The sequence below is a fragment of the Pseudomonas sp. Pseu.R1 genome, assembly GCF_045764065.1.
GTDB lineage: Bacteria > Pseudomonadota > Gammaproteobacteria > Pseudomonadales > Pseudomonadaceae > Aquipseudomonas.
The window spans coordinates 3,021,463-3,474,750 of sequence record NZ_JBJGEE020000001.1 but is presented as its reverse complement, the minus strand read 5'-3'; the positions used below and the strand labels follow the sequence as shown (position 1 = coordinate 3,474,750).

Here is a 453,288-nt window from a genome sequence, read left to right as displayed (position 1 = left end):
GCTACAAAGTAGTGCTGGAAGCGGCACCGGAAGAAATGTACAGCACCGACACCGAAGTCTCGGCGGCGGCGATGAGTAAAGTGGTGGAGAAGTATGTGCGGGCGTATCCGAGCCAGTACATGTGGACCATGAAGCGCTTCAAGAAGCGGCCTGAGGGCGAGAAGCGCTGGTATTGATTTTGAAGGCGTCGCCGGTTTTTGTGGGAGCCGCCTTGGTGGCGAAAGCGGTGCATACTGATTGTTCCCATGCTCCGCGTGGGAACACCTCCTGTGACGCTCCGCGTCACATGGGCGCCGAGCGCCCGAACCGCGTGCCCACGCGGAGCGTGGGTACGATCAATTTTTCAATGTCGGAATTGGCGGTGCTAGGCCCTTCGATCCAGCTTCTTGAGAAACACCGTCATTTCTTTCTCGGCCTGTTTGTCGCCATGAACGACTGCCGACTGAATGCCCTGTTCCCACGCCTGGCGTGCTTGTGCGGTATCTCCCGCCGCCAGCCACGCTTTACCTAACAACTTCCACGCCGCCGAATACTTGGGATCGAACTCAACGCAGCGCTGCAAATGCTCGACCGCCTTACCGTGATCCCCGGCATCCAGATAGCCCTTTCCCAAACCAAAGCGCAGCAAGGCGTTGTCCATGCCCTTAGCAAGCATCTTTTCCAGTGATTCCAGCACGCAACGCCTCCTTTAGAAAAAGCTCAAGCCCACCTGAAACAGCCGCTCCACGTCGCGAATGTGCTTTTTATCCACAAGGAACATGATCACGTGGTCGCCGGATTCGATGACCGTGCTGTCGTGGGCGATCAGCACCTGCTCATCCCGCGTGATTGCGCCGATGGTAGTGCCGGGCGGCAGGTTGATGTGCATGATCGCCTTGCCAATCACCTTGCTCGATTTGGCATCGCCGTGCGCCACGATCTCGATGGCTTCCGCCGCGCCCCGACGTAATGAGTGCACGCTGACGATATCGCCCCGCCGCACGTGAGCCAGCAGGGTGCCGATAGTCGCCAGTTGCGGGCTGACCGCGATGTCGATCTCGCCACCTTGTACCAAGTCCACATACGCCGGGTTGTTGATGATGGTCATGACCTTCTTGGCACCCAGCCGCTTGGCCAGCAGCGACGACATGATGTTGGCTTCGTCGTCGTTGGTCAGGGCCAGGAACAGATCGGCGTTGTCGATGTTCTCTTCCATCAACAGGTCGCGATCCGAGGCGCTGCCTTGCAGGATCACGGTGCTATCGAGGTTGTCGGACAGATACCGGCAACGCGCCGGATTCATCTCAACGATCTTTACCTGATAGCGACTTTCGATGGCCTCGGCCAACCGCTCACCAATTTGCCCGCCCCCGGCGATGACGATGCGTTTGTAGCTTTCGTCGAGACGGCGCATCTCGCCCATCACCGCGCGAATGTCCGCCTTGGCGGCAATGAAGAAGACTTCGTCGTCCGCTTCGATGACCGTATCGCCTTGCGGAATGATCGGACGATCACGCCGGAAAATGGCTGCAACCCGTGTGTCGACGTTCGGCATGTGCGCGCGTAACTGGCGAAGTTGCTGACCGACCAGCGGACCGCCGTAATAGGCCTTCACGGCGACCAGTTGCACCTTGCCCTCGGCAAAGTCGATCACCTGCAAGGCGCTCGGATACTCGATCAGGCGCTTGATGTAATTGGTGACAACTTGCTCGGGGCTGATCAGCACGTCGACTGGAATGGCCTCGTTGTCGAACAGACCGGCGCGGGTCAGGTACGCCGACTCGCGTACCCGGGCGATTTTGGTTGGGGTGTGGAACAAGGTGTACGCGACCTGGCAGGCGACCATGTTGGTTTCGTCGCTGCTGGTGACTGCGACCAGCATGTCGGCGTCGTCCGCGCCTGCCTGGCGCAACACGGTCGGGAACGAGCCACGGCCCTGAATCGTGCGGATGTCGAGGCGATCCCCGAGCGCACGCAAGCGATCGGCATCGGTGTCGACTACGGTGATGTCATTGGCTTCGCTGGCGAGGTGCTCCGCGAGCGTGCCGCCGACCTGCCCTGCACCGAGAATGATGATCTTCAATCAGTCTCTCCCTGAAATGATGTTCGTCGCCTCACGAAGCACTTTGTGGGAGCCGGCTTGCTGGCGAATGCGTCGGATCAGACAACACAACATTGAATGGCACACTGTATTCACCAGCAAGCCGGCTCCCACAAGGGCAGATGTGATCATGCACCCGCAGAAATCTTGATGAGCTTGGCGTAATAGAACCCGTCATGCCCGCCTTCCTGTGCCAGCAACTGGCGGCCATGCGGCTGTTTGAGGCCCGGTGGCGGGTTGCCCTGTTGCCCGGCAATATCCAGTTCGCGAGCACCCGGCGTGCGGGCCAGGAATGCGTCGATCACCTCGGTGTTCTCGGTCGGCAACGTCGAGCAGGTGGCATACAGCAGCATGCCGCCCACTTGCAGCGTCGGCCATAGCGCATCGAGCAATTCGCCTTGCAGCGTCGCAAGGGCCGGAATGTCGTCGGCCTGGCGAGTCAGCTTGATGTCAGGGTGACGACGAATCACCCCGGTGGCCGAACACGGCGCGTCGAGCAGGATGCGTTGGAACGGCTTGCCGTCCCACCACTGATCAGTCGCGCGGGCGTCGGCGGCGATCAGTTCGGCGCTCAGGCCCAGGCGGTCGAGGTTTTCCTTCACCCGCACCATGCGCTTGGCTTCCAGGTCCACGGCCACGACGCCGGACAAGCCCGGTTGCACTTCCAGCAAATGACAGGTCTTGCCACCCGGCGCGCAGCAAGCATCGAGCACGCGCTGCCCCGGTGCCAGTTCCAGCAGGTCTGCGGCCAGTTGTGCCGCTTCGTCCTGAACGCTGATCCAGCCTTCGGCAAATCCCGGCAGCGAACGAACGTCGCCCGGCTCATTCAGGACAATGCCGTCCTGACTGAACGTGCTCGCCATGGCTGCGATACCGGCGTCTTGCAGTATCTGAAGGTATTGATCGCGGGTTTTGTGACGACGATTGACCCGCAGAATCATCGGCGGATGAGCGTTGTTTGCCGCGCAGATCGCTTCCCAGTGCTCGGGCCACGCGCCTTTCAGCGCTTTTTGCAGCCAGCGAGGGTGAGCTGTGCGCACCACCGGATCATGTTCCAGCTCACTCAGCAGCGCTTCGCCTTCGCGCTGGGCTCGGCGCAATACGGCGTTGAGTAGCGCCTTGGCCCATGGCTTTTTCAGCTTGTCTGCGCAACCGACCGTCTCGCCGATGGCGGCGTGAGCGGGGATGCGCGAGTAGAACAACTGATAGAGGCCGACCAGCAGCAACGCTTGTACGTCGGTGTCGGCAGCCTTGAACGGCTTTTGCAGCAATTTGGCCGCCAGCGCTGACAGGCGAGGCTCCCAGCGCGCGGTGCCGAATGCCAGATCCTGAGTCAAACCGCGATCACGGTCATCGACCTTGTCCAGTTGAGCAGGCAGCGAGCTGTTCAGCGAAGCCTTGCCGCTGAGTACAGCAGCCAACGCCTTGGCGGCGGCGAGACGTGGATTCATTGGCCGTCTACCGGTTGGCCGAGCACGGCGCCGGTCGAGAACTTCTCACGGCGGCTGTTGAACAAGTCAGAAAAGCCCAACGGCTTGCCACCTGGCAATTGCAGGCGGGTGAGGCGCAGCGCGTTTTGTCCACTGGCCACGATCAGACCGTCTTTGCTGGCGCTGAGAATCGTACCCGGCTCGCCCTTGCCTTGAGTGACGTGGGCGGACAGCACTTTCAGCGCTTCGCCATTGAGCGTGCTGTGGCAGATCGGCCATGGGTTGAAGGCGCGCACCAGACGCTCCAGCTCATCGGCAGGACGGGTCCAGTCGATACGTGCTTCATCTTTGTTCAATTTGTGTGCGTAGGTTGCGAGGCTGTCGTCCTGCACCTCGCCGATCAGCGTGCCGTCTGCCAGACCGGCGATGGCCTGCACCACAGCAGGCGGGCCCAGTTCTGCCAGACGATCATGCAGCGTGCCGCCCGTGTCTTCGCCCGAAATTGGCGTGGTGACCTTGAGCAGCATCGGGCCGGTATCCAGACCCGCCTCCATGCGCATCACGGTCACGCCGCTCTCTGCATCACCCGCCTCGACGGCGCGCTGAATCGGCGCCGCACCACGCCAGCGCGGCAGCAGCGAGGCGTGACTGTTGATGCAACCCAGACGCGGGATGTCGAGCACCACTTGCGGCAGGATCAGGCCGTAAGCGACTACCACCATCAAGTCAGGCTTGAGCGCCGCGAGTTCAGCCTGAGCTTCCGGGGCGCGCAGGGTTGGCGGTTGCAGTACGGGAATGTCGTGTTGCAGGGCGAGTTGTTTGACCGGGCTGGGCATCAGCTTCTGGCCACGGCCCGCCGGACGATCCGGCTGGGTGTAGACCGCGATTACCTCATAAGGGCTGTCGAGCAGGGCTTTGAGGTGTTCAGCGGCAAATTCCGGGGTCCCGGCGAAGACGATGCGCAGTGGCTCAGTCATGGGCTTCTCTTGAGAGTTTGACTGTAGGAGCGCGCTTGCCCGCGAGGCGGTGGGTATGACGCATCAATTTGGCAGACTCACCGCAATTAGCGGTCAAGCGCACTCCTACGAATGAGGGAGGATCAAGCGTTCTGCTTGTGTTGCTTTTCCAGCTTTTTCTTGATCCGGTCACGCTTGAGCGTAGACAGGTAGTCGACGAACAGCTTGCCGTTGAGGTGATCGCACTCGTGCTGAATGCACACGGCGAGCAGGCCTTCGGCGATCAGTTCGTAAGGTTTGCCGTCGCGGTCCAGCGCCTTGACCTTGACCCGCTGCGGGCGGTCGACGTTCTCGTAGAAGCCAGGCACCGACAGGCAGCCTTCCTGGTACTGATCCATTTCGTCAGTCAGCGGCTCAAGCTCAGGGTTGATGAACACCCGTGGCTCGCTGCGATCTTCCGAGAGATCCATTACAACGACGCGCTTGTGTACGTTAACCTGCGTCGCAGCCAGACCGATGCCAGGTGCTTCGTACATGGTTTCAAACATGTCGTCGACCAACTGGCGAATGCCGTCGTCCACCTCAGCCACTGGCTTGGCGATGGTGCGCAGGCGCGAATCGGGAAATTCGAGAATGTTTAAAATGGCCATATACGTAAGAGCTGCACTAGTAGGGTAAAGTCAAAATCGGCTGCTAGGCTTGGGACGTTTCAAGCGAAGGCAGCCATAGAAGTCTCGCAGGACTCCATGTTTCACGCGAAGCCAACATGATAAAGGGATTCACCGCATGAGGAAATCACTACTCGCCCTGCTGCTGTTGGCCGCGACAGGCTTTGTTCAGGCGCAAGTACAACTCAGGGAAGGCCATCCAGAGACGTACACCGTCGTCGCCGGTGACACACTTTGGGACATTTCCGGGAAGTTTCTCGCTCAGCCCTGGAAGTGGCCACAGATCTGGCGGGCCAACCCTCAGGTGCACGACCCGGACCTGATCTACCCCGGCGACACCCTGAACCTCATCTATGTCGACGGCCAGCCGAGAATCGTGGTCAACCGGGGTGAGTCTCGCGGCACCATCAAATTGTCGCCCCGTGTGCGCAGCACGCCGATTGCCGAGGCTATTCCGACCATTCCGCTAGGCGCGATCAATGCGTTTCTGCTGAACAACCGCATCATGGACACGGCCAAGCAGTTCGATGATGCGCCTTACGTGGTGGCCGGCAATGGCGAGCGGGTGCTCAGTGGTGCTGGCGACCGTATTTACGCGCGGGGCCAATTCAGTCCGGAGCACGTGTCCTACGGCATCTTCCGCAAAGGCAAGACGTACTACGACCCTGACACCAATGCCGTGTTGGGCATCAACGCGGATGACATTGGCAGTGGTGAAATCGTCGCCAGTGAGGGCGACATCGGGACTGTCCAGATGCAGCGCTCCACGGAAGAAGTGCGTCTGGGGGACCGCTTGTTCGTCAGCGAAGAACGGGCGATCAATTCGACCTTTACCCCCAGTGAGCCAAAGCAAGACATCAACGGCGTGATTATTGATGTGCCCCGTGGCGTGACCCAGATTGGCGAGTTCGACGTGGTGACACTGGACCGGGGCAAGCTTGACGGTCTTGCGGAAGGCAACGTGCTGGCGATCTACAAGACGGGCGAGAAAGTGCGTGACCGGGTGACGGGCGAACAGATCAAGATTCCGGACGAGCGCTCCGGCTTGCTGATGGTGTTCCGCACGTATGATCGGTTGAGTTACGCCATGGTCTTGCACGCCACCCGATCTTTGGCGGTGAATGACAAGGTTCGCAATCCGTAATCCTATGTATCAGCTTTAAAACACATTTTCCCACCGGCATGCTTCACTTATCTAAACGTTGTTAACAGAGTTATCCACAGGTTTGCCCGCCCTTTGAGGCGGGCTCTGTTTTCAAGGAAGAACTCATGCCGTTGTTCGAAAATGCCGGGCAGTCGCCTGCCGAACTGGAGGCGCGTTTGCGTCTTCATCGACTGCCCGAGATCGGTCCCAAGCGTTTCAAAACTCTCATCGATGCCTTTGGCAGTGCGTCCGCTGCGCTCAGTGCTCCGGCCACAGCGTGGCGTTCACTACGCCTTCCCGCCGCCAGTGCGGATGCCCGTCGCGACCCAGCCGTGCGTGATGGTGCAAGCGCTGCATTGCGCTGGCTAGAGCACTCGGACCAGCATTTGCTGATGTGGGACGATCTTGATTACCCTGCTTTGCTGGCGGAAATTCCCGACCCGCCACCGCTGCTTTTCGTTGCGGGTGATCGCACGTTGCTGGAGCGACCGCAGCTTGGAATGGTCGGCAGTCGTCGCGCTTCGAAGCCTGGGCTGGATACGGCGGCAGCGTTTGCACGGAGTCTGGCCGGGGCCGGTTTTGTCATCACCAGCGGCCTGGCATTGGGCATTGACGGTGCTGCTCATCAGGGCGCATTGGATGCAAAAGGTGCCACGATCGGGGTGCTCGGCACGGGAATCGAAAAACTTTATCCACAGCGTCATCGTCAGTTGGCGACCACCATGGTGGCACAGGGTGGCGCGGTCGTTTCCGAGCTACCGCTGGATACCGTGCCCCAGGCGAGCAACTTTCCCAAACGCAATCGCATCATCAGCGGGTTATCACTTGGCGTGTTGGTGGTCGAGGCCAGCGTGCGCAGTGGTTCGCTGATCACGGCGCGTCTTGCGGCGGAACAGGGTCGGGAGGTGTATGCGATTCCGGGATCGATTCATCACCCCGCTGCGCGAGGTTGTCACCAACTGATCCGGGACGGGGCAACGTTGGTGGAAACCGTCGACCATATTCTGGAAGGTTTGCAAGGCTGGAAAAACCTGGCGCCTGCCAGCGGGCCTGTGGAAAATGTTGCGGCACCCGCTCATCCCCTTCTCAATCTGTTGCACGCGGCACCGCAGACCAGCGAGACTCTGGCGGCCAGCAGCGGATGGCCCTTGCCCAAAGTGCTGGCGGCGTTGACTGACCTTGAACTGGAAGGTGGCGTGGTGTGTGACGCCGGACGATGGTTTGCCCGGCCGCGCTGAGGTTAAACTGCCGGCCAGCGATAAATCGGAGAGCGAACGATGGTCAGCAGTTGGCGTGTGCAACAAGCCGCACAAGAGGTCCGGGCCGGGGCGGTGATTGCCTATCCAACGGAAGCGGTGTGGGGATTGGGGTGCGACCCGTGGAATGCCGAAGCGGTGTATCGCTTGCTGGCGATCAAGGAGCGGCCTGTGGAAAAAGGGCTGATCCTGATTGCCGACAATATTCGCCAGTTCGATTTTTTGTTCGAGGATTTCCCCGAATTGTGGATCGACCGCATGGCCAGCACCTGGCCGGGGCCGAACACATGGCTGGTGCCCCATCAAGGCATGCTGCCTGACTGGGTCACCGGTGGGCGTGACACGGTTGCGCTGCGCGTCAGCGATCATCCCCAAGTGCGTGAATTATGTGCGCTGACCGGCCCGCTGATCTCCACTTCAGCCAACCCGACAGGCCGCCCTGCGGCGCGTTCGCGCTTGCGGATCGAGCAGTATTTCCATGGGCAACTGGATATGGTGCTGAATGGCGAGTTGGGCGGACGGCGTAACCCAAGCGTGATTCGCGATCTGGTGACCGCCGAGGTCGTGCGCGCGGGTTGAGGTGGTGCTTTGATCGTTCCCACGCGGAGCGTGAGAACGATCAGGCAAGGGAGGGGTACGCCGTTACGGCACCAGAATGATCGACCCCGTGGTGCGACGGCCCGACAGGTCCGTGTGCGCTTGGGCTGCGTCTTTCAGGGCGTATTTCTTTATGTCGTCGACCTTCACTTTGCCACTGCTGACCATCGCAAACACCTCGTCAGCCATGGCTTGCAAGGCTTCAGGGCTGTTGGCGTAGGAGCCTAATGTCGGGCGGGTGACGTAGAGCGAGCCTTTCGACGCCAGAACGCCCAGATTCACACCGGTGACCGCACCCGATGCGTTACCAAAGCTGACGAGCAGGCCGCGTAATTCCAGGCAATCCAGCGAGGTTTCCCACGTGTCTTTACCCACGCCGTCGTAAACCACCGGCACTTTCTTCCCATCGGTCAGCTCGAGCACGCGCTTGGCCACATCTTCCTTGCTGTAATCGATTACTTCCCAGGCGCCGTTGGCCTTGGCGTGAGCGGCTTTTTCCGCAGAGCTGACAGTGCCGATCAATTTCACGCCGACAGCTTTGGCCCACTGACAGGCAATCGAACCCACGCCACCGGCAGCGGCATGGAACAGGATGGTTTCTTCAGGACGAATTTCGTAGGTCTGGCGGAACAGGTACTGCACGGTCAGGCCCTTGAGCATGATCGCGGCGGCTTGTTCGAAGCTGATGTTATCCGGCAGCTTCACGATATTGGCAGCCGGTGTCAGGTGCAGTTCGGCATAGCTGCCCAGAGGACCTGTGCCGTAACCCACGCGATCACCGACCTTGACGTGAGTGACTTCGCTGCCAACGGCCTCGACTACGCCCGCGCCTTCGTTACCGAGGCCCGACGGCATCGCGGCAACAGGATACAGGCCGGTGCGGAAATAGGTTTCGATGAAGTTGACGCCAATCGCTTTGTTGCGCACGAGGACTTCTTTCGGGCCTGGTTTGGCCGGCTCGAAGTCGACGTATTCGAGCACTTCAGGGCCGCCGTGGGCGCGGAACTGGATACGCTTTGCCATTTGCTTTCTCCGTCATGGATCGAAACTGCTGGAACAAAACAGGAACACTATAGAGCGTCGTAAAAGATCCTATCGGACTCCTTCGTTTGGCCGTCGTCAACTGCGAGGCCGGTCTGGCAGGTGTATGCTACGCGCCAATTTCGAAGCACCGTCATTTCAAGGTACTGCCATGTCCTTTCGCACCGACGCCGTCAAAGCCTATCTGCTGGATCTCCAAGACCGGATCTGCGCTGCTCTGGAGCAAGAGGACGGCAATGCCCGTTTCGTCGAAGATGCCTGGGAGCGCCCAGCCGGTGGTGGCGGTCGTACCCGCGTGATCGAGAACGGCGATGTCTTCGAGAAAGGCGGCGTCAATTTCTCCCATGTCTTCGGTTCAGGTCTGCCCCCCTCTGCCAGTGCTCATCGCCCGGAGCTGGCGGGTCGTGGCTTTGAAGCGCTGGGCGTGTCGCTGGTGATGCATCCGCACAACCCACATGTTCCGACCTCTCACGCCAACGTGCGTTTCTTCATCGCGGAAAAAGAAGGCGAAGAGCCAGTGTGGTGGTTTGGGGGCGGCTTTGACCTGACGCCTTATTACGGCGTCGAGGAAGATTGCGTTCACTGGCACCGCGTGGCCGAGCAGGCCTGTGCACCGTTCGGCGCGGACGTCTATCCGCGTTACAAAGCCTGGTGCGACCGCTATTTCCACATCAAGCATCGCAACGAGCCGCGCGGTGTGGGTGGGTTGTTTTTCGATGACCTGAACGAGTGGGATTTCGACACCAGTTTCGCTTTCCTGCGCGCCATTGGTGACGCTTACGTCGAGGCGTATTTGCCCATCGTGCAGCGCCGCAAAGCCACGGCCTACACACCACAGCAGCGCGAATTTCAGGAATTCCGCCGTGGGCGTTACGTGGAATTCAACCTGGTCTATGACCGCGGCACGCTGTTCGGCTTGCAGTCAGGCGGGCGTACCGAATCGATCCTGATGTCGCTGCCCCCACAGGTTCGCTGGGGCTACGACTGGAAAGCCGCACCGGGCAGTGAAGAGGCGCGTCTGACCGAGTACTTCCTGCAAGACCGCGACTGGCTGGCCGAGGAGGTGAAGTGATGACCGATCAATACGTCGTTTTCGGCAACCCTATCGCACACAGCAAATCGCCGTTGATCCATCGCCTGTTCGCTGAGCAGACCGGTGAAACGCTGCAGTACCAGACCGCGCTGGCTCCTTTGGAGCGCTTCACGCCTTTTGCCAGGCACTTCTTCGAGACCGGCCGAGGCGCCAACGTCACGGTGCCATTCAAGGAAGAGGCCTATCGTATGGCCGATCAACTGACAGAGCGTGGTCGTCGTGCGGGGGCGGTGAACACGCTGGCGCGTCAGGCCGATGGCAGCCTGTTGGGGGATAACACCGACGGCGCCGGGTTGGTGCGGGATCTGAAGGTCAATTACGGCGTGACGCTGAAAGATAAACGCATCCTGCTGCTGGGCGCGGGTGGCGCAGTGCGTGGCGCGCTTGAGCCATTGCTGGCCGAAGAGCCATACGTGCTGGTGATCGCCAATCGTACCGTGGAGAAAGCCGAGCAGCTGGCTCAGGAGTTCATCGAGTTGGGACCGGTACTGCCTGCGGGTTATGACTGGTTGGAAGAGCCGTTCGACGTGATTATCAACGCTACGTCGGCCAGCTTGTCGGGCGAATTGCCGCCGATTGCGCCGAGCCTGATTCAGCCAGGTAAAACCTTCTGCTACGACATGATGTACGCCAAGGAGCCGACCGCCTTCTGCCGCTGGGCCACGGAACATCAAGCCGGGCAAGCGGTGGATGGATTGGGGATGTTGGTAGAACAGGCTGCCGAGGCGTTTTACCTGTGGCGCGGGGTGAGGCCGGAATCGGCGCCGGTTTTGGCAGAGTTGCGGCGGTTGATGGTCGAAGGTTGACGCTGCAACTCATGTGGGAGCCGGCTTGCTGGCGAAAGCGGTGGGTCAGTTACAGATGAATTGCCTGACACTGCGCATTCGCCAGCAAGCCGGCTCCCACAAGGATTGCATCGAATTAAAATATTTCGATCCACGCCCACCCTGTGGGAGCCGCCTTGGTGGCGAAGGCGGTGCGTCACGCGACAGATTAGTCATCGGCACAACGCCGTCGCGACTGGGTGTTAGAGCTTCGCCTTCACCGCAGCCAACGCATCCTTGTCATCGATGGTTTTCACACCCTCCAGCCACTTATCCAGCACCGCCGGGTTGGCCTTGACCCAGGCTTTGACCGCGTCGGAGTTGCTGACCTTCTTCTCGACCACTTCCTGCATGATGCTGTTTTCCATGTCCTGAGTGAACGTCAGGTTGGAGAACAGTTTGGCCACGTTCGGGCAGGCATCGGCATAGCCTTTGCGGGTTACGGTGTACACGCTGCCGGTCTCACCGAAGTATTTCTCGCCACCCTTCAGGTACTTCATGCCCTTGATCTGAACGTTCATCGGGTGCGGGGTCCAGCCGAGGAAGACCACGAATTCTTTTTTCTTCACGTTGCGTTGTACTTCAGCCAACATCGCCTGTTCGCTGGATTCAACCAGCTTCCAGTCGGCCAGGTCGAACTCGTTCTTTTTGATGATCTCCTGAATCGACGCGTTGGCCGGAGCCCCCGAGCCGATGCCGTAGATCTTCTTGTGGAACTTGTCGGCGAACTTGTTCAGGTCGGCGAAGTTATGCACCCCCGCGTCGTAGACATAATCCGGGACGGCCAGGGTGAATTCGGTGCCCTCCAGGTTCTTCGCGTACTGCGTCACGTCCCCCGTGGCGATGAACTTGTCGTAAAAGCCCTGCTGTGCAGGCATCCAGTTGCCCAGAAAAACGTCCATTTGACCGTCTTTGAGACCACCATAGGCAATCGGCACTGCCAGCGTATCGACCTTGGTTTTGTAACCCATGCCGTCCAGCAGAAAACCCGCCGTGGCGTTGGTCGCAGCGATGTCGCTCCAACCCGGATCGGCCATCTTCACCGTGCTGCAGCTCGGTGCATCAGCGGCGTGTGTTACGACGCTGCCCAAACTCATCACCGCAACCGCCAGCGTTGTGAACAACTTCTTCATGGTGTGCCCCTTTTTGGTTTTTTAGGTGTTGGCAGGGTTCAAGGTTGTGGATAACGGGCCTTGCGCTCCAGATCGTCCAGATCGATATGGTTGCGCATGTATTGCTGACTGGCGTCTACCAGCGGCTGGTGATCCCAACTCTTCAGCTTGCCGAGGGTCAGCGATTCGGCAACGAAACGCCGACGACGCTGACTGGCGAGCACCTGGTGGTGTATCGCCGGAATGTCCCACTTGGCCCTTGCTTCAGCCAGGAACGCGTTGAACAGGTCGCGATGAGCATCAGACTGGCTTAGCTCTTCCTGTTCCTTCGGATCGTTATGCACGTCGTACAGCAGACATGGGTCCTGTTCCGAATAGATGAATTTGTAGGCGCCGCGACGAATCATCATCAGCGGGCTGGTGGTGCCTTCGGCCATGTATTCGCCGAATACTTCGTCGTGGCCGCCTTCGTTTTGCAAGTGCGGTAACAGTGAGCGGCCGTCCAGCGGAAGACCGCTTTCCAGCTCGCCCTGCGCCAGTGCAACGAAGGTCGGCAACAGGTCAGCGGTGGACACCGCAGCCTTCACGCGGCCTGCCTTGAACTGCCCCGGAGCGTACACCAGCAGTGGCACCCGAGCGGACATTTCGAACCAGTGCATTTTGTACCAGAGGCCACGCTCGCCGAGCATGTCGCCATGATCGCCCGAGAACACGATGATGGTCTCGTCGGCCAGGCCCGTGTCTTCGAGGGTCTTCAGCAATTTGCCGATGTTATCGTCGATGTAACTGCATGCGCCGAAATACGCGCGGCGGGCGTCGCGGATCTTGTTTTCCGGCAGCGGCTTGTCCCACAGGTCGTAGACCTTGAGCAGACGCTGGGAATGCGGGTCTTGATCGGCCTGAGCCGGTGGCGCAGGCGGCATCGGAATCTCGTCGTCGCTGTAGAGGTTCCAGTATTCCTTGGGAATGGTGTACGGGTCATGCGGATGGGTCATCGACACCGTGAGGCAGAACGGCTGGTCGCGGTCTTCACGCACGCGGTCGTAGAGGTACTGCTGAGCCTTGAACACCACTTCTTCGTCGAAATCGAGCTGGTTAGTGCGCACGCACGGGCCGGCTTGCAGCACCGACGACATGTTGTGATACCAGGTCGGACGCACGTCGGGTTCATCCCAATTCACGGCCCAGCCATAGTCGGCGGGATAAATGTCGCTGGTGAGGCGTTCTTCGTAACCGTGTAACTGGTCAGGGCCACAGAAGTGCATCTTGCCGGACAACGCAGTGTGGTAACCCAGCCGGCGCAGGTAGTGGGCGTAGGTCGGAACATCGGCCGCAAAATCGGCAGCGTTGTCGTAAGCGCCAATCTTGCTCGGAAGCTGGCCGCTGACCAGAGTAAAGCGCGAAGGTGCGCACAGCGGGCTGTTGCAATAAGCAGCGTCGAACACCACGCCGTCAGCGGCGAGGCGGCTCAAATTCGGCATCTTGATCGGGGACTGGGCGTAAATCGGCAACATCGGCGCGGCCATTTGATCGGCCATGATGAAAAGAATGTTCTTGCGCTTCATGTCTTCGCGGCATTCCATAGTGAATATTTATGCGAAATTGCTGCTCCAGAGAATGAAACCCATGAGGTCAGCGGTAAAGCCCATAAAACACAATGCCTAGGATAAGCCACGCTTATGTTTGAAGCCCTTGGTGATATGTCGTTGGACCTGCTGCGCGGTTTCGAAGCCGCTGCCCGTTTGCGCAGTTTTACGGCAGCGGCCATCGAACTTGGCACCACTCAACCCGCCATTAGTCAGCAAATCAAAAGGTTAGAAGAACAATTGGCCACGCGCCTGTTTGATCGCATCTACCGGGGCATCGAACTGACCGACGCTGGCGAGATTCTGTTCAACCATGTGCAGGCCGGGTTGCAGTCGATGGACGCCGGATTGAGCCTGATTACAGAGCAGCATCAACATGAGGTGTTGCAGGTGGCGACCGACTTCGCCTTCGCGGCGTACTGGCTGATGCCTCGTCTGCATCGCTTTCACCAGGCCAACCCCGACGTCGACGTCAGCCTGGTCACGAGCGAGCGCAGTCACAGTATGCTGCGCGCGGATATCGACGTGGCGGTGCTGTTCGGCGATGGCCGGTTCAAACAGGGAGAAAGCCATTGGCTGTTCAGCGAAGAAGTGTTCCCGGTGTGCAGCCCCAAATTGCTCGCTGGGCGTGAACTGCCGTTGCGGCCCGAGGCGTTGAAAGAGTTTCCCCTGCTGCACTTGCGTGGTGAAGGCGGCAATAACTGGTTCGATTGGGGCGGCGTGTTTCGCGCGTTGAACATCGCTCAGGCGCCTGCGCCGGGGCAATTGCGCTTCGACAATTACACGCTGTTGATTCAGGCAGCGATTGGCGGGCAAGGTGTGGCGATTGGCTGGCGGCATCTGGTGGATGATTTGCTGGATCAGGGGCTGCTGTGTCGTCCTATCGACGCTGCGGCGATTTCTGCTTACGGCTATTACATCGTGCTGCCCCAGCGCAAACGACGGGTGCAAATTGTACAGCGGTTTGTCGACTGGTTAAAAAGTGAACAGGCGCTAAGCGGTGACTTATTGATCGGCAAGCCACTGCCATCGATTGCCGTTTGAGGTTTGTCGCGTTCCCTGTAGCAGTACACATTTTGAGGACTGAGCATGTCATCCATCGAGGGCTACCATGCCCACGTTTACTTCGACGCGCAAACCCTCTCGCAGGCGCGGGCCTTGTGCGAGAGCGTTGCGGCGAAATTCGATATTCGTATGGGGCGCGTGCATGAACGCCCTGTGGGGCCGCATCCGGACTGGAGTTGCCAACTGGCGTTCAGCCATGAGCAGTTCGCCGATGTGATGCTTTACCTGGCGTTGAATCGTGGCGGGTTGGTGATCTTCACGCATCCGCTGACTGGCGATGATCTGGCGGATCACACTGAACACGCGATCTGGATGGGCGGAGTGCGGGAGCTGAATGTGGGGATGTTCAGGAAGTGATGGATCGTATCCACGCTCTGCGTGGGTATGCATTTAGCGACGCTCCGCGTCGCATGGGCCGCGGAGCAGCCCGACCGGTGTTCCCACGCAGAGCGTGGGAACAATCGACGGTGGAGCGCGCGGCTTAGTTCAGCACACCATCCAAAATTTCGTAAACGATCCCGCTGCCAATCGCGACCAGCACGATGTCCGGGCCGAGGCGGCGCCATTCGTAGCCGTCGTAGCGTGGCAGGTATTCCAGCGAGCGGGCGTCCAGACGGCGGCCATAGCCATGGGGCAGCGGACGACCCTTCACGATGTGCACGTTCGGCGGCAGCGGCTGGCCGCGCCCGATGACTTCACGGTGTTCCTGAATCGTGCGGCGAACGTCGCCGAAATCAGCAGGAGGGCGTCCGCCACCGGCATGATTGTCAGGGCGATGATCATTGCCGCGATTATTCTGCGGGCCACCTTGCGGGCCATGGTCCTGATGCTGGCCAGGGCCATGGTCGTCGTAGCCGCCACGCTGATCGGGCGGCGCGGCCTGTACCAGCGCGCTGGCGCTGACCAGCAACACACCGACTCCGGCGATCAAACGATTCGAGACTTTCATGCAACGTGCTCCTGAGCAAATTCGAGTCAGCAAAAAGGGGTTCAGACACAGGTCCTGAACCCCTTTGCTGTACTGCTTAGTCTGCTAACGAAGGCGGAGATTCCTCTGTATCAGGAACTTTACCTTCAGGATACGCGGGCCTTACGAACACCTTCCGACAGCTCCGAACACAGCTTCAATACGCCGCTGACTGCCTGATCCGCTGAGGGTGCATTGGCAATCTGATCGATCAATGCCGAACCGACCACCACGCCATCGGCAATCCGTGCGATGGCTGCCGCTTGTGCCGGGGTACGAATCCCGAAACCGACGCTGATCGGCAGGTCCGAATGACGACGCAGGCGCGCCACCGCTTCTTTGACGTGCTCGATGGTCGCCGAGCCCGCACCGGTTACACCGGCAACGGACACGTAGTAAACGAAGCCCGAGCTGCCGTTCAACACGGTTGGCAGGCGGTTGTCGTCAGTGGTCGGCGTGGTCAGGCGGATAAAGTCCAGACCGGCGTCCTGTGCAGGGTCACACAGCTCATTGTTGTGCTCTGGTGGCACGTCGACCACGATCAGGCCATCAACGCCGGACTCGTGAGCCTCGGCGATGAAGCGCTCGACGCCGTAGTTGTGAATCGGGTTGTAGTAACCCATCAGCACCAGCGGCGTGGCGTTGTCTTCAGTACGGAACTCGCGAACCATTTGCAGGGTTTTCGCCAGGTTTTGCTTGGCGCCCAGTGCGCGAATGTTCGCCAACTGGATCGCAGGGCCGTCAGCCATCGGATCGGTGAAGGGCATGCCTAACTCGATCACGTCGGCACCGGCTTTTGGCAGACCTTTGAGGATTGCCAGCGAGGTGTCGTACGCCGGGTCGCCTGCGGTGATGAAGGTCACCAAGGCGGCGCGGTCTTGCTCTTTCAGCTCGGCAAAGCGGGTTTGCAGGCGGCTCATCAGTGTTTCTCCTGCTGGGACAGATCCAGATGGTGCATGACGGTTTGCATGTCCTTGTCGCCGCGACCGGACAGGTTGACCACCATCAGGTGATCTTTCGGCAGCGTCGGTGCGCGTTTGAACACTTCGGCAAGGGCGTGGGCGCTTTCCAGCGCCGGAATGATGCCTTCCAGACGGCAGCACTGGTGGAACGCGGCCAAGGCTTCATCGTCAGTGATCGAGGTGTATTCGACGCGGCCGATGTCGTGCAACCAAGCGTGCTCAGGGCCGATGCCTGGGTAATCCAGACCGGCAGAAATCGAGTGGGCGTCGATGATCTGGCCATCGTCGTCTTGCAGCAAGAAGGTGCGGTTGCCGTGCAGAACCCCCGGAACACCGCCGTTCAGGCTGGCCGCGTGCTTGCCGGTTTCGATGCCGTGACCGGCTGCTTCGACGCCGATGATGCGCACGGTGGTGTCATCCAGGAACGGGTGGAACAGGCCCATGGCGTTGGAACCGCCGCCGATGCAGGCGACCAGGCTGTCGGGCAGACGGCCTTCGTGTTCTTGCAACTGCTCGCGGGTTTCCTTGCCGATCACGGCCTGGAAGTCGCGCACCATCGCGGGATAAGGGTGTGGACCGGCGACGGTGCCAATCAGGTAGAAGGTGCTGTCGACGTTGGTGACCCAGTCACGCAGCGCTTCGTTCATGGCGTCTTTCAGGGTGCCAGTGCCCGCAACAACCGGAATCACAGTGGCTCCCAGCAACTTCATGCGGAACACGTTTGCCTGCTGGCGCTCGATGTCGGTGGTGCCCATGTAGATCACGCATTCCAGGCCGAAACGCGCGGCCACGGTGGCGGTCGCCACACCGTGCATGCCTGCGCCGGTCTCGGCGATGATGCGTTTCTTGCCCATGCGGCGGGCCAGCAGGATCTGGCCGATGCAGTTGTTGATCTTGTGCGCGCCAGTGTGATTCAGCTCTTCGCGCTTGAGGTAGATCTTCGCGCCGCCGCAATGCTCGGTCAGGCGTTCAGCGAAATACAACGGACTTGGACGGCCCACATAGTCGCGCTGGAAGTAGGCCAGTTCTTTCTGGAATGCAGGATCGTTCTTCGCCGCTTCGTACTCGCGGTTCAGATCGAGGATCAGTGGCATCAGGGTTTCAGCGACGTAACGGCCGCCGAACGCGCCGAACATGCCGCGATCGTCGGGGCCATTGCGGTATTGGGTCTCAGTCTGGGACATCGGAACCTCCGAGTGACGAATCGAATGGGGTGAGCCGTTGAGGCAGTGAACACACTTTAACTAGCGCCATAGCGTGTGAAAACCGATAAGATCGCCGCAACCTGTCAGAAAAACTCACAGATACCATGAGCCGAGACCTGCCCCCTCTCAATGCATTGCGCGCCTTTGAGGCCACAGCCCGCCTGAACAGCGTCAGTCACGCGGCCGAGCAACTGCACGTCACCCATGGCGCGGTCAGTCGCCAGCTCAAGGTGCTGGAAGAGCACCTGGGCGTGAGTCTGTTCAGCAAGGACGGGCGCGGCCTTAAACTCACAGATGCAGGCGTGCGTCTGAGAGATGCCAGCGGTGAGGCATTCGACCGGCTGCGCAGTGTCTGCGCCGAGCTGAGCCAAGGTGGCGTCGATGCGCCGTTCGTACTGGGTTGCTCGGGGAGTCTGCTGGCCCGCTGGTTCATTCCGCGATTGGGGCGGTTGAACGCCGACCTGCCGGACCTGCGTTTGCACCTTTCTGCAGGCGAAGGCGATCTTGATCCTCGTCGCCCGGGCCTGGATGCCCTGCTGGTTTTCGCCGAGCCGCCGTGGCCCGCTGACATGCAGGTGTTCGAACTGGCCAGCGAGCGAATCGGCCCAGTGTTGAGTCCTCGCTTTGCGCGCTTCCAAGCCTTGCGCCATGCGCCTGCCAACGCGTTGTTGAACGAGCCGCTGTTGCAAACGACATCTCGACTACAGGCTTGGCCCAGTTGGGCGAAACACAACGGTATCCATCCTGACGCGTTGAAATACGGTCAGGGCTTCGAGCATTTGTATTACCTGCTGGAGGCGGCCGTTTCTGGACTGGGTGTCGCTATCGCGCCCGAGCCGCTGGTGGCGGACGACTTGAAGGCCGGGCGCCTCGCTGCGCCGTGGGGTTTCAGCGAAACCCCGGCGCAACTGGCGCTATGGGTGCCCAAACGCGCGGCTGACGGACGTGCCCGGCAACTGGCGGATTGGCTCAGGCAAGAGCTGGCACGCTCCGGTCAGGCCTGATCAGTTGCCGCGCTTGCACAGCAGGTAGGCGGCCAGCAGGCCGATTGCGCCTACTGCGACACCGGCGGTAGTCCATGGGTGTTCCTGCGCGTAGTCGCGGGTAGCAACGCTGGCTTCGCGGGTTTTCACTTTCGCGTCTTCATAGACGTCGCTCAGCAGGCTGCGCGAATGGCTCAGGGCGCTTTCGGCGTTGGCCTTGAGGGTCTTCAGGGTTTTGCGCGACTCGTCCGAAGCGTCCGACTTCAAGCTCTCCAGGGATTTGAGCAGACTCTCGATCTCAGCTTCCATACTTTGCAATGACGCTTTACGGGATGACGTGAATGCCATGATTGACTCTCCTGCAGTGATGAGTGGCGTGTGTTGTTTCCGACTACAGGGCTTTCAGAAAGTGCAGTGCGGTTTTGACGCGCCGTTTTTTGTGAACTTTTCGGGTGGTTCTCGCGCCAGACAGAGACAGCGATTTTTCACTGCTACGCTGCAATCGAGACCACTTTTGGAGAACTGCCATGTCTGATCATCACACCTACAAGATGCTTGAACTGGTCGGCTCGTCGACCATCGGCACCGACGACGCGATCCAGAATGCCATTGCCCAGGCCGCAAAATCCGTGAAGCACATGGAGTGGTTCGAAGTGCTGGAAACCCGGGGACACATCAGGGACGGCAAGGTCGCGCACTTTCAGGTAACCCTCAAAGTGGGCTTCCGCATCGATAATAGCTGATGAACTTTTGAACTGGCTGAATGCCACAACCTTCGCTATACATACCGCGCCGTTCGTGAATTCGGACGCGGGTTTCATGTATCAGGCCGCCTTGTTTGGCGGCCTCTTTCGCTTGAAAAGCGCCTGACGAAGGAGTGTGACCGATGAAGAAGTTTCTTTTGGCGGTAGGGCTGTTGAGTATCGCGGGCACCACCTTTGCGGCCGGTAAATCGTGCGATGACGTGAAAGCGGAGATCGACGCGAAGATCAAGGCCAAGGGCGTGGCGTCTTACACCCTTGAGGCTGTGGATAAAGGTAGCGCGGCAGACGGCAAGGTCGTCGGCACCTGCGAAGGCGGCAGCAAGGAGATTGTTTACAAGCGCGGCTAGTCCAGCCCGCTGCATTTCCCTTGTGGGAGCCGGCTTGCTGGCGAAAGCGTTGTGTCAGGCCCCATTGATGTACCTGATAGATCGCATTCGACAGCAAGCCGGCCCCCGCACCGTTTGGCCAAGCTTCGGGATCAGCTCCGTGCGACCTGCGCCAGAATCTCGTACGAGCGCAACCGGTCGGCGTGTTCGTACATGTCGCAGGTGAAGATCAGTTCATCGGCGTCGGTCTGTTCCAGCAGCACGTCCAGTTTGGCGCGGATCTTTTCAGGACCACCCACCATCGCCAGCCCCAGAAAATCCATCACCGCTTCGCGCTCATGAGGCAGCCACAGGCCGTTCATGGTGTCGACCGGAGGCTTCTGCATCAGGCTCTGTCCGCGCATCAGGTTGAGGATGCGTTGGTACACCGATGTCACCAGATAGTCCGCCTGCTCGTCGGTATCAGCGGCGGCCAACGGCACACCCAGCATGACATAAGGCTTGTCGAGCACGGCCGAAGGCTGGAAGTGATTGCGATACACACGAATCGCCTCGTGCATGTAGCGCGGCGCGAAGTGCGAGGCGAAGGCGTACGGCAAACCGCGCTGACCAGCCAATTGCGCGCTGAACAGACTCGACCCTAGCAGCCAGATCGGCACATTGGTGTTGGTGCCGGGAACAGCGATCACACGTTGATGCGGCTGGCGCGGCCCGAGGTAGCTCATCAGTTCGGCGACGTCATCCGGGAAATCATCGGCACTGCCAGAGCGTTCACGACGCAGGGCGCGTGCAGTCATCTGATCGGAGCCGGGTGCGCGGCCCAGGCCCAAGTCGATACGGCCGGGAAACAGACTGGCCAATGTGCCGAACTGCTCGGCAATTACCAGGGGGGCATGATTAGGCAGCATGACGCCGCCCGAGCCGACGCGAATAGTCGAGGTGCCTCCAGCCAGATAGGCCAGCAGCGTGGACGTGGCCGAGCTGGCGATGCCATCCATGTTGTGGTGTTCGGCTACCCAGAAACGGTTGTAGCCCCATTTTTCGACGTGTTGCGCCAGATCCAGCGAGTTGCGCAATGAGACCGCCGGGCCTTTGTCTTCGCGCACCGGCACCAGGTCGAGGGTAGAAATCTTCACATCATTCAGACGTTTCATAGGCCGTGGTGAATCCTCTTGGGAGGCTGGGGCGGGCGCCGAAACGATAGCGGCACGAGCGCAGAGCCTGCGTTAAGCCTAAATATTAGCGTTAAGGCCATAGGATAAGGCCGGATTTTGAGGTTGCAATGGGTGGAAGGAAATTTCCTACTGATTTGGTCGGAATTGCTTCCATGAAATCCGGCAAATAAAGCACGCACGTCACAACCGTTGAACTAAGACCCGCCTACACTCCTCAGACTTTTGGTCCACGTGCGAGCCCTTCGCACTTTTCACATGAGGAGACACCATGAGCATCGTCAAGAAAGCATCCGCCCATTGGGAAGGTGATCTGAAGTCCGGCATCGGTAGCATCTCCACAGAAACCGGCGTATTGCGCGAAGCGCCCTACGGTTTCAAGGCCCGTTTCGAAGGCGGCAAAGGCACAAACCCTGAAGAATTGATCGGCGCGGCCCACGCGGGCTGCTTCTCGATGGCCCTGTCGATGATCCTCGGCGGCGCGAATCTGAAAGCCGAAAGCATCGACACTCAGGCCGAAGTCACGCTGGATCAGGTCGATGGTGGTTTCTCGATCACTGCGGTGCACCTGATTCTCAAGGCCAAGGTGCCAGGCGCGACTCAGGCACAGTTCGACGAACTGACCAAAGCGGCCAAAGAAGGCTGCCCAGTGTCCAAGGTGCTGAACGCCAAGATCACGCTGGACGCCACGCTGCTGAGCTGATTCCGCGCTGGCGCTTCACTCGAATGGCCCGCTTTGGCGGGTCATTTGCGTTCCAGAACCCGGCATGGCCGTTGCGGTCTGATACAGGGCCGACGCACATCGCGCGGCGTCGAAGGAGTCGAACATGAAACGCATCGCCACCACCCTGCTTCTCAGCGCCCTGACCACCAGCGTGTTCGCCGCTCCCAAACCCTGTGAAGAGCTCAAGGCCGAGATCGAAGCCAAGATCCAGGCGCAGAACGTCAGTTCGTACACCCTGGAAATTGTCAGCAATGAAGAGGTTCACGATCAGAACATGGTCGTGGGTTCGTGCGACAACGGCACGAAGAAGATCATTTATCAGAAGAATGATCGGTAAAAGCAGGCGCGGGTTGAACCCTCTGTAGCAGTCCGGCTTGCCGGCGGTGGCGATTTCAAAGCCCCCACCGCCGGCAAGCCGGACTGCTACAGAGATTGGGTTTGATCATGGAATACAGAAAATCTCCCCCTCGTTCGCCAACACCTTGCGCTGCTCATCCCTCAATTGCGCGTCGATGCTGTTGGCGATATGGCGCACGTCCAGACGATAGCGGCGTCCTGCTTCAAAGTGGTCGTAGTTGATGGTCACGTAGCAGGTCAGCTCGTTGTAGATGTCCATCGACAACCCCAATCCGCCGGGCGCGTACTCGTAGTCATAGCGCACTACCAGCTTGTGTTTGCCAGGTGTCACCTGAAAAAAACGGCCATCTTCCGTGCGCTTGCCATCGACTTTGTCGGACATCAGCGTTTTGCCAGTGAAGGTGTGCAGATCAACCCAGGCCTGCTGCGGGTCGACGGCGGGCAACGGGCCTGCGCACCCGGCCAGCAGACTCAGGGCTATGAAGGACAAGGGCAGGCGCATGGCAGACTCCGCATTCAGGCAGATGGCGAGGTGGTTGCGTCAGAGGCCGACTCTGCGGCATAACGCTGGGCTTTATACCTTTCAAGTATTTCGACGTTAAGGCCGCTGCATGACTCGATCGAACATCTCGTGGTTCCGGCGCGGCGTGCCGATGCTGGCGATTTTACTCCTCAGCGGCTGTTCCAGTCTTTCCTATTACACGCAATTGGCCAGCGGGCAGTTGGCCCTGCTACGTGCCCGCGAACCGGTGGCTGATGTGGTGGCCGATCCTCAGCGCGACCCCAGACTCCGAGAGCACTTGCGTACCTCGCAACAGGCCCGTGAGTTCGCCAGCCAGCACTTGCACCTGCCCGATAACCAGAGCTATCGCTTGTACGCTGACATTCATCGCCGGTACGTGGTGTGGAACGTGTTCGCCACGGGCGAGTTTTCGTTAGACCCGGTGACGCACTGTTTCCCCATCGCAGGCTGTGTGGCCTATCGCGGTTACTACGATGAGAACGCGGCGCGAGGCGAAGCTGCGTTGCGCAAGCTGGAAGGCAAGGATGTTTACGTCAGCGGCGTGGAGGCGTACTCAACACTAGGCTGGTTCAACGACCCGATCATCAGTTCGATGATGAACTGGGGCGATGAGCGTCTGGCGACGCTGATCTTCCACGAACTGGCGCATCAGCGCTTTTATGTGAAGGACGACAGTGAGTTCAACGAATCCTACGCCACGTTCGTGGAAGAGGAAGGCACCCGCCAATGGCGCGCCGCTCGTGGGATGCCGCCTGAAACGGCGTCATCCGAAACCCGACGGCGTGATCAATTGACCCAATTGGTGCTCGCAACCCGGGATCGTTTGAAAGCCCTTTATGCCGAGCCGTTGAGCCCGCAGGTCATGCGTGAGCGCAAAGCGGCCGAGTTCGAGCGGTTGCGCGATGAGTATCGGCAAATGCGCGACAGCCAGTGGGGGGGTGACAAACGGTTCGACAGCTGGGTTTACGCGCCGATGAACAACGCCCGGTTACTCCCCATCGGACTGTATGACCAATGGACGCCTGCGTTTGGGGCGTTGTTCAGGCAGGTGAACGGCGATTGGCCTGCGTTTTTTGCAGCGGTCGAGAAGATGGGCGATCTGCCCGCAGACCAGCGCAAAACGGCGCTGGAGCGGTTGATGAGGGCCGATTGAATGCGGTGCTGGTTTTGTGGGAGCCGGCTTGCTGGCGAAGGCGGTGTGTCAGTCAACTCATTTCTGTCTGATACTCCGCTTTCGCCAGCAAGCCGGCTCCCACAGTGATACGTGTTGAGCCCTGAGTTTGTGATTGATGCTGATTCTGTGGGAGCCGCCCCTGGTGGCGAAAGCGATTGACCAGGCAACATAGAAGCTCCCACAGTTTTGATCAGTGCCGACCTCAGGATCTGAGAAACGCCTGATGCAAGTCTTTCAACGAGTCGAAGTGGTAGGTAGGCGCCTCAGCCTCCAGCTCTTCCCGGCTGCCAAACCCATACCCCACCGCCGCCACATCCAGCCCGTTACGCTTGCCGCCGATCAAGTCATGCTTGCGGTCGCCGATCATCAGGGTTTGCTTGGGGTCGAGCTTTTCTTCATCCAGCAAATGCCGGATCAGCTCAACTTTGTCGGTCCGCGTGCCGTCCAGTTCGCTGCCGTAGATCAATTTGAAATGCCGAGCAAAGTCGAAATGCCGGGCGATTTCGTGGGCGAATACCCAAGGCTTGGACGTCGCGATGAACAGCGTACGGCCCTGATCCGACAGCAGGTCGAGCAGTTCGAACACGCCATCGAACACCAGGTTTTCATACAGCCCGATCACCTTGAAACGCTCGCGATAGAAGCCCACCGCCTCCCACGCCTTGGCTTCGTCGAAGTCGTAAGCGCGCATGAACTGCTGCAACAGCGGCGGGCCGATGAAATGCTCAAGCTGTGTGATGTCCGGTTCGTCGATGCCCAGCTTGCTCAGGGCGAACTGGATCGAGCGGGTGATGCCTTCACGTGGATCGGTCAGGGTGCCGTCCAGGTCGAACAGAATATTCTGGTAGTGCATGTTGTCTCTCAAAGGCATGTAGAGAATGCTTTGTTGGTGTGCGCTCCCACGGGGTAATCCGTGCCCAAAGAACGCGTATTGCCGATCAGGGCTTGTCAAAGCCCTCGGCCAGATGCTGGTCTTTGAGCTTCACGTAATTGGTCGCGCTGTAGGGGAAGAAGGCGATTTCTTTCTCGGTCAGCGGACGAACCTGTTTCACCGGGCGGCCGACATACAGAAAGCCGCTTTCCAGACGTTTGCCCGGTGGCACCAGGCTGCCTGCACCGATGATCACTTCATCCTCGACCACTGCGCCGTCCATGATCGTGCTGCCCATGCCGATCAGGATGCGGCTGCCAATCGTGCAGCCATGGAGCATGACTTTGTGGCCGATGGTCACTTCATCGCCGATGATCAGCGGAAAACCGTCGGGGTTGAACGGGCCTGCGTGGGTGATGTGCAACACGCTGCCGTCCTGAACGCTGGTACGCGCCCCGATGCGGATGCGGTGCATGTCCCCGCGAATCACCGTCAGTGGCCAGACCGAGCTGTCGGCGCCGATTTCCACATCGCCGATGACAACCGCCGAATGGTCGACGAAAGCCCGTTCGCCAAGGGCTGGCGTGTAATTCTGGAACGTGCGAATGGCCACAATAGGCTCCTTCTCTGATGCTGATAGCTGCGGTCAGCGCCGATTGTAATTAAGATGCTCGGGTGTTTCTTCCAGCCAAGGTGCCAAACCGTGAGCGCGAACAACCCTCTTTTGCAATCGTACGACCTGCCACCTTTCTCGGCGATCCGTGCCGAGCACGTAAAACCTGCCATTGACCAGATTCTTGCCGACAACCGCGCCGCGATTGCCGAGCTCCTCGCCAAGCAAGGTTCGCAGCCTACATGGGCTGGCCTGGTGCTGGCGATGGACGAGTTGAACGACCGCCTGGGCGCCGCCTGGAGCCCGGTCAGTCACCTGAACGCCGTGTGCAATAGCCCCGAACTGCGCGAAGCTTATGAGTCCTGCCTGCCTGCGTTGAGCGCCTATTCGACCGAGATGGGCCAGAACCGCGAACTGTTTCAGGCCTTCGAAGCCTTGGCCAACAGCCCGGAAGCCGCCGATTTCGACGTCGCCCAGAAGACCATTCTGGAGCACTCGTTGCGTGATTTCCGCCTGTCGGGCATCGACCTGCCGCCTGAGCAGCAGAAGCGTTACGCCGAAGTGCAGAGCAAGTTGTCGGAGCTGGGCAGCCAGTTCTCCAACCAGTTGCTCGACGCAACTCAAGCCTGGACCAAGCATGTCACCGACGAAGCCGCACTGGCTGGCCTGACCGACTCGGCCAAGGCTCAAATGGCTGCTGCGGCGAAGGCCAAAGACCTCGACGGCTACCTCATCACCCTGGAATTCCCCAGCTACTACGCAGTGATGACCTACGCCCAGGACCGTGCGTTGCGCGAGGAAGTCTACGCCGCGTATTGCACCCGCGCCTCGGACCAAGGCCCGAATGCGGGTAAGAACGACAACGGCCCGGTCATGGAACAGATCCTCGATCTGCGGCAGGAGCTGGCCAAACTGCTGGGTTTCGCCAGCTTCTCCGAGCTGAGTCTGGCGACCAAAATGGCCGAGTCCAGCGATCAGGTGCTGAGCTTCCTGCGCGATCTGGCCAAACGCAGCAAACCATTTGCCGCTCAAGACCTGCAACAGCTCAAGGCTTATGCTGCCGAGCACGGCTGCCCGGACCTGCAAAGCTGGGACAGCGGTTTCTACGGCGAAAAACTGCGCGAACAGCGCTACAGCGTTTCTCAGGAAGCCCTGCGCGCCTATTTCCCGATCGATAAGGTGCTGGGCGGCCTGTTCGCTATTGTGCAGAAGCTGTACGGCATCGAAATCACCGAGCTGAAAGACTTCGATACCTGGCACCCGGACGTTCGCCTGTTCGAAATCAAGGAAAACGGCCAGCACGTTGGCCGCTTCTTCTTCGACCTCTATGCTCGCGCCAACAAGCGTGGCGGTGCGTGGATGGACGGCGCCCGTGATCGCCGCCGTACTTCGGGCGGCTCGCTGCAAAGTCCGGTGGCCAACCTGGTGTGCAACTTCACTCCGGCAGATTCGGGCAAGCCTGCGCTGCTGACCCACGACGAAGTGACCACCCTGTTCCACGAGTTTGGTCATGGTCTGCATCACTTGCTGACTCGTGTCGAACACGCGGGCGCGTCGGGCATCAACGGCGTGGCGTGGGATGCGGTCGAGCTGCCAAGCCAGTTCATGGAAAACTGGTGCTGGGAGCCGGAAGGCCTGGCGCTGATCTCCGGGCACTATGAAACCGGTGAGCCGCTGCCACAGGACCTGCTGGAAAAAATGCTCGCCGCGAAGAATTTCCAGTCCGGCCTGATGATGGTCCGTCAACTGGAGTTCTCGCTGTTCGACTTCGAACTGCACGCCACCCATGGCGACGGTCGTAGCACGTTGCAAGTGCTGGAAGACGTACGCGACGAGGTGTCGGTCATGCGTCCACCCGCGTACAACCGCTTCCCGAACAGCTTTGCGCACATCTTCGCGGGCGGTTACGCGGCGGGTTACTACAGCTACAAATGGGCTGAAGTGCTCTCGGCTGACGCCTTCTCCAAATTCGAAGAAGACGGCGTGCTCAATGCCGAAACCGGTCGTGCCTTCCGCGAAGCGATTCTGGCCCGTGGCGGCTCGCAGGCGCCGATGGTGCTGTTCGTCGACTTCCGCGGACGCGAGCCTTCGATTGACGCACTCTTGCGCCATTCCGGCTTGAGCGAGGATGCGGCAGCATGACCGATACACCGCAGGTGATTACCAAGAAACGCTTCATCGCCGGGGCGGTCTGCCCGGCGTGCAGCGAGCCTGACAAGCTGATGATGTGGAGTGAAGACGACGTCCCGCACCGCGAATGCGTGCATTGCGGGTATTCGGACACGCTCAACGCTCAGGGTCAGTCGATCCCGAAAGAGTTGGGCACGCGGGTCAATCAGGAGAAGGCCAAACCGGCCAATCCGAAGGTGCAGGGGGTGCAGTTTTTCCCGAATCCGAAGCTGAAGAAGCCGGTTGATCCGAACTGACCGGCTCTTTCAACTCGCCTCACCCGCCTAGGGTGAAGCTGGGCAAGGGGGCGTATGTTTCGATCCCTTGCCCAGGCCCGGTGGCTTATTTAGCACCGCCGATATAGCCGAAGGAAATCTTTCCATCGACGCCTTCTTTATGGTTTGTCACTTGCACATCGGCGTCCTGATAAGAACGGTTGAAGCTTCCTATGACGACAGGCGATGTAATGTCGCGCCGGACGGTGACCACTGTCCTTCCTTGATTCAAATTCCCGTCGGGATGCCCGGTCAATGTGAATTCGGCGCCCTTTTTGGCTCTGAGGATCTTCGCTGAGCGTATTTCGTCATTGGAGCAGCCGTAGCTGTTGCTTTTCATTTTTATGTTGTAAACACGATCAAAGGGGATAGTACAGTCAAGATTTTGACTGGCGTTATTGCCTTCATACAGCGCGATGCTGGCGTCTGAGAAGTCTAAAGGCGTTTGCTTTATTTCAATGCGTGATACTTTTCCTTTCAGACCATTATTACGAATATATGTTGCCTTGTAGGCATCCGTCGTCCGGTTTTGCTCAAACGAGCCCACCACCACTTTCTCACGAAGACCAATATCACGCGTCACATCAATGATCATGTGATCATCTTCACGGTTACCGTTGGCGCTGTCGTACAGAGAAATGCGGGTACCTTTGGCGATACCCGAGAGAGACAGGGATCTCGCTTCGTCATTCTCGCAACCGGCAGTTGGCAGGCTAAGTGTTCGGGAGCCCCGTGGGATCACGCAGACTGCATCCTGCTTGGCGTCTGCATTATTGCCTTCCCACAAATAGATGCCACCTTGGCTGAGTGCCTGAGTGTAGGCCAAGGTGTCTCCGTTGCGGTAGTTATCGATGGCAATGAAGTTTGGAGTTTTTCCGCAGTTATTAACGCGGCGGGTGAGATAGGTCAGGTTGTTGTCATACGCAGCGGAGTCGAAAATGGTTTTTGTCGCAGTATGAAACTGATTCATCAGAAACAGACGGCTCCAGGATTTACCCGTATTTGCGTGGACGCGAGACTCCGTGACGGGAGTGTCACCGTAGCGACTTGGACACGACCAGTTGTGTGCCGCTTCAATGTTTGAGGCGGCTGCACCCAGCGTGGACCAGTGGTTTTGCGCAACCCAGTCCTTGTCAAACAGTACCGTCACGGTCTTGCCGTTAACCGTATAGCTACCCGCCAGCGATCGTTTGTCAGTGAAAAGCATGAGTCGATTGTTTTGCGCGACCAACTGGCTCATGAGTGGCCAGTTGGTGGTGTTGAAGTTGGCAGGGTTGAACGTAACGTCTGCAATTTCAGGCACGGAGTTGAACAGCGTCTGCAGATGAGAGCGTTCAATGTAAGATTCCATAAAAATCGAAATGACTTCGTTACGGTTCTGCTTCAAAAAGGGAATGAATTCATTCGCCAACTGGTTCCTGAAGGGGCCGTAACAGAATGACTCTGTATGGCAAACCCGGATTTGCTCCTCTTCTCGGTAATTAGATTTGTGATACAGATCGATCATGAAGCTGCGCACGCCATCCCGCATCTGCTGTGGAAGTTCTTGCATGTTCTGATTGATCTTTTCGTACGAATTGTGGGTGTTGACCCAGGAGTATTCGTGGAAAGGCTTGTCTTGGTGGGCAAACGGATTGTTTGCCATTGCACTGCCGCCAGTCGTGATAGCGGCAATGGCGATGAGCGTTTTTGAGTAATGCATTGCGAATTCCCTTTCGATTTCCAGCGCGTCCTGCGCTTTGGATGAGTGCCTGATTCAGACGCCTATACTCTTAACCCAGCACTAAGCGCTTTGAAATCGATAAGGCTTTGCAAATTGTGATACCCAGACAGATCCGAGCACGTTCAGATCTGTCTGGCGGTTATGGCAATCAGTCCTTCACCACTTCCATTTCAAGCCCCACACCCAACTGGCGCGACAGGCTCGGCCAGCGTTTCCACGCGGCTTCTGTATCGGGGCTGGCGAGCTTGTCGCGGTAGGCTTCGACCGACTCCAGCGAGAAGCTGTCTTCGTCCAGCAACTGGTCGATGGCGTGGTGGACCACCTCATCAAGCTGGTTCGCAAACGTTTCACCGATCAATTGATGAGCGATGACACTGGCGACGGTGGTGTTCACCGGAATCAGCGGTTGGCGCAGGTGCGTGATGTACAGATCGTTCACTTCCTCCACCAGGCGGTGAGCCAGGTAGGCTTCGTCCAGCAGGCTGTCCAGCCCTTCGTGGCCTTGCATGATGGCAGGCGGTGCACTGAAGAACTGCTCGGCGATTTTGAGTACCGGTTTGATCTGGCTTTCGATACCGGCCTGAAGGGCTACTTCATGAGCGGCATCCAGCAAATCCGGGACCTGTTCGATATAGGCGATGACGAAACGCGCCAATACGCCTCGCGCATCGACATCGGGAAGATGGATGGCAGGGTGCAGATGGGGAAGTTGTAACTCGAGTTGACGCAGAAGCTGGCCGGTCTTTGTCTCGTGTTCCTGTGCTTGGGTGATCTGCTCGCGCAATGCGGCGGTGTTCATGAAGGCTCCATGGGCAATAAACTCAGGCTGTCATTATAGGGAAGTCATACGTTAGCTGGCTTATCAACGACACTCAGACGTAATTGTCATAACAGATTCATGGTTATGTGCATCAGCTATTAAAACGCCACTTTTTCCGCGTTTACCTCAAATTTTTCTCGCTAAGACGCGTGCGTATAGCTGGCTTTTGCAGATTCTCCACCCCGTGCGCGCAATGGCGCCGTGGCTATACTCGGATCTGTGATGAGTGTGCTTGATGAAATCGGAACGTGAAGCAGGCTTGGCCCCGGTCCACTGGCATCTTGAATTGACCGCTCCCTCGCCCGCACAGGCAACGTGAAACCTTGCGCTCGGCCATGGTTGTCACCCCGCCTGAAAAGACTGCTGGCAACAATAAGAAGAACATGAGGGGAACCCGCAATGATGCGACATCCACACGTCTGGATGGGCCTCCTGTTGTGGTCGGTATTCAGTCCGGTGCACGCTGCCTGGACCACGAATATGGCGCCTGGAGCGACTGAGGTCAGCCACAAGGTTTTCGACCTGCACATGACCATCTTCTGGATATGTGTGGTGATCGGGATCATCGTCTTCGGGGCGATGTTCTGGTCGATGATCATTCACCGACGCTCGACCGGGCAGGTGGCCGCCAAATTTCATGAAAGCACCACGGTGGAGATCCTCTGGACAATCGTGCCGCTGCTCATTCTCATCGTCATGGCGATCCCCGCCACCAAGACCCTGATCCAGATGTACGACAGTAGTGAGTCGGGGCTGGACATCCAGATCACTGGGTATCAATGGAAGTGGAACTACAAATATCTGGGGCAGGACGTCGAGTTCTTCAGCAACCTGGCCACGCCCCAGGATCAGATCCACAACAAGGAAGCCAAGGGCGAGCACTATTTGCTGGAGGTCGATCAGCCGCTGGTGGTGCCGGTGGGCGTGAAGATCCGGTTTCTGGTGACGTCGGCTGACGTTATCCATTCCTGGTGGGTGCCCGCCTTCGCCGTGAAGCGCGATGCCATTCCCGGTTTCGTCAACGAGGCGTGGACCAAGATCGAGAAGCCCGGCATCTACCGTGGCCAGTGCGCCGAACTGTGCGGCAAGGACCATGGCTTCATGCCCATCGTGGTCGAGGCCAAGACTCAGGCTGATTACGACACCTGGCTCGCCGAGCGCAAACAGGAAGTGGCCAAGCTCAAGGAGCTGACCAGCAAGGATTGGACGCTTGAGGAGTTGGTGGCGCAAGGCGACAAGGTTTATCACACCACCTGCGTGGCCTGTCATCAGGCGGAAGGTCAGGGCCTGCCGCCGATGTTCCCGGCGCTCAAGGGCTCGAAAACCGTCACCGGACCTAAAGAAGAGCACCTGAACACCGTGTTCAACGGACGGCCGGGCACGGCGATGGCGGCGTTTGGTAAGCAGTTGTCGGAAGTCGACATCGCCGCTGTCGTGACCTATGAGCGCAACGCGTGGGGCAACAACAAGGGTGACATGGTTACGCCCAAAGACGTGTTGGCCCTCAAGCAGGCGGCTGCGAAATGAACGTTCTAATAAGCCACACAACCTGTAGGAGTGAGCTTGCTCGCGATGCGGTGGCTATCGCACAGACGTTGTGGCGAATGTACCGACTATTCGCGAGCAAGCTCACTCCTACAGGGGTAAGTGGCGTCGCCGAGATTTGTGTCTGGTGCGAAATTTCCGCAGGAGACAGGACATGAGTGCAGTGATTGACGACCATGGCCATGAAGGCCATGCCCACGGTCCCGCCAAAGGCCTGATGCGCTGGGTGTTGACCACCAACCACAAGGACATCGGCACGTTGTACCTGTGGTTCAGCTTCTGCATGTTCCTGCTCGGTGGCTCGTTCGCGATGGTGATCCGCGCCGAGCTGTTTCAACCCGGCCTGCAGATCGTCGAACCGGCCTTCTTCAACCAGATGACTACCATGCACGGCTTGGTGATGGTGTTCGGCGCAGTAATGCCCGCCTTCGTCGGCCTGGCCAACTGGATGATTCCGCTGATGATCGGCGCGCCGGACATGGCCCTGCCGCGCATGAACAACTTCAGTTTCTGGCTGCTGCCGGCTGCCTTCCTGTTACTGGTCTCGACCCTGTTCACCCCCGGTGGCGGGCCGAACTTCGGCTGGACCTTCTACGCCCCGCTGTCCACCACCTACGCGCCAGAAAGCGTCACCTACTTCATCTTCGCCATTCACCTGATGGGCATCAGTTCGATCATGGGCGCGATCAACGTCATCGCCACCATCCTCAACCTGCGCGCCCCCGGCATGACCCTGATGAAAATGCCGCTGTTCGTCTGGACCTGGCTGATCACCGCGTTTCTGCTCATCGCCGTGATGCCGGTGCTGGCCGGGTGCGTGACGATGATGCTGATGGACATCCATTTCCACACCAGCTTCTTCAGCGCAGCGGGCGGGGGGGATCCGGTGCTGTTCCAGCACGTGTTCTGGTTCTTCGGGCACCCCGAGGTGTACATCATGATCCTGCCTGCGTTCGGCGCGGTCAGTTCGATCATCCCGGCGTTCTCGCGCAAGCCGCTGTTTGGCTACACCTCGATGGTCTACGCCACGGCGAGCATTGCGTTTCTGTCGTTCATCGTCTGGGCGCACCACATGTTCGTGGTGGGCATTCCGTTGGTGGGCGAATTGTTCTTCATGTACGCGACCATGCTGATCGCCGTGCCCACCGGGGTGAAGGTGTTCAACTGGATCAGCACCATGTGGCAAGGCGAGCTGACCTTTGAGACACCCATGCTGTTCGCCGTGGCCTTCGTCATCCTGTTCACCATCGGCGGCTTTTCCGGGCTGATGCTGGCGATCGCGCCTGCGGACTTCCAATATCAGGATACCTATTTCGTCGTCGCGCATTTCCATTACGTGCTGGTGCCGGGGGCGATCTTCGGGATCTTCGCCTCTGCCTACTACTGGCTGCCGAAATGGACGGGCCACATGTACGACGAAACCTTGGGCAAGCTGCATTTCTGGCTGTCTTTTATTGGCATGAACATGGCCTTCTTCCCGATGCACTTCGTAGGGTTGGCCGGAATGCCGCGCCGAGTGCCGGACTACAACCTGCAATTCGCCGACTTCAACATGGTCTCGTCGATCGGCGCGTTCACCTTCGGTGCCACGCAAATCTTCTTCCTCTTTATCGTCATCAAGACCATTCGTGGTGGCCCCCCTGCCCCGGCCAAACCCTGGGATGGCGCCGATGGCCTGGAGTGGACCGTGCCCTCGCCTGCGCCTTATCACACGTTCGTGACGCCGCCCGAAGTTAAATAAGAGATGAAATGATATGAGCACACAGCGCCCGAACTCGCGACTCGTCACCCGCCTGCTGATGCTGGTGGTGGCGATGTTCGCCTTTGGTTTTGCGCTGGTGCCGCTGTACGACGTGATGTGCAAGGCGCTGGGCATCAACGGCAAGACCGGCGATCAGTACACCCAGACCCAGCAAATCGATGAAAGCCGCCAGGTGCGGGTGCAGTTTCTAGCCACCAACAACGCGGACATGGTTTGGGGCTTCTACCCCGAGGCTCAGGAAATCGTCGTGCACCCCGGCGCGGTGAGCGAAATGCTGTTCGTGGCACAGAACCCGACTGATAAGGCGATGACCGCCCAGGCCATTCCCAGCATCGCACCCGGCGAGGCCGCGGCGTATTTCCACAAGACTGAATGCTTTTGCTTCACCCAACAAATGCTGCAACCGGGCGAGCGCATCGAAATGCCGGTGCGCTTCATCGTCGACCGCGACCTGCCCAGTGATGTGAAACACCTGACGCTCGCTTACACGCTGTTCGACATCACCGCCCGCATGCCGCCGGTGGTCCGCCCTGTTGCGGCCAATGGTGGCTAGGGCCGAGGAGATTCCAGATGGCAACCCATGAGCACTATTACGTCCCGGCGCAGAGCAAGTGGCCGATCATCGCCACGGTCGGCATGTTCGTCACCATGTACGGCCTGGGTACGTGGCTGGTGGGCCTGAAGGCCGGTCGCGACACCCATGGCGCGCTGATCTTCTGCGTGGGGCTGTTGATGGTGGCGTACATGATGTTCGGCTGGTTCGGCACCGTCGTGCGAGAGGGCCGGGCCGGGTTGTACAGCGCCCAGATGGATCGCTCTTTTCGCTGGGGCATGAGCTGGTTCATCTTTTCGGAGGTGATGTTCTTCGTGGCGTTCTTCGGCGCGCTGTTTTACGTGCGGCACGTTACGTTGCCGGCGCTTGGGGGCGAGGGTCCCAAAGCCGTTGCCCACATGCTCTGGCCGGATTTCCAGAACATCTGGCCGCTGCTGCATACACCCGATCCCAAACTGTTCCCGCCACCGAAAGAAGTGGTCGACCCGTGGCATCTGCCGCTGATCAACACCATTTTGCTGGTCAGTTCCAGCGTGACCGTGACCATCGCCCACCACGCGTTGAAAAAGGGCCATCGCGGCGCGCTCAAGCTGTGGCTGGCGCTGACCATTCTGCTCGGCCTCGCCTTCCTCACACTGCAAGCCTTCGAATATCACGAGGCCTACACCGAGCTGGGGCTGACGCTGGGTTCGGGCATCTATGGCGCGACGTTTTTCATGCTCACTGGCTTTCACGGCGCCCACGTGACCATCGGCACGATCATTCTGTTCGTGATGCTGATGAGGATCGCGCGCGGGCATTTTGATGCCGAGCATCAGTTCGGTTTTGAAGCGGCGAGTTGGTATTGGCATTTCGTGGATGTGGTGTGGGTGGGGTTGTTCGTATTTGTGTATGTGCTTTGAGTTGGCCGAATCTTGCGACTGGACGTAGTTCTTGTGGGAGTTGGTTTGCTGGCGAAAGCGACCTGTCAGTCAGCGCATCTTTGACTGCCTCACCGCTTTCGCCAGCAAGCCGGCTCCCACAGGAGGCGCATTATCGACAGGTAGTGTTGCGTGGATCACCAAGGCGGATGCCACACCAACTGCCCGCTGAAATACCCAAAGGCGATCAACGCCAGCGTCACGGCGGCGCAGATCACCCGAACGGTCAGGGCCTTTAGCAAACGGGTGGATGACGCATCGTCCTTCACCAGAAAGAACAGGCCGCTGAACAGGCTCGCGACCGTGGCGAGCAGCATGAACACGATGGTCGCTTTGAGCATCGGATGACTCCGGGAGCGAACGCTATGCACAGGAGTATAGGTGGGCTGAACCAGTCGGTTGAGGAGACGTGATGAAGCGCTTTCAGCCCGGCATTGCCCCCACGCTGGTGGTCCTTGTACTGCTGCCGGTGCTGATTTCTCTGGGCTTCTGGCAACTGGGGCGCGGGGAAGAAAAACGCGTCATGCTCGCCCATTACGCCGAGCGTCGCGCTGCGCCACCCATGTCGGCCGAGTTGCTGCCCAGTGCAGTCGACCCTGCTTATCGTCGAGTGCAGTTGCGCGGCACCTTCGACGCCGATCACAGCCTGTTGCTCGACAACAGCACCCGCCAAGGCAAAGCCGGCGTTGAGTTGATTCAGCCGTTTCATGACCAGCCCAGTGGCCTGTGGTTGATGATCAACCGCGGTTGGCTGCCTTGGCCGGACCGGCGCACACCACCCGTTTTCGACACGCCCTCTGAGCCGCTGAACCTCGATGCCTGGGTCTATGTAGCACCCGGCGCGACCTTCCAGTTGCACCCCGATGCGCAGAACGGCGCATGGCCAAAGCTGCTGACGGCCATCGATCCCGCCAAGGTCTGGCCTGAACTCGACCGCGAAGGCTTCGCCTACGAATTGCGTCTTGAAGCCGGGCCTGCGGCGTATCGCACCGACTGGCCGGTGGTCGCCATGGGACCTGAGAAACACGTGGGTTACGCCGTTCAGTGGTTTGCGATGGCGACGGCGCTGGTCGGGCTTTACCTGTACCTGAGTTTCAACCCTCCTCGCTCTACAAAGAATAAGAAGAAGGAACAAGCCCATGGGAACAACGATGAGTCCGGCCAGCACGTCTGACAGCCGCGCCCCGAAAAACCGGCGTCGCGGGCGTGTGCAATTGATTCTGGTCCTGCTGGTGGCGCTGGGGCCGATGATTCTTGCCACGGCCATGTACAAGCTGCAGTTCTGGGTGCCGGACAGTCGCAGCTATCACGGCGAACTGATCGGCAATGGCGAGAGCCGCACAGAACTTGGCGTGCAGTCCGACGAAAAGCGTTGGCAACTGCTGGTCACCGCGCCAGATCAGTGCGACGCCGACTGCCAGCAGTTGGTGTATCTCGCGCGGCAGATCCAGATTGGTCTGGGCCGGGACGCCTCCCGCGCCAGCCATGCGCTGACCACTGCGCAGCCGCTCAGCGCTGAATATGAGGCCACGCTGACCCGCGAATATCCGCAATTGCAACGCTATCCCCTCGACCTGAAGCGCTATCGGCAAATGGCGCCGGGCGTCGATCTGCCACAACTGTGGATCGTCGATCCGCACGGCAATCTGGTGCTGCGCTATGGCGCGGAGGTCAATGGCAAAGACCTGCTCAACGACCTGCGCCAACTGCTGAAACTGTCGAACATCGGCTAAAGGGGGGCATGATGAACAAACCCGGATTTCGTCTCGCCTTATGCGCAACCCTGCTGGCGCTGGTGGTCGTGTTGCTCGGGGCGTATACCCGACTGACCCACGCAGGCCTCGGCTGCCCGGACTGGCCCGGCTGTTACGGCTTCATCAGCGTGCCAAAGACCGAAGCGCAACTGGCCCACGCGCAATTGCATTACCCGGACTCCCCAGTGATCGAGCACAAAGGCCGTAACGAGATGGTGCATCGCTATTTTGCGGGCGGCCTGGCGCTGACGATCATGATGCTCGGCGTACAGGCCTGGCATCGGCGGCACATCGCCGAGCAACCCGTGGCGCTGCCGTTGCTGTTGCTCGGCGTGGTCTTCGCTCAGGCGGCGTTCGGTATGTGGACGGTGACGCTCAAGCTGTGGCCACAAGTGGTCACGGCGCATTTGTTGGGCGGGATCACGACGCTGAGTCTGTTGTTTCTGCTGACGGCGCGCTTGAGTGGCCAGTTTGCGCCGATAGCTCAAATCGGCCCGCGTTTGCGGCGGCTGGCAGCGGTGGGCCTGGTATTGGTTGGGATGCAGATCGCGTTGGGCGGGTGGGTCAGTTCCAACTACGCCGCCATGGCCTGCACGGATTTGCCGATGTGTCAGGGCCAGTGGTGGCCCGAGGCAGATTTTGCCAATGGCTTTCATCTGACCCAGCACATCGGCCCCAACTATTTGGGCGGCAAACTCGACAGCACGGCGCGCACGGCCATTCACCTGACTCACCGCGTCGGCGCAATGTTGGTGACGTTCTCGCTGCTGGCGCTTGCCTGGCAATTGCACCGAGCAGGGCTCAAGCGCATGGCGGGTTTGTTGGTTCTGGCGCTTGGCGTTCAGGTCGGATTGGGAATCAGCAATGTAGTGTTTCATCTGCCATTGGCGATCGCGGTTGCCCACAACGCGGGCGGCGCGGCGCTGATGCTGACCATGACGTTGATCAACTACCGTGTCAGGCCGGTGTACGCGCCGTCCAACAGGCACGCACCGAGCTTTTGGCAGCATGCCCATGTGCTGTTGCATCTGGGGCCGCATCGATGAATGGGATTTCGTATATGTCTGTAGGAGCGCGCTTGCCCGCGATTGCGTTGGGACATTCGACATCACTGACATCTGGCACACCGTTATCGCGGGCAAGCGCGCTCCTACAGGGATCGCTGCTTGAAATAGGGTATTCCACATGACACCCACAACCGGCGCGCATCACCGCCAGGCCCTGTGGCGAGACTATCTGGAACTCACCAAACCCAAGGTGCTGGTGTTGATGCTCATCACCTCGCTGGTGGGGATGTTTCTCGCCACCCGCGCAGGTGTGTCTTGGTCGGTGCTGTTGTTCGGCAATCTGGGGATCATGCTCTGTGCAGCGGGCGCGGCGGTGGTCAATCATGTGGTAGACCGGCGGATCGATGCCGTGATGGCCCGCACCCATAAACGCCCCATCGCAGAAGGCCGTGTCACGCCCGTGGCGGCATTGGCCTTCGCTGCGGTGCTGGCCATCGGCGGGCAGGCACTGCTGCTGACCTTCACCAATCCGCTGTGCGCCTGGCTCACGCTGGCCTCGCTGCTCGGTTACGCGGTGATCTACACCGGCTTTCTCAAGCGTGCGACGCCGCAGAACATCGTCATCGGCGGCCTGGCGGGCGCCGCGCCGCCGCTGCTCGGTTGGGTCGCGGTCACAGGCCATATCAGCGCAGAGCCTCTTCTGCTGGTGTTGATCATCTTCGCCTGGACGCCGCCGCATTTCTGGGCGCTGGCCATTCACCGCCAAGAAGATTACGCCAAGGCCGACATCCCGATGCTGCCCGTGACCCATGGCGAGCGCTACACCAAATTGCACATCGTGCTCTATACCGGGGTGTTGCTGGCGGCGAGCCTGATGCCGTTCGTGATCAAGATGAGCGGCCTGCTTTACCTGATCTGCGCCTGCGTGCTGGGGATTCGCTTTCTGCATTGGGTGCGGGTGTTGTACCTTGGCAGCCAGCCGCACGCCGCGATCAACACGTTCAAGTACTCGATCTGGTACCTGCTGTTGCTGTTTATCGCGCTGCTCGTAGATCACTACTTATCGTTGAATTTATGACCCGCACCCAAAAAACCGTCTTCATCCTTGTGGCCATCGTGGCATTGATCCTGGGCCTGACCGTCAACCGCGTCCTTTCCGGCAAGGGACCGGGTGATCAGACGGCGCTGATCGACGCCGGGATCATTCTGCTGCCGCAAAGCCGCAGTGTGCCAGACCTGAAACTGGTGGATCAGGACGGCCAGCCGGTGGCGCTGGATGCATTGAAAGATAAATGGACGTTGCTGTTCTTCGGCTACACCTTCTGCCCGGACATTTGCCCGACCACCCTCGCCCAACTGCGTCAAATCAAGAGCGAACTGCCCAAGGAGGCGGTGGAGAAATTGCGCGTGGTGCTGGTCAGCGTCGACCCGAACCGCGACACGCCGCAGCAGTTGAAAACGTACCTGGGCTATTTCGACAAACAGTTTCAGGGCCTGACTGCGCCGGTGGACACCATTCAGAAACTCGCCAATGCGGTGAGCATTCCGTTCATTCCGGCGGACACCAGCAAGCCGAATTACACCGTGGACCACAGCGGCAACCTGGCGTTGCTGGGGCCGGATGGTACTCAGCGAGGATTCATCCGCGCGCCGCTGAACAACCAGAAGCTGGTTGCGCAGTTGCCGGGGTTGGTTGAGCGCAAGTAGTCGTCAGGATGACATTTGATCGTTCCCACGCTCCGCGTGGGAGTGCCGACAAGGCCGCTCTGCGGCCAATGTGACGCAGAGCGTCACGGGATGCGTACCCACGCGGAGCGTGGGCACGATCATCATCTGAGGTGAATCAGAACGCCGGAACCACAGCACCCTTGTACTTGGTCTCGATGAACTGCTTGGTCTCAGGGCTGTGCAGCGCAGCGACCAGTTTCTGGATGGCCGGGTCATCCTTGTTGTCTTCGCGGGTCACCAGGATGTTCGCGTACGGCGATTCCTGACCTTCGATGATCAGCGCATCTTTAGTCGGATCAAGCTTGGCGGTCAGCGCGTAGTTGGTGTTGATCAGCGCCAGGTCCACTTGAGTCAGCACGCGTGGCAAGGTGGCCGCTTCCAGCTCACGGAATTTCAGCGCTTTCGGGTTTTGCAGCACGTCGCTTGGCTTGGCCGTGATGCTGGTTGGGTCTTTCAGAGTGATCAAGCCAGCCTTCACCAGCAGAAGAAACGCACGGCCTTCGTTGGTCGCATCGTTCGGCAGCGCCACAGTGGCGCCATCCGGCAGGTCCGCCAGGTTCTTGATCTTGTCCGAGTACGCGCCGAACGGCTCGACGTGAACTTTGGCCACGCTTACCAGATGCGTGCCCTTGCCCTTGTTGAACTCATCCAGATACGGCTGGTGCTGGAAGAAGTTGGCGTCCATGCGCTTCTGATCGACCTGCACGTTCGGCTGAATGTAGTCGTTGAAGACTTTCACGTTCAGCGTCACGCCTTCTTTGGCCAGCGCAGGCTTCACGAATTCGAGGATCTCGGCGTGAGGCACGGCGGTGGCCGCGACGGTCAGGGTTTCATCGGCGTGGGCGGACAGCGCGGTGACGGCTGCGAAAACGGCCAACAGTTTCTTCATCTCTTTTGCTCCTTGAAATGCGCGCCCCGTGGCGCGCACGTGCCAGCCCATGGCTGACCCCATTCGATTAACGGTGTGAAAAGTGCGCGACCAGCTTGTCGCCCACGGTTTGCAGAATCTGCACCAGCACCAGCAGCAATACGACCGTCACGAACATCACATCGTTCTGGAAGCGCTGGTAACCGTAGCGAATCGCCAAGTCGCCGAGACCGCCCGCGCCCACGGCACCGGCCATGGCAGTGAACGAGACCAGCGCAATCGCCGTGACCGTGATCGCCGCCAGAATGCCTGGACGCGCCTCCGGCAGCAGCGCCTTGACGATGATTTGCCGCGTAGTGGCCCCCATCGCCTGAATCGCTTCGATGATCCCGCGATCCACTTCACGCAGTGCGGTCTCCACCAGCCGTGCAAAGAACGGCGTGGCGCCCGCGATCAGTGGCGGCAGTGTGCCGAGAATCCCCAGCGAAGTGCCGGTGATGATTTCGGTCAGCGGCATCATCACGATCAACAGGATGATGAACGGCAGCGCCCGCAGCATGTTCACGACCAGGCCGATGGTGGCGTAGACCGGCTTGTTTTCGAGCAACTGCCGCGGCGAGGTGAGAAACATCAGCACGCCGAGGGGCAGGCCCAGCAGCACCGTAAACGCGAGAGAAATGCCGAGCATGATCAGAGTATCGCCGGTGGCGACCCAGATTTCGTACCAGTCGACGTTGGAAAACAGAGTGGCGAGAGTGTCCATCAACGCAGGATCTCCATGTGAACGTCAGCGGCGGTGAAGCGCGCGAACGCGGCTTCCATGTCGCCGCCGGTAATGGCCAGCGTCAATTGCCCGTAGGGCGTGTCCTTGATGCGGTCGATACGACCGGCCAGGATGCTGTAGTCCACGCCGGTTTCCCGGGCGACCGTACCCAGCAGTGGCGCGTAGGTCGCTTCACCCTGGAACGTCAGACGCACGATGCGGCCCTGAACGTGGGCGAAATCGGAGTTCCGATCGTTCTCGTCGACCTGCTCGTCTTCCTGTACGAAGCGGCGAGTGGTCGGGTGCTTGGGATGCAGGAACACATCGGCCACGGCGCCCTGCTCGACGATCACACCTGCGTCCATCACCGCCACCTGATCACAGACGCGACGGATCACGTCCATTTCGTGGGTGATCAACACGATGGTCAGCTTCAGCTCGCGGTTGATCTCCGCCAGCAATTGCAGCACCGACGCGGTGGTTTGAGGGTCGAGCGCGCTAGTGGCCTCGTCGCACAGCAGGATTTTCGGCTTGGTCGCCAATGCGCGAGCAATGCCGACGCGCTGCTTCTGGCCGCCGGACAATTGCGCCGGGTATTTCTTCGCGTGGTCGGACAGGCCCACCCGCGCCAGCAACTCGGCGACGCGCTGGTCGATCTGCGCACGGGTCATGTCCCCGGCCAGCGTTAGCGGCATGGCGACGTTATCGGCGACCGTCTTGGACGACAGCAGGTTGAAGTGCTGGAAGATCATCCCGACCTGTTGGCGGAAACTGCGCAGACCATCGGCGTCCAACGCCGTGACGTCGACGCCATCGACGATGATCTTGCCGCCGCTGGGAGCTTCCAGGCGGTTGATCAGGCGCAGCATGGTGCTTTTGCCTGCCCCGGAGTGGCCGATCAGGCCAAACACCTGGCCGTTTTCGATCTGCAGACTCGTGGGGTGCAGTGCGGGAATTTCCCTGTCGGCGACCCGATAGGTTTTATGGACGTATTGAAACTCGATCACGTAGCGAACCTTGTGGGGGCGCGTTGGAAGATCAGCTCGTTTGGGAGCTGCGTGGCGATGCCATTTCGGCCGTTTATCGCCTTGGCTGGATAAACCGGGCGCGCATTTTAGCCTGTCGGGTCGGGGTTAGGCCCGGAATTCTTAGCATTTATTTGGTGGGCGACCTGCCGAATGGTCATAAAAACGGCTGATGCAACGTTAGACCAAAGGTTGGAAAAAACACGGAACGGTCATTTTTCTCCTCAGTCACTTAGTAAGCGCCGGATTCTCCTGCTTCTGTCAGGTAATTCCGGCTGACCGAGCTCATACCGACTTTCCCTTTCGGAAGCGCGAAAAAAGAGCCGCCTGAACCGAGGAGTTTTTGACTGATGGCCACCAAGAAACCCGCACCCGTAAGCAGTACCCCTAAAAGCGAACTGGCAGGCACTGACACGCTAGACCGGGGTAATACCAACACCAAACTCGACAGCCTTGAAGCGTTTCGTTCTGACGCGACCGGTCAGGCCCTGCGCACCAATCAGGGAGTGAAAGTTGCCGATAACCAGAACACGCTGAAGGCGGGCAGTCGTGGCCCTTCGCTGCTCGAAGACTTCATCATGCGTGAGAAGATCACGCATTTTGACCACGAGCGTATCCCGGAGCGCATCGTGCACGCGCGGGGGACGGCGGCTCACGGTTATTTCCAGAGTTACGAGAACCATTCCGCGCTGAGCAAGGCAGAATTCCTGCGCGATCCGGGGAAAAAGACCCCGGTGTTTGTGCGCTTTTCTACCGTTCAAGGCCCGCGTGGTTCGGGAGATACCGTTCGTGACGTGCGCGGTTTTGCGGTGAAGTTCTACACCGCCGAAGGCAACTACGATTTGGTCGGCAACAATATGCCGGTGTTTTTCATACAGGACGCCATCAAATTTCCGGACTTCGTGCACGCTGTAAAACCCGAGCCGCACAATGAGATTCCTACAGGGGGATCGGCTCACGATACCTTCTGGGATTTCGTTTCGTTGGTGCCAGAGTCCGCGCACATGGTGCTGTGGACCATGTCTGACCGTGCGATTCCAAAAAGCCTGCGGACCATGCAGGGCTTTGGCATCCACACCTTTCGCATGATCAATACCGAGGGGAAATCCTCGTTCGTAAAATTCCACTGGAAGCCCAAATATGGCACCTGCTCGTTGCTTTGGGACGAGGCGCAAAAGCTGGCCGGTAAGGACACGGATTACCACCGCCGCGACTTGTGGGAGTCAATTGAATCTGGCGACTATCCCGAGTGGGAGTTGGGCGTGCAGGTCGTTGCTGAAGAAGACGAGCATAAATTCGACTTCGACTTGCTCGACCCCACCAAGATCATTCCCGAGGAAATGGTGCCAGTGACGCCCTTGGGCAAGATGGTGCTCAATCGCAACCCTGACAATTATTTTGCTGAAACCGAGCAGGTCGCGTTTTGCCCTGGGCACATCGTACCGGGGATCGATTTCTCCAACGACCCGCTGCTACAGGGCCGCCTGTTTTCCTACACAGATACGCAGATCAGCCGACTTGGCGGCCCGAACTTTCACGAGATTCCGATCAACCGTCCTGTCTCGCCCAACCACAGCGGCCAGCGTGACGCGCAGCACCGCATGACCATCGACAAGGGACGGGCTTCCTATGAGCCCAACTCCATCGATGGCGGCTGGCCAAAGGAAACCCCCGCAGGCCCCCAGGACGGCGGTTTCGAGAGTTATCAGGAGCGTATCGAAGCGCACAAGGTGCGCGAGCGCAGTCCGTCGTTTGCCGACCATTTCTCTCAGGCCACGCTCTTTTTCAACAGCATGAGTGAGCACGAGAAGGAGCACATCATCGCGGCCTACAGTTTTGAGCTGGGCAAGGTCGAGCGAGAGCACATCCGCGCGCGGCAGGTGAACGAGATCCTCGCCAACATCGACATGACTCTGGCGACACGCGTGGCTGCCAATCTGGGACTGCCGGCGCCAAAAGGCCCGACGGTCAAGGCTCAGAAAACCGGCAAACCGACCGTGGATAAGTCTCCTCTGCTGAGTCAGGCGAACCTTTTGTCCGGTGATATCGCGTCGCGCAAAGTCGCGATCATCGTGGCGGATGGCGTGGACGACAAAGCTGTCGCAGCGATGAAAGCGGCGCTTGAAGCCGAAGCGGCCCATGCCAAAATCCTCGGTCCTACCTCGGCCCCAGTCAAAACGGCGGGTGGCCAAACTTTACCGGTGGATGCGTCGATTGAAGGTTTGCCTTCGATTGCCTTCGATGCGGTATTCATCCCGGGCGGCGCGGCGTCGATCAAGGCGTTGAGCGGCAATGGTGTGGCGCTGCATTACGTTTTGGAAGCATACAAACACCTTAAGGCCATCTCCTACGCTGGCGAGGCCAAAGAGCTGATCGACTTGCTACATCTGGAAGCGGATGCGGGGCTGTTGGCGGTCTCGGACAGCACGTCGTTCAACGCTTTCTTTGAAGCGATCAAACAGCACCGGGTCTGGGCGCGGGAACCGAAGGCCAAGGCGATTCCGGCTTGAGATAAAAGCGCCGGAGGCCTGATTTACCCTTGTGGGAGCCGGCTCCCACAAGAGGTTGTGAGTTTTCATACAAAAAAGGCGTTGCTCGTGAGGGCAACGCCTTTTGTTTGATTAAAAACGATCAGAGCTTGGCGGGTTTCAGAATGATCTGCGCAGGCGCGGATTTTTCAATCTCGCGCTGGATCTGCAATTCGAAATCCGGGTTGATCTTGGTCACGCGCTTGCTCAGCAACGTGGCCAGCCATGGGTAGTCGTCAGTGCGTGGCACCTGCACGATCACTTCACAGTTGAACGCGGTGACATCCGAGGCGATATCGTTGAGTTGACGACGCAATTGCTTCGAATCAGTGATTTTCAGCTCGATGGTCGTGCTCTCGACGGTCGGGTCGATGATCTTGGCTGTGCGCTTGGCTTCCGCCGCTCGCAACTCGGCTTCAGCTTTCTCAAGCTCCGCCTTGCGCGCGTGGGCAATCGCGCCATTGACGCCGCTGGTCAGCGCTGGAGCCTTGGGCATCAGCGCTCGCGCGCGGCTCAATGCTGTGGCCGCAGCGTTGACGTCGCCTTTTTGCAAAACGATCTGGCTGCGGGTCAAGTAGGCCTCGGCCAGCTTGCGCTGGTATTGCTCAAGGCGCGGATCTTCCGGGTCCTTGCTCTGCAGCGCGGCCAACTGGTCTTCAGCGGTGGCCAATTCGCTGCTTGCGATGTTCTGGTCCAGTTGTTCATAGGCGTCGGGTGCTGCAGCCGGAGCTGGCGCCTCGACGGGTTTGCTCTGGCAGGCGCCCAACAGGACGGAAAATGCAGCAAGCAGCAGATAACGGGATGGGAACGGCTTCATTCCTGCGATTCTCTATTTGCGCAAAAAACGAGCAAGTCTACACATAAAGTGGCTTGCACCGAAAAAAACCGATCACGCACGGCGGCATGGGATCAAATCATTGCACATTGCCGCCATGTAATGATTGCCGAGTAAGACTCTACTTTCGGAACAAGGTTCTACCGCTTGGGCAACAGGAAACTGAGCAGGAACAAGGCTGCTGCACACACCACGATAGACGGGCCAGCGGGGGTGTCCTTGAACCACGATAGCGCCAGTCCCCCGCACACGGCGAGGATGCCGATCACACTGGCGCCCAAGGCCATTTGTTCGGGTGAGCGGGCGTGACGCTGTGCCGCAGCCGCCGGGATAATCAACAGCGAGGTGATCAGCAATACGCCGACGATTTTCATCGCCACGGCGATCACCACGGCAATCAGCAGCATCAGTGTCATGCGCAGCGTAGCCACCGGCAGACCCTCGACGGTTGCCAGTTCTTCGTGCACGGTGATGGCCAGCAATGGGCGCCAGAGCGCGCAGATCAAGACCAGTACCGCAGCGCTGCCGCCGAGAATCCAGGCCAGATCGGTCGGGCTGATCGCCAGCAGATCGCCGAACAGGTAGCCCATCAAGTCGATGCGCACCTCGCGCATGAAGCTCAGCACCACCAGCCCGAGAGACAGCGTGCTCGGCGCGAGAATCCCCAGCAGCGTGTCAGACGCCAGTGGTTGGCGCTGTTGCAGGGTCACCAGCAGAATCGCCAGCAGCAGACAGCCGACCGTCACCGCGATGGTCGGGCTGATGTCCAGCAAAAAGCCCAACGCGACGCCCAACAATGCGGCGTGAGACAGGGTATCGCCGAAATAGGCCATGCGGCGCCAGACTACAAAAGAGCCCAGCGGACCGGCAACAACGGCCAAAGCGAGGCCTGCGAGCAAGGCATAGAGTAGAAAATCAGCCATGCTTGCAGTTGTCCCCGTGGTCATGGTTGTGAGGGTGCGAATGCCCGTGATCGTGAGTGTGCGCTTGGCCGTGCGCGGCCTGGCAGACCTCGCCATGCAGGTCGTGAGCGTGGTCATGATGGTGGTGATAAATCGCCAGGCTCGGCGCGTTCTGGCCGAACAGCTCGACGAACGCCGGGTCGTTGCTGACCTGCTCTGGGTGGCCTGAGCAACAGACGTGGCGATTCAGGCACACCACTTGATCGGTGGTGCTCATGACCAGATGCAGATCGTGGGACACCATCAGCACACCGCATTGGTGGCGATTGCGCAATTGAGTGATCAGCGCGTACAGCTCGGCCTGCCCGGCCACGTCAACGCCCTGAACAGGTTCGTCGAGCACCAGCAGCTCGGGTTCGCGCAGTAATGCCCGGGCCAGCAGTACCCGCTGCATTTCGCCACCGGAAATACCTTGCAGCGGGCTGTCGATGACCTTCTCGGCACCGACTTCCATCAACGCGGCGAGCGCTGTTTCGCGATCGACACCCGGCACCAGGCGCAGGAAGCGCAGTACGGAAAGCGGCAGCGTGGCGTCGACGTGCAATTTTTGCGGCATGTAACCGACACGCAGTTTCGGCTTGCGCCAGACATTGCCCGAATCGGGCTTGAGCAGGCCGAGCACGGCGCGCACCAGCGTGGTTTTACCCGCGCCGTTGGGGCCGATCAGGGTCACAATCTCGCCCGGACTTACACTCAATTGAATGTTATCCAGTACGTTCTGACCTGAGCGGGTGACGCTCACACCTTCCAGACGGATCAGTGCGTCGCTCATCAGGCGGCCTTGCAGCCAGCACACACCCCGACGACTTCGACGGTCTGGGTTTCCACGGCAAAGCCGACTTCATTGGCTGCGCTGACGATGGCTGCGCTGATTGCACCGTGTTGCAGTTCGATGGCGGCGTGGCACTCGCGGCAAATCAGGAACTGACCCTGATGCGCATGGGTGGGATGGTTGCAGCCTGCAAAGGCGTTGAGCGAGGCAATGCGGTGCACCAGACCGTGTTCCAGCAGGAAGTCCAGCGCCCGGTAAACAGTCGGCGGCGCGGCGCGGCGGCCATCTTCTTCGCTCAGCACCGCCAGAATGTCGTAGGCGCCCAGCGGCTTGTGGCTTTGCCACACCAGTTCCAGCACGCGACGCCGCAACGCGGTCAGACGCAGGCCTTTTCCGGCGCACAGTGCATCGGCTTCAGCGAGGGCGCTGTGCACGCAATGGGAGTGATCGTGGGGGCGACTGGCCAGTGGTGTTTTAGACATGGGCGGCGACGGCTTCTGGTAGAGACGTTATTATGTTACCCGTTCCTGCCCCTATGAGTGGTCATCGTGTCCCGACTTTTTTTACTTTTTGTCGTTTTCATCACTGGTTTCTCCGCCATCGCCCCCGCCCAAGCCGACGTCCGTGTGCTCACCAGCATCAAGCCGCTGCAGTTGATCGCAGCGGCGGTGCAGGATGGTATTGCGGTGCCGGAAGTGCTACTGCCACCGGGCGCGTCGCCGCATAATTACGCGCTTCGCCCGTCCGACGTACGGCGTGTTCAGGAGGTCGATCTGCTCTACTGGATCGGGCCGGACATGGAAACCTTCCTGCCTCGCGTACTGACCAACCGCACCAAACCTTCGGTACCGGTGCAGTCGCTGCCAGGCATGCACCTGCGTACCTTCACTGCCAGCGCCGCGCATCATGACGATGATGGCGATGACGACGAGCATGATCACGATCACCGCCCCGGCAGCGTTGACGCACACCTGTGGCTGTCGACGGTCAACGCACGGGTCATCGCAGCGAAGATGGCGGCGGACCTGAGCGAAGCCGACCCGGCTAACGCCGCGCGATATCAGAGTAACGTCAAAGCGTTCGATGAACGGATGGATGCGCTGGACGCGAAGCTCAAGCAGCGTGTCGCGGGCATCGCGGACAAGAAATACTTTGTGTTCCATGAGGCGTTCGACTACTTCGAAGAGGCCTATGGGATTCAGCACGCTGGCGTGTTTGCCGTCAGCCACGACGTGCAGCCGGGCGCGCAGCATGTTGCCGCCATGCGTGCGCGGCTGGCCGAATACGGCAAGACCTGTGTGTTCAGCGAGCCGCCATTGCGCCCGAAACTGGCCGATACCCTCAGCGCGGGCTTGCCGGTGAAGCTGGCTGAGCTGGATGGTCTGGGCGGCTACACGCCTGCCTCTGTGCACGGTTATGAGCAGTTGCTGACCAAGCTGGCGGATGATCTGGCGGGGTGTCTGGAAAGCTTGTAACGCCTGAGCGTCCCATCGCGGGCAAGCGCGCTCCTACAGTCAAATGCGGTTCTCCTGTGGGAGCCGGCTTGCTGGCGAAGGCGTCGTGTCAGTCGCCCCATGTGGCACAGGCAGACCGCATTCGCCAGCGAGCCGGCTCCCACAGTTTGACGATTGCGGTGCTGATCTCTACAACGCAAACGGCAGCGGAATGTGGGTCTCCTGACGCTGTTCCAGGCGCTTTCGGAATTCCGATGGGTCATGGATCAACACGTCCTGACCGGCAAAACTCTCGGCGGCGATCAGACGCGACAGCCAGAATCGCACGCAACCCACACGCAGCATCGTCGCCCACAGCTCGGCTTCTGCGGCCGTAAAGGGGCGCAGCGCCGCATACGCCCCCAGCAACGCCCGCGCCCGAGGCGCATCGATACTGCCATCCTCAAACGAGCACCAGTCATTCACGGCAATGGCCACGTCATACAGCATCGGCGCCGAGCACGCGTTGTAGAAGTCGATCACGCCGGTCAGGTGCGTGCCTTCGAACAGCGTGTTGTCGCGGAACAGGTCGGCATGAACGTTGGCTCGTGGCAGCGCCATGATCTTCGTCTTCTCTCGGGCGATTTCTTCCACAGACACCTTCAGCAGCGCGCCTTCGGCTTCGTCCAGATGAGAGATGAAGTTGCCGCCCTCTTTCAGCATCCACTCCAGGCCACGATCAGTCCGGCGTTCGATGGTCTTTTCGCGGGTAGCCAGATGCATGTGCGCCAGCAGCTCGCCGATCTGCGAACAGTGCTGTGTGTTGGGAGCTGTCGGGTGTTTGCCTGAGAGACGCGGTTGCAACAGGGCCGGTTTGCCTTTCAGCTCGCGAAGGGCCTGGCCGTCGGTGGTACGCAGCGCGTATGGCACCGGAAGGTCGGCCTCATGCAGTACGTCCAGCAGTTCGATGAAGAACGGCATTTCCTGCACGGGGCCGCGCTCGACCAGCGTCAGCACGAACTCGCCCTGTTCCATGCTGATGAAGTAGTTGGTGTTTTCACTTCCGGCTGCGATGCCCTGAAAATCACGCAGTTGGCCGAGCCCGTACGGGGCGAGAAAAGCTTCCAGCTCAGGCCGAGCCAGGGGAGTAAAAACGGACATATGAACACTGCCAGCAAAAAGTGAATGTTGGGGCTACCAGCTGAATAATACCCATTGGGGGATCAGCATGTCCGGTTGATCCGCACGAATGAATTGACCGCTGGTGCCATCGGCACGCACCAGATAATACGGTTTGCCGTATTTTGGCGTGATTTTCACTGCATAAACGAAGCCGTTCGCCTTGTATTCCTGAACGAAGTTGTCGCCGTCCTTTTTGATGGTGACGTCGGGTTCCGCGGAAGGCGCTTCATCTTCGGCGGCCACCGCAAACAGTGGGCACACCAGCAACAGAGCGACTAGTAACAAGCGATTTTGCGTACGCATGATAACCTTGCTCCTTTGTCGTCAACGGTCCTCGCATTTTAGCGCCGACCCCGCCGAAAAGGTTGATCCTTCACATGAGTCAAGCGCCTCTCGTCCTGGTGGACGGTTCTTCGTACCTGTACCGCGCCTTCCACGCGCTGCCGCCACTCACCACGTCCAAGGGCCTGCCTACCGGTGCGGTCAAAGGCGTGCTGAACATGCTCAAGAGCCTGCGCAAACAATATCCAGACAGCCCGTTTGCCGTGGTTTTCGACGCCAAAGGCGGTACGTTCCGCGATGAAATGTTCGTTGACTACAAGGCCAACCGTCCGAGCATGCCTGACGACATGCGCGTTCAGATCGACTACCTGCACAACTGTGTGCGCGGCCTGGGTTATCCGTTGCTGTGCGTCGAGGGCGTTGAAGCCGATGACGTGATCGGCACCTTGGCGCGCAGTAGTGCCGCAGCTGACCGTCCTGTGATCATTTCCACGGGTGACAAGGACATGGCGCAGTTGGTCGACGGTCATATCACTTTGGTCAACACCATGACCGGCAGCGTGCTGGACGTCGCTGGCGTGAAGGAGAAATTCGGCGTCGGTCCCGAGCACATCATCGATTACCTGGCCCTGATGGGCGACAAAGTCGACAACATTCCGGGGGTTCCCGGCGTTGGGGAAAAAACCGCAACGGGTCTGCTGGTCGGGATTGGTGGTGGCCTGAAAGAGTTATACGAAAACCTCGACAAAGTGCCTGCTCTGCCGATTCGTGGTGCCAAGTCTCTGCCTGCCAAGCTTGAAGAACATAAGGAAATGGCGTTCCTTTCGTACCAGTTGGCAACCATCAAGATTGATGTGCCGCTGGACATTGAGCTTGACGCCCTGCATTGCGGCGAGCCTGACCGTGAAGCGCTGCTGGCGCTGTACACGGAACTGGAGTTTAAAAGCTGGATTCCGGATTTACAGCGCGAAGCCAGGAAAGACGGCGTCGAAATCGCGCCTATTGAAGACGCCGCGCCGGTCATCGAGGCCCAGTACGAGTTGGTGCTTGAGCAGACCCAATTCGATGCCTGGCTGAAAAAACTGGAGGCCGCCAAGCTGTTTGCTTTTGTCGTGCAGAGCAATGGCACCGATGCGCAGCGCGCGCAAATCGTTGGTCTGTCCTTCGCGATCAAGACCCACGAAGCCTGCTACATCCCGCTGATCCACTCATACATGGGCGTGCCCCAGCAACTGGCTCGTGACGCGGTGCTCAAGGCGCTGAAGCCGGTTCTCGAAGACGCGAACAAGATCAAGGTCGGCCAACATGCAAAATTCGCGATCAATCTGCTGGCCAACTGCGCCATTGGTGGCGATCAAAATCAGGGCATCATTGTCGAAGGTGTCAAGTTCGACACCATGCTCGAATCCTATGTCCTCGACTCCACCGCCACCCGCCACGACCGCGACAGCCTGGTGGCGAAGTACCTGGACCACACGCCGGTCAACTTCCAGGACATTGCAGGCAAGGGCGCCAAACAACTGAGCTTCGATCAGATTGCACTGGAGCAAGCGGGCACTTACGCAGCAGAAGAAGCGGACCTGACCCTGCGCCTGCACGAAACACTGCAAGAAAAGCTGGGCAAGATCCCAACGCTGGCCCCTGTCCTGAACGACATCGAAATGCCGCTCATGCCGGTGCTGGCGCGCATCGAGCGCCAGGGCGCGCTGGTTGACGCCAAACTGCTCGGCATCCAGAGCGTCGAGCTGGGCAACAAGAGGACCGAGCTTGAGCGCGAGGCGTTCGGGATTGCCGGAGAAGAGTTCAACCTCGGCTCGCCCAAGCAGTTGGGGGTGATTCTCTACGAAAAGCTTGGCATGCCGATCATCAGCAAAACCGCCACCGGTCAGCCTTCCACCGCCGAAGCGGTGCTGGCTGAACTGGCCGAACAGGACTTCCCGCTGCCCAAGGTGCTGATGCAGTACCGCTCGATGAGCAAGCTGAAAAGCACCTACACCGACCGCCTGCCGGAGCAGATCAACCCGCGTACCGGGCGGATTCACACTTCGTACCATCAAGCCGTTGCAGTCACCGGACGCCTGTCGTCCAGCGATCCGAACCTGCAGAACATCCCGATTCGCACTGCCGAAGGCCGTCGGATTCGTCAGGCGTTCGTGGCGCCGAAGGGCTACAAACTATTGGCGGCGGACTATTCGCAGATCGAGCTGCGGATCATGGCGCATCTGGCCAAGGACGAAGGCTTGCTGCACGCCTTCCGCAATGATCTGGATGTGCACCGTGCGACGGCGGCGGAAGTCTTCGGCGTCGAGCTGGAAAACGTCACCAGCGACATGCGCCGCAGCGCCAAGGCGATCAACTTCGGCCTGATCTACGGCATGAGCGCCTTTGGTCTGGCCAAGCAGATCGGCGTGGATCGCAAGCAATCGCAGGCGTACGTCGACCGCTACTTTGCCCGTTACCCTGGTGTGCTCGACTACATGGAGCGCACTCGTACACAGGCCGCTGAACAAGGTTTCGTCGAAACGATCTTCGGGCGCCGCCTGTATCTGCCGGACATCAACGCCAAGAACCAGGCCCTGCGCAAAGGCGCTGAGCGCATGGCGATCAACGCGCCGATGCAAGGTACGGCGGCAGACATCATCAAGCGCGCGATGGTCGCGGTGAATGGCTGGCTGGAGAAGTCTGAGCTGGATGCCCGCGTGATTTTGCAGGTTCACGACGAACTGGTGCTGGAGGTACGTGAGGATCTGGTCGAGCAGATCAGCCAGGAAATCCGCGTCCACATGAGCAGCGCCGCGAAGCTGGACGTTCCGCTGCTGGTGGAAGTGGGTGTGGGCGATAACTGGGATGAGGCACATTGATCAATTTTTGATCATTGTCGCGAAATGTGGGAGTCGGCTTGCTGGCGAAAAGGCTGGCCAGCCACCATGGAATCTCCCACAGTCATCGAGAGCAATCGCGCCGCCAACATTAAATTTCCACAGATTTTGAACTTCCCCGGACAAACCCCGGTCAGAGTTCGGGAATGGCAGACGCTGCCATTCATGCTCCTATGTTGTGTTAAGTGTTGGCAGATATCCGGACCCTTCCCTGAAGGTTTGGACTTAGACCCCGAACTTCCCCTCCCCATATGAAGTCCGGGGTTTTTTTTGCCTGCGATTCAGGCCGCAGGCGCTTTGTCTTCCAGCTCCATCCAGTCGGCCAGAACGGTGTAGGCCTCTTCCAGCCCCAAGCGCTTGGGCGCCGAGAACAACTGGATGGTCACTGCGTCGCCCCAACCCTTGCGAATTTCCGACTGCACCTTGAGCAAGGTGTTCTTCGCTGCGCCGAAGGTCAGTTTGTCCGCCTTGGTCAGCAGAATGTGCATCGGCATGCCGCTGGCGATGGCCCAGTCGAGCATCAGGGTGTCGAAATCGGTCATCGGATGGCGGATGTCCATCATCAGAATCAGACCTTTGAGGCTTTCCCGGCTGCCCAGATAGGCTTCCAGGTGGCGCTGCCAGTGTTGCTTGAGCGGGATCGGCACTTTCGCGTAGCCATAACCCGGCAAGTCGACCAGGCGGCGATCGTCGTCCAGGCGAAAGAAGTTCAGCAACTGGGTGCGCCCCGGTGTCTTGGAGGTGCGGGCCAGGCTGGCGTGGGTCAGGGTGTTCAGCGCGCTGGATTTACCGGCATTCGAGCGCCCGGCGAAGGCCACTTCGTAACCTTCGTCATCCGGGCATTGGTCGACTTTGGCGGCGCTGAGCTGGAACTTGGCCTGTTGGCACAAGCCGAGGATCGGGTTTTTGAATTGCATGGGATGTCCGGTGAGGGCGTAACGGCTGACGCGCCGTTAGGGATGTCGATTCCGATTGATGGGCGCAAGTATATAGTGCCGCGAATTTTGTGTGTGCTTTGTCCCCTCGACGGGGTGACGTTCGCGTAACTGCGGCTACCATTAGACCTATAACAAATGCCGGGGGAGTGAATAGGCCCGCTATTCATGATCACTCTGGCCGTACGGATTAGCCGATGAACAAACTACTGGTGAGTCTGCTGTTGGCGTTGGGCGTCTCTGGTACCACTCATGCCGCTGATGTCGTCGTGGGCGATGCAGCCGCCGGTCAGGCGAAAACCGCCGTGTGTGGGGCCTGTCATGGCCCGGATGGCAACAGCATGGCCCCCAACTTTCCGAAACTGGCCGGACAAGGTCAGCGCTATTTGCTCAAGCAATTGCATGAAATCAAGGACGGCAAACGCGTCGTTCTGGAAATGACGGGCTTGCTGAACAACCTCAATGAGCAGGATCTGGCGGATATCGCCGCGTATTTCGCCAGCCAGAGAGGCAGTGTCGGCGCTGCCGATCCGAATCTCGTCGCCAAAGGCGAAGCGCTGTTTCGTGGCGGCAAGATCGATCAGGGCATGCCGGCCTGTACCGGATGCCACTCGCCGAACGGAGCAGGAAACGCCGCTGCGGGCTTTCCGCATTTGGGCGGCCAACACGCCGACTACGTGAAAAAGCAGCTCACAGCGTTCCGTGAGGGCGATCGCACCAACGACGGCGACACGATGGTCATGCGCACCATCGCCTCCAAGTTGAGCAACAAGGATATCGATGCCTTGGCGGCCTACATACAGGGGCTTCATTAAGTCTGGATTAAGGCTGGGGGCCTTATTCTTGACGAGTCGACAGCCGGGAATGGCGAATTGCATTTCTCTCTCCGACGGGCAAAAAAGGGTCGCAAACGGCTGCCCTTTTTTGTCCTCGCAGGCGTTACACTTGCGAACTCGTATCACCTCGCCCGGTCAAAACGCGGCCGTCGAGGTGACTTTTCATGCCCAGGAGTTAAGCATGCGTAATCTGATTCTCAGCGCCGCTCTGGTGTTCACCAGCCTGTTCGGTCTGACCGCTCAGGCGGCAGAGCCGATCGAAGCTGGCAAGCAATATGTCCAGCTGAGCAGCGCCGTTCCTGTTTCCGAACCCGGCAAGATCGAAGTCGTCGAGATGTTCTGGTACGGCTGCCCACACTGCTATGCCTTTGAGCCGACCATCAATCCATGGATTGAAAAGCTGCCGGCGGACGTTCACTTCGTCCGTATCCCTGCGATGTTCGGCGGTCCATGGGATGCCCACGGCCAACTGTTCATCACCCTCGACACCATGGGCGTGGAGAAGAAAGTCCACAGCGCGGTATTCGATGCCATCCAGAAAGGTGGCAAGCGCCTGACCGACAAAAACGATATGGCTGACTTCGTCGCTACCCAAGGCGTCGACAAGCAGAAGTTTCTGGAAACCTTCGATTCGTTCGCTGTGAAGGGCAAGATCGCCCAGTACAAGGAACTGGCCAAGAAGTATGAAATTACTGGCGTTCCAACCATGATCGTCAACGGTAAATACCGTTTCGACCTGAGCACCGCTGGTGGTCCGGAGCAGACGCTGCAAGTGGCGGATCAGTTGATCGCCAAAGAACGCGCCGCGCTGACCAAGTAAGCAGCACGACATGATGCGCTGGGGTTCTGAACGCATCGTTGCCCGACGCACACCCAAGGTCAACGAGCGTCACCTGAAGGAAACCGGCCTGCCAGCCGATGGCAGGCTTCGGTTGCTCAGCTTCAATATTCAGGTGGGCATCAGCACCGAGCGCTACCGGCATTATCTGACTCGGGGTTGGCAGCATTTGCTGCCACACAACGGTCGTGCCGGGAATCTGCAAAAAATCGGCGATCTGCTGGGCGACTACGATCTGGTCGCCCTGCAGGAAGCTGATGGCGGCAGCCTTCGCTCAGGCTACGTCAATCAGGTGGAGCACCTGGCGCAGCTCGGTTCGTTTCCGTACTGGCATCAACAGCTCAATCGCAATCTTGGACGTTTCGCCCAGCACAGCAACGGGGTGCTGAGTCGTTTGCGCCCGTGGGATATCGAAGATCATCCGTTGCCAGGCCCTGCGGGCCGCGGCGCGATCCTTATTCGTTTCGGCGAGGGTGAGGACGCTCTGGTTGTGGTGGTCATGCACCTCGCGCTGGGGGCGCGAACACGGACGCGTCAACTGGCCTACATCCGTGAACTGATTGGCGGCTACAAGCATCAGGTGCTGATGGGCGACATGAACACCCACGCCGCTGACCTGCTGGAAACCTCGCCTTTGCGCGATCTGGGCCTGTTGGCGCCACAGATCGAAGCCACCTTTCCCAGTTGGCGCCCGCAGCGCTGCCTGGATCATATTCTGCTGAGTCCTTCCCTGACACTTGAGAAAGTGCAGGTACTGGCTCAGCCCATTTCCGATCATCTGCCGGTGGCGGTGGAGATTCGCTTGCCTGCCTCATTAATTGGCGATTCACTGCCGATAACAAGCAATCAATAACAAGCAAATCCCCTCGCGGACCCTCGGAATGAGCGACGAAGCCCAACGCTGGAAAGAAAAGTACCTGAAAAGTATCGAGCAGCAGGACAAGCTCGAAAAGCGCTGGAATGCCCGTCTGGACTTGCTGCGGCGTGGTCTGGTGCGAAGCAGTCTGGCGGCCGAGGGTGCCGACAAGGCCGTTGACCAGTGCATGAAGGAAATGCGTGAGATTGTGCGCAAGGACGACATGGACGCAGGGTTGGCAGCCTTGATCCCTCGACTTGAAAAGGCTGTACTCGATTCCGAACAGCGTCGCGAGCAGCGCGTCGAGCAAATGGGTACAGCGCTGACTGCGCTGGTGACGCAATTGCAATCACTGCCATTACCTCGTGAGGTGGCCAAACCGCTCAAGCGTTTCGCCAAGAACCTTGAGGATCGGGTGACGCAGGCCCGGGAAATGCCGCTGCTGTTGAGCGAGTTGAGTGGGTTGCAGGGCAAGGCACTGGCCGAACTGGAGCATCCGGAAGCGGCCGCGCGTCCCGGATTTCTGGAGCGCTTGTTCGGTGGCCGTGAGGCGACAGAAGACGTTCCTGGCGCAGCAGAGCCGCCAGCACCCCCTCCAGCGGCAAAGCCTGCTCCAGCTTCGGATCACCACGATGAGGAGCCCGACGAGGCTGAACCTGCTGTGAAGGCGCCGCCGACACAATGGATCAACGAAGCGCCGCCCACGATCGCTGATACGTCGGCTATGGCTCCAGTGGCTAGAGAGCCCATTGTGGCAGCCGTTGAAACACCTGTTATCGCTGAGCCAGTTCCGGCTTCAGTAGAAGAGGCCGAACCCGTTGCTGTCAGTGAGCCGGTCGCCATGGAGCCTGTTGACTCCGAGCCCGTTGAAGACGCGACGGCGGTGAAACCGGTCGAAGAGATCGAGGCTGCATCGCTGCCTACCGAAGTCACCTCCTCAACGGACGAGCAGGCCGTCCAGCAGGCTGAAGCTGAGGCAGAGCAATCGCTTGCGCAGGAGCCCGTCGAAGACAATCCGAGTGATGAAGATGCCGTCGAAAACGACGATGAAGCTGACGAAGCCGAAAGTGCAGAAACCGATGAGGAGGGGCCGTACGCGCTGCCCTCGTCTCCAGAGCCCAGTTACAGCTCGGTCGCGGCGCACATCGAAGAGACCTTACTGGGCCTGCTCAACGACCTGACTTTGCCTGAACACCACCGGCCGCAGGCTGAAGCCATGCGCCTTCGGTTGGAGCACGGCCTTAACTGGTACGAGCTGCTGCCGATTCTCGACGACCTCGCCGTTTTGATGCTGGCGATCACCGACAGCGGGCAGCATGAGTTCGAGCGTTATCTCAAACAGCTCAACGAACGGCTGGAATCGTTCCAGGCCAACCTTCAAGCCGCGAGCGAAGACCACGCGGGTCAGCAATCCGCGTCGCGGGAGTTGAATGAGCAATTACGGGAGCATGTAGGCGATTTGCAAACCAGCGTGCAGGAAGCGGCCGATCTCGACAGTCTGAAAAACGTTCTGGAAAGCCGACTTGAAGGCCTGCTCGGGACCATGGACGAGCACCAGAAACAGCGTGATCAACGCGAACAGGAGGTTGCATCCCGCCTTCAATCGCTGGCCAGCCGCGTGGCCACGATGGAACAGGAAGCGTTGGGTTTCCGTGCGCACCTTGAAGAGCAGCGTCAAAAAGCGCTGATAGACACCCTCACCGGCCTGCCCAATCGCGCAGCGTGGAATGAGCGGCTGGATCAAGAGATCGAACAGCTACAAAAAGACCGCTCCAGCCTGTTGCTGGGGATTCTTGACCTTGACCACTTCAAGCGCATCAACGACGGCTACGGCCATCTAGCCGGTGACAAAGTATTGAAAATTGTCGCTACCCAGTTGCAAAAGAAACTGCGAGCGGCGGATTTCATGGCGCGCTTCGGTGGCGAAGAATTCGTTGTGCTGTTGCCTCGCACGCAAATGGCGGACGGCCTCGCCTTGCTGGAGCGCATGCGGCAGACGGTCGAACAATGCCCGTTTCATTTCAAAGGTGAGCCGGTCACGATCACTGTCTCGATGGGCGTTACCACGTTCCGTCCGGGTGAGCGCAGTGATCTGGTGCTCAAACGCGCCGACCAGGCGTTGTATCGGGCCAAGGATTCGGGCCGCAATCGCATTGAGCAGGGGTAACATGGCGCACCTTTAGCGCATGAGTGCCCACCGGTGGGGTTCACAGCGTTTTTGGGCGTTGCGCTGTCATTACGTTACACTGTTGCATTATTCGCCTCAGCGTCCTGCCTTTCTATGAAGTCTTTTTACCTCCTGTGCGCCGCGCTCGTGCTCACGGCCTGTTCCAGCGGCCCGAAGCTCGACACCAGCCACCCCTCCGTCAACTTCGATAGCCGGTCGCAGTTCGTGGTGGTGCATTACACCTCCGCATCGCTGGAGCGTTCGCTGGCGCTGCTGACCCATGGTGAAGTCAGCGCGCATTATTTGATTGGCGATGGTCCGGCCACGGTGTACAAGCTGGTCGATGAAAGTCAGCGCGCGTGGCATGCCGGTGAAAGCGAATGGGAAGGTCGGACCTGGCTGAACTCCAGCAGCATCGGAATTGAAATCGTCAATCCGGGATACCGTGACACGCCAACGGGTCGTCTCTGGTATCCGTACAGCGAGGCGCAGATTCAGGCGCTGATTGTGCTGCTCAAGGACATCGTCAAACGCAACAAGATCGAACCCCGTCATGTGATCGGCCACAGTGACATCGCGCCATTGCGCAAACTCGATCCTGGTCCACTGTTCCCCTGGAAGCGTCTGGCGCAGGAAGGCCTGGGCATCTGGCCGGATGAGCAACAGGTTGCGCAGCAGCAGACACAGATGATGGGCGTGGTGCCGAGCGCCATGTGGTTCCAGCAGCAACTGGCCTTGTTGGGGTATCCGACGCCGCAGACGGGTGAGTGGGACATTGCGACGCGCCATGTGCTGGCGGCGTTCCAGATGCATTACCGGCCGCAGAAGTTCGACGGTGAGCCAGATTTGCAAAGTGCAGCTATTCTTCAGGTGCTTAACCTCAGGCATTAAATTTCCCGTGGCATCGGTATTCGGCGGGCTATTTGCGCGCTTGTTGCTATACCTCATTGGTATTCATATGGATATCGGCCGATGTTCACGGCGTCAACGCAGTTGCGCTCAGTTCTTTATCGCCCTTCGTTCCTGGCACTGCTGGCCGCGTTGTTGAGTGCTGTTGTGCTGCTGGCAGGGAGTTTCGGGCTGGCGGTGCATCAGGCCCGCCAGGAAGAAAGTGCTCAAATGAATGCACAGGGCGAGCGCTTTCTGGTGCGTCTGGAGCAATTGTTCGGCCAGTTGCGAGCCGGGCTCGATCAGCTGGAGGCCCAGCCCCTGAGGGGGTGCAGCCCGGAAATGATCGAGCAATTGCGCCAGGTCAACTCGCGCTATCGCTTCATTTATGAAGTCGCTTATGTCGACGACATTCAGTTCTGCTCCAGTTGGACCCGCCAAAGCATGATCGGCAAGCCACGCGCGCCGGACATTCGCGGACCGACCTACGATTACTGGCTCAACACCTCTACCCAACCGGACGACAACCTTGCTTCGCTGATGTTGGGGCGTGGAGAGTTTCGCGTCTCCACTTCCCGTGGGCATCTGACCGATGTCGTCGACCTGCCTTCTGGCGGGAGCCTGGTGGTGGTGCTGGATCAGGGAGCCAAAGCAGTGCCTGTGCTGGGGCCTCCTCAGAGCTGGCCGCCTACGCCGGACTGGACGCCAACCTCTGTCGAAACGCTGATCACCACGCAAGACAAGCTGATCTATCGCATGCCCACTCAAAGTCCGGAGTATCAGTTGGTGCTGATCACCCCGCGCAATGGCTTGCAGCAGAAGGTGACGGGGGCTTGGTGGATGTTGGTGCCGACCAGTCTTCTCGTGTCGCTGTGTGTCGGGATTCTGGTCTTTCAACTGGTGCGGCAACGCCAGTCATTGGGTGGCGAATTGCATGGCGCGCTGCGTCGAGGCGAATTGAAGGTGTTATACCAGCCCATTTTCGATCTCAACACGCGTCTGTGTGTCGGGGCTGAAGCGCTGGTGCGCTGGCGACGACCCGATGGCACGCTGACCAGCCCGGACCTGTTTATCCCCCTCGCTGAAAACACCGGGCAGATCCGGCAAATCACGGATTTCGTGTTGCAGCAATTGCTGGAGCAACTCGGCCAGTTGCTGCGCGCCAACCCTCATTTATATGTGTCGGTCAATCTTGCCGCGTGCGACGTCATGGCCCCACGCATTGGTCGGGTCACGGCGAAACTGCTGGCATTGCATCGCGTCGCACCTCGGCAAATCGCGTTTGAGGTGACCGAGCGAGGGTTGGTCGATGTCGTGGTCGCGCGCAATCATCTTCAGTCGCTGCGTGACCGAGGCCACCAAGTGCTGATAGATGATTTTGGTACGGGTTATTGCAGTCTCGCCTATCTGCAAACGCTGCCGGTGGATTGTTTGAAAATCGACAAGGCGTTTATTGACGCGCTCGGACATGATGCAGCCAGCAGCGGCGTAGCGCCCCACATCATTCGTATGGCCCACGCGCTGGATCTGCGGGTGATTGCCGAAGGGATCGAGTTCGAGTCGCAGGCTCTGTTGCTCAAGAGCGAGGGGGTCGTGTATGGGCAAGGCTGGCTGTTTGCGCGGCCTTTGAGCGCTGCCAAGTTTACTGAGCTGGTCACCGGCGGCAGACGCAATGCGCCACGTCGTGCGGATGATGTGGCGTGATGGTGCCGGTAATAGGCGCTATTGATGTGGGAGCCGCCTTGGTGGCGAAAGCGTCAGATCAGCCGATGACATTGTTTGCAGGCACACCGCTTCGCCAGCAAGCCGGCCCACAATGCGGGGTATCGATCACGGTGCGTTTGCCTGACATTGACGCCAAATGCGGAACATAGGTAGTTACAACGGCAACGCCATATAAAACTGTGTCCCCTGCCCGGGGCGTGAGTACACGCCCATCCGCCCGCCGTGCAACTGCACGATCTCCTTGCAGAGCGCCAGCCCAAGGCCCGCGCCGCCTTTCTTGCGTCCGACTTGCACAAACGGTTCGAAAATCCGGGCTTGCTGGCCGTAGGCGATACCTTCGCCGTTGTCTTCGACACTGATGATCAAGCGCTCGCCATGGCGTCTGGCCTGCAACCGAATCAGTCCGGATTGCGGTGTATGGCGCAGCGCGTTATCCAGCAGGTTATCCAGCACACGCTCCAGTTGCGCCTTGTCCGCCTGTAAGCGTGGCAGCGGCTCTTGCATGTCCAGTTGCACCATCACGTCCTGTTCCAGCGCCGTATCCGCAAAGCGCTGGCGAGCCTCAGTGAGCAGCTCGCTGACATCACACGGCGCGAGCGTCAGTTTTTGCAGGCCGTTCTGGTAGCGCGAGAAGTTCAGCAAGTCGTTGATCAGCTGCATCAAGCGCTGCATCTCTTCATTCACGGTGTCCAGCAGATCGGTTTCGCGAGAGTCCGGGGCAAAGTGCACGCGCTCCCGCAGCAAGCCGAATGCCATATGCATGCCGGTGACCGGTGTACGCAGCTCATGGGAGGCGCGCAGAACGAATTCGCTGCGTACGCGTTCAAAGGCGCGCTGCTCGGTCACATCATGCAACACCATGACTGCGCCGAGGATATGGCCTTTGGTGTGGCTGACCGGTGTGAGGCTATAGGTCAGCAGGCGGGTTTCACCATCTATTTCAATCGACAGGTCTTCCGGCGCCCGCTCCAGGGTGCCGCCGCGCAGGACCAAATACAGTTGCTCGTCCAGTTCCGGTCGTTGCAAAGCCTCGCCCAGACCTTGCCCTAGCCGCCCCTCTTCCCATCCCAGCTGCCTTTGCGCTACCGGGTTCAAGTGTTCCAGTCGCCCTTGCCGGTCAATCATCAACAGGCCGTCGTCAATACTGTCGAGCACCGCTTGTAGCCGTTGCTGCCCCGCCAGCAACTCGTCTACGTTGGTGACCTGATGCTGACGCAAAGCCTCAGCCATGATCCCGAACCGTCGAGTCAATTGGTTCATTTCCGCGGCCGACGATATAGGCAGCGTTACCTCGAAATTACCCTGCCCGATTTTGTCCGCTGCCGTGGCCAGCGCCTCGATGGGCGCGCCAAAGCGTCGTGCGATGCCATGGGCGGTGATGAAGCCGATGGCCAGCACCGCCAGACCCACCAACCCCAATAGCGCTGCCACCCATAATGCACGGGTGCGTGACGCACTTTCCGCTTGGCTGATATTTTCCAGCGCCTGCCGATGAGCATCGAGCAGCCCGTTGCGCAACGCATTGAAGGCGTCAGTGACGGCCTTGTCATCACTCATCGCGTTCTCGGCGTCATTGGCGTCTTGCAACGCTTTCAGAAACTGCGCGTAATCCTGGCGCGCCTTCTCGAAGCTGCTGTGGGCGTTCGTCTGCTGATCGTGGTCGATTCCCTGATCCAGCAGGACCTGAAACTGAGCCTGATATTGGTGCAGCAGGGCTTCGTCCGGCTTGTCCTTGAGCAGCATCACCAATTGGTCGCCCAGGTTCTGACGAAGTTTGAGGCCTATATCCAGCGTTAGGAAGTTTTGCCGAACCAGGTCTTCCTGAGACTTGGCCATCTGCATGACGCTGACCAAGCCCAGCAAAAGCCCCAGCAACGCGACGGTGATCAGCGCAGAAATGCTGAGGAACAGTCGCGTGCGCAACTTCATCGTGAACTTCATGGGCGATCGGTCACAGATTGTACTGTTTGCGTTTGCGGTACAGCGTCGACGCGTCGATCCCCAGCGTTCGCGCGGCCTGATCCAGTGTATCGCTGGTCGCCAGCACGGCGCCGATGTGGGCTTTTTCCAGCTCGTCCAAGCTCAACGGCGCGCCAATCCGGGGTGCATTGTTGGTCGGCTGATCGCCCATGCCCAAGTGGCTGACTTCGACTTTTTCTTGCGGGCAGATAATGCTTGCCCGTTCGATCACGTTGCGCAGTTCGCGGATATTGCCTGGCCAGCGATAGTTGATCAGTGCACTGCGCGCATCGTCACTGAAGCCCCGCGCCGGGCGGCCATAATCCTTGACGAAGCGCGCCAGGAAACGATCAGCCAGTGTCAGGATGTCTTCACCCCGCTCGCGCAACGGCGGCAGGTGCAACGTGATGACGTTCAGGCGATACAGCAAGTCTTCACGGAAACGCCCTTCGCGCACCATGTCTTCCAGGTTCAGATTGGTGGCTGCCAGAATTCGCACGTCAGCGCGGCGGGTCACGGGATCGCCGACGCGCTCATACTCCTTGTCCTGAATGAAACGCAGCAGCTTGGGCTGCAAAGTCAGTGGGAAATCGCCGATTTCATCGAGGAACAATGTACCGCCGTCTGCCTGATTTACCCGGCCAAGAGTGCTCTCACTGGCCCCCGTGAACGCGCCACGGCTGTGGCCGAACAATTCGCTTTCCATCAGTTCGGCGGTCAACGACGGACAGTTGATGGTGACACAGGCCTTTTTCGCCCGTTTGCTCCAGCCGTGAATAGCACGAGCCAGCTCGCCCTTACCGGTCCCTGACTCGCCGAGGATCAGGATGTTGGCGTCGGTGTTGGCCACCTGACGGGCGGTTTCCAGAATCGCCATCATCGATGGACTGTGAGAGTCCAGACCGTCCTTCGGCTTGCGCACCTCACCTTCTAGCGCTTCGAGGCGGGCGGACAACTGACGCACTTCCAACTGTTTGGCGGTCGCCAAGCGCAATTGATCCGGGCTGCACGGCTTGACCAGATAATCCGCCGCACCGGCCTGAATCGCATCGACGGCGGTGTCCACGGCTGAGTGCGCGGTCACGATCACCACCCGCATCCAAGGCGCTTGAATGCGCATTTGCGCCAATACGTCGAGACCGTTGTCTTCGCCCAGACGCAGGTCCAGAAAGCACACGTCGAACACTTGACGTTGCAACAGCGCCTCAGCCTGCGCCGCGCTGTTGGCGGTGGCGACGCTGTAACCCTCATCTTCCAGACAATAGCGGAAGGTGCGAAGGATGGCGGATTCATCATCCACAAGCAGAATACGGCCCTGATTCTCAGTGGCTGCTTCCATTTTTCCTACGCTCCTAAGTGAATTGTCTTGGTTAGTCCCGGAAAGATCGGGCAAGTTGCATGGTTCATTCTGATTGATTCAGCGCGCTGGATGGTAGCGATCTGCCAAAAAATCAAACATTTCGCTGATCTACGGCCTTCTGCGTCGAAAAACTGTCTGGCGAATGAGACTGGAGCTGTCGTTTGCGATGCCGCAGGCCAATAGAACGTCTGGGAGAATGCCAAGTCTCTTCAGTAGTCACCTTTGTCACTGTCTGGAGATTCGTCATGCACCCGCTGAAGAACGTCGCCCTGATCATTGCCACCACCAGCCTGCTGGGAATGACCCCTGCCATTGCCCAGGCCGCTCAAGGCGACCTGCAAACGCAATTGGCTCAAGCGCGTCAGGAAGGCTCGATCTGGACGGCGTTTGCGCTCAACCGCCACCTCAGCCCATTCACCATCGGCGTGAACGTCGAACAGGGCACTGCGACCTTGACGGGCAAGGTGGAAAATCAGGTCGACAAGGACTTGGCCACGCAAATCGCAGGTGACACCCAAGGCATCAACAAGGTTGACAACCAGTTGCAGATTGACCCGCAGGTCGCCGCCGAGCCGGGTACCAAGGCCAACATGGCGCAGCGTTTCGATGATGCGACGCTGGTCGCGACGATCAAATCCAAGCTGTTGTGGAACAGCGTGACCGAGGGCTTGAACATCGAGGTTTCGGCGGCGCAAGGCGTTGTGACGCTCAAGGGACAGGCCAGGGACGCCGACGCCAAGCAGCTTGCAGGGAGCCTGGCGAGCAACACCGATGGTGTGACCGAAGTGAACAACCTGATCAGCCTCAGCGCACGCGACACCCAGACCATCAAGGAGCAGAGCGAGGCCCAGGCCAACAGCGTGCGTGAAGAGTTCAGCGACGCGTGGATTACCAGCAAGGTCAAATCCAGTCTTATTTATAGCCGTACCTTGGATGGTCTGAACATCAAGGTCGAGACCAAGGCTGGAGTGGTGAGTCTGGACGGTGTGGTGGCCAATTACGCCGAGAAAGAGCTGGCGGTGGAAATCGCTCGCAATATTCGTGGGGTCAAGGGTGTGGATGCGGACACCTTGCGCGTGACGGCGCGCAGTGCGGGGTAACCAATCCCAAATTCTATGTTGCAGGGTCGAGCGCTTTCGCCAGCAAGCCGGCTCCCACAGGTTTAGCGTTGAAGATGAGATTTCGATTCGGCGCGGTACTTGTGGGAGCCGGCTTGCTGGCGAATGCGGATGACAGGTCATGATCCAGGTCGTGCAATTCGCACGACGCCAAGTGTTCAATCGTGCAGCTTGCTTGTAAGACGCTTCCTGATAAATCACTCAAGTTATTGATTAATAAAGATTTTATTGATCAAAAAAAGCTGGCACACGGGCTGCAATATCTTCGGTAACTAAGGTCTTTATTACTGGCCGACAAGATTATCCGGAGCTCTTTGAATGAACACTCAACGTCTAGCCGCCCTGCGTATCTCCCCACTGCATTTGCAGCAGGGCCTGTTCGCCAGCCTGGCGTTGATGATCACCCTGATCGTTGTTCAACAGTTCGCGCACTGGACGCAAAAACAGGAAATGTCCTCGATCCATCCGATCTACATCCACAGCGCACCTTTGGCCAAGGCCAGTGCGCTCAAGGCCACGGATGTCGGGATGAACACGCAATCGGTTGAAGGCGCGGCGGCTGCCATCGAAGAAGCGTCGCGCCAGCAGAGTTGGGTTTTCTGACCCCAAAGGTGGCAGAAGCACAACCTACGTCGAGGGCCGAGCCGGACACCTCGCGGCAGTTAGAAATTAAAAACAGTAAGGAGAATCACCATGTTGAGCTGGGCTATCACATTTCTGATCATCGCCATCGTCGCAGCGGTACTGGGCTTCGGTGGTATCGCAGGCACCGCCACGGGTATCGCCAAGATTCTCTTTATTGTGTTCCTGGTGATGTTCGTCGTGTCGTTCTTCTTTGGCCGTCGCGGTCGGGGCTGACCATCATGGCTGGCAAGCATTTCCATGCACTGACGCTGGCGCTTTTGACAAGCGCCAGCGCCACAGCCATGGCCGCCAACGACGGGCAGGCGCGGGTTAATGAATTGCTAAGTTCAGACCCTGAATACCGTCAGACCTGGTCGGGCGTTGTGAAGAAAGAGGAACGTTTGCCCGATTGGGTGATCAATCTGTCCGGTACGTCGGATCAGATGAATGCGGTGACCGAGGACGGTGACAAATACCTGGTAGGGCCTCTCTGCGAAACCCAGGACACGTGCATCAATAAACGGCTCATCGTGGCGTTCAGTCTGGACAAGTCGCACGCCTACGCCATGTTGGTTGAGGTCCCTGCGGGGCTTCCCGCCGACAAGTCGCCGACACGGCACGCGGATTATCGTTTCCTTGGCAAGCCTGATGAGGGAATGCAAGGCCTGCTGAGGGAGCAGTTGAAGAAAGATCCGAACTGGTACTGATTCAGATGAAGGAAGACCGAAAGCGTGGGGTCTTCCCGAACGTCGCGCAACCCGAGGAAGGTCTGCGCGTGACCAAGGGGCCGGGACGTTATGACCAATGGAGTGGTCGCAGCGACCTAAGTGCACAGGGAGTGCTCTCATACGTGGGCCGGGTCAGGAAGCCGCAACGCAAGTCCATCGTTGGATTGGCCGCCAGGCTGTCATCTGATCGTGGGCTTGCGACGCGCAAAACTTGGCGACCGTATATCGCGAAAATTTTCCTTCCCCATGACGTTTCTGCCGTATGTGACTCATTTGTCACTTGCGTCATCTGAATGTCCCTTCACTGCGCTACAGGCGACGATTTAGCCACTTCCCAGCATAAATTTGCTCATCGCAACGGCCTCATTTTGAGGCGAAATTACCTAAGTCTTTGATTTGACTCATACCGATTCGGCATGAGGTAGGCATTTACGGCATTAGACGTTGGCAGTCTTGATGGGAATAGTTGCGCCCTTTTTCCGCCTGCCGAGAGCTTGGACGCTCGTTTGCAGAGACCTTCTGGACAGATCCAAGGGCACCCGCCCCTCGCTATTGCTTCACAAGAGCAATCGCTGAGTGCGTCGGTGAGAACTGTCCATGCCAACTACAACAAAGGTAATGACATGAAGAAGGCAAAACTGAGCCTCGCCTGGCAGATCCTGATCGGTTTGGTGCTGGGTATCACCCTGGGCGCCGTCCTCAACCACTTCAGCGCCGAGAAGGCCTGGTGGATCAGCAACATTCTGCAACCTGCGGGCGACATCTTCATTCGTCTGATCAAGATGATCGTCATCCCGATTGTGATCTCGTCGCTGGTCGTCGGTATTGCAGGTGTGGGGGATGCGAAGAAACTGGGCCGTATTGGCCTGAAGACCATCATCTACTTCGAAATCGTCACCACGATTGCCATCGTTGTCGGCCTGCTGCTGGCCAATGTGTTCCATCCGGGCACCGGCATCGACATGAGCACGCTGGGCACCGTGGACATCTCGCAATATGAGAAAACCACTGCCGAAGTGCAGCACGATCACGCGTTCATCGCGACGATCCTCAACCTGATTCCGTCGAACATCTTCGCAGCCGTTGCCCGTGGCGACATGCTGCCGATCATCTTCTTCTCGGTGTTTTTCGGTCTGGGCCTGTCCAGCCTGAACGCCGAAGTGCGTGAGCCGCTGGTCAAGGTGTTCCAGGGCGTATCGGAAACCATGTTCAAGGTCACCCACATGATCATGAACTACGCGCCGATTGGTGTTTTCGCGCTGATCGCCGTCACCGTCGCCAACTTCGGCTTCGCCTCGCTGCTGCCACTGGCCAAGCTGGTGATCCTGGTTTACGTCGCCATCGCCTTCTTTGCGTTCGTGGTGCTGGGCCTGGTGGCGCGCTTGTTCGGCTTCTCAGTCATCAAGCTGATGCGCATCTTCAAGGATGAGCTGGTGCTGGCCTACTCCACTGCCAGCTCCGAAACCGTGCTGCCGCGCGTGATCGAGAAGATGGAAGCCTACGGCGCGCCGAAAGCCATCAGCAGCTTCGTGGTGCCGACGGGCTACTCGTTCAACCTTGATGGTTCGACCCTGTACCAGAGCATCGCGGCGCTGTTCATCGCGCAGTTGTATGGCATCGATCTGTCCATCGGCCAGCAAGTGATGCTGGTGTTGACCCTGATGGTCACCTCCAAAGGCATCGCTGGTGTGCCGGGCGTTTCCTTCGTGGTACTGCTGGCGACATTGGGCAGCGTGGGCATTCCGCTGGAAGGCCTGGCGTTCATTGCCGGTGTCGATCGCATCATGGACATGGCGCGCACCGCCCTGAACGTGATCGGCAACGCCCTGGCCGTGCTGGTCATCGCCCGTTGGGAAGGCATGTACGACGAGGCCAAAGGCGAGCGTTACTGGAATTCGCTGCCGCACTGGCGCAGCAAGGAATCGGTGCCAGCGGTTCAATCGACGGTTGATTGATTGCGGCATCGCTTGAACACAAACCCCGGCCTGTCCGGGGTTTGTTGTTTTGGGAGAACTCAGGGTCTGCGCCATACCCCTGTGGGAGCCGGCTTGCTGGCGAAAGCAGTGTGTCAGCCATGGATGAACTGACTGATCCACCGCATTCGCCAGCAAGCCGGCTCCCACAATGAGCAATCCATGCCCTCAGGGGATCACCAATACAGCCAAGGGTTTGTTGTTTCGCCCTCCGCCGCTATCATCCGCGCATCGTGTGAGGGGGTTTTCTGATGCTCAATGGCCTGTGGCTTGGTTTTTTCGTGGTCGCGGCGGTTTCCGCGCTGGCGCAGTGGCTGGTGGGTGGCAACGCCGGGATTTTCGCGGCCATGGTCGAGAGTATCTTTGCGATGGCCAAGCTGTCGGTGGAGGTGATGGTGCTGCTGTTCGGCACCCTGACCCTGTGGTTGGGCTTTCTGAACATCGCGGAAAAGGCCGGGATCGTCGATTGGCTCGGCAAAGTCCTCGCACCGCTGTTTCATCGCCTGATGCCGGAAGTCCCGCGCGGCCATCCGGCATTGGGGCTGATCACCCTCAACTTCGCCGCTAACGCCCTCGGTCTGGACAACGCTGCCACGCCCATCGGCCTGAAGGCCATGCGCTCGTTGCAAGAATTGAACCCCAGCCAGACCGTTGCCAGTAACGCGCAGATCCTGTTTCTGGTGCTCAACGCCTCCTCGCTGACCCTGCTGCCGGTGACCATCTTCATGTACCGCGCCCAGCAAGGCGCGGTCGACCCGACCATGGTGTTCCTGCCGATCCTGTTGGCGACCAGCGCCTCGACCCTGGTGGGCCTTCTGTCGGTAGCGTTCATGCAGCGCCTGCGGTTGTGGGATCCGGTGGTACTCGCTTACCTCGTTCCCGGCGCGCTGCTGCTGGGCGGCTTCATGGCGATGCTCGCCGGGCTGTCGGCCACTGCGCTGGCAAGCCTGTCCTCGGTGCTGGGCAACGTCACTCTGTTCGGCATCATCATGCTGTTTCTGATGGTGGGCGCGCTGCGTAAGGTCAAGGTGTACGAAACCTTCGTCGAAGGCGCGAAAGAAGGCTTCGACGTGGCGAAGAATCTGCTGCCGTATCTGGTGGCGATGCTTTGCGCGGTTGGCGTGTTGCGAGCTTCGGGGGCGCTGGATCTGCTTCTGGAAGGGATTCGCCACGCGATTCAGTGGATGGGGCTGGACACCCGTTTTGTCGATGCTCTGCCCACAGCGCTGGTCAAGCCGTTCTCTGGCAGTGCCGCCCGGGCAATGTTGATCGAAACAATGAAGACCCAAGGCGTCGACAGCTTCCCTGCCCTCGTGGCCGCGACGATTCAAGGCAGCACCGAAACCACTTTCTATGTGTTGGCGGTGTATTTCGGCGCCGTGGGCATTCAGCGCGCGCGCCATGCGGTGGGTTGCGCGCTGCTGGCTGAGTTGTCTGGTGTGATCGCCGCAATTTTTGTCTGCTACTGGTTCTTCGGCTCAGCGGTGTAATGCCGCTGGCCTTGCTCCAGCGTCCATTGCAGCACTTGGGCGGTCAGCGTGTCGCTGGCCTGCCCGAAGCTTCCTACAACCGCCGAGACTTGTTTATCAGCCACCGGCTGGTGGACTTCGAAACGACGGCTGGCGATGATCCGCTGACGTTCATCCGCCAGCCGTGCATCCAGGCGAATCACCACTTCAATGGCTTGCCCTTTGTATTCGCTCTGAAACGCCTGCAACTCCCCGCTCAGCTCGAAATCCGCCTGCAAATTGCTGTCATCGGTGCTGATGGACTGCACTCGACCATCACGATAGAACCCGTCGGTCAGCCGATTGCGCAACAGCACGGGCGCCGGGTCGCTCCAGCGCGCGCCTTTATAACTGCTGATCACGTCACCTTGTGGGATGACCGCGATGCGCGAGCTGTCGAGGGTTTCACTGGCTTTGGGCCGCGCCACGCGCAGCGACCATGGCACAGGTGTCGCGGCCTTGGTGGCGGTCGAGGCCGTTGGCAGGCGGTAGACGTCCAGCGGCTCCGACTTGGGCAAAATCGAACAGGCCGCCATGGACGCCAGCGCGCCTGCCAGCAACAACCGAGTGAAGAAAAAACGGGCAAGCCTCATGGCTCGAACTCCTTGTTCTTGTCGCTACCTAGCAGGTAGCCGCTGGGGTTAGCGTTCAGGCTGCGGGAAATGGTCTTGAGCGAGGCCAGCGTTTCCCGCAATTCGCGAATCGCCGGGCCGAGTTCGTTCAGGCCTTGCAAGCCGCCATCGACCGATTCCTTATTGGCCTTGATCAGCCGGTTGATGGTGTCCGTGCTTTCTTGCAGCGACACCATCGCTGCCTGGCCGGTGGCGATGGCCTGCTTACCGTCGACCGTGAACAGCACGTTAGCGTTGCGCATCGCGGTGGAGGTTTGATCCAGTGTCGCACTGGCCTGTTTGCTCAGTGCCAGCAGGTTTTTGAGCGTCTGGCGGATGTCTTCGCGTTGATCGGTGATCACCGCCGTGGTTTGTTCCAGATGCGCCATGGTGTTGCTCAGCGCTTGCACGTTCTTGGACGACAACAGCTCGTTGGCGTTGTGCAGCAGCGTATTGATCCCGGTGAGCAGGTCGTTGCTGTCATTGAGCAAGCGCGAAATCGGTGAGGGTGAGGCAATGATCTCTGGTAGCTTGCCGTCATCACCCTTGAGGGGTTCGCTTTGAGGCGTGCCGCCACTGAGCTGAATGATCGAAGTGCCCGTGATCCCGGCCAGGGCGAGTTTGGCGAAGGTGTCGCGTTTGATCGGGGTTTCTCCGGCGACGCGAATCTGCGCCAGCACGCGGCGAGGGTCCTGCGGGTCGAGGCGCAGGTTGACCACATCACCGACCTTGATGCCGTTGTACTGCACAGGGCTGCCACGGGACAGGCCGGTCACGGCCTCGTTGAACACGACCTGATAATCCTTGAACGCGGTGTCGACGCTGGACTTGGCCAGCCATAAACCGAACAGTAGCGCGGCGGCGACCACGATCACCGTGAACAGGCCAATCAAGACGTGATGGGCGCGGGTTTCCATCATGAGACCTCGTGAGGGTGGGTGGCCGCAGCATAGGCCGAACGGCCTCGAGGGCCATGAAAGTATTCGTGAATCCAGTCGTCCTTGAAGGCCGACACCTTGTCGATGCTGTCGGCCACCAGCACGCGCTTTTGTGCGAGCACGGCGACCCGGTCAGTGATGGTGTAAAGGGTGTCCAGGTCGTGGGTGACCATGAACACGCTCAGGCCCAGCGCGTCGCGCAGGGTCAGGATCAACTGATCGAACGCGCCAGCGCCAATCGGGTCGAGGCCCGCTGTGGGTTCGTCGAGGAACAGAATGTCCGGGTCCAGCGCCAAAGCGCGAGCGAGGGCCGCCCGTTTGATCATGCCCCCCGACAGCGACGCCGGGTATTTGTGGGCGGCCGACAGCGGCAATCCGGACAGGGCCATTTTGATCCCGGCCAGATGCTCGGCCTCTTCGCGGCTCAACCCGGCGTGTTCGATCAGCGGCAGCGCGACGTTCTCGGTGATGGTCAGCGACGAAAACAACGCGCCTTTCTGAAACAGCACGCCGAAACGTCGTTCAACCTGCGAACGCTCTTTGTACGGCAGATTCAGCAAGTCCTTACCAAGCACCTGAACGTGACCTTCAGCGGGTTGCTGCAATCCGACAATGCTGCGCATCAGCACTGACTTGCCGCTGCCCGAGCCGCCGACCACGGCGAGGATTTCCCCGCGATAAAGGTCCAGATCAAGGTTTTGATGCACCACCTGCGGGCCAAAGCGGTTGCACAGGCCTCGCACCTGAATCACCGCTTCGCTGGGATTAACGCAACGTCGGGTCACCAGCCCATCTCCATGAAGAACATCGCGGCCACTGCATCCAGCACAATGACCACGAAAATCGACTGCACCACGGCGGAGGTGGTGTGAGCGCCCACCGATTCGGCGCTGCCCTCCACCTTGAAGCCTTCCAGGCAACCGATCGCGGCAATAAAGAAGGCGAAGATCGGCGCTTTGACGATCCCCACCAGGAAATGCTGCACGCCGATGTCGGCCTGCATCAGCGACAGAAACATCGCAGGCGAGATGTCGAGCGACAGCGCGCAGACCACGCCCCCACCGACGATGCCGCAGAGCATGGCCAGAAACGTCAGCATCGGCAGTGAGATGAGCAGCGCCAGCACGCGGGGCAGCACCAGCATTTCGGTAGGACTCAGTCCCAATGTGCGCAGGGCATCGAGTTCTTCATTGGCTTTCATCGAGCCGATTTGCGCCGTGAAGGCGCTGGCAGTGCGGCCCGCGAGGAGGATTGCTGTCAGTAGTACGGCAAACTCGCGTAGAAACGAAAAGCCGATCAGATCGACCGTAAAGATCGTCGCGCCAAAGGCCTTGAGCACCGTGGCTCCGAGAAACGCCACAACCGCGCCGACCATGAAGGTCAGCAGCGCGACGATGGGCGCAGCGTCCAGTCCGATCTGTTCGATGTGAGCGATGACCGACGTAGTGCGCCAGCGCTTGGGGCGAACCATCGTGGTGACGAAGCTTTGCAGGATCAGCCCGATGAAACCCAGCAGCTGCAGGGTGTCTTTCCAGACCACTTCAACCGCCGATCCGATCCGAGCCAGCAACTGCGTGCCAACGGCGACTTCGGGATCTTTCATGGGCTGGCAGTAATCGCACAGCGCACTTTGAATGGTTTGCATCAGCGCGCGGCTGGATTCCGGCAGGTTGGGCGCCTGCACCGCCAACAATCTCAGGCGCTGAACGCCCAGCAGTTCAACCAACAATGAGGCCCCCGCAGTGTCCAGCGCACCCAGATCGCTCATGTCCACTTGCGTGGCCGGACTGAAGCCGTCGCTCAATGCATCGGTTTGGCGCTTGAGTTCGTGGTAGTGGGCGAGCGTCCAGTCTCCGGTAATCCACATCTGAGTGGGATTGGTCGAAGTGTCCAGTCGGACGCTGCCGCATGCCTTGGGCGATGGGTGGGCGAGGCTGATCGATGGGGTCATAGCGACGAGCTTAGTTGGTTTTAGCCGGGTCGGAATCGCTCGATGATGGCGTATCGTCATCGGCCTTGTCAGCACCTGAATCGGATGAGCCAAGATCGTCTGCCCCAGGCTTGAGACCGGCAGGCTTGATCTTCTTGCGAGTCACCGCAGGCTGGTCGGTATCCGTCACTTCAAAGCGCAATACGCCGATCATCTGGCCATCCTCTGTCAGCACCCGCACCTGCCAATTGCCGAGCACATCCGGCGGAAAGTTCTGTTTGTGTGTCCACGCGCGGTAGCCTTCCTTGCGTCCGCCATGGATGTCTAGAGCAATTCGATCGACTTCTTCGCCGTTGTGGCGCCAAACGTGATAAATCCGCTCATCCAGGCCACGGGGGGCGTTGATCGAGGTGTAGGCGTACAGCCCGCTGCTGCGCAGTTGATTGACGCCGATCTCCTGAATGCTCTCGCCGGGGGTGCGGTTCTGGTTGTCGAACTGGGTGCTGACAGCAACCTCGGTCATCCACAACGTCGCGGGCGGCACCCATGAACGTAGCAGCCACCCCGCGCCACCGATGGCGGCGACCAGGATCGCCAGCCCTACTCCGCGTTTGAAGCTGTTGATCGGGAAGCTGGATGCCAGACTTGGAATCGACAGCAGCATCGCGGTGCCCAGCGCCAGTTTGTAACTTTCAGCGGTGGTCAGGTGAAGGATGATCGGCAACGCCGTGAGCATGGCGGCAAACAGCGTCAACGTGTGCAACGCCAGGAACAGCCAACGGCGCGGCGCCAGCCATTTGTAGTACAGCGGATCGATGATCGAAATCAGCCCCGCCACCGCCAGCATGCCTGTGAAGGCCAGTTGTCCACTGTTCCAGGTGGTGGTGATCGAGAAGAACGGCAGCACGAAAAACAGACTTTCCTGATGGATCATCTGCGTGGCGTAGCGCAGTAGCGGTTGCGGAATCTCGCGTTTGAAGAGCTTGGCGATGAGGGCAACAGCGCTGTTCTCGACCATCAGCCACAACCAACTGACCAGCAGTACCACCGCAATCCAGCTCGCAGGCCGGGCCTGACGGTCCACCAGAATGAAACTGGCCACCCCCGAGCAAAACCCGAACAGCGCGATCAGCCCCGGGTAGCGTTTCATGAACTCCAGCACGCGCTGGACGAGGGAGTTCTGGATGAGGGCGTTGAGGTCCGGCATTTCGGTGGTCACTTGGGCTGTAGGAAAAAACCTGCGCAGGATAGCAATACGGCTTTAGCAACGGTCGACAGTTTCAGATGCGACGCGACCATTGTGGGAGCCAGCAATTCGGCTCCCACAAAATCAAATACAACTCGCGTCAGGCTGGTCGTTTTTTGTACACCCGCCAGCGCCAGACGATCAGTAACACCATCAACGCACCCAACGCCAGACCGATCTCATACAGCTCGTCATAGCTGAGCAACGGTTCCTCAATCCGCAGATACCCGGGTTGGGTCAGCATCTGGCGCAGCGCACGGTTCGCCAGATCCAGACTCACCGCCTTGGTACGCTTGCCCGGATCTTCAAACCGACCGTCCTCATAGTCGTTCAACGCGCCCCAGTAATAGTCGGCCAGCGCACTGTTGCCCTGCACCGCCCACGCCTGTTTGGCAATCGAGGCCTGCTGCAAACGAGCAAACGTCGCCGGGTCCATGCCCTCTTTGCGCAACTGCTCCAGCATGGCGCGAACAGAGCTGACCGCGCTTTCGACGTCATCACGGTCCAGATCGGCATTCAGGCTCATGAAACCGGTGTCGCCAAAGGCCTCGCGATCTACCCACGGGCCGTAGGAGTAACCTTTGTCCAGACGCAACTCGCTGTACAGCGCCCAATCCAGATAGGCCTTGACCAGATCCCAGGTTTCATCGTGTTGCTCACCCATGTCCGGCTCGGTGAAGAACAGGTGCAGCTTCGCGCCGTCCCCGAGCGTCCCGCGCACCAGCGTGCGTTCCGGCTCGGCTTTCTCGCTGGCGGTGGCAAGAGGTGGATGCTCGGTAGGGTCAACGCCGTTGAGTTGGCCAAAGGTGCGCTCCAGGTAGGCAGGCAGCAGTTTGTCGAGATCGCCGACGATGATCAGCGTCATGTTGTTCGACGCGTACCAGTTGTCATGCAGGGTTTCGACCTGCTCCAGCGTCAGATGGTCAACCTCCGAACGTTCGGCGCATTTGAGACCCATCTCCACCGCCAGTTGGCTGCTGGCGCTGTGGCCAAGGTCACGTTTGTCGAGCCAACGCTGCAAGTGGGAGTAATGCCCGCCATCTTCACGTTCAACGATACGTTTGGCAGTGTCGAGATTGGCCTGATTGATTTGTGTGTGAGTCAGTACGTTGAGCAGCAGGTCCAGCACTTTGCGCTGGTTCTGCGCCGGGGCCTCGATCACGAACGTCGTGTCAGTGTTGCTGGTGAAGGCGTTCCATTCCCCGCCCAGCGCCTGCATCTGCTGCTCCAGCCCGCCTTCACCGGAGTCGTCGATGCCGCTGAACAGCAAATGCTCCAGCAGATGCGGCAGCTCCTTGTCCGCGCAGGGGAAGTCGTCGAAGCCGACGCCCACCACCAGGCGAATCGACACATGACCTTTTTCCGCGGGCTTGAGCAGCAGCTGCAAGCCGTTGGGCAATACATAGCCCTCCACTTGAAAGCGGTCGAGGGCCATCGAGGAAAAGGAGGTCAAAAACAGAACAGCGAACAGCAGGCAACGCATAAAAACGGGCTTCCTTGCGGGCCGGTATGTGTAACAGACTGCTCCCTGGTCCGGGCGTTCACCCCGATTATTCTGGCTGGCTCTCGCTGGACAAGGCCCCGGTGTCAGAGGTTTCAAGAACGGCATAGGCGCTGCTGCAGAACAATGAATTCAGTCGTTTCATGTCGGCGATCAGCTCAAGGTGCAACGAACTGGTCTCGATACTCTGCACGATCTTACGTTGCAGTCTGCTGACATGGGCATGGGCCAGACGCCGCTCCTGTGCCCGGAAGCGACGTTTTTCACGCAACAACTGGCGTGCACTTTCCGGGTCGCCACTGAGGAACACTGAAAGCCCCAGGCGCAGGTTGGCCATCAGTTGCTCGTGCAGGCCGGAAAGCTCTTCCAGACCCACATCGGAAAACGACCGGCGTTGCGACGTCTTTTGCTGCTGGACCTTGCGCAGCATACGCTCGATCAGGCCGCTGGCCAGTTCCAGGTTGATCGACAGCTCGATGATTTCCGCCCAGCGCCGGTTGTCCTGATCGCTCAAGTCTTCGCGGGGCATCTGCGCCAGATACAGTTTGATGGCGTTATACAGCACCTCGATGTCATCGTTCAGGCGCCGGACTTCCTGCGTGACCGACGTCTGATTCCCGCGCAGCACTTCCTGCATCGCATTGAGCATGCTGTCGATCAGGTCCCCCATGCGCAGGGTTTCACGTACGGCGTTGGCCAGCGCCAGACTTGGCGTCGACAGCGCTGCGAGGTCCAGATGGCGGGGTTTGGTCTGGCCATTGACCTCTGCCGCCTGAGGCAAAATCGAGGCACACAGCCGCCCCATCGGACCGACGGTGGGCAGCATGATCAGGCAGCGCAGCGAGTTGTAGATCACATGAAAACTGATCACCAGGCTCGACGGGCTGACGTTAAGGGTGTCCATCCAGTGCACCAGTGGGGTCAGCACCGGAATGATCAGCAGCAGGCCGATCAGTTTGTAGAGCAGGCTGCCCAGTGCGACCTGACGCCCGGCGACGTTCTGCATGCTGGTGCTGAGAAAGGCCAGCAGGCCGCTGCCGATGTTGGCGCCGATCACCAGGCCGATGGCCACTGGCAAACTGATGATCTCCGCACCCGCCAGCGTGGCGGTCAGCAGCACGGCGGCAAGGCTGGAGTAGGAAATCAGCGCGAACATCGCACCGACCAGGGCGTCGAGCAGGATATCGCCGGTCAGCGAGGCGAATAGCACTTTTACCCCGGCGGCTTGTGTGATCGGCGCAGCAGCGGTGACGATCAGTTGCAGCGCCAGAATGATCAGCCCGAGGCCGATCCCGACACGCCCCAATTGACCAACGCGAGTCTGTTTGCGCGACAGAAAGAAAATGACGCCGAGGAAGATCAGCAGCGGTGACAGCCACGACAGGTCGAACGTCAGAATCCGCGACATGACCGCCGTACCCACGTCGGCGCCGAGCATGATCGCCAGCGCAGGGGTGAGGCCCATCAGGTTCTGGCCGACGAACGAAGTCACCAGCATCGCGGTGGCGTTGCTGCTCTGCACCAGCGCGGTGACGAGAATCCCGGCGATGAACGCCAGCGGACGTTTGGACATGTTCTGGCTCAGCACGCGGCGTAGCTGCGAGCCGTAGACGCGCAAAATGCCGGTCCGAACGATGTGCGTGCCCCAGATCAAAAGCGCGACGGCAGAAAGCAAATCGAGCAGGGTCAGCATACGGAAAGCCCCCTGTAGGTTGCCCAATGGGCAAAAAGTGAAAGTACAGCGTGTAGCGAGCGACAGCGCTTGGGCGGTGCCTTGATTAGCATGCTCAACTAAAGCTTTAGTCGGCCCGAGGCCTTATTGCCAGCATGGCACAGACGATTATTTCTTGAAACAAATCTGTAACAAATCAGCCATTTGGCTTAGGTGCCGGTTTCTCTGTAGCAGTCTGGCCTGCGGTGAGAGTTTCAGCATCGCTGCCCCCAGCAAGCCGGGCTGCATCGGGCCGCGAATAAAAAAACGGGGCATTTCACAATGCCCCGCTCTCATTCAGTCACACAGCATCGGAGCTTATTGACCCGGAACGTCCTTGCGAAGTTTCACCGGGTCCTTCAATGCCTTCTTCCTGGCGATGGCCGTGCGCATCTTGATGTTGATGGCTTCCACCGCCAGGGAGAATGCCATGGCGAAGTACACATAGCCTTTAGGCACATGCACGTCGAACGATTCAGCGATCAGCACTGTACCCACCACGATCAGAAACGACAGTGCGAGCATCTTCAGTGAGGGATGCTTGTCGATGAACTCACTGATCACGCCCGAGCACAGCATCATCACCAGCACCGCGACGATGATTGCTGCAACCATCACCGGCACATGGGACACCATGCCGACAGCGGTAATAACCGAATCCAGCGAGAACACGATGTCGATGATCGCGATCTGCACGATGGTGTACAGGAACTGGCCGCCCTTACCTTTTGGCTCTTCGAGTTCTTCTTCCTCGCCTTCCAGCCCGTGGTAGATCTCCTGAGAGCTTTTCCACAGCAGGAACAGGCCGCCGAAGAACAGGATCAGGTCACGCCCTGAAATGCCCTGGCCGAAGACGACGAACAGGTCGTCGGTCAGGCGCATGACCCAGGTGATCGACAGCAACAGCAGGATCCGTGTGACCATCGCCAGCGCCAGACCGAAGATCCGCGTGCGCGGTTGCATCGCCTTGGGCATGCGGCTGACCAGGATCGAGATCATGATGATGTTGTCGATGCCGAGCACGATTTCCAGTGCTGTCAGCGTGAAGAAAGCAACCCAGATCTCAGGGTTGGTCAGCCATTCCATTACAGATTCCTTTGTGCGTGTTATGCCCCCACTGATGCGTGGGTATGAGCGGGGGCGTTATGTGTCGTTATAGACTGCTGAAGACCGGGAAGATCCCCATCAGCAGGGCAGCTATCAGGATGCAGACGCACACCAGCACGGCCCATTTCAGGGTAAAGCGCTGATGGTCGCCGAATTCGATACCAGCCAATGCCACCAACAGGTAGGTCGACGGGACCAATGGACTCAACAGGTGCACTGGCTGACCGACGATCGAGGCGCGGGCCATTTCCACCGGGCTGATGCCGTAATGCGACGCGGCTTCGGACAGCACCGGCAAGACGCCATAGTAGAACGCATCGTTGGACATGAAAAACGTGAAGGGCATGCTGACGATGGCGGTGATGACGGCCAGATACGGACCCATCGCGTCGGGGATCACGGCCAGCAGGCTCTTGGACATCGCGTCGACCATGCCGGTGCCAGACAGGATGCCGGTGAAAATCCCCGCCGCGAAAATCAGACCCACCACGGCCAGCACGCTCCCGGCATGGGCAGCGACGCGATCTTTCTGGGCTTGCAGACAAGGGTAGTTGACGATCATCGCGATACTGAAGGCGATCATGAACAGCACCGGCAGCGGCAACAGGCCCATGATCAGCGCGACCATCAGTGCCGCCGTCAGCGCGGCGTTGAACCAGATCAGCTTGGGACGACGAGCTTCCGGGAATTGCGAGACGCTGATTTCGCTGTGATCCACTTCATCGCCCGGCAAATGCAGCTCGCCCAGACGCGCACGCTCGCGTTTGCCATAGAAATAGGCAATCACCAGAATCGCCACCACACCGGCCAGCATTGCCGGAATCATGGGGACGAAGATGTCCGACGGATCGACATGCAGCGCACTGGCTGCGCGGGCAGTCGGGCCGCCCCATGGCGTCATGTTCATCACTCCGCCCGCCAGAATGATCAGGCCCGCCATGATGCGCGGACTCATGCCCAGACGGCTGTACAGCGGCAGCATTGCGGCCACACAGATCATGTAAGTGGTTGCGCCGTCACCGTCCAGCGAAACGACCAAGGCCAGTACGGCGGTGCCGACCGACACCTTCACCGGGTCGCCTTTGACCAGCTTGAGGATCTTGCGCACGGCCGGGTCGAACAGGCCAGAGTCGATCATCAGGGCAAAGTAGAGAATGGCGAACATCAGCATCACGCCCGTGGGCGCAAGCTTGGTGATACCGGCGAGCATCATAGGACCGATGCCCGAAGCGAAGCCGCCGAACAGAGCGAATACGATCGGCACGATGATCAGGGCGATCAGCGCAGACAAGCGCTTGCTCATGATCAGGTACATGAAAGCGACGACCATGGCGAAGCCGAGGAAGGTCAACATAGGGAAATACTCCAGGCGTTACGCGACGTGAAAACGGACGAGATGAAGCAATCAGCTCAGAACGAGCGGCGCGTGGAGTCGGGGAGCGAGCGAGAGGTACAGCGGAGCACTGGAAAGCATCAGAATCACCAAAATTGTTGTTGTAGATGGGCCGGACGGCATCAGCGCGTGTGTCCTGGCCTGGTCGGTCTGTCGCCGACGGTGAGGGAATGCTAATCGGCTTAGCTTTCAGCCAGCTTTCGTGACCGTTCCGCCAGTCAATGTTTAAAAAGATGAAGAAAACCGGGACGTGGGCAGTCAGAGCTTAAAGATCAACGGGAGAACGACGATGGGTGAACTGCATACCGGTGGATGCCACTGTGGCCATTTGCGCTATCAGCTCGACGCGCCGCTGCGCGACATCGCTCACTGCCACTGCTCGATTTGTCGGCGTACATCGGGCGGTCTCGTGGTGACCTGGATAACGTTGCCATTGGAGGCGTTCAGGTGGTTGGCGGGCAGCCCGGCTGCATACGACTCCGGTCCGACCTGTGTGCGATTCTTCTGCAACAACTGCGGGGCGCAGGTCGCGTTGTTCAGCCGCAACAGCCCCGAGACGATGGACGTGACCATCGCAACCCTTGACCACCCCGAACTGGCCCCCGCCGACCGGCACATCTGGACTGAAAGCCGCTTGCCGTGGCTGCATCTGGATGAGCATTTGCCCGAAGAGCGGGAAGAGACTCTCTAGATCGGGGGCGTCGACAGTCATAGTCAGAATTCAAAGCGAGTGGGCGTAAGGCTTAAGGCAACTCCAACCCACCCGCCGCCTTGTGCAGCGCGCGTAAATGCTCCCCCACTTGCTTGAGATTGTCTTCGGTCGCCGCGATTTCCGCCGCCCGATCCGGCTCCAGCAGTGCCCTCACCTCTTTATCGAGGTCACCGCTCAAACGCGCCAACTGTTTCTGTCGCTGGCTGCTCTCGGCCTCAAGTCGACCCCACTCGCCTTCCTGCGGTAATCCATACCCGCCGCTACCGAGCAACTCAGCCGGGCGACTGAGGAAGCCGCTGTTGGCCAGGATGTCCTGCAAGGTGCCAGTGGCCTGGGATACGCGGTTGTCCTTCTTCTCCACTGCACTCAGATAGCGTTGCTTGACCTCGTCCTGCGCCAGCAACAATTGGCGCCGCATGCTGGCCTGTTCCAGCAACAACAATGCCGCGCTGGCCCTCAAATCCGCCTTGGCGAAATAGGGTTGCCGCTCTTTCGCAGGCAGCGCGAGCCAGTCCTCGACAGACTTCTCTTTCACGTCAGTGCTTTTGCGCAGCACATCGAACATCGCCTGATAGCGGTCCCGGTACGAGTCGAAGCGATAGCCGAGACGCAAGGCCCGCTTCGGATCGTCCAGTACGCTCGTGTCCGCCAGCCCCCTGCCCTTGAGCACTTCCAGCAAGCCGTTGGGCAAGATGCTGTCCAGCCCAACCAGTCGAGGGTCGTTGGTGCCACTGCGTAACAGTTTCAGGTTCTCCACCGCGCAGTTGTTGGACAGAAACCAGTAATTGCCGTCGTACGCCCAGTGCATCTCGGCGGCGTGTTGTACCAGCCCGTCGATCTCTTGTCGGGACAACTTCAATGGCACTGAAGCCAGGCTACGCAGCTCGGTTTTGGTGTATTCGTCGATCACTTGCCCCAGCGGCAGTACGAACAGCCGGGACGGATAAGCCCCGGTCAGGCCGCTCCAACTGGACAATTGCAGGTCATTGACGAAGGCGCGGTAAGACAGCACCAGGTGTTGATCCAGATCCAGTCGACAATCTGGCCCACGGGGGCGACCCGGCTTACAGATCACCAGACGCAGCATGCTGTGGCCCCAGCGACTCACCAGATTCTGATTGGCCTCGGCCAGCAAATAGTCGACTTCATACACACGCTCCGGGTCGAGTTTGCCCAGCGGCTCGCGCGCGAAGTCGTTACCAGCATTGAGGTAGGGATAAGACGTCGGACAGTCATTTTTCGCAGCAGGCGCCCAGTTGAACTGTTGTTTGTAGTAGTCGTAGAGCGCGGGGCGACGGCAGGCGTAGGCCGGGTCTAGCAGGAAATACTCCATGTTGACCGCGACGAACTCCAGCGGACTGGTGATCTCGTAAATGTCAGGGCTGCGGGCGACTTGCCCGTTGCGCTCTTCACGCTCCCCTCGCCGCCCGACGTATTGCGGCCAGCCTGCGAGGTCCAGCAGGCGCGGGTCATCGCTCAACGTGAAGCGTCGGTCGGTTTGCCCCCGGCAACTGTCACGCAGGCCAATCTTGCCCATGCTGTTGCCCTGCCGGGTGCAGGCGATGATCTGCTTGCGTTCTTCCGGCGACCAAAGCTGGGCGTGATCGTAGATATGGGTTAGTTCGTGCAGCACGGTCGCGAGCATTTCTTCGCGCACGGTGCCGTGAGGCCGATTGGTTTTGGTCGTGGCTGCGCTGCCGTCGGTCAAACCCGCCAGCAGGCGTTGATTCAGGTCCAGGCGATAAGGCCCGTCGGCGCGTCCATAGGCGTTGGACGGCATGTCGTCGGTCCAGTGGACGTCGACTTTTCGATCCAGTTTGCTGATGAACATGGGCGGCAAATGCGCCATGGCTTCATCGAGCAACGTCTGGCTGGCTTTCTGTTGTGCAGCATCAAGCCCGTCGGTGTAGAGCGACAGGCTCAGATCGGCGAAGGCGCTCGTGCAGATCAGCGAGAGCGCCGACGCCAGCAGCCAGACGGCTACGCGCCTCACAGTGCGAGGATGGCTTCGGCCAGATCCTGATCACTGGCGTTACGGGCTTCCGGCAGACGCTCGCGCAACGTGGCGAATGCGGCATCCAGACGGGCGCCGTGGATATCACCGTTGCTGGCGACGTAGCTGGCGGCGTCGTCTTGCGCTTCCACGACCATTTTCCAGTTACGCACTGACGAGGTGGTGTCGGAGGAGAAATCAACGCTGCGCCCGAATGCGCGAACAACGATGTTACTGGTGGCTTTCAGGGTTTGCGCGTGCGCAACATCGGTCAGCAACAGCAGGCCGAGGGCAGCGGCAATCAGCGGGGTACGCATGGAACGGCTCCAGAAATACAAGAGATGCAAAAAGTGACTATTGGACGAGGATTGCCTGCGCCAGTTCAAGGTCGCTGGCATGAAGTTTTGGCGTGGTTTGGCGCAGATACATCAACGCCGACTCCAATTGTGCTCCTCGCAGTTGGCCATCAGTGGCAATGAACGCTGCAGCATCATCCTGGGCGGCAAGTATCAGTTTGTTCTCGAAAGGCCCGGTCGTCACCTGGCTGGTGGCGTAACCGCTTTTGATCAGGCTTTGTGTGGTTGTGTCGAACGCTTGAGCCTGTGAAACGCACATCAGGCTGGCAGTCGCTGCAATCAACAGGCGAGTCAATGAATGCATGAGTCTTCGGTAGTGATAAAACGAATCGCAAGGCTAGCGCAAATGCCCCGGCCAGAGCCAGTGAAGGTGTCGGGGCATGCCGTGCAAAAGCTGTCGCGTTGCTGAATCAGATCGCCAGAATCGCTTGAGCCAATTGTGCGTCGGTGGCGTTCAGGCCTGGGCTGACTTCACGGATGTGCTGGAACGCGCCTTCCAGATGCACACCACGTATATCGCCATTGCTGGCCACGAAGCTGGCAGCGTCGTCGCGGGCGGCGAGTACGATCTTGTCGTCATGGAATGAAGAGGAAATCTTCGAAGTGGCGTTGGAGGAAGCGTCCAGCGCACGAACCAGCGTGTCGGTAGTGACCACGAAGCTCGAAGCCTGAGCTCCGGTAGCGGCAATCAAAAGCGCAGTTGCGCTAAGCAGGCGAAGCCGAGACATAGATGAACTCCAAAAAAGGTAGATCTGGAAAACCGCACACGCATAACGGACGAGGAGCAAAGCGGTCTCGCAGGCGATAGGGCAAAGGTGCCATAAGACTAGCGTAACAAGCCATTACGGACTATCAGGGCGATTTGCCAGCGGCCTGGAGTCCTTGAATATCAACGACTGTACTTGTTGTATTTTGTTTTTATTAAACTGTACCTAATGTGCGGTTTTGTGGGAGCCGCCTTGGTGGCGAAGGCGGTGTATCAGACAACATTGATGCAAGTGCCTTTACGCATTCACCAGAAAGCCAGCTCCCACAGACGCGAAACCAGTCAGCCCGGAACGTAACTAGGGCTTGCCCAGAAAATTCAGTCGCCACAAACGATAAAACCCGTCAGCAGTCACCTGCGACGGGTTTTATATGAATTCGGGTTGCTGGTGAGAGGCGCGTAGCCTGGGACCAGCAGACGCTGACTTAGCGCCAGAACGGCTTGCTCAGCTCTTCGTAACGCTGGGATTCGCTGATACCGGCGTCAGCCAGCAGACGAGCATCCAGACGAGCCAGTTGATGGCGGCTGGACAGACGACGCTGCCAGAGCATCAGGTTGGCGAACATACGCAGCGGCAGGGAGCCTTGAGCGGATTTTGCATTTTCTTCGACAAACAGTTCGGAACTTACGGTGCGTTCCATGGTGCTTCTTCCTTCCGCTTGTGGCGGGATTAGATAGTGACTTGATTGGTGACAATCTTCCTCTCGTTGCCCTCCTCTCTCCAGACACAGTTCACCTGAATTGTGCTGCTTCAGTTAACTGTGAGAGGTCACTGTTTTGTTCGTATTTGGGGCAACTGTACCGGTGAGCACCAATTTGATGCTTTTTGTGCGCTGAAATAGTGAAATCTGTGTTTTTAGGGCTAAAAACTACCGGTACAGCAGAACAGTTTTTGAAAATAATGTGTTCAGATGGAAGGCAGTGGCGACGAATGGTCGTCGCCACTTGCAAACTGTTTTCTCACACCGCCAGCATGCGACCGGTTTCTTCCAGGTTCAGGTGCCAACTGAGTGCATCGCGCAGCACGTGTGGCGTGTGTCCTCCGATGGCACATGCACGGCGGAAATAGTCATTCAGCGCGTCGCGGTAAGCGGGATGAACACAGTTATCGATGATTACGCGGGCGCGTTCGCGAGGCGCCAGGCCGCGCAAATCAGCCAGCCCTTGCTCGGTGACCAGAATGTCCACGTCGTGTTCTGTATGGTCCACGTGGCTGACCATCGGCACCACGCTGGAAATCGCGCCGCCTTTGGCAATGGACTTGGTAACGAAGATCGCAAGGTGCGCGTTGCGCGCGAAGTCTCCCGAGCCGCCAATGCCGTTCATCATCCGCGTGCCACCCACGTGGGTGGAGTTGACGTTGCCGTACAGGTCGAACTCGAGCGCCGTGTTGATACCGATGATGCCCAGGCGGCGCACGACTTCAGGGTGGTTTGAAATTTCCTGCGGACGCAATAACAGTTTGCTTTTGTACTGGTCGAGGTTGTCGTACACCGCGTTGTGCTTGCGTTCGGACAGCGTCATGGAGCAGCCCGATGCAAACACCATCTTCTCTGCCTCGAACAGGTCAAAGGTCGAGTCTTGCAGCACTTCGGAGTACATCACCAGATCGTGGAACGGTGAGTCGATCAGGCCTGTCATCACTGCGTTGGCGATGGTGCCCACGCCAGCCTGCAGCGGCATCAACTGGTTGGTCAGGCGGTTCTGGCGCACTTCGTTCTTCAGGAACTCCACCAGGTGGCCTGCGATGGCCTGCGTTTCAGCGTCGGCGGGCAGTACAGTTGAAGGTGAGTCGGTCTGGTCGCTGAAAACGATGCCGACGATCTTGGCCGGATCGATCTTAACCGCCTGGCTGCCGATTCGGCTGTCCGCCTTCAGTACCGGGATGGGTAGGCGCGTCGGACGGTACGTCGGGATATAGATGTCGTGCAGACCTTCAAGCTCAAGTGGCTGCGCGGTGTTGATTTCGACGATCACCTTTTCCGCCAGAATCGCGAAGCTCGCCGAGTTGCCCACCGATGTGGAGAGCACCAGATGGCCTTCCTCGGTAATGGCGACGCATTCAATGATGGCGATGTCCACGGGCTTGATCTGACGGTTGCGTAGTTGCTCCACGGTGTCGGACAAATGCTGGTCGATGAACATGACCGAGCCGTCGTTGATGGCCTTGCGCAAGGTGTTGTCGACTTGAAACGGCATGCGGCGGGACAGCACGCCTGCTTCAGTCAATTGCTTGTCCAGATCGTTGCCCAGGCTGGCGCCGGTCATCAGGCTGATCTTCAGCGGAGACGCCTTGGCGCGCTCGGCCAACGCCTTCGGAACAGCCTTGGCTTCGCCAGCGCGGGTAAAGCCGCTCATGCCGACAGTCATGCCATCTTTGATCAGGGATGCGGCATCGGCCGCGCTCATTACCTTGCTCATCAGCGAAGGCAGGCGGATACGTTCACGGTGCATGGTTTTTTTATCTCGGTACAAGGATGCGAAAGCCCAAGTCTAGAGATTTGAGCTTGTTTGGCTTCACGACCAAGGTCGCATTAGAGGGCTCTAATTAGCGGGTTTTAGCGCAAAACACCTTTACGCAGGCTGTAAAAAACCCTCGACCGATACATGCGTCGAGGGTTCGTTCAGCCGCAGGCCAGAGCCTTTATTCGACGGCCTTGACCATGTCTTCGATGACTTTCTTGGCGTCGCCAAAAACCATCATGGTTTTGTCGAGGTAGAACAGTTCGTTGTCCAGACCGGCATAGCCGCTGGCCATCGAACGCTTGTTGACGATGATCGTCTTGGCCTTGAAGGCTTCGAGAATCGGCATGCCCGCGATCGGCGATTTCGGATCGTTCTTCGCCGCCGGGTTAACCACGTCGTTGGCACCCAATACCAACACCACGTCGGCCTGACCGAACTCGGAGTTGATGTCTTCCATCTCGAACACCTGGTCGTACGGCACTTCGGCCTCGGCGAGCAGCACGTTCATGTGGCCCGGCATACGCCCGGCCACCGGGTGGATTGCGTACTTCACGGTCACACCGGCGTGGGTCAGCTTCTCGGTCAGCTCTTTCAGCGCGTGCTGAGCTCGCGCCACTGCAAGGCCGTAGCCCGGAACGATGATCACGGTGTCAGCGTTGGTCAGCAGGAAAGTGGCGTCGTCCGCCGAGCCGGATTTCACCGGACGTGCTTCTTTGGCGCCACCGGCATCGCCCGCGTCTGCCGCGCCGCCGAAGCCACCGCCGATCACGTTGAAGAACGAGCGGTTCATGGCCTTACACATGATGTAGGACAGAATCGCACCGGACGAGCCGACCAGCGAACCGGCCACGATCAGCATCGAGTTGTTCAGCGAGAAGCCGATACCCGCCGCTGCCCAGCCCGAATAGCTGTTGAGCATCGACACGACCACGGGCATATCAGCGCCACCAATCGGGATGATCAGCAGCACGCCGATCACGAACGCCAGAATCAGCATGATCGCGAAGGCGAACAGGCTGCCGGTGAACATGAACGTCAGACCGAAGAACAGCGTGGCCAGGCCCAGGATCAGGTTCAGCTTGTGCTGACCGGCGAACTGTACCGGTGCGCCTTGGAACAGGCGGAACTTGTACTTGCCCGACAGCTTGCCGAAGGCGATGACCGAACCGGAGAAGGTGATCGCACCAATGGCGGCGCCGAGGAACAGCTCCAGACGGTTACCGGTCGGGATCGAATCGCCCAGGTGCGCAACGATGCCCAACGACTGAGGCTCGACTACCGCGGCGATGGCGATGAATACCGCCGCCAGACCGATCATGCTGTGCATGAACGCGACCAGCTCAGGCATCTTGGTCATCTCAACGCGCTTGGCCATGATCGAACCGGCGGTGCCGCCGACCAGCAGACCGACGATGATGTAACCGATGCCAGCGCTGGCGCCGTCGGTGGAGAGCGCAGCCAGTTTGAACACCAGGCCGATGGTGGTCAGCACTGCCAGACCCATGCCGCACATGCCGAACAGGTTGCCGCGACGGGAGGTGGTTGGGTGCGACAGGCCTTTAAGGGCCTGAATGAAGCAGATCGCCGAAACGAGGTACAACAGGGTGACGAGGTTCATGCTCATTACTTCGATACCTCGTCTTTCGCTTTAGGCGCTTTCTTCTTGAACATTTCCAGCATGCGGCGAGTGACCAGAAAGCCACCGAACACGTTTACCGCAGCCAGTGCGACGGCCAGCGTGCCCATGGTTTTGCCCAGAGGGGTGACGGTCAGGGCAGCAGCCAGCATGGCGCCGACGATGACGATCGCCGAAATGGCGTTGGTCACGGCCATTAGCGGGGTGTGCAGTGCAGGGGTGACGTTCCAGACCACGTGGTAGCCGACGTAGATCGCCAGCACGAAGATGATCAGGTTGTAGACGCCATGAGAGATCAGCATGTCTTCCATTGTTTTTATCCTCAGCCGTTCTTGCGCACGATCTGGCCGTCGCGGCACATCAGGCACGCGGCGACGATGTCGTCTTCGAGGTTGATCTCGAACTGGCCTTCCTTGGTGAAGACCAGCTTCAGGAAATCCAGCAGGTTGCGTGCATAAAGAGCAGACGCGTCAGCCGCCACCAGTGCAGGCAGGTTGGTATGACCCACGATGGTCACGCCGTGCTCGATCACCACCTGATCGGCAACGGTCAGCGGGCAGTTGCCGCCCTGAGCTGCGGCGAGGTCGATGACTACCGAGCCAGGCTTCATCTGCGCGACGGTTTCCGCACTCAGCAGCACCGGAGCCTTGCGACCCGGAATAAGCGCGGTGGTGATGACGATGTCTGCCTGTTTGGCTCGTTCGTGAACGGCCACGGCCTGACGCTGCATCCAGCTCGCGGGCATCGGGCGTGCGTAACCGCCTACGCCTACTGCGCACTCACGTTCTTCGTCAGTCTCATAAGGCACGTCGACGAACTTGGCGCCCAGCGACTCGATCTGCTCCTTCACCGCAGGGCGCACGTCGGAAGCCTCGATGACTGCACCAAGACGTTTGGCAGTGGCGATGGCTTGCAGACCGGCGACACCGGCACCCAGGATCAACACGCGAGCGGCTTTCACCGTACCGGCGGCGGTCATCAGCATCGGCATGAAACGCGGATAGTGATGCGCGGCCAGCAGCACCGATTTGTAACCGGCGATGTTGGCTTGCGAAGACAGCACGTCGAGGCTCTGCGCGCGTGAGGTGCGCGGCGCTGCTTCGAGGGCGAAGGCGGTAATCCCGCGCTCGGCCATCTTGGCGATGATCTCGTTGTTGAACGGGTTGAGCATCCCAATGACAACCGTACCGCTCTTGATCAGAGACAGTTCGCTGTCGCTGGGCGCGACGACCTTGAGGATCAGCTCGGCACCGAAGGCTTCGGCAGCGCTGCCAATCGAAGCACCTGCCGCTTCATAGGCACCGTCCGTGACGCTGGCGGTAATGCCTGCGCCCGACTGAACGGTGACCTTATGACCCTGGCCAATGAGCTTCTTGATGGTTTCCGGAGTAGCAGCAACCCGAGTTTCACCGGACTGGGTTTCTAGAGGGACACCAATGTGCACGTCAAATCTCCTGCGTGATCTTTTTATCTTTTAAAAATAGGCCAGCGCACTGCGGATGGCGCGTCTGGGGCAGCGATCACCACGTCCCCGCCAGAAAAGACGGGGCGCGGCATTTTGCAGGCGGAAATCTGGGGGTTCAAGGAATTCTGTAACGCGACGTGTCTTTGACTACAAGTCACCCTGTGACCGTTTGACGCAACAAAGCGCTACAGGCCTTATATTTAAAGGTGTGCAGCGATATATGGAGTGTTTGAAGTTTTTTTTGTATCGATCACAAGAATGGTGCGCAATCAGGCTGTAAGCCCCGTCATATAAAGCTTTCAGCCTGTTTTGGATAAAGAACACAGGTGTTTCTTAAATGCGACATTGAGAGATATATGTAGTGCTCAAAATTACCTGACTACAAAGTCATGAATGTTGCGCTAATTGCCGAAAGTCAAGGCAGTGCATAGGTTTCAGCTTGTTCCACCAGCCAGTCTCGAAACGCTTTTAATGACGCAGATTCGACTTTTCGCTCTGGAATCATCAAGTAATAGGCTTTTACGCTCGAAAGTGCATGAGCGTTCGCCACTACCAAGCGTTGCTCAGCCAGCTCGCGCTGAATCAGAAAAGGTGGAATCAATGCCACGCCCATCTCATGCATCGCCGCCTGAGCGAGCATGGAGAATAGCTCGTAACGCGGGCCTGTCATGTCGCGGGCGATATTCATGTCCATCGAATTGAACCACTGGCGCCAGGCGTATGGGCGCGTGGTTTGTTGCAGCAACGGCATCTCGGACAATTCACGCGCAGAGAGTCTGGATTTGTTGCCCATTAATTGAGGACTACAAACCGGCATCGGGTTTTCGCTCATCAAGCGATGAGATTCCGTACCTGACCAGTCTGCGTCGCCGAAGTAGATGGCGGCGTCGAAGTCAGTGTCGGCGAATAGGAAAGGCCGCGTGCGGTTAGTCAGGTTGATCGTTACGTCAGGGTTCTGCTGCTGGAAGTCCTTGAGGCGAGGCAGCAGCCATTGGGTGCCAAAAGTCGGAACAACGGCGAGTTCGATCACGTTTGCACCCTGGTGTCCCATTACAGACAAGGTGTCGCGCTCTACCGCATCGAGTTGCATGGCGACACGCCGACTGTAGGAAAGCCCTGCTTCTGTGAGCTTCACCCCTCTACGCGAGCGTCGGAACAGCTCCACATTGAGGAACTCCTCAAGGCTACCAATCTGTCGGCAGATCGCACTTTGGGTGAGGGAAAGTTCTTCAGCGGCCTTCGTAAAGCTCTCATGACGGGCGGCAGCTTCAAAGCTGACCAAGGCGGCAGTGCTGGGAATTTTACGGCGCATGTACGCGAACCTCACTTATCCGAGCCGGATAGCGTTTTTTATTGGTTTTCGGAATGAGAAATTAGCACAGGTCTGTTCGGAATCCTCGTTTGCCCGCATGCCGATCCGCGCCTAGGATCAATCCACGACTTTTCCCGGCATCGACCGGGAACATCATTGAGCGAGGAGAAAGTCATGGGCGGTAAGGCAAGCTTCAACTGGATCGATCCACTGTTACTGGATCAGCAGCTCACTGAAGAGGAGCGCATGGTTCGTGACAGCGCCGAACAATTCGCCCAGGACAAACTCGCGCCCCGCGTGCTTGAAGCTTTCCGCCATGAGCAGACCGACCCTGCCATCTTTCGCGAAATGGGCGAAGTCGGCCTGCTCGGCGCGACCATCCCTGAGCAATATGGTGGAAGCGGCCTGAATTACGTCTGCTACGGCTTGATCGCCCGCGAGGTTGAGCGCGTTGATTCTGGCTACCGTTCGATGATGAGCGTGCAATCCTCACTGGTCATGGTGCCAATCAACGAATTTGGCACTGAGGCGCAGAAGCAGAAGTACCTGCCAAAGTTGGCGTCTGGCGAATGGATTGGCTGTTTTGGCCTGACCGAGCCTAACCATGGCTCCGACCCTGGCGCGATGATCACCCGCGCCAGAACGGTTGAAGGCGGTTATCGCCTGACCGGTAGCAAAATGTGGATTACCAACAGTCCAATCGCTGATGTCTTCGTCGTTTGGGCGAAAGACGATGCCGGGGATATCCGAGGCTTCGTTTTGGAAAAGGGCTGGCAGGGGCTGAGTGCTCCGGCGATACACGGCAAGGTCGGCCTGCGCGCGTCGATCACTGGCGAGATTGTCATGGACAATGTGTTTGTGCCCGAAGAGAACATCTTTCCGGATGTGCGCGGTCTGAAAGGGCCGTTTACCTGCCTTAACTCGGCGCGCTATGGCATCTCATGGGGGGCGTTGGGTGCGGCCGAGTTCTGTTGGCACACTGCTAGGCAGTACACCCTGGATCGTCAGCAGTTTGGGCGTCCATTGGCAGCCAATCAGTTGATCCAGAAAAAGCTGGCCGACATGCAGACCGAGATTACGCTGGCTCTTCAAGGCTGCCTGCGTCTGGGTCGTATGAAGGATGAGGGCACAGCGGCAGTAGAAATCACTTCGATCATGAAGCGCAATTCGTGTGGCAAGTCGCTGGATATCGCACGTATGGCTCGCGACATGCTCGGTGGTAACGGGATTTCCGACGAGTTCGGCATTGCTCGCCATCTGGTTAACCTGGAAGTCGTGAATACCTATGAAGGCACTCATGATGTGCATGCGCTGATTCTGGGGCGTGCGCAGACCGGCATTCAGGCGTTCTATTAAGGAGTCGGCCATGGGCGCGCTGTCACATTTGCGTGTGCTGGACCTGTCTAGGGTGCTGGCCGGACCTTGGGCGGGGCAAATCCTGGCTGACCTCGGCGCTGACGTGATCAAGATCGAGCGTCCCGGCAATGGCGATGATACGCGCGCCTGGGGGCCACCCTTCTTGAAGGATTCGCGAGGCGAGAACACTTCTGAAGCGGCGTACTACCTGTCGGCGAATCGGAACAAGCAGTCGGTCACCATCGATTTCACTCGGCCTGAGGGTCAGAAGCTCGTGCGTGAGCTGGCGGCGAAGTCCGACATCGTGATCGAGAACTTCAAGGTCGGCGGCCTCAAGGCCTATGGCCTTGACTACGAATCGCTACGAGCGGAAAACCCAGGGCTTATCTACTGCTCGATCACCGGCTTCGGGCAAACCGGGCCGTATGCGAAGCGCGCGGGTTATGACTTCATGATTCAGGGGCTCGGCGGACTGATGAGTCTGACCGGGCGTCCCGAGGGGGATGAAGGTGCTGGGCCTGTGAAAGTCGGCGTGGCACTGACCGACATTCTTACGGGGTTGTATTCGACGTCGGCGATTCTTGCGGCATTGGCGCACCGTGATCAGGGTGGGGTGGGGCAGCACATCGATATGGCATTGCTGGATGTGCAGGTAGCATGCCTGGCGAATCAGGCCATGAACTATCTGACCACCGGCGTGCCACCTCGGCGCCTTGGCAATGCGCATCCGAACATCGTGCCCTATCAGGATTTTCCGACGGCGGATGGCGATTTCATCCTTACCGTGGGCAACGACGGCCAGTTCCGTAAGTTTGCGGAAGTCGCGGGTCAGCCGCAGTGGGCTGATGATCCGCGCTTTGCGACCAACAAGCAGCGTGTGGCTCATCGAACTGAGCTGATTCCTCTGATTCGTCAGGCGACGGTATTCAAGACCACCGCTGAGTGGGTGGCTGCGCTTGAGCAGGCGGGGGTGCCCTGTGGGCCAATCAACGATGTTGCGCAGGTGTTCGCGGACCCTCAGGTACAGGCGCGGGGCCTTAGGGTTGAGTTGCCCCATGCTTTGGGCGGAACGGTGCCTCAAGTGGCGAGCCCTATTCGGTTATCTGGAACGCCTGTGGAATATCGGCGCGCGCCGCCGCTATTGGGCGAGCACACACTTGAAGTGCTGACGGGCGTTTTGGGGCTTTCAGATGAGGCTGTCATGACGTTGCGTGAAGCGGGTGTTCTGTAGCTCTTTTATTAGGGAGTTGGTGGGTGCCAATTTCCTATATAAACAGAAGGAAGTGATTGATTTGCTTCGGATTCTGTCTTTTTCACAAAAACGTTAAATTAAAGGTTGACGCCCCTTCAGATGTCTCTATAATTCGCCCCACTTCCGGCGCAGTCGGAACCGAAAACTCCTTGTAGATCAACGAGTTAGCGGTTTCTAGATAGAGTTGGAAGTGCTTCGGTTTTTCGGCTTGTGGCTCGAATCGAAAGCGGTGAAAAAGGGTGTTGACAGCAGCGAGTAACGCTGTAGAATTCGCCTCCCGCTAACGTGAGATGCCAAATCGAACGAAGCGCAAGTGGTTGAAGTTGAAAAAGAAATTTTGAAAACTTCTGAAAATAACCGCTTGACAAGATGAGACGCTGCTGTAGAATGCGCGCCTCGGTTGAGACGAAAGATTCTTGACCAACCGCTCTTTAACAACTGAATCAAGCAATTCGTGTGGGTGCTTGCGCTGTAAGACTGAAGTCAACAGATTATCAGCATCGCAAATTACTCCACGAGAAATCATGGTTTAACCAACGATTGCTGAGCCAAGTTTATAGGGTTTTCTCAAAACCCGATTGCAGTATTGAACTGAAGAGTTTGATCATGGCTCAGATTGAACGCTGGCGGCAGGCCTAACACATGCAAGTCGAGCGGATGAAGGGAGCTTGCTCTCTGATTCAGCGGCGGACGGGTGAGTAATGCCTAGGAATCTGCCTGGTAGTGGGGGACAACGTCTCGAAAGGGACGCTAATACCGCATACGTCCTACGGGAGAAAGTGGGGGCTCTTCGGACCTCACGCTATCAGATGAGCCTAGGTCGGATTAGCTAGTTGGTGAGGTAATGGCTCACCAAGGCGACGATCCGTAACTGGTCTGAGAGGATGATCAGTCACACTGGAACTGAGACACGGTCCAGACTCCTACGGGAGGCAGCAGTGGGGAATATTGGACAATGGGCGAAAGCCTGATCCAGCCATGCCGCGTGTGTGAAGAAGGTCTTCGGATTGTAAAGCACTTTAAGTTGGGAGGAAGGGCAGTAAGTTAATACCTTGCTGTTTTGACGTTACCGACAGAATAAGCACCGGCTAACTCTGTGCCAGCAGCCGCGGTAATACAGAGGGTGCAAGCGTTAATCGGAATTACTGGGCGTAAAGCGCGCGTAGGTGGTTTGTTAAGTTGGATGTGAAAGCCCCGGGCTCAACCTGGGAACTGCATCCAAAACTGGCAAGCTAGAGTAGGGCAGAGGGTGGTGGAATTTCCTGTGTAGCGGTGAAATGCGTAGATATAGGAAGGAACACCAGTGGCGAAGGCGACCACCTGGGCTCATACTGACACTGAGGTGCGAAAGCGTGGGGAGCAAACAGGATTAGATACCCTGGTAGTCCACGCCGTAAACGATGTCAACTAGCCGTTGGAATCCTTGAGATTTTAGTGGCGCAGCTAACGCATTAAGTTGACCGCCTGGGGAGTACGGCCGCAAGGTTAAAACTCAAATGAATTGACGGGGGCCCGCACAAGCGGTGGAGCATGTGGTTTAATTCGAAGCAACGCGAAGAACCTTACCAGGCCTTGACATCCAGTGAACTTACCAGAGATGGTTTGGTGCCTTCGGGAACACTGAGACAGGTGCTGCATGGCTGTCGTCAGCTCGTGTCGTGAGATGTTGGGTTAAGTCCCGTAACGAGCGCAACCCTTGTCCTTAGTTACCAGCACGTTATGGTGGGCACTCTAAGGAGACTGCCGGTGACAAACCGGAGGAAGGTGGGGATGACGTCAAGTCATCATGGCCCTTACGGCCTGGGCTACACACGTGCTACAATGGTCGGTACAAAGGGTTGCCAAGCCGCGAGGTGGAGCTAATCCCATAAAACCGATCGTAGTCCGGATCGCAGTCTGCAACTCGACTGCGTGAAGTCGGAATCGCTAGTAATCGCGAATCAGAATGTCGCGGTGAATACGTTCCCGGGCCTTGTACACACCGCCCGTCACACCATGGGAGTGGGTTGCACCAGAAGTAGCTAGTCTAACCTTCGGGAGGACGGTTACCACGGTGTGATTCATGACTGGGGTGAAGTCGTAACAAGGTAGCCGTAGGGGAACCTGCGGCTGGATCACCTCCTTAATCGAAGACTCGGCTGCTTCGCAAGTTCCCACACGAATTGCTTGATTCATTGAAGAAGACGATAAGCAGAGCCTTTAATAGGTCTGTAGCTCAGTTGGTTAGAGCGCACCCCTGATAAGGGTGAGGTCGGCAGTTCAAATCTGCCCAGACCTACCAGTTCCCTGGGGCCATAGCTCAGCTGGGAGAGCGCCTGCCTTGCACGCAGGAGGTCAGCGGTTCGATCCCGCTTGGCTCCACCATTTACTGGTTTGCCGCTGCTTGTGTTGCTTAAAGCTTAGAAATGAGCATTCCATCAGGCTGATGATGAATGTTGATTTCTGGTCTTTGATCAGATCGTTCTTTAAAAATTCGGGTATGTGATAGAAAGATAGACTGAAGGCCACTTTCACTGGTGGAACTTCAGGCTAAGGTAAAGTTTGTGAATAGCAAACTTTCGGCGAATGTCGTCTTCACAGTATAACCAGATTGCTTGGGGTTATATGGTCAAGTGAAGAAGCGCATACGGTGGATGCCTTGGCAGTCAGAGGCGATGAAAGACGTGGTAGCCTGCGAAAAGCTTCGGGGAGTCGGCAAACAGACTGTGATCCGGAGATGTCTGAATGGGGGAACCCAGCGGTCACAAGACCGTTATCTTGCACTGAATACATAGGTGCAAGAGGCGAACCAGGGGAACTGAAACATCTAAGTACCCTGAGGAAAAGAAATCAACCGAGATTCCCTTAGTAGTGGCGAGCGAACGGGGACCAGCCCTTAAGTTGATTTGAGGTTAGCGGAACGCTCTGGAAAGTGCGGCCATAGTGGGTGATAGCCCTGTACGCGAAAACCTCTTGTCAATGAAATCGAGTAGGACGGGGCACGAGAAACCTTGTCTGAACATGGGGGGACCATCCTCCAAGGCTAAATACTACTGACTGACCGATAGTGAACCAGTACCGTGAGGGAAAGGCGAAAAGAACCGCGGAGAGCGGAGTGAAATAGATCCTGAAACCGTATGTGTACAAGCAGTGGGAGCCTACTTTGTTAGGTGACTGCGTACCTTTTGTATAATGGGTCAGCGACTTATTTTCAGTGGCGAGCTTAACCGAATAGGGGAGGCGTAGCGAAAGCGAGTCTTAATAGGGCGTCTAGTCGCTGGGAATAGACCCGAAACCGGGCGATCTATCCATGGGCAGGTTGAAGGTTAGGTAACACTGACTGGAGGACCGAACCGACTACCGTTGAAAAGTTAGCGGATGACCTGTGGATCGGAGTGAAAGGCTAATCAAGCTCGGAGATAGCTGGTTCTCCTCGAAAGCTATTTAGGTAGCGCCTCATGTATCACTGTAGGGGGTAGAGCACTGTTTCGGCTAGGGGTCATCCCGACTTACCAAACCGATGCAAACTCCGAATACCTACAAGTGCCGAGCATGGGAGACACACGGCGGGTGCTAACGTCCGTCGTGAAAAGGGAAACAACCCAGACCGTCAGCTAAGGTCCCAAAGTCATGGTTAAGTGGGAAACGATGTGGGAAGGCTTAGACAGCTAGGAGGTTGGCTTAGAAGCAGCCACCCTTTAAAGAAAGCGTAATAGCTCACTAGTCGAGTCGGCCTGCGCGGAAGATGTAACGGGGCTCAAACCATGCACCGAAGCTACGGGTATCACTTAGGTGATGCGGTAGAGGAGCGTTCTGTAAGCCTGTGAAGGTGAGTTGAGAAGCTTGCTGGAGGTATCAGAAGTGCGAATGCTGACATGAGTAACGACAATGGGTGTGAAAAACACCCACGCCGAAAGACCAAGGTTTCCTGCGCAACGTTAATCGACGCAGGGTTAGTCGGTCCCTAAGGCGAGGCTGAAAAGCGTAGTCGATGGAAAACAGGTTAATATTCCTGTACTTCCGGTTATTGCGATGGAGGGACGGAGAAGGCTAGGCCAGCCTGGCGTTGGTTGTCCAGGTTTAAGGTGGTAGGCTGAAATCTTAGGTAAATCCGGGGTTTCAAGGCCGAGAGCTGATGACGAGTGTTCTTTCGAACACGAAGTGGTTGATGCCATGCTTCCAAGAAAAGCTTCTAAGCTTCAGATAATCGGGAACCGTACCCCAAACCGACACAGGTGGTTAGGTAGAGAATACCAAGGCGCTTGAGAGAACTCGGGTGAAGGAACTAGGCAAAATGGCACCGTAACTTCGGGAGAAGGTGCGCCGGTGAGGGTGAAGGACTTGCTCCGTAAGCCCATGCCGGTCGAAGATACCAGGCCGCTGCGACTGTTTATTAAAAACACAGCACTCTGCAAACACGAAAGTGGACGTATAGGGTGTGACGCCTGCCCGGTGCCGGAAGGTTAATTGATGGGGTTAGCGAAAGCGAAGCTCTTGATCGAAGCCCCGGTAAACGGCGGCCGTAACTATAACGGTCCTAAGGTAGCGAAATTCCTTGTCGGGTAAGTTCCGACCTGCACGAATGGCGTAACGATGGCGGCGCTGTCTCCACCCGAGACTCAGTGAAATTGAAATCGCTGTGAAGATGCAGTGTATCCGCGGCTAGACGGAAAGACCCCGTGAACCTTTACTATAGCTTTGCACTGGACTTTGAATTTGCTTGTGTAGGATAGGTGGGAGGCTTTGAAGCGTGAACGCCAGTTTGCGTGGAGCCATCCTTGAAATACCACCCTGGCAACTTTGAGGTTCTAACTCAGGTCCGTCATCCGGATCGAGGACAGTGTATGGTGGGTAGTTTGACTGGGGCGGTCTCCTCCTAAAGAGTAACGGAGGAGTACGAAGGTGCGCTCAGACCGGTCGGAAATCGGTCGCAGAGTATAAAGGCAAAAGCGCGCTTGACTGCGAGACAGACACGTCGAGCAGGTACGAAAGTAGGTCTTAGTGATCCGGTGGTTCTGTATGGAAGGGCCATCGCTCAACGGATAAAAGGTACTCCGGGGATAACAGGCTGATACCGCCCAAGAGTTCATATCGACGGCGGTGTTTGGCACCTCGATGTCGGCTCATCACATCCTGGGGCTGAAGCCGGTCCCAAGGGTATGGCTGTTCGCCATTTAAAGTGGTACGCGAGCTGGGTTTAGAACGTCGTGAGACAGTTCGGTCCCTATCTGCCGTGGACGTTTGAGATTTGAGAGGGGCTGCTCCTAGTACGAGAGGACCGGAGTGGACGAACCTCTGGTGTTCCGGTTGTCACGCCAGTGGCATTGCCGGGTAGCTATGTTCGGAAAAGATAACCGCTGAAAGCATCTAAGCGGGAAACTTGCCTCAAGATGAGATCTCACTGGAACCTTGAGTTCCCTGAAGGGCCGTCGAAGACTACGACGTTGATAGGTGGGGTGTGTAAGCGCTGTGAGGCGTTGAGCTAACCCATACTAATTGCCCGTGAGGCTTGACCATATAACACCCAAGCAATTTGAGCCAAGGGCCGGATTGCGGTGACTGTGGAGACGACACGAACCGAGAGTTTGCGTCACGAACGGATATCACATACCTGATTTGCTGAAGCGTCGGAAGACGAGTCGGCACACCGAATTTCTTGACGACCATAGAGTGTTGGAACCACCTGATCCCATCCCGAACTCAGAAGTGAAACGATACATCGCCGATGGTAGTGTGGGGTTTCCCCATGTGAGAGTAGGTCATCGTCAAGATTCAATTGCAGAACCCCGTTTGCGAAAGCAGACGGGGTTTTGTCTTTATAAGTGAAGGTCACCGAATTTCGCTGACACGTTACCTGGTAACGGATCGGCTACAGAATTTCTTGACGACCATAGAGCATTGGAACCACCTGATCCCATCCCGAACTCAGAAGTGAAACGATGCATCGCCGATGGTAGTGTGGGGTTTCCCCATGTGAGAGTAGGTCATCGTCAAGATTAAATTCCGAAACCCCTGTCTGCTAACGCAGACAGGGGTTTTGTCGTTTCGGAGGCTCATAAATTAGCGAGACAAAAAAGCCAGCCTCTGCTGCCAAAGGCTGGCTGGGGTCAGCAGTCGCAGCTTTTAGAACTGGTAACTCACCGTCGCACTGACGTTGCGTTCTTCACCCATGTAGCAGAAGTTCAGGCTGGCGCACGACGCGACGTAACTCTCGTTGGTGAGGTTGTTTGCATTGAGCCGCACATCAACACCCTTCAGACCCACCTTGCTCAAGTCGTACCCCACCGAAGCGTCCCATAGCGTGTAGGAAGGCACCTTCAGGGTGTTCTCGGCGTCGACCCAACTCGAACCTACATAGCGCAAACCTGTGCCCAGACGCAGCCCATCGAGTACTCCACTGTTGAACCGGTAGTCACCCCATATCGACGCCATATGTTTGGGTGCCTGAGTCGGCGAATTGCCTTTGTTATTCACGTCGCTCACAGTGCTGGGCATTGATTTGGAATAGTCAATATCCGTCAGCGTATAGCTACCCAGAAGCTTCAAATTGTCAGTGAGCTGGACATGGGCTTCGAGTTCCAGTCCTTGAGAGCGAACCGCACCGATTGCGCGATAGAAGTTCTCTTGGGGCAGCTTCGTCGCCAGATTTTCCTGATCGATGCGGAACACTGAGGCCGTGAACAAGTTGTCGGTGCCCGGTGGCTGATACTTGATACCTGCTTCCCATTGCTTGCCATCAGTAGGCGCGAGCGGGTTGCCTGCACTATCCGAATACGAATTGGGGTTGAACGACTCGGAATAGCTGAGATACGGCGCAATGCCGTTATCGAACAAATAGAGCACCCCGGCGCGGCCAGTGGTTTTGGTGCGCTTGTCACTGATCTCGGTGCCTTCAGGGCGCCCAAACTCGGCGATACGGTTTTCGTCGGAAGTCTCAACCCAGTCATGACGCAGGCCCAACGAGAAGCGCCATTTGTCCCATTCGATCAAATCTTGCGCGTACATGCCGGTCTGCTCCAGACGGCGCAGGTAACTGGTTGGGTCGTAATAGGTGATCTGCGAGTTGCCGTACACCGGGTTGAATGCGTTGATCGGCGCCAGTGAGCCGCTCTGCCAGTCGACGACTGTCTTGCGACGCTGGTAATCCGCGCCCACCAGGGTGGTGTGTTTGACCGGACCGGTAAAGAAGTCCGCTTGCAGCATGTTGTCGACGATGTACGAATGCAGGTGTTCATTCGCACCCGAGTAGTAGCGATTCAACTCATTACTCGTAGGGCTCGTCCAGCCGTAGCTGTAGACCTGATCCAGACTCACTTTCGAATCCAGATAGCGGAAGTTCTGGCGAGCGGTGAAGACCTCGTTGAAGCGGTGTTCGAATTGATAGCTGAAGGATTGCTGATTACGGCTGTAGCCATCAATCCCCGGTTCACCCTCAAAGAAGTGCTCAGAGATCCGCTGCCCATTGCGCTGATGCAGCACGCCGTCTGCCGGGTTGCCGCCGTGGTAGCCGCCTTCGGGGTCATGTTGCAGATAGGCCTGGAGTGTCAACGATGTATCTTCGGTGAAGTCGATGCTCAGTGTGGGGGCTAATGCGTAGCGCTTCTCTGATGCGTTATCGAACTGGGTATCGGATTTATCGGTCAGGCCCACCAGACGATAGGCAATGCTTTTGTCGTCATCCACAGGGCCGCTGAAGTCAAAGCCCACACCACGCTGGTTGTTGGACCCAACAGTGGCTTGAATTTGGTGATAGGGCTCATACAGCGGCTTCTTGCTGGTCAGTGCGACCAGACCACCCGGCGAACTGCGGCCATACAAAACTGATGAGGGTCCCTTGAGGATATCGACGCGTTCGAGGAAATATGGATCGACCTGCATCGTGCTGTACGTGCCGCTATCCCCCATGGACTTCAGGCCGTCGAGGTAAATGTTGTCCACCGACCCGTCGTTGAAGCCGCGCATCGCCACATAATCGTAACGGTGCGTCGCGCCATAGGGGTTGGTCAGCACACCCGGCGTGTAACGCATGGCCTGAGCAACGGTCTGTGCGCCCTGATCGTCCATCTGCTCGCGGGTCACGACTGATACCGATTGCGACGTCTCCAGCAGTGGGGTGCTGGTTTTGGTCGCGATCTGGCTGTGGGTCGCGTTGTAGCCCTCCATGCTGCCCAGCGCGTTACCCAATGCGAAGCCGCGCACGTCGGTGCTGGGCAATGCCATCGCCTGATCACTGACACTGCGCAACACATAGCTGCTGCCGTCCTGACTGACCGCTTGCAGACCGCTGCCGCCCAACAAAATGGCCAGGGCTTGATCGTTGGAGTAACTGCCTTGAAGGCCTGGGGACCTAAGCCCGACAGTCTGTTCTGGTGTGGCCGAGAGCATGATGTCGGCCTGGCGCGCGAACTGGTTCAGCGCATCGCCTAATGAACCTGCCGGGATTGAATAACTGCGCGCCGGATTGACGACGGCTGGCGTATCGGCCGCTAACGCATGCAGGGGCAGTACGCCAGCGGACAGCGTGGTGGAAATCAGCGCGGCGCGGATGGCTGAACCAAGCAGGGAGGGTTTGACTGCGCCTGAAGCGTATGTCTGAGGGGACTGCATTGCACACTGAAGCCGGGTCATTGCGGGTTCCGTTGAGTTCGGTGAGAGTAGGGGTACTGATCTCTAAGCCGGACTTGCGAACGAAACCCGCCAAAAATAATTGAACGTCATGCGTTGCGTTGCAGCGTCACCCACCAACGCGTGCGGTACTTGAGTTGTACCGGTAGTGTTTGCGGCAACATGGCCAGCAGCTTGTCGGTATCTTCCAGGCGGAACACGCCGGACAGGCGCAAATCGGCGATGTCTTGCGTGCAGCCCAAGTAGCCATGACGATAGCGCGAAACTTCGGCGAGGAAGTCATCCAGCCGCATGTTGCGCGTGACGATCAGGCCGTCAGCCCAAGCGCCGGGGTCCATGTCCAGTTGGGGTATCCGTTCCACTCGCTGTCCATTCACGGAGTAGCTTTGACCTGCCTGAACGGTCACCGAACCCGCACCCGGCGAGCGGATCAGCACGCTTCCCTCGGTCACACTGAGCCGCGTATGGTCCGACTCCTGACGAACCACGAAACGCGCCGACTGTCCCTCGAACACCCCGTGTCGACAACTGACCAGTAATGGCCTTGATGTGGCGCTCTGTGCATCGGCACTACATCTGACGAGAATTTCGCCCTTGTTCAACCGAATCAGGCGCTGGGTTGGACTGAAATCCTGATCCACAGCTGTGTCGGTATTGAGCCGCAGGCGCGTGCCATCCGTCAGCACGATCCCTCTGCGTTCCCCGACACCGGTAGAGAAATCAGCGCTCCACTGCTGCCAAGGGACTACATCTCTGGCCAGGTACGCGCTCGCCCCCACGACTAAAACCCCTGACAACAGCTTCAACGCCTGCCTGCGGCCCAGTCGCTGGGCGCTGTTTTCCAGCGCATCAAACACCGCACCACCGGCAGGTAATGCCTGAAAGCGGCTGTGCAAATCGGCATTCATCGCCACGACACGCTGCCAGGCGCATTCGTGATCGGGGTGTGCAACACGCCATTGTTCACAGCGTTGACGCATGCGTGGACTCGCCGAGTGGTTGTTCAAGCGCATCATCCATTCGATGGCCTGGCGCACCACGACTGGAGAGGGTTGATGGTCTCGCGCCGATGCCTGGCTCATTCGCCATACCGCAACTGATAGCAGTGATACAGCGCATCGGCGACGTAGCGTTCGACTGACCGCACGGAAATGCTCATCTGCTCGGCGATCTGCTTGTACGGTATGCCTTCGCACTGGGCCAGCAGAAAGGCCCGACGTACCTTGGGTTTGAGTCCGTCGAGCATTTTGGCGATGCTTTCCAGCAACTCGAATACCAGTTCACGGGATTCCGGCGAAGGTGTTTCGTGCTCGGGCAACTGGGCGAGGGCTTCGAGATAGGCACGTTCCAGTTCTTCACGACGCCAATGGTCGATGACCAGGCCTCGTGCGACTGTGCGCAGAAACGCTCTAGGCGCTTTCAGCTCCAGCCGTTCGCTGCGATTGATCAAACGAACGAAGGTGTCTTGGGCCAGATCGGCGGCATCGGCGGCGTTACCCAGCTTGCTGCGCAGCCAGCCGTTGAGCCAGCCGTGGTGATCGCTGTAGAGGGTACGCAGGGTCGCGTCGCAAGAGGGCATCGATACGCGCCATCCCCAGCGCTGCTCAAATGATAATTAGTCGCATTGTGTTGGGGTGGTTGATGATTTGCAACATTTGCATACTCGTATCTGCGGAGGTTTGTGGGAGTGAGCTTGCTCACGAAAGCATCAGTCCAGGCACTGCAACAGCGACAGGGCCACCGCATTCGTGAGCATGCTCACTCCCACAGGTACAGTTCAGGGCTTGTTCAGCCACAGCAGCCCTATGGTGTATTAGCCAAACAGCTTCTGCACATTCCCCATGGCCTCATCAGCAAACCCCTGCAGGAACGCGCGAAACTCATCGGCGTTCATTGGGTTGCCGGCAGCGGGCTCCGCCACGATTGTCCAGGTGGCGACGCTGTTGTTGCCGCTACCCGGCGTCACCGTCATTGACGCCCAGAGATTGCCGACACCGAGGTTGTTGTAGATCGTGGTCCAGGTCATTGAAAACGCTTTGTCATTGCGCGAGTTCAGTTGCTCGACCACCTCAAGTCCGCCCTCCCTGAAGCGCTTGTGGCGAATGGCGCCGACGCCGTTGCCAATGACGTCGATGCTCTTCAGTGCGAGGACAAACTTGTCGAAGCCGCCAAAATTACCGACGACTTCCCAGACTTTCCGTGCCTCAGCGGCCACTGTCACTGAGGCCACTACAGGAGCGCCGACCGGGTTGGCCACCAGCGTGTCGGGTTTCAGGTTGACGAGGGTGTCGATTGCGTTCATGTCGTTCTCCATTACGTACGTGGGGTGTTGCGTTCAGATGAAGTCGATTTCTTTCAGGTAGTCGCAGCCCTTGCGCAGCAGCGCCGGGGATTTTTGCGGATAGCGTTCGCCCATGCGCTGCACTCCGGCGAGGGCGTTCTGGTAGGCGATCATCGAGATGTCGCCGATGTCTTCCTCGAAGCCGTCCAGGTAAAAGCCGAGCACGCCAAACAGTGCGTTCTGGCTGTCGACCCGGCTCAGTTGGGTCTGCCAGTGCGCAACGCTGACCATCTCGAATTCGCGCCCGGCTTCACGGAACGCGTCGACGTAACCGCTCCAGCTCAAAGGCTCGGGGTTGTGCAGGTTGAACACGGCGCGGGCGGGTTGATAACGGCTGCTGTGGAAGCCGATGAAACGGGCGAGGAAGTCCACGGGCATGAGGTCGAAAGTCATCGAGAAATCGGGGACTTGCCCCAACTGCATCGAGCCTTTGAGCATCAACATCAAACGATTTTTGTGCGGCTGACAGACACCCGTGACGCTGTTGAACGCGATGTTGCCGGGGCGATAAATGTTGACCCACGCGCCCTGTTCTCGGGTCTGCTGCAGAATGCGTTCGGCGACCCACTTGGACAGGTTGTAGCCGTTCTTGATGTAGATCGGCGGGGTGTCGGCGGCGGGCGCCTCCAGCACATTGCCATCGGCGTCAACGGCGCTGGAGGCCGAGAGTGTCGAGACGAAGTTGAACACCTTTTTGCTGCGACCTTCGCACAGGCGCAGGCATTCGAAGATCGGCGCGACGTTGTCTTTGGCCAGCGTTTCGTAATCCTGAACGTGATTGACGTTCGCGGCGTTGTGCACCAGCGCGCCGAACTCACGATCAAGCCGCTCGTACACCTCGTCGCTCAGGCCCAGTTGCGGCCGAGTGACATCGGCTGCGTAGACGCGCACCCGACTCAAGTCCAGATGTTCCAATCGATTCTCGCGCAGCGATTCGACGAAACGGTCCTGCGCGGTCAGCCCGTTGCCCTCACGCACCAGGCACGCCACTTCGGTCGCACCCCACGCCAGCAACGCCTCAACGATGTGCACGCCGAGAAAGCCGTTGGCCCCAGTGAGGATGACCTTGTGCACATCCCCCAACTTGCCCACCGGCATTATCGGCAGGTCGATGGGGGTGGTCGCGTCGTTGATCGCTTGAGGGCTGACGGTCCAGGTCGACGCACCTTCGGTATCGAGCAGTGACGCCAGATTGATCAGCGTGGGCGACTCGATGAAGCGGTTGATCGGGACGCTGCGCCCGAAACGCTCGCGAATCCCCAGCAGCATCTGCGAAAGCAGAATCGAATGGCCACCCAGATTGAAGAAGCTTTCATCAGTGGAAATGTCGCCCGGCGGCACCTCCAGTAAATCCGCCCACAGCGGCAGCAACAGGCGTTCATTTTCAGTTTCCGGCTGACGGCGGGGCGCCTGTTCGATCAGATTGATCGGCAATTGCAGCAAGGCTTTGCGATCGATCTTGCCGTTGTTCGCGAACGGCATGTTCGCAAGCTCCGTATAGGCCGCCGGGCGCATGTAATCGGGCAGCAGGCGTTCGACGTGGGTCTTCAGCCGATGGCGAGCGGCATCAGGTTCGACGCCGTGGGGCTGGGCGAGAAAGGCTAGGATCCGGCGCTGCTCATCCACCACCACGGCGACTTGGCGATACAGTTGGCTGTCGCGCAGGCAATGTTCGATTTCTTCCGGTTCAACCCGGAATCCGCGAATTTTCACCTGATTGTCTCGACGGCCCGACAGCTCAATGCCCTCGTCAGTCCATTTGCCGATGTCGCCCGTGCGATAGGCGCGCAAGGTCTCGCCGTCACCCAGATTGATGTGCACATAGCGCTCGGTGGTGAGCGCCGGGTTATGGATGTAACCCAGCCCCACGCCCGGCCCGACGATGTACAACTCGCCCGGCGTTTGCTCGGCAACCGGCTGTAGCTGCTCGTCCAGAATCAGCAATTGACTGTTGGCGATGGGGCGCCCAAGGTTGCGGTTGCTACTACCGGGCTGAAATTGCCCGGCGGTGATCAGCACCGTGGCTTCGGTCGGGCCGTACAAATTGTGGAACGCGCACTGCGACGCCAACCGCTCGATGACATACGGCTCGCAGACGTCGCCGCCTGTGCACAGGTGCTGGAGCGTCAGCGGCGTATCCAGCGGCAGAATGCTCAGCAGCGCAGGCGGCAGAAAGGCATGGCTGAGGTTCTGGCCCAGCAGCTCGACCAGTTGCAGCGGATCGCGTCGTTGATCCTCGTTGGCGACCACCAGTTCGGCGCCGCTGAGCAGGGTCGGGAAGATGTCGATCACCGATGAATCGAAACTCAAGGTCGAGAACTGCAATACCCGACTGTGCTCGCTGAGGCTGACATAGTCCGCGTACCAGGCCGTGAAATGACTGAGGTTGTGCTGACTGAGCATCACGCCCTTGGGATGCCCGGTGGTGCCCGAGGTGTACAGCGCCATGCACGGCGCATTGATTTCAGGCTCCCGTCGCATCAAGGACTGAGACGTTGGCGTGGGGGCGATGTCGCAGATGTTCAGCCCCGGTACGCATGAGTCGGCCAAAGGGTGTTGACCGTCGTGCAGCAGCAACGCCGCTTTTGCGTTTTCCAGAATGTACTGCTGGCGCTGCAAGGGCTGGCTGGGGTCGAGGGGCAGATAAACCGCGCCGTACCCCAGAACGGCCAGAATCCCGGCAAACAGCGCAGTGGACTTGGGCAGGCAGATGCCGATCACCAACGGTTGGTTTTCGACCTGATCCAGCAACGCCGTCATGCGTTGCTGGATAGCCACCGCCTGGGCGCGCAGCGTGTCGTAGCGAATGTGTTGACCGTCGATTTCCAGTGCACAGCGTTCGCCAAATTGACTGAAACTGCGGTCCAGTCGCGCAACCAGAGACGACTGAGCGATGTTCAGCAGATGAGGCTCAGCGGTGTGATTGAAGCGGTGCTCGAAGGCCAGCCGGTCCAGCTTCTGCATGCCTTCCTGCCATTCACTGCGGGGCGGCTCGACCCGTTCGCTCCGGATGAAGTGCTCGGGGTCGCGAGAAAAGCGGCTGACCTGCAACGCAATGCTGTCGATCAGCGCCGCCACCGCGCTGTCGCGCAACTGGCGACCGTTGCCCGAAGGCTCGACAGGCACCGACTCCCGCACAATCAGACGTTGCGCAGTGGCCGACCCATACCAGCACAGCCATTCAACCTGCGGCAGCCCCGCGTGCATGCTGGGCGTCAGGCCGACTCGCAATCCAAGATGGACGGCGGTCTTGAAGGCGTGCAATCGGGCGCTCGACAATTCCAGCGTGCCGTCTTCGATGAGCATCGATACGTCGCTCAATGGGCTGCTTTCCAGCGCTTGAGCGTCGGTCAATGCGTGGATCTGGTGGCCATGGCTGTCGAGCGCCGCGCACAGTTCGCTCAACGCCCGACTGTGGCCGATGAGCACAATCGCCAGGCGTTTCATTGCACACCTCCCACGGGCAAATAGTCAGCGAGGGCGTGTTGAACACAGGTCGAATCGAGCATCGAGCTGGTCTTGAAGAACCGCACGATATTGCCCACCAGCGGGTGATGCCGATTGATCGGGAAGCACATCGCCTGGGCTTCCTCCCGCAACGCCTGTTTGACCGATTCGGTGACGTCCAAGTGATCGATGAGCACGAAGTCGAAGCCTTTCTGAATGTCATTGGTCAAATATTGAGCAATGAACACCGGCATGATGTGCGCGATGGTTTGCCGGTCCTCTTCAGGCGCGGCGTTCCAGTAGATGCGCACCAGACGCGCCCAGAAGCCCGAATGGCGACCTTCGTCGAGCAGGTGATCGGCCATCAGGCCCTTGACTGATTGTTTGACCGTGTCGTCCTTGGCGAACGCGGCGACATCATTGGTCACGGTGTTTTCGGCAATGGCCACGCAGATCAGCTCGACAGCGCTGCGCAGATGATCGGGCGCCAATGCCAGCGCAGCGGGAATCGCCCGGCTCAATTCTATTTCCAGCGGCAGGTGGACGGGCTGAATACCGGTCAGGGCGATGGTCTGCTGCATGAAGTCCATGGCCACCAGCGCGTGATAATCCTCGTCGACCACAACGGTCATGGCGTCGTAGCGGCAGGCGAAGGGAAAGCGGATCGCGAAGTTGTCCTTGGCGATGCTGCGGGCGGTCTTGTCGACGATTTCCGTCTCGAAAATCACCACGTCGTTGATGAATTTGTACAGGCTCTGGATCAGCGCAAAGTCACGCAAATGCGGGCATTCGCGGGTGAACGTGTCGCTCAGCACCAACGGTTGGCGGCTCAGCGGATAGATGAGTTTGGCGTCGTTCTCGACGATGCGGCGCGGGCGGGTGCGGATCGTTGCGCGACCTTCCCAGGCATCGGCAAAGGACAGGTAATCTTCGGCTCTCATGATGTCGTCCTTGTGTTCTTGGCTGAGGGGATTGGCAGGCGCTTACGCGCTGACCTCAAGTGCCGGTTCGCGCATGCTCACGCGCAGGGCGTCCCACAGCGCAATGCGGCTTTCCACGGCGGCGATGGCTGCTTCGTAGACTTGTTGCTCGCGTTGCCCATCGCCGTCGACGAGGCGCGCCAGCAGTGATTCGGCTGCCGGGCCGTGGTCCTCGGAATCAACTTCGATGTGACGTTCCAGGTAGTAGCGGAAGGTTGGCGCTTGATTGGCGGTGATGCCCCAGTCGTCGAGGATGCGCTGGAACATCTGCGGGATGACGCTCTCGCGGCCATGCAAAAACGCTGCGGCGACGCTGTGGGCGGGGGCGTTGAGGGCGATATCCAGTGTGTCCCGAACGAAGCAGGCTTCGGCCTTGCCCGCTTTTACTCGCTCCAGCGCGGTTTGGTAGTGAACGCCTTCCTTTTGCAGCTCGACGAAGCGTTCGATTCGCGCCGTACTGGCGCCAACTTCGCGCATGGCGTCCAGATACAGTTCGAAATGGCTGTAATGACCGTGATCGAGACGATCATCGGATTCCTCGCCCAAGACGATTTCGTTGATCAGACGTGCGGCTTTCGGGTCTTTGGGCGGCAACCAGGGCAAGCGGGTGCAGGTCAGTTCCTGCTGCAGTCGCTTGGTCAGCGACATGAAGTCCCAGACCGCAAAAACGTGTGCCTCCATGAAGCGCCGAAGAACGTCAATTGAATCAATTTCGGAGAAGATTGGATGGGCGCTTAATTCGAATTTCTTGCGGGTTAGCAATTGTTTTTGAATGCTCATTGTGACGTCCTTGAAGTTAAAGTTTCCTGTTCAAGCCTTGGCGCTTATTGAAATCGGTCAAGCATTAATTGGACGAATTGAGAGCGCCAAATAAGGGCCTGCCTAACCGATGGGCGAGCGCGAGCGACGAACAGTTCTTTCGTTTAATGGTCGTTGTCAATAACAGGCTTGGTACGTGGAAGTCGGAACAAGCCTTTGCTGTGCGGCCCGTGTATGAAGGGCTGCGCTGTCGTCTGTGGGGCGACGAGAAAACGTTAATTCACTTGTTAATTCGTTCGCAAACACTTTTTAATAATTTTTTACGTATATAAAACCGGGCGTGAAGTGTCCTGATAAAACTTCGGTCCAGAGTTTTATTTGGGTGAGCGCAACCCTTCCGACTCAATTGGGCCAGAATTGATAATAATGAACGAATGCCTCGTTCGGCATTGCGCGTTAACTGAATAATCGCTGTAGAAGGATTTTTGTGGGCGACGTAGATGGACATCCCTCATTACGTCTGCGCCCTGGCACTGCTCCTTTCGCTGCTCCATGAGAATTGCGTTTGCGGAACCGACAGCAGGGGGTTCACTGCCCGAGTGTGCCTGAAACCGAAAACTGCGCTCGGCTGGCGTGGGCAGATTTCACGTTAGATGAGGGTGTGTAGCAGACATGGCTTGCCTGCGGTGGCGAATGTGAGATCGCTGCCGCCGGCAAGCCGGACTGCTAAGGAGGGATGTGTTTGCCGAGGGGGATGTGTGTCGGGGAGGGTCAGACGTCGAGCAGGCCCAGGTGGGTGTTGATAATGTGCAGCAGGCGATCGCGCTGCGAGATGAGGAAATTATGACTGCCGCGCACTTCAATCAATTCGAACTCGCGGCGGGTAAACTCGCGCCAGTTCATCATGCTGGTGGCGGTATCGACCGGGTCGTCACTGCCGTAAAGCGCGGTCAACGGGATGTCCAGGCCTCCATCAGGGCAGTGAGACCATAATTCCGAAAGCTTCAGGTCGCTGCGTATCACCGGTTCGAACAGGCGCATCAGTTTCTTGTCGTGCAGCATGGACTCCTGCGCGACGCCCAGTTTGATCAAAGCCTGGATGAAGTCGTCTTTGGGCAAGGTGTGCAGGTAAGGCGTCGGCTGGCGGCTGTCGGGACTGCGACAGCCGGAGATGAAGAGATGGCGGGTCAGACCGGGATAGTGAGATTGCGCCAGACGCGCCATCTCGTACGCGACTCGTCCGCCGAAGCTATGGCCATAGAACGCGTGAGGTTCGGTAAGGTAGGGCTGTAGCGCCAGGAAGGTATCTTCCAGCAACGGCGCCCACTGATCGTAAGGCGTTTCCTTGAGGCGACTGCCGTGGCCTGGCAGACGCAGGGTGACCAGCTCGATATGGTCGGCCAGGCCTTCGGACCATTCACGAAACTGCTCCGGATCGCCGCCCGCGTGGGGGAAGCAGATCAGGCGCGTCCTGACGGGCTGTCCGGAATTGACCACCATCAGCCATTTGCTTTTTTCAGCGTACACAGGGGGTTCCCCAAGCCTGCGTGGGCAGACTACTGATATCCGTGGGGCCGGGTCCTTCGGCGCTGGCATCGCGTATCCGATGCTCAATAACCCCGTGCCTCATCCGACCAATGGCGGCCGCAAGCAGGGGGGGCGATGCTGGATCGTGAGCTGTCGCCGCTCACGACCGTCGAACCCTCATTGGGTGAGGGCGCGCTTCCTTGACGCCGAGGCGGGTTTGGCGACTTCCGCAGGTCGGCTATTCAAATACGTGTTGATGGCCGCCACACCACGATTCAAATGGTGAGCCAGGGCGTCGATGGTGGATTTGGCGTCACCGGCTTCAGCCATGCGCAGCAATTCATAGTGGTCGTGCTGGGACAGCTTGCCCAACCCCATGTATTTGAGGTTGAAGCGCAGAAAACGCTCCTCCTCGTTCAGCCCGTCTTCCACCAGCTTGAGCAGACGCTTGTTGGTGGCCCGGGAGTATAGCGTCATGTGGAAGAGGCGGTTGAGCGTGCCCATCTTCGAATAATCGGTTTCGATTTCGAGCTGTTCGATGTAGCCGCGAGCGGTCTGGATGTCATCGGCGGTCAGCAGGGGAATCGACTGCCGTAGCGCCTCGGATTCCAGCAGAATGCGCAGTGCGTAGGCATCGGTGGCGTCTTCGTTGATCAGTGGCGCGACGACAGCGCCTTTGTGTGTTTCGACCCGCAGCAGCGACTGGGCTTCCAACTGGCGCAAGGCTTCGCGCACGGGCATGCGACTGACGCCAAACAGTGTGGCCAGCTCTTGCTGACGCAGGGCAACGCCCGCCGGGAGACGCCCGTCGAGTATCGCTGCGCGCAATTTTTCCTCGATCACCCCGCGCGCCAAATGCGCGGGCGGTTGCTCGCTACCGAGGATTTCCCGCAGAAATTGTTCTTTTTCAGCCCTGCGCATCGTCACTTCTTCTTTGCTGACCAGACATTGGATCCAATGGAACACTAGAGGCCGTATTCGGCCTTGTCAAACTTTGAAACATCTCTGACCTGGCTGCGGCGGAGCGCATTCTACAAGGCTTTATGGCGTTCATGTGCGTGGGGTGTTCTATCCTTTGAGCGATACGAGGCGTCGGAAAACGGTCGCCTGAACGCGGCATTCCAACGCTCACGTGCGCAGACAATCGAAGTCATTGATTCGCAAGCCAATGATCGCCAGATGCCATTATTTTCCTCGGTTGGAGCCTCGTCAGCGAGTACCTCCCGTCGACCCCTTTGGACTGACCGCATTGGCGATCCATTTCGCTGTTGACCGGCTTGCGCGCACGCTCTGCCAGGTATTGCTGGCGAGTGTCGTAGTGGCGAGTCTGGCAAATGCCGATTGGGACTTTTCATTGATCACGCGCCGGGCGACAGCACTGTACGGCCCGGCAACGGAGGGGCGGCACCGGATCGATGAGTGGAGGGCGATGCTCGCAGGGCGTAAACCGGGCAATGATCTTGAGCTGTTGCAGCGCGTTAACCAGTTTTTCAACCAAGAGTTGCGCTACGTCGAAGACATCGATTTGTGGCACATGGACGACTATTGGGCGACGCCCGTCCAAGCGCTGTGGAAAGGCGCGGGTGACTGCGAGGACTTCGCCATCGCCAAGTATTTCAGCTTGCGGCAGTCGGGCATGCCTGCGGACAAACTGCTGATCACCTACGTCAAGGTGCTCAACCCGGAACGCGCGCACATGGTGCTGACGTATTACCCGGATGCCGACGGCGAGCCGCTGGTGCTCGACAGCCTGACCGACACCATTGAGCGCGCCGACGCACGTAAGGATCTGCTGCCGGTGTACGCCTTCAATGGCGAGGGCGTGTGGTTGCCGGACGCTACGGACGCCACGTTTGGCAGCAACAGCATCGCGGGGGATATCAAACAGCTGTCCCGCTGGCAGGACGTGTTGAACAAGATGAAAGCCGAAGGTTTTCCGGTCGAGGGCAACACGCCCTGAGCCATTTGCCAGAACAAGGATTCGCCCATGACCCTGTTCAAACAGCTGTTGATCGCCATCTGCCTGTTCATGGTCGTCGCCTTTAGCGGTGGCTTCATGGTCAGCCTGGAAAGCTCCCGCGATCAGTACGTCAACCAGTTGCGCTCCCACGCGCAGGACGCGGCCACCGCACTGGCGTTGTCGTTGAAGCCTTCGGTGGATGATCCGACCATGATGGACCTGATGGTCAGCTCGATTTTCGACAGCGGCTATTACGCGCGTATTCGAGTAGTGAACCCGGCCACCGGTAAGGTCATTGTCGAGCGCAATGCCGTACCTGCGGCCACTGCGCCGGACTGGTTCATCAAGCTCATCGCATTGCAGCCTGCGGGGGCCAGCGCGATTGTCAGCCGAGGCTGGCGCCCGGCGGCGCGGGTCGAAGTGGTCAGCCACCCAATGTTCGCCATTGGCAAGCTGTGGCAGGCCGCGTTGGGCAATCTGGGGTGGCTGCTGCTGTGCGGGATTGTCAGCTTTCTGTTGGGGGCGTGGCTGTTGCGACGCCAGCTCAAGCCGCTGGATTACATGGTCGAACAGTCCGAAGCCATTGGCCGTCGCGAATTTTTGAGCGTGCCGCAGTTGCCGGTCACGCCGGAATTGCGCCGGGTCGTGCAGGCCATGAATCAGATGGTCGACAAGCTCAAGGCGCTTTTTCAGGAACAGGCCGAGCGCACGGAAAAACTGCGGATCGAATGCTACGAAGACAGCCTTACCGGTCTCGCCAACCGACGCTATTTCGACATGCGCCTCAACGAGCACGTCAGCCAAGTGGAAGACACGCGTTCGGGCTACCTGCTGCTGATGCGAATCAACGATCTGGCCGGGCTGAATGAGCGAATGGGCGGCCAGAAAGCCGATGCACTGCTGGTCTCGGTCAGCGATGTGCTGGTGCGACAGTGCTTCAATCACGCCGAAGCGCGGCATTTGATCAGCCGGATTCGTGGCGGCGAGTTTGCGGTGCTGGCACCGGGACTGGTGAAAGAGGAGGCGCTGCAACTGGCCCATGAGCTGGAAACGGCCCTGAGCAGTTTACGCAGTACCGGTGCCTCGGATGTCAGCCCGGCGGCGTACATAGGTCTGGCGCCATACAGTCCGGGAGACTCGGCGCAGACGCTGCTGGGGCTGGCAGATCAGGCGCTGTCTCAGGCCGAGGCCCAGAGCGAGACGATCTGGCATTGCATTGAGCACAGCGCGGTCGGAAGTCTGGAAGACGACCACCACGCCTGGTACGAACTGCTGGATCAGGCCCTGACCGAGCGGCGTTTTCAACTGTTCTTCCAGCCGGTGATGGACGCCAGCGATGTCAGCCGCGTGTTGCATTTCAAGGTGCTGTCGCGGGTGTTCGACGAGGATTCACAAACGCTTGCGGCGGGACGCTTTCTGCCGTGGATCGAGCGCTTTGGCTGGTCGGCGCGTCATGATCGGGTGATGCTCGAAACGGTCTTCGAGCAGCTACCCCGGCACGATCAGACACTGGCCCTGAACCTCTCTGCCGCCACGCTTTGCGACGCCTTCGCGCTAGGCGAAGCGATGGAGCTGCTCAAACGCCATGCGCATCTGGCCTCAAGGTTGGTGCTGGAAATCAGCGAGGATCAGATGCCGGATCAGCAGGGGCTGGAAGACCTGACGAGGCAACTGAGGGAGATGGGCTACTCGCTTGCGCTGCAACACTTCGGCGGGCGTTTCAGCATGATTGGCAATTTGTCGAGCCTGGGGCTGGCGTACCTGAAAATCGAAGGCAGTTACATCCGCGCCATTGATCGGGAGCGGCACAAACGGTTGTTCATCGAGGCCATACAGCGCGCGGCACACAGTATTGATTTGCCGTTGATTGCTGAACGGGTGGAGACAGAAGGAGAGTTTGTCGTGTTGCGGGAGATGGGGATTCAGGGCGTGCAAGGGCAGTTGTTTGGCGATCCTGCGCCTTGGGAATAGAGCGCGTACTCACTGCTGTGGGAGATTCTATGGTTGGGTACAAACGCTCTGTGTCCGACTTGCTGACGATGTTGACTGACCTATGGTCTTCGCCAGCAAGCCGACTCTCACAAGGTTATTGGGTTAGATATACCGCCCCGTCACAAAATGCTGCACATCGTTGAAGCCAGGCGTCGAGGCGTGGCCCGGTGTCACCAGCGAGTCGATGAAGGCTTCATCTTCCGCCGTAATTTTCACACTTAGGGCTTTGGTGTAGCTGTCCCATTGTTCCTCGGTGCGCGGGCCGACGATGGCCGAGGTCACGGCCTGGTTGTTCAACACCCACGCAATGGCGAACTCCACCAGGCCTATGCCTTTGTCCTTGGTGTACTGCTGCAGCTTCTGCGCGATGTGCAGCGACTCGGTGCGCCATTCCGTTTCCAGAATCCGCTTGTCCTGCCGTCCGGCGCGGGTGCTGGCATCCGGAGTCACGTCCGGCGCGTATTTGCCGCTGAGCACTCCACGTGCCAGTGGGCTGTAAGGCACCACGCCCAAGCCGTAGAACTTGGCGGCGGTGATCTGCTCAAGTTCCGCCTGGCGGTTGACGATGTTGTACAGCGGCTGGCTGATGACCGGTTTGTCGACGCCCAGGCGCTGGGCCACGTTGACCACTTCGGCGATACGCCAGCCACGGAAGTTGGACACGCCCCAGTAACGAATCTTGCCCTCGCGAATCAGATCGCCAATGGCCGAGACGGTTACCTCCAGCGGAGTGCTGTGGTCTTCCTTGTGCAGGTAGTGAATGTCGATGTAGTCGGTGTCGAGCCGACGCAGGCTGGATTCGATCTCGTTGAAGATGTGCTTGCGGTTCAGGCCGCTGGTGTTGGGCGCAGTGTTGCCGGAACTGCTGCCGACTTTGGTCGCCAGCACCCATTCGCTGCGACGCTTGGCGATGGCCTCGCCGACGATCTCTTCGGAGCGCCCGGCGTTGTAGACGTTGGCCGTGTCGATGAAATTCACGCCCTCGTCCCAGGCCTTGTCGATGATGCGCAGCGACTCTTCGGTGCCGGTCTGCACGCCGAACATCATCGAACCCAGTGTCAGTGTCGAAACCTTGAGGCCGGATTGGCCAAGAATGCGGTAGTTCATTACTCGATATCCTTTTCGTCAGGGAAGTGGAAATCAGGACAGTCTGGGACAGGCTTGCAAGTGGTCTCGTAAAGGCCTTTCAGACCGACAGCTCTAGGCCGGACATACTCGCCTGTTTGGGGCGAATTTGAAAAGTGACAATTACAGAAGGCGCCCCATTCCTACAGGGGCAAGGCCATTCGCATATGAGTAGGGTCAGAGGGGAACGTCGGCATTCATCAATCGCGCATTTCGCCCCGCCAGAAAGCACAACGTGCCGCCCACCGCCGTCAGGCAGGCCAATACATAGAACATCGTTGGCGCAGGTGAGTTGATCAATAAATAACCACAAATCACCGGGCTCAGGGCGCCACCGAAAGCCGCGAGGTTCTGTGCGCCCAAATAGCTGCCGCGCAGGTGGTCCGGGGCGATGGTGTCAACGAACAGGTATTCGGCGGGGTAGATGATCATCTCGCCTAACGTGAACACGAACATTGCCGCGCACCAGGCCAGGGTCGTTTCGGCACAGCTGAAGCCCAGCAGCCCAAGGGCGAACAAGGCCGTGCCCAGACAAATCCAGTAGGGCAGTTGCTCGCGTTTGAGGAAACGACCGATCTGATACTGCATCAGGATGACCGTGATCGCGTTGCAGGCCAGTACGGCTGAGAGGATTTTCAACGCCTGCTCCGAGGCGTGCGTCACCAGCAGAAATTGCGACAGGTACAGGGTGTAGCGGCCGTGAACGATGGTGCTGAGCAGGCTGCCGCCCGTAAACAGAATCAGCGTGCGATCGTTTTTGAGCGTGGCGAGGGTGTCGAGAAAACTGCGGGGTTGGTTTTTGCCGCGGGTCACCGTTGGCGGGATGCCGATCATCAAAAACAGGCTGCCGAAGGCGATGGCACTGGCGATCAAGAACGGCGCGAGCGGCAGTTGCCCGGCAATTACCACGCCCAGCATGGGGCCTGTGGCATAGCCGATGTTGGTCAGGGTGTAGCGCAACGAAAAGACCTTGGCGCGCTGGCCGATGGGCAGGTTCTCGCTGATGATCGCCTTGGAGCCAATCAGGAACAGCGCCGACGCGGTTTCGGTGAGCACCAGAGTCAGCGTGGTCAGGTAAACGTTCTGGGCGAAGGTCAGCAGGGTGAAGCCGATGGCGCTGGAGAGCATCGCCAGAATCAGCAGCTTGCGCTTTTCCAGTCGGTCGATGATGTAGCCGCCGTAAAGCCCCAGGAGGGTTGCGAGAAACACCGCGATGCCCATCAGCAGCCCGACATCCTGCTGGTTCAGGCCCAGCTTCGTGCTCAGGAACAGCGTGAGTAACGGGCTGGTCATCGCCCGGCTCATGACGATGGTCAGCGAGCAGACCATCAGGCGGCGGATGACGAGGGAGTAGGTGACCACTGTTGTTATTTTGTCCTTGTTCAAGCCTTGGCGCCGATCTCATGGAGCGCCGTAAACCTGTGTGGGAGCCGGCTTGCTGGCGAATGCTGAGTGTCAGACACTTTCTTTCTGAATGACCCACCGCTTTCGCCAGAAAGCCGACTCCCATAGGGATTACTGCCCCTGGTTCATACCGATCCTGGCCACCGCACCCTGCTCCAGCTCCCATTTCTTCAGGATCTTGCCGTAGGTGCCGTCATCGATCATCGCCTGCAACGCGTCCGCGATGGCCTTGGCCAGCTCGGGGTTGGACTTGTTCACGCCAAGGCCTGTGAACTGTTTGGAGATCGCCAAACCGATGGGCTTGTAGGTGTCCTTCTCTTGCGACATCAGGTAAGGAATGGTTTCGCTGCCCTGCATCGCGGCGTCCAGACGACCCTGACGCAGTTGCGCGCGGGCGTCGGCCGAACCTTCGGAACCCGTCACGACAATGGCCGGTTTGCCTGCGGCCTCGCAGTTTTCCTTGCTCCAGGCCGCGATTTCAGCAGGCCAGGTGGTGCGGCGGCTGGTACCGACTTTCTTGCCGCACAGGTCGGTCAGCTGGTTGAGTTCGGCATTTTTGGTCAGCGTGTACAACTGCGGACCGCTGGTGAAGTAGTCAACGAATGTCACGGACTTCTGGCGCTCGGCGGTGTCGGTCATGCCCGACAGGATGATGTCGAAGCGCTTGGTGACCAAACCGCTGACCATCTGCTCGAAGGCCGTTTCCTGCCATTTGATTTTCACGCCCAGCCGCTCGGCCAGCGCGTTGCCCAGATCGACGTCCAGGCCGGTCAGGGTATTGGTGCTGGTGTCCTTGAAGTCCATCGGCGGATAGTTCGGCACGATGGCCGCCGTGATTTCGCCTTTGTCCTTGATGGCGGCAGGCAGGTCGGCAAAGACCACAGGGGAGGCCATGAGGCCTGCGAGCAATGCGGGGAGGATCAGTTTTTTCATGGTCGTTCTCGTTTGTTCTGGTTTAAGTGCGAACGGCAGAAATGAAGCTTTGGGTTCGTGGGTTTTGTGGACTTATTAGAATGTCTTCGGGGCTGCCGGCCTCCACAATCTGGCCGCCGTCCATGAACACCATGCGGTTGGACACTTCGCGCGCGAAGCCCAGTTCATGGGTCACAACGATCATGGTCATGCCGGTGTGCGCGAGGTCACGCATCACCGACAACACTTCGCCCACCAGCTCCGGGTCGAGGGCAGAAGTGGGCTCGTCGAACAGCATCAGTTTGGGCCGCATCGCCAGCGCGCGGGCGATGGCCACGCGTTGTTGCTGGCCGCCAGACAATTCGACGGGATAGGAGTGGCGCTTGTCTGCCAGACCGACACGGGCCAGCAGCTCGATGGCCTCGTCGTTGGCTTCCTTGGGCGAACGCTTGAGTACCTGAATCGGGCCTTCGATCACGTTCTGCAACGCGGTCATGTGGGGGAACAGGTTGAAGCGCTGAAACACCATGCCGGTGCTCAGCCGCTGGCGAGCGATCTGCACGTCGGTCAGTTCGTGCAGCTTGTTGCCGACGACGCGATAACCCACCAGTTCGCCATCGACCCACAGGCCGCCCTTGTCGATTTTTTCAAGCTGGTTGACGCAGCGCAGCAAGGTGCTCTTGCCCGACCCGGAAGGGCCAATGATGCACAGCACCTCGCCTTGCTCGACTTCGATGCTGACGTCCTTGAGGGCGTGGAACTGGTCGTAGTATTTGTTCAGGCCGACGGCTTTGACGATGCTTCTCATGTGGCTTTTGTTCATGTGCAACTCCAGGGCCTGATTACGAACGCTTGCCAGCGCCACGAGCGAAGCGACGCTCCAGACGGCTTTGGCCGAACGACAACACGGTGACCACCGCCAGATACCAGATACCGGCGACGATCAGCAGCTCCATCACGCGCGCGTTGGCGTAGTAGATGTTTTGCGCGTTGTGCAGCAGCTCGGAGTACTGAATCACGCTGGCCAGACTGGTCATTTTCACCATGCCGATGAATTCGTTGCCCACTGGCGGAATGATCACGCGCATGGCCTGGGGGAGAATCACCCGACGCAGCGCTTGCAGGCGGGGCATGCCGATGGATTTCGCCGCCTCGTACTGGCCGGTGTCCACCGACAGCAAACCTGCGCGCACCACTTCAGCGGTGTACGCACCCTGATTGATGCTCAGCCCCAGAAGTGCTGCCACGAAGGGTGTCATCAGGCTCACGGTGTCGAGTGCGAACACGCCGGGAATGCCGATGACCGGGAAAATCAGCGCCAGGTTGAACCACAGCAGCAGTTGCAGAATCAGCGGCGTGCCGCGAAACAGCCAGGTGTACGTGATCGCCACATAGCGCAGGATCGGGTTGGCCGACATGCGCATGATCGCCGTGATCACGCCGATCAACACCCCCAGCACCATCGCCAGAATCGACATGATGATGGTGTTGAGCAGGCCCCACAAAATGGCTTCGGAGGTCAGGAACTGACCGATATAGCCCCATTCGATCTGGCCGTTGGCGAAGGCGCGAACCAGGCCTGCCAACGCGACGACGATCAATGTGGCGAAGAAAATCCGCCCGTAATAGCGGCGCGGGACGTGTTCGTACTGAGTGATGTCGAACTCGTTTTCGGCCTTCTTGCGTTCGGCTTGCAGACGCTCTGCCGGGTTCTGGTTCATGGTGTTTCTCCGAAGCGTGTTCAGGCCGTGGTGTTCGATTTCAGCGGGTGATCGTCAGGCCGGTCGGTGTGTGTTCGGGCACGCATTCGAGGCGGGTGTAATCGCTGAGAGTGAGGGCAGTAAAGCGTTCAAGGTCCTGATCGAAGTGTCAGGTTTTATGGTCTGAATTCAGTAACCGGGTCACTGATCAGGGCGTCATGCAGATGGTTGCCAATCGCCATTTTCTGTGTTCATTATTATCAATCGGGCACGTTTTTGTTGTGGGTCAAAGCCTGTTGAATCTAACGGGCGAGGTAAATAAGCATTATGGAAACTCCACTTTCCACTTCTGGAAACGTGCCGCCCAAACCGGGGATTCGCCCACCCTTGTCGCTCAGCGGAATGGACTTCAAACTGCTGCGCGTCTTCCAGGCCGTTGTCGAAGCCGGAGGGTTCAGTGCGGCGCAAAACGAGCTGAACGTGGGCCTCGCGGCGATCAGCAAGCAGATTTCCGACCTCGAAATTCGCATCGGCATGCGCCTGTGTACGCGAGGGCGAGAAGGTTTTCATCTGACCGAAGAAGGCAAACTTGTCTATCAGGCGTCCATCGAATTATTCGCCTCGGTGGACACTTTTCGTGACCGCATTAGTTCAGCGCAAAATGAATTGATTGGCGATCTGAGTATTGGCGTTATCGACAACACGATGTCCGATAAACGTTCGCCGTTAATTGCATCCCTCAGAACAATGCATGATGAAGCGCCCAAAGTCAGATTGCGCCTGCATGCCTCGCAACTTGACGAGATAGAGCGGGGCGTGGTCGAAGGGCGATTGAGCGTCGGGATCGTGCCGGTGTACCAGCGTCGTGAAGAGTTCGATTACTTCGAGTTGTACGAAGAGCCGTCACACGCCTATTGCGCGGCGGGGCATCCCTTGTTCGATGTGGATGATCAGGCTCTGGACATCGACAGCCTGCGTCACTACCAAGTGATCAACCATCGCTACGCGATTCACCGCGACAAGGCCAGTTTCGTCAATTACGACAGCCAGTCGGCGTCAGCCTCACAGGTCGAGGCGGTGGCGATTCTGATCCTCACGGGGCGTTTCATTGGTTTTTTGCCCGAGCACTACGCCCGCCATCTGGTGCACGATGGCCAGCTCCGCGCCTTGCGCCCGGACGTGATTCGCCTGAGCACACCGTTCAATCTCATCCTGCGCCAAAACGCCCCGCGCAGCCCGCTGGTCAAAGCGTTCGCGCAGGCGCTGGGGGTGGATTTGAAACGGGTGGTTTGATTGTTGCGCAGTCAGGCAATGGCGGCGAAGGTCAGTCCGGCCGCATGCACCACCTGACCCGCAGAACCCGTCACTATCAGTAGGAAATCACGACGTAGCTTGTAGCGTCTAAAAATCCACCGTCGCCGACACCTTCAACGTTCTCGGCTCACCTTGCGTCAGGTAGTTGTTCGCGGTTGACGCCGAAGCCCAATACGCCTTGTTGGCGACGTTTTCGACGTTGGCGCGCAGGGTGATGTACTTGTCGTCGGCTTTGAAACCATAGCGGGCGCCGAGGTCGACGCGGGTCCAGGCCGGAATGCTCAAGGTGTTTTCGGCGTTGATGTACTCGCCACCGGTTCGCAGTATCCGGCCGCTCAGTGCCGCGCCTTCCAGGCCCGGGATGTCCCATTGGGTGCTCAGGTTGTACTGGAAGCGCGGCACGCCCGCGGCGCGGTTGCCGTCGGTAAGGCCGTTGGACGTTTTGCTCAGTTCGGTGTGCATGAACGTCGCACCGGCTAGCAGGCGCAGACCGTCGAGGGGCTCACCGAAGATGTTCATTTCCAGGCCCTTGTTGACCTGTTCGCCGTCAACATTGAAGGTGCCCAGCCGGTTGCCCGGCAGGAGAGTCGTGGCGCTGTTGGGCTGTTCGATGCGATAGACGCCGAAGGTCGCGCCATAGTCGTCCCAGTCCAGTTTCACACCTGCCTCGGTTTGCTTGCTTCGGCGGGGCGGGAACACTTCATTGGGGTTGGTGACGTTGGTCGCAGGCGCGGTCGGCCCCTGCGCCAGCCCTTCGATCCGGTTGGCATAGAAGGAGACGTGATCCCATGGCTTGAGCACCAGACCGTATACGGGCGTCGTGATCGACTCATCGTAGTTGGCGCTTCGTGCCCCGGAGGCGGTATTCCAGGCATCGACCTCAAGGGTTTGGCGCCGCACGCCCACGGTCAGCAGAACCCGATCATCGACAAAGCCCAGTGTGTCGGAAACCGCCGCGCTCTTGATCCGGTTCTTGCCCACGATGCGCGGATCATGAATGTCTGAACCAAAATAGGTGACGCTCGGACGCGGAATTTGCACCGGATTGTACAAATTGTTGGGTTGGCGATTGGCAACCAGAATCGCCTCGTAAGCGGACCGTTGTTCCCCCCACATGCCTGACAAACCGAAGTTCATCTGGTGCGTCACGGGGCCGGTGTCGAAGTGGCCGTTCAGCCCGGCGACAGCGCTCTTGTTGTCCTCATCGTGAGGCGAGTAGAGGAAGCCGGTCTTCGCCGTGCCGCTTTTGTCACTCACGTAGAGTGACGAGTATTCGCCGTTTTCGCGGGTGTGCTTGGCGCCGCCGCCGACATAGGCAGTCCAGTGGTCATTGAGGTCATACTCGGCGTTGACCATGCCGTAGGTGTCCTCCAACTGCGACCAGCTCCAGTCCTGCGAGTAATTGTCCTTGGCGGACGGCGGGTGGGGCACCACGCTGCCGTTCGGGTACACCACTGCTCGGCCCTGGTTGATACGCTCTTTCTGATAGCCGAAATCCGTCGAGATCCGCAGGCGGTCGCCGTGATAGTCGAGAGCCACGGCGATCAGTTGCGAGCGCTTGGTCTCGTCGTCGATGGCCGTTTCACCACCGTGCTGTGCCAGGTTGATGCGCGCGCCGAAGCGATTGTCTTCACCGAATCGCTGGCCCAGATCCAGATGCCCGCCCACGGTGGTGTCGCTGGCGTAATCCAGTGTCATGCTGCGAGTCGGGGTGTCGTCAGCGCGTTTGGGCACGATGTTGACGCTGCCGCCAATCCCGCTGCCCTGAGGCGATACGCCGTTGATAAACGCGTTCGGGCCTTTGAACAGGTCAACACGCTCTACCGCTTCGGTGGTGATGATCTGCCGTGGCAGCAAGCCGTACAGCCCGTTGAAAGCAATGTCGTCGGTCTGCAATGGCAGTCCGCGAATGGTGAATACCTGCGAGAAGTTGCCAAACCCCGCCGACTGGCGCACTGAGGCATCGTTCAACAGGACGTCACCCAGTGTTCGGGCTTGCTGATCGGCGATGGTTTTCGAGGTGTAGCTGACCACGCTGAACGGCACGTCTTTGATGTCCCGGTTGCCCAGCACGCCGAGGCGCGCGGACCGAGCTACCTGGCCACCGGCATAAGTGTCGGACTGAGCACTCATGTCCCCGTTGACGGTGGTGGCGCTCAGCTCCATGGCGTCGCCGACTTTGACGTCGGGCGCGACGGTGTAGCCGTTCTCGCCGGTGCTCAACAACGAATAGCCGCTGCCCTGTAACAGATGAGCGAAGCCCGATTGCACGGTGTAGCTGCCTTGCAGGCCGTCGCTGTGATGATCGTTCAGGAGTTTCGAGTCGAAGGACAGCGGCACGCCGGAAATGGCCGCGAACTGAGCCAGGACATCACCCAACGGGCCGGGTGCGATTGCGTAGCTGCGAGCCGCGCTGCTTTGTAGAGGATCAGCGGCCAGCGCACTGGGAACAGGCGCCAGACCGGTCAGAGCGATGGCCAGACTCAGGGCTTTGAGCGGGAAGCGAGTGGGACTCATTCTTGGAACGTGCTGAAGCGGCCTGAACGTCATTCGGCAATCCTGTCGAAGCATTGAAAAGTGAGGGGGTTCTCTCCCTCACCGAACGACAGGGAAAAAGGTATCAGCGATTGTTGAAATCTTTGCTTGCTCAGCATCGCCTCTGTAGCAGCACGGCTTGCAGACGGCGGTTTCAATGACGCCACCGCCGACAAGCCGTGAGGGATTAGCGTTGGGGCTTAGCCGCGAGGCTCTACCGCCACCCAATAGCGGGTCAGGCTGCTGACGCTGATCGGCAATGTGTTCTGCAACAGGCGCAGGCTGGCGTCGGTATCGCGCAGCGAAAAAGCACCGGAGACGGTCAAATTCGCGACTGCATCGTGGCAGCGCAGAACACCCTGACGATAGCGCCCCAGTTCCTGCAACAGATCGGCCAGTCGCATGTTTTTTGCCACCATCATGCCGTTCTCCCACGTCAGGCTCGCCTGATCCAGTGGCAGCACTGGCGCAGTGCCTTCCGATCCGAACGCGCTTTGCTCGCCGGCGTTGACGAGGACGACCGTGCTTGAATGCGTCGGCCGCATTTCCACGGCGCCTTCGACCACCGCCAGGCGACTGGCCCGCTCTTCAACGCGTACGTTGAATCGCGTCCCCAATGCGCGCGCGGTGCCGTGGCGCGTCTGGACGATAAAGGGCCTGTACGTGGATGACGCATCGTGGCCGGTTGTGATCAGCACTTCGCCCTTGAGCAGATTGATCCGCCGCTCATCGGCGCTGAAAGCGATGTTCAGCGAACTGTCGGTGTTGATCAACAATCGAGTACCGTCTGCCAGCGTCAGGTTCTTCTGCTCGCCAACGGCGGTGTGCTGATCGGCCATCCATTCCCGCCACGGCAGTTTGTGCTGCGCCAACCAGATGGCCGGGCCTGCGAGCAGGAACAGCCCGATGCGATTGAGCGCCTGACGCCGCCCGATGGATTTGTTGCGTCCAATGCGCTTGATCGTGTCGCTGGCGATTGAACCCGGGATCGAACGAAAGTCGCCCATGATCGCCTCGGCGCGTTGCCAGGCTTGCGCGTGCTGGGCGCTGCGTGCGCGCCAAAGCTGGATCGCGCGATGATCGTCATCCGTTGCCGTGCCGGATTGCAATTGCACCAGCCAGTCGGCAGCTTCGCCGAGGATTTCCGGGTCGATGGCGTGATTCATCAGGCAACACTCAGACAGGCGAGGAAGGCGTCACGCATGTAGCGTTTGACGGTGATCAGCGACACCTTGAGTTCGGTGGCGATTTGCGGGTACGTCATGCCGTCGAGCTGTGACATCAGAAAGGCCTGACGGGTCTTTTCCGGCATCGCTGACAGCATTGCGTCGATGCGGTACAGCGCTTCAAGAATCAGCCAACGGGTTTCCGGTGAGGGGACTTCCGGTTCGGGCAAATGGGCAATGGTTTCCAGGTAAGCGCGCTCGACGTCCTGTCGGCGCCAGCGATCAATCACCAGGCCTTTGGCAATGTGGGTCAGCAGCGCACGCGGCTCGGCGCCCAGACTGGCGGTGTTCTGGCGGGTCAGTAGACGAATGAACGTGTCATGCGCGAGGTCGGCAGCATCGCTGGTGTTGCCCAGCTTGCTATTCAGCCAACGGTGCAGCCAGCCGTGGTGTTCGCTGTAGAGATTCTGGACGTGCAAGTTGAGCGATCGATCGACTGACGACATAGAGACCACTGGAGACGGTCCCGGCGTCCGTGCCGGATGTAATTAAGAATTGATCGCATTCTATAGTCGAGTCCTGAGCGATGGCAATTTCATTGCACAGCACGGGAGACGAGTGGTCTTGGACTGCAGGAGTGAGCTTGCTCGCGATAACGTAGCGCCAGACGATCACACCCCATCAAGCAGATCGCGGTCGCGAGCAAGCTCTCTCCTACAGAGGCGGGTTCAGCGCCCGTACCCCGGCAAACCCCAATCCTGCAGAGGGAACTCAGCCAAGGACCCCAATATCAGGTCGGCATGGGCGTACTGCGAAACCGGCATGTGCGAATCCGGCACGGCCACCGCGTACATGCCAGCGGTTTTGGCAGCCGTCACGCCAAATGGCGAGTCTTCGAACACCAGGCAGTCTTTGGGATCGACCCCGAGCAGGCGTGCGGCGGTCAGAAAAATATCCGGCGCAGGCTTGGCAGCCTTCACATCCTGATGATCCGCCGTGACCACATGCCTGAACAGTTCGAACCATGAACGGTGATTGCCCGTTTTCACCTGGAAGTAATGCAGCGACGAGCTGGTGCCCACGGCAATAGGGATGTTATGAGCGGCCAAGTGACGAACCAGCGCCTCGGCGCCCTGCATGGGCTGGGCATGGGGGAAGCGCTCATCGAGCATGGGCTGGCGCACGGTGAGGAATTCCTCGGCGGACATCGGCAGTCCCAGTGCGCCAATCACGTATTCGGCGAAATCCTGCGAGCCGCGGCCTATCGAGTGCTGTTTGATGGCCCAGTCGAAGGTCTTGCCGTGCCAGGTGGCGATGGTATTGGTGACTTCGGTGTAGATGCCTTCGGTGTCCAGCAGCAGGCCGTCCATGTCGAAAATCACCGCCTTGATCGGCCCCTTTGCCTTTTGCGCGTCGCTCATTTCATCGATCCCGTTTGCAGGTTGTCGCCCAGCCTAACCTCTGCGCAAAGTTCGTGGCTAGGGCCTGGCGGCTGCAAAATAGCCGCATCAGGTGCTACTCTCGCCGGGCCTCGGACAGCGCTGGACGCTGTTCAATACGAGTATCCCGACGCCGACACCTCTCGGGTCAGGGACGACAACACCTCTCTTCAAGAACGGACATCTTCGAGTCGACACATGAAAAAATCAGTCAACATTGCCGTAGGCGTCGTCATCGTCGCGGGCGCTCTTGTCACTGCTGGCGCCTGGTACACGGGGACCCGTCTGGAAGGCGTGCTCGGTGATGCGGTTGAGCAGGGCAATCAGCAAATTCAGGCGGCGCTGGTCGGCCATGAAGGCAGCGCCAGCGTCCAGTTGCTGTCGCTGGATCGCCATTTCTTCACCAGCACCGCGCACTACAAATTCACGTTCCAGGAGCCGAAGCTCAACGAGGGGCAGCCGGTCGAGTTGCTGTTCGAAGACAAGATCGAACACGGCCCTTTCCCGTGGAGCCGCGTGAAGACGCTCAATCTTGTGCCGGTCATGGCCGCCAGCAACATGGCGCTGGAGAAGAATGTTTTCTCCGAGAAGTGGTTTGAAATGACCAACGGCCAGTCGCCCCTGACCGGCCAGTTCAGCATGGGCTATGACCGTGCGGCGCAGGGCCGTGTCGAACTCCTGCCATTCCAGTTCGACAGTGAGGGCGGCTCGATCAAGTTCTCAGGCTTCACGCTGAACGCGTCAGGTACCGCCAATGGCGAAAAACTGGAAGCCAATGGCGTGCTGGGCGATCTCGATGTGACGGCTACCTCCGAGGAAGGGCCGGTTCACTTGCTGCTCAAGGACGTGACATTCAACACCGGTGGCACCAAGGGCAAGTCGGGCTTCTATCTGGGTCACAGCGACGCCAAGGCTGCTTCGGTCACCTTCCAGGCGGCCAATCAGCCAGCGGTGGTGCTCAAGGATTTCGTCAACACCAGTCTGTTGCAGGAAGTCGAAGGCAACCTGGCTGCACAAGTGACCTACGACATCGCCAACATCAGCTTCGGCGGCAAAGACATAGGCTCGTCGCAGATGCTGTGGAAATTCGCCAACTTTGACATCGCCTCGACCAAGAACCTGTTGCAGTTTTATCAGGACAAAATCCAGCCACAGGCGCAAGCCGCTGCCGCGACCGGCCAACACTACACCCCTCACCTGAGCCCGGCCGATCAGGCGTTCGTTCAGGCCGAGGTCGGCAAGTTGCTGGCGGCCAAGCCACACGTCGAGCTGGAAAAACTGTCGCTGAAAACCACCCATGGCGAGAGCCGCTTCAACCTGTCGATGGATTTGGGTAACCCCACGTCCCTCGATCAGCCCGGTAGCGAACTGCTCAAGCAACTGTTGACCAATCTGGATGCGAAGCTGGTGCTGTCCAAACCTATGATCAAGGACCTCGCGACGCTACAGGCGCAATCGGCGGGTATCACTGACCCGGCGGCCATCGCACAGAACGCGCAGGGTGCGGCGGACTCCGTGGGCGGCATGGCGATCATGTTCCAGTTGGGCAAGGTCGAAGGCGACAACATCGTCTCGAACCTGCATTACGCCAACGATGTGGTGGACTTCAACGGCGAGAAAATGAGCGCTCAGCAATTTGCCGCCGCCATGATGGGCAAATTCGTGATGCTCACGCGCGGTCAGTGATCACCCGCGCCTGTCTGCTCAACCTGCACTAGCGCGTCACTGTATGAGCGCTGGTGAAGGCGTGCCAGGCGCCGTTTTGAGGTCGGGTTTCCAGAAGCCGAGAAAGCAGTTGGTCGATGAACAGACTCCCGCAATCGGCGCTAGTGTCGACCACGAACTCAGGGTCTATCGGCGGCTCATAAGGGCTGTCGATACCGGTGAAGTGCTTGATCTTGCCTTCGCGCACGGCTCTGTAAAGGCCTTTGGCGTCGCGGCGCATGCACTCGCGCAACGGCGTACTGACGTGCACTTCAATGAACTGGTCTTCGGCGAAATACTGGCGAATGGCGTCCCGGTCTTCGCGATACGGAGAAATGGCCGAGACGATCACGATCAATCCCGCGTCCACCATTAGCCTTGCGACTTCCCCAATACGTCGCACGTTTTCCCGACGGCTCTGTTCGCACATGCCCAAGTCTTGGCACAGACCTCGACGCAATCGATCGCCGTCGAGCAGGTAACTGTGCAGCTCGTGAGCCACCAGTGTCTGGTCCAGACGATTACCCAACGTGGTTTTGCCCGCGCCGGACAAGCCTGTGAACCAGATGCAGCAGGCACGCTGCTGCTTGAGGGATTGGCGCTCGCTTTGCCCGACCGCTAACGGGGCGTCGATGATCAGGGGGCGGGGTTCGGTTCGTTTCTCAGTCATAGGAAAACAGCTCGTAGTCTCGGGCGTAAACTTCGCGAATGCGTTTGCGTGAAGCCTCGGAGCAGAGCCCTGCGGTTTGATAGCGTGGACCGGGGGAACGGTTGAGGTGCCGCAGTTGGGTGCTGATGCCCAAGTGCTCGCAGAGGGTGGCGAAGTCCGATTCCAGATGTTCCTGACGGCCGATGAAGTCCACGGAAATCTGGCCCATGCTGTTTTGCAGAAAATGATACTGCGGCGCGAAGTGTATTTGTTTCGACACATTCTCTGGGTGTAACCAGCCATCGACGAACGTATCGAAGCGAGAGTAACGGCTGACCAGCTCGAAAGCGGCTCTGTCCCGTGGCTGCGGATTCTGTAGTAAGTAACGATAAGCCGACAGTGCTCGATGTAATGGATCACGTACAAAGCCAAACTTGAAGTATTGCTCATAACGGTCTTTGAACTGCTTCTCGTACCAATATAATGGCAAGTGGCCGGTAGGTGTGTCGCCAAAGATCGACATTGCTACGCTACTTCCCGCGCATTTTGGAACGTGGATGAAGATGCACTCGAAGTGGTCGAAAGCCTCGGGAAATCGGGCCTTGCGCGACAGTGTCTTGTTGACCACCTGGCGGTCCACGACGGAAAGTCGCTCCAGCAAAAACTCGCGCTGGTGCTTTGGAAATAACTTCCAGAGTATGTGATTCATGAGGAGTAACCTGTAACGGGGTATGAAGCGATGTTCAGACTACAGGCACTTATAACGAAAGGGTTGAACTTTGCAAATACTTTACGCTGGCGAAGTTTGAGGTAGACGTTTGTAGTTTTTTGTAAGTTTCAAGATACGTTTGTTACAGTTAGTTATTGTTAGTTAATTCAGTAAGTTGCAGGCCGTGCGCAGCACGCTGCAACGTTACTGTCGAGCGTGTGCGGATCGGCTCAGTCTGATTGCGTTTGCAATTCACTCTGCAACCGGTTCTTCAACCTTAAACAACGACTGATCTTCTGTTCACGTGTTTCGTTGGTGCACCGCTGTGGCACCAAGGAGTGTTGGCATTCCTTCTCCATCAGTTCAATGCTCTGCTGGCTATAGCAGTCCAGTTGCGAGGCTGAGGCTACCGGGGAGGTAAATGAAGGAGACGTGGCTGTGGCTGGGCTTGTCGGTGTCTTTGACGCCGATGGATTCAATACCAGCGACATCGCGAACGCAGCAATGGCGACAGCCGAGAGCGAGAGCTTTCTGAAGTGCACGTGCCAGAAACGGCGCACAGCTCCCCGGACCTGCGCATAAATGTGCGGATGGCGATACGGCGAGAGAAAAAACCACGCGAACATCAGCAGCCCGTAACACACCAGCGCCGCAAAGCCCTGCTGCGCCACCACAACGCCGCCCACCACCAGTGGCACCCCGTGGCGAATCAGCAAGGCCTGTGAGGCGGGCCAGTGCAGCCACTCCGGAAGCACCTTGTCGCTGATCCACTCGTCCGTGTTTTCAACCGCCAGTGAAATGGGGCGCCAGACCCGCATGAAAACACGGCAGATGCCGGTCATGATGACCGGGTAAAGCAGCAGAACAAGTGCGGCTTTGCTCCCTTCCAGCGGCTCTTTCATCATCTCGTTCGGGATCATGAAAAACAGACTGAACAGCAGCCAGCCAAACCATGTCCAGACGGAAGGGTTCAGCGGCGCCACCTGCAATTCCCTCCATGACTTCAGGTCGGCCTGTGGAAAGCGATCGAGCATTTCCGGATAGCGGTTGTTGATGGTCGAACACAGGCGCTCACAGGTGACCCACACATCGGCGCTGCAAAAGCGCGCCAGCCGCAAACGGTCGACCTTGCGCCCCGGTTTCAGCACCAGCATGGCGGCCTTGTCTTCGACGCTGTCGGTTCGGCCACTGGCAACCCGTCGCTGCCAATGCTCGATGTAGGCGTACTTTTCGCAACGCTCGATCAGGTGCCGCCAGATGAACTCCGGCTGGGGAAAGATCCCCTTGCGGTCATCCCAACCGAACAGTGCGCAGATACGGTCGAACAGCGCAGCGGTCCAGCCCTTGTGGTTGTGCAGAAAAAACATCGTCCAGCGTTGAAACTGGTCGCGGCGCTCCAGCGAGGCCAGCCATGGCTGTTGCGTCAAGGTGTCCAACGCGGCCAGAAAGGCCCGTTCTTGTCCCTCACTGAGCATCTGCTCAAGCACAGGGCCTTCGATGTCCAGCAATTGGTGGGTGAGTTGGACTTCCTGATCTGCACTCAGGCGTAACGTCTGCCAGGGCGTCAGCCAGCGCAGATGGGCCACAGCGGCGCTCAGCAGATCATTGTCGGTGTGCGCATCGTCCAGGCAGCGCTCCAGCAGACGCTGTTGAAAGGGTAGGTCGCAATTGTGCTCCACAGCGTTTTGATGTTGCTCTGGAATGTTCTGCGCAGTGGTTTCTTCCACCAGTTGGTGAGCCGTTTGGCGCGCGACTGTTGCGGCATCTGGCGCTGGCATGACCCGATTGACGAGCAAAGTGTCTTGCGGCGCGGGTGGCTTTTCAATCGACGCCGATTCGATCAGCGTTTCCGTGGGCCGTGCAACGGCGGCCGTTGGCGTGTCGAAATCATCCTCGTCATCAACCCGGTTCCGAGCCCAGTCGAGTGCCAGTTCATAAGCCTCACGCAAACGCTGAAAGGCCTCCGGGTCGTCGTCGGGGCGCGTGACCTTGAGCAGCTTGGCGTATTGGCGTTTGACGGTGCGCTCATCGGCGTCGTCTTCAAGGCCCAGCACAGTCCAGGGGTTCATAGCGTTCACCAGTCACCCCGCTCGAAACGCTCGACCTGTTCGACCAGCCGCTTGCGCACCTCGCTGATCTGGCGCTCATCCTGGGTTTCCAGCACGCGCTGAAACTGGTTGGCCCAAGAGCCGACCAGTTCACGGGCGTCGCCCAGATATTCCTGATACAGACGCTCCAGACGCGCGGTCAGGTGGGTGTTCACTTGCTGCTCGCGAGGGTGAATCTTCAGTGAGTTCAGCGCGTTCAGGCGCTCTTGAATCTCATCGGGGGTGAGAACGCCCGGGTTGTTCTCGATCACCAGCGTGTGCGCTTCGCCCGTCAGCGGAATGCGCACATCGGCCTCCAGAATGCCGTTGTTGTCGTAGGTGAAGCGCACATCCAGTTCGACTTCTCCGGCAGGGCGGCGCGGCACCTTGATCTCCAGCTCGCCCAGCGCGACGTTGTCTTTCACCTTGCGGCTTTCGCCCTGAAAGATCTTTACGATGACAAAGGACTGATGATCATTGACCGTATTCACGGTTTTCACCCGGCTGACCGGCACCACGGTGTTGCGCTCGATGATCGGCAGGTAATGGCCGGATTCGTAATGTTCACCAATGCGGTGCGTGGTTTCGATCCCCAGCGTGTAGGGGCAGACATCGGTCAGAACCACCTCCTCCAGCGCCGAGTCTCGTGCCTTCAACGCTGCCTGAATCGCAGCGCCTTGAGCGACCACTTCATCCGGGTTGAGGGTGATCGACGGAAAGCGCCCGAACAGGCTGGCTGTTAGTTTGCGAATCAGTGGCATGCGCGTGGTGCCACCCACCAGCAGGATTTCGTCCAGATCGGCAACGCGGATGCGCGCATCACGCAGAGCGCGTTCAATGGGGGCGCGCAGGCGGTCCATCAGTGGGGCGTACAGTTCGATCAACTGATCCTGAGTGATGGATTTGCGCCATTCCTGATCGGCGTGGCGCAGCACGAAGTCGACGCTCGCCTCCTGCCCCAAGGCTTTGCGCACGCGTTCGGCTTCTCGACGCAACGCTTGCTTGACCGAGGGCGTCGCCGGAAAGTTCGCTTCGTTCTTGTGCAGCGCCACGAAGTGATCCAGCAGCAGGGTGTCGAAGTCTTCGCCGCCCAGAAAGTTGTCCCCGGCGCTGGCGCGCACTTCCATCACGCCGTCGAACAGCTCCAGAATCGACACGTCGAACGTGCCGCCTCCCAGATCGAACACCAGAAACGACGTTTCGCTGTCTTTCTGATGCAGGCCATACGCAAGCGCGGCGGCGGTCGGCTCGTTGATCAGCTTGTCCACCTTCAACCCCGCCAGCTCACCGGCCACCCGGGTTGCCTTGCGTTGTGCATCGCTGAAATACGCCGGGACGCTGATGACCGCTTCGGTCACCGGCTCGCCGAAAGCACGTTCCACATCGGCTTTCAGGCTCTTGAGCACCAGTGCCGACAGCTCTTCGGCCCGATAACTGCGCGTTCCGAGTTTCACTTCATGCGCACTGCCCATGTGTCGCTTGAACAGCGCGGTGGTCAGTGTCGGATGGGTTTGCAAACGCTCGCGTGCGGCCTTGCCCACCAGCACATGCCCCTCGTCATCCAGCCCGACCACGCTGGGCGTCAACAACTCGCCCAGCGCGTTGCTGACCAATTGAGTGGCGCCATCACGCCAGATGGCGACCAGGCTGTTGGTGGTACCCAGATCAATACCGACGATCATGTCGAACGTGCTCCTTGCGGGACTGCTGTGTCTGTTTGAATCAGACGAATGAACAAGTGGGGTGATTAGAGGCTATCGGCGGGGTGGTGTGGGGCTTGAGTGGGGCGGTCCGTCAGATTCGCATGCTGGAACGAGCACCGATACACATTCTCGGTCATTCTTCCGGTCCTTTTCCTTGCTTGTCAGCCAGCATTGCCCGAAAATTTTGCGTTCTTAGAGCCACTCACCTACACGGACAGTAACCCTTCTCATGACGCCTTATCGCATTCAAGAAGCTGACCTCGAAATTCCCGAAACCTGGCAGGACCAGAGCATCAATATCTTCAAACTGCCTGCGGTGGGAGGGGCGAAAGAAGCCAGTTTCGTGATCAGCCGGGATGCGGGGCAAGGTGAAGCATCGTTCGCCGATTACGTCGCCAACCAACTGAAAAGCGCCGAACAGCAATTACCCGGCTTCAAGCTCGCCCAGACCTGGGATTTCGTGCTGCACGGCCACACCGCCACTTTGATCGATTACACCTGGCAACGAGAAGGGCGCGAGCTGATGCTGCGCCAGGTGTTCATCGAGCGTAAGCCTGCGGTGTTGATCACCACCCTGACCACCACGCCCGGGGATCTGATTCATCATGAGCCTGCGTGGAAACAGGCAATGGCGACGTTGACGCCGAGGTCATGACTCGCTGACGTGATTGATTCGATCAAGGAAGACGTAACGCAATGGATGCTCAAGCAGCAGCACGGTTAGGCGATGAGATAGCCCACGGTTTCGGGGTCGCGGCGATGATCGGCGGCGCCGTGGCAGGGGCGTTGATCGGTGCTGCGGTGGTCGCGGCAACGGTTGCCACGGGCGGTGTCGCATTGGCGATCATGGCCGGCTCCATCGCAGCAGGCGGTCTGTCGATGTTCCAGATCGTCAAAGGTCTGAGCACCATTTTCAATTTGCCGGAACCCACGACCGGGGCACTTATTCGAGGCAGCCCCGACGTCTACATCAACTTGCGTAACGCCATGCGTGCGGGTGAGGACGTCTCGTCGTCCTGTAGCGGCCTGCCGCTCAATCATCCCTTGTGGCCGTTTCCCGTGCTTATCGCCGAAGGCAGTGCGACGGTCTACATCAACGGCAGCCCGGCAGCGCGGCTGCACAGCAAAATGGTGTGCGGCGCACACATCAAGACAGGCAGCGAAGACACTTTCATCGGCGGGCCAACCCTCTCCGTGGCGTTCGTGCTCGACATTGAAGGCTGGATGCATACCGGGCTTGAAGCACTGGGTCTGATTGCAGCAGGCGCCGGGCTGGTGCTCGCGGCGATGGCGGGTGTGGCCGCCTTGGCAGGTTTTGTCGTGATCGGTGGCGCGGTCATGGGCGGCATGGCTCTACTCGGCGATCTGGGTGACCGCCTCGGGCCGGGCTACCGGGATCTGCTGCAAGGCGTTGCGGGGATGGCGTTGTTGGGGGTGGGGCCAAAAATGGCGAAGCTGGGCAAGCCCACAGCTCCCAAAACGTTCGAGGAGATCTACGCCCGGGCGCCCGCGGCCAAAGCCGAGATCGACGCGGTTGCTGATGAAATCGCAGCTCAGTACGGGGGTAAAGTGGCCAAGGCGCCGATCAAGTCCCAAGCGCGAGCGCTGGAGAAAATCAACAACGATTACGACGGCGATCCGACGCGCATCAAGGACCTCGCACGCAACACCATCATTGTTGAAGCCGATCAGGTGCAGACGGTCGCCGCCGAACTGAGCAGCCGAGGCGCCAACGTCAAGATCATCGACGGCGCCACTAACGAAATGGGCTACAGCGGGGTGAACTCGACCCTGCCGACCCGCGCAGGTATCCCCGGAGAAATACAGGTAAACTCGCCCGAAATGATCTATGCCAAAGAGCCGGAACCGCTGGCCCGAGCGCTGCTGGGTAATGACACCTACGACGCTGTCGCTGCGAAGACGGACGTGCCGGGCGGTCTTGGGCATAAGTATTACGAGGATTTCAGGGTATTGGACAAATCCAGCCCTGAAGCGCAAGCGATCGCAGACAAGAGCAAAGCGTATTACGACGCGGTGAGAGGTGGCAGTGGGAATTAAGGACCTGAGTGCATTTGCCTCGCGAGACGTGTACCTGGATTACGACTTCGAAGAGGTGACCTATCGTTGGGATCACCTGACCCAAACGGCCTATGTCCGATTCTATGGCGCTGACGAAAGTGCCAGGCCGGTGTCGACCGATAATCGCCTCTACAACGATGCCGTGCTCTACGGTCGAGAAATCACCAAAGACGAATACGAGAAAGGATTTCCGCGCCGATGAACGCTCTCGACACGGCCATCGCGCTCGCCTGCAAGGCGCACGCCGGGCAGGTGGATAAGTCCGGTAAACCCTACATCCTTCATCCGCTGCGATTGATGATGCGCTTCGACGACGAAGACGCTCAGATTGCCAGCGTATTGCATGACGTGGTCGAGGATTCCGACGTGACGCTGGAGGCGTTGCGGGAGGCCGGCATTTCGGAGCGGGTCATTGAGGCCATCGACTGCCTGACCAAACGGCCGGGTGAGGTCTATGAAGACTTTATCGCGCGCATCCTCTCCAACCCCTTGGCACGGCGAGTCAAGATCGCTGACATTCGCGACAATCTGGATTTGACCCGGTTGCCGACCGTTACGGAAAAGGATTTGCAACGAGCGGCCAAGTATCACCGTGCGCTTTCTAGCCTGTTGGGCGCAGGTGATGATAGCGCCGTAACTTCTCTCGGCAGTGCTTAAACGTCCAGCCGATATTTCTCAGGGTTACCCCATGTGCGCCGGTCAAGGACTGCGCACCTTTCGGAAAGGTCCTACGGTGCCGCGAGGCCGTAGCCGACTTCATCGCGCTCCAGCAACGGGCATAAACACGTCCCGAAGAGGGCGATTCGATACAACTCCGGCAGGTCAGGAGGTTGGTGAGCGCTCTCACCCGATCCTCTCCCGCACGGAACGCTCTCGCGATGATGCCCTATCGAATTCAGGAAGCTGATCTCGACATCCCCCAAGGCTGGCACGACCAGACTTTCAACATCTTCAAACTGCCCGCCGAAGGCGACGCCCAAGAGGCCAGCTTCGTCATCAGTCGTGACGCCATCGGTACTCACGGCACCTTTGTTGACTACGTCACTAACCAGTTGGCCAGCGCTGAACAGCAGCTACCTGGCTTCAAGCTCTTGCAGAGCTGGGACTTCGAACTGCATGGCTTTCCTGCTGCGCTCGCCGATTACCTCTGGGAGCGGGAAGGGCACGAGTTGATGCTGCGCCAAGTCTTCGTCCAGCATGGCAAAACTGTTCTGGTCACCAGTCTGACTACGACCCTCAACGACCTGCCACACCACGAGACAGCATGGAAGAAGACCATGCACTCGCTCACGATGCGCCCCCTGCCTGCTGACGACGCCTAAGCGATGGCGAACGACTCCACATCCGAGGGGGCGACGGCCGCTCGGCCTGCCGCACGCGTTGGAGACGAGATTGCTCATGGTTTCGGCCTCGCGGGCATGATCACCGGGGCGGTCGCCGGAGCCTTGATCGGCGCTGCGGTATTGGTCGCGACCGCAGCAACAGGCGGCCTTGCGCTGGCGATCATGGGTGGCGCGATTGCCGGTGGCGGCTTGTCCGTCCTGCAGGTCGTGAAGGGCCTGAGCACTGTTTTCGACTGGCCAGAACCCACGACCGGCAAATTGGCAAGCGGCAGCCCCGACGTCTTCATCAACGGCAGACCCGCCGTGCGTGCAGGCGAAGATGTCGCGTCATCCTGCACGGGCCTTGCGCTCAATCACCCGATGTGGCCGTTTCAAGTCACCGTCGCCGAAGGCAGCGCCACAGTCTTCATCAATGGCAAACCTGCTGCACGTGTGGGTAGAAAGCTGGTATGCGGCGCGCATATCAAGACGGGTAGCGACAACGTCTTTATCGGCGGCGCAACGGTGTCAGTCGCGTTCGTCCTGGACGTTGAAGGCTGGATGAAAACCGGGCTTGAGGTCTTGGGCGTCGCTGCCGTGGGTGCCGCCGCTGTATTGGCAGCGGTGGTCGGTGCGACGGCGCTTGCAAGTGTGGTCGTTGCCGGAGCACTGGTTATGGGCGGAATGGCACTGCTGGGTGAACTGGGAGATCGATTCGGGCCGGGCTATCGCGACCTGCTGCAAGGTGTGGCGGGGATGGGGCCGAAGGTTGCGACTCAAGGTACGCCCTACGTCGTCGCGCATGTTAAGGAGGTGAAGTTATATAAACGTTATGAAATTCGTGAATTACGGGACGAGCCTGTGGTGTTCGCGGAGGCAAAGATCGGCAAGTTTGTGTTTAGGGACACCAACCAGCGAGCTAGACCTGCAGCCAAATCGGAGCCAAACCACCTTACGTTGATAAGTGAGGAAGTCGCTGCTAATGCTTCAAAGAACTCTAAGCCCTACCCAAATGGAAATATGGCCGATGCCCATGCTGAGGTAGGCGTTATTCAGCAAGCATATGAAGCTGGTTTGACAAAGGGTGCGGACATGGTAATAAAAGTTGTAGGTAAAAATGTGTGCAGCTATTGTAAGTCTGATCTGATTTTGATGGCAAAAGCTGCGGGGTTAAGGTCTCTTACCGTAAATGAGGATTTGTCTGGTAAAGCCCTTATCTGGAGGCTGGGTATGGAGCGTTTTTCTGGGAGTAAGGTTAAATGAAATTTCTAATTTCGTGGACGTCAATGAACGGTGGCTCAATGAGTGGCGGAAGTGACTATGTAACGGACTGGAATTCCGTTCTTCGACTGCTAGAGTCGTTGCGAACAAGCCCTGGAACGATGTGTTTGGAAAATTTTGACTCTCCTGCTATTAGTCCCATAAGCGTCGATTTAATTGCCGAAGGTGGCATTTATCTAGTTACGCTGCTGGAAAAAAATGCTGATGGTAATCATGTCAGATCGTATTTTAATCCGGCGGTGAAGCGTGAAATGGTAGATTTGCTTGGGGATTTCTGGGATGCACGCCAGCTTACCGATGATTTTGATTTCGTTTGTATGGTGTTTGGCGAGTTTTTTAAAACAGGCGATGTTTCTCATCAATGGCTGAGCTAGATTCGTTTTGTTTAGCAAAAAAGAAAAATATGTGAACAGCAGGGACAATATTCTGCAACTCGCGTTGACCAACAATGCATTGGAAAAATTTATCGTTGGTGAGCCACCCTATTTCCAAAAGGGCAAAACGGACAACGAAGAGCCGCAGAATGTGATGGGCGCTTTCGACCAATTGGTAGTGCGCCACTGGCGCGAAACTCACGACGCAAGGTTTGCGAGCCAGTTTGTGGCCGCGCAGCTCAGCGCGCTTGCGACCTGCCCGGACGCCAATCGCGCGATGTATATGGTATCGGATTGGCTCTGGTACTACCGTTTTTGCCTGACCAAAACGTCCGTGACAAGCTGGGAGGCCCGGATTTTGTGCCGGCCCACCCCTAGATTCCGGCAGGCTCAATCGTAGGAGTGACAATTTAATGCATGCCATAAAACTCATGGCTGATTATTACTGTCACCCGCTTTGGCATGCTTGCGGTAACGAAGTCGGCGACATAGATCCTCGCGACCTTCCTCTCTCCAGCGAGTTGCAAACCGGGCTGGAAAAGTGGGCGGTGATGTATGACGAAACGTTAGATAAGGAAGTACCGCAGGATTCTGGATTTCTATCTGAGGCGCTTGAGTTGTGTTTCAAAGCCGAAGGGCATCGATTGGCGCGATGCCTCCGAGAGGAGTTGGGAGAGGGCTACATCGTCAGGGAGTATCAGTTTTTTTGTGTTCGGGCTGGTCTGGCCTGCCGTTAGGCAGGCCGTTGTTTCACCAGCTTGGTCTGGTAAAACGGTCTCCATAGAGAATCGCAAACTGGTTAAGCGCCACTTTCCAGTCGTGTGCCGCACGGCTCCAATCCGCAGTGATATTGCGTAACGCCAGCCAGATCAATTTTGTCGCGGCATCATCTGTCGGGAAGTGCCCACGAGTCTTGATGATCTTTCGCAACTGAGCGTTGATGCTTTCGATGGCGTTGGTCGTGTAGACCACTTTACGGATGGCTGGCGGGAAGACAAAGAACGGGATCACCCGATCCCAGGCACGACGCCACGCAGCGACTACTGTCGGATACTGTTTGCCCCAAGGCCCTGCTTCAAAGGCGTTCAGCTCTTGTTCCGCAGCATCAGCGTTGATCGCCTGGTAAATAGGCTTGAGCGCTTTGGCCAGCGGACGGCGTTTATCCCAAGCCGCGTAATCAAGACTGTTTCGGATCAGATGCACGATGCAGGTTTGCAGCGTGGTGGCAGGAAAAACCGCTCCCAAGGCCTCCGGTATGCCTTTGAGCCCGTCAGTGACGGCGATCAGAACATCTTCAACGCCTCGCGTTTTTAGATCGTTGAACACCTTCATCCAGAACTTCGCGCCCTCTGTGCTCTCGATCCAGATACCCAAGATGTCACGCGTGCCATCCGGCAATACGCCCAGCGCCAGATATATCGCCTTGTTGCGCACCAAGCCCTCATCACGGATCTTCACTCGCAATGCATCGAAGAAGATGACCGGATACATCGGTTCCAAAGGGCGCTGCTGCCATGCTCCAACCTCATCCAGCACAGCATCCGTCACCGAGCTGATGAAATCGTGCGATACATCTGTTCCGTACTGCTCCGCCAGAAAAGCGCGTATCTCACGCACCGTCATGCCGCGGGCGTACATGGCGATAATCTTGTCGTCAAAGCCGGTAAAACGGCGTTCGTGTTTGGGAATCAGGATGGGAGCGAAGCTGCCGTCTCGGTCTCTGGGAATGTCCAGGCGAAGCGGCCCATCGTCGGTGAGCACCGTTTTGCCGCTTTTGCCGTTGCGCTGGTTGGTCGAATCCTCGGGGCGCTCCGCGCCCTGAGGATAGCCAAGGTGCTGCCCCAGTTCGGCACCTAAGGCGCGCTCGATCAGCGCTTTTTTGAACGCCATCGAGGCATCCTGAATGGCTTCGGCGCTCATCGGCCCCTTAACGAACTGGTCGATGATCTCTTGGGGAATCGAGGGCAGCTCTCTCGATGTTGCACTGGCAGCTTTCTTTTTGGTCGGCATACATGCACCTCTAGCTACATGTTAGGCCCGAACACAAAATTTCTGACAGTCTCCATCGTCATTGAGCATCTCTAGCACCCCCGGGGCACTTTAAAAGCTGTCGTTCGGATAGGTTATTGATCAGATGATTTTTTGTAGATGCCATGCTTTCATTTCGGGCATATCGAGCCGTGATTACTTCCAGTCAGTCCCGCTCTGGGCGCTGATCCCCCAGCGCCCAGATCTCACCTACTCGGGTTTCTTGGGACTCGACAGACTTGCCTTCAAATCACCCCTGATTTTCTCCTCATCGCCTTCACCCCTCTTGTCCACTTCCTTCGCCCCGCCTGAGTTCAGATCCAGCCGGGGGCTGTCGATGTCAGCTTTAGTGCTCGCAAAAACCTTGAACGTCGTCCCGGAAATACTAATCTCCCCATTCGCATTCATCTCCAGCACGCTTTGGCCGCATACCAAGCGAATTTGGCTGCCTGCCTCGATCAGATAACGGGTGGCGATACTGTCGGACTTCTCACCGCCTACTTGCAATCGGTCATCGCGCTTCACGCCGCGTTTACGGTCTCGACCGATTTTCACGATCTCGTCGTTACCGATTTCTTTATGCCGGTCATGCCCAACGCTGTGGCTCTCATCCACCTCCACCACAATGTCCTGATTCCGCTCGGCATGGATATACAGTTGCTCCTCGCCCTTCTTGTCCTCCATACGGATTTCGTTGTAGTTCGAGGGCGTGCCGCCCTTGCTGGACCGGCTTTTCATCCCGCTCTGCGTGGCGTTGGCAGGCAGATCGTAGGGAACGGTTTGTTCGGCGTTGTAGACGCGCCCGGTGATGATCGGTCGATCAGGATCACCCTCCAGAAAGCTGACGATCACCTCCTGGCCGATGCGCGGGATCTGCACCGAGCCCCAGTTCTTACCGGCCCAGGCCTGTGACACACGAATCCAGCAGGAGCTGTTCTCGTCAGCGTTATCGTGACGGTCCCAATGAAAATGCACCTTCACTTGCCCATGAGGATTGGTGCTGATTTCGTCATCTTTGTAGCCAACGACTTTGGCCGTTTGCGGGCCCCTGATCATGGGGCGCTGCGTGCTGAGCTGTGAACGGAAGCTCTGCTGAGCATCAATGCAGACCAGTTTGCTTTCGAATTGCAGGTCTGCGGAGGCTGAGCCCGTTTCCACGTTCTCCTGTTTGATCTCGTATTGGCTACGAACGATGAGGTATTCGCGGTTCTGATCCTTACGGCTCAGGCCGGTGAGATTGAACAAATGTCCGGCACCCAAGCCGCGTGCATTACCCTCAAGTTTGATGCGCTCGTGTAAGCATTGAATCGCTTCGAGGCGAACGCGAGCGTAGTGTTCGCCGTCCTCGCTTTGCAGGTAGCAGCCCGGATAGTCGAACAGCTTGTGATCACCTGCGGCATGGGGCCGAGGCATGGCCGAGCGCACCTCGATGCGTGCACTGGGGCGCTGAAAGTCGTAGTCGTTGAGCTCCAGCGAACCCGACTGAACCTCCTGCGCCATTTCCCAGCCGGTGATGTGGTCACGCTCACGATGTTGGCTGTCGGGTGGGTAAAACGGCACTGACTCATAGCCTGGTACTGGCGAGTGGGCGTTGTAACCGTCGGCCAGTACCAAAATGTGCCGGTCTTTTTCCTGGCGGAAGTAGTAATAAATCCCTTCCTGTTCCATTAAGCGGCTGACGAAGTCGAAGCTGTTTTCCCGGTACTGCACGCAGTATTCCCACACGCGGTACGTGTGTCCTAAGGTGAACTCTGCATCAGAAAAACCCAAATCGTCGAACACCTGCTTGATGATCTGCGGCACGGTCAGGTGCTGAAAAATCCGGCAATCAGAGGTGCGAGTGAGCAACCACAGCCAAGGACGCAGTATGACCTGATAGCTGGCGAACTGGCCTGTGTCGGCCGTCTGACTGCAACGCGCGACCAGCCCATGGAAATGCCGGTAATCGCCGTCGTTCAATTGCATGGCGACACTCATCGGTTGACCGAGCAATTGGTTAAGATCGATGTCGTGATCATCGGACGTCAGGTGCAGGGTGTACTCGAACAGACGGCCCAGTTCATCGTGGCCCTCCATTTTTTTTAGCAGCAAGACATCGGGTCCAAGAGGGCTGCTGATTTGGGTCAGGCGGGAGAGCTGAGCGAACTTCATGTCAGTATCTCGTTATGCAAATGAGCGTGGGAAGCGTCCTACAGAGACTGGGCACAATACTACGGACTCAAGGGTTTTTAGTGGGTAAGTTTTTAAGATTGCGTTTCCTCATGGGTTAAAAATGCTGGCATATGGACATCTTTAGTGGGGTTGGGTTGATGGCTGAATCGAGCTGTATAACTCGGCGAGGCTTAGTCATCTGGCCAAGTGTCTTTGATTCCTCTCGATTTGGCATAGAAATAAAGAACAGCACGACTCGCAATCAGTAAGAAACCTACGATTGCTGCAGTCCACCATGAGTCGCCTAGGTACGATTCTAATACGTTGTAAAGAATCGCAAAGGGCAGAAGAATAAGGACGCCTATTAGAAAATCTTTCACGGAATTTTGCACCTTGCTTTCGGTTGTTTTTTGTTCCATACATTTTGGCGTATCTTCACGCAGCACCAAGCTGTAGTACCAGTTCTTGCTCTGAGGACTGCTTTTTAGCCAAATTCCGCTGCGGATCTTATTAAATGTATTTCTGAGTTTTTATTCTTCAAACCATGTGTCTTTTATACCTTTATGGCGTCGATAAAAATATAGAGCCGCACGACTAGAAATTAGCACGGTTATCATGATGATTGCGACCAGCCATGTTTCGCCAAAGTAAATCTGTAATACCTCATTTAGAATTGCAAAGGGCAGCAAGACGAGGATGCCTATGAGAAAATTTTTCACGAGAGTTCGCAGTCCTGTTTTTCGTTTTTTGTGAGGCATTTACCTATTTTTTTGACTATCTGCCATTTAGTCTGAGCCTTAATGGCGTCGCCAATAACTTGTTTGTGGGCGGCTGTGCGGGCAGCCAATTTTGCTGTGCGATTAGCCGTGTTAGCTGCCTGCCCTGATAATGCTCTGAGTGCCTTAGACGATTTCCACATGGTTTTAGCACTACTTAGTGCGCCAGGCGCTACTGTACTAACGGCTGCCGAGGCTGCGACTTGAATACCATTGATATGAACGCAACGCCACTTGATATCCGTCAGCTCCCGGCCATTGTCCCAGTTGTCTTTTACCTGACCCAGCACCTGCGTTCCTACTTGCATTCCAACTTCGATCGCCGCGCCTAGAGCTGTTTTAGCCAACAAACCACTAATAATCACCAACGGAACAATCCCAGCAACTGGTTCAAGTCGATGGCGTTGTCGGTGGACGCGAGTTGCAGGTTGTATTCGAACAGACGGATATAAATATTTTCGCTATTTGCCTCTGTGATAGTTATTTTTTTGCCAGCTAAATATCGCTAAGCAGTAGTTCCTGTAAGTTGCTATTCTTCAAACCATGTGTCCTTGATTCCCTTGCGGCGACGATACAAGAATAGCCCAATTCGGAAAATAAACATTGCAGCTATCACAATAAGAGCTGCGGGCCATGTATCTCCTATGTACGATACTAGTATGTTGTGTAAGATAATGAATGGTAGAAATATCAGTGTATACATTGTAAATAATTTAATTATTTTAAACATTTTGGGGGCACTCCTGGTGCTCGTTCTTGGTCACGCACTTCCCTAAAGCTTTTGCGGTTTGTACGGAGGTTTGGGCTACAACTGCGCTGCCAATAGTTTCAATATGAGCCGCCTTGCGTGCGACTAACTTTGCAGCGCGATTTGCGGTATTAGCTGCTTGTCCGGATATGGTTTTGATGGCTTTTGCTGATTTGAAAATTGTTTTTGCTGATGCGAACATGCCAGGGGCAATAGCTCCGGCGCCGGCTGAAATAGCCACGTGTTTCCAGTTAATATCAATACACCTCCACTTAATATCCGTCAGATCCCTACCTTCATCCCAGTTATCCTTCATCTGCCCCCATACTTGCTTCCCCGCCTGCATACCCACTTCAACCGTCGCGCCAATTGCTGCTCCGATGGCCGCTCTCGCCAACCAAGCCCCCACAATCACCAACGGTATAAACAACCCACTCGGGTCATAAGCAATCGACGGCGCATTCAGCGCATACGCATACCCATTCGGCCCACCCCTTAATCCAATCGGGTCTTGAGTCGCATAGCGACCCGCTTCTGGCAGGTAGTACCGATGGCGGTTGTAGTACAGCCCGCTTTCTTCGTCGTGGTACTGGCCTTGAAAGCGGATCGGTTGGTCGTACGCGCCTCGCTCTGCGGTCACTGCTCGCCAGTCGTCGCTGTCGGCTGACCAGATCACTTGGCCGCGTTCATCGCTCAGTTGCAGTGGCGTGCCGATGTGGTCGGTGTGGAAAAACTGCATGGCAGGCTTGCCCAGTGTTGGCAGGCATTGCACGGGCAGGGGTTGGTCGGCAGCGGCCATGTCTTGGCGTACAGCCAACAACTCCGGGCTGTCAGGCTCGCGGGTCTGTTCGATGCGCAGCAGGGGCACAAAGCTGTCGGGTTCGTGAACGGTGGTGCGCAGCAGGTCGTCGGTGACTTCGGCACATTGGCGTTCGCCGTCCCAGCCGTATCGGGTGATCCGTTGCGTTTCGCCCTCGATCACCCGTTTGCTGATGCGTCGGGAGAGTCCATCGTAGTGGTAGTGCGCTTCGGTGATTTGGCCATCGGCGTGGGTGCGGACCAGATGAACCAGCCGGTCTGCGCCATCGTAGGTCAGGCGCAGGTGCTCTCCATCCGGGCCTTCGCGGGAGGTGAGGTTGCCGTGTGCGTCGAAGCGATACACATGCCCGCCGAAGCGCTCCACCCGATTACCCGCCCAAAGCGATGGCGTGTGAGGCGCTTGAGCGGTGTCTGAGTCGGAGTGAACATATCCCGAGCGGTACAGCTCGTTGTGTTCATGATGCTGATTTGCATCAGTGCTTGGGTTGCCACCGAGGTCGAGTCGGTTGCCTGCTTGATCATAGCTATAACGGCGCACGGGCTGGTTGGCGCGGTGGCTGGCAATCAGTTGGCCGCTCAGGTCGTATTCATAGCGCAGGGCCGGTTTGAGGTTGTCGCCGATGTGGGTCAACTGGCCCAGGCCGTCATAGCGGTAGACGCGTTGCCAGTCGTCTGCCGCGTCACTGTGCAGATGGCTGCGGATCAGGTGGCCGACCGGGTCGTATTCGCGCTGTTGGGTGAACAGGGCCTGGGATGATCCTCGCAGGCGAGCGTCCCTGAATTGCTCGCGATGCATGCCGTCGCGCTCAAACGCCATTTCGATGTGCGCAGCGATGACGCCGTGCAGATGCCCCGAGCCGTAGGTCAGCCAGTTAACCGGCGGGGCGTCGCCGTATTGGGTGCTTTCACGCACGCCCAAGGGGCCATGCTGGTGGGCAACGCTGTAGACCCAACCATCGGCGTGGATCTGGCTTTCCAGTGCGAGGTTACCTGCATCGTCGTAGGCGAATCGCACCTCGCTCTCCGGCGTCTTCACGGTCGCGAGGCGACCATCGGCGTGCCAGGTGTAGTGTTCGGTGAAGCGAGGGCCGCTGTCGGTGGTGGGCAGAGTACGGCTGATCAGGCGGCTGTCGCGGTCGTACTGGTAGTGTGTCTCTCTTCCTTCATCAATCAGCGTCACTCGCTCGTCGGCCAGGTTGTAAACATGCTGCTGGCAGCGCCCGTCGAAACCGATTTCTTCAATGAGCCGGTCGTTGACGTCGTAGGTGAAGGTCGTTGTCTGGCCGTTCTGGTTGGTGTGCGAGCACAAACGACCGGCGGCGTCGTAGCGATAAGTCAGCGTTGCGCCCGCGGCATCGGTGGCGCACAGCAGGCGGTCATAGCGATCCCAACTGAATTGCGTACACACGCCTTGGGCATCGCTGACGTGGGTCTGCCGACCTTGTGCATCATAGCGGTGGGTAACCACGTTGCCATCGGCGGTGGTGACTCGAATGACCTGGCCAATCAGGTTGTGGCTGTAGCGCGATGTCTGCCCGTCTGCATCAGTTTCAGCCACCAAGCGGCCTTCGCCATCGTACTCATAGTGGTGAGTGTGCCCCGAGCAGTCGGTGATGTGGGCGGGCAATCCCAGGCAGTTCCATTGCAGGCGTTTGACACCGCCTTTTTCGTCGATGATTTGGGTGGGTCGGTCAGGCAGGGCAGGGTCTTCATAGTGGTAGCGAGTCGTCCCGCTGGGACCTGTAACACTGATCAGGTTGGCCCGCTCGTCACGCTCGAATATCCATAGGCGGCCCAATCGATCCACCAGCTCGGCGGGTAATCCGGTCTCGGTGTCCAGTGTCACGCGGTAGTTCAGCTTGCCGGGAGACTCTTCTTCCAGCACGCGCCCTTGCCCGTCGAGTCGTCGCCGGGAGACTCGCCCCAGCGGGTCGCGAACAGCGACCTGCCGACCAAACAGATCATGTTCAAATTCCGTGCGGCTGCCGTCGGCGCGGATAAGGGCGGTCCAGCGACGCTCGCCGCCGTCGCCGGAGAACTCGTAACGCTCGATGCGGCCCAGGCTGTCGATCACGTCAGTCGCGTCGGGGTGGTAACGAAATTCCCGTGTCAGCCCCTCCGTTTCGCTTTGTTTTACCACCTTGCCATTAGGGTGGCAGGCATCCCATTCGTAGCGCACTTCCATACCGCCCGGCTCGCCGTGGGCGGTCATGATGTGGTTGGTCCAGTCGAACACCCGAACGATTTCGCCCATGCGATCACGGACGGAAATCAGGTCACCGCTGGCGTTGAACTGGTAGCGCACCAGCCAGTCATGCCCCGTCGCCTGAGGGTTGAAGTGCTCGGGAATCGATCCGTTGCTGCTGGCCAGAATGACACCCGCCAGACGTATGCCATCGTCGGTAGGGCCGGCCTCGCACGCATGTTGATAAACCAGCACATAGCAGCGCCCTACGCAGTCGCGGATGTTGGTCAGAAAACCACGCGGACTCCAGCTGAATACGGTTTGATAGCCGCTGCGGCCAAAGGTCGAATGCAGGCGCCACAGTTGATCGGATTGACGAAAAAAGCACAGATAACTGTTGTCTGCTAGGACCACGACAGCGTTTGGATTGCTCTGGAACTCCTCCGGAACGGGGCTCCAGCGCCCGGACCAGCGCTTGATGTCGCTGTTTTCTGCGGCATTGCCGCCTCGTCGCAGCCAAAGCTGTTCGCTGCCAGAGTACAGAACCTGCCCGGGCAATAGCGCAGGGAATCTGATGCGGCGACCTTGAGCGTCGATCAGCACGCAGGCTTCGGCATTCAGCTCCAGTGCCATGCTTTCGCCCGTCAGCCACCAGCCTTGGCCCAGACGGCTCACTCCGGGGTTGCTGGACAAATAACCCCGGCCAAAGGCGAGCGTATCGGGTGCCATCAATGCGAAATCCACTTCCTCGGGTAGCAATTTGCAGCCTAGCATGGGGTTGACGGGATGGCCGACGCCCGGGACGCATGCAGATGCACGGTCTGCCAGCCCGACGGCGGCGCTGCCGACATGCACGGTAGGTGAGCCGGTCACGATGACGTCGCCAGAGACCTTTTCGCCCACATGAGCGACGGGCATACCAGCGCTCATGACGCCTTCCGTTTCGAGTGGCGAGGATATTGGCGCTTGTAGGTGGGCAAGGGTTTGCAGTTAGCAGTTGACGTCAACATCAGGCGAAAGGATCTCTATTTCCGAAGCGGTGATACGAATGGTGCTATGGCCGCACGCCAGGCGAATTTCCTGGTCGGCGGTCAACTCGATGATTTTGCTGCCCAGCTTGATGCTCTTACCGTCCATGGTGATCGTGGAGCCGTCTTCAGAGCCGCCCACGCTGATGCTGTAGGCCTCGCCCACTGACGTGGTTTTCTTCTTCATGACTTGAGTGTTCTGGTTCAAGCCCACAGCGGTGTTCATCATCATTCCAACGTTCAGGCTGTAGCCGAACCCGACACTGTCCATGCGTCCCATGCCGACGTTCTGAAACGACGCCATGAGAATCGTCTCCGACTTGTTCATGCCAATCCTGACGGTCTCGTTGCGGTCGACGGTTTTGGAGCGATTGGCGTGCACGGTGATGGTCTCGTTGTTATCCACCGTTTCAGTACGGTCGTGTTTCACGTGCACCGTTTCATCATGGTCGATGGTCTTACTGCGGTCATGTCCCACCCAGTGGGTTTCGTCGTTTTCAACTTCAATGTCCTGATTCCGCTCGGCATGGATATACAGCTGCTCCTCGCCCTTCTTGTCCTCCATACGGATTTCGTTGTAGTTCGAAGGCGTGCCGCCCTTGCTGGACCGGCTTTTCATTCCGCTCTGCGTGGCGTTGGCAGGCAAATCGTAGGGAACGGTTTGTTCGGCGTTGTAGACGCGCCCGGTGATGATCGGTCGATCAGGATCACCCTCCAGAAAGCTGACGATCACCTCCTGGCCGATGCGCGGGATCTGTATCGAGCCCCAATTCTTCCCCGCCCAGGCCTGTGACACGCGAATCCAGCAGGAGCTGTTTTCGTCGGAGTGATCGTGGCGGTCCCAGTGAAAATGCACTTTCACTTCGCCGAATGCGTTGGTGAAGATTTCGTCGGAGGATCGCCCCACGACAACCGCTGTCTGCGGCCCTCGAATGAGCGGGCGTTTGGTGGTGGGTTGCGAGCGGAAGCTTTGCTGGGCGTCGATGCAGATCAGCGCACTTTCGAATTGCAGCCCTGCGGACGCGCCGCCCGTCTCCAGGCTTTCCTGAGTGATCAGGTACTGGGTGCGCACGATGAGGTATTCGCGGTTCTGATCCAGCCGACTGAAGCCGGTCATGCTGAACACGTGTCCGGCGCCCATGCCACGGGCGTTGCCGTTGAGTTCGATGCGTTCGTGAAGGCTCTGGATCGCCTCGATGCGGGTGCGCGCGTAGTGTTCGCCGTCCTCGCTTTGCACGTAGCTGCCGGGGTAATCGAACAGCGGATAATCACCTGCCGAATGCGGGCGCGGCATGGCCGAGCGTACGTCGATGCGGGCACTGGGGCGCTGAAAGTCATAGTCGTTCAGTTCCAGCGAGCCGGGCTGGACTTCCTGTGCCAGTTGCCAGCCGCTGATGTGATCGCGCTCGCGGTGCTGGCCGTCCGGTGGGTAGAACGGCACCGATTCATAACCCGGCGCCGGATGATGCGCGCCGTAGGCGTCGGCCAGTACCAGAAAGTGGCGGTCCTTTTCGTGACGGAAGTAGTAGTAAATCCCTTCCTGTTCCATCAGGCGGCTGACGAAGTTGAAGCTGGTTTCGCGGTACTGCACGCAGTATTCCCACGTGCGATAGGTGCGACTGAGCAGGTTTTCGACATCGGAGAAGCCCAGATCAGAAAACACCTGCTGGATGATTTGCGGGATGGTCTGGTTCTGGAAAATCCGGCAATCAGAGGTACGGGTCAGCATCCACAGCCATGGGCGTAGCGTGACCGAGTAACTGGCGAACTGGCCGCTGTCGATGTTCTGGCTGCAACGCGCGACCAGCCCGTGAAAATAGCGATGGCCCCCGTTGCCCAGTTGCAGCGACACGCTCATGGGCTTGCCGAGCAGTTGGTTCAGGTCGATGGCGTTGTCGCTGGAGGTCAGTTGCAGGTTGTACTCGAACGGACGGCCCAACTCGTCGTAGCCGCCCATGTGCTTGAGCAGCAGCACGTCCGGGCCGAGCGGGCTGGTGACCTGTGTCAAGCGGGTGAGTTGAGTGAATGGCATGGGTTATTCCGCTAAAAAATCATATCTACACCTCGAAGCAGCATGGCTTGCCCGCGGCGGCGTTGATCCGACCGCTGCCGCCGGCAAGCCGGACTGCTAAAGGTGAGGCGGTGTAAGTCTTGTGGGAGCGAATTCATTCGCGATGGCGCCGGTTCAGGCGCCCGCATCGCTGAACTGATAATCCAGCTGGTTATCCCGCTCCCGAATCTGCACCCCCGCCATTGGCTTGCCGTCGAGCATGCGCGTCAGGAATTCGCGGCTCATGTCCGGCAGCAATGTATTGGTCAGGATGGTGTCGATCATCCGTCCGCCGCTTTCGGTCTCGGTGCAACGCGAGACGATCAGCTCGACCACCCCGTCGTCGTAATCGAAGGCCACTTTGTGTGTGCTTTCCACGCGCTTTTTGATGCGATCGAGCTGCAACCGAGTGATCGCTTTGAGCATGGTGTCGCTGAGCGGGTAATACGGAATGGTCACCAGACGGCCCAAAAGCGCGGGCGGGAAAATCTCCAGCAGCGGCTGGCGCAGGGCTTTGGCGATATCGTCCGGGTCAGGCACGCTGTGCGCGTCTTTGCACAGGTGCGAAATCAGCTCGGTCCCAGCGTTGGTGGTCAGCAGGATCAGGGTGTTCTTGAAGTCGATCACCCGGCCTTCGCCATCTTCCATCACGCCCTTGTCGAAGACCTGAAAGAAAATCTCGTGCACGTCTGGGTGGGCTTTTTCCACCTCATCCAGCAGCACCACGCTGTACGGTTTGCGGCGCACGGCTTCAGTCAGCACACCACCCTCGCCGTAACCCACGTAGCCGGGTGGTGCGCCTTTCAACGTGGACACCGTGTGCGCTTCCTGGAACTCGCTCATGTTGATGGTGATGACGTTCTGCTCACCGCCATACATGGCCTCGGCCAGCGCCAGTGCGGTTTCGGTCTTGCCCACACCCGAAGTGCCCGCGAGCATGAACACGCCGATCGGCTTGCTCGGGTTGTCCAGCCCGGCGCGGGAGGTCTGGATGCGTTTGGCGATCATCTGCAAGGCATGATCCTGGCCGATGATGCGTTTTTTTAGGTGTTGATCGAGATTGAGCACCGTTTCCAGCTCGTTACGGGCCATGCGGCCGACAGGGATTCCGGTCCAGTCAGCGACCACCGACGCGACGGCCTGATAGTCCACAGTCGGCAGAATCAGCGGGCTTTCGCCTTGCAGGACGCTGAGGCGGGATTGCAGATCAACCAGTTTCTCGCGCAGCGCATGGCTTTGCCCGGTCCCTGAATCCTGATCAACAACCCCGGCGACTTCGCGCAATTCGGCGCGAGTGGCCAGCAGTTCATCGACCAGCGACTTCTCTTCGGCCCAACGGCTTTCCAGTGCAGCCAGTCGTTCCCGCTCGCTTGACAACAGGGCCTCGCTATTGCTCTGGCGAGAACCGGTGTCGATGCCAATTGCATGCTCCCGCGCAATGATCTGCAACTCGGTTTCCAGCGCCTCGATGCGGCGACGGCTGTCATCCACCTCCGCAGGCACGGCGTGCAGGCTGACAGCGACCCGTGCGCAAGCGGTGTCCAGCAGGCTCACGGATTTGTCGGGCAACTGTCGCGCCGGAATGTAGCGGTGAGACAGCTTGACCGAAGCCTCCAGCGCCTCATCAAGAATCTGCACCTGATGGTGTTTTTCCATGGTCGAGGCCACGCCCCGCATCATCAGCAGGGCCTTGTCTTCCGAAGGCTCGCCGACCTGCACCACTTGAAAGCGGCGGGTGAGGGCCGGGTCTTTCTCGATGTGTTTCTTGTACTCGGCCCATGTGGTTGCGGCCACCGTGCGCAAAGTACCACGCGCCAGCGCAGGCTTGAGCAGGTTGGCCGCATCGCCAGTACCCGCCGCGCCGCCCGCGCCCACCAGTGTGTGGGCTTCGTCGATGAACAGAATGATCGGCTTGGGTGAGGCCTGAACGTCCTCGATGACCTGGCGCAAGCGCTGTTCGAACTCGCCTTTCATGCTCGCCCCGGCTTGCAGCAGGCCGACGTCGAGGCTGCGTAGTTCCACGTCTTTGAGCGCAGGCGGCACGTCACCGGCAACGATGCGCAGGGCGAAGCCCTCGACCACTGCGGTTTTGCCGACGCCCGCTTCACCCGTGAGGATCGGGTTGTTCTGACGACGGCGCATGAGGATGTCCACCATCTGCCGAATCTCTTCGTCACGCCCGACGATGGGGTCGAGTTTGCCGCTGCGGGCCTGTTCGGTCATGTCCACGGTGAAGCGTCTCAGGGCTTCCTGTTTGCCCATTGCACTGGGCGCCATCGCGCCGCTGGCCTCGCCGGGTGTGGAGGCTGCGTTGAAACCGTCGCTGGCGCTCAGGGTGTTTTCGGGAGAATCACCGACGTACTCGTCAAAGCGCTCGCTCAGGGCTTCGACCTTGATTTTGTCGAACTCCGAAGACAGGCCCAGCAAGGCATGGCGCAGGCTGGGCGTCTTGAGGATGCCGATCAGCAGATAGCCCGTGCGCACCTGGCTTTCGCCAAACATCAGGCTGCCGTAGACCCAGCCGCGTTCGACCGCTTCTTCGACATGGGATGAAAGGTCGGTGATCGAGGTCGACCCGCGCGGCAGGCGATCCAGTGCGTCGGTCAGATCGCGGGCCAGCCGCGCCGGTTCGACGTTGAACTGGCGAATGATCCGGTGTAGGTCCGAGTCCTGCAATTGCAGCAACTGATGAAACCAGTGCGCCAGTTCCACATAGGGGTTGCCCCGCAATTTGCAGAAGACCGTGGCGGCTTCGATGGCCTTGTAACCAACGCTGTTGAGTTTGCCGAACAGCGCTGCGCGACTGATCTCACCCATGTTCTGTGCTCCTTGCGTGATGATGTGGCGACGTCACTGATTCGGGTGCCGTCGCGGGGGCCTGATCGGCGTAATGACGGGCGAGGATGAGGTCGCGGGCGTCGTCTTTCGGTTGTCCCAGCCACGTGTTGAAGCCCAGGCGGAACTGGCCGTTGAGTTGAAATTTCGGGATGTGAGGTTGCTGTAGAACCAGATTCAGGTCCCAATCCAGTTCGTGGCCCAGGTATTCAGCGACCCAGGCCACCAGATGCCGGAATGGCTCGCCATCGGGCAGCATGCCCATGTATTCATCGAGCGTGAGCGGCCCCAGGCGAATGCGGAATTTGTGCTGGCGGTCCCAGACGTGGCTGCCGAGGCAGAAGTCGACGCCAAGCTGATGTGCGTTCACCCCGAGGCGGCTGCGTTCAGGCAGCTCCAGCCACTGGCCGACGTACTCTTCGATCTCCACCGGCAGGCCGAAGTAGTCTTCGAGAATCGCTTTCAATCCATCCGGGTAGCGGGTTTGTGCGGACAAATGCCCGCTGAAGTGCAGCTTGGCGGTGTCGGGAATCAAGCCCTGATCCAGCAGGCTCGGCATGCCTCGACCGCTGAGCGCCGCCAGTCGTGCCGACCAGTAATCGTCATCGGGCCGGTCATGGCTGACAGTCGGTCGCGCCTCGGCCCAGGCCCGGTAGAACAGGCTGAGCAGGCGATGGTGGAACACGTCCAGAAACCGCTTGCTGGTGCTGTCGGCGTTGTTGCGCTGACGCTCGCGCACGTATTCGGTCAGGTGCAACGGCAGCGGGCCATTCGGACCGCCAAGGCCAAAAAAGAACTGCTCCAGCCGCGCGGGTTTGCCGTCCTCGGTTGGCGTCAGAGCCGCCAGCGTCGACGGGGCGAAGGCACAATCGGGCTGTTGGCCAAGTCGCAATGGATCATCCACAAGGCGCAGCGAGTGGCCTACGCGCGGCAGGTCCGGGGATTCGCACTCGATGCGGCGCAGCGCCTGGAAAAAATCGTATTCCCAAGGCGCTTCGTGCATGTCCGTCAGCGTACTCACAGCGTCGGGCGCCTGCCGGGCTTGGCTTTCCATCGCATGATCTCGCCGCGCTCGCGGGTACGAATGACGGTCTCGGTGAAGCTGTTGATGGAGACATAACGCGCCAGAAAACGCTCGAACACCGCACCCAGCAGAAACACACCCGTGCCGCGAAAGGCGTTCTCGTCGAAGGTCAGGGTGATTTCCATGCCCCGCCCGAACACGATGGGGCCGGGCATTGGCAGGCGGCGTGTGCAAGGTTTGCTGCTGACATCATGCAGCCCCTCGATCTGCAATTGCAGGGCGGTGTCGTGATCGTCGCCATACAGGCGCAGCAGTTCGCGTAGTGCTGCTGCGCCTTGGCCGTTCTCGCTCAACGACAGGTAATTCAGCGACAACTGGCTGATCAGGCGCCAGGCCTTGTAGTCATGGGCGTGACTGGCGCGGGGGCGGCTGGGGCCTGCGACACAGCGGACCGAGGTGACTGGCGCACTGTCCGCGAGGGTGAAGTCGGTCTTGCCACTGCCCACATTCATGAACAGCGGCAGGTCGCGGTTGGTGCACAGCGCGCTGACGCCAAGCTGGCGCAGGTCATGGCGATAGGGCGCCTGCTGGCTGTCCACCAGACTGACGAAGGTCTCGCTGCCGACATAGGTCGAACGCGTTCCGGTGCGGCGTTGCTCACTGGACAGCACGCGAGGCTCACGGCGCAACGTGTAATAGGCCTTGTTGCGGCCATAGCGCGAGGGATCACGCACGGCGTAGAAGGGCAGGAAAGGCTGTTCAGGCCCGGTGCCGTGGCCCGTCACGCCAGTCAACGAATGGATTTCGAAGTCCATGGGGCGGGTCCGGTCGGCGATTACATGATGCTCGTTGACCCTGTCTGACAGATGAATCCGGTCGACCCTCCGAGGAAACAGGTTGATCGCCGGGGTGCAGAACGGCACGAACTGCTGCGACCCCACGCTGCCTTCCAGCGTTTGGTCGAAGCGCTCGAAAAGCACGATCAATTCCAGTTCCTGCCCCGAGCACCGTTGAACGGCTCGCCCAAGCTGAGTGAAATCGACGAACAGGTAGCGCTGGGGCAGGGCGAAATACTCCTGCAATAGCCGATAGCCCTGAAATGCCTGCGGCACCACCGGCATCGCGGCTTCCCGGTCATCGAATCCGCGAGACTGCAACGCATCGATCGGCAAGCGTTCGACCCAGTCCGCGCCTGGCTGGCGAACGAAAACTGCGCAAGCGTTACCGAGCAATTGTTCGTACAGACGAAATGGCAGCTCGTCGGCGCCGCTCAAATACAGCGGCAGGTTGTCCAGATCCAGCGTGTTGAATGGCAGCTCGGCACCGGTTTTCAACGTGATGCGCAGTCCGGCCTTGGCCTTTGGCTCGCTGGCTGCCAAGCGTCCCAGCACGGTCGCAGGACTGCCGAAGTAATCGGCCTGGCTCACGTTCAGCGGCCACAGCGTGACCGGGTGGGCACTGCGGTATTCGCACGGCGTTTGAGCATCCCGGCCAAGCGTGGCTCGCAACACGCTGTCGCGGGGCAAAGTGAATCCGCCGCTCAGCGAGCCTTCATCCGGATCGACCTGCATCTGCACCACGGTCATCGAAGGCGTGGGCGCGAGGTAATGGGGGTATGCGATTTCCAGCAGATTGTGGGTGAAGGTCGGGTATTCGGCGTCGAGCTTCAATTGCACCCGCGCGGTGAGGTACGCAAAACCTTCCAGCAGGCGCTCGACATACGGGTCCGCGCATTCGATGCCCGACAGCGTCAGACGCCCGGCGATCTTCGGGTATTCCTTGGCGAACTCCGCCGCGCTTTCGCGCACGTGTTGCAGTTCCTGGTTATACAGCTCCAGCAGGCGCGGATTCATGCGCGCCTCCGCTGCTCGGCGGGCACCACTTGCACGTGGCCGGATTCCAGATCCAGATCGGTGCGCAGCAACAGCGGCAGGGCCACCGGTTGCGCCCACAAATCACCCTCGATCTCGAAGCTCAGGGCATTGTGGTTCATCTGCTCGGGCAGGGTCTGGGCACGGACGCGCAAGGTGTGGCGCAGGATGCGCGGTTCGAACGTGGCAATCGCCTGATGAATCAGGCCTTCCAGAATGCTCACGTCGATACTCGACGCACTGTTGCCCGCCAACGCAGGCAAACCGTAATTGACCACTGACGTTCCGGCGGGCGTATTCAGCGTGGCGTCGGCATCCAGCAATGACGTGGTGTTGAGCAGCCACGTCAGGTCACGCAGTACAGAGGCCTTGAGCTGATTCAGCGACAGCACGCGCTTGTCGGCGCTTTCCTGAAGATTGCCAGGCTCCTCGTCGGTCAGGCGGTCGAGCAGCGAGGGCTGCAGGCGTTCGCGAGAGGTCAGGGTGCTCACCAGTCGAACTGCCCAACGAAGATTTTCTGGTCCCATCGGCGGATACTGCATCTTTCCACTTTGTGTACGGGAGCAAGTTCTACGTTGCCTTTGAAATAGCGGATAGCTTGCAGGTCGGTCGTGCAGTGTGTGTCGGGAGGTACTACGCGATTGCTGTGCTGAACCATAAAGATGGTTGCCGAGCGGTAGTTTTCGAGAACGGCCTTCCTCAGAAAGGTTTGGCTGAATTGGCAAGGCCAATTCACGTCAAGGCGCAGCAGCGAGTCGTCTGAGCGTGCGAGGGCGCAGTGACCGTTATCGTTGACCAGACTGATTCTCCGGCCATCGAAAGAGATGTCGAGCACGTCCTTCTGATCTTGGGGTTTAGTGCTGGCATACGCTGAAAAAGTGCGCAGGCTCAAGATGAACGCGTTGAGACTTTTCATCACGCGAGCTCCTGGAGCAAGAAGGTTTTGGAGTGTCATCGTGTTCACCAACGAAAAAGGGCTGTGAACATTTTTTGGTCCTGCACGCCACTTCCACATCTGCTCGTGTTGACTGTCGAGGTCTCATACCTTTCGGCGCGCAAACGTATCGCTTGGGATTGCCGTTGACCGGCAGCCACTTCAGATGAGGGCTCACAGTGCTCGACTAAGACAATGGGGATCGACTGATACACCTCCACCCGAGACTCTCCTGCACGGTTTGGACTGAAGCGGCAGGGCCAGGCGATGTTCGTCAGTTGTGTACTACCGTCTTCCTTGAGCAATGCACATTGACCTTTAGCATCCACCAGGCTCAATAGTTGACCACCCAGAGTGACCGTCATCAGCTTTTCCGAGGGCTGCGGGGGGAGCGGAGTAGCGCATGCGTGAACGCTGTGTAATAAAACCGCCAGCAGTAGCGCTTTGAAGCAGAATTTGATCATGTCAGCTCCCAAAACCAGACTTGCCTCGACATGTGAGTGTCATCAGCGAAACCTTCAGTTCTACCCCTATCCCAAAGATCAATATGGTCGCCTGAACGCTGATCGGGAGTTTCGTTGAGACGCGAAAAGCAATCTTTGAAGAAAATGATTCCGGTTTTCTCTGCGATGCGCTGTCGGTCTTCCGCACTCCCGTTGAGAATGATCGGTCTGCCTAGATGGTGACGCCACAACCAGTTGGCTAACGACTCTGCTCCTCGTGCATGGTCGTGGGCGCATTTGGGTTCTGAATAAGTAGCCTTGTTAACCTTGATGGTCATTTCACCGTTGAGCGCAATGCTCATGCGGATGGCACACTGGTTGTCCCATGGGCCGTCGCAAGGCGAGTCCACCGGTGGGTAAGCTCGTTGCAAGTTAAAAAAAGAAGGCTTTGCCACGACTCATGCTCCCTGCAAAAAATACCTGTTCCATCCACGCGCGTGCCCGTAACGAGCACGCGCGTGGAGGTGATCACAGCTTGGTGTTGGTGCGGATGTTCCAGCCGTACTTGATCAAGCCGCCGTCCTTGGTGCCGTCTGCTTTCTGTGGCTGGTAGTCGACGCGGACTTGAGCGAAGTTCAGCGTCAGCTTCTCGGTCAGGCGATCTTCCGAACCCGAGCCGCCGGTGTCGTAACCGGTCACGATGACTTCTTCAAGGGTGATCACCAGATACTCGACCTGGCTCTCGCCACCGGCCTTGCGTACGGTCAGGGTGACCTTGTCGATGTGCTTGCCGCTGGAGCACACCATCATCAGGTTCGGCGTAGCCTTGTCGATGTATTTGGTGAACGACAGGTCTCGGACATTGACCTTGCCCGCGCCACCCCCGCCGCCGGTGTGCATATTGCCGGACTGGGTCATGCCCCAGCTCCAGTTCAGGACATCGATTTCGTCCTTGTGTGCCTTGTCTTGCGACTCGCCCTTGATGTCACCGATTTTGATGAAGATATCAACAGCCATGTTTTCTCCAGTGTGTTGTTCGCCACGCAATTGCCAGTCGGAGCATATGCCCGAGTTTTTGTGCACGATGCGAATCCTGTAGGAGCGCAGCTTGCTCGCGATCGGCCGCGAAGCGGTCGTGGAATCTGGCGACTCGTTCCTGATGACGGAACGCGTTTACCGGGTTTGCGAATGCTGCGCACTCGATCGCGAGCAAGCTGCGCTCCTACAGAGTTTGTCAGTCCGTTACGCACCCTTTGCCGAAGGCAGTTTGGAAACCAACCGCAACGAGACGGTCAGGCCTTCCAGCTGGTAATGCGGACGGAGGAAGAATTTCGAGTTGTAGTAACCCGGATTGCCTTCGACGTCCTCGACCACCACCTCCGCAGCGGCCAGCGGCTGCATGGCTTTGGTGGATTCCGTGGAGTGCGCCGGATCGCCGTCGACATACCGCAGAATCCAGTCCTGCAACCAGCGCTGCATTTCGTCCTTCTCTTTGAAGGAGCCGATCTTGTCGCGCACGATGCACTTCAGGTAATGCGCGAAGCGGCAAGTGGCGAACAGGTACGGCAGGCGCGCGGCCAGGTTGGCGTTGGCGGTGGCGTCCGGGTCGTCGTATTCGGCGGGTTTTTGCAGCGACTGAGCACCGATGAACGCCGCGAAATCGGTGTTCTTCTTGTGCAACAGCGGCATGAAACCATTCTTCGCCAGCTCGGCCTCGCGGCGGTCGGAGATCGCGATTTCGGTCGGGCACTTCATGTCCACGCCGCCGTCATCGGTCGGGAAGGTGTGTGCGGGCAGGTTCTGCACCTCGCCGCCGGATTCGACGCCGCGAATTCGCGAGCACCAGCCATAGTGCTTGAACGAGCGGTTGATGTTCACCGCCATCGCGTAGGCCGCGTTGGCCCAGGTGTATTTGGCGCTGTCAGCGCCGTCGGTGTCCTCTTCAAAGGCGAAGGCTTCCACCGGGTCCGTCTTGGCGCCATACGGCAGACGCGCCAGGAAGCGTGGCATGGTCAGGCCGATGTAGCGCGAGTCTTCGGACTCACGCAACGAGCGCCAGCCTGCGTATTCTGGCGTGGTGAAAATTTTGGTCAGGTCGCGCGGGTTGGACAACTCCTGCCAGGAACCCATGCCCATTACGGTCGGCGAGGCCGCTGCGATGAACGGGGCATGCATGGCCGCGCAGGTTTTCGACAGCTCGCCCAGCAGCTCGACGTCTTGCGGCGACTGATCGAAGTAGTAATCGCCCACCAGACAGCCGTAAGGCTCGCCGCCGAACTGGCCGTATTCTTCCTCGTACATCTTCTTGAAAATCGGGCTCTGGTCCCAGGCCGTACCCTTGAATTTCTTCAGGGTCTTATGCAGTTCCGGCTTGGAAATGTTCAACACGCGAATCTTCAGTTGCTCGTCGCTTTCGGTGTTGTTGACCAGGTAGTGCAGGCCGCGCCAGGCGCTTTCCAGTTGCTGGAATTCCGGGTGGTGGATGACCTGATTCACCTGCGCGGTGAGTTTGGCGTCGATGGCCGCAATGATCGATTCGATGGACGTAATGGCGTCGTCGGAGACCAGATCGGTCTGAGCCAGCGCCTGCTCGGCCAGGGTGCGCACGGCGGTTTCGACCGCTTCGCGGGCGCGCTCGGTCTTGGGTTTGAATTCTTGCAACAGCAGCGAGGCGAACGCGTCGGCGTCTTCGGTCTGGCTGGCTTGGGGCTGATTGTCACGCAGCAATTCGGTCATGGTCGGTCGTCCTGATCAGGCCTTTGGCTCGGTGCTTTGCGGTTTCGGCGCGCTGGCCAGGGCCTGCAGCAGGGCAGGGTCCTTGATGGCCTTCATGATGATGTCTTCGGCGCCGGTCTTGCCGTCCATGTAGGTCAGCAGGTTGGCCAACTGAGTGCGCGCTTCGAGCAACTGATTCAGCGAATCGACCTTGCGCGCGACAGCGGCGGGGCTGAAGTCGTCCATGCTCTCGAAGGTGATGTCCAGACTCAGGTTGCCCTCGCCGGTCAGTTCGTTGGGGACATGGAACGCGACGCGAGGCTGCATGGCCTTCAGGCGCGAATCGAAATTGTCGACGTCGATTTCCAGAAACTTGCGATCTGCCACCGCGGCCAGTGGTTCGGCAGGCTTGCCCGCCAGATCCGCCATGACGCCCATCACGAATGGCAACTGGACCTTTTTCTCGGCCCCGTACAGCTCGACGTCGTACTCGATCTGGACCCGTGGGGCGCGGTTGCGCGCAATGAATTTCTGAGAACTGGTGTTCGCCACGTTGCTCCTCCTGGTCGCTCCTGCGACGTGATTGGCGTCATCGGTCTTGGCCGGTAACGGGGTTGCGTGATCCTTGCACTGTCGGGGCCGCTGCCTGCGCCCCCCGCTTTACTCGGCGTCGGGACCGCGCAGGTTTTCGAACTGGGACATGCCGTCGGGAATCAGATTGCGCACGATGGCCGCGAAGTCGGCGTGCACCAGATTCTTCGCACGGTTCAACAGCACCGGCAGCGGGCTGGAAGGCTCGTGGCGGGCGTAGTAATTGAGAATTCTGTCGAGGCTTCTGACCACGTCATCGCGGTTGGCGATGTCCCCGGAAATACGCGGCGCGGCAGAAGCGGCTGACTCGACGGGGACGGCCTCGGCGAATTCCGGAACCGGGGCTTCCTCGCGCTCTGCACCGGGTGCGTATTCATTCAGGATGTGCAGCGCCTGCTTGAGCGGCTGCTTCAGGGCGGACAGGTCCACGCCCTGAGCTGACCCTACTTGGCTGGAAACGTAGTGCTCAATGGCGTCCGCCGTGCTGTGGGCTTCCTGCAACGCGCTGCGCAGAGCGGACAGTTGCTCGGGATCGCTGTCGCGCAAGGCGCCTGCCAGTTCATCGGGTGTCAGGTGTTCGTCCGGGAAACTTTGCAGGCCACTGGCATTGAGCGCCGCACGCAGGCTGATCGGTCCAAACGTTCGCGAGCGGGTCAGCAGGCTTTCGCGCAACAGCCGAACGTTGGTATCGCAGGCAATTCCAGACAGCGCGTTGATGCGCACGGTGGGGTCGTTGTCATCGTCCGCATCGAGTTGCGGGTAGAGGCTCGGCCAGTATTGGCCCAGTAAATCGCTGATCAGCGTCAGGCTGTTGGCCAGACCCGAAAAGCCGTCGAGGGCGAGGGCGCTTTGCAGGAGAAAATGGGTAATTCGCAGGTCTTTGCTGCGTTGCAAAAGTGCAATGCTGGTGTGTTCGATCTGGCGCCATTGTGGCGGTTCTGCGGGGTGAACCGAGTCGCCCATCATGCGCTCTGGTTTACCTTGGGCGTCGCGCTCCAGTTGCAGAAAGTCCGCGTCATATTCCAGGTCATCACCACACGGAGAATTCGCGGAAACTGCGGCGAGCAACAACGGAACATCCACCAAAATCGATCTCCTTATCGGGTGCGGACAAACCAGTTAATTAGCGAGGACATTTCCTACGCGAACTACGGAACTTTCCATAACGCATATGATCAGTGATGTCACCAAGACATCATGGAAGTTTGGAAAGTTGTGCATTTTTGGTGTGGAAGTTATCGGTTGTCAAGGTAAGCTATGCGCCCTCTGTGACAGTTGTGATGTAGCTAACAGCGTATGGGACTGAGCAGTCAGGCGCTGTACGAGTGTCACGGATGTGTGTGTAGAATTGTGGAAAAGCCAGCATCTGGCGCGTTTAAACCCGGTTTTTGAGCGTTTTTGCACGATATTCGACTGTCATGCACAGGCCTTCGCGTCTGTCGCAAAAGCATCGAAGTGCAAGCAAGGAGGCGCAGTGTCGCTCTGTCTGACTATCACCAGTTATCACAAGATAACCCCTGGCCAAATTCCCGAGAAATCATTGGATAATGGGGTGATGGCAATTGGCCGCAGTCAAGAAAATGACTGGGTACTTCCAGACCCGGAACGCCTTGTTTCTTCAAGGCATTGCGTCATTCAATATAAAGACGGTCGCTACTATTTGACCGATAACAGCACTAACGGCGTTGAGCTGGTCAATGCCGGTATTCGTCTGCGTCGCGGGAACAGTGAGCCGCTGGAAGATGGCGAACTTATCCGTATTGGTGATTACGAGATTCGGGCGCGAATCGATCATGGAATGAAACTGGATAATCCGGGTGTGTCGGCCGCCGATTTTTCCAACAGTTTCGAAGCGCTGATGGGGCGGCAAAACAGCTCTGCGCCGCTGCCCGTGGAGCCGGTTCCTACTGCACATTTTCAAGGCGGTGGAGCGCAGGACACCTTCCCTGATCTGTTCGATTTTCTGACCCCTGCCAGCGTGCCACCGCAGACCCGCTCGGACCATGTTCCCGCCGAACGTCATGACTTTCGTCCGCCGACGCCCAGCATTACGCCCGCCCCTGTCGCGCAGCATGCTCCCGTGGCTGCGCCGGGCGTGATTCCCGAAGACTGGAACCTGTTTGTAGAGGTGCCCAAACCTCCGGTTTCTGCGCCGGTCGTACAGAACGCTGCCGTGCCTGTCGTCGAACCGGCTATCACACCCATTCCTGCCGTCGAGGCGCAAGCTCCTGTGAGCGAGGGACGCGAAGGCGATCTTCTCAAAGCGTTTCTACGGGGGGCGGGCCTTGATCAACTGCGTCTCGATCCGGCCCAGGTCGAGGCGCAGATGGAAGCCGTCGGGCGCAGCTATCGGTTGATGGTTGAAGGACTGATCGATGTCTTGCGTGCGCGCAGCAGCCTCAAAGGCGAATTCCGCATGCAACAGACCCTCATTCGCCCAGTGGAAAACAACCCCTTGAAGTTCGCGCCGAATGCCGACGAAGCGCTGCTGTTGCTGCTGCGTCATGGCAATCAGGCGTTCATGCCGCCAGACCAGGCCATCGCGGACAGCTTCGACGATTTGCGCGCCCACCAGCTCGCTGTGATGGCCGGGGTCGAGGCCGCGATCAAGGCGCTGCTCAAGCGCTTCGAGCCTTCCGAGCTTGAGGCACGCATGGGCAAACCCGGCACGTTGTCGACCCTGTTCGGTTCTCGCCAGGCCCAGCACTGGCAACAGTTCACAGAACTTTACGCACAGATTTCCCATGAGGCCGAAGAGGACTTTCAAGTCCTGTTCGGTCGCGAATTCAGTCGTGCCTACGAGGAGCACAGCGCACGGCTGCGCCGCCCCTGAAGGGCTGCAACAGGAAAAACGGATAGACAGTCAGTTCGTCATGAGGACGCAGGATGTTTCGAAAAGTTGTATCGGCCGCAGCCATGGCGCTGTTGCTGGTTGCTTGTGCCAAAAACGCCGAATCGCCACCGCCGGTCGACAAGGCCGCTGATGCCACCACCCTTGCGCTGCATTTCACTGCCGCTGCGGGCCTCAATCCCGGCGCCAACGGTCAGCCCGCGCCTGTGCGGGTGCGGATTTTCGAACTGAGGAACACGGCGAATTTCAGCCGCGCGGACTATTTCGCCCTCGCAGAGCGCGCGCAGAGTTCATTGGGCGCCGACCTGATCGATCAGGACGAAGTGCTTTTGCAACCTGGCCAGCAACTGACGGTCGATCGCACCCTCAACGCCGCCACTCGCCAGGTCGGTCTGGTGGTCGGCTATCGCGAGATCGATCAGGCGCAATGGCGCGTCGTGTTCGATGTCGTGCCGCGCACAACCAGCGAATTTCAGATCGTCCTGGATAAACGCGCCATCAGCAGCACCCCTTCCGTCCCCTCAACTCGCCCCGCCCAATAGGCAATCGGAGAAGCCATGTCCTGGAACAATCGTGTGGTCTGGTCGGAAGGCATGTTCATCGGCACCCAGCATTTTCAACAGCATGACCGTTATCTGGAAAACCTCATCGATGCCCGCAGCCGCCCGCTTTCGGCAGGAGCCTGGGGCTTTTCCGAGCTGTCGCTGGATGACGGCCTGTTGACCCAGGGCAAGCTGGCCATCACTTCGGCGCGAGGGCTGCTGCCCGATGGCACGCCATTCAACATTCCCCATGACGATTTGGCCCCCGCGCCGCTGAACATCGATGCAACCTTGCGTGACGGCATCGTGTATCTGGCGCTGCCGCTCAAGCGCGCAGGGCAGCGGGACACGGTGGAGGAGGGTGAGGCCGCAGGCGGTGCGCGTTTCGTCAGCCAGGTGCGCGAGGTGCGGGATGACAACGCACCGTTCGAAAATCGTGCGCCTGTGGCATTGGGTGCAAGAGCGTTGCGTCTATTGACCGACAAGGACGGACTGCGCGAATACGCGGCGATTGGCGTGGTGCGCATCAAGGAAAAGCTGGCCGATGGTGCGCTGAAACTCGACGAGATGTACATCCCTCCCGTGCTGGATGTGTCGGCGTCCAAATCCTTGAAGCGTTTTCGCGGCGAACTGTTGGGCCTGCTGCATCAGCGCGGCGAGGCGCTGGCAGGGCGGGTAGTTGCTTCAGGGGCGGGCGGTGCGTCGGAGATCGCCGACTTCATGCTGTTGCAACTGGTCAACCGGGCCGAGCCGCTGATTCGCCACTTGAGCGAGTTGACTCCGTTGCATCCCGAGCGGTTCTACGGCGAACTGGTGAGTCTGGCCGGGGAGTTTGCAACGTTTTCCAACGCCGGACGTCGGCCTGAGGCCTTCGGTCAGTACCAGCACGACAACCTTGCGGTGACCTTCGAGCCGGTGATCCTGGCGCTGCGCGAGGCCCTGTCCATGCTGATCGACAGCAAGGCCACGCCCATCGAGATCCACGAAAAGGCCTACGGCATTCACGTCGCCATGCTCAAGGATCGCACCTTGATCGACACCGCCAGTTTCATCCTCGTGGTGAGCGCCGACATGCCCAGCGAAACCTTGCGCGGGCGTTTTGCCCAACAGAGCAAGATCGGTTCGGTGGAGCACATCCGCGACCTGGTCAACTTGCAACTGCCGGGCATAGGCCTGTTGCCGTTGCCGGTGGCGCCCCGGCAGATCCCGTTCCATGCGGGTTCTACGTACTACGAACTGGATCGCGGCAGCGAGCACTGGAAGCAATTGGCGCAGTCCGGGGGCTTCGCGTTCCATATCGCAGGCGAATTCCCGGGGTTGAACCTGGCTTTCTGGGCCATCCGAGGATAACGCGCGATGCCTTCCCACGACGAACCGTTCAACCCGCCGATGCCCGGCAACGACCGAACTCAATTTATGCCTCGCCCCGGTGGCCGAGGGCCTCAACCTGCTGCCGCGCCAGCCAATCCGACACCGCCGCCGCTCTCGGTGCCCGCTGCACCGTTGCCGGTCGGTCAGGCGCAGGGTCTCAATCCACTGGAAGCCGCAGCCGGTCCGCTGCTGGCGATGCTGACGCGCCTGCGCAGCACCATCGCCCACCCGGCGCCCGCCAGCTTGCGGGCGCAGTTGTTGGGTTATCTGCGCCAGTTCGAAGAGCGTGCCGAAGCCGCTGGTATGGTGCGCAATGAGGTTCTGCTTGCTCGCTATGCGCTCTGCACGGCACTCGATGAAGCCGTGCTCAGCACGCCGTGGGGCAGCACCAGCGAGTGGGGCAAGCAAAGCCTGCTGATCACCGTGCACAACGAAGCCTGGGGGGGCGAGAAGGTCTTTCAGTTGCTGGAACACTGCCTGCAAAGCCCCCGCGAACGGCTGTATCTGCTGGAGCTGCTGTACCTGTGCATGTGCCTGGGGTTCGAAGGTCGCTATCGCGTGATGAACGATGGCCGCAGCCAACTGGAAGCGCTGCGCGAGCGCACCAGTGCCGCGATTCGCAGCGCCCGTGGCGAGTTCGAGCGCGAACTGTCGCCCCATTGGCGCGGGCTGAGCGTGGTGCGCGATCGGCTTTCGCAATTCGTGCCGCCTTGGGTTGGGCTGGCCATCGGGCTGGCGTTGCTGTTGGTGCTGCTGTTCGGCTTGCGGCTGAAGCTCGCTGCCGACGCGGAACCGGTGTTCAAGAACATTCATGCGCTGGGCGAGATCCCGGTGCAGGCGATCACCCCGGCGGTGGTTCAGCCAAAGGTCATCGAGCGTCCGCGTCTGGCGGGCTTTCTGGTGGAGGACATCAAAGCCAATCGAGTGGCGGTGGAAGACGCCGTGGACCGCTCGGTGGTGACCATTCGCGGTGACGAGATTTTTGCCTCGGGCAGCGCCACCATCGTCGATGATTTCCAGCCCCTGATGCTGCGCATCGCTGACGCCATCCGCAAAGTAAAGGGCCAAGTGCGCATCACCGGCCACAGCGACAACCGCCCCATCGCCACCCTTCGCTTCCCTTCCAACTGGGCGCTGTCTCAGGCCCGTGCCGAGCAGGTCTTGCAGATTCTGGCGGCCAAGACCGGCCAGCCCGAACGTTTCTCTGCCGAGGGGCGCAGCGACACCGAGCCGGTGGCTTCCAACGCCACCGTTGAGGGGCGTGCGAAGAACCGTCGGGTTGAAATCACAGTATTGGCGGAGGGGGTCGAGTGAAGGCGTTTTTCGGTTTTGTCATTCGCTGGGTCGTGCCGATTCTGGGGTTGATCGCGCTGAGTCTGATCATCTGGTTCGTCGGCCCGGTGCTGGACGTGTTGGTGCCCGAGGGGCGGCGCTGGGCGTTGATCGTATTGCTGTTCGCGATCTGGATCGTGTGGCGTGTATTTCGCATCATTCAGGCGCGGCGGCATGCAGCAAAGGTCATGGAGAGTCTGGCAGCCGAAACCGCGCCGGACGCTGCCAGCGTGGCCACCGCCGAAGAGTTGGCGACCCTGCGCCAGCGCATGGACGATGCGCTCAAGTTACTGAAAAAGGCCCGTCTGGGTGGGGATGAGCGGCGCAACCTCTATGAGTTGCCGTGGTACGTGATCATCGGCCCGCCCGGCTCGGGCAAAACTACCGCGCTGGTCAATTCCGGGCTGCATTTCCCGCTGGCCGCGCAAATGGGTGCGGGCGCGATTCGTGGCGTGGGCGGCACGCGCAACTGCGACTGGTGGTTCACCGATGAAGCCGTTCTGCTCGACACCGCGGGCCGCTACACCACACAAGACAGTCACGCCCAAGTCGACAAGGCCGCCTGGCTGGGCTTTCTCGACCTGTTGAAAACCCAGCGTTCGCGCCGCCCCATCGACGGCGCGTTCATCGCCATCAGCCTCTCTGACCTGCTGCTGAGCAGCGAAGCCGAGCGCGCGGCCCATGCCACGGCGATTCGCGCGCGAATTCAGGAGCTGTACGGCCAACTGGGCGTGCGCTTCCCGATCTACGTCATGCTCACCAAGTTCGATTTGGTGCCGGGCTTCATGGAGTTCTTCGACGCCCTGAATAAAGAGGAGCGCGCGCAAGTCTGGGGCATGACGTTTGCCCTCGACGACGGCAAGCAACCTGACGGACCGCTGGCCAATTTCCTGAGTGAGTTCGCGTTGCTGGAGCAACGCCTGAATGCGCGGCTGGTCGAGCGTTTGCAGCAGGAGCGGGACCCCGCGCGGCGCGATTTGATTTACGGCTTTCTGCAACAGTTCGGCGCGCTGAAAGAAACACTGCGAGGCTTCCTCGACGGCGTATTCAAGCCCAATGCGTTTGAGGATCGGGCGCTGCTGCGTGGCGTGTATTTCACCAGCGGGACTCAGGAAGGCAGCCCGATTGACCGGTTGATTGGCGCCATGGCCCAGAGCATGAATCTGGATCGCCAACACCTGGCGCGGCAGACCGGTACCGGGCGTAGCTATTTCATCCAGAAGCTGTTCACCGCTGTGGCCTTCGCCGAGCGCGGGCTGGTGGGCGTCAACCCGAAGGTCGAGCGGCGGCGCAAATGGCTGGCGCGAGGTGCGCTGGCCGCGACCGTCGCGCTGGTGCTGGTGGTCGGCACGTTGTGGCTGATCAGTTTCCGCGCCAATCAGGCGTACATCGCACAGGTCGATCAAAAAGTCGCCCCGTTGAGCCAAAGCGTGCAGAGCCTGAGCCCGGCGCAGCGTGACGTGTTGGCCGTTCTGCCGCTGCTCAATGCCGTGCGCAATCTGGCGGGTGATCCACCGGGCATGTCGCAGGGGCTGGGGTTGTACCAGGGCGACATGCTGGAAGCCGAATCTGGCAGCGTGTACCGCAAGTTGCTGATAGCTGTGTTCGCGCCGCGTCTGGTCACCCGCGTGGAAGAGCAACTGCGCAGTGGTGGCAGTTCGGATTTCCTTTACGAAGGTCTGAAGGCTTATCTGATGCTGGCGGACAGCGAGCATTACGATCCCGACTTCATCAAGGCTTGGATCGCACTGGACTGGGATCAAAGCCTGCCACGGGATTTGCCACCCGATCAGCGTCAGGCGCTGGGAGAGCATTTGCAGGCGCTGTTCGAGCGCCATCCGCCCAATGCGCGCCTGGATCAGCGCCTGATCGACGATCTGCGTCGGCAGTTGCAGCAACTGCCCGTGGCCCAGCGGGTGTACGACCGGGTCAAGCGCCAGAAGCTGCCCGACAGCGTGCCGGATTTCCGCCTGACTGACGCCGCTGGTCGTGACGCGGCCTTGGTCTTCTCACGCAAAAGCGGCAAGCCACTGGGCGATCCCTTGAGCGGTTTCTTCACCGCCAAAGGCTATCGCGAGGTCTTTCTTGCAACCAGTCTGAGCCAGGCAGGCACGCTGGCTGAAGAGCAGTGGGTGCTAGGCCTGGATCGTGCAGACCAACAGAACGTCGCCAGCCTTGCAGGCGATGTGCGCCGCTTGTATTTCCAGGATTACCAGCGTCAGTGGGACGCGCTGCTCGCCGACATCGACTTCGTGCCGATCACCAGCGTCGCTCAGGCAGCGGATGTGTTGCGGGTGATTTCCGGGCCGACCTCGCCGCTGAAAAAGCTGCTGGTGGCGGTCGCCAAAGAAACCAATTTGCAGCAAGAAGACAAACTGCTGGCCGAGCAAAGCAAAAAGGTCGAGGGCAGTGTCGATCAGCTCAAACAGCGACTGGGTTCGATGCTGGGGCAGGAGCAGGCGAACATCGCGTCTGCACCGGTGGCGAACGAAGATCCGGTGAGCGCGCATTTTGCCGAGCTAAACGCTTTCGTTACCAAGGGCGAAGGCGAGCCTGCGGCCATCGACGGATTGCTGGCTGACATGAACGCCCTGTACGTGCAGGTCAGCGCCATGGTCGGTGCCAGCGGCGATGCGCTGTTGGGCGAAGCCAAGAATTCGGCGAGCGCTGCGGCGACTCGGGTCAACTTGAACGCCGAACGCCAGCCGCCCGTGGTGCAGGGGCTGGTCAAATCGGTGGTCAGTTCCACCACCAACACCATGATGGGCGGCGTTCGCAATCAACTGAACGCCGCGTGGGTCAGCGACGTGGTGAACGTTTATCGACAGTCGTTGAGCGGTCGCTACCCGCTGGCGCCCGGCAGTGCGCGGGATGCAACGCTGGATGACTTCGGCCAGTTCTTCGGGGTAGGCGGGGTGATGGACAACTACTTCCGCAAGTACCTGCAAGCCTACGTCGACACCTCCGCGTCGGCCTGGCGCTGGCAGCCGGGTGCGGCGCAGAAGCTGGGCATCAATGCCTCGGTGTTGCAGACGTTCCAGCGCGCGGCGGCGATTCGTGACGCGTTCTTCCGTTCCGGCGGCGTGCAGCCGACCGTGCGTTTCGAACTCAAGCCGGTGGCGATGGACGCGTCTGTCACGCAATTCCTGCTGGACCTCGACGGCCAGCAAATCAGCTACGACCACGGCCCGAGCCGCCCGGTTGCGATGCAATGGCCGAACCCTGGCAGCATTGGCGTGGTGCGCTTGTCGATCTCGCCGCCTGCGGCCAGCGGTCGTTCGGGCATCACGCTGGACGGCCCGTGGGCCTGGTTCCGCTTGCTGGAGCAGTCGGATCTGGTAGCCGGTGGTTCGCCTGATCGCTTCAACCTGCGGCTGCGGGTCGACAACGCCAGTATTTCCTACGAGCTGCGCGCCAACAGCGCGTTCAACCCGTTCAAGAGCCGTGTGTTGAGCGGCTTCAGCCTGCCGGAGCGGTTATGACGACGCTGGGTTTTTACGGCAAGTTGCCCAGCCGTGGCGATTTTGTCAGTCGCGGCCTGCCGCAAAGCTTCATTCAGCCTTGGGACGCCTGGTTGGCGGCAGGGTTGCACGTCAGCCAGCAGCAGTTGGGCGAGGATTGGCTCGATGCCTATCTGGTCAGCCCCTTGTGGCGTTTCGCCCTGGCGGCGGGTGTGTGCGGCCCTGATGCCGTGGTGGGGGTGCTGATGCCGAGCATTGATCGGGTCGGGCGTTATTTTCCGCTGACCGTCGCCCAGACCCTCGAAGCCGGACAGTCGCTGGCCGGTTTGGTGAGCGCGCCGGATGCCTGGTTTGAACAGGTCGAAGCGCTGATGTTGTCGACGCTGGACGACAGCGCCGACTTTTCGGCCTTCGATGACGGTGTGTCTACTCTAGGTTTTCTCCCCACCGTTGCCCGCGAACCGATTCATCGTTTTGCCGGGCTACAGCGCACGCGGGCGAACGAGCCAGAACAGCGTCATCGCGTATTGGCCGAACTGGCCTGTGAAGGCGCCAGCCTCTGGTGGGGCAAGGGATCGGAACGTATCGCGCCGGGCTTGATGCGCTGTCAGGGCCTGCCTGACGCCGCTGAATTCGGCAGCTATCTGTTGGGACAAGGAGCGTCGATCTAGATGCCTGCACGACCTGAAACACTTCAATACCGCTCTGCCAGTTACAGCCACGTTGGCATGGTGCGGCAGATCAACGAAGACGCTTTTCTCGAACTGCCGGAAAACGGACTGTGGGCCGTCGCCGATGGCATGGGCGGTCACGCGGCGGGGGATTACGTCGCCAGCCTGATCGTCGACAGCCTGCGTCGGACACAACCGGCTGACGTGCTGTCGATCTACACCTGCGCGCTGCGTACGGCGCTCACGGAAGTGAACGCGGCAGTGCGCGCCGAAACCCTGCGTCGCGGCCTGAGCATGATGGGCAGCACGGTCGTCGCCTTCGCTGTACGTGGCGATCAGGGCGTGTGCCTGTGGGCTGGAGACAGCCGCCTGTATCGGCTGCGCGATGGCGAGCTGATCGGCATCTCCCGCGACCACAGCTACGTCCAGGACCTTCAGGACAGCGGCCTGCTCAGCGAGGCCGAAGCCCGTGTGCACCCGCGCGCCAACATCGTCACCCGCGCCATCGGCGTCGATGACGCGCTCGATGTGGCGATGCTCAACCTCGACATCCTGCCTGGCGACACCTGGCTGCTGTGCAGCGACGGCCTGAACAAGACCGCCGAAGACCACGAAATTCGCGATGTGCTGGGCCATGCCGACCCCTATCAGGTGGTCCGCAGCCTGGTTCATCTGGGACTGACCCGGGGCGCCCCCGACAACATCACGGCCATTGTCGTCAAAGCCGTCTGAAGACCCGAGCATGGACATACTGATTCCCGGATTCGACATCGAAGGCGAGATTGGCGAAGGCGCCATGGCCACGGTCTATCTCGCCACACAACGCTCTTTGGAGCGCAAGGTGGCGTTGAAAATCATGGCCGCTGCGCTGGCTGCCGATTCGACGTTCTGCGAACGCTTTCTGCGCGAGGGCAAGACGCTTGCGCGCCTGTCACACCCGCACACGGTCACCATTCACGACATCGGCAATGTCGGCGACCTGTATTACATGGCGATGGAATACCTGCCCAACGGCACGCTGAAAGAGCGCATCGCCAGCGGCTTGAGCGCTGAGCAAGGCCTGACCTACATTCGCCAGATCGCATCGGCGTTGGGGTATGCCCATGCCGAAGGGCTGGTGCACCGTGATGTGAAGCCTGCCAACATCCTGTTTCGCGCCAATGGCTCGGCGGTGCTGTCGGATTTCGGCATCGCCAAATCGCTGGATGACCGCACCCAGTTCACTCAGGCGGGTTTTGCCGTCGGGACCCCGAGTTACATGAGCCCCGAGCAGGCTCGGGGGCTGGAAATCGACGGTCGTGCTGATTTGTACGCCCTTGGCGTCGTGCTCTACGAAATGCTCGTTGGCAAACTGCCCTACAACGGCACTGACGCACTGTCCACGGCCCTCGCGCACCTGACCGAGCCGTTGCCGGAGCTGCCGATTCACCACGGTCGCTATCAGCACATCCTCACCAAACTGCTGGCCAAGGACCGCGAAGAGCGTTTTGCCGATGCAGCCGAGCTGATCGCGGCGCTGGATGCTTTACCGCCCGAAGACAGCGACGCTACGCAGATCCGCATGTTGCCGCTGCCGCCTGCCGATTTTCAGGCGAGTTCAACGCCAAAGAATGATCTGGCAGGCCTTACGCCGGTTTCCATCGAAATCCCCGACTCGCCCCCTGTGCAAACCGCGCCGCCACCACGGCCCACGCCGGTGCTGGAAACGTCCAGCGCGTCCGAGCAACGCAAGGGGCCTGTGCTGGCCTTGTTGGGCGTCGCGATTGCCGCCGCGTTGGGGCTGGGCATCGGTGCCTATTGGTGGATGGGCGACAACACGCCCGCCGCAGCTTCTACGACTGCGGCCAGTCATGCAGCGCCTGCCGCCACTGCGCCTGTTGCCCCCGAAAAAACACTGGCTGCCACGCCTTCGGTTCAAACCCCGGTGACAGACGCCGATGGCGGCAATCGTCCGCTGTTGATGGCGAACAAGAAGACCCTGTTTCAGCGCGTGTTGAGCAAACCCGGCGCCCAATACGCGGCAGAGGCGGGTGGAACAGGCGATCAGGTGCTTCCGGCGTTTTCGGTGCTGTACGTTTACCAGCGCAAGCACCTGAGTGGCAGCGAGTGGCTGCTGGTTGGCGCTGCCAGTGACGGGCACAGCGAAGGCTGGTTGCCTGCCGATCAGGTCAGCGACTGGAAGCAGAGTCTGGTGCTCAAATTCAGCGAGCGCTCTGGGCGTGCTCCGGCGATGTTCCTGCGCGAACCCGGCCCGTTGGAAAAGCTGCTGAACGACCCGGCAGCGGCCAAAAAACTGCTGCTCAACGCGCAGAAAAACGCCGATGACAGTCATCAGGTGTTGGCCCTTGAGCCTGCTGCCAGCGCGGTGCCGCAGAATCAGTTTTATTTGCTGCCGATCTTCGACGCCAAGGAAACATTCGACCAGAACGCTCAGCCCGTTCAACTGCTTAACGTCGCCTCCATTGACCCCGGCAACACCCCTCAGCGCACGGCATCCGGCGAGGCGATCAAGACTGCCGCCAGCAAAGATGCTTTCCGCACGGGGGTGGTGCTGGTGGTCGACACGTCGGTGTCCATGCAGCCCTACATCGATCAGGTACGCGACGTGATCGCCGAGTTGCAGAACCAGATCGGCAAGCGCGGCGAACTGGACAGCGTCAGCTTCGGTCTGGTGGGCTTTCGAAACAACGTCAGCAAGACGCCGGGCCTGGAATACCTCACCAAGACCCTGATCACACTGGATCAGGGCCGCGATCCGCAGCGTTTTCTGGAGCTGGCGCGGCAGGTCAAAGCCACCAACGTGTCCAGCCACTCCTTCAACGAAGACGCTTTCGCCGGGGTGATGCAGGCCGTCAACGGTATGGATTGGTCGGGTTACGGCGGACGGCTGATTCTGCTGGTCAGCGACGCCGGCTCGCTGCGTAAGAACGACCCTTTCAGCAGCACGCAGATGAACGAGGCCGAGGTGCGTCAGGCCGCGTTGGGCAAGCAGATCAAGATCTATGCGCTGCACCTGAAAACCGATGCGGGCAAGAAGAATCACGCCTTCGCCGAGCAGCAATACCGCACGCTGACCGCCGACGCCAACCCGCAGATCGGTGATCTGTACGTGCCGGTGCCGGGGGGCGATGTGCAGAAATTCGGCGAGCGGGTCTCGGAAATCGGCTCGGTGTTCGCCGATCTCGTCCATCAGGTGCGCAGCAACCAGCCGCAGGTCGCACCTTCGCTGCCGTCGGCGCCAAGCGTGGCCGACAAATCGGCCGCCATCGGCTACGCGATGCGCATGGACTTTCTCGGCCAGCAAACCGGGGTGCGCGCGCCGCAACTGGTCAGTGCATGGACGGCAGATCGTGACCTCACCAACCCCGCGCAACCGGAGTTTCAGGTGTGCGTGATGCTCAGCAAGTTGCAGCTCAATGATCTGCAACAGTCGCTGAAACTCATCGTCGATGCGGCGCGCAAGACACAAAGCTCGCCCAAGGATTTCTTCCAGGAAATCGCCAGCGCCAGTGCCTACATGAGCCGCGACCCGTCTGCGCTGCGCAAGGGTGGCAACCTGGCGCAGAGCGGCGTGCTGGGTGAATACCTGGAAGGGCTGCCGTACCGCAGTAAATCGCTGACGATGACCCAGGATTTGTGGCTGTCGCTGAGCGTGGCCGAGCAGGAGGACTTCATCGACGAACTGGATTCCAAGATTCGCCTCTACGAAACCTTCCACAACGATCTGGCCAATTGGGTCCGTTTCGGCGATGCCGAGCCGGGTGATGCGTTATATCGCGTTCCGTTGTCGACGTTGCCGTGATGATGAGCCTGCGAGCGGTGCGCAAGACGCGGGGCGAGGGCAGCCAGCGTTTCAGCCTGGTGATCCCGCGTCTGGAGCTGGGCGTGGGCGAGCAATGGGCGCTGATTGGCCCCAGCGGTTGCGGCAAAAGTACCGTGCTCGACCTGCTCGCGTGGGTGCTCTCGCCTGACGCAGCTGAGTGTTTCGATTTCTTTGTCGATGGTGATCATGTCGATGTCGCCGGGCTGTGGCGTGACACCCGACAGAGCGAGCTGGCGCAACTGCGCAGCCGCCAGATTGGCTATGTCCTGCAAACCGGTGGGCTGCTGAGCTACCTCGATGTGCGTGCCAACATCGGCCTGTCACGCCGGTTGCTGGGCATGAGCGATGACGGCACGGTCGAGCGTCTGGCGGCGCAATTGGAAGTTGGCGAACAACTGGGCAAAAGGCCCCACATGCTGTCGGTGGGCCAACGGCAGCGAGTCGGATGCGCAAGAGCGTTGGCGCACAACCCTCGATTGCTGCTGGCCGACGAACCCACTGCGGCGCTGGACCCGCTGAATGCCCTGCGCGTCATGCAGTTGTTGCTGAGCCGTGCCCGTGAGCAGGGAGCGTGCTGCGTGATCGCGACTCATGATGAGGTGCTGGCGCTGGAAATGGGATTGCGCCCGTTGCGCATCGTCTGTGTTCGCGACGAAGACGGCGGTGTGACGGCCACGTTGGAGGTCGAACACTGATGCGTATCACGCTGGTGATGTCCCTCGCCTTGCAGGATTACCGCGCCGATGCGCGGCTCTCGGCCTGCACCGTGTTGGCATTGGTCGCCGTGATCGCGCCGTTGCTGGTGTTGTTTGGGTTGAAGTTCGGTCTGGTAGGAAGCCTGACTGAGCGCCTTGAGCGCGATCCCGCCGTTCGCGAGGTGATTCCCATGGGCGGCGGTCGCTTTAGCGCCGCTTTTGTCGACGCCCTGACGAAACGACCCGATGTCGCGTTCGCTCTGCCGCGCACCCGACAGATCGCCGCCACGGCGGATCTGTCCGTGCCTGCGCAGGGGCAGGTGGTCAACGTTGAGATGATTCCCACCGCCATTGGCGATCCGCTGCTGGGCACGGCATCGCCGCCCGCTGGTGTTGATCAAATTTTGCTCAGCCAGACCGCTGCCGAAAAACTCGGCACTCAGGCCGGTGACTGGCTCGACGCTGCCTTCACTCGCCAGGTTTCAGGGGTGACACAGGTGCAGCGCACGCGTTTGCAGGTTTCGGCGGTGTTGCCGTTGGAAGCCTTTGGGCGCGATGCCCTGTTTGCGTCGATGGCGCTACTGGAGGCCGTCGAAGATTACCGCGACGGTCGTGCGGTTGACGCATTTGGCTGGCCGGGCGATGCGCCTGCGGTTGATGAGCAGCGCGTGTTCCCGGCATTCCGTCTCTATGCCCGCACGCTCGACGACGTCGAGCCGCTGCGTCGTTATTTCGCCGATCAGCATCTGCTTGTCTCGACGCAGGCGCAAACCATCGCGCAGGTGCAGTCTTTGAGCCGCAACCTGACCCTGGTGTTCTGGATCATTACCGCCCTCGCTGTCCTCGGCGCTGTCGCCGCCGTTATCGCGGGCGCGCTGGCAGCGGTCGAGCGCAAGCGTCGCGAGCTGTCGGTGTTGCGATTGTTGGGCTTCAGCACAGGAGCGCTGCTGCTGTTCGTCATCCTGCAAGCCCTTTACAGCGGCGTGCTCGCGACGGTCATCAGCTTTGTGCTCTACGCGCTGGCCGAGCGCGGCCTCAATCAATTATTCGTGCAGGTGCCGGGGGAGTACGCCAGCCACCTGCTGTTACGTCATTACTGCGTGGCCGTGCTGGCTGTGCTCGGTGCCAGCGCTTGCGCTGCGGCATTGGGCGGCTGGCGTGTGGCGCGCATCGACGCTTCGGAAGGATTACGAGATGTCTGATTGGCGCTTGATGGCCCGAGCGGCAGCTGTCGCGTGGGCGTGTTTGAGCCTGTCGTCGTTGGCGCTAGCGGCTGAGGACAACACGCTGGATAACCCCAAGCCGCTTGCGGACGACGTTGTGTTGCCGCTGCCGTGCGAGGGGGAAATGGTGTTTCGTTACGTCTACGTGCTGGCGCAAGGTTCGCTGGATGATCGCGAGGTCAGCCTGGGATACCCGTTCAGCGAAGGCGAAGCGGGCTACAAGCAGTCGTTCATTTCTGGCTATCGCCGCGACTTCATCAACGGCCAGTTCACCTTGAACGACCTGCCCGGCGACTGGCGCAAGACCATTGGCCCGCAATTACCGGAAACCGACGCCGCCACGCCGCTCAAACCGATGCTGTATTTCATCGGCAAGTACGAAGTCACGGCGCGGCAATACGCGCAGGTCATGTCCCAGGCGCAATCGCTGGCCAGCGGCGAACCGGCCCCGGCCTGCGAAGCGCCGGAAGGCATGATCGGACGGCTGCCCAAGGTCAAGCTGTCGCGCTTTGAAGCCGAGCGCTTTTCGGCGGTCTACAGCGCCTGGTTGATGAAGTACCACCGCGACCTGCTGCCCATCAGCGGGCGCGGCAAAACCGATGACGACGGCGGCGTCGGATTCGTGCGCCTGCCCACCGAAGTCGAGTGGGAGTACGCCGCGCGAGGTGGTCAGGCCGTGAGCCGTCAGGAGCTGGAAGGCCGCCTGTTCCCGCGTCGTGTCGAAGGCAGCGAAGAAGACGGCCCGTTGAGTGACTGGGCGGTGTTCAATCAGGTGGCGGGGGGCACTGGCCAGGCCGCGCGACTGATGCCCATTGGCACTAAATTGCCCAACCCGATTGGCCTGTTCGATGTGATCGGCAACGCCGCCGAAATGGTTCAGGAGTCGTTCCAGTTGGTTCACGCCGGGCGTCGTCAGGGCACCTACGGCGGCTTCGTGGCCAAGGGCGGCAATTATCTGGAAGGCGAGGGCACGCTGTTCACCGGCATGCGCCGCGAGTACCCGCTGTTTGCCGCCGACGGCACCGAGCAGAGCAATGAAACCACTGGGTTCCGGGTCGCCATCGGCGCGTTGTCTGCCCCTCGCTCTCGCTATAAAGAGCTGTTCGAGCAGTGGCAGAAAGAGGGGCGACTGGCCTCTCTCACCGATGCCATTGACGACGCTCAAGACCCGACCAAGCGGCTGGACACCATCATCGCGGCCAGCAGCGACCCTCGCCTTCAGGCCGAGCTGGGTCTGGTGAACGAAGAACTCAAGCGCAACGTCTCGCTGATCGCCCAACAGCGTGAAGAAGCGGCGGGCAACCTGATTCAGTCTTCGGCCCTCGTCGCTGAAACCATCAACAACTACAACATTCGCCTGACCAACCTGCGCAAAAGCCAGAAGCAGGCGGCGGATGCCAAGGACGAGGCCAGCGCCAAGCTGTTTGCGGGTGCCATCGCAAACGGCACCAGCGCACTGGACGGCGCGGTGGCCATCTACATCGACAACCTTGCGACCGGCACGCGCTACACCGACGCGGTGATTCAGGCGCAGTTCCAGCGGGTCAAGGAAGAACTCAATCGCAAGCCGGTGCTGGGCAAGAGCCTGGTCGCCCGGGCCACGTTATTCGTTCGTCATGTGAGCAACTACCGCCAGCAGAAGCGGGCGGACCCACAGGCGATTCTGAAGGAATTGCTCGCTTCGGCCGCGCAGCCATGACGGCCGTCGCCCAGCGAGCTTAAAGGGAGTCCGGTCAGGCATGTGCCCTGCCGGCGTTGTAAAACCAAAAAAGAGAGCATCACCATGCAGTTATCCCGTAACCCTGCTGTTAACACTGTGGTTTCGAACTTCAATTGCCGTGGGCTAGCGTTGGTTGTCGCAGGATTCAGCTTCGTGCTGATGGCGGGATGTGCCAACTCGCCGGTTTCCAAAGTAGGCGCGACCACCAAGGTCGAGTACTACCCGACGTGCTATGAGCCGGTGCAGCACTTGCGTCAGACCGACTCTGACGTGAGCAAGTCGGTGCTGGGGGGCGCTGCGGTGGGCGCCTTGGGCGGCGCGTTGGCCGGTGCACTGGTCGGCAACTCCGAAGATCGCGCACGCAACGTTGCCATTGGCGTTGCAGGGGGCGCGCTGGTCGGCGGCGCGGCGGGTTACTACACCGAGAAACAAAAGCAGATCGCTGACGACAATCAGCGCATCGGCTCCTACGCCACCGACATCGACAAGAGCACGGCGGACATCGACCGCAGCGTGGGCTACGCCAAGGCGTCGCAGTCGTGCTACCAGAGCGAGTTCACCAAGCTGGTCGAAGGGCGCAAGGCGAAGACTATCAACGACACCGAAGGACGCAAGCGTCTGGCTGAAATCGTCGCGGGCCTGAAAGAGTCCAACGACCTGATCACCGCGGTGAACGGCAAGGCCGGTGAAGACATCAACAACTACACCCAGGCCTACGAAAAAGACCTGCAAACTGTGGGCGTAAAACGTGCGGACGTCGCGACCGTCGCCGCTGCCGACACCACGACAACCACCACCACGACCAGCAAGAAAAAGGCTCCGGTGAAGAAAAAGCTGCCGACCGTGCCTCAAGAAGCGGTCAGCACCGAGAAGACCTTGCAGGACGCCAAGGCCAAACAGGCGGCGAGCCAGCAGGTGGCAGCCACCGGTCAGTCGCAGGTCAACGCCATGTGCAAAAACCCGGACCTGGGCGACTGGGCACCAGTGCCTTGCCCGAATGTGTGATTGAGCGGGTTTGAGTAACGAGAAAACCGGCCCTGTTCGATGAGCAGGGCCGGTTTTTTTTCAGAACAGACCGACGAGGTAAATCGCGCCGCCGCCCCGGCCTGTAAACCGGCGTTGACGCCCGCCATGACCAGCGTGCCCTTGGTCGATTGCAGCAATTGACGCTGCATCACCAAAGGGCCGAGCACAGCGCCCACTGGCGTGGTATTGACCGCCATGGTGCTTTTGCGCGTGTGAGAGAAAACCGTGACGCTCGCTGTCCAGATAACCGGCGACGGCCAGCAGCACGACACCGATCAGGGCAATCAACAGACCTTGCACACGATCGGCGCGGGGAGTGGAAGAGGGGCTCATGCTGTATTCGTTCGTCCTTGAAGAAGTGATCCATGACGCAGAGTGAGGCTCCGCACGGCTGTCAGAATCGCGCCTTGGCTGACGCAAATCCCTTCGCTGTTTCGCACGATGGGCCGAAATATAGAGTGACAAAACGACCCACCGCAAGGCGTGGCAAATGGTCTGCTAGCTTTGACGCCACCTCTCAATCGAACGCGTTGATCAGCGCATAACCGGCGAACGTCATCAGCAACGAACCCACCACGTGAGTGGTAATGGTCGCCGCAGCCCAGCCCGGACGACCGTCTTGCAGCATGTACACCACCTCGGCAGAGAACGTGGAAAAGGTGGTCAGTCCGCCGCAGAAACCAGTGGTAACGAACAAGCGCCACGCCGGATCGAGGCTGGGCGTCTTGAGGAAAAAGGCCATCGCCGCGCCAATCACGAACCCGCCGATCAGGTTCACCAGCAACGTGCCCAGAGGAAGGTTGGGAAAGGCCGTGTTGAATTTCAGGCCGATGGCCCAGCGCAACACACAACCGAGACTGCCGCCAACGATGACGGCCAACAGAGATTTGTACATGGGGTCTATCCAGAGAGTCGGAAATAACCCGCTGGAAGAGAAAAGCAAGGCGATAGCCTACGCACCCCTCCAGAGGGATCGCGTAGGCATCATCAGCCCGAAGGCGGTTAATAAGGAGGAATGCCATCTCCTGAGCGCGCCATGCTATGCCATCAAACGGCCATTTCTCAAGGGGCATTGCCGGATTGCGCGTGTCGTTCATCTAAAGCTGGCGCCTGTCAGAGATTTCTCTAACCTCTCATCATCGATCCTGAAGTGCTGTCGGAAACTTCCTCAATGACCACCATCTCTCGTTTTCACCTACCGTTGATACTCAGCCTCTGGCTTTCGCTTTTTGTCACCGCGCAGGCCAGCGAGTGCAACCAGTACGAACCGGCCGACACCACCCTCAGCGGCACCTTGACGCGGCAGGTCTTCCCCGGCCCGCCCGGCTTTGAAGACGTCGTCACTGGCGATGAACCACAGGTCGGCTTTTACCTCTCGTTGTCCGAGCCACTGTGCATGAAAGGCAACGAAAACGAAGGCGACATCAGCGTCGAAGACAACGAAACCCTCGTCCAACTGGTCCTCCAGGCCACCGACTACGACAACCTGCGACCCTACCTCGACCAACCCGTCGTGCTCAAAGGCACCCTGTTCGGCGCCGAAACCGGCTTTCACCACACCCAGGTGCTGATGCAACAAGTGCAACTCATCAGCGGCATGGCCGCCGCGCCGGTCGACTGCGAACTGCTGAACCAGAAAATCGGCATGCAGGAAGAAACCTACACCCCGCCCCTCCAAGGCAAAATCATCGGCGGCAACGCCTGGATCTACCAAGCCCCCCAATCCACCTGCACCCACAAACGCGAGTTCGTTAAGGCAGGCACCGCCGTGAGCGTCACCTCAGTGGCCAGTGGTGGATGGGTGCGAGCGGAAGTCACCGGGAATGACGGCAAGACCCAAGCAGTGTGGCTGGATCAGGCGCAGGTGGTGTTGGGGTTGGGGGATGGGGAGCAGGAGTAGAGGGAGGGCACAGGCTTTGATGATCTGGTTGATTTTCTGAGCTGCCTGTACGGCAGCTCAGAAAAATCGATGTTCGCGTCTGCGTTACGACGAAACGTTCACTGCCGCACAGGCAGCCCAAAAACAAAAAAGCCCGCGCATCGCGGGCTTCTTTCTATCAAGCAGATTCTCAGAACGTCTCGCACGCGCTGAAATCAAAAATGGCGCACTTGGCGGGATTCGAACCCACGACCCCTGCCTTCGGAGGGCAGTACTCTATCCAGCTGAGCTACAAGTGCAACGCGGGCGCCATGATACTCATCTGGCCTGCGTGCGTCCATGCTGGCGAACGACTGTTGTTGATTTCGCACGTTTCCAGATGTTGGAGGTGACGTTGATCAGAATTTTTCGCCAATACGACAATCAGCGTTCTTTTTTTCGAACGGACTATTGTCCTTTACCCCTGTTGTCCCTAGGATTCGTTTGAGATTTCAAACGCTCCCGTTCGGTCACTCGCGCCTTTCGCGATCCGTGCGTGCGGGGCCCGGCGAATGTTTTCCTGACGGCAGCCTTGTTCAAGGCGCCTTTGAATAATCAATAATTCGCTCCGCCTTGCGCGGTGCTGTTTAGGAGGCCGACATGCAGCTCAAAGATTCGAAGTTGTTCCGCCAGCAGGCGTACATCAATGGCGCCTGGGCTGATGCCGACAGCGGCCAGACCATCAAGGTCAACAACCCGTCGACCAACGAAATTCTGGGCACCGTGCCAAAAATGGGTGCTGCCGAAACCCGTCGTGCCATTGAGGCCGCGGACAAAGCCCTGCCAGCCTGGCGTGCCCTGACCGCCAAAGAGCGTGGCGCCAAGCTGCGTCGCTGGTTTGAGTTGATGATCGAAAACCAGGAAGACCTCGGTCGCCTGATGACTCTGGAGCAAGGCAAGCCGCTGGCCGAGGCCAAGGGTGAGATCGCTTACGCTGCCTCCTTTATCGAGTGGTTCTCTGAAGAGGCCAAGCGCGTTTACGGTGATGTGATTCCGGGCCACCAGCCTGACAAGCGTCTGATCGTCCTGAAGCAGCCAATCGGCGTGACCGCTGCGATCACCCCGTGGAACTTCCCGGCGGCGATGATCACCCGCAAAGCCGGTCCTGCACTGGCCGCCGGTTGCACCATGGTGCTCAAGCCTGCTTCGCAAACTCCGTATTCTGCGCTGGCGCTGGCTGAGCTGGCCGAGCGCGCTGGCATTCCTGCCGGTGTATTCAGCGTTGTCACTGGCAGCGCGGGCGACATCGGTACCGAGCTGACCAGCAACCCGATCGTGCGCAAGCTGTCGTTCACGGGTTCGACCGAAATCGGTCGTCAGCTGATGGCCGAATGTGCCCACGACATCAAGAAAGTCTCGCTGGAGCTGGGCGGTAACGCTCCGTTCATCGTGTTCGACGACGCGGATCTGGATAAGGCCGTCGAAGGCGCGATTGTGTCCAAGTACCGCAACAACGGCCAGACCTGCGTGTGCGCCAACCGTATCTACGTGCAGGACGCCGTTTACGACGCGTTCGCCGAGAAGCTGCAAGCTGCTGTGGCCAAGCTGAAAGTCGGCGATGGTCTGGCCGAAGGCACCACCACTGGCCCGCTGATCGATGGCAAGGCTGTGGCGAAAGTCCAGGAACACATTGATGATGCCCTGAGCAAAGGCGCGAAAGTCCTGACCGGCGGCAAGCTGATCGAAGGCAACTTCTTCGAACCGACTATTCTGGTCAACGTGCCGAAAAACGCTGCCGTCGCCAAGGAAGAGACCTTCGGCCCGCTGGCGCCGCTGTTCCGCTTCAAAGACGAAGCTGAAGTGATTGCGATGTCCAACGACACCGAGTTTGGTCTGGCGTCGTACTTCTACGCCCAGAACATGAGCCGCGTGTTCCGCGTGGCCGAAGCGCTGGAGTACGGCATGGTGGGTATCAACACCGGCCTGATCTCCAACGAGGTCGCGCCGTTTGGCGGTGTGAAAGCGTCGGGCTTGGGCCGTGAAGGCTCTAAATACGGCATCGAAGATTATTTGGAAATCAAATACCTCTGCCTGAGCGTTTGAACCTGCTGCGCTCGGTGAGGCTGCGTTGGCAAGGTTCGAAAAAATACTCATTGGCTGCAGCCAACTCCGTTTTTTTCGAACCTTGCCGCCTTGCCTGACCGTCGCTCGCAACGCTTCAAATAGAGGTGGAAGATTCAGCCCGAAGGGCGCGAGAGCGACGCTTTGCGGGTTTTTGTTGTAGAAAAACTATCTGGTGGCCGGGAGGCCGCGGCAGTCGATCATCGTATGCTGCCGCTGTTGACCCCCGCCGCTTCATCCTTGAACCACGCCGCCCGATGAGCGGTGAATGAGGAAGTCATGAGCAAAACCAACGCATCCCTGATGAAACGCCGCGAAGCCGCTGTACCCCGTGGCGTTGGTCAAATTCACCCGATCTTCGCCGATACCGCGAAGAACGCTACCGTTACTGACGTCGAAGGTCGTGAGTTCATCGACTTCGCGGGCGGTATTGCGGTACTGAATACCGGTCACCTGCACCCGAAAATCGTTGCTGCGGTACAAGAGCAGCTGACCAAGCTGACCCACACCTGCTTCCAAGTGCTGGCGTACGAGCCGTACGTTGAGCTGTGTGAAAAAATCAACGCGCGTGTTCCAGGCGACTTCGCCAAGAAAACCCTGCTGGTGACCACCGGTTCCGAGGCGGTCGAAAACGCCGTCAAGATCGCCCGCGCCGCCACCGGCCGTGCTGGCGTGATCGCTTTCACCGGCGCTTACCACGGCCGCACCATGATGACCCTGGGCCTGACCGGTAAAGTCGTGCCGTACTCCGCAGGCATGGGCCTGATGCCAGGCGGCGTTTTCCGCGCTCTGTACCCGAACGAGCTGCACGGCGTCAGCATCGACGATTCCATCGCCAGCATCGAGCGCATCTTCAAGAACGACGCCGAGCCACGTGACATCGCTGCGATCATTCTTGAGCCGGTTCAGGGTGAAGGCGGTTTCTACGTCGCCCCGAAAGCCTTCATGCAGCGCCTGCGCGAGCTGTGCGACAAGCACGGCATCCTGCTGATCGCTGACGAAGTGCAGACCGGCGCTGGCCGTACCGGCACTTTCTTCGCCATGGAGCAAATGGGCGTTGCGCCTGACCTGACCACCTTCGCCAAATCCATCGCTGGTGGCTTCCCGCTGGCCGGTGTGTGCGGCAAGGCCGAATACATGGACGCCATCGCCCCGGGCGGTCTGGGCGGCACCTACGCGGGTAGCCCGATTGCTTGCGCCGCTGCCTTGGCGGTCATGGAAGTGTTCGAAGAAGAAAACCTGCTGGACCGCAGCAAGGCTGTGGGTGAACGTCTGGTCACGGGCCTGAAAGCCATCCAAGCCAAACACCCAAGTGTGATCGGCGACGTTCGTGCTCTGGGCTCGATGATCGCCATCGAGTGCTTCGAAAACGGCGACACTCACAAGCCAAACGCGGCTGCCGTGGCTTCGGTCGTTGCCAAGGCGCGTGACAAGGGGCTGATCCTGCTGTCGTGCGGCACCTACGGTAACGTGCTGCGCGTTCTGGTTCCGCTGACCTCGCCAGACGAGCAGCTGGACAAAGGCCTGAAGATCATCGAAGAGTGCTTCGCTGAACTGGCTTGATGCTCCAGCGGTCAGGTCGCAATTGATCAAATTGTGACCAGTTCGTCAGAAAAAACCTGCTTCGGCAGGTTTTTTCGTTTATTGACGTCAGAAAACGCGCTTTTGCCCTGTCTCACTCGCCGGTCTTTGACTAATGTACGAAGACTGATGCCGGAGAGTCATGATGACCGTTGTAGAGGCGCCTTTAGTTCCTCGTGTGTTGATCGCCGAGGCGGACCCTTGGGCCCGCGAAATGCTCAGTGAGTTGGTGCTGGATGTGCGCTGTGATGCACAGCTTGATGTGTGCCTGGACGGCAAACAGGCTGTGGAACTGATGCGCGGGTACATTCCAGACTTGGTGATTGCGTCCCGCGAACTGCCGGGCGTGGACGGCCTGAGCCTGTTGCGAGGTGTAAGGCTGCTCAAGCGCCAGCCTGCCGTGCGTTTCATTCTGCTGAGCAATCGCAACGACAGCGCCAGCGTACGCGAAGCCGTGCAATTGGCCCCCACCGCATACCTGACCAAACCCCTTAATATCGACAACTTGCGCCAACGGTTGGAAAACCTGCTGCTCAAGGATGGCGCGCAAGTGGCGTGTGAGGTCCCGGCACTGGCCCCAGGCGTCGGGTTGGATGCCTTTCTGGAGAAACGCCGTGAACTGGCCGATGGCGGCCCGCTGTATGTCGATGTGCGTGATGTGCTGGCGCGCAGCCGCAGCCCGGCAGGCGTTGATCTCAAGGTACTTGAGCGCGAGTTGATCGAAGACCCCCATGTCACTGCTGTGCTGATCGCGGCGGCCAACAGTGCGTCGCAGCATCAGGGCAAGCCGCAGCAGACGCTGGTGCAGGCGCTGAACGTTCTGGGCGGCGCGCAGAGCACCAATCTGATTCAGGGGCTGGCGCTCAAGCGTGGGGCGATATTGACCGACGAAGCCCTGATTCTTCAGGCGAGCCAGATTTGGGACGTGTCTCGTCGCACGGCGGGGTATGCGCGGATTCTGGCGCGCACGCTGGATCTGGATCACGAGCGCTGTTATTGCGCGGGGCTGCTCAGGGGGTTGGGTGATCTGTCGGTCATACGCTGCCTTCAGGAGTGGCGTCAGGCGGGGGGCACGCTGGATGACGCGACCATCGCTCACGCCCTTGAGCAATATGCCGCTGCGTTCGGTTCGGCGTTGCGCACCCGCTGGCGTCTGCCGCTGGAGTTGCGCGAGCTGATCGCGGCCGTTTACCAGTACAACACCGGGGTTTACACCCGTGAGGTGTTGGCGATGAATCTGGCAGGGCAGATGGGGCGACTGGGGCAGGAAGACCCGCTTGAAGCGCTGGCCAAGAGCAAGTCGGCGCGGCTGTTGAAGGTCAATGCGTCGGATCTGGAGCGGGTGCGTAATAAGTTGGTCGCTTGATTACGTCTTCAAGACGGGACGCAAACTTGTGGGAGCCGGCTTGCTGGCTACCACAGGGATAGCAGCGCGTCAGGTGAGTTTGCAGTCACACGCCACTCAAGGGCAGATTTACACCAACACAATCTGATTCTTGCCCTGCCGCTTGGCTTGATACATCGCCGCATCCGCGCGGGCGAAGAGGGCTTCGAGGCTTTGGTCCTGTTTGCCGAGGTTTGTCAGGCCCTGGCTTGCGGTAATCCCATACACCTTGTCGTCACGCTGAAAGGTCAGGCGCTGAATTTCACGTTGCAGACGCTCGGCGATCTGTTTGGCCATGTCGGGTGCGCAGCCGACGAAAACCGCCGCAAATTCCTCACCGCCGATACGCCCGAACAGGTCGCCACGGCGCAGCGTATTTCGCCCACATTCGGCAATGCGTTGCAGTACAACGTCGCCTTCCTGATGGCCCCAGGTGTCGTTGACCATTTTGAAGTCATCGACGTCGAGCAACAGAAACGCCATCGGTGTGCCCTGCAAACGGGCTTGCTCGAACTCGCGTTGTGCGCATTCGAAGAAATGCCGTCGGTTGCTGCTTTGGGTGAGGACATCGGTGGTCGCCAGACGCTGCAATTCGTCTTCGAGCTGTTTCTTCTCGGTGATGTCTTCGGCAATGCCGACCACGATCAGACGCTGATCGGCCTGGTGGCTGACGAAGCACTTGTCACTGAGCCAGCGCACCTGCCCGTCCGCGCGGATGATGCGGTATTCGCGATCCTCGATGGAGCCCTTTTCCAGCACTTCACTCAAGCTGCGCTCGGCGTAATCCAGATCGTCGGGGTAGATGCTGTCACGCCACTCGCCAAAGTCGGCGAGCAACAGACCGGCCGAGCGACCGAAGATGCGCTCATAAGCAGGGCTGACGTAAACCATGCGCTGGGTCTGCCAGTCGAAGGCCCATAACACGGCGTTGACGCTGACCAGCAAGGAGCTGAACAACTGCTCCCGCTCACTCAGGCGCGCGACTTCCGCCTGGGCGTGCATCAGGGCCAGAAGGGTTTCAGCGGAGGCTGGGGTGTCGAGCGCGGATTTATTGTTGTCCATGAGCACGGCATCTCAAAATAAGGTGCGGCGCACAGCCACAACGTGTCACACAGCATAGTGCGAAGGTGCTAATGAGATAGGTGTAGTGGCACTTAGTTCCGACAGGCGCACATCCATCCGGATGTGCGCCGATCAACGGCATCAGCCGTGGTGGGGGCGTAGCGAGTAGGATTTGAGCTGATCAGCGAAGTCGCGCAGGGACTGAATACCGCTGGCTTCGGCTTCGTGCACCCAGTCCTTGATCGCGGCGAGCATGTCGTGGCCGTTGCTGCTGGTGCGTGCCCAGATCTGTTGCAGGGCCAGGCGCTTTTCATAGATCACCTTCAAGGCCTGGCTGTGCTCCAGCATGGTCTGGATGCGCACCTGATGCTTGTCTTCAAGCAGGCTGGTTTCCCGGGACAACAGGCGTTTGGCGCGGCGGAATTGATGACGCACCGATGCATCGGCCTTGACCAGTTCCTGTTTCACCAACGGCGCGATCACCAGCTTGCGGTACTGCGCCATGATCTGGAACCGGTTGTTGAGAATGGCCATGGCGGTGTCCATGTCCACGTGGCCCTTGCCTTCGACCCGATGGGCAATGGGCGCAACCCGCTGCACCTTGGCCAGACGCAGCCAGGTGAACACCTTGATCCACGCCCAGCCCATGTCGAACTCCCAGCGCTTGACCGACAGCTTGGCCGAGTTGGGGTAGGTGTGGTGGTTGTTGTGCAGCTCCTCGCCGCCGATCAGGATGCCCCACGGCACCAGATTGGTCGCGGCGTCACGGCATTCGAAGTTGCGGTAGCCGACAGCATGGCCCAGGCCATTGACCACACCGGCCGCCCAGAGCGGAATCCAGATCATCTGGATGGCCCAGACCGTGATGCCGATGACGCCGAACAGCGCCAGGTCCAGCACTGCCATGATCGCAATGCCCAGTTTCGGGTAGCGCGAGTACAGGTTACGTTCGATCCAGTCTTCGGGGCAGTTCTTGCCGTAGATGCGCAGTGTGTCCGGATTTTCCGCTTCGGCGCGATACAGCTCGGCGCCTTTGCGCAGTACGGTAGACAAGCCCTTGATGACCGGGCTGTGCGGATCATCTTCGGTTTCGCATTTGGCGTGATGCTTGCGGTGGACGGCGGTCCATTCGCGGGTGTTCTGCGCCGTGGTCAGCCACAGCCAGAAACGGAAAAAGTGCTTGAGCCCGGCATTCAGCTCCAGTGAGCGGTGCGCGGAATAGCGATGAAGATAGACTGTGACGCTGACGATGGTGACGTGAGTCATCGCCAGAATGACTGCGACCAATTGCCAGACGGAAAGGTCGAGTAGACCGTTGTTCCACATAGGCTGAGTTGCCCTCGGTTGTAACGCATCGGGAGTGCAGGGCCTATGCGACGGCCCTGAGATGGCAACGCGCATTATCACTTAGCCATCTGATAAAAACAGTCCGCGTTTGAGATAAGCGTCGCAGGATGTTTCTTACTCTATAATCCCGTCCATTCGTAAGGCTTTTGGTTTTCCATGTCAGCGATTACCCGAGATGCGCTCAAAACCGCACTGTTGTATGGGCTGCTGTCGATTTTCTGGCTGGCGTTCAGCGACTACGCGTTACCCCATTTGATCGATGACCCGGTCCGGTTGGCCCGCGCCCAACTGATGAGCGGTTATGGGTGGCTGGCCATCAGTGGCGTCTGCATCTTTCTCGCCCGCGTCCGATTGTCACGGCGGATAGGGATGGGGCCTCGGCGTGATGAAGACATTCAGCGCCTAAGGCTCGCATCGGCGGTGTTCGACAGCACACTGGAAGGTGTGCTGGTCACCGACGCCAACGGTGTGATCGTGCACGTTAATCGCGCGTTCATGCAAATCACCGGTTACCGCCAGGACGAAGTGCTGGGCCTGACGCCCAACAAGTTCAAGTCCGGGCGCCACGGCCCGGAATTCTACGAGCGCATGTACAAGACCATCCTCAGCGCCGGACAATGGAGTGGTGAAATCTGGAACCGGCGCAAGAGCGGCGAGGTCTATCCGCAGTGGCAGAGCATTCGCTCCATCAAGAACGATCGGGGCGAGATCACCCATTTTGTTGCGGTGTTCTCCGACATCACCACCGTCAAGCATTCTGAGCGAGAACTGGCCCATCTGGCCCACTACGACGCGCTGACCGGCCTGCCGAACCGCCTGTTGTTCACCGACCGTGCCGAGCAGGCGCAGAGCCACGCCCGGCGTCACAAGCAGAACCTGGCGTTGCTGCTGATCGATCTGGATCATTTCAAACACATCAACGACAGCCTAGGGCACAACATGGGCGATGAAGTGCTCAAGGCGGTCAGTGGGCGCTTGAGCAGCCTGTTGGAGAAGGGCCTGACGCTGGCTCGCCTGGGCGGGGACGAATTCGCGGTGCTGGTGGAAAGCCCACATCATGCAGTTCAGGCGGCAGAGCTTGCGCAGACCATGTTGGACCGATTGCGTGAACCGTTCGTGATCGACGGGCAGCAACTGTTCCTCACGGCGAGCATCGGAATCAGCCTGTTTCCCAGCGATGCGCTGACGGCCGAACAACTGCTGCGCAATGCAGATGCAGCGTTGTTTCAGGCCAAAAGCCAAGGCCGTGAAAGTTACGCGCTGTACACCGCGCAACTGACGGCGCACGCCCAGCGTCGTGTGGAGCTGGCCAGCGAGCTGCGCCGGGCCATTGAGCACGATGAGCTGAGGGTGTTTTATCAGCCGATCCACAATTTGCAAACGCGCCGTATCGAAGGCGTCGAAGCGTTAGTGCGTTGGCAGCATCCGCAGTTGGGAATGGTCTCGCCGGGGGAGTTCATCCCGATTGCCGAGCAGAGTGGGCTGATCGCTGACATCGACAACTGGGTACTCAGCGAGTCCTGTAGGCAGATGCGTCAATGGCTTGATACGGGCATTAAGTTGTCCTTCGTGGCCGTCAACGTATCCAGCCGCTTGTTCAGCCGTGGCGATCTGGAGCGGCGTGTCGCACAAGTATTGAATGAGACAGGGCTGGCGCCGGGATTTCTGGAGTTGGAAGTGACGGAAAGTGCCGTCATGGATGACCCCGAGCAGGCCATTGAGCAAATGCACCGCTTACGCGAGTTGGGGCTGAAACTGTCCATTGATGACTTCGGCACGGGCTATTCGTCTCTGCTGCGGCTCAAGCGCATGCCGGTGCAGAAGCTGAAGATCGATCAGGGCTTCGTCGCCGGTCTGCCTGAAGACGATGACGACATTGCCATCGTCCACGCGATCATCGCCCTTGCTCGTGCCATGGGCATGCGGGTGCTGGCCGAAGGTATCGAACACGCTGATCAGGCGGGCTTTCTGCTGAAAAACCACTGCGAGTTGGGGCAGGGCTACTGGTTCGCCAAGCCCATGCCCGCCGAGCAGATCGACTGGCAGCATGCGCCGGTCTTTGCGGCGGTTTGAGTCTTGGAGCGATGATCGTCAAATCTGTGGGAGCGCGGGCGTCGAGCATGTGATGGGTTTACAAATTCCATTCTGTTATATCTGCATTCTTAAATAGTATTTTTAAGAATATCCCTCCCTCTCTAATATCGCTCCCACGCCACAAGCAGCCGATTCCCACCGCCGCTGCGGGCAACCCTTTCAAGGAGCACGATCATGAGCGCATCTCTACGTAGCGTCGACGGCCAGGACGAAGCAAGCATTCTGCGTGAAATTCAGAGCGCGTTGCGTGACCTGCGATTTGGCGCGGTTGAAATCACCGTACACAACGCACAAGTGGTCCAGATCGAGCGCAAGGAAAAATTCCGTTTGCAGAACCCAGGCAAACAGTCGAACTGAGTCACGCACGACCCCCGTAGAAGCGTGGTTTTGCCCGCGATCGGCGACATCGTCGTCGTAAACTCTGCCAGTGTGGCCTGCTGGTGCACCGCGTTTACCGGTTTACGACTGCTTCGCAGTCGATCGCGGGACAAACCACGCTCCTACATAAAACTAGAAAAACGCCAACAACACCGATTTCCAGGAGCTTGATTCATGTCCATTCGCCGTTATGCGCTGGCCGCACTCGCCAGTGCCGTGTTTGCCGGTTCTGCTGTTGCCAAGGATTACACGCTGCTGAACGTGTCCTACGACCCGACTCGCGAGCTGTATCAGGACTACAACGCTGAGTTCGCCAGCTACTGGGCCAAAGCTCACCCTGGCGACACCGTCAAAATCAACCAGTCCCACGGCGGATCGGGCAAACAAGGCCGTTCGGTGATCGACGGCTCGCCAGCGGACGTGGTGACCCTGGCACTGGCCGGTGACATCGACGAAATCGCCAAACTGGGCAAGTCCCTGCCGGTCGATTGGCAAAAGCGCCTGCCGGATGCCAGTACGCCGTACACCTCGACCATCGTGTTCCTGGTGCGCAAGGGCAACCCGAAAGGCATTCATGACTGGGCAGACTTGATCAAAAAAGACGTGTCGGTCATCACCCCTAACCCTAAAACCTCTGGCGGTGCCCGCTGGAACTTCCTCGCTGCTTACGCCTACGGCCTGAAAGCCAACGGTGGCGACGAGACCAAGGCCAAGGCCTATATCACCGAGCTGTTCAAGCACGTTCCGGTACTGGACACCGGTGCTCGCGGCGCAACCATCAGCTTCGTGCAGAACAACCTGGGTGATGTGCTGCTCGCTTGGGAAAACGAAGCCTTCCTGTCGTTGAAAGAAGACGGCGGCGCGGACAAATTTGATATCGTCGTGCCATCCTTGTCGATTCTGGCTGAGCCACCGGTTGCTGTGGTCGACAAAAATGCCGAAAAGAAAGGCAACACCGAAATCGCTACCGAATACCTGAAGCACCTGTACAGCAAGGAAGGCCAGGAAATCGCGGCGAAGAACTTCTACCGTCCTCGTGACAAGGAAGTGGCGGCCAAGTACGAGAAGCAATTCCCGAAACTGGATCTGGTGACCATCGACAAGGATTTCGGCGGCTGGAAATCGGCTCAGCCTAAATTCTTCGACGATGGCGGGATTTTCGACCAGATTTACGTACCGCAGTAATTACGGCGGAGGACGGCTCGCTACTTCTTTTCATGAGATGCAGTGAGTTGTAGGAGCCGGCTTGCTGGCGAAGGCGTTCGGTCTGACGCTGCTTTGTTGACTGGTACACCGCTTTCGCCAGCAAGCCGGCTCCCACAGAGTTCGTCGTGATCTGCTAGATTTTGCGGCGCTTTTAAAGGCCAAGTTAAAAAACCCGGACCCGCTCCGGGTTCCGTGTATAAACCAAGGACACTTATGTCTCGACGCATATCCCCCGTCATACCCGGCTTCGGGCTGACGCTGGGTTACACCTTGGTGTACCTCAGCTTGATTGTGCTGATACCGCTTGCGGCCATGTTCATCCACGCCTCCCAACTGAGCGCCGCGCAGTTCTGGGGTATCGTCACGGCACCTCGGGTGCTGGCCGCGCTCAAGTTGAGTTTCGGCACGGCGTTCTACGCGGCGATCATAAACGGCATCATAGGCACGCTGCTGGCCTGGGTGCTGGTGCGGTACACCTTTCCGGGGCGCAAGATCATCGATGCAATGATCGACTTGCCATTCGCCTTGCCCACCGCCGTCGCCGGTATTGCGCTGACTGCGCTGTACACCCCGACCGGTCTGGTCGGCCAGTTCGCGACGGATCTGGGCATCAAGATCGCCTACACCCCTTTCGGTATCACCCTGGCGCTGACCTTCGTCACCATGCCGTTCGTGGTGCGGACGGTGCAGCCGGTGCTGGCCGACATCCCCCGTGAAGTCGAAGAAGCGGCAGCCTGTCTGGGTGCCAAACCGATTCAGGTGTTTCGTCACATCCTCGTTCCTGCCTTGTTGCCTGCCTGGCTGACCGGTTTTGCACTGGCCTTTGCGCGTGGCGTGGGCGAGTACGGTTCGGTGATTTTCATCGCAGGCAACATGCCGATGAAGACCGAGATCCTGCCACTGCTGATCATGGTCAAACTCGACCAGTACGACTACGCGGGCGCGACGTCCATCGGCGTGCTGATGCTGGTGGTGTCGTTCATTCTGTTGCTGCTGATCAACATTTTGCAGCGCCGTATCGAAACCCCGAACTGAGGAGGCGCTTATGTCCGGTCCATCGCTTATTGCCGCTTCCTCCGCCAATGCTGCCCGTCGGGGCAGCGCGGTGTCGCGGCGCATTCTGATCGGCCTTGCGTGGCTGGTCTTTGCGTTATTTTTGCTGTTACCGCTGTTTGTCGTGGTCAGCCAAGGCCTGAAAGATGGCATTGGCGGATTCTTCACGGCGATTCTTGAGCCGGACGCCCTGTCGGCGCTCAAGTTGACCATTTACGCCGTGCTGATTTCGGTGCCGCTGAACGTGGTGTTCGGTGTCGCAGCCGCCTGGTGCGTGAGCAAATATTCGTTCCGTGGCAAGGCCCTTCTGGTCACCCTGATCGACCTGCCGTTTTCGGTGTCGCCGGTCATCGCCGGTCTGGTCTACATCCTGATGTTCGGCGCCCGCGGCGTGTTCGGGCCGTGGCTGCAGGATCACGATATCCAGATCGTGTTTGCCTTGCCGGGTATCGTGCTGGCGACCATTTTCGTGACCGTGCCTTTCGTGGCCCGCGAGCTGATCCCGCTGATGCAGGAGCAGGGCACGCAGGAAGAAGAGGCGGCGCGCTTGCTGGGCGCCAACGGCTGGCAGATGTTCTGGCATGTGACTGTGCCCAACATCAAATGGGGCCTGATCTACGGCGTGGTGCTGTGTACCGCGCGGGCGATGGGCGAGTTTGGCGCGGTGTCGGTGGTCTCCGGCCACATCCGCGGCGTGACCAACACCCTGCCGCTGCATGTCGAGATTCTCTACAACGAGTACAACCACGTGGCTGCATTTGCCGTGGCGAGCCTGTTATTGATCCTTGCGCTGTTCATCCTGCTGCTCAAGCAGTGGAGCGAAGCGCGCATTAGCCGTCTGCGCCAAAGCGCGGCGGAGGAATAATTCATGTCGATCGAAGTCCGTAACGTCAGCAAGAATTTCAACGCCTTCAAGGCCCTCAACAGCATCAATCTGGACATCCAGAGTGGCGAGCTGGTGGCTTTGCTGGGGCCGTCCGGCTGTGGCAAGACTACCTTGCTGCGCATCATTGCCGGGCTGGAAACCCCGGATCAGGGCAACATCGTGTTCCACGGCGAAGACGTCTCCGGTCACGATGTGCGTGATCGCAACGTCGGGTTCGTGTTCCAGCACTACGCGCTGTTCCGCCACATGACCGTGTTCGACAACGTCGCCTTCGGCCTGCGCATGAAACCCAAGAACCAGCGCCCGAACGAAACCCAAATCGCCGCCAAGGTTCACGAGCTGCTGAACATGGTGCAACTGGACTGGCTGTCTGATCGCTACCCGGAGCAACTGTCCGGTGGCCAGCGTCAGCGTATCGCCCTGGCTCGGGCCTTGGCGGTGGAGCCTAAAGTGCTGCTGCTGGACGAGCCGTTCGGTGCCCTCGACGCCAAGGTCCGTAAAGAGCTGCGGCGCTGGTTGGCGCGCCTGCACGAAGACATCAACCTGACTTCGGTGTTCGTGACCCACGACCAGGAGGAGGCCATGGAAGTCGCCGACCGCATCGTGGTGATGAACAAGGGCGTGATCGAGCAGATCGGCTCACCGGGCGAGGTGTACGAGAACCCGGCCAGTGATTTCGTGTACCACTTCCTGGGCGATTCCAACCGCCTGCACTTGGGTGAAGACAACCACGTGCTGTTCCGTCCTCACGAAGTGTCGCTGTCGCGTCAGGAAGTGGAAGGGCATCACCCTGCGGAAGTGCGTGATATCCGTCCGCTGGGCGCGACCACGCGGGTTACGCTCAAGGCCGAAGGCCAGCCGGATTTGATCGAAGTGGAAGTGGTGAAGGATCACGACAGCCTGATCGGCCTGGCGCGCGGGGAGACGCTGTTCTTCAAGCCGAAGGTTTGGCAGAAGGTGGAAAACCTCTGATCGGATGATCAACACATGATCGTGCCCACGCTCTGCGTGGGCATGCATCCCGTGACGCTCCGCGTCACCCTGGCGATGAACGCGGAGCGTCCTGGGCGGCGTTACTACGCGGAACGTGGGAACGATCTGACAGCCTTCGGCAGAAACGCGCCGAGGAGCTTTTAAACCGCCGCTTTCTTCAAATCCCGCTTGTGCGTACGCCCCACACGCCCCTCGATGTTGCCTTGCAACTTGCGTCGCATCCCCATCAGAAAAGCCGCTTCGGCGGTGACGAACAACGGTCCGATGATCAAACCTGTGACGTCGTCGACGAACGCCGGTTTGCGGCCTTCGTAATAATGGCCCACGAACTGAATGATCCAGCCCACGACGAACAGCCCCACCCCGGAGCCGAGCCAGACCAGCATGCTTTGTTGCGCCAGGTGCGCGCCGATCCACAGGAACAGCGTAAGCACCACGCCCAGTGCGATGCCGAGCGGCCTATCCAGCCGCAGGTAGAACAAGGTCGCCGCCACGGTCGCCAGCAGCGCCGGTGACAACCACAACTCGCCCAGCGCCCAACTGCTCCAGCCAGGGCGGGACAGCAGCACGGAAACCGCCAGCACAATGAGCGGCACACCGATGAAATGGGTGGCGATGTTACGGGTGTCGCGATGGTAAGCCGCGTACTGACTGAGGTGATCGACGAGGTTTTTCATTGTTATTCCTCCCGTTATGCGTGGATCATGCGCCCTGATTTTTTGGCCAGGCCCACTGATGGGCTCAGCCTGCAATAAAACGCCAGCAAGAAAAAGGAGATTCACGTGACGAATGGAACCCAATGGCGCTCGTGGTTGGACAACGATCACTGGTTCAACGATTTGCCCGCTTCCCTGCAGGATAGCCTGCTCACCGGTATGCGGCAGCGGCGCTTCACCCCCGGCAAACTGATCTTCCAAAAGGGCGAGCCTGCGTGTGGGCTGTACGCTCTGCTCGACGGGTCATTGCGCTTTAACGACGTCAATCAGCAAAGCAAATGGCTTTCTCCGGTGGTGACTGCCCGGCCGTACTGGTTTGGCGAAGTATCACTGTTCGATGACCGCCCGCGTTTGCGGGATGTTTTCGCCGCGGACCAGTTGATTCTGTTGCACATGCCCCAGGCCCCGCTTGATCAGTTGCTGAAGGACCAGCCCCGCTATTGGCGCTATTTCGGCGATTTGCTCAAGCGCAAACTGGGGTTGGGTGTGCCGCTTCCCGATCAAATGACCTTACTGCCGACGGATGAGCGGGTGGCGTTTCGTCTGGTGATGCTCGCCCAGGGCTACGGCGACATGGATCAGTCGGTACGCATCATTTCCAGGGTTGATCTGCACTCCCAGCGCTGTCTGGGGCTGGTGCCCGAGGTGGTGGATCGCGTGCTTGAAGGGTTTGCCGAACGAGGGCTTCTGCGCCGGGAGCACGATTTCATCAGTGAGCTGGACATCGAGCGACTGCGAAAGATTGCCCAGCATCGGTTGACGCTGGCAGGCGCCTGAAACCGTCAGCGCAGCATGCCGTCGCGATACTGGCTGGGGGTCATGCCGGTCCAGCGCTTGAAGGCGCGGCTGAAACTGCTGGTGTCGGCAAAGCCCAGTAAATAGGCGATTTCGCTGAGCGAACTGCCGGGATCGCGCATGTGCTGAAGCGCCAGGTTCTGGCGACACTGATTGAGCAAGAGGTCGTAACTGCAGCCTTCGTCGGCCAAGTGTCGTTGCAGGCTGCGCAGGCTCAGGTGCAAGTGCTGGGCGATACGGTCTGCCGAGGGTTCGCCTTCGGGCAACTGGGTCTCGATAGCGCCACGCACTTTGCGCTCCCAGGTCAGCGGGCTGAGTTTTTCCAGCGCACGGTCCAGAACGGCCTCATTGTGTTCGGCCAGTTCCGGGTTGGCGTCGTCCAGATGGCTGTCGAAATCGGCGCAGGCAAACATCAGCAGGTTTTCCGCCGCGCCGAAGTACAGCGGTGAGCGGAACACGTCATGCCAGGGTTTGGGGTCGGCGGGTTGCGGCCTCACCAGATGTACCGCAAGGGGCGCGTAATGACGCCCCAATCGATTGCGGCAGGTGCGCACGTAGATCGCCGCGAAGGCATCCATTGCCTCATTGGCGGGCACCGGGCCGCCTTCCGGCACACGAAAGCGAAACTCGTAATGATCCCCGACGCGGGTAAAACTCAGGTCCAGCGCATCGCTGACCACGGGGTGATAACGCACGATGCGCTCGAACACCTCGCGCAACGAACCGCTCGCCACCAAGGCGTAACCCAGCGCATGAAAGGTCGTCGGGCTGACGAACCGCGACACCCGCAACCCCAGTGCCGGATCGCCGCTGGCCTCGACCGCCAGTTGCCAAAGCTTTGTGGTGACCGTCACCGGATACCGCGCATTGGGGTCGTCCATCAATTGTGGATCGAGGCCCGCAGCCTGGCTCAGCGCGAGACTGTCGAGGCCAAGGGCATCGAGTTGCTTGCGTAGGGCGCGGGTCCAACTGGCGAGAATACTCGGCTCAGACATACAAGTTGGCGCTTCCGGTCAACAGATTGGCGTCCACGGCCGGGCAGCTTGTGGCCCCGCACGGCACAGTGGCGCAACGTTTCGCTCATCATAAAACCGGAGAATGGAAGCATGCACGACACTTCTGCAAGCGCTGCCGGACTGAATGCACAACAGCGATCAGCCCATATTCGCGCGGTGGTGATGGCCCATGGAAATGCCCTGCGCCAGCGCTACCCGATCCTTGAACATCAGGACGCCATTGGGGCCGGGATTCTGATTTTCGCCCTCGCCGGGATGATCGGCAGTGCGGTGCTCTATCTCAACGATTTCATGGCGTGGTGGGTGTGTTTGCTGCTGAATGCGTTCTTCGCTTCTCTGACCCATGAGCTGGAACACGACCTGATCCACAGCCTGTATTTCCGCAAGCAACGCGTGCCCCATAACCTGATGCTGGCGCTGGTGTGGATGGCCCGGCCCAGCACCATCAATCCATGGATTCGTCGGCATCTGCATTTGAATCACCACAAGGTGTCCGGTACTGAGGCCGACATGGAAGAGCGCGCCATCACCAATGGCGAACCCTGGGGCATCGCACGTTTGCTGATGGTGGGCGACAACGTCATGTCGTCGCTGATCCGCATGCTGCGGGCGAAAACCTGGGCGCATAAATTCAGCATCCTCAAACGAACGCTGCGGGTTTATGCCCCGCTGGCGCTGCTCAATTGGGGCGCGTGGTACGTGTTCCTTGGCTTTCATGGGGCCAACGGTGTTGCCAGCCTGATGGGCGTGGCGATTGATTGGTCGGCCGATACGTTGGCCGTGATGCACGTCATCGACATCGCGGTCGTGGTGCTGATCGCTCCCAATGTGTTGCGCACGTTCTGCCTGCATTTCGTCAGTTCGAACATGCACTACTACGGCGACGTCGAAGCGGGTAACGTCATGCAGCAGACTCAGGTGCTCAATCCTTGGTGGCTGTGGCCGTTGCAGGCGTTCTGCTTCAACTTCGGCAGCACCCACGCAATTCATCATTTCGTGGTGAAAGATCCGTTCTACATCCGCCAGATGACCGCGCCAGTGGCGCACAAGGTCATGGCCGAGATGGGGGTACGCTTCAATGATTTCGGTACGTTTGGGCGGGCGAACCGGTTTGAACGCGGTGGTGGTGTGGGAGATTCTATGTTGTCTGGTCAACTGCATTCGCCACCAAGGCGGCTCCCACAATAACCGCGCCGGATCCAGGCCGTTTGTTCGACGCCGAACCTGTGGGAGCCGGCTTGCTGGCGAAGGCGCCAAGGTCAGTCATAAATGAGCTGTCTGATACACCGCATTCGTCGGAGCGCCGCCCGCGCCAAGCCGGCTCCCACAAGAAAACCTCAAGCCCATAAAAATTTCTGTAACAACTCACCCGTATTCTTCACTCATCCCCGGCGAGCTGGGGGCAGACAGCGTGATTTATCAGGGCCGCTCCTTAAGGCAGGGGGTGGCCCTCTTTTTTTGCCGCGCTGATGCCCATGGTTGCGACATATGATTTTTGGGTATTAATAAATATCTTCTTATTCTTTTTCGAATATATGTCTCGTCCCTATACTCGCCGCCATGAACGCAGAAAATGCAGGAGGCGAAGGCCATGCATAACGAATCGATCCGCTACGTGATCGTCCCAGGCTGGCAAGGATCTGCCGATGACCATTGGCAAACGCACTGGCAAAACAGCTTGCCCAACAGCGTACGTGTGGAGCAGGCCGACTGGTTCAAACCCCGTCGTGAAGACTGGGTTGGCGAGCTGCAACGCGTGATCGCTTCGGACGATTCCCCGGTGATTCTGATCGCCCACAGTCTGGGCTGCGTGACCATCGCCCACTGGGCACAGTTGGCCCCGCTGGACACCTTGCGTCAGGTGCGTGGCGCGTTGCTGGTCGCGCCGGCTGACGTCGAACGCCCTAACTGCCCGCCTGCGATTCGTAACTTTGCGCCGATTCCCGAGCACCTGTTGCCTTTTCCGACGCAGGTGGTCAGTTCCGATAACGATTCTGCCGTCAGCGCCTTGCGGGCGATGGAGATGGCCCGCAACTGGGGCGCCGAGATCGGCATTCTCAGCGGCGCAGGGCATATCAACGTGAAGTCCGGCCACCAGCGCTGGGAACAGGGATTCGCTTACCTGTATCGCCTGCAAGGCCGTATCGAACAACTCACTCGCCGCCGCGCATGAAGCCTCACTGCGCGCCGTGTCTGGTTTATTTCGCCGCAGTTGACCGACAGGCGCTGCGGCCTTTTTTTTAACGCTCAGGCACTGATGGCTTGGGCGGGAGCCTGCCATGGGTCAATCAGACGTACCGCAACAACCCCTTCTTACGTTTCCCGACGCCGAAAAAGGCCCCCTGAGCATCCGCGCCAAAGCGTTGGTGTTTTTCGACCCGCGCTCGCGCCGCTTGCGTGAAGAAATGGAGCAACTGGCCCCGCTCGATCTGCCGGTTTTGATTCGTGGTGAGCCAGGCACCGGTAAAGAACTGCTGGCGCGACATATTCATCGGGGCAGTGATCGCTCGGGACTGTTCGTCTCGGTGAACTGCGGTGCAATCAGCCCGACTTACGCGGATGCCGAGTTGTTTGGCTATGCGGCCGGGGCTTATAGCGGATCAGCGAGTAGCCGGGCAGGGTGGTTCGGTTCGGCCACCGGCGGGACGCTGTATCTGGACGAAATCGCCGATCTGCCGTTGTCGATTCAAATCAAGCTGCTGGCAGCGCTGGAAAATCACGAAGTCACCCGCGTGGGCGCCTCACAGCCCAGCCCGGTGGACGTACGGCTGGTGGCGGCGACGAGCATTGATCTGAGCCTTGCGGTCAAGGCCGGGAAATTTCACGAGCGGCTTTACCGTTACCTGAGCGAGGGGCGACTGGATCTGCCGTCATTGCGGGAGCAACCCGGCAACATTCTGCCGTTGGCCGAGTATTTTCTGGGGATCTACAGCCAGCGGCTGGATTTTGAGATGCCCTTGATCAGCGAAGCCGCGCAACAGTTGCTGGAAGCGCACTATTGGCCGGGGAATACGCGGGAGCTGGAGAATGTCATTCACTTCGCGTTGCTGGTGAGCAGTGGGGCGGAGATTTTGCCGGAGCATTTGAATCTGCCTGCCCGCTGATCACACCTTTTGTGGGAGTCGGCTGGGTGCGGGCGGCTCCCACAAGAGACCGAGGTCAAAGGAGCGCGATATAGAGCCTTCCATCGCGGTCCGATAGTAGCCATCTGCTCGAAGAGAACAAAAAGGCATAACTATCCGCTTAAAAAGTATTGTCTCGGAATAAAAAATCTCGGTAATGTCCGCTTCAGCCGCCACCCTACGGGGTCGTATCCGCGGCAATATCTCCACAGAGTTGCCCACAAGGCGACCGGATTCTAAGGACATCGCATGAAAAAGACGTTGCTGTTCACCGCACTGGCGGCTGCCCTCTCCTTCGGCATCAACGCGGCGCAAGCTGCGGAAAAACTGGTGGTCGGCGCGACTGCCGTGCCCCACGCCGAAATTCTGGAGCTGATCAAACCTGAGTTGGCCAAAGAAGGCGTGGACCTGGAAATCAAGGTGTTCACTGACTACGTGCAGCCAAACGTGCAACTGAACGAGAAACGTCTGGACGCCAACTATTTCCAGACCAAGCCTTACCTGGACGGTTTCAACAAAGGTAAAGGCGCGACGCTGGTGACTGGCGTTGGCGTGCACGTCGAACCGTTCGGTGGCTACTCGAAGAAGTGGAAGTCCATCGACCAACTGCCTGAAGGCGCCACCGTTGCCATTCCGAACGAAGGCAGCAACGCCGGTCGTGCCCTGTTGCTGTTGCAGAAGAACGGCCTGATCACCCTGAAAGACCCGACCAACGCGCTGGCGACCCCGAAAGACATCGCCACCAACCCGAAAAAACTGAAATTCCGCGAGCTGGAATCGGCCCTGCTGCCACGCGCGCTGGACCAGGTTGACCTGGACCTGATCAACACCAACTACGCACTGGAAGCCAAGCTGAATCCGAAGAAGGACGCGCTGATTCTGGAAGGTTCCGACTCGCCGTACGTTAACTACCTGGTGACTCGTAGCGACAACGCCCACACCGACGCGATCAACAAGTTGTCGAAGGCGCTGACCAGCCAGGAAGTGAAAGACTTCATCAACAAGAAGTACGACGGTGCGGTATTGCCAGCGTTCTGATTGAGGGGAATGGGTTGATTTCGGATTGAGGGTCGACCTGTGACCTGTGGGAGCTAATTTATTCGCGATGCGGAATGTCAGGCGACAAACATGTCGCGTGTGCCGACGCTATCGCGACTGAATTCGCTCCCACAGGGGTAGAGGGTGGCCCCGAAATCACTGCCCCACGCTTTTCACGCCGACGGCTCGTACCTGCGTCGGCGTTTTTGCATGGGTGCCCAATGCGCGGCGCAGGGCGATGAGCAGCTTCACGTTGTCTTCGTGCGCTTTGTCTTGCGAATGATCGGCATCGTTTCCGCGTACTGGCATGATCGTTCCTCTTGTTCTTATCCCTGACATCGGTTCGTTCGCAGCCCTGCCTGGCTGCGAGATGGGAGATAGACACCTATCTTGCGCTTTGGGTTCGCGTCCCAAGATAAGAATTTGGTATCCATCCGGTTACCGATAGTGGCATTGCGCCGGGGCTAGTGCTTTCGATGCTATGCATATGCTCTAACGGTATTTAAATTTCGATTCTTATATCTATAAAGTTCTGGCTCAGCCGTTAGCCTTTTTGAGTCGGAGTTCTCATGCCAGCAGTCTCCCCCGCTTCCTTGTCGGCGCAAGCGCCGGATCAGCAGTTCGATGTGCGTCCATTCGCCGAAAAGGTGGGCGCGGAAATCGTCGGGCTGGACCTGTCCCAACCGCTCAATGACGCAGACTTCGCACGCGTACATCGCGCGCATCTGGATCACCATGTCGTGGTGTTTCGTGACCAGCACATTACCCCGCAACAGCAGATCGACTTCAGTCGCCGCTTCGGGATTTTGCAAATCCATGTCCTCAAACAGTTTCTGCTCGCCAACCACCCGGAAATCCTGATCGTCTCCAACATCGTCGAGAACGGCCAGCCGGTTGGTCTGGGTGATGCAGGTAAATACTGGCACTCGGACCTGTCGTACAAAGAACTGCCAAGCCTGGGTTCGATGCTTTACGCCCAGGAGTTGCCAAGTGAAGGCGGTGACACCCTGTTCGCCGACATGCACCAAGCGTGGGACACCTTGCCAGAGCACCTGCGCAAAGCCGTCGAAGGCCGCAACGCCGTGCACAGCTATACCTCCCGTTATCGCGATGGCCGTAACGCCGAGAACTGGCGTCCGACCCTCAGTGCCGAGCAGTTGGCTCAGGTCGCAGTGGTCAGCCACCCGGTGGTGCGCACTCACCCGGAAAACGGTCGCAAGGCCCTGTTCGTCAGCGAAGGCTTCACGACCCACATCGTCGGCCTGCCTGAAGACGAAAGCCGCGCGATTCTCGAAGAGATTTACGCCCACAGCGTGCGTCCGGAGAACGTTTACCGCCACAAATGGCAGGAGAACGACATGGTGTTCTGGGACAACCGTTCCCTGATTCACCTGGCGGGCGGCACGCCTGACCATCTGCGTCGTCGCCTGCATCGCACCACCATCCAGGGCGATGCGCCGTTCTGATTCATATCGGGGACCTGCTCCATGAACGCTGTTCTGCAAAGCCACACGGCTAGCGACCGCTTGACCGCGCAACAGGCCAATCAGCCTACCGCTGAAGCGCTGTTGCAAGTCCAGGGCGTAAGCCTTGAATACCGCACCCCGCAACGTGTGGTGCGGGCCACTCATCAAGTCAGTTTTGAAGTCGACCCCGCAGATCGCTTCGTCCTGCTCGGCCCTTCGGGTTGCGGCAAGTCGACGCTGCTCAAGGCGGTGGCCGGTTTCATCACTCCCAGTGAAGGGCAGATCCGTCTGGCAGGCCAGCAAGTCAAGGAACCGGGGCCGGACCGAATCGTAGTGTTTCAGGAGTTCGATCAACTACCGCCCTGGAAGACGGTGATCGAGAACGTCATGTTCCCGTTGCTCGCCTCGCGCACCCTCAAGCGTCGCGAAGCCGAAGAGCGGGCGCGGCATTATCTGGAAAAGGTCGGCCTGAGCGCGTTTGCCGAGGCCTACCCGCACACCTTGTCCGGCGGCATGAAAGCGCGCGTGGCGATTGCCCGTGCGTTGGCGATGCAGCCGAAAATCCTGCTGATGGACGAGCCGTTCGCGGCCCTCGACGCCCTGACCCGCCGCAAGATGCAGGAAGAGCTGCTGGAGCTGTGGGAGGAGGTGCGTTTCACGCTGTTGTTCGTCACCCACTCCATCGAAGAGGCGTTGGTGGTGGGCAACCGGATTTTGCTGTTGTCGCCGCATCCGGGGCGCGTGCGTGCCGAGATCAACAGCCACCAGTACGACCTGAAGAGCCTCGGCGGCGTGGATTTCCAGGCCTCTGCCCAGCGCATCCACCGCTTGCTGTTCGATGAGGGCGATGCGCCTGCGGTCGAGCAGGATTTGCGGTTTCAGGATATTCGGATCGCCTATTAGCCCTTCACGTTTTCATTTTTCCTTGTGGGTGCCGGCTTGCTGGCGAAAGTGGTTGATCAGTGACGCACAGGTTGCCTGACACACCGCATTCGCCAGCAAGCCGGCTCCCACAAGGGACGTGCGCTGACTCAGAGAGACAACACCATGAGCCTTTCACCCCCCATTCGCGAGGAATACGAGATCGCGCTGGAGCCTTTCACGCAGGAAGACCTGGCCCGCGACATTCCTCTCGTCCAACGTATCTGGCAACAAAGCTGGGTGCGCAAAAGCGTGATCCTGATCGCCCTGGCGGTGATCTGGGAAATTGCAGCGCGCGTTCAAGGTAACGATCTGTTGTTGCCGAGTTTCATCGACACCGCCAAGGCTTTCGTCGACGGCGTCGTGACTGGCGAGCTGCTGGCCAAGGTCTGGATTTCCCTGACCGTATTGGTCAAGGGCTACCTGATCGGCATCGTGCTGGCGTTCGGTTTGACAACCCTCGCCGTGTCCACGCAACTGGGGCGCGACCTGCTGGCCACGCTCACCTCGATGCTCAACCCGCTGCCTGCCATCGCGCTGCTGCCGCTGTCGCTGCTGTGGTTTGGTCTGGGCGAGAACAGCCTGATTTTCGTGCTCGTGCACTCGGTGCTGTGGGCGCTGGCGCTGAATACCTATGCGGGTTTTCTCGGGGTGTCCGAAACCCAGCGCATGGCTGGTCGCAACTACGGCCTCAAGGGTATTCGGTTTGTCTGGTACATCCTGATTCCCGCCGCGCTGCCGTCGATTCTGGCAGGCCTGAAAATCGGCTGGGCGTTTGCCTGGCGCACGCTGATCGCTGCCGAGCTGGTGTTCGGTGCGTCGTCCGGCAAAGGCGGCCTGGGCTGGTACATCTTCCAGAACCGCAACGAGCTGTACACCGACAAGGTCTTCGCGGGCCTGGCGGCGGTGATCATCATCGGTTTGCTGGTGGAAAACCTGCTGTTCAGCAATGTCGAGCGCCTGACCGTCAAGCGCTGGGGCATGCAGCGCTAATCCAAATACACGCCAACATTTTCGCTTTCTTGTGAGGGTTTTATGGGGACTTCATTCAAACGTCCGGCACTGACCGTGCTGGCCACTACGCTGGGTCTGGTCGGCGCACTGTTGAGCAGCGGCGCACAGGCCGAGGGCAAGATCAGCATCGCCCAGCAGTTCGGCATTGGCTATCTGATCCTCGATGTCGTGCAGCAGCAGAAGCTGATCGAGAAGCACGGCAAAGAGCAGGGCATCGACATCAAGGTCGACTGGAACAGCATTTCCGGCGCTACCGCGATGAACGAAGCCCTGCTGGCAGGCGCGCTGGACGTGGTGTCGGCAGGCGTGCCGCCGATGCTGACCATCTGGGACCGCACCAAGGGCAAGCAGAACGTCAAAGCCATTGCTTCGCTGGGTTCGATGCCGAATTACTTGCTCAGCAACAAGCCTGAAGTGAAGACCATCAAAGACTTCACCGACAAGGACCGCATTGCGGTTCCGGCCGCAGGTGTGGGCTTCCAGTCGCGTACCTTGCAGATCGAGACCGCCAAGCTGTTTGGTAACGACAACTACAAGAAATTCGACAACATCTCCGTCAGCCTGCCGCACCCGGACGCCACCTCGGCGTTGATCGCGGGCGGCTCGGAAATCAGCGCGCACTTCTCCAGCCCGCCATTCCAGTACCAGGAACTGGAAAACCCGAACGTGCATAAAGTGCTGAGTTCGTACGACGTGCTGGGCGGCCAGGCCACGTTCAACGTCCTCTACACCACCCAGAAATTCCACGACGAAAACCCGAAAACCTACAAAGCCTTCTACGACGCGCTGGCCGAGGCCGAGCAGATCATCAAGGCCGACAAGAACGCAGCGGCGAAGACCTACATCGACGTTGAGAAGTCCAAACTGCCGTTGCCGCTGGTGGAGAAGATCGTCAACGACCCGGAAATCGACTTCACCGTCGTGCCGCAACGCACATACATCTATGCCGAGAAACTGCATGAAATCGGTGTGCTGAAGAACAAGGCCGACAGCTGGAAGGACTTCTTCTTCGAAGAAGCCCATGGTGGCGCGGGTAGCTGATTCACCTTCTTCACCTGATCGTTCCCACGCTCCGCGTGGGAATGCTGCCCCGGACGCTCCGCGTCCATCGCATTACAGCTCCCGCCTGCCTGCCTTTCGCGTCGTAAGGAACCCTGATCTACGCTCACAGTCGCATGATCACGACACGATAGCGTTCGACGCGCACGGCATTGGCACAAGGAGCTTGCATGCCTGTTCATCCCTCATTCCTCCGATTCGGCATGAAAGCGTTGGCGTTGGGCGTTTGCCTGGCTGTGCTGTCGGGCTGCGGCAAGGAAAAGCCCGCCGACCCCGTGCGCCCGCGCGTGCAGGTACAGGAAGTCAAAACCACTGAATTTGCTGCCACGGTCGCACTGACCGGCGACATTCAGGCCCGTGTGCAAACCCAGCTGTCGTTCCGCGTCGGCGGCAAGATCATTCAGCGCATGGTCGATGTGGGCGACCGCATCACCGCCAAACAGGTGCTCGCCAAGCTCGACCCTAAAGACCTGCAAACCAACGTCGATTCGGCCATCGCCGCCGAAGCTGCCGAACAGGCGCGTGTTAAACAAACGGCTGCGGCCTTTGTGCGTCAGGAAAAGCTGCTGCCCAAGGGGTACACCAGCAAAAGTGAATATGACTCCGCCCTGGCCCAACTGCGCAGCAGCCAGAGCGCCTTGAAAGCCGCACAGGCTCAATTGGCCAACGCCCGTGAGCAACTGGGTTACACCTCGTTGATTGCCGATGCGCCGGGCATCATTACTGCGCGGCAGGCCGAAGTCGGTCAGGTGGTGCAGGCAACGATGCCGATCTTCGGCCAGGCCCGAGATGGCGAGCGCGATGCGGTGTTCAACGTTTATGAGTCCCTGTTCGTCCAGCCACCCGGTGATCAGCCTGTTGAAGTCACGTTGCTGGATAACCCGACCATCAAAGCCAGCGGCAAGGTGCGCGAAGTAACGCCCGCGGTGTCGGCGCAAACCGGCACGCTGCAGGTGAAGATCGCCCTCAACTCGCTGCCGAACGGCATGGACTTGGGGTCGGTGGTCAGCGCCGCGTTGAGCGTGCCAGCCAAGCAGAGTGTCGAGTTGCCATGGTCGGCGCTGACCAAAGGCTTGGGCGATCACCTCGGCCAGCCTGCCGTGTGGATCGTCGATGATCAGAACAAGGCCAATCTGCGCCCTGTTACGGTCGGGCGTTACCTGACCGGGAAAGTCATCATCGTTGACGGCCTGAAAAACGGCGAAAAGGTGGTGGTCGCGGGCAGCCAGTTGCTGCACCCGGACATGCAAGTGGAACTGGCGGACGTCTACAAACCCTCGACAGGAGCGGCCAAATGAAACGCCTGTCGAGTCTGCTGTTGAGCGCATGTGTGTTGGCAGGTTGCGGCAAGGAAGAGCCGCCGCCCGAGCCGGTGCGCCCGGTATTGTTCATGGAGGTCAAACCTCAATCCGAAGAAAGCCTCGGTCGCTTTGCTGGAAACATCGCCGCCCGCTACGAAAGTACGCTGGGCTTTCGGGTCGCAGGTCGCATCGCTTCTCGCAGTGTCGATGTCGGCAGCGAGGTGGAAAAAGGCCAGTTGCTGGCAACCCTTGACCCCACGGATCTGCAAAACCAGTTGCGCGCCTCCCAAGGCGACCTGGCCCGCGTCGAGGCGCAATACATCAACGCCCAAGCCAATGCGCGACGCCAGCAGGAGTTGTTCGACCGGGGCGTGGGCGCCCAGGCGGCGCTGGATGTGGCCGTGACTGACCTGAAAACCACCAAGTCGTCGTTCGATCAGGCCAAGGCTTCGGTGCAGCAGGCTCAGGATCAGTTGAGCTACAGCGAATTGCGCACCGATCACGCCGCAGTCGTGACCGAATGGAAAGCCGAAGCGGGGCAGGTGGTCAGTGCAGGCGAGCAAGTGGTGACGCTGGCGCGGCCCGACATCAAAGAAGCGGTCATTGATCTGCCCGCGCCACTGGCCGAGCAATTGCCACAAGACGTGGTGTTCAAAGTTGCCAGCCAATTGGAGCCAGACATCAGCACCACTGCGACGCTGCGCGAGCTGGAGCCGCAGGCCGAAAGCTCGACCCGCACCCGGCGCGCTCGCCTGACCTTGGCCGATACCCCGGCGGCTTTCCGCTTGGGCACGGCGATCAGCGTCACGTTGAGTTCAGCCATCCAGCCGCGTATCGAATTGCCCCTCAACGTCTTGCAGGAAGTCGATGGCAAGACGCAGATCTGGGTGATCGACATGCAGAACCAGACCGTTTCACCGCACCCGGTCACGGTCGTAAGCCGCGATAACGATTCCGTCATCATCGCCGGTGGGGTCAAGAACGGCGAGCGAGTGGTCACCGCCGGTGTGAACAGCCTCAAGCCGGGGCAGAAAGTCAAAGTCGATAAGGACAGCCCACGATGAAAGGGAATTTCAACCTCTCCGACTGGGCGCTCAAACATCAGTCCTTCGTCTGGTATCTGATGTTCGTCGCCCTGCTGATGGGCGTGTTTTCGTACATGAACCTAGGTCGCGAGGAAGACCCCTCGTTCACCATCAAGACCATGGTTATCCAGACGCGTTGGCCGGGCGCGACGGTGGATGAAACGCTGGAACAGGTCACCGACCGCATCGAGAAGAAGCTCGAAGAGCTGGACTCCCTCGACTACGTAAAGAGCTACACGCGGCCCGGCGAATCGACGGTATTCGTCTATCTGCGCGACACCACCAGCGCCAAGGACATCCCGGAAATCTGGTATCAGGTGCGCAAGAAGATCGACGACATTCGTGGCTCGTTCCCCCAAGGCTTGCAAGGCCCTGCGTTCAACGATGAGTTCGGCGACGTGTATGGCTCGATCTACGCCTTCACCGCCGACGGCCTGACGTTCCGGCAACTGCGCGATTACGTCGAGCAGGTGCGGGTGCAGATTCGTGATGTACCGGGGTTGGGCAAGGTCGAGATGATCGGTCAGCAGGATGAAGTGATTTACCTGAATTTCTCCACGCGCAAACTGGCGGCGCTGGGCCTTGATCAACGCCAGGTGGTGCAAAGCCTGCAATCGCAGAACGCAGTGACGCCCGCCGGGGTGATCGAAGCGGGACCTGAGCGAATTTCGGTGCGTACCTCGGGGCAGTTCGAGTCGGAGAAGGATCTGGAAACCGTGAACCTGCGGCTCAATGATCGCTTCTATCGTCTGAGCGACATTGCCGAAATCAGCCGGGGCTACGTCGATCCACCCAAGCCGCTGTTTCGATTCGACGGCAAGCCTGCCATTGGCCTGGCGATTGCGATGCAGAAGGGCGGCAACGTCCAGGCGTTCGGCAAGGACCTGCACGCGCGCATGGATCAAGCCACCGCCGATCTGCCGATGGGCGTGGGTGTGCACAATGTGTCCGATCAGGCGCAGGTGGTGGAAAAGGCCGTGGGTGGCTTCACCAGCGCACTGTTTGAGGCGGTGATCATCGTGTTGGTGGTGAGCTTCATCAGTCTCGGCATGCGTGCCGGGCTGGTAGTGGCGTGCTCGATTCCGCTGGTGCTGGCGATGGTCTTCGTGTTCATGGAATACAGCGGCATCACCATGCAACGGATTTCGCTGGGGGCTTTGATCATTGCGCTGGGTCTGCTGGTGGACGATGCGATGATCACCGTGGAAATGATGGTCACGCGGTTGGAAATGGGCGACAGCAAGGAGCAGGCGGCGACTTACGCCTACACCTCGACCGCTTTCCCTATGCTCACCGGCACGTTGGTGACAGTGGCGGGTTTCGTGCCCATCGGCCTCAACGCCAGTTCGGCAGGCGAATACACCTTCACCCTGTTTGCGGTGATTGCGGTGGCGATGCTGGTGTCGTGGGTGGTGGCCGTGTTGTTTGCGCCAGTGATCGGCGTGCACATCCTCAGCGATAACATCAAAAAGCATGAAGAGAAGCCGCCGGGGCGCATCGCGCGCGGGTTCACAGGCTCGATGCTCTGGGCCATGCGCAATCGCTGGCTGGCGATCTTCATCACCATCGCGTTGTTCGCCGTGTCGCTGTTCTGCATGCGCTTCGTGCAGAACCAGTTCTTCCCGTCGTCGGACCGGCCGGAAATCCTGCTCGACCTCAACTTGCCGCAGAACGCCTCGATCAACGAGACGCGCAAAGCGGTGGACCGGCTGGAAGCGGCGATCAAGGACGATCCGGACATCGTGCGCTGGAGCACGTACATCGGTCAGGGCGCAGTGCGCTTTTACCTGCCGCTGGACCAGCAACTGGAAAACCCGTATTACGCGCAGTTGGTGATCGTCAGCAAAGGCCTGGAAGAACGCGGCGCGCTGATGGAGCGCTTGAAGAAGCGTCTGCGCGATGATTTCGTCGGTATCGGCACCTACGTGCAGCCGCTGGAAATGGGGCCTCCGGTGGGGCGTCCGATCCAGTACCGGATCAGCGGCGACAACATCGACAAGGTGCGTCAACACGCCATCGATCTGGCGACCTTGCTCGATAAAAACCAGCACATCGGCGAGATGATTTACGACTGGAACGAGCCGGGCAAAGTCCTGCGCATCGACATCAATCAGGACAAGGCGCGGCAATTGGGATTGTCTTCCGAAGACGTTGCACAGTTGATGAACAGCATCGTCGTGGGTGCCAACGTCACTCAGGTGCGCGACGACATTTACCTGATCAACGTGGTGGGGCGCGCGGTGGATGCCGAGCGGGGGACGCCGGAAACCCTGCAAAACCTGCAAATCGTCACCCAAGGCGGCACCTCGATTCCGCTGCTGGCCTTCGCCAATGTGCGTTATGAACTGGAACAGCCGCTGGTCTGGCGGCGTGATCGCAAGCCGACCATTACCCTGAAGGCTGCGGTGAGGGATGAGATTCAGCCGACCGATCTGGTGAAGCAGCTCAAGCCTGAGATCGACCAGTTCGCGGCGGGTTTGCCGGTGGGCTACAAGATCGCCACGGGCGGGACCGTGGAGGAGAGCGGCAAGGCGCAGGGGCCGATTGCCAAGGTGGTGCCGCTGATGCTGTTCCTCATGGCGACCTTTCTGATGATCCAGTTGCACAGCGTGCAGAAGATGTTTCTCGTGGCGAGTGTTGCGCCATTGGGGCTGATCGGCGTGGTGTTGGCGCTGGTGCCGACCGGAACACCCATGGGCTTCGTGGCGATTCTCGGGATTCTGGCGTTGATCGGCATCATCATCCGCAACTCGGTGATTCTGGTGACGCAGATTCATGAGTATGAAGAGGCAGGTTATCTACCGTGGGATGCGGTTGCTGAAGCGACCGAACATCGGCGTCGGCCGATTTTGCTGACCGCTGCGGCGGCGAGTCTGGGCATGATCCCCATCGCCCGCGAAGTGTTCTGGGGGCCGATGGCTTACGCGATGATCGGCGGCATCATCATCGCGACCCTGCTGACGCTTCTGTTCCTGCCCGCGCTGTATGTGGCCTGGTACAAGATCAAGGAGCCGACCCAGGAGCAGCGCGAAAAGGCCAAGCACGCTTAACACCTGTGGGAGCCGGCTTGCTGGCGAAAGCGGTGGGTCAGACACAGCAATGCCGACTGACACGCCGCCTTCGCCAGCAAGCCGGCTCCCACAAAAATCAAAAGCATTCAGCGGCCACGATCAAACCCTGCGCCACACACTCGCCAGCCAAGGCTGCTGCTCACGCGGCAAACCTTCTGGCCGGTAATAATGCTCCACCTCAATAAACCCCGCCTCGACCAGCAACGCGCTCCACGATTCCAGATCATGAAACGAGCCATAGCGCTCGCCCTTCCAGCCCTCCTGGTTGTTGCCACGCGGGTTGGAGCTGAACAGTACGCCACCGGGCTTCAAAGCGGCTCGCAGTTCGCGCAGCACACGAGGCAACTCCTGACGAGGGACGTGAAACAGCGATGCGTTGGCAAAGATCCCGTCGAAGCGTTCGGCGGGTAGATGCAGTTCCAGAAAGTTCTGATGCAGCACGTCGCAGCCGCTGTCTGCACGGGCCATCTCAGCGAAACGCTCCGAGCCATCCAGCCCGGTTGCGACGTGCCCCAGAGCCGTAAACGTACGTAAATCCCGCCCTGGCCCACAGCCAAAATCGAGGATCTGAAACGGCGCCGAGCCTTGGATATTGCGCAGCAGCGCGTCGATGTTCTGGCTAACATCATGATCCCGCGTGCCCTCACGAAAGCCCTCGGCGACGTCGTTGTAGTTGCCCAATGTGGTGGCGGTGATCTGGGCGAGGTCCTTCGGGTCGAGTTTCATGGCACGGATTCTGGGCTGAGGAAGCGGCCAATATACCCCTGCTTGGCATCACCGCAATCCCGACATCGCCTCGCATGGTACGGGTGGTGCAAAACTGTTTCTGGCCGCAGGCCGTAGGAGCGGATCAGCGTTTGTTCAACCGCAACGCCAACCGATCCCCACCCAACTGAATCACTGCCACCAACACCACCAGCAACACGATCACGGTCAGCATCACTTGGGTGTCGAAACGCTGATAACCATAGCGATACGCGATGTCGCCCAAGCCGCCTGCGCCGATGGCGCCGGCCATGGCCGAGGAGTTGATCATGGTGACCAGGGTGATGGTGAAACCGCCGACGATCCCCGGCAGCGCTTCCGGCAGCAGCACGTGCCAGACGATGTGCCAGCGGCGGCAGCCCATGGCTTGGGCGGCTTCGATCAGGCCGTGGTCGACTTCCCGCAGGCTGACTTCAGCGATACGCGCAAAGAACGGCGTGGCCGCGATGGTCAACGGCACGACCGCCGCCCACACACCATAGGTGGTGCCGACGATCATCCGGGTGAAGGGGATCAGCGCGACCATCAGGATCAGAAACGGCACCGAACGGAAAATGTTCACGAACGCCCCGAGTACGCGGTTGACGTTCGGTGCTTCGAAGATTCCGCCCTTGCCGCTGGTGACCAGAATCACCGCCAGTGGAATCCCCAGAATCAGCGCGAGCAGCGACGATACGCCGACCATCAGAAAGGTGTCGATGACGCCTTGCCACAAACGATCAAGCCACATAACCCAGTACCTTCGCGTATTGCGCCTGTTTGCGGGCGCGGTTGAGCAGTTCTTCAGTGGAGAGTGGCGAGTGGCTGACGGCGAGCAGCAAATGCCCCAGCGCGCGGCCTTGAATGCGCTCAACGCCGCCGTGCAGCAGGCTGACGCGTCCGCCGAATGCGCTGAACAGGGCCGACAAATCAGGTTCTTCGCCGTGGCTGCCGGTGAATTGCAGGTCCAGCACCACGCTGGCATGTGTGCCCGATGGATGTGGCTGCAAGCGGGCCTTCACGTCATCCGGCAAGGCTTGTTGCAACGGGGCCAACAGGGTTTTGCTCACCTCATGCTGCGGGTTACCAAACACTTGCCAAACCGGCCCTTGTTCGACGATCCGGCCTTGTTCCAGCACCACGACGCGGTCGCAGATTTCTCGGATCACGGCCATTTCGTGAGTGATCAGAACGATGGTCAGTCCCAGTCGCTGATTGATCTCGCGCAGCAGGCCGAGAATCGATTGCGTGGTTTCTGGATCGAGGGCCGATGTCGCTTCATCACACAGCAGAATTTCCGGATCATGCACCAACGCCCGGGCGATGCCGACGCGCTGTTTCTGCCCGCCAGACAGTTGCGCCGGGTAGGCGTTGTGCTTGTCCTTGAGGCCCACCAGTTCCAGCAACTCGGCGACTTTGCGCTGACGCTGTTCCTTGGGCACACCCGCGACCTTGAGCGGCAGCTCGACGTTCTTCCACACCGTTTTCGCCGACATCAGGTTGAAGTGCTGGAAGATCATGCCGATGCGCCGACGCAACTCCACGAGCTTGTCTTCGTTGAACGCGGCGATGTCGACCTGATCGATCAGCACCCGCCCGCTGCTGGGCTGTTCCAGACGGTTGATGGTGCGGATCAGCGACGATTTACCCGCGCCACTGCGACCGATGATGCCGAAGATCTCGCCGCGCTGGATGTCCAGATCGATACCTTGCAGGGCTGCGACCGGCCCCTGCTGGCCCTCATAGACTTTGCCCAACTGGCTGAAGCGCACGTGAGCCTGGGTCTTCTCGGGGTGCAAACGCACCTGTTCGGCGGAATGCGGAGCGGGCTCTTCCAGTGGCAGGGAGCGTTGCACGGTGGCGTTCATGGTCAGTTCTTCCAGCCGACCTGATACAGCGAGCCGTTCACTTTATCCAGCGAGGCGCGCACCACAGGCGAGTGTTGATAGATGTCGATGAACTTGGCCAGACGCGGGTCGTTCTTGTGGTCGGGCTTGATCACGAACTGGATGACGTATTCCGGGTGATCCAGACCGTCGAACAGAATCGCCGAGCCTGCATCGAAGGTCTTCGCCAGACGGATGTAAGCGGGGTAGCCCTGTACCAGATCCGCGTCGTCATAGGCGCGCACCAGTTGCACGGCCTCGACCTGAATCAGCTTGATCTTCTTCGGGTTGGTAAGGATGTCGTCTTCGGTGGCTTTGTAACCAACGCCGGGTTTGAGGGTGATCAGACCGGCCTTGGCCAACAATTGCAGACCACGTCCGCTGTTGATCGGATCGTTGGCGATGGCCACGGTGGCGCCGGTGGGCAGTTCATCGAAGCTTTTGTATTTCTTCGAATACAGGCCGACGTTGTTGATGATGCCCGGCGCGTAGGGGATCAGATCGAAGCCCGATGCGGCCTTGGCGTTTTCCAGAAACGGAATGTGCTGGAAGTAGTTCACGTCGATGTCGCCTGCGTTGAGGCTGACGTTGGGCGCGATCCAGTCAGTGAATTCCACCAGCTCGACTTTCAGGCCTTGTTTGTCGGCTTCAGCGACAGCAGCTTCCAGCGGGATGGCGAAGGCGGCAGTTGTGCCGACTTTCAGCGGTTGGTCGGCGGCTTGAATGGCGCCAGTGAACAGGCCAAGGGAGAGGGCCAGGGTGAGCAGCGTTTTTGTCATGTGTTGTTTTCCGTTTCAATGTCGGTATGAGGTATATCGGCCTGTCGCAGATCTCTGTGGGAGCGAATTCATTCGCTATGCGGGTGCTCAGGCGACAAATCTCCATCGGCTGTACCGTCCTCTCGCGAATGAATTCGCTCCCACAGTTGGGCCTTCGTTCGTCGTTAAACCGGTGTCGCGTTGCCGAGCGTGCTTGCTGTTCTGTATCCCGCCCCCGCATGCCGCTCCGGCAACCGCGCCGAGCCCTCGCCAAACAGCTTCTCGCGCAAGGTCCCGTGCTCATAAGCGGTCTTGTACGACCCCCGCCGCTGCAGCTCGGGAATCACCAGATCGATGAAGTCCTCATAGCTTTCCGGCGTGACGATGCGGGTCAGGTTGAAGCCGTCCAGGCCGGTTTCGGCAATCCAGGATTCCAGTTCGTCAGCCACCTGTTCAGGCGAGCCAATGACGGTGATGTAACGCCCGCCCAGTGCGTGCTGATTCAGCAACTTCTGCCGGGTCCAGTCGTTGTTCTTGAGGATCTTCGTTGCTGATTGAATCGCGTTGCCTTTGACGTGCTGGATCGGCTCGTTCAGTTCGTAGTCGGCAAAATCGATCCCAGTGGACGCCGCGAAATGCGCAAGCCCCGCTTCCGCGCTGGCGTATTGCAGGTATTCGGCATGCTTGGCTCGGGCTGCTGCTTCGGTTGCACCGACAATCACGTTCAACCCCATGAAAACCTTGATGTCATCCGGGTTGCGTCCGGCCGCCACGGCGCTGGCGCGAACCTTGTCTACCTGCTCGCGGGTCGCCGGTTTGTTCTGGCCACTGATGAACACGCATTCGGCGTTGTTACCCGCGAACTGCAAGCCGCGATCCGAACTGCCCGCCTGAAACAACACGGGCGTGCGCTGCGGCGACGGCTCGCAGAGGTGATAACCCTCGACCTGATAGAACTCGCCCTGATGGCGCACGTAGTGCACTTTCTCGGGCTGGGCATAGACTCGCGCCTGGCGATCCTCGATCACTGCGTCATCTTCCCAACTGCTTTCCCAGAGCTTGTACAACACCTCCAGATACTCGTCGGCCTGATCGTAGCGACGGTCGTGCTCAATCTGCTCCTTTAGGCCCATGGCCTTGGCCGCGCTGTCCAGATAACCGGTAACGATGTTCCAGCCCACGCGCCCCCGGGTCAGGTGATCCAGCGTAGACATGCGTCGGGCGAACAGATACGGCGCTTCGTAGGTGAGGTTGGCGGTCAGGCCGAAACCAAGGTTTTTCGTGACCGCCGCCATGGCCGACACCAGCAGCAGCGGGTCGTTGACCGGTAGCTGGATCGACTCCTTCAGCGTGACGTCGATGGACTTCTGGTACACGTCGTAGACACCGACGATGTCTGCGATGAACAGCCCGTCGAACAGCCCGCGCTCCAGCAGTTGTGCGAGATTCGTCCAGTAGTCGAGGGTCTTGTACTGGGTGGAGGTGTCTCGCGGATGGGTCCAGAAACCATGATTGATGTGGCCGATGCAGTTCATGTTGAACGCATTGAGCAGGATCTTTTTCTTGCTCATCAGATCGTCCCCCGGCGCGGTGGATTCACCTCGTTCAAATAGAAGTTGCCGATGGCGTGGTACTTCCAGCGCACCGGGTCGTGCAGCGTGTGGACCCGCGCGTTGCGCCAGTGACGATCCAGCCCGTGTTCGGCCAGCGTCGATTGCGAGCCGGCCAGTTCGAACAGGGTGCTACCGGCAGCCAAGGAGATGTCAGTGCTGATGGCACGGGCTTCGGCAACGGCGATCGACGCTTCGGCCACGTTCTCGGCAGTGCTGTCGGCTTGTGCGCGATCCAAATATTCCCCGGCGCGTTCCAGCAAGGCCTCGGCGGCGTGCAGACGGATGCCGAGCTTGCCGAAGCTGTGCAGCGTAAGTGGATCATCGACCGCTTTTTCGATGCCGGAGTCGATCCATGGCCGAGTGCGGGTGCGCACGAAATGCAACGCGTCTTCAAAGGCCGCGCGGGCGATGCCGGTGTCGATGGCGGCGTGAAGGATCTGCGCCAGCGGGCCGACGGTGGTGGGGCGCTCGAAAGCAGTTTGGAACGGCACCACGTCTTCATCGCTGACGTAAACGTTATCGAACACCACCGAGCCGCTGCCTGTGGTGCGCTGGCCGAAACCGCTCCAGTCGTCGATGACGCTCAGACCTTGTGCGTCTGCGGGGACGAACGCGAGTTGCTGAATGCCGTCGTCATCAATCACTGAGGTCGGAATGCGCTGGGCGTAAATCGCACCGGTCGAGTAGAACTTGCGACCGTTGATGCGCCAGCCTTGGCCGTCGCGGCTCAGACGGGTGGTGCGGTCATGGGCGGTTTTGGTGCCCAGCTCCGCCAAGGCGTTACCGAAACGCTGGCCTGCCAGGACATCTGCGTACAGACGTTTCTGCTGTTCTGGGCTGCCGTTCACGCGCAGCACTTCAAGCGCATAAAAATGGTTTTGCGGAATCTGCCCCAGCGAGCCATCCGCCGCTGAGATGATGCGAATGACTTCGGCCAGGGTGACGCTGGACACCCCCGCGCCGCCAAAGGCTTTCGGCACGCTGATGCCCCACAAGCCCGAGCGGGAAAACTGCTCCAGTTCGTCATGAGGCAGGCGACGTTCCCGGTCGCGTTGGGCGCTGTGTTGCGTGAAGGTGGCCGCCAAGGCGTGGGCAATTTCCAGCGCCTGAGCGTCATTTTGGATGATCGGGGTCGCCGCCTGCGAGTCACGCGGCAAAGGTTGAAGGCTCATACATGTGCTTCCAGTTGTCTGGTTCAGATCCAGGAATGACGGGCAGGCAGGGTGCCGTTGAGGTGCCAGGCGCCGACGGCGTGGACTTTCCAGCGCACCGGGTCATGGAGGGTATGGACGCGTGCGTTGCGCCAGTGGCGGTCGAGGTTGAACTCGGCCAGCGTGGCTCGGCTGCCGGACAGCTCGAACAGCTTCTCGCTGGCTTGCAGGGCAATTTCGGTGGTCAGCACCTTGGCTTCGGCCACGACAATGGAGGCTCGGGCGGCGGACTGCGCGTCGATGGGCGCAGCAGCGATTTCATCGAGCACACGCCCGGCCTTGTAGAGCAGGGCTTGCGCCGCATGCAGCTCCAGCTTCAACTTGCCGATGTCGGCGATCACGTAAAGGTCGTCACTGGCCCGTTCGACGTTCGCTTCAATCCATGGTCGCGCACGTTCGCGCACGAAACGAATGCTTTCGTCGATGGCTTCTTGGGCGATGCCCGCGTCGATGGCTGCTTGAATCAGTTGGGAGACCGCGCCCTGAATGTTGGGAGACAGGGCCAGCTTCCAGTTTTCAATGACCAGATCTCCGCTGACACGCACGTTGTCCAGCAACACGCTGCCACTGGCGGTGGTGCGCTGCCCGAAACCGGACCAGTCGTCGATGATATGCAGGCCCGGCGTACCCCGTGGCACGAACACCAGCACTTGCTTGCCGTCGTCATTGATCGCCTTGACTGCGACCCAGTGGGCGAACAGGGCGCCAGTCGAATAGAACTTGCGGCCGTTGAGTAGAAAATGATCACCGTCGGCGGTCAGGCGTGTCTTTACGTCAAGCGTGTTTTTGGTCCCTCGCTCCGGCCCGCCATTACCGATACGGGCACCGTTGAGCACGCTCTCGAACAGGATCTTCTTCTGCGCCTCACTGGCGGCGCCGTTCAACGAATTGAGAATGCCGAACTGATTCTGTGGGATTTGTCCGACTGCCGGATCCGCCGCAGAGAGGATGGCGAACACTTTCGCGACGGTTTCGAACGACACCTGGGCGCCACCGAAGGCTCGGGGAATCGAGATACTGCCCAGCCCGCTGCGGGTGAAGGCCTCGATCTCGGCCCATGGCAGCTGACGTTCGCGATCACGCACGGCAGCGGTAGGGCGAATCTGCGCGGCCAGCTCATGGGCGGCGGCGATGGCTTCGGCGTCGTTGCGCAGAACGTTGGCCGAATGCAAAGGGGGGGCTACGTCCAGTGGGCGCTGGAAGGCCAGGCTGCTCGGCTCAGTCATGATGGCGACCTTCGCGAGCGTGGACACTGGGGTAGTTGTGCGTGACCATTCGAACCTCGAATCAATACCGCGATGGCGGCAGGAAAACTGACGGTGGTCCGGTGGTCCGGTGCATATACCCTAAACACGTATAAAGATTAAATAAACTAACATTTAGGAATAAGCATAGAAGGCGCGCAGAGGCTTTGATGGCCCCCCAAGTGGCCTGCCCAGGTCAGGCAGGAGCCAAACAGCATCAGCAAAACCAGGTACTTGACGATATGTTTGCAGCGCATGGCGAACGTCTCGTGAAGAGTTTCCCAGCAGGCTAGCAGCGAGCGTTCGAAGGGCGTGAAACGAGATGTAGGGGAGGGTTGATCCGTTTTGTGGGATTTTTCTTTTGCCGGTGGGTTTTGTGGAGTTCGTCACGGGGGCAGCGCAGTCGGGCGTCGCGGCATGGAGTTTCAGTACCGCGACTGCGTATTGACTGGCAGACGGCTTCAACCTTCAAGGCTTGCCCCGTCAGGAATGTTGACCCGAATTGAGCGGGGCGGCGCCCACAGGGAATTGTTGCCGACGCGGTCAATGATGCAATACGTCACCTCTTGATGCTCATCATCGCCGGCCTCTCTGATCAAGTCCCCCGGTACGTGCAACTTGATCGCGCTGCCTACTTGCTGTTCGGTCAGTGCGGGGAAGTCCATACGCCTGTCTCCCCAGCGCAGGGTGATTTCATCGTAGGCCTCCATGTGTGGATAGCGCTCGATGACCAGCTCGATACCTTCGTCGAGATGCCGAGAGGTCAGGCCGGTTTCTGGCAGGTGCTCGGAAAACTTGACCGGCGCCAGCCCTTGATTTTCCTCGCCATCGATACCAACCAGATGCCCTCCCGGTATTTCCAGTTTGACCCACATTTTGCGACCCGGAGATTTAACCGGCTCACTGCCGATTTTCGTTACCCGGTAGTAAGTTTTAACCTTGCCTGTTTGTAGGAAACTCTCTGGAACATGTAGGACGGTTGTATAACCAATGTCAGAATCTGATAAAAGTGTTGACGCGACATAACAATCGCCCCAGAAAAGTTCAATCAGGTCGCCGCTTTCCATGTCGGGATATGGATCAATGTTTACCAGCAGGTGAGTGGCCGCGAGTGCGCCAATGCCCTGCCGGTTCGACTGAGGTAAATAAGGCGCAAAAAGCTTGAGGGGTGTTTGGCTGACAGGGGTTTTGATCATCTTCGTACGCTCGTTGAATAGTAGGTCTGAATTCGTCCTGCAGCAGTGTTCGCTGCTGTAAACGTCCCAGGAACGTTATGCCGTTAGTACACGCTCGATGCGCATTGTTGGCAAACCATACAAACAGTTCCAATTTCGGACTTGATTTAAATGGTCTTAAAGGTCCGATTTTCTTCATTCAGCTAATTGTGTTGCTGCATATCTGTCAACAGGGTTGAAGGTGTAAAACTTCATGATTTAAAGAAACAGACATTTCCTACGGTTTAACCAGCTCTAGTAGTTGAAAAAAAGAAGTTTGCCTACTCGTCGAGACAGATAGTCTGATCGTGAGTACGGCTGGGTCGGAAAGCGGAACGGCTTTTAACATCAAACAAAACGTTTCGGATCTGGCGTGTAACGCCTGAAGGTGCCCACGGTTCGTATTGAAAAATTTGATAGGAAAAGTCGAAAGTTCGCCCTGTCACTCCCGAACAGCGGGGGTGTTGCACCGTTTCCAAATGTTCGAAAAAAAGAAAACGGCGCCAAGAGACGCCGTTTTTTAAGCACGTGTTGTAGGACTAATTCCTACTGCGCTCCAGAAATTGCCTTGTACGTTCTTCCTTGGGGTTCGCGAACAGTTCTTTGGCTTCGCCTTGTTCGACGATCACGCCCTTGTCGATGAACACCACCCGGTTGGCGACGTCCCGGGCGAACTTCATTTCATGGGTGACGATGACCATCGTGCGGTTTTCTTCGGCCAGCGCGCGAATCGCGTTGAGCACTTCACCGACCAACTCAGGGTCGAGGGCCGAGGTCGGTTCGTCGAACAGGATGACTTCAGGTTCCATGGCCAACGCGCGGGCAATCGCGACTCGCTGCTGCTGCCCGCCAGACAGGCGACGGGGGTAGGCGTCTTCCTTGCCTGCAAGACCCACTTTAGCGAGCAGCTTGCGGCCCAGTTCCAGCGCTTGTTCGCGAGGAACCTTCTTGACGATGGTCGGGCCTTCGATGACGTTTTCCAGCGCCGTGCGATGGGGGAACAGGTTGAAGTTCTGGAACACGAAACCGACGTGTTGGCGCAACTGGCGGATCAGACCGGTCTGCTGGCTCAACGGGCGGCTGCCATCGATCTTGATGTCGCCGACTACGATGGTGCCGCTGGTGGGTTCTTCAAGAAAATTCAGACAGCGCAGAAAAGTGGTTTTGCCTGAGCCGCTGGGACCAATGATGGCGACCACTTCACCCGGCTCGACCTTCAGATCGATGCCCTTGAGGACCTGATTGCCCTTGAATTCCTTGGTCAGTTTTTCAACGGTGATCATGCCTCAGGACTCCACATCATGGCGGTTGGCCCGGGCTTCAAGCCGGTTCTGGAAGTGCGCGAGCACCGTGCACAACACCCAGTAGATCACCGCGACGGTGAAGTACATGGTGAAGACTTCCAGCGTGCGCGACGAAATAAGCTGCGCCTGACGGAACACTTCCGGCACCTGAATGGTGGCGGCCATGGCGGTGTCTTTGACCAGTGAAATGAAGCTGTTGCCCAGCGGTGGCAATGCCGTGCGCGCGGCTTGCGGCAGGATCGCCCGACGCATGGTCTGGGCGCGGGTCATGCCGATACTGGCGGCCGCTTCCCACTGGCCTTTATCCACCGCACCGATGGCGGCGCGCAGGATTTCACAGGCGTAGGCGGCCATGTTCAGGGACAGACCGATGAGCGCTGCCGTGATCGCATCCAGTTCGATGCCCAGATCCGGCAGGCCGTAATAAATCATGAAGAGCTGAACCAGTAGGGGAGTGCCGCGAAAGAATGACACGTAGACCCTGGCGATGGCGCTGATGACCCAGACTTTCGACAGCCGCATCAGTGCCAGGCCGAAGCCCAGCACCAACCCGAAGAACATCGATCCGAGACTCAGACCCACCGTGTAATACGCGCCCTTGAGCAGAAAGGGCGCGGAGTCCAGCGCGAGCTGTAGGCTCTCTGGAATCATTTGGTCACGTCAGCCTTGAAGTACTTCTCGGACAGCTTGGCGAGGGTGCCGTCAGCGCGCAGCTTGTCGATGGCCTTATTCAGCGCGTCGACCAGTTCAGGCTCACCTTTGCGGATCGCGATACCGGCTTCCTGACGGGAGAACGGTTCGCCGGAAACCGCCAGCTTGTCCTTGGTTTTGGCGATCAGTTCCAGTGCGGCAAGGCGGTCGACCAGAATGGCGTCGATGCGGCCTACACGCAGGTCCTGATATTTGGTCGGATCATCGTCGTAGGTTTTGACGATGGCGCCCGGCACATTAGCCTTCAGCCATTCTTCGTAGTTGGTGCCCAGACCCACGCCGACTTTTGCGCCGGTCAGGTCATTGGCGGTTTTGAACTTGCCCGCATCCTTGGTTTGCACCAGGGCCTGAATACCGGAAACGGTGTAGGGCTCAGAGAAGTCGTACTTTTTCTTGCGCTCGTCGGAAATGGTCACCTGGTTGATGACCACGTCCAGACGTTTGGATTCCAGCGCAGCCAGAATGCCTGCCCATGGAGTGGCGGTCAGCTTGACCTTGACGCCCAGTTCCTTGGCCAGTGCTTCAGAGAATTCGACCTCGAAACCGGTCAGCTTGCCGTCTTCACCGACGAAGCTGAACGGCGGGTAAGTGCCTTCCAGGCCGACGTTGAGCGTGCCGTTCTTTTTGATGGTTTCCAGTTGCTCGCCAGCGACAGCGTGGCTCACCAGACCGGTGCCGAGCACCAAGCTGAAGGCCGACAGCAGAAAAGTGCGGCGGATTGCAGACATGTTCATGTAAGTCCCCTGTTTTAATTGGTATGTCAGGTGCGCCTCAGACCTGACGAAACTACTGTGACATCGCCGCTTTATCCAGCTTTTTCAGCGGTCTGACGGGTGTTGTCGAAGCGACTGGCGGCGATGATATGAGCAAGCGTTCAGGATGAAAAAGAATTAAAAATAGTTTATTTAGTTTGTTTTGGTCTATGTATGCGGTTTGTCAGATTTCGCGACATCTGTGGGAGCCCTGGATTTGTGATTGACGCTGATCCTTGTGGGAGCCGCCTTTGGTGGCGAAAGCGATTGACCAGCCGACATAGAATCTCCCACAACTGCCCTAATTACTGTCCGGAGAAAACGCCGGGGTATGCAAACAACGCCGGGGCACCGCCGGTGTGCAGGAAAATGATCGGGCCGTCGTCGAAGCGCTGGCGGCCGATGCCGTCCAGCAACCCGGCCATGGCCTTGCCGGTGTACACCGGGTCCAACAACAGGCCTTCCTGACTCGCCACCAGCTTCACTGCCGCCAAGGTGCCCGCATTCGGCTCACCATAGCGTGGACCGTAATACTCATCCCAGAGGTTCACTTTGAACGCGGCGGGCAAGGATTCACCCAAAAGCTCAACGGTACGTTCCGCCAAACCCTGCACCTTCGGCGCCTGGGTTTCTTCCGGGCGCGAAACGGTCACGCCGATCACCGGCAGTTGTGGCAAAGCTTCTGCCAGCGCCAGACCCAGACCGCTGTGAGTGCCCGCGCTGCCCGAAGCCAACACGACCGCTGCGAAGTCCAGACGTGTCTGCTGAATCTGCTCTGCCAGCTCAAAGCCTGCACGCACGTAACCCAGCGCGCCCACGGGGCTTGAGCCACCAATCGGCACCAGGTAGGGCTTCTTGCCGCTGGCGCTCAAGCGAGCGGACAGGGCCTGAAGTTGTTCGTCGGCGTTGTCGAGGTTTTCCACCCGCTCGACCTTGGCGTCGAACAGATCCAGCAGCAAGCGATTGCCGTTGCCCAGGTAGTTGCTGTCGTCGGTGGCGATGGGGTTTTCCAGCAGGGCCACGCAGCCTAGTCCCAGTTTCGCGGCCAACGCTGCCGTTTGACGTACGTGATTGGACTGGATGGCGCCCGCCGTGATCAGCGTGTCGGCGCCTTGGGCCAGGGCGTCGGCGGCGAGGTATTCGAGTTTGCGCAGCTTGTTTCCGCCCATGGCCAGCGGGGTGATGTCGTCGCGCTTCACATAAATGTCGCGACCGGCCCAGGCCGACAAGCGTTCGAGTTTTTCCAGCGGAGTGGGAGCGCCCAGCAGTTCCAGGCGATTAAAACGGTCGAGCTGTTGTTTGATCATGTTCGTGTCGAGGCGTCTTCGAGTGAGTCGCTGGACTATAGGCAGACGATTCCCACAGGGCAACCGCCCCGTTTCTTACAGGTGTCGGGTTATAGCCTCACGAAAATTGTTATTTTTTTGCCGGTTTTGTTTGCCGTAGAGTGATCCGATCTCGGCCATGTCCAGCCTGACGAGCCGTTGAACTGAGGAGAAATCTGCGTGAGCACTATTCCCGAACTGTCTCCAGAAGCCTGTGCCGAAGGCGTGACCGGCCACTGGCAGTTGCAGCGGATCGTTGGTGAGTTGCGCGCTGCACGTGATGAGTGGCGCACCCGTAACGGTCGTGTCAGCGGGGAGAAGGGCGGTCGTGAACTGCCTTCCCGCGAAGCGCTGCGTGACATTCTCGAAGCCCTGTGTGGCGCGTTGTTTCCGATGCGTCTGGGTCCTGTGGACCTGCGTGAAGAAAGCGAAGATTTTTATGTCGGACACACCCTCGATGTGGCCCTGAACTCGCTGCTGGGGCAAGCGCGTCTGGAGTTGCGTTATGTGGCTCGCCAGCGCGGCGAGGATGCCAGTTGCGCGGATGTCCATGCCGAGCGCCTGATTCAGGATTTTGCCAGCGCCTTGCCGAACATCCGCCGCATTCTCGACACCGATGTGCTGGCCGCTTACCACGGCGACCCGGCGGCGCGCAGTGTCGATGAGGTGTTGCTGTGCTATCCGGGGATTCTGGCGGTGATCCATCACCGTCTGGCTCATCACCTGTACAACAACGGCCTGCCGCTGCTGGCGCGGATCAGTTCCGAACTGGCGCATTCGGCCACCGGCATCGACATCCACCCGGGTGCGCAAATCGGCCCGAGCTTCTTCATCGACCACGGGACCGGCGTGGTGATTGGCGAAACGGCGATCATCGGCGAACGTGTTCGGATCTATCAGGCGGTGACGCTGGGTGCGAAACGTTTTCCTGCAGACGAAGATGGCCAGTTGCAGAAGGGCCACGCGCGGCACCCGATCGTCGAGGACGACGTGGTGATCTACGCGGGCGCAACGATTCTGGGGCGCATCACCATCGGGAAAGGCTCGACTATTGGCGGTAACGTCTGGCTGACCCGTGGCGTACCTGCAGGCAGCAATGTGAATCAGGCGAACTTGCAGCACGATGACGGGACGCAGAAGTAACCCCTGATTTTCCTCGGTTTTCGTGTGGGAGATTCCATGTTGGTCGATCAACCGCCTTCGTCGGAACGCCGCCCGCACCAAGACGGCTCCCACAGAATCGGCGCCAGGCCCAAATCCATGTTTCGACACGCATCACTGTGGGAGCCGGCTTGCTGGCGAATACGGTATATCTGAACCCGATTAGGTGACTGACACTCCGCTTTCGCCAGCAAGCCGGCTCCCACAATGTGCTCTGTATTGCCTCGCCTAACGCGACTGGTCGGCTCTGCAATTGGTCCTCGGTCCGCCTTCTATGTTTTAATTGAACGTTCAATCAAGTTAAACCGGTGGTTCGCTGCCCTTCACACCAGGAGGCCTACCCTTGCCGTATCTGCTTTGCCTGAACGTTTCACCCCTCGTCACGAGGGCGGATTCATGAGTGTTTCGAGCGCGCAAAACAGCGCGCCGGTCCGCATGAACGCTCCCGTTTTCTACTTCGCTGCCAGTTTTATCCTTATCTTCGGGCTGGTCGTGATCAGCTTTCCCGACACCGCTGGCCAGTGGCTCCTCGCTGCGCAAAACTGGGCGGCCAATACCGTCGGCTGGTATTACATGCTGGCGATGACGCTTTACCTGCTGTTCGTCGTGGTCACCGCGCTGTCCGGTTACGGCAAGATCAAACTTGGTGCCGACCACGATGAGCCCGAGTTCAGTTACCTGTCCTGGGCTGGAATGTTGTTCGCCGCCGGGATCAGCATCACGCTGTTCTTCTTCTGCGTCTCCGAACCCCTGACCCACATGCTGCAACCCCCGCAGGGCGAGGGCGGCACCACCGAGTCCGCGCGCCAGGCCATGCAATTGCTGTTTCTGCACTGGGGTTTGCACGGCTGGGGCGTGTTTGCGTTCGTCGGCATGGCACTGGCCTATTTCGCTTATCGCCACAACCTGCCGCTGGCGTTGCGCTCAGCCCTCTATCCATTGATCGGCAAGCGTATCAACGGCCCTATCGGCTACGCGGTGGACGGGTTCGGCATCATCGCCACGATCTTCGGCCTAGGCGCCGACATGGGCTTTGGTGTGCTGCACTTGAATTCGGGGCTGGATTACTTGTTTGGCGTGGCCCACACCCACTGGATTCAGGTGGGCCTGATCACGCTGATGATGGGCGCGGCGATCATCGTGGCGGTGGCAGGCGTCGACAAGGGCGTGCGCGTCATGTCCGACATCAACATGCTGCTGGCCTGTGCGCTGCTGTTATTCGTCCTGTTCGCGGGGCCGACGCAGTATCTGCTCAACACGCTGGTGCAGAACATCGGCGATTATCTCGGGGCGTTGCCAGTCAAGAGCTTCGATGTCTATGCCTACAACGGTCCGAGCGACTGGCTGGGCGGCTGGACCGTGTTCTATTGGGCGTGGTGGATCGCGTGGTCGCCGTTTGTCGGGCTGTTCATCGCACGAATTTCTCGTGGCCGGACCATCCGCGAATTCGTCTTCGGCGTGTTGCTGATTCCATTGGGTTTCACCTTGGCGTGGATGTCGATCTTCGGCAACAGCGCACTTGATCAGGTGCTCAACCACGGCATGACGGCGCTCGGCCTGTCCGCCATCGACGACCCGTCCATGACCCTCTATCTGATGTTGCAAAACTACCCGTGGAGTAAAACCGTCATTGCGGTCACGGTGTTCATCAGCTTCGTATTCTTCGTCACCTCAGCGGATTCGGGCACGGTCGTGCTTTCGACCTTGTCAGCGAAAGGCGGCAGTCCTGATGAAGACGGCCCCAAGTGGCTGCGCGTGTTCTGGGGCGTGATGACCGCGCTGATCACCAGTGGCTTGCTATTTTCCGGCAGCATCGATGCACTGAAATCAGCGGTTGTACTCACCTCGCTGCCGTTCTCTTTGATTTTGTTGACCATGATGTGGGGCTTGCACAAAGCGTTCTACATGGAGTCGCAACGACAAATCGCCCAGCTTTACTCGCTGGCGCCGGTCTCCGGTGCGCGGCGAGGTGGTTGGCGTCAGCGTTTGAGTCAGGCGGTGCATTTCCCGTCCCGAGATGAGGTGTACCGCTTTCTCGATCAGACCGTGCGCCCTGCCATCGAAGACGTGACTGCGGTCTTCGTCGAAAAAGGCTTGAGCGTGGTCACGCAGCCCGATCCGGCGAATCACACCGTGGGACTGGAAATCGGCCACGGCGAAGAGCGACCTTTCATCTACCAGGTGACGATGCGGGGTTATTTCACGCCGTCATTCGCTCGCGCCGGGATGGGGTCCAAGCAACTCAACAACCGCCGTTACTACCGGGCCGAGGTGCATTTGAGTGAGGGCAGTCAGGATTACGACCTGGTGGGCTACACCAAAGAGCAGGTGATCAACGACATCCTTGATCAGTACGAGCGGCACATGCAGTTTTTGCACTTGGTGCGTTAGCGAGCTCGATGCAAATCCCTCTGTGGGAGCGAATTCATTCCGAGATTGACCGTACACCTGAGGCATCTCTATCGGCTGTAACGACGCCTCGCGAATAAATTCCTCCCACAAGTCGTTCGGAGTTTCTGTTACGGAATTGCGGCGCCCCGCGTATGTGGCGTCTGCAGGTGGGTGTGCAAGATCCTCAATGCTGGCGTATCCAGCGCCTGTGCCGCATAGCACAGGCCAACCCTGCGGATGAGGTTGGGCGTGCGGGCCGGGTGGGTGATGACGCCTGCGTGATGGTGGACCATCGATTCCGGCAGCATCGCCAGCCCTGCGCCCGCCGCAACCAGCCGCAAGGCCAGTGTCATAGAGCCTGCTGTCGCGACCACTGCGCCTGAGCGGTTGTACAACTCCATCAAACGCTGATGGGAAGGGTGCGAAGGGCAGGTAATCCACTGCGCGTTGGCCAGATCGGCTTCGTCCAGATGGGACCGCTCTGCCAGTGGATGACCCGCAGGAAGTGCCAGCGCGAAAGCTTCTTCCCACAAGGGCAAAAACAGCTCGTCCTCGCAGCAGTCTTCCTCCACAGAGAGGCGCGCATCGCCGCTGCAGCCATCCTGCAACGTCAACAACAGATTCGGCACGACCCGGTAAGCCATGGCGAGAAATGCTTCCAGATGGCTGGCGGCGATTTCGCTTTCAACGCCGATTTCCAACGTCAGCCGATCATTGCGTTGGCGGAATTGATTGCTAAGTGCCTGCGCATCGGCCAGTAACCGGCGCGCTTGGGGATAGAGCGTGCGCGCGTCATCGGTCACTTCCACGCCCCTGGGCAAACGCTCGAACAGCGTAGTGCCCAAAGCTTCTTCAAGCTGGCGAATCGTCACAGACAGCGTGGGCTGACTGGTAAACAGGCGTTGCGCTGCCGAGGTGATGTTGCGCTCTTCGAAGACTGCGATGAACGCATTCAGTTGCCGCATATCCATATCAGAATCCGATGCCAGCGAGAGGAATAAAGCATTTTTCGAGGATAGTGAGGGCTGAATATACTCGTTTTCTCGCTTATCTATCGACGCGTCTTATCGCTCCCTGCCATTCAGAAAAGAAGAGAGGATTGAATGACCTATATCGCTGCCGAAAACCGTTATGAACGTGTGCCCTACCGCCGCGTGGGCCGCAGCGGCCTGGTGTTGCCTGCGCTGTCGATGGGCCTGTGGCACAACTTCGGCGACAGCACGCCGATGGACACCCAGCGCGCCATGCTGCGCACTGCGTTCGATCTGGGCATCAACCACTTCGACCTCGCCAACAACTACGGCCCACCCTACGGCAGTGCCGAAATCAACTTCGGTCGTCTGCTGCGCGAGGATTTCAAGCAATACCGCGACGAGTTGATCATCTCCACCAAGGCCGGTTGGGACATGTGGCCTGGCCCTTACGGTCAGGGCGGCGGATCGCGTAAATACGTGCTGGCCAGCCTTGATCAAAGCCTGCAGCGCATGGGCCTGGACTATGTGGATATCTTTTATTCACACCGTTTCGACCCGGACACGCCGCTGGAAGAAACCGCAGGCGCATTGGCGACTGCTGTGCAGCAGGGTAAGGCGTTATACATCGGAATTTCGTCGTACTCGGGCGCCAAGACCCGCGAAATCGCGGGCCTGCTGAAAGAGTGGAAAGTACCACTGCTGATTCACCAACCGGCCTACAACCTGCTCAACCGTTGGGTGGAAAAAGACTTGCTGGACACCACCGACGAGCTGGGTTCTGGCGTGATTGCGTTCACTGCGCTGGCGCAAGGGCTGCTATCGGACAAATACCTGAACGGCGTTCCGAAAGACGCGCGGGTCAACCGTCCGGGCGGTGGTTCGTTGCAGGCGTCGCACCTGTCCGAGAAGAACATCGAGCACGTGAGGGCGTTGAACGAGATCGCCAAGCGTCGTGGCCAGAGTCTGGCGCAAATGGCCTTGGCGTGGACGCTGCGCGATCCGCGCGTCACGTCCGCGCTGATCGGGGCGAGCCGTCCGGAGCAGATCATCGAGAACGTTGGTGCGCTGGATAACCTGACCTTCAGTCAGGAAGAGCTGGCCGAGATCGACCGGTTTGCAGTGGAAGGCGGGATCAACCTGTGGGAAAAGCCGTCGTCGGCCGAGTGATGCAAATGATTTGAAATGCCGACCCTGTGGGAGCCGGCTTGCTGGCGAACGCAATATGTCAGTACCAAATTCGGTGGCTGACACACCGCGTTCACCAGCAAGCCGGCTCTCACAACGTTACGAGGTGCTGAGATCAGCCCTCATCCCCTTCATCATCATCCCCACCATCGATCTTCATGCCCAACTCCTTGATTTTGCGGGTCAAGGTGTTGCGGCCCCAGCCCAGCAGCACGGCGGCGTCGCGACGACGACCTGCGGTATGCTTCAGGGCGGTTTCGATCATGATGCGCTCAAACGTCGGCACGGCACTGTCCAGCAGGCTGGACTGACCGCGCGCCAGCGCCTGATCGGCCCATTGACGCAGTGCCTGTTCCCAGTTGGTCACGGGCGCGGCGTCTTGCGGCAGGCTCAGCAGTTCTGGCGGCAGATCGCTGATATGCACTTCGCGGCCCGAGGCCATGACCGTGATCCAGCGGCAGGTGTTTTCCAACTGACGCACGTTGCCCGGCCAAGGCAGGTGCTTGAGGTACTCCTCAGTCTCGGCCTTGAGCAGTTTCGGCTCGACCGCCAGTTCCTGCGCAGCGCGGCTCAGGAAGTGCTTGGCCAGGGTCGGGATGTCTTCGCGACGGTCCGACAAGCGTGGAATGTGGATACGAATGACGTTCAGGCGGTGGAACAAGTCTTCACGGAACTTGCCCGCTTGTACCAAGGTTTCCAGATTCTGGTGGGTCGCGGCGATGATCCGCACGTCGACTTTGACCGGCACATGGCCGCCCACGCGGTAGAACTCGCCATCGGCCAGTACGCGCAACAGTCGGGTCTGGGTGTCGGCGGGCATGTCGCCGATTTCGTCGAGGAACAGCGTGCCGCCGTCGGCTTGTTCGAAGCGGCCGCGACGCAGGTTGGCTGCGCCCGTGAACGCGCCTTTCTCGTGGCCGAACAGCTCGGATTCCATCAAGTCTTTCGGAATCGCCGCCATGTTCAACGCAATGAACGGCGAGGCCGAACGCGGGCTGTGGCGATGCAAGGCGTGGGCAACCAGTTCTTTACCGGTACCCGACTCACCGTTGATCAGCACCGTGATGTTGGAGTGGCTCAGACGCCCGATGGCGCGAAACACTTCCTGCATCGCCGGGGCTTCACCGATGATTTCCGGGGTGCGGGTCAGGGCGGGCGCGACGTCCATCCCTTGCTGTTCCTGAGCATGCTGATTGGCGCGCTTGACCAGCGAAACCGCTTCGTCAACGTCGAACGGTTTGGGCAGGTATTCGAATGCGCCGCCTTGATAAGAAGCGACGGCGCTGTCCAGATCCGAATGGGCGGTCATGATGATGACTGGCAGACGCGGATGCAGCTCACGAATCCGTGCCAACAGGTCCAGGCCGCTGGCGCCGGGCATGCGAATATCGGAAATGATCACGTCGGGCTGTTGACGTGCCAGACGGCTCATCACGCCGTCAGCGCTGTCGAAGCTCTGCGTGGTCATGCCTTCCTGTTGCAAGGCTTTTTCCAATACCCAGCGGATGGAACGGTCGTCGTCGACGATCCAGACAGTTTCACTACGGCTCATGTCGAAGCTGCTCCTTGTTCCAGCGGCAGGAAGATCGAGAAAGTGGTGTGGCCTGGATGGCTCTCGCACTCGATCAGCCCCTGGTGCTGACTGATGATGTTCTGGGTGATGGCAAGGCCCAGCCCGGTGCCATCCGGGCGGCCGCTGACCATTGGGTAAAAAATGGTTTCCTGAAGTTCCGGCGGAATGCCGGGACCGTTGTCGATGATTTCGATCTTGCTCACCAGCCGATGGCGCACATGGCCGATGGTGAACTGACGCATTGCCCGGGTACGCAGGCTGATACGGCCCAGGCGCAGCTCGTTCTGCCCGCTGATGGCCTGCATGGCGTTGCGCACGATGTTGAGCACGGCCTGAACCATTTGGTCGCGGTCGATCAGGACGTCCGGAATACTTGGGTCATAGTCACGCACCAAAGTGATGCAACCCTGGCTTTCCGCTTCGACCAGGCTGCACACGCGCTCCAGCACTTCGTGGACGTTGGTCATCGCCAGCGATGGCAGTTTGTTGGAGCCGAGCATGCGGTCGACGAGATTCCGCAGCCGGTCGGCCTCTTCGATGATGACGTTGGTGTAGTCCTTCAGGCTTTCTTCCGGCAACTCTCGGGACAGCAGTTGTGCGGCGCCACGAATGCCACCAAGGGGATTCTTGATTTCGTGCGCCAGACCACGCACCAGCATTTTGGTAGTTTCCTGCTTGGAAAGCTGAGCCTCTTCCTTGGTGATGCGCAACAGGCGATCACGGGGGTGGACTTCCAGCAGCAACATGGTTTCGCCTTGCGACAGAATCGGCGTCACGGCGTAGTCGACGGTCAGCGTCTGGCCGGTGAGCGCGGTCAACATGGCTTCGCGCTTGGTGAACGGGTGCGCTTGTTCCACCGCCTGACGAAGCGAACTGAGGGCTTCGGCGGATTCGGTGAACAACTCACTGATGAATTGCCCGTGACTGCGCTGACCACTGATTGCCAGCAGCATTTCGGCTGCCGGATTCATGTACTCCAGGCGCAAGTCCGAGTTGAGCAGAATCGTGGCAGTGGTCAGGTTGTCGAGTAACAGTCGGTGCAACGTATCGCTGATAGTCATGAATCTCGTTGACCTCTTTTGGCACATTGCACATGGGGCAGGCCCAAACGTGCAGGCTCTGGTTGGTCTTCGCCAGCGTCTATAGCCGCTGATACGGTACCGGTTACCAAAGATTGCAAAAAACAAACCAAGGCTCCGAAAAGAAGCGTTCGACGACGCATTTCGGACTTTTTTTGCACCGTCAGCGCAAAGAGAGCGCAGCGGAAGGCGATTTGTGAACCAAAATGGGATTTTAAATCGCACGCTCGTTCAGGTTGTGCACCATTGTGGAGCTTAGTCGCTGGCGTAGAGGTATTCAGAAAAAAGGCAGGATGCTGCTTTCTTCAGGTGGCTTGTCCTTGAGGGGGCATTCGGGGCGTATCCCGTAATCGTCGGTCTTGCAGGGCTGCGCCAGACGCTTTTGTGCCAGAGAGATGCGCATCATGTGAAACGGCTGATTGGGTGTGCGCTCGGCAACGCGGCCGAACTCGTCGACGATTTCGATGGAGAGTTGATGAGTGCCCCGGTCGATGTTGGTCATTGGGAACACCGGACTGCGCCCGCCTTCGGCGTAGACCTTGTTGTCCAATAGCAGGCGGTAGGTGTGGCGAGGTTGCAATTCCGGCTCGTTGGTCACCGTGACGATCAGGTTGCCCTGAATGTCGCGAATCGCGCTGTCGGGCTCCGGTGCCAGAATGCGCAGCAACGAGTAATGAAACAGCGGGCCGGGTTTGGGCTTGGTGCTGGAGGCCTGAACAGGTTTTTTGGGCGTCGAGCGGATTTCGTTGCTGGGGGCAATCGGGACTTTCTTCGCGTTCTTGTGCGGCTGGTCGGTGAACACCCGATTCCCATCGGCGTCGATGTAGGTGTAGACCTCGGCAGTAGCTGAATGGGCGATGAGCATCAGCAGGCACAGCAAGGCACCGCGTAGCCAGGTGAATTCACGGTTTACCGACATGGACTCGCTGCACGGTCAGGTTGATGGTCTGGCTCGTCTGGACGATTTGCGTGCCTTGCAGGACTTGCACCGAAAGGCTGTGCTCGCCGCGGTCCTGCTCCAGCACCTGAAAGCGGGGAATATTGCTGGGCTGGCCATAAGGTTTGCCATCGATCAACAGTTGCAACATATGCCCGGGCTGCAAGCGCGGCTGAATCGCCACGCCCACGGTGAAGGAACCGTTGTTGGCGCGCAAGGCTTCGTCTTTGGGAAGGTCTGTCAGTTCCAGCACCTGGTACGTCGCAGCCGCTGGTTGCAGCTGATTCTGATTGGGTGTCGAACTGGGCGCCGGTGATGCGGGGGTCACAGTGTCGACACTGTTGAGCGGCGGCAGATTCACCGCTTCAGCCTTGGTGCCGTCCGGCGGTTGGTTGCTGTAGGCGGTGTTGCCGTTGGCGTCAGTGTATTTGTAGATCTGAGCGACTGCGGGGAGCGCAAGCAACAGCAGCACAAGGGCAAGGCTTTGACGCATGAATACTCCGGGAACACGATCAGAGGAACGACAGCTCATAACATCAGACGCAAGGCCAGCATAGAGCAAAAGCGGGGTGGTGACGTCATCGACTGTCAGTGATCGCTCGCGGTAACGCAAAGATTTGCAGCCGCTCGCTGCAGTGCACTCACGACAATCGGGTCAGAGGCCAGGCGTTGGACTTCGCTATCCACCCAGTGTGGGCAGGCGCTGTCTTTGCGGTAAGGCTGGAAGGCAGCGTAGTTCTGCATCATCAGCGGTTGCAGTGTATCCAGGCGTGCTCGAATTCCGGTGGTCAGGTTGTGGGTGGGTTTTTCAGGCGCCAGCGTTGCGTGCCAATGCTCGATGCGGGCGTACTGCACCATTTTGTTGGCTTCGATTTGCGCGATCATGAATTGGCGCACATCGGCTTTGTCGAGTCCGTACGTAGCTGCCTGCGCTTGTGCATTGTCGATCACCAGCCGTTCACGTTCATTGTCCTGAACCGGCTTGCCGCTGTAGAACTTGCTCTGGGCGACATCGTTGGCGATGTCGAGACGCTGGTGCATCGTCTCGATCAATGGGCGCAGTTCTGCAGGGGCTGGCGCGACCGTCCTGTCGGCGCAACCGGAAATCAAGGCTGCGGTCAGAGGCAGGGTCCAGAGCGGTGTAAGTATTGTTGAGTGTGTGCCAGTCATCACGGTGTCCCGGTTGTAGAGCGAATGGGACAGTATCCAGAAAAAACCACTGAAAAAACGATAAATAGATAGTGCACATGCCTCTTTAGCAATCCGGCTCACCGGCTGTGGCGTTTTTGGCATCGCCGCCGTCGGCAAGCCGGATCGCTATAGCGGGGCAGTGTCGTTGCTCGGCAATAAAAAAGGCCTCCCGAAGGAGGCCTCTCTTTTACGCAGCTATCGCTGACGCAACCGGATCAGACGCTGTAGTACAGGTCGTATTCCAGTGGGTGTACGAAGGTACGTACTTTGATTTCTTCTTCCGATTTCAGAGCGATGTAAGCGTCGATGAAGTCGTCGCTGAATACGCCGCCTTTGGTCAGGAACGCACGGCCCTTGTCCAGCTCTTCCAGAGCTTCTTTCAGGCTGCCACAAACTTGTGGGATCTCTGCTGCTTCTTCTGGCGGCAGGTCGTACAGGTTTTTGTCAGCGGCATCGCCTGGGTGGATCTTGTTCTGGATACCGTCCAGACCGGCCATCAACAGTGCTGCGAAAGCCAGGTATGGGTTGGCAGCCGGATCCGGGAAGCGAGCTTCGATACGACGCCCTTTAGGGCTGGAGACGTATGGAATGCGGATCGAGGCGGAACGGTTACGAGCCGAGTAGGCCAGCATCACTGGCGCTTCGAAGCCTGGGACCAGACGCTTGTAGGAGTTGGTCGACGGGTTGGTGAAGCCGTTCAGTGCTTTACCGTGCTTGATGATGCCGCCGATGAAGTACAGAGCGGTGTCGGACAGGCCGGCATAGCCTTCGCCTGCGAAGGTGTTCTTGCCATCTTTGGAGATGGACATGTGAACGTGCATACCCGAACCGTTATCGCCGTACAGAGGCTTAGGCATGAAGGTAGCGGTACGGCCGTAAGCGTCGGCAACGTTGTGTACGCAGTACTTCAGGGTCTGGGTTTCGTCGGCTTTCTTCACCAGGGTGTTGAACTTGACGCCGATTTCGTTCTGGCCGGCAGTCGCCACTTCGTGGTGGTGAACTTCAACGGTCAGGCCCATTTCTTCCAGGGCGTTACACATGGCGGTACGAATTTCGTGGTCGTGGTCGACCGGTGGAACCGGGAAGTAGCCGCCTTTGACGCCTGGACGGTGGCCTTTGTTGCCGCCTTCGACTTCCTGGTCAGTCATCCACGAACCTTGTTCGGAGAAGATTTTGAACATGGAGCCGGAGATGTCGGACTTGAACTGTACCGAGTCGAAGATGAAGAATTCTGGCTCTGGACCAACGAATACGGTGTCACCGATACCGGTGGACTTCAGGTATTCCTCGGCGCGGTGAGCGATGGCACGTGGGTCGCGGTCGTAACCTTGCATGGTCGAAGGTTCGATGATGTCGCAAACCAGGATCAGGGTCGGTTCTTCAGTGAACGGGTCCAGAACGGCAGTAGAGTCGTCTGGCAGCAGGATCATGTCGGAAGCTTCGATGCCTTTCCAGCCAGCGATGGAGGAACCGTCGAACATCTTGCCGACTTCGAAGAAGTCGTCGTCCAGTGCATCACGCGCTGGCATGGTGACGTGCTGCTGTTTGCCCTTGGTGTCCGTGAAGCGCAGATCAATCCACTTAACGTCATGATCTTTGATGAGTTGAACCGACTTCGACATGTTGTCCTCCGGGGTGGATTAGGGCTGGGTAGTTGTTCGCCCTTCAATTTGGGTGATGCCGGGCGCGATAGTCGGCCAAGGCAACCTGCCTCACAAGGGAGCAATTTGCATGCCAGTGCCCCGTGTTGGGTTTCTTACTGAAAACACCGGGTTTTTCGGTGCAAAACGTCGCATTTGTGAAAATGAACGCACCTTAATGGTGCTTATAAATTGTATACAGTGCCATATTGGTGCGCTGATGATTGGATGCACGATAACTGGTTAAACCTTGAGCAATTTCCGCTATAATCCGCGCCCCCCTTTTTCGACCGGCACCTCGCGCGCTGTTTTCATGAAACTAATCGTCAAAGTTTTTCCAGAAATCACCATCAAAAGCCGGCCTGTGCGCAAGCGCTTCATTAAACAGCTGGCCAAGAACATCCGTACCGTGCTCCGCGATCTGGACCCGGCACTGGTGGTCGATGGCGTGTGGGACAACCTTGAGGTCGAAACGAAGGTCGAGGATGCGAAAGTCTTGCACGAGATGACCGAACGCCTGAGCTGCATGCCGGGTATCGCGCATTTTCTACAGGTCGATCAATACCCGCTGGGCGACATGGACGACATCTATGAGAAGTGCAAACAGCACTTCGGCCATGAACTGCCCGGCAAGATTTTTTCGGTGCGCTGCAAACGCGGCGGTCACCATGACTTCAGTTCGATGGACGTCGAACGCTACGTGGGCAGCAAGTTGCGCCGTGAGTGCGGCGCCGCCGGTATTTCGCTGAAAGAGCCTGAAGTCGAAGTACGGATCGAGATCCGCGATCAGCGCCTGTTCGTGATTCACAGCCAGCACAACAGCATCGGCGGCTACCCGCTGGGTTCGCTGGAGCAGACCCTGGTGCTGATGTCCGGTGGCTTCGACTCCACCGTCGCGGCGTATCATGTCATCCGTCGCGGGCTGATGAGCCACTTCTGCTTCTTTAACCTGGGCGGCCGCGCTCACGAATTGGGCGTGATGGAAGTGGCGCACTTCCTCTGGAAGAAGTACGCCAGCTCCCAGCGCGTGCTGTTTATCAGCGTGCCGTTTGAAGAAGTGCTGGGCGAAATTCTCGGAAAAGTCGACGACAGTCATATGGGTGTCGTATTGAAGCGTATGATGTTGCGTGCGGCGAGCCGGATGGCCGATCGCCTGGACATCGACGCGCTGGTCACTGGCGAGGCGATCTCCCAGGTGTCCAGCCAGACGTTGCCTAACCTGTCGGTCATCGACTGCGTTACAGAAAAGCTGGTCTTGCGCCCGCTCATCGCCAGTCACAAGCAGGACATCATCGACGAAGCCGATCAGATCGGCAGCGGAGATTTTGCCCGACACATGCCCGAGTATTGCGGCGTGATTTCGGTCAACCCGAAAACCGCAGCGAAACGCCATCGCGTCGAGCATGAAGAAAAAGAGTTCGACATGGCCGTGCTTGAACGTGCGATCGAGAACGCCCGTCTGGTGCCTATCGATCGCGTGATCGAGGAACTGGGTCAGGACGTGCAGGTCGAGGAAGTCGGCCAGGCGCTGGCAGGGCAAGTGATCATCGACATTCGTCATCCGGACGAAGCCGAGGATCGCCCGCTGGAACTGTCGGGCATCGAAGTGCAAACGCTGCCGTTCTTTGCATTGAACAGCCGCTTCAAGGAACTGGACCCCACGCGCCAGTACCTGCTGTATTGCGACAAAGGCGTCATGAGTCGCCTGCATGCTCACCATTTGCTCAGTGAGGGGCATGCCAATGTGCGCGTTTATCGACCGAGCTAAGTGCCCGGGGCTGTTTGCCTGTGGCTTGCGTCACCGGCCCCCCGACACCAGTCGTCAGCCGTAACGGCTTGCGCCGGTTTCTGTCTTCATAGCTGGCTACAATCAGTCAGCTCACCGAATCCTCTGATCGAGATACACAAGTGATCGAAAATCTACGTAACATCGCCATCATTGCTCACGTTGACCACGGTAAAACGACCCTCGTCGACAAGCTCCTGCGTCAGTCCGGCACTCTTGAGCGTAACGAACTCAATGACGAGCGCGTGATGGACTCCAACGACCAGGAGAAAGAGCGCGGCATTACCATTCTGGCGAAGAACACCGCGATTCGCTGGAACGACTACCGCATCAATATCGTCGATACCCCGGGCCACGCCGACTTCGGTGGCGAGGTTGAGCGTGTGATGTCGATGGTCGACTCCGTACTGCTGCTGGTCGACGCTCAAGACGGCCCGATGCCGCAAACCCGTTTCGTGACCAAGAAGGCCTTCGAAGCCGGTCTGAAGCCAATCGTCGTCATCAACAAGGTTGACCGTCCGGGCGCGCGTCCTGACTGGGTTCTGGACCAGATCTTCGACCTGTTCGACAACCTGGGTGCCACCGACGAACAGCTGGACTTCAAAGTCGTCTACGCCTCGGCCCTGAACGGCATCGCCGGTCTGGACCACACCGACATGGCCGAAGACATGACCCCGCTGTATCAGTCGATCATCGACAACGTCCCGGCTCCGACCGTTGACGTCGACGGTCCTTTCCAGATGCAAATCTCCGCTCTGGACTACAACAGCTTCCTGGGTGTTATCGGCGTTGGCCGTATCGCTCGCGGTCGCGTCAAGCCGAACACCCCGGTTGTTGCGATCGACGTTGACGGCAAGAAGCGCAACGGCCGCATCCTGAAGCTGATGGGCCACCACGGTCTGCACCGCGTGGACGTCGAAGAAGCCACTGCGGGCGACATCGTCTGCATCAGCGGCTTCGAAGAGCTGTTCATCTCCGACACCCTGTGCGACCCGAACACCATCGAGGCGATGAAGCCTCTGACCGTTGACGAGCCGACCGTTTCCATGACCTTCCAGGTCAACGACTCGCCGTTCTGCGGTAAAGAAGGCAAGTTCGTGACCTCCCGTAACATCAAGGAGCGTCTGGACAAAGAGCTGCTGTACAACGTTGCGCTGCGCGTTGAAGAAGGCGACTCGGCTGACAAGTTCAAGGTCTCTGGCCGTGGTGAGCTGCACCTGTCGGTTCTGATCGAAACCATGCGTCGTGAAGGCTTCGAAATGGCCGTCGGTCGTCCGGAAGTGATCATCCGCGTCAAGGATGGCGTGAAGCAGGAACCGTTCGAGAACGTCACCATCGACATCCCTGAAGACGCTCAGGGCAAGGTCATGGAAGAAATGGGTCTGCGTAAGGGCGACCTGACCAACATGGCGCCGGATGGCAAGGGCCGTGTACGTCTGGAATACAACATTCCAGCCCGTGGTCTGATCGGTTTCCGTAACCAGTTCCTGACCCTGACCTCCGGTGCAGGCATCCTGACCTCGATCTTCGACCGTTACGACACCATGAAGTCGGGCGACGTATCGGGCCGTCAGAACGGTGTTCTGGTTTCGGTCGAAACCGGCAAGGCACTGACCTACTCCCTGGAAACCCTGCAGGCTCGTGGCAAGCTGTTCATCGAGCACGGTCAGGACATCTACAACGGTCAAATCATCGGTCTGAACAGCCGTGACAACGATTTGGGCGTTAACCCGACCAAAGGCAAGAAGCTGGACAACATGCGTGCTTCGGGTAAAGACGAAGTCATCGCTCTGGTTCCGCCAGTTCGCCACACGCTGGAACAAGCTCTGGAGTTCATCCAGGACGACGAGCTGTGCGAAGTGACGCCGAAGTCGATCCGTCTGCGCAAGAAGATCCTGGACGAAGGCGAGCGTACCCGCGCTGCCAAGAAAGCCAAGGCTTGATCTAGCTCAGGCTGAATGAAAACGCCCCCGGTCGAAAGGCCGGGGGCGTTTTTGTTTGTGCGGGGTTTAGTGCTTTTCAGCTCTGTAGGAGCGCGCTTGCCCGCGATTGCGTTCGTTCAGCTACCAGGGCGGTGTCTGACCGACTGCAATCGCGGGCAAGCGCGCTCCTACAAGATTCGGCCAATCCATCGCGGGCAAGTCGGGTCGGTACGAGGAGGAGGCATCAGAACTTGAGGGGCGTGCGCGCAGAGTTCGAACGCAACGTGCCGCTGTCCTGACGCTCAGGCGCTTTGGGCTTGTACGCGCAATACCCCGGACGCGGTCCGATTTTCGGGTGGTTGCGGCAGGTGTCTGGCCGTTTGTCGTAGATCGTGCACAGGCGGCTCTTGCGGTCCAGATACAGGCAATCGTCGTTGCTCATGCGTTGCAGCGTGAAAATGCCGGACTTCTGGTTGAAGCGCTCGATAATGCCTTCCTTCTGCAAGCGCTTGGCGATGTTCTTCGGGTTATCGCCCATTTCGAATTCGTCAACGACACCAATACGGATCAAGTCCTTGATCTTCGCTTCGACCGGCAGCGTGCAGCAGTTGGATACGCAACCTCCGCACATGTGGCTGGAATACTTCTGCCAGGTTTCCAGACGGTCGATTTCTGCGGCGGCGATCAGGGTCGGTTTCATCACGGTGGGCTCAGGGTGTATCGGGCGCGCGATCATACCGGGCGGCGCGCAATTCCCCTATCGCAAAATGATCGATGCGACTATCGGCAAGCGATGCGTCACTGCAACGGTTACGCAATACGGTGGGGGTAGCGTGGCAGGCATCGACGAATGGAAGGTAGCTCATGCAACAGATGCAACAGCGAGTGAATGAAGTGTTTGACCTCTACGTGCAGCGAGGGAGCGCCGATTACATTGGCGAGCCCGTGTCGCAGATCGAACACATGTCTCAGGCTGCGCAGTTGGCACTGGTCGAGGGGTATGACGACGAAGTGGTGCTGGCCGCTTTCTTTCACGACATCGGCCACATCTGCGAGCATCACGCTGACGCAGCCGACATGGGCGGTTACGGTGTCGCGAGCCATGAGCGAGTCGGCGCTGATTACCTGCGCAAACGCGGCTTCAGCGAACGCATTGCAAAACTGGTCGAGTATCACGTTCAGGCCAAGCGCTATTTGACCTTACGCCAGCCGGGTTACTACATGCAGCTCAGCGAGGCGAGCCGTCGTACCCTTGAATATCAGGGGGGTGTGATGAGTGAGGCCGAGGCGGACGCATTCGAGAAAGACCCTTTGTGTGACGTCAGCCTGCGAATGCGTCAGTGGGACGAGATGGCGAAAGAGATGAATGTGCCGGTGATTGATCTGAACGTTTTGAAGGAAAAAGCGTTGGTACTGCTGTCTGCGGTCTGATTGTTCTGTGGGAGCGAGTTCAGTCGCGATGCGATGGAGCAGGCAAGACATATCCGTCGCCCATCATGGCCTCATCGCGAATGAATTCGCTCCCACCGGGCATTGCTTACGACAATACGATTTGCGCCAGTGCCTCAGCCTGTTCCTGCCGCTCGGCATGGTTCAGCTTTGAGTGGGGGTTCAACGACGACCACTGTGGATGCGCCCGGGCTTTGTGCAGCGCGTCCGGCAGTTTGCCCTCGCGCCAGGATTTGTCCTGTGGGGTCTCCAGCTTGATGCTGTCCATCGCCGCATGACCCCGCGCCTCAAGTGCCAACAGCAGTTGCCGTTGGCGCAGGGCGAGCAATCGCAGCACTGCGTCATCGACGGTCAGTTCCCGCTGGCCCTTGAGCTTGCCCAGCAGGCGCCCGCCATAGCTGCGTGCCGTCTGTAATGCTCCACCGGCAATCGCCCCGACCAGCGCCGCCGCGCCCAATGTGATGCCGCCCACTAGCAGATCCACACCGGCGCCCGCCGCAGCCCCGGCCGCAATGCCGCTCCCTACGCGTACGCCCAGCAACTTCAGGGTTTCCGGGTTGAACAGGTCATCGCCCCAGCGACCGTCGAGCAGGGGCAAGTCACTGGCTGACGCGTCATCGCGGCGAAAGGCATACAGCTTGAGCAAGGCCTCGACACAACGCTGTTCGCGCTGACGTACTGATTTGCGCAGCTCGTCAATCGCGGCATTCACTTGGCTGGCTTCGGTCGCCACACTGCGGCGGCAGGCAGCGCAATCGAGCAGCAATTCGGCGATCAGGCGCGCTGCACTGTGACGACGGACTTCACGTTGAGCCTGCTGATCGAGGATCAGCCGTTCCAACTGACCGCGAGACGACTCCAGCAGCAACGCCAGGCTTTCATAAAGCCGTCGCTCGCCGTCTTCCGGCGGAGCAACGCTGTCGAATCGCACCAGTGCGTGCAAACCGAGCCGCGCCAGGGCTTCACGCCAATCCGGTTCGCGATGGTGCGAGCTGCTGACGAAATTCAGGACCGGCAGCAGCGGTTTGCCACAACTGGCGAGTACCGCCAGTTCGTCGCGGTACTTGGCGAAAACGGGCTCTCGGGCGTCGATGACATACAGGCCTGCATCCGACGCCAGCAACTGGCGCAGTACCTTGGCTTCCTGTTCGAAGCGTTGCCTGGCCTCACTGCCTTCCAGAAAGCGCGCCAGCCGCGCCGGGCCATCGAGGCGTTCGCCGGGGCGGTCCAGACGCTCCAAAAAGTCCAGCAGGGCGATGGCGTCTTCCAGACCCGGTGTGTCGTACAGCTCCAGCAAAGCCTCACCCTCCACCGACAGTCGCGCACCTTCAACGTGACGTGTAGTGCTGGGGCGATGGGACACCTCGCCAAAGCCGACATCGCGGGTCAAAGTTCGCAGCAGCGAGGTTTTGCCGACATTGGTGTGACCGACAACGGCCAGTTTCAGTGGGCGATGGGCGTGTTTATCAGTCATGTCCGGTCTCCAGCCACGTGAGCGGCGCGCTGTCGGCCCATTGCAGCTCCATTTGTTGCAGGGCGACGTGCCAGTCGCTCAATCGATCTGCGTCCAGCGCCTCACCGACGGGGGCGGGCAAGAGCCAGATGCGTGTCGCCGTGGCGCAGCGAGCGAGTTCGGCAATCAGTGCCAGGCTGCCTCGGTCCGGCGAACGGCGGGGGTCGCAGGCGATGGCCAGGCGTGCAGGTGGATAACGGGTCAGTTGATCCAACAGGGTGCGGCGGGACTCGCGGCTGTCGAGGATGCCTGCGTCAGCGACGGTGTGTGGGAGCTTAGGCGGCCAAGGGCGTTGATCGTCCAGTTCGATGGCCACCAGCAACGCGCCTTCGCTTTGTTCGGCTGCCGGGCCGCTTTGCACCTGATGCAATTGGGCAGGTGCGGCGTCGCTGACCCCGAGGCGCTCGCTGCTGGGCATCAATCGCTCGCGCAACTCGGCGTAGCCCGGTTCACTTACATCCAGCATGAGATGTTTACGGCCCACGCGCCAGTGGCCATAACACAGCAGAGTCAGCAGCAGGCGAGGGGCAATGCCATAAATGACCAGTACGCCGACGAGCCACGCCGCCCAAGCCTGCCGCGCGTTTTCGATCACCAGCGCGCTGTCGCCACTGGCGCGGATCATTTCTACGGTTGGAACGCGAAAGCCCAGCGCTGACGGCAGTGCGCCGAGGGTCTGGGTCAGACTGACAAAGGTGTCGCTGCCCAGAATGGTGGTTTCCCAGACAAACCCATACCGCCGCGTGGCCATCAGTAACAACAGCAATATCAGCGCGCTGAGTAGAGCCAGCAGCCATAGTCCGTTGACACACGCCCCGAGCAGCCAACGGTTCAGGCGTTTGCGCTGCAGCAACAGCATCAACGCAGGGGCCAATTGCGCGGCCTGAGCATCGCGGGCGAGTTTTTCGCTGAGCCATAACCAGAATCGGCCAAGGCTGGCAGCGCTTTCACCGGCAAACAGAAAGCCCAGCGCCCAACTGATCAGCAGAATCAGGTTCAGCCCCAACAAACTGCCCACGGCCCAGAACACGTTGACCGGTGTTTGCCCGTCGCCCAATGCGGCGAAGGCCAACCCGGCACCGCTGACCACGGCGAAAATGCCTAACAGGATCAGCGAAAGGCGAGCGCCCTGTTTCCATTGACGCAGGGCCGCCACCATGCCGTCGCGCTCGGCCAGCCACACTGCGCGGTTCTTGATACGGGTCAGCAGATCGCCCGCCGTGGTGCGGGCGCGGCGGCTGGCTTCTTCGTCTTCGAGGGCGCCTGCGTGCTGCTCGCGCAGGCGCACCGCTTCGGTCAGCCAGAGTTCATCGAGTGGGGTCAGTGCAGTCACGCGGTATCTCGTTGGTAAGTTCAGGAGGGAGCATAACCGGTGTGACCGCTATCGCGAGCTTCCGTGCATACGTGCATGCATGTGTACTGCTATCCTCGCCGCCATGAAAAAAAAACATCTCCCCCTCAGCCTGATTGCCGCCCTCGCGGAAAACCGCGTGATCGGCATCGACAATTCCATGCCCTGGCATCTGCCGGGGGATTTCAAATATTTCAAGGCCACGACGCTGGGCAAGCCGATCATCATGGGTCGCAAGACCTGGGATTCGCTGGGTCGTCCGCTGCCGGGGCGGCTGAATATCGTCGTGACTCGCCAGGCCGATCTCAAACTGGACGGCGCCGAGGTCTTTACCTCGCTGGAAGCGGCCGTTGAGCGTGCTGAGGCCTGGGCTATTGAGCAGGGCGTCAGTGAAGTGATGTTGATCGGCGGTGCTCAGCTTTATGAGCAGGGATTGGAGCGCGCGGATCGTTTGTACCTGACGCGTGTGGCGTTGAATCCGGAAGGCGATGCGTGGTTTCCGGAATTTGATGAGGCGCGGTGGACGCTGGTGTCGAACGTTGAGAATCCGGCATTGGACGACAAGCCTGCGTACAGCTTTGAGGTGTGGGAGCGGGTTTGATGCACCGGCGACATGTTAGCGAACGAGGTTGAATTTGTGGCGTAGGCTCTAGCTGGATTTTGGATCCCATGTCAGAGTTGCCATCATATTGATGGCTCTCTATTGGGGTATATCGGTGACTATTCGCGATCAACGCTTCATTTACCATTTAACTAGCTTCGACAATATCTCATCGATCCTCCGAGATGGGTTGCAACCGCGTGCAGCTTTGGCTCATGGTGTTTTTAGAGACGTTGCAGATGCCGACATCATCGAGGGGCGTACACGCAACTCGCTAGAAAATTTTGTGCCATTTCACTGGTTTGCCCGTAATCCATTTGACGGCCGAGTTCAGCGTGATCGACCTGACGAGGATTTTGTTTTGATTGCAGTGAATCGTGGTCATGCTAGTCAGAACAATTGGCGCATTATCCCCAGTCACCCGCTGGCCGGAGGCCGGTTTGAGCTCATGTCGTACGTTGAAGGTTTTGCGGCGATTGACTGGGATCTGATGGATCGTAGGGACTACGCTAATGCGGATTGTCGCCATGTTTGCATGTCAGAGTGCCTTTCACCGGCTGCGGTTCCGGTGAGCGATTTTGCTAAAATCTACGTACCGACTGAGGAGATCTGGCAAATGGTCAGCAGGCGAGCTCAAGATATGGGTTATCCGAGACTTTGGGTGGACGCGGCCCCTAACATGTTTTCGAACAGATGATTTTCACGAACCTCAATCCTCAAAAAGCGCTCCTATGGAGGATCGTTCACAGAGACAATCTGCCATGGATCCTCAAGCATGGGCTCTATGCAATGGGAGCAGGGAAGTTTGCGGACAATTACGTCGGCATTGGCAATCCTGACTTGATTTCCAAGCGCGCCTCTCGTCATGTGCATATCGCTCCTGGTGGGACCTTGGCCGATTACGTGCCTTTCTACTTCACACCCTTTTCCGTCATGATGAAAAACATCCATTCGGGGTGGGGCGTGCAGCAGAGGCCCAATGAGGAGATCGTGATCCTCGTCTCTAGCCTGTACCATATTCAATCATTGGGTTTGCCGTTTATCTTCACCGATGCTGACGCTTATCCAGACTGGACCGGCTACTATGCTGATCTCGTGCATCTCGACAGGATCGATTGGAGGCTTTTGCAACACAGAGACTTCAAGCGTGATCCCGATGATCCTCGGAAAATGGAGCGCTATCAGGCTGAAGCGCTCGTCCATGGTCACGTTCCTGTCGCTGGTCTTCTTGGGATTATCTGCTACAACGAAGCTTTGAAACGTCGGTTTGAGCTGGAGGTCCGGCAGCGTCGCCTTGATCTTCCTGTTCATGCTCGTCCTGGGTGGTATTTCTGATGATTCGCTTTACGCAAGGTAACCTGCTCGAGGCCAAGGCCGAAGCGCTGGTCAACACAGTCAACACTGTTGGAGTGATGGGAAAAGGCATTGCGCTGATGTTCAAGGAGCGCTTTGTAGAAAACTATCGCCTGTACGCCGCTGCCTGCAAATCGGATGAAGTCGTCACCGGAAAGATGTTTGTCACCGAGGTTCGGGAGCTGGACGGGCCGCGATGGATTGTGAACTTCCCAACAAAACGACATTGGCGTTCGCCGTCGCAGCTAGCATGGATCACCGCGGGTCTGGAGGATCTGCGCCGCTTCATCCTCGAAAAATCAGTGAACTCCATCGCTATCCCTCCATTGGGGGCGGGTAATGGCGGCTTGCCGTGGCCCGCTGTTCGTGACGAGATCACGGCAGTCCTTAAAGGGCTGGATGCCGATATCCTGGTTTTTGAGCCTACTGATAAATACCAGAATGTTTCAAAACGAAGTGGTGTAGAAAATCTTACGCCCGCTCGGGCTCTTATCGCGGAGCTGGTGCGTCGCTATTGGGTTTTGGGTATGGAGTGCAGTCTGCTTGAGATTCAGAAGCTTGCTTGGTTCTTGGAGCGATCAATCGAACGGTTTTTACCTGCAGATAATCCGCTGGATCTCCAGTTTTCGGCACACAAATACGGCCCGTACGCGAATCGTCTTGATCATCTGCTGGATAATCTGGATGGAAGTTATCTGCATTGTGGGAAACGCATAGCTGATGCGGGGCCACTAGACGTCATATGGTTTGACGATAGTCGAAAGCCCTATCTGCAGGCCTATCTGGCTAGTGAGGCCAAGGCTTATCTACCTGCGTTGGAGTTTACAGCTGACTTGATTGATGGTTTTGAATCTCCATTCGGTATGGAGCTTCTGGCTACGGTCGACTGGCTTTTGTATCAAGATAAGGTCGCTCCAACTGTGGATGACATCAAGAGCGGGCTCAAATGCTGGTCCGGAGGCAAGGCTGCTGCTGTTCGCAAGAGCAAGCTTTTCGACGATGAGTCGCTGGTCATTGCGCTCAATAAACTAGCTGTATTCCGTACCCATTCTCCGGCAGTGACGACTTAGTCAGGCGTTTCGCTGGACGAGTGGATCGCTCTTCAAAATTTCCAGATTGACGCTGACGGAGCCTGCCGCTGCGCTGCGACGCCTTGGCGCTTTCATAAGCAATGAAATGAAAGTGTCGTTTTTATGTCATTTGTCGCGAATGGCTCTCAACATGGCGCCATCAGAACACGCACCGTCGCTGACGCATTAAAACAGTCATGGCTTTTTGTTACGGTCCAGTCTCGAATTTGAAAAGGGGAGGACACCGTTATGAAGCTCGCTCCAAAACTGTTGGCCGCTGCGCTCTGTCTGGGTCTTGCCGGACAGGCATTTTCCACCGAACTCAAGCACTGGCCAGAGCCTGCCGCCAAGCAGCTCAACGCCATGATTGCGGCGAACGCCAACAAAGGTAACTTCGCGGTTTTCGACATGGACAACACCAGCTATCGCTACGATCTGGAAGAATCCCTGCTGCCGTACATGGAAAACAAGGGGCTGATCACTCGCGAAAAGCTGGACCCTTCTCTCAAACTGATCCCCTTCAAGGACACCGCTGAGCACAAGGAAAGCCTGTTCAGCTATTACTACCGCCTCTGCGAAATCGACGACATGGTGTGCTACCCATGGGTTGCGCAGGTGTTCTCCGGTTTCACCCTCAAAGAACTCAAAGGCTACGTCGACGAATTGATGGCATCGGGCAAACCCGTCCCGAGCACCTATTACGACGGTGACGTGGTCAAGACCATCGAAGTCCAGCCGCCGAAGGTCTTCACCGGCCAAGCCGAGCTGTACAACAAACTGATGGAAAACGGCATCGAGGTGTACGTGATGACCGCCGCGTCTGAGGAACTGGTGCGCATGGTCGCGTCCGATCCAAAGTACGGCTACAACGTCAAACCGCAGAACGTAATCGGCGTGACCACCCTGCTGAAGAACCGTGAAACCGGTGAGCTGACTACCGCGCGCAAACAGATCAGCGCAGGTAAATACGACGAGAAAGCCAACCTCGGCCTGGAGCTGACCCCTTACCTGTGGACCCCGGCGACCTGGATGGCAGGCAAGCAGGCGGCGATCCTGACGTACATCGATCAGTGGAAGAAGCCGGTGTTGGTGGGTGGCGATACGCCAAGCAGCGACGGTTACATGTTGTTCCACAGTGTTGATGTGAGCAAAGGCGGCATTCACCTGTGGGTCAACCGCAAGGACAAGTACATGACCCAGCTCAACGGCATGATGAAAACCAATGCCGAGGCCCAGGCCAAAGAAGGTCTGCCGGTGACGGCGGACAAGAACTGGGTGATCGTGAAGCCGGATGAAATCCAGTAAGACTTGGTGAGTATTTGTGGGAGCCGGCTTGCTGGCGAAGGCGTCAGGTCAGGCACGGTTGAGGCGACTGACACGAGACTGTCAGAAATTTTGTGTTCGGGCCTAACATGTAGCTAGAGGTGCATGTATGCCGACCAAAAAGAAAGCTGCCAGTGCAACATCGAGAGAGCTGCCCTCGATTCCCCAAGAGATCATCGACCAGTTCGTTAAGGGGCCGATGAGCGCCGAAGCCATTCAGGATGCCTCGATGGCGTTCAAAAAAGCGCTGATCGAGCGCGCCTTAGGTGCCGAACTGGGGCAGCACCTTGGCTATCCTCAGGGCGCGGAGCGCCCCGAGGATTCGACCAACCAGCGCAACGGCAAAAGCGGCAAAACGGTGCTCACCGACGATGGGCCGCTTCGCCTGGACATTCCCAGAGACCGAGACGGCAGCTTCGCTCCCATCCTGATTCCCAAACACGAACGCCGTTTTACCGGCTTTGACGACAAGATTATCGCCATGTACGCCCGCGGCATGACGGTGCGTGAGATACGCGCTTTTCTGGCGGAGCAGTACGGAACAGATGTATCGCACGATTTCATCAGCTCGGTGACGGATGCTGTGCTGGATGAGGTTGGAGCATGGCAGCAGCGCCCTTTGGAACCGATGTATCCGGTCATCTTCTTCGATGCATTGCGAGTGAAGATCCGTGATGAGGGCTTGGTGCGCAACAAGGCGATATATCTGGCGCTGGGCGTATTGCCGGATGGCACGCGTGACATCTTGGGTATCTGGATCGAGAGCACAGAGGGCGCGAAGTTCTGGATGAAGGTGTTCAACGATCTAAAAACGCGAGGCGTTGAAGATGTTCTGATCGCCGTCACTGACGGGCTCAAAGGCATACCGGAGGCCTTGGGAGCGGTTTTTCCTGCCACCACGCTGCAAACCTGCATCGTGCATCTGATCCGAAACAGTCTTGATTACGCGGCTTGGGATAAACGCCGTCCGCTGGCCAAAGCGCTCAAGCCTATTTACCAGGCGATCAACGCTGATGCTGCGGAACAAGAGCTGAACGCCTTTGAAGCAGGGCCTTGGGGCAAACAGTATCCGACAGTAGTCGCTGCGTGGCGTCGTGCCTGGGATCGGGTGATCCCGTTCTTTGTCTTCCCGCCAGCCATCCGTAAAGTGGTCTACACGACCAACGCCATCGAAAGCATCAACGCTCAGTTGCGAAAGATCATCAAGACTCGTGGGCACTTCCCGACAGATGATGCCGCGACAAAATTGATCTGGCTGGCGTTACGCAATATCACTGCGGATTGGAGCCGTGCGGCACACGACTGGAAAGTGGCGCTTAACCAGTTTGCGATTCTCTATGGAGACCGTTTTACCAGACCAAGCTGGTGAAACAACGGCCTGCCTAACGGCAGGCCAGACCAGCCCGAACACAAAAAAACTGATACTCCCACTGACACACCGCTTTCGCCACCAAGGCGGCTCCCACAAGTATCGGCCCGATCATGAATTTATCGTTGAACACGCACCCCTGCAGGCGCCGGTGTGCGTCCGATATCAAACCCGCGGTAAATCCAGAATCGCTTCCAGCCCGCCGCTCTCTTTATTGCGCAACTGCAACCGCCCTTCATGAGCCGCCGCCACGGTATGGGCGATGCTCAGCCCCAGGCCATACCCGCCGGTCCCCACGTTGCGCGAGCTTTCCAGCCTGAAAAACGGCTCGACCACTTGCTCCAGTTGATCCTCGGGAATCCCCGGCCCCTGATCGGCGATGACGATACGCAGACGCTCTGGCTGATCCTCGACGAAAACTTCGGCCTGATGCCCGTAACGGATGGCGTTCTCCAGCAGGTTCTGCACGCAACGCTTCAGGCTGCGTGCATATGCGGGCAGAGGCTGCGACGCGGTGCCGTGGAGCGTCACTTTGGCATGCATGTCTTCAAAATCGGCTTGCAGGCTTTCCAGCAGGGCATTGATGTCGACGCTCCGCCGAGGCTCGTTGATCTCACCGCTGCTGACAAACTCCAGCGTCGCCGAGACCATGTTTTCCATGTCCTCCAGGTCCTGGCGAAAGCGCTCTTTGGCCCGTTCATCCGCGAGCATTTCCGTGCGCAGGCGCAAGCGGGTAATGGGCGAACGCAGATCGTGGGAGATGGCGGCAAGGAAGCGCGTGCGCTCGCGCAGGTTGTTGATCAGCCGCTGCTGCATGCTGTTGAACGCTCTGGCGGCGCGCCGTACTTCCAGCGGCCCGTCCACCGCCAGCGGCGGGCGTTTGATGTCGCGGCCCAGCGCCTGCGCAGCGTTGGTCAGTTGGGTCAGCGGGCGAATGGCCAGGCGTACGGCCAGCAGTACGATGATTGCCAGCAACACGATGCGCACCAGATAAATCCGCAGGAAGTAATCGAACATGACCTGCACCGGCGTAAGACTGGTCCAGCCCTGATCTTCCCGAGCGCGCACTTGCAGCCAGCGGCCATCGGGCAGTTGCAGCTCGATATCGAACATCCCGGCTGCGGGGCCTGATCCAAACAATGTGCTCATCCCGGCGGTGTTGCCCTGTTCATCCAGCAACGACAAGTGCAGCAGGCGCAGGTTGGTGGGAATGTGGGTGCGCTGCTCGATCACGTTGCTCAACAGGCGCTCTGTGGCTTGATCGGCGCTGCTGAGTTTTTCGGTGCGTGGCGTCGGCGTGGGGATGAACTGCAAGCGAAAGTCGGGGGTGTTCAGGTGCCCGATGAAGCCGTTGGTATGGGTCGGCTCAATGCTGATCACCCGTACGATATCGGCTAGGCGGCTGGCGATCAGACGCGTGGGAATTTCCAGCACCTGACTGTGGCGCACGTCATACCAAATGCTGCTGGTGGCGATCTGCGCGGCGATCATGCCACTGACCAGAATGATCACCAGGCGGCCATAAAGCGTGCGCGGCCACAGCCTCATGAAGCCGAAGCCACGTCAGTCGCAGTGAGCATATAGCCCTCGTTGCGCACGGTCTTGATCAGCTTGGGGTCGAGTTGCTGGCGCAGGCGGCTGACGCAGACATCGATGGAGCGGTCGAACGGTGTGCTGTTTTTCTCGAAAACATGATTGAGCAGGAAGTCGCGACTCAACGGCCGGTTCGGGTGTTGCAACAACAGGCGCAGCACCCGGTAGTCCGAGTTACCGAGACTGATTACCAGCCCAGCCGGAGACAGGATTTGCCGCGCTCGGGTGTCGAGTTTCCAGCCGTCGAATACCACGAAGGGCGTTTCATCCACCCGTGCCCGCTCGGGAAAACTCTGCACCCGGCGCAGCACGACCTTGATCCGCACCAGCAATTCGCGAGGATCGAACGGCTTGGGCAAGTAATCGTCGGCGCCGATTTCCAGGCCCACGATGCGATCAATCAGACTGCCCCGCGCCGTCAGCATCACCACCGGGATGTTGGACGTGGTGCGCAGTTCGCGACACAGCGTCAGGCCGTCTTCGCCAGGCAACATCAGATCCAGCACGATGAGGTCGATGACGTTCAGCTCAAGGCGTCGACGCATTTCCTTGCCGTCGCTCGCCGTGGACGTCTGATAGCCCGCATCGCGCAGGTAATCGGCGAGCAGTTGGCGGATTTCCGGATCGTCATCGACGATCAACACATGATCTTGCTTGGACATTCGGGATGATGTGCCTGTGGGTCGAATGAGGGCAGCCCTGCCGAGACGCCCGCCCGGCGTTGTCCTACCGAAAAAAGCAGTCAGTGGGCGGGGCAAATGTAATGAAATGTTGTGAGCGACGTTTTCCTGCATCGCCAATACAAAGTTCAACCATCGCGCAGCAGGCAGCTCTTTAGACTGGCGAGTGTAAATGCGAGTCATTGTAATCTGGAGACGTGCGTGTTCAAACCTTTCCTCTCGATACGGGCCACCGCTGCGCTGGTCCTGATACTGGGCGCCTGTCTGGCCCAGATGTCCACGGCCTCGGCCAAAGAAGTCACCGACGTGCTGGGCCGCAAGGTCAACGTGTCGGACAACGTTCAGCGTGTGGTGCTGGGCGAGGGTCGTTTGATTTCGGTTTTTGCGTTGCTCGATCACGACGCTCCGTTCAAGCGCATCGTCGGCTGGCAGGCCGACCTGAAAAAACTGGACCCCAACACCTATAACGCTTACGCCGCGAAATTCCCCGAAGTCAGCAAAATCCCGTTGATCGGTCAGGCGTCCGAGCAAAGCGTCAGCGCCGAAGAAATTCTCAGCCTGAAACCGGATCTGGCAGTGTTCAGCATCTCCGGCCACGGCCCGACCGAGCACAGCCCGGTGGCCGACACGCTGGCGGCAGCGGGCATTCCAGTGCTGTTCGTCGATTTTCGTATCAAGCCTATCGAGGGCACCCGCACCAGCATGATGGCCCTGGGCCGCGCTCTGGGGCGTGACAAGGAAGCGGCGGCCTACATCGATTTCTATGATCAACACCTCAAACACGTTATCGACACCGTTGGCAAAGTCGACGACAGCCAGCGCCCGAGCGTTTTCCTTGAATTGCTGGCTGGGGCCTGGCAGGCGCCGGGTCACACCACCGGCAAGAGTGGTCTGGGGGAGGTGATCAAGCTGGTCGGTGGCCGCAACATCGCCGAAGGCGTGGTGCCGGGTGCGCTGGGCGACGTGAGCGTTGAATACGCGCTCAAGGCTGACCCTGACGTGTATATCGCCACCGGCAACCATGAGCCAGGTCTGCTGCTCGGCGCGGGTGTGCAACAAGCCCCGGCGCAGGCCGCGTTCCAGAAAGTGCTGGCGCGTCCTGAGTTCAAGGACCTGCGTCCGATTCGTGAGGGTCAGGCCCACGGCCTGTGGCACGATTTCTACAACTCGCCGTACAACATTCTGGCGATCGAGGCGTTGGCCAAATGGATCAGCCCGGCCAAGTTCAAGGACCTCGATCCGCAGCAGACGATGGCCGAGATGAACAAGCAGTTCCTCGACACGCCGCTGTCCGGCCAGTACTGGATCGACCAACAGAAGTGACTTCTCAAGCCCGTGCTCTGCCCGAGTCCGCTCCGGCAGGGCTTGAAGCCGCAAGCCTGGGCTACCGCCGTTTGCTGGCGCGTCGTTTCTGGCTGCTGGCGATCCTGCTGGCGGTGTTGGTATTCGCAGTACTGATCGACCTCACCACCGGCCCTTCCGGCATGGGGCTGGGCACATTGATCGACGGCATGTTGCACCCCGAACATCTGCCGATCACCGACCGCGTCATCATCTGGAACGTGCGCCTGCCGTACGCGCTGATGGCGGTATTGGTGGGCTGTGCGTTGTCGCTGGCGGGGGCCGAGATGCAGGCCATCCTCAATAACCCGCTGGCCAGCCCGTTCACATTGGGCGTGTCTTCAGCGGCGGCGTTGGGCGCTTCGCTGGTGATCGTGTTTCCCGTGTCGGTCAGTTGGTTATCGGGCAATGCGGCGGTTTCGCTGTCGGCGTTTGTCTTCGCCTGTGCATCGGTCTTCCTGCTGCAAGCCATGTCGCGGTTACGTGGGGCGGGTGTCGAAAGCCTGGTGCTGTTCGGCATCGCGCTCGTGTTCAGTTGCAATGCGCTGGTGGCCCTGCTGCAACTGGTGGCCACCGAAGACGTTTTGCAACAACTGGTGTTCTGGAGCCTGGGCAGTGTCGCCCGCGCCAACTGGGAAAAGCTGGGGATTCTGGCGCTGGTGCTGGCGGTGATCATGCCAATGTCGTTCGCGGCCTCGCCACGCATGACCCTGCTGCGCATGGGGGAAGACCGGGCCCAGAGTTTCGGTATCGATGTGCGTCGTCTTCGGTTGTTCTCCCTGTTGCGCATCAGTTTGCTGTCGGCCACGGCTGTGGCCTTCGTCGGCACCATCGGGTTCATCGGGCTGGTCGGTCCTCACATCGCGCGGATTCTGGTGGGTGAGGACCAGCGCTTCCTGCTGCCTGCCAGCGCGATTGTCGGTGCGCTGCTGCTTTCGCTATCGTCCATCGCCAGCAAATTGATCATGCCGGGCGTGATCGTGCCGGTCGGTATCGTGACCGCGCTGGTCGGCGTGCCGATCTTCGTGGTGTTGGTGTTCAAGCGCGGGAGGCAACTGTGAGCGGGTTAAGCGTGCGCGATGCGCAGGTGAGTTATGGCCGACGCCACGTCGTGCGCGGGCTGTCGCTGCCCGAACTGCAACCGGGTACGGTAACCGCGCTGATCGGGCCGAACGGCGCGGGCAAGTCGACGCTGCTGCGGGCCGTGGCAGGGCTGGAGAAGATGCGTGGCGACGTCAGTCTGCAGGGGCGTTCGCTGAACAACGTCTCCATCGCGGAGCGGGCACGGCTGATCACTTACATGCCGCAGAACTTGCCGCCGGGGCTATCGCTGAGTGTCATGGAAAGCATTGTCGCGGCGCTGCGTGTCAGTTCGGTCGATGGCGTGCCGTTGTCCAGCGAGGTCTGTTTGCGCGAGGCGTACAAGGCGCTGCAACGGATCGGCATCACGCACCTGGCGGACAACCTGCTCAACGGTCTTTCCGGCGGGCAACGGCAACTGGTCAGCCTTGCGCAACTGATCGCCCGTCGCCCGAAAGTCATGCTGCTGGACGAACCCACCAGCGCGCTGGACCTCAATTACCAACTCAAAGTCATGGCCTGCGTGCGCGACATGGTGCGCGAACATCAGTTGATTGCGGTGGTGGTGCTGCACGACATCAGCCTGGCGGCGCGGCATGCCGATCAGATCGCCGTGCTGCGCGAGGGGGAGTTGTTTGCCTACGGCTCAGCGGGGCAGATACTTGATGCTCGTCTGCTGGCCGATGTGTATGGCGTGCAGGGGCGGGTGGAGTTTTGTTCGCAGGGGACGATTCAGGTGCTGGTGGATGGTGCAGTCCATCAGGATTGACGCAATCCGCCTCTGTGGGAGCCGGCTTGCTGGCGAATACGTCGGGTCAGACAAGGAGGCGGTGAATGACACACCGCTTTCTCCAGCAAGCCAGTTCCCACAGGTTCGACGTTGAACATAAGGTATGGGGCCGACGCAGTCATTGTGGGAGCCAACTGGGTGGCGAATGCGCTTGACCAGGCAACATAGAATCTCCCGCGATAAGACCGTATTTCGGACTTCAACAAAAAGCCCGGCATCGCTGCCGGGCTTTTTATTTGCTGCGAAGGCTGATTACGGAACCAGCTTGTCCAGCAGTGCCTTGTCACGCACAGCGCCTTTGTCGGCACTGGTTGCCAGCAGGGCGTAAGCCTTGAGGGCGGTGGTGACTTTGCGTGGACGCGCTTCGGCCGGACGCCAGCCTTTCTTGTCCTGTTCGGCGCGACGCACGGCCAGTTCTTCATCGGAAACCAGCAGGTTGATCCCACGGTTCGGGATGTCGATCAACACTTTGTCGCCGTCGCGCACCAGACCAATAGCGCCGCCCGCTGCTGCTTCAGGTGATGCGTGGCCGATGGACAGGCCCGAGGTGCCGCCCGAGAAGCGACCGTCGGTCAGCAGCGCACAGGCTTTGCCCAGACCTTTGGATTTCAGGTACGACGTTGGGTAAAGCATTTCCTGCATGCCCGGACCGCCTTTCGGACCTTCATAACGGATGATCACGATGTCGCCCGCTTTCACTTCGTCAGCGAGGATGCCACGTACGGCGCTGTCCTGGCTTTCGAAGATCTTGGCGTTGCCTTCGAACACGTGAATCGACTCGTCGACACCCGCAGTTTTCACTACGCAGCCGTCCAGTGCGATGTTGCCGTACAGCACGGCCAGGCCGCCTTCTTTCGAGTACGCGTGCTCAACACTGCGAATGCAGCCGTTCTCGCGGTCGTCGTCCAGCGTTTCCCAGCGGGTCGACTGGCTGAACGCCGTTTGAGTCGGGATGCCCGCGGGGCCGGCCTTGAAGAACGTGTGCACCGCTTCGTCGTCGGTCTGGGTGATGTCCCACTTGGCGATGGCTTCTTCCATCGACGGGGCGTGCACGGTCGGCAGGTCGGTGTGCAGCAGGCCTCCTCGGGCCAGCGAGCCGAGGATGCTGAAGATGCCTCCGGCACGGTGCACGTCTTCCATGTGATACTTCTGGATGTTCGGCGCGACTTTGCACAGTTGCGGGACTTTGCGCGACAGACGGTCGATGTCACGCAGGTCGAACGCGACTTCGGCTTCTTGAGCGGCCGCCAGCAAGTGCAGGATGGTGTTGGTCGAACCGCCCATGGCGATGTCGAGGGTCATCGCGTTTTCAAAGGCTTTGAAGTTGGCGATGTTGCGTGGCAGTACCGAATCATCGCCGTCGCGATAGTAGGTCTGGCACAGCTCGACGATGCGACGACCGGCGCGCAGGAACAGTTGCTCGCGGTCGGCATGGGTCGCCAGGGTCGAGCCATTGCCCGGCAGCGCAAGGCCCAGGGCTTCGGTCAGGCAGTTCATCGAGTTGGCGGTGAACATGCCGGAGCACGAGCCGCATGTCGGGCAAGCGCTGCGCTCGTATTCGGCGACTTTCTCGTCGGACGCCGAGGAGTCGGCGGCGATGACCATCGCATCGACCAGGTCCAGACCGTGGCTGGCCAGCTTGGTCTTGCCCGCTTCCATCGGACCACCGGACACGAAGATCACCGGGATGTTCAGGCGCAGGGCGGCCATCAGCATGCCGGGGGTGATCTTGTCGCAGTTGGAGATGCAAACAATGGCGTCAGCGCAGTGGGCGTTGACCATATACTCCACGGAATCGGCGATGATCTCGCGGCTCGGCAGCGAGTACAGCATCCCGTCGTGACCCATCGCGATGCCGTCATCGACCGCGATGGTGTTGAATTCCTTGGCGACCCCGCCTGCTTTTTCGATCTCGCGCGCGACCAGCTGGCCCAGGTCTTTCAGGTGCACGTGGCCCGGAACGAACTGGGTGAAGGAGTTGGCGATGGCGATGATCGGTTTCTTGAAGTCTTCGTCTTTCATGCCCGTCGCACGCCACAGGGCGCGCGCGCCGGCCATGTTGCGGCCGTGGGTAGACGTTTTCGAGCGGTAATCAGGCATTGGAGCACTCCGGGCGGCTAATCAGGTTCAGTAAGGGAGTGAGCTTCTCTTGGTCCATTGCAACGGCGACAGGTAGCTGCCGCTGCGGATGAGGTCGGTGACGCCACAGGATCGCTGCGCGCTCGGCCAGAGCTCATAAACCCGCCGGGGGATGATTGGCGATGAATAGCGCTGATTCTACACCTGTGAGGGCAGGAGGGAATGGTGGGAAGTGGCGAGGTTGGGGTCTTGCGGTCGAGCGGCTGGGATTTGATTCATGTTGAGACGTCATCGCGGGCAAGCGCGCTCCTGCAGCGGAGCGCATTCACATGGAAAACGCGGTTATCTGTAGGAGCGCGCTTGCCTGCGAAGCTTTTAGCTATTCGGCAACAACCGGCACGTAATGCTCTTGATGTAGCGCGTTTCCGGAATCGCCGGGTGTACCGGATGATCCGGGCCTTGGCCGCCGCGTTCCAGAAACTGGATGTTGCGGTCCAAGTGGCGGGCGCTGGTCAGGAGGATGTTTTGCAGGTCGTCTTCCGGCAGGTGCATCGAGCAGGAGGCGCTGACCAGAATGCCGTCCTTGGTCAGCAGGCGCATGGCTTGCTCGTTCAGGCGACGGTAGGCGCCTTCTCCGTTTTTCAGGTCTTTCTTGCGTTTGATGAAGGCGGGCGGGTCGGCGACGATCACGTCGAAACGTTCTTCAGCCGCTTTCAGCTCTTTCAGGGCCTCGAACACATCACCTTCAACGCAGGTGACCTTGTCGGCAAAGCCGTTCAGCGTCGCGTTGCGCTCCACGCCATCAAGAGCAAAGCCCGATGCGTCGACGCAGAACACTTCGCTCGCGCCGAACGCACCCGCTTGCACACCCCAGCCACCGATGTAGCTGAACAGGTCCAGCACTCGCTTGCCTTTGACGTACGGTGCCAGGCGCGCGCGGTTCATGCGGTGGTCGTAGAACCAGCCGGTCTTCTGGCCTTCCATCACCGGCGCTTCGAATTTCACGCCGTTCTCTTCCAGCGCAACCCATTCGGGCACCAGACCAAACGCGGTTTCAACGTAACGATTCAAGCCTTCGGCATCGCGGGCGGCCGAGTCGTTCTTGAGCAGGATGCCGCTGGGCTTGAGCACCTGAATCAGCGCAGCCAGCACGTCGTCTTTGTGCTGCTCCATGGTGGCTGAGGCCAGTTGCACCACCAGAATGTCGCCGAAACGATCCACCACCAGGCCCGGCAGCAGGTCGGAGTCGCCGTAGACCAAACGGTAGAACGGCTTGTCGAACAGGCGCTCGCGCAGCGACAGGCAGACGTTCAGGCGATGCACCAGCAGCGATTTGTCCAGCGCCAGCTTGATGTCGCGAGACAGCAGACGGGCGCAGATCAGGTTGTTCGGGCTGACGCCGACGATGCCCAACGGCTTGCCGCTCGCTGTTTCAAGAACCGCTTGGGCGCCTGGAGCGAAGCCGTTGAGCGGGGTGGCGGCAACGTCGATTTCGTTGCTGTAGATCCACAGGTGACCGGCGCGCAGGCGACGGTCGGCGTTGGGCTTGAGGCGCAAGCTAGGCAGGGACATGACGTCGCTCCGGAAAAAAGAGCGGGATTATACCGTGTCATCTCGCCAGCGGGCGGATGCAGATGAATTAACCAGGTGGTCTCCGGTCGGAACCTTCAAGGTGTTTCAACGGTTGTCGAAGCATGGGCGGTAAGGGTTAAAATCGCCCCCTGACCTTGAGTGTGTACTTATGTCCCAAGAGCTTACTTCCGAGCAGATCCAGCAGGCGTTGCAAGGCATCAGCGTCCCGCCCCAGCCGCAAATCATGGTGGATTTGCAGATGGAGCAGTACATGCCCGACCCCGATCTGGGTGTCATCGCACGGTTGATCGCGCAGGATCCGGGCCTGTCGGGAGCGCTACTGAAAATCGTCAACTCGGCTCATTACGGGCTGGCCAACAAGATCGCGTCCATCCAGCGCGCTGTGAATCTGCTGGGCAGTCGGTCGGTCATCAACCTGATCAACGCGCAATCGATCAAGGGCGAAATGAGCGACGAAACCATCGTCGTGCTCAACCGCTTCTGGGACACCGCGCAGGACGTGGCGATGACCAGTCTGACGCTGGCCAAGCGCATCGGCTCGCAAACCGTGGACGAATCCTACGCGTTGGGTCTGTTCCATGATTGCGGCGTGCCGCTGATGCTCAAGCGTTTCCCCGAATACATGAACGTACTGGAAGAAGCCTATGCCAAGGCCAGCCCGGAATGCCGCGTGGTGGACACCGAGAACCGCATTCTCAATACCAACCACGCAGTTGTCGGGTATTTCACAGCCAAATCCTGGCGTTTACCCGAACATGTCAGCAATGCGATTGCCAACCACCACAACGCACTGGCGATCTTCCAGGACGAATCAGGGCGCAACGCGCCGCTGAAGAACCTGCTGGCGATCCTCAAGATGGCGGAGCACATCTGTTCGTCCCATCGTGTATTGGGCAACCAAAGCGTCGATCATGAATGGAACAGCATTGGCCACTTGATCCTCGACTACGTCGGCCTGTCCGATTACGACTTCGAAAACCTCAAAGAAAGTATTCGTGAGCTGAGCGCGCACTGACCGCGCGCTTATCCTCCTCTCGCCATCGAGCCGTCCCATGCCTGAATTGCCTGAAGTCGAAACCACTCGTCGGGGTATTGCGCCCCATCTGGAAGGTCAGCGAGTCAATCGCGTCATCGTGCGCGACCGCCGCTTGCGTTGGCCCATTCCGGAAGACCTGGACGTGCGGCTGTCGGGGCAGAAGATTGTCGTGGTGGAGCGGCGCGCCAAGTATTTGCTGATTCAGGCCGAAGTCGGGACCTTGATCAGCCATTTGGGCATGTCCGGCAACTTGCGTCTGGTCGAGGCCGGGTTGCCCGCGCTCAAGCACGAGCATGTGGACATCGAGCTGGAGTCCGGCCTGGCTTTGCGTTACACCGACCCCCGCCGTTTTGGCGCGATGCTGTGGAGCCTTGATCCTCATAATCACGAACTGCTGGCTCGTCTGGGGCCTGAGCCGTTGACCGACGTGTTCGATGGGGTGCGTTTGTATGAGTTGTCCCGTGGTCGTTCGATGGCAGTCAAGCCGTTCATCATGGACAACGCCGTTGTCGTGGGCGTGGGCAACATTTACGCGACCGAGGCGTTGTTCGCGGCGGGCATCGATCCTCGCCGGGAAGCCAAGACCATTTCCAAGGCGCGCTATATAAGGCTGGCCATTGAGATCAAACGGATTCTGGCGGCGGCGATCGAGCGCGGCGGCACCACGTTGCGCGATTTCATTGGTGGGGATGGTCAGCCGGGGTATTTCCAGCAGGAATTGTTCGCCTATGGCCGTGGCGAAGAGCCATGCAAGGTTTGTGGGACGATCATGCGCGAGGTGAAGCTGGGGCAACGGGCGAGCGTTTATTGCCCGAAATGTCAGAAGTGACACACAAGCCGTTGCTCATGGCGCTCCTACGGTCATAACCTTCAAACTTTCGCCACTTGCGTAACCCCCATCCCTGTTTATAGTGAGCTGCATCACTTTTCTTGCTGTGCCTGAAGGATCACGCCATGAGCCCGTTTCGTATTCTCGCTGCCACCCTGGCCCTGTTCTTCGGTTTGCAGATGACGCCTGCGCTGGCGCAGGTCGAGGCGTCGGGCAGTGGGGATCCGATGTACGAGATCCAGAACCCGCCTGCCTACGCGATGATCGGCGACTTGCTGATCGCTCGTCCTCTGTTGATCGTGGCCACCGTCATTGGCGCAGGCCTGTTCGTCGTGGCCTCGCCGTTTGCGGCGGCGGGCGGCAACCTCGGCGCGACCGGCAAGGCGCTGGTGGTCGAACCCGGCAAAGCGGCATTCGTGCGCTGCCTGGGTTGCACGACCAGCGGTTACGGCAAACAGGACTGATCAGCGCAGGTGCGCACCAGATTCAGCGGCGCATCCGGCCGGAACGTCGCTGAAACCCCCACACCTCTTGGATCGCTCGCCGCTTCCACACGCGCATTGTTCTTGTGCCACAGCAGCACTTGCTGATTGCCAAAGTCTCGACGTGTCTCTCTGAGCCGGTAGCCGCGCTCCCGCAAATCGCTCAATTCCTCTTCGGTAAACGCCCCCGCTTCGTATTCCATCATGTCTGGCATGTATTGATGGTGATAGCGCGGGGCCGAGGCCCAGTTGGCGATGGGTTGGTCGTCCAGATACTGCAACATCGACAACAGCACGATGCTGGGAATCCGGCTGCCGCCCGGTGACCCGAAGGCGGTGAAATTTCGAGGGCTTTCGATGAAGCTCGGGCTCATGCTCGACAGCGGGCGTTTGCCGGGTTCGATGATGTTGGCCGGGCTGCCCACCAGTCCGTAGGTGTTGCTGCCTTTGGGGTCGACGGCGAAATCGTCCATTTCATCGTTGAGAATCACCCCTGTGCCCGGAACCGTGAAGGTGGAGCCGAACGGCAGATTGAGCGACAACGTTGCCGCGACGGCATTGCCTTCGTTATCGAGCACGGAGAAATGGCTGGTGTTGTCGCCCTCACGCCAGCGCGGCGCGGGTGGCAGGATATTGTTGGGCGTGGCGCGGTGAGGATCGATGCTGGTAGACAGTTGCAATAGATAATCCGGCGCCAAGACCTGCGCGATCGGGTTGGGCACGAAATCAGGATCACCCAACAGCACGCGGTCCCGATACGCCCTGCGTAAAACCTCCACCACATAGTGCGCGCGTTGAACCTTCTCGGATTCGCGCCATGGCAGTTGTTGAAGCATGAACAGGCTTTGCGCCAACGCTATGCCACCTGCTGAAGGGGGCGGGGCGCTGATCAATTCCCGTTGATCGGCCAACTGGAAGCGCAACGGCGTGCGGGTGATGACGTCGTACTCTTCGAAGTCGTGGTAATTCCAGATCCCGCCTGCGGCCCGCACCCCGCTGACCATCGATTGCGCGGTCAAGCCGCTGTAAAAACCGGCGCGGCCCTTGTCTGCCAGGCGATCCAGTGTCTGCGCCAGCTCCGGTTGTTTGATGATTTCGCCAAGGTCGGGCACGTCGTTGTTACGCAGGAACAGCCGGGCGCTTTCCTTATTGGCGCGCAGGGCGAACAGCCGCCAACTGGCCCGCTCGCGGTACACCTCATCCACCTTGAAGCCGCGATAGGCCACGCGGATGGCCGGGGCCAGGGAAATGCTCAGTGGCAGCCGACCATAGCGCTCGGCCAGCTCGACCAGCGCGGCGGGCAGGCCGGGTATGGCAGCGGCCAGCGGGCCGTTCAGGGATAAATCGGGTTGGGCAATGCCATTGCGGTGAAACATCCGCAGTTTTGATTTGAGGGGCGCCTTTTCTCGCGCATCGAGGAATTGGTACTGCACCGGCTCGCCCGCCTGACGCAGCAGAAAGAAGCCTCCACCGCCCAACCCCGAACCGTAAGGCTCGACCACCGCGAGGGTGGCACTGATGGCAATGGCGGCATCGAACGCATTGCCGCCATCGACCAGAATTTCCCGACCGGCGGCAGTCGCAATGGGATGTGGGCTGGCAATGGCGGCCTGATCGGGATGATCAGGACTGCCTTGAGCCGAGAGGGCGCACAGAAAAAGCGCTGCGCCAAACGAGGACGGTATCCGCGTAAGCTTCGAAGTCATGCGTATCTCGCTCAGTTCAACAGGCATTACAGCCAGTGTCTTCGGCGAAAGCGCGGATGCCGACAGGATATGCCTTCGTTTAGGCCTTGCTGGTAATCAGATGGTACTTGGCCATCAACTGGTCTTTGCTCTCGACGTTGTTTTCATCCAGCGGGATGCAATCCACAGGGCAGACTTGCTGGCACTGGGGTTCATCGTAATGGCCAACGCATTCGGTACACAGGTTCGGATTGATCACGTAGATCTCTTCACCTTGGGAAATCGCTTCGTTCGGGCACTCGGGTTCGCAGACGTCGCAATTGATGCAATCGTCGGTGATGATCAGGGACATGGATACTCCTGCCGCGGTCGACACCGGGGCATATCAAAAACCAATGCGGCGAATTGTGCCGCATTAGCGCTCGGTATGCACCTGAACATAGCGCAGGAACTAGGTTTTGAACCGTTCCTTGAGCGCCTGGGCGACCGCCGGATGTACGAATTTCGTGATGTCCCCGCCTAACGCCGCGATTTCTCTGACCAGCGTAGATGAAATAAATGAATAGCGTTCGGACGGGGTGAGAAACAGACTTTCCACATCCGGGGCGAGCTGTTTATTCATGTTGGCGAGTTGAAATTCATACTCGAAGTCAGACACTGCGCGCAGACCGCGCAGCAGGATGTTGGCGTTCTGCTCTTGCGCGAAGTGCGCCAGCAGGGTCGAGAAACCCACGACTTCGACGTTCGGCAGGTGCTTGGTCGCTTCCTGCGCCAAGGCGACTCGTTGCTCCAGCGGGAACAGCGGATTTTTCTTGGGGCTGGCGGCCACGGCAATGACCACTTGATCGAACATGCGCGAGGCGCGCTCGACCAGATCGCCATGGCCCTTGGTGATGGGGTCGAAGGTGCCTGGGTACAACACTCGGTTCATCGCGTCGTCCTGGTCGGAGTCCGTTGTGGGATTCGGATGGTAGCGCAGCGCGAGCGCACGGGCCAAGTCAGGTGTCGCTCCTACAGGATTCGCGTCGTCATCAATCGCTTTGCCAGTGCGCTCGCCAGCTTCGCCGTCAACCCATACACCGACAATTGCGGATTGGCGCCAATGCTGGTGGGAAACAGCGACCCGTCGTGCACTGACAGGCTTTCCAGTTGGTGATGCCGCCCAAGGCTGTCGACCACCGCAGATGACGCATCCTCTCCCATGGCGCAACCGCCCATGACATGAGCACTGCCCAATCGAGTGCGGAAGATTTCCATGCTCAAGCGGTCGATCAAGGCACGTGCCTCACCGATGGTCTTCACGTAATCCGCGTCCTGGTGCAGCGGCATGACGACCTTGGCACCGCCCGCGAACTGAATGTCCGCCATGGTGTGCAATGCGCGTTTCACGCCGTCCCACGCGTAGGGCGACACCTGATAGTCCAACACTGGCGTGTAATCGCCGCGCAATTCGACACTGCCGCCCACGCTGTCGGGATGAAACCCGTCCCGAAGCAGCGCCAGCATCATGTGGGTATGAGGCAATTGGGCCATGCGTTCGGCGTTTTTCTGCCCATAGTCACCCAGTAACGTACTGGCCAGCGCCGGATGCAGGGGTGGGACCTCCAGCTTGTAGGCCATTGGGCCGCTCACCCCGTCGCGCCACTGAAAGTGGTCGGAGTAGATCGATTGCGGCGCACCGTAGAACGGGTTGATCACCTCATCGAATAGCCCGGACGAAAACGCCACCAAATGCAGAAATGTTCTTTTGCCCAGCGTTTTATGAGGGTCCGGCGCCTTGGAGCGCATCAGCAATGCCGGGCTGTTGATGCCGCCCCCGGCCAATACCGTGTGCCGGGCTTTGACCGTGATCTTGCGGCCGGTGGGCGCCACACAACGCTCATCCATGGCCAGGCATTCCACGCCCAGCACCTTGCCTTTTTCGATGATCAGCCGCTCGGCACGGGCCAGATACAGCAGCTCGCCGCCCTTATCCAGCATGCTCGGAATGGTTGTCACCAACATCGATTGCTTGGCGTTGGTCGGGCAGCCCATCCCGCAATAACCCAGATTCCAGCAGCCTCGCACGTTGCGCGGAATGACATGCCAGCTGTAACCGAGCTTTTCACAGCCCCGGCGAATGACGTCGTTGTTGGCGTTGGGCGGCATGATCCACGGCGCAACACCCAGACGTTGTTCCATCTTGCCGAACCAGGGCGCCATCTCGGTGGGGCCGTGGCCTTTCACGTTGTGCTCGCGTGCCCAGTGTTCAAGGGTCTGGTCGGGTGTGCGAAAACTGGACGTCCAGTTGACCAGCGTGGTGCCGCCCACCGCTCGGCCCTGCAGGATGGTAATCGCGCCGTCCTTGCTCATTCGCCCGATGCCTTCCTGATACAGCGTCGAATAGGCCTGATCTTCAAGCAGTGTGAAATCAGAGCTGGTTTTCAGTGGGCCTTCTTCGATGATCAGCACGTTGAACCCCGCAGCGCTGAGTATCTCGGCGCTCGTCCCGCCGCCCGCGCCGCTGCCGATGATCGCGACGTCAACCTCCAGTGTCAGGTCTTGTTGTAAGTGCGAGCCGTCGTAGGTTTTCCAGCCGCGAGCGAGTCCTTCGCGGAACGTGTCGGGAACAGGCATAGAACCTCGTTGTTTTTATTGTTTTGGGTGGATCAGATTTTCGGTGGGCCGGGGTATCCACATGGCACCCATGCGTCTGGGCGGCTGTACCAGGCCATCAGCACCAGTTGCAGCAATGAGCTATGGCCTTGGCGCAGAAGGTTCAGTGAGCTGTTTTTCCAATGCTCCAGAAAATGCCGTATCGCGTCGGCATCGGCGCCTTCCCAGCTACCCCAAATCCCCGTCAGCGGTCCTCGGGTGATGGCCATCGCCAATACATCGAACAATTGCTGCGTCAGTTTGAGCATTTCCGGAGACAGGTGCGCCAGGCCGCGGTCGAGGCTCTGTAAGGTTTGATCGACAGCACCTGAAAGCGAAACACCTTTAAGCGCACCGTCGAGCATGACTGGAATCGCCGCCCGTAAAAACGCCATGTCGCTGGCGCGCAGAACACTGAACCCTGGCGCCGCTGACGAACTGGAACAGCCGCTCAGGCTGGCGGTCAGTCCGGCGCTGGCCAGAAACGCCGTGGCGCCAAGCCCGAGCTTGAGTGCGTGGCGACGCGAGATCCCTTGCGTCACTGCGCTCATCGCACGAACAACCGATGGATCAGCTTTTGAATGGCTTTCCCGTAGGGGGGGTAAATCAGACGCGCCGCATTGAAACGCTGCTTGATGAACACACCCTTGGCCTTGCTGAAGGTCAGAAAACCCTCGTGGCCATGGTATTGGCCCATGCCAGAGGGGCCGACGCCGCCGAATGGCAGGTCGTCCTGTGCCACGTGCAGCAAGGTGTCATTCAGACAGGCCCCGCCAGAATGTGTCTGCTCCAGCACCCGCTTCTGTTCGGCCTTGTTATAGCCAAAGTAGTAAAGAGCCAGTGGGCGAGGCCGCTGATTGATGTAGTCAAAGGCCTGCTCGATGCGCTCATAGGGCACGACCGGCAAAAGAGGACCGAAGATTTCATCCTGCATGACCAGCATGTCGTCGCCGACATCGAGTAGCAGGCTGAACGGCAGGCGCCGACCTTGGCTATGTGGATAAAGTGAAATGACCCGGGCGCCTTTGCTGGTGGCGTCTGCCAGGTAGTTATTCAGCCGCGCGACGTGTCGGGGGTTGATGATGGCGGTGTAGTCCGGATTGTCCGCGAGCGTCGGATAAAACCCGGTGACGGCTTTTTTGTAGGCTTCGACGAATTCATCGACACGATCTTTGGGCACCAGCACGTAGTCTGGCGCCACACAGGTTTGTCCGGCATTCAGGGTTTTTCCGAAGGCAATGCGCTCGGCTGCGTCTTTCATGGGCACGTCGTGGGCGACGATGGCAGGGGACTTTCCACCCAGCTCCAGTGTCACCGGGGTCAAGTTTTCGGCGGCTGCGCGCATTACATGCCGACCGATACTGGTTGCGCCTGTGAACAACAAATGATCAAACGGCAGCCGCGAGAACGCCACGCCTGTGTCGGCTTCACCGAGTACGACCGCAACCAGATCCTCCGGGAACGCCCTGGCGAACAACCTTTTCAACAGTTCACCCGTTGCGGGCGTGGACTCGCTGAGCTTGAGCATCACTCGATTGCCTGCCGCCAGCGCGCCCACCATAGGGCCTATCGCCAGATACAGCGGGTAATTCCACGGCACGATCACGCCCACCACGCCCAGTGGTTGATACATGACTTTGGCCGACGCTGGTTGAAAAGCCATGCCAACGTGGCGACGAGACGGGCGCATCCACTTTTTCAGATGGCGGCGGGCGTAATGGATGTTGTGCAGACTGGGCATCAACTCGGCGAGCAGGGTTTCATCTGCGCTGCGATGGCTGAAGTCTGCACTGATCGCGTCAATCAGCGCCTGGCGCTCATCGCTGAGTAATTGGCAAAGGCTGTCGAGCCATTGCAGGCGCTGGGCGGCGACTGGCATGGGGTTCGCGGAAAAAGCCCGACGCTGTAAGTCGAAAAGTCGTACAAGCTCGTCGGAGTCGGTCGATGCATCATCGGGCAAGGGTAAATGCACGGATTCGACAGGCATCGCTGTGGTTCCTTTTTGAAGTTATAGAGTGTTTTTAGAGTCATTGCTCTATAAAGTCAAATGACGCGTCGGGCTGCACCGAAACGCAGCGCATGCGTTAAGATCCAGCACATCCCTGTTACATCCAGACGTTCGAGCTGAGCATGGCGCCGCGTATCAAACCCCTACGCATCAAGACCCGAGAACGCATCGTGCAGAGCAGCCTCGAGCTGTTCAATCTGCAGGGCGAGCGTAGCGTGAGCACCAACCACATCGCGGCGCACATGGAGATTTCACCGGGGAATCTGTATTACCACTTCCCCAACAAGCAGGCGATCATCGCCGAGCTGTTCACCGAATACGAAGCGCTGGTCGACAGTTTTCTCCACCCGCCCAAGGGGCGCTTGCCCAGTGTCGAAGACAAGCGCCATTACCTGATGGCGATCCTCGATGGCATGTGGCGCTATCGCTTTTTGCATCGCGATCTTGAGCACCTGCTGGATGCCGATCCTGAGTTGGCCGAGCGTTATCGGCGCTTTTCTCAGCATTGTCTGATCAAGGCGATGGCCATTTATGGCGGTTTCGTTGAAGCGGGCATTCTCGACATGGACACCGTGCAGATTGAATCCCTGACGCTCAACGCGTGGATCATCCTCACGTCCTGGGTGCGTTTCCTGTGCACTACGCGGGAGAACGCGGGCCATCTGAATGAAGAGGCCATCCGTCGAGGCGTCTATCAGGTGCTGATGCTCGAACTGGCCTACGTGACGCCCGAGGCGCGGGACGCAGTACATGCCTTGTGCAGCGAATTTTATGTGCCGTTGAACAAGGCGCTGGAAGATGCAGGTTGACTGTAATCTATCCGTTTGAATGGATTGTCTTATCGCTTTAGCCACTTTTACTGTCTGCAGGAGCCCGTCATGTCCATCGCGCAATTGATCAGCCCGCAACAACTGGCCGAACGCCAACAACAGCCGGGGCTTGTGATCCTTGATTGTCGTTCGTCCCTCGATGATCTGGACTACGGCCAGCGTAGCTACGCGGAAGGACACATCGAGGGGGCGTCCTACGCCGATTTGCTCAAAGACCTGAGCGGACCGATCACCAAGGGCGTGACGGGGCGCCATCCATTGCCATCTCCGCAAACGCTGATCGAGCGTCTGCGTTTCTGGGGAGTGGATAACGACAGCGAGATCGTGCTGTACGACGACGGTCCGGGCGCTTATGCCGCTCGCGCGTGGTGGTTGCTGGCGTGGCTGGGCAAGCGTGATGGCGTGTTCATTCTCGACGGCGGTCTGAAAGCCTGGCATGCGGCGGGGCTGCCGTTGAGCCTGGACCCGGCGCAGCATCGCGAGGGGGCGTTCAAAGGGAAACCGGATGATTCGCTGGTGCTGAGCGCGGCGGATGTACAGAAGAAACTGGATAAGCCTGAAGTCACCCTGATCGACGCCCGCGCGCCTGCGCGTTTTCGTGGCGAAGTCGAGCCGATCGATCCAGTGGCCGGCCACATTCCGGGGGCGCAGTGTGCCGCGTTCACTGACAACCTGGGGCCGGACGGACGTTTCCTTCCCGCTGAACAACTCAAGCAGCGGTTCGCCGAGACGCTGAACGGGCGAGCCCCGGAAAAACTGGTCGCTTACTGCGGGTCAGGGGTGACGGCCTGTCACAACCTGTTTGCTCTGTGTCTGGCCGGGTATCCGTTGGGGCGGTTGTATGCGGGGTCGTGGAGTGAGTGGATCAATGATCCTGAGCGTGGTGTAGCGACTGGGGAATAGCCCGGTCGTCATGATCTGTGATGTGGATGTGGATGTGGATGTGAATCTGTGGGAGTGAGCTTGCTCACGATTGCGGCATGCCTGTCACCACAGATGTGTCAGGCCTGTTGCTATCGTGAGCAAGCTCACTCCCACAGGGTATTGCGTTTGCTGCACGACGCCCCTGCTTCCACAGGGATTGCACAGGCGCGTTATATCAAAGCTGCCCCAACGCCCAGCGCAGCAGGAAGAACACCAGCAACCCCCCACCAATCGTCGCCAGCAGATTGCGGCTGAACGCGGCGATGGCGATGGCCGCGATTCCCGCCAGCAGATACGCGTTAACCAGTGACAACTGCCAGTGCTGGCCATCAGGTAGCAGCATGCCGGGCACCACAATTGCTGTCAGCACCGCCGTTGGCACGTAATGCAGTCCTTGGCGCACAACCGGCGGGAAGCGCAGGTTCGGCCAGGCGAACAGGCTGTAGCGCATCAAAAACGTGATCGCGGTCATCCCCAGAATCAGCCACCAGTAGCTCATGAGTGCACCTCTTTGCCCGATGCGTTTTGCGGGCCTTCAGACTGGCGCCGCTCCAGCAGGACGCCCACCGCAATGCCACTGAATGCAGCGGCCATCAACCCCAGTTTGTAAGGCCACGACCATGTCATCAGAGCGACGGCGCCTGCGGCCAGGGCGGCAGCGATCTGCGGCTGGTTGCGCAACAGTGGCACGACGATGCCGATGAAGGTCGCCAGCATCGCGAACTCTAGGCCCCAACTGGCCATGTCCGGCACGGCTTGACCGAACAGAACGCCGATCAGTGAGCTGCTAACCCAGCAGGCATACAGCGCGCTGGCTACGCCGAGCCAGTACCAGTGAACCAATGGCGTACGACCATGGACGAGGTAATAGCGCTGGACGACAGCGAAGGTTTCGTCGGTCAACCAGAACGCCAGCAACAGTCGCCAGCGCTGCGGCAGGTTCTGGACCTGTGGTTGCAGGGTGGCGCTATAGAGCACATGACGCAGGTTGACGATGAAGGTGGTCAACAGGATCACCACGGTACTGGCCCCGGCGCCCATCAGGCTGACCACGATGAATTGCGCGGACCCGGCGTAGACGAACATCGACATGCCCACCGCTTGCCACAGCGACAGGCCGCCGACACCGGCCAGGGTTCCGAAAATGATGCCGAACGGCGCGATGCCGACCAGCATGGGCATGCTGTCGCGAAGGCCGCGAACGAAGAGCTGATTGCGGGACATGGTATTTCTCCTTATGTCCCGGATGGTAGGCCTGTGGCGCAGAGGTGTCTTGAACGATCCTGCAAGGTTTGAAGCGCTACTTATGCCTCTGTAGGAGTGGCGCGATCAACGAGTAGCGTCTTTCCCATGCACATCCACCAACCACTGCGGTATCCGCTGCTCCAGGTAGTAAACCGGCTTTCTGAGCGTACCCCCGACAAAGCCCACATGCCCGCCATGTTCCTGAAGATCGAATCGGGTGCTTGCCGACAGCTCGCTGAGGGCGGGCAGGCTGTGTTTGAAGACGAACGGGTCATCCGACGATTGCACCAGCAACGTTGGGGTGCGGATCGCGCCGAGGAAGTAGCGGCTCGATGCCTTGCGATAGTAATCCTGGGCGTCGTCAAAGCCATTCAGCGGTGCAGTCACGCGGCCATCGAAGTCCCAGAACGTGCGCAGGTTGTCCAGTGAACCCAGTGCCGCCAGCACGGCGAGTCCTTCGTTCATGCCTTCGTGCTGAAATCGACGCTGCTTGTCTCTGATGTAGCCCACCATTTCGCGCATGAAGTGTCGTTGATAGACCTTGGAGAAGCCCAGCCCGATGCGGTCCGCACACTCATCCAGCCGGAAGGGCACCGACACCGCTGCCGCGCCCTGCAACTGACTGTCCAGCCCGGATTCGCCCAAGTGCTTGAGCAGAATGTTGCCGCCCATCGAGTAACCCACGGCATACAGCGGCGCCAATGGGCGTGCTCGGCGAATGTGGGCGATGACCGCTGCGAGGTCATCACTGACGCCCGAGTGATAGCTGCGTGGCAGCAGATTCGGTTCGCCCGAGCACCCGCGCCAGTTCAGGGCGACACTGGTCCAGCCGTGCTTTTCCATCGCACGTTGCAGCCCGACCACGTAGTGCGAGTTGGATGACCCCGTCAGCCCGTGCAGTACCAACACCACGGGCACTTTGGCGTCATGGGGCCCATGCCAGTCGAGATCGAGAAAGTCACCGTCGTCGAGCCAGATACGCTCGCGTCGTCGCTCCAACGAGGGGATTGAGCGCCAGATCGGCCCCCACATGGTTTGCAGGTGGGGGTTGCCGAGGCCGAACGCTGGAGCGAACGGGCCGCTGTCAGTTGGCGTGGCCACTGCGTTCCCACAAGGCGTAATGCACCTGGCCGGTCTTTTTTTCCCGGTGCAGGCGCCAGTTGCCCGGCATGCCCAGCGTCGACGGAGCCGTCTCGCTTTCGGTGTAAACCCAGGCGTCGTTTGCCAGCCAGCCGCGTTCTTCGAGCAGCGCGCACGCTGGCGTCAGAAGGTTCTGGTGGAAGGGTGGATCGAGAAAAACCACGTCGAACGCTTCGGCGGGCTGCGTCTCCAGGTAACGCAGTGCGTCGCCGGTGGAGGTCTTGCCGACGGTGCAACGCAGTGTGCCCAAGTGCTCACGCAGGCTGGAAACGGCCGCCGAGTTGGCGTCCAGCGCCAGACCCAGGCTGGCGCCTCGCGACAGCGCTTCCAGAAACAGCGCGCCGCTGCCCGCGAACGGGTCGAGCACGCGAGCGCCTTCGATGTAAGGCGCCAGCCAGTTGAACAGGGTTTCCCGGACCCGGTCTGGCGTCGGACGCAGGCCCGGCGCGTCAGGGAAACTCAGACGCCGACTGCGCCATTCGCCGCCGATGATCCGCAACTGGCCCAGGCCTGTGTGAACTTTGGGGCCTTTGTGAAGGCGCGGCGGCTTGGAAGTCGAGGTCATCAATGCTCCGGAACGCCGAGGGGTTGTTCGGCGGGTCTATCAGTGGGGGGTGGCAGAGGCTTCTGCGGGACAGTGGGGCCCGCGGTCACGATCACCAAGTTGTCCACGTTCAGGTGTTTGTTCATCACCGCCTTGATCTGCTCGACGGTGACGCTCTGGGATTGCGTCATGAAATCTTCGAGGTAGTTCAGCGGCAGATTATAGAAGCCAATCGCCCCCAATTGGCCAACGATTGCCGAATTGCTGGCGGTCGACAGCGGGAAGCTGCCCGCGAGTTCCCTTTTGGCGTCGTCGAGTTCTTTCTGGGTCGGGCCGTTGGCAAGGAAGTCACGGGTAACGTCCTTGACCAGCTTGAGCGTGTTCTCGCTCAGTTCGGCGCGGGTTTGCAGGCCGATCATGAACGGGCCTTGCGCCTGCATCGGCGTGAAGCCTGACGACACACCATAGGTCAGGCCGCGCTTCTCGCGCACCTCCGTCATCAGGCGGCTGCCGAAACCACCACCGCCAAGGATCGAGTTACCCAGCGACAACGCGGCGTAATCCGGATCGGCGCGATCAATACCCAGCTCAGCCAGCATCAAGTGAGTCTGCTTGGACGGGAACTCGATATGGGTTTCGCCCGGCTTGGGGGCTGTCGGTGCAACGGTTTTGGCCAGCGCCGGGCCTTTTGGCAGCGACGACGACACTTGTGCGGCCACTGCTTCGGCGTCTGCGCGAGACAGATCGCCCACCAGCGCGATGACGGCGTTGCCCGCTGCGTAGGCCTTGGCGTGGAAGGCTTTCAACTGCGCGAGGGTGATCGGCGTGATGGTTTTCGCGGTGCCCATGCTTGGGTGCGCATACGGATGGTCGCCGTACAGGCGCTTGAACAACTCATCGCCCGCCAGTTTGCCGGGGTTCTGCTTCTGGTACTCGAAGCTGGCCATCAACTGATTCTTGATGCGCGCCAGTGAGTCGGCAGGAAACGTCGGTTTGCCGACCACTTCCGAAAACAGTTTCAGCGCAGGCTCACGCTTGTCGGGAGCGCTCAGGCTGCGCAGCGAGGCCAAGGCCATGTCGCGATAGGAGCCATTGCCGAAGTCCGCGCCGAGGTCTTCGAACCCCGCAGCGATGGCGCTGACGTCTTTGCCTTTGACGCCTTCATTGAGCATGGCATTGGTGATCAGCGCGATGCCCGGGGTTGCGCCGTCCTGGCTGCTGCCGGCGGCGAACAGCACGCGCATGTCGAACATGGGCAGTTCGTGGGCCTCGACGAACAATACGCGCGCGCCTTCAGCGGTGTTCCACGACTGAATATTCAACGCGCGGCGGGCGGGCGCCTTGCCATCGAGTTCCTTGAGCGATTGCAGCGTGTTGGCCGCTTTGTCGATGGCTTTTGGCATCTCCATGGGGGCCGACGCTGGCGTCTCGGCCATGGCCGCGACAGGGCCGAGCAGGCCAACGGTGACGGCCAGCAACAATGCTGAAGCCCTTGTTCGCGCAGAGCGGGTCTCGATGCGCTGGGTCATTGGGCTTTCTCCTCAGGCAGTACATGCGCGACGGCAAGCCGTTCGCGGGTGAAATAGGTGCGTGCCGCTTTCTGGATGTCTTCTGGCGTGACGCTTTGCAGCGCAGCCAGTTCGCCATCGATCAACCGCCAGGACAGACCGACGGTTTCCAGTTCGCCAATGGTGCTGGCTTGGCTGGTGATGGAGTCGCGTTCGTAGACGAGGCCTGCAATGACTTGCGCGCGAACACGCTCAAGCTCGGCTTTGGTGGGTGGCTTGGTCTTCAGTTCGTTCAGCAGGCGCCAGATACCGGCCTCGGTGTCCGCCAGGGTTTTCTTCTTTTGCATGTTTGGCGTGGCGCTGATGGTGAACAGGCTGTCGCCTCGGGTGTAGGCGTCGTAGTTAGACGAAGCACCGGTGACCAATTCTTCCCCGCGTTCGAGTTTCGACGGAATGCGCGCGCTGTAGCCGCCATCGAGGAGCGCCGAGATCAGCCGCAGGGCGTTCACCGATTGTGGGTCCGTGGCCGTGGCCAGGCTCGGTACGTTGAAACCGTACATCAGGCTCGGCATTTGTGTGGCGACGTGAACGGTGATCTGGCGCAAACCGGGTTCAGGCAATTCCAGTGGTTTTTTCGACGGTGGCACGTCGCGACGAGGGATCGGCCCGAAGAAGCGCTCGGCCAGCGCTTTCACTTCGTCGGGTTGCACGTCGCCGACCACCACCAGTGTGGCGTTGTTCGGCACGTACCAGGATTCGTACCAGTGGCGCAGTTCCTCGACCTTCATGCGGTCCAGGTCAGCCATCCAGCCGATGGTGGGCGTGTGATAGCCGCTGGCCGGGTAGGCAATGGCCTTGAAGCGCTCATAAGCCTTCGCGTTAGGCTTGTCGTCGGTGCGCAGGCGGCGCTCCTCCTTGATGACTTCGATTTCCCGAGCGAACTCTTCCGGCGGCAGGCGCAGGCTGGCCATGCGGTCGGCTTCCAGCTCGAAAGCCACGCTCAGACGGTCGCGAGCCAGCACCTGGTAGTAAGCGGTGTAGTCGTCGCTGGTGAAGGCGTTCTCTTCAGCGCCCAGATCGCGCAGGATCAACGATGCCTCGCCGGGGCCTGCTTTGGAGCTGCCCTTGAACATCATGTGTTCCAGCGCGTGGGACAGGCCTGTCTGGCCGGGCGTCTCATAGCTGGAGCCGACTTTGTACCAGACCTGCGAGACGACGACCGGCGCGCGGTGGTCTTCGCGCACGACCACCTTCAGGCCGTTTTCCAGCGTGAATTCGGTAGTGGGTTGAGGATCGGCGGCAACAGCAGCGAGGGGCAAACACAATGTACCGAGCAAAAAGCCTGCGGCACGGCGGGCGAGAGCATTCATTCGTAATTTGAACCTTCGAGACGGCCTGCGTGAACTTAGCGTCGGCGGGCGCGGGGGTGTTAGGATAGCGGCCAGTTTGCTCGCCGACCACGACTAAGATGTAGGAGTTTTCGGATAAGCGATGGCCCATGAGCTGAAACCAGCGCATGCGGCTTCACGCTTCGAAGTGATTTCAGTATCGTCCTGCGCCGGGCCAGCTGATGAACGAGCGGACTTAAAAACAGTCTGTTTCGCATACAGAATTTTTCAGAGGCGCCGGTCTGGCGCGTCGCTACCTTGAGATAGCCGTCCTCCATGTTTGGTTCCAACGACGACAAGAAGACCCCAGCCCAGGCTGGCGAGAAGAAAGGCCTGTTCGGATGGCTGCGCAAAAAGCCGCAGGAAACCGTCGCCGAACAGCCAGCAGAATCCCCCGTTGCAGCCCCTGAGCCTGTCGTTGAGTCGACTTCGCCCCTCGCCGAGCCGCAAACGCCTCCGACCATTCCGCCCACCAGCCCTGCATCGCACACCTTTGTTGCGCCTGAGCCGGAACATGCTGTCGACGCACAGCCTGCCGCCGAGCCTTGGCTGAAGCTGCCTGTTGCCGAAGAGCCGGTCGCGCTGACCGATGAGAGCGAACCCCATGTGACGCCTGCGATTCCAGCGCACACGGCGTCGCACGTGCCGACAGCGGTTGCAGCTCCTGCACCCTCTCCGGTTGTCGAAGCGCCCCCCGCGATCGAGCCGGTGCCCGTGGCGCTGCCGGATCCTGTCGCCGGCAACGATTTGCCTGCCCTGACGCAACCCGCATCCGTTGTCGCGCCGACGCAGCCAGCGCCGGTAGTCGAAACATCGCCAGCTCCTATTGCTGCCGAACCGCCGGTCCCGTCGCCTGTTGAGCCAGCCCAGCCTAAACAGCCCGGCTTCTTCGCCCGCCTGAAACAGGGCCTGTCGAAAACCAGCGCCAGTCTTGGCGAAGGCATGGCCAGCCTGTTTCTGGGCAAAAAGGCCATCGACGACGACATGCTCGACGAGTTGGAAACCCGCTTGCTCACCGCCGATGTTGGCGTTGAAGCAACGTCGCTGATCGTGCGGAATTTGACGCAGAAAGTGGCGCGGAAACAGCTGACCGACAGCGATGCGCTGTACAAATCGTTGCAAAGCGAACTGACGGAAATGCTCAAACCGGTGGAAGCACCGCTGGTGATCGCCGCCGAGCACAAGCCGTTCGTGATTCTGGTCGTCGGCGTCAACGGCGCGGGTAAGACCACTACCATCGGCAAGCTGGCCAAAAAACTTCAGCTTGAAGGCAAGAAAGTCATGCTCGCAGCGGGCGACACCTTCCGTGCCGCAGCGGTCGAACAGCTTCAGGTCTGGGGTGAGCGCAACAAGATTCCGGTCATTGCCCAGCACACGGGGGCTGATTCGGCTTCGGTGATCTATGACGCCGTTCAGGCCGCCAAGGCCCGTGGCATTGATGTGCTGATCGCTGACACGGCGGGTCGCCTGCACACCAAAGACAACCTGATGGAAGAGCTGAAAAAGGTTCGTCGTGTGATCGGCAAGCTCGACGAAGCGGCGCCACACGAAGTGCTGCTGGTGCTCGACGCGGGCACTGGCCAGAACGCCATCAATCAGGCCAAGCAATTCAACCAGACCGTCAACCTGACGGGCCTGGCATTGACGAAGCTCGACGGTACGGCAAAAGGCGGAGTGATCTTCGCGCTGGCCAAGCAATTCGGACTGCCGATTCGTTACATCGGTGTCGGCGAAGGCATCGACGACTTGCGGACTTTTGAGGCTGAACCCTTTGTTCAAGCCCTATTCGCCGAGCGGGAGCGCACATGATTCGTTTCGAACAGGTCGGTAAACGCTATCCGAACGGACACGTCGGCTTGCATGAGCTGAGCTTTCGAGTGCGTCGTGGTGAATTTCTGTTTGTAACCGGTCACTCCGGTGCCGGTAAAAGTACCCTGTTGCGTCTGCTGTTGGCGATGGAGCGCCCCACCTCGGGCAAGCTGTTGCTGGCCGGACAGGACCTGGGCCAGATCAGCAACGCGCAGATCCCTTTCTTGCGTCGTCAGATCGGCGTGGTGTTCCAGAACCACCAGTTGTTGTTTGATCGCACGGTGTTCAACAACGTCGCATTGCCGTTGCAGATCCTCGGGCTGTCGAAGGCCGAAGTCACCAAGCGTGTGGATTCTGCGCTGGAGCGCGTTGCGCTGTCCGATAAGGCCGAGCTGTACCCTGGCGACCTGTCCACCGGTCAGCAGCAGCGCGTCGGTATTGCGCGTGCCATCGTTCATCGCCCGGCGTTGCTGTTGGCGGACGAACCAACCGGTAACCTCGACCCTCGGCTGGCGGCAGAAATCATGGGTGTGTTCGAAGACATCAACCGACTGGGCACCAGCGTGCTCATTGCCAGTCACGACCTCGCATTGATTGCCCGGATGCGCCATCGCATGCTCACGCTTCAACGCGGCCGACTGATCGGTGATGGGGAGGCTGGCGTATGAGTGCCACTCGCAGTCCCAAGGTATCCGAACGCGTCGCGCCCAAGGCCGCCGAGCCGGGGCCACAGAAACAGAAAAAGAAACGCCACGATGACGACGACGGCCCGAGTTTTGGCGAGTTGTTCAACGCCTGGATCGAGGCTCACCGCTCCAGCATGGCCGACAGCCTGCGCCGTCTGGGCAAACAACCGATTGGCAGTTTCTTCACCTGTCTGGTGATGGCCGTTGCGTTGAGCTTGCCCATGGGCTTGTCGTTGCTGTTGAGCAACGTCGAGCGCTTGGGTGGATCGTGGCAGCGCGCCGCGCAAATTTCGCTTTATTTGCAACTGGATGCGTCGCCAAGCGAAGGGCAAAGTCTGGTCAGCCGGATCAAGGAGATGAACGGCGTCGCCGAAGCGGAGTACATCTCCCGCGATCAGGCATTGAACGAGTTCCAACAGCAATCGGGTCTGGGTGAAGCCCTCAAGGAGTTGCCGGAAAACCCGCTGCCTGGCGTCGTGCTGGTGACGCCACTGGAAGTTGACAAGGCGGGGCTTGAGGCATTACGTACACAACTCGCTGAACTGCCCAAGGTGCAACAGGCGCAACTGGATCTGGTCTGGGTCGAGCGGCTGGCAGCGATCCTCAAGCTGGGTGATCGCTTCGTATTCGGTTTGACGGTGCTGTTGGTTGTCGCATTGTTATTGGTGATAGGCAATACCATCCGTCTTCATATCGAAAACCGCCGCACAGAGATCGAAGTGATTAAACTCGTGGGCGGCACCGACAGCTATGTGCGCAGGCCCTTCCTTTATATGGGCGCGTTGTATGGCTTCGGCGCGGGGATCTTCTCGTGGGGCATCCTGGCCTTTGGTCTGGACTGGCTCAATGAGGCGGTCATCCGCTTGGCGGGGCTGTACGGCAGCAATTTCTCGCTGGCCGGTGTGCCAGTGGCTGATGGTCTGTCACTCTTGCTAGGGGCTGTGTTGTTGGGGTATATCGGTGCGTGGATTGCGGTTGCGCGTCACCTGAGAGAGCTGGCGCCGCGTTGAGTGTTAATGTTGGGTTCATGTTTGTAGCGTAAATTTTGTTTCATCTATTGACTTTTCAACTTAAGGGAACTTGTTTCGCGGTCCCCGGTCAATTTCGCAGTGCTGAACTGCACGAGTCATGTGTAGGAGGTTTTTTCGTATGACCAATTCTTTGCAACCTGCTTATGCCTTGGTTCCGGGTGCAAACCTGGAAGCCTATGTGCACACGGTGAACAGCATTCCATTGCTGACTCCCGAGCAGGAGCGTGAACTGGCCGAGAGTCTCTATTACGAGCAGGATCTAGGGGCGGCTCGGCAGATGGTGCTCGCCCACCTGCGTTTTGTCGTGCATATCGCACGCAGTTATTCCGGTTATGGACTGGCTCAGGCTGACCTGATCCAGGAAGGCAACGTCGGCTTGATGAAAGCCGTGAAGCGTTTCAACCCAGAAATGGGCGTTCGTCTGGTGTCTTTCGCTGTGCACTGGATCAAGGCCGAGATTCACGAGTTCATCCTGCGCAACTGGCGCATCGTGAAAGTCGCGACCACCAAGGCCCAGCGCAAGCTGTTTTTCAACCTGCGCAGCCAGAAGAAGCGTCTGGCCTGGCTGAACAACGAAGAAGTGCATCGCGTAGCGGAAAGCCTTGGCGTTGAGCCGCGTGAAGTGCGCGAAATGGAAAGCCGTCTGACGGGCCAGGACATGGCGTTCGATCCGGCGGCGGAAGCGGACGACGACAGCGCATTTCAGTCGCCAGCCAACTATCTGGAAGACCATCGTTACGATCCGGCGCGTCAGTTGGAAGACGCCGATTGGTCTGATAGCTCGACGGCGAACCTGCACGAAGCGTTGAGTGTGCTCGATGAACGCAGTCGCGACATCCTTTACCAGCGCTGGCTGGCTGAGGAAAAGGCAACGCTGCATGACCTGGCCGAGAAGTACAACGTCTCTGCCGAGCGTATTCGTCAGCTCGAAAAGAGCGCGATGAACAAGCTCAAGCTGTCGATTGCAGCGTAAGCGACCAACCGAAACGAAAAACGCCCCGAGATGCTCGGGGCGTTTTTGTTTGTGTAGTTGCCTAATCACCTGTAGGAGTGAGCTTGGTTTGGGCGGCACTCCTACAGGTTTGTAATTTCACCACTTACGGCTGTGATTCAACCCCACCAGATACTCATCCCCACCCAACTGACGCATCTGCTGGCGAATCCACCCGGCACGTTGTGATACGTAGCTGCTCGGATGGCTGGCGCTCCAGACCCGTGGGTTGGGCAGTACGGCGGCAAGGTAGCTGGCCTGCTGCATCGACAGTTGGCTGGCATTCACGTGGAAGTGTTGCTGAGCCGCTGCCTGGGCGCCGAACACGCCGTCGTCCCATTCAACGCTGTTGACGTAAACCTCAAGAATCCGCTGCTTGGACCAGAACACTTCGATCAACGCCGTGAACCAGGCTTCCAGCCCCTTACGGAAGTAGCTGCGACCCGACCACAAGAACAGGTTTTTCGAGACTTGCTGGCTCAGGGTGCTGGCGCCGCGAATTGAGCCGCCTCGTTCGTTGTGAACCAGTGCGGCCTGGATGGCGTCGATATCGAAACCCCAGTGCTCGGCGAATTTCTGGTCTTCACCCGCAATGACCGCGACTTTCAGATCGTCGGAAATTTTCTCCCACGGCTCCCAATCACGTTGCAGATCGATAGGTTGACCATCGAACCAGGATTCAACCTTGCGCTCGACCATCAACGCCGTAAAGGGCGGAGGCACGAAACGAAAAATCAAAACCAGCACGACACTGGCCACTGCGAACCAGAGCAGGCCTTTGGTGATACGACGAAGAAGAAAACGCAGCATAGAGATGGCTTGGCCGAACCCGTTGAGCGGGCCATTATACAGATCACGTGCCATTGAACCTGGAGTTACACATGCTTCGAACCTTTCTGATGTTGGCCGCTTTCTTCGGATTCACCGGTGTTGGGCTAGGCGCCTTTGCCGCCCACGGCTTGAAAAACCGGCTAACCCCGGAGTACCTGGCGATTTTTCATACCGGTGTGCTGTACCAGTTGATCCATGCGCTGGCGATCTTTGGCGTCGCGATTCTCGCTACGCAGATTCAGGGGCGGCTGGTCAGCTACGCCGGTATAGCATTTACGCTGGGCATTCTGTTGTTCTCCGGCAGCCTCTATGCCCTGACCCTGACGGGTGTCAGCAAGTTGGGCATCATCACGCCGATTGGTGGCCTGTGTTTCCTGGTCGGTTGGTTCATTTTGGGCTGGACCGCGTGGCGTTTGGGCGTGGATACCCTTTAAAGGGTTGCGCATGACGAATGGCGCTGCTTTGCCTTTTTCATCCTGACTGATCGGGCTAGAATGCACGCCCCCTAAAATGATGGCTGCCTTCGCATGCGCATTCAGTTGAACGGTGAATCCTACGAACTGCCCGACGGCGAGACCGTTGCGGCGTTGTTGACCCGTCTGGACCTGGCCGGGCGTCGAATTGCGGTCGAGCTCAATCTGGATATCGTGCCGCGCAGCCAGCATGCTTCCACGACGCTGAACGAAGGTGATCAGGTCGAAGTGGTGCATGCCATCGGCGGCGGCTAGGCCTTTCAGCCTCGCGCTGCTGCCCGATCCAGAAGAATTGCAAGAACCTCAACCATAAAGAGGATTTCCAATGAGCAACGTTCGTAGCGACAAGCCGTTTACCGTGGCCGGTCGTACTTTCCAGTCGCGCCTGTTGGTCGGCACCGGCAAGTACAAGGACATGGAAGAGACCCGTCTGGCCATCGAAGCCTCGGGTGCCGAGATCGTCACCGTCGCCGTGCGCCGGACCAATCTGGGCCAAAACCCGGGCGAACCGAACCTGCTCGACGTGCTGCCGCCGGACCGCTACACCATCCTGCCGAACACCGCAGGTTGCTACGACGCCATCGAAGCCGTGCGCACCTGCCGCCTAGCCCGTGAACTGCTTGACGGCCACAACCTAGTCAAGCTGGAAGTGCTGGCTGACCAGAAGACGCTGTTCCCCAACGTAATCGAAACCCTCAAGGCCGCTGAAACGCTGGTCAAGGATGGTTTCGACGTGATGGTCTACACCAGCGATGACCCGATCATCGCGCGTCAACTGGCGGAAATCGGCTGCTGTGCGGTCATGCCGCTGGCGGGGCTGATTGGCACCGGTCTTGGCATTTGCAACCCGTACAACCTGCAGATCATTCTTGAAGAATCGAAAGTCCCGGTGCTGGTCGATGCCGGTGTTGGCACTGCGTCCGACGCCACCATCGCCATGGAACTGGGTTGTGAAGCGGTGCTGATGAACTCGGCCATCGCCCACGCGCAGCAACCGATCCTGATGGCCGAAGCCATGAAACACGCCATCCTGGCAGGCCGTATGGCTTACCTGGCTGGGCGTATGCAGAAAAAACTCTATGCCAGCGCGTCCTCGCCGCTGGATGGTCTGATCAAGTAAGAGCCTGTTGATGATTGATTCGCAAACGCCCGACCCACTTCCGGACGACGAAGTGATGAACGACGAAGACGGTAAAGCCCAGGGCGATGACAGCCATCATCGGCGCATCAAGAGCTTCGTGATGCGCGCCGGTCGCATGACCGAAGGCCAACAACGCGGTCTGGACCAAGGCAAGCCGCTGTTTGTCTTGCCGCTGGCGGACGCGCCGGTGGATTTCGATCAGGTGTTTGGCCGTTCCGCGCCACGCACGCTGGAAATCGGCTTCGGCATGGGCCACTCGCTGCTGGAAATGGCAGCGGCTGCGCCTGAACAGGATTTCATCGGCGTTGAAGTGCACCGTCCGGGTGTCGGTGCACTGCTCAATGGCGTGCTGACCCAAGGCCTGACCAATGTGCGAGTCTACGATTGCGATGCGATCGAAGTGCTCAACCGTTGCGTGGCCGATAACAGCCTCGATCGCCTGATGCTGTTCTTCCCGGACCCGTGGCACAAGGCGCGCCATCACAAGCGCCGTATCGTGCAGGCCGAATTCGCGGCGCTGGTGCGCAGCAAGCTCAAGCCGGGCGGCATTCTGCACATGGCCACCGACTGGGAACCTTATGCCGAATACATGCTGGAAGTGATGAACGTCGCGCCGGGTTATCGCAACTTGGCCGTAGACGGCAAATGCGTTCCGCGCCCTGCGGAGCGCCCGATCACCAAGTTCGAACGCCGTGGCGAGCGCTTGGGGCATGGGGTATGGGATCTGAAGTTCGAAAAGATCGCTTGATCTGACCGTGCTGCACCGATGAGGGTGCAGAGACGCGCAAACCAGTGGGAGCGAATTCATTCGCGATGAGCTATTGCAGACGATAGGGATATACCGTCTGTACCGGCCAATCGTGAATGAGTTCGCTCCCACAGTCGTTCATGATCTGGATCGGTGGATTCTTGTAGGATTCATCCTTCAGCCCCTTCAAAGCGAAACTACACCCCCGTCAGAACCCTCCTGCTTCGCTCGCCAAATTTGATCGCTATCGTCCTGCCGTTGCACCTATCAATGTTGAAAACGGGGAATGATGATGAAAAATATCTGGCAAATGGCCGCAGTCGCTACGCTGATCGCAACGACGAGTGGCTGTGTCAGCTACAACATGAGCCAACCGGTTGCGTCGCTTTCTGGCGATGTGACGACCGATCTCAAGGCGGACGTGAAAGTTGGCGAAACCATTCAGGGTGAATCGTCCAGCAACATTCTGTTCGGCTGGTTGAACATCGGCGGCGATACTCAATTCGCTGACGGTGTGACGTATGGCGGCGCAAGCGGTGGCGGCATGGGCTTGCCTCTGCCGGACCCGGTCTCCCAAGCCAAGGCTGCGGCGGCCTACAAGGCGGTGAAGTCGTCCGGTTCAGACCTGATTGTAGCGCCGCGTTATGAAGTGACCGTCAACGATTACTTCATCTTCAAGCAGGTGAACGTCAAGGTTACCGGCAACAAAGGCAGCATCCAGAGCATTCGCTAATGAAAGCGTCGCACCCGTGAAGCCTACGGGTGCGATGTCCATCACTTGCGATCAGCCACCACGCCAATCAAGACCAGCACCACCAGCAATACCGGCGCCAGGCTGTAGTTGTTGAACTGGCTGAGTCCGCGCACGACCCATGGCGTGGCGTAAATCAGCGCAGCGCCGCTACCGATGGTGCACAGCAGCGCCATGACCGGGACGCGCAAGGCACCGGCAAAGCTGCTCAACCGGCCTTCGATCCAGCCTTTGATATCTGCGCCAAACAGGATCAACAGGCAGCCCACCAACGCCAGCGCGATTTCCGACAGGTTGCTGCGACTCCAGCGTGAGACAGTGGCCAGCAGGTCGAGTACGAGGTCCATTCAGTTTCCTTAGCGTTAAGCCTTAAAGAAGAAAATCCTGCAGCAGGTCATTGAGGAACAGTTGACCTCGGGCAGTCGCTACCAGACGCGTGGGATCGGCCTCCAGCAAACCTCTTTGTTCGGCTTGCTGACGCGCGCTGGCGAGCGAATCGAGGCTTAGACCGGTGCGGCGCTGAAATAATGCAGCGTCGACCCCATTTGTCAGGCGCAGGGCGTTCATCAGGAATTCAAACGGCATTTCATCCAGCGGCAACAGCTTTTCGCCCGCCTGAAACGGCTTGGCCGGGTTCAGGTAATCCTTGGGCAACCGGGTTTTCCAGGTGCGAACGATGCGGCCGTCAGGGTGGCTGAGTTTGCCGTGGGCGCCAGCACCGATGCCGATGAAATCACCGAAACTCCAGTAGTTCAGGTTATGGCGTGCAATACGTCCTGGCTGTGCATAGGCCGAAACTTCGTATTGCGCGTAGCCGTTTTCTCGCAGCAGCGCCTGACCGGCCTCTTGGATGTCCCAGAGGATGTCGTCTTCCGGCAGCGTCGGCGGTTGATTCCAGAACACGGTATTGGGCTCTAGGGTCAACTGATACCAAGACAAATGCGTCGGCGCGAGGGCGATGGCCTGACGCAGATCGCCCAGCGCGTCATCCTCGGACTGATCGGGTAGCCCGTGCATCAAGTCCAGGTTGAAGTTATCAAAACCGGCCTGACGCGCCATGTCCGCCGCGCGCACGGCTTCATCACCATTGTGAATGCGTCCGAGGGCCTTGAGCTTGGCTTCCTGAAAGCTCTGAATGCCGATGGACAGGCGGTTGATCCCCAGGCCGCGATAGGCGCTGAATTTGACCTGTTCAAAGGTGCCGGGGTTGGCTTCCAGCGTGATTTCGATGTCCGGCGCAAAACGAATGCGTTGCTCGACGCCCCTCAATAGCCGTCCTAGGGCTTCTGCGCTGAACAGGCTTGGCGTGCCGCCGCCGAAGAAGATCGTGCTCAGCTCACGGCCATAGACGTGAGTCAAATCCTGATCGAGATCGCCCAGCAGCGCGTCGACATACTCCTCTTCCGGCAGCACGGCGCTGGCGGTGTGGGAGTTGAAATCGCAATACGGGCATTTACGCACGCACCAGGGGATATGGATGTACAGCGACAGCGGGGGCAGCTCGGCCAGCGGAGGTCGTGCCGATTCCGAACTGAGACCGGCCGCGCCAAGGATCAGCGGCCGAGTGTGAAGATCACTGACCATTACAAACCCAGACGCTGACGCAGAATGGCCATGGCGCGGGCGCGATGGCTGATCTGGTTCTTGTCGGCAGGCGTCAGCTCTGCGCTCGACAGATTGCGCTCCGGCACCCAGAACAGTGGGTCGTAACCAAAACCATGTTCGCCGCTGGCGGCGGTCAGGATGCGCCCATGCCACAGCCCTTCGCAGAGAATCGGTAGCGGGTCATCGGCATGACGAACCAGCGCCAGCACGCAGACGAACTGCGCGCCACGTTGTTCTTCGGGCACGTCTTTCAGAGCGTCGAGCAGTTTGGCGTTGTTCGCCGCGTCGCCTTTGCCATCGGCGTAACGAGCGGAATAAATGCCCGGCGCGCCGCCCAGAAAGTCCACCGCGAGGCCCGAGTCGTCCGCCAATGCAGGCAGCCCGGAAATGCGTGCGGCATTGCGGGCTTTCAGGATGGCGTTCTCGACGAACGACAGGCCGGTTTCTTCAGGTTCGACGCTGCTGAATTCGCCGATAGAGCGCAGTTTTACGCTGCCGCCGAGCATGGCCTGAAGTTCTTTGAGTTTGCCTGCGTTGTGGCTGGCCAGTACGAGTTGGGAAAAATTCATCATTCGTCCGAGAAAATCTGTTGGTTGAAGCTGAGCGTGTGGGTTTCGCCGTCAGCCGCTTTGACGTTGATCGTGAACACGTAAGTGGCCGAGGTATCAGGCTCCACAGCGAACTGGGCGATGTAATTAATCGAACTGTTCTCACTGATCGACTTGAAGCTCAAGGTTTTCTTGCGCCCGGTCAGGTCGGCGACCGAGCCGTCGACGCTGGCCATGACGGTCTTGCCGTCCTTGATCGCTGTGATGTTGATCACGCCTTGACCCTTGCTGCGGGTCAGGCCGTATTCCGCGGCAATCGCCGGTTGCAGCATGCCGGAGGCGAAGGCGTTGTAATGAACGATCAGGTCGCCGAACTGCTGTTGTCGTGTCGGGCTGGCGCTGTCGGCGGCCATCGCTGACATGGCGAGCGTCATCAACAGGCCCAGCAGGGTTAGCAGGCGCGCCATGATCGTTCTCCTTCTTGTCGGGATTACACGGCGATCTGGTGGTCCTGCAACGTAGGGCTGCTGACTCGATAGATGCCGATCTCACCCAACAGATTAGGCCAAAGCTTGCTGGTCCAACCGTGGCGATGCTGTTGATCCACCGCCAGCCGATCAATGACCTTCGCTGAACGCCCGCGGCACAGTTCTTCGAAGTCCGCGAACGTGCAGAAGTGGATGTTTGGCGTGTTGTACCAGGTGTACGGCAGGAACTCGGACACCGGCATCCGGCCCTTGCTTGCCAGGTACCAGCGGCAGCGCCAGTGACCGAAGTTCGGGAAGGTGATGATGCACTGGCGGCCAACGCGCAGCATTTCGTCGAGGATCTTGTCGGGGTAATGCACGGCTTGCAGCGCCTGGGTCATGACCACAATGTCGAAGCTGTTGCTGGCGAAGTTGCCCAGGCCCTTGTCCAGATCCTGCTCGATGACGTTAACGCCCCGCGCCACGCAATGGGCGATGTTATCGGGGTCGTTTTCCAAACCGTAGCCGGTCACTTGCTTGTTGTCCTTCAGCCAGGCCAGCAATTCGCCGTCGCCACAGCCGAGGTCGAGCACGCGGCTGCCTGCCGGTATCCAGTCTTGGATGATTTCCAGGTCGGCTCTCATGGTGTCCTCAGAGTGCAATTCGGTTCATGTAGCTGGTGAAGGCCTGCAAATAGCGCGGAATCGGCATCAGGAAGGCGTCGTGGCCTTGCGGTGCGTCGATCTCCAGATAGCAAACGTCCTTTTTCGCGGCCATCAGCGCGTCCACCAGTTCCCGCGAACGGGCAGGGGAGAAGCGCCAGTCGGTGGTAAAGGACATCACGCAGAATTTCGAGGTGGCGTTGGCGAAGGTCGCGGCCAGATCGTCGTTGAAATTGGCGGCCGGGTCGAAATAGTCCAGCGCCTTGGTCATCAGCAGGTAAGTGTTGGCGTCGAAACGCCCGGAGAACTCTTCGCCCTGATAACGCAGGTAGCTTTCGACCTGAAACTCGACGCTGTGGAAGTCGTAGTTCAGCTTTTCGCTTTTCAGGCCACGGCCGAATTTCTCGCCCATCGAGTCGTCGGACAGGTAAGTGATGTGGCCGACCATACGCGCCAGCATCAAGCCGCGTTTAGGGATCACGCCCTGTTCCTGGAACGAGCCACCATGGAATTCGGGGTCGGTGAGGATGGCCTGGCGCGCGACTTCGTTGAAGGCGATGTTCTGTGCCGACAACTTGGGCGCCGAGGCGATTGCCAGGCAATGGCGCACGCGGTCCGGATAGGTCATCGTCCACTGCAACGCCTGCATGCCACCCAGGCTGCCGCCGACCACGGCGGCCCATTGAATGATGCCGAGGGTGTCGGCCAGTCGCGCCTGACTGTGCACCCAGTCTTCGACGGTCAGTACCGGGAAATCGGCGCCGAACGGCTTGCCGGTTTCCGGGTTGATACTGCTGGGGCCGGTGGAACCATTGCAGCCGCCGAGGTTGTTCAGGCTGACGACGAAGAATTTGTGGGTGTCGATCGCCTTGCCGGGGCCGATGCAACTGTCCCACCAGCCCGGCTTGCGGTCTTCGGTGCTGTGGTAACCGGCAGCGTGGTGATGGCCGGACAAGGCGTGACAGATCAACACCGCGTTGCTTTTGGCGGCGTTGAGTTGACCGTAGGTTTCGTAGATGAGGTCGTATGCGGCCAGCGAACGACCGCAGGCCAGAGCCAGTGGCTCGCTGAAATGCGCCGTTTGCGGCGTGACCAGACCAACAGAATCTTCGGGAAAGACCGTGGACATCGACCCTGCTCTCACTGAAATGAGGCGTAAGTCTAAAGATCGCGGGGGGGAGCGGCAAGCAAACAACAGGAGTGGCGTACACAACTCCCGTAGCAGTCCGGCTTGATGGCGGTAGCGTCTGAATGATCGCTGTCGCGGCAAGCCGGACTGCTACAGGGGAGTGTCAAGGCTGGGGATCAGATCATCCGCCACAACTCTTGCGGCATACCGGCATAGCCCGCCAGTTCAGGCATGACGTACGACTGCACCACCTGAATCGCCAGAAACGCGAAAATCGGCGAGATGTCCATGCCACCCAGGTTCGGGACGATGCGGCGGAACGGCGCCAGGATCGGCTCGCTGATCTGGTAGGCCAGCTCGGCCGCCGGGTTGTGGGTGCCGGGGGCGATCCACGAGACGATCACCATGATGATCATCGCCACCCAGAAGATCTTCAGCAGCAACGAGGTGATACCGATGATTGCCCACATCAACAGGTGCGGGAAGTCGCCGATGGTGCCGTAGGTCATCATCAGCACGAAGGCCATCAACAGCGCCTGAATCACGATGGCCAGCAGCAGCGACGACGTATCCAGCCCCAGCACGCTTGGAACGATGCGGCGAATCGGCTTGAGCAGAGGCTGAGTGGCCTTCACGGCGAACTGGCTGAGCGGGTTGTAGAAGTTGGCTTTGACCAGTTGCAGCACGAAGCGCAGCAGAACGATGGTCAGGTACAGGCTGATCAGCGTCTGAATGACGAAAATCGTGGCGCCGGTGAGTGCATTCATAAATCGCTCCTTATTTGCCCAGCAGTTCGGCGAGTTCGGCCGAGCGATGTGCAGCGGCGCCAAGCGCCTTTTCAACGATCGTTTCGAAACCGTCCGCCTGGAACGATTTGACCGCCGCTTCCGTGGTGCCCGCAGGCGAGGTGACGCGACGACGCAGCTCGGCGGCATCGACATCGCTGGTAGTGGCCATGCGTGCGGCACCCAGCGCGGTTTCCTGGCTTAGTTGCTTGGCGACCTCAGGCGAGAGGCCCAACTTGACGCCAGCAGCTGCCATCGCCTCGATCAGCAGGAAGAAGTACGCAGGGCCGCTGCCGGAAACGGCAGTGACGGCGTCGATCTGCGCTTCGGTGTCGACCCACAGCGCGATGCCCACAGCCGAAAGCAGGGTTTCCGCCTGTTGGCGCTGAGCCGTCGTCACGTCCGCGGTGGCGTACAAACCGCTCACGCCCTGACGCAGCAGCGCCGGGGTGTTGGGCATGCAGCGCACCAAGGGTTGCTCGCCGAGCCAGCCTTTCATGCTGGCGCAGGTGATACCGGCGGCAATCGAGACGATCAGCTGATTTGGTTTCAACGAGGGTTTGAGCGCCTCGCAAACGGCTTTCATCATCTGCGGCTTGACCGCCAACAGAACGACGTCAGCGCCTTCGATGGCCTCTGAGTTGTCGGCATAGGTTTTGATGCCGTGTTCTTTGCTGATGCGCTCGCGCGTTTCGGCACCAGGATCGCTGGCGCGGATCAATTCAGCCTCGACGCCTTGGGCGCGCATGCCGCCAATCAGGCTGGCAGCCATGTTGCCGGCGCCGATGAACGCAATACGAGTCTTGCTCATGAACGATTTCCTGTGAGGCAAAGGTTAGGGCTGCCCGTAATCACGGGCGCCAAAGAGGGCCGTGCCGATCCGCACCCAGGTTGCGCCTTGTGCAATGGCGGCTTCCAGGTCGTGGCTCATGCCCATGGAAAGGGTGTCCAGCGGCAGCTTCAGTTGGTCTTGCAGGCTGCGCACGGCAGCAAAGGCAGCGTTCTGTTCGTCGCTGTTTTCGGTGGGTTCGGGAATTGCCATCACGCCGCGCAATCTCAGATTGGGCAGGGCGTTGATCGCTTGCGCCAACGCAGGCAGCTCTTCAGGCGTGCAGCCGGACTTGCTGGCTTCACCGCTGACGTTGACCTGAATGCAGATGTTGAGCGGGGGCAGTTCAGCAGGGCGCTGTTCGGACAGGCGTTGTGCGATTTTCAGACGATCCACGGAGTGTACCCAGTCGAAATGCTCGGCGATGGCGCGAGTCTTGTTTGACTGGATGGGGCCGATGAAATGCCAGATCAAGGGCAAATCGCTCAATTCGGTCTGTTTGCCGAGGGCTTCCTGGAGGTAGTTCTCGCCGAAGTCGCGCAGACCCGCGTCGTACGCTTCGCGTAGGTCACTGGCTGGTTTGGTCTTGCTCACGGCCAGCAGCCTGACGGTCGCCGGGTCGCGTTGAGCGGCCTGCGCTGCGATGCGAATTCGCTCTGCGAGCGTTGAAATGTTCTCTGCTATCGTGGACATTGATTTGCGCCAGCAGGGCTAAAGTCTGCGGCATTCTATGTGATGAGGAGCTGTATGGATATTACCGAGCTGCTTGCCTTCAGTGCCAAGCAAGGCGCGTCGGACTTACACCTCTCGGCTGGCCTGCCACCGATGATCCGTGTGGACGGCGATGTGCGACGGATCAATCTGCCAGCGCTGGACCAGAAAGAGGTACAGGCGCTGATCTACGACATCATGAACGACCGCCAGCGCAAGGACTTCGAGGAAGATCTGGAAACGGACTTCTCTTTTGAAGTGCCGGGGGTGGCGCGCTTTCGGGTCAACGCCTTCAACCAGAACCGTGGCGCGGGCGCCGTGTTCCGGACCATTCCATCGAAGGTCCTGAGCATGGAAGAGTTGGGCATGGGGGAAGTGTTTCGGAAGATTACAGACGTTCCTCGCGGCCTAGTGCTGGTCACCGGCCCTACGGGTTCCGGTAAATCGACGACGCTGGCGGCGATGGTCGATTACCTGAACGCCAATAAGCATCACCACATCCTCACCATCGAAGACCCTATCGAATTCGTTCACGAGTCCAAGAAAAGCCTGATCAACCAACGTGAAGTCCACCGCGACACTCGCGGCTTTGCTGAAGCATTGCGCTCGGCACTGCGGGAGGACCCGGACGTGATTCTGGTGGGCGAGCTGCGGGACCTGGAAACCATTCGTCTGGCGCTGACGGCTGCGGAAACGGGCCACTTGGTGTTTGGCACGCTGCACACCACGTCGGCGGCGAAAAGTATCGACCGGATCGTGGACGTGTTCCCGGCGCAGGAGAAATCGATGATTCGCTCGATGCTCTCCGAGTCGCTGCATGCCATCGTGTCTCAGGCGCTGTTGAAGAAGGTGGGCGGCGGTCGAGTGGCGGCGCACGAAATCATGATCGGCACTTCGGCGATCCGTAACCTGATTCGAGAGGACAAGGTGGCGCAGATGTACTCGTCTATTCAGACCGGCGGGGCGCTAGGGATGCAGACCCTGGACATGTGTCTGAAAGATCTGATTAGCAAGGGGCTGATCACGCGGGAGAGCGCTCGCGAGAAGGCGAAGACGCCGGATAATTTCTAGCGCTCAGACGCTGCAAACAATTGTGGGAGCGAATTCATTCGCGATTGGCCGGTACATCCGATCAATCTCTATCGGCTGTACGACTGTCTCGCGAATGAATTCGCTCCCACAGATATTGCAATCCACAAGTTTTTCCGTCGTCAGACAGAATGCCGCGTATCAGCGCTGCGCGACCCGCACCGTGCCTTTATGACTCGGCGGCTGTTTGGGCAATACGCGCTTGGCGATCACGTAGTGGCTGTCCCAGTACGGCTTGTTCAGCGTGTCGACGGTCACGGCCTTGCCGCGACGAGGGGCGTGCACGAACTGGCCATCACCCAGGTAGATCGCGACGTGGTTCACCTTGCGACTCTTGATGTTGAAGAACAGCAAGTCGCCCGGTTTCAGGTCCTTGCGATCGACCTTCTGCCCATGGCCTTCAGCCATGGCGTTGGAGGTGCGAGGCAGGTCCACTTCGCTCACATCGTTGAACGCGTATTTCACCAGACCGCTGCAATCGAAGCCTTTCGTCGGGCTGGTGCCACCCCAACGATACGGGGTGCCGATGGCCTTGACGGCCCGGTTCACCACGTTGCTGCTTTGCTTGGTCCCCGCCTGCCCGGCAGAAGCGAGGGCGACGGTGTTCTTCGAAATCTTGCGAGTGCTTTGGGCTTTCTTGCCTTTGGTCGCTCGGCTTTTCTTGCTGGACGTCTCAAGAGGTGTTGCGGTTTCTTCGATGGCCTCCTGAGTGGCGATGTTGCTGGCTACCGTGGTTTGCGAAGGATGACTTTTCGCGGTGAAACCGGTGAAGCTCGGTGGCAGCGATTGCTCACGATTGGTGGCGTGGGCGGCCAGTGGCATAAATAGACAAATAGTCAGCCATGTCTTTAAAAATGGACGCATTAGGCAGGGCTCATGTGGGTCAGCGCGCAACTTTATAACAGCTTTTTCAAGCGCGCTGATCCCATTTGTCGAACAATTTACTGCCCTGAAAGTCAGATTTGGCGGTAAAACTGTCACATGACTGTAGTCAACGCCTTACGTATCAAGGGTTTGCACGAAGTCGCAGATGTTCAAACCATACGTCGGACGGCGCTACTAAAGTCACAAAAGTTACGCATATTTTTTTCTATCGGTGCAAAAGAGGAACCCAATGAACACCTATTACCCTGACGGCCAGCGCCCGGACACGCATAGCAAAGTGATGGGCTATCTGTTGTGGATCGTCGGCTTCACCGGTTCTCATCGCTTTTATTACGGCAAACCTGTGACCGGGACGATCTGGTTTTTCACTTTCGGTTTGCTGGGGATTGGCTGGCTGATCGACCTGTTTCTAATTCCATCGATGGATCGCGAGGCGGACTTGCGTTTTCATGCAGGCTCAACCGATTACAGCGTCGCCTGGATTCTGCTGACGTTTCTCGGTGTGTTTGGCGTGCATCGGATGTATCAGGGCAAATGGATCACCGGGATCCTTTACCTCTTGACCGGCGGGTTGGCGTTTCTAGGGGTGCTGTATGACTTCTGGACGCTGAATGACCAGGTCTCAGTGAAAAACGCAGAGCGTCATTGAAGACACGCGGGACAATTGTGGGAGCCGACTTGTTGGCGAAAGCGGTGGGTCAGCTATGAATCAGCTGACTGACACTCCACTTTCGCCAGCAAGCCGGCTCCCACAGGTTTTGCGTTGCCGTTAGGGCCGATTGTGTCAATCAGACGCGGGACTACATCACGCGATGTAGCTGATGCGTCCATCCACAAAGGTGTACTTCACCGCGCTCGGCAGGCAATGCCCTGTGAACGGGCAGTTTTCGCCTTTGGACAGCCACTTCTCGCCAGCGACGGTCGACGCCGCCGGGTCGAACAACACCAAATCCGCCGCAGCCCCCGCTGCAATCTGACCCGCTGGCAAGCGCAATGCCGCAGCCGGACCTGCGCTCAGGCGCGAAAGTAGCGTCGGCAGGTCCAGCAGGCCGTCTTCCACCAGTGTCATTGCCAGTGGCAACAACAGCTCCACGCTGCTGATACCCGGCTCAGTTGCGCCGAACGGGGCCAGCTTCGCATCTCGTTCATGGGGCTGGTGATGGCTGGCGATTGCCTGCACCACGCCGGACTTGACCGCTTCACGCAGCGCATCGCGATCAGCGCGGGTGCGCAGCGGTGGTTGCACGTGATAGAGGCTTGAGAAGTCGATCAGTGCTTCATCGGTCAAAATCAGTTGATACAGCGCAACGTCAGCGGTGACTTTCAGGCCGCGAGCTTGCGCCTGAGCAATCAATTCAACGCCACGGGCGCTGGTCAGTTGCGTGAAGTGCGCACGCACGCCACTTTGTTCGACCAACAGCAGATCACGAGCCAGCGCCACCGTCTCTGCGGTTTCCGGAATGCCCGGCAGGCCGAGGAAAGCCGCTGTCGGGCCATCGTGAGCCAAACCGCCTGCGGCCAGATCATGATCTTGCGAGTTGAAGATCACGGTCAGGTCAAACGTCGCCGCGTATTCCAGCGCGCGGCACAGCGTGCGGTTGCTGCCGAAGTGGGTCAGGCCGTTGGTGAACGCCACGCAGCCTGCGTCGCGCAGGGCGATCAGTTCGGCCAGTTGCTCGCCTTCGAGGCCCTTGCTCAGCGCGCCGATTGGAAACACCTTGCTGTGCCCGGCCTCGCGGGCGCGGTCCAAAATAAGCTCTGCAACCGCCGAGGTGTCCAGAACCGGCTTGGTCCGGGGCGGGCAGCACAAACTGGTCACGCCACCCGCTGCGGCGGCGCGGGTTTCGCTGGCGATGCTGCCTTTGCGGCTGTAGCCCGGCTCGCGCAGGGATACGTTCAGGTCGACCAGGCCGGGTGCAGCGACGAGGCCTTTGCCGTCGATGGTTTGCGTCGGAACGAAATCGGCTGGGGCCGCACCGAGGGCGAGGACCTTTCCGGCTTCCAGGTGAATGTCGAGAACCTGGTCCAGACCGCTGACAGGGTCGATGACGCGAGCGCCAAGGATGCTGAACTTCACTGGGCGTTCTCCTGCTCGAACTGACGTTGTGCGGTTTGGCCGCTCATGGCCATGGACAAGACGGCCATGCGCACTACGATGCCGTAGGTGACTTGATTGAGGATCACTGAGTGGGCGCCGTCGGCCACTGCCGACTCGATTTCCACGCCCCGGTTGATCGGGCCGGGGTGCATGACGATGGCGTCCGGCTTGGCACCGGCCAGACGCGCAGTGGTCAGGCCGAACAGGCGGTAGAACTCGCCCTCGCTCGGCAGCAGGCCACCCGACATACGCTCGCGTTGCAGGCGCAGCATGATCACCACGTCGACGTCTTTCAGGCCTTCGGCCAGATCGGTGTAGACCTTCACACCATACTGCTCGACGCCAATCGGCAGCAGGGTTTTTGGGGCGACCACGCGGATGTCCGGGCAGCCCAGTGCCTTGAGCGCGATCATGTTCGAGCGCGCCACGCGGGAGTGCAGGATGTCGCCGACGATGGCCACCGAGAGGTTCTTGAAGTCGCCCTTGTGGCGGCGAATGGTCAGCATGTCGAGCATGCCCTGAGTCGGGTGCGCATGACGGCCGTCGCCGCCGTTGATGATCGCCACCTGTGGGCAGACGTGTTCAGCGATGAAGTGCGCGGCACCCGAGTCGGCATGGCGCACGACGAACATGTCGGCGGCCATGGCCTCAAGGTTGCGCAGGGTGTCGAACAGGGTCTCGCCTTTGCTGGTGGACGAAGTCGAGACGTTCAGGGTGATGACGTCCGCCGACAGCCGTTGCGCCGCTAGCTCGAAGGTGGTGCGGGTGCGCGTGGAGTTTTCGAAGAACACGTTGCAAACGGTCTTGCCGCGTAGCAACGGGACTTTCTTCACCGCCCGCGCGCCGACTTCAAGGAACGAGTCGGCGGTGTCGAGGATTTCGGTGAGCAGTTCGCGGGGCAAACCGTCGAGCGAGAGAAAATGTTGCAACTGACCCTGATGGTTCAGTTGCAGCGGGCGCTTGGCGTCGAGAGGCGTCATCGCAAAGGACTCTTAGAGGGCGGCGGAATCGGTGGAAAGGTCTTGCAGTTCAAGCGTCAGCGGCGTCGGGCCGGACAGCTTGACGCGCTCGTTGGGAGACAGGTTCAGCGTCGCTCCGGTCACATTCGGGCGAATCGGCAGCTCGGCGGCGTCCAGATCCAGCAGCGAGACCAGCGTTACGCTGGCAGGGCGGCCGTAGTCGAACAACTCGTTGAGGGCGGCGCGAATGGTGCGCCCGCTCATGAGCACATCGTCGATCAGCACCAGATGCTGGCCTTCGATCTCGAAAGGTAGCTCCGATGGGCGCACCTGCGGGTGCAGGCCGTTCTGGCTGAAGTCATCGCGGTAGAACGACACGTCAAGCGTGCCCAGCGGCGACTGGCTGCCCAAGGCCTCAAGCAGGGCTTGAGCGACCCACACGCCACCTGTGCGAATGCCAATGAAGCGTGGCTCGCTGATGCTTCTTTTATTCAGGTATGCGGTCAGGTCGATCGCCATCTGGCTGATCAGTTCGGCGGGGTTCGGCAGGCTGCTCATGGTCGCTCCTTCAAGAGCCCGGTCGTGCAGACGGCAACGGACCGGGCCAAAACTCAGATTCGGTGCAGTGTATAGCGCTCAGGTTTCAAACTCAGCCGTCACGCTCAGTCTTCAAACAGTGCGCCATTGGCTTCCAGCCAGCCTTGCAGCAGAAGCGCTGCGGCGATGGCATCCACCGGATTGTCGCGGAAACTGCCGCGCTGACCGCCTCGGGACATGCGCTCGCCCTTGGCTTCAAAGGTGGTCAGGCGTTCGTCGTGGGTGTAGACGGGCAGGTTGAAGCGGCCGTTGAGCTTGCGCGAGAACTTTTCGGCGCGGGCGCTCATCTCACTGGGCGTGCCGTCCATGTTCAAGGGCAGGCCGACCACGATGGCGTCGGGTTTCCATTCCTTGATCAGCGCCTCGACCCTGTCCCAGTCGGGCACGCCGTTCTGGGCTTTCAAGGTGCACAGCTCGCGGGCCTGGCCGGTGATGACCTGCCCGACAGCGACGCCGATCTGTTTGGTGCCGTAGTCGAACCCTAGCAGTAGACGCAACGCGGCCATCAGGCGTGCCCCGCCTGGCTGGTCAGCAGGTTCAGGTTCACGCCCAGTTTTGCGGCAGCGGCATTGAGGCGCTGGTCGCTGTCGAGTTCGAAGAGAATGGCCGGGTCGAACGCGCAGTTCAGCCAGGCGTTGGCGGCACATTCGGCTTCCAGTTGGCCTGCGTCCCAGCCTGCGTAGCCCAGAGTGATCAGATTTTGATCAGGGCCGTAACCGTCGGCGATGGAAAACAGTACGTCTTGCGAGGTGGAGAGCGCTACGCCACCCAGATCGACCGTGGCCTGGAATACTTGGCCGGGCGGATGCAGGACGAAGCCGCGGTCGGTCTGCACCGGGCCGCCGACATGAATGGGGATGTGCTGACAGCGCGCAGGCGGCGTCATTTCCGGGCGTAATTGTTCGAGGATGTCTGCCAGTGACAGGCTTTGCGGGCGGTTGATCACCAGCCCCATCGCGCCATTGGCGTTGTGCTCGACGATGTAGGTCAAGGTCTGGGAAAAGTTCTCATCGTGCATGTGGGGCATGGCGATCAGAAATTGGTGCTTGAGGTACGACGGAGTGACGTTTTTCATGAGCCCTAGTGTGGCGCCGTGGGGCAGTTGTGACAACTGGCAGAACCGACGCAGGGGTGGATAAATCGCGACGGGGTTCAGGTTTCATGTTGCTGATGAGGGGCGAGCGCACGACTACATGCACCAATTGATTCCGGCCGGGCACTGTAGCTGTGGGAGCCAGCAAGCCGGCTCCCACAGGGGCGGGTGGGTTCATTCAATTACTGGAAAGTTTGTCCCCGCGGGCAAATTTCCAGGTGCGGATGATTTCCAGGCGGTCGATGTCCGACAGATCCCCGGTGAACGGCGCAAACGGCGCGGCCAGGCGCACGATGCGTTGCGCGGCCTGATCCAGCAACGGCTGGCCGGAAGACTCAAGTACCAGTACTTCATACAAAGAACCGTCGCGGTTGATCGACACCATCATCCGCAGGCTGCCGTAGATCTGCTGGCGTCGGGCTTCTTCGGGGTAATTGAGGTTGCCGATGCGCTCGATTTTCTTGCGCCAGTCTTCTTTGTACCAGGCGCCCTTGTCGCGCATGGTCGAGGCCGCGCTCAGGCGATGAATCTTCGGCCGCTTGGCGTAGGCTTGTTGCTCATCGGCCAGTTCGGCTTCGAGGCTGGCGATTTCGCTGTTCAACTGAGTGCTGTCAAAGGTGGGTGCTGCTTTCTTCGGCTCGTCCGGCTTGACCTCTTCGCGCTTGGCGACGGTCTTTTCTTTCGCGGGTGCCTTGGTGGCCACGGCGGTTTTCGGTGCTTCCTGTTTGACCACCGGTTTGGCGGCAGGCGGAGGCGTTACCTTGTTGATCTGGGTGTCCTGATAGGGCGCGACTTCTGTTGTCTTGGGAACGGCTTTTTTGTCGAGGGTGCCGCTGCCTTGCTGGTTTTCCTGGGCGAGAAAGTCGGCGTCCTTGGGCTTGGTGTCACTTTTGAATGGGGCGAGGGTGATTTCCAGTGTCTGGCTGATCTTTTCCGGCTTGACGTAGGTGAAGCCCACACCAAGGATCAGCGCCAGATGCACGAGCGCCGCGATCAGCAGGGTAAAACCCAGGCGATCGGCCGGACGCACGGAGGTGCGAGTCAGGGCCATCGGGAGATCTCTATCGACCGCAGCGTTCATCGACGCTCCGGCATCACATGAGCCAGCATTGTGAAAACCCACCTAGGGCGAAAATCAGGCCGCGCATAATAACGCAATGTGAGTGGGGACTTTGTCTTTGATGCGGGTTGGCCGATGTGTGGATAGGCCAGTCGACGCATGACACCTGTAGGAGCGAATTCATTCGCGAGACGCCAGTACAGCCGATAGACATTTATCGGATGTGACGCCCCAATCGTCGGGATGCCGCCCAGAATGAATTCGCTCCCACAGGGTAATGCGCACACCCTGTGGGAGTATTAGCGGGCTTCTAGTTTCTTCTCGATCGCATCCATCAACATCCCGCCGATGTCAGTGCCGAATGCATTGTCGATCTCGCGGATGCAGGTCGGGCTGGTGACGTTGATTTCGGTCAGGTTCTCGCCAATCACGTCCAGGCCGACGAACAGCAGGCCCTTCTCGCGCAGCCTCGGGCCGACTTCAGCGGCGATCCAGCGGTCACGGTCGGTCAGGGGGCGCGCTTCGCCACGACCACCTGCGGCCAGGTTGCCACGGGTTTCGCCAGCAGCCGGAATGCGCGCCAGGCAATATGGCACTGGCTCGCCGTCGATCATCAGAATGCGTTTGTCGCCATCCTTGATCGCGGGCAGGTAGGCCTGTGCCATGATCTGGTGCGCGCCGTTGACGGTCAGGGTTTCCAGAATCACCGACAGGTTCGGGTCTTCGGCGCGGTGGCGGAAGATCGAGGTGCCGCCCATGCCGTCCAGCGGTTTGTAGATCACGTCCCCATGCTCTGCCGCGAAGGCGCGCAGAATGTCTGCCCGGCGACTAACCAGCGTTGGCGGGGTGCAGTGCGGAAACAGGGTGGCGAACAGCTTTTCGTTGCAGTCGCGCAGGCTTTGCGGCTTGTTCACGATCAGCGTGCCAGCGCGTTCGGCCTGCTCCAATAGATAGGTGGTGTAGATGAAATCCATGTCGAACGGCGGATCCTTGCGCATCAGGATCACGTCCAGATCGTCCAGGCCGCTGTCGATTTCGGCTTCGAATTCGAACCACTTCTCGGGATTGGCGAAGACTTTCAGCGGTTTCATACGGGCGCGGGCCTGGCCCTTGGCCTGATACAGATCCTGCTGCTCCATGTAAAACAGCGACCAGCCGCGCGCTTGCGCTGCGAGAAGCATGGCCAGCGAGCTGTCCTTCTTATAGGAGATGCGCTCGATAGGGTCCATGACAATGCCAACGCGAACGCTCATGGGTAATATCCTCTGTTCGGTAATGGCCTTTGCGGGCCTGAAAATACGCGTCAGGGTGGCGCCGCGCAGGCTTCGGGTCAAGGGGCAAGCGTGGCGTATATGCTTTATGGATTGCGTCTTTAGAGTGTGCTAAAAAGGCTCGGCATCTGGCGTGAGGCCAGTTGTCCTATACCCCTCTAGATGGGGGTTCAGCGATTTCGAACAACACCAGACGGCCGAAGGCAACCCATCTGAATCGCCGCGGCGATGGTAGAGCAGATATGGAACAGCATTCAGCCCCATTGAAGGTCATGGTTATCGATGACTCGCGAACGATTCGTCGCACCGCCGAGACCTTGTTGCAAAACGTCGGCTGTGAGGTGATCACCGCGGTGGACGGCTTCGATGCGCTGGCGAAGATCGCTGATAATCATCCGAGAATCATTTTTGTCGACATCATGATGCCCAGGCTGGACGGGTATCAGACGTGTGCGTTGATCAAGAACAACCGGGCGTTCAAATCCACCCCGGTGATCATGTTGTCCTCCAGGGATGGGCTATTCGATAAGGCCAAGGGGCGTATCGTCGGTTCTGATCAGTTTTTGACCAAGCCGTTCAGCAAGGAAGAGCTGCTCAGTACGATCAAGGCCCACGTGCCTGAGTTCGTTGCAGTAGAACAACAACTATCTTGATGCCGGGCCCTTGCGCGGGGACGGCTGTTTCTATAGGGAAGCACCATGGCTCGAATTCTGATCGTCGATGACTCGCCGACTGAGATGTACAAGCTGACCGGGATGCTGGAAAAACACGGCCATCAGGTCCTCAAGGCTGAAAACGGCGCTGACGGCGTGGCGCTGGCGCGTCAGGAAAAGCCCGATGCCGTGCTGATGGACATCGTCATGCCGGGCCTCAACGGTTTTCAGGCGACTCGTCAGCTCACCAAGGATGCAGACACCAGTGCCATTCCGGTGATCATGATCACCACCAAGGATCAGGAAACCGACAAGGTCTGGGGCAAGCGCCAGGGCGCCCGGGATTACCTGACCAAGCCGGTGGACGAAGAAACCCTCTTGAAAACCCTGAACGCGGTTCTGGCGGGCTGAAGCCTGGCCCGCGTTCATGGCCCGGTCGCAAACCGCCTTTCAACTGCTGCTCGACATCGACCAGCGCTGCCGCTCGCTGGCTGCCGGCTTGCCCTTGCAGGAAACCCGGCAGCAAGGCTGGAGCGGCATCGGTTTTCGCATGGGTGAGCGTTACTACGTTGCGCCCATGGGCGAGGTCGACGAAATTCTTCACGAACCGCGCTATGCCGTGATGCCGGGCGTCAAACACTGGGTCAAGGGTATTGCTAACCTGCGTGGGCGCCTGTTGCCGATCATGGACGTGTACGCGTTTTTCGGCCACGAACTCTCCCCTCAGCGCAAGCAACGTCGCGTATTGGTGATTGACGATCAGGATGTCTTCGTCGGGCTGCTGGTGGATGAGGTGCTGGGCATGCAGCATTTCAGCGAGCGGAGTCTGATGCCCGAACCGTCGGGTGAAAGCGATCCCGATATCGCCCCGTATATTCAGGGCTGTTTCCTGCGTGAGCAGGCCTGGCGGGTGTTCAGCCCCCGAAGTCTGGTGCAGTCCCCGGGTTTTATGAATGTCGCCCTTTAATCAAGGTCAAGAGGGTCTGTGTGGTATTCGTCGGCACAGCGGCTCTCGTCAATACTTCAATACCAGGCCTGCCGCGAATTCTGTGAGTCAAACACACCGATCTTCAGGCGGAGCCCTGAGCAATGAGTAAAACCGGCAAGTCTCTGGAAGGTCTGCGCAGCCGCTCGCAGATCGTTGCACTGTTCATCGGCCTGATCGTGTTGATCATGCTGTTGTTCGTCAACTTCGCGTATCTGAGCACCCAGTCCAACTACGACAAACAGTACATAGGCCACGCGGGCGAGTTGCGCGTGCTGTCCCAACGGATCGCCAAAAACGCCACTGAAGCTGCTGCTGGCAAGGCCGCCGCATTCAAGTTGCTGGCCGATGCGCGCAACGATTTCGACACCCGTTGGCAGTATTTGAAGAAAGGCGATAAAAACACCGGTCTGCCTGCGGCACCGGCTGAAGTGGCGGATGAGCTGAAAGCGGTGCAGAACGACTGGGAAAATCTGCGGAAAAGCACCGATGTGATTCTTTCCCGCGAACAAACGGTGTTGTCACTGCATCAGGTCGCTGCGACGTTGGCCGAGACCATTCCGCAGTTGCAGATCGAGTCGGAAAAAGTCGTCGATATCCTTCTGCAGAATCGTGCTCCCGCCAGTCAGGTGGCATTGGCGCAACGTCAGTCTTTGCTCGCCGAGCGAATTCTCGGTGCTGTGAACACCGTGTTGTCCGGGGATGAGTCTGCCGTTCAGGCCGCCGATGGCTTTGGTCGCGACGCGAGCCAGTTCGGGCGTGTACTGAACGGCATGCTCGAAGGTAACGCGACCCTGAAAATCGCTCAGGTCGAGGATCGGGATGCGCGCGCGCGATTGGCTGAAATTGCCGAACTGTTCCAGTTTGTGTCGGGATCGGTCGACGAAATTCTGGAAACATCGCCGGAGTTGCTCGAAGTGCGAGAGGCGTCCGGGAATATCTTCACCCTGTCCCAGACCCTGCTCGATGAAGCCTCGGTGCTGGCAAACAGCTTCGAGCACATGGCCGGCGGTCGGGCGACCAACAGTTATGGGGGTTACGTACTGGGTCTGCTGGCCTTGATGTCGATCATCCTGATCGGCTTGGTCATGGTTCGCGAGACCAACCGTCAACTGCGTGAGACCGCCGAAAAGAACGACCGCAACCAGACTGCGATCATGCGTTTGCTCGATGAAATCGAAGACCTGGCCGACGGCGATTTGACCGTGGCCGCGTCTGTGACCGAAGACTTCACCGGGGCGATTGCAGACTCCATCAACTATTCCATCGATCAACTGCGTGAACTGGTGGCGACCATCAACCTCACTGCCGAGCAGGTCTTCGGCGCGGTGAAGGACACCCAGACCACGGCGACGCAACTGGCGGCGGCCTCCGAGCATCAGGCGTTGCAAATCGCTGCCGCGTCCACGGCGGTGAATGACATGTCCCGCTCTGTCGAGCAGGTTTCGGCCAATGCCTCGGAATCCGTCGCGGTGGCCGAGCGTTCCGTGGCCATCGCCAACAAGGGTAACGAGGTGGTGCACAACACCATCCATGGCATGGACAACATTCGCGAGCAGATTCAGGACACCTCCAAGCGCATCAAACGCCTTGGCGAGTCTTCGCAGGAAATCGGCGATATTGTCAGCCTGATCGATGACATTGCCGATCAAACCAACATTCTGGCGCTTAACGCTGCGATTCAGGCGTCGATGGCGGGCGATGCCGGACGTGGCTTCGCGGTGGTTGCGGATGAAGTCCAGCGTCTGGCCGAGCGTTCGTCTTCAGCCACCAAGCAGATCGAGACGTTGGTCCGCGCGATTCAAAATGACACCAATGAAGCGGTAATCTCCATGGAGCAGACCACCTCCGAGGTGGTGCGCGGCGCGCGGCTGGCGCAGGATGCGGGGGTGGCGCTGGAAGAAATCGAAGGGGTTTCGAAAGTGCTGGCGGCGCTGGTCGAAAGTATCACCAACGCGGCGCAGCAGCAGGCGGCGTTGGGGCAGCAGATTTCCGCAACGATGCAGGTGATTCAGCAGACCACCACGCAGACCACCTCGGGAACCGCCGCCACTGCGCAGAGCATGGGCAATCTGGCGAAAATGGCCAGTGAGATGCGCCGCTCGGTGTCCGGTTTTACACTGCCCGCATCGCGGGATACGCATTGATCGTCAGGCCTCACGACTTGGGCAACTGGAGCCATCATGGCTGACCGTCACGACTACGTGGCCCTAGAGTGGGTCAAGGGTGAAATCGCCGATACGCTCAAACACGCCCGACAGGCGCTGGATGCGTACGTCTCGCGCCCTCACGATCCGTCGACGATGGAAGTCTGTCTGGACTTCATTCATCAGGTGCACGGCAGCCTGCAAATGATCGAGTTCTATGGCGCTGCTTTGTTCGCCGAAGAGATCGAACAACTGGCGTTGGCGTTGCAGTGCGGTCATGTGGGGCAAGAGGCTGAGGCGGTGCAGTTGCTGCATCAGGCCATGAGCCAGTTGCCCGTTTATCTGGAGCGCGTGCACTCGGCCCGCCGTGACCTGCCGCTGGTGGTGCTGCCGCTGCTCAACGATCTGCGCAGCGCCCGAGGCGAGAGTCTGCTCTCGGAAACCAGCCTGTTCTCGCCGCAATTGCTGACCGTTCCCGCTCTCGACACGCAAGCCCTCGCCGAGCGCGACAGCCCCGAACTGCCCGGAAAACTGCGCAAATGGCGCCAGACCCTGCAAACCGCGCTGGTCGGTCTTATGCGCGAGCAGGACGTGCAGAAACAACTCGATTACATGACCAGGGTCTTCGCGCGTCTCGAAACCTTGTGCAAGGATGCGCCCCTTGAACCGCTCTGGCGCATCGCCTCCGCCCTGGTGGACGGTATGGCGAGTGGCAATTTCACCAACAGCCCGGCCTTGCGCAGTCTCTTCAAGGACGCGGACAAGGAATTGAAAAGGTTGTTCGAGCAGGGGATCGCGGGGATCAATCAGCCAGCACCCGATGAGTTGCTGAAAAGTCTGCTGTTCTACATCGCCAAATCTGACAGTCAGGCTCAGAAAATGATGGATTTGAAGGATCAATACGGTCTTGACGAGGCCCTTCCCGAACGCGCGCTGGTCGATGAGGAGCGTGCGCGAATGGCCGCGCCCGACCGCGATGCGATGCGTTCGGTGATCATTGCATTGTGTGACGAACTGGTGCGCACCAAGGAGCGGCTGGACGTGTTCGTGCGGGGCGACCGCCAGCACGTCAGTGAACTCAATGCGCTGTTGCCGCCGCTGAGGCAAATCGCCGACACGCTGGCGGTGCTGGGTTTCGGTCAGCCGCGCAAGGTCATCATCGACCAGCTCACGGTGGTGCAGGGCATGGCTCAGGGGCAACGGGAGCCGAGTGATCCGAGCCTGATGGATGTGGCGGGTGCCCTGCTGTATGTCGAGGCGACGCTGGCCGGCATGGCTGGGACGGTCGATCAGAGCAGCCCCGAAGAAAGTCGTTTGCCGACCACCGACCTGAGCCAGATTCATCAACTGGTGATCAAGGAAGCGCGGCTCGTTTTGCAGCAGGCCAAGGATGTGATTGACGATTACATCGTCGGCGATCTGGATCGTCAGCGACTGGCGCCGCTGTCGGCGCAACTGATACAGGTGCGTGGTGCGTTGGCGATGATTCCGCTGACCCGCGCCTCTGGTCTGTTGGCGGCATGCAACGAATACATCATCGAGCATCTGTTGCAGGATCAGGGGCGTCCGAGCTGGTCGCAACTCGATCATCTGGCCGACGTGATCATCGGTATCGAGTATTACCTGGAGCGCATGGCCGAAGACCCGGAAGCGCCAGGGGAGCGTGTGCTGGATCTGGCTCAGGAGAGTCTGGCCAGGCTGGGGTATTCGCCTGTCACCGATGAGGTGGAGGTGCCGATGCTCGATCAGGTCATCGCCCACGCAGCGCAGCACGATACGCCTCCTGCGTCGGTCGAAAGTCAGAGCCTGGCTGAAGTGCTGGCCAGCCCGGTTTCGGCGGTCAACCCTCCGGCTCGTCACGTTCCCGCCAGCCTGCTGCCGCCACCGAAGAGTGAGCCTGCGGTCGATGACGACCTGCGTGATGTGTTTCTCGAAGAGGCTGACGAAGTTCTCGAAGCCCTGCACGAATACCTGCCGCGCTGGCTGAGTGATCCACAGAATTTTTCCGCGTTGGGCGAAATTCGCCGGGCATTTCACACCCTCAAAGGCAGCGGGCGCATGGTGCGGGCGCTGGTGCTGGGTGAGTTGGCCTGGGCGGTAGAAAACCTGTTGAACCGGGTGCTGGAGCGCAGCGTCGAGCCTGATGAACGCGTCCAGCAACTGCTCAAAGACATGCAGGCGCTGCTGCCGGATGTGATTCGTGACTTTGCCGAAGACGTTCAGCGCCAGCGGGACGATGTCGACCTGTTGGCGGGCCGTGCCCATGCGCTGGCGCAGGGTGAAGAGGAGGAGGTGCAAGTGGTTGCATCGCCCGACCCTGTGGAGCCGGAAGAAGGCTTCGACCCGCAGTTGTTGGAGATTTTCCGTCAGGAAGCCCTGACGCATCTGGACACGCTGAACCGCTATCTGGACGCCGTTCAGCACGATGACTCGCCCACGTTCAGCGACGATTTGCTGCGCGCGATGCACACCTTGAAAGGCAGTGCCTACATGGCCGGTGTGCTGCCGATGGCGGAACTGGCGGGGCCGCTGGACCTGCTGATTCGCGAGTACAAGACCAATCTGATGAGTGTCGGCCAGCCCGAAATCGAGCTGTTGCGCTCAGCCGAGCCATTGTTCCATCAGGGGTTGGCGGACCTGAAAATCGACCCGCTGATGCCGATCGAGGGCGCTGCGGCGTTGATCGAAATGGCTCGGGCGTTGCTCGATCAGCAACTGGCTGAAGCCCTCAACGCGGATGGCCACGGTTTGCGCCGTCGTCGTAACCCGCAATTGATTGCCAGCTTTCTTGCCGAAGGCATGGACATTCTGCTGGACGCCGAAACCCTGCTCAGCCGTTGGCGCAAACACCCTGGCGAGCGGCAGGAGCTCAACGCGCTGCTGGATGAACTGACCATGCTCGGCCAAGGCGCGCACATGGCTGATCTGCCACAGGTGGACGAGCTGTGCGAAGCCCTGCTGGACCTCTATGGCGCGGTGGAAGAAAGCAGTCTTGCGGTCAGCGAGCGGTTTTTCGATGAGGCAGAAAGCGCCCACGAGGCACTGATCAACATGCTCGATCAGGTGGCTGCCGGTCAGGAGGTTCAGGCCTGCCCCGAGCGCATTCAGGCGCTGCGAGAGCTGCTCGATGAGGCCTTGGACCCTGCGGCGATGGGTATCGTGCAGCGCGACGGTGGATTGGCCAGCCGTGTCATCGAGCTGGATCAAGCGACCGAAGCCCTTGAGAGCCAGGTTGCGCCTGTCGAGCGGGACGATATCGATCAGGAGATCGTCGACATCTTCCTTGAAGAAGCCGTCGATATCCTCGATGGCGCGGGCAAGGCCTTGCAGCGCTGGCTGGATGATCCGGACAACGCGATGCCACTGTCGTCGCTTCAGCGTGATCTGCACACCCTCAAAGGTGGCGCGCGCATGGCGGAGATTGGCCCGGTGGGCGATCTGGGTCATGAGCTTGAATCGCTGTACGAGGCGTTGATCGACCGGCGCTGTATGTATTCGTCTCCGCTCGCGGCGTTGTTGGTGCGCAGTCACGACCAGTTGGCCGCCATGCTCGATCAACTGCAAAACCGTGCCGAACTGACCACCGCCGATGCGTTGATCGAGGAAATCCGCGAGTTCCGCCAATCCAGTTTCGCAGCCGTGCCGGAAAGCGAGCCGCGCAATGTTGGTTCGATGATCCAGCCGCTGGACGAGCGCGACCCCGAGCTGCTGGAAATCTTCCTCGAAGAAGCCGACGACATCATCGAAAGTTCCAGCGCGGCGCTGGTGCGCTGGCAGGCCGAGCCACAGAACACCGTGGAAGTGGAAAACCTGCTGCGCGACCTGCACACCCTCAAGGGTGGCGCGCGGATGGTGGAAATCACGTCGATTGGCGATCTGGCTCATGAACTGGAGTCGCTGTACGAGGGGCTTTCCTCCGGTGCGCTGAAAAACGGCGCGCTGCTCAACGGCTTGCTGCAAAGCGGCCATGACATGCTTGCCGACATGGTCGATGCCGTTCGTGGCTATGAGCCGCTGCCCAACCCGGCGCTGCTGATCGACAGCATTGCTCAGTATTCCGCCTCGGGAGCGATCCATGAGGCGGCGGTCAAACCGCTGGAAGAGCCCGTCATTGCGCCGCCTCCAGCGGTTGAGTCGGCACCTGTCACGCCCGAGCCCGACGCCGAGCGTGCAGGGCCCGAAATGGTCAAGGTGCCCGCCGAGCAACTGGAAGACCTGGTGAACCTGGCCGGTGAAACCTCGATCTTTCGTGGGCGTATCGAGCAGCAAGTCAGCGATGCTCAAGCCACGCTGGCCGAGATGGAAATCACCATCGAGCGGATGCGCGACCAGTTGCGTCGGCTGGACATCGAAACGCAAGGACGGATTCTCAGCCGAGATCATCAGGCCGAGCGGCTGGGTTATGAGGAATTTGACCCACTGGAAATGGACCGCCATTCGCAGTTGCAGCAGCTTTCGCGCGCCCTGTTCGAATCGGCCTCGGACCTGATGGACCTCAAGGAAACCCTCGACACCCGCGCTCACGACGCCGAAACCCTGTTGCAGCAACAGGCGCGGGTGAACACCGAGCTTCAGGAAAACCTGATGCGCACGCGCATGGTGCCGTTTGAGCGCATGGTGCCGCGCTTGCGTCGGATCGTACGGCAGGTGTCGGGCGAATTGAACAAGAAGGTCCGATTCGACGTGATCAACGCCGAGGGCGAAATGGACCGCAACGTGCTGGAGCGCATGGTCGCGCCCTTGGAACACATGCTGCGAAACGCGGTGGATCACGGTCAGGAAAGCACGGAAAAACGCCTTGCGGCGGGCAAGCCCGAAGTCGGGCATATCACATTGAGCCTGGCCCACGAAGGCGGCGATATCGTCATCGAGATGAGCGACGACGGCGCGGGCGTCGATTTCGAGGCCGTGCGGCGCAAGGCGATCAAGCGCGGTCTCATCGCGCCAGATGCAGAGTTGAGCGAGCACGACACGCTGCAATTCATCTTGCAGGCCGGGTTTTCCACTGCCGAAACCATCACCCAGATTTCCGGGCGCGGCGTGGGCATGGACGTGGTGCACGCCGAGGTCAAAGAGCTGGGCGGCTCGATGGTCATCGACTCGAAAGCCGGGCAAGGCGCGCGATTCCGTATCCGCCTGCCGTTTTCGGTGTCGGTCAATCAGGCCTTGATGGTGCAATGCGGCGATGAGCAATACGCGGTCCCGCTGAACAGCGTCGAAGGCATCGTGCGGGTCATGCCCAGTGAACTGGAGGCCTGTTATCAGTCTTCGCCCGCTCGCTACCAATATAGTGACCGGACCTATGAGTTGCGCTATCTGGGCGAACTGTTGCACAACAGCCAGCCGCCCAAGTTGATCGGGCAGACCCAGCCGCTGCCCGTGTTGCTGGTTCACGTTCACGATCAGTGGGTAGCGGTTCAGGTGGACGCGCTGGCGGGGTCGCGGGAAATCGTGGTCAAGAACCTCGGGCCGCAGTTTTCAGGCGTTCAGGGGATTACCGGCGCTACGATTTTGGGAGACGGCAGCGTCGTGCTGATTCTGGACCTGTTTGCCCACATTCGCCGCCACCACGCGCAGAGGCTCGCCTTGCACGTGTCCGGGCAGGCGCCGACGCCATATATCGAAGCCGAGCATACCCGCCCATTGCTGGTGATGGTGGTGGACGACTCGGTCACTGTGCGCAAAGTCACCGGGCGCTTGCTGGAGCGTAACGGCATGAACGTGCTGACGGCCAAGGACGGTGTCGACGCCATGGCCCTGTTGCAGGAGCACACCCCCGACGTCATGTTGCTGGACATCGAGATGCCGCGCATGGACGGCTTTGAGGTCGCCAGTAAAGTCCGCGAAGACGAAGCGCTCAAACACCTGCCGATCATCATGATTACGTCCCGTTCGGGCCAGAAACACCGAGACCGCGCCATGGCGTTGGGCGTGAACGACTACATGAGCAAGCCGTATCAGGAAGCGGCTTTGCTGGAGAGCATCGCCCACTGGAGTCACGCCCATGTCTGACACCACCAGCCAGACCGCACGCCTGACCAGCCTCACCGGATTGCTCATCCCCTTGAGCGACCGGCATCTGCTGCTGCCCAACGTGGCGGTGGCTGAATTGATCGATTACCAGGACAGCATCGCCGATCCCGCTGCGCCTCAGTGGTATCTGGGGCCGATCGACTGGCGGCATCGCAGCCTGCCGTTACTCAGCTTCGAAGCCGCCTGCGGTGGCCGCGCGCGGGTAGGCGGACGGGCACGGATCGTCGTGCTCAATGCGTTGGGTGGACGGCCTGATCTGAAATTCATCGCCTTGCTGACTCAGGGTATTCCTCGCTCCTGCAAGCTCGACAGCCAACTCAGTTATGTCGATGTGCCGTTGTCCGAGCTGGAACTGGCGGCGGTGCAGGTGGGGGATACGGTGGCGAAGATTCCGGATCTGGTGGCGTTGGAACAGTGGTTGGTGGATGCGGGGGTGGTGCAGGTGTCGGGTAGCTTTTGATTCAGTGTGGAGCCTTGCGGGGTTCGCGCATGGCTTTTGATGCAGATGAGGGTCGACGCATGACTTTTGATTCTGGGCGAAGCCCGTAGGAGCGGCGCTTGCCCGCGATCTGGCGCGAAGCGGCAGCAAAACCATACACCCGCGTCGTGTCAGGCAGATCGGGGGATTGGAGCCACTTTCTGGCAAATCATTACTCCAACCGTAACGATCCCGCCCGCTACTTGATTGATACACCCCCGCCATCCTCCTAAGGTGACCCACGACAGCGAACCCGTGGAGTCAGCATGACGACTACAACAAACCTTGACCCGCGCTGGTCGCGTCGTCGCAGCGAAAAGCAGCGGCGGCTCGAGCAAGTGCGTTCCCTCGCCGATGGCGTGGTTCTGCCCACCGACAAGATCGTCGCGGCGCTGGAGGCGTTGATCGCGCCCGGTGACCGGGTGGTGCTGGAAGGCAACAACCAGAAACAGGCGGATTTTCTTTCACGTTCGCTGGTCAGGGCCGACCCCGGCAAGTTGCATGACCTGCACATGATCATGCCCAGCGTCGGGCGCGCCGAGCATCTGGATCTCTTCGAACGCGGCATCGCCCGCAAGCTCGATTTCTCCTTCGCCGGTACGCAAAGCCTGCGCATCAGCCAGTTGCTGGAAGACGGCCTGCTGGAAGTCGGTGCGATTCACACCTACATCGAGCTGTATTCCCGCCTGTTGGTCGACCTGATTCCCAACGTCGTGCTGTCTGCCGGTTTCATGGCCGACCGCGCAGGCAACATCTACACCGGTGCCAGTACCGAAGACACCCCGGCCTTGATCGAACCTGCCGCGTTCAGCGATGGCATCGTCATCGTGCAGGTCAACCAATTGGTGGACGATGTCAGCGATCTGCCGCGCGTGGACATTCCGGCGTCGTGGGTCGATTTCGTGGTGGTGGCCGACAAGCCGTTCTACATCGAACCGCTGTTTACCCGCGATCCGCGTCACATCAAGCCGGTGCACGTGCTGATGGCGATGATGGCGATTCGCGGGATCTACGAGAAACACAACGTTCAGTCGCTGAACCACGGCATCGGCTTCAACACTGCCGCCATCGAGCTGATTCTGCCCACCTACGGCGAATCACTGGGCCTTAAAGGCAAAATCTGCCGCAACTGGACGCTCAACCCGCACCCAACCCTGATCCCTGCGATTGAAAGCGGCTGGGTCGAAAGCGTGCATTGCTTCGGCACCGAATTGGGCATGGAGAACTACATCGCGGCGCGCCCGGATGTGTTCTTCACCGGCCACGACGGCTCGATGCGCTCCAACCGCATGATGTGCCAATTGGCCGGGCAGTACGCGGTGGACCTGTTCATCGGCGCCACGCTGCAAGTAGACGGTGATGGCCATTCCTCCACCGTGACTCGGGGTCGTCTCGCCGGTTTCGGCGGCGCGCCGAACATGGGCCATGACCCACGCGGTCGTCGTCATGGCACCCCGGCCTGGCTCGATATGCGTCAGCAAACCCCCGATACCGACGCTTATCTGGCTCGGGGCAAAAAGCTGGTGGTGCAGATGGTCGAAACCTTTCAGGAGGGCGGCAAACCGACCTTCGTTGAGAAGCTGGACGCTATTGAGGTGGCGAAGAAAAGCGGCATGCCGCTGGCGCCGATCATGGTCTACGGCGACGACGTGACTCACCTGCTGACTGAAGAAGGCATCGCCTATCTGTACAAAGCACGCAGCCTGGAAGAGCGCCAGGCGATGATCGCCGCCGTTGCAGGCGTCACGGCCATCGGCTTGCGCCACAACCCCAAAGACACCGCTCGCATGCGCCGTGAAGGCTTGATCGCGCTGCCGGAAGATTTGGGTATTCGCCGCACCGACGCCACGCGTGAACTGCTGGCCGCCAAGAGCATTGCCGAATTGGTGGAGTGGTCCGGAGGCTTGTACAACCCGCCTGCGAAATTCAGGAGCTGGTGATGCGTGCACTTAACGTTGCATTCAACGAAGCATCACGTTCGCTGCCATTGGCCGAGCGGCTCGCAGATTTGGCGGTGGACGCGCTGATCGACGAGGCTGACCTCTCGCCCAAACCCGCGCTGGTGGACCGTCGCAGCAGTGGCGCCCACAAAGACCTGCATCTGGGGCTGATGCACGCCTCGGCCTTGTCCCTCTGGCCTGCGTTCAAAGAGATGGCCGAAGTGGCCATTGAGATCGGTGAAATCAACCAGCCGTTGAGAGAGGCGATTGGCCGGATCGGTCGCGAAGGCGAGGCCGCCATGATGCGCACCACGGGCGACGTGAATACCCATCGCGGCGCGATCTGGGCACTGGGTTTGCTGGTCACGGCAGCCGCGCTTGATCCAGAGGATCTGTCACCTGCGGGCTTGGGCCTGCGCGCGGGTTGTCTGGCGTTGATCGAGGATCGTCAGCAGCCTGCCACCAACAGTCATGGCGCGCAGGTCGCTCGCAAGTTCGGCGCGATGGGCGCCAGAGAGCAGGCGCAGATGGGCTTTCCGTCCGTCACGCAAACCGGCTTGCCGCAACTCCAGCGCAGCCGCACAGCGGGGCATGGTGAACAGAACGCTCGGCTCGATGCCTTGCTGGCAATCATGACCACGCTCTCCGACACCTGCGTGCTGTATCGCGCAGGCGAGCACGGGCTGCAGACCATGCAGTTCGGCGCGCAACGTGTGCTCGACGCTGGTGGCAGTGCGACCCTCAGCGGTCGTCGCGCCTTGCATGAGCTGGATCAGCAATTGCTGAGCCTGAACGCATCTCCGGGAGGCGCTGCCGATTTGCTGGCCGCTTGCCTGTTTATCGATTGCCTTGAGCCTGCGCTCGGCATTGAAACGAGGACTATGTGATGGAAACCCTGTCTTTCGAATTCCCGGCGGGCCAACCGCCTTTGGGGCGGGCGCTGGTGGGCTGTGTGGGTTCCGGTGATCTGGAAGTGCTGCTTGAACCCGGCCTGCCGGGCAAGTTGACGATTCAAGTGCTGACGTCAGTGAACGGCAGTTCGGCGCGCTGGCAGCACCTGTTCGAGCGCATGTTCGACGGTCAGACGCCGCCTGCCCTGAGCATCGATATCCACGACTTCGGCGCGACCCCCGGCGTGGTGCGCCTGCGTCTGGAGCAAGGTTTCGAGGAGATCGGTCATGACTGACAGCGCCCGTCTGCTCAAACAACACAGCTTCGTCGAACTCGGTGCTCGGCAACGTGCCCGTGCACTGCTCGACGAAGGCAGCTTTCGCGAACTGATCGATCCCTTTGCGCGCGTTACGTCGCCTTGGTTGGCGAAGCAGGGCGTGGTGCCGCAAGCCGACGACGGCGTGGTTGTCGCCAAAGGTTCGATCGGTGGTCAGCCGGTGGTGATCTGCGCCATTGAAGGGGCCTTTCAGGGCGGCAGCATGGGCGAAGTCGGCGGCGCGAAAATGGCCGGTGCACTGGAGCTGGCGGCTGAAGACAACCGCAAAGGCATCCCGACCGCAGCCGTTCTGTTGCTGGAAACCGGTGGCGTGCGCTTGCAGGAGGCCAATCTGGGGCTTGCTGCGATTGCCGAAATTCATGCAGCCATTGTCGATCTGCGTCGTTATCAGCCGGTGATCGGCGTGGTGGCGGGCAGCGTCGGTTGCTTTGGCGGCATGTCCATCGCCGCCGGGCTGTGCAGCTATCTGGTGGTGACTCAAGAGGCGCGTCTCGGGCTGAACGGCCCGCAGGTGATCGAGCAGGAAGCAGGCATCGAAGAATATGACTCCCGCGACCGGCCTTTCATCTGGAGCCTGACCGGGGGCGAGCAGCGTTACGCCAGCGGTCTGGTAGACGCTTACGTCGCCGACGACATCGCTGTCATTTCGCAGCAGGTGGAAACGCTGCTGCAAAAAGGCATACCGGAACACGAACGCAGCAGCCAGTACGGAGTGTTCCTGGAACGGCTGTCCGGTCTGGACACCGCCTCACAAATCGAGCCTGCTGCTGTTCGCGCGCTCTACAAAGGAGAACAGCCATGAGTGCGTCCGTCCGCGGTTTGAACTGGTTCAATGCTCTGAGCGCTGGCGCTTCGCACGTGGTGGGTTTGCCCGCATCGGTCAAAGTTGCCGATGGCCAGTTGGGCGCTCAGCCTGCGCGTTTTCTCGCGGTAGTGGCTGACTCAAGCAACCGCTTCCCTCGCGCCCGGAACGGCGAGGTCGGTTTGCTGGAAGGCTGGGGGCTGGCGAAAGCTGTCGATGCCGCCATCGAACTGGATCGGCAAAGCCCGCAAAAGCGTGCATTGGTAGCCATCATCGACGTGCCGAGCCAGGCCTATGGCCGTCGCGAAGAGGCATTGGGTATTCATCAGGCGCTGGCCGGGGCAGTCGATGCGTATGCTCGCGCGCGGCTGGCCGGGCATCCGGTGATTGGCTTACTGGTGGGTAAGGCAATGTCCGGCGCGTTTCTCGCTCATGGCTACCAGGCCAACCGTTTGATCGCCCTTCGCGATCCGGGTGTGATGGTGCACGCGATGGGCAAAGCCTCGGCAGCCCGCGTCACCTTGCGCAGTGTCGAAGAACTGGAAAAGTTCGCCGCGAGCATCCCGCCGATGGCCTATGACATCGACAGCTACGCGGGGCTGGGCCTGCTCTGGGAAAGCCTTTCGGTGAGCCAGATCGAACAACCGGCTGCCGGGGATATCAGCGCGGTTCAGGAGTGCCTGATCGCGGCGATCAAAGACGTTCAAGGCGGCAGCAACGATTTGAGTTCGCGGCTGGGCGCGCCTAACCGGGCGGCGTCTTCGAAAGTCCGCGAACTGTTGCGGGCGCAGTGGTAATGCGCCTCAACCTGCCCGTGCAGCCCCACGATTTGTTGTGGGGCATGCCGGTGGCCGCTTTGCCTGCCGACGCGCCTGCGTGGGTGGTCGAGGCGGTCAGCCTTGGGCATCCAGTGGTAGTGCGCCGGGCGCAGGTAGCGGCGGGCTGCATAGCTGTGGGGGTTCGAGGTCGCACGCGGGATCAGCGCTTCGCGATGGTGATGAAACTGGCCGACATCGCGCGGCAGGTCCGACCTGAGCAGTTGGTCGATGCTGTGGACAACTTGGGCACCGAGTGGCCAGCGTTGCGTGCGCTGAAACAGATACGTCCGATGCTGGATGCCGTGAGTTTGCCGTGGGGTATTGCGGGCAGCGCCGGTTTTGAGTTGGCGACGGGCATCAAGGTGCTGCATCAGGACAGCGATCTGGATTTGATCTTGCGCGCCGAGTCGTTCTTCAGCCGCCAACGGGCCGTTGAACTGCTCGAAGCGCTGGACGGCGCGGCCTGTCGCATTGACCTGCAACTGCAAACTCCATTCGGGGCGGTGGCTTTGCGCGAATGGGCGGGTTCCGCGCGGCAGGTATTGCTCAAAGCGGACGAGGGCGCGCGACTGGTGAGCAACCCGTGGCTGGCCCAGGAGTGCGCAGCATGAGCAGCTTTTGGGCGTTTCCCGGCCAAGGCGCACAGCAGGCGGACATGTTGCACGCGCTGCCGAGCGATCCGTTGATTGGCGAATGCCTACGCGAAGCCAGCGACGCGCTGAATGAAGAAGTACTGGATCTGGATTCCCCCGAGTCCTTGCAGTCCACTCGCAGCGTTCAGCTGTGTTTGCTGATCGCAGGCGTCGCCTGTTCGCGATTATTGATGGCGCGGGGCAATGCCCCGGATTACGTGGCAGGGCTGTCGATTGGTGCCTACCCGGCAGCGGTGATCGCAGGTGCCTTGAGCTTCGCCGACGCCGTACGGCTGGTCGCTCTGCGGGGTGAATTGATGCAGGGCGCTTATCCACAGGGCTATGGCATGACAGCGTTGATCGGGCTGGATCAGGGTGTAGTCGAACGTCTCGTCGCGCAAGTCCACAGCCCGCGCAGCCCGGTGTACCTGGCCAATATCAATGCGGACAACCAGTTCGTCATTGCGGGCAATGATCAGGCCATGGCTGACGTTGCATCACTGGCAAAGGGCGACGGCGCTGCGACGGCGAAACGTTTGGCGGTCAGCGTGCCCTCTCACTGCGAGCTGTTGAGCGAATCCGCACAGGCGCTGGCGCAGGCGTTCGCAGAGGTGTCGATTCAAGTGCCGACGCTGAAATACCTGAGCGGCAGCACCGCTCGCCCGCTGTTCACCGCGGACAAATTACGCGACGACCTGGCCTTCAACATGTGTCGGGTCATCGACTGGCGCAGCACCGTGCAAACCGCCTACGAGCGCGGTGCGCGTCTGCAGATCGAATTACCGCCTGGCACTGTCTTGACGGGATTGGCGAGAAGAGTGTTTGAACAAGGATCGGCTGTCGCCTTTCAGGGCGCCCGGCTGGATACGCTGAGCGCGCTGTCGCGAGAGGAGGAACGTCGCCAACTATAAACGGGCTGAACCGGCTGCTGCTTTCGAAGGAACACAAAAACAACAACTTCGACGATTGAGGGCAAAACAATGATTATCTACGGCGTTGCGTTACTCGCTATCTGCACCCTCGCGGGGGTGATTCTCGGTGACTTGCTCGGCGTGCTGCTGGGAGTCAAATCCAACGTGGGCGGTGTCGGGATCGCGATGATCCTGCTGATCTGCGCCCGTCTCTACATGCAAAAGCGCGGAGGCATGAGCCAGGGTTGCGAAATGGGCGTCGGCTTCTGGGGCGCGATGTACATTCCGGTGGTCGTGGCCATGGCCGCGCAGCAGAACGTCGTCACGGCGTTGAAAGGCGGCCCGATTGCAGTGATCGCGGCCATTGGTTCGGTGGTCGTTTGCGGCTGCACGATTGCGTTGATCAGTCGGATCAACAAGGGTGAGCCATTGCCCGCAGAGGAACCCAAACACGAGCCTAAACACGAAAGCTCGGTGATCGCGCCGACCACCGCACCGGCAGGAGGTCGCTGATATGTGGGATCTCATTCAGAAAGACCTCATCAGTCAGGGCCTGATCACGGCGTTCGCTGTCGTCGGCGTGGTGATGTGGATTTCCGTGGTGCTGTCCAAGCATCTGACCTTCGGACGCATCCACGGCTCGGCCATCGCCATCGTGATCGGCCTGGTACTGGCGTGGGTCGGTGGCGTGATGACCGGCGGCCAGAAAGGCCTCGCTGACCTCGCGCTGTTCTCCGGTGTTGGTTTGATGGGCGGTGCGATGCTGCGCGACTTTGCGATCGTGGCCACGGCATTCGAGGTGCAGGCCACTGAGGCGAAAAAGGCCGGGTTGATCGGCGCATTCTCTTTATTTCTGGGCACTGTGCTGCCGTTCATCGTCGGTTGCTGTGTGGCCTATGCGTTTGGCTACCGCGATGCGGTGAGCATCACCACCATCGGTGCGGGCGCGGTGACGTATATCGTTGGGCCAGTGACTGGGGCGGCGTTGGGTGCGAGTTCGGATGTGATGGCGTTGTCGATTGCGACTGGGCTGATCAAGGCGATTCTGGTGATGGTCGGCACCCCCATGGCGGCACGCTGGATGGCGCTGGACAACCCGCGTTCAGCGATGGTGTTCGGTGGCTTGGCAGGTACGGTCAGCGGCGTGACAGCGGGCCTTGCGGCGACGGATCGGCGGTTGGTGCCGTATGGCGCGTTGACCGCAACCTTTCACACCGGGCTGGGCTGTTTGCTGGGGCCTTCGCTGCTGTATTTCATTGTGCGCGGGATTTTGGGTTAAGCCCGGATCTGCACTTGATTCTGGCCGAAGGCCGTAGGAGCGCGCTTGCCCGCGAAGAGGTGTGTCAGTAACTAATGAGTGGCCTGACACGCCGCATTCGCCAGCAAGCCGGCTCCCACACGGATCGGCCCCGGTTCTGTGGGAGCCGGCTGGCGAAAGGGGTTGATCAGTCAACATGGAATCTCCTACAGGGCGCACCCCTGCAGCTACCCCTCGGCCAACCGATTCGAATACATCCGGCACTCTGCCAACAACGCCAACAGGTTCGGATCGCGCTCCCTGGCCTTGAGAAACACCAAACCAATGTGCTGCTGCATGCGATACCGCGGCTGAAGGGGGATCAGGCGCACGCGGTTTTCGTACACGGCGGCGATGCGGCCCGGCAGCAGCGCGTAGCCCACCCCCGAACTGACCATGCTCAGCAGGGTGAAGATGTCGTTCACCTGCATCGCTACTTTTGGTTCGAACCCCGCCTGTTGAAACACTCGCGTGCCGTCACGGTGGGTGGCGAAGCCTTGGGTCAGGGTGATGAAGGTCATTTCCCGCAGATCACTCAGGTCCACTTCGCTCTGTTGTGCAAACGGCGAGTCCGCGGGTGTTGCGAGAAAAATGTCGTCGGAGAACAGCGGCAACTGCTCGCAATCCGGGTCGCTCACGCTTTCGTTGAGCGACACCAGAATTGCGTCCACTTCCATGTTCTTCAGCTTGTAAAACAGGTCGATGTTCGAGCCAAGAATTAAATCGATGTTCAGCTCGCTGCGGCGGATCTTCAGGCCCATGATCAACTGCGGCACGGTTTTGACCGTCAGCGAGTACAGCGCGCCCAGCTTGAAGCGCGCTGCTGAAAACCCTGCCGCTGCGCGAGTCTGCTCGACCATCCCCACGGTGTCCTGCACCAGCCTCTGCGCTTTCTCTTCCAGCACGTATGCGCTTTCGAGCGGCGTCAGGTTGCGACCTTCGTGTTTGAACAACGGGCAGCGCAGCGCGTTCTCCAGTGAGTGAATCGCCCGATGAACGCTGACCGTGCTCGTCTGCAATTCCGACGCCGCGCGCCCAAGATTGCCGGTGCGCATGAAGGCCAGAAAGATTTCCAGCTTCTTGAGGGTCAGTTCTTCATCGATCTGCATCGTCTGGTTTCCGCCGCGGATTCTTGTTGTTCGCAGGCTCGATTGTGCCCAACTCGTCTCTGGCTGGCTGCATTAAATTCTCATTAACACTGACACATGGATTGCGCTTTTGGGTCATAAGCTGGAGCCTTGAGGCATGTCGTGCAACTGAGCGAGGTCGTTTACGGATGTACTACGGAGAAAAATTCAACGCCTGGACCCATCTTGTGGGTGCCGTTTTGGCGTCCATCGGTGCGGTGTGGTTGCTGGTGATCGCCAGTATTGCCGGAGATGTGTGGAAGATTGTCAGCGTCGCGGTGTACGGCGTGGCGCTGGTGCTGTTGTACAGCGCCTCGACCGTGTACCACAGCGTGCGTGGGCGGGCGAAGGTGATCATGCAGAAGGTCGATCATCTGTCGATTTATCTGTTGATCGCAGGCAGCTACACCCCGTTCTGTCTGGTGACCCTGCGCGGGCCGTGGGGCTGGACGCTGTTCGGGATTGTCTGGGGGCTGGCGGTGGTCGGCATGTTGCAGGAGATCAAACCGCGTTCAGAAGCGCGGGTGATGTCCATTGTGATCTACGCCGTCATGGGGTGGATCGTGTTGGTGGCGGTTAAACCGTTAATGGCTGCCTTGGGAACGGCGGGGTTCACGTGGCTGGCGCTGGGTGGGGTCTTGTACACCGTGGGGATTATTTTCTTTGCCTACGACAAGCGCTTTCGGCACTGGCACGGGATCTGGCACCTGTTCGTGATCGCCGGGAGTCTGCTGCATTTTGTGGCGATTACGCGGTATGTACTGTAATCACACTGCTTCCCTTGTGGGAGCCGACTTGCTGGCGAAAGCGGGGTGTCAGGCAACTGATTCATGACTGACTCACCGTATTCGCCAGCAAGCCGGCTCCCACAAGGTTCGGTGCTGGTGTCGAAATCGGTTTTTCACACCAGGCCCCTATCGTTCAGAAATCCCCCCACAACTGCTGCGCAACGCTCAGCGCCACGACCGGCGCGGTTTCGGTGCGCAGTACACGCGGGCCGAGGCGGGCGGCATGGAAACCTGCGTTTTTTGCCTGATCGACTTCCGCATCGTTCAGTCCGCCTTCCGGGCCAATCAGAAACGCCAGCGTGCCGGGCTTTTCATGGCTGACCAGCGGTTCGGCCACCGGATGGAGCACCAGCTTCAAATCGGCTTCGGTCTGCTTGAGCCAGTCAGCCACTGTGACCGGTGCGTTGATCACCGGCACCACTGACCGTCCACATTGCTCGCAAGCGCTGATCGCGATCTGTTGCCAGTGGGCCTGGCGCTTTTCGGCGCGTTCATCTTTAAGTCGAACTTCGCAGCGTTCACTGATGATCGGGGTGATCTGCGAAACGCCCAGTTCGGTGGCTTTTTGAATCGCCCAGTCCATGCGTTCGCCACGGGACAGGCCCTGACCCAAGTGGATCTGCAAGGGCGACTCGGTCAGGCCCGCGAAGCTTTCGCTGACCTGCACGCGGACCCGCTTCTTACCAACTTCCACCAGCGCGGCGCGAAACTCCAGGCCTGAGCCGTCGAACAACTGCACCGCGTCGCCCTCGGCCATGCGCAACACGCGACCGATGTAATGCGCCTGGGCTTCAGGCAATTCGTGTTCGCCGATGCTCAGTGGGGCGTCGATGAAAAAGCGGGAGAGTCTCATGGTTGTTTCTCTGTGAATCAGTGAATTCTTCAGGTACTGCGCATATTCCTGTGGGAGCCGGCTTGCTGGCGAAAGCGATGGGTCATCTATATTGATGTCGACTGTCACACCGCCTTCGCCAGCAAGCCGGCTCCCACAAGTCAGGGGCAACCTGACAGGGGAGCGTTCAGTTCCAATCAACCCGGATCACGGAAATCCGGATGGAAGTTCTCACGCACGGCCACGCTGATGCTGCTGCGGGTGGCGATGTCGATGCCTTCGCTGGCCACTTCGGCGAGGAAGTCGATCTGCTCCGGGGTGATGACATACGGCGGCAGGAAATACACCACGCTGCCGAGCGGGCGCAGGAGGGCGCCACGGGTCAGGGCGTGTTCGAAGACTTTCAGGCCACGGCGCTCCTGCCACGGATACGCCGCTTTGCTGGCCTTGTCCTGCACCATTTCGATGGCCAGCGCCATGCCGGTCTGGCGCACCTCGGCGACGTTCGGGTGATCCACCAGGTGCGCCGTCGCGGTCTTCATGCGCTGCGCCAGCGTCTTGTTATTCTCGATGACGTTGTCCTGCTCGAAGATGTCCAGCGTCGCCAGCGCCGCCGCACAGGCCAGCGGGTTGCCTGTGTAGCTGTGGGAGTGCAGGAAGGCGCGCAGGGTCGGGTAGTCGTCGTAGAACGCCTCATAGACGTCATCGGTGGTCAGGCACGCCGCCAGTGGCAGGTAACCGCCGGTCAACGCTTTGGACAGGCACAGGAAGTCCGGGCGAATACCGGCCTGTTCACAGGCGAACATGGTCCCGGTGCGGCCAAAGCCCACGGCGATTTCGTCATGAATCAGATGCACGCCATAACGATCGCAGGCCTCCCGAAGCAGCTTGAGGTAAATCGGGTCGTACATGCGCATGCCGCCCGCGCCCTGAATCAACGGCTCGATGATCACCGCCGCAACGGTGTCGTGGTGCTCGGCGATGGTTTGCTCCATCACCGCAAACATCGTGCGGGTGTGCTCTTCCCAGCTCACGCCTTCCGGGCGGTGGTAGCAATCGGGGCTCGGCACTTTGATGGTGTCCATCAACAGCGCTTTGTAGGTCTCGGTGAACAGTGGCACATCACCCACCGACATCGCCGCCACGGTTTCGCCGTGGTAGCTGTTGGTCAGGGTGATGTAGCGTTTCTTGTTTGGTTTGCCGCGGTTGAGCCAGTAGTGAAAGCTCATTTTCAACGCGACTTCGATGCAGGACGAGCCGTTATCGGCGTAGAAGCAGCGGGTCAGGCCCTCTGGCGTCATGGCCACTAGACGCTCGGACAGTTCGATGACGGGCTGATGGCTGAAGCCAGCGAGAATCACGTGTTCCAGTTGATCGACCTGGTCCTTGATGCGCTGATTGATGCGTGGATTGGCGTGGCCAAACACATTGACCCACCAGGAGCTGACAGCGTCCAGATAACGCTTGCCTTCGAAGTCCTCCAGCCACACCCCTTCACCGCGTTTGATCGGGATCAGCGGCAGCTGTTCGTGGTCTTTCATCTGGGTGCAGGGGTGCCACAGGACCTTGAGGTCACGCTGCATCCACTGGTCATTCAGGCCCATTGGTCATCTCCAGGTACGGCTCGCCCGAGGCGAGGGCAAAACAATCGCGCAAGCCTATGCAATGCATGGCGAGGGGACAACCTTTAACCGTCAGAAATCGGCTTGATGGACACCGCTAGCGGGGCTTTCGCGGCTGGCGTATCCTGCGCGCTCTTCGAAGAATCGGACGTCTGAATCCGATAATTCCCTCGTTTCACTCCGGAGTTTCCCCGAATGCTTTCTGGTTGGCTGCGCGCCTGTGCGCTGGTGATGGTTGGGCTGGTCAGCGCGTCGGCGCTGGCTGTGGAAAAACCGCATACGGCGATTGTCGTGGGCGGTGGTCTGGCGGGCCTGACGGCAGCCTATGAGTTGCAAAGCAAGGGCTGGCAAGTCACGTTGCTGGAAGCCAAGCCCACCGTCGGCGGCCGTTCAGGCCTGGCAGGCAGTGAATGGATCGGCAATGCCAAGGCGCAACCTGTTCTCAATCAATACCTGGACCGCTTCAACCTCAAACCGGTGCCTGCGCCTGAGTTTGTGCGGACACCGGGTTACCTGATCGAAGGCGAGTATTTCTCCGCCGCCGATCTGGCCACCAAGCAACCGGCGACGGCCGAAGCGATCAAACGTTACGAAACGACGCTGGACGATCTGGCCAAATCCATCACCGATCCGGAAAACCCTGCCGCCAACAGCACGTTGTTCGCGCTGGATCAGATCAACGTGTCCAACTGGCTGGACCGTCTAAACCTGCCACCGACCGCACGTCAGTTGATCAACCAGCAGATTCGTACCCGTTACGACGAGCCTTCGCGCCTGTCGCTGCTGTATTTCGCCCAGCAATCGCGGGTCAATCGCAACGTGGACGACCGTGATCGTCGTGCTGCACGTCTGCCCGGCGGCAGCGCGGTACTCGCCGAGGCATTCGTCAAACAGCTGAAAGTGATCAAGACCAACTCGCCGGTGTCGGCCATCAACCAGGACAAGGACGGCGTGACCGTCAAAGTGGGTTCGGTGGGTTACGAGGCCGAGTATGTGGTCCTCGCCGTACCCTTGCGCGCGTTGAGCAAGATTCAGCTGACCCCGGCGCTGGATGCACAGCATCAGGGCGCGATCAAGAGCACCAACTACGGCTGGCACGACCAGATCATGTTGAAGTTCAAAACCCCGGTCTGGGACAGCAAGGCGCGGATGTCCGGTGAGATTTACAGCAACACCGGTCTGGGCATGCTATGGATCGAGCCTGCGCTCAAAGGTGGTGCGAACGCTGTGATCAACCTGTCCGGCGACAATGCGCGGATCATGCAGGCGTTTGGCGACAAGCAGATGGTGGATCAGGTGCTGATTCGTCTGCATGCGTTCTATCCACAAGCGCGGGGTGCATTCACCGGTTACGAGATCCGCCGCTCCAGCGTCGATCCGTCCACCGGCGGCGCGTATCTGGCGTTCGGTCCAGGGCAGATCAGCAAATACTGGCGCCTGTGGGAAAAACCACTGCAACGCATTGCGTTTGCGGGTGAACACACCGACAGCCTGTACCCGGGCACGCTGGAAGGTGCGCTGCGTACCGGTCAGCGGGCGGCGGGTCAGGTTCAGGATCTGGCGGCAGGCAAGTCGTTCGAGCCTGTGAAGGTCGAGCCTGCAAAAGCAGCTGAGCCTGCAGCGAAGGAAAGCGGCGGTGGCATTGGTGGCTTCTTCTCGAACATGTTCGGTGGTTCCAAACCCGAGCCGAAACCGGTTGAGAAAGCGCCAGAACCTGCACCGGTTCCTGCTCCAGCCCCGGCACCTGCTCCGGTTGCGCCGCCTGCTCCAGTGGTTGAGCCAACCAAGCCTGCTGCCGAGCCTGCGAAGAAGGCGCCTGCCAAGAAAGAAGCGGCGCACAAGGAGCCTGCAAAAAAGGCCCCAGCCAAACCTGCCGCGACGCACAAGCCTGCGACCAAGGCTGATGCCACCAAGAAAGCGCCTGCCAAGACGACTGAGAAGGCAGCCACTCCGGCAGCGGACAGCAAGAACTGATCGCTGAGTTCGAGCTATGAAAAAGGCGCGGTTACATACCGCGCTTTTTTTTCGTCTCGCGAATAAGGCGAGCGTCTAGAGTGTTGTCAGGAGGTGCACATCCTGTGGGCATCGGCTTGCTGGCGAAAGCGGTGGTTCATCTACATTGATGTCGACTGTCACACCGCATTCGCCAGCAAGCCGACTCCCACGGTGAGCGAGGGAGAGCCATAACGTTGCGTTAATCCTCTTCGAAGAAAAATATGACGGGAAATTTCAATCGTATTTCCCGATATTTCGTAGCGAAATTTTGCGCTTTCTTTCGATAGGTAAACCGATAGTCTTGCTCACAGCTTTAACGGGCTGCTCTTACAGGAACGCTAGCATGCAGTTACGCAACTCTTCTTCACGCTATGGCTGGGTCAGCATTGTTTTGCACTGGGGTGTCGCGCTGACTGTTTTCGGATTGTTCGCGCTGGGGCTGTGGATGGTCGGTCTGGGCTACTACGATGCCTGGCGCAAGGCGGGTCCGGATCTGCACAAGAGCATCGGCATCACCCTGTTCTTGTTCATGCTGATTCGCGTGGTATGGCGCTTCGTCAGCCCACCGCCGCCTGCTCCGGCCAACCACAGTCGGTTCGTGCGGATCGCCGCCAAACTGGGGCATGCGTTCCTTTATCTGGACCTGTTCCTGGTGATGTTTGCCGGTTACCTGATTTCCACCGCCGAAGGTGTCGGGATTCCGGTGTTCGGATTGTTTGAAGTGCCTGCGCTGATCAGCGGACTGCCCGACCAGGCGGATGTTGCCGGTGAAGTGCACCTGTACCTGGCCTGGACGCTGGTGATCTTTGCGGTACTCCACGGGCTGGCCGCCTTGAAGCATCACTTCATCGACCGTGATGCCACACTCATTCGTATGCTTGGCCGCAAGGCCTGAATTCAACTCAGAAGGAAGAAGACGTATGTTGAAAAAGACACTTGCTGCACTGGCTCTGGGTTCCGCGCTGCTGACAGCGGGTCAGGCAATGGCCGCTGACTACACCATCGACAAGGAAGGCCAACACGCCTTCATCGATTTCAAGATCAGCCACCTGGGCTACAGCTTCATCACCGGTACATTCAAGGACTGGAGCGGTACGTTCAGCTTCGACGCTGCCAAACCTGAAGACAGCAAAATCAGCATCGACATCAAAACTGCCAGCGTCGACACCAACCACGCTGAGCGTAACAAACACATCAGCAGCAAGGACTTCCTGGACGTCGCGACCTACCCTGACGCCAAGTTCGTCTCCACCAGCGTCAAGTCGACCGGCAAAAACGCCGATGGCAAAGACACTGCTGACGTGACCGGCGATCTGACTCTGCATGGCGTCACCAAGCCAATCGTCATCAAGGCCGTCTTCAACGGCGAAGGCAAGGATCCATGGGGCGGCTACCGTGCTGGCTTCAACGGCACCACCACCATCAAACGTTCCGACTTCGGCAAGATGATGGACCTGGGTCCACAGTCTGACACTGTGACCTTCGACATCTCGTTCGAAGGTGTGAAAGCCAAGTAATACGGGCTTGCCAACAAAAACGCCGACCTCAGGGTCGGCGTTTTTGTTTCAGCTCACAGCGCGATTCCTACGAACTGGTCGGGGGAGGCGTGTCAGCCAATGGAGGTGTGTCCGATCTACCGCCTTCGCCACCAAGGCGGCTCCCACAGAACCGGCGTCGACCACAAATCTATGGCTCGACACGCCTTACTGTGGAAGCCGGCTTGCTGGTGAAGGCGCCCGGCCAGGCAACAAGATTCCCCCGCAGGCGTTAGCTGTCGCGGTTACGCGTCAGCAGCGCTGGCTTTTCACCCCGTGGGCGGCTTGGCAACTGATCAAGCATTTCAGCAGACGGGAACCGGTCGATCTTGGACTCTTTATGCATGATCTTCGGCCCAGGCTGGCCATCGCGAGGCCCACGGACAGCGGGCTCCTGGCGCGCTTGTTGGTCGTCGCGGGACGGGCGGCGGTTGCGTGGCTGGTCTTCGCGACGGCCAGAACCGTTACGAGGTTGGCCATTGCGCTTGCCTTGAGTACCCGCACCTGCTGCTGTGCCTTTGCTCGCGCCACCACCTGAACCATTGCGCGAACCGTTGCGACCTGCGGACTGACCGCGCGGTGCCTGCGTCGAACCTGCGGCAGCAGGAGCGCCCGGACGGCGGTTGCGGCCTTGCGAGTTCTTGTTCTGGTATGGGCTGACGTAATCGGCGCGGTTGCCGAAGTTATCAACATCATCATCCAGAAACTCTTCCGGATCGCGATCAGCGCGAGGCGCTGGCGGCTTGGAAGGGCGTGCTTCGGCGGATGGCGTACCCTGACGAGGCTTCTGCCGACGCTGCTGATTGCGGGCCGGGCGTTGTTCACCTTCGGCGGTCGCGGCAGCAGCCGGTTTTTCCTTGTCTTTCTCTTTGCCCTTGTCCTTGCCTTTGTCTTTGCGACCGCCGTTGGCGTTTTCGCCACGCTGGCCACGGCCGTTTCGCGGGTTGCGCACATCAGGGCGCTCGCGTACTTCAGGCTTTTCAGCTTCGACCGAGTTGATGTCGAAGCCCATCAGATCGCCATCCGGGATCTTCTGCTTGGTCATGCGCTCGATGCTTTTGAGCAGTTTCTCTTCGTCTGGCGCAACCAGGGAGATCGCCTCGCCAGTACGGCCCGCACGGCCGGTACGACCGATGCGGTGCACGTAGTCTTCGTCGACGTTAGGCAGCTCGAAGTTGACCACATGAGGCAGTTGGTCGATGTCCAGGCCGCGTGCCGCGATGTCGGTCGCGACCATGATGCGCACGCTGCCTGCCTTGAAGTCGGCCAGGGCTTTGGTGCGGGCGTTCTGGCTCTTGTTGCCGTGGATCGCCACAGCGCTCAGGCCGTGTTTGTCCAGGTACTCGGCCAGACGGTTGGCGCCGTGCTTGGTGCGGGTGAAGACCAGCACCTGTTCCCACGCGCCCTGAGTGATCAGGTGCGCCAGCAGCGAGCGCTTGTGGTTGGCAGGCAGGCGGAAAACTCGCTGCTCGATGCGCTCGACCGTGGTGTTCGGCGGCGTGACTTCGATGCGTTCAGGGTCGTGCAGCAGCTTGCTGGCCAGCGCGGTGATGTCCGCCGAGAAGGTGGCCGAGAACAGCAGGTTCTGGCGTTTGGCGGGCAGGCGCGCAAGGACTTTTTTCACGTCATGGACGAAGCCCATGTCGAGCATGCGGTCGGCTTCGTCGAGAACGAGGATTTCGACGTGGGACAGATCAACGCTGCCCTGACCGGCCAGGTCCAGCAAACGGCCCGGGCAGGCGACCAGCACGTCGACACCACGGGCCATGGCCTGAACCTGCGGGTTCATGCCAACGCCGCCGAAGATGCAGGCGCTGACGAACTTGAGGTTCTTGGCGTAGATCTTGAAGCTGTCGTGAACCTGCGCGGCCAGTTCACGCGTCGGGGTCAGGACCAGTACGCGCGGCTGACGCGGGCCGTGGCGTTGGGATTTGTCCGGGTGACCGGCGGGGAACAGGCGCTCCAGAATCGGGAGCGCGAAACCACCGGTTTTTCCCGTACCTGTCTGAGCAGCGACCATCAGATCGCGGCCTTGCAACACGGCGGGAATGGCCCGCTGTTGCACCGGAGTAGGCTGGGTATAGCCAGCAGCCTCGATGGCGCTGACTAAAGCCTCGGAGAGACCGAGGGAAGCAAAGGACATGAGTAATCCTGTCTTAAGTTGGGGCCAAGGGGCCCGAATAGGAATGATCTGCGCTGCACGAATCGGCGCGCGATCCCGGGGTCTGTAAGTTCAACTCGTGGCAGGGGCGCGTGAATGAAAAATGCGCTGCTGACGTGATCGAGAAGTCTTCTGGGAGACCGAGCATCCGGGCGTAAGCCTGGCGGGAACGCCGGAGTATAACAGAGCAATCACAATGCGCTGCGTTCGTGCTGCTCAACGGTTTTTTCAGCGCTGTGCGTCGCGGGTCCGGTCGGGGCATTTGCAGGTGCCACCAGCGTTTCCCCAGTGTAGCGCTCCACCAGTTGAGCGTAAGCGGGTTCGCGCTTGAAACGCTTCAGTTCTGCACCGAAGCGTTGTACCAGAAAATCCATGCCCGCGTTGCGTCGCAGCGCGAGAAATTGCTCGCGGGTGCTCAGGACTGTGGGCAATTGGCTTACCTGATCGCTCAACCCCAGTTGCGCCAGCATTTGCTGGCCTAGGCGGCGGTCTGTCACCAGCAAGTCGATGCGGCCCCGGATCAATTTGCCAAAGTTGGCTTCATGGCTGGGGGCGGGTTCGCGAATGAACGCGGTCGAACTGTCGAATTCCGGGGTGTACAGGTAGCCCGGAGAAATCCCCACGGTCAGGCCTTTGAGGTCGTCGAGGCGGTTGAAGGGATGAGGTCGTGCGTTGGCCTGAAACAGTACCCAGTTCACGTCGGACAAGGGTTCGTTTGGGTACAGCAGCAAATCGTCTCGCTCGTTGACCTTGAAGATATCCAGCGCGCCATCAGCTTCGCCTTGTTGCAACATCAGCAGGCAGCGTTTCCACGGCAGGAATTGCCACTGTACTTCGATGCCCAGCCGCTGAAAGACGATAGCCGTGGTTTCGTAGTCCAGCCCCGAGGCCTGGCCGTTTTCGACCATCGCATAAGGCGCCCAAGGTTCGGTCACGATGCGCAGCTTCTCGCCCAGAACGTTGAAGCTCAGGCAAATGAGAAGGAGGGTGAGCAGCAAGCGAGCGGTCGGAGACATGGCGCGAGAGTACGACGCGCGCCTCGGGATGAGAAGCGAAAATCCAGAGCAACGCATGAAAGCCGCCGCTCTGGAATGCAGGTCAGTGCTCGGTTTGTGTTTTGACCAGGTGCTGGAAGATCGCCTCGCGTTGACGTCCCAGCAGTCGTCGGACGGCCCAGTGGTCGAGCCACTGTTTGAGCTGTTCCTGCGGAATGCGGCGTTTCATTCGCTGTTCAGCGTTGCTGAATGCCTTTTCCCACCAGGCGTGGGAGCATGCCCGGTCGAACTCGTTCGGGTAATCGCAGCAGCCATAAAGCACTTCACGAACGAACTGCCGTTGCTGAGCAGGTACGGCAAGTGTCGCGCCTTTGTAGACCAGGCGTTGGAACGTCGACGGGCGAGGCAGTTTTTCGGAAACGTTGACGGTGTCCGCCAGCGCATGATCGCTCAACGGATCGCTCGCGTGCTTGTTCAGCCAGGCGCGCACCTTGGCCCGGAACAGCTGTTTGCGGCTCCAATAGTGATGAATCAGGTCGGGGCATTCGGCCACGCTCAGGGAGCGATAGGCGGCGATTCCCAGGCAGAACTCTTCCATGATCACGGCGCCCGGTACGCGGGGAAAATACTCGTCCATCAAGGCGATCGACTTATCCAGCACAGCAATGTCCTGACGCATCAGACCGATGACGCCGGAGTTGATGAGGACCATCTGGTCGTCGGCCAGGTTGCGCTGTGCGAGCTCCTTGGCCAGTACGGTGTACAGCGAGGACTCTTTGTAATCGACAAAGCGCAGGCGTAGCGCATTGCACAGCAAGGTGCCGGGCTGAATTCGCTCGAACAGTGCCATCGGGGAGTGGTGGAAGAATGTATCGGTGTCGATCAGGATCGCTTTGTCCGATTCTTCCAGTACCGTGCGCGCCACCATGTGCTTGCAACGGAAGTGGTACTGATGCGGCCCGCTCCAGGTGTGGCGTAGCTCGGTATCGAAAGGCCTTATCCGAACGGGCAGCTCTCGATAAGGTTCGGGGTTATCGGTGAATACCTGAATGTCAAAAGGGCGCTCGGCCAGGTCACGGGTTTTGGCCCATGCACTGGCAATACTGAACACCGCTTCTTGATGGTAGGTCTCGGCACCGAAGACCAGATAAACCAACTGCGGGCGAGAGGTACTGCTATTAGGTGAGGTCAACTGCTTGGAATCCGTCTCGGTAGGGCATTGGCAGGCCCTGTGCTATCAGCCTGCCGAACGAACATTACCCTATAGTGACCGGGGTGTTCGAGACAGATTTCCGCCGTTTAGCGGGGCAGCTTCAGATTGTTCCAGACAGACAGGCTAGGTTCAGCCTGGTTCATCGTGTAGAAGTGCAAACCCGGTGCGCCGCCTTGCAACAATCGCTCGCACATCTGTGTCACGACCTGCTCGCCAAACGCCAGGATGCTCGCTGAATCGTCGCCGTAAGCTTCCAGTTGTTTGCGAATCCAGCGTGGGATTTCTGCGCCGCAGGCATCAGAAAAGCGCGCCAGCTTGCTGTAGTTGGTGATGGGCATGATGCCCGGCACGATCGGGATGTTCACACCCAGCTTCTGTACGCGCTCGACGAAGTAGAAATAGCTGTCGGCGTTGAAGAAGTATTGGGTGATGGCGCTGTCGGCACCGGCATTGGCTTTGCGCACGAAGTTCTTGATGTCGTCTTCGAAATTGCGCGCCTGTGGATGCATTTCAGGATAAGCGGCGACTTCGATGTGGAAGTGGCTGCCAGTTTCTTCACGGATGAAGCTCACCAGATCGTTGGCGTGAAGCAATTCGCCGCCGGAGGTGCCCATCCCGGATGGCAAGTCACCGCGCAGCGCGACGATGCGGTTGATGCCGGCTTCCTGATATTGCTTGAGCAGACCGCGCAGATCGGCCTTGCTGTCACCCACGCACGACAGGTGCGGAGCGGACGGAATGTTCACTTCTTTTTCCAGTTGCATCACGGTACTGATTGTACGTTCGCGCGTGGACCCGCCCGCACCGTAGGTGCAGGAGAAGAAGTCAGGGTTGTAGCCTGCCAGCGTACGGGCAACGGCCATCAGTTTTTCATGACCAGCGTCGGTCTTCGTCGGGAAGAATTCGAAGCTGTAGCGACGGTCTTGGGACATGGTCGTATCCTGGGAAACTCTAAAACCTGACTCAAATCCTGTGGGAGCCAGCAAGCCGGCTCCCACAGAGTAGCGGTCGTTCGTGCGGGAGTGGCTTGCCCATGACGGTGGGCAAGCCACTCCCGCAGACGTATCAGTAGCGGTAAGCGTGCGGCTTGAACGGACCTTCGACGGTCACGCCGATGTAGTCGGCCTGGGTCTTGGTCAGTTTGGTCACGACGCCGCCGAAGCCACGTACCATTTCCAGTGCCACTTCTTCGTCCAGCTTCTTCGGCAGAACTTCGACGGTCAGGCGCTCGGCTTTCTGAGCCGGGCTCAGGTCAGCGTATTTCTGGCCGAACAGGAAGATCTGAGCCAGGACCTGGTTGGCGAACGAGCCGTCCATGATGCGGCTTGGGTGACCGGTGGCGTTGCCCAGGTTCACCAGACGGCCTTCGGCCAGCAGGATCAGGTAGTCGTCGTTCTGTGGGTCGAACTCGCCAGCGCCGGTACGATGGATCTTGTGCACCTGAGGCTTCACTTCTTCCCATGCCCAGTTCTTGCGCATGAAAGCGGTGTCGATTTCGTTGTCGAAGTGACCGATGTTGCAGACCACAGCGCGTTTTTTCAGCGCTTTGAGCATGTTCGCGTCGCAGACGTTGACGTTGCCGGTGGTGGTCACGATCAGGTCGATCTTGCCCAGCAGAGCCTTGTCGATGCTGGCTTCGGTGCCGTCGTTTTCGCCGTTGATGAACGGCGAAACCACTTCGAAACCGTCCATGCAGGCTTGCATGGCGCAGATCGGGTCAACTTCGGTGACTTTAACGATCATGCCTTCCTGACGCAGGGACTGAGCCGAGCCCTTGCCCACGTCGCCGTAGCCGACAACCAGCGCTTGCTTGCCCGACAGCAGGTGGTCGGTGCCCCGCTTGATGGCGTCGTTCAGGCTGTGACGGCAGCCGTATTTGTTGTCGTTCTTGCTCTTGGTGACCGAGTCGTTGACGTTGATCGCAGGGATCTTCAGTTCGCCCTTGGCCAGCATGTCCAGCAGGCGGTGAACGCCGGTGGTGGTTTCTTCGGTGACGCCGTGGATGCGCTCCAGCATCTGCGGGTATTTCTTGTGCAGGATCTCGGTCAGGTCACCGCCGTCGTCGAGGATCATGTTGGCGTCCCAAGGCTGACCGTCTTTCAGGATGGTCTGTTCGATGCACCACTCGTACTCTTGCTCGGTTTCACCTTTCCAGGCGAATACCGGGATACCGGCAGCGGCAATGGCAGCAGCGGCCTGGTCCTGAGTCGAGAAAATGTTGCAGGACGACCAGCGTACTTCGGCACCCAGGGCAACCAGGGTTTCGATCAGCACGGCAGTCTGAATGGTCATGTGGATGCAGCCGAGAATCTTCGCGCCCTTGAGCGGTTGCTCACCGGCATACTTGCGACGCAGGCCCATCAGGGCTGGCATTTCGGATTCAGCGATGATGGTTTCGCGACGGCCCCAGGCAGCCAGGGAAATGTCCGCGACCTTGTAGTCGTTGAAATCGTTGGGCGTCAGTACAGCGCTCATAAAGAGTCTCCATTCGTAGTGTGCGAATGGGCGCCGTTGTGCGTTTAAGGCCTGCCCGAAGCGAGCAGACAACGCCCCATCCGAGCCTGACAGGTCTGACCTGCTGCAGCGCCCCTCGGACAGGTGGCGGGAAAACGGTATCAAGCGGTGATGACCGTTTTTTGAAGCGGGGGAGAGTATAGCGGCGTCTCTGGTTCAGCCCAAGAGGCGCGTTCAGATAAATGACGAGCGACTAATCGAGACCATAGTCGATGCTCAATGGAGGTTAATGCCCAGGGCTGGCACTATGCTGGTCATCAACAGGCAGATGACAGGAGCGAATCATGAATTTCCACACTCGCAAGTGGGTAAAGCCCGAAGACCTCAACCCGAACGGCACGCTGTTCGGTGGCAGCCTGCTGCGCTGGATCGACGAAGAGGCGGCGATCTACGCCATCGTGCAACTGGGCAACCAGCGTGTGGTGACCAAGTACATCTCCGAGATCAACTTCGTCAGCGCCTCGCGCCAGGGTGACATTATTGAGTTGGGCATCACCGCTACGGAGTTTGGCCGTACGTCGATCACCCTGATGTGCGAAGTGCGCAACAAGATCACCCGCAAGAGCATTCTGACGGTCGACAAAATGGTGTTCGTGAATCTGGGAGAGGACGGTTTGCCCGCACCGCATGGCAAGACCGAGATTACGTACATCAAGGATCAGTTCAAGGAAGAAGTGATCGGCGAATGATTTGACGAAACGAACAAACCTTGTGGGAGCCGGCTTGCTGGCGAAGGCGGTGTGTCATTCAGCGTTGTGCTGTCTGACCTGACGCCTTCGCCAGCAAGCCGGCTCCCACGGGTTTAGCGGTGTATGTTACGCCGGGTTAGCAGCTTTCCAATCTCGCAACCACTGCAACCCTTCGCTGGTATCGCCCTTCGGACGGTACTCGCAGCCGATCCAGCCGGTGTAACCCAGGCGGTCGATTTCTTCGAAGATCCACGGGTAATTCACTTCGCCCAGATTCGGCTCGTGACGATCCGGCACGCCCGCGATCTGGATGTGGCCGACGCCTGCGAAGTCGCGACGCAGTTTGCTGATCACATCGCCTTCGACGATCTGGCAGTGGTAGAAGTCGAACTGCACTTTCAGGTTCGCCTCGCCCACTTCCTTGCACACCGCTTGGCCCTGATCTTGACGGTTCAGGAAGAAGCCCGGCATGTCGCGGGTGTTGATCGGCTCGATCAGCACCGTGACACCTACTTTGGCCGCTTCCTGCGCCGCGTAGCGCAGGTTTTCGATGTACACCGCGTGGTGCTTCTCGCGCAGGTCTTCGCTCGGCAGCAAGCCTGCCATCACGTGGATGCGATCGTTGCCCAGTACCGCTGCATACTCCAGCGCCTTCTGAATGCCAGCGCGGAATTCCTCTTCACGACCCGGCAGCGAAGCAATGCCGCGCTCACCTTTGGCCCAATCACCCGGAGGGGCGTTGAACAGCGCTTGAGTCAGCTTGTTGTCGACCAGACGCTGTTTGATTTCGGCCGCCGTGAAATCGTACGGGAACAGGTATTCCACCGCCTCGAAACCGTCTGCCGCCGCAGCAGCGAAGCGGTCGAGGAAGTCGTGTTGCGGATACAGCATGCTGAGGTTGGCAGCGAAACGAGGCATGTTTGTCTCCAGAAGGGCTTAAACGAAAGGCCAGAGCAGCAAAGTGAACAGGAAGCCCAGTGTACCCAGAACGGTCACCAGGAAGGTCCAGTTGCGCAGGCCGTCACCGACGTTCAGGCCCGCCAGTTTGGTGAACATCCAGTAACCGGCGTCGTTGATGTGGGACATCGCCAGGCCGCCACCGCCCATGGCCAGACACAGCAGGGCCATGTGGTTGGCGGAGAGGTTCAGGGTCGCGATCAGCGGGCTGAGGATACCGGCAGTGGTCACCAGCGCCACGGTGGTCGAGCCTTGAACAGCGCGCAACAGCAGGGTCAGGATGAAGCCCAGCGCCAGAACCGGCAGGCCAGTGCTGCGCAGTGCTTCAGACACTACGGCGCCGATACCGGTATCGACCAGCACTTTACCGAACACGCCGCCCGCACCGGCAATCAGGATCACCATCGCCACGCCCGGCAAGGCCGAACCGATCACGTCAGACACCTGGCTACGGCTCCAGCCGCGACGCGAACCCAAAATCCAGGCACACAGCAGGGTGTCGATCAGCAGCGCAACCAGTGGCGCGCCGAGAACGGTCAGCACACTGCGCAGGCCTGAGTCGGCAGGCAGCATGGTGGTCGCCAGGGTGCCCAGCAGGATCAGGATAATCGGCAGCAGAATCAGCGCCACGATGAGGCCCGCGCCCGGTGCTGGCGCCTTTGGCAAGCGAGCGGCCAGGCTGCTGGCGCTCTCTTCCAGACCCTGCTCTTTGGTGTGGGTGGCTTCTTTGGCGTTGGAGTAGTCGTTGTTCGCCCACGCCACCAAGTCTTCGTTGGTGATGTGCGGACCGTAGACTTCGCTGCGGATGTCGTCGGTCATCGGGACGGTCTTGCGGGTCATGCGACCGGCAATCACGTAGCCGATGAGGCACAGCACTGCGACCATCGGAATACCGAACATCAGCACGCGGCCCAGATCAGCACCCAGTTGACCGGCTGCCGCGACAGCGCCCGGATGCGGCGGCAGGAACGCGTGAACCGACAGCAGCGCCGCGCACATTGGCAGGGCGAAGATCAGGAGCGGCTTGCGAGCTGCGCGAGCAACGCCGTAGGCCAGTGGCATGAGGATGATCACGCCCACTTCGAAGAACACCGGAATACCGACCATGAAACCGGCCACGGTCAACGCCAGCGGCGTGCGCTTGTTGCCGAAGCGATTGATCAGCGTCTTGGCCAGCGCTTCCGCGCCGCCGGACAGTTCAATGATGCGACCGATCATGGCACCCAGCGCGATGATGATCGCGATGTGGCCGAGGGTCTTGCCCATGCCGCCTTCGATGGTCGCCACCAGATCGGCCGGTTTTACCCCGGCGACCAGCGCGACGATGATGCTGACCAGCATCAGGGCCACGAACGGCTGGAATTTGTATTTGAGTACGAGCAGGAGCAACAGCGCGATACCGGCTCCAGCGATGGTCATGAGAAGTAGTGGGGTCATGTCGTGTTGGGTGTCCTGTTGTTATTGTTTCCGGCGTGCCGGGTTGCCAAAGGCCGCCGAAACGGCCTTCAGTCAAACACTGTTTAAGGCGTTACCAGGTCACGCCGAAGGCCTGACGCAGATCGTCCAGTGCCGCTGCGTCCAGCGGCTCGGGTTTGGGATTGCTCATCAGCCACAGACGCGCAGTCTCTTCCAGCTCTTCCAGGGCGTAGGCCGCCTTGGCCACAGAGCTTTCCCAGACCACCGGCCCCAGCCGCTCAAGCATCACGCCACGCACGCTGTTCGCCAGTTTCGCCACCTGTTCGGCGACTTTCGGCGAGCCAGGGCGCTCGTACGAGATCAGCGGGATGTGACCGACTTTCATCACTTGATACGGGGTGATGGGCGGCAGAATGTCGTCCGGTCGCCAAACGCCTGCGAGGGTCAGCGCCACCAGATGCGTGGAGTGGGTGTGCACCACGCCGCCGACGCCCGGATTACGGTCGTAGACTTCGCGGTGCAGCATCAGGGTTTTGGACGGTTTGTCGCCGGAAACCCATTCGCCAGCCAGATTGACCTTGGCGATGGCCGCCGGATCGAGACGACCCAGGCACGCGTCGGTCGGGGTGATCAGCCAGCCATCATCAAGGCGCGCGCTGATGTTGCCAGCGCTGCCTACGGTGTAGCCGCGTCCGAACAGCAGGCGACCGATGTCGCAAATCTCTTCACGCAGTTTGTTTTCGGCGCTCATCTCGCACCGCCTGCAAGCTGCTTCAGGGCCTTGTCAAAGAAATCGCGGCCACCGAAGTTGCCGGATTTCAGCGCCAGTGCCAAAGGCTGCTCGCCGCTGCTGATGGTCGCCGGAACGCCAGGATCGATCTGTGCGCCGATTTTCAGCAGGCTCACGCCCAGCGCCTGAACGACGGCTCCTGAGGTTTCACCGCCTGCGACAACGAAGCGCTTCACGCCCGACTCCAGCAGACCTTTGGCGATCTTGCCCAAGGCTTCCTCGACCATCGCGCCTGCGCGCTCGACACCCAGCTTTTGCTGCACGGCTTTGACTTCATCCGGGCTGCTGGTGGCGTAGATCAGGACGGTCTGGCCGGCATCGCGAGCAAAGGCCAATGCGTCTTCAACCACTGGCTTACCGTCGGCCAATGCCAGCGGGTCAATGCGCAGGGCGGGGCGCTTGGCTTCCAGCCACGCTGCGACCTGACCGTTAGTGGCGACCGAAGCGCTACCGGCCAGGACCACTTCGCCGCCGTTGACCGGCTCAAGCTGCGCGGCGTCGATGTCGCGCAGTTTGCCCGCTTTGCGGAAGTTGCCCGGCAGGCCTAGTGCCAGACCCGAACCGCCGGTCAGCAGCGGCAGATCAGCGCAGGCTTCGCCCAGCACATACAGATCAGCGTCAGACAACGCGTCAGCAATGGCCATGGTCACGCCATCGGCACGCAGCTCGGCGATGCGCGCACGCACGCCTTCCGCGCCTTTGGCGATGCTGTCGTAACGCAGCAGGCCGACTTTCTTTTCGGTCTGCGATTGCAGCACGCGCACCAGGTTGGCGTCGGTCATCGGCGTCAGCGGGTGGTTTTGCATGCCGCATTCGTTGAGCAGTTGGTCCTGCACGAACAGGTGACCACGGAAAATGGTCCGGCCGTTTTCCGGGAACGCTGGGCAGGCGAGGGTGAAGTCGCTGCCCAGTGCTTCCAGCAGCGCTTCGCTGACCTGGCCGATGTTGCCTTTGGCGGTCGAATCGAAGGTGGAGCAATATTTGAAGAAGATCTGCTCGCAGCCACGATCACGCAGCCATTGCAGGGCTTGCAGCGATTCCTCGACCGCTTCGGCAGTCGGCGTGGTGCGGGATTTCAGGGCGATGACGATGGCGTCGGCGTCCAGCTCCGACAAGCTGTCAGCGCTCGGGATACCAATGCTTTGCACGGTGCGCATACCGCCGCGTACCAGCATGTTGGCCAGGTCAGTGGCGCCGGTGAAGTCGTCGGCAATGCAGCCCAGCAGAGGGCGCGGAGTCGTGGTGCTCATCTGCGATTCCTCAGTCGTTGGCGGCTTTGGCGCCCGGCAGGGTGATGCCCGGGAAGATTTTGATCACGGCGGAGTCGTCTTCACGGCCAAAGCCTGCGGTCGACGCCTGCATGAACATCTGGTGCGCGGTGGACGACAGCGGCAGCGGGAATTTGCTGGCGCGGGCGGTATCCAGTACCAGCCCCAAATCCTTGACGAAGATGTCCACAGCCGACAGAGGCGTGTAGTCAGCCTTGAGGATGTGCGGCACGCGGTTTTCGAACATCCACGAGTTACCGGCGCTGTTGGTGATCACTTCGTACAGTGCGTCAGCGTCAACGCCTTCACGCAGACCCAGCGCCATGGCTTCGGCGCTCGCAGCAATGTGCACGCCCGCCAGCAACTGGTTGATGATTTTGACTTTCGAGCCCAGGCCATGAGCGTCTCCCAGACGATAAACCTTGCCCGCCATGCCATTCAGGACAGCGTCAGCTTTGGCGTAAACGTCGGCAGGGCCGGAGGTCATCATGGTCATCTGACCGGCTGCGGCTTTAGCAGCGCCGCCAGAGATTGGCGCATCGAGGTACAGCAGACCTTTTTCGGTCAGGCGCTGGCCCAGCTCAATGGCGAAAGTAGGGGCGACGGTGGCGCAACCGATGATCAGACTGCCCGGCTTGAGCGCGGCGACAGCGCCGTTTTCGCCAAACAGGACGGTTTCGGTTTGCTCGGCATTGACGACGACGGTGATGATCACGTCGCAAGCGGCAGCCATGGCGGCCGGGGTTGCACAAGCAACACCGCCCTCGCTGGCGAATTGTTCGGTGACCGCTGCACGTACGTCGCAGGCATGAACGTTGAATCCGCTGCGCAACAGGGAGCGTGCGATGCCAAGACCCATGGCACCCAGTCCAATTACGCCGACGTTCTTGTTATTCATGTGTCTCTCCTCGGGTTGAGCGCCGAAGTTTAGCCAGCACTCGAACGGTGTTTGTTCTGATCTGTTAAAGATAGTGAACCTGTGAGCGGATAATGTGAAGCAGTTTTTCAATTTAACAAAAGTTAACATTGATCGTTTTTTGATCAGACACAAAAAAGCCCCGGTTTAGAGCCGGGGCTTTCAGGGTGCAAAGGTCGCGTTTTACTGGGCCTATTGTTTGACGCAGAACCTGTGGGAGCCGGCTTGCTGGCCAAGGCGGTGTGTCAGTCCACTCATCTGTGATTGATCTCACGCATTCGCCAGCAAGCCGGCTCCCACAAGGGCCATCTCACGGCATGGATTCAGCGCTTGTCGACCGACGCCAACATCAACTCAACTCCCTGAGCACGAATGCTGTCAGCCGCCGCCTGGGCCAATCCGTCGTCACTGATGATCGCGTCGAACTGCTCAAGACTCGCCACCTTGTACATGCCGAACGTGCCGTATTTGGAACTGGTGGTCAGCAGCACGCTGCGTGACGCCGCCTGCATGGCTGCCTGCTTGACCTCCACTTTCAGCGCCGAAGGCGTTGTCGTGCCGCGCTGCAAATCCCACGAACTGGTGGACATGAACGCCACGTCGGTCGCCAGATGGCGCAAGGTCGCCGCCGCCAGCCCGCCTACGCAGGAACGGTTCGGGTGATCCAGCAGCCCGCCCGTATGAATCACGTTCACATGGGTGGCATCGGCCAGCGCATTGACCACGCCAAAGTCGTTGGTCACCACCGTCATGCCAGCCAGTGCGGCGATGTGCGGCACCAGCTCCAGCGTGCTGGTGCCCGCGTCCAGATAGACCGTCATCTCCGGGTGCAGCAGTCCGGCAGCCAGACGCGCCATGGCCTGCTTGTGCGGCAGTTCGACGACAGCTTTCGATTGATGGCTCGGCTCGCTGTGCACCTGGCTTGCGATGCGCACGCCGCCCGTCACTGAATACGCGCGGCCGCTCTGTTCGAGCAATGCGATGTCGCGGCGGATCGTCATGTGCGAGCAATCGAACATTTCCATCAACTGGTGCACGCTGAGCACCTGGTGTTTGCGTAACTGACGCAGCATCAGCTCACGGCGCTGATCGGGAATCATGGGCGCTGCACCACTGACGGTGGTGTCTTCTTCGCTGGACATTGAGGCTCCTGGGGCATTGCGGTACAGCCGGTGTCGGCTGTGATGGCTGGCATCTTAGCCAAACGTCGGGGCGGTCGCAGCAGTGAAAAACATCGAAATTCACACCCCTGCATCGCGTGTTCCTGCCTTGGGAATCCTTTATCCTCAACCGCCACGGGGTGTGAGGGCGAATCGATGCCTGCCCGACAAGAAGAAAAAATCGCTCGGCCCTGCGTTCGGGCGGATAAGGAGAGCAAGTGCTCGCGACAACGTTGGTTCTGATCGCAGCGGTGCTGCATGCCACCTGGAACACCCTCATCAAATTCAGCGGCGAACGTGTGTTAGTGATCGCCAGCATGGACGTCGTCGCGTTTGCGCTGGCGGTATTGGCGCTGGTATTCGTTTCGCCACCTCCTTTGCATATCTGGCCATGGTTGGTGGCGTCGGCATTGTTCGAATTGCTTTATCGCGTGCTGCTGATCAAGGCCTATCGGGTGGGCGATCTGGGTTTGGTCTATCCGTTGATGCGCGGACTTTCACCGCTGGTGGTGCTGGCCCTGACGCTGATCTTCGCCGGGGAACACCTGACGACCCAGCAGATTCTCGGCATCTTGCTGATTCCCTGCGGCATGATCTGCCTGCTGTGGCAGGGCGGCGGCGGAGACCGGTTGCCGTGGTCGATGCTACCGGTGGTGGCAATGATCGGGCTGTGCATCGGCTGCTACACCTTTATTGACGGGCAGGCACTCAAGCGCGGCATTGCGCCGCTGGATTACATGGTGTGGTTGACGCTCATCAGTGCGTGGCCTTTTCCGCTGTTGGCGATGGTCAGCAAGCGTCCCGCATTCACCCTGTTCTGGCGGGAGCAGTGGAAACTGGGCTTGAGCGTAGGATTTTGCGTGTTATTGAGCTATGCCTTGGTGTTGTGGGCGATGCAGCTGGGGTCGGTGGCAGAAGCGGCGGCCTTGCGTGAGGTCAGCGTCGTGCTGGTGGTGCTGTTCGGTATGCGCTACCTGAAAGAACCTTTCGGTCGGCCACGGCTCTTAGCCTGTGGGTTGGTATTACTCGGAATGCTTCTGATGAAGCTCAGGTTTTAAAGACGCTCATATTTAAAAAGGAAGATTCAAATGACCGTTGCCTTCTGGTGCGTGTTGATCGTGATTCTGCTGCCGCTCGTATGCACGTCGATTGCCAAGTTCGGCAGCGGCAAGTTCGCCCTGCGTGACAACCACAACCCTCGGGATTTCCTTGAGCGTCTAGAAGGTCTGCCCCGTCGAGCTCATGCTGCCCAGCAAAACAGCTTTGAAGCCATTCCCGGTTTCGCTGCGGGCGTGATCATCGCTCACATCGCCGGTGTAGCGCAGTTGGTGACCATCGATGTGTTGGCCGTGTTGTTCGTCACCACGCGCTTGCTCTACATCATTTTCTACCTGACCGACCTTGCGGCCCTTCGCTCACTGGTGTGGTTCATTGGCCTGGCGCTGGTCGTTGCGTTGTTTGGCATCTCGGTCTGACGGGATAGCTATCCTTCACTTGGGTTTTCAATGGCGCGCGCAGATACTGGCGGCCATTTTTTCAGCCATGAGCCGCCATGAAGTCGAAGCGCGTTGCCATGAAAAACATTCGGTTGATCAGTCTGCTGTTGATGGCCGCAGTGGGGCTGAGTGCCTGCGGCGGTGTTGATCCAAACTCGCCGCTCGGCCAGCGCAAGGCGATTTTCAAGCAGATGCTCAAGACCAGCGAAGACACCGGCGGCATGTTGCGCGGTCGATTGCCATTCGAAGGGCCGAAATTCGCCGAGGGTGCGGTCAAGCTCGATGCGTTGTCTCACGAACCGTGGAAGCATTTTCCCGCAGTGAAAGAGTCGGAGCACACCAGCGCCAAGGACGCCGTCTGGCAGCGACAGGCGCGTTTTCAGGAGTTGGCCCGAGCGCTGGAGGCCCGGACCGGGGAGTTGGTTATTGCGACCAAAACCCTTGAGCTGAACCCCGCCAACATGATCCCGCCGATGAACAACGTCGAAGATGCCTGCGATGCGTGCCACAAGGAGTTTCGCGATCACTGAAAGCAGCCGCGGATAAGCGTGTGGGAGCCGGCTTGCTGGCGAAAACGTTGTGTCAGCTCCATCATCTGCTGCTGATACACCGCATTCGCCAGCAAGCCGGCTCCCACAAAATCTATCTCATGCCAGAAGGTGTATCAGCGGAGAGGTTTGGCCTCATTCGTCGTCTTCATCCGGCTGAATCTCTTCCAGCTTCTGCTGCTCGTCTTGCAACTCCTTGCGCGACTCAGCCAGCTTGTCCTTGCGCTTGTTGATCTTGTCCGCATCACCTTTCTTCATCGCCTTGTCCAGATCTGCCTGGCGCTTGCCGACTTCCTGCTTGGCCTCCAGCACTTTCTTCTCTTGGGCCTTGATCAAACCGGCATCAGTGCAGTGGTCGGTATTTTCAGCAAGGGCCTTTTCCAGTCCGGCCTGTTGCTCACCGTTGCCGGCCGCTTTGGCCTGGTCAATCTGGGTCTGGATATCGGCGCGCTTGGCTTCGCACAGTGGTTCGGCGGCGAACAGTGGGGTCGCCAGCATCCCGCAGGCGGCGAACACCATCAGGGGGGACAGAAAATTCATGAGTGCTCCTTGAAAAGGCAGGCCCGGACGGGCAGCAAACCACCGGCCGGGCGAAAAAATGACTAAAAACCGTGAATACCGTATTCCCGCAACTGCATCGCCAACGCTTGCACCTGCGGGTCTTGAAAAAATGCTACCAATTGCTTCGCACGACCCGGGCCAATTCCAGGTTCAACGCGCCATTGGTCAACACTGCGCGCTGACAAAACGGCCCATGAATCACCCAGGTTCACACCCGCTGTGGGCGGCAAACCGATGGCTTTGAGCCAAACTTCGAACGATTGTTCGCGGGCATCCTGAAAACTCTTCAGCAGTTTAGCGCTGCTTCGCTCGCCGAGGCCGGGAATGTTAGCGATCTGTGCACCATCAAGGCGCATCCAGTCCAGTAAACCACTGAGTTCCCCGCCCTCGATCAGCTTGTCCCACGTCCCTGGACCGACACCGCTCATTGCCAGCCCTTTCTTGCCACTGAGCCACTTCAAGCGCTCACGAAACTGGCCCTCGCAGCCTTCAATCGGCTCCCAGCAACTTAAGGCGTGATACTTGGCGGTATCCGGCACGTTCAGGGGCACCCGTTCGACACTGCGCGTCACCACGCCGTCCAGACGCGGAATGGTCAGCCCCGCCAGGCTGATCGCTACCTGATCGCCGGGCCGGATATCCAGCATTTTCCAGCGTTTCAAAGAACCCACGCTGATCCGGCTGATCGTGCGGTCGTCCAGCTGCACCGGCTCGATATCCAGCACAGGCGTGACCTTGCCGCTGCGCCCGATGTTGAACTCCACCTTGCGCACCGCTCCCAAAGCCTGAGCGAACGGATATTTCCATGCGGCGATCCAGTAGGGTGCTTTGGCCTGCCAGCGATCGACCGTTGGACGATTTCCCTGACGTAAGATGACGCCATCGGTCGCGAATGGCAGGGCGCTTTTGTACCAGTGCTCGCGCCATTTCTTCGCCTGCACGAAGCTCTCGAAGGGTTCGCTCAAGTTGAGGCTGTCTTCAAAACCCAATGCTCGCAAACTGTCCAGCCGCTCACGCATGTCGGCAGGGCCTTGTGGCCAGTCCCAGACAAACAGCCCAATCTGCGCGCCCTCGGCTTCGGTGATGTCCGTTCGTGCCAGCAAACCGGCCACCTTGCTGCGAGCCTTGAGACTGCCCGCCCGGGCTTGCACATGGCGGGGCAAGCGCCAATACAACTCGCCTTGCAGCACCATGGGCGCCTTCTCTTTTAATGTGCGGGGTATTGCGCCGATCTTTCGCGCATGTGCTGTCCAGTCTTGCCCTTTGTTCCCATCTCCACGGCTGATCGCCTTCACGAACTCTCCGTTTTCATACACCAGCGTCACTGCGACACCATCGACTTTCGGTTGAATCCACAGGTCGCTTTTGCCCCTGAGCCAAGCCTGTACGGCGCTTTCGTCCAGCAACTTATTCACCCCGGTATGCGGTACCGGGTGACTGTGCTTACCCCTCGCCGTCTTAAGCGGGTCAGGCTCGGGGGAGCCAATTTCGGCGAAACATTCGCGCAAGAGCGACAAGCGTCGCACCGTTTGGTCGTACAACTCATCCGCGACCAGGGAAATGCCCTGCCGGTGGTAACTGTCGTCCCAATGAGCGATCTGCTCTTGTAGGCCGCGCATCTCGCTTTGGGCCTTGGCGGGAGGCCATTGAGGGCAGGTTTTAGCGGTTGTGAGGGTGGAGAAGAAGGCGATAGCAACGCAGAGGACTGAGCGGGAGAAGGGCAGCATCGGTGCATCCTTGCTGAGAACAGGAAGCGTCAAGGCTAGGGTTTCGTGCGGGATGATTCAGCGGTCATCCGTTACCAGGCTTTTCTGGGTGGTTCAGGGTGTAATAAATACAGGTCGGGTTCGTTTTGTGCGGGGATGTGTCCTTACAAAGGCTGCTCATTGTTACTGCTAAAACGGAGGGCGTTGCGATATACGCATGAAAAGCCCCTGACGACTCACATCGTCAGGGGCTTTTCTTTACCCGGTGCCGCTAGGGCGTATTACAGACCGGCAGCAGCGCGCAGGGCGTCGGCGCGGTCGGTTTTTTCCCAAGTGAACGTGGTGAAGGTATCTTCGCCCACGGTCTTGGTTTGCGGCGTGCGACCGAAGTGGCCGTAGGCTGCGGTTTCCTGGTACATCGGGTGCAGCAGGTCGAGCATTTTGGTGATTGCGTATGGACGCAGGTCGAAGTGCTCGCGGACCAGTTTGATGATCTTGTCATCGCTGATCTTGCCGGTGCCGAAGGTGTTCAGCGAGATCGAGGTCGGTTGGGCAACACCGATGGCGTAGGAGACCTGAATCTCGCAACGCTCGGCCAGGCCAGCAGCGACAATGTTCTTGGCCACGTAACGGCCAGCGTACGCTGCCGAACGGTCAACCTTGGATGGGTCCTTGCCGGAGAAGGCGCCGCCACCGTGGCGAGCCATGCCGCCGTAGCTGTCGACGATGATCTTGCGACCGGTCAGGCCGCAGTCGCCCACCGGGCCGCCAATGATGAACTGGCCCGTCGGGTTGATGTGGAACTGGGTGTCTTTGTGCAGCAGGTTGGCTGGCAGCACGTTCTTGACGATCAGTTCCATCACGCCTTCGCGCAGGTCGGCGTAGGACACTTCCGGGTTGTGCTGAGTCGACAGAACCACCGCGTCGATGCCGACCACGATGCCGTTTTCATAGCGGCAGGTGACCTGGGATTTGGCGTCCGGACGCAGCCATGGCAGCAGGCCCGATTTACGCGCTTCGGCTTGGCGCTGGACCAGTTGGTGCGAGAAAGCGATCGGCGCAGGCATCAGCGCTGCGGTTTCGTTGCTGGCGTAGCCGAACATCAGGCCTTGGTCGCCCGCGCCTTGATCCTCTGGCTTGGCACGGTCAACACCCTGGTTGATGTCAGGGGATTGCTTGCCGATGATGTTCATCACGCCGCAGGTCGCGCCGTCGAAACCGACGTCGGAGCTGGTGTAGCCAATGTTGCTGATCACGTCGCGAACGATCTGCTCCAGATCAACCCACGCACTGGTGGTGACTTCGCCCGCCACGATGGCCACGCCAGTCTTGACCAGGGTTTCCACGGCGACGCGCGCGTGTTTGTCCTGAGCAATGATGGCGTCCAGCACCGCATCGGAGATCTGGTCGGCGATTTTATCCGGATGCCCTTCGGACACGGACTCGGAGGTGAAAAGGGAGTATTCGCTCATCTCGACAATTTTCCTGAGTGTTACCGATGGTGAGTGTCGCCAGTCGGTCGCTGAAAGTGGCGGACCTGAATCTGGAAACCATTGCGTAAACCGATGTACAGACTTTCTCCGGGGACCAACCCCGCCGCGATGGCCCAACGGGCCAGATCTTCTTGTTCGAACCCTAACCAGAGGTCGCCGCAGGCTTCTTTGGCCCAGCTCTGGTCGTGGCTGCACAACTCTGTCACCAGCAGGCTACCGCCGGGTTGCAGCAGGTTGGCCAGTTGTTTCAATGCATCGGCAGGCGCTGCAAAGTGATGAAGCACCATGTTCAAAACGACGCAGTCGCCCGAAACGTTAGCGCTGGACAGGGCGTCGGCCAGTTTCAGCTCAACGTTGTTCAGTGCCTTCTGTTCACAGAGCGTACGCGCCAGTTCAAGCATCGCCGGGCTGTTGTCCAGCCCCGTGACATGCCGAAAGCGTTGCGCCAGGTCAGGCAGAAAACCGCCATCGCCGGGACCGACTTCCACCGCCGTGGCGTCGGCATCGAAGCTCAGTTTGTCCAGCAGCGACAGCAGGCTGTCGCGGTATTGGGCCAGTCCTGCGATCAGGTCCTGCTGAGCCCGAAATTTTTCGGCGGTGCGTGCGAAGAAGTCCTGACTGGCATTGGCGCGCTGACGGTGAACCAGGCCGATACGGGCCTGTACGTCTTCGGGCAGTGTCAGGTTGTCGGCTTCTTCCAGCAGGGCCGCGTGCAATTTGCCGCCGAACTGATCGATGTGGGGCAGGGCGCGGCGATAGAAGATCGCATTGCCTTCGCGACGGGTTGCCACCAGATCGGCCTGGGCCAGCACCTTTAAATGGTGACTCATGCCCGACTGGCCCATGGCAAATATCTGCGCCAGTTCCAGTACGCCGAACGAGTCGTTGGAGAGTGCGCGCAAAACGTTCAGCCGCAACGGGTCGCCACCGGCTTTGCACAAGGCTGCCAGTTCATCGCTTTGGTCATGGCTGAAAGTGGGCGCACTCAGATTCATAAGGCTGGCAGTCTAGTGATCGACTGCGTGTGTCGCAAGGGCAATATCAAAAAGTTTTGATATTGCTCGATGGGTGGTGATTTGCCGTCGCGGCGATTACGTCACTTAAGGGCAAATCCGACGCAATGCTGGAGAAATATCCTGCACAACTGCGGAAAATCGTGTCTGAGCCTTGATCTGTCATTGCCCCGAAGCAGTGCCTGAGGGAAAATGGCCGCCTTTTTCAGATCCCACTTCTTTCTGCCCCAGGAGATCAGCGATGCCAAGCCGTCGTGAGCGTGCCAATGCCATTCGTGCACTCAGCATGGATGCCGTGCAAAAGGCCAACAGCGGCCACCCAGGTGCCCCAATGGGCATGGCGGATATCGCTGAAGTCCTTTGGCGCGACTACCTGAAACACAACCCGGCCAACCCGCTGTTCGCCGACCGTGACCGGTTCATCCTGTCCAACGGCCACGGCTCGATGCTGATTTACTCGCTGCTGCACCTGACCGGCTACGGCCTGTCCATCGATGACCTGAAGAACTTCCGTCAACTGCACAGCCGCACGCCGGGTCACCCGGAATATGGCTACACCCCAGGTGTTGAAACCACCACCGGCCCATTGGGTCAGGGTTTCGCCAACGCTGTAGGTTTCGCTGTCGCCGAGAAGACACTGGCTGCACAGTTCAACCGCCCGGGCCACAACATCGTCGACCACCACACCTACGTGTTCATGGGTGATGGCTGCATGATGGAAGGCATTTCCCACGAAGTCGCTTCGCTGGCCGGTACTCTGCGCCTGAACAAGCTGATCGCTTTCTACGACGACAACGGCATCTCCATCGACGGCGAAGTCGAAGGCTGGTTCACCGACGACACGCCGAAGCGCTTCGAGTCCTACGGCTGGCTGGTGATCCGCAACGTCGACGGCCATGACGCCGATGAGATCAAGACCGCCATCGACACCGCTCGCAAGAGCGACAAGCCGACCCTGATCTGCTGCAAGACCACCATCGGTTTCGGTTCGCCGAACAAGCAGGGCAAGGAAGAGTGCCACGGCGCGCCACTGGGCAACGACGAAATCGCCCTGACCCGTGCTGCGCTGAAATGGACCCACGGTCCGTTCGAAATCCCGGCTGACATCTACAAAGAGTGGAGCGCCAAGGAAAAAGGTCTGGCGACCGAAGCCGAGTGGGACCAGCGTTTCGCGGCCTACTCCGCTGCTTTCCCTGAGTTGGCCAACGAGCTGATCCGTCGCATGAGCGGCGAGCTGCCAGCCGACTTCGCCGAGAAATCCGCCGCTTACGTCGCGGAAGTCAACGCCAAGGGCGAAACCATCGCCAGCCGTAAGGCCAGTCAGAATGCCCTGACCGCCCTCGGCCCGCTGCTGCCTGAGTTCCTGGGCGGTTCGGCTGACCTGGCCGGTTCCAACCTGACCATCTGGAAAGGTTGCAAGTCCATCACTGGCGAAGACGCCAGCGGCAACTATCTGCACTACGGTGTGCGCGAATTCGGCATGGGCGCCATCATGAACGGCATCGCCCTGCACGGCGGTTTCGTTCCGTACGGCGCCACTTTCCTGATCTTCATGGAATATGCCCGCAACGCGGTGCGCATGTCCTCGCTGATGAAACAGCGCGCGATCTATGTGTTCACCCACGACTCCATCGGTCTGGGCGAAGACGGTCCGACGCACCAGCCTATCGAGCAACTGACCAGCCTGCGCACCACGCCGAACCTGGACACCTGGCGCCCAGCCGATGCCGTGGAGTCGGCCGTAGCTTGGAAACACGCCATCGAGCGTAACGACGGTCCGTCGGCGCTGATCTTCTCCCGCCAGAACCTGCCGCATCAGGCTCGTGATGCGCAGCAACTGGAAAACATCAACCGGGGTGGTTATGTACTGCGCGACTGCAACGGCGAGCCGGACCTGATCCTGATCGCGACCGGTTCGGAAATCGGCTTGGCCGTTCAGGCATTCGACAAGCTGACCGCTGACGGCAAGAACGTGCGTGTCGTTTCGATGCCGTGCACGAGCGTCTTCGAAAGCCAGGACGCGCTGTACAAGCAGTCCGTTCTGCCGCTGGAAGTCAGCGCCCGTATCGCCATCGAAGCCGCTCACGCTGACTACTGGTACAAGTACGTCGGTCTGGAAGGTCGCGTGATCGGCATGACCACCTTCGGTGAGTCCGCTCCTGCGGCGGCGCTGTTCGAAGAGTTTGGCTTCACGCTGGAAAACGTCATCAGCACCGCTGAAGAGCTGCTGGAAGACTAAGAAGCTGCGCTCCCCTTGTAGGACGTGGCTTGCCCGCGATCTGCTGCGCAGCGGCAGTGAAACCTGACGGCGTCGATGTGCCTGACACAACGCGTTCAACGGGTTTGCTGCCGGTTCCCGGCAGATCGTGGGACAAGTCACGCTCCTACAGGGATATATGCAACGCCCGCATTTGCGAGAACCCTCATGCCTCAACCACATCCTTTCAAAGTCGCCCTCAACGGTTACGGTCGTATCGGTCGCTGCGTCCTGCGCGCGCTGTGCGAGCGGGGTGCGAAGGCGGGTTTCGAGGTGGTGGCGATCAACGATCTGGCTGACATGGCCAGTCTCGAATACCTCACGCGCTTTGACTCCACCCATGGCCGGTTCCCCGGCGAAGTGCGGGTCGAAGGCGATTTTCTGCACATCAACGATCACGTCATCAAAGTGTTCCGCAGCGCGACGCCGGAAGGCATCGACTGGAACGAGCTGGACGTCGATCTGGTGCTGGAGTGCTCGGGTGTCTATCACACCCGCGCCGATGGCGAACGTTTCCTTTCTGCCCGCGCGCCTCGGGTGCTGTTTTCGCAGCCGATGGCCAGCGAGGCGGATGTCGACGCCACGATCGTCTATGGCATCAACCAGCAGACCCTGACCGGCGACGAGCGGCTGGTCTCCGCTGCGTCCTGCACCACCAACTGCAGCGTGCCGTTGCTGGACTTGCTGAACCGCGAGTTGGGCCTGGAATACGTCACCATCACCACGATTCACTCGGCGATGAACGACCAACCGGTGATTGACGCCTATCATCACGAAGATCTGCGTCGCACGCGCTCGGCGTTTCAGTCGATCATTCCGGTGTCCACCGGTCTGGCGCGTGGCATCGAGCGGCTGCTTCCGGAACTTGCAGGCCGAATTCAGGCCAAAGCAGTTCGTGTGCCGACGGTCAACGTCTCTTGCCTGGACATCACCATGCAGGTGGGGCGTGACACCGACGCGGTCGAGATCAACCGAATTCTGCGCGAGGCGGCGACCAGCGGCCCGCTCAAAGGCCTGCTGGCGTACACCGAATTGCCGCATGCCAGTTGTGATTTCAACCATGACCCTCATTCGGCCATCATCGACGCCAGCCAGACACGGGTTTCCGGCCCTCGGCTGGTCAACGTGCTGGCCTGGTTCGACAACGAATGGGGTTTTGCCAACCGAATGCTGGATGTCGCTGATCACTATCTGCGCAGTATCCATAAACAACAGTAATAAACAGGAACGCCTCATGACCGTGTTGAAGATGACCGACCTCGACCTGCAAGGTAAGCGCGTGCTGATCCGCGAAGACCTCAACGTCCCGGTCAAGGACGGTGTCGTCACCAGCGACGCACGCATCCTTGCTTCGCTGCCGACCATCAAACTGGCGCTGGAAAAGGGCGCTGCCGTCATGGTCTGCTCGCACCTGGGTCGTCCGACCGAAGGTGAATTTTCTGCCGAAAACAGCCTCAAGCCTGTTGCTGCGTACCTGAGCAAGGCGCTGGGTCGCGATGTGCCGCTGGTGGCGGACTACCTGGGCGGCGTGGACGTGAAGGCGGGCGATATCGTCCTGTTCGAAAACGTGCGCTTCAACAAGGGCGAGAAGAAAAACGCCGACGAGTTGGCGCAGAAGTACGCGGCCCTGTGCGATGTATTCGTGATGGACGCCTTCGGCACCGCTCACCGCGCTGAAGGCTCGACCCACGGCGTGGCCAAATTCGCCAAAGTGGCTGCCGCTGGCCCGCTGCTGGCGGCCGAGCTGGACGCACTGGGCAAGGCGTTGGGTAACCCGGCCAAGCCGATGGCGGCCATCGTCGCCGGTTCCAAGGTCTCGACCAAACTGGACGTGCTGAACAGCCTGAGCACCATTTGCGATCAACTGATCGTCGGCGGCGGCATCGCCAACACCTTCCTGGCTGCTGCCGGTCACAAGGTGGGCAAGTCCCTGTACGAGCCGGACCTGCTGGACACCGCCAAAGCCATCGCGGCCAAGGTCAGCGTGCCATTGCCGGTTGACGTGGTAGTCGCCAAAGCGTTCGCGGCGGACGCCGAAGCCACCGTCAAAGACATCGCTGATGTGGCCGACGACGACATGATTCTCGACATTGGCCCGAAAACTGCCGCACATTTCGCCGATTTGTTGAAATCTTCCAAGACTATTCTGTGGAACGGTCCGGTTGGCGTGTTCGAGTTCGACCAGTTCGGCGACGGTACCAAAGTGCTGGCTCAGGCCATCGCGGAAAGCCCGGCGTTCTCTATCGCGGGCGGTGGCGATACGCTGGCAGCAATCGACAAATACGGTGTGGGCGAGAAAATCTCCTACATCTCCACAGGCGGCGGCGCGTTCCTCGAATTTGTCGAGGGCAAAGTCTTGCCTGCCGTGGAAGTTCTGGAACAACGCGCCAAGGCTTGAGATTCAGGCCGAGGTGAAGGGGAGTGACATGATCAAGCCATTGCCGCTGTTCATCATGGCGGGTTTGCTGGTCGGTTGCGCGAGCAAGCCCGAGGCTCAGACGGCGCTCGACACCGCGCCGGACAAGCTTCAGGTCAGCTGCTATCAGGCAGGCTGGCAGGCTGAAACCGTACCGATCGTGTACAAACGCGGCGGTCCTGAAGTCTGGGAAAAGTACGAGTTCATGCCTGCGGTCGGGCCGGTAGCCTGTCGCTGAATCTGAACTGATAGCGAGCAGGAACATCAGAAACAGAACTGCCCCTGGCGATCGAAGCATTGGTGAAGGCCATGTTTCGCAGGGGTTCCAGGAGTGGTAATGAAAGGCTTGATTGCCCTTGCGACACTGATGCTGCTGGGCGGTTGTGCCAGCATGAAGGCTTCTGAACCGGTTGCTCCCTGGACCCATTGGGTCTGCGACAGCAAGGCTGAGGTTTACTGGCGTTACGCTGATGCCGCGAAGAAAGAGGTCGATGTTCGTCTGAATCAGAGCGAGCAGGTATTCCGTCTGCAAGCCGCGCCCGGAGCTTCCGGCGCGCTGTATAGCAATGGCGTACTGGCCTTTGACAACAAAGGCAGCGAAGGACTGGTTTACTGGGACGCTACCAACGATTTGATCGGTCGAGGCTGCAAGGCGCCGTAAGGCGTTACGTGATCCAACCGATGCGACACCGGGCGCCATTGCAGTGCGCCCCTATAATTTGAATAGCCGCCGCTACGGCAGGCACACGCGACTAACGACCCTACCGGGAGAGAGACAGACAATGGCACTTATCAGCATGCGCCAGATGTTGGACCACGCCGCCGAATTCGGCTACGGCGTTCCTGCATTCAACGTGAACAACCTGGAACAGATGCGCGCCATTATGGAAGCGGCCGACAAGACCGATTCCCCGGTGATCGTTCAGGCTTCGGCCGGTGCGCGTAAATACGCAGGTGCCCCGTTCCTGCGCCACTTGATCCTGGCCGCCATCGAAGAATTCCCGCACATCCCGGTGGTCATGCACCAGGACCACGGCACCAGCCCTGATATCTGCCAGCGCTCCATGCAACTGGGCTTCAGCTCGGTGATGATGGATGGCTCGCTTGGCGTCGACGGCAAAACCCCGACCACTTACGAGTACAACGTTGACGTGACTCAGCGCGTTGTCGCCATGGCGCATGCGTGCGGTGTTTCCGTTGAAGGTGAGCTGGGTGTTCTGGGCTCGCTGGAAACCGGCATGGCCGGTGAAGAAGACGGCGTAGGCGCCGAAGGTCAACTGGACCACAGCCAGATGCTGACCGACCCGGAAGAAGCCGCTGACTTCGTGAAGAAAACCAATGTGGACGCCTTGGCCATCGCCATCGGCACCAGCCACGGCGCGTACAAGTTCACCAAGCCGCCGACCGGCGACATCCTGGCGATCGAGCGCATCAAAGAGATCCACAAACGCATTCCGAACACCCACCTGGTGATGCACGGTTCGTCGTCCGTTCCTCAGGAATGGCTGAAAATCATCAACGAGTTCGGTGGCGACATCAAAGAAACCTACGGTGTACCGGTCGAAGAAATCGTTGAAGGCATCAAGCACGGCGTACGTAAGGTCAACATCGACACCGACCTGCGTCTGGCATCGACTGGCGCCATCCGTGAATTCATGGCCAAGAACCCGGCCGAATTCGACCCACGTAAATACCTGGCGAAAACCGTATCGGCCATGCGCGACGTCTGCATCGCTCGTTACGAAGCCTTCGGCACCGCTGGCAACGCCTCGAAGATCAAACCGATCTCCCTGGAGAAAATGTTCGAGCGTTACGCCAAAGGCGAGCTGAACGCCAAGGTCAACTGATTATTCATTGATCAGGTTCTGACAAGAAAAAGCCCGCAGCGATGCGGGCTTTTTTGTGCCTGAAATGCTGACTTTTGTGGGAGCCGCCTTGGTGGCGAATGCGGTGTGTCAGGCAACCTATTCGTTTCTGATGCATCGCTTTCGCCAGCAAGCCGGCTCCCACTAAAGTGCCTCAGACGCGCAGTCCAATGGTGCGGCCGATGTACGCAGGGGCGGGTTGATCATGCTGCGCTTCGGTCAGCAGGCGCATTGCCTCAAGGGACTGCTCGCTGAACGGCGCCGATTTTGGTCCAGCAGCCAAGTCCACGTGCAGCAGCATCTGATCGCTGGCGGCCAGTTCTTCATCTCCACCCGTTTTGTACAGGCTGTGATAGAGCTGCACCCGCTTGCGGTCGTGGGCCACGATCTGCGTGCGCACTTCCACTTCCTCACCGAGTTTCACCTCGTGCAGGTAGTTGATGTGGGCTTCCAGTGTGAACAGCGAATTGTCGCTGGCATCCCGGTCATCGCTGGCCAGACCGATGCGGTCCATGAACGCGTCGGTGGCGTAGCTGAAGATCAACAGATAAAACGCGTCGCGAAGATGGCCGTTGTAGTCGACCCAATCGGCGAGGATGGGGGTTGTGTAGGTGGTGAGTGCGGGCATGGGAGGGGGTCCGTAGTCGTAGTGTCTGATCGTTCCCACGCGGAGCGTGGGAACGATCATCGGGGGGGTTAGTCTTCGAACGCCATCCCATGCTTTTCCTTGGTCTTCTTCACCGCCTCCAGCACCGCGAGCAACGCGTCATCGCGATAGCGCTCCAGTGCCGAAATACTGTGGCTGCCCAGTTGATCACTGGTGCCGTCCACCACATCGTCGATCAGCTTGTCGGTGAGTTCAGGCGCTGGCAGGTAGGTCCATGGCAACTGCAACGCAGGACCGAATTGAGACATGAAGTGGCGCATGCCTGCGTCGCCACCGGCCAGGGTGTAGGTCAGGAACGTGCCCATGAACGACCAGCGCAAGCCCGCGCCGAAACGAATCGCGTCGTCGATTTCGCCAGTCGTCGCCACGCCGTCGTTGACCAGGTGCAGCGCTTCACGCCACAGCGCTTCGAGCAGGCGGTCGGCGATGAAACCGGGGACTTCCTTGCGCACGTGCAGCGGACGCATGCCCAACGATTCATAGATGCTGATCGCGGCCTCTACCGCTTCCGGCGCCGTGTTCTTGCCGCCAACGACCTCGACCAATGGCAGCAGATAAACCGGGTTGAACGGGTGACCGACCACGCAGCGCTCGGGGTGCGTCGCGCTCTCGTAGAACTCTGACGGCAGCAGGCCCGAGGTGCTGGAGCCGATGATTGCATTCGGTTTGGCGGCGGCGCTGATCTTGCTGTGCAGGTCCAGTTTCAGGTCCAGACGCTCGGGTGCGCTTTCCTGAATGAAATCGGCGTCGCGCACGCACTCCTCAATGGTCGCTACGAAGCGCAGACGATCCTGCGAAGCGCCTGCCGTCAGGCCTTTTTTCTCAAGGGCAGGCCAGGCATTAGCGACGCGTTTGCGCAAAGCGGCTTCGGCGCCCGGCGCCGGGTCCCAGGCCACGACGTCCAAGCCGTGGGCCAACGCGCGGGCTACCCAGCCACTGCCGATGACACCGCTGCCCAGGGCTGCGAAGGTTTTGATTTCGGTGATGAAGGTCATGTCGTGCACTCAAGATAAAGGTCACAGGGGAGATGTATGGTTTGATCAACCGCGGCGTTTAAGGCCCATCTTCACGCGGCCCTCAGCCGGGGTCATGACCCTTGCGCCCATGCGGCTGATGATCTCGGTGGCGCGTTCGACCAGCGCGCCGTTGCTCGCCAGTACGCCTTTATCCAGCCAGATGTTGTCTTCCAGACCGACTCGTACGTTGCCGCCCAGCAGCACAGCTTGCGCGGCCATCGGCATTTGCATGCGTCCGATCCCGAAGCCGGCCCAGACCACGTCCGCAGGCAGGTTGTCGACCATGGCTTTCATGGTGGTGGTGTCCGCGGGCGCGCCCCACGGAATGCCCAGACACAGCTGGAACAGCGGGTTATCCAGCAAGCCCTCTTTCATCATCTGCTTGGCGAACCACAGGTGGCCGGTATCGAAGATTTCCAGCTCGGCCTTCACGCCCAGCTCTTGAATGCGCTTGGCGCCTGCGCGCAGTTGCGCCGGAGTGGACACGTAAATGGTGTCGCCGTCGCCGAAGTTCAGGGTGCCGCAGTCCAGTGTGCAGATTTCCGGCAGCAGCGCCTCGACGTGGGCCAGGCGCGCCAGTGGGCCGACCAGATCGGTCGCCGGGCCAAAATCGGTCGGACGCTCGCCCGGGCCGATTTCCAGATCGCCGCCCATGCCTGCGGTCAGGTTGACGATGATGTCGATGTCGGCCTCACGAATGCGGTCCATGGTTTCGCGGTACAGCTCGACGTCACGGCTGAACTTGCCGGTTTGTGGATCGCGCACATGGCAATGCACGACGGTCGCGCCCGCCTTGGCGGCCTCAACGGCTGCGGCAGCGATCTGTTTTGGGGTGATCGGGACCAAATGGCTTTTCCCGGTCGTGTCGCCAGCACCGGTGAGTGCGCAGGTGATGATGACGTCGTGATTCATGAGCGAGGTTCCTTGCAGGCCAGGGCGTGTGAGAGACGGGTTTTTGCCACCCGCTTTTGAGCTGCAAAACTACTCAGCCCAAGGCCGCTCAAAACGCACAGCGGCGACAAGCTCTTGCACGGTAGCGACCTGTGTTGTTGCCTCGTTGTCTGAACAGGCGTATCTCATGTTCAGACCCTCCCGCTGTAGGAGCGTGGCTTGTCCCGCGATCTGGCGCTCCTACAGCCGCCTCAGTTCATCCCCAAGGAACGCGCCAACGATGTCCCAGGATTTCTATTTTCTGCTCATGCCCGGCTTTTCCATGATGGGATTCGTGTCGGCCATCGAGCCGTTGCGGGTGGCCAATCGGTTTGGGGGGGAGTTGTATCGCTGGCATGTGCTGAGCATCGACGGCGGGCCGGTGATCGCCAGTAATGGCATGTCGGTAAACGCCGATGCGGCGCTGGAACCGCTGAAGAAAAGCGCAACGCTGTGTGTGATGGGCAGTGTCGATCCGCTGAACGCTTACACCTCGGCGCTGGCGCACTGGCTGCGCAGGCTCGATCTGGAAGGGGTAGTGCTGGGGGCTATCGACACCGGCAGTTTCGTGCTGGCCGAGGCCGGTTTGTTGCAGGGCTATCGCCTGACGCTGCACTGGGAAGCGCTGGATGCGTTCAAGGAAACCTACCCCGGCTTGCAGGCGACGCAGGAGCTGTTCGAAATCGACCGGCGTCGTATCAGTTCAGCGGGGGGGACGGCGTCCATTGACCTGATGCTCGATCTGATTGGTCAGGCTCACGGCCCTGATCTGGCGATCAAGGTGTCTGAGCAGTTCGTGCTCGGTCGTATTCGCCAGCGCAAAGACCACCAGCGGATGCAGATCGCGACCCGATACGGTATCAACAACAAGAAGTTGGTCCAGGTGATTGGCGTGATGGAGCAACACACCGAGCCTCCGTTGAGCACGTTAGAGCTGGCAGAAGGCATTCAGGTGACCCGCCGCCAGTTGGAGCGGCTGTTTCGGCTGCACCTGAACGACACGCCGAGCAATTTTTATCTCGGCCTGCGTCTGGAGAAAGCCCGGCAGTTACTGCGCCAGAGCGACATGAGCGTGTTGGAGGTGAGTATTGCCTGTGGCTTTGAGTCGCCGTCGTATTTCACCCGCAGTTATAAGGCGCGGTATTTGGTGTGTCCGAGGGAGGATCGGGGGCGTGTAGTACGAGAGGTGAAGATCGCCGGGGCAGACGCAAAATAGTGCGGAACAGGCGATTTCTTGTAGATTTTTGCCCGGACAGACATTTCAGTGGGGGCGCAGACCTACTTCGCGCCTTTCATCAGGGCTGAACACGCCGTCTTATAGGCCTCATGCTGATACTTGTTCAGCGCCGCAGGCAGCTCGAAGTTGTGCTTCTTCATTTGGGCATTGATGGTCTGGGGTGACAGCAGCACCACGTCGCATTCGGCCAGTAGCTGAAACACGGTTTCGATCTTGAAGGTGGTCGGGCCGCCCGCGAATTCGCCTTTCTTGCTGCGTTTCTTGATGGCGAGGTGGGTGATGGCGTTTTCGTGGATGAAGGTCGCGATCTGACGAGCGAACGCTTTGACGTTGGCGGCTTCGTCATCGTCTTCCAGTGCGATCTTCTTGGTTGCCAGCGGCAGGTGTTCAGGCGCGCCGGATGCGCGAGTGGCGACAGCGAAAATGGCTTCGCTGCCTTTGATTTCTACACCGCAGATGTTCATGTGCTGACCTTGGGTGATGACGGGGAGCGTGTGGGAGGTACTGTGTTGGCAGGTCAACTGCATTCGCCACCAAGGCGGCTCCCACAAGTTCAGCGTCTAACAGGAGATTGGTTTCCAGCGCGGTCTTTGTGGGAGCCGGCTTCCACAGATACGTGGCATCACTCAGACTGCGCGATGCTTTCCAGATACTCGGAACGCTCGTCGCTCATGCGCGCCAGGCAGTCGTTCTGGCCGATGTTGAATTCCTTGGTGCCCGGTTTGGAGGGGAAGACTTCCACGGCGCAGTCGGCGTCGCGCAGTTTCTTCCAGGCGTCTTCGGCGGTTTTCAGCTTGGCAGCGAACTCATCTGCCTGTGCTTTATTGGCGCCGAACTGAACGTTCACCCGCTCCAGCAGGTTCTGGAAATTCTCATCCAGCAATTTGACGGCGGTGTCGCGGCTGTACACCGAGCATTCCAGGGTCTGTTTGTCTTCATCCACGCCGTCGCAAGGCGTGGCGTCAGGGTTGGTCGCGGCGTGCGCGCCTGTCGCGAATAGAGCCAGAGCCAGAAAAATCGTCTTCATTGGGGTTTCCCGATTCGGTGATGCGGGGAATTCTCGCCCAAGCGCGCGCCAAAGAACAGTGAACAAACGCAAGGCCCAGACACATGCGGTCGCCCTTTGTCGCTTCTTGACGCTTTCGGCAATTCCCCTGTCGTTTTTACATCCGGCTCATCCGACCCGCAGGCATATGCTGGCCCCAAAGCGCCGACAGACGATTCGGTGCGTGATTAACCTAAAGGGGACAGCCTGATGAGCCCAGCCGAATTGCACGCCGACAGCATCGTTATCGACGGTCTGATTATTGCCAAATGGAACCGTGAGCTGTTCGAAGACATGCGCAAAGGTGGCCTGACCATGGCCAACTGCACTGTTTCGGTATGGGAAGGCTTCAAGCAGACCGTCGACAGCATCGCTGCCAGCCAGAAGCTGATCCGCGAAAACAGCGACCTGGTGCTCCAGGTGCGCAACACCGCTGACATCCGCAAGGCCAAAGAGTTGGGCAAAACCGGCATCCTGTTCGGCTTCCAGAACGCCCATGCGTTTGAAGATCAGATCAGCTATGTCGAGATTTTCAAGCAATTGGGCGTGGGCATCGTGCAGATGTGCTACAACACCCAGAACCTCGTTGGCACCGGCTGCTACGAGCGCGACGGCGGCCTGTCGGGCTTCGGTCGTGAAATCGTCGCTGAAATGAACCGCGTCGGCATCATGTGCGACCTGTCCCACGTCGGTTCCAAGACCTCCGAAGAAGTCATCCTCGAATCGAAGAAGCCAGTGACTTACTCCCACTGCCTGCCTTCGGGTCTGAAAGAACACCCACGTAACAAATCCGACGCTGAACTCAAGTTCATCGCTGACCACGGCGGTTTTGTCGGTGTGACCATGTTCGCGCCGTTCCTGGCCAAAGGTATCGATTCGACCATCGACGATTACGCCGAAGCCATCGAATACGTGATGAACATCGTCGGCGAAGACGCCATCGGTATCGGCACCGACTTCACCCAGGGTCATGGCCAGGAATTCTTCGAATACCTGACCCACGACAAGGGTTACGCACGCCGCCTGACCAACTTCGGCAAGATCATCAACCCGCTGGGCATTCGCACCGTCGGAGAGTTCCCGAACCTGACCGAAACCCTGCTCAAGCGCGGCCATTCGGAGCGCGTTGTGCGCAAGATCATGGGCGAGAACTGGGTTCGTGTATTAGCGGATGTCTGGGGCGAATAAGCCGCTCGATCTCTGAATTTCTCCCTCTCCCTTCCGCGGAGGGGGCATCCAACAAAATTTTTCTGGAGTTAAGTTTCCATGGCCAAGATCGCCCCGCAATTGCCCATCGAAGTCGACAGCGAGACCGGTGTCTGGACCACCGACGCCCTGCCGATGCTGTACGTGCCGCGCCATTTCTTCGTGAACAACCACATGGGCATCGAGGAAGTGCTGGGCGCTGAAGCCTACGCCGAGATTCTCTACAAGGCTGGTTACAAGTCCGCCTGGCACTGGTGTGAGAAAGAAGCCGAGTGCCATGGCATTGAAGGCGTCGCGGTGTTCGAGCATTACATGAACCGTCTGTCCCAGCGTGGTTGGGGCCTGTTCAAGATTCAGGAAATCGACCTGGATAAAGGCACTTGCAGCGTGAAGCTTGAGCACTCTGCTTTCGTTTACGTGTACGGCAAGGTCGGTCGCAAGGTCGATTACATGTTCACGGGCTGGTTTGCCGGTGCCATGGACCAGATTCTCGCTGCCAAAGGCAGTTCCGTTCGCACCGTGGCCGAGCAGGTTTACGGCGGTTCGGAAGAAGGCCACGAAGATGGTCTGTTCGTCGTAAAACCGTTGTAAGCCGAGGACCGTGAGATGGCTTTCGAAGCAATGTTTCAGCCGATTCAGATCGGCAAACTGACAATCCGCAACCGCGTCCTCAGTACCGCACACGCCGAGGTCTATGCCACCGACGGTGGCATGACCACCGACCGTTACGTGAAGTATTACGAGGAGAAAGCCAAGGGCGGTATCGGCCTGGCCATCTGCGGCGGCTCCTCCACCGTTGCCATCGACAGCCCGCAAAGCTGGTGGAAATCGGTCAACCTGGCGACCGACAAAATCATCCCGCACTTCCAGAATCTGGCCGACGCCATGCACAAGCACGGCGCCAAGATCATGATTCAGATTACCCACATGGGCCGTCGTTCTCGTTGGGACGGCGACCATTGGCCGACGCTGATGTCGCCATCGGGCATCCGTGAGCCGGTGCACCGTGCGACCTGTAAAACCATCGAACCGGAAGAAATCTGGCGGGTGATCGGCAACTACGCCAGCGCCGCTGCCCGCGCGAAAGCCGGTGGTTTGGACGGTGTCGAGCTGTCGGCTGTGCACCAGCACATGATCGACCAGTTCTGGAGTCCGCGGGTCAACAAGCGTACGGACGAGTGGGGCGGCAGCTTCGAAAACCGCATGCGTTTTGGTCTGGAAGTGATCAAGGCCGTGCGTAAAGAAGTCGGTCCTGACTTCTGTGTTGGCCTGCGTATTTGCGGTGACGAATTCCACCCGGACGGTCTCAGCCATGAAGACATGAAAGAGATCGCCAAGTACTACGACCAGACCGGCATGATCGACTTCATCGGTGTGGTGGGCTCGGGTTGCGACACGCACAACACCCTGGCCAACGTGATTCCAAACATGAGTTATCCACCGGAGCCGTTCCTGCATTTGGCGGCCGGTATCAAGGAAGTGGTCAAGGCGCCGGTTCTGCACGCGCAGAACATCAAGGACCCGAACCAGGCAACCCGTATTCTGGAAGGCGGTTACGTCGACATGGTCGGCATGACCCGCGCGCACATCGCTGACCCGCACCTGATCACCAAGATCAAGATGGGCCAGGTTGACCAGATCCGTCAGTGCGTCGGTGCCAACTATTGCATCGACCGCCAGTACCAGGGTCTGGACGTGCTGTGCATCCAGAACGCCGCGACCTCCCGTGAATACATGGGCCTGCCGCACATCATCGAGAAAACCACCGGCGTGAAACGCAAAGTGGTGATCGTCGGTGCCGGCCCGGCGGGGATGGAAGCGGCACGTGTGTCGGCTGAACGTGGCCACGACGTGACCCTGTTCGAGAAGAAAGACGCCATTGGCGGCCAGATCACCACGGCTTCCAAAGCACCACAACGCGACCAGATCGCCGGTATCACTCGCTGGTATCAACTGGAGCTGGCACGTCTGAAGGTCGACCTGCGTTTAGGCACGGCGGCGGACATTCCAACCATCATGGACCTGCGTCCTGATGTGGTGATTCTGGCGGTGGGCGGTCATCCGTTCATCGAGCAGAACGAGCACTGGGGCGCGGCGGAAGGTTTGGTCGTCAGCAGTTGGGACGTGCTCGACGGCAAGGTTGCACCCGCCAAGAACGTGCTGGTCTACGACACCATCTGCGAATTCACCGGGATGTCGGTCGCCGACTTCATGGCCGACAAGGGCAGCCTGGTCGAGATCGTCACCGATGACATCAAGCCGGGTGTGGCCATGGGCGGTACGTCGTTCCCGACGTACTACCGCAGCATGTACCCGAAAGAAATCATCATGACCGGCGACATGATGCTGGAGAAGGTCTACCGCGAAGGCGACAAGCTGGTGGCGGTGTTGGAGAACGAATACACCGGCGCCAAAGAGGAGCGTGTGGTCGATCAGGTGGTCATCGAGAACGGCGTGCGTCCTGACGAAGAGCTGTATTACGGCATGAAGGAAGGCTCGCGCAACAAAGGCCAGATTGACATCGACGCCCTGTTCGCGATCCAGCCGCAACCGTCGTTGAGTCAGGCGGGTGATGGCTACCTGCTGTTCCGCATCGGTGATTGCGTGGCGCAGCGTAATACCCACGCTGCCATCTACGACGCACTGCGGCTGTGTAAAGACTTCTAATCGGCGATCTGATCGTTCCCACGCTCCGCGTGGTAACGCTCGCCCATGACGCTCCGCGTCTGCGTTCGAAGCGACGCGGAGCGTCCCGGCGGCATTCCCACGCAGAGCGTGGGAGCGATCATCGTGCTTGACCCTGAGTTCTGCGGGAGCTCCCCATGTTAAACACCCTTCTTCCCATCCTGCTGTTCGCCGCCCTGGGTCTTGCGATCCTCGGCGCCTTGCGACGGGTGTCCATGTGGCGCAACGGGCGTGCGTCCAAGGTCGATCTGATCGGCGGCCTGCTGGCCATGCCCAAGCGCTACATGGTCGATTTGCACCACGTGGTCGCGCGGGACAAATACATCGCCAACACCCACGTCGCGACGGCGGGCGGTGCAGTGGCGTCGATTCTGCTGGCGATCCTGGTTCACGGTTTCGGCCTGCATAACCGCATCCTCGGCTATGCGCTGCTGCTGATGTCGGCGGTGATGTTCGTCGGTGCGATTTTCGTTTACAGACGCCGCCTCAACCCGCCGAGCCGCCTGTCCAAAGGCCCGTGGATGCGCCTTCCGAAAAGCCTGCTGGCGTTCTCCGGGTCGTTCTTCCTGGTGACCCTGCCCGTTGCGGGCATCCTGCCGGAAAACTTCGGCGGCTGGCTGCTGGCAGTCATCTTGGGGATCGGCGTGCTGTGGGGCGTTTCCGAATTGTTCTTCGGAATGACCTGGGGCGGCCCGATGAAACACGCCTTCGCCGGTGCGTTACACCTGGCGTGGCACCGTCGCGCCGAGCGTTTTGGCGGCGGCCGCTCCACCGGCCTCAAACCGCTCGATCTGGCAGACCCGACTGCGCCGCTGGGCGTTGAAAAACCCAAGGACTTCACCTGGAACCAACTGCTGGGCTTCGACGCCTGCGTGCAGTGCGGTAAATGCGAGGCTGCGTGCCCTGCATTTGCGGCAGGCCAGCCGCTGAACCCGAAAAAGCTGATTCAGGACATGGTCGTCGGCTTGGCGGGTGGCACCGACGCCAAGTTCGCAGGCAGCCCGTATCCAGGCAAACCAGTAGGCGAGCACGGCGGTAACCCGCATCAACCGATCGTCAACGGTCTGGTCGATGCCGAAACCCTGTGGTCGTGCACCACTTGCCGCGCCTGCGTGGAAGAGTGCCCGATGATGATCGAGCACGTGGACGCCATCGTCGACATGCGCCGTCACCTGACTCTGGAAAAAGGCGCGACCCCGAACAAGGGCGCCGAAGTCCTGGAAAACCTCATCGCTACCGACAACCCGGGCGGCTTCGCGCCGGGCGGTCGTCTGAACTGGGCGGCTGACCTGAACCTCAGCCTGATGAGCGAGAAGAAGACCACTGACGTGCTGTTCTGGGTCGGTGATGGTGCATTCGACATGCGCAACCAGCGCACCCTGCGCGCCTTTGTCAAAGTGCTGAAAGCGGCCAAAGTCGACTTCGCCGTGTTGGGTCTTGAAGAACGCGACAGCGGCGACGTGGCCCGTCGTCTGGGCGATGAAGCCACCTTCCAGATGCTCGCCAAACGCAACATTCAGACGCTGTCCAAATACAGCTTCAAACGCATCGTCACTTGCGACCCGCACAGCTTCCATGTGCTGAAAAACGAGTACGGTGCCTTTGATGGCAACTACCTCGTGCAACACCACAGCACCTACATGTCGGAGCTGATTGGCGACGGCGCGCTTAGCCTTGGTCAGCACAAAGGCAGCAGCGTGACCTATCACGATCCGTGCTACCTGGGTCGCTACAACGGCGAGTACGAAGCACCGCGTCAGGTGCTCAAGGCGCTGGGCATTGAGGTGAAAGAGATGCAACGCTCCGGTTTCCGCTCCCGCTGCTGCGGCGGTGGTGGCGGCGCACCGATCACCGACATTCCGGGCAAGCAACGTATTCCCGATATGCGCATGGAAGACATCCGCGAAACCGGTGCTGAGCTGGTGGCCGTGGGTTGTCCACAATGCACGGCGATGCTGGAGGGCGTGGTCGAGCCGCGTCCGATGATCAAGGACATCGCCGAACTGGTCGCCGACGCGCTGGTGGAAGACGCCGCACCGGCCAAGCCGGCCCCCGTCAAACGTGAACCTGCGGAGGCGCACTGATGAGCGACATTATCCGCCGCGACCCTCGTGCCGAGTGGATCGCCCGCAACCGGCTTCATCCACTGCACGCGGCCATGCAGCCGGTGCAAAGCAGCTGGATGGGACCAAATGGCCTGGTCCGCAAAAATGTACACGGCATTGGCTTCATCGGCCCCAACGGCATCAAGCGCATCGACCGCAGTGGCGCGCAACAGGGCGGCACCACCAAGCGTTCGGCATCGGTTGAAGTGCAACTGCCGCTGCATCAGGTGGCAGAGCCTGCTTTCTATATCGCCGTCGTGCCGGACATGGTCGGCGGCCGCTTGAGCAGCCACGACCGCGATCTGCTGGGGCTGGCCCATGGGTTGGCAGGCAAGGACGGCGCTGTACTGGCCGTGGTCTTTGGCGAGCACAAGGAAAGCGCGTTCGATACAGCGGGCGTTGACCGTTTGCTGATCATGGACGGCGCCGAGTTTGCCGGTTATTCACCCGAGCAACGTATTCAAGGTTTACGCGCTGTGGATAACCAGTTCGATCCACGCCACTGGTTGCTGCCCGACAGCCGCACCGGTGGTGGCGAGTTGGGGCGTCGTTTTGCAGCCAGTTTGGGCGAACGCCCGGCGACACGTGTCTGGCAGGTCAAAGACGAGCAGGCCACAGGCCGCGCAGGCGCTGGGCGTGAAGACATTTCCCGTCCCGTTGCGCGCCTGATTCTGGCGGCTGCCGAATGCGCCGAGCCGGTCAGCGAAACCCGACACGAAGCACTGCCGGTGGAGTTGTCCACAACCATCGCCCGCAGCCTGCCGCGCATCGAAGACCTCGGTGCCGTGGCCGTTGACCCGGCACTTATCCCCATGGCCGAAGCTGAATTCATTTTCTCCGGCGGTAACGGGGTCAAGGACTGGGATCTGTTCCACCGTACTGCCGCAGCGTTGGGCGCGACAGAGGGTGCATCCCGCGTGGCGGTGGACGATGGCTTCATGACTCGCGATCGTCAGGTCGGTGCATCCGGTACCTGGGTCACGGCCCGTGTGTACGTGGCTGTGGGTATCTCTGGTGCCATTCAGCACTTACAAGGCATCGGCGCGTGCGACAAAGTTGTGGCGATCAACATGGACCCGACCTGCGACATGATCAAACGTGCTGATTTGTCAGTGATTGGCGAAAGCGCTGCGGTGATGGATGCACTCATCGAGGCAGTCGAAGCCTACCGGAACGAGGCGAAACGCGATGCAGCCTGACAAAAAACTGCCTGTGGATAAAAGCGCGTTGCACGTCATCAGCCTGGTCTCCATTGGCGCGCACCCGACTTCGGGTCGCCCGCGCCGTGCTGAACAAGACGCCCGCGCCGTTGAACTGGGCTTGCAATTGGCTGGGGATAACTTGCATGTCCTACATGCTGGTAACGCCGAAGAGCCTGCGTTGCGTGCCTACTTGGGCATGGGCCTGAAAGAACTGCACGTCCTCGACCAACCCGAAGGCGCCGACGCGCTGCCGGGGCTGGCCGATTACATCCGCGAGTCCGGCGTCCAAATGGTGCTTGCGGGCACTCAGGCCGAGACCGGCGAAGGCTCGGGCATGTTGCCGTACCTGCTGGCCGAAAAACTTGGCTGGCCGCTTGTGGTGGGCATGGCCGAGGTCGAGTCCATGAGCAACGGCTCCGCCCAAGTGCTGCAAGCCTTGCCACGCGGCCAACGCCGCCGCCTCAAAGTGCGCCTGCCATTTCTCGCCACTGTGGACAACGCCGCACCCAAGCCACGGCAAAGCGCCTACGGCCCGGCGCAGCGCGGCACGCTGGATGTGGAACAGATCGAAGTCACCATCGACGAGTTATTCACAGGCGCCGAACTGACCCCGGCCAAACCTCGCCCGAAACGTTTGAAGGTGATCAAAGCGAAAAGCGGCGCGGACCGGATGAAGGCTGCGACGGCGAAGGCTAGTGGCGGCGGTGGGCAGGTGCTGAAGGGTGTTACGCCTCAGGAAGGCGCTGCGGCGATTTTGAAGCTGTTGGTGGAGGAGGGAGTGGTTCGGTAGGCCATTCGCTTCGTTCTCACGCAAAAGGCGCCGGTGTGGCGCCTTTTGCATTTAAGACTGTGGGTCATCTACCGCTACTGCCGGCTTGCTGGGGTTGTATCGACGATCATCACGTCAAAGACTTGCTCGATGACCTGACGCGGCCCCTGTTTCAGGCTCCAGGTGAAGAAGACGAGGCAGCCGATGAGCAGTGTGAACAATCCTGATGCTATAAGGCTCTGCGATACACCTTTCCAGAATCCCGCTCGAGCGGTGCGAATTTCGTTGTTTGCTTTTGCTGAATAGTACTTCCTCAGATCCCTCCAAAAAATATCGCGATGTCAGACGATTCCCAGAACCACGCGAGGTCGGCGCTCTGCTAACGGTCAAGCAACTCTTCTCGCTGTCTGGGCACGCGCTTCGCTTTGCCAAAAATCAGCCGCATCACCAGCTTCCGGTTAGGTTTGCGGGCATAAGCGCGAAATACCCTTCGGTTGCTACTGAGAAATGACACTGTAGGAGCAATGAAGAGTACAGCGAATATCAGCACTGCCAGCACGTCACTGGGGGCGTCTATCGCAAGACCGCTTTGGGTTAACAGCCATCCCGTGAACAGGACGAAGAGGGCGGCCCAAGAAAGTATCGTTCGCATCATGTATGCCTCGCGAGCATGTCGAATCATGGCGTTTGGGTAGAGCACCTTAGCGCTTGCGACAATGAGAAGATGTCAGACGATTCTGATTCGAAGCGTCGCGGCTTTACCCACATACCCACATCCGCTGTTGATTCACCTGTGGATAAACTGTTTGGCTATTGATGAAGCGCCCGATCTGTAAGGCTTTCAGAGCGTTGATTAAATTATGAGCAGGTTATCTGTCTATTTTTTAAAGCTTTTTCCCGTTATGCCTCGTGCTATATCAGGTTGTTTTGCCCACATTCTCTGTTGGCGCTTATGTGGATAAGTTGTTCGCTACATGCCAAGAGCCTTTAAAATCAAGGCATTCACGAAGCTGGTTAAAAAATGATCTATCGGACGGTTTTCTGGCAGCTTTAATCTTGAAACCACTTAAAACTGTCATGAGTGCCTCTTTTCCACAGCAGGTCATGCGGATATGCGAGTTGCGCACATTCTCTGTTGGTTCCTCTGTGGATAAGGTGTTCGCTCTCACCTGGAGGCCTCTTTGATCAAGGCGTTCAGGCTGTTGATCAAAAAACGACCAGGCCTTTCTCATTCATGTCGGGCTGAATAACTCACGGTTTTTTCTGAGTTTTTGCACAGCCGAATTCCATGTTCCTCACAATTACTGTGGGTTGTGCTGTGGATAAGTTGTTTGTGAATGACGAAGAGGTGCGGCGGGATTGATACGAGGCGGGGTTGAGCGTTTTTTGATCAGAACGGGGCGTGAGGTATCCGTTGTGGGAGATTCTATGGTGTCTGGTTAACTGCATTCGCCACCAAGGCGGCTCCCACCAGTATTGCGTCGAATCCAGATTTTTCGTTCACGCCGAACCTGTGGGAGCCGGCTTGCTGGCGAATGCGTTGGCTCAGTCAAATCAGTGCTGAATGACTCTACGCGTTCGCCAGCAAGCCGGCCCCCACAAGGACGGCTATGCAGGTCTTACTCGTGGTTAACCGCCACACCCTTCAGATACGGCGCAGGCTCGGCGCCCATGTTTTCAAGCAGCTTGGCGCTGTACCAGTCGATGAAGTTGACCACGCCGAACTCGTAGGTCTTCGAGTAAGGGCCAGGCTGGTAGGCGACGGAGTTGATGCCGCGCTGGTTTTCTTCGGCCAGGCGACGGTCCTGGTCGTTGGTGGCGTCCCAGACTTCGCGCAGGCGGGCGACGTCGTAGTCCACGCCTTCGACGGCGTCTTTGTGCACCAGCCATTTGGTGGTGACCATGGTTTCCTGGGCGCTGATCGGCCACACGGTGAACACGATGACGTGGTCGCCCATGCAGTGGTTCCAGGAGTGCGGCAGGTGCAGGATGCGCATCGAACCCAGATCCGGGTTCTGGATGCGGCCCATGAGCTTCTTGCTGCCCTGCTTGCCGTCCATCGTCATGGAAACGGTGCCTTTGAGCAGCGGCATGCGCACGATGCGGTTACGCAGGCCGAAGCTCTTGTGCAGGTAAGGGATCTTCTCGGCTTCCCACGCGGCGGCGGACTCGGCGACGTGATCCTTGAATTTCTGGTCGGCACGCGGATCGTTGGTGTCGTCCCATTCCAGCAGGGTGTTCAGCAGTTCAGGGTGCGAGCCGCTGCAGTGGTAGCACTCGCGATTATTTTCCAGCACCAGCTTCCAGTTGGCTTTTTCCATCAAGGTGGTTTGCACTGCCACCTTGGTGTTTTCCATGTCGTACGGTTCCATGTAGTGATTCAGCGTCTGCAGGAACTCGTCGATGGCCGGTGGGTTTTCCGCCAGGCTGATGAAGATATAGCCGCCCGAGACCTTGCAATGCACAGGCTTGAGGCTGAAATTCTTCATGTCGAAGTCGGCGCCCATTTCGGTGCCCGCGTACAGCAGACGACCATCCAGTTCGTAAGTCCACTGGTGGTACGGGCACACCAGTTTGGCGACTTTGCCTTTCTCTTTGGTGCACAGGCGCGAACCGCGGTGACGGCAAACGTTGTGGAAGGCGTTGATCGAGCCGTCCGGGGTGCGTACGACGAGGATCGGGTTCTTGCCGATTTCCAGGGTCAAAAAGTTGCCCTTGGCCGGGATTTCGCAGGTCATGCCAGCGATCAGCCATTCTTTTTGAAAGATTTCCTGCATGTCGATTTCAAACAGTCGGTCATCACTGTAGAAAGGCTGCGGCAGCGAGTAGGTGCGCTCGCGGGTTTGCAGCATTTCGGCAGTGGCCTTGCGTGCGGGTTCCAGCGGATCGCCCAGGCTCAGAGTTGCGGTGACGTCCATCTTTCAAGTCCTCAGACCGCAATTTCAGCGGCCTACGAATGTGGCTAATACGGTTGTGTTGTGTGTCTGGCACGCGAGGCGACCGATGCAGCTGTCGCTCATGTTTATGGGTGTAAAAATGTCATAACGATTTAGCGGCGAGTGTGGAGCCGGGCGCGACGTGAACCTTATCCATGGGCGACATGGCCGAATCCGTTTCCGACTACGTAAGCCCTATAGACCGGGGCTGGTCGCCATAAGTATGTGAATGTCGCTGATAGGTAAATAGGCGCGTTGTGCGTTACGCAGAATCGCCACCATAAGAGGCCGACAGGCGGCTGTGGAGAGTAAGCATGTCCCAGAATTTCCTAAACCCGGTTACCACACAGACCTGGGCCAATGGCCGCCACGTGGTGCGGGTCGTCAAAGTGATCCAGGAAACCTGGGACGTACGCACCTTTTGCTTCATGGCTGACCAGCCGATTCTGTTCTTCTTCAAGCCCGGTCAGTTCGTCACGCTGGAGCTGGAAATTGAAGGCGTGCCGATCATGCGCTCCTACACCATTTCCAGTTCGCCGTCGGTGCCGTACAGCTTCTCCGTGACCATCAAACGCGTCCCGGGCGGCAAGGTCTCCAACTGGTTGCACGACAACCTGCACGAAGGCCAGGAATTGGCGGTACACGGGCCGGTCGGGCTGTTTAACGCCATCGACTTCCCGAACCCGAAAATCCTCTACTTGAGCGGCGGCGTCGGTATCACGCCAGTGATGTCCATGGCCCGCTGGTATTACGACACCAACGCCAACGTCGACATGGTGTTCGTCCACAGCTCGCGCTCGCCGAAAGACATCATCTACCACCGCGAGCTGGAGCAGATGGCGTCGCGGATCAACAACTTCTCGCTGCACATCGTCTGTGAGAAACACGGGCTGGGCGAGCCGTGGGCCGGTTATCGAGGCTACCTGAACCAGAAAATGCTGGAGCTGATGGCGCCAGATTTCATGGAGCGTGAAGTGTTCTGCTGCGGCCCGACGCCGTACATGAACGCGGTCAAGCGCTTGCTGGAAGCCAACGGCTTCAACATGGCGCAGTACCACGAAGAATCCTTTGGCGCGACCCCGCCAGAAGCCCGCGCCGACGCTGTGGAGCACGCCGAACAGGCCGCCGAGGCGCCGGAAATCGACGTCGCCGAACTGCATCAGGTCGAGTTCACCGACACGGGCAAGAGCATTCGTGTGGCGCCAGGGGAAACCGTTCACGCGGCAGCCGCCAAGCTGGGGCTGATGATCCCGAAAGCCTGCGGTATGGGCATCTGCGGTACGTGCAAGGTAATGAAGCTGAGCGGCGAAGTGGAGATGGAGCACAACGGCGGCATCACTGATGATGACGTGGAAGAGGGTTACATCCTGTCGTGCTGCAGCGTGCCGAAAGGGGATGTGCGGATCGAGTATTGATTCGAACGAGTTGACTCTTGTGGGAGATTTTATGTTGCCTGGCCACCCGCATTCGCCACCAGGGCGGCTCCCACAGAATCGGCGCCGGTCCTGAATTCATGGCTCGACACAGAGCAGTGTGGGAGCCGCCTTGCTGGCGAAGGCGTTGTGTCATTCACTGAGAATGTGTCTGTTGTTCCGCACTCGCCAGCAAGCCGACTCCCACAGTGTTTATGCGTTGTCGCTCACGGTAACTACAACCTGAACCGCGCCACCATCCCGTTCAAATCCACCGCCAGACGCGACAGCTCATTGCTCGCCGCGCTGGTCTGGTTGGCGCCGGTCGCTGATTGAGTCGACAGGTCGCGGATGTTGACCAGATTGCGATCCACTTCACGGGCCACTTGGGCCTGTTCTTCCGCCGCGCTGGCGATGACCAGGTTGCGCTCGTTGATTTCCACGACCGCGCTGTTGATGGTGTCCAGCGCAACGCCTGCGCCTTTGGCGATGTTCAGCGTCGATTCGGCGCGTTCTGTGCTGCTGCGCATCGAATTCACGGCCTGTTCGGTGCCACCTTGAATGCTGCCGATCATGCGCTCGATTTCGCTGGTCGACTGCTGAGTGCGATGAGCCAGTGCGCGCACTTCGTCCGCCACGACGGCAAAACCACGACCGGCTTCACCCGCGCGGGCAGCTTCGATGGCGGCGTTCAGGGCCAGCAGGTTGGTCTGGTCGGCCAGGCCACGGATCACGTCCAGCACTTTGCCGATGTCGCGGGATTCGTCGGCCAGGTTGCCGATCAGGGTCGCAGTGCCCTGCACGTCGCTGCTCATGCGCTCGATGGCGCTCACGGTTTCCTGTACCAGATCGCGACCGTCGCTGGCCGAAGTGGTGGCGTTTTTCGACGCCTCGGAGGTGCTCACGGCGTTGCGGGCGACTTCTTCGACGGCGCTGGTCATTTCGTTGACCGCAGTGGCGGCTTGCTCGATTTCGTTGTTCTGCTGCGACAGACCGCGAGCGCTTTCGTCGGTGACGGTGTTCAACTCTTCAGCAGCCGACGCCAGTTGAGTGGCCGAACCCGAGATGCGTTGCAGGGTGTCGCGCAATTTGGATTGCATTTTCAGCATGGCGGCCAACAGCCGGCCCGCCTCGTCGGTGCCGTCGACGCGGATGGTTCGGGTCAGATCGCCCTCGGCGATTTCCTCGGCAGCATTCAGCGCCGACGCGATCGGACGGGTGATGCTGTTGGTCAGCAGCCAGGCGAACAGCAGCGTCAGCACGGTGGCGATGATCAGGAGGGTGACGACCATGGTAATCGCCGTCGAATACTGGTCAGACGCCATCTTGTTGGTGTCGTTGAGCTGTTGGGTGTTGATCTCTACCAGCTTGCCCAGCACCACGTTCATCTGGTCGGAATTGGTTTGCAGATCGTTATTGAGCAGCGCGGTCAGTTCGTCGAGCTTGTTGGCGTTGCTCAAGGACTTCATGCGGTCTTCGAGCACGCGGTAGTCGTTCAGCAGTTTGACGTATTGGTCATACGTGGCTTGCTCTTCAGGCGCGGCGATCAGCTTGACGTAAATGGCGCGAGCATCTTCGATCTGGCGGTTGCGCATGGCCAGCAGTTCGATGGTTTTTTGCTGGGTATCGGTCTCGCGGTTGAGCATCAAGCGATAGGACAGCACGCGCAGACGAATGCTGGCTTCGGTCAGCTTATCCAGCGCCTTGATGCTGGGCATGCTGTTGGTGGCCATGGTTTCGGTGGCATCGTTGATTTTGCTCATCTGGGTCAGCGCGAAGATGCCAAGCACCAGCATCAATAGGCCGATGATGGAAAAACCGAGGAAAGCGCGGGGCGCGATGTTCATATTGCGGAGGGACATGACGGTTCCTGAGAAAGCCGCAATCCATGCGTGCAAAGGGGAGGTTTGAAAGGGGATGCCTGGCTTATCGGTCATACCGCGCAAGACTTGAACCCTTTGGTTCGCTCCTGCGCGCTTATGCCGCAGTGAAGCTCATCTGACGAACAGCAGGAACAAGAGGGGGAAAACGCAGTCAATCACGTCCGTTACGCGTTTGCGCAATTGAAGCAAAAGATGTGCTTTTTCTGGTCGGTGTTGTGGCGTGAATGCCCTGATTTCACTGGTAGCAGGAGTGACTTTTCTTTATCGTACGCGCCCTTTGAAATTTGCCTGAGAAATCAAAATGTTGGAAGCATCCCTTAGCCAGTTGGAAAAGCTCGTCAGTGACCTGGTACAGCAAAATCAGGAACTGCAGAACACGAACGCGCAACTCGCCCAGGAGTTGAAGCAAGCCAGGGATGAAAACGACAGCCTACAACTGAGCCTGCTGGAGCAGGAAGAGAAGCAGGGCGCCACTGCCGCGCGTATTCAGGCGCTGGTTGACCGGGCCACCAGTGCGAGCGCGGTCAGCGCATGATCATGGATCGTGACTCCACCAAGGTCATTTCCATTCTCGGCAACGAATACACGATCAAGGCACCTGAGGGGCAGGAACAGGCCTTGATGGATGCCGTCATGCTGCTTAAAGCGGCGCTGACCGAGACCAAACGTAATTACCCGGCCCTGATCGGTGACCGCTTGCTGGTGCTGGCGGCGCTGAACCTGTGCTCGAAGCAGGTTGAACTCAAGCAGCAGCATGCGGCTGAGTTGAGCCGGTATGAGGAACAGGTCAGCGCGACGGTTGAGGTGATCGAGAAGACCATCGCGCAGGGGTGAAGGGTCGGAGACGACCGATTGGTTTGCACAATCGATCTGGCTGCCACCTTTCCCTGTGGGAGCGAATTCATTCGCGAATCGGTGTGTCAGGCAACGGTGATGTTGGGTGTGCCGACGCCATCGCGAATGAATTCGCTCCCACAGGAAGGTTGCGTCTGACCGGACGAATCAAGCCCCCATCACCAACCGAATGTCCGCCGCCAGCTCCCGCACGCGTGACACTTCGGTGTCCCACGAGCACATGAACCGTGCGCCGCCGCTCCCGATGAAGGTGTAGAAACGCCAGCCTTTGGCGGTCAGTGCGGCGATGGCCGCTTCCGACAGTTGCAGGAACACGCCGTTAGCCTGCACCGGGAACATCAGCTCCACGCCGGGAATGTCTTTGACCAGTTCGGCCAGCAACTGCGCGCAGCCGTTGGCGTGGCTGGCGTGTTTGAGCCAGGCATCGTTTTCCAGCAAGCCGACCCATGGCGCGGACAGGAAACGCATCTTCGACGCCAGTTGCCCCGCCTGCTTGCAGCGGTAGTCGAAGTCTTCGGCCAGTTTGCGGTTGAAGAACAGAATCGCCTCACCCACCGCCATGCCGTTTTTGGTCCCGCCGAAACACAGGACGTCGATGCCTGATTTCCAGGTCAGTTCGGCAGGCGAGCAGCCCAGATACGCACAGGCGTTGGCGAAGCGGGCGCCGTCCATGTGCAGGTTCAGGCCCAGTTCCTTGCAGGTTTCGCTGATGGCTTTCAGCTCTTCTGGCAGATAGACGCTGCCGACCTCGGTCGCTTGGGTCAGCGTCACAACGCGGGGTTTGGGGTAATGAATATCGGCGCGCTTGAGTGCGACTTCGCGAATCGAGGCGGGCGTCAGCTTGCCGTTCTCGCTACGGGCGGTCAGCAATTTCGAGCCGTTGGAGAAAAATTCCGGAGCGCCGCATTCGTCGGTTTCGACGTGGGCGGTTTCAGAGCAGATGACGCTGTGGTAACTCTGGCACAGCGATGACAGGGCCAGCGAGTTGGCGGCCGTTCCGTTGAAGGCAAAAAACACTTCACAGTCGTTCTCGAACAACTGACGGAATTGATCGGCAGCGCGCGCTGTCCATTGGTCGTCGCCATAGGCGCGTTGATGCCCGTGGTTGGCTTGCTCCATCGCCGCCCAGGCTTCCGGGCAGATTCCCGAATAGTTGTCGCTGGCAAACTGCTGGCTTTGGTCTGACATGGCCGGTTCCTTGTAATCGAAGGCTGGGACTGTAACCAAGAATCGAGGGTTTGGTCATGCATTCTTGCGTCGGAAAGTTCAGCAAAGCAGTAGGGTGAAATGAGCGAAACGACATCAGCGGTCCGCCCTGTGCGTGATCGGGCACTGGACCTGCTCAAGTGGTTGGCGATAGTGAGTATGGTCATGGACCATCTGCGCTATGTCGGGTGGCACGTGGACTGGCTGTATGTGCCGGGGCGTCTGGCGTTCGCGTGGTTTTGCCTGGCGATTGCGGTGAACGTCGGACGAGGTTCGGCGCAGCCCCGTGTGAGTTGGAAATATCTGACGTGGCTGGCCGTATTTTCCGTGGTCTCGGAGTTCCCGTATCGGCTGTTCATTGCGGACGAAGTGACGACGTTCAATGTGTTGCCGACGCTGGCGCTGGGATTGCTGGTTGCACAGGGCGCCATCCATCGCTCATGGCAGGCTCGGATTTTTGGGTTTATGGCGCTGGGCATCGGCGTCGCTTTTGCGCCGCAACTGATGTTTGGCGCCTTCGGCGTGCTGCTACCGACGGCGTTTTTGCTGGTGCTGCGTGGGTCGCTGTGGCTGGCGGTGGTGCCGGGGATTGTGTGTTTATTGAGCAATGAGTGGTCGAAGATTATTGATGGGATGTTGTGGGGCGATCCGATTTCAATTGGTGCCTTGATCACCTGTTTGCTGGGGCCTTGGCTGGGGTTGGCGATATTACGCTGGCGTCCGGGTTTCGATGTCTGGCCAATGCGCAGGTGGGCGTATCTGATTTATCCGCTGCATTTTTTGCTCCTGTACGCGCTGCGAACGCTGATCCTGTAGGAGCGGGCTGATCTGAGATCCTTGTAGACAAACCGCCATCACGACGCTTATCTTCCGCACCAGGCCACCGCAGTGGCCAGCGTCGCTCGGACGGTTCCGGGCGCTTACGTCTTCTTGAGGTTTCCATGGCTGACCACGGTTCGCCGCGCCGCTTTGCGCGTATCGATCGACTCCCCCCTTACGTGTTCAACATCACTGCCGAGCTGAAAATGGCCGCTCGTCGTCGTGGTGAGGACATCATCGACCTGAGCATGGGCAACCCCGATGGGGCAACGCCGCCGCATATCGTCGAAAAACTGGTCACCGTCGCCCAACGTGAAGACACTCACGGCTACTCGACTTCGCGTGGCATTCCGCGTCTGCGTCGGGCGATCTCTACCTGGTACAAAACCCGTTACGAGGTCGACATCGACCCCGAAAGCGAAGCCATCGTCACCATCGGCTCGAAAGAAGGGCTGGCACACCTGATGCTCGCCACCCTCGATCAGGGCGACACCGTGCTGGTGCCGAACCCCAGCTATCCAATCCACATCTACGGCGCCGTGATCGCCGGGGCGCAGGTGCGCTCTGTGCCACTGATTCCGGGCGTGGACTTCTTCGCCGAGCTGGAAAAAGCCATTCGTGGTTCGATTCCCAAGCCAAAGATGATGATTCTCGGCTTTCCGTCCAACCCGACCGCCCAGTGTGTCGAATTGGACTTCTTCGAGCGCGTGGTCGCGCTGGCCAAACAGTACGACGTGCTGGTGGTTCACGACCTGGCCTACGCTGACATCGTCTACGACGGCTGGAAAGCCCCGTCGATCATGCAGGTGCCGGGCGCCAAGGACATTGCGGTGGAGTTCTTCACCCTGTCCAAGAGCTACAACATGGCGGGCTGGCGGATTGGTTTCATGGTCGGCAATCCTGAGTTGGTCAGCGCACTGGCGCGGATCAAGAGCTACCACGACTACGGGACCTTCACCCCACTGCAGGTCGCGGCCATTGCTGCACTGGAGGGCGATCAGCAGTGTGTGCTCGACATCGCCGAACAGTACCGTCAGCGCCGCAACGTGCTGGTTAAAGGTCTGCACGAGTTGGGCTGGATGGTGGAAAACCCGAAAGCGTCGATGTACGTCTGGGCCAAGATTCCCGAGGCCTATGCTCATCTGGGGTCGCTTGAGTTCGCCAAGAAGCTGCTGGCTGAGGCCAAGGTGTGCGTATCGCCGGGCGTCGGTTTTGGTGAGTACGGCGACGATCACGTGCGTTTTGCGTTGATCGAGAACCAGGACCGGATTCGTCAAGCGGTTCGCGGTATTCGCGGCATGTTCAGGGCCGACGGATTGTTGCCAGCCAAATCGGTCTGATTGCGACATCGTCTCCTCTAAAAATCCCCGGCCCAGCCCGGGGATTTTTTGTTTGAACCTGATCGTTCCCACGCTCCGCGTGGTAACGCCGCCTCGGGCGCTCTGCGCCCTCTACCGCAGTGACGCAGAGCGTCACGAGATGCATTCCCACGCGGAGCGTGGGAACGATCAAAAAGGGTGTCGCAATCGCGCATCTGCCGGTCTCTCCAAACCCATGTCGTAAACGCGCCTTTGCGTGGCGTGCGTAGGCATCTGGTCTGTTTGCGTCAGCCCTAGTATCGCCATCAAAGAGCGATTCAAAAGCTCTGACACGACAATTCAGGCGCCGCGCCGCCGCTGGGAGATCCGCGATGTTCAGCAAGCAAGACCAAATCCAGGGTTACGACGATGCACTGTTGGCAGCGATGAATGCCGAAGAGCAGCGTCAGGAAGATCACATCGAGCTGATCGCCTCGGAAAACTACACCAGCAAGCGCGTGATGCAGGCCCAGGGCAGCGGCCTGACCAACAAATACGCAGAAGGCTACCCGGGCAAGCGTTACTACGGCGGCTGCGAATACGTCGACAAAGTCGAGCAACTAGCTATCGACCGCGCCAAGCAACTGTTCGGTGCTGACTACGCCAACGTGCAGCCGCACTCCGGTTCTTCGGCCAACAGCGCCGTTTACCTGGCACTGCTGCAAGCGGGCGACACCATTCTGGGCATGAGCCTGGCCCACGGCGGTCACCTGACTCACGGCGCCAAAGTGTCGTCCTCGGGCAAGCTCTACAACGCTGTTCAATACGGCATCGACACTACCACCGGTCTGATCGACTACGACGAAGTCGAGCGTCTGGCCGTTGAGCACAAGCCAAAAATGATCGTCGCCGGTTTCTCGGCGTACTCGAAGACTCTGGACTTCCCACGCTTCCGTCAGATCGCTGACAAAGTCGGTGCGCTGCTGTTCGTCGACATGGCCCACGTGGCCGGTCTGGTCGCTGCTGGCCTGTACCCGAACCCGCTGCCGTACGCTGACGTGGTCACCACCACCACCCACAAAACCCTGCGCGGTCCACGTGGCGGTCTGATCCTGGCCAAGTCCAACGAAGAGATCGAAAAGAAACTGAACGCCGCCGTATTCCCGGGCGCTCAAGGTGGCCCGCTGATGCACGTCATCGCAGCCAAAGCCGTGTGCTTCAAGGAAGCGCTGGAGCCGGGTTTCAAAGCCTACCAACAGCAAGTGATCGAAAACGCCCAGGCCATGGCGCAGGTGTTCATCGATCGCGGTTACGACGTAGTTTCCGGTGGCACCGACAACCACCTGTTCCTCGTCAGCCTGATCCGTCAGGGCCTGACCGGTAAAGATGCCGACGCCGCTCTGGGCCGCTCGCACATCACCGTCAACAAAAACGCCGTACCGAACGACCCACAATCGCCGTTCGTGACGTCGGGCCTGCGTATCGGCACCCCGGCGGTCACCACCCGCGGTTTCAAAGTTACCCAGTGCGTCACGCTGGCCGGCTGGATCTGCGACATTCTCGACAACCTCGGCGATGCCGATGTCGAGGCCAATGTTGCCAGCCAAGTCGCCGCGCTGTGCGCCGATTTCCCGGTTTACCGCTGAGTCAGGAGTCGCACCATGCAGCATTACTCGGGCTTCGGCCTCTTCAAACACTCCCTCAGCCACCACGAAAACTGGCAGCGCATGTGGCGCACCCCGACCCCTAAAAAGGTCTACGACGTGGTCATCGTTGGCGGTGGCGGTCACGGTCTGGCGACCGCGTACTACCTGGCCAAAGAGCACGGCATCACCAACGTGGCCGTGGTCGAGAAAGGCTGGCTGGGCGGCGGCAACACGGCCCGTAACACCACCATCGTGCGCTCCAACTACCTGTGGGACGAATCGGCCCACTTGTATGAACATGCGATGAAACTGTGGGAAGGCCTGTCGCAGGATCTCAACTACAACGTCATGTTCTCCCAGCGCGGTGTGTACAACCTGTGCCACACCCTGCAAGACATGCGTGACTCCGAGCGTCGTGTCAGCGCCAACCGCCTGAACGGCGTCGATGGCGAACTCTTGAACGACAAACAAGTGGCGGAAGAGATTCCGTACCTGGACTGCTCGAAGAACACCCGTTACCCAATCATCGGCGCGACCGTTCAACGTCGCGGCGGTGTAGCCCGTCACGACGCCGTGGCCTGGGGCTTTGCCCGCGCCGCTGACGCACTGGGCGTTGACCTGATTCAACAGACCGAAGTCATTGGCTTCCGCAAGGAAAACGGCGTCTGCGTCGGTGTTGAAACCAACAAAGGCTTCATCGGCGCCAAGCGCGTCGGCGTGGTGACCGCCGGTAACTCCGGTCACATGGCCAAGCTCGCGGGCTTCCGCCTGCCGGTCGAATCGCATCCGCTGCAAGCGCTGGTGTCCGAGCCGATCAAACCGATCATCGATAGCGTGATCATGTCCAACGCCGTTCACGGTTACATCAGCCAGTCCGACAAGGGCGACCTGGTGATCGGCGCGGGTATCGACGGCTGGGTCGGCTACGGCCAGCGCGGTTCGTACCCGGTGATCGAACACACCATCCAGGCCATCGTCGAGATGTTCCCGGTCCTGTCCCGAGTGCGCATGAACCGTCAGTGGGGCGGCATCGTCGACACCACACCGGACGCGTGCCCAATCATCTCCAAGACGCCGGTTCCGAACATGTTCTTCAACTGCGGTTGGGGTACGGGTGGCTTCAAGGCCACGCCGGGTTCGGGCAACGTCTTCGCTGCCAGCCTGGCAAAAGGTGAAATGCACCCATTGGCCAAACCGTTCTCAATCGACCGTTTCCACAACGGCGCATTGATCGACGAACACGGCGCTGCAGCCGTAGCCCACTAACAGGAGACCCAAATCATGTTGCACATCTTCTGTCCTCACTGTGGCGAACTGCGCTCCGAAGAGGAATTCCACTCGTCCGGCCAGGCTCACATCCCGCGTCCACTGGACCCGGCCGCCTGCACCGACGAACAGTGGGGCGACTACATGTTCTTCCGCGACAACCCGCGCGGCATCCACCACGAACTGTGGATTCACGCTGCCGGTTGCCGTCAGTACTTCAACGCCACGCGTGACACCGTGACTTACGAAATTCTCGAAACCTATCTGATTGGTACCAAGCCACAGTTTGTAAATCCTGTGCCTGCGGTCGGAAAGGGAGACAAAGCATGAGCCAGTCCAATCGTCTGCCTAACGGCGGTCGCATCGACCGCAGCAAGGTTTTGAACTTCAACTTCAACGGCCAGACGTACCAAGGCTTTGAAGGCGACACCCTGGCCGCAGCTTTGCTGGCCAACGGCGTCGACATCATTGGTCGTAGTTTCAAATACTCGCGTCCTCGCGGCATTTTCGCAGCGGGCGCCGAAGAGCCGAACGCTGTATTGCAGATCGGCGCGACCGAAGCTACCCAGATTCCGAACGTGCGCGCCACGCAACAAGCGCTGTACTCGGGCCTGGTTGCCACCAGCACCAACGGCTGGCCAAGCGTGAACACCGACGTGATGGGGATTCTTGGCAAGGTCGGCGGCAAGTTGATGCCACCGGGCTTTTACTACAAAACCTTCATGTACCCGCAATCGTTCTGGATGACTTACGAGAAGTACATTCGTAAGGCCGCAGGTCTTGGCCGTTCGCCGACCGAAAACGATCCGGACACCTACGACAACATGAACCACCACGCCGACGTGCTGGTGGTCGGCGCAGGCCCTGCCGGTCTGGCCGCAGCATTAGCGGCTGCACGCAGCGGCGCCCGTGTGATCATCGCTGACGAACAGGAAGAATTCGGCGGCAGCCTGTTGGACTCCCGCGAAAGCCTCGACGGCAAGCCTGCCGCTGAGTGGGTGGCCACTGTCGTTGCCGAGCTCAAAGGCCTGAAAAACGTCGTGCTGCTGCCACGCGCTACCGTGAACGGCTACCACGACCACAACTTCCTGACCATTCATGAGCGTCTGACCGATCACCTCGGCGACCGCGCACCGATTGGCCAGGTACGTCAGCGTTTGCACCGCGTTCGCGCCAAGCGCGTGGTCCTGGCGACCGGTACTCACGAGCGTCCACTGGTTTACGGCAACAACGATGTGCCGGGCAACATGCTGGCCGGTGCCGTGTCGGTTTACGTCCGTCGTTATGGCGTGGCGCCAGGCAAGAAGCTGGTGCTGTCGACCAACAACGATTACGCCTACCGCGTGGCGCTGGACTGGCTCGACGCCGGGCTGCAAGTGGTCGCCGTAGCCGATGCCCGTCACAATCCACGTGGCGCACTGGTGGAAGAAGCCCGCGCCAAGGGCATCCGCATCCTGACCGGCAGCGCCGTGATCGAAGCCCGTGGTAGCAAGCGCGTCAGCGGTGCCCGCGTGGCAGCTATCGACGTGCGTGCACACAAAGTCACCAGCCCAGGCGAGTGGCTCGACTGCGACCTGATCGCCAGCTCCGGCGGTTACAGCCCGGTGGTTCACCTGGCCTCGCACTTGGGCGGCAAGCCAGTCTGGCGTGAAGACATCCTCGGTTTCGTGCCGGGTGAAGCTCCACAGAAACGCGTCTGCGTCGGCGGCATCAACGGCGTATACGCGCTGGGCGACGCGCTGGCCGATGGTTTCGAAGGTGGCGTGCGCGCCGCGACCGAAGCAGGCTTCCAGCCGGTGGAAGGTGTGATTCCGAAGGCCCTGAGCCGCGTTGAAGAAGCGACGCTGGCGATGTACCAGGTGCCGCATGAGAAGGGCACCTCCCGTGCGCCGAAGCAATTCGTCGACCTGCAGAACGACGTCACTGCCGCCGCCATCGAACTGGCGACCCGCGAAGGTTTCGAGTCGGTCGAGCACGTCAAACGCTACACCGCACTGGGCTTCGGTACCGATCAGGGCAAACTGGGCAACGTCAACGGTCTGGCCATCGCGGCCCGTTCGCTGAACGTCACCATCCCTGAGATGGGCACCACCATGTTCCGCCCGAACTACACGCCGATCACCTTCGGTGCGATCGTCGGTCGTCACTGCGGTCACATCTTCGAGCCTGTGCGCTTCACCGCGCTGCACGCCTGGCACGTCAAGAACGGCGCCGAATTCGAAGACGTCGGTCAGTGGAAACGTCCGTGGTACTTCCCGAAAGCCGGTGAAGACATCCATGCCGCCGTGCGCCGCGAATGCAAAGCCGTGCGCGACAGCGTCGGCCTGCTGGACGCTTCGACCCTCGGCAAGATCGACATTCAAGGCCCGGATGCCCGCGAGTTCCTGAACCGCATCTACACCAACGCCTGGACCAAACTGGACGTGGGCAAGGCGCGTTACGGCCTGATGTGTAAAGAAGACGGCATGGTCTTCGACGACGGCGTCACCGCTTGCGTCGCCGACAACCACTTCATCATGACCACCACCACTGGCGGCGCAGCTCGCGTCCTGCAATGGCTGGAGATCTATCAGCAGACCGAATGGCCTGATCTGAAGGTGTACTTCACCTCGGTGACCGACCACTACGCGACCCTGACCCTGTCTGGCCCGAACAGCCGCAAGCTGCTCAGCGAAGTGACCGACATCGATCTGGACCGCGAAGCCTTCCCGTTCATGACCTGGAAAGAAGGTCTGGTGGCTGGCGTTCCGGCTCGCGTGTTCCGGATTTCGTTTACCGGTGAGCTGTCCTACGAGGTCAACATCCAGGCCGACTACGCCATGGGCGTTCTGGAAAAAATCGCCGAGGCAGGCAAGAAGTACAACCTGACCCCGTACGGCACTGAAACCATGCACGTGCTGCGGGCCGAGAAGGGCTTCATCATCGTCGGCCAGGACACTGACGGTTCGATGACCCCGGATGACCTGAACATGGGCTGGTGCGTCGGTCGCACCAAACCGTTCTCGTGGATCGGCCAGCGCGGCATGGCTCGCGAAGACTGTGTACGTGAGGATCGCAAGCAATTGGTCGGCCTCAAGCCGGTCGATCCGAACAAGTGGCTGCCGGAAGGCGCGCAACTGGTGTTCGATCCGAAGCAGTCGATTCCGATGACCATGGTCGGCCACGTGACGTCGAGCTACGCGGCAAACTCGCTGGGTTATTCGTTTGCCCTCGGTGTGGTCAAAGGCGGTCTGAAGCGCATGGGTGAGCGCGTGTTCTCGCCACAGGCGGACGGCAGCGTGATCGAGGCAGAAATCGTGTCCTCGGTGTTCTTCGATCCGAAGGGTGACCGGCAGAACGTGGAGTAAAGGCTGGGCGAGCGCGGTGCCTTTGATGTACCGCGTGGCCTGATCGATTCGCCAGCAAGCCGGCTCCCACAGACTGCATTCCATTGTGGGAGCCGGCTTGCTGGCGAAGAGGCCATCCGAAACACCACAAATGTTGCGTCAACTGGAACAACAGAATTCAAGACAGGTGCTTTATGACCACAGCCAACGTTTACCAACAGCGGCCAACGACCGACGTCAAAGCCGAGTCGCCACTGTTTCACGCCGACCTGAAAAGCCTGGTCGGCAAAGGCCGCACCAACCCGGGTGTGGTGCTGCGCGAGAAAAAACTGCTGGGCCATCTGACCATTCGTGGCGATGCCCATGATCCGGCCTTCGCCGCCGGTGTACACAAAGCGCTGGGCATGGAACTGCCTGCCGCGTTGACGCTGGTGTCCAGCGGCGACAGCTCGATCCAGTGGATGGGGCCGGATGAGTGGCTGCTGATCGTGCCAACCGGCGAAGAGTTCACCGTTGAGCAGAAACTGCGCGAAGCGCTGGCGGGCCTGCACATTCAGGTGGTCAACGTGTCGGGCGGCCAGTCGATTCTGGAACTGACCGGCCCGAACGTGCGTGACGTGCTGATGAAGTCCACCAGCTACGACGTGCACCCAAACAACTTCCCGGTGGGCAAGGCAGTGGGCACCGTGTTCGCCAAGTCGCAACTGGTGATTCGTCGTACGGGCGAAGAAACCTGGGAACTGGTGATCCGCCGCAGCTTTGCGGATTACTGGTGGTTGTGGTTGCAGGATGCGAGCGCTGAGTACGGCCTCGGTATCGCGGCGTAAGTCATGCCGTCATCGCGAGCAAGCTCACTCCTACAGGTCATCGCGTTTCCTGTAGGAGTGAGCTTGCTCGCGAATGCGTCGTATCAGGCGCTGCTGCTTCAACTGATTCGTAAAAACAGGAGCAACACCCCATGAGCCGCGCACCCGATACCTGGATTCTGACTGCCGATTGCCCCAGCGTGCTGGGCACGGTGGATGCGGTGACGCGCTTTTTGTTCGAGCAGGGCTGCTACGTCACCGAGCACCATTCGTTTGATGATCGGCTGTCCAGCCGCTTTTTCATTCGTGTCGAATTCCGTCAGCCGGAGGGTTTCGATGAAGCTTCATTCCGCGCAGGTTTGAGCGAACGTGCCAATGCCTTTGGCATGAACTTCGAGCTGACAGCCCCGAACTACCGGCCAAAAGTGGTGATCATGGTCTCCAAGGCCGATCACTGCCTGAACGATCTGCTCTACCGCCAGCGCATCAACCAACTGTCGATGGACGTGGTCGCTGTGGTCTCCAACCACCCCGATCTCGAACCGCTGGCCCGCTGGCATGAGATTCCCTACTACCATTTCCCACTCGACCCTAACGACAAGCCTGCGCAGGAAGCGAAGGTCTGGCAGGTGATCGAAGAATCCGGCGCTGAACTGGTGATCCTCGCCCGCTACATGCAAGTCCTGTCGCCAGAGCTGTGCCGCAAGCTCGACGGCAAAGCGATCAACATTCACCACTCGCTGCTGCCGGGCTTTAAAGGCGCCAAGCCGTACCACCAGGCCTACAACAAAGGCGTGAAACTGGTCGGCGCGACGGCGCATTACATCAACAACGATCTGGACGAAGGTCCGATCATCGCCCAAGGCGTCGAGGTGGTGGATCACAGTCACTACCCTGAAGACCTGATCGCCAAAGGCCGCGACATCGAGTGTCTGACCCTGGCGCGAGCGGTGGGGTATCACATCGAGCGGCGGGTGTTCCTGAATGCCAACAGGACCGTCGTTCTTTGAATGATCGTTCCCACGCTCCGCGTGGGAACGATCAACGATCAACAATCATCAGCAACAAACGAAACACCCAGAGCAACCACTGCGTTGCGGCAACACCCAAGCAACGCATTTCTCCGCTACACAGCTGCATCCATAAAAACAATTCAGCGAGGTGAAAGCATGTCTGGTAATCGTGGTGTGGTGTATCTCGGCGCAGGCAAGGTCGAAGTACAGAAGATCGACTATCCCAAAATGCAGGACCCGCGCGGGAAGAAGATCGAGCACGGTGTCATCCTGCGCGTAGTCTCTACCAACATCTGTGGTTCGGACCAACACATGGTTCGCGGTCGCACCACTGCTCAAGTCGGTCTCGTACTGGGCCATGAGATCACGGGCGAAGTGGTCGAAAAGGGCAGTGACGTCGAAAACCTGAAAATCGGCGATCTGGTTTCCGTTCCCTTCAACGTTGCTTGCGGCCGCTGCCGGTCCTGCAAGGAACAACACACAGGCGTCTGCCTGACCGTCAACCCGGCCCGTGCCGGTGGCGCTTACGGTTATGTCGACATGGGCGACTGGACCGGTGGCCAGGCCGAGTACGTGCTGGTGCCGTACGCCGACTTCAACCTGCTCAAACTGCCGAATCGCGACAAGGCCATGGAGAAAATCCGTGACCTGACGTGCCTCTCCGACATCCTGCCGACCGGTTACCACGGTGCCGTGACCGCAGGCGTTGGTCCCGGCAGCACCGTTTACGTGGCCGGTGCAGGCCCGGTCGGTCTGGCCGCCGCAGCGTCGGCTCGCCTGCTGGGTGCTGCTGTGGTGATCGTGGGCGACCTTAACCCGGCGCGTCTGGCTCACGCCAAAGCACAGGGTTTTGAAGTGGTCGATCTGTCGAAAGACACCCCGCTGCATGAGCAGATCGTTGACATCCTCGGCGAGCCGGAAGTGGATTGCGCCGTCGACGCGGTCGGTTTTGAAGCCCGTGGTCATGGCCATGAAGGCGCCAAGCACGAAGCCCCGGCCACCGTGCTCAACTCGCTGATGCAAATCACTCGCGTCGCAGGCAAGATCGGTATTCCGGGCCTGTACGTGACCGAAGATCCGGGTGCTGTGGACGCAGCGGCCAAAATCGGTGCGCTGAGCGTGCGTTTCGGCCTAGGCTGGGCGAAGTCCCACAGCTTCCACACCGGCCAGACTCCGGTCATGAAATACAACCGCGCCCTGATGCAAGCCATCATGTGGGACCGCATCAACATCGCTGAAGTGGTGGGCGTACAGGTCATCAGCCTGGACGATGCGCCACGGGGTTACGGCGAATTCGATGCAGGTGTGCCGAAGAAATTCGTGATCGACCCGCACAAGATGTTCAGCGCGGCCTGACGCCTTCGCCACCAAGGCGGCTCCTACAAAGGTTGTGCAGTAGCCAGTGCAAAGGCGGCCTTCGGGTCGCCTTTTTTGTGGCTGTCTTTCCGGGTTCTCGGTCTGCGTGCTGTTGTCGTCGCAGGTTTCGTGATATTCAAGCCAACCTGTTCAACAAGGAAGTGAGTGGTGCAATGCTGATCGACGCACTCAAGATGTCTCTTCAGGGCTATGCGGTTCTTGGTTTTGTGCTGTACCTCGTTGGCGCGGTGGCGATTTTTTCGCTGTTCGCCTTCGTTTATACCCGTCTGACACCCCATGCCGAATTTGCGCTCATTCGTGAAGGCAATACGGCTGCCTCCGTGGCGCTGTCCGGGGCGATGATCGGGTTTGCGATCCCGGTCGCCAGTGTCATTTCCCATTCGATTTCCCTGCTCGATTTTCTGGTCTGGGCGCTGATCGCTTCGCTGGTGCAGCTGCTGGTGTTCGGCTGCGTGAGCCTGGTGCTCAAAGGGCTGTCCAGCCGAATCGAGAAAGGAGAAATGGCCGCTGCGATTCTGGTGGCGGCGATTTCCGTGAGCATTGGTCTGCTCAACGCGGCCTGCATGACGCCACCGGTCTGAGGGGAATGCCATGAAGCGCAGTGCAACTGTTCGTCTGGCCGCATTGGGCAGCATCCCGCTGGCCTTGGCGTTTTGTCACGGGGAGCGACGACCGACCCGCACGATCACCGAAACCGCCCAATACACCTCGATGGACGCCTGCACCGCAGCGGGCGTTGCCGTGGACGTTTGCAGCGACGCGTACAAGACGGCTTACGAGATTCATCGAAAGCGGGCGCCGTCCTACAACAACGTCGCCGATTGCGAAGCGGATTACGCCATTGGTACGTGTATCGACCGATCGGACAATGGCCGCATCATGCCCGCGGTAACCGGATTTGCAGTTACCACACAGCGGGATGTTCCTGATGATCAGCAGACATCATCCAGTGGCGGCGGGAGTTCTCACGGGTCCGGCAGCAGTTTCTGGCGCTGGGTGAGTCTGGGGGACGATGGGGTTCGCTATTACAGCGAGCCCACTTATCGCGAAAGCGTCGGTAAGGATGGCTCGCGAATGGTGACGCTGAATCAGCAACTGAATGATGGCAAAGCGTTCGCCAAGGCCAAAAGCGGCAGGTTCAACATTTCCAGCCCGCAGTCATTCGCCACCAGCGCACGCTTGGCCGGTGCCGAGCCGGTACGAATCAGCCGAGGCGGCTTTGGTTCGCGCGGCGGTTTTGGGTTTGGTGGCTGAGGGGCGTTTCCAATGAAGAGAGTTCGCATCGCCCCCCGCGCCGATTGGCGAGAAACCGCAGCGCAGTTCGGTTTTGGCTTTCACACCTTCGACGGAGAACCGTACTGGGACGAGTCCGCCTATTACCAGTTCTCTCTCGAACAGATCGAGCGGGATCTGGAAGACCCGACCCTTGAGATCCACCAGATGTGCCTGGACCTGGTGGCTCGGGTGGTCGAGAGCGAACAACTGCTCGAACGGCTGGCCATCCCCGCTGCCTACCACGACCTGATACGTCGCTCATGGAAGGCGCGGCAGCCCCATTTGTATGGGCGCATGGACCTGAGCTATGACGGCCACGGCCCCGCCAAACTGCTGGAAACCAATTACGACACGCCCACCTCGCTGTACGAGGCGAGCTTTTTTCAGTACCTGTGGCTGGATCAGCAGATGCAGCGCGGCCAACTCAGCCCGGACTGTGATCAGTTCAACAGCCTTGAAGAAAAACTGTCGGAGCGGTTCAAGGCGTTTCGCTTCAAGCCTCCATTTCATTTCTCTTCTATTCGTGGCTCGATCGAGGACCGTGGCACGGTCGATTACTTGCGTGATATCGCCCATGAAGCTGGGCTGGACACCCGGATGATCGCCATCGAAGACATCGGGCTGAGCAATCTTGGTCAGTTTGTCGATGAACAGAATGCGCCGATCAACACCCTGTTCAAGCTGTACCCTTGGGAGCATATGTTTCAGGAAGCTTTTGGTCCGGCCATCGACCAAAGCGGCACCCAATTCGTCGAGCCAGCCTGGAAAGCCATTCTGTCGAACAAAGGCGCGCTGGCGTTGCTGTGGGAGTTGCACGAGGGGCACCCGAACCTGCTGGCAACTTATTTCGACAATGACCCGACTCGCCCACTGGACAACGGCTGGGTGCGTAAGCCCTTCTTTTCTCGCGAAGGCGCCAACATCGAAATTCGTACCGACAAGGGGCGCCGTGTTTATCAAGGTGGACCTTATGGCGATGGGCCGTGCATCCGGCAGCGATTTCACGCCTTGCCGTGTTTCGACGGGAACTACACCGTGATTGGCAGTTGGATGATCGGTGATCAGCCTGCCGGTATCGGCATTCGTGAAGACGACTCCCTGATCACCATGGACACGAGTCGTTTCCTGCCTCACGTCATTCTCTGATCGCCCTTGATTGCGTATCCCTCAGGCGATCTTTGGGTCGCCTTTTTTGCGGCTTTTTGTAAGTCGAGTCGCTTGATGGTGTAGGTCAATTCTGAAAGTGCATGAGGAATTTTTGATTTCTATACCAGCTTGTTTCTGAGCGGTGGGGAGCGTGTTATTTGTCCGCCCGGTTTTTTCTGGGGCAGGACGCAGATGTTGCTAGGGATGTTGAAAGCACCTTTTTGGGTGGGTGCTGTGACAGGGCTAATGGCATTGCCGGGGGCGTTGGCGAATACGGATGTTGAGCCAGGCGCGCAACGCTGGATCACTTCCACGGTATTTTTCGAAAACGCCAACGCGTGCATGTGGGCAGGTGTGCCGACGCGAGTGTGCCAGGCAGGTTACCGCTCGGCGTATCGGCAACACGTGCGCATTGCCCCAGCCTATCGGGAGCGTGAAGACTGCGAGGCAGACTTTGCGCCTGGCGAATGCTTTGTCAGTGGTGCTTCTCACCTGTGGTCTCCCTGGTTGTCGGGGTTCTCTCTGATCACGCATGCACGACTGCCGCCATCCGCGCTTCAAGCGCAACGTGTCAGCCAGATGCCCATGGGTCAGCTAAATCGAACGTGGTCTCAGCATTTGCAGGGCGTCAGCCAGTCGCCGGAGCTTGTGACGCAGGTGCGGTATTTCAGTGCGCCTTTGTATTGGGAGCGGGATCACCAAGGAGGGTTTCGTCTGACAACATTGCTTGAAAAACTGCGCAGCGGAGAGCGGTTCGCCAAAGCGTTCAGCAAGCGTCCACCGGTCAATGCGGGCTCTGCGTTGTGGACGCGGCAATTGGCGAGGGTCTTCGAGCCGCAACGGCTGATGGATGCGGGAATACCCTGAATCTTCGTGAGCGCGTCGGACATCGGCTCGTTTGAACTTCTTTTCGGGCCACGGTCCAACGCGTGTTTATCCGGCCATGGCCGGTGTTTCTGGAATGTGAGCTGGAAAGTGAGGTGGGTGCAAATGAACGTTTCAATAAAGGTCGCACAGAAAATCACTCGCGGCGCGGCTCTGACGATGCTGATGGCGCTGGCCGCAAGCCCGGTATTCGCTTTCAATCTCAACGACGCGGCCAACGCGGTTTCCAACGCAACTGGTGGTCAGCAGAAAGCCACCGCTGCGCCTGAAGCAGCAGGTCTGCTCAACACGCTGGGCTCCCAACTGAACGTGACCCCGCAACAAGCCGTAGGCGGGACGGGCGCATTGCTGGGGCTGGCGAAGAACAAACTCTCCAGTAACGACTTCTCGCAATTGAGCCAGTCGGTGCCGGGGCTTGATCAACTGTCCGGCACGTCGGCGCTCGGTAGTCTGGGCGGGCTGGGCGGCATGCTCGGCAACTCTGGTAGTCAGTCGGCGGTCAACAACGCGCTGGGCAACGTGCAGAGCATGGGCGATGTCAACAAGGCCTTCAGCGCGCTGGGCATGGACAGCGGCATGGTGGGTCAGTTCGTACCGGTGATCCTGCAATATCTGGGGCAGCAGGGCGCGAATGATTCGGCGCTGTCGGCATTGAGCAGTGTCTGGGGCGCGAAGTAAGCACCACTGACTCACGCGGACGTTGTGGGAGCCGCCTAGGTGGCGAATGCATTGTGTCAGATGACATCAATGTGTCTGGTGTGCCGCCTTCGCCAGCGAGCCGGCTTCCACGCGTTCGACAGTGATCTTCAAGCTTGCTGCGAGCCTCCCCGCAGCACCTCAATCCGCTCATCCTTCTCCACCCACAACCGATTCACCCATTCCTGCACGTATTCCCGAAAGGCCGGGTCATTCTCGTAATCGCCCTGCCACAGCGCAGGTTCGAGTTCGCGGGTCTTGATGTCGATGATCACGCGGGGCACCTGACCCGAAATCAGGTCCCAAAATCCGGGAATGCGCTCGCCGGGGTACACCACCGTCACGTCCAGCACGGCATCCAGTTGTTCACCCATCGCCGCCAGCACGAAGGCCACGCCACCCGCCTTGGGTTTGAGCAGATAACGATAGGGCGACGCCTGTTCATCGTGTTTGACGGGAGTGAAGCGCGTACCCTCCAGATAGTTCACGACAGTCACGGGCTGGCGTTTGTACAGCTCGCAGGCCTGGCGGGTGATTTCCAGGTCCTTGCCTTTCAGTTCTGGGTGCTTGGCCAGAAACGTCTTGGTGTAGCGTTTCATGAAGGGATAGTCGAGCGCCCACCAGGCCAGACCCAGAAATGGCACCCAGATCAGTTCTTTTTTTAGAAAGAATTTGAAGAACGGTGTGCGGCGGTTCAGCGCTTGGACCAAGGCCGGGATGTCGACCCAGGATTGGTGGTTGCTGATCACCAGATAGGATGTGTCTGCGCGCAGGCCTTCATGCCCCTTGATCTCCCAGCGCGTGGGGATGTACAGCTTGAAGATCAGCTTGTTGATTTCGATCCACGTCTCGGCAATCCACATCACCGCCCATGAACAGCGATCACGCATTTCGCTCTGGAACACCAGTTTGAGCAGCGCAAAGACCATCAGCGGCCCGAACAGCGCCAGGGTGTTGAGTAGCAACAGCAGTGTGACGGCGATTCCGGTGAGCAGGTGACGCATAAATCACTCGTGGTCGGTAAAGGGGCGGCAATGATAAGCAGCCGGGCCATCGGAGCCAAATCCAACTGTCGTCGACAAATGTTTCACTCAGTTACATGTACGCTGAGGTTCTTTCTTTGTAAGCGAACGATGCGCAAAGTTGCGGTCTAAAATCGGGCTCGTGCAACGCCCCACTCATAGAGAGGAATCTGTTACGTGAAATCCCTTCTGGCGCTTCTGTCCCTGCTTGCGCTGCCTGTCATGGCCGCCGAACCGACGATTTACGGTCGCTACGAGTACATTCAGGTCTCCGAATTCGGTGAGACCTTCAAGGCCAAGATGGACACTGGCGCACTCACCGCGTCGTTGTCGGCCAAAGACATCGAGATGTTCAAGCGCGATGGCGATGACTGGGTGCGTTTCCGTCTGGCCACCAAGGATGCTGACAACAAGGTGTACGAGCACAAGGTCTCGCGCATCAGCCGCATCAAGGGCCGTTCCGACGGCGAGGATGACGACGAGCCGGTCGACCCGACCAAACGCCCCGTGGTGGATCTGGAGCTGTGCCTGGGCGATGTGAAGCGCACTGTCGAGGTCAACCTGGTAGATCGCAGCCACTTCAACTACCCGTTGCTCATCGGCGCCAAGGCCTTGCGTGAGTTTGGCGCGGCAGTGAACCCGGCACGCCGCTACACCGCGGACAAGCCTGAGTGCTGACAGGCTGATTGACGTGCGGGCCTGATATCCGGCACCGTTCCGGCTTTACGCCCAATGCTAGGACGGGGCAAACGCGCCCCTAAGGACGCTGACGCCTGTCAAACCGACGGCAGCGTCTCTTTCATCGACGGCCGCTGACTGACTTCGTAATACCAGCTGGCCAGCCGCGGAAAGCTACTGCGCCAGCCCAGATTCGGCTGACGAAAATCCAGATAGCCCAGCGCCGAGGCCAAGCTGATCGAGGCAATATCGAAGTTGGAGCTGAGTTCGGTCACCGCTTCCGTTTCGAAATAGGACAGCGAGCGGAAGATCTTCTCGCCCTGATTGTCGATCCAGTCAGCCCAGCGCTTCTCCTCGGGGCGCAGAAACGTCTCGTAGCGAATCAGAACGGCAGCATCGAGCACGGCATCCGCCAGCGAGGCCAGCGTCAGGCGTCTCCAGCGTGCGGAGCCCTCCCGAGGGATCAAGGGATTGCCGACGTGCTGATGATCGAGATAGTCGAGAATCACCCGGCTGTCGTGAATCACATTGTCGTGTGCCAGTCGCAGTGCCGGGATCTTGCCGCACGGGTTGTCGCGACAGACCTGCGCATCGGGCTTGACTGGCGTAACGGTCACTGGCTTGAGGTCAACTCGCGCTGTCTGGCCGGTTTCGTGAAGCAGAATCAGCACCTTGCGTGCGAACGGCGAAGCGGCGTTGTAATACAGCGTCATGCTGGGAGCAGACATGGACATTCCTCTAATCGGACTGGCCATTAGACTAGTCAGCGGCACTTCGCCATGCAATAAGCGGTGTTCTGTGGGCTGATGAATTCATTGTGGGAGCCGGCTTGCTGGCGAAAACGGTGGGTCAGTCATCGGTGGACTCACTGACAGATCGCCTTCGCCAGCAAGCCGGCTCCCACACGGTAATGTCCCCCCACAGTAAGCGTGAACACCTCAAGTCCTGCGTCGAATCATCAGCCCCTTGATGCTCAACCACGCTGGAATGCCCATGCCGATCCACGACAAGACATCCCAGGCACCATCACCCAACAGCGCCGCGAACAGGCCCGCAGCGGTCAACGCGGCAATCCAGGTCGGTTTGGCGAAGGTCTTCCAGAACGCCGAGTGCTTCTTGTGTCGAGTCATGCCGCCTCCACCGCCTGGCGAACATTCACCGTTGCGGCCGCGCGCCGCCGAACCCACCACAGGTACAGGCCGCTGCCGAGCACGATGATGGTCAGCACGTCGAGAACGCCCCACAGAATCTTCATTGGCATGCCACCGTAATCACCAAAGTGCAGGGGTTGCGACAGCAGCAATGCGTCCATGTACCACGGGCTGCTGACGATGGCGGTAACGCTCAGGTCTTTCGCGTCGATCAACACCGGCGTCAGCAGGTGCGACGTCAGGTGGGTGCTGCCTTTCATGAAGACTGCGTAGTGGTGTTCGCTGGAAAAGCGCGAGCCGGGGAAGGCAATGAACGAAGGCTCGGTGCCTGGCACGGTGGCTTTGGCGATGTCCAGCAGGCGAGTCGCCGGGGCATGCTCAGTCAGGGGTGGGGCGTCGTGATAGGGCGCAACCATCGCCGCCAAGGCATCGTTGCGCCACTGCGCGATCACCAGGTCTGCACAGGCATTGAGCACGCCGGTCAGGCCAACGACGAACGCCCAGGTCAGGGTGACGACGCCGATCAGGTTATGCAGGTCGAGCCAGCGCACGCGGGTCGATTTGTTCGGGCGTACAGTGGCGAAATCCAGTCGGCGCATGAACGGTGCGTAAAGCACCACGCCAGAAATAATTGCTAACACAAACAACAGGCCCATAAAGGCCAAAAGCAGCTTTCCAGGTAACCCGGCGTACATATCCACGTGCAAACGCAGCATCACCATCATGAAACCGCCGTTCGCCGAAGGCGTTTCCACAGCTTCGCCGGTGCGCGAATCGAGCATAAACGTGTGGGTGTCGTTCGGATCGCCCCCTGCAGTTTTGCCCATGAAGGCATACATGCCGTTGGGTTCGTCTTCATCCCAACCGAAGTACTGAACGACCTCTCCCGGACGATGGGCCTCGGCAGCTTTCACCAATTGCTGAAGGTCCATACGCGGCGTATCGGCGGGCATCTCCTTGATTTCCGGGGCGTCGCCGAGCAGATGATCGATCTCGTGGTGGAACACCAACGGCAGACCGGTGATCGCCAGCATCAGCAAAAACAGCGTGCAGATCAGGCTGCTCCACGTGTGGATGAACGACCAACGGCGAATGGTTTGGCTCTTCATGGTGCGGGTACCGGGTTGAGCGAAAGCAAAAAGGGCCGCTGTTGCGAGCGGCCCTTGTTTTTCAGCGCTAGGAGTTTAAACGATTACCATTTGTAGTCCACGCTGGCGAGCACGCTGCGACGGTCGCCGTAGTAGCAATAGAAGCCGTCACAGGTCGAAATGTATTCCTTGTCGAATACGTTGTTGGCGTTCAACGAGACACTCACGCCTTTGAGCGAGTTGTTCATGCGACCAAGGTCGTAATGAACGGCAGCGTCGTACACCGTGTAGGCGTTGCTGTGGCCGTAGTTGGGGTCCGCGACAAAGCCGTAACTGCCGATGGCGATGTTGTCGGTCTCGCCGATATAGCGCGCACCGAAGCCCAGACCGAAACCGTCCAGAAGGCCGGTGTGCCACGTGTAGTCAGCCCAGATCGATGCAGCATTTTCCGGTGTCAGCGGCAATGGACGGTTTTTGTCCAATGGGTCGCTGACTTTGGTCATTTTGCTGTTGGCGTAGGTGTAGGACGCTGTCACTTTCAGGTTGTCGGTGACGTTGCCGACGGCTTCCAGTTCGAAGCCGCGTACTTTGGCTTCACCCAGTGGACGCGAGATGCCAAAGGTGTCACTCAGCACGATATCGCGGCGGGTCAGATCGTAGGCCGCAGCGGTGAACAATAGATCGGTGCCCGGAGGCTGGTATTTGATACCCGCTTCGTATTGCTTGCCGGTGCCTGGCTTGAAGGCGACGCCATTGGCGCCCCCTTGCTCAGCTTGGAACGACTCTGCGTAGGAAATGTATGGAGTAAAGCCGGAATCGAAGACGTAGCTCAGCGCCGCGTTGCCAGTGAAGGCGCTGTCGGTGCGGTCGTCGGACTGATTGGTGTTGTAAAACTTAGTGTCGGTCTTGAGCAGGTCCTGACGACCGCCCAATGTCAGGCGCCAGTTATCCAGAGCGATTTGGTCTTGAACGTAAACGCCAAAGTCATCGGTCTTCTGGTTGTAGTTCTGGAACGCACTGTAGCTGACGTTGCTGAAGTCCTGGCCGTATATCGGATTGGCAATGTTGCTGCTGGGTGCACTGCCGTACAGCCACTTGTAGTTGTGGTTGATGCGCTGATAGTCGGCGCCCAGCAATACGGTGTGTTTGAGCGCACCGGTGTTGAAGTCGGCCTGGAAGTTGTTGTCCAGCGCGAATTGGCTCATGTCTTCATTCACGATGTTTGCGCCACGAGCGACGGTACCGTCGTCAGACACCGACCCGAAGTAGCCACCTGCGGTAATACCCTGGAACGACAAATCGCTCTTGGTGTAACGCAGGTTTTGCTTGAACTGCCAGACATCGTTCAGACGCGTTTCAAACGCGTAGCCCAGCGCGTAATAGGTCTTGTCGTAGAATTCCCAGTCTGGATCGCCCAGGTTTTCGTGGTATTTGACGCGGCCAACGGCTGACGGGTATTTGGTGCCCTGAATCGGCAGGAACTGGCTGGTGATGCCGGTATCGTCGCGGTTGAACATGCTGAGCAGGGTCAGCTTGGTGTCCGGGTTGATGTTCCAGGTCAGGCTGGGTGCAATGTTGTAACGCTTATCGTCCACATGATCGATCTGAGTGCCGCTGTCGCGCACCACGCCAGTGACGCGGTATTCGAACGTATCGGCGTCGTCGATTTTGCCCGTGCTGTCAAAGCTGATTTGCTTGCGATTGTAGCTGCCGACCTGCGCTTGAATCTCGTGGCTGGCTTCGGCTTCGGGGCGTCGGCTGACCATGTCCACCAGGCCGCCCGGAGGGGTCTGGCCGTACACCGAAGAGGCCGGGCCGCGCAGAACAGCGACGCGCTCCAGGTCCCAGGTTTCCATTTTTGGCATCACATACGCGCCTTTCGGCAGCGGCAGGCCGTCGAGGAATTGGGTTGGCTCGAAGCCACGGATTTTCAGCCACTCGGCGCGGCTGTCGCTGCCGTAGCTGCTGGCGACCACGCCGGGCATGTAGCGCACGGCGTCGTCGAGGTTCTGTACGGCACGGTCCTGCATCTGCTGGCGAGTGGCGACGGAGATCGAGCGTGGTGCCTCAGCCAGTGCAGTGTCGGTCTTAGTGCCCGCTGCGGTGCGGGTGGCGGCGTAGCCTTCAGCCGGCCCCCACGCGCTCTCAAAATTGTCCTGACGCCCCTGAATGCTGGTCTCCGGCAGCGCCATCACGCCTTCCGGTGCTGCGATCAGACTGTAAGTACCCGCCGTGGTCTGGCTCAGTTGCAGCCCGGTGCCGCGTAGTGCCTGGGCCATGGCGCCCGGTGCGTCGAACTGGCCCTGAACCGGCGCCGACGTACGGCCCGCTGCCAGCGACGGATCCAGCGACAGGGCGATGCCGGCCTGGCTGGCGATCTGGGTCAGTGTGGTGGACAGCGGCGCAGCAGGCAGGTTGTAAGCACGAACGCTGGAGGCCTGCGAGGCGGCCAGCAGTTGGGTACTTGCCAGCGGCGTGGCGAGGGCGACAGCGACGGCCAGCAGGCTCGGTCGCAGGAGAGTTTGAAGCGTGCGGGACATGGGCGGCTCCTGAGTAGAATTGTTCTCAATGCCTATGTGCCGAACGAGATCTGAAAAGTGATAGAGCCGAATCGAAAATAATTTAGATTTACAATTTGGCACGATTCTTTGCTGATTCTGCGGGCAAACGCAGATTGCGGTGTTGCTACAACTTGCGCGTCTGCTTGGCATCGCTCGCGATCACGGTCACCCACCAATGGGTGCGCTCTTCGATGGCCACTGGCAGGGTCGGCATGAGTGCCTTGAGGGCCAGATCAGTGTTGTTCAGCGGGAAACTGCCGGTAATACGAAGGTCCGCGACATCCGAAGCCACCCCCAGATAACCCGAGCGATAACGGCTCAGTTCCGCGATAACGTCCTTGAGCGGCGCGTTGTCCACCACCAGCATCCCACGCAGCCATGCGTCGGCCCCCGGTTCCAGCGCAACCATCGGCCCCAGGCTATGGCGCTGGATCAGCATTTGCTGGCCCTCGTTCAGAATCATTTCGGTGCCGCTGGCCTGTGGGTGCGCAGCGACAGCCGATTGCAACACGCTCAGCAGCGTACCGTCGTCCTGGCGTTTGACCAGAAATTTCGTTCCCAGCGCGCGCATCTGTCCTTCGTCGGTTTCAACGATGAATGGCCTTGGGTCTTCGTGGCTGCCGGTTTCGACGAAAATTTCGCCTTCCTGAAGAATGACCCGACGTTGCCTGGCGTCGAATTTCACGTCCAGCGCGCTGTGGGTGTTGAGCCGGATCAGGGTGTTGTCCGACAGGCGAATGGTGCGTTGTTCGCCGGTTGCGGTGCGCTGGTCGGCCAGCCAATAACTCATCGGCAGGAATCGGTCACCCAGGAACAGGGTCAGCCCGAGTGCCAAGGCGAACCCGGCCACGCCACGGCCCAGTTTGCGCATCTGCCGCCCTGCACCTTCGCGGGAGCGCATCAGCGCGGAACGGGCAGGCCCGGTCGTGCCGATAAAGCGCTGATCGACCATCCCCAGTTGCATCCACGCGCGGGCATGCTCCTCGCTGGAGGCGTACCACTTGGCGAACTCTTCGCGCTCGGCTTCGCTGCCTTCGCCGCAATCCAGGCACAGTTGCCAGGCAATTGCAGCATCGAGCACTTTGGAAGAGACGGGACGGGTGGTGATGCTCATGTCGGCTCGCCATAAAGGGCGACGTAGCACTGGCGCATGCCCTGGGCCAGATACTGACGTACGCGAGGCACGGAAACGCCAATTTTGTCGGCTATTTCGGCGTGGCTCAAGCCATCCAGACGGTTATACAGAAACGCCGCTCGCGCCTTGCTGGACAACGTACCCAGCATGCGGTCGATGGCTTTCAGGTCTTCCAGGATCAGTTGCTGCTCTTCGAGGGAAGGCCGCTCGGCTTCGGGGATCAGCATCAACTCACTGAGATAGGCCTGCTCCAGTGCCGCGCGACGGAAATAGTCGAACAGCAGTCCTTTGGCCACTTGCACCAGAAAAGCCCTGGGTTCCCGTGGCGCATCCAGATTTTCGCGGCCCAAGAGGCGAATGAAGGTGTCCTGACTCAGATCTTCGGCGCGGTGTGGGCAGGCAACGTTACGTTTCAGCCAAGCCAGCAACCAGCTGCGATGGTCGCGATAGAGCGTTCCGACAAGCTGGTGTTGAGGACTTTGGAATGACGACACGTAGGCACCGAAGAGAACAAAGTAACTAACGAGAATTATTCGCGATTGTGTCAGAGCGGAAGAATGCTGGCAATTGGCGCTCATCGGAATGAGCTGAACGGTTGCTGTAGGAACCTGCGACAGGTTTTGTAGGGGATTGCCTTGTATGGACGCTAATGCAGCCTGTGAGAGCGAATTCATTCGCGAGAGGTCGGTACATCCATAAATCTCCGTCGGATGTACTCGCGCATCGCGAATCAATTCGCTCCCACAAGGTGATTCGGTGTACTCGCGACAGCACATTCGCGCTTTAAAACGAATGCGACTGCTGCCGACGCCGCCATTTGGCCAGGTATTGCTCCAGTTGCAGCGGGCTGTCCATCCCTTGCTTGCGCGCATGGCTGAACAGTATCAGCGCCAATTCCGCCGTCACCAACGCGTCGGCACTGGCGTGATGACGCTCTTCGGCGTGCAGCCCAAAAAATGCGGTCCAGTCATCCAGCCCTGCCTGACGCAAGCACGCCTGAGGAAATAACAGCGGCGCGATCTCGGCGACGTCCAGAAACGGGTGTTGCAGCTTGTAGCCCAGGCTTTCCTTCAAGGCTCGGCCAATCATGTGCTGATCGAAGGGGGCATGAAACGCCAGTAATGGGCTATCACCGACGAACGCCATGAAATCCAGCAATGCCTCCACCGGCTCGCTGCCTGCCGCAATGGCACTCGGTCCCAAGCCGTGAATCAGTACGCTGGGACTCAACTTGTGATCGGGTCGGGACAGCGTACGTTCGAACTGCTGGCCCAGATCAATCGCACCGTCCTCGATCACCACCGCGCCAATGGACAGCACGTCGTCGCGGTTCATGTTCAAGCCGCTGGTTTCCAGATCCAGCACCACCCAGCGTTGCTGTCGCAGCGGTTGCTCGCTGAGCGTCGCTGTGCGGGGCAGCTCGCTCAGGCGTTGCACTTGTTCGGCGGTCAGCTCGGGGGCTTTGGCGCGTTTGGCGGGTTTGAGCCACTGAAACAGGTTCATCGATCGATCGCTTAAAGTTGATAACGCAAGGTCAGGCTGGATTGCAGGCGTTGGGCCTGACGAAACGACTCCCGCAGGATTCGTCGATCCAGATGATTGAGCACGTCCGGGTCGATCCGGTTGGAATACGGCAGGTTTTGTCGGCTCTGCTGCTGGTGTTGCTGCATGCGAGTCTGCTGAATGAAGTGATAGGCCTCTTCATAGGCCGCGCCGTCCAGCGGGTCGATGACGTCTTGGGCCACCAGTTGGCGCAGCCGTTCAAGGGTGTTATTCGCCGCTACCCCGTTGGCGAGTGCAAGCAGCCGGGCGCCGTCGACGAACGGCGTCAGACCTTGGGTCTTGAGGTCCAGCGTGTCTTTCTCGCTGCCTTTGCGCGCCACCACAAAATCCTTGAAACGCCCCACAGGCGGGCGTTGACGCAGAGCGTTGTCGGCCATCATGCGCTGAAACAGTCGGTTGTCCGCGACTTGGGCCAGGATGCTCTGGCGCAATTGCTCGCCACCGCTTTCATCGCCCCAGACGACTCGCAGGTCGAAGTAGATGCTGGAAGACAGCAGGTTTTCCGGAGTCGCCCCACGAATGAACGCACTGAAGCGCCGCGCCCACTCGATGCGTGACAGGCACAGCTCAGGATTGCTGGCCATGATCCCGCCCTTGCACAGCGCGAAGCCGCACAGCGCCAGGCCTTGGTTGATGCGCTCGGCAATGGGCAGCAGACGACCTCGGATCTCGGCGGCTTGGGCGGCATCTTTGGCCTCGAAAATAATGCCGTTGTCCTGATCGGTGTAAAGGGTCTGCTCACGTCGGCCTTCGCTACCAAAACACAGCCAGCTGAACGGTATGCCGGGATCGCCTTTCTCTTCCAGCGTCAGCTCGATGACCCGGCAGACCATATGGTCGTTGAGCAGCGTGATGATCTGGGTGATCTGCGTCGATGACGCGCCGTGCGCCAACATGCGGTCCACCAACTGCACGATGTCGCCGCGCATGTTGCTCAGTGAATCGATGCGCGGGGCGTTTCGGATGGTGCGCGCCAGGTGCACGAGATCGACCCGTTGCAGAGAAAACAGGTCACGCTCGGACACCACGCCGCACAGGCGTTGGTCCTTTACCAGACAGACATGGGCGATGTGTCGCTCGGTCATCGCAATCGCCGCATCGAACGCGCTGGCGTCAGGACTTAAATAGAAGGGCGACTGAATCATGCTGTGGCTGATGGGTTGCCCGAAGTCCGCGTTTACGTCGGCGACCACTTGTCGCAAATCGCGCAGGGTAAAAATCCCCAATGGCGCCTTCGCCTCGTCGACGATCACGATACTGCCCACTTGCTGCTCGTCCATGAGCTTCACGGCCTCACGCAGCGGGGTGTCTGGCGCGCAGATCACCGGATGACGCATCGCCAGTTCGCCCAGTCGCGTGTTCAAGGAATATTGAGTGCCGAGTGTTTCCACCGCCTTCTGCTTTACTTGCTGATTCACCTGTTCGAGCAAGCTGCTGACGCCGCGCAGGGCGAAGTCGCGGAAGGTGCTGGAGAGGGCGAACAGCTTGATAAAGGCTTGTTTGTTCAGTTGCAGGCAGAACGTGTCCTCGGCCGCCAGATGTTCGGTGCGTGTGGCGCGTTCGCCCAGAAGCGCTGCCAGTGGGAAACATTCGCCGGTCGTGATTTCGAAGGTGGTTTCGGTGCCGCCCTTGGCCGAATGCGGGCGTTCCCCGACCACGCGGCCCTGTTTGACGATGTAAAAGTGCTCTACTGGCCCATCGCCAGGCTTGATGATGCTCTCATCCGTAGCGTAGAAACGCAGCTGGCACTGTTCAACTAGATAGGCGAGATGGGCGTTTTCCATCTGATTGAATGGTGGGAATTTTTGCAGGAATTGCATCGTGCCGTGAATGTTCTGCAGCACGGCTGTCTTGCCTGCCTGGATGAAAGCGTCTGCTTTGCTCATGACCGATACCACTTGTTTTTATGGCTCCATGGTCGACCGCTTATCGGGCAGTGCCCATTGGACGTAAGTCTTAGGCGGCAATTCGTCACTGGAGGGCGAGGGGGCCGTGGTGTACAACCTTCACGCCGCGGCCGAGAAGGCCTGGCAGGAAGCCGAGAACGTTGCAGCGTATCAGTCCGATTGCGCTGTCAGAATGAAGTCGACGGGAAGATGAGACGGGTATGTTCGATCACGACATTTTGAGTGATGAAGAGCGCGATGCCCTCAATGAGGTCATGCTGGCGCCTGCATCGCAATCGCCACAACGGGTGCTGATCGTCGACGACGACAAGGATGCTCGGGAGATCCTCGCCGAGATCCTCAGCCTCAACGACATCAGTTGCATCACGGCGGCTGGCGGCACCAGTGCCATGCATTTGCTGGAAACCCGGCCGTCCATTGCACTGCTGATCACCGACCTGCGCATGGTGCCGTGCGACGGGCTGGAATTGATTCGACAGGTTCGCGATTCGGACCGCGCGGCGCTACCGATCATTATCGTGTCAGGCGATGCTCATGTAAGGGATGCGATTGATGCGATGCACCTGAGCGTCGTGGATTTTCTGCTCAAGCCGATCAACACCAAGCAGTTGTTGAAGTTAGTGAAGCGGGAATTGGGGATGGCATAAGGTAGTCGCGGTCTTGAAATTGTGGGAGCCGGCTTGCTGGCGAGAGCGGAGGGTCGGTGACATTGATTTATCTGACCCATCGCTTTCGCCAGCAAGCCGGCTCCCACATGAGATTGCGTCGTTTCGCAAAGGGGGTGTGTCGTTGAAACACACCGCCTGTTTTACAGCCCGTTCTTCGCCTTGAACTCACGGCGACGGCGATGCAGCACCGGCTCGGTGTAGCCGTTCGGCTGTTTGGTGCCTTCGATCACCAGCTCCACCGCCGCCTGAAAGGCGATGTTGCTGTCGAAGTCCGGCGCCAGTGGGCGGTATAGAGCGTCGTTGGCGTTCTGACGATCTACCACCGGCGCCATGCGCTTGAGGCTGTCCATGACCTGTTGCTCGCTGACCACGCCATGACGCAGCCAGTTGGCGATGTGCTGGCTGGAGATGCGCAGCGTCGCGCGGTCTTCCATCAGGCCGACATCGTTGATGTCAGGCACTTTCGAGCAACCCACGCCCTGATCGATCCAGCGCACCACATAACCCAGAATGCCCTGCGAGTTGTTGTCCAGCTCGTTTTGAATCTCTTCAGGCGTCCAGTTCGTGTTCGGTGCCAGCGGGATGGTCAGGATGTCATCGACCGACGCCGGTGCGCGCTGAGCCAGCTCTGCCTGGCGCGCGAATACGTCGACCTTGTGGTAGTGCAGGGCATGCAGCGCGGCTGCGGTTGGCGACGGCACCCAGGCGGTGTTGGCGCCCGCCAGTGGGTGGGCGATCTTTTGCTCCAGCATCGCAGCCATCAGATCCGGCATGGCCCACATGCCTTTGCCGATTTGCGCACGGCCTTGCAGGCCGCACTTCAGGCCGATGTCGACGTTGGAGTTTTCGTACGCGCCGATCCACTTTTCAGCCTTCATCTGTGCCTTGCGCACGACCGGTCCGGCTTCCATGGAGGTGTGAATCTCGTCGCCAGTGCGGTCCAGAAAGCCGGTGTTGATGAACACAACACGCTCGCTGGCTGATTTGATGCAGGCCTTGAGGTTGACCGTCGTGCGGCGCTCCTCGTCCATGATCCCGACTTTCAGGGTGTTGCGCGGCAGGCCCAGCACGTCTTCAACGCGACCGAACAGCTCGTTGGTGAAAGCGACTTCCTCCGGGCCGTGCATCTTCGGTTTGACGATGTACAGCGAGCCTTTGCGGCTGTTGGCGCGGGACGTATTGCCCTTGAGGTTGTGGATCGCTGCCAGGCTGGTCATCAGGCCGTCGAGAATGCCTTCCGGCACTTCATTGCCCTGATTGTCGAGGATGGCGTCGATGGTCATCAAATGGCCGACGTTACGCACGAACAGCAGCGAACGGCCGTGCAGCGTTACAGGCTCGCCTTTTGGCGAGGTGTAGACGCGGTCCGGATTCATGGTGCGAGTGAACGTGGTGCCGCCTTTGGCCACTTCTTCGGACAGATCGCCCTTCATCAGGCCCAACCAGTTGCGGTAGACCACTACTTTGTCGTCAGCGTCAACAGCGGCGATGGAGTCTTCGCAGTCCATGATGGTGGTCAGCGCGGCTTCCATCAGCACGTCTTTGACGCCCGCTGCGTCGGTCTGGCCGACAGGACTGTTGGCATCGATCTGGATTTCGAAGTGCAGGCCGTTGTGTTTCAGCAGAATGGCCGTCGGCGCCGACGCCTCGCCCTGGAAGCCGACCAATTGCGCGTCGTCGCGCAGACCGGTGTTGCTGCCGCCCTTGAGGCCGACGATCAGCACGCCATCAACGATTTTGTAACCGGTCGAATCGACGTGAGAACCCGCCGCCAGTGGCGCGGCATCGTCGAGGAAGGCGCGGGCGAAGGCGATGACCTTGTCGCCGCGCACCTTGTTATAGCCTTGGCCTTTTTCCGCCCCGCCCTCTTCGGAGATAGCGTCGGTGCCGTACAGCGCGTCATACAGCGAACCCCAGCGGGCGTTCGAGGCGTTCAGCGCGAAACGGGCGTTCATCACCGGGACCACCAGTTGTGGACCGGCCATGGTTGCAATTTCTTCATCGACGTTTTGCGTCGTGACCTGGAAGTCCGCTGCTTCTGGCAGCAGGTATCCAATTTCCTGAAGGAAAGCCTTGTATGCGGCGGCGTCGTGGGCCTTGCCGACATTGGACTGGTGCCAGGCGTCGATGCGGGCCTGGAAGTCATCACGTTTGGCGAGCAGGGCTTTGTTCTTCGGTGCCAGCTCGTGGATGAGCTTGTCGGCACCGGCCCAGAACGCAGTGGCTTCGATGCCGGTTCCGGGAATGGCTTCGTTGTTCACGAAATCCAGCAGGACTTTGGCGACCTTAAGGCCACCGACTTGAACGTGTTCAGTCATTGCTTGCCTCACTCTGCTCAGCTATGTGCGCTTCGAGCGCTCTCTTGTTAAAGCCATCGTCATCGCCGCTCACCCTTGCCAGAACGTGCCCTTGCGGGCGGCTGGGCCGGGGCGAGTACCTGAAAGAAAAGGCGCGGGGCGCTTCGCGAAACAGGCTTCAACGCGCGGCGATGCTAAGTCAGGCATCGTTTCTGCGTCGGGTTAACGCTTATGTAGTGAACGCGGTGGAATACTACATGATGAGTCGCGGCGTGAAAATCAGACTAAATATGTCACCAAGCGACTGGATTTTTACGACGAGTCACATCGGGGTTACGGATGTTCTCAAAAAAAGTGTGAATTGTTCCAGAGAATTATCAAAACAGTACACAAATTGTTTCCTGAGGAAGCATCCGGGCGCTGTCTGATGTGTTGCCTATACTTGCCCAACCGCTGTGCAGGCACTGTTTGACGGCCTGCAGACCTATAAGACTGAAGGAGTCGACCATGGACTATCTCATCGTCACCGTATTTGCTCCCGACAAACCGGGGCTGGTCGAACGGATCGCATCATGTATCGCAAATCACGGTGGCAATTGGCTGGAAAGTCGCATGAGCCATATGGCGGGGCAGTTCGCCGGGATATTGCGCATTGGCGCACCGGTCGAAGCTCAGCCTGCGCTGAAGGACGCCTTATTGGATTTGGCAACCCAGGGCATTCGTGTTCAGTTTGCGGATCTGGGCCCTGAGTCATCCGAAACCTGGAAGCCCATCAGTATGGAACTGGTGAGCAATGACCGGCCGGGGATCGTGCGTGACGTCACGCGCGTATTGGCAGAGCAGGGCGTTAACGTTGAAGCACTGGAGACCAGCGTTGAACCCGCTCCGATGAGCAGCGAACTGCTGTTCCGCGCCAATGCGTTGTTGGGATTGCCAGCGACCTTGACGTTGGAGGTATTGCAGGAGCGTCTTGAAACGCTGGCGGATGAATTAATGGTGGAGCTCAAACTCAACCCTGACGACTGACGCAGCCTTAAGCGGTTTGCATAAGACTCCTTCCTGACCGCTCCCTACAATCGCTTACCGTTAGCGATGCAATCAGCGACTTCGGAGACACCGATCCTGCACGCGCAAGCGTGCAGCGGCTCATTGACCTTGACCAGGCTGGAAAGTTGGTAAACGAAAAAGGCGAACGTTATAAAACGATCGTGCTTTCTCACTGCCGTAACAACTTTCTAGAACCCGACAGCACGATTTCGTATTACGAGATGAGACCTCTGACGGATAGGGTCGAGCCGTCGATTGGCAAGGGGACGAGCGTTGGAGAGGTTCGTGTCACGAGATTGCACCGTGAAAGTGTTGAGCCGTTTGTCGTCGAACATCCCAGCCCTGTTCAATTTCAGTTTGTCCGCGTCTACCCAAAATCGACGACGACAACACCCTCTGGCGCAGCCGTTTGATAGGTTTTGAAGGCCAGCGTTGGAGGTGCGTTGTGCACAGATACCTTGAGTGAGGTTGTGGATAACCTGAGCAAACATCGCTGTAGCCCTTTTAGTTCGGTGCCTGCAGCGATGTGCTTGTTTTTTGATCAGCGTGACGCGCGACGACGGGAAGCCATCCAGGCGTCAACGCTGTAGATCACCAATCCGGCCCAGATGAAGCAGAACGTCACTACGGTGGTCGAGGGGAGTTGTTCACCGAACACCAGCACGGCGAGCGAGAGCACGAGTGTCGGCGCGATGTACTGCAGAAAACCCAATGTCGCATAGGGCAAATGCCGCGCAGCGGCGTTGAAACACACCAACGGTACCAGCGTTACGGGGCCGGCAGCCGCCAGCCAGATCGCCTCCGACGTGCTCCAGAATTCAGCCTGTGCACTGTGAGCCGTCGGGTTGAACAGCAACCAGCCAATGGCCAGTGGCACCAGAATCCAGGTTTCGACCACTAAGCCTGGCAGCGCAGCCACAGGTGCCTTCTTGCGAATCAACCCGTAGAAACCAAAACTGAACGCCAATGCCAGAGAAATCCACGGCAGGCTACCGACATGCCACACCTGTTGCAGCACACCGACCAGCGCAAGGATCACCGCCGCCCATTGCAGGGGGCGCAGCCGCTCCCTGAGCAGCACCATGCCCAGCATCACGTTGATCAGTGGATTGATGAAATACCCCAGGCTGGCCTCGACCATGTGGTTGTTATTCACCGCCCACACGTAGATCAACCAATTGGCAGCGATCAGCGAGCCGCTGCCCGCCAGAATCGCCAGTCGGCGCGGGTCGTCCCGCAGCTCACGCCACCAGCCGGGGTGTTTCCAGACCAGCAACAGCAGTGAACCGAAGATCGCCGACCAGATAGCGCGATTGACGATGATTTCTATCGAGGGCACAGCGGACAGCAGTTTGAAATAGATCGGAAACAGGCCCCAGATGATGTAGGCACTGAGACCCAGGATGTACCCGCGACGCGGGTTGGCAGCTTGCATGGGTGGACCTTCGGCAAGTTTTTATAAATGAACATCACGCCCTCCGGGCAGAGCCGGTGGTGCGATTCAAAACAACTTCAGCGGCTCCTCGTTCAGCGCCGCCATTTGCTCGCGCAACGCCAACACCTGATCGCCCCAGTACCGCTCGGTGCCAAACCAGGAAAAGTTGTGAGGAAACGCCGGATCGTCCCAACGACGCGCCAGCCAGGCGCTGTAATGCAGCAGTCGCAAGGCGCGCAACGGCTCGATCAGTGCCAGTTCACGCGGGTCGAAATCGTGAAACTCGTTGTAGCCGTCCATCAATTCCGACAACTGACTCAGACAATCCTGACGACTACCTGCGAGCATCATCCAGATGTCCTGAACGGCAGGCCCCATGCGGCAGTCGTCCAGATCGACAATATGGAAGATGTCATCGCGGGTCATCATGTTGCCGGGATGGCAGTCGCCGTGCATGCGGATGTTCTGATGCGGCGTTGCCGCGTAGGCATCTTCGATGCGCTTGAGCAGGTCTGTGGCTACCGACTCATAGGCGGGCAACAAACTGCGGGGAATCACGTTGTGTTCCAGCAGGTAGTTCAGCGAGTCATGGCCGAAATTCTTCACGCCCAGCGCGTCGCGGTGCTCGAAGGGGCGAGCAGCGCCTACGGCATGAATGCGCCCCAGCAACTGGCCGAGGCGATAAAGCTGATCCAGGTTGCCCGGCTCTGGCGCGCGTCCGCCGCGGCGGGGAAAGAGCGTAAAGCGGAATCCGCCGTGTTCGAACAGGGTCTGCTCGTTGTGGACAAGGGGCGCGACGACCGGGATTTCCACTTCGGCCAGTTCGGCGGTGAAGCTGTGTTCTTCGAGGATGGCCTCGTTGGTCCAGCGACCGGGGCGGTAGAACTTGGCGATCAGCGGCTGATCACCGTCGATGCCGACCTGATAGACGCGGTTTTCGTAGCTGTTGAGCGCCAAAATGCGTGCGTCGCTGACGAAGCCGATGCTCTCGACGGCGTCCAGCACTAGGTCCGGTGTGAGTGTTTCGAAGGGGTGGGCCATGCGTACTCCTGCGCGCGGCCGGCGGCCGCGTCGGGCCCGTTATGTTAACGCAGACACGTTGCAGCTGACACAGCAGGTTACGCTCAGTGCCGCAGACCAAACTGTGGGAGCGAATTCATTCGCGAATCGGTCGTGCATCCGGTAGAGATGTGTCGGATGTACGATCGCATCGCGAATGAATTCGCTCCCACAGGGAACATCACTCGGTCTGGACGGGGGGCTGAATCAAGCGCCGATAACCCCGCCATCCTCCCGCGTGATCACCATCACCGACGATCTTGGCTTGCCGTTCGGCAAATGCTCGGGGAAGGTCGAGCCGCCTTTCTCGCCGGGGTGTTGAATCCCCACGAACAGCGCTTTCTGATCCGGCGCGAAGCTGATACCGGTCACTTCGCAGCCAATCGGGCCGACCATGAAGCGGCGAATCTCACCGCTGGCCGGGTCAGCACAGAGCATCTGGTTGTTGCCCATGCCTGCGAAGTCCCCGGCGTTCGAGTAGTCGCCGTCGGTGAGAATCCACAATCGACCGGCCTTGTCGAAACCCAGGCCATCCGGGCTGTTGAACATGTTTTGCGCAGTGATGTGGCTGGAACCGCCCTGCGGTTTTCCCGTGTGTACATCAGGATTGCCCGCGACAACGAACAGGTCCCAGGCAAACTCAAGCGACGACGCATCCGAGCCCTTTTCCTGCCAGCGCAGAATTTGCCCGTACTGGTTTTTCTCCCGAGGGTTCGGGCCGCCCACTGGCTGGCCATCTTCACCGCGTTTGACGTTGTTGGTCAGCGTGCAATAGACCTGACCATCCTTGGGGCTGACCACGATCCACTCCGGCCGGTCCATGCGTGTCGCCTTGACCACGCTCGCCGCCAGACGCGCATGAATCAGCACTTCGGCCTGGCTGGCAAAACCGCTCGATACGTCGATGCCGTTCTTGCCGTGGGTCAACTCGATCCATCGGCCCTGGCCCTTAGGGTGATCCGGGTTGCTGTCGCCATTATCGAACTGGGCGACGTACAGCGTGCCGTGGTCGAGGATGTCGCGATTGGCTTTCGGGTTCTTATGGTCAATCTTGTCGCGGCTGACGAATTTGTAGATGAACTCGCCCCGCTCATCGTCGCCCATGTACACCACTGCGCGGCCATCTTTGGTTTCGGTCACGGCGGCGTTTTCATGTTTGAAACGGCCCAATGCCGTGCGCTTGACCGGTGTGGATTTCGGATCGAACGGGTCGATCTCCACCACCCAGCCGTGGCGGTTGAATTCGTTGGGGTTTTTCGCGACATCGAAGCGAGGATCGTGAGGGTGCCAGTTCACCTCCTTGCTGGTGGCGACCACGCCGTAGCGCTTGGCCGCGGCGTCGAACTTTTGTGCAGGATCGCTGCTGCCGAAGCAGTCAGTGAAGTTCTCCTCGCACGTCAGATAGGTTCCCCACGGCGTCTTGCCGTTGGCGCAGTTCTGGAAAGTACCGAGCACGTTCTTGCCTGTCTTGTCGGCCGAGGTTTTCAACCAATCATGCCCGGCTGCCGGGCCGCTCAGGTGAATCAGCGTGTTGCCATGAACGCGGCGGTTATACTTCGAACCTTGCACGAACTTCCATTCACCGCTTTTGCGCTTCACTTCGATCACTGAAACGCCTTCGCTGGCCAAGGCCTTGTGCACGTCGTCAGCGGATTGAGGGTCTTTGCCGTGATCGAACAGATAGCGGTAATTGGTGTACTCGTTGTTGATGGCCATCAGCGCACGGCCAGCGGTGTTGACGTCGTCGCCGGGGAAGGTGAACAGGCTCATGCCGTCGTTGTTGTCGCCGAATTGCAGTTCCTGCGCCTTAGCGGTGCCTTTGCCGCTCGGGTCGAACGCCGGGCCGCCTGCGTGCAGAGGCTGACCCCAACTGATCAGGACGGAAGACCTGTAGCCCGGTGGCAGGCTGATGCTGTCGGCGGTGGAGGCGGGAATACTGTCGAAGCCAATCAGCGTGCTGTTGCCTGCGCTGACGCTGGCGGCCATCACGCTGCGGCTGAGCAGGTTACCGCCCAGAAACATCGCCGCACCACACAGGGCGCCTGCGCTGATGAAGCCTCGACGGGTGAGGCCTGCGCCGTTTTGAGAGACAAGCGTTTCGAGGTCGGTTGACTGGTGTTCTTCTAATAGTTTCATCACGGGCTTCCTGCGGTTTTGGCGCAAACCTTATTCAGCCTGGATGACGCTATTGTGTCCGTTCGGTGACGGTGTGGGCCGCTGAAAACAGCAAATCGTCGCCCGTTAAAGTGGAGTGCCAATCAGTACATAGGACGGCGCGAACAGGACGCTTACCTGACTGCCGACCTTTAAATTCAAAGATTTGAGGTGGTCTGGCTCTGCCACTGCGCACAGCGTCTGACTGCTGGGCAGCACAATTCTGACTTCGCTGGGGCCGTCTTCACCGTCCAGAATTTCCTCGATTTTGCCGCTCAGACAATTGTGTCCAGGTGTTACGGGATGGTCGGGCGGCAGCAGCTCCAGCCAACTGGCCTTGATCAGCGCAAACACCTGAGTGCCTTTCTCCAACTCCAACCGCTGGGTGCTGTCGTGGGTAATCTGCACATCGATAGACAGGCCGCCCGCCAGTGCCAGCCCAATCATGTCGTTGCGCCCGAACGGCGTGATGCTCGACACCTCGCCGTGCAACTGGTTGCGGGCGCTGGTGCGCAGCATCAATCGGCTGAGCAGCGCCAGATCGTCAGATTCTTCCGGCGTTTCCAGCAGTTGCGTCTGCAACGCTTGCAAGCGCTGATACAGACGCAACACCCGCTCGCCTTCTTCCGACAACTTCGCGCCGCCACCGCCCCGCCCACCAACGCTGCGCTCGACCAGCGGCTTCTGCGCCAGGTTGTTCAGCTCATCGATGGCATCCCACGCCGCCTTGTAGCTCAACCCCGCGCTTTTCGCGGCCCGAGTGATCGAGCCTTGCTCGGCAATGTGTTGCAACAGCGCGATGCGATGAGGGCGGCGGACCATGTGTTGCGTGAGGGAGGGGGGTAGGGACATGTTGGGCAAGTCTGGTCATGTTGTGATGGGGCGAAGTGTAAGGCACTTTCCTTTAATGCAATACGAGTCCCTGTAGCGGCACGGCTTGCCGGCGGTGGCGTATATGAGATCGTCACTGTCGGCAAGCTGTGCTGCTACAGGATTAGCGTGTGTCCTCAGGCTTTGGCGTGCGGGCTAAACAATACACATCGACTCGGCTCGCCCCGGCTCGGATCAATAGCCTCGCAATGGTGTCGGCGGTTGAGCCTGTAGTGAGCACGTCATCGATCAGCGCGATGTGTTTGCCGATGACGTGTTCGGGCGCCATCAACACAAACGCTTCCCGCAGATTCCGTTTCCTCGCCTTTGCATTCAATCCCTGCTGCGCGGGTGTGTCTTTTGTGCGTTTGATCAACTGCTCATTCACCGGCAGCTTCAGCGCAGAGGCCAGCCAGTTCGCGATCATTGCCGCCTGGTTATAACCGCGTTGGCGCAGCCTCTTGTTGGCCAGCGGGACGGGGATCAAGGCATCTGGCCGTTCGAAGCCTTCGTCAAAGCGGTGTTGCAACGTCTGACTCAGCAGCTCGGCAAGCAAGCGCCCGAAGGGCCATTTGCCCTGATGTTTGAAACGCGTGACCAGCGCGTCAACGGGAAAGTCATACAGCCACGGCACGATGACCTTATCGAAAGCAGGCGGCTGTCGTGTGCATTGCGCGCAGGTCAGCCCAGAGATCGGCAAAGGCAGCGCGCAGCGCTCGCATTGGTCGATCAGCCAAGGCAGTTCGCTTTCGCAGGCGGTGCAGATCGGGAGGATCGAGTCGGTCTGTTCGTCGCACAACAAACAGGTTTGTACGTTTTTTAACCATATGTAAACCTGATGGTTGTCATGTGGTTGACAGTGCATCGCGCTTCCTTAAATATGCCGAACATCCGTGTTGCGCCTGTGGTCTTTCCGGTTTCGCCAACTGAGTGAACCGCCCGGGTACTCGCCTAAATACATGAAGGAGCCGCCCATGAGCGCCAGCATCAATGCCACTTTGCGTCACGACTGGACCTTAGCCGAGGTCAAGGCGTTGTTCACACAACCCTTCAATGACCTGCTGTTTCAGGCGCAAACCGTGCATCGCGCTCACTTCGACGCCAACCGCGTGCAAGTCTCCACGCTGCTGTCGATCAAGACCGGCGCCTGCCCGGAAGACTGCAAGTACTGCCCGCAGTCCGGGCACTACAACACTGGCCTTGAAAAAGAGAAGTTGATGCAGGTCCAGCAAGTGCTGGAAGAGGCAGCGCGCGCCAAGGCCATCGGCTCGACCCGATTCTGCATGGGTGCTGCCTGGAAGCACCCGTCGGCCAAAGACATGCCGTATGTGCTGGAAATGGTCAAAGGCGTGAAAGCCATGGGCCTGGAAACCTGCATGACCCTGGGCAAGCTGGATCAAGACCAGACCAAGGCGCTGGCTGATGCAGGTCTGGACTACTACAACCATAACCTCGATACCTCGCCCGACTTCTACACCCGCATCATCACCACTCGTACTTACAGCGAGCGTCTTCAGACCCTGGCCTACGTGCGTGATGCAGGCATGAAAATCTGCTCCGGCGGTATCCTGGGCATGGGCGAGTCGCTGGACGACCGCGCCAATCTGCTGATTCAACTGGCCAACCTGCCAGAGCATCCGGAGTCGGTGCCGATCAACATGTTGGTAAAAGTCGCCGGTACGCCGCTGGCCAACGCCGAAGACGTCGATCCATTCGATTTCATTCGTATGCTGGCTGTTGCGCGCATTCTGATGCCGCAATCCCACGTGCGTCTGTCGGCGGGCCGTGAGGCGATGAATGATCAAATGCAGGCCCTGGCGTTCTTCGCCGGTGCCAACTCGATCTTCTACGGCGACAAACTGCTGACCACCGCCAACCCGCAGGCTGACAAAGACATGCTGCTGTTCTCCCGTCTGGGCATTCAGCCGGAAGCCCGTGAAGAGCATTCGGACGAAGTGCATCAGGCGGCCATCGAGCAGGCGCTGGTGGAGCAAAAGAGCAGCGAGCTGTTTTACGACGCGGCGGTTTGATTCCGTCCGCACCGCCACTCTCTGTAGCAGTCCGGCTTGCCGGCGGCAGCGATTTCACTGGCGCCACCGCCGGCAAGCCGGACTGCTACAGGGCGCTTGCAACGCCCATCGAATACCCCACGAGGCCTGCATGTCTTTCGATCTGAGCGCACGTCTCGCTGCCCGTCGTGCCGAACACCTCTATCGCCAACGCCCACTGCTGGAAAGCCCGCAAGGCCCGGAAGTGGTGGTCGATGGCAAGCCGCTGCTGGCTTTCTGCAACAACGACTACATGGGGCTGGCCAACCATCCCGACGTCATCAAGGCCTGGAAAGCCGGTGCCGAACGCTGGGGCGTGGGCGGCGGGGCTTCACATCTGGTAATTGGCCACAGCACGCCGCATCACGCACTTGAAGAGGCGCTGGCCGATCTCACCGGCCGCCCACGCGCCTTGCTGTTTTCCAACGGTTACATGGCCAACCTCGGCGCGGTGACTGCGCTGGTGGGGCAGGGCGATACCGTGCTGGAGGATCGCCTCAACCACGCGTCGTTGCTCGACGCCGGTTTGCTCAGCGACGCGCGGTTTTCCCGCTATCTGCACAACGACCCCGACAGCCTGAGCACCCGGCTGGAAAAAGCCGTGGGTGACACATTGGTCGTCACTGACGGCGTGTTCAGCATGGACGGCGACATCGCTGATTTGCCTGCGCTGACCACGGTCGCCAAAGCCCGAAAGGCCTGGCTGATGGTTGACGATGCTCACGGCTTTGGCCCGCTGGGCGCGAATGGTGCAGGGATCGTCGAGCACTTCGGTTTGAGCATGGAAGACGTGCCGGTGCTGATCGGCACGCTCGGCAAGTCCTTCGGCACCGCAGGGGCGTTCGTTGCGGGCAGTGAAGAATTGATCGAGACGCTGATTCAGTTCGCTCGCCCTTACATCTACACCACCAGCCAGCCCCCCGCGCTGGCCTGCGCAACGCTGAAAAGCCTTGAACTGCTGCGCGGCGAACACTGGCGTCGCGAGCACCTTCAAGCGCTAATCAAACAGTTCCGCGACGGCGCCCTGGCATTGGGGCTGGAATTGATGGACAGCTTCACGCCGATTCAACCGATCCTGATCGGCAGCAGCGACCGCGCCTTGCGCCTGTCGCAGATGCTGCGCGAGCGTGGCCTGATGGTGACCGCGATTCGCCCACCGACGGTGCCAGCGGGCAGCGCGCGTCTGCGCGTGACGCTGTCTGCCGCCCACAGCGAGGCTCAGGTGCAGCTATTGTTGGAAGCGTTGGAGCAGTGTTATCCGCTGTTGGGCACGGACGAATCGGGGGAGCCACACGATGCGTGATCGATTGATCTTGCTGCCGGGCTGGGGGCTTGGCGTCTCACCGCTGGAACCTTTGGCAGCGGCGTTGCGGGGGCTGGACGAGCACCTGCGGGTCGAAATCGAGCCGCTGCCGGATCTGGACAGCGATGACCTGAACGAATGGCTCGACGAACTGGATTCATCTCTCCCAGATAACGCCTGGCTGGGGGGCTGGTCCCTCGGCGGCATGTTGGCTGCTGAACTGGCCGCGCGCCGTGGCGAACGCTGCTGCGGCCTGGCGACGTTTGCCAGTAACGTCTGTTTCGTCGCGCGAAGCCAATGGCCGAATGCGATGGCGCAGACCGATTTCGACGCCTTCATTACTGGTTGCAAAGACGATCCGGAAACCACCCTCAAGCGCTTCAGCCTGCTGTGTGTTCAAGGTGCCGAAGAACCTCGCGCATTGTCGCGTCAGCTCAAAGCGGGTGCGCCTCATGGTACCCGCAACGGCTTGATCGAAGGCCTCAAATTGCTCGAACAAATGGACACTCGCGCAGCACTGCAAGCCTATCGCGGGCCACAACTGCACCTGTTTGGCGGTCTCGACGCCTTGGTGCCTGCTGAAGCCTCTACCGATCTGCTCGATCTTCTGCCGGATATCGAAGTCGGCGTGATCGAGCAGGCCAGTCACGCGTTCATCCTGGAAAACCCCCACGGTGTCGCGGCGGCAGTCCAAGCGTTTTTACATGAGTCCGGCGATGACTGATCTTTCCCACTGCGCGGTGCTCAAGGCCGTGAAACAGCAACAGGCGACACCCGATAGCCATCTGCCGGACAAGCGTCAGGTCGCGGCGTCTTTTTCCAAGGCGGCGGCCAGCTATGACAGCGTCGCGGATTTGCAGCGTGCGGTCGGCGGTGAGTTGATGTCGCGCCTGCCCGAAACGATGCTTGAGCGCTGGCTCGATCTGGGCAGCGGCACAGGCTATTTCAGCCGCGTGCTGGCGCAGAACTTCCCCCACAGCGAAGGCGTCGCGCTGGACATCGCCGAAGGCATGCTCAACCACGCGCGGCCTTTGGGCGGCGCACAGCATTACATTGCGGGCGATGCAGAAAGCCTGCCATTGCGCGATGCCAGTGTGGGATTGATATTTTCCAGCCTGGCGGTGCAGTGGTGCTCGGATTTTGCGTCGGTACTGTCGGAAGCCAAGCGCGTGTTGCAACCCGGTGGCGTATTCGGTTTTGCCAGCCTGTGCGTCGGCACTCTGTATGAGTTGCGCGACAGTTGGCAGGCCGTGGACGGTATGGTGCATGTCAATCGCTTCCGCGCCTTCGAGGACTATCAGCAGCTCTGCGCAGACAGCGGTTTGCAGGTGCGCAGCCTGGATGTGTTGCCGCATGTATTGCATTACCCCGATGTGCGCAGTCTGACCCACGAACTCAAGGCACTGGGCGCCCACAACATCAATCCTGGTCGGCCAGGCGGATTGACTGGCCGGGCGCGGATTCAGGCGTTGATTGAGGCGTATGAGGGCTTTCGGCAGGAGAAAGGCCTGCCTGCAACCTATCAAGTGGTTTACGCCGTGCTGAAAAAACCAGCGGCTGTTTAAAAAATGACCGGTTTTATGAGCGCCGTTCGTGCGAGCGCTATAGTGAGTGAGCAATAGTTTGAAAAAATCTGAACGGATGGTCGCCAAGATGAGTGCTGCGTATTTCATCACGGGAACCGACACCGATGTGGGCAAGACCACCATTGCCACGGGGCTGCTGTATGCGGCGCGACAATCCGGATTGAGCACGGCGGCGGGCAAGCCCGTGGCTTCGGGCTGCGATGTGAAACCCAAAGGCCTGCGCAACTCAGATGCGGTCGCCCTGCGTGCCGAGTGTTCGGTGGAGCTGACCTACAACGAGGTCAACCCGGTTGCCTTTGAACCTGCCATCGCCCCCCACCTGGCGGCTCGCGAGGCGGGTGTTGCGCTGACCGTGCAATCGCTGCTCGGCCCGATGCGGCATATTCTGGAAAAAAAGGCTGATTTCACCCTGATCGAAGGGGCGGGCGGTTGGCGCGTGCCACTGGCGGATCAGGCCAATTTGTCGGATCTGGCGATCGCGTTGCAACTGCCGGTGATTCTGGTGGTGGGCGTGCGTCTGGGGTGCATCAGCCATGCGCTGCTGACCGCTGAAGCCATCGCCAATGACGGTCTGCAACTGGCCGGTTGGGTAGCGAACATCATCGACCCGAAGACGTCACGCCTTGAAGAAAACCTCGCAACGCTGGCCGAGCGTCTGCCCGCGCCGTGTCTGGGCCGCGTGCCGCACATGAAAAAGGCCACGCCGGAGATGATCGCCGAGCATTTGCATTTGGAGTTGTTGGACTGAGCGCTGATTACGCATTTGATCGTTCCCACGCTCCGCGTGGGAATGCTGCCTCTGACGCTCCGCGTCAACCCGACGGCGGACGCGGAGCGTCCGGACGGCGTTACCCACGCGGAGCGTGGGAACGATCAGAAAGCAGCGGATCACTTGATATACCACCCCCACGCCTGATCACTGACGTACTCCGTCACCTGTTTCACTTCCAGATAGTTATCCAGCCCCCATTGCCCCAATTCCCGGCCAATCCCGCTGTGCTTCATCCCGCCCCATGGTGCTTCGACGAAGGTGGGTTGTGAGCAGTTGACCCACACGATCCCTGCGCGCAGGTGATTGGCCACCCGCGTGGCACGCTGGGGATCGGCGCTCATCACGGCGGCGGCCAGACCAAAGCGGCTGGCGTTGGCCATTTGCACCGCTTGCGCTTCGTCTTTGAAGCGCTTCACGCACAGCACCGGGCCGAAGATTTCTTCGCGCCAGACGATGCTGTTGTGCGCGGGCTCATCGAAAATCGCCGGTTCCATGAAGTAGCCCCTTTCCAGATGCGCCGGACGTTTGCCTCCCGTAAGCAGCTTCGCGCCACTGGCCTTGCCCTGATCGACAAAGCCCAGCACTTTTTCGTACTGCCCACGACTGACCAGAGGCCCCAGTAACACGTCAGGCTCAAGCCCTTGCCCGAGGGTGATCTTGCGTGTTTCTTCCACCAATCGTTCAATGAGGCGTGACGCGATGTTCTCCTGCACCAGCAAACGCGACGTTGCGCTGCACACCTGGCCCTGATTCCAGAAAATCCCGAACAGAATCCACTCCACCGCCGCCTCGACATCAGCGTCGTCGAACACGATGAACGCGGATTTTCCGCCCAACTCAAGGCTGATGTTCTTGATGTCACTGGCCGCTGCCGACATGATTTTTGACCCGGTCGGCACGCTGCCGGTGAAGGCCAGTTTGTCGACGCCGGGGTGCAGCGTCAGCGGGCTGCCTGCGTCCGCGCCCAAGCCGGTGACAATGTTCAGCACGCCAGCGGGCAGGCCGATACGATCCGCCGCACCCGCCAGCTCCAGCGCGGTGAGCGGGGTGAGTTCCGAAGGCTTCAACACCACCGTGGCACCGGCGGCCAGCGCGGGCGCGACTTTCCAGGCCGCCATCAGCAGCGGGTAATTCCACGGGATGATCTGCCCGGCGACACCCACCGGTTCCAGCCGCGTATGACAACGAAAGCGCGTGTCGGGCAGGGCGAGTGGCTGGTTCTGACGACCGTCCAGCTCACGTGCCAACCCTGCGTAATAGCGAAAGCAGCCAATCGTATCGCCGATGTCCCACTGCGCCTCGGGCAGCGGTTTGCCGTTGTCGTGCACTTCAAGGATGGCCAGGTCGTCTTGCACGTTTTGCAGTTCATCGGCCAGCGCGTCGAGCCACACGGCACGCTGGGCGCCAGTGGTTTGGCCCCACTCACTCTCAAAGGCACGTCGGGCAGCTCGCACTGCGTGGTCGATGTCTTCTTCGGTGCCCGCCGCGACCTTCTGCAAAACCTGCTCGGTCGCCGGGTCGATCACATCAATGTAGCCACCCAGATCCGGGCTGACCCACTCGCCGTTGATGTACAACTGATCACGCATGTGAGGCTCCTGTGCGGCGATTTTGCAGATAGCGGGAAGTGAACAGCAGTGCCAGCGAGGCGCAGATGATCACCGTGGAAACCGCGTTGATTTCCGGGGTCACGCCGCGCCGGATCGACGAGAAGATGTAGATCGGCAGCGTGGTTTCAGGGCCAGCGACGAAAAACGCGATGATGAAATCGTCGAAACTGAAGGTGAATGCCAACAGAAAGCCCGCCATGATTGCCGGGGTGATCTGAGGCAATGTCACGCGCCAGAAGGTTTCCAGCGGTGGTGCGTAGAGATCGGCAGAGGCTTCCTGCAAGGCTTTGTCCAGCGACTCCACGCGGCTGCGCACGATTACCATGACCAACGCCATGGTGAACAGCGAGTGAGCCGCGACGACCGTGAAGAAGCCCATGTTCAGCTTCGGGAGGCTCGGTATCAGTTGGGCGAGCAAAGGGTTGATCACGTCGAACACGCTGATGAAAGCGATCAACGTCGAGATGCCGATGACGATGCCGGGGATGATGATCGCGCAATAGGTCAGGGCGTCGAATATCAGGCGGATTCTGCGCCCGGCCCGTTGCAGGCCGAACACCGCGAGGGTGCCGAACAGCGTCGCCAGCACCGCCGAGCAGGTGGCGATCAGCGCGCTGTTGCCCAAGGCTTCCATGATGAACGGGTTGCTGAAGGCCCGCCCGAACCACTGCACCGAGCAGCATTCGAAGGCCAGCCCGCTGCGCCCGGCGTTGAAGCTGAACAGCATGATCAGCGCGATGGGCAGGTAGAGAAACAGATAAAGCGACGTCGAGTAGGTGCGCAGCCACATGTCAGAGCGCTCCTTCGCCGGGCTTGCCACCGTAGCGGGCCACCAATTTTAGATAGACACCGATGATCACCAGCATGATTGCCACCAGGGTCATCGCCAGCGCACTGCCAAACGGCCAGTTGCGCGATTGCAGGAACAGGTCGACCAGCGCGTTGCCGACGAAGAACACCTTGCCGCCGCCGAGCACGGCAGGGATAAGAAATTCGCCCATCAGCAGAATGAACACCAGCATCACACCGGTAATGATCCCCGGCGCCGAGAGCGGCAGGGTGATGCGGCGGAAACTCTCGAACGCGCTGGCGCCCAGATCCGCCGAGGCTTCCAGCAAGCGCTTGTCGAGCTTTTCCAGACTGACGTAAATCGGAAACACCATCAGCGGCAAGTAGCCGTACACGATACCGATCAGCACCGCGTAGGGCGTGTTGATCAGCCGCACATCGTCCAGCCCGACACTCGCCAACAGCGCCGGAATGCCTTTGCCGCTGAGGATGAAAATCCACGCGTAGGTGCGAATCAGGAAGCTGGTCCAGAACGGCACGATCACCAGCGTCAGCAACAGCGAACGGCTGCGTCCGGCTTTTACGGCGAGAAAGTAGGCCAATGGATAGGCCGCCAGCAGACACACCAGCGTCCCCAGCGGCGCCAGCATCAGCGTGTTGCCGAACGCCGCCGCGCGGGAGCCGAGGTTGAGGTAATTGGCCAGTGTCAGGCCGCCCGCGTAACCGCCGACGGCGCTGCGCTCGCCAAAGCTGAATACCAGAATGATCACCAACGGCATCACCAGAAGCAGCAGGAACCACAGGGTAGACGGCAGCAGCATCAGCATCGTGATGCGCCGCGCCAGGCTACGCCGCCGAAGGTGTGCGCGCTCGATGTCCACCGCCGCCTCGGCAGCGGCGGGGCGAGCGTCAGGGGTCATGACGGCTTGCATGTGCGGTTCCTTGTCGTTCATGGCGATACGCCGGATCAGGCGGCCTTGAAGCGGGCCATCAGTTCGGCGCGCAGCGGGCTGGTCAGCGTCGCGGCGGCACCGAATTCCAGTGGGCTCAATTGCTCGGCGGCCGGATACATGATCGGGTCGTTGAGCATTTCCTTCGGCAGCAGCGCATCGACACGCTTGTCGCCGCTCGGGTAGCCGTGGCTCAGCACTTCCAGCTTGTTGTGCTGCGGGTCAAGCAGGTAATTGATGAAGGCGTAAGAGGCGTCTTTGTGCTCTGCGCTTTTCGGGATGGCGAAGAAGTCGCTCCACAGCTCGCCGCCTTCCTTGCCCAGCGCGTAGACCATCGACGGAATGTCGCGATGCAATTGCGAGGCATCGCCGGTCCAGGACATGGCCAGAATTGCGTCGCCGCTGCGCATCGACGGCTGGATGTCGGAGTTGATCGCAAACAGGTGCGGCTTGACCTCGATCAGCAGTTTTTCGGCGTCGGCCAGTTCTTTCGGGTCCAACGAGTTGAAGCTGTAACCGAAGGATTTCAGGGCGTTGCCGATGGCGGTCAATTGGTAGTCGTGCACCATGGTGCGGCCGTCGGCCTGATCCTTGGCCAGCGCCCAGAACTCTTTCCACGAGGTGGGTTTGGCCTTGAGCTTGGCGCTATCGTAGGCCATGCCGGTGGTGCCCCAGTTTTTCGGCACGGCATACACCTTGCCGTCGACAGTGCCTTGGGCCATGAATTTTTCTTGAAAGGCCGACGCGTCGAAATTCGGGATGCGCGACAGGTCCAGCGGCTCGATCAGCCCCAGTTTCACGTAGGTGCTGATGGTGTAGTTGGTTGGCACCAGTACGTCCCAGCCACTGCCGCCTGCCTGCAATTTGGCGAGCATTTCTTCGTTGGAGCCGAACACGCTCATGGCCACGCGGGCGCCGGTGGTCTTGGCGAAGTTATCGAGGTTTTCCTGGCTGTGATAATTCGGCCAGGTGGCCAGGCCCAGACGGTCGCCGATGTTTTTGTCAGCACCTAGTGCGCTGGCGCTGGAGCTGCCCGCAAGCAGCCCCGGCATGTTGGTGGCGACCACCGCCGCAGCGATACCCAAGCCGGTACGACCCAGGAAGTCGCGGCGCGTGATCGAGCCGTTCTGCCAACTGCGCATCGTCTTGATGAAGGTTTTCTGGTCCATGGCATGCTCCCCGTCTGATAAATAGTCCGATCGTTGGAATTGCTGTGCGCCTTACAGGGCCATCGCCAGGCCGCTGGCGTTGTTCCAGCCCACTTGAACGGCGGCGCCGTGTTCGAAACCTGCGTTGTCTGACGCCCCTTGGACCCCTGAGCCGAGTTGGCGCGGCACCCGCACGCAGACGATGCCGAATGGTTGGGTGCGCACGCGGTATTCGGTGATGTTGCCCAGATAGATGCGGTCTTCGACGCAGCCGTCCAGGGTTACGTCGCGACCTGGCAGGCTGCCTTGGGCGGCGATGTCGATCAGCTCCGGACGCACCGCGATGCAGCCCTCGGTGTTCGCACTCAGGGCCGTTCCGTTGGGCGTCAATGGGCTGCTCAGCTCGATGCCTTGCTCTGTGCGCAGCAGCGCCGAATTGCCCTGCACGTGGCGCACGGTGCCGTTGAACAGATTGGATTCGCCGATGAAGTCGGCCACGTAGCGTGTAGCGGGGGCTTCATAGAGTTGTTCGGGGGAGGCGGTCTGGATGATCGAGCCGCTGTGCATCACGCTAATGCTGTCGCTCATCGACAGCGCTTCTTCCTGATCGTGAGTGACCAGCACGAAGGTGATGCCAACTTCACGTTGCAAGCGCAGCAGTTCGGACTGCATTTCCTTGCGTAGCTTGCGGTCGAGTGCGGCTAGCGGTTCATCGAGCAACAAAACAGTGGGCTTGTTTACCAGCGCCCGCGCCAAGGCTACGCGCTGTTGCTGGCCGCCTGACAACTCGCTTGGTTTGCGATGACCGAGGCCTGAAAGACGCACCATCTCCAGCGCCTCGTCGGCGCGGCGTTGCTGTTCTTTCTTGTCCGGGCGAGGAGTGAGGTAGCGCAGGCCGTAGGCGATGTTCTGCGACACAGTCATGTGCGGAAACAGCGCGTAATGCTGGAACACCATGTTCACGGGGCGCTGATAGGCGGGGACGCCTGCGACGTTTTTGCCTGCCAGACGCACCTCTCCGACGGTCGGCTGATCGAAGCCTGCGATCATGCGCAGTGTGGTGGTCTTGCCGCAGCCCGAGCCGCCGAGAAAGGAGTGAAAGGTCCCGCGCTTGACCTGAAAACTCAGGTTGTTCACGGCCTTCAAGTTGCCGTAGTGCTTCTCGACGTTACAGAACTCGATATCGTTTTCGTGGCGATGGTCGGTCATCAGAGGCTCTCGCATTCCAGTGCAGGGTTCGCTGCGATGGAGGCGAAATTAACAACCGCGGTTTTGCGCTGTATATATCCCTCGGGGGATAGGTGTCGTTTCAGAACGCGTCACTTGTAGGAGTGAGCAGGCCTAGGCAGTGGCTGCAATATCCGGCCCGGTCAGCTCGCGAATGAACAGCCCCAGCAACTCGGCCTGGCTGCCAATTCCGAGCTTGGCATAGATGTTCTTGCGATGGATTTTCACGGTTCCCGGACTGATCGTCAGTTGCTCGGCCACCGACGCGCTGGAGTGCCCGCGCAACAGCAGACGTACGATTTCCTGCTCGCGCCCCGTGAGAATGTGATCACCGAAATGATCAAAAGCGGCGTGTACCTTGAAGTCGAGATCCTGCGGCGAGCGCGGCTGTTGCGCCCGATGCTGACGCCAGGCTTCGTTGATCACTTGCTCGACAATCGCTTGCGCACACTCCATCAGTTGCAGTTCATCGCGGCTGAACGCGCAACTGGTGGTCGCCCGCATCAGCGATAACACAGCCATCGCGTCGCCGCCCAGATCCACAAAGAACGCCACTTCCTCGGCCAGCCCCGTTTGCTGGTAATACGCCAGGTAATACTCGCTGAGATAGAAGTGATCGGGCGCGAACTGGCGCAGACGCCACAACCCCGGTTGCTGTTTTCGGGTACAGGCCAAGTAAAACGGGTCCAGCAGATAGGGGCCGCACTGGTAATCGTCGACGTACACCTTGCGCTTGTCCGGCGGGAAAGTGTCGAACAGTGCAAGTGGACGGTGATTACCCTCGTAGATGAACAGCACGAAATGATCGACAGGCGCGATTTGCTTCAGCCACTGGCTTAGCCCGCTCAGCCGCGCGCCGCCTCCCGGCAAGTCGAGAAGATGGGCGATTCCGCTGGTCCAGTGTTTCAGTTCCTTTGGGCGCATGAGGCGTTCGTGGCCGAATCCGGGAAAGAGGAGCAGTTCAGCACAGGATGCAGGATGTGCGCCACTGCACAGTTCGGGGCTTCGGTAGCAGCGAGCAGGGGAAGAAGCGGGTAGGCTGATGGCCTGAATTGTTTCGTGATGCACTGTTTTTACGCATGAATTGTCACCGGTTGCTACGCGGTAACGTCTCAAATCAGGTGCGATTCGGGCCTCGTCTATCAGAAGGCCCGATGCCATTAGTCTTTTTGCCGAGTGTTTCACGGCTGATACTGGTTTAATGGCGTTGTTCGTTTTTTGAACAAAGGACTCCAGTCATGCAAATCTCACTGAACAACACGCTGTATCCAGGCCTGAGCGCGATTCAGGTCGGGCAGGACCGTGTCGATCAGGCGGCTACTCAACTGGCCAGCCCGGCGACCGAAGTGTCTGGTCGTAGCCAGTCTTCGGATTTCCAGCTTGAGCGTCTGCGTTCTGTCGAGCGCCCTGACCGTTCCGATCTGGCCTCCAATGTGGTTGAAATGGCCGAAGGCAAATTTCAGGTCCAGGCCGGTGTGAAAGTCGAGAAAGCCAGCGACGAAATGCTGGGCACGTTGATCGACACCTACGCGTAATTCCCTCTCTCTGACGTGCGCTGCGGCGCACGTTTGCGTTACGCCCTCCGCCTCTGAATAACGCCCTATAACGCGACCGAATCGCGGCGTTCTAAAGGCCGTTCCAGAGCGCTTCCTCAACTAGACTCTTCTCTATTGCCCCGACCCGTTTCGTGCGTTGTGCGTGGTCGCGTGCATGACGTTTTGCGCAGCGTTGATGAAAGGTTCGCGATGCGCCCTTGACAACTCAATGGGCGTAAACGTATGTTTCAAACACCTGTTTGAGCCTCGAACAAAAGCAGATATCGAGGAGCGGGGCCAGTCCCCACAGTGACCCTACGGTCATCCAATTCAAGGATTCATCAGCAGAGGTTTATCGCTATGCCTGACTACAAGGCCCCCTTGCGTGATATTCGCTTCGTTCGTGACGAGTTGCTCGGCTACGAAGCGCACTACCAGAGTCTGCCAGCCTGCCAGGACGCCACGCCTGACATGGTCGACGCCATTCTGGAAGAGGGCGCCAAGTTCTGTGAGCAGGTATTGGCGCCGCTGAACCGCGTCGGTGACACCGAAGGCTGCACCTGGAGTGAGTCCGGCGTGAAAACCCCGTCGGGTTTCAAAGAAGCCTACAAGCAATTCGTCGAAGGCGGTTGGCCAAGCCTGGCCCACGACGTTGCCCATGGCGGCCAGGGTCTGCCTGAGTCGCTGGGTCTGGCGGTCAGCGAAATGGTCGGTGAAGCCAACTGGTCGTGGGGCATGTACCCAGGCCTGTCCCATGGCGCGATGAACACCATCTCCGAACACGGCACCCCTGAACAGCAAGAGGCTTACCTGACCAAGCTGGTGTCGGGTGAGTGGACCGGCACCATGTGCCTGACTGAGCCTCACTGCGGCACCGACCTTGGCATGCTGCGCACCAAGGCTGAACCTCAGGCCGATGGTTCGTACAAAGTCTCGGGTACCAAGATTTTCATTTCCGCTGGCGAACACGACATGGCCGATAACATCGTCCACATCGTGCTGGCCCGCCTGCCTGATGCGCCTGCGGGCACCAAAGGCATTTCGCTGTTCATCGTGCCGAAGTTCGTGCCGAACGCCGAAGGCGGCATCGGTCAGCGCAACGCTGTGAACTGCGGTTCCATCGAGCACAAGATGGGCATCCACGGTAACGCCACCTGCGTAATGAACTTCGACGGCGCTACGGGCTTTCTGATCGGCCCGCCGAACAAGGGCCTGAACTGCATGTTCACCTTTATGAACACCGCGCGTCTGGGCACGGCATTGCAAGGTCTGGCTCACGCCGAAATCGGCTTCCAGGGCGGCCTGAAATACGCCCGCGAACGCTTGCAAATGCGCTCGCTGACTGGCCCGAAAGCGCCGGACAAAGCCGCTGACCCAATCATCGTTCACCCTGACGTACGTCGCATGCTGTTGACCATGAAGGCCTTCGCCGAAGGGACACGTGCGATGGTGTACTTCACCGCCAAACAGGTCGACATCGTCAAGTACAGCGAAGACGCCGATGCCAAGAAGCAAGCCGATGGTCTGCTGGCGTTCATGACCCCGATCGCCAAGGCGTTCATGACCGAGGTCGGTTTTGAATCCGCTAACCACGGTGTACAAATCTACGGTGGCCACGGCTTCATCGCTGAGTGGGGCATGGAGCAGAACGTGCGCGACAGCCGCATCTCGATGCTGTACGAAGGCACCACTGGCGTTCAGGCCCTCGACCTGCTGGGTCGTAAAGTGCTGATGACTCAAGGCGAAGCGCTGAAGGGCTTCACCAAGATCGTGCACAAGTTCTGTCAGGCTCAGGAAGGCAACGAAGCAGTCAGCGAATTCATCGCGCCATTGGCTGCACTGAACAAAGAATGGGGCGAGCTGACCATGAAGGTCGGTATGGCCGCCATGAAAGATCGTGAAGAAGTCGGTGCTGCTTCGGTGGATTACCTGATGTTCTCCGGTTACGCGTGCCTGGCGTACTTCTGGGCTGACATGGCGCGTCTGGCAGCCGAGAAGCTGGCAGCGGGCACCACGGAAGAGGCGTTCTACACCGCCAAACTGCAAACCGCGCGTTTCTACTTCCAGCGTATCCTGCCACGCACCCGTACTCACGTTGCGGCCATGTTGTCGGGCGCCAACAACCTGATGGACATGAACGAAGAGCACTTCGGCCTGGCTTACTGAGTTACGCGCTGCGCTTTACCTCAAAGCCGCTTGTCCTTCGGGGCAAGCGGCTTTTTTGTGCCTGTGGGTCAGGCCCCTGTGCGCACCGCAACAAACCGTGATCCAACGCACAATTTTTTCTCATCAAATCTGTTACTCAGCCGATACAGGCACTGTGCCATTTGATTTAAACTCGCTTCATTCCGGTCGGAGATAGTCCTCTTGCTGCGCCCATCCGCTGCACGGATCAGCCATTTTTTGCCTTCGTTGGCGTTATTCATCGCCGGGCTGGCGGCTGCCTATGTGAAGGACCTCAACGTATTCTTCACGTCACTGTTCAACGTATTGCCCACTCTGGTGTTGTTGCTTGGCGGCGCGTACTGCGGCGTCTACAAGCGCCAGCGTGAACTGTTTCTGATGATCACGGTGTACGTCGCGTATTTCCTGCTCGATACACAAACCGATTACTACCGCGATAACGGAAAGGTCCGAGAAGACGCCGCTGTGGTCTTCCACTTGTGTTGCCTATTGTTGCCAGTGATGTACGGCCTGTTCGCGGCGTGGGAAGAGCGCACGCATCTCGGCCAGGACCTGATCGCCAGGCTGGCTGTGTTGCTCGCGGTGGGCGGTGTCGCGCTGGGGCTTGAGCAGAGTTTTCCGGAAGCACTGCTCGCTTGGCTGGCGGACATTCGCTGGCCGTCGTTGCATGGCGAATGGATGAGCCTGATTCAATTGTCCTACGCGACATTCCTGGTAGCCTTCGGCGTGTTGATCGCTCAATACATCCGTAAGCCCCGCCCGCTGCATGCCGCGCAACTGGTGGGTTTGTTGGCCATGTTCTGGGCGCTGCCGAAAACGTTCATCCTGCCGTTCACGCTGAACATCATGTGCAGCCAGGTCATGTTGATGATTGCTGCCGGGGTTGCCCACGAGGCGTATCAAATGGCCTTTCGTGACGAACTGACCGGATTGCCGGGCCGCCGCGCGCTCAACGAGCGGATGCAGCGCTTGGGGCGCAATTACGTACTGGCCATGAGCGACGTCGACCATTTCAAGAAATTCAACGACACCCACGGTCACGATGTCGGCGACCAGGTGCTGCGTCTGGTGGCGAGCAAGCTGTCGAAGATCACCAATGGCGGTGGTCGCGCCTATCGCTATGGGGGTGAGGAATTCGCGATCGTTTTCGCGGGCAAGACCCTCGAAGAGTGCATGCCGCACCTTGAAGTCATCCGCGAGACAATTGCCAACTACGCCATCCATCTACGTAATCAGGACAGCCGTCCGCAGGATGATCAGCAAGGGCGCCAGCGCCGCGCAGGTGCTCAGGCCTCGACGGTTTCCGTGACTGTCAGCATGGGCGTGGCCGAGCGCCAGCCAGAGCACCGCAACCCCGAGGAAGTGTTGAAGGCAGCGGACCAGGCGCTCTATGCCGCCAAAGGCGCCGGTCGCAATTGCGTCATCGCTTACGGTCAGACGAACAAGCGCGGCGCCGTCAGAATGGCCGCCGCCAGCTGAATTTCTTTCCTTTTTCTTTGTAATCAAAGGCTTTCACAAACCCTGTGAAGGCCTGCTTATTTTTGTCATTTATATGTGACCATAAAATGATTAATGGTCACTACTTGACCCTATGTGTCGCAAATGGTGTTCCTGTACACTCGGATCAACTGACACATCGACGCCGCATGATGAGGTGTGGTGTCTCTATTTCCGGGTATCTGTTGCTGTTTGCGAGGTTTGCCATGGCTGACTACAAAGCGCCTTTGCGCGATATGCGCTTCGTCCTCAATGAAGTGTTCGAGGTCTCCAAGCTCTGGGCCACGTTGCCCGAATTGTCCGAGACCGTGGACGCGGAAACCGTCGAGGCGATCCTCGAAGAGGCGGGTAAGGTCACTGGCAAATCCGTTGCGCCACTGAGCCGTGCTGCTGATGAAGAAGGCTGTCACTGGAAAGATACCGTCGTTACCACTCCGGCAGGCTTTGTTCAGGCCTACAAGACCTACGCCGAAGGTGGCTGGGTCGGCGTGGGCGGCAATCCTGAATTCGGCGGCATGGGCATGCCCAAGGCTGTGTCCGCGCAGGTCGAGGAGATGGTCAACTCGTCGAGCCTGGCGTTCGGCTTGTATCCGATGCTGACCTCCGGCGCCTGTGTATCGATCAACACCCATGCCAGCGAAGAACTGAAAACCAAGTTCCTGCCGAACATGTACGCGGGCATCTGGGCCGGTTCCATGTGCCTGACCGAGGCCCACGCAGGGACCGACCTGGGTATCATTCGCACCAAGGCCGAGCCTCAGGTTGATGGCTCCTACAAAATCAGCGGCACCAAGATTTTCATTACCGGTGGCGAGCACGATCTTACCGAAAACATCATTCATCTGGTGCTGGCCAAACTGCCGGATGCACCGGCTGGCCCGAAAGGCATCTCGCTGTTCCTGGTGCCGAAATTCCTCGTCAATGACGACGGCAGCCTCGGCGCACGCAACACCGTTTCCTGTGGCTCCATCGAACACAAAATGGGCATTCAGGCCTCGGCCACCTGCGTGATGAACTTCGATCTGGCCGAGGGTTATCTGGTCGGTGAGCCGAACAAAGGCTTGGCCGCGATGTTCACCATGATGAACTACGAGCGTCTGGGGGTTGGCATTCAGGGCTTGGCGTCTGGCGAGCGCTCGTATCAGAACGCCATCGAATACGCCCGTGATCGCCTGCAAAGCCGAGCGCCGACCGGTGCGCAATTCAAAGACAAAGTCGCTGACCCGATCATCGTTCACCCTGACGTGCGTCGCATGCTGCTGACCATGAAGGCGCTGAACGAAGGCGGTCGTGCCTTCTCGACGTACGTTGCCCTGCAACTGGACACCGCCAAGTACAGCGAAGACGCCGAAACACGTCAGCGCGCCGATGCGCTCGTCGCGTTGCTGACGCCCGTGGCCAAGGCGTTCCTGACCGACATGGGTCTGGACACCACCGTACAGGGTCAGCAGGTGTTCGGCGGTCACGGGTACATTCGTGAGTGGGGCCAGGAGCAACTGGTGCGAGACGTGCGCATCACGCAGATTTACGAAGGCACTAACGGCATTCAGGCGCTGGACTTGATGGGGCGCAAGGTGGTCGCCAGCGACGGTGCGTTCTACCGGTTGTTCTCTGAGGAAGTGCGCCAATTCATCGCTTCGTCCGACAGCTCCCTGGGCGAATTCACCAAGCCATTGAACGCGGCGCTCACCACACTGGATGAATTGACCAACTGGGTTCTGGACCGCGCCAAGGCCAACGCGAACGAAATCGGTGCGGCGTCGGTCGAGTATCTCCACGTGTTCGGCTATACCGCTTACGCCTACATGTGGGCGATGTCGGCCAAAGCCGCACTCGGCAAAGAGGCTCAGGACGATTTCTATGCCAGCAAGCTCGGCACTGCGCGTTTCTATTTCGCACGCCTTTTGCCGAGAATTCAGTCGCTTGTCGCGTCGGTGAAGGCGGGCAGCGAGCCTCTGTACCTTCTGGATGCTTCGCAATTCTGATCCGCTTACGTCGTGTAAGCATTTGCTTACACGACGTGCTGACAATCAGCTCTATCGCTCTAATGGATCCAACATTAATCTACACACATGGACGTCGCGCAGGATGCGCAAACAGACAACAGGGACACGTAGGGATTGCCTGCCAGGACGGTGGGAAGAAAGGGAAATCAAAAGGGAAACAGTCTGGAAAACCTCGCTTCGGCGGGGTTTTCTTTTATGTGCGCCTGAAAGATTCTGTTGTCAGCCCAGCCACTTTCGCCACCAAGGCGGTTGACCTGCCACCACAGAATCTCCCGCAAGGATCGCGTCCGATCCAAACCTCTTGCTCGGCGCCGGCTCCCAGCCGTGGTTCAAGGTATAGACACCGGCTTTTCCACCTCGTCCAGCACCGACTTCAACAACTCCAGCGTCGCCTGCTGTCGTTGCGCATCACGATACAAAAGCCCGATCTGCAGCGGCACGCGTGGCTCACTCAGTGGCTTCCACAACAACTCCTCGTTGTCCTGAATATCCTCCGCCCGCCCCGGTAAGACCGTCGCCAGTTTCATGTGCGCGAGGCTGTCGAGAATCCCTGCCATGTTGTTCAACTCGGCCTGCACATGCGCGCGTCGCCCCAGATTGCCCAACTGTGTCTGCCATATCTGTCTCACTTGAAACTCTTCGCCGAGCAGCAACATGGGCAACTCGGCCGCCTGACTCATCGAGACTTTCTTGAATTCCCGCAGTGGATGATTGGCCGGGATGACGAGTTTCAGTTCATCTTCGTACAGCAACATGCCGTGTAACCCTGGCTGGCGCGCTGGCAGGTAACTAATGCCGATGTCCAGCGAGCCATTGAGCAGACGCCGCTCGATTTCCATCGCGCTCAGCTCATAGATCTGCACCACCAGATGCGGCTGGGCTTTTCGCACATGCTCCAACATCTGTGGCACGAGGCTGGAGTGCACGGTCTGCATTACACCAATGGCGAGCGTCCGTTGCGATTGCCCCTTGAAGTTGCGCAGGGCATCACGAGCACGTTGCATGCCGTCCAGCAGCGGAACGGCGTGGTTGTATAACGTGTGCGCGGCGAGGGTCGGCAACAGGCGTTTGCTGCTGCGTTCGAACAGGCTGACATCGAGGCTGTGTTCGAGCAGGCGGATCTGTTGCGACAGGGCCGGTTGTGACAGCGAGAGGCGTTCGGCAGCGCGCCCTACATGGCCTTCTTCATAGACCGCGACGAAATAACGCAGTTGGCGGAAATCCATAAGTGATTCTTATCGAAATGGCTGGAAAATCGAAATGGCTGTTTAAACGGTAGGCGCATAGTCTACGCCCAACTCACAAGGGTTACAGGGCCGCACAGCATAATGAACAGCGTTCGCGTTGAAGGTGTTTACATAGGTAAAGCGAAAAATCTGGGTCATGGATTGATCAGCGATATCGACAAGCACCGATTAAACCGACGCTCATGGCTGTGGCCGCAAGGGCTGGGCACCGACGAGCACGGTGATCCGCGCTTTCACACCGGCCCTGAACGCGCCTTGCATCATTACCCTTCCGAGCATTACGCCTACTGGCGCAAGCACTACCCACAAATCGAGTGGGGCGCACCTGCATTTGGTGAAAACCTGTCGTCCATCGGGTTGACTGAAGAGCACGTGTGCCTGGGTGACATGTTTCGTTGGGGCGAAGCACTGCTGCAAATCAGCCAGCCCCGTTCGCCGTGCTACCGCTTGAGCCACCGTTGGGGCATCGAAGCGTTGCCACAACACGCCCAGGACACAGGGCGTTGCGGCTGGTTTTACCGCGTGCTCAGGCCCGGTTTTGTAAACCCCGACGACAGGTTCGAACTGATTCAGCGCAGCTATCCCGGCCTGACAGTCGCCTGGGCGCTGCGCAGCTTCTATCAGGAGCCGCTGGAGCACCCGGGCCTGAAAAAACTCGTCGATTGCCCGGCATTGTCGTCCCGCTGGCGCGACCTCGCCCTCAAACGCTTGCGCACAGGCCGGGTCGAGGATTGGAGTGATCGTTTGCTGGGCCTGCCACTGGAAGGATTGCGCGCATGAACCTGTTCAAACGGTCACGTCCTGCCGAGGCGCCCGAGACGGCAACTGTCGATCAGCCTTTGCTGCCCCCGCTGGAGCGTCTTCGCCAACGCACCGGCAGTGATCAGGCAGGCTTTTTCGCCGCCGAATACGATGCCTGCGTAGGGGCGATGAAGCTCGCACGTCTGTGGGGTGAACACCATCGGCGGGGGCACTGTGGTGTCGTGGTTGCCAGTGGTGGCCGTTTCGACGAGTTGATCGAGTCGATGGCGACGGCGTTCTGTCGAGTGCCGTTCAACGACCTGGCTGCCATGGAGGCCGCCGTGGATTCTCGCACCGTGGCGATCATTCTGGAGCCGATTCAGGGTGAGAGCGTGGTAACGCCCGCCACTCAAGCCTATGTGCAGGGCGTGGAAGCGCTGTGCCGGGCGCTGAACATTCTGCTGATTTTCAACGAGGCGCGGGGCACTGTCGGCCAGCAGGGTGGCTTGCTTTGCGAAGATGCTTACGGCGTTTGTGCAGACATCGTGGTGCTGGGCGATCACTCGAATCGTAGCCCGCGCATTCCAGCGCTCCTCGCCCGAGGCCAGGCTTGCGTAGCTTCCGTGGAGTCGCTGCCCGGCTACGTTCAGGAACCCTGCTCCACGACGCGTCCGGCACGCCCGGCGCCATCCCCTCGAATTCAACGGTCGTTCGTGCCCAGCGGGCTGATGGCCTGACGCAACCCTATACCGTCTTGCGTTATTTACGCTTCGCCCTGCACCGGAGAACTGGGTGTGGGGCGTTTTTTTGTGGGTGATGGCTCGTTGATATGGCGTGGTGGAACCCCTGCCATCGCGCAGGGTCGATTAGCTGTGTGGCCTTCTCGGGGCCATCTTCTCAATCAGGAGCTTCACCCATGGATTTCATTCGCATTCTTATCGCCATCCTGCTGCCACCCTTGGGTGTTTTCCTGCAAGTCGGTTTCGGCGGGGCGTTCTGGCTCAACATTTTGCTGACGATTCTGGGTTATTTCCCCGGCATCATTCATGCGGTTTACATCATTGCTAGCCGGAAATAAGCGCGGCCAGCCCTGAACCGAAATCACCCTGTGGGAGCGAATTCATTCGCGATGCGGTGGTGCATCCGACAAAGATGCGTCGGATATACCGGCCAATCGCGAATGAATTCGCTCCCACAGGTTCAGTGTTTGCTGCGCGACAGCGCGGCGCCGGAACGAAGGGCGATGTCTCTGACGTTACCCCTCAATCACCTTGCGATAAAACGCCCATTCGGTCTCCAGCGCATGCGCCAGGTTGGCCGCCTTGCGGAAGCCATGGCGTTCATCGGGGTAGAAATGCCCCTCGGCCGCAATGCCTTTTTCCAGCAGCGCATGGAGCATGTCGCGGGTCTGGGCCGGGACGACCACTGCATCCAGTTCGCCTTGAAAGAAGATCACCGGAGCCTTGATCTGATCAGCATGTAACAGCGGCGTACGTTCTTTGTAACGTGCCATGTCGATGTCCGGATCGCCAATCAGCCAGTCCAGATAATCCGCTTCGAACTTGTGCGTCGCCTCGGCCAGTGCCAGAGGATCGCTGACGCCATACAGGCTGGCGCCCCCACGGAACACGTCCCTGAACGCCAACGCACACAGCGTCGTGTAGCCACCCGCGCTGCCACCACGAATGAATGCTTTGGCCGGATCGATCAGACCCTGATTGCCCAGATACTCAACCACCGCACAGGCGTCTTCGACATCGACCACGCCCCACTCCAGAAATAGCGCCTGGCGGTACGCGCGGCCATAGCCGGTGCTGCCCCGGTAGTTGAGGTCGGCGACCGCAAAGCCCCGTTGGGTCCAGTATTGAATGCGAGGGTCGAGCACCGGATAGCAGGCTGACGTCGGCCCGCCGTGGATGAACACCACCAGTGGTGGCTTCGCATCACCGTTCATCGCTGGGTAGAAATAGCCGTGCGCCTCTTCGCCACCACTGGGGTAGCGCAGCGTTTGTGGCTGGCTGATGCGTTCGGCGGGCAGGGGCGAAACACCTCCGGCGAGCACGTGAACCCGCTTGTCGGCGCGATTGATTGCCAACACGGCCGAAGGGCTGATCGCCGAAGCCGCGATGCAGTAGATGTACTGATCGTCCATCGCGAGGCTGCGGAAACGACTGTAATCACCGCTGAAGTCGTCTACGTTTTCCTTCAGACGAATACCCAAAACGCCCATACCGCTTTCCGACCACGTCGCCAGATAGGCGTTGTCATCGAGCGGTAGCCAGCTTGACCCTCCCAGTTGCCAAGGCGCGGGGGCGTGATCGGCTTTGGCGGCAGGCAGCGGTTTGAATCCATCCAGCGTCTCGACCCACGGCTGCCAGAACCCGGCGCGGTCGGTCAGGCAATACAAACGGCCTTGGGCGTCGAAGCGTGGTTGTTGCAACGATTCCAGCCCCAAGCCGCCCGCCAGGCAATGCGCGCGACTCCAGTTGCCGTCGCCTTGGCGTTCAACGCTTTGTAGGCGCGTCGAGGTCCACGGCTGATGCGGGCGCCACCACTCGATCCAGACCAGGCGATTACCATCCGGGCTCATCACCGGGGAGGCATAAAAGTCAGCGCCTTCGGCCAGTACGTGACGTTGGCCGTCCAGGTCGATTGCGACCAAGCGATGTACGTCATGATCCTCTTCAACGGCCAGAATTTGCCCGCGAGCGAATCGGACATCGCCGTAGCGCTTGTCGCCTTCGGTCAATGCCTGAGGGGCTTCAGAATCGAAAGGCTGAACGTAAATCTGCTGATCGGCCTCGTTGACGAACGCGATGGCGTCATCGGTCAGGCAGAACGAGCCGCCGCCGTATTCGTAGACCCGGCTGCGAACACTGAAACCGTCCGGGGTCAGGCAAGTCGTGGCGCCGTCGCTCCAGCGCCAGATGCGCGAAGCCGCGTCCTGCGGGCGGAATTCATTCCAGAACAGGCCTGCGGGACTGACGCTCAGTTCAGCGAAATCGACGCCTGCCGCCACGGCCTGGGCGGCAGAGAACAGATCAGGATTTTGCGATGAGGCGTGAGTTTCGTTCATTGCGGAAAGCCAGTTGCTCGATGGTCTGGCTAGCATACTCGGCTTCGTCGCGCGCTTGGGTGATCAGGCCGTGTTGCGGCGATTTACTGCACACCGGGTCCGCGTTGCTGGCATCGCCCGTGAGCATGAACGCCTGACAGCGGCAGCCGCCAAAGTCCTTCTCTTTCTCGTCACAGGACCTACACGGCTCGGGCATCCATTCGTACCCACGAAAGCGGTTGAAGCCGAACGAGTCGTACCAGATGTGCTGCATGCTGTGATCGCGCACATTGGGGAACTGGATCGGCATCTGCCGAGCACCATGGCAGGGCAGTGCGGTGCCGTCGGGGGTGACGGTCAGGAACAGGTTGCCCCAGCCGTTCATGCAGGCTTTGGGACGTTCTTCGTAATAATCAGGGGTGACGAAGATCAGTTTGACGGGGTGTTTTTCTGCCGCGAGCTTCTCGCGATATTCGTTGGTGATGCGTTCGGCGCGCACCAGTTGATCCTTGGTCGGCAGTAGACCCACGCGATTCAAGTGCGCCCAGCCGTAGAACTGGCAAGTGGCCAATTCGACGAAGTCCGCTTCCAGCGCGACACACAGCTCGATGATCTTGTCGATGCGGTCGATGTTGTGCCGATGGGTGACGAAGTTCAGCACCATCGGATAGCCGTGTTTCTTCACGGCGCGGGCCATTTCCAGCTTTTGCGCGAACGCTTTTTTCGAGCCTGCGAGCATGTTGTTCACTTGCTCGTCGCTGGCCTGAAAGCTGATTTGAATGTGGTCCAGACCGGCTTCCTTGAAATCGATGATTTTCTGCTCGGTCAGACCGATGCCCGAGGTGATCAGGTTGGTGTAGAAACCCAGTCGACGGGCCTCGGCGATCAACTCGGCGAGGTCCTGACGCACCAGCGGCTCGCCACCGGAAAAGCCGATTTGCGCTGCACCCATCTGCCGGGCTTCGGCCATCACCTTGAACCACTGCTCAGTCGTCAGCTCCTGGCCCTGTTTGGCGAAGTCCAGCGGGTTGGAGCAATACGGACATTGCAGCGGGCAGCGGTAGGTCAGTTCGGCGAGCAGCCACAACGGCAGCCCGACCGGGGGCGTGGGCGGAATGTGCACGGTGGTTTTTTCAAGCACTGAGTCAGGCAAGTTCGATCCAGTGTTCGGCACGGGCGACCTCCATGAATTGCTCGACATCGGTGCCCAGCTCCGGAACGCCGGGGAATTTCTCGTCGAGAATCGCGATGATCGCGCCCACGTCACGCTGGCCGTCGATCAGGCCACCAATGGCGCTGGCGCTTTCATTGAGTTTGATCATGCCCTCCGGGTAGAGCAGCACGTGGCCATTCTGCGCGGGTTCGAACTGGAAGCGATAGCCCCGGCGCCAGCTCGGCACTTGTTGACGGTTGAAACTCATAAGGCGATTCCTTTATGCCAGACGCGTTGATCAGTGACGCTGTGGTATGGCGCGCGGTTCAGCTCGTAGGCCATGGTCATGGCGTCCAGCATGCTCCACAAAATGTCGAGTTTGAACTGTAGGATTTCCAGCATGCGCTGCTGGCTTTCCCACGTCGTGTAGTGTTGCAGGGTAATCGTCAAACCGTGCTCGACGTCCCGACGGGCCTGCCCCAGACGCGTGCGGAAATACTCATAGCCTGTCGGGTCGATCCACGGGTAATGCTGTGGCCAGCTGTCCAGACGGGATTGGTGGATTTGCGGCGCGAACAGTTCGGTGAGCGAGCTGCTGGCCGCCTCCTGCCAACTGGCACGGCGTGCGAAATTCACATACGCGTCGACGGCAAATCGTACCCCCGGTAACACCAATTCCTGCGAACGCAGTTGATCAGGGTCCAGACCGACGGCCTGCCCAAGACGCAACCACGCTTCGATGCCGCCATCTTCGCCGGGTGCGCCGTCATGATCGAGCAGGCGCTGAATCCACTCGCGACGAATCTCGCGGTCCGGGCAGTTGGCCAGAATCGCAGCGTCTTTCAGCGGAATGTTCACCTGATAGTAGAAGCGGTTGGCGACCCAACCCTGAATCTGCTCGCGGGTCGCACGGCCTTCGTACATTGCCACGTGATAAGGGTGATAGATGTGGTAATACGCCCCCTTGGCACGCAGGGCCTGTTCGAATTCGGCGGGGGACAGTGGCTGTTGCTCGCTCATGTCGGCAGTCATCCTCAAGAGTTTCTGTGGAACCTGTGGGAGTGAGCTTGCTCGGGGCCGCCATCGGACGAATGCGGTAGATCCGCGCCTCATGAACTGACTGACCTGACGCTATCGTCCGATGGCGGCCCCGAGCAAGCTCACTCCCACAGTTGATCCATCACCCGTAGTTAGAGATCAATACTCATCCCATCGAACGCCACTTCAACCTCGCGACGGGCCAGCTCGGCGCGCTCAGGCGAGTCCTCGTCGAGAATCGGGTTGGTGTTGTTGATGTGAATAAGCACTTTGCGCTGTTTCGGCAGTTTTTCCAGCACTTCCAGCATGCCACCGGGGCCGTTCTGCGCCAGATGGCCCATTTCCGTGCCTGTGCGAGTGCCGACGCCACGGCGTTTCATTTCGTCGTCATCCCACAGCGTGCCGTCGACCAGCAGGCAATCGGCACTGCTCATTTTTTCCATGAGCGCGTCATCGACCTTGCCCAGGCCCGGTGCGTAAAACAGTTTGCCGCCAGTACGCAGGTCCTCGACCATCAAACCGATGTTGTCGCCCGGATGTGGGTCGAAACGGTGAGGCGAGTAAGGCGGTGCCGCGCTGCGCAGTGGGAACGGTGTAAAGCGCAGGTTCGGACAGGCCGGAATCACGAAACTGCCTTCCAGCTCGATGCGGTTCCAGACCAGCCCGCCGTTCCAGTGCTTGAGCATGTTGAACAGCGGAAAGCCGGTGCTCAGGTCTTCGTGGACCATGTCCGTGCACCACACTTGATGCGGACAGCCTTCGCGCAGACTCAGCAGACCGGTGGTGTGGTCGATCTGGCTGTCCATCAGAATGATTGCGCTGATGCCGGTGTCGCGCAGGCCACGATTGGGCTGCATGGGCGCGAAACCTTGCAGTTGCGCGCGAATGTCGGGGGAGGCATTGCACAAGACCCAGTTCACGCCGTCATCTGACAAAGCGATAGACGACTGAGTGCGAGCGTGCGCCCGCAGGCTGCCGTCGCGAAAGCCTGCGCAGTTGGCGCAGTTGCAGTTCCACTGAGGAAAACCGCCGCCCGCTGCCGAGCCGAGAATCTGGATGTGCATGTGTGCTCCGTACCGAAGGGGCTGTCAGACGTTTTGCGTCGGGCCCGAAAATCTCAAATCCTGTAACAAAAAAGCCCCGGCGAACCGAGGCTTTTCAGCGCGTAGCCATCAACGGCTGGCGAAGTACATGGTGACTTCAAAGCCGATACGCAGGTCGGTGTAAGCAGGTTTGGTCCACGCCATGGGAGACTCCTTCCAAGTAGGTGTTACGGTGGGTTGGTACATCTTTAGTGCCCTCGCGAGAGGAGACGTTCAAATGCTTAGGCAGCTATGTTACTAAAAATATCGGCTCGCCAATGATGAAATATCAGATAAAGCTTTTTGCATCTTGAGCAATGATCACGGGCGTACAAGCCGCAACCCGTCTGGCACGGCGCGATTTGCCAGGTAAAGAACCGGCGTTTGGGGTAGCGCTACCCGACTGGCGGCCTCTCTCATGGTGTCGAGCGACAGATTTGCAAGCGAATGTTGCAGGCGCTGAGGGTAATCGGCTGCGTGACCTGCGAGATGTGCCTGCCACAGTGTTTCAGCGGCGACCTGGAATTCCTGGGTGGTCAGTGCGAGTTGATTTCCAAGCGCCTGACGCGTGGTTTGCAGGTCGGCGCGCTCGATCAATGCAGGCAGCGTTTTGAGAACCTCACCCATGTGCTCGACCAGTTGCATAGCGTTGGCGCTGGGCGATTGGACACCGAATAACAACCCGCTTTGCCCGGCGATCTGTCGGAAACCGCTGAAAACTGCGTAGCCCAATTGCAGCTCGACACGCAGACGTTGGTAGAACGGCCCTTGAATGATGTGTGCGAACAATCGCCACAGCACCTCATCTTCGATACTTGCCGTGGGTGTGGGATAGAACATCAGCACAGCATCTTCAGACGATTCCGACGGCTCGACGGCCCAACGTGAGTCGGTCATCTGGGCGGAGACGTTCAGTGTGTGTGTGTCAGGCGTACCGGGTGCATGCCGTATGGCGTGGGTAAGCACCGATCGCTGAGTCGCCTGCAGCCCCGCTGCAAATCCAGTCCAGCGCGCGTACCGCCAGATAGCCTGCGCATCGCGGGTTTCGTTGCTGATCGAGTTGTTCAAATAATGATCAGGCAGCGTCTTGAGCAACTGGCGAATCGGGATAAGCGCGGGTTCGCTTTCCGGTTGGCCATAGCGAGCCTGCGTTTGCGTTGTGGGGGCTGCGAGCACGTGCAGCGTCTGTGCGAGCACGGCAGGAATTGGCTCGGCCATACCGCCCAGCTTCAATTGCCAATGATTGCCATAGGACGAGAAGCCCAGTGTGACGCCCGCTTGCCCGGCGTCGGCGATCAGCGTTTTCAAGCTTTCGTTGAGCATCCGAAACAGCGTTGGCTGGGGGGAGGACAGCGTCCAGCGCAGATAAACGCTGGCCTCTCCTGTCGCAGCCAAATGATCGCTGAAGACCCATGCTGGCGATGGTGGGGTGGGGGATGCAGGAACTGACGAGGTGTGCAGAAATGGGTTGGGTTTTGGAAGACGCCAGTGGACGGTGGGGCGTGACCCAATGGAGAGCGGCTCAATCAGCCTATCCGGCGTGAGCTGGTTCAACAGGGCCTCTAGCGCCAAAATGTCTTCGTCATGCATCCCCGTTGCCTTGTCGTCGGCACTGTAATGCCGGGCCAGAGACAGTGCACTGGCGACGTCGAGATGGCGGGTTTGCAGGCGGGCGTACTCTTCCAGTAGCGCTTGGTAATGAGTTTTGAAGAATGACAGCCAGTCGAAGATCAGGCTTGGGAGGTGTGTGGTTTGATCTGGCGTCATCGCGGGCAAGCTCACTCCTACAGGGGAACGCGTCTCTTCTGTAGGAGTGAGCTTGCTCGCGATATCGGTTGTGGGGGCAATCTCAATCTCAATGACTGTCTGCCCCGCGAACGCATACAACACCGTCGCTTTTAGCGACTCGATCAATCCCGCTTCACGTAAGCACGCCACCAGCCCGCCGGATTGTCCATTGTTCATCCAGGTACAAAGAAAATCCGCTGCCCGCTCATGGCCTTGCGGTAATCCTTCGCACGCAAACATCAGATGCGTCCGACGCTGATCAGCGCCTGGTAATGAGGTTGCGGCGCATTGACCCATCAGCGCAGGAGGGGATTGCTGCTCAACCCTGACGCCAGTGGGGAAACACCCTCCAAACCGGGTCGCCAACGCCTGCAACTCATCGAGCGTTTGCGGCCCGCTAAGGCTCAGGGTTATCTGACCCGCGTGATAGAACCTCCGGTAAAAATCTTGCAACGCCTGCTGAAAAGCCTGACGCGGAACGGGCAGGCTGAAGCGATTGCCTGCGTGAAACCAACGTAACGGATGTGAAGCGGACAGCGGCTGAAGGCGCTTCAGCAGGTTGCGTGATGCGTCGTCCCGAGACCAGGCGATAAATTCGGCATGCAACACTTCTCGTTCGCGCAACTGATCGTCCATCGACAGACGCGGGTGGGTGAGCATTTCGCACAAACGCTCCAGTCCGCCTGCAAATTCGGGAGGGGAAAGTTCGAAGAAAAAATCCGTAGTCCGCTCGCGAGTGCTGGCGTTGAGTTGTCCGCCATGACGCTGAACGTAGGACATCAGATGTTCGCCTGTCGGAAAGCGCTCTGTACCCAAGAAGAAAAGATGCTCAAGAAAGTGAGCAAGCCCTGGCCACTGCTCCGGTACGTCATGACTGCCTGCCGCCACGCGTATTGCCGCTGCACAACGCTTCAGACGCGGTGCCGAGCAGAGCACCACACGCAAGCCGTTGGGCAGTATCAGGGAGAGAAGACGGGATGAATCTGACGCAGACATGACAAATTTCCGCAAAGGCACAGGCAAGTGACTGCTCATGCTAGCGGATTACCCTGAAGGACACGTACTTCCCCGTAACAGTCTGGTCGGGCGGCCACAGGGGACAGTGATGTGCTCAAGCTTTGCTTAAATCCTTGTAAAACCCCGGCCTCCGATCCTTGAAGTAGGTATTGATCGCCTGAGACTCATTCATCAATGCCCGATCCAGATCGGCGATCACCAACGCGTCATCTCGCCCGGCCAAGCCAACCTGCTGCCCATCGGGCGCGCAAATGCTGCTCTGGCCGCAGTAATGAATGTCGCCTTCGTTGCCGCAGTAATTGGCATACACCAGATAGCACTGGTTTTCGAAGGCCCGCGCGCGGACAGTCACTTGCGCGACGAAGTCGTAAGGCGCCATGTTGGCGGTGGGCACAAGAATCAAATCAGCTCCCGCCAAGGCGAGACGTCGTGTGTTTTCAGGGAATTCCACGTCGTAGCAGATGAGAAAACCGAGCTTCCAGCCGTCGAATTCCACGACGGGAAAGTGCTCGTCTCCTGCGCTGAACATCGACTTGTCCAGCTCTCCGTACAGATGTGTCTTACGGTAATTGCAGCGTCGCGCGCCGTGCGCATCAATCAACTGCACCGCGTTGTAAACCTGGCCATTGGCGCTCAGCTCGGGATAGCCATACAAAATTGCGATGCCGTTCTCTTGGGCAATGTCTCCGATGGTGCGCGCGGCTGATCCATCGCTGGGTTGGGCCAGGTCCCGAGCGGCCTGCGCGCCGATGTTGTAACCGCTCAGGAACATTTCCGGGAAGACCAGCAGCGCAACGCCTTGTTTGGCTGCTTCTGTCGCTTGTGCGCGCAGACGAGCGAGATTGCCGCTGACATCCAACGGCAATGGCGAGCACTGATACAAGGCAATGCGCATGGCCATCTCCTTATTCGGGTAACACAATCGGGCCGATCTCGTGGAATACGTCACCTGGCCCCGGGTTCTCGGCGTGGGTCTGGCCGCCAAAGTGAGTCATGATGCCCCACACCGCGTTGAGTGACGTCTGCACGGCGCCTTCAACCCAGGCTGGAGTCCACGAAACGTCGTCACCCGCGATGAAAATGCCCCGCTGTTCGTCAGGCATGTCCTTTTGAACGAAGTGCGCGTACATCCGTTGGTTGTAGCGATAGTGGCCCGGAAGCGCACCTTTGAAGGCACCGAGGAAGTGCGGGTCAGCTTCCCACGACACGGTGATCGGATCTCCGATGATGCGCGCTGCGATATCCACCTTCGGGTAAATCTTTTTCAGCGCGCCGAGGGCCAGACTCACGCGCTTTTCCACCGGGTGCGGCAGCATTTTCAGCGCATCGCTCATCCACGAGTAAGACAGACAGATCACACCAGGCTTTTCCGTGCCGTCGGGATAGGTGCCGTTATCGAACAGGTAGGTGCCTCGGGTCAGACGGTCGGTCAGGGTCATGCTCATCAGATCGCGACCGGTTTCCGGGTCTTTGTCTTTCCAGAAAGGTCGGTCGACCATCACGAAGGTTTTCGATGACTGCATGTAACGGGTGCGGTCCAGCGCCATCCACATCTTCTGCGAGAACAATGATTCTTCGCACTCGATCTGCGTGGTCAGTAACCAACTTTGGCAGGTCGCCAGCACGGCGTCGTAATGGCGGGTATCACCCCAGTTGTCCGTAACGGCAAATTTGCCGTCAGCGGCACGCGCAATGCGTTTGACGCCCGTGCGCGGCGCGCCGTGATGCAACGTCGACAGGCTGGTGCCTTCAGGCCAGTGCGCGCAGCGTTCCGGAACGTGGCGCCAGATGCCCAGTGGCACTTGTTCCACGCCGCCGACGATCAGGTGCTGGTGATCGTCGCAATTGGTCATGACCACACGGAAGATTTCCAGCATCGAGTTGGGGAAGTCCGAGTCCCAGCCGCCGGTGCCAAAGCCGACTTGGCCAAACACTTCGCGGTGGTAGAACGACAGCTTGGCGAAGGCTTTGGAGGTGGCGACGAAGTCGTAGAAGGTGCGGTCGTCCCACAGTGGAACGAGAGTGTTCCACAGTGCTTTCAGGCGCGGTACGTCGCGATCACGGATCGCCTGCTGAATGTCGGCAAACTGTGCGCCGTCTTCCAGCGCATCCGCCCACGCGTCAGCCACTTCCTGAAACAGCGCAGGCAAATCCGACAATTTTTGTGCGTAGTGGGTGGTGCCTTCCAGATCAATGACCGTACTGCCGGATGCCGCAGTCAGCGGGTTGGGGAAAGGTTTGGATTCCAGGCCGAGCTTGTCGACGTAGTGATAGAACGCGGTGGACGACGCTGGAAAACGCATGCCCCCCAGTTCAGCGATGATGCCCTCTGCGCCTTCGAACTGCTGCGAGCGCAGACGGCCGCCCATTTTCGAGGCCTCATACACCACGGGTTTGAGGCCAAGCTTCATCAGTTCATATGCGGCCACCAGACCGGCAATGCCAGCGCCGACAATCGCCACTTCTTTGCCCAGATTGTCGCTCGGAATGCTGCCGAGCCCGGCGGGGTGCTCGATCCATTCATCAAAAGCGAACGGGAAGTCCGGGCCGAAAATCGTGATGGGCTTTTTGCCGTCGGCGGGGTGGCGATTGTTTTTCATGACTGACCTTGTTCGGCTGTGGCGCGGAAGAGGAAAGTCTAGATAACAGTTGAGACGTAAATAAGACGCAGAGTGTCGTCGTTATGCAGAGTTTTTTAGCAATATGACGAAGTGATCGTGCTTTTTGTAGTGATCTGCTGCCGTCATTCGCGATGACGCACGTCCACGTGGCCGTTGTCTCTAGATCAAACCGGCTGCCCGCGATCAATCTTGCTGCTGAGAATGATCGACGTCGTGGTTTTCTCGACCCCATCGACGCTGCCAATCAAATCCAGCAACTGATCCAGTTGCTCAGGCGAGTCGGTGCGCAGCCAGGCCACGTAATCGAACTCACCGCTCACGGCACACAACTGCTGAACCTGGGCCAGAGCGCTCAACCGGCGCAGCACTTCCTTGCCCGAACGCGGCTGCACCGTGATCCCGACGTAAGCCTGCAGACCGCCGTCCACCACCCGCTGACTCAGGCGCACACCATAGCCGGTGATGATCTTTGCCTTCTCCAGCCGCGCAAGACGTGAAGTCACTGTCGTACGCGCAATGCCCAACTGGCGAGCAAGATTGGCCACAGGTTCACGGGCGTTGATCTGCAAGGCGGCGATCAATTGACGATCAATCTCATCCAGGGCAAGGGGGCGTGTTTCAGACAAGGGCAGCTCTCCGTCGGGCAAGCGCAGATGGTAACCGTTGCGTGGAGGTTGGTCAGGATTCTTCAGTTACTCGTTCGAAATGACCATAGACGTAAGTGTCCAGACTCTATCTGTAGGACTTTTCCTTGGCATCACCGTTTTGTCATTCAGCTGTCACCCCCGGCGTGCCTAAATTTCGGCCTGACCCTCTAACTCCATGCCGGGAGCCCTGTCATGACGCTGGATCTTTCCGAAACCGCCCGCTACATCCAAGCCGACATTCTCGACAGCTTCGACGAAGAACTGGAGATGGAGTACGACGATGCTCGTCTCGATGGCTTGCTCTCCGATCTGGGCGAAGAAGTCCCCAAGGGTATCGATCGTCGCCTGTATTTCCGCGAGCTGCTGCGTCTGCAAGGCGAATTGGTCAAGTTGCAGGACTGGGTCGTCAGCCAGAAACTGAAAGTCGTGGTGCTGTTCGAAGGCCGCGACGCAGCCGGTAAGGGCGGCGCCATCAAACGCATCACTCAGCGCCTCAATCCGCGTGTCTGCCGAGTCGCTGCGCTGACCGCGCCCAGCGAGCGCGAGCGGACGCAATGGTACTTCCAGCGCTACGTCGCACACCTGCCTGCGGCGGGCGAGATGGTGCTGTTCGACCGCAGTTGGTACAACCGCGCGGGCGTTGAGCGTGTGATGGGCTTCTGTGATCAGGACGAGTACGAAGAGTTTTTCCGCACCGTTCCCGAGTTCGAAAAGATGCTGGTTCGCTCCGGCATCATCCTCATCAAATACTGGTTCTCGATCACCGACGACGAGCAGTATCGCCGCTTCCTGATGCGTATCCACGACCCACTGAAACAGTGGAAACTCTCGCCGATGGATCTGGAGTCCCGCCGTCGTTGGGAAGACTACACCCGCGCCAAGGAAGAAATGCTTACCCGCTCCCACACCGATGTGGCGCCATGGTGGATCGTCGAAGCCGATGACAAGAAACGTGCGCGCCTGAATTGCATTCACCACCTGCTGCAACAGATACCACGAGGCGAAGTGGAAGCGCCGCAAGTGGTGCTGCCAGAACGTGAATACAACGCCAACTACCTGCGCGCGCCCGTGCCACGAGACATGGTGGTGCCGTCGGTTTATTGAGAAAACGCAGATAACGGCAGATGCTCAACCTGTGGGAGATTCTATGTTGGCTGGCCAGCCTAATTCGCCACCAAGGCGGCTCCCACAGAGTCGGCGCCGATCATGATTACAGGGCTCGGCGAGCATCACTGCGGGAGCCGCCTTGGTGGCGAAATCGGTGGTTCAGCGACATTGATTGAACTGATCCAATGCACTCGACAGCAAACCAACCCTCACTCAGGCTGCATCAAATCTCAGGTATTCGTTGCCGTTCAGATCTTCCACTTCTTTGCAGTCTTCGCCAGGCGCTGCTGCAACCCTTCCAGGTTCAACGCGAGCTGGCGATTCATCAATTGATAACCCAGCACTTCCGCCGAAACAGCGGGCGTTTCGGGGCCGACCGCCAGGGACTCGGTCGGACGCGCCAGCCGCTCTGTTGCGCCGTTCTGCAGCGCCCGCGCCATGCCGATGAACAGGCGTCGGATCCGCCGTTGTTCAGCGTTCATCCCTGCACTGCCCAAATCCGCCGGACGCAGATTGGAAAGTATCTCCAGCGTGCTCAGGCACATCCGAAAATGCCCCTGAATCGCATCCAGCTCCACCAATGAAATCTTTACTTCCTTTGACACCGAAGGCATCAGCGAACGCAGTTGCAGCATCGTCGCGTTCAACTTGGCCGTCAGCTTCAGGTGTTCATCGGCGGCGATCGACTGTCCACTGCTGATGCGCTCGTACACCTTCGCGCAGATGCGCAAACCACTGGCCAGGTTGTAACGCCACGAATACACCGCGTACAGCGGCAACGCGAAGGAAAACGCCAGCGCCAAGGCAATCCCGATCAGAATATCCACGGTGCGCCACAGCCCGTCAGTAATCGGGTTATCGCCATGCCCCGCCACGATGAACAGCGTGATTGCCGATAACAGCGCCGTGTAACCGCCTTTGCCGATCGCGTGATAGGCGAAGAAACCGCAGATCAGCGACATGATCACGTACGTCAAAAGCGGCATGCCCAGATAGCTCTGCTGCGCCACGACTGCCAGCCCCAACGCCGCCCCGATCAACGTCCCATAGGCCCGCTCCACCGATTTCTTGCCGATATTGCCGTGATGCTGAAGACCTCCAATCACGATCAACATCGTCACCGACGCCCACTCACCGTGGGGCAGGTGAATGCCGGTGGTCAGCAGGATCGAGACCAATAAACCAACGACGATACGACCCGCGTGGATGTAGCGGGCGTGGCGATAGCGGCGGTAGGGGTCGAGGAGGGGGCGTAGTAAGCGGCGCAGGAGCATGGAAGGTGTATTCATGAGGAGACTGACCGTCGAGAACGTGAATATATCCTGCGGCTCGTCAAATTGATGCGGGTTTTGTGGGGCAGTCCAGACGAAAAAGCCGCGCAATGCGCGGCTTTGAAGGTGGTGGGCCCACACGGACTCGAACCGTGGACCAAAGGATTATGAGTTAGCTCGACACCAAGTAAGCCTAGTAAACGCTGGTGAAAGCTACCGTAGGTATCACTAGGGGATAAGAGCTTATTTTGCTGGCAGAATGCTATTTTAGCGTAAGTTACGAAAACCTAGCTCTGTACCGGTACTGTACCCCACGAGCGACCCAAAAGGTGCCAGAAAAATCACCTGTGGTTGGCGCACCATAGCCGGCCAGCTGGCAGCGCAGATCTTAAGGATTGAGCAAAGCTATGGATCAGACGTTCTCAATAAAAAATCTGAAAAAGCTCATGAAGCATGACCGAGAAAAAGGTGGTGCGTTAGAGGAAAATTTCATTCCTCAAGCAGATGTTATCCGGAAAAAAATAAATGAGCTTAAGAAGCTCAGATCAGTCTCTCGCAAAAAACTTCGAATTAAAAAAATTACTGAAGAGTTCTTTGCGATTAGATCTGGTCGAATATCAGCAGTTTTAGAAAAACGGAAGGCACAACACGACGGAGCCATGACTTCCGCACTTGAGTTGGTTGCTGCTGAGATGAACAAAAAAGATTTTAAAGTAGATATTGTCCAGCTTCCAAGCTTGGTTGCGGGTAAAAAAGTATATGGTGTCGGAAACTCGTTAAGTCAAATTCTTGCTGTTCGATTTACTCAGAATGTGTTGAAAGTCATTTATGATGTGAAGATGCCCCCTAGGGACATGCTTGTCAGCCAAGTAAAAAAATTGGCGCTAGATGGTATGCCGAAGTTTATTGTTCGAGCTGACGTTGAGTCGTTCTATGAGTCAGTTCGGCATAAAGATTTGCTTGACGGTATACATCAGTCCCCTGAGTTGTCTGTCGTAATCAAAAGAATCCTAACTCGACTTATAAAGAATTACGAAAGCCTTACGGGTGAAGCTAAAGGGCTTCCAAGGGGTGTCGGTATAAGTGCATATCTCTCTGAGATTTATTTGTCCAGCATAGATGCTCAGATTAAAAGGCATGAGGATCTTTTTTATTATTCAAGATATGTGGATGATATGATTCTCATGTATGCGCCTCAGCGGAAAGATTCTGCTGGAGGGTATCTAAAGGTGCTTGAGGATACCCTTATGACTAAAGGGCTTAGAGTGAACTCTAAGACTGAGGCAATTAACTTGCTGGAGAGCCAGGTAGGAAAATTCGAGTACCTGGGTTATGAGTTTGATATGAGTCCTAGCAAAAAAGGTGTTAGGCTGAGCTTGAAGAAATTCAATAAGTACAAGGATAGAATTGACAAGTCATTTGCTGATTACATTAAAAAAGAGAAATTTGTCGCAAAAAAAGCAGCAGAGGAATTGTATGTTCGAGCGCTGTATTTGACGGGAAATATGCGTCTTTTTAATCGTAAAAGCAACGCCTTTATTGGTGTTTACTTTAGTAACAAATTCATCACCGATACAAAGCAGTTGAAAGGTCTGGATGCTATGTATCAGGCCAAAGTGCGAGGGATATCAGATCCCGCTCTAGCGAGAAGGCTAGCGAAGCTCTCCTTTGTAGAAGGGTTTGAAAAGAAAATCTTCAGAGGATTTGACGCCGTGAAGCTATCTCTCATTGCAAGAGGCTGGACTCATGCCTAAAAAAGCTCTATCAATAAACTTTCCAGTTGAGAGAGTGGTGCTTTCTGATGTCTTGCCTTATGAAGTGCCAATCGTATTCTCGAATAGATATTTTTATCGTTTCCTATGCGAGCACTCGATAAAGCTATCAAATCACAAGCTGACGTGGGATTATCATTCGGAAATAATTGATAATTTAGTTAAAATGTTATTCGGGATAGAACTGTCTAAAGTAGTAAGGTATGACAGCTCGACTGGAGTTAAAAGATCTGTGCTGGATTTGGAGCGTGCTGAAGTTCCATCGGTTCCTCACGTTTTTTCCACGTCGCATAAGCGAGATCAACTCAGGCAACTATCCCTTATGCATCCGAAGGGGCAAGTGCTGGTTGTCGATTTCTATGATGAATTCAAAGATTTGATGATCTACTACTGTGGTCTTAGTAGCTTTAGCTTAAGGTCTCCAAGACGAATTGCTGGTTGTACATATATAGATATCAGGTCCCAGATAGAGCGGCAAGATAAGTCTGATTCTGTTGTGGAAGTTGAAGGCGAGAATTACGAGAATCTTAGATCGTTTTTTGTATATGAAAGATTCAGCAATGTCTTCAAGTTCTATGAGTCTAAAGATCATCTGCAAAGTGAGCGAGACTTCCGCTTCTTGACAAAGTTTGATGTCTCATCTTGTTTTGATAGTGTGTACACTCACTCTCTAGCGTGGGCCGTCTATGGGAAGGATTTTGCAAAGAAAAACCTTGACTCTTTAAAAGGTGCGTTTGCTGGTAAATTTGATTGGTTGATGCAGAAGTTAAACCATAATGAGACTAATGGAATCCTTATTGGGCCTGAAGTTTCTAGGGTGTTTGCTGAGATCATCATGCAGGCAGTTGACGGAGAGGTTGGAAACAAGCTTCTAGGTAAAGGGCTTGTCCATGGAGAGGATTATAAAATTTATCGGTATGTGGATGATTTCTTTGTTTTCTACAGCGATGAAGATGTCTGCTATCAGATAAAGATGGTTTTGCAAGAGTCGCTTAGGCTATACAAATTAACGCTTAACAAAGGGAAGGAAGAAACAATTGGTCGGCCAATAATAACGCCGATTTCTATTGCCAAAAAAAGAATTTCTGATCTATTTGATCAATTCCTCTGTTACGAAGTAGCACCTGCGGCGGTGGATGGTGAAGAGCTGCCTAGGGGAGAGATTTATGTAAGCCACTCAGCACTCATCACCGACTTTAAATCTATCCTTTCAACTTCAGGTGTTGGTTATGGCGATATTCTTAACTATTCTCTGTCCGTAGTTGAAAGGAAGGTAGGCTCAATCATTGATACTTACGGAAAGATTCATCAGTCTGAGGGGGCGGACCGAGCGCTATCCACTTCGCTGGTGTCAATTCTCGAGTTTGTTTTCTTTATTTATGCAGTATCTCCCAAAGTTAATACTACCATTAAGCTTTGCAGGATCTGTCAGCGGATTTTGTCCTTCTATAATGATGAGCCTATTGGGCGCAGTTATGGTGCGATGATATCTCAAGTTATCTATGAGAGATGTCGAGGGGTCATGGATAGGGGCGCAGACAAAAAAAGTGCGAAGATAGAAATAATGTATCTTCTAGTGCTGATGCGACAGCTTGGAAAGAACTACAGAATTGATGAGTCAGTCCTAGCTTCTTCGTTTGGTTTTGAACAGGATTTGCAGCTACGATCGACGTTGAGCTATTTCTCAATTGTTACTCTGCTTTTTTATATAGAGAATAAGAAGCGCTACCGAAGTCTTAAGAGGGCTCTCGAACGTCATGTAATTGAGCGATTAGAGCTAAAGAAAGATTCTCTGGTCGGTGATTCCGAGATGATTCATTTGGCTATGGATCTTATTGCCTGTCCGTTCATAGATAAGTCGGTAAAAAAGGCAATACTTTGTTACTACGAGGTTCCTCAGAGCAACTTGGCCACGTTTATGCAAGCCAATGAGTACTGGTTTACGAAGTGGGGAGATTTTGATTTTTCGAAAGAGCTCGACGCGAAGGTAGGCCAAGAAGTATACTGATTTGGATGCGTCGTGCACTACGAAGACCGTTTGCGGTCGCACACACCAGCATCATAGGTAGATTGCTCTATGCATGAGGGTTTACCTTCGGACGGTCCGCACGAGCCAACCGGTCAAAACCCTGCTCTTCTTCAGAAAGCGAAGGCCTCATGAGGAAGAGCGGGGCTAGATTTTAGATATTCTTCTCTCCAGGCCGTTACCTGAAATCGTTCATGATAGTGCCGATCGCACCGCTATATGTTTTAATTCCATTTTGCTCAAGAAATTGTGCGCATTGTGCGTAAGTATAGCCGTCCTGGCGTAGTTTCTTTAGTTCTGGGATGAAAGGTAAAATCTTATCGCGAAGTGTCGGCTTTCGCTCTGGCGGCTTGGTCTTCTGCATGAACTGCTCGACTGTAATTCGAGGGGCTTTATCTGAATCGTCAGCGGCGTTGCTTATGCTGGATTGATATACCGAATAGTGCCGCTGCAGAAGATATGGTTGTGCTTCGAATAAAGAGGCTACCTGTTCAGCTAAGTGCCGAATAGACGATGCGATTGAGTCAAGGGTGTCCGTTTCGGTTACCCCAAGATCGTACGAAACTCCGATGCTTTCAACCACATCGGTGATCCCTGTCAACAGCTCGCTTTGAATGGTTTGGCCAACTCTGTCAAGATCATTGCTTATTTCAGCGCATATGCTACTGATTATGTCTTGCTCTGGTGCGTTTAATTTTTCTTTATCTTCAGTGTTGATTTTTTGTGGTGCTATGCCCAGTGTTGCCTTTAAAGCGTCAGAGCTTCCGTCAGCCAGCATCATGTCATGCCCAAACAACTTACATGCGACAAGAAAGCGACCTATCAAATTTTGTTGGATAGGATTGAACTCGCTGCGTACTGTTTCTAACAGGCTTACCGCTGCGTCGAGTTCTTCGAAAACTACTGCGCACATTCCGGTAGTGTTTTTTTGTGGGGATTTTATATCAGGAAAAAAATTTGCCATCACAGATGCCTATGATTGAAGAATGAACAACAGTTTTGCGATCATCAGCAAAGTCAAATGCGGTCCCGTGGAGTCACCACGAATCTTTCTAACGGTAGTCCTTTAACACAAGCGCGGTGGAACAGTGACCCGAACTCAGTTAGTGCAATAGCCCAACATTGGTTATGGTGCCCCAAGCCACGAGCTAATGTGTATTCTGCATCGTTGACGTACTCAAGTATTCCAAGAGAATGCAGATGCCCAACGTAAACCTGCAGATGCATCGGCCATAGGAACTTATCGGGGTTGACGGTGAGATTCCAGTCTATCTCAAGGGAGTCAAGCCCCTCTCGTCTAAGATGTTCAATAATCCCTTCAGAGGATTGGGACCACTCCGACATCTTTCGCCCAAAATAATTTTTGGGATAAGACTCAGCAAGCGTATCAATCAGTCTAATTTCGTCAGGCGATAACTGCGAAATAATAGTCAAAAATGCAGGGTGAGCATCACCCACACGAGACTTGTCGAAACCAGCCGAGAGAAGCTCAATGTAGATTTCAGTGAGCAGGTCCCCGTCATCCTGATATCGTAGCTTCTCCAGGATGGGTAGTGCGAAGGATGGGACAGGGCGTACCCTATCCGCTGGAAGTGCTTTGAGGGCAGCCCGCTTAAAATATAGAGCTAACCTGTCTTGTAGCATCGCCGAGTACTGCAACGGTGCGAGTGCTAATCTTAAGGTCTTTGCTACGTCTACACCAATCTTGGAAACCTCTTGTATAGTCTCTTTAACACTGTCCGAATAAGCCTCCTTTGCCAGTTCACCGACTTCAACTGGAAGCTCTAAATTCACATCAAGCATATATCCTCCGTGACGATGAGAGGGGGCAGGTAGATAAGTTTGTCAAAATTCCCCCTTGGCGGTGTGTGCTTAACTATTGCTACACCGTCAAATGGCATAAGCGCGTAGCTGATGTTCGATCGCCTCTTTAAGCGCAGCCCCTGGTGTTTTACCTCGTACATCACAATAGGCGACCCAGCGCGCCTTTAGATCTGCCCCCAGGTGGACGTTCATAGCTTGGTTGGGCTTTCGCATAACGACC

Annotated in this window: 403 protein-coding genes, 3 tRNA genes, 4 rRNA genes, 2 pseudogenes and 2 riboswitches (1 of these 414 only partly in view); of the genes and pseudogenes, 198 read left to right on the top strand and 214 right to left on the bottom strand. The window is 59.2% G+C overall.

Annotation, left to right across the window (positions count from 1 at the left end; translation table 11 throughout):
• Positions 1-176, top strand: partial view of a lysophospholipid acyltransferase gene (locus ACI5GA_RS16100; RefSeq protein ID WP_421423383.1) — the end only. It extends 712 nt beyond the left edge of the window; the window shows 176 of its 888 coding nt (coding positions 713-888); its start codon lies beyond the left edge, outside the window; it ends in the stop codon at positions 174-176.
• Between the two features lie 188 nt (positions 177-364).
• Here ACI5GA_RS16100 and ACI5GA_RS16095 read toward each other — a convergent pair whose 3' ends face one another.
• From ACI5GA_RS16095 to def, 5 genes are all read right to left on the bottom strand, one after another.
• On the bottom strand, positions 365-655 hold the full coding sequence (locus tag ACI5GA_RS16095; RefSeq protein WP_404639593.1) for a tetratricopeptide repeat protein: 291 nt from the start codon (positions 653-655) through the stop codon (positions 365-367).
• Between the two features lie 33 nt (positions 656-688).
• Entirely contained in the window at positions 689-2,062 is a 1,374-nt protein-coding gene (gene trkA / locus ACI5GA_RS16090; RefSeq protein WP_421423382.1) for a Trk system potassium transporter TrkA, read from the bottom strand.
• Positions 2,063-2,208: 146 nt separating this feature from the next.
• Positions 2,209-3,531: a 16S rRNA (cytosine(967)-C(5))-methyltransferase RsmB gene (rsmB, locus tag ACI5GA_RS16085; RefSeq protein ID WP_421423381.1), complete on the bottom strand. Its 1,323-nt coding sequence runs from the start codon at positions 3,529-3,531 to the stop codon at positions 2,209-2,211.
• The gene (fmt, locus tag ACI5GA_RS16080; protein WP_421423380.1) at positions 3,528-4,487 is read right to left on the bottom strand and encodes a methionyl-tRNA formyltransferase; all 960 of its coding nucleotides are present in this window, start codon (positions 4,485-4,487) and stop codon (positions 3,528-3,530) included. The genes rsmB and fmt overlap by 4 nt, the downstream gene beginning before the upstream one ends.
• Before the next feature lie 122 nt (positions 4,488-4,609).
• Positions 4,610-5,116, bottom strand: coding sequence for a peptide deformylase (gene def, locus ACI5GA_RS16075; RefSeq protein WP_404639421.1), 507 nt, complete (start codon positions 5,114-5,116; stop codon positions 4,610-4,612).
• A 136-nt stretch (positions 5,117-5,252) separates the two neighbouring features.
• On the opposite strand from def, the gene ACI5GA_RS16070 reads away from it, so the two are divergent.
• The 3 genes from ACI5GA_RS16070 (at position 5,253) to ACI5GA_RS16060 (ending at position 8,113) form a co-directional block, all read left to right on the top strand.
• Positions 5,253-6,278 (top strand): LysM peptidoglycan-binding domain-containing protein, encoded by a 1,026-nt coding sequence (locus ACI5GA_RS16070; protein ID WP_404639423.1) that lies wholly within the window; start codon positions 5,253-5,255, stop codon positions 6,276-6,278.
• A gap of 125 nt (positions 6,279-6,403) precedes the next feature.
• Positions 6,404-7,516 carry a DNA-processing protein DprA gene (gene dprA, locus ACI5GA_RS16065; protein ID WP_404639425.1) on the top strand — a complete coding sequence of 371 codons (1,113 nt, stop codon included), beginning with the start codon at positions 6,404-6,406 and terminating at the stop codon, positions 7,514-7,516.
• A gap of 39 nt (positions 7,517-7,555) precedes the next feature.
• Entirely contained in the window at positions 7,556-8,113 is a 558-nt protein-coding gene (locus ACI5GA_RS16060) for an L-threonylcarbamoyladenylate synthase (protein WP_404639427.1), read from the top strand.
• Between the two features lie 63 nt (positions 8,114-8,176).
• Here ACI5GA_RS16060 and ACI5GA_RS16055 read toward each other — a convergent pair whose 3' ends face one another.
• Positions 8,177-9,154 carry an NADPH:quinone reductase gene (locus ACI5GA_RS16055; protein WP_404639429.1) on the bottom strand — a complete coding sequence of 326 codons (978 nt, stop codon included), beginning with the start codon at positions 9,152-9,154 and terminating at the stop codon, positions 8,177-8,179.
• Positions 9,155-9,323: 169 nt separating this feature from the next.
• On the opposite strand from ACI5GA_RS16055, the gene hemF reads away from it, so the two are divergent.
• Positions 9,324-10,244: an oxygen-dependent coproporphyrinogen oxidase gene (gene hemF, locus ACI5GA_RS16050; RefSeq protein ID WP_421423379.1), complete on the top strand. Its 921-nt coding sequence runs from the start codon at positions 9,324-9,326 to the stop codon at positions 10,242-10,244.
• Entirely contained in the window at positions 10,244-11,071 is an 828-nt protein-coding gene (gene aroE / locus ACI5GA_RS16045; RefSeq protein ID WP_404639433.1) for a shikimate dehydrogenase, read from the top strand. The genes hemF and aroE overlap by 1 nt, the downstream gene beginning before the upstream one ends.
• Before the next feature lie 221 nt (positions 11,072-11,292).
• On the opposite strand, the gene choX is transcribed toward aroE, so the two are convergent.
• Both choX and betC read right to left on the bottom strand, forming a co-directional pair.
• Positions 11,293-12,222 (bottom strand): choline ABC transporter substrate-binding protein, encoded by a 930-nt coding sequence (gene choX / locus ACI5GA_RS16040; RefSeq protein ID WP_421423378.1) that lies wholly within the window; start codon positions 12,220-12,222, stop codon positions 11,293-11,295.
• Between the two features lie 38 nt (positions 12,223-12,260).
• Positions 12,261-13,766 (bottom strand): choline-sulfatase, encoded by a 1,506-nt coding sequence (gene betC, locus ACI5GA_RS16035; protein ID WP_404639437.1) that lies wholly within the window; start codon positions 13,764-13,766, stop codon positions 12,261-12,263.
• 114 nt (positions 13,767-13,880) lie between these two features.
• Here betC and ACI5GA_RS16030 point away from each other — a divergent pair, with 114 nt between their 5' ends.
• Together ACI5GA_RS16030 and ACI5GA_RS16025 are read left to right on the top strand one after the other, a co-directional pair.
• Positions 13,881-14,831 (top strand): choline sulfate utilization transcriptional regulator, encoded by a 951-nt coding sequence (locus tag ACI5GA_RS16030; RefSeq protein ID WP_404639439.1) that lies wholly within the window; start codon positions 13,881-13,883, stop codon positions 14,829-14,831.
• A gap of 45 nt (positions 14,832-14,876) precedes the next feature.
• Entirely contained in the window at positions 14,877-15,209 is a 333-nt protein-coding gene (locus ACI5GA_RS16025; RefSeq protein ID WP_404639441.1) for a DOPA 4,5-dioxygenase family protein, read from the top strand.
• A 124-nt stretch (positions 15,210-15,333) separates the two neighbouring features.
• Here the strand turns inward: ACI5GA_RS16025 and ACI5GA_RS16020 are convergent, their stop codons facing one another.
• From ACI5GA_RS16020 to trpB, 3 genes are all read right to left on the bottom strand, one after another.
• Complete coding sequence (locus ACI5GA_RS16020; protein ID WP_421423377.1) at positions 15,334-15,801, bottom strand: anti-virulence regulator CigR family protein; 468 nt, start codon at positions 15,799-15,801, stop codon at positions 15,334-15,336.
• A 125-nt stretch (positions 15,802-15,926) separates the two neighbouring features.
• Positions 15,927-16,739 carry a tryptophan synthase subunit alpha gene (gene trpA / locus ACI5GA_RS16015; protein ID WP_421423376.1) on the bottom strand — a complete coding sequence of 271 codons (813 nt, stop codon included), beginning with the start codon at positions 16,737-16,739 and terminating at the stop codon, positions 15,927-15,929.
• Positions 16,739-17,965, bottom strand: coding sequence for a tryptophan synthase subunit beta (gene trpB / locus ACI5GA_RS16010; protein ID WP_404639447.1), 1,227 nt, complete (start codon positions 17,963-17,965; stop codon positions 16,739-16,741). The genes trpA and trpB overlap by 1 nt, the downstream gene beginning before the upstream one ends.
• A gap of 125 nt (positions 17,966-18,090) precedes the next feature.
• Between trpB and ACI5GA_RS16005 the strand changes: the two genes are divergently transcribed.
• Positions 18,091-18,990, top strand: coding sequence for a LysR family transcriptional regulator (locus ACI5GA_RS16005; RefSeq protein WP_404639449.1), 900 nt, complete (start codon positions 18,091-18,093; stop codon positions 18,988-18,990).
• Here the strand turns inward: ACI5GA_RS16005 and ACI5GA_RS16000 are convergent, their stop codons facing one another.
• Positions 18,991-19,317, bottom strand: coding sequence for a DUF883 family protein (locus ACI5GA_RS16000; RefSeq protein WP_404639451.1), 327 nt, complete (start codon positions 19,315-19,317; stop codon positions 18,991-18,993).
• 179 nt (positions 19,318-19,496) lie between these two features.
• Here ACI5GA_RS16000 and ACI5GA_RS15995 point away from each other — a divergent pair, with 179 nt between their 5' ends.
• The gene (locus ACI5GA_RS15995; protein WP_404639453.1) at positions 19,497-19,712 is read left to right on the top strand and encodes a dodecin; all 216 of its coding nucleotides are present in this window, start codon (positions 19,497-19,499) and stop codon (positions 19,710-19,712) included.
• 143 nt (positions 19,713-19,855) lie between these two features.
• Positions 19,856-20,080, top strand: a complete 225-nt coding sequence (locus ACI5GA_RS15990; RefSeq protein WP_404639455.1) for a DUF1161 domain-containing protein — start codon at positions 19,856-19,858, stop codon at positions 20,078-20,080.
• A 131-nt stretch (positions 20,081-20,211) separates the two neighbouring features.
• Here ACI5GA_RS15990 and ACI5GA_RS15985 read toward each other — a convergent pair whose 3' ends face one another.
• Positions 20,212-21,213 carry an LLM class flavin-dependent oxidoreductase gene (locus ACI5GA_RS15985; protein ID WP_421423375.1) on the bottom strand — a complete coding sequence of 334 codons (1,002 nt, stop codon included), beginning with the start codon at positions 21,211-21,213 and terminating at the stop codon, positions 20,212-20,214.
• Positions 21,214-21,502: 289 nt separating this feature from the next.
• On the opposite strand from ACI5GA_RS15985, the gene ACI5GA_RS15980 reads away from it, so the two are divergent.
• Together ACI5GA_RS15980 and ACI5GA_RS15975 are read left to right on the top strand one after the other, a co-directional pair.
• The gene (locus ACI5GA_RS15980; protein ID WP_404639459.1) at positions 21,503-21,934 is read left to right on the top strand and encodes an OsmC family protein; all 432 of its coding nucleotides are present in this window, start codon (positions 21,503-21,505) and stop codon (positions 21,932-21,934) included.
• 124 nt (positions 21,935-22,058) lie between these two features.
• Entirely contained in the window at positions 22,059-22,292 is a 234-nt protein-coding gene (locus ACI5GA_RS15975) for a DUF1161 domain-containing protein (RefSeq protein ID WP_404639461.1), read from the top strand.
• A gap of 105 nt (positions 22,293-22,397) precedes the next feature.
• On the opposite strand, the gene ACI5GA_RS15970 is transcribed toward ACI5GA_RS15975, so the two are convergent.
• A complete protein-coding gene (locus ACI5GA_RS15970) occupies positions 22,398-22,814 on the bottom strand; it encodes a hypothetical protein (RefSeq protein ID WP_404639463.1) in 417 nt (138 codons plus the stop codon).
• 109 nt (positions 22,815-22,923) lie between these two features.
• On the opposite strand from ACI5GA_RS15970, the gene ACI5GA_RS15965 reads away from it, so the two are divergent.
• On the top strand, positions 22,924-23,988 hold the full coding sequence (locus tag ACI5GA_RS15965; RefSeq protein WP_421423374.1) for an aminopeptidase: 1,065 nt from the start codon (positions 22,924-22,926) through the stop codon (positions 23,986-23,988).
• A gap of 223 nt (positions 23,989-24,211) precedes the next feature.
• Here ACI5GA_RS15965 and ACI5GA_RS15960 read toward each other — a convergent pair whose 3' ends face one another.
• Together ACI5GA_RS15960 and ACI5GA_RS15955 are read right to left on the bottom strand one after the other, a co-directional pair.
• The gene (locus ACI5GA_RS15960; protein ID WP_421423373.1) at positions 24,212-24,862 is read right to left on the bottom strand and encodes an HAD family hydrolase; all 651 of its coding nucleotides are present in this window, start codon (positions 24,860-24,862) and stop codon (positions 24,212-24,214) included.
• A gap of 85 nt (positions 24,863-24,947) precedes the next feature.
• Positions 24,948-25,493 carry a gamma carbonic anhydrase family protein gene (locus ACI5GA_RS15955; protein WP_421423372.1) on the bottom strand — a complete coding sequence of 182 codons (546 nt, stop codon included), beginning with the start codon at positions 25,491-25,493 and terminating at the stop codon, positions 24,948-24,950.
• A 90-nt stretch (positions 25,494-25,583) separates the two neighbouring features.
• Between ACI5GA_RS15955 and prlC the strand changes: the two genes are divergently transcribed.
• Entirely contained in the window at positions 25,584-27,635 is a 2,052-nt protein-coding gene (gene prlC / locus ACI5GA_RS15950; RefSeq protein ID WP_421423371.1) for an oligopeptidase A, read from the top strand.
• Complete coding sequence (locus tag ACI5GA_RS15945; protein ID WP_404639473.1) at positions 27,632-27,919, top strand: YheV family putative zinc ribbon protein; 288 nt, start codon at positions 27,632-27,634, stop codon at positions 27,917-27,919. The genes prlC and ACI5GA_RS15945 overlap by 4 nt, the downstream gene beginning before the upstream one ends.
• Before the next feature lie 85 nt (positions 27,920-28,004).
• On the opposite strand, the gene ACI5GA_RS15940 is transcribed toward ACI5GA_RS15945, so the two are convergent.
• Both ACI5GA_RS15940 and ACI5GA_RS15935 read right to left on the bottom strand, forming a co-directional pair.
• Entirely contained in the window at positions 28,005-29,639 is a 1,635-nt protein-coding gene (locus ACI5GA_RS15940; protein WP_421423370.1) for a hypothetical protein, read from the bottom strand.
• Positions 29,640-29,808: 169 nt separating this feature from the next.
• Complete coding sequence (locus ACI5GA_RS15935) at positions 29,809-30,459, bottom strand: hypothetical protein (RefSeq protein WP_404639477.1); 651 nt, start codon at positions 30,457-30,459, stop codon at positions 29,809-29,811.
• Between the two features lie 420 nt (positions 30,460-30,879).
• Between ACI5GA_RS15935 and coxB the strand changes: the two genes are divergently transcribed.
• The 4 genes from coxB to ACI5GA_RS15915 all read left to right on the top strand — a co-directional run bounded on the left by coxB (position 30,880) and on the right by ACI5GA_RS15915 (position 35,242).
• Positions 30,880-32,007, top strand: coding sequence for a cytochrome c oxidase subunit II (gene coxB / locus ACI5GA_RS15930; RefSeq protein WP_421423369.1), 1,128 nt, complete (start codon positions 30,880-30,882; stop codon positions 32,005-32,007).
• A 172-nt stretch (positions 32,008-32,179) separates the two neighbouring features.
• Positions 32,180-33,766, top strand: a complete 1,587-nt coding sequence (gene ctaD / locus ACI5GA_RS15925) for a cytochrome c oxidase subunit I (RefSeq protein WP_404639481.1) — start codon at positions 32,180-32,182, stop codon at positions 33,764-33,766.
• Positions 33,767-33,779: 13 nt separating this feature from the next.
• The gene (locus ACI5GA_RS15920; RefSeq protein WP_421423368.1) at positions 33,780-34,340 is read left to right on the top strand and encodes a cytochrome c oxidase assembly protein; all 561 of its coding nucleotides are present in this window, start codon (positions 33,780-33,782) and stop codon (positions 34,338-34,340) included.
• 17 nt (positions 34,341-34,357) lie between these two features.
• Positions 34,358-35,242: a cytochrome c oxidase subunit 3 gene (locus ACI5GA_RS15915; protein ID WP_421423367.1), complete on the top strand. Its 885-nt coding sequence runs from the start codon at positions 34,358-34,360 to the stop codon at positions 35,240-35,242.
• Positions 35,243-35,397: 155 nt separating this feature from the next.
• Here ACI5GA_RS15915 and ACI5GA_RS15910 read toward each other — a convergent pair whose 3' ends face one another.
• The gene (locus ACI5GA_RS15910) at positions 35,398-35,601 is read right to left on the bottom strand and encodes a twin transmembrane helix small protein (RefSeq protein WP_421423366.1); all 204 of its coding nucleotides are present in this window, start codon (positions 35,599-35,601) and stop codon (positions 35,398-35,400) included.
• Positions 35,602-35,672: 71 nt separating this feature from the next.
• On the opposite strand from ACI5GA_RS15910, the gene ACI5GA_RS15905 reads away from it, so the two are divergent.
• The 5 genes from ACI5GA_RS15905 to ACI5GA_RS15885 all read left to right on the top strand — a co-directional run bounded on the left by ACI5GA_RS15905 (position 35,673) and on the right by ACI5GA_RS15885 (position 39,728).
• On the top strand, positions 35,673-36,434 hold the full coding sequence (locus ACI5GA_RS15905) for an SURF1 family protein (protein ID WP_421423365.1): 762 nt from the start codon (positions 35,673-35,675) through the stop codon (positions 36,432-36,434).
• Positions 36,400-36,993: a hypothetical protein gene (locus ACI5GA_RS15900; RefSeq protein ID WP_404639491.1), complete on the top strand. Its 594-nt coding sequence runs from the start codon at positions 36,400-36,402 to the stop codon at positions 36,991-36,993. Before ACI5GA_RS15905 ends, ACI5GA_RS15900 begins: the two co-directional genes overlap by 35 nt.
• 11 nt (positions 36,994-37,004) lie before the next feature.
• On the top strand, positions 37,005-38,060 hold the full coding sequence (locus tag ACI5GA_RS15895) for a COX15/CtaA family protein (RefSeq protein WP_421423364.1): 1,056 nt from the start codon (positions 37,005-37,007) through the stop codon (positions 38,058-38,060).
• Between the two features lie 139 nt (positions 38,061-38,199).
• Complete coding sequence (gene cyoE, locus ACI5GA_RS15890; RefSeq protein WP_421423363.1) at positions 38,200-39,099, top strand: heme o synthase; 900 nt, start codon at positions 38,200-38,202, stop codon at positions 39,097-39,099.
• The gene (locus ACI5GA_RS15885; protein ID WP_404639495.1) at positions 39,096-39,728 is read left to right on the top strand and encodes an SCO family protein; all 633 of its coding nucleotides are present in this window, start codon (positions 39,096-39,098) and stop codon (positions 39,726-39,728) included. The genes cyoE and ACI5GA_RS15885 overlap by 4 nt, the downstream gene beginning before the upstream one ends.
• 136 nt (positions 39,729-39,864) lie before the next feature.
• Here the strand turns inward: ACI5GA_RS15885 and ACI5GA_RS15880 are convergent, their stop codons facing one another.
• The 3 genes from ACI5GA_RS15880 to ACI5GA_RS15870 form a co-directional block, all read right to left on the bottom strand.
• Positions 39,865-40,638 (bottom strand): MetQ/NlpA family ABC transporter substrate-binding protein, encoded by a 774-nt coding sequence (locus ACI5GA_RS15880; RefSeq protein ID WP_404639497.1) that lies wholly within the window; start codon positions 40,636-40,638, stop codon positions 39,865-39,867.
• A 67-nt stretch (positions 40,639-40,705) separates the two neighbouring features.
• Complete coding sequence (locus ACI5GA_RS15875) at positions 40,706-41,380, bottom strand: methionine ABC transporter permease (protein WP_404639499.1); 675 nt, start codon at positions 41,378-41,380, stop codon at positions 40,706-40,708.
• The gene (locus ACI5GA_RS15870) at positions 41,380-42,387 is read right to left on the bottom strand and encodes a methionine ABC transporter ATP-binding protein (RefSeq protein ID WP_404639501.1); all 1,008 of its coding nucleotides are present in this window, start codon (positions 42,385-42,387) and stop codon (positions 41,380-41,382) included. The genes ACI5GA_RS15875 and ACI5GA_RS15870 overlap by 1 nt, the downstream gene beginning before the upstream one ends.
• Positions 42,388-42,755: 368 nt before the next feature.
• Here ACI5GA_RS15870 and katE point away from each other — a divergent pair, with 368 nt between their 5' ends.
• Positions 42,756-44,915 (top strand): catalase HPII, encoded by a 2,160-nt coding sequence (gene katE, locus ACI5GA_RS15865; RefSeq protein ID WP_404639503.1) that lies wholly within the window; start codon positions 42,756-42,758, stop codon positions 44,913-44,915.
• A 121-nt stretch (positions 44,916-45,036) separates the two neighbouring features.
• Here the strand turns inward: katE and ACI5GA_RS15860 are convergent, their stop codons facing one another.
• From ACI5GA_RS15860 to zur, 4 genes are all read right to left on the bottom strand, one after another.
• The gene (locus tag ACI5GA_RS15860) at positions 45,037-45,750 is read right to left on the bottom strand and encodes a PA5502 family lipoprotein (protein ID WP_421423362.1); all 714 of its coding nucleotides are present in this window, start codon (positions 45,748-45,750) and stop codon (positions 45,037-45,039) included.
• A 158-nt stretch (positions 45,751-45,908) separates the two neighbouring features.
• Positions 45,909-46,691 carry a zinc ABC transporter permease subunit ZnuB gene (znuB, locus tag ACI5GA_RS15855; protein WP_404639507.1) on the bottom strand — a complete coding sequence of 261 codons (783 nt, stop codon included), beginning with the start codon at positions 46,689-46,691 and terminating at the stop codon, positions 45,909-45,911.
• Positions 46,684-47,502: a zinc ABC transporter ATP-binding protein ZnuC gene (gene znuC, locus ACI5GA_RS15850; RefSeq protein ID WP_421423360.1), complete on the bottom strand. Its 819-nt coding sequence runs from the start codon at positions 47,500-47,502 to the stop codon at positions 46,684-46,686. The genes znuB and znuC overlap by 8 nt, the downstream gene beginning before the upstream one ends.
• Complete coding sequence (gene zur / locus ACI5GA_RS15845; protein ID WP_404639511.1) at positions 47,502-47,984, bottom strand: zinc uptake transcriptional repressor Zur; 483 nt, start codon at positions 47,982-47,984, stop codon at positions 47,502-47,504. Before zur ends, znuC begins: the two co-directional genes overlap by 1 nt.
• A 66-nt stretch (positions 47,985-48,050) precedes the next feature.
• Between zur and ACI5GA_RS15840 the strand changes: the two genes are divergently transcribed.
• Positions 48,051-48,977, top strand: a complete 927-nt coding sequence (locus tag ACI5GA_RS15840; RefSeq protein WP_421423359.1) for a zinc ABC transporter substrate-binding protein — start codon at positions 48,051-48,053, stop codon at positions 48,975-48,977.
• A gap of 168 nt (positions 48,978-49,145) precedes the next feature.
• On the opposite strand, the gene ACI5GA_RS15835 is transcribed toward ACI5GA_RS15840, so the two are convergent.
• Both ACI5GA_RS15835 and ACI5GA_RS15830 read right to left on the bottom strand, forming a co-directional pair.
• Positions 49,146-50,096 carry a homoserine kinase gene (locus ACI5GA_RS15835; protein ID WP_421423358.1) on the bottom strand — a complete coding sequence of 317 codons (951 nt, stop codon included), beginning with the start codon at positions 50,094-50,096 and terminating at the stop codon, positions 49,146-49,148.
• A 33-nt stretch (positions 50,097-50,129) separates the two neighbouring features.
• A complete protein-coding gene (locus ACI5GA_RS15830) occupies positions 50,130-50,420 on the bottom strand; it encodes a DUF2782 domain-containing protein (protein WP_404639517.1) in 291 nt (96 codons plus the stop codon).
• Between the two features lie 74 nt (positions 50,421-50,494).
• Here ACI5GA_RS15830 and polA point away from each other — a divergent pair, with 74 nt between their 5' ends.
• Positions 50,495-53,260: a DNA polymerase I gene (polA, locus tag ACI5GA_RS15825; protein ID WP_421423357.1), complete on the top strand. Its 2,766-nt coding sequence runs from the start codon at positions 50,495-50,497 to the stop codon at positions 53,258-53,260.
• 299 nt (positions 53,261-53,559) lie between these two features.
• Here the strand turns inward: polA and yihA are convergent, their stop codons facing one another.
• Complete coding sequence (gene yihA / locus ACI5GA_RS15820; protein WP_404639521.1) at positions 53,560-54,195, bottom strand: ribosome biogenesis GTP-binding protein YihA/YsxC; 636 nt, start codon at positions 54,193-54,195, stop codon at positions 53,560-53,562.
• 215 nt (positions 54,196-54,410) lie between these two features.
• Between yihA and ACI5GA_RS15815 the strand changes: the two genes are divergently transcribed.
• The 6 genes from ACI5GA_RS15815 (at position 54,411) to ACI5GA_RS15790 (ending at position 61,502) form a co-directional block, all read left to right on the top strand.
• Entirely contained in the window at positions 54,411-55,028 is a 618-nt protein-coding gene (locus tag ACI5GA_RS15815; RefSeq protein WP_421423355.1) for a c-type cytochrome, read from the top strand.
• A 202-nt stretch (positions 55,029-55,230) separates the two neighbouring features.
• Positions 55,231-55,869: a thiol:disulfide interchange protein DsbA/DsbL gene (locus ACI5GA_RS15810; RefSeq protein ID WP_404639525.1), complete on the top strand. Its 639-nt coding sequence runs from the start codon at positions 55,231-55,233 to the stop codon at positions 55,867-55,869.
• Between the two features lie 10 nt (positions 55,870-55,879).
• On the top strand, positions 55,880-56,740 hold the full coding sequence (locus tag ACI5GA_RS15805; RefSeq protein ID WP_404639527.1) for an endonuclease/exonuclease/phosphatase family protein: 861 nt from the start codon (positions 55,880-55,882) through the stop codon (positions 56,738-56,740).
• Between the two features lie 28 nt (positions 56,741-56,768).
• Positions 56,769-58,910 (top strand): diguanylate cyclase, encoded by a 2,142-nt coding sequence (locus ACI5GA_RS15800; protein ID WP_421423353.1) that lies wholly within the window; start codon positions 56,769-56,771, stop codon positions 58,908-58,910.
• Between the two features lie 114 nt (positions 58,911-59,024).
• Complete coding sequence (locus ACI5GA_RS15795; protein ID WP_421423351.1) at positions 59,025-59,801, top strand: N-acetylmuramoyl-L-alanine amidase; 777 nt, start codon at positions 59,025-59,027, stop codon at positions 59,799-59,801.
• An 81-nt stretch (positions 59,802-59,882) separates the two neighbouring features.
• Positions 59,883-61,502 carry an EAL domain-containing protein gene (locus ACI5GA_RS15790; protein ID WP_421423349.1) on the top strand — a complete coding sequence of 540 codons (1,620 nt, stop codon included), beginning with the start codon at positions 59,883-59,885 and terminating at the stop codon, positions 61,500-61,502.
• 174 nt (positions 61,503-61,676) lie between these two features.
• On the opposite strand, the gene ACI5GA_RS15785 is transcribed toward ACI5GA_RS15790, so the two are convergent.
• Positions 61,677-63,464: a KinB sensor domain-containing domain gene (locus tag ACI5GA_RS15785; RefSeq protein ID WP_421423347.1), complete on the bottom strand. Its 1,788-nt coding sequence runs from the start codon at positions 63,462-63,464 to the stop codon at positions 61,677-61,679.
• Positions 63,465-63,474: 10 nt separating this feature from the next.
• Positions 63,475-64,821 (bottom strand): sigma-54-dependent response regulator transcription factor AlgB, encoded by a 1,347-nt coding sequence (algB, locus tag ACI5GA_RS15780; RefSeq protein ID WP_404639537.1) that lies wholly within the window; start codon positions 64,819-64,821, stop codon positions 63,475-63,477.
• Positions 64,822-65,087: 266 nt separating this feature from the next.
• On the opposite strand from algB, the gene ACI5GA_RS15775 reads away from it, so the two are divergent.
• The 6 genes from ACI5GA_RS15775 (at position 65,088) to ACI5GA_RS15750 (ending at position 70,775) form a co-directional block, all read left to right on the top strand.
• On the top strand, positions 65,088-65,942 hold the full coding sequence (locus ACI5GA_RS15775; protein WP_421423345.1) for a BON domain-containing protein: 855 nt from the start codon (positions 65,088-65,090) through the stop codon (positions 65,940-65,942).
• A 336-nt stretch (positions 65,943-66,278) separates the two neighbouring features.
• Entirely contained in the window at positions 66,279-66,563 is a 285-nt protein-coding gene (locus ACI5GA_RS15770; protein ID WP_421423343.1) for a hypothetical protein, read from the top strand.
• A gap of 90 nt (positions 66,564-66,653) precedes the next feature.
• Positions 66,654-66,818 (top strand): DUF1328 domain-containing protein, encoded by a 165-nt coding sequence (locus ACI5GA_RS15765; RefSeq protein WP_025257796.1) that lies wholly within the window; start codon positions 66,654-66,656, stop codon positions 66,816-66,818.
• A gap of 5 nt (positions 66,819-66,823) precedes the next feature.
• Entirely contained in the window at positions 66,824-67,291 is a 468-nt protein-coding gene (locus tag ACI5GA_RS15760) for an inhibitor of vertebrate lysozyme family protein (protein WP_421423340.1), read from the top strand.
• 644 nt (positions 67,292-67,935) lie between these two features.
• Positions 67,936-69,267 (top strand): glutamate/aspartate:proton symporter GltP, encoded by a 1,332-nt coding sequence (gene gltP / locus ACI5GA_RS15755; protein WP_421423338.1) that lies wholly within the window; start codon positions 67,936-67,938, stop codon positions 69,265-69,267.
• A gap of 269 nt (positions 69,268-69,536) precedes the next feature.
• Positions 69,537-70,775 carry a nucleoside recognition domain-containing protein gene (locus ACI5GA_RS15750; RefSeq protein WP_404639547.1) on the top strand — a complete coding sequence of 413 codons (1,239 nt, stop codon included), beginning with the start codon at positions 69,537-69,539 and terminating at the stop codon, positions 70,773-70,775.
• Here ACI5GA_RS15750 and ACI5GA_RS15745 read toward each other — a convergent pair.
• The 9 genes from ACI5GA_RS15745 to ACI5GA_RS15705 form a co-directional block, all read right to left on the bottom strand.
• Positions 70,748-71,386, bottom strand: a complete 639-nt coding sequence (locus tag ACI5GA_RS15745) for an ABC-type transport auxiliary lipoprotein family protein (RefSeq protein ID WP_404639549.1) — start codon at positions 71,384-71,386, stop codon at positions 70,748-70,750. The genes ACI5GA_RS15750 and ACI5GA_RS15745 overlap by 28 nt on opposite strands.
• Complete coding sequence (locus ACI5GA_RS15740) at positions 71,383-72,321, bottom strand: MlaD family protein (protein WP_404639597.1); 939 nt, start codon at positions 72,319-72,321, stop codon at positions 71,383-71,385. Before ACI5GA_RS15740 ends, ACI5GA_RS15745 begins: the two co-directional genes overlap by 4 nt.
• On the bottom strand, positions 72,321-73,127 hold the full coding sequence (locus ACI5GA_RS15735; protein ID WP_421423335.1) for an ABC transporter ATP-binding protein: 807 nt from the start codon (positions 73,125-73,127) through the stop codon (positions 72,321-72,323). Before ACI5GA_RS15735 ends, ACI5GA_RS15740 begins: the two co-directional genes overlap by 1 nt.
• The gene (locus ACI5GA_RS15730; RefSeq protein ID WP_404639553.1) at positions 73,124-74,293 is read right to left on the bottom strand and encodes an ABC transporter permease; all 1,170 of its coding nucleotides are present in this window, start codon (positions 74,291-74,293) and stop codon (positions 73,124-73,126) included. The genes ACI5GA_RS15735 and ACI5GA_RS15730 overlap by 4 nt, the downstream gene beginning before the upstream one ends.
• Before the next feature lie 10 nt (positions 74,294-74,303).
• Complete coding sequence (locus ACI5GA_RS15725; RefSeq protein WP_421423332.1) at positions 74,304-75,479, bottom strand: DUF5924 family protein; 1,176 nt, start codon at positions 75,477-75,479, stop codon at positions 74,304-74,306.
• A 139-nt stretch (positions 75,480-75,618) separates the two neighbouring features.
• Complete coding sequence (locus ACI5GA_RS15720; protein ID WP_421423330.1) at positions 75,619-77,001, bottom strand: M16 family metallopeptidase; 1,383 nt, start codon at positions 76,999-77,001, stop codon at positions 75,619-75,621.
• Between the two features lie 67 nt (positions 77,002-77,068).
• Positions 77,069-78,712 (bottom strand): Na/Pi cotransporter family protein, encoded by a 1,644-nt coding sequence (locus ACI5GA_RS15715; protein WP_404639559.1) that lies wholly within the window; start codon positions 78,710-78,712, stop codon positions 77,069-77,071.
• 336 nt (positions 78,713-79,048) lie between these two features.
• Positions 79,049-79,816, bottom strand: a complete 768-nt coding sequence (locus ACI5GA_RS15710) for a TerC family protein (protein ID WP_404639561.1) — start codon at positions 79,814-79,816, stop codon at positions 79,049-79,051.
• A gap of 67 nt (positions 79,817-79,883) precedes the next feature.
• Positions 79,884-81,191 (bottom strand): CitMHS family transporter, encoded by a 1,308-nt coding sequence (locus ACI5GA_RS15705; protein ID WP_404639563.1) that lies wholly within the window; start codon positions 81,189-81,191, stop codon positions 79,884-79,886.
• A gap of 328 nt (positions 81,192-81,519) precedes the next feature.
• Between ACI5GA_RS15705 and ACI5GA_RS15700 the strand changes: the two genes are divergently transcribed.
• Positions 81,520-81,921: a GFA family protein gene (locus ACI5GA_RS15700; protein WP_421423327.1), complete on the top strand. Its 402-nt coding sequence runs from the start codon at positions 81,520-81,522 to the stop codon at positions 81,919-81,921.
• A 52-nt stretch (positions 81,922-81,973) separates the two neighbouring features.
• Here the strand turns inward: ACI5GA_RS15700 and ACI5GA_RS15695 are convergent, their stop codons facing one another.
• The 10 genes from ACI5GA_RS15695 to ACI5GA_RS15650 form a co-directional block, all read right to left on the bottom strand.
• On the bottom strand, positions 81,974-83,935 hold the full coding sequence (locus ACI5GA_RS15695; protein WP_421423325.1) for a DUF4105 domain-containing protein: 1,962 nt from the start codon (positions 83,933-83,935) through the stop codon (positions 81,974-81,976).
• Positions 83,932-84,252, bottom strand: coding sequence for a DUF2388 domain-containing protein (locus tag ACI5GA_RS15690; protein WP_404639567.1), 321 nt, complete (start codon positions 84,250-84,252; stop codon positions 83,932-83,934). Before ACI5GA_RS15690 ends, ACI5GA_RS15695 begins: the two co-directional genes overlap by 4 nt.
• Positions 84,253-84,289: 37 nt before the next feature.
• Positions 84,290-84,595 carry a DUF2388 domain-containing protein gene (locus ACI5GA_RS15685; RefSeq protein WP_421423324.1) on the bottom strand — a complete coding sequence of 102 codons (306 nt, stop codon included), beginning with the start codon at positions 84,593-84,595 and terminating at the stop codon, positions 84,290-84,292.
• Positions 84,596-84,701: 106 nt separating this feature from the next.
• Entirely contained in the window at positions 84,702-85,019 is a 318-nt protein-coding gene (locus tag ACI5GA_RS15680; protein WP_404639571.1) for a DUF2388 domain-containing protein, read from the bottom strand.
• A gap of 463 nt (positions 85,020-85,482) precedes the next feature.
• Entirely contained in the window at positions 85,483-85,698 is a 216-nt protein-coding gene (locus ACI5GA_RS15675; protein ID WP_404639573.1) for a DUF1127 domain-containing protein, read from the bottom strand.
• A 319-nt stretch (positions 85,699-86,017) separates the two neighbouring features.
• Positions 86,018-87,511: an acetyl-CoA hydrolase/transferase family protein gene (locus ACI5GA_RS15670; RefSeq protein WP_404639575.1), complete on the bottom strand. Its 1,494-nt coding sequence runs from the start codon at positions 87,509-87,511 to the stop codon at positions 86,018-86,020.
• Positions 87,512-87,701: 190 nt separating this feature from the next.
• A complete protein-coding gene (locus ACI5GA_RS15665; protein WP_404639577.1) occupies positions 87,702-89,147 on the bottom strand; it encodes an NAD(P)(+) transhydrogenase (Re/Si-specific) subunit beta in 1,446 nt (481 codons plus the stop codon).
• A complete protein-coding gene (locus ACI5GA_RS15660; RefSeq protein ID WP_404639579.1) occupies positions 89,147-89,470 on the bottom strand; it encodes an NAD(P) transhydrogenase subunit alpha in 324 nt (107 codons plus the stop codon). The genes ACI5GA_RS15665 and ACI5GA_RS15660 overlap by 1 nt, the downstream gene beginning before the upstream one ends.
• Positions 89,471-89,481: 11 nt before the next feature.
• Positions 89,482-90,603 carry a Re/Si-specific NAD(P)(+) transhydrogenase subunit alpha gene (locus ACI5GA_RS15655; RefSeq protein WP_421423323.1) on the bottom strand — a complete coding sequence of 374 codons (1,122 nt, stop codon included), beginning with the start codon at positions 90,601-90,603 and terminating at the stop codon, positions 89,482-89,484.
• Positions 90,604-91,039: 436 nt separating this feature from the next.
• The gene (locus ACI5GA_RS15650) at positions 91,040-91,936 is read right to left on the bottom strand and encodes a LysR family transcriptional regulator (protein ID WP_421423322.1); all 897 of its coding nucleotides are present in this window, start codon (positions 91,934-91,936) and stop codon (positions 91,040-91,042) included.
• A gap of 174 nt (positions 91,937-92,110) precedes the next feature.
• On the opposite strand from ACI5GA_RS15650, the gene ACI5GA_RS15645 reads away from it, so the two are divergent.
• The 8 genes from ACI5GA_RS15645 (at position 92,111) to rrf (ACI5GA_RS15610) (ending at position 100,519) form a co-directional block, all read left to right on the top strand.
• Positions 92,111-93,292, top strand: a complete 1,182-nt coding sequence (locus tag ACI5GA_RS15645; protein WP_404639585.1) for an acyl-CoA dehydrogenase — start codon at positions 92,111-92,113, stop codon at positions 93,290-93,292.
• Between the two features lie 10 nt (positions 93,293-93,302).
• Positions 93,303-94,523 carry a CaiB/BaiF CoA transferase family protein gene (locus ACI5GA_RS15640; protein WP_404639587.1) on the top strand — a complete coding sequence of 407 codons (1,221 nt, stop codon included), beginning with the start codon at positions 93,303-93,305 and terminating at the stop codon, positions 94,521-94,523.
• Between the two features lie 609 nt (positions 94,524-95,132).
• Positions 95,133-96,669, top strand: a 16S ribosomal RNA gene (locus ACI5GA_RS15635).
• Positions 96,670-96,748: 79 nt separating this feature from the next.
• A tRNA-Ile gene (locus ACI5GA_RS15630) sits at positions 96,749-96,825 on the top strand.
• A 7-nt stretch (positions 96,826-96,832) separates the two neighbouring features.
• Positions 96,833-96,908 (top strand) — tRNA-Ala (locus tag ACI5GA_RS15625).
• A gap of 242 nt (positions 96,909-97,150) precedes the next feature.
• A 23S ribosomal RNA gene (locus ACI5GA_RS15620) occupies positions 97,151-100,040 on the top strand.
• Between the two features lie 138 nt (positions 100,041-100,178).
• Positions 100,179-100,294, top strand: a 5S ribosomal RNA gene (gene rrf, locus ACI5GA_RS15615).
• Between the two features lie 109 nt (positions 100,295-100,403).
• Positions 100,404-100,519: ribosomal RNA gene (gene rrf, locus ACI5GA_RS15610) — 5S ribosomal RNA — on the top strand.
• The 16S, 23S and 5S rRNA genes sit together here with 2 tRNA genes alongside, the layout of an rRNA operon.
• Before the next feature lie 127 nt (positions 100,520-100,646).
• Here rrf (ACI5GA_RS15610) and ACI5GA_RS15605 read toward each other — a convergent pair.
• From ACI5GA_RS15605 to ACI5GA_RS15565, 9 genes are all read right to left on the bottom strand, one after another.
• Positions 100,647-103,130: a TonB-dependent siderophore receptor gene (locus tag ACI5GA_RS15605; RefSeq protein WP_421425484.1), complete on the bottom strand. Its 2,484-nt coding sequence runs from the start codon at positions 103,128-103,130 to the stop codon at positions 100,647-100,649.
• Between the two features lie 107 nt (positions 103,131-103,237).
• Positions 103,238-104,230 (bottom strand): FecR domain-containing protein, encoded by a 993-nt coding sequence (locus ACI5GA_RS15600; RefSeq protein ID WP_421423321.1) that lies wholly within the window; start codon positions 104,228-104,230, stop codon positions 103,238-103,240.
• Positions 104,227-104,727 carry a sigma-70 family RNA polymerase sigma factor gene (locus ACI5GA_RS15595; RefSeq protein ID WP_421423320.1) on the bottom strand — a complete coding sequence of 167 codons (501 nt, stop codon included), beginning with the start codon at positions 104,725-104,727 and terminating at the stop codon, positions 104,227-104,229. The genes ACI5GA_RS15600 and ACI5GA_RS15595 overlap by 4 nt, the downstream gene beginning before the upstream one ends.
• A gap of 234 nt (positions 104,728-104,961) precedes the next feature.
• A complete protein-coding gene (locus tag ACI5GA_RS15590) occupies positions 104,962-105,450 on the bottom strand; it encodes an SRPBCC family protein (protein WP_421423319.1) in 489 nt (162 codons plus the stop codon).
• Positions 105,451-105,483: 33 nt separating this feature from the next.
• Positions 105,484-108,936, bottom strand: a complete 3,453-nt coding sequence (locus ACI5GA_RS15585; RefSeq protein ID WP_421423318.1) for a non-ribosomal peptide synthetase — start codon at positions 108,934-108,936, stop codon at positions 105,484-105,486.
• Complete coding sequence (locus ACI5GA_RS15580) at positions 108,933-109,877, bottom strand: diiron oxygenase (protein ID WP_421423316.1); 945 nt, start codon at positions 109,875-109,877, stop codon at positions 108,933-108,935. Before ACI5GA_RS15580 ends, ACI5GA_RS15585 begins: the two co-directional genes overlap by 4 nt.
• Before the next feature lie 42 nt (positions 109,878-109,919).
• Positions 109,920-110,696 carry a DUF3050 domain-containing protein gene (locus ACI5GA_RS15575; RefSeq protein ID WP_404636994.1) on the bottom strand — a complete coding sequence of 259 codons (777 nt, stop codon included), beginning with the start codon at positions 110,694-110,696 and terminating at the stop codon, positions 109,920-109,922.
• 750 nt (positions 110,697-111,446) lie between these two features.
• Positions 111,447-112,202, bottom strand: coding sequence for a thioesterase II family protein (locus ACI5GA_RS15570; RefSeq protein WP_421423314.1), 756 nt, complete (start codon positions 112,200-112,202; stop codon positions 111,447-111,449).
• A gap of 177 nt (positions 112,203-112,379) precedes the next feature.
• Positions 112,380-113,123, bottom strand: coding sequence for a GntR family transcriptional regulator (locus ACI5GA_RS15565; RefSeq protein ID WP_404636990.1), 744 nt, complete (start codon positions 113,121-113,123; stop codon positions 112,380-112,382).
• A gap of 328 nt (positions 113,124-113,451) precedes the next feature.
• On the opposite strand from ACI5GA_RS15565, the gene lapG reads away from it, so the two are divergent.
• Both lapG and lapD read left to right on the top strand, forming a co-directional pair.
• A complete protein-coding gene (gene lapG / locus ACI5GA_RS15560) occupies positions 113,452-114,162 on the top strand; it encodes a cysteine protease LapG (RefSeq protein WP_421423312.1) in 711 nt (236 codons plus the stop codon).
• Positions 114,163-114,189: 27 nt separating this feature from the next.
• Positions 114,190-116,133: a cyclic di-GMP receptor LapD gene (gene lapD / locus ACI5GA_RS15555; protein ID WP_421423310.1), complete on the top strand. Its 1,944-nt coding sequence runs from the start codon at positions 114,190-114,192 to the stop codon at positions 116,131-116,133.
• 123 nt (positions 116,134-116,256) lie between these two features.
• On the opposite strand, the gene ACI5GA_RS15550 is transcribed toward lapD, so the two are convergent.
• The 5 genes from ACI5GA_RS15550 to ACI5GA_RS15530 form a co-directional block, all read right to left on the bottom strand.
• Positions 116,257-117,261: an aldo/keto reductase gene (locus ACI5GA_RS15550; protein WP_404636984.1), complete on the bottom strand. Its 1,005-nt coding sequence runs from the start codon at positions 117,259-117,261 to the stop codon at positions 116,257-116,259.
• Between the two features lie 195 nt (positions 117,262-117,456).
• Positions 117,457-118,641 (bottom strand): MFS transporter, encoded by a 1,185-nt coding sequence (locus ACI5GA_RS15545; RefSeq protein ID WP_404637026.1) that lies wholly within the window; start codon positions 118,639-118,641, stop codon positions 117,457-117,459.
• Positions 118,642-118,794: 153 nt separating this feature from the next.
• Positions 118,795-119,616: an ABC transporter substrate-binding protein gene (locus tag ACI5GA_RS15540; protein WP_404636982.1), complete on the bottom strand. Its 822-nt coding sequence runs from the start codon at positions 119,614-119,616 to the stop codon at positions 118,795-118,797.
• A gap of 22 nt (positions 119,617-119,638) precedes the next feature.
• Entirely contained in the window at positions 119,639-120,403 is a 765-nt protein-coding gene (locus tag ACI5GA_RS15535; RefSeq protein WP_404637024.1) for an amino acid ABC transporter ATP-binding protein, read from the bottom strand.
• 34 nt (positions 120,404-120,437) lie between these two features.
• A complete protein-coding gene (locus ACI5GA_RS15530) occupies positions 120,438-121,316 on the bottom strand; it encodes an amino acid ABC transporter permease (protein ID WP_404636980.1) in 879 nt (292 codons plus the stop codon).
• Positions 121,317-121,622: 306 nt separating this feature from the next.
• On the opposite strand from ACI5GA_RS15530, the gene ACI5GA_RS15525 reads away from it, so the two are divergent.
• Positions 121,623-122,588, top strand: a complete 966-nt coding sequence (locus tag ACI5GA_RS15525; RefSeq protein ID WP_404636978.1) for a LysR family transcriptional regulator — start codon at positions 121,623-121,625, stop codon at positions 122,586-122,588.
• Between the two features lie 108 nt (positions 122,589-122,696).
• Here ACI5GA_RS15525 and ACI5GA_RS15520 read toward each other — a convergent pair whose 3' ends face one another.
• The 4 genes from ACI5GA_RS15520 to ACI5GA_RS15505 form a co-directional block, all read right to left on the bottom strand.
• Complete coding sequence (locus tag ACI5GA_RS15520; protein WP_421423306.1) at positions 122,697-125,159, bottom strand: TonB-dependent siderophore receptor; 2,463 nt, start codon at positions 125,157-125,159, stop codon at positions 122,697-122,699.
• 185 nt (positions 125,160-125,344) lie between these two features.
• Complete coding sequence (locus ACI5GA_RS15515; protein ID WP_421423304.1) at positions 125,345-126,310, bottom strand: FecR domain-containing protein; 966 nt, start codon at positions 126,308-126,310, stop codon at positions 125,345-125,347.
• Positions 126,310-126,816 carry a sigma-70 family RNA polymerase sigma factor gene (locus ACI5GA_RS15510; protein WP_421423302.1) on the bottom strand — a complete coding sequence of 169 codons (507 nt, stop codon included), beginning with the start codon at positions 126,814-126,816 and terminating at the stop codon, positions 126,310-126,312. Before ACI5GA_RS15510 ends, ACI5GA_RS15515 begins: the two co-directional genes overlap by 1 nt.
• Before the next feature lie 222 nt (positions 126,817-127,038).
• Entirely contained in the window at positions 127,039-127,731 is a 693-nt protein-coding gene (locus ACI5GA_RS15505) for an HAD-IA family hydrolase (protein WP_404636970.1), read from the bottom strand.
• Between the two features lie 216 nt (positions 127,732-127,947).
• Here ACI5GA_RS15505 and ACI5GA_RS15500 point away from each other — a divergent pair, with 216 nt between their 5' ends.
• On the top strand, positions 127,948-129,435 hold the full coding sequence (locus tag ACI5GA_RS15500) for a YdgA family protein (protein ID WP_421423299.1): 1,488 nt from the start codon (positions 127,948-127,950) through the stop codon (positions 129,433-129,435).
• Positions 129,436-129,463: 28 nt separating this feature from the next.
• Here ACI5GA_RS15500 and cysC read toward each other — a convergent pair whose 3' ends face one another.
• The 4 genes from cysC to ACI5GA_RS15480 form a co-directional block, all read right to left on the bottom strand.
• Positions 129,464-130,123 carry an adenylyl-sulfate kinase gene (gene cysC, locus ACI5GA_RS15495; protein ID WP_421423297.1) on the bottom strand — a complete coding sequence of 220 codons (660 nt, stop codon included), beginning with the start codon at positions 130,121-130,123 and terminating at the stop codon, positions 129,464-129,466.
• Entirely contained in the window at positions 130,116-130,811 is a 696-nt protein-coding gene (locus tag ACI5GA_RS15490; RefSeq protein ID WP_421423295.1) for a sulfotransferase family 2 domain-containing protein, read from the bottom strand. The genes cysC and ACI5GA_RS15490 overlap by 8 nt, the downstream gene beginning before the upstream one ends.
• A gap of 230 nt (positions 130,812-131,041) precedes the next feature.
• A complete protein-coding gene (locus ACI5GA_RS15485; protein ID WP_421423293.1) occupies positions 131,042-132,880 on the bottom strand; it encodes a J domain-containing protein in 1,839 nt (612 codons plus the stop codon).
• Between the two features lie 5 nt (positions 132,881-132,885).
• Complete coding sequence (locus ACI5GA_RS15480) at positions 132,886-134,580, bottom strand: molecular chaperone HscC (RefSeq protein ID WP_421423291.1); 1,695 nt, start codon at positions 134,578-134,580, stop codon at positions 132,886-132,888.
• A 250-nt stretch (positions 134,581-134,830) separates the two neighbouring features.
• Between ACI5GA_RS15480 and ACI5GA_RS15475 the strand changes: the two genes are divergently transcribed.
• The 9 genes from ACI5GA_RS15475 (at position 134,831) to ACI5GA_RS15435 (ending at position 140,394) form a co-directional block, all read left to right on the top strand.
• Positions 134,831-135,256, top strand: coding sequence for a DUF1795 domain-containing protein (locus ACI5GA_RS15475; protein ID WP_421423289.1), 426 nt, complete (start codon positions 134,831-134,833; stop codon positions 135,254-135,256).
• A gap of 41 nt (positions 135,257-135,297) precedes the next feature.
• The gene (locus ACI5GA_RS15470) at positions 135,298-136,659 is read left to right on the top strand and encodes a PAAR domain-containing protein (protein ID WP_421423287.1); all 1,362 of its coding nucleotides are present in this window, start codon (positions 135,298-135,300) and stop codon (positions 136,657-136,659) included.
• Positions 136,649-136,882, top strand: coding sequence for a hypothetical protein (locus tag ACI5GA_RS15465; RefSeq protein WP_421423285.1), 234 nt, complete (start codon positions 136,649-136,651; stop codon positions 136,880-136,882). Before ACI5GA_RS15470 ends, ACI5GA_RS15465 begins: the two co-directional genes overlap by 11 nt.
• Complete coding sequence (locus ACI5GA_RS15460) at positions 136,879-137,337, top strand: GTP pyrophosphokinase (RefSeq protein WP_421423283.1); 459 nt, start codon at positions 136,879-136,881, stop codon at positions 137,335-137,337. Before ACI5GA_RS15465 ends, ACI5GA_RS15460 begins: the two co-directional genes overlap by 4 nt.
• A gap of 221 nt (positions 137,338-137,558) precedes the next feature.
• Complete coding sequence (locus tag ACI5GA_RS15455; protein ID WP_421423281.1) at positions 137,559-138,002, top strand: DcrB-related protein; 444 nt, start codon at positions 137,559-137,561, stop codon at positions 138,000-138,002.
• A 3-nt stretch (positions 138,003-138,005) separates the two neighbouring features.
• A complete protein-coding gene (locus tag ACI5GA_RS15450; protein ID WP_421423279.1) occupies positions 138,006-139,265 on the top strand; it encodes a PAAR domain-containing protein in 1,260 nt (419 codons plus the stop codon).
• Positions 139,262-139,657 (top strand): DUF6911 family protein, encoded by a 396-nt coding sequence (locus tag ACI5GA_RS15445; protein ID WP_421423277.1) that lies wholly within the window; start codon positions 139,262-139,264, stop codon positions 139,655-139,657. The genes ACI5GA_RS15450 and ACI5GA_RS15445 overlap by 4 nt, the downstream gene beginning before the upstream one ends.
• Positions 139,658-139,688: 31 nt before the next feature.
• On the top strand, positions 139,689-140,057 hold the full coding sequence (locus tag ACI5GA_RS15440) for a hypothetical protein (RefSeq protein WP_421423275.1): 369 nt from the start codon (positions 139,689-139,691) through the stop codon (positions 140,055-140,057).
• A 13-nt stretch (positions 140,058-140,070) separates the two neighbouring features.
• Positions 140,071-140,394 (top strand): hypothetical protein, encoded by a 324-nt coding sequence (locus ACI5GA_RS15435; protein ID WP_421423273.1) that lies wholly within the window; start codon positions 140,071-140,073, stop codon positions 140,392-140,394.
• A 13-nt stretch (positions 140,395-140,407) separates the two neighbouring features.
• Here the strand turns inward: ACI5GA_RS15435 and ACI5GA_RS15430 are convergent, their stop codons facing one another.
• From ACI5GA_RS15430 to tssA, 16 genes are all read right to left on the bottom strand, one after another.
• On the bottom strand, positions 140,408-141,667 hold the full coding sequence (locus ACI5GA_RS15430; protein ID WP_421423166.1) for an IS256 family transposase: 1,260 nt from the start codon (positions 141,665-141,667) through the stop codon (positions 140,408-140,410).
• A gap of 228 nt (positions 141,668-141,895) precedes the next feature.
• Positions 141,896-143,836, bottom strand: a complete 1,941-nt coding sequence (locus ACI5GA_RS15425) for a type VI secretion system Vgr family protein (protein ID WP_421423271.1) — start codon at positions 143,834-143,836, stop codon at positions 141,896-141,898.
• Between the two features lie 715 nt (positions 143,837-144,551).
• Positions 144,552-144,977 (bottom strand): hypothetical protein, encoded by a 426-nt coding sequence (locus ACI5GA_RS15420; RefSeq protein WP_421423269.1) that lies wholly within the window; start codon positions 144,975-144,977, stop codon positions 144,552-144,554.
• 357 nt (positions 144,978-145,334) lie between these two features.
• On the bottom strand, positions 145,335-149,294 hold the full coding sequence (locus ACI5GA_RS15415) for an RHS repeat-associated core domain-containing protein (RefSeq protein WP_421423267.1): 3,960 nt from the start codon (positions 149,292-149,294) through the stop codon (positions 145,335-145,337).
• Between the two features lie 60 nt (positions 149,295-149,354).
• On the bottom strand, positions 149,355-151,424 hold the full coding sequence (tssI, locus tag ACI5GA_RS15410; protein WP_421423265.1) for a type VI secretion system tip protein TssI/VgrG: 2,070 nt from the start codon (positions 151,422-151,424) through the stop codon (positions 149,355-149,357).
• 153 nt (positions 151,425-151,577) lie between these two features.
• On the bottom strand, positions 151,578-154,259 hold the full coding sequence (tssH, locus tag ACI5GA_RS15405) for a type VI secretion system ATPase TssH (protein ID WP_421423263.1): 2,682 nt from the start codon (positions 154,257-154,259) through the stop codon (positions 151,578-151,580).
• Entirely contained in the window at positions 154,252-155,331 is a 1,080-nt protein-coding gene (gene tssG / locus ACI5GA_RS15400; RefSeq protein ID WP_404636938.1) for a type VI secretion system baseplate subunit TssG, read from the bottom strand. The genes tssH and tssG overlap by 8 nt, the downstream gene beginning before the upstream one ends.
• The gene (gene tssF, locus ACI5GA_RS15395; RefSeq protein ID WP_421423260.1) at positions 155,295-157,154 is read right to left on the bottom strand and encodes a type VI secretion system baseplate subunit TssF; all 1,860 of its coding nucleotides are present in this window, start codon (positions 157,152-157,154) and stop codon (positions 155,295-155,297) included. Before tssF ends, tssG begins: the two co-directional genes overlap by 37 nt.
• Entirely contained in the window at positions 157,151-157,663 is a 513-nt protein-coding gene (gene tssE, locus ACI5GA_RS15390; RefSeq protein ID WP_404636934.1) for a type VI secretion system baseplate subunit TssE, read from the bottom strand. Before tssE ends, tssF begins: the two co-directional genes overlap by 4 nt.
• Positions 157,660-158,088: a hypothetical protein gene (locus ACI5GA_RS15385; protein ID WP_421423258.1), complete on the bottom strand. Its 429-nt coding sequence runs from the start codon at positions 158,086-158,088 to the stop codon at positions 157,660-157,662. The genes tssE and ACI5GA_RS15385 overlap by 4 nt, the downstream gene beginning before the upstream one ends.
• A 44-nt stretch (positions 158,089-158,132) precedes the next feature.
• Positions 158,133-158,570, bottom strand: coding sequence for a hypothetical protein (locus ACI5GA_RS15380; RefSeq protein WP_421423256.1), 438 nt, complete (start codon positions 158,568-158,570; stop codon positions 158,133-158,135).
• Positions 158,567-159,004: a type VI secretion system amidase effector protein Tae4 gene (locus ACI5GA_RS15375; protein WP_404636930.1), complete on the bottom strand. Its 438-nt coding sequence runs from the start codon at positions 159,002-159,004 to the stop codon at positions 158,567-158,569. The genes ACI5GA_RS15380 and ACI5GA_RS15375 overlap by 4 nt, the downstream gene beginning before the upstream one ends.
• Before the next feature lie 73 nt (positions 159,005-159,077).
• On the bottom strand, positions 159,078-159,566 hold the full coding sequence (locus ACI5GA_RS15370) for an Hcp family type VI secretion system effector (RefSeq protein ID WP_404636928.1): 489 nt from the start codon (positions 159,564-159,566) through the stop codon (positions 159,078-159,080).
• A 225-nt stretch (positions 159,567-159,791) separates the two neighbouring features.
• Positions 159,792-161,285, bottom strand: coding sequence for a type VI secretion system contractile sheath large subunit (gene tssC, locus ACI5GA_RS15365; RefSeq protein ID WP_404636926.1), 1,494 nt, complete (start codon positions 161,283-161,285; stop codon positions 159,792-159,794).
• 15 nt (positions 161,286-161,300) lie between these two features.
• Positions 161,301-161,816, bottom strand: a complete 516-nt coding sequence (gene tssB, locus ACI5GA_RS15360; RefSeq protein ID WP_404636924.1) for a type VI secretion system contractile sheath small subunit — start codon at positions 161,814-161,816, stop codon at positions 161,301-161,303.
• A gap of 108 nt (positions 161,817-161,924) precedes the next feature.
• Complete coding sequence (gene tssA / locus ACI5GA_RS15355; protein ID WP_421423252.1) at positions 161,925-162,938, bottom strand: type VI secretion system protein TssA; 1,014 nt, start codon at positions 162,936-162,938, stop codon at positions 161,925-161,927.
• 391 nt (positions 162,939-163,329) lie between these two features.
• Here tssA and tagH point away from each other — a divergent pair, with 391 nt between their 5' ends.
• The 12 genes from tagH to tagQ all read left to right on the top strand — a co-directional run bounded on the left by tagH (position 163,330) and on the right by tagQ (position 180,549).
• Positions 163,330-164,688: a type VI secretion system-associated FHA domain protein TagH gene (tagH, locus tag ACI5GA_RS15350; protein WP_421423250.1), complete on the top strand. Its 1,359-nt coding sequence runs from the start codon at positions 163,330-163,332 to the stop codon at positions 164,686-164,688.
• A 53-nt stretch (positions 164,689-164,741) separates the two neighbouring features.
• The gene (gene tssJ / locus ACI5GA_RS15345) at positions 164,742-165,248 is read left to right on the top strand and encodes a type VI secretion system lipoprotein TssJ (RefSeq protein WP_421423248.1); all 507 of its coding nucleotides are present in this window, start codon (positions 164,742-164,744) and stop codon (positions 165,246-165,248) included.
• A 15-nt stretch (positions 165,249-165,263) separates the two neighbouring features.
• On the top strand, positions 165,264-166,598 hold the full coding sequence (tssK, locus tag ACI5GA_RS15340; protein ID WP_421423246.1) for a type VI secretion system baseplate subunit TssK: 1,335 nt from the start codon (positions 165,264-165,266) through the stop codon (positions 166,596-166,598).
• A gap of 6 nt (positions 166,599-166,604) precedes the next feature.
• The gene (locus ACI5GA_RS15335) at positions 166,605-167,933 is read left to right on the top strand and encodes a DotU family type VI secretion system protein (RefSeq protein ID WP_421423244.1); all 1,329 of its coding nucleotides are present in this window, start codon (positions 166,605-166,607) and stop codon (positions 167,931-167,933) included.
• Positions 167,930-171,433, top strand: coding sequence for a type VI secretion system membrane subunit TssM (gene tssM, locus ACI5GA_RS15330; RefSeq protein ID WP_421423242.1), 3,504 nt, complete (start codon positions 167,930-167,932; stop codon positions 171,431-171,433). The genes ACI5GA_RS15335 and tssM overlap by 4 nt, the downstream gene beginning before the upstream one ends.
• A complete protein-coding gene (gene tagF, locus ACI5GA_RS15325; protein ID WP_421423240.1) occupies positions 171,430-172,083 on the top strand; it encodes a type VI secretion system-associated protein TagF in 654 nt (217 codons plus the stop codon). Before tssM ends, tagF begins: the two co-directional genes overlap by 4 nt.
• Positions 172,084-172,815, top strand: a complete 732-nt coding sequence (locus tag ACI5GA_RS15320) for a PP2C family protein-serine/threonine phosphatase (RefSeq protein WP_421423238.1) — start codon at positions 172,084-172,086, stop codon at positions 172,813-172,815.
• A 10-nt stretch (positions 172,816-172,825) separates the two neighbouring features.
• Positions 172,826-175,885: a serine/threonine-protein kinase gene (locus tag ACI5GA_RS15315; protein WP_421423236.1), complete on the top strand. Its 3,060-nt coding sequence runs from the start codon at positions 172,826-172,828 to the stop codon at positions 175,883-175,885.
• Entirely contained in the window at positions 175,885-176,601 is a 717-nt protein-coding gene (locus ACI5GA_RS15310; protein ID WP_421423234.1) for an ABC transporter ATP-binding protein, read from the top strand. Before ACI5GA_RS15315 ends, ACI5GA_RS15310 begins: the two co-directional genes overlap by 1 nt.
• Positions 176,601-177,803: an ABC transporter permease gene (locus tag ACI5GA_RS15305; protein ID WP_421423232.1), complete on the top strand. Its 1,203-nt coding sequence runs from the start codon at positions 176,601-176,603 to the stop codon at positions 177,801-177,803. Before ACI5GA_RS15310 ends, ACI5GA_RS15305 begins: the two co-directional genes overlap by 1 nt.
• Positions 177,796-179,523 (top strand): formylglycine-generating enzyme family protein, encoded by a 1,728-nt coding sequence (locus tag ACI5GA_RS15300; protein WP_404636900.1) that lies wholly within the window; start codon positions 177,796-177,798, stop codon positions 179,521-179,523. Before ACI5GA_RS15305 ends, ACI5GA_RS15300 begins: the two co-directional genes overlap by 8 nt.
• Before the next feature lie 84 nt (positions 179,524-179,607).
• Positions 179,608-180,549, top strand: a complete 942-nt coding sequence (gene tagQ / locus ACI5GA_RS15295) for a type VI secretion system-associated lipoprotein TagQ (protein ID WP_404636898.1) — start codon at positions 179,608-179,610, stop codon at positions 180,547-180,549.
• 60 nt (positions 180,550-180,609) lie between these two features.
• Here the strand turns inward: tagQ and ACI5GA_RS15290 are convergent, their stop codons facing one another.
• A complete protein-coding gene (locus tag ACI5GA_RS15290; RefSeq protein ID WP_421423229.1) occupies positions 180,610-180,903 on the bottom strand; it encodes a hypothetical protein in 294 nt (97 codons plus the stop codon).
• A gap of 184 nt (positions 180,904-181,087) precedes the next feature.
• Entirely contained in the window at positions 181,088-181,465 is a 378-nt protein-coding gene (crcB, locus tag ACI5GA_RS15285) for a fluoride efflux transporter CrcB (protein ID WP_404636896.1), read from the bottom strand.
• Between the two features lie 76 nt (positions 181,466-181,541).
• Positions 181,542-181,605, bottom strand: a riboswitch (Fluoride riboswitch).
• 136 nt (positions 181,606-181,741) lie between these two features.
• Between crcB and ACI5GA_RS15280 the strand changes: the two genes are divergently transcribed.
• The gene (locus ACI5GA_RS15280) at positions 181,742-182,470 is read left to right on the top strand and encodes a DUF4431 domain-containing protein (RefSeq protein ID WP_421423227.1); all 729 of its coding nucleotides are present in this window, start codon (positions 181,742-181,744) and stop codon (positions 182,468-182,470) included.
• A 201-nt stretch (positions 182,471-182,671) separates the two neighbouring features.
• On the opposite strand, the gene ACI5GA_RS15275 is transcribed toward ACI5GA_RS15280, so the two are convergent.
• Positions 182,672-182,748: transfer RNA gene (locus tag ACI5GA_RS15275), tRNA-Arg, on the bottom strand.
• Positions 182,749-183,088: 340 nt separating this feature from the next.
• Between ACI5GA_RS15275 and gabD the strand changes: the two genes are divergently transcribed.
• The 3 genes from gabD (at position 183,089) to ACI5GA_RS15260 (ending at position 187,496) form a co-directional block, all read left to right on the top strand.
• Positions 183,089-184,531, top strand: a complete 1,443-nt coding sequence (gabD, locus tag ACI5GA_RS15270; protein ID WP_404636892.1) for an NADP-dependent succinate-semialdehyde dehydrogenase — start codon at positions 183,089-183,091, stop codon at positions 184,529-184,531.
• Between the two features lie 297 nt (positions 184,532-184,828).
• Positions 184,829-186,112 (top strand): 4-aminobutyrate--2-oxoglutarate transaminase, encoded by a 1,284-nt coding sequence (gene gabT, locus ACI5GA_RS15265; RefSeq protein WP_404636890.1) that lies wholly within the window; start codon positions 184,829-184,831, stop codon positions 186,110-186,112.
• 163 nt (positions 186,113-186,275) lie between these two features.
• On the top strand, positions 186,276-187,496 hold the full coding sequence (locus ACI5GA_RS15260; RefSeq protein ID WP_404637022.1) for an HDOD domain-containing protein: 1,221 nt from the start codon (positions 186,276-186,278) through the stop codon (positions 187,494-187,496).
• Between the two features lie 108 nt (positions 187,497-187,604).
• Here ACI5GA_RS15260 and ACI5GA_RS15255 read toward each other — a convergent pair whose 3' ends face one another.
• Together ACI5GA_RS15255 and desA are read right to left on the bottom strand one after the other, a co-directional pair.
• Positions 187,605-188,576 carry a GGDEF domain-containing protein gene (locus ACI5GA_RS15255; RefSeq protein ID WP_404636888.1) on the bottom strand — a complete coding sequence of 324 codons (972 nt, stop codon included), beginning with the start codon at positions 188,574-188,576 and terminating at the stop codon, positions 187,605-187,607.
• Between the two features lie 141 nt (positions 188,577-188,717).
• Positions 188,718-189,902, bottom strand: coding sequence for a delta-9 fatty acid desaturase DesA (gene desA, locus ACI5GA_RS15250; protein ID WP_404636886.1), 1,185 nt, complete (start codon positions 189,900-189,902; stop codon positions 188,718-188,720).
• A gap of 177 nt (positions 189,903-190,079) precedes the next feature.
• On the opposite strand from desA, the gene dibA reads away from it, so the two are divergent.
• The 6 genes from dibA to ACI5GA_RS15220 all read left to right on the top strand — a co-directional run bounded on the left by dibA (position 190,080) and on the right by ACI5GA_RS15220 (position 196,512).
• Entirely contained in the window at positions 190,080-191,996 is a 1,917-nt protein-coding gene (gene dibA / locus ACI5GA_RS15245) for a phosphodiesterase DibA (RefSeq protein WP_421423224.1), read from the top strand.
• Between the two features lie 195 nt (positions 191,997-192,191).
• On the top strand, positions 192,192-192,374 hold the full coding sequence (gene oscA / locus ACI5GA_RS15240; protein WP_108237597.1) for a sulfur starvation response protein OscA: 183 nt from the start codon (positions 192,192-192,194) through the stop codon (positions 192,372-192,374).
• Between the two features lie 195 nt (positions 192,375-192,569).
• Entirely contained in the window at positions 192,570-193,580 is a 1,011-nt protein-coding gene (locus ACI5GA_RS15235; protein WP_404636882.1) for a sulfate ABC transporter substrate-binding protein, read from the top strand.
• Positions 193,581-193,814: 234 nt separating this feature from the next.
• Positions 193,815-194,636 (top strand): sulfate ABC transporter permease subunit CysT, encoded by an 822-nt coding sequence (gene cysT / locus ACI5GA_RS15230; protein WP_404636880.1) that lies wholly within the window; start codon positions 193,815-193,817, stop codon positions 194,634-194,636.
• Between the two features lie 10 nt (positions 194,637-194,646).
• Complete coding sequence (cysW, locus tag ACI5GA_RS15225; RefSeq protein ID WP_404636878.1) at positions 194,647-195,519, top strand: sulfate ABC transporter permease subunit CysW; 873 nt, start codon at positions 194,647-194,649, stop codon at positions 195,517-195,519.
• A 3-nt stretch (positions 195,520-195,522) separates the two neighbouring features.
• Complete coding sequence (locus tag ACI5GA_RS15220) at positions 195,523-196,512, top strand: sulfate/molybdate ABC transporter ATP-binding protein (protein ID WP_404636876.1); 990 nt, start codon at positions 195,523-195,525, stop codon at positions 196,510-196,512.
• A 161-nt stretch (positions 196,513-196,673) separates the two neighbouring features.
• Here the strand turns inward: ACI5GA_RS15220 and ACI5GA_RS15215 are convergent, their stop codons facing one another.
• On the bottom strand, positions 196,674-197,210 hold the full coding sequence (locus ACI5GA_RS15215) for a DUF962 domain-containing protein (protein ID WP_421423220.1): 537 nt from the start codon (positions 197,208-197,210) through the stop codon (positions 196,674-196,676).
• A gap of 105 nt (positions 197,211-197,315) precedes the next feature.
• On the opposite strand from ACI5GA_RS15215, the gene ACI5GA_RS15210 reads away from it, so the two are divergent.
• Positions 197,316-198,026, top strand: coding sequence for a Crp/Fnr family transcriptional regulator (locus tag ACI5GA_RS15210; RefSeq protein WP_421423218.1), 711 nt, complete (start codon positions 197,316-197,318; stop codon positions 198,024-198,026).
• Between the two features lie 5 nt (positions 198,027-198,031).
• On the opposite strand, the gene ACI5GA_RS15205 is transcribed toward ACI5GA_RS15210, so the two are convergent.
• A complete protein-coding gene (locus ACI5GA_RS15205) occupies positions 198,032-199,039 on the bottom strand; it encodes an AraC family transcriptional regulator (RefSeq protein ID WP_404636870.1) in 1,008 nt (335 codons plus the stop codon).
• 111 nt (positions 199,040-199,150) lie between these two features.
• Between ACI5GA_RS15205 and ACI5GA_RS15200 the strand changes: the two genes are divergently transcribed.
• The 4 genes and pseudogenes from ACI5GA_RS15200 (at position 199,151) to ACI5GA_RS15185 (ending at position 203,220) form a co-directional block, all read left to right on the top strand.
• Complete coding sequence (locus ACI5GA_RS15200) at positions 199,151-200,248, top strand: fatty acid desaturase (RefSeq protein ID WP_421423216.1); 1,098 nt, start codon at positions 199,151-199,153, stop codon at positions 200,246-200,248.
• A 403-nt stretch (positions 200,249-200,651) separates the two neighbouring features.
• Complete coding sequence (locus ACI5GA_RS15195; protein ID WP_421423214.1) at positions 200,652-201,233, top strand: alpha/beta hydrolase; 582 nt, start codon at positions 200,652-200,654, stop codon at positions 201,231-201,233.
• A 106-nt stretch (positions 201,234-201,339) separates the two neighbouring features.
• A pseudogene (locus ACI5GA_RS15190) lies at positions 201,340-202,155 on the top strand (sigma 54-interacting transcriptional regulator); the annotation flags it as partial.
• 276 nt (positions 202,156-202,431) lie between these two features.
• Positions 202,432-203,220 carry a MetQ/NlpA family ABC transporter substrate-binding protein gene (locus tag ACI5GA_RS15185; RefSeq protein WP_404636865.1) on the top strand — a complete coding sequence of 263 codons (789 nt, stop codon included), beginning with the start codon at positions 202,432-202,434 and terminating at the stop codon, positions 203,218-203,220.
• Between the two features lie 156 nt (positions 203,221-203,376).
• Here ACI5GA_RS15185 and ACI5GA_RS15180 read toward each other — a convergent pair whose 3' ends face one another.
• Positions 203,377-203,529 carry a hypothetical protein gene (locus ACI5GA_RS15180; RefSeq protein ID WP_404636863.1) on the bottom strand — a complete coding sequence of 51 codons (153 nt, stop codon included), beginning with the start codon at positions 203,527-203,529 and terminating at the stop codon, positions 203,377-203,379.
• 260 nt (positions 203,530-203,789) lie between these two features.
• Between ACI5GA_RS15180 and ACI5GA_RS15175 the strand changes: the two genes are divergently transcribed.
• From ACI5GA_RS15175 to ACI5GA_RS15145, 7 genes are all read left to right on the top strand, one after another.
• Positions 203,790-204,686, top strand: coding sequence for a TauD/TfdA dioxygenase family protein (locus ACI5GA_RS15175; RefSeq protein WP_404636861.1), 897 nt, complete (start codon positions 203,790-203,792; stop codon positions 204,684-204,686).
• Between the two features lie 21 nt (positions 204,687-204,707).
• On the top strand, positions 204,708-205,589 hold the full coding sequence (locus ACI5GA_RS15170; protein WP_404636859.1) for an ABC transporter ATP-binding protein: 882 nt from the start codon (positions 204,708-204,710) through the stop codon (positions 205,587-205,589).
• Between the two features lie 144 nt (positions 205,590-205,733).
• Positions 205,734-206,600: an ABC transporter permease gene (locus ACI5GA_RS15165; protein ID WP_421423211.1), complete on the top strand. Its 867-nt coding sequence runs from the start codon at positions 205,734-205,736 to the stop codon at positions 206,598-206,600.
• 42 nt (positions 206,601-206,642) lie between these two features.
• Positions 206,643-207,662: an ABC transporter substrate-binding protein gene (locus ACI5GA_RS15160; protein WP_404636855.1), complete on the top strand. Its 1,020-nt coding sequence runs from the start codon at positions 206,643-206,645 to the stop codon at positions 207,660-207,662.
• A gap of 188 nt (positions 207,663-207,850) precedes the next feature.
• Positions 207,851-208,978, top strand: a complete 1,128-nt coding sequence (locus ACI5GA_RS15155; RefSeq protein ID WP_404636853.1) for an efflux RND transporter periplasmic adaptor subunit — start codon at positions 207,851-207,853, stop codon at positions 208,976-208,978.
• The gene (locus ACI5GA_RS15150) at positions 208,975-210,045 is read left to right on the top strand and encodes an efflux RND transporter periplasmic adaptor subunit (protein ID WP_421423208.1); all 1,071 of its coding nucleotides are present in this window, start codon (positions 208,975-208,977) and stop codon (positions 210,043-210,045) included. The genes ACI5GA_RS15155 and ACI5GA_RS15150 overlap by 4 nt, the downstream gene beginning before the upstream one ends.
• Positions 210,042-213,116, top strand: a complete 3,075-nt coding sequence (locus ACI5GA_RS15145; protein ID WP_404636849.1) for an efflux RND transporter permease subunit — start codon at positions 210,042-210,044, stop codon at positions 213,114-213,116. Before ACI5GA_RS15150 ends, ACI5GA_RS15145 begins: the two co-directional genes overlap by 4 nt.
• 120 nt (positions 213,117-213,236) lie before the next feature.
• Here the strand turns inward: ACI5GA_RS15145 and ACI5GA_RS15140 are convergent, their stop codons facing one another.
• The 12 genes from ACI5GA_RS15140 to ACI5GA_RS15085 form a co-directional block, all read right to left on the bottom strand.
• Positions 213,237-213,863, bottom strand: a complete 627-nt coding sequence (locus ACI5GA_RS15140) for a class I SAM-dependent methyltransferase (RefSeq protein ID WP_421423205.1) — start codon at positions 213,861-213,863, stop codon at positions 213,237-213,239.
• 124 nt (positions 213,864-213,987) lie between these two features.
• Positions 213,988-214,632, bottom strand: a complete 645-nt coding sequence (locus ACI5GA_RS15135; protein WP_404636843.1) for a methionine ABC transporter permease — start codon at positions 214,630-214,632, stop codon at positions 213,988-213,990.
• Positions 214,622-215,749 (bottom strand): methionine ABC transporter ATP-binding protein, encoded by a 1,128-nt coding sequence (locus ACI5GA_RS15130; RefSeq protein WP_421423202.1) that lies wholly within the window; start codon positions 215,747-215,749, stop codon positions 214,622-214,624. Before ACI5GA_RS15130 ends, ACI5GA_RS15135 begins: the two co-directional genes overlap by 11 nt.
• A gap of 2 nt (positions 215,750-215,751) precedes the next feature.
• Positions 215,752-216,546 carry a MetQ/NlpA family ABC transporter substrate-binding protein gene (locus tag ACI5GA_RS15125; protein WP_404636839.1) on the bottom strand — a complete coding sequence of 265 codons (795 nt, stop codon included), beginning with the start codon at positions 216,544-216,546 and terminating at the stop codon, positions 215,752-215,754.
• Between the two features lie 164 nt (positions 216,547-216,710).
• The gene (locus ACI5GA_RS15120) at positions 216,711-218,096 is read right to left on the bottom strand and encodes an LLM class flavin-dependent oxidoreductase (RefSeq protein ID WP_421423198.1); all 1,386 of its coding nucleotides are present in this window, start codon (positions 218,094-218,096) and stop codon (positions 216,711-216,713) included.
• The gene (locus ACI5GA_RS15115; protein ID WP_421423196.1) at positions 218,096-219,310 is read right to left on the bottom strand and encodes an SfnB family sulfur acquisition oxidoreductase; all 1,215 of its coding nucleotides are present in this window, start codon (positions 219,308-219,310) and stop codon (positions 218,096-218,098) included. Before ACI5GA_RS15115 ends, ACI5GA_RS15120 begins: the two co-directional genes overlap by 1 nt.
• 23 nt (positions 219,311-219,333) lie before the next feature.
• Entirely contained in the window at positions 219,334-220,575 is a 1,242-nt protein-coding gene (locus ACI5GA_RS15110) for an SfnB family sulfur acquisition oxidoreductase (protein ID WP_421423194.1), read from the bottom strand.
• 479 nt (positions 220,576-221,054) lie between these two features.
• Positions 221,055-221,789, bottom strand: a complete 735-nt coding sequence (locus ACI5GA_RS15105) for a hypothetical protein (protein WP_404636831.1) — start codon at positions 221,787-221,789, stop codon at positions 221,055-221,057.
• A 557-nt stretch (positions 221,790-222,346) separates the two neighbouring features.
• On the bottom strand, positions 222,347-223,090 hold the full coding sequence (tcyN, locus tag ACI5GA_RS15100; protein ID WP_421423192.1) for an L-cystine ABC transporter ATP-binding protein TcyN: 744 nt from the start codon (positions 223,088-223,090) through the stop codon (positions 222,347-222,349).
• A gap of 3 nt (positions 223,091-223,093) precedes the next feature.
• Positions 223,094-223,762 (bottom strand): cystine ABC transporter permease, encoded by a 669-nt coding sequence (tcyL, locus tag ACI5GA_RS15095; protein ID WP_404636827.1) that lies wholly within the window; start codon positions 223,760-223,762, stop codon positions 223,094-223,096.
• Entirely contained in the window at positions 223,759-224,556 is a 798-nt protein-coding gene (tcyJ, locus tag ACI5GA_RS15090) for a cystine ABC transporter substrate-binding protein (RefSeq protein ID WP_404636825.1), read from the bottom strand. The genes tcyL and tcyJ overlap by 4 nt, the downstream gene beginning before the upstream one ends.
• Before the next feature lie 323 nt (positions 224,557-224,879).
• The gene (locus ACI5GA_RS15085) at positions 224,880-225,881 is read right to left on the bottom strand and encodes a D-cysteine desulfhydrase (protein WP_421423190.1); all 1,002 of its coding nucleotides are present in this window, start codon (positions 225,879-225,881) and stop codon (positions 224,880-224,882) included.
• A gap of 216 nt (positions 225,882-226,097) precedes the next feature.
• Between ACI5GA_RS15085 and epsC the strand changes: the two genes are divergently transcribed.
• Positions 226,098-227,042 (top strand): serine O-acetyltransferase EpsC, encoded by a 945-nt coding sequence (gene epsC, locus ACI5GA_RS15080; RefSeq protein WP_404637020.1) that lies wholly within the window; start codon positions 226,098-226,100, stop codon positions 227,040-227,042.
• 414 nt (positions 227,043-227,456) lie between these two features.
• Positions 227,457-229,451 carry a choline transporter BetT gene (gene betT / locus ACI5GA_RS15075; protein ID WP_404636821.1) on the top strand — a complete coding sequence of 665 codons (1,995 nt, stop codon included), beginning with the start codon at positions 227,457-227,459 and terminating at the stop codon, positions 229,449-229,451.
• A gap of 128 nt (positions 229,452-229,579) precedes the next feature.
• On the opposite strand, the gene ACI5GA_RS15070 is transcribed toward betT, so the two are convergent.
• Positions 229,580-230,422: a LysR family transcriptional regulator gene (locus ACI5GA_RS15070; RefSeq protein ID WP_404636819.1), complete on the bottom strand. Its 843-nt coding sequence runs from the start codon at positions 230,420-230,422 to the stop codon at positions 229,580-229,582.
• 132 nt (positions 230,423-230,554) lie between these two features.
• Here ACI5GA_RS15070 and mgrA point away from each other — a divergent pair, with 132 nt between their 5' ends.
• Entirely contained in the window at positions 230,555-231,592 is a 1,038-nt protein-coding gene (mgrA, locus tag ACI5GA_RS15065; RefSeq protein ID WP_404636817.1) for an L-glyceraldehyde 3-phosphate reductase, read from the top strand.
• Positions 231,593-231,725: 133 nt separating this feature from the next.
• Here mgrA and ntrC read toward each other — a convergent pair whose 3' ends face one another.
• The 6 genes from ntrC to glnA form a co-directional block, all read right to left on the bottom strand.
• Positions 231,726-233,162: a nitrogen regulation protein NR(I) gene (gene ntrC / locus ACI5GA_RS15060; RefSeq protein ID WP_421423187.1), complete on the bottom strand. Its 1,437-nt coding sequence runs from the start codon at positions 233,160-233,162 to the stop codon at positions 231,726-231,728.
• Positions 233,159-234,244, bottom strand: coding sequence for a nitrogen regulation protein NR(II) (gene glnL / locus ACI5GA_RS15055; RefSeq protein ID WP_404636813.1), 1,086 nt, complete (start codon positions 234,242-234,244; stop codon positions 233,159-233,161). Before glnL ends, ntrC begins: the two co-directional genes overlap by 4 nt.
• Positions 234,245-234,539: 295 nt before the next feature.
• A complete protein-coding gene (locus tag ACI5GA_RS15050) occupies positions 234,540-235,181 on the bottom strand; it encodes a DUF4124 domain-containing protein (RefSeq protein ID WP_421423185.1) in 642 nt (213 codons plus the stop codon).
• On the bottom strand, positions 235,165-235,692 hold the full coding sequence (locus ACI5GA_RS15045) for a DUF4124 domain-containing protein (RefSeq protein ID WP_404636809.1): 528 nt from the start codon (positions 235,690-235,692) through the stop codon (positions 235,165-235,167). The genes ACI5GA_RS15050 and ACI5GA_RS15045 overlap by 17 nt, the downstream gene beginning before the upstream one ends.
• Before the next feature lie 95 nt (positions 235,693-235,787).
• Positions 235,788-236,492: a chorismate mutase gene (locus ACI5GA_RS15040; RefSeq protein ID WP_421423183.1), complete on the bottom strand. Its 705-nt coding sequence runs from the start codon at positions 236,490-236,492 to the stop codon at positions 235,788-235,790.
• Positions 236,493-236,605: 113 nt separating this feature from the next.
• Positions 236,606-238,012, bottom strand: a complete 1,407-nt coding sequence (glnA, locus tag ACI5GA_RS15035) for a glutamate--ammonia ligase (protein WP_404636805.1) — start codon at positions 238,010-238,012, stop codon at positions 236,606-236,608.
• 331 nt (positions 238,013-238,343) lie between these two features.
• On the opposite strand from glnA, the gene thiI reads away from it, so the two are divergent.
• On the top strand, positions 238,344-239,798 hold the full coding sequence (thiI, locus tag ACI5GA_RS15030) for a tRNA uracil 4-sulfurtransferase ThiI (RefSeq protein WP_421423181.1): 1,455 nt from the start codon (positions 238,344-238,346) through the stop codon (positions 239,796-239,798).
• 140 nt (positions 239,799-239,938) lie between these two features.
• Positions 239,939-241,759 carry a translational GTPase TypA gene (gene typA / locus ACI5GA_RS15025; protein WP_404636801.1) on the top strand — a complete coding sequence of 607 codons (1,821 nt, stop codon included), beginning with the start codon at positions 239,939-239,941 and terminating at the stop codon, positions 241,757-241,759.
• 223 nt (positions 241,760-241,982) lie between these two features.
• Here the strand turns inward: typA and ACI5GA_RS15020 are convergent, their stop codons facing one another.
• Positions 241,983-242,438, bottom strand: coding sequence for a YkgJ family cysteine cluster protein (locus ACI5GA_RS15020; protein WP_421425483.1), 456 nt, complete (start codon positions 242,436-242,438; stop codon positions 241,983-241,985).
• Positions 242,439-242,602: 164 nt separating this feature from the next.
• On the opposite strand from ACI5GA_RS15020, the gene ACI5GA_RS15015 reads away from it, so the two are divergent.
• Positions 242,603-243,169, top strand: coding sequence for a phosphonate degradation HD-domain oxygenase (locus ACI5GA_RS15015; protein ID WP_421423178.1), 567 nt, complete (start codon positions 242,603-242,605; stop codon positions 243,167-243,169).
• Positions 243,170-243,275: 106 nt separating this feature from the next.
• Here the strand turns inward: ACI5GA_RS15015 and ACI5GA_RS15010 are convergent, their stop codons facing one another.
• Both ACI5GA_RS15010 and ACI5GA_RS15005 read right to left on the bottom strand, forming a co-directional pair.
• Complete coding sequence (locus ACI5GA_RS15010; protein ID WP_421423177.1) at positions 243,276-244,661, bottom strand: GTPase/DUF3482 domain-containing protein; 1,386 nt, start codon at positions 244,659-244,661, stop codon at positions 243,276-243,278.
• On the bottom strand, positions 244,654-246,033 hold the full coding sequence (locus tag ACI5GA_RS15005) for a DUF2868 domain-containing protein (protein ID WP_421423175.1): 1,380 nt from the start codon (positions 246,031-246,033) through the stop codon (positions 244,654-244,656). The genes ACI5GA_RS15010 and ACI5GA_RS15005 overlap by 8 nt, the downstream gene beginning before the upstream one ends.
• A gap of 103 nt (positions 246,034-246,136) precedes the next feature.
• Between ACI5GA_RS15005 and ACI5GA_RS15000 the strand changes: the two genes are divergently transcribed.
• The 6 genes from ACI5GA_RS15000 to ACI5GA_RS14975 all read left to right on the top strand — a co-directional run bounded on the left by ACI5GA_RS15000 (position 246,137) and on the right by ACI5GA_RS14975 (position 251,767).
• On the top strand, positions 246,137-246,652 hold the full coding sequence (locus tag ACI5GA_RS15000; protein WP_421425482.1) for a dihydrofolate reductase: 516 nt from the start codon (positions 246,137-246,139) through the stop codon (positions 246,650-246,652).
• Positions 246,653-246,767: 115 nt separating this feature from the next.
• A complete protein-coding gene (locus ACI5GA_RS14995; RefSeq protein WP_421423173.1) occupies positions 246,768-247,349 on the top strand; it encodes a DarT ssDNA thymidine ADP-ribosyltransferase family protein in 582 nt (193 codons plus the stop codon).
• Complete coding sequence (gene darT / locus ACI5GA_RS14990; RefSeq protein WP_421423171.1) at positions 247,346-247,987, top strand: type II toxin-antitoxin system toxin DNA ADP-ribosyl transferase DarT; 642 nt, start codon at positions 247,346-247,348, stop codon at positions 247,985-247,987. The genes ACI5GA_RS14995 and darT overlap by 4 nt, the downstream gene beginning before the upstream one ends.
• Positions 247,987-249,075: a type II toxin-antitoxin system antitoxin DNA ADP-ribosyl glycohydrolase DarG gene (darG, locus tag ACI5GA_RS14985; RefSeq protein ID WP_421423169.1), complete on the top strand. Its 1,089-nt coding sequence runs from the start codon at positions 247,987-247,989 to the stop codon at positions 249,073-249,075. The genes darT and darG overlap by 1 nt, the downstream gene beginning before the upstream one ends.
• Before the next feature lie 249 nt (positions 249,076-249,324).
• The gene (locus tag ACI5GA_RS14980) at positions 249,325-250,380 is read left to right on the top strand and encodes a haloacid dehalogenase-like hydrolase (protein ID WP_404636787.1); all 1,056 of its coding nucleotides are present in this window, start codon (positions 249,325-249,327) and stop codon (positions 250,378-250,380) included.
• Between the two features lie 127 nt (positions 250,381-250,507).
• Positions 250,508-251,767 (top strand): IS256 family transposase, encoded by a 1,260-nt coding sequence (locus ACI5GA_RS14975; RefSeq protein WP_421423166.1) that lies wholly within the window; start codon positions 250,508-250,510, stop codon positions 251,765-251,767.
• Positions 251,768-251,932: 165 nt separating this feature from the next.
• On the opposite strand, the gene ACI5GA_RS14970 is transcribed toward ACI5GA_RS14975, so the two are convergent.
• Together ACI5GA_RS14970 and ACI5GA_RS14965 are read right to left on the bottom strand one after the other, a co-directional pair.
• A complete protein-coding gene (locus ACI5GA_RS14970; protein ID WP_421423164.1) occupies positions 251,933-253,315 on the bottom strand; it encodes an ATP-binding protein in 1,383 nt (460 codons plus the stop codon).
• Positions 253,312-254,022 (bottom strand): response regulator, encoded by a 711-nt coding sequence (locus tag ACI5GA_RS14965; RefSeq protein WP_404636783.1) that lies wholly within the window; start codon positions 254,020-254,022, stop codon positions 253,312-253,314. Before ACI5GA_RS14965 ends, ACI5GA_RS14970 begins: the two co-directional genes overlap by 4 nt.
• Positions 254,023-254,262: 240 nt before the next feature.
• On the opposite strand from ACI5GA_RS14965, the gene ACI5GA_RS14960 reads away from it, so the two are divergent.
• The 3 genes from ACI5GA_RS14960 to ACI5GA_RS14950 are packed head-to-tail and all read left to right on the top strand — an operon-like array spanning position 254,263 to position 257,230.
• Positions 254,263-255,363, top strand: coding sequence for an ABC transporter substrate-binding protein (locus ACI5GA_RS14960; protein ID WP_421425481.1), 1,101 nt, complete (start codon positions 254,263-254,265; stop codon positions 255,361-255,363).
• Positions 255,360-256,442 carry a FecCD family ABC transporter permease gene (locus ACI5GA_RS14955; RefSeq protein WP_421423162.1) on the top strand — a complete coding sequence of 361 codons (1,083 nt, stop codon included), beginning with the start codon at positions 255,360-255,362 and terminating at the stop codon, positions 256,440-256,442. The genes ACI5GA_RS14960 and ACI5GA_RS14955 overlap by 4 nt, the downstream gene beginning before the upstream one ends.
• Positions 256,439-257,230, top strand: a complete 792-nt coding sequence (locus tag ACI5GA_RS14950) for an ABC transporter ATP-binding protein (RefSeq protein ID WP_421423160.1) — start codon at positions 256,439-256,441, stop codon at positions 257,228-257,230. The genes ACI5GA_RS14955 and ACI5GA_RS14950 overlap by 4 nt, the downstream gene beginning before the upstream one ends.
• Positions 257,231-257,503: 273 nt before the next feature.
• On the opposite strand, the gene ilvD is transcribed toward ACI5GA_RS14950, so the two are convergent.
• Positions 257,504-259,351 (bottom strand): dihydroxy-acid dehydratase, encoded by a 1,848-nt coding sequence (gene ilvD, locus ACI5GA_RS14945; protein ID WP_404636777.1) that lies wholly within the window; start codon positions 259,349-259,351, stop codon positions 257,504-257,506.
• Positions 259,352-259,705: 354 nt separating this feature from the next.
• The gene (locus ACI5GA_RS14940) at positions 259,706-260,902 is read right to left on the bottom strand and encodes a class I SAM-dependent rRNA methyltransferase (RefSeq protein ID WP_404636775.1); all 1,197 of its coding nucleotides are present in this window, start codon (positions 260,900-260,902) and stop codon (positions 259,706-259,708) included.
• 169 nt (positions 260,903-261,071) lie between these two features.
• On the opposite strand from ACI5GA_RS14940, the gene ACI5GA_RS14935 reads away from it, so the two are divergent.
• The 3 genes from ACI5GA_RS14935 to ACI5GA_RS14925 all read left to right on the top strand — a co-directional run bounded on the left by ACI5GA_RS14935 (position 261,072) and on the right by ACI5GA_RS14925 (position 263,252).
• Positions 261,072-261,938 (top strand): HDOD domain-containing protein, encoded by an 867-nt coding sequence (locus tag ACI5GA_RS14935; RefSeq protein WP_404636773.1) that lies wholly within the window; start codon positions 261,072-261,074, stop codon positions 261,936-261,938.
• Positions 261,939-261,975: 37 nt separating this feature from the next.
• The gene (gene mutM / locus ACI5GA_RS14930; protein WP_421423158.1) at positions 261,976-262,788 is read left to right on the top strand and encodes a bifunctional DNA-formamidopyrimidine glycosylase/DNA-(apurinic or apyrimidinic site) lyase; all 813 of its coding nucleotides are present in this window, start codon (positions 261,976-261,978) and stop codon (positions 262,786-262,788) included.
• A gap of 125 nt (positions 262,789-262,913) precedes the next feature.
• Positions 262,914-263,252, top strand: a complete 339-nt coding sequence (locus ACI5GA_RS14925; protein WP_404636769.1) for a multidrug transporter — start codon at positions 262,914-262,916, stop codon at positions 263,250-263,252.
• Here the strand turns inward: ACI5GA_RS14925 and ggt are convergent.
• From ggt to ACI5GA_RS14895, 6 genes are all read right to left on the bottom strand, one after another.
• The gene (gene ggt, locus ACI5GA_RS14920; protein WP_421423156.1) at positions 263,234-264,976 is read right to left on the bottom strand and encodes a gamma-glutamyltransferase; all 1,743 of its coding nucleotides are present in this window, start codon (positions 264,974-264,976) and stop codon (positions 263,234-263,236) included. The genes ACI5GA_RS14925 and ggt overlap by 19 nt on opposite strands.
• 79 nt (positions 264,977-265,055) lie before the next feature.
• Positions 265,056-265,307, bottom strand: coding sequence for a YfhL family 4Fe-4S dicluster ferredoxin (locus ACI5GA_RS14915; RefSeq protein WP_404636765.1), 252 nt, complete (start codon positions 265,305-265,307; stop codon positions 265,056-265,058).
• A 99-nt stretch (positions 265,308-265,406) separates the two neighbouring features.
• Positions 265,407-265,886, bottom strand: a complete 480-nt coding sequence (gene coaD, locus ACI5GA_RS14910; RefSeq protein WP_421423153.1) for a pantetheine-phosphate adenylyltransferase — start codon at positions 265,884-265,886, stop codon at positions 265,407-265,409.
• Positions 265,887-265,966: 80 nt separating this feature from the next.
• Positions 265,967-267,571: a GMC family oxidoreductase gene (locus ACI5GA_RS14905; RefSeq protein ID WP_404636761.1), complete on the bottom strand. Its 1,605-nt coding sequence runs from the start codon at positions 267,569-267,571 to the stop codon at positions 265,967-265,969.
• Between the two features lie 32 nt (positions 267,572-267,603).
• Positions 267,604-268,140 carry a twin-arginine translocation pathway signal protein gene (locus tag ACI5GA_RS14900; RefSeq protein WP_421423151.1) on the bottom strand — a complete coding sequence of 179 codons (537 nt, stop codon included), beginning with the start codon at positions 268,138-268,140 and terminating at the stop codon, positions 267,604-267,606.
• Entirely contained in the window at positions 268,137-269,576 is a 1,440-nt protein-coding gene (locus ACI5GA_RS14895) for a coniferyl aldehyde dehydrogenase (protein ID WP_421423149.1), read from the bottom strand. The genes ACI5GA_RS14900 and ACI5GA_RS14895 overlap by 4 nt, the downstream gene beginning before the upstream one ends.
• Before the next feature lie 143 nt (positions 269,577-269,719).
• Here ACI5GA_RS14895 and ACI5GA_RS14890 point away from each other — a divergent pair, with 143 nt between their 5' ends.
• The gene (locus ACI5GA_RS14890; RefSeq protein WP_404636755.1) at positions 269,720-270,406 is read left to right on the top strand and encodes a TetR/AcrR family transcriptional regulator; all 687 of its coding nucleotides are present in this window, start codon (positions 269,720-269,722) and stop codon (positions 270,404-270,406) included.
• A 69-nt stretch (positions 270,407-270,475) separates the two neighbouring features.
• Positions 270,476-271,330 carry a sulfurtransferase gene (locus ACI5GA_RS14885; protein WP_404636753.1) on the top strand — a complete coding sequence of 285 codons (855 nt, stop codon included), beginning with the start codon at positions 270,476-270,478 and terminating at the stop codon, positions 271,328-271,330.
• A 196-nt stretch (positions 271,331-271,526) separates the two neighbouring features.
• On the opposite strand, the gene ACI5GA_RS14880 is transcribed toward ACI5GA_RS14885, so the two are convergent.
• The 6 genes from ACI5GA_RS14880 to ACI5GA_RS14855 form a co-directional block, all read right to left on the bottom strand.
• Positions 271,527-271,850 (bottom strand): AzlD domain-containing protein, encoded by a 324-nt coding sequence (locus ACI5GA_RS14880; RefSeq protein ID WP_404636751.1) that lies wholly within the window; start codon positions 271,848-271,850, stop codon positions 271,527-271,529.
• Complete coding sequence (locus ACI5GA_RS14875) at positions 271,847-272,575, bottom strand: AzlC family ABC transporter permease (protein WP_421423146.1); 729 nt, start codon at positions 272,573-272,575, stop codon at positions 271,847-271,849. Before ACI5GA_RS14875 ends, ACI5GA_RS14880 begins: the two co-directional genes overlap by 4 nt.
• 105 nt (positions 272,576-272,680) lie before the next feature.
• Complete coding sequence (locus ACI5GA_RS14870; RefSeq protein WP_404636747.1) at positions 272,681-273,697, bottom strand: hydrolase; 1,017 nt, start codon at positions 273,695-273,697, stop codon at positions 272,681-272,683.
• Positions 273,681-274,301 (bottom strand): 16S rRNA (guanine(966)-N(2))-methyltransferase RsmD, encoded by a 621-nt coding sequence (gene rsmD / locus ACI5GA_RS14865; protein ID WP_421423144.1) that lies wholly within the window; start codon positions 274,299-274,301, stop codon positions 273,681-273,683. Before rsmD ends, ACI5GA_RS14870 begins: the two co-directional genes overlap by 17 nt.
• Complete coding sequence (locus ACI5GA_RS14860) at positions 274,301-275,809, bottom strand: M16 family metallopeptidase (RefSeq protein ID WP_421423142.1); 1,509 nt, start codon at positions 275,807-275,809, stop codon at positions 274,301-274,303. Before ACI5GA_RS14860 ends, rsmD begins: the two co-directional genes overlap by 1 nt.
• Entirely contained in the window at positions 275,806-277,158 is a 1,353-nt protein-coding gene (locus ACI5GA_RS14855; protein ID WP_404636741.1) for a M16 family metallopeptidase, read from the bottom strand. The genes ACI5GA_RS14860 and ACI5GA_RS14855 overlap by 4 nt, the downstream gene beginning before the upstream one ends.
• A 294-nt stretch (positions 277,159-277,452) precedes the next feature.
• Here ACI5GA_RS14855 and ftsY point away from each other — a divergent pair, with 294 nt between their 5' ends.
• The 4 genes from ftsY to rpoH all read left to right on the top strand — a co-directional run bounded on the left by ftsY (position 277,453) and on the right by rpoH (position 281,675).
• Positions 277,453-278,985: a signal recognition particle-docking protein FtsY gene (gene ftsY, locus ACI5GA_RS14850; protein ID WP_404636739.1), complete on the top strand. Its 1,533-nt coding sequence runs from the start codon at positions 277,453-277,455 to the stop codon at positions 278,983-278,985.
• Positions 278,982-279,653, top strand: a complete 672-nt coding sequence (gene ftsE, locus ACI5GA_RS14845; RefSeq protein ID WP_108237657.1) for a cell division ATP-binding protein FtsE — start codon at positions 278,982-278,984, stop codon at positions 279,651-279,653. The genes ftsY and ftsE overlap by 4 nt, the downstream gene beginning before the upstream one ends.
• Complete coding sequence (ftsX, locus tag ACI5GA_RS14840) at positions 279,650-280,681, top strand: permease-like cell division protein FtsX (RefSeq protein WP_421423139.1); 1,032 nt, start codon at positions 279,650-279,652, stop codon at positions 280,679-280,681. Before ftsE ends, ftsX begins: the two co-directional genes overlap by 4 nt.
• A 139-nt stretch (positions 280,682-280,820) precedes the next feature.
• Positions 280,821-281,675, top strand: coding sequence for an RNA polymerase sigma factor RpoH (gene rpoH / locus ACI5GA_RS14835; RefSeq protein ID WP_404636734.1), 855 nt, complete (start codon positions 280,821-280,823; stop codon positions 281,673-281,675).
• 117 nt (positions 281,676-281,792) lie between these two features.
• Here the strand turns inward: rpoH and mtgA are convergent, their stop codons facing one another.
• Positions 281,793-282,503 carry a monofunctional biosynthetic peptidoglycan transglycosylase gene (gene mtgA / locus ACI5GA_RS14830; protein ID WP_421423136.1) on the bottom strand — a complete coding sequence of 237 codons (711 nt, stop codon included), beginning with the start codon at positions 282,501-282,503 and terminating at the stop codon, positions 281,793-281,795.
• A gap of 71 nt (positions 282,504-282,574) precedes the next feature.
• On the opposite strand from mtgA, the gene ACI5GA_RS14825 reads away from it, so the two are divergent.
• From ACI5GA_RS14825 to ACI5GA_RS14805, 5 genes are all read left to right on the top strand, one after another.
• Positions 282,575-282,958, top strand: a complete 384-nt coding sequence (locus ACI5GA_RS14825; RefSeq protein WP_404636730.1) for a DUF423 domain-containing protein — start codon at positions 282,575-282,577, stop codon at positions 282,956-282,958.
• Positions 282,959-283,051: 93 nt separating this feature from the next.
• Entirely contained in the window at positions 283,052-283,252 is a 201-nt protein-coding gene (thiS, locus tag ACI5GA_RS14820; protein ID WP_404636728.1) for a sulfur carrier protein ThiS, read from the top strand.
• 70 nt (positions 283,253-283,322) lie between these two features.
• Positions 283,323-284,117, top strand: coding sequence for a thiazole synthase (locus ACI5GA_RS14815; RefSeq protein WP_108237662.1), 795 nt, complete (start codon positions 283,323-283,325; stop codon positions 284,115-284,117).
• A 55-nt stretch (positions 284,118-284,172) separates the two neighbouring features.
• On the top strand, positions 284,173-284,886 hold the full coding sequence (gene trmB, locus ACI5GA_RS14810; protein ID WP_404637015.1) for a tRNA (guanosine(46)-N7)-methyltransferase TrmB: 714 nt from the start codon (positions 284,173-284,175) through the stop codon (positions 284,884-284,886).
• A gap of 292 nt (positions 284,887-285,178) precedes the next feature.
• On the top strand, positions 285,179-285,619 hold the full coding sequence (locus tag ACI5GA_RS14805) for a hypothetical protein (protein WP_421423133.1): 441 nt from the start codon (positions 285,179-285,181) through the stop codon (positions 285,617-285,619).
• Between the two features lie 41 nt (positions 285,620-285,660).
• Here the strand turns inward: ACI5GA_RS14805 and ACI5GA_RS14800 are convergent, their stop codons facing one another.
• The 9 genes from ACI5GA_RS14800 to ACI5GA_RS14760 all read right to left on the bottom strand — a co-directional run bounded on the left by ACI5GA_RS14800 (position 285,661) and on the right by ACI5GA_RS14760 (position 292,355).
• Positions 285,661-285,984, bottom strand: coding sequence for a DUF3392 domain-containing protein (locus tag ACI5GA_RS14800; protein WP_062385487.1), 324 nt, complete (start codon positions 285,982-285,984; stop codon positions 285,661-285,663).
• A gap of 22 nt (positions 285,985-286,006) precedes the next feature.
• Entirely contained in the window at positions 286,007-287,221 is a 1,215-nt protein-coding gene (gene hemW / locus ACI5GA_RS14795) for a radical SAM family heme chaperone HemW (protein ID WP_421423130.1), read from the bottom strand.
• Positions 287,221-287,814 (bottom strand): RdgB/HAM1 family non-canonical purine NTP pyrophosphatase, encoded by a 594-nt coding sequence (rdgB, locus tag ACI5GA_RS14790; RefSeq protein ID WP_404636722.1) that lies wholly within the window; start codon positions 287,812-287,814, stop codon positions 287,221-287,223. Before rdgB ends, hemW begins: the two co-directional genes overlap by 1 nt.
• Complete coding sequence (locus ACI5GA_RS14785) at positions 287,811-288,257, bottom strand: DUF4426 domain-containing protein (RefSeq protein ID WP_421423128.1); 447 nt, start codon at positions 288,255-288,257, stop codon at positions 287,811-287,813. Before ACI5GA_RS14785 ends, rdgB begins: the two co-directional genes overlap by 4 nt.
• A 23-nt stretch (positions 288,258-288,280) precedes the next feature.
• Complete coding sequence (gene metW, locus ACI5GA_RS14780) at positions 288,281-288,901, bottom strand: methionine biosynthesis protein MetW (RefSeq protein WP_421423126.1); 621 nt, start codon at positions 288,899-288,901, stop codon at positions 288,281-288,283.
• A 7-nt stretch (positions 288,902-288,908) separates the two neighbouring features.
• Entirely contained in the window at positions 288,909-290,048 is a 1,140-nt protein-coding gene (metX, locus tag ACI5GA_RS14775) for a homoserine O-succinyltransferase MetX (RefSeq protein ID WP_404636716.1), read from the bottom strand.
• A 176-nt stretch (positions 290,049-290,224) separates the two neighbouring features.
• Positions 290,225-290,815: a YggT family protein gene (locus ACI5GA_RS14770; RefSeq protein ID WP_404636714.1), complete on the bottom strand. Its 591-nt coding sequence runs from the start codon at positions 290,813-290,815 to the stop codon at positions 290,225-290,227.
• Positions 290,816-290,825: 10 nt separating this feature from the next.
• The gene (gene proC, locus ACI5GA_RS14765) at positions 290,826-291,644 is read right to left on the bottom strand and encodes a pyrroline-5-carboxylate reductase (RefSeq protein ID WP_421423123.1); all 819 of its coding nucleotides are present in this window, start codon (positions 291,642-291,644) and stop codon (positions 290,826-290,828) included.
• Between the two features lie 24 nt (positions 291,645-291,668).
• Positions 291,669-292,355 carry a YggS family pyridoxal phosphate-dependent enzyme gene (locus ACI5GA_RS14760; protein ID WP_404636710.1) on the bottom strand — a complete coding sequence of 229 codons (687 nt, stop codon included), beginning with the start codon at positions 292,353-292,355 and terminating at the stop codon, positions 291,669-291,671.
• 54 nt (positions 292,356-292,409) lie between these two features.
• Here ACI5GA_RS14760 and ACI5GA_RS14755 point away from each other — a divergent pair, with 54 nt between their 5' ends.
• On the top strand, positions 292,410-293,444 hold the full coding sequence (locus tag ACI5GA_RS14755; RefSeq protein ID WP_421423120.1) for a type IV pilus twitching motility protein PilT: 1,035 nt from the start codon (positions 292,410-292,412) through the stop codon (positions 293,442-293,444).
• 159 nt (positions 293,445-293,603) lie between these two features.
• Here the strand turns inward: ACI5GA_RS14755 and ACI5GA_RS14750 are convergent, their stop codons facing one another.
• On the bottom strand, positions 293,604-294,326 hold the full coding sequence (locus ACI5GA_RS14750; RefSeq protein WP_404636709.1) for a C40 family peptidase: 723 nt from the start codon (positions 294,324-294,326) through the stop codon (positions 293,604-293,606).
• 250 nt (positions 294,327-294,576) lie between these two features.
• Between ACI5GA_RS14750 and ACI5GA_RS14745 the strand changes: the two genes are divergently transcribed.
• The gene (locus ACI5GA_RS14745) at positions 294,577-294,996 is read left to right on the top strand and encodes an NINE protein (protein ID WP_404636708.1); all 420 of its coding nucleotides are present in this window, start codon (positions 294,577-294,579) and stop codon (positions 294,994-294,996) included.
• Between the two features lie 156 nt (positions 294,997-295,152).
• On the opposite strand, the gene ACI5GA_RS14740 is transcribed toward ACI5GA_RS14745, so the two are convergent.
• The 7 genes from ACI5GA_RS14740 to gshB form a co-directional block, all read right to left on the bottom strand.
• Entirely contained in the window at positions 295,153-296,424 is a 1,272-nt protein-coding gene (locus tag ACI5GA_RS14740) for a dihydroorotase (RefSeq protein WP_404636707.1), read from the bottom strand.
• Positions 296,421-297,425 (bottom strand): aspartate carbamoyltransferase catalytic subunit, encoded by a 1,005-nt coding sequence (locus ACI5GA_RS14735; RefSeq protein ID WP_421423118.1) that lies wholly within the window; start codon positions 297,423-297,425, stop codon positions 296,421-296,423. The genes ACI5GA_RS14740 and ACI5GA_RS14735 overlap by 4 nt, the downstream gene beginning before the upstream one ends.
• Before the next feature lie 12 nt (positions 297,426-297,437).
• On the bottom strand, positions 297,438-297,962 hold the full coding sequence (gene pyrR, locus ACI5GA_RS14730) for a bifunctional pyr operon transcriptional regulator/uracil phosphoribosyltransferase PyrR (protein WP_404636705.1): 525 nt from the start codon (positions 297,960-297,962) through the stop codon (positions 297,438-297,440).
• Positions 297,963-298,066: 104 nt separating this feature from the next.
• Positions 298,067-298,507, bottom strand: coding sequence for a Holliday junction resolvase RuvX (ruvX, locus tag ACI5GA_RS14725; protein WP_404636704.1), 441 nt, complete (start codon positions 298,505-298,507; stop codon positions 298,067-298,069).
• Positions 298,507-299,076, bottom strand: coding sequence for a YqgE/AlgH family protein (locus ACI5GA_RS14720; protein ID WP_421423114.1), 570 nt, complete (start codon positions 299,074-299,076; stop codon positions 298,507-298,509). Before ACI5GA_RS14720 ends, ruvX begins: the two co-directional genes overlap by 1 nt.
• A gap of 196 nt (positions 299,077-299,272) precedes the next feature.
• Complete coding sequence (locus ACI5GA_RS14715; protein ID WP_404636702.1) at positions 299,273-300,175, bottom strand: energy transducer TonB; 903 nt, start codon at positions 300,173-300,175, stop codon at positions 299,273-299,275.
• 278 nt (positions 300,176-300,453) lie between these two features.
• On the bottom strand, positions 300,454-301,407 hold the full coding sequence (gene gshB, locus ACI5GA_RS14710; protein WP_421423112.1) for a glutathione synthase: 954 nt from the start codon (positions 301,405-301,407) through the stop codon (positions 300,454-300,456).
• A 260-nt stretch (positions 301,408-301,667) separates the two neighbouring features.
• Here gshB and pilG point away from each other — a divergent pair, with 260 nt between their 5' ends.
• From pilG to madM, 15 genes are all read left to right on the top strand, one after another.
• Positions 301,668-302,078 (top strand): twitching motility response regulator PilG, encoded by a 411-nt coding sequence (gene pilG, locus ACI5GA_RS14705; protein ID WP_404636700.1) that lies wholly within the window; start codon positions 301,668-301,670, stop codon positions 302,076-302,078.
• Positions 302,079-302,123: 45 nt separating this feature from the next.
• Complete coding sequence (pilH, locus tag ACI5GA_RS14700; protein ID WP_404636699.1) at positions 302,124-302,489, top strand: twitching motility response regulator PilH; 366 nt, start codon at positions 302,124-302,126, stop codon at positions 302,487-302,489.
• Between the two features lie 16 nt (positions 302,490-302,505).
• Entirely contained in the window at positions 302,506-303,045 is a 540-nt protein-coding gene (locus ACI5GA_RS14695; protein WP_404636698.1) for a chemotaxis protein CheW, read from the top strand.
• Between the two features lie 122 nt (positions 303,046-303,167).
• Positions 303,168-305,210, top strand: a complete 2,043-nt coding sequence (locus ACI5GA_RS14690; protein WP_421423109.1) for a methyl-accepting chemotaxis protein — start codon at positions 303,168-303,170, stop codon at positions 305,208-305,210.
• A gap of 36 nt (positions 305,211-305,246) precedes the next feature.
• On the top strand, positions 305,247-311,222 hold the full coding sequence (locus ACI5GA_RS14685) for an Hpt domain-containing protein (RefSeq protein WP_421423107.1): 5,976 nt from the start codon (positions 305,247-305,249) through the stop codon (positions 311,220-311,222).
• Positions 311,215-311,703 (top strand): chemotaxis protein CheW, encoded by a 489-nt coding sequence (locus tag ACI5GA_RS14680; protein WP_421423105.1) that lies wholly within the window; start codon positions 311,215-311,217, stop codon positions 311,701-311,703. The genes ACI5GA_RS14685 and ACI5GA_RS14680 overlap by 8 nt, the downstream gene beginning before the upstream one ends.
• A 284-nt stretch (positions 311,704-311,987) precedes the next feature.
• Positions 311,988-313,661, top strand: a complete 1,674-nt coding sequence (gene mdcA, locus ACI5GA_RS14675) for a malonate decarboxylase subunit alpha (protein WP_421423102.1) — start codon at positions 311,988-311,990, stop codon at positions 313,659-313,661.
• On the top strand, positions 313,661-314,548 hold the full coding sequence (locus ACI5GA_RS14670) for a triphosphoribosyl-dephospho-CoA synthase (RefSeq protein ID WP_421423100.1): 888 nt from the start codon (positions 313,661-313,663) through the stop codon (positions 314,546-314,548). The genes mdcA and ACI5GA_RS14670 overlap by 1 nt, the downstream gene beginning before the upstream one ends.
• Positions 314,548-314,847 carry a malonate decarboxylase subunit delta gene (locus ACI5GA_RS14665; RefSeq protein ID WP_421423098.1) on the top strand — a complete coding sequence of 100 codons (300 nt, stop codon included), beginning with the start codon at positions 314,548-314,550 and terminating at the stop codon, positions 314,845-314,847. Before ACI5GA_RS14670 ends, ACI5GA_RS14665 begins: the two co-directional genes overlap by 1 nt.
• Complete coding sequence (locus ACI5GA_RS14660) at positions 314,840-315,691, top strand: biotin-independent malonate decarboxylase subunit beta (RefSeq protein WP_421423096.1); 852 nt, start codon at positions 314,840-314,842, stop codon at positions 315,689-315,691. The genes ACI5GA_RS14665 and ACI5GA_RS14660 overlap by 8 nt, the downstream gene beginning before the upstream one ends.
• On the top strand, positions 315,688-316,488 hold the full coding sequence (mdcE, locus tag ACI5GA_RS14655; RefSeq protein WP_421423094.1) for a biotin-independent malonate decarboxylase subunit gamma: 801 nt from the start codon (positions 315,688-315,690) through the stop codon (positions 316,486-316,488). The genes ACI5GA_RS14660 and mdcE overlap by 4 nt, the downstream gene beginning before the upstream one ends.
• On the top strand, positions 316,482-317,120 hold the full coding sequence (locus tag ACI5GA_RS14650) for a malonate decarboxylase holo-ACP synthase (RefSeq protein ID WP_421423092.1): 639 nt from the start codon (positions 316,482-316,484) through the stop codon (positions 317,118-317,120). The genes mdcE and ACI5GA_RS14650 overlap by 7 nt, the downstream gene beginning before the upstream one ends.
• On the top strand, positions 317,117-318,052 hold the full coding sequence (gene mdcH / locus ACI5GA_RS14645) for a malonate decarboxylase subunit epsilon (protein WP_421423090.1): 936 nt from the start codon (positions 317,117-317,119) through the stop codon (positions 318,050-318,052). Before ACI5GA_RS14650 ends, mdcH begins: the two co-directional genes overlap by 4 nt.
• Before the next feature lie 69 nt (positions 318,053-318,121).
• Positions 318,122-318,565, top strand: coding sequence for a malonate transporter subunit MadL (madL, locus tag ACI5GA_RS14640; RefSeq protein WP_404636687.1), 444 nt, complete (start codon positions 318,122-318,124; stop codon positions 318,563-318,565).
• 1 nt (position 318,566) lies between these two features.
• Positions 318,567-319,331, top strand: a complete 765-nt coding sequence (gene madM, locus ACI5GA_RS14635) for a malonate transporter subunit MadM (protein WP_404636686.1) — start codon at positions 318,567-318,569, stop codon at positions 319,329-319,331.
• A 206-nt stretch (positions 319,332-319,537) separates the two neighbouring features.
• Here the strand turns inward: madM and ACI5GA_RS14630 are convergent, their stop codons facing one another.
• Positions 319,538-320,458, bottom strand: coding sequence for a LysR substrate-binding domain-containing protein (locus tag ACI5GA_RS14630; protein WP_421423087.1), 921 nt, complete (start codon positions 320,456-320,458; stop codon positions 319,538-319,540).
• A 167-nt stretch (positions 320,459-320,625) separates the two neighbouring features.
• Here ACI5GA_RS14630 and trhA point away from each other — a divergent pair, with 167 nt between their 5' ends.
• Complete coding sequence (trhA, locus tag ACI5GA_RS14625) at positions 320,626-321,243, top strand: PAQR family membrane homeostasis protein TrhA (RefSeq protein ID WP_404636684.1); 618 nt, start codon at positions 320,626-320,628, stop codon at positions 321,241-321,243.
• 154 nt (positions 321,244-321,397) lie between these two features.
• Here trhA and ACI5GA_RS14620 read toward each other — a convergent pair whose 3' ends face one another.
• Together ACI5GA_RS14620 and ACI5GA_RS14615 are read right to left on the bottom strand one after the other, a co-directional pair.
• On the bottom strand, positions 321,398-322,117 hold the full coding sequence (locus tag ACI5GA_RS14620; protein ID WP_404636683.1) for a 16S rRNA (uracil(1498)-N(3))-methyltransferase: 720 nt from the start codon (positions 322,115-322,117) through the stop codon (positions 321,398-321,400).
• A 176-nt stretch (positions 322,118-322,293) separates the two neighbouring features.
• Complete coding sequence (locus tag ACI5GA_RS14615) at positions 322,294-323,700, bottom strand: adenosylmethionine--8-amino-7-oxononanoate transaminase (RefSeq protein ID WP_404636682.1); 1,407 nt, start codon at positions 323,698-323,700, stop codon at positions 322,294-322,296.
• Positions 323,701-323,913: 213 nt separating this feature from the next.
• Between ACI5GA_RS14615 and ACI5GA_RS14610 the strand changes: the two genes are divergently transcribed.
• From ACI5GA_RS14610 to ACI5GA_RS14600, 3 genes are all read left to right on the top strand, one after another.
• Positions 323,914-325,692 carry a flavin monoamine oxidase family protein gene (locus ACI5GA_RS14610; protein ID WP_421423086.1) on the top strand — a complete coding sequence of 593 codons (1,779 nt, stop codon included), beginning with the start codon at positions 323,914-323,916 and terminating at the stop codon, positions 325,690-325,692.
• Between the two features lie 364 nt (positions 325,693-326,056).
• Positions 326,057-326,608, top strand: coding sequence for a cytochrome b (locus tag ACI5GA_RS14605; RefSeq protein WP_404636680.1), 552 nt, complete (start codon positions 326,057-326,059; stop codon positions 326,606-326,608).
• A gap of 25 nt (positions 326,609-326,633) precedes the next feature.
• Complete coding sequence (locus ACI5GA_RS14600) at positions 326,634-327,230, top strand: YceI family protein (RefSeq protein WP_404636679.1); 597 nt, start codon at positions 326,634-326,636, stop codon at positions 327,228-327,230.
• A 250-nt stretch (positions 327,231-327,480) separates the two neighbouring features.
• Here the strand turns inward: ACI5GA_RS14600 and ACI5GA_RS14595 are convergent, their stop codons facing one another.
• The 5 genes from ACI5GA_RS14595 to ahcY all read right to left on the bottom strand — a co-directional run bounded on the left by ACI5GA_RS14595 (position 327,481) and on the right by ahcY (position 334,092).
• Positions 327,481-329,391: a DEAD/DEAH box helicase gene (locus tag ACI5GA_RS14595; RefSeq protein WP_404636678.1), complete on the bottom strand. Its 1,911-nt coding sequence runs from the start codon at positions 329,389-329,391 to the stop codon at positions 327,481-327,483.
• A 209-nt stretch (positions 329,392-329,600) separates the two neighbouring features.
• The gene (locus ACI5GA_RS14590; RefSeq protein WP_404636677.1) at positions 329,601-330,425 is read right to left on the bottom strand and encodes a substrate-binding periplasmic protein; all 825 of its coding nucleotides are present in this window, start codon (positions 330,423-330,425) and stop codon (positions 329,601-329,603) included.
• Positions 330,426-330,507: 82 nt separating this feature from the next.
• Positions 330,508-331,596, bottom strand: a complete 1,089-nt coding sequence (locus tag ACI5GA_RS14585) for a hypothetical protein (RefSeq protein ID WP_404636676.1) — start codon at positions 331,594-331,596, stop codon at positions 330,508-330,510.
• A 107-nt stretch (positions 331,597-331,703) separates the two neighbouring features.
• A complete protein-coding gene (gene metF / locus ACI5GA_RS14580) occupies positions 331,704-332,549 on the bottom strand; it encodes a methylenetetrahydrofolate reductase [NAD(P)H] (RefSeq protein WP_404636675.1) in 846 nt (281 codons plus the stop codon).
• A gap of 133 nt (positions 332,550-332,682) precedes the next feature.
• A complete protein-coding gene (gene ahcY, locus ACI5GA_RS14575) occupies positions 332,683-334,092 on the bottom strand; it encodes an adenosylhomocysteinase (RefSeq protein ID WP_404636674.1) in 1,410 nt (469 codons plus the stop codon).
• 21 nt (positions 334,093-334,113) lie between these two features.
• Positions 334,114-334,215, bottom strand: a riboswitch (S-adenosyl-L-homocysteine riboswitch).
• A 200-nt stretch (positions 334,216-334,415) separates the two neighbouring features.
• Here ahcY and ACI5GA_RS14570 point away from each other — a divergent pair.
• The gene (locus ACI5GA_RS14570; RefSeq protein WP_108237708.1) at positions 334,416-334,820 is read left to right on the top strand and encodes an acyl-CoA thioesterase; all 405 of its coding nucleotides are present in this window, start codon (positions 334,416-334,418) and stop codon (positions 334,818-334,820) included.
• 126 nt (positions 334,821-334,946) lie between these two features.
• Here the strand turns inward: ACI5GA_RS14570 and otnI are convergent, their stop codons facing one another.
• From otnI to ACI5GA_RS14540, 6 genes are all read right to left on the bottom strand, one after another.
• The gene (gene otnI / locus ACI5GA_RS14565; protein ID WP_421423085.1) at positions 334,947-335,738 is read right to left on the bottom strand and encodes a 2-oxo-tetronate isomerase; all 792 of its coding nucleotides are present in this window, start codon (positions 335,736-335,738) and stop codon (positions 334,947-334,949) included.
• An 18-nt stretch (positions 335,739-335,756) separates the two neighbouring features.
• Entirely contained in the window at positions 335,757-337,214 is a 1,458-nt protein-coding gene (locus ACI5GA_RS14560) for an SLC13 family permease (RefSeq protein WP_421423084.1), read from the bottom strand.
• 91 nt (positions 337,215-337,305) lie between these two features.
• Positions 337,306-337,944 (bottom strand): aldolase, encoded by a 639-nt coding sequence (locus tag ACI5GA_RS14555; protein WP_404636671.1) that lies wholly within the window; start codon positions 337,942-337,944, stop codon positions 337,306-337,308.
• Positions 337,941-339,233 carry a 3-oxo-tetronate kinase gene (otnK, locus tag ACI5GA_RS14550; protein ID WP_421423083.1) on the bottom strand — a complete coding sequence of 431 codons (1,293 nt, stop codon included), beginning with the start codon at positions 339,231-339,233 and terminating at the stop codon, positions 337,941-337,943. Before otnK ends, ACI5GA_RS14555 begins: the two co-directional genes overlap by 4 nt.
• A 10-nt stretch (positions 339,234-339,243) precedes the next feature.
• A complete protein-coding gene (gene ltnD / locus ACI5GA_RS14545; protein ID WP_421423081.1) occupies positions 339,244-340,278 on the bottom strand; it encodes an L-threonate dehydrogenase in 1,035 nt (344 codons plus the stop codon).
• A 212-nt stretch (positions 340,279-340,490) separates the two neighbouring features.
• Positions 340,491-341,309, bottom strand: coding sequence for a DeoR/GlpR family DNA-binding transcription regulator (locus ACI5GA_RS14540; protein WP_404636668.1), 819 nt, complete (start codon positions 341,307-341,309; stop codon positions 340,491-340,493).
• Between the two features lie 236 nt (positions 341,310-341,545).
• Here ACI5GA_RS14540 and ACI5GA_RS14535 point away from each other — a divergent pair, with 236 nt between their 5' ends.
• From ACI5GA_RS14535 to ACI5GA_RS14525, 3 genes are all read left to right on the top strand, one after another.
• On the top strand, positions 341,546-342,385 hold the full coding sequence (locus tag ACI5GA_RS14535) for an EamA family transporter (protein ID WP_421423080.1): 840 nt from the start codon (positions 341,546-341,548) through the stop codon (positions 342,383-342,385).
• Positions 342,386-342,415: 30 nt separating this feature from the next.
• Complete coding sequence (locus tag ACI5GA_RS14530) at positions 342,416-342,802, top strand: MAPEG family protein (protein WP_421423079.1); 387 nt, start codon at positions 342,416-342,418, stop codon at positions 342,800-342,802.
• Positions 342,803-342,900: 98 nt separating this feature from the next.
• Positions 342,901-343,353: a c-type cytochrome gene (locus ACI5GA_RS14525; RefSeq protein ID WP_421425480.1), complete on the top strand. Its 453-nt coding sequence runs from the start codon at positions 342,901-342,903 to the stop codon at positions 343,351-343,353.
• Between the two features lie 153 nt (positions 343,354-343,506).
• On the opposite strand, the gene ACI5GA_RS14520 is transcribed toward ACI5GA_RS14525, so the two are convergent.
• From ACI5GA_RS14520 to ACI5GA_RS14505, 4 genes are all read right to left on the bottom strand, one after another.
• On the bottom strand, positions 343,507-343,911 hold the full coding sequence (locus ACI5GA_RS14520; protein WP_421423078.1) for a DUF1090 domain-containing protein: 405 nt from the start codon (positions 343,909-343,911) through the stop codon (positions 343,507-343,509).
• Positions 343,912-343,973: 62 nt separating this feature from the next.
• Positions 343,974-345,659, bottom strand: a complete 1,686-nt coding sequence (gene ligB, locus ACI5GA_RS14515; protein WP_421423076.1) for an NAD-dependent DNA ligase LigB — start codon at positions 345,657-345,659, stop codon at positions 343,974-343,976.
• Positions 345,660-345,919: 260 nt separating this feature from the next.
• Positions 345,920-347,110, bottom strand: coding sequence for a methionine adenosyltransferase (metK, locus tag ACI5GA_RS14510; protein ID WP_404636663.1), 1,191 nt, complete (start codon positions 347,108-347,110; stop codon positions 345,920-345,922).
• Positions 347,111-347,130: 20 nt separating this feature from the next.
• A complete protein-coding gene (locus tag ACI5GA_RS14505) occupies positions 347,131-348,126 on the bottom strand; it encodes an ArsR/SmtB family transcription factor (protein WP_421423075.1) in 996 nt (331 codons plus the stop codon).
• Between the two features lie 259 nt (positions 348,127-348,385).
• On the opposite strand from ACI5GA_RS14505, the gene tkt reads away from it, so the two are divergent.
• From tkt to fba, 6 genes are all read left to right on the top strand, one after another.
• Positions 348,386-350,383, top strand: a complete 1,998-nt coding sequence (gene tkt / locus ACI5GA_RS14500; protein WP_421423074.1) for a transketolase — start codon at positions 348,386-348,388, stop codon at positions 350,381-350,383.
• 186 nt (positions 350,384-350,569) lie between these two features.
• Positions 350,570-351,619, top strand: coding sequence for an erythrose-4-phosphate dehydrogenase (gene epd / locus ACI5GA_RS14495; RefSeq protein ID WP_404636660.1), 1,050 nt, complete (start codon positions 350,570-350,572; stop codon positions 351,617-351,619).
• Between the two features lie 16 nt (positions 351,620-351,635).
• On the top strand, positions 351,636-352,799 hold the full coding sequence (locus tag ACI5GA_RS14490; RefSeq protein ID WP_421423073.1) for a phosphoglycerate kinase: 1,164 nt from the start codon (positions 351,636-351,638) through the stop codon (positions 352,797-352,799).
• 28 nt (positions 352,800-352,827) lie between these two features.
• A complete protein-coding gene (locus ACI5GA_RS14485; RefSeq protein ID WP_404636658.1) occupies positions 352,828-353,055 on the top strand; it encodes a hypothetical protein in 228 nt (75 codons plus the stop codon).
• 99 nt (positions 353,056-353,154) lie between these two features.
• Positions 353,155-353,478, top strand: a complete 324-nt coding sequence (locus tag ACI5GA_RS14480) for an MliC family protein (RefSeq protein WP_404636657.1) — start codon at positions 353,155-353,157, stop codon at positions 353,476-353,478.
• A gap of 121 nt (positions 353,479-353,599) precedes the next feature.
• Entirely contained in the window at positions 353,600-354,664 is a 1,065-nt protein-coding gene (gene fba / locus ACI5GA_RS14475; RefSeq protein ID WP_404636656.1) for a class II fructose-bisphosphate aldolase, read from the top strand.
• 172 nt (positions 354,665-354,836) lie between these two features.
• Here the strand turns inward: fba and ACI5GA_RS14470 are convergent, their stop codons facing one another.
• The 3 genes from ACI5GA_RS14470 to ACI5GA_RS14460 all read right to left on the bottom strand — a co-directional run bounded on the left by ACI5GA_RS14470 (position 354,837) and on the right by ACI5GA_RS14460 (position 357,277).
• Positions 354,837-355,310, bottom strand: coding sequence for a thioesterase family protein (locus ACI5GA_RS14470; RefSeq protein ID WP_421423071.1), 474 nt, complete (start codon positions 355,308-355,310; stop codon positions 354,837-354,839).
• A gap of 68 nt (positions 355,311-355,378) precedes the next feature.
• Positions 355,379-356,344: an L-carnitine dehydrogenase gene (locus ACI5GA_RS14465; protein WP_404636654.1), complete on the bottom strand. Its 966-nt coding sequence runs from the start codon at positions 356,342-356,344 to the stop codon at positions 355,379-355,381.
• Positions 356,345-356,389: 45 nt separating this feature from the next.
• The gene (locus ACI5GA_RS14460) at positions 356,390-357,277 is read right to left on the bottom strand and encodes a 3-keto-5-aminohexanoate cleavage protein (protein WP_404636653.1); all 888 of its coding nucleotides are present in this window, start codon (positions 357,275-357,277) and stop codon (positions 356,390-356,392) included.
• Positions 357,278-357,536: 259 nt separating this feature from the next.
• Between ACI5GA_RS14460 and ACI5GA_RS14455 the strand changes: the two genes are divergently transcribed.
• Positions 357,537-358,511 (top strand): GlxA family transcriptional regulator, encoded by a 975-nt coding sequence (locus ACI5GA_RS14455; protein ID WP_421423070.1) that lies wholly within the window; start codon positions 357,537-357,539, stop codon positions 358,509-358,511.
• A gap of 62 nt (positions 358,512-358,573) precedes the next feature.
• Here ACI5GA_RS14455 and ACI5GA_RS14450 read toward each other — a convergent pair whose 3' ends face one another.
• Positions 358,574-358,996 (bottom strand): DUF3010 family protein, encoded by a 423-nt coding sequence (locus ACI5GA_RS14450; protein WP_421423069.1) that lies wholly within the window; start codon positions 358,994-358,996, stop codon positions 358,574-358,576.
• A gap of 158 nt (positions 358,997-359,154) precedes the next feature.
• A complete protein-coding gene (locus tag ACI5GA_RS14445; RefSeq protein WP_404636650.1) occupies positions 359,155-359,559 on the bottom strand; it encodes a lysozyme inhibitor LprI family protein in 405 nt (134 codons plus the stop codon).
• Positions 359,560-359,787: 228 nt separating this feature from the next.
• Between ACI5GA_RS14445 and ACI5GA_RS14440 the strand changes: the two genes are divergently transcribed.
• The 6 genes from ACI5GA_RS14440 (at position 359,788) to ACI5GA_RS14415 (ending at position 367,565) form a co-directional block, all read left to right on the top strand.
• Complete coding sequence (locus ACI5GA_RS14440) at positions 359,788-360,765, top strand: dipeptidase (RefSeq protein ID WP_404636649.1); 978 nt, start codon at positions 359,788-359,790, stop codon at positions 360,763-360,765.
• 78 nt (positions 360,766-360,843) lie between these two features.
• Positions 360,844-361,374: a DUF5943 domain-containing protein gene (locus ACI5GA_RS14435; protein ID WP_404636648.1), complete on the top strand. Its 531-nt coding sequence runs from the start codon at positions 360,844-360,846 to the stop codon at positions 361,372-361,374.
• A gap of 15 nt (positions 361,375-361,389) precedes the next feature.
• Positions 361,390-363,450 (top strand): dimethylglycine demethylation protein DgcA, encoded by a 2,061-nt coding sequence (gene dgcA, locus ACI5GA_RS14430; RefSeq protein ID WP_421423067.1) that lies wholly within the window; start codon positions 361,390-361,392, stop codon positions 363,448-363,450.
• Between the two features lie 155 nt (positions 363,451-363,605).
• On the top strand, positions 363,606-365,552 hold the full coding sequence (gene dgcB / locus ACI5GA_RS14425; RefSeq protein WP_404636646.1) for a dimethylglycine demethylation protein DgcB: 1,947 nt from the start codon (positions 363,606-363,608) through the stop codon (positions 365,550-365,552).
• A complete protein-coding gene (locus tag ACI5GA_RS14420; RefSeq protein WP_421423066.1) occupies positions 365,552-366,772 on the top strand; it encodes an electron transfer flavoprotein subunit alpha/FixB family protein in 1,221 nt (406 codons plus the stop codon). Before dgcB ends, ACI5GA_RS14420 begins: the two co-directional genes overlap by 1 nt.
• Positions 366,762-367,565: an electron transfer flavoprotein subunit beta gene (locus ACI5GA_RS14415; RefSeq protein WP_404636644.1), complete on the top strand. Its 804-nt coding sequence runs from the start codon at positions 366,762-366,764 to the stop codon at positions 367,563-367,565. The genes ACI5GA_RS14420 and ACI5GA_RS14415 overlap by 11 nt, the downstream gene beginning before the upstream one ends.
• Positions 367,566-369,163: 1,598 nt before the next feature.
• Here the strand turns inward: ACI5GA_RS14415 and gbcA are convergent.
• A complete protein-coding gene (gene gbcA, locus ACI5GA_RS14410) occupies positions 369,164-370,462 on the bottom strand; it encodes a glycine-betaine demethylase subunit GbcA (protein ID WP_404636643.1) in 1,299 nt (432 codons plus the stop codon).
• Positions 370,463-370,794: 332 nt separating this feature from the next.
• Here gbcA and gbcB point away from each other — a divergent pair, with 332 nt between their 5' ends.
• Positions 370,795-371,895 (top strand): glycine-betaine demethylase subunit GbcB, encoded by a 1,101-nt coding sequence (gene gbcB, locus ACI5GA_RS14405; protein ID WP_404636642.1) that lies wholly within the window; start codon positions 370,795-370,797, stop codon positions 371,893-371,895.
• A gap of 233 nt (positions 371,896-372,128) precedes the next feature.
• Here gbcB and ACI5GA_RS14400 read toward each other — a convergent pair whose 3' ends face one another.
• Together ACI5GA_RS14400 and ACI5GA_RS14395 are read right to left on the bottom strand one after the other, a co-directional pair.
• A complete protein-coding gene (locus ACI5GA_RS14400; protein ID WP_404637011.1) occupies positions 372,129-372,992 on the bottom strand; it encodes a methyl-accepting chemotaxis protein in 864 nt (287 codons plus the stop codon).
• Positions 372,984-373,739: pseudogene (locus tag ACI5GA_RS14395) on the bottom strand (MCP four helix bundle domain-containing protein); the annotation flags it as partial. The pseudogene ACI5GA_RS14395 and the gene ACI5GA_RS14400, both read right to left, overlap by 9 nt.
• A 337-nt stretch (positions 373,740-374,076) precedes the next feature.
• Between ACI5GA_RS14395 and ACI5GA_RS14390 the strand changes: the two are divergent.
• Both ACI5GA_RS14390 and ACI5GA_RS14385 read left to right on the top strand, forming a co-directional pair.
• Positions 374,077-374,310, top strand: coding sequence for a hypothetical protein (locus ACI5GA_RS14390; RefSeq protein ID WP_421423064.1), 234 nt, complete (start codon positions 374,077-374,079; stop codon positions 374,308-374,310).
• On the top strand, positions 374,307-374,609 hold the full coding sequence (locus tag ACI5GA_RS14385) for a cell division protein ZapA (RefSeq protein WP_404636640.1): 303 nt from the start codon (positions 374,307-374,309) through the stop codon (positions 374,607-374,609). Before ACI5GA_RS14390 ends, ACI5GA_RS14385 begins: the two co-directional genes overlap by 4 nt.
• A 168-nt stretch (positions 374,610-374,777) precedes the next feature.
• On the opposite strand, the gene ACI5GA_RS14380 is transcribed toward ACI5GA_RS14385, so the two are convergent.
• Positions 374,778-375,818, bottom strand: a complete 1,041-nt coding sequence (locus tag ACI5GA_RS14380; RefSeq protein ID WP_421423063.1) for a low specificity L-threonine aldolase — start codon at positions 375,816-375,818, stop codon at positions 374,778-374,780.
• Between the two features lie 99 nt (positions 375,819-375,917).
• On the opposite strand from ACI5GA_RS14380, the gene ACI5GA_RS14375 reads away from it, so the two are divergent.
• The 14 genes from ACI5GA_RS14375 (at position 375,918) to ACI5GA_RS14310 (ending at position 391,371) form a co-directional block, all read left to right on the top strand.
• A complete protein-coding gene (locus ACI5GA_RS14375; RefSeq protein WP_421423062.1) occupies positions 375,918-376,652 on the top strand; it encodes a TraX family protein in 735 nt (244 codons plus the stop codon).
• A gap of 125 nt (positions 376,653-376,777) precedes the next feature.
• Positions 376,778-377,995 carry an alanine transaminase gene (alaC, locus tag ACI5GA_RS14370; RefSeq protein ID WP_404636637.1) on the top strand — a complete coding sequence of 406 codons (1,218 nt, stop codon included), beginning with the start codon at positions 376,778-376,780 and terminating at the stop codon, positions 377,993-377,995.
• Between the two features lie 350 nt (positions 377,996-378,345).
• Positions 378,346-379,599: a serine hydroxymethyltransferase gene (gene glyA / locus ACI5GA_RS14365; RefSeq protein ID WP_404636636.1), complete on the top strand. Its 1,254-nt coding sequence runs from the start codon at positions 378,346-378,348 to the stop codon at positions 379,597-379,599.
• A gap of 15 nt (positions 379,600-379,614) precedes the next feature.
• Complete coding sequence (locus ACI5GA_RS14360) at positions 379,615-380,865, top strand: sarcosine oxidase subunit beta family protein (protein WP_421423061.1); 1,251 nt, start codon at positions 379,615-379,617, stop codon at positions 380,863-380,865.
• Between the two features lie 15 nt (positions 380,866-380,880).
• A complete protein-coding gene (locus tag ACI5GA_RS14355) occupies positions 380,881-381,195 on the top strand; it encodes a sarcosine oxidase subunit delta (RefSeq protein ID WP_404636634.1) in 315 nt (104 codons plus the stop codon).
• Positions 381,192-384,212, top strand: coding sequence for a sarcosine oxidase subunit alpha (locus tag ACI5GA_RS14350; RefSeq protein ID WP_404636633.1), 3,021 nt, complete (start codon positions 381,192-381,194; stop codon positions 384,210-384,212). Before ACI5GA_RS14355 ends, ACI5GA_RS14350 begins: the two co-directional genes overlap by 4 nt.
• 173 nt (positions 384,213-384,385) lie before the next feature.
• On the top strand, positions 384,386-385,018 hold the full coding sequence (locus tag ACI5GA_RS14345) for a sarcosine oxidase subunit gamma (RefSeq protein ID WP_404636632.1): 633 nt from the start codon (positions 384,386-384,388) through the stop codon (positions 385,016-385,018).
• 131 nt (positions 385,019-385,149) lie between these two features.
• Positions 385,150-386,007: a formyltetrahydrofolate deformylase gene (gene purU / locus ACI5GA_RS14340; RefSeq protein WP_421423060.1), complete on the top strand. Its 858-nt coding sequence runs from the start codon at positions 385,150-385,152 to the stop codon at positions 386,005-386,007.
• 159 nt (positions 386,008-386,166) lie between these two features.
• Positions 386,167-387,366 carry a formaldehyde dehydrogenase, glutathione-independent gene (gene fdhA / locus ACI5GA_RS14335; RefSeq protein WP_404636630.1) on the top strand — a complete coding sequence of 400 codons (1,200 nt, stop codon included), beginning with the start codon at positions 386,167-386,169 and terminating at the stop codon, positions 387,364-387,366.
• 176 nt (positions 387,367-387,542) lie between these two features.
• Positions 387,543-387,968 carry a DUF350 domain-containing protein gene (locus tag ACI5GA_RS14330; protein WP_404637010.1) on the top strand — a complete coding sequence of 142 codons (426 nt, stop codon included), beginning with the start codon at positions 387,543-387,545 and terminating at the stop codon, positions 387,966-387,968.
• 10 nt (positions 387,969-387,978) lie between these two features.
• Positions 387,979-388,641, top strand: coding sequence for a DUF1190 domain-containing protein (locus ACI5GA_RS14325; RefSeq protein WP_421423059.1), 663 nt, complete (start codon positions 387,979-387,981; stop codon positions 388,639-388,641).
• 12 nt (positions 388,642-388,653) lie between these two features.
• Positions 388,654-389,808 (top strand): glutathionylspermidine synthase family protein, encoded by a 1,155-nt coding sequence (locus ACI5GA_RS14320; protein WP_404636628.1) that lies wholly within the window; start codon positions 388,654-388,656, stop codon positions 389,806-389,808.
• 204 nt (positions 389,809-390,012) lie between these two features.
• Positions 390,013-390,675: a DUF1190 domain-containing protein gene (locus tag ACI5GA_RS14315; protein ID WP_404636627.1), complete on the top strand. Its 663-nt coding sequence runs from the start codon at positions 390,013-390,015 to the stop codon at positions 390,673-390,675.
• Positions 390,676-390,798: 123 nt separating this feature from the next.
• Entirely contained in the window at positions 390,799-391,371 is a 573-nt protein-coding gene (locus ACI5GA_RS14310) for a DUF2780 domain-containing protein (RefSeq protein WP_404636626.1), read from the top strand.
• 128 nt (positions 391,372-391,499) lie between these two features.
• Here the strand turns inward: ACI5GA_RS14310 and ACI5GA_RS14305 are convergent, their stop codons facing one another.
• Positions 391,500-392,393, bottom strand: coding sequence for an acyltransferase (locus tag ACI5GA_RS14305; protein ID WP_421423058.1), 894 nt, complete (start codon positions 392,391-392,393; stop codon positions 391,500-391,502).
• A gap of 195 nt (positions 392,394-392,588) precedes the next feature.
• Here ACI5GA_RS14305 and ACI5GA_RS14300 point away from each other — a divergent pair, with 195 nt between their 5' ends.
• A complete protein-coding gene (locus ACI5GA_RS14300; RefSeq protein WP_404636624.1) occupies positions 392,589-393,089 on the top strand; it encodes an ATP-dependent zinc protease in 501 nt (166 codons plus the stop codon).
• 98 nt (positions 393,090-393,187) lie between these two features.
• On the opposite strand, the gene ACI5GA_RS14295 is transcribed toward ACI5GA_RS14300, so the two are convergent.
• The 8 genes from ACI5GA_RS14295 to ACI5GA_RS14260 all read right to left on the bottom strand — a co-directional run bounded on the left by ACI5GA_RS14295 (position 393,188) and on the right by ACI5GA_RS14260 (position 402,473).
• A complete protein-coding gene (locus ACI5GA_RS14295; protein ID WP_404636623.1) occupies positions 393,188-393,817 on the bottom strand; it encodes a glutathione S-transferase family protein in 630 nt (209 codons plus the stop codon).
• A gap of 210 nt (positions 393,818-394,027) precedes the next feature.
• Positions 394,028-394,219 (bottom strand): hypothetical protein, encoded by a 192-nt coding sequence (locus tag ACI5GA_RS14290; protein ID WP_421423057.1) that lies wholly within the window; start codon positions 394,217-394,219, stop codon positions 394,028-394,030.
• A complete protein-coding gene (locus tag ACI5GA_RS14285) occupies positions 394,216-395,349 on the bottom strand; it encodes a PepSY-associated TM helix domain-containing protein (RefSeq protein ID WP_404636621.1) in 1,134 nt (377 codons plus the stop codon). Before ACI5GA_RS14285 ends, ACI5GA_RS14290 begins: the two co-directional genes overlap by 4 nt.
• 83 nt (positions 395,350-395,432) lie before the next feature.
• A complete protein-coding gene (locus ACI5GA_RS14280) occupies positions 395,433-397,868 on the bottom strand; it encodes a TonB-dependent siderophore receptor (protein ID WP_421423056.1) in 2,436 nt (811 codons plus the stop codon).
• Between the two features lie 145 nt (positions 397,869-398,013).
• Positions 398,014-398,997, bottom strand: coding sequence for a FecR domain-containing protein (locus ACI5GA_RS14275; protein WP_404637008.1), 984 nt, complete (start codon positions 398,995-398,997; stop codon positions 398,014-398,016).
• 2 nt (positions 398,998-398,999) lie between these two features.
• Positions 399,000-399,518 carry an RNA polymerase sigma factor gene (locus ACI5GA_RS14270; RefSeq protein ID WP_404636619.1) on the bottom strand — a complete coding sequence of 173 codons (519 nt, stop codon included), beginning with the start codon at positions 399,516-399,518 and terminating at the stop codon, positions 399,000-399,002.
• Positions 399,519-399,807: 289 nt separating this feature from the next.
• Entirely contained in the window at positions 399,808-400,527 is a 720-nt protein-coding gene (locus ACI5GA_RS14265; RefSeq protein WP_421423055.1) for a PolC-type DNA polymerase III, read from the bottom strand.
• An 11-nt stretch (positions 400,528-400,538) separates the two neighbouring features.
• On the bottom strand, positions 400,539-402,473 hold the full coding sequence (locus tag ACI5GA_RS14260) for a putative nucleotidyltransferase substrate binding domain-containing protein (protein ID WP_421423054.1): 1,935 nt from the start codon (positions 402,471-402,473) through the stop codon (positions 400,539-400,541).
• A 221-nt stretch (positions 402,474-402,694) separates the two neighbouring features.
• Between ACI5GA_RS14260 and ACI5GA_RS14255 the strand changes: the two genes are divergently transcribed.
• The gene (locus tag ACI5GA_RS14255) at positions 402,695-403,141 is read left to right on the top strand and encodes a response regulator (RefSeq protein WP_404636616.1); all 447 of its coding nucleotides are present in this window, start codon (positions 402,695-402,697) and stop codon (positions 403,139-403,141) included.
• A 161-nt stretch (positions 403,142-403,302) separates the two neighbouring features.
• Here the strand turns inward: ACI5GA_RS14255 and ACI5GA_RS14250 are convergent, their stop codons facing one another.
• Positions 403,303-405,480: a malate synthase G gene (locus ACI5GA_RS14250; protein WP_421423053.1), complete on the bottom strand. Its 2,178-nt coding sequence runs from the start codon at positions 405,478-405,480 to the stop codon at positions 403,303-403,305.
• A 486-nt stretch (positions 405,481-405,966) separates the two neighbouring features.
• On the opposite strand from ACI5GA_RS14250, the gene ACI5GA_RS14245 reads away from it, so the two are divergent.
• Entirely contained in the window at positions 405,967-406,485 is a 519-nt protein-coding gene (locus ACI5GA_RS14245; RefSeq protein WP_421423052.1) for a glycine cleavage system protein R, read from the top strand.
• Between the two features lie 562 nt (positions 406,486-407,047).
• Here the strand turns inward: ACI5GA_RS14245 and rarD are convergent.
• From rarD to ACI5GA_RS14220, 5 genes are all read right to left on the bottom strand, one after another.
• On the bottom strand, positions 407,048-407,941 hold the full coding sequence (gene rarD / locus ACI5GA_RS14240) for an EamA family transporter RarD (protein WP_404636613.1): 894 nt from the start codon (positions 407,939-407,941) through the stop codon (positions 407,048-407,050).
• Between the two features lie 66 nt (positions 407,942-408,007).
• Complete coding sequence (locus ACI5GA_RS14235; protein ID WP_404636612.1) at positions 408,008-408,982, bottom strand: serine/threonine protein kinase; 975 nt, start codon at positions 408,980-408,982, stop codon at positions 408,008-408,010.
• A gap of 225 nt (positions 408,983-409,207) precedes the next feature.
• Entirely contained in the window at positions 409,208-411,136 is a 1,929-nt protein-coding gene (locus ACI5GA_RS14230) for a PhoX family protein (protein WP_421423051.1), read from the bottom strand.
• A gap of 105 nt (positions 411,137-411,241) precedes the next feature.
• Positions 411,242-412,006 (bottom strand): TOBE domain-containing protein, encoded by a 765-nt coding sequence (locus tag ACI5GA_RS14225; protein WP_421423050.1) that lies wholly within the window; start codon positions 412,004-412,006, stop codon positions 411,242-411,244.
• Positions 412,007-412,148: 142 nt separating this feature from the next.
• Positions 412,149-412,889 carry a ComF family protein gene (locus ACI5GA_RS14220; protein ID WP_421423049.1) on the bottom strand — a complete coding sequence of 247 codons (741 nt, stop codon included), beginning with the start codon at positions 412,887-412,889 and terminating at the stop codon, positions 412,149-412,151.
• A gap of 109 nt (positions 412,890-412,998) precedes the next feature.
• Between ACI5GA_RS14220 and bioB the strand changes: the two genes are divergently transcribed.
• The 5 genes from bioB (at position 412,999) to bioD (ending at position 417,709) form a co-directional block, all read left to right on the top strand.
• Positions 412,999-414,054, top strand: a complete 1,056-nt coding sequence (gene bioB, locus ACI5GA_RS14215; RefSeq protein ID WP_404636608.1) for a biotin synthase BioB — start codon at positions 412,999-413,001, stop codon at positions 414,052-414,054.
• Positions 414,055-414,184: 130 nt separating this feature from the next.
• The gene (bioF, locus tag ACI5GA_RS14210) at positions 414,185-415,375 is read left to right on the top strand and encodes an 8-amino-7-oxononanoate synthase (protein WP_421423048.1); all 1,191 of its coding nucleotides are present in this window, start codon (positions 414,185-414,187) and stop codon (positions 415,373-415,375) included.
• The gene (locus ACI5GA_RS14205) at positions 415,368-416,099 is read left to right on the top strand and encodes an alpha/beta fold hydrolase (protein WP_404636606.1); all 732 of its coding nucleotides are present in this window, start codon (positions 415,368-415,370) and stop codon (positions 416,097-416,099) included. Before bioF ends, ACI5GA_RS14205 begins: the two co-directional genes overlap by 8 nt.
• Entirely contained in the window at positions 416,092-416,940 is an 849-nt protein-coding gene (gene bioC / locus ACI5GA_RS14200; RefSeq protein ID WP_421423046.1) for a malonyl-ACP O-methyltransferase BioC, read from the top strand. The genes ACI5GA_RS14205 and bioC overlap by 8 nt, the downstream gene beginning before the upstream one ends.
• Before the next feature lie 88 nt (positions 416,941-417,028).
• Positions 417,029-417,709, top strand: a complete 681-nt coding sequence (gene bioD, locus ACI5GA_RS14195; protein WP_404637006.1) for a dethiobiotin synthase — start codon at positions 417,029-417,031, stop codon at positions 417,707-417,709.
• Positions 417,710-417,849: 140 nt separating this feature from the next.
• Here the strand turns inward: bioD and ACI5GA_RS14190 are convergent, their stop codons facing one another.
• The 6 genes from ACI5GA_RS14190 to ACI5GA_RS14165 form a co-directional block, all read right to left on the bottom strand.
• Complete coding sequence (locus ACI5GA_RS14190; protein WP_421423045.1) at positions 417,850-419,322, bottom strand: aldehyde dehydrogenase family protein; 1,473 nt, start codon at positions 419,320-419,322, stop codon at positions 417,850-417,852.
• On the bottom strand, positions 419,315-420,133 hold the full coding sequence (locus ACI5GA_RS14185; RefSeq protein WP_421423044.1) for an ABC transporter permease: 819 nt from the start codon (positions 420,131-420,133) through the stop codon (positions 419,315-419,317). The genes ACI5GA_RS14190 and ACI5GA_RS14185 overlap by 8 nt, the downstream gene beginning before the upstream one ends.
• Before the next feature lies 1 nt (position 420,134).
• Positions 420,135-421,085, bottom strand: a complete 951-nt coding sequence (locus ACI5GA_RS14180) for an ABC transporter permease (protein ID WP_421423043.1) — start codon at positions 421,083-421,085, stop codon at positions 420,135-420,137.
• A gap of 14 nt (positions 421,086-421,099) precedes the next feature.
• On the bottom strand, positions 421,100-422,251 hold the full coding sequence (locus ACI5GA_RS14175) for an ABC transporter substrate-binding protein (RefSeq protein ID WP_404636601.1): 1,152 nt from the start codon (positions 422,249-422,251) through the stop codon (positions 421,100-421,102).
• Between the two features lie 51 nt (positions 422,252-422,302).
• On the bottom strand, positions 422,303-423,439 hold the full coding sequence (locus tag ACI5GA_RS14170; RefSeq protein ID WP_404636600.1) for an ABC transporter ATP-binding protein: 1,137 nt from the start codon (positions 423,437-423,439) through the stop codon (positions 422,303-422,305).
• A gap of 132 nt (positions 423,440-423,571) precedes the next feature.
• Complete coding sequence (locus tag ACI5GA_RS14165) at positions 423,572-424,381, bottom strand: helix-turn-helix transcriptional regulator (protein ID WP_404636599.1); 810 nt, start codon at positions 424,379-424,381, stop codon at positions 423,572-423,574.
• Positions 424,382-424,695: 314 nt separating this feature from the next.
• On the opposite strand from ACI5GA_RS14165, the gene ACI5GA_RS14160 reads away from it, so the two are divergent.
• The 4 genes from ACI5GA_RS14160 to ACI5GA_RS14145 all read left to right on the top strand — a co-directional run bounded on the left by ACI5GA_RS14160 (position 424,696) and on the right by ACI5GA_RS14145 (position 430,658).
• Positions 424,696-424,992 (top strand): pyrroloquinoline quinone biosynthesis protein PqqE, encoded by a 297-nt coding sequence (locus tag ACI5GA_RS14160; RefSeq protein WP_404636598.1) that lies wholly within the window; start codon positions 424,696-424,698, stop codon positions 424,990-424,992.
• Between the two features lie 360 nt (positions 424,993-425,352).
• Complete coding sequence (locus ACI5GA_RS14155; RefSeq protein ID WP_421423042.1) at positions 425,353-427,158, top strand: phenylacyl-CoA dehydrogenase; 1,806 nt, start codon at positions 425,353-425,355, stop codon at positions 427,156-427,158.
• Positions 427,159-427,359: 201 nt separating this feature from the next.
• A complete protein-coding gene (locus ACI5GA_RS14150; protein WP_404636596.1) occupies positions 427,360-428,655 on the top strand; it encodes a GGDEF domain-containing protein in 1,296 nt (431 codons plus the stop codon).
• 224 nt (positions 428,656-428,879) lie between these two features.
• Entirely contained in the window at positions 428,880-430,658 is a 1,779-nt protein-coding gene (locus tag ACI5GA_RS14145) for an acyl-CoA dehydrogenase C-terminal domain-containing protein (RefSeq protein ID WP_404636595.1), read from the top strand.
• Positions 430,659-431,008: 350 nt separating this feature from the next.
• Here the strand turns inward: ACI5GA_RS14145 and ACI5GA_RS14140 are convergent, their stop codons facing one another.
• The gene (locus ACI5GA_RS14140; protein WP_404636594.1) at positions 431,009-431,905 is read right to left on the bottom strand and encodes a LysR family transcriptional regulator; all 897 of its coding nucleotides are present in this window, start codon (positions 431,903-431,905) and stop codon (positions 431,009-431,011) included.
• Between the two features lie 102 nt (positions 431,906-432,007).
• Between ACI5GA_RS14140 and ACI5GA_RS14135 the strand changes: the two genes are divergently transcribed.
• The 3 genes from ACI5GA_RS14135 (at position 432,008) to ACI5GA_RS14125 (ending at position 433,745) form a co-directional block, all read left to right on the top strand.
• A complete protein-coding gene (locus tag ACI5GA_RS14135) occupies positions 432,008-432,706 on the top strand; it encodes an MOSC domain-containing protein (protein WP_421423041.1) in 699 nt (232 codons plus the stop codon).
• A complete protein-coding gene (locus tag ACI5GA_RS14130; RefSeq protein ID WP_404636592.1) occupies positions 432,703-433,404 on the top strand; it encodes an aminotransferase class III-fold pyridoxal phosphate-dependent enzyme in 702 nt (233 codons plus the stop codon). The genes ACI5GA_RS14135 and ACI5GA_RS14130 overlap by 4 nt, the downstream gene beginning before the upstream one ends.
• A gap of 179 nt (positions 433,405-433,583) precedes the next feature.
• Positions 433,584-433,745 carry a YqaE/Pmp3 family membrane protein gene (locus tag ACI5GA_RS14125; protein WP_404636591.1) on the top strand — a complete coding sequence of 54 codons (162 nt, stop codon included), beginning with the start codon at positions 433,584-433,586 and terminating at the stop codon, positions 433,743-433,745.
• A 177-nt stretch (positions 433,746-433,922) separates the two neighbouring features.
• Here the strand turns inward: ACI5GA_RS14125 and ACI5GA_RS14120 are convergent, their stop codons facing one another.
• The 10 genes from ACI5GA_RS14120 to ACI5GA_RS14075 all read right to left on the bottom strand — a co-directional run bounded on the left by ACI5GA_RS14120 (position 433,923) and on the right by ACI5GA_RS14075 (position 445,047).
• The gene (locus ACI5GA_RS14120; protein ID WP_421423040.1) at positions 433,923-435,743 is read right to left on the bottom strand and encodes a S9 family peptidase; all 1,821 of its coding nucleotides are present in this window, start codon (positions 435,741-435,743) and stop codon (positions 433,923-433,925) included.
• Positions 435,709-436,896, bottom strand: a complete 1,188-nt coding sequence (gene pqqE / locus ACI5GA_RS14115) for a pyrroloquinoline quinone biosynthesis protein PqqE (RefSeq protein WP_421423039.1) — start codon at positions 436,894-436,896, stop codon at positions 435,709-435,711. The genes ACI5GA_RS14120 and pqqE overlap by 35 nt, the downstream gene beginning before the upstream one ends.
• Complete coding sequence (gene pqqD, locus ACI5GA_RS14110; RefSeq protein ID WP_421423038.1) at positions 436,868-437,143, bottom strand: pyrroloquinoline quinone biosynthesis peptide chaperone PqqD; 276 nt, start codon at positions 437,141-437,143, stop codon at positions 436,868-436,870. The genes pqqE and pqqD overlap by 29 nt, the downstream gene beginning before the upstream one ends.
• Positions 437,140-437,895, bottom strand: a complete 756-nt coding sequence (pqqC, locus tag ACI5GA_RS14105; protein ID WP_421423037.1) for a pyrroloquinoline-quinone synthase PqqC — start codon at positions 437,893-437,895, stop codon at positions 437,140-437,142. The genes pqqD and pqqC overlap by 4 nt, the downstream gene beginning before the upstream one ends.
• 170 nt (positions 437,896-438,065) lie before the next feature.
• Entirely contained in the window at positions 438,066-438,977 is a 912-nt protein-coding gene (gene pqqB / locus ACI5GA_RS14100) for a pyrroloquinoline quinone biosynthesis protein PqqB (RefSeq protein WP_421423036.1), read from the bottom strand.
• A 108-nt stretch (positions 438,978-439,085) separates the two neighbouring features.
• Complete coding sequence (gene pqqA, locus ACI5GA_RS14095) at positions 439,086-439,160, bottom strand: pyrroloquinoline quinone precursor peptide PqqA (protein ID WP_003444522.1); 75 nt, start codon at positions 439,158-439,160, stop codon at positions 439,086-439,088.
• A gap of 156 nt (positions 439,161-439,316) precedes the next feature.
• On the bottom strand, positions 439,317-441,779 hold the full coding sequence (pqqF, locus tag ACI5GA_RS14090) for a pyrroloquinoline quinone biosynthesis protein PqqF (RefSeq protein WP_421423035.1): 2,463 nt from the start codon (positions 441,777-441,779) through the stop codon (positions 439,317-439,319).
• 115 nt (positions 441,780-441,894) lie between these two features.
• Complete coding sequence (locus ACI5GA_RS14085) at positions 441,895-442,695, bottom strand: carbon-nitrogen hydrolase family protein (protein ID WP_421423034.1); 801 nt, start codon at positions 442,693-442,695, stop codon at positions 441,895-441,897.
• Positions 442,696-442,705: 10 nt separating this feature from the next.
• Positions 442,706-444,400 carry a flavin monoamine oxidase family protein gene (locus ACI5GA_RS14080; RefSeq protein ID WP_421423033.1) on the bottom strand — a complete coding sequence of 565 codons (1,695 nt, stop codon included), beginning with the start codon at positions 444,398-444,400 and terminating at the stop codon, positions 442,706-442,708.
• A 185-nt stretch (positions 444,401-444,585) separates the two neighbouring features.
• Positions 444,586-445,047: an Lrp/AsnC family transcriptional regulator gene (locus tag ACI5GA_RS14075; protein ID WP_404636582.1), complete on the bottom strand. Its 462-nt coding sequence runs from the start codon at positions 445,045-445,047 to the stop codon at positions 444,586-444,588.
• Positions 445,048-445,260: 213 nt separating this feature from the next.
• Here ACI5GA_RS14075 and ppk2 point away from each other — a divergent pair, with 213 nt between their 5' ends.
• Positions 445,261-446,172 carry a polyphosphate kinase 2 gene (ppk2, locus tag ACI5GA_RS14070; protein WP_421423032.1) on the top strand — a complete coding sequence of 304 codons (912 nt, stop codon included), beginning with the start codon at positions 445,261-445,263 and terminating at the stop codon, positions 446,170-446,172.
• A gap of 251 nt (positions 446,173-446,423) precedes the next feature.
• On the opposite strand, the gene ACI5GA_RS14065 is transcribed toward ppk2, so the two are convergent.
• On the bottom strand, positions 446,424-447,464 hold the full coding sequence (locus ACI5GA_RS14065; protein ID WP_421423031.1) for an FUSC family protein: 1,041 nt from the start codon (positions 447,462-447,464) through the stop codon (positions 446,424-446,426).
• A 389-nt stretch (positions 447,465-447,853) separates the two neighbouring features.
• On the opposite strand from ACI5GA_RS14065, the gene drt3a reads away from it, so the two are divergent.
• Positions 447,854-449,200 (top strand): antiviral reverse transcriptase Drt3a, encoded by a 1,347-nt coding sequence (drt3a, locus tag ACI5GA_RS14060; RefSeq protein WP_421423030.1) that lies wholly within the window; start codon positions 447,854-447,856, stop codon positions 449,198-449,200.
• A complete protein-coding gene (gene drt3b / locus ACI5GA_RS14055; protein WP_421423029.1) occupies positions 449,193-451,226 on the top strand; it encodes an antiviral reverse transcriptase Drt3b in 2,034 nt (677 codons plus the stop codon). Before drt3a ends, drt3b begins: the two co-directional genes overlap by 8 nt.
• A 196-nt stretch (positions 451,227-451,422) precedes the next feature.
• Here drt3b and ACI5GA_RS14050 read toward each other — a convergent pair whose 3' ends face one another.
• Both ACI5GA_RS14050 and ACI5GA_RS14045 read right to left on the bottom strand, forming a co-directional pair.
• Positions 451,423-452,208, bottom strand: coding sequence for a hypothetical protein (locus ACI5GA_RS14050; RefSeq protein ID WP_421423028.1), 786 nt, complete (start codon positions 452,206-452,208; stop codon positions 451,423-451,425).
• A gap of 53 nt (positions 452,209-452,261) precedes the next feature.
• Positions 452,262-453,047, bottom strand: a complete 786-nt coding sequence (locus tag ACI5GA_RS14045) for an Abi-alpha family protein (RefSeq protein ID WP_421423027.1) — start codon at positions 453,045-453,047, stop codon at positions 452,262-452,264.
• Positions 453,048-453,288 lie beyond the last annotated feature (241 nt).

What these genes read in the sequence shown, in the direction of transcription:
- ACI5GA_RS16095 (WP_404639593.1), bottom strand. Translation starts at nt 655, where the DNA reads ATGCTTGCTAAGGGCATGGACAACGCCTTGCTGCGCTTTGGTTTGGGA.
- rsmB (WP_421423381.1), bottom strand. Translation starts at nt 3,531, where the DNA reads ATGAATCCACGTCTCGCCGCCGCCAAGGCGTTGGCTGCTGTACTCAGC.
- fmt (WP_421423380.1), bottom strand. Translation starts at nt 4,487, where the DNA reads ATGACTGAGCCACTGCGCATCGTCTTCGCCGGGACCCCGGAATTTGCC.
- def (WP_404639421.1), bottom strand. Translation starts at nt 5,116, where the DNA reads ATGGCCATTTTAAACATTCTCGAATTTCCCGATTCGCGCCTGCGCACC.
- ACI5GA_RS16070 (WP_404639423.1), top strand. Translation starts at nt 5,253, where the DNA reads ATGAGGAAATCACTACTCGCCCTGCTGCTGTTGGCCGCGACAGGCTTT.
- dprA (WP_404639425.1), top strand. Translation starts at nt 6,404, where the DNA reads ATGCCGTTGTTCGAAAATGCCGGGCAGTCGCCTGCCGAACTGGAGGCG.
- ACI5GA_RS16060 (WP_404639427.1), top strand. Translation starts at nt 7,556, where the DNA reads ATGGTCAGCAGTTGGCGTGTGCAACAAGCCGCACAAGAGGTCCGGGCC.
- ACI5GA_RS16055 (WP_404639429.1), bottom strand. Translation starts at nt 9,154, where the DNA reads ATGGCAAAGCGTATCCAGTTCCGCGCCCACGGCGGCCCTGAAGTGCTC.
- hemF (WP_421423379.1), top strand. Translation starts at nt 9,324, where the DNA reads ATGTCCTTTCGCACCGACGCCGTCAAAGCCTATCTGCTGGATCTCCAA.
- aroE (WP_404639433.1), top strand. Translation starts at nt 10,244, where the DNA reads ATGACCGATCAATACGTCGTTTTCGGCAACCCTATCGCACACAGCAAA.
- choX (WP_421423378.1), bottom strand. Translation starts at nt 12,222, where the DNA reads ATGAAGAAGTTGTTCACAACGCTGGCGGTTGCGGTGATGAGTTTGGGC.
- betC (WP_404639437.1), bottom strand. Translation starts at nt 13,766, where the DNA reads ATGAAGCGCAAGAACATTCTTTTCATCATGGCCGATCAAATGGCCGCG.
- ACI5GA_RS16030 (WP_404639439.1), top strand. Translation starts at nt 13,881, where the DNA reads ATGTTTGAAGCCCTTGGTGATATGTCGTTGGACCTGCTGCGCGGTTTC.
- ACI5GA_RS16025 (WP_404639441.1), top strand. Translation starts at nt 14,877, where the DNA reads ATGTCATCCATCGAGGGCTACCATGCCCACGTTTACTTCGACGCGCAA.
- ACI5GA_RS16020 (WP_421423377.1), bottom strand. Translation starts at nt 15,801, where the DNA reads ATGAAAGTCTCGAATCGTTTGATCGCCGGAGTCGGTGTGTTGCTGGTC.
- trpA (WP_421423376.1), bottom strand. Translation starts at nt 16,739, where the DNA reads ATGAGCCGCCTGCAAACCCGCTTTGCCGAGCTGAAAGAGCAAGACCGC.
- trpB (WP_404639447.1), bottom strand. Translation starts at nt 17,965, where the DNA reads ATGTCCCAGACTGAGACCCAATACCGCAATGGCCCCGACGATCGCGGC.
- ACI5GA_RS16005 (WP_404639449.1), top strand. Translation starts at nt 18,091, where the DNA reads ATGAGCCGAGACCTGCCCCCTCTCAATGCATTGCGCGCCTTTGAGGCC.
- ACI5GA_RS16000 (WP_404639451.1), bottom strand. Translation starts at nt 19,317, where the DNA reads ATGGCATTCACGTCATCCCGTAAAGCGTCATTGCAAAGTATGGAAGCT.
- ACI5GA_RS15995 (WP_404639453.1), top strand. Translation starts at nt 19,497, where the DNA reads ATGTCTGATCATCACACCTACAAGATGCTTGAACTGGTCGGCTCGTCG.
- ACI5GA_RS15990 (WP_404639455.1), top strand. Translation starts at nt 19,856, where the DNA reads ATGAAGAAGTTTCTTTTGGCGGTAGGGCTGTTGAGTATCGCGGGCACC.
- ACI5GA_RS15985 (WP_421423375.1), bottom strand. Translation starts at nt 21,213, where the DNA reads ATGAAACGTCTGAATGATGTGAAGATTTCTACCCTCGACCTGGTGCCG.
- ACI5GA_RS15980 (WP_404639459.1), top strand. Translation starts at nt 21,503, where the DNA reads ATGAGCATCGTCAAGAAAGCATCCGCCCATTGGGAAGGTGATCTGAAG.
- ACI5GA_RS15975 (WP_404639461.1), top strand. Translation starts at nt 22,059, where the DNA reads ATGAAACGCATCGCCACCACCCTGCTTCTCAGCGCCCTGACCACCAGC.
- ACI5GA_RS15970 (WP_404639463.1), bottom strand. Translation starts at nt 22,814, where the DNA reads ATGCGCCTGCCCTTGTCCTTCATAGCCCTGAGTCTGCTGGCCGGGTGC.
- ACI5GA_RS15965 (WP_421423374.1), top strand. Translation starts at nt 22,924, where the DNA reads ATGACTCGATCGAACATCTCGTGGTTCCGGCGCGGCGTGCCGATGCTG.
- ACI5GA_RS15960 (WP_421423373.1), bottom strand. Translation starts at nt 24,862, where the DNA reads ATGCACTACCAGAATATTCTGTTCGACCTGGACGGCACCCTGACCGAT.
- ACI5GA_RS15945 (WP_404639473.1), top strand. Translation starts at nt 27,632, where the DNA reads ATGACCGATACACCGCAGGTGATTACCAAGAAACGCTTCATCGCCGGG.
- ACI5GA_RS15940 (WP_421423370.1), bottom strand. Translation starts at nt 29,639, where the DNA reads ATGCATTACTCAAAAACGCTCATCGCCATTGCCGCTATCACGACTGGC.
- ACI5GA_RS15935 (WP_404639477.1), bottom strand. Translation starts at nt 30,459, where the DNA reads ATGAACACCGCCGCATTGCGCGAGCAGATCACCCAAGCACAGGAACAC.
- coxB (WP_421423369.1), top strand. Translation starts at nt 30,880, where the DNA reads ATGATGCGACATCCACACGTCTGGATGGGCCTCCTGTTGTGGTCGGTA.
- ctaD (WP_404639481.1), top strand. Translation starts at nt 32,180, where the DNA reads ATGAGTGCAGTGATTGACGACCATGGCCATGAAGGCCATGCCCACGGT.
- ACI5GA_RS15920 (WP_421423368.1), top strand. Translation starts at nt 33,780, where the DNA reads ATGAGCACACAGCGCCCGAACTCGCGACTCGTCACCCGCCTGCTGATG.
- ACI5GA_RS15915 (WP_421423367.1), top strand. Translation starts at nt 34,358, where the DNA reads ATGGCAACCCATGAGCACTATTACGTCCCGGCGCAGAGCAAGTGGCCG.
- ACI5GA_RS15910 (WP_421423366.1), bottom strand. Translation starts at nt 35,601, where the DNA reads ATGCTCAAAGCGACCATCGTGTTCATGCTGCTCGCCACGGTCGCGAGC.
- ACI5GA_RS15905 (WP_421423365.1), top strand. Translation starts at nt 35,673, where the DNA reads ATGAAGCGCTTTCAGCCCGGCATTGCCCCCACGCTGGTGGTCCTTGTA.
- ACI5GA_RS15900 (WP_404639491.1), top strand. Translation starts at nt 36,400, where the DNA reads ATGGGAACAACGATGAGTCCGGCCAGCACGTCTGACAGCCGCGCCCCG.
- ACI5GA_RS15895 (WP_421423364.1), top strand. Translation starts at nt 37,005, where the DNA reads ATGAACAAACCCGGATTTCGTCTCGCCTTATGCGCAACCCTGCTGGCG.
- cyoE (WP_421423363.1), top strand. Translation starts at nt 38,200, where the DNA reads ATGACACCCACAACCGGCGCGCATCACCGCCAGGCCCTGTGGCGAGAC.
- ACI5GA_RS15885 (WP_404639495.1), top strand. Translation starts at nt 39,096, where the DNA reads ATGACCCGCACCCAAAAAACCGTCTTCATCCTTGTGGCCATCGTGGCA.
- ACI5GA_RS15880 (WP_404639497.1), bottom strand. Translation starts at nt 40,638, where the DNA reads ATGAAGAAACTGTTGGCCGTTTTCGCAGCCGTCACCGCGCTGTCCGCC.
- ACI5GA_RS15875 (WP_404639499.1), bottom strand. Translation starts at nt 41,380, where the DNA reads ATGGACACTCTCGCCACTCTGTTTTCCAACGTCGACTGGTACGAAATC.
- katE (WP_404639503.1), top strand. Translation starts at nt 42,756, where the DNA reads ATGGCCACCAAGAAACCCGCACCCGTAAGCAGTACCCCTAAAAGCGAA.
- ACI5GA_RS15860 (WP_421423362.1), bottom strand. Translation starts at nt 45,750, where the DNA reads ATGAAGCCGTTCCCATCCCGTTATCTGCTGCTTGCTGCATTTTCCGTC.
- znuB (WP_404639507.1), bottom strand. Translation starts at nt 46,691, where the DNA reads ATGGCTGATTTTCTACTCTATGCCTTGCTCGCAGGCCTCGCTTTGGCC.
- znuC (WP_421423360.1), bottom strand. Translation starts at nt 47,502, where the DNA reads ATGAGCGACGCACTGATCCGTCTGGAAGGTGTGAGCGTCACCCGCTCA.
- zur (WP_404639511.1), bottom strand. Translation starts at nt 47,984, where the DNA reads ATGTCTAAAACACCACTGGCCAGTCGCCCCCACGATCACTCCCATTGC.
- ACI5GA_RS15835 (WP_421423358.1), bottom strand. Translation starts at nt 50,096, where the DNA reads ATGTCCGTTTTTACTCCCCTGGCTCGGCCTGAGCTGGAAGCTTTTCTC.
- ACI5GA_RS15830 (WP_404639517.1), bottom strand. Translation starts at nt 50,420, where the DNA reads ATGCGTACGCAAAATCGCTTGTTACTAGTCGCTCTGTTGCTGGTGTGC.
- polA (WP_421423357.1), top strand. Translation starts at nt 50,495, where the DNA reads ATGAGTCAAGCGCCTCTCGTCCTGGTGGACGGTTCTTCGTACCTGTAC.
- yihA (WP_404639521.1), bottom strand. Translation starts at nt 54,195, where the DNA reads ATGCAATTCAAAAACCCGATCCTCGGCTTGTGCCAACAGGCCAAGTTC.
- ACI5GA_RS15815 (WP_421423355.1), top strand. Translation starts at nt 54,411, where the DNA reads ATGAACAAACTACTGGTGAGTCTGCTGTTGGCGTTGGGCGTCTCTGGT.
- ACI5GA_RS15810 (WP_404639525.1), top strand. Translation starts at nt 55,231, where the DNA reads ATGCGTAATCTGATTCTCAGCGCCGCTCTGGTGTTCACCAGCCTGTTC.
- ACI5GA_RS15805 (WP_404639527.1), top strand. Translation starts at nt 55,880, where the DNA reads ATGATGCGCTGGGGTTCTGAACGCATCGTTGCCCGACGCACACCCAAG.
- ACI5GA_RS15800 (WP_421423353.1), top strand. Translation starts at nt 56,769, where the DNA reads ATGAGCGACGAAGCCCAACGCTGGAAAGAAAAGTACCTGAAAAGTATC.
- ACI5GA_RS15795 (WP_421423351.1), top strand. Translation starts at nt 59,025, where the DNA reads ATGAAGTCTTTTTACCTCCTGTGCGCCGCGCTCGTGCTCACGGCCTGT.
- ACI5GA_RS15790 (WP_421423349.1), top strand. Translation starts at nt 59,883, where the DNA reads ATGTTCACGGCGTCAACGCAGTTGCGCTCAGTTCTTTATCGCCCTTCG.
- ACI5GA_RS15785 (WP_421423347.1), bottom strand. Translation starts at nt 63,464, where the DNA reads ATGAAGTTCACGATGAAGTTGCGCACGCGACTGTTCCTCAGCATTTCT.
- algB (WP_404639537.1), bottom strand. Translation starts at nt 64,821, where the DNA reads ATGGAAGCAGCCACTGAGAATCAGGGCCGTATTCTGCTTGTGGATGAT.
- ACI5GA_RS15775 (WP_421423345.1), top strand. Translation starts at nt 65,088, where the DNA reads ATGCACCCGCTGAAGAACGTCGCCCTGATCATTGCCACCACCAGCCTG.
- ACI5GA_RS15770 (WP_421423343.1), top strand. Translation starts at nt 66,279, where the DNA reads ATGAACACTCAACGTCTAGCCGCCCTGCGTATCTCCCCACTGCATTTG.
- ACI5GA_RS15765 (WP_025257796.1), top strand. Translation starts at nt 66,654, where the DNA reads ATGTTGAGCTGGGCTATCACATTTCTGATCATCGCCATCGTCGCAGCG.
- ACI5GA_RS15760 (WP_421423340.1), top strand. Translation starts at nt 66,824, where the DNA reads ATGGCTGGCAAGCATTTCCATGCACTGACGCTGGCGCTTTTGACAAGC.
- gltP (WP_421423338.1), top strand. Translation starts at nt 67,936, where the DNA reads ATGAAGAAGGCAAAACTGAGCCTCGCCTGGCAGATCCTGATCGGTTTG.
- ACI5GA_RS15750 (WP_404639547.1), top strand. Translation starts at nt 69,537, where the DNA reads ATGCTCAATGGCCTGTGGCTTGGTTTTTTCGTGGTCGCGGCGGTTTCC.
- ACI5GA_RS15745 (WP_404639549.1), bottom strand. Translation starts at nt 71,386, where the DNA reads ATGAGGCTTGCCCGTTTTTTCTTCACTCGGTTGTTGCTGGCAGGCGCG.
- ACI5GA_RS15740 (WP_404639597.1), bottom strand. Translation starts at nt 72,321, where the DNA reads ATGGAAACCCGCGCCCATCACGTCTTGATTGGCCTGTTCACGGTGATC.
- ACI5GA_RS15730 (WP_404639553.1), bottom strand. Translation starts at nt 74,293, where the DNA reads ATGACCCCATCGATCAGCCTCGCCCACCCATCGCCCAAGGCATGCGGC.
- ACI5GA_RS15725 (WP_421423332.1), bottom strand. Translation starts at nt 75,479, where the DNA reads ATGCCGGACCTCAACGCCCTCATCCAGAACTCCCTCGTCCAGCGCGTG.
- ACI5GA_RS15720 (WP_421423330.1), bottom strand. Translation starts at nt 77,001, where the DNA reads ATGCGTTGCCTGCTGTTCGCTGTTCTGTTTTTGACCTCCTTTTCCTCG.
- ACI5GA_RS15715 (WP_404639559.1), bottom strand. Translation starts at nt 78,712, where the DNA reads ATGCTGACCCTGCTCGATTTGCTTTCTGCCGTCGCGCTTTTGATCTGG.
- ACI5GA_RS15710 (WP_404639561.1), bottom strand. Translation starts at nt 79,816, where the DNA reads ATGGAATGGCTGACCAACCCTGAGATCTGGGTTGCTTTCTTCACGCTG.
- ACI5GA_RS15705 (WP_404639563.1), bottom strand. Translation starts at nt 81,191, where the DNA reads ATGTTGACCTTCCTCGGCTTCGCCATGGTCGTCGCTTTCATGTACCTG.
- ACI5GA_RS15700 (WP_421423327.1), top strand. Translation starts at nt 81,520, where the DNA reads ATGGGTGAACTGCATACCGGTGGATGCCACTGTGGCCATTTGCGCTAT.
- ACI5GA_RS15690 (WP_404639567.1), bottom strand. Translation starts at nt 84,252, where the DNA reads ATGCGTACCCCGCTGATTGCCGCTGCCCTCGGCCTGCTGTTGCTGACC.
- ACI5GA_RS15685 (WP_421423324.1), bottom strand. Translation starts at nt 84,595, where the DNA reads ATGCATTCATTGACTCGCCTGTTGATTGCAGCGACTGCCAGCCTGATG.
- ACI5GA_RS15680 (WP_404639571.1), bottom strand. Translation starts at nt 85,019, where the DNA reads ATGTCTCGGCTTCGCCTGCTTAGCGCAACTGCGCTTTTGATTGCCGCT.
- ACI5GA_RS15675 (WP_404639573.1), bottom strand. Translation starts at nt 85,698, where the DNA reads ATGGAACGCACCGTAAGTTCCGAACTGTTTGTCGAAGAAAATGCAAAA.
- ACI5GA_RS15670 (WP_404639575.1), bottom strand. Translation starts at nt 87,511, where the DNA reads ATGCACCGTGAACGTATCCGCCTGCCTTCGCTGATGAGCAAGGTAATG.
- ACI5GA_RS15665 (WP_404639577.1), bottom strand. Translation starts at nt 89,147, where the DNA reads ATGAGCATGAACCTCGTCACCCTGTTGTACCTCGTTTCGGCGATCTGC.
- ACI5GA_RS15660 (WP_404639579.1), bottom strand. Translation starts at nt 89,470, where the DNA reads ATGGAAGACATGCTGATCTCTCATGGCGTCTACAACCTGATCATCTTC.
- ACI5GA_RS15650 (WP_421423322.1), bottom strand. Translation starts at nt 91,936, where the DNA reads ATGCGCCGTAAAATTCCCAGCACTGCCGCCTTGGTCAGCTTTGAAGCT.
- ACI5GA_RS15645 (WP_404639585.1), top strand. Translation starts at nt 92,111, where the DNA reads ATGGGCGGTAAGGCAAGCTTCAACTGGATCGATCCACTGTTACTGGAT.
- ACI5GA_RS15640 (WP_404639587.1), top strand. Translation starts at nt 93,303, where the DNA reads ATGGGCGCGCTGTCACATTTGCGTGTGCTGGACCTGTCTAGGGTGCTG.
- ACI5GA_RS15605 (WP_421425484.1), bottom strand. Translation starts at nt 103,130, where the DNA reads ATGCAGTCCCCTCAGACATACGCTTCAGGCGCAGTCAAACCCTCCCTG.
- ACI5GA_RS15600 (WP_421423321.1), bottom strand. Translation starts at nt 104,230, where the DNA reads ATGAGCCAGGCATCGGCGCGAGACCATCAACCCTCTCCAGTCGTGGTG.
- ACI5GA_RS15595 (WP_421423320.1), bottom strand. Translation starts at nt 104,727, where the DNA reads ATGCCCTCTTGCGACGCGACCCTGCGTACCCTCTACAGCGATCACCAC.
- ACI5GA_RS15590 (WP_421423319.1), bottom strand. Translation starts at nt 105,450, where the DNA reads ATGAACGCAATCGACACCCTCGTCAACCTGAAACCCGACACGCTGGTG.
- ACI5GA_RS15585 (WP_421423318.1), bottom strand. Translation starts at nt 108,936, where the DNA reads ATGAAACGCCTGGCGATTGTGCTCATCGGCCACAGTCGGGCGTTGAGC.
- ACI5GA_RS15580 (WP_421423316.1), bottom strand. Translation starts at nt 109,877, where the DNA reads ATGAGAGCCGAAGATTACCTGTCCTTTGCCGATGCCTGGGAAGGTCGC.
- ACI5GA_RS15575 (WP_404636994.1), bottom strand. Translation starts at nt 110,696, where the DNA reads ATGAGCATTCAAAAACAATTGCTAACCCGCAAGAAATTCGAATTAAGC.
- ACI5GA_RS15565 (WP_404636990.1), bottom strand. Translation starts at nt 113,123, where the DNA reads ATGCGCAGGGCTGAAAAAGAACAATTTCTGCGGGAAATCCTCGGTAGC.
- lapD (WP_421423310.1), top strand. Translation starts at nt 114,190, where the DNA reads ATGACCCTGTTCAAACAGCTGTTGATCGCCATCTGCCTGTTCATGGTC.
- ACI5GA_RS15550 (WP_404636984.1), bottom strand. Translation starts at nt 117,261, where the DNA reads ATGAACTACCGCATTCTTGGCCAATCCGGCCTCAAGGTTTCGACACTG.
- ACI5GA_RS15540 (WP_404636982.1), bottom strand. Translation starts at nt 119,616, where the DNA reads ATGAAAAAACTGATCCTCCCCGCATTGCTCGCAGGCCTCATGGCCTCC.
- ACI5GA_RS15535 (WP_404637024.1), bottom strand. Translation starts at nt 120,403, where the DNA reads ATGAGAAGCATCGTCAAAGCCGTCGGCCTGAACAAATACTACGACCAG.
- ACI5GA_RS15530 (WP_404636980.1), bottom strand. Translation starts at nt 121,316, where the DNA reads ATGAACCAGAACCCGGCAGAGCGTCTGCAAGCCGAACGCAAGAAGGCC.
- ACI5GA_RS15525 (WP_404636978.1), top strand. Translation starts at nt 121,623, where the DNA reads ATGGAAACTCCACTTTCCACTTCTGGAAACGTGCCGCCCAAACCGGGG.
- ACI5GA_RS15520 (WP_421423306.1), bottom strand. Translation starts at nt 125,159, where the DNA reads ATGACGTTCAGGCCGCTTCAGCACGTTCCAAGAATGAGTCCCACTCGC.
- ACI5GA_RS15515 (WP_421423304.1), bottom strand. Translation starts at nt 126,310, where the DNA reads ATGAATCACGCCATCGACCCGGAAATCCTCGGCGAAGCTGCCGACTGG.
- ACI5GA_RS15510 (WP_421423302.1), bottom strand. Translation starts at nt 126,816, where the DNA reads ATGTCGTCAGTCGATCGATCGCTCAACTTGCACGTCCAGAATCTCTAC.
- ACI5GA_RS15505 (WP_404636970.1), bottom strand. Translation starts at nt 127,731, where the DNA reads ATGAGCGACGCGCAAAAGGCAAAGGGGCCGATCAAGGCGGTGATTTTC.
- ACI5GA_RS15500 (WP_421423299.1), top strand. Translation starts at nt 127,948, where the DNA reads ATGAAAAAATCAGTCAACATTGCCGTAGGCGTCGTCATCGTCGCGGGC.
- cysC (WP_421423297.1), bottom strand. Translation starts at nt 130,123, where the DNA reads ATGACTGAGAAACGAACCGAACCCCGCCCCCTGATCATCGACGCCCCG.
- ACI5GA_RS15490 (WP_421423295.1), bottom strand. Translation starts at nt 130,811, where the DNA reads ATGAATCACATACTCTGGAAGTTATTTCCAAAGCACCAGCGCGAGTTT.
- ACI5GA_RS15485 (WP_421423293.1), bottom strand. Translation starts at nt 132,880, where the DNA reads ATGAACCCCTGGACTGTGCTGGGCCTTGAAGACGACGCCGATGAGCGC.
- ACI5GA_RS15480 (WP_421423291.1), bottom strand. Translation starts at nt 134,580, where the DNA reads ATGATCGTCGGTATTGATCTGGGTACCACCAACAGCCTGGTCGCCATC.
- ACI5GA_RS15475 (WP_421423289.1), top strand. Translation starts at nt 134,831, where the DNA reads ATGACGCCTTATCGCATTCAAGAAGCTGACCTCGAAATTCCCGAAACC.
- ACI5GA_RS15470 (WP_421423287.1), top strand. Translation starts at nt 135,298, where the DNA reads ATGGATGCTCAAGCAGCAGCACGGTTAGGCGATGAGATAGCCCACGGT.
- ACI5GA_RS15460 (WP_421423283.1), top strand. Translation starts at nt 136,879, where the DNA reads ATGAACGCTCTCGACACGGCCATCGCGCTCGCCTGCAAGGCGCACGCC.
- ACI5GA_RS15455 (WP_421423281.1), top strand. Translation starts at nt 137,559, where the DNA reads ATGATGCCCTATCGAATTCAGGAAGCTGATCTCGACATCCCCCAAGGC.
- ACI5GA_RS15450 (WP_421423279.1), top strand. Translation starts at nt 138,006, where the DNA reads ATGGCGAACGACTCCACATCCGAGGGGGCGACGGCCGCTCGGCCTGCC.
- ACI5GA_RS15445 (WP_421423277.1), top strand. Translation starts at nt 139,262, where the DNA reads ATGAAATTTCTAATTTCGTGGACGTCAATGAACGGTGGCTCAATGAGT.
- ACI5GA_RS15435 (WP_421423273.1), top strand. Translation starts at nt 140,071, where the DNA reads ATGCATGCCATAAAACTCATGGCTGATTATTACTGTCACCCGCTTTGG.
- ACI5GA_RS15430 (WP_421423166.1), bottom strand. Translation starts at nt 141,667, where the DNA reads ATGCCGACCAAAAAGAAAGCTGCCAGTGCAACATCGAGAGAGCTGCCC.
- ACI5GA_RS15425 (WP_421423271.1), bottom strand. Translation starts at nt 143,836, where the DNA reads ATGAAGTTCGCTCAGCTCTCCCGCCTGACCCAAATCAGCAGCCCTCTT.
- ACI5GA_RS15415 (WP_421423267.1), bottom strand. Translation starts at nt 149,294, where the DNA reads ATGAGCGCTGGTATGCCCGTCGCTCATGTGGGCGAAAAGGTCTCTGGC.
- tssI (WP_421423265.1), bottom strand. Translation starts at nt 151,424, where the DNA reads ATGCCATTCACTCAACTCACCCGCTTGACACAGGTCACCAGCCCGCTC.
- tssH (WP_421423263.1), bottom strand. Translation starts at nt 154,259, where the DNA reads ATGGGTGAGATCAGTCGCGCAGCGCTGTTCGGCAAACTCAACAGCGTT.
- tssG (WP_404636938.1), bottom strand. Translation starts at nt 155,331, where the DNA reads ATGGAAAGCCAAGCCCGGCAGGCGCCCGACGCTGTGAGTACGCTGACG.
- tssF (WP_421423260.1), bottom strand. Translation starts at nt 157,154, where the DNA reads ATGAATCCGCGCCTGCTGGAGCTGTATAACCAGGAACTGCAACACGTG.
- ACI5GA_RS15385 (WP_421423258.1), bottom strand. Translation starts at nt 158,088, where the DNA reads ATGAAAAGTCTCAACGCGTTCATCTTGAGCCTGCGCACTTTTTCAGCG.
- ACI5GA_RS15380 (WP_421423256.1), bottom strand. Translation starts at nt 158,570, where the DNA reads ATGATCAAATTCTGCTTCAAAGCGCTACTGCTGGCGGTTTTATTACAC.
- ACI5GA_RS15370 (WP_404636928.1), bottom strand. Translation starts at nt 159,566, where the DNA reads ATGGCTGTTGATATCTTCATCAAAATCGGTGACATCAAGGGCGAGTCG.
- tssC (WP_404636926.1), bottom strand. Translation starts at nt 161,285, where the DNA reads ATGACCGAATTGCTGCGTGACAATCAGCCCCAAGCCAGCCAGACCGAA.
- tssJ (WP_421423248.1), top strand. Translation starts at nt 164,742, where the DNA reads ATGTTTCGAAAAGTTGTATCGGCCGCAGCCATGGCGCTGTTGCTGGTT.
- tssK (WP_421423246.1), top strand. Translation starts at nt 165,264, where the DNA reads ATGTCCTGGAACAATCGTGTGGTCTGGTCGGAAGGCATGTTCATCGGC.
- ACI5GA_RS15335 (WP_421423244.1), top strand. Translation starts at nt 166,605, where the DNA reads ATGCCTTCCCACGACGAACCGTTCAACCCGCCGATGCCCGGCAACGAC.
- tagF (WP_421423240.1), top strand. Translation starts at nt 171,430, where the DNA reads ATGACGACGCTGGGTTTTTACGGCAAGTTGCCCAGCCGTGGCGATTTT.
- ACI5GA_RS15320 (WP_421423238.1), top strand. Translation starts at nt 172,084, where the DNA reads ATGCCTGCACGACCTGAAACACTTCAATACCGCTCTGCCAGTTACAGC.
- ACI5GA_RS15315 (WP_421423236.1), top strand. Translation starts at nt 172,826, where the DNA reads ATGGACATACTGATTCCCGGATTCGACATCGAAGGCGAGATTGGCGAA.
- ACI5GA_RS15310 (WP_421423234.1), top strand. Translation starts at nt 175,885, where the DNA reads ATGATGAGCCTGCGAGCGGTGCGCAAGACGCGGGGCGAGGGCAGCCAG.
- ACI5GA_RS15305 (WP_421423232.1), top strand. Translation starts at nt 176,601, where the DNA reads ATGCGTATCACGCTGGTGATGTCCCTCGCCTTGCAGGATTACCGCGCC.
- ACI5GA_RS15300 (WP_404636900.1), top strand. Translation starts at nt 177,796, where the DNA reads ATGTCTGATTGGCGCTTGATGGCCCGAGCGGCAGCTGTCGCGTGGGCG.
- tagQ (WP_404636898.1), top strand. Translation starts at nt 179,608, where the DNA reads ATGCAGTTATCCCGTAACCCTGCTGTTAACACTGTGGTTTCGAACTTC.
- ACI5GA_RS15290 (WP_421423229.1), bottom strand. Translation starts at nt 180,903, where the DNA reads ATGAGCCCCTCTTCCACTCCCCGCGCCGATCGTGTGCAAGGTCTGTTG.
- crcB (WP_404636896.1), bottom strand. Translation starts at nt 181,465, where the DNA reads ATGTACAAATCTCTGTTGGCCGTCATCGTTGGCGGCAGTCTCGGTTGT.
- ACI5GA_RS15280 (WP_421423227.1), top strand. Translation starts at nt 181,742, where the DNA reads ATGACCACCATCTCTCGTTTTCACCTACCGTTGATACTCAGCCTCTGG.
- gabD (WP_404636892.1), top strand. Translation starts at nt 183,089, where the DNA reads ATGCAGCTCAAAGATTCGAAGTTGTTCCGCCAGCAGGCGTACATCAAT.
- gabT (WP_404636890.1), top strand. Translation starts at nt 184,829, where the DNA reads ATGAGCAAAACCAACGCATCCCTGATGAAACGCCGCGAAGCCGCTGTA.
- ACI5GA_RS15260 (WP_404637022.1), top strand. Translation starts at nt 186,276, where the DNA reads ATGACCGTTGTAGAGGCGCCTTTAGTTCCTCGTGTGTTGATCGCCGAG.
- ACI5GA_RS15255 (WP_404636888.1), bottom strand. Translation starts at nt 188,576, where the DNA reads ATGGACAACAATAAATCCGCGCTCGACACCCCAGCCTCCGCTGAAACC.
- desA (WP_404636886.1), bottom strand. Translation starts at nt 189,902, where the DNA reads ATGTGGAACAACGGTCTACTCGACCTTTCCGTCTGGCAATTGGTCGCA.
- dibA (WP_421423224.1), top strand. Translation starts at nt 190,080, where the DNA reads ATGTCAGCGATTACCCGAGATGCGCTCAAAACCGCACTGTTGTATGGG.
- oscA (WP_108237597.1), top strand. Translation starts at nt 192,192, where the DNA reads ATGAGCGCATCTCTACGTAGCGTCGACGGCCAGGACGAAGCAAGCATT.
- ACI5GA_RS15235 (WP_404636882.1), top strand. Translation starts at nt 192,570, where the DNA reads ATGTCCATTCGCCGTTATGCGCTGGCCGCACTCGCCAGTGCCGTGTTT.
- cysT (WP_404636880.1), top strand. Translation starts at nt 193,815, where the DNA reads ATGTCTCGACGCATATCCCCCGTCATACCCGGCTTCGGGCTGACGCTG.
- cysW (WP_404636878.1), top strand. Translation starts at nt 194,647, where the DNA reads ATGTCCGGTCCATCGCTTATTGCCGCTTCCTCCGCCAATGCTGCCCGT.
- ACI5GA_RS15220 (WP_404636876.1), top strand. Translation starts at nt 195,523, where the DNA reads ATGTCGATCGAAGTCCGTAACGTCAGCAAGAATTTCAACGCCTTCAAG.
- ACI5GA_RS15215 (WP_421423220.1), bottom strand. Translation starts at nt 197,210, where the DNA reads ATGAAAAACCTCGTCGATCACCTCAGTCAGTACGCGGCTTACCATCGC.
- ACI5GA_RS15205 (WP_404636870.1), bottom strand. Translation starts at nt 199,039, where the DNA reads ATGTCTGAGCCGAGTATTCTCGCCAGTTGGACCCGCGCCCTACGCAAG.
- ACI5GA_RS15200 (WP_421423216.1), top strand. Translation starts at nt 199,151, where the DNA reads ATGCACGACACTTCTGCAAGCGCTGCCGGACTGAATGCACAACAGCGA.
- ACI5GA_RS15195 (WP_421423214.1), top strand. Translation starts at nt 200,652, where the DNA reads ATGCATAACGAATCGATCCGCTACGTGATCGTCCCAGGCTGGCAAGGA.
- ACI5GA_RS15185 (WP_404636865.1), top strand. Translation starts at nt 202,432, where the DNA reads ATGAAAAAGACGTTGCTGTTCACCGCACTGGCGGCTGCCCTCTCCTTC.
- ACI5GA_RS15180 (WP_404636863.1), bottom strand. Translation starts at nt 203,529, where the DNA reads ATGCCAGTACGCGGAAACGATGCCGATCATTCGCAAGACAAAGCGCAC.
- ACI5GA_RS15175 (WP_404636861.1), top strand. Translation starts at nt 203,790, where the DNA reads ATGCCAGCAGTCTCCCCCGCTTCCTTGTCGGCGCAAGCGCCGGATCAG.
- ACI5GA_RS15170 (WP_404636859.1), top strand. Translation starts at nt 204,708, where the DNA reads ATGAACGCTGTTCTGCAAAGCCACACGGCTAGCGACCGCTTGACCGCG.
- ACI5GA_RS15165 (WP_421423211.1), top strand. Translation starts at nt 205,734, where the DNA reads ATGAGCCTTTCACCCCCCATTCGCGAGGAATACGAGATCGCGCTGGAG.
- ACI5GA_RS15160 (WP_404636855.1), top strand. Translation starts at nt 206,643, where the DNA reads ATGGGGACTTCATTCAAACGTCCGGCACTGACCGTGCTGGCCACTACG.
- ACI5GA_RS15155 (WP_404636853.1), top strand. Translation starts at nt 207,851, where the DNA reads ATGCCTGTTCATCCCTCATTCCTCCGATTCGGCATGAAAGCGTTGGCG.
- ACI5GA_RS15150 (WP_421423208.1), top strand. Translation starts at nt 208,975, where the DNA reads ATGAAACGCCTGTCGAGTCTGCTGTTGAGCGCATGTGTGTTGGCAGGT.
- ACI5GA_RS15145 (WP_404636849.1), top strand. Translation starts at nt 210,042, where the DNA reads ATGAAAGGGAATTTCAACCTCTCCGACTGGGCGCTCAAACATCAGTCC.
- ACI5GA_RS15140 (WP_421423205.1), bottom strand. Translation starts at nt 213,863, where the DNA reads ATGAAACTCGACCCGAAGGACCTCGCCCAGATCACCGCCACCACATTG.
- ACI5GA_RS15135 (WP_404636843.1), bottom strand. Translation starts at nt 214,632, where the DNA reads ATGTGGCTTGATCGTTTGTGGCAAGGCGTCATCGACACCTTTCTGATG.
- ACI5GA_RS15130 (WP_421423202.1), bottom strand. Translation starts at nt 215,749, where the DNA reads ATGAACGCCACCGTGCAACGCTCCCTGCCACTGGAAGAGCCCGCTCCG.
- ACI5GA_RS15125 (WP_404636839.1), bottom strand. Translation starts at nt 216,546, where the DNA reads ATGACAAAAACGCTGCTCACCCTGGCCCTCTCCCTTGGCCTGTTCACT.
- ACI5GA_RS15120 (WP_421423198.1), bottom strand. Translation starts at nt 218,096, where the DNA reads ATGAGCAAGAAAAAGATCCTGCTCAATGCGTTCAACATGAACTGCATC.
- ACI5GA_RS15115 (WP_421423196.1), bottom strand. Translation starts at nt 219,310, where the DNA reads ATGAGCCTTCAACCTTTGCCGCGTGACTCGCAGGCGGCGACCCCGATC.
- ACI5GA_RS15110 (WP_421423194.1), bottom strand. Translation starts at nt 220,575, where the DNA reads ATGACTGAGCCGAGCAGCCTGGCCTTCCAGCGCCCACTGGACGTAGCC.
- ACI5GA_RS15105 (WP_404636831.1), bottom strand. Translation starts at nt 221,789, where the DNA reads ATGATCAAAACCCCTGTCAGCCAAACACCCCTCAAGCTTTTTGCGCCT.
- tcyN (WP_421423192.1), bottom strand. Translation starts at nt 223,090, where the DNA reads ATGATCACCGTTGAAAAACTGACCAAGGAATTCAAGGGCAATCAGGTC.
- tcyL (WP_404636827.1), bottom strand. Translation starts at nt 223,762, where the DNA reads ATGATTCCAGAGAGCCTACAGCTCGCGCTGGACTCCGCGCCCTTTCTG.
- tcyJ (WP_404636825.1), bottom strand. Translation starts at nt 224,556, where the DNA reads ATGAACATGTCTGCAATCCGCCGCACTTTTCTGCTGTCGGCCTTCAGC.
- ACI5GA_RS15085 (WP_421423190.1), bottom strand. Translation starts at nt 225,881, where the DNA reads ATGATCAAACAACAGCTCGACCGTTTTAATCGCCTGGAACTGCTGGGC.
- betT (WP_404636821.1), top strand. Translation starts at nt 227,457, where the DNA reads ATGAGTGTTTCGAGCGCGCAAAACAGCGCGCCGGTCCGCATGAACGCT.
- ACI5GA_RS15070 (WP_404636819.1), bottom strand. Translation starts at nt 230,422, where the DNA reads ATGGATATGCGGCAACTGAATGCGTTCATCGCAGTCTTCGAAGAGCGC.
- mgrA (WP_404636817.1), top strand. Translation starts at nt 230,555, where the DNA reads ATGACCTATATCGCTGCCGAAAACCGTTATGAACGTGTGCCCTACCGC.
- ntrC (WP_421423187.1), bottom strand. Translation starts at nt 233,162, where the DNA reads ATGAGCCGTAGTGAAACTGTCTGGATCGTCGACGACGACCGTTCCATC.
- glnL (WP_404636813.1), bottom strand. Translation starts at nt 234,244, where the DNA reads ATGACTATCAGCGATACGTTGCACCGACTGTTACTCGACAACCTGACC.
- ACI5GA_RS15050 (WP_421423185.1), bottom strand. Translation starts at nt 235,181, where the DNA reads ATGTCGGTAAACCGTGAATTCACCTGGCTACGCGGTGCCTTGCTGTGC.
- ACI5GA_RS15045 (WP_404636809.1), bottom strand. Translation starts at nt 235,692, where the DNA reads ATGCGTCAAAGCCTTGCCCTTGTGCTGCTGTTGCTTGCGCTCCCCGCA.
- ACI5GA_RS15040 (WP_421423183.1), bottom strand. Translation starts at nt 236,492, where the DNA reads ATGCCAAAAACGCCACAGCCGGTGAGCCGGATTGCTAAAGAGGCATGT.
- glnA (WP_404636805.1), bottom strand. Translation starts at nt 238,012, where the DNA reads ATGTCGAAGTCGGTTCAACTCATCAAAGATCATGACGTTAAGTGGATT.
- thiI (WP_421423181.1), top strand. Translation starts at nt 238,344, where the DNA reads ATGAAACTAATCGTCAAAGTTTTTCCAGAAATCACCATCAAAAGCCGG.
- ACI5GA_RS15020 (WP_421425483.1), bottom strand. Translation starts at nt 242,438, where the DNA reads ATGAAACCGACCCTGATCGCCGCCGCAGAAATCGACCGTCTGGAAACC.
- ACI5GA_RS15015 (WP_421423178.1), top strand. Translation starts at nt 242,603, where the DNA reads ATGCAACAGATGCAACAGCGAGTGAATGAAGTGTTTGACCTCTACGTG.
- ACI5GA_RS15010 (WP_421423177.1), bottom strand. Translation starts at nt 244,661, where the DNA reads ATGACTGATAAACACGCCCATCGCCCACTGAAACTGGCCGTTGTCGGT.
- ACI5GA_RS15000 (WP_421425482.1), top strand. Translation starts at nt 246,137, where the DNA reads ATGAAAAAAAAACATCTCCCCCTCAGCCTGATTGCCGCCCTCGCGGAA.
- darT (WP_421423171.1), top strand. Translation starts at nt 247,346, where the DNA reads ATGATTTTCACGAACCTCAATCCTCAAAAAGCGCTCCTATGGAGGATC.
- darG (WP_421423169.1), top strand. Translation starts at nt 247,987, where the DNA reads ATGATTCGCTTTACGCAAGGTAACCTGCTCGAGGCCAAGGCCGAAGCG.
- ACI5GA_RS14980 (WP_404636787.1), top strand. Translation starts at nt 249,325, where the DNA reads ATGAAGCTCGCTCCAAAACTGTTGGCCGCTGCGCTCTGTCTGGGTCTT.
- ACI5GA_RS14975 (WP_421423166.1), top strand. Translation starts at nt 250,508, where the DNA reads ATGCCGACCAAAAAGAAAGCTGCCAGTGCAACATCGAGAGAGCTGCCC.
- ACI5GA_RS14970 (WP_421423164.1), bottom strand. Translation starts at nt 253,315, where the DNA reads ATGAGGCTGTGGCCGCGCACGCTTTATGGCCGCCTGGTGATCATTCTG.
- ACI5GA_RS14965 (WP_404636783.1), bottom strand. Translation starts at nt 254,022, where the DNA reads ATGTCCAAGCAAGATCATGTGTTGATCGTCGATGACGATCCGGAAATC.
- ilvD (WP_404636777.1), bottom strand. Translation starts at nt 259,351, where the DNA reads ATGCCTGATTACCGCTCGAAAACGTCTACCCACGGCCGCAACATGGCC.
- ACI5GA_RS14940 (WP_404636775.1), bottom strand. Translation starts at nt 260,902, where the DNA reads ATGTCCCTGCCTAGCTTGCGCCTCAAGCCCAACGCCGACCGTCGCCTG.
- ACI5GA_RS14935 (WP_404636773.1), top strand. Translation starts at nt 261,072, where the DNA reads ATGTCCCAAGAGCTTACTTCCGAGCAGATCCAGCAGGCGTTGCAAGGC.
- mutM (WP_421423158.1), top strand. Translation starts at nt 261,976, where the DNA reads ATGCCTGAATTGCCTGAAGTCGAAACCACTCGTCGGGGTATTGCGCCC.
- ACI5GA_RS14925 (WP_404636769.1), top strand. Translation starts at nt 262,914, where the DNA reads ATGAGCCCGTTTCGTATTCTCGCTGCCACCCTGGCCCTGTTCTTCGGT.
- ggt (WP_421423156.1), bottom strand. Translation starts at nt 264,976, where the DNA reads ATGACTTCGAAGCTTACGCGGATACCGTCCTCGTTTGGCGCAGCGCTT.
- ACI5GA_RS14915 (WP_404636765.1), bottom strand. Translation starts at nt 265,307, where the DNA reads ATGTCCCTGATCATCACCGACGATTGCATCAATTGCGACGTCTGCGAA.
- coaD (WP_421423153.1), bottom strand. Translation starts at nt 265,886, where the DNA reads ATGAACCGAGTGTTGTACCCAGGCACCTTCGACCCCATCACCAAGGGC.
- ACI5GA_RS14905 (WP_404636761.1), bottom strand. Translation starts at nt 267,571, where the DNA reads ATGCCTGTTCCCGACACGTTCCGCGAAGGACTCGCTCGCGGCTGGAAA.
- ACI5GA_RS14900 (WP_421423151.1), bottom strand. Translation starts at nt 268,140, where the DNA reads ATGAGCGCAGTGACGCAAGGGATCTCGCGTCGCCACGCACTCAAGCTC.
- ACI5GA_RS14895 (WP_421423149.1), bottom strand. Translation starts at nt 269,576, where the DNA reads ATGCCTGTCGAATCCGTGCATTTACCCTTGCCCGATGATGCATCGACC.
- ACI5GA_RS14890 (WP_404636755.1), top strand. Translation starts at nt 269,720, where the DNA reads ATGGCGCCGCGTATCAAACCCCTACGCATCAAGACCCGAGAACGCATC.
- ACI5GA_RS14885 (WP_404636753.1), top strand. Translation starts at nt 270,476, where the DNA reads ATGTCCATCGCGCAATTGATCAGCCCGCAACAACTGGCCGAACGCCAA.
- ACI5GA_RS14880 (WP_404636751.1), bottom strand. Translation starts at nt 271,850, where the DNA reads ATGAGCTACTGGTGGCTGATTCTGGGGATGACCGCGATCACGTTTTTG.
- ACI5GA_RS14875 (WP_421423146.1), bottom strand. Translation starts at nt 272,575, where the DNA reads ATGTCCCGCAATCAGCTCTTCGTTCGCGGCCTTCGCGACAGCATGCCC.
- rsmD (WP_421423144.1), bottom strand. Translation starts at nt 274,301, where the DNA reads ATGACCTCGACTTCCAAGCCGCCGCGCCTTCACAAAGGCCCCAAAGTT.
- ACI5GA_RS14860 (WP_421423142.1), bottom strand. Translation starts at nt 275,809, where the DNA reads ATGACCCAGCGCATCGAGACCCGCTCTGCGCGAACAAGGGCTTCAGCA.
- ACI5GA_RS14855 (WP_404636741.1), bottom strand. Translation starts at nt 277,158, where the DNA reads ATGAATGCTCTCGCCCGCCGTGCCGCAGGCTTTTTGCTCGGTACATTG.
- ftsY (WP_404636739.1), top strand. Translation starts at nt 277,453, where the DNA reads ATGTTTGGTTCCAACGACGACAAGAAGACCCCAGCCCAGGCTGGCGAG.
- ftsE (WP_108237657.1), top strand. Translation starts at nt 278,982, where the DNA reads ATGATTCGTTTCGAACAGGTCGGTAAACGCTATCCGAACGGACACGTC.
- ftsX (WP_421423139.1), top strand. Translation starts at nt 279,650, where the DNA reads ATGAGTGCCACTCGCAGTCCCAAGGTATCCGAACGCGTCGCGCCCAAG.
- rpoH (WP_404636734.1), top strand. Translation starts at nt 280,821, where the DNA reads ATGACCAATTCTTTGCAACCTGCTTATGCCTTGGTTCCGGGTGCAAAC.
- mtgA (WP_421423136.1), bottom strand. Translation starts at nt 282,503, where the DNA reads ATGCTGCGTTTTCTTCTTCGTCGTATCACCAAAGGCCTGCTCTGGTTC.
- ACI5GA_RS14825 (WP_404636730.1), top strand. Translation starts at nt 282,575, where the DNA reads ATGCTTCGAACCTTTCTGATGTTGGCCGCTTTCTTCGGATTCACCGGT.
- thiS (WP_404636728.1), top strand. Translation starts at nt 283,052, where the DNA reads ATGCGCATTCAGTTGAACGGTGAATCCTACGAACTGCCCGACGGCGAG.
- ACI5GA_RS14815 (WP_108237662.1), top strand. Translation starts at nt 283,323, where the DNA reads ATGAGCAACGTTCGTAGCGACAAGCCGTTTACCGTGGCCGGTCGTACT.
- trmB (WP_404637015.1), top strand. Translation starts at nt 284,173, where the DNA reads ATGAACGACGAAGACGGTAAAGCCCAGGGCGATGACAGCCATCATCGG.
- ACI5GA_RS14805 (WP_421423133.1), top strand. Translation starts at nt 285,179, where the DNA reads ATGAAAAATATCTGGCAAATGGCCGCAGTCGCTACGCTGATCGCAACG.
- ACI5GA_RS14800 (WP_062385487.1), bottom strand. Translation starts at nt 285,984, where the DNA reads ATGGACCTCGTACTCGACCTGCTGGCCACTGTCTCACGCTGGAGTCGC.
- hemW (WP_421423130.1), bottom strand. Translation starts at nt 287,221, where the DNA reads ATGGTCAGTGATCTTCACACTCGGCCGCTGATCCTTGGCGCGGCCGGT.
- rdgB (WP_404636722.1), bottom strand. Translation starts at nt 287,814, where the DNA reads ATGATGAATTTTTCCCAACTCGTACTGGCCAGCCACAACGCAGGCAAA.
- ACI5GA_RS14785 (WP_421423128.1), bottom strand. Translation starts at nt 288,257, where the DNA reads ATGGCGCGCCTGCTAACCCTGCTGGGCCTGTTGATGACGCTCGCCATG.
- metW (WP_421423126.1), bottom strand. Translation starts at nt 288,901, where the DNA reads ATGAGAGCCGACCTGGAAATCATCCAAGACTGGATACCGGCAGGCAGC.
- metX (WP_404636716.1), bottom strand. Translation starts at nt 290,048, where the DNA reads ATGTCCACGGTCTTTCCCGAAGATTCTGTTGGTCTGGTCACGCCGCAA.
- ACI5GA_RS14770 (WP_404636714.1), bottom strand. Translation starts at nt 290,815, where the DNA reads ATGAATGCACTCACCGGCGCCACGATTTTCGTCATTCAGACGCTGATC.
- proC (WP_421423123.1), bottom strand. Translation starts at nt 291,644, where the DNA reads ATGAGCAAGACTCGTATTGCGTTCATCGGCGCCGGCAACATGGCTGCC.
- ACI5GA_RS14760 (WP_404636710.1), bottom strand. Translation starts at nt 292,355, where the DNA reads ATGTCCACGATAGCAGAGAACATTTCAACGCTCGCAGAGCGAATTCGC.
- ACI5GA_RS14755 (WP_421423120.1), top strand. Translation starts at nt 292,410, where the DNA reads ATGGATATTACCGAGCTGCTTGCCTTCAGTGCCAAGCAAGGCGCGTCG.
- ACI5GA_RS14750 (WP_404636709.1), bottom strand. Translation starts at nt 294,326, where the DNA reads ATGCGTCCATTTTTAAAGACATGGCTGACTATTTGTCTATTTATGCCA.
- ACI5GA_RS14745 (WP_404636708.1), top strand. Translation starts at nt 294,577, where the DNA reads ATGAACACCTATTACCCTGACGGCCAGCGCCCGGACACGCATAGCAAA.
- ACI5GA_RS14735 (WP_421423118.1), bottom strand. Translation starts at nt 297,425, where the DNA reads ATGACGCCTCTCGACGCCAAGCGCCCGCTGCAACTGAACCATCAGGGT.
- pyrR (WP_404636705.1), bottom strand. Translation starts at nt 297,962, where the DNA reads ATGAGCAGCCTGCCGAACCCCGCCGAACTGATCAGCCAGATGGCGATC.
- ruvX (WP_404636704.1), bottom strand. Translation starts at nt 298,507, where the DNA reads ATGGCCGCGTTGCGTCTACTGCTAGGGTTCGACTACGGCACCAAACAG.
- ACI5GA_RS14720 (WP_421423114.1), bottom strand. Translation starts at nt 299,076, where the DNA reads ATGAAAAACGTCACTCCGTCGTACCTCAAGCACCAATTTCTGATCGCC.
- ACI5GA_RS14715 (WP_404636702.1), bottom strand. Translation starts at nt 300,175, where the DNA reads ATGAACGCTGCGGTCGATAGAGATCTCCCGATGGCCCTGACTCGCACC.
- gshB (WP_421423112.1), bottom strand. Translation starts at nt 301,407, where the DNA reads ATGAGCGTTCGCGTTGGCATTGTCATGGACCCTATCGAGCGCATCTCC.
- pilG (WP_404636700.1), top strand. Translation starts at nt 301,668, where the DNA reads ATGGAACAGCATTCAGCCCCATTGAAGGTCATGGTTATCGATGACTCG.
- pilH (WP_404636699.1), top strand. Translation starts at nt 302,124, where the DNA reads ATGGCTCGAATTCTGATCGTCGATGACTCGCCGACTGAGATGTACAAG.
- ACI5GA_RS14695 (WP_404636698.1), top strand. Translation starts at nt 302,506, where the DNA reads ATGGCCCGGTCGCAAACCGCCTTTCAACTGCTGCTCGACATCGACCAG.
- ACI5GA_RS14690 (WP_421423109.1), top strand. Translation starts at nt 303,168, where the DNA reads ATGAGTAAAACCGGCAAGTCTCTGGAAGGTCTGCGCAGCCGCTCGCAG.
- ACI5GA_RS14685 (WP_421423107.1), top strand. Translation starts at nt 305,247, where the DNA reads ATGGCTGACCGTCACGACTACGTGGCCCTAGAGTGGGTCAAGGGTGAA.
- ACI5GA_RS14680 (WP_421423105.1), top strand. Translation starts at nt 311,215, where the DNA reads ATGTCTGACACCACCAGCCAGACCGCACGCCTGACCAGCCTCACCGGA.
- mdcA (WP_421423102.1), top strand. Translation starts at nt 311,988, where the DNA reads ATGACGACTACAACAAACCTTGACCCGCGCTGGTCGCGTCGTCGCAGC.
- ACI5GA_RS14670 (WP_421423100.1), top strand. Translation starts at nt 313,661, where the DNA reads ATGCGTGCACTTAACGTTGCATTCAACGAAGCATCACGTTCGCTGCCA.
- ACI5GA_RS14665 (WP_421423098.1), top strand. Translation starts at nt 314,548, where the DNA reads ATGGAAACCCTGTCTTTCGAATTCCCGGCGGGCCAACCGCCTTTGGGG.
- ACI5GA_RS14660 (WP_421423096.1), top strand. Translation starts at nt 314,840, where the DNA reads ATGACTGACAGCGCCCGTCTGCTCAAACAACACAGCTTCGTCGAACTC.
- mdcE (WP_421423094.1), top strand. Translation starts at nt 315,688, where the DNA reads ATGAGTGCGTCCGTCCGCGGTTTGAACTGGTTCAATGCTCTGAGCGCT.
- mdcH (WP_421423090.1), top strand. Translation starts at nt 317,117, where the DNA reads ATGAGCAGCTTTTGGGCGTTTCCCGGCCAAGGCGCACAGCAGGCGGAC.
- madL (WP_404636687.1), top strand. Translation starts at nt 318,122, where the DNA reads ATGATTATCTACGGCGTTGCGTTACTCGCTATCTGCACCCTCGCGGGG.
- madM (WP_404636686.1), top strand. Translation starts at nt 318,567, where the DNA reads ATGTGGGATCTCATTCAGAAAGACCTCATCAGTCAGGGCCTGATCACG.
- ACI5GA_RS14630 (WP_421423087.1), bottom strand. Translation starts at nt 320,458, where the DNA reads ATGCAGATCGATGAAGAACTGACCCTCAAGAAGCTGGAAATCTTTCTG.
- trhA (WP_404636684.1), top strand. Translation starts at nt 320,626, where the DNA reads ATGTACTACGGAGAAAAATTCAACGCCTGGACCCATCTTGTGGGTGCC.
- ACI5GA_RS14620 (WP_404636683.1), bottom strand. Translation starts at nt 322,117, where the DNA reads ATGAGACTCTCCCGCTTTTTCATCGACGCCCCACTGAGCATCGGCGAA.
- ACI5GA_RS14615 (WP_404636682.1), bottom strand. Translation starts at nt 323,700, where the DNA reads ATGGGCCTGAATGACCAGTGGATGCAGCGTGACCTCAAGGTCCTGTGG.
- ACI5GA_RS14610 (WP_421423086.1), top strand. Translation starts at nt 323,914, where the DNA reads ATGCTTTCTGGTTGGCTGCGCGCCTGTGCGCTGGTGATGGTTGGGCTG.
- ACI5GA_RS14605 (WP_404636680.1), top strand. Translation starts at nt 326,057, where the DNA reads ATGCAGTTACGCAACTCTTCTTCACGCTATGGCTGGGTCAGCATTGTT.
- ACI5GA_RS14600 (WP_404636679.1), top strand. Translation starts at nt 326,634, where the DNA reads ATGTTGAAAAAGACACTTGCTGCACTGGCTCTGGGTTCCGCGCTGCTG.
- ACI5GA_RS14595 (WP_404636678.1), bottom strand. Translation starts at nt 329,391, where the DNA reads ATGTCCTTTGCTTCCCTCGGTCTCTCCGAGGCTTTAGTCAGCGCCATC.
- ACI5GA_RS14590 (WP_404636677.1), bottom strand. Translation starts at nt 330,425, where the DNA reads ATGTCTCCGACCGCTCGCTTGCTGCTCACCCTCCTTCTCATTTGCCTG.
- metF (WP_404636675.1), bottom strand. Translation starts at nt 332,549, where the DNA reads ATGTCCCAAGACCGTCGCTACAGCTTCGAATTCTTCCCGACGAAGACC.
- ahcY (WP_404636674.1), bottom strand. Translation starts at nt 334,092, where the DNA reads ATGAGCGCTGTACTGACGCCCAACGATTTCAACGACTACAAGGTCGCG.
- ACI5GA_RS14570 (WP_108237708.1), top strand. Translation starts at nt 334,416, where the DNA reads ATGAATTTCCACACTCGCAAGTGGGTAAAGCCCGAAGACCTCAACCCG.
- otnI (WP_421423085.1), bottom strand. Translation starts at nt 335,738, where the DNA reads ATGCCTCGTTTCGCTGCCAACCTCAGCATGCTGTATCCGCAACACGAC.
- ACI5GA_RS14560 (WP_421423084.1), bottom strand. Translation starts at nt 337,214, where the DNA reads ATGACCCCACTACTTCTCATGACCATCGCTGGAGCCGGTATCGCGCTG.
- ACI5GA_RS14555 (WP_404636671.1), bottom strand. Translation starts at nt 337,944, where the DNA reads ATGAGCGCCGAAAACAAACTGCGTGAAGAGATTTGCGACATCGGTCGC.
- otnK (WP_421423083.1), bottom strand. Translation starts at nt 339,233, where the DNA reads ATGAGCACCACGACTCCGCGCCCTCTGCTGGGCTGCATTGCCGACGAC.
- ltnD (WP_421423081.1), bottom strand. Translation starts at nt 340,278, where the DNA reads ATGTTAACTTTTGTTAAATTGAAAAACTGCTTCACATTATCCGCTCAC.
- ACI5GA_RS14540 (WP_404636668.1), bottom strand. Translation starts at nt 341,309, where the DNA reads ATGTCCAGCGAAGAAGACACCACCGTCAGTGGTGCAGCGCCCATGATT.
- ACI5GA_RS14530 (WP_421423079.1), top strand. Translation starts at nt 342,416, where the DNA reads ATGACCGTTGCCTTCTGGTGCGTGTTGATCGTGATTCTGCTGCCGCTC.
- ACI5GA_RS14525 (WP_421425480.1), top strand. Translation starts at nt 342,901, where the DNA reads ATGAAAAACATTCGGTTGATCAGTCTGCTGTTGATGGCCGCAGTGGGG.
- ACI5GA_RS14520 (WP_421423078.1), bottom strand. Translation starts at nt 343,911, where the DNA reads ATGAATTTTCTGTCCCCCCTGATGGTGTTCGCCGCCTGCGGGATGCTG.
- ligB (WP_421423076.1), bottom strand. Translation starts at nt 345,659, where the DNA reads ATGCTGCCCTTCTCCCGCTCAGTCCTCTGCGTTGCTATCGCCTTCTTC.
- metK (WP_404636663.1), bottom strand. Translation starts at nt 347,110, where the DNA reads ATGAGCGAATACTCCCTTTTCACCTCCGAGTCCGTGTCCGAAGGGCAT.
- ACI5GA_RS14505 (WP_421423075.1), bottom strand. Translation starts at nt 348,126, where the DNA reads ATGAATCTGAGTGCGCCCACTTTCAGCCATGACCAAAGCGATGAACTG.
- tkt (WP_421423074.1), top strand. Translation starts at nt 348,386, where the DNA reads ATGCCAAGCCGTCGTGAGCGTGCCAATGCCATTCGTGCACTCAGCATG.
- epd (WP_404636660.1), top strand. Translation starts at nt 350,570, where the DNA reads ATGCCTCAACCACATCCTTTCAAAGTCGCCCTCAACGGTTACGGTCGT.
- ACI5GA_RS14490 (WP_421423073.1), top strand. Translation starts at nt 351,636, where the DNA reads ATGACCGTGTTGAAGATGACCGACCTCGACCTGCAAGGTAAGCGCGTG.
- ACI5GA_RS14485 (WP_404636658.1), top strand. Translation starts at nt 352,828, where the DNA reads ATGATCAAGCCATTGCCGCTGTTCATCATGGCGGGTTTGCTGGTCGGT.
- ACI5GA_RS14480 (WP_404636657.1), top strand. Translation starts at nt 353,155, where the DNA reads ATGAAAGGCTTGATTGCCCTTGCGACACTGATGCTGCTGGGCGGTTGT.
- fba (WP_404636656.1), top strand. Translation starts at nt 353,600, where the DNA reads ATGGCACTTATCAGCATGCGCCAGATGTTGGACCACGCCGCCGAATTC.
- ACI5GA_RS14470 (WP_421423071.1), bottom strand. Translation starts at nt 355,310, where the DNA reads ATGCCCGCACTCACCACCTACACAACCCCCATCCTCGCCGATTGGGTC.
- ACI5GA_RS14465 (WP_404636654.1), bottom strand. Translation starts at nt 356,344, where the DNA reads ATGACCTTCATCACCGAAATCAAAACCTTCGCAGCCCTGGGCAGCGGT.
- ACI5GA_RS14460 (WP_404636653.1), bottom strand. Translation starts at nt 357,277, where the DNA reads ATGAATCACGACGTCATCATCACCTGCGCACTCACCGGTGCTGGCGAC.
- ACI5GA_RS14455 (WP_421423070.1), top strand. Translation starts at nt 357,537, where the DNA reads ATGTCCCAGGATTTCTATTTTCTGCTCATGCCCGGCTTTTCCATGATG.
- ACI5GA_RS14450 (WP_421423069.1), bottom strand. Translation starts at nt 358,996, where the DNA reads ATGAACATCTGCGGTGTAGAAATCAAAGGCAGCGAAGCCATTTTCGCT.
- ACI5GA_RS14445 (WP_404636650.1), bottom strand. Translation starts at nt 359,559, where the DNA reads ATGAAGACGATTTTTCTGGCTCTGGCTCTATTCGCGACAGGCGCGCAC.
- ACI5GA_RS14440 (WP_404636649.1), top strand. Translation starts at nt 359,788, where the DNA reads ATGAGCCCAGCCGAATTGCACGCCGACAGCATCGTTATCGACGGTCTG.
- ACI5GA_RS14435 (WP_404636648.1), top strand. Translation starts at nt 360,844, where the DNA reads ATGGCCAAGATCGCCCCGCAATTGCCCATCGAAGTCGACAGCGAGACC.
- dgcA (WP_421423067.1), top strand. Translation starts at nt 361,390, where the DNA reads ATGGCTTTCGAAGCAATGTTTCAGCCGATTCAGATCGGCAAACTGACA.
- dgcB (WP_404636646.1), top strand. Translation starts at nt 363,606, where the DNA reads ATGTTAAACACCCTTCTTCCCATCCTGCTGTTCGCCGCCCTGGGTCTT.
- ACI5GA_RS14420 (WP_421423066.1), top strand. Translation starts at nt 365,552, where the DNA reads ATGAGCGACATTATCCGCCGCGACCCTCGTGCCGAGTGGATCGCCCGC.
- ACI5GA_RS14415 (WP_404636644.1), top strand. Translation starts at nt 366,762, where the DNA reads ATGCAGCCTGACAAAAAACTGCCTGTGGATAAAAGCGCGTTGCACGTC.
- gbcA (WP_404636643.1), bottom strand. Translation starts at nt 370,462, where the DNA reads ATGGACGTCACCGCAACTCTGAGCCTGGGCGATCCGCTGGAACCCGCA.
- gbcB (WP_404636642.1), top strand. Translation starts at nt 370,795, where the DNA reads ATGTCCCAGAATTTCCTAAACCCGGTTACCACACAGACCTGGGCCAAT.
- ACI5GA_RS14400 (WP_404637011.1), bottom strand. Translation starts at nt 372,992, where the DNA reads ATGCAATCCAAATTGCGCGACACCCTGCAACGCATCTCGGGTTCGGCC.
- ACI5GA_RS14390 (WP_421423064.1), top strand. Translation starts at nt 374,077, where the DNA reads ATGTTGGAAGCATCCCTTAGCCAGTTGGAAAAGCTCGTCAGTGACCTG.
- ACI5GA_RS14385 (WP_404636640.1), top strand. Translation starts at nt 374,307, where the DNA reads ATGATCATGGATCGTGACTCCACCAAGGTCATTTCCATTCTCGGCAAC.
- ACI5GA_RS14380 (WP_421423063.1), bottom strand. Translation starts at nt 375,818, where the DNA reads ATGTCAGACCAAAGCCAGCAGTTTGCCAGCGACAACTATTCGGGAATC.
- ACI5GA_RS14375 (WP_421423062.1), top strand. Translation starts at nt 375,918, where the DNA reads ATGAGCGAAACGACATCAGCGGTCCGCCCTGTGCGTGATCGGGCACTG.
- alaC (WP_404636637.1), top strand. Translation starts at nt 376,778, where the DNA reads ATGGCTGACCACGGTTCGCCGCGCCGCTTTGCGCGTATCGATCGACTC.
- glyA (WP_404636636.1), top strand. Translation starts at nt 378,346, where the DNA reads ATGTTCAGCAAGCAAGACCAAATCCAGGGTTACGACGATGCACTGTTG.
- ACI5GA_RS14360 (WP_421423061.1), top strand. Translation starts at nt 379,615, where the DNA reads ATGCAGCATTACTCGGGCTTCGGCCTCTTCAAACACTCCCTCAGCCAC.
- ACI5GA_RS14355 (WP_404636634.1), top strand. Translation starts at nt 380,881, where the DNA reads ATGTTGCACATCTTCTGTCCTCACTGTGGCGAACTGCGCTCCGAAGAG.
- ACI5GA_RS14350 (WP_404636633.1), top strand. Translation starts at nt 381,192, where the DNA reads ATGAGCCAGTCCAATCGTCTGCCTAACGGCGGTCGCATCGACCGCAGC.
- ACI5GA_RS14345 (WP_404636632.1), top strand. Translation starts at nt 384,386, where the DNA reads ATGACCACAGCCAACGTTTACCAACAGCGGCCAACGACCGACGTCAAA.
- purU (WP_421423060.1), top strand. Translation starts at nt 385,150, where the DNA reads ATGAGCCGCGCACCCGATACCTGGATTCTGACTGCCGATTGCCCCAGC.
- fdhA (WP_404636630.1), top strand. Translation starts at nt 386,167, where the DNA reads ATGTCTGGTAATCGTGGTGTGGTGTATCTCGGCGCAGGCAAGGTCGAA.
- ACI5GA_RS14325 (WP_421423059.1), top strand. Translation starts at nt 387,979, where the DNA reads ATGAAGCGCAGTGCAACTGTTCGTCTGGCCGCATTGGGCAGCATCCCG.
- ACI5GA_RS14320 (WP_404636628.1), top strand. Translation starts at nt 388,654, where the DNA reads ATGAAGAGAGTTCGCATCGCCCCCCGCGCCGATTGGCGAGAAACCGCA.
- ACI5GA_RS14315 (WP_404636627.1), top strand. Translation starts at nt 390,013, where the DNA reads ATGTTGAAAGCACCTTTTTGGGTGGGTGCTGTGACAGGGCTAATGGCA.
- ACI5GA_RS14310 (WP_404636626.1), top strand. Translation starts at nt 390,799, where the DNA reads ATGAACGTTTCAATAAAGGTCGCACAGAAAATCACTCGCGGCGCGGCT.
- ACI5GA_RS14305 (WP_421423058.1), bottom strand. Translation starts at nt 392,393, where the DNA reads ATGCGTCACCTGCTCACCGGAATCGCCGTCACACTGCTGTTGCTACTC.
- ACI5GA_RS14295 (WP_404636623.1), bottom strand. Translation starts at nt 393,817, where the DNA reads ATGTCTGCTCCCAGCATGACGCTGTATTACAACGCCGCTTCGCCGTTC.
- ACI5GA_RS14290 (WP_421423057.1), bottom strand. Translation starts at nt 394,219, where the DNA reads ATGACTCGACACAAGAAGCACTCGGCGTTCTGGAAGACCTTCGCCAAA.
- ACI5GA_RS14285 (WP_404636621.1), bottom strand. Translation starts at nt 395,349, where the DNA reads ATGAAGAGCCAAACCATTCGCCGTTGGTCGTTCATCCACACGTGGAGC.
- ACI5GA_RS14280 (WP_421423056.1), bottom strand. Translation starts at nt 397,868, where the DNA reads ATGTCCCGCACGCTTCAAACTCTCCTGCGACCGAGCCTGCTGGCCGTC.
- ACI5GA_RS14265 (WP_421423055.1), bottom strand. Translation starts at nt 400,527, where the DNA reads ATGAACCTGTTTCAGTGGCTCAAACCCGCCAAACGCGCCAAAGCCCCC.
- ACI5GA_RS14260 (WP_421423054.1), bottom strand. Translation starts at nt 402,473, where the DNA reads ATGAGCAAAGCAGACGCTTTCATCCAGGCAGGCAAGACAGCCGTGCTG.
- ACI5GA_RS14255 (WP_404636616.1), top strand. Translation starts at nt 402,695, where the DNA reads ATGTTCGATCACGACATTTTGAGTGATGAAGAGCGCGATGCCCTCAAT.
- ACI5GA_RS14250 (WP_421423053.1), bottom strand. Translation starts at nt 405,480, where the DNA reads ATGACTGAACACGTTCAAGTCGGTGGCCTTAAGGTCGCCAAAGTCCTG.
- ACI5GA_RS14245 (WP_421423052.1), top strand. Translation starts at nt 405,967, where the DNA reads ATGGACTATCTCATCGTCACCGTATTTGCTCCCGACAAACCGGGGCTG.
- rarD (WP_404636613.1), bottom strand. Translation starts at nt 407,941, where the DNA reads ATGCAAGCTGCCAACCCGCGTCGCGGGTACATCCTGGGTCTCAGTGCC.
- ACI5GA_RS14235 (WP_404636612.1), bottom strand. Translation starts at nt 408,982, where the DNA reads ATGGCCCACCCCTTCGAAACACTCACACCGGACCTAGTGCTGGACGCC.
- ACI5GA_RS14230 (WP_421423051.1), bottom strand. Translation starts at nt 411,136, where the DNA reads ATGAAACTATTAGAAGAACACCAGTCAACCGACCTCGAAACGCTTGTC.
- ACI5GA_RS14225 (WP_421423050.1), bottom strand. Translation starts at nt 412,006, where the DNA reads ATGTCCCTACCCCCCTCCCTCACGCAACACATGGTCCGCCGCCCTCAT.
- ACI5GA_RS14220 (WP_421423049.1), bottom strand. Translation starts at nt 412,889, where the DNA reads ATGCACTGTCAACCACATGACAACCATCAGGTTTACATATGGTTAAAA.
- bioB (WP_404636608.1), top strand. Translation starts at nt 412,999, where the DNA reads ATGAGCGCCAGCATCAATGCCACTTTGCGTCACGACTGGACCTTAGCC.
- bioF (WP_421423048.1), top strand. Translation starts at nt 414,185, where the DNA reads ATGTCTTTCGATCTGAGCGCACGTCTCGCTGCCCGTCGTGCCGAACAC.
- ACI5GA_RS14205 (WP_404636606.1), top strand. Translation starts at nt 415,368, where the DNA reads ATGCGTGATCGATTGATCTTGCTGCCGGGCTGGGGGCTTGGCGTCTCA.
- bioC (WP_421423046.1), top strand. Translation starts at nt 416,092, where the DNA reads ATGACTGATCTTTCCCACTGCGCGGTGCTCAAGGCCGTGAAACAGCAA.
- bioD (WP_404637006.1), top strand. Translation starts at nt 417,029, where the DNA reads ATGAGTGCTGCGTATTTCATCACGGGAACCGACACCGATGTGGGCAAG.
- ACI5GA_RS14190 (WP_421423045.1), bottom strand. Translation starts at nt 419,322, where the DNA reads ATGCGTGATCAGTTGTACATCAACGGCGAGTGGGTCAGCCCGGATCTG.
- ACI5GA_RS14185 (WP_421423044.1), bottom strand. Translation starts at nt 420,133, where the DNA reads ATGTGGCTGCGCACCTACTCGACGTCGCTTTATCTGTTTCTCTACCTG.
- ACI5GA_RS14180 (WP_421423043.1), bottom strand. Translation starts at nt 421,085, where the DNA reads ATGAACGACAAGGAACCGCACATGCAAGCCGTCATGACCCCTGACGCT.
- ACI5GA_RS14175 (WP_404636601.1), bottom strand. Translation starts at nt 422,251, where the DNA reads ATGGACCAGAAAACCTTCATCAAGACGATGCGCAGTTGGCAGAACGGC.
- ACI5GA_RS14170 (WP_404636600.1), bottom strand. Translation starts at nt 423,439, where the DNA reads ATGACCGACCATCGCCACGAAAACGATATCGAGTTCTGTAACGTCGAG.
- ACI5GA_RS14165 (WP_404636599.1), bottom strand. Translation starts at nt 424,381, where the DNA reads ATGCGCCCAAAGGAACTGAAACACTGGACCAGCGGAATCGCCCATCTT.
- ACI5GA_RS14160 (WP_404636598.1), top strand. Translation starts at nt 424,696, where the DNA reads ATGCAAATCTCACTGAACAACACGCTGTATCCAGGCCTGAGCGCGATT.
- ACI5GA_RS14155 (WP_421423042.1), top strand. Translation starts at nt 425,353, where the DNA reads ATGCCTGACTACAAGGCCCCCTTGCGTGATATTCGCTTCGTTCGTGAC.
- ACI5GA_RS14145 (WP_404636595.1), top strand. Translation starts at nt 428,880, where the DNA reads ATGGCTGACTACAAAGCGCCTTTGCGCGATATGCGCTTCGTCCTCAAT.
- ACI5GA_RS14140 (WP_404636594.1), bottom strand. Translation starts at nt 431,905, where the DNA reads ATGGATTTCCGCCAACTGCGTTATTTCGTCGCGGTCTATGAAGAAGGC.
- ACI5GA_RS14135 (WP_421423041.1), top strand. Translation starts at nt 432,008, where the DNA reads ATGAACAGCGTTCGCGTTGAAGGTGTTTACATAGGTAAAGCGAAAAAT.
- ACI5GA_RS14130 (WP_404636592.1), top strand. Translation starts at nt 432,703, where the DNA reads ATGAACCTGTTCAAACGGTCACGTCCTGCCGAGGCGCCCGAGACGGCA.
- ACI5GA_RS14125 (WP_404636591.1), top strand. Translation starts at nt 433,584, where the DNA reads ATGGATTTCATTCGCATTCTTATCGCCATCCTGCTGCCACCCTTGGGT.
- ACI5GA_RS14120 (WP_421423040.1), bottom strand. Translation starts at nt 435,743, where the DNA reads ATGAACGAAACTCACGCCTCATCGCAAAATCCTGATCTGTTCTCTGCC.
- pqqD (WP_421423038.1), bottom strand. Translation starts at nt 437,143, where the DNA reads ATGAGTTTCAACCGTCAACAAGTGCCGAGCTGGCGCCGGGGCTATCGC.
- pqqC (WP_421423037.1), bottom strand. Translation starts at nt 437,895, where the DNA reads ATGAGCGAGCAACAGCCACTGTCCCCCGCCGAATTCGAACAGGCCCTG.
- pqqB (WP_421423036.1), bottom strand. Translation starts at nt 438,977, where the DNA reads ATGCACATCCAGATTCTCGGCTCGGCAGCGGGCGGCGGTTTTCCTCAG.
- pqqF (WP_421423035.1), bottom strand. Translation starts at nt 441,779, where the DNA reads ATGTCTGCGTCAGATTCATCCCGTCTTCTCTCCCTGATACTGCCCAAC.
- ACI5GA_RS14085 (WP_421423034.1), bottom strand. Translation starts at nt 442,695, where the DNA reads ATGCGCATTGCCTTGTATCAGTGCTCGCCATTGCCGTTGGATGTCAGC.
- ACI5GA_RS14080 (WP_421423033.1), bottom strand. Translation starts at nt 444,400, where the DNA reads ATGAAAAACAATCGCCACCCCGCCGACGGCAAAAAGCCCATCACGATT.
- ppk2 (WP_421423032.1), top strand. Translation starts at nt 445,261, where the DNA reads ATGACGCTGGATCTTTCCGAAACCGCCCGCTACATCCAAGCCGACATT.
- ACI5GA_RS14065 (WP_421423031.1), bottom strand. Translation starts at nt 447,464, where the DNA reads ATGAATACACCTTCCATGCTCCTGCGCCGCTTACTACGCCCCCTCCTC.
- drt3a (WP_421423030.1), top strand. Translation starts at nt 447,854, where the DNA reads ATGGATCAGACGTTCTCAATAAAAAATCTGAAAAAGCTCATGAAGCAT.
- drt3b (WP_421423029.1), top strand. Translation starts at nt 449,193, where the DNA reads ATGCCTAAAAAAGCTCTATCAATAAACTTTCCAGTTGAGAGAGTGGTG.
- ACI5GA_RS14050 (WP_421423028.1), bottom strand. Translation starts at nt 452,208, where the DNA reads ATGGCAAATTTTTTTCCTGATATAAAATCCCCACAAAAAAACACTACC.
- ACI5GA_RS14045 (WP_421423027.1), bottom strand. Translation starts at nt 453,047, where the DNA reads ATGCTTGATGTGAATTTAGAGCTTCCAGTTGAAGTCGGTGAACTGGCA.